At 56.8% G+C, this 461,373-nt stretch carries 391 protein-coding genes, 9 tRNA genes and 17 pseudogenes (2 of these 417 only partly in view); 243 read left to right on the forward strand and 174 right to left on the reverse strand.

Going from position 1 to position 461,373, the window contains the following annotated elements; translation table 11 throughout:
- Positions 1-1,545, forward strand: the 3' portion of a protein-coding gene (locus K3169_RS07930) for an efflux RND transporter permease subunit (protein WP_263270898.1). 1,524 nt of this gene lie to the left of the window's left edge; the window shows 1,545 of its 3,069 coding nt (coding positions 1,525-3,069); its start codon lies off the left edge, out of view; it ends in the stop codon at positions 1,543-1,545.
- 642 nt (positions 1,546-2,187) lie between these two features.
- Here K3169_RS07930 and K3169_RS07935 read toward each other — a convergent pair.
- From K3169_RS07935 to K3169_RS07945, 3 genes are all read right to left on the reverse strand, one after another.
- Complete coding sequence (locus tag K3169_RS07935; RefSeq protein ID WP_255885748.1) at positions 2,188-2,877, reverse strand: DUF4197 domain-containing protein; 690 nt, start codon at positions 2,875-2,877, stop codon at positions 2,188-2,190.
- A 115-nt stretch (positions 2,878-2,992) separates the two neighbouring features.
- Entirely contained in the window at positions 2,993-5,494 is a 2,502-nt protein-coding gene (gene plsB / locus K3169_RS07940; protein ID WP_255885749.1) for a glycerol-3-phosphate 1-O-acyltransferase PlsB, read from the reverse strand.
- 101 nt (positions 5,495-5,595) lie between these two features.
- Complete coding sequence (locus K3169_RS07945; RefSeq protein ID WP_147471388.1) at positions 5,596-5,883, reverse strand: hypothetical protein; 288 nt, start codon at positions 5,881-5,883, stop codon at positions 5,596-5,598.
- A gap of 3 nt (positions 5,884-5,886) precedes the next feature.
- Between K3169_RS07945 and K3169_RS07950 the strand changes: the two genes are divergently transcribed.
- From K3169_RS07950 to K3169_RS07965, 4 genes are all read left to right on the forward strand, one after another.
- Complete coding sequence (locus tag K3169_RS07950; protein ID WP_122397376.1) at positions 5,887-6,345, forward strand: hypothetical protein; 459 nt, start codon at positions 5,887-5,889, stop codon at positions 6,343-6,345.
- Between the two features lie 15 nt (positions 6,346-6,360).
- Positions 6,361-6,867 (forward strand): hypothetical protein, encoded by a 507-nt coding sequence (locus K3169_RS07955; RefSeq protein WP_049826975.1) that lies wholly within the window; start codon positions 6,361-6,363, stop codon positions 6,865-6,867.
- Positions 6,868-6,930: 63 nt separating this feature from the next.
- Complete coding sequence (locus tag K3169_RS07960) at positions 6,931-8,184, forward strand: transporter (protein WP_263270903.1); 1,254 nt, start codon at positions 6,931-6,933, stop codon at positions 8,182-8,184.
- An 89-nt stretch (positions 8,185-8,273) separates the two neighbouring features.
- Positions 8,274-8,822, forward strand: coding sequence for a C39 family peptidase (locus K3169_RS07965; protein WP_049826977.1), 549 nt, complete (start codon positions 8,274-8,276; stop codon positions 8,820-8,822).
- Between the two features lie 394 nt (positions 8,823-9,216).
- Here K3169_RS07965 and K3169_RS07970 read toward each other — a convergent pair whose 3' ends face one another.
- The 3 genes from K3169_RS07970 to dapE form a co-directional block, all read right to left on the reverse strand.
- Complete coding sequence (locus K3169_RS07970) at positions 9,217-9,594, reverse strand: hypothetical protein (RefSeq protein WP_099267685.1); 378 nt, start codon at positions 9,592-9,594, stop codon at positions 9,217-9,219.
- A 77-nt stretch (positions 9,595-9,671) separates the two neighbouring features.
- Positions 9,672-10,481, reverse strand: coding sequence for a putative RNA methyltransferase (locus K3169_RS07975; protein ID WP_122397374.1), 810 nt, complete (start codon positions 10,479-10,481; stop codon positions 9,672-9,674).
- Positions 10,481-11,632 (reverse strand): succinyl-diaminopimelate desuccinylase, encoded by a 1,152-nt coding sequence (dapE, locus tag K3169_RS07980; protein WP_263270906.1) that lies wholly within the window; start codon positions 11,630-11,632, stop codon positions 10,481-10,483. The genes K3169_RS07975 and dapE overlap by 1 nt, the downstream gene beginning before the upstream one ends.
- A 631-nt stretch (positions 11,633-12,263) precedes the next feature.
- Here dapE and tcdA point away from each other — a divergent pair.
- On the forward strand, positions 12,264-13,109 hold the full coding sequence (tcdA, locus tag K3169_RS07985; protein WP_263270907.1) for a tRNA cyclic N6-threonylcarbamoyladenosine(37) synthase TcdA: 846 nt from the start codon (positions 12,264-12,266) through the stop codon (positions 13,107-13,109).
- Here the strand turns inward: tcdA and K3169_RS07990 are convergent.
- The 8 genes from K3169_RS07990 to map form a co-directional block, all read right to left on the reverse strand.
- Positions 13,085-13,498 carry a SufE family protein gene (locus K3169_RS07990; RefSeq protein ID WP_263270909.1) on the reverse strand — a complete coding sequence of 138 codons (414 nt, stop codon included), beginning with the start codon at positions 13,496-13,498 and terminating at the stop codon, positions 13,085-13,087. The genes tcdA and K3169_RS07990 overlap by 25 nt on opposite strands.
- On the reverse strand, positions 13,495-14,700 hold the full coding sequence (locus K3169_RS07995; RefSeq protein ID WP_263270911.1) for an aminotransferase class V-fold PLP-dependent enzyme: 1,206 nt from the start codon (positions 14,698-14,700) through the stop codon (positions 13,495-13,497). The genes K3169_RS07990 and K3169_RS07995 overlap by 4 nt, the downstream gene beginning before the upstream one ends.
- Before the next feature lie 57 nt (positions 14,701-14,757).
- Positions 14,758-15,792, reverse strand: a complete 1,035-nt coding sequence (dapD, locus tag K3169_RS08000) for a 2,3,4,5-tetrahydropyridine-2,6-dicarboxylate N-succinyltransferase (protein ID WP_122397370.1) — start codon at positions 15,790-15,792, stop codon at positions 14,758-14,760.
- A 36-nt stretch (positions 15,793-15,828) separates the two neighbouring features.
- Entirely contained in the window at positions 15,829-16,170 is a 342-nt protein-coding gene (locus K3169_RS08005) for an ArsC family reductase (protein ID WP_027900581.1), read from the reverse strand.
- A gap of 257 nt (positions 16,171-16,427) precedes the next feature.
- On the reverse strand, positions 16,428-17,339 hold the full coding sequence (locus K3169_RS08010) for a hypothetical protein (protein ID WP_231677719.1): 912 nt from the start codon (positions 17,337-17,339) through the stop codon (positions 16,428-16,430).
- Between the two features lie 301 nt (positions 17,340-17,640).
- The gene (dapC, locus tag K3169_RS08015; protein WP_099267712.1) at positions 17,641-18,834 is read right to left on the reverse strand and encodes a succinyldiaminopimelate transaminase; all 1,194 of its coding nucleotides are present in this window, start codon (positions 18,832-18,834) and stop codon (positions 17,641-17,643) included.
- 76 nt (positions 18,835-18,910) lie between these two features.
- On the reverse strand, positions 18,911-21,607 hold the full coding sequence (locus K3169_RS08020) for a [protein-PII] uridylyltransferase (RefSeq protein WP_231677718.1): 2,697 nt from the start codon (positions 21,605-21,607) through the stop codon (positions 18,911-18,913).
- Between the two features lie 41 nt (positions 21,608-21,648).
- Complete coding sequence (gene map / locus K3169_RS08025) at positions 21,649-22,431, reverse strand: type I methionyl aminopeptidase (RefSeq protein ID WP_099267693.1); 783 nt, start codon at positions 22,429-22,431, stop codon at positions 21,649-21,651.
- 1,086 nt (positions 22,432-23,517) lie between these two features.
- On the opposite strand from map, the gene rpsB reads away from it, so the two are divergent.
- The 23 genes from rpsB to ispD all read left to right on the forward strand — a co-directional run bounded on the left by rpsB (position 23,518) and on the right by ispD (position 49,751).
- A complete protein-coding gene (gene rpsB, locus K3169_RS08030) occupies positions 23,518-24,258 on the forward strand; it encodes a 30S ribosomal protein S2 (RefSeq protein ID WP_027898812.1) in 741 nt (246 codons plus the stop codon).
- A gap of 190 nt (positions 24,259-24,448) precedes the next feature.
- On the forward strand, positions 24,449-25,318 hold the full coding sequence (tsf, locus tag K3169_RS08035; protein WP_027898811.1) for a translation elongation factor Ts: 870 nt from the start codon (positions 24,449-24,451) through the stop codon (positions 25,316-25,318).
- 207 nt (positions 25,319-25,525) lie between these two features.
- Entirely contained in the window at positions 25,526-26,269 is a 744-nt protein-coding gene (pyrH, locus tag K3169_RS08040) for a UMP kinase (RefSeq protein ID WP_027898810.1), read from the forward strand.
- Complete coding sequence (frr, locus tag K3169_RS08045) at positions 26,266-26,823, forward strand: ribosome recycling factor (protein ID WP_231675612.1); 558 nt, start codon at positions 26,266-26,268, stop codon at positions 26,821-26,823. The genes pyrH and frr overlap by 4 nt, the downstream gene beginning before the upstream one ends.
- A 16-nt stretch (positions 26,824-26,839) precedes the next feature.
- Positions 26,840-27,595, forward strand: a complete 756-nt coding sequence (gene uppS, locus K3169_RS08050; protein WP_027898808.1) for a polyprenyl diphosphate synthase — start codon at positions 26,840-26,842, stop codon at positions 27,593-27,595.
- The gene (locus K3169_RS08055) at positions 27,595-28,410 is read left to right on the forward strand and encodes a phosphatidate cytidylyltransferase (protein ID WP_263270920.1); all 816 of its coding nucleotides are present in this window, start codon (positions 27,595-27,597) and stop codon (positions 28,408-28,410) included. Before uppS ends, K3169_RS08055 begins: the two co-directional genes overlap by 1 nt.
- A complete protein-coding gene (ispC, locus tag K3169_RS08060) occupies positions 28,407-29,597 on the forward strand; it encodes a 1-deoxy-D-xylulose-5-phosphate reductoisomerase (RefSeq protein WP_027898806.1) in 1,191 nt (396 codons plus the stop codon). Before K3169_RS08055 ends, ispC begins: the two co-directional genes overlap by 4 nt.
- Positions 29,598-29,657: 60 nt before the next feature.
- Entirely contained in the window at positions 29,658-31,010 is a 1,353-nt protein-coding gene (rseP, locus tag K3169_RS08065; protein ID WP_263270923.1) for a sigma E protease regulator RseP, read from the forward strand.
- Between the two features lie 79 nt (positions 31,011-31,089).
- The gene (bamA, locus tag K3169_RS08070; RefSeq protein ID WP_231675608.1) at positions 31,090-33,462 is read left to right on the forward strand and encodes an outer membrane protein assembly factor BamA; all 2,373 of its coding nucleotides are present in this window, start codon (positions 31,090-31,092) and stop codon (positions 33,460-33,462) included.
- A gap of 45 nt (positions 33,463-33,507) precedes the next feature.
- On the forward strand, positions 33,508-34,011 hold the full coding sequence (locus tag K3169_RS08075; RefSeq protein WP_027898803.1) for an OmpH family outer membrane protein: 504 nt from the start codon (positions 33,508-33,510) through the stop codon (positions 34,009-34,011).
- Positions 34,012-34,014: 3 nt separating this feature from the next.
- Positions 34,015-35,070: a UDP-3-O-(3-hydroxymyristoyl)glucosamine N-acyltransferase gene (lpxD, locus tag K3169_RS08080; protein ID WP_099269921.1), complete on the forward strand. Its 1,056-nt coding sequence runs from the start codon at positions 34,015-34,017 to the stop codon at positions 35,068-35,070.
- 111 nt (positions 35,071-35,181) lie between these two features.
- Positions 35,182-35,622 carry a 3-hydroxyacyl-ACP dehydratase FabZ gene (gene fabZ, locus K3169_RS08085; protein ID WP_027898801.1) on the forward strand — a complete coding sequence of 147 codons (441 nt, stop codon included), beginning with the start codon at positions 35,182-35,184 and terminating at the stop codon, positions 35,620-35,622.
- Complete coding sequence (gene lpxA, locus K3169_RS08090; RefSeq protein WP_027898800.1) at positions 35,619-36,395, forward strand: acyl-ACP--UDP-N-acetylglucosamine O-acyltransferase; 777 nt, start codon at positions 35,619-35,621, stop codon at positions 36,393-36,395. Before fabZ ends, lpxA begins: the two co-directional genes overlap by 4 nt.
- Positions 36,396-36,397: 2 nt before the next feature.
- Positions 36,398-37,537 (forward strand): lipid-A-disaccharide synthase, encoded by a 1,140-nt coding sequence (gene lpxB / locus K3169_RS08095; protein WP_263270927.1) that lies wholly within the window; start codon positions 36,398-36,400, stop codon positions 37,535-37,537.
- 11 nt (positions 37,538-37,548) lie between these two features.
- The gene (gene rnhB, locus K3169_RS08100) at positions 37,549-38,199 is read left to right on the forward strand and encodes a ribonuclease HII (protein WP_099269925.1); all 651 of its coding nucleotides are present in this window, start codon (positions 37,549-37,551) and stop codon (positions 38,197-38,199) included.
- Between the two features lie 74 nt (positions 38,200-38,273).
- On the forward strand, positions 38,274-41,795 hold the full coding sequence (gene dnaE / locus K3169_RS08105) for a DNA polymerase III subunit alpha (protein WP_231675605.1): 3,522 nt from the start codon (positions 38,274-38,276) through the stop codon (positions 41,793-41,795).
- 113 nt (positions 41,796-41,908) lie between these two features.
- Positions 41,909-42,856 (forward strand): acetyl-CoA carboxylase carboxyltransferase subunit alpha, encoded by a 948-nt coding sequence (locus tag K3169_RS08110; RefSeq protein ID WP_263270930.1) that lies wholly within the window; start codon positions 41,909-41,911, stop codon positions 42,854-42,856.
- A gap of 137 nt (positions 42,857-42,993) precedes the next feature.
- A complete protein-coding gene (tilS, locus tag K3169_RS08115; RefSeq protein WP_263270932.1) occupies positions 42,994-44,334 on the forward strand; it encodes a tRNA lysidine(34) synthetase TilS in 1,341 nt (446 codons plus the stop codon).
- 265 nt (positions 44,335-44,599) lie between these two features.
- Positions 44,600-46,231 carry a CTP synthase gene (locus K3169_RS08120; RefSeq protein ID WP_095093583.1) on the forward strand — a complete coding sequence of 544 codons (1,632 nt, stop codon included), beginning with the start codon at positions 44,600-44,602 and terminating at the stop codon, positions 46,229-46,231.
- 17 nt (positions 46,232-46,248) lie between these two features.
- Entirely contained in the window at positions 46,249-47,094 is an 846-nt protein-coding gene (kdsA, locus tag K3169_RS08125; RefSeq protein WP_027898794.1) for a 3-deoxy-8-phosphooctulonate synthase, read from the forward strand.
- 164 nt (positions 47,095-47,258) lie between these two features.
- Complete coding sequence (gene eno / locus K3169_RS08130) at positions 47,259-48,545, forward strand: phosphopyruvate hydratase (RefSeq protein WP_027898793.1); 1,287 nt, start codon at positions 47,259-47,261, stop codon at positions 48,543-48,545.
- A 189-nt stretch (positions 48,546-48,734) separates the two neighbouring features.
- Positions 48,735-49,013, forward strand: coding sequence for a cell division protein FtsB (gene ftsB / locus K3169_RS08135; protein ID WP_027898792.1), 279 nt, complete (start codon positions 48,735-48,737; stop codon positions 49,011-49,013).
- A gap of 36 nt (positions 49,014-49,049) precedes the next feature.
- On the forward strand, positions 49,050-49,751 hold the full coding sequence (ispD, locus tag K3169_RS08140; RefSeq protein ID WP_263272245.1) for a 2-C-methyl-D-erythritol 4-phosphate cytidylyltransferase: 702 nt from the start codon (positions 49,050-49,052) through the stop codon (positions 49,749-49,751).
- A gap of 370 nt (positions 49,752-50,121) precedes the next feature.
- Here the strand turns inward: ispD and K3169_RS08145 are convergent, their stop codons facing one another.
- A complete protein-coding gene (locus tag K3169_RS08145; RefSeq protein ID WP_231675602.1) occupies positions 50,122-51,015 on the reverse strand; it encodes a LysR substrate-binding domain-containing protein in 894 nt (297 codons plus the stop codon).
- Between the two features lie 106 nt (positions 51,016-51,121).
- Between K3169_RS08145 and K3169_RS08150 the strand changes: the two genes are divergently transcribed.
- The 8 genes from K3169_RS08150 to rpoS all read left to right on the forward strand — a co-directional run bounded on the left by K3169_RS08150 (position 51,122) and on the right by rpoS (position 58,342).
- Positions 51,122-52,234: an S-(hydroxymethyl)glutathione dehydrogenase/class III alcohol dehydrogenase gene (locus K3169_RS08150; RefSeq protein WP_231675601.1), complete on the forward strand. Its 1,113-nt coding sequence runs from the start codon at positions 51,122-51,124 to the stop codon at positions 52,232-52,234.
- A 90-nt stretch (positions 52,235-52,324) separates the two neighbouring features.
- Positions 52,325-53,170 carry an S-formylglutathione hydrolase gene (gene fghA / locus K3169_RS08155; protein ID WP_027898788.1) on the forward strand — a complete coding sequence of 282 codons (846 nt, stop codon included), beginning with the start codon at positions 52,325-52,327 and terminating at the stop codon, positions 53,168-53,170.
- Between the two features lie 53 nt (positions 53,171-53,223).
- A complete protein-coding gene (ispF, locus tag K3169_RS08160) occupies positions 53,224-53,697 on the forward strand; it encodes a 2-C-methyl-D-erythritol 2,4-cyclodiphosphate synthase (RefSeq protein WP_231675600.1) in 474 nt (157 codons plus the stop codon).
- Positions 53,694-54,752 carry a tRNA pseudouridine(13) synthase TruD gene (gene truD, locus K3169_RS08165; RefSeq protein ID WP_231675599.1) on the forward strand — a complete coding sequence of 353 codons (1,059 nt, stop codon included), beginning with the start codon at positions 53,694-53,696 and terminating at the stop codon, positions 54,750-54,752. The genes ispF and truD overlap by 4 nt, the downstream gene beginning before the upstream one ends.
- Positions 54,740-55,489 (forward strand): 5'/3'-nucleotidase SurE, encoded by a 750-nt coding sequence (gene surE, locus K3169_RS08170; RefSeq protein WP_231665647.1) that lies wholly within the window; start codon positions 54,740-54,742, stop codon positions 55,487-55,489. The genes truD and surE overlap by 13 nt, the downstream gene beginning before the upstream one ends.
- Positions 55,490-55,530: 41 nt before the next feature.
- Positions 55,531-56,166 (forward strand): protein-L-isoaspartate(D-aspartate) O-methyltransferase, encoded by a 636-nt coding sequence (locus K3169_RS08175; RefSeq protein WP_176560666.1) that lies wholly within the window; start codon positions 55,531-55,533, stop codon positions 56,164-56,166.
- Positions 56,167-56,357: 191 nt separating this feature from the next.
- Positions 56,358-57,224, forward strand: coding sequence for a peptidoglycan DD-metalloendopeptidase family protein (locus tag K3169_RS08180; protein WP_263270936.1), 867 nt, complete (start codon positions 56,358-56,360; stop codon positions 57,222-57,224).
- Between the two features lie 101 nt (positions 57,225-57,325).
- A complete protein-coding gene (rpoS, locus tag K3169_RS08185) occupies positions 57,326-58,342 on the forward strand; it encodes an RNA polymerase sigma factor RpoS (RefSeq protein WP_027898782.1) in 1,017 nt (338 codons plus the stop codon).
- Positions 58,343-58,895: 553 nt separating this feature from the next.
- Here rpoS and fdxA read toward each other — a convergent pair.
- Positions 58,896-59,219, reverse strand: coding sequence for a ferredoxin FdxA (gene fdxA / locus K3169_RS08190; RefSeq protein ID WP_027901816.1), 324 nt, complete (start codon positions 59,217-59,219; stop codon positions 58,896-58,898).
- A gap of 247 nt (positions 59,220-59,466) precedes the next feature.
- The gene (gene mutS / locus K3169_RS08195) at positions 59,467-62,034 is read right to left on the reverse strand and encodes a DNA mismatch repair protein MutS (protein ID WP_231675614.1); all 2,568 of its coding nucleotides are present in this window, start codon (positions 62,032-62,034) and stop codon (positions 59,467-59,469) included.
- 520 nt (positions 62,035-62,554) lie between these two features.
- Between mutS and K3169_RS08200 the strand changes: the two genes are divergently transcribed.
- From K3169_RS08200 to recX, 3 genes are all read left to right on the forward strand, one after another.
- The gene (locus K3169_RS08200) at positions 62,555-63,055 is read left to right on the forward strand and encodes a CinA family protein (RefSeq protein WP_099269941.1); all 501 of its coding nucleotides are present in this window, start codon (positions 62,555-62,557) and stop codon (positions 63,053-63,055) included.
- A 93-nt stretch (positions 63,056-63,148) separates the two neighbouring features.
- On the forward strand, positions 63,149-64,213 hold the full coding sequence (gene recA, locus K3169_RS08205) for a recombinase RecA (RefSeq protein WP_027901813.1): 1,065 nt from the start codon (positions 63,149-63,151) through the stop codon (positions 64,211-64,213).
- A 6-nt stretch (positions 64,214-64,219) separates the two neighbouring features.
- Positions 64,220-64,687, forward strand: coding sequence for a recombination regulator RecX (gene recX, locus K3169_RS08210; RefSeq protein ID WP_231675597.1), 468 nt, complete (start codon positions 64,220-64,222; stop codon positions 64,685-64,687).
- A gap of 3 nt (positions 64,688-64,690) precedes the next feature.
- Here recX and K3169_RS08215 read toward each other — a convergent pair whose 3' ends face one another.
- On the reverse strand, positions 64,691-65,806 hold the full coding sequence (locus K3169_RS08215) for a TIGR00730 family Rossman fold protein (RefSeq protein ID WP_263270939.1): 1,116 nt from the start codon (positions 65,804-65,806) through the stop codon (positions 64,691-64,693).
- 409 nt (positions 65,807-66,215) lie between these two features.
- A complete protein-coding gene (locus tag K3169_RS08220; protein WP_027901810.1) occupies positions 66,216-66,626 on the reverse strand; it encodes a quorum-sensing-regulated virulence factor family protein in 411 nt (136 codons plus the stop codon).
- Positions 66,627-66,864: 238 nt separating this feature from the next.
- Between K3169_RS08220 and K3169_RS08225 the strand changes: the two genes are divergently transcribed.
- From K3169_RS08225 to K3169_RS08235, 3 genes are all read left to right on the forward strand, one after another.
- Complete coding sequence (locus K3169_RS08225) at positions 66,865-67,575, forward strand: tRNA-uridine aminocarboxypropyltransferase (protein ID WP_231665648.1); 711 nt, start codon at positions 66,865-66,867, stop codon at positions 67,573-67,575.
- 246 nt (positions 67,576-67,821) lie between these two features.
- Positions 67,822-68,472 carry a response regulator transcription factor ErdR gene (erdR, locus tag K3169_RS08230; protein ID WP_027901808.1) on the forward strand — a complete coding sequence of 217 codons (651 nt, stop codon included), beginning with the start codon at positions 67,822-67,824 and terminating at the stop codon, positions 68,470-68,472.
- An 81-nt stretch (positions 68,473-68,553) separates the two neighbouring features.
- Entirely contained in the window at positions 68,554-68,919 is a 366-nt protein-coding gene (locus tag K3169_RS08235; RefSeq protein ID WP_099270068.1) for a diacylglycerol kinase, read from the forward strand.
- Here the strand turns inward: K3169_RS08235 and K3169_RS08240 are convergent.
- Positions 68,916-69,851: a LysR family transcriptional regulator gene (locus tag K3169_RS08240; RefSeq protein ID WP_099270069.1), complete on the reverse strand. Its 936-nt coding sequence runs from the start codon at positions 69,849-69,851 to the stop codon at positions 68,916-68,918. The genes K3169_RS08235 and K3169_RS08240 overlap by 4 nt on opposite strands.
- A 121-nt stretch (positions 69,852-69,972) precedes the next feature.
- On the opposite strand from K3169_RS08240, the gene fpr reads away from it, so the two are divergent.
- Positions 69,973-70,752 carry a ferredoxin-NADP reductase gene (gene fpr / locus K3169_RS08245; protein WP_002554680.1) on the forward strand — a complete coding sequence of 260 codons (780 nt, stop codon included), beginning with the start codon at positions 69,973-69,975 and terminating at the stop codon, positions 70,750-70,752.
- 112 nt (positions 70,753-70,864) lie between these two features.
- On the opposite strand, the gene tsaA is transcribed toward fpr, so the two are convergent.
- From tsaA to rimO, 5 genes are all read right to left on the reverse strand, one after another.
- The gene (tsaA, locus tag K3169_RS08250) at positions 70,865-71,569 is read right to left on the reverse strand and encodes a tRNA (N6-threonylcarbamoyladenosine(37)-N6)-methyltransferase TrmO (RefSeq protein WP_231665650.1); all 705 of its coding nucleotides are present in this window, start codon (positions 71,567-71,569) and stop codon (positions 70,865-70,867) included.
- Positions 71,570-71,715: 146 nt separating this feature from the next.
- Positions 71,716-72,177 (reverse strand): DUF1456 family protein, encoded by a 462-nt coding sequence (locus K3169_RS08255; protein ID WP_231665651.1) that lies wholly within the window; start codon positions 72,175-72,177, stop codon positions 71,716-71,718.
- 66 nt (positions 72,178-72,243) lie between these two features.
- Complete coding sequence (locus K3169_RS08260) at positions 72,244-72,954, reverse strand: rRNA pseudouridine synthase (RefSeq protein WP_027901803.1); 711 nt, start codon at positions 72,952-72,954, stop codon at positions 72,244-72,246.
- A gap of 138 nt (positions 72,955-73,092) precedes the next feature.
- Entirely contained in the window at positions 73,093-73,545 is a 453-nt protein-coding gene (locus K3169_RS08265; RefSeq protein ID WP_231675595.1) for a GNAT family N-acetyltransferase, read from the reverse strand.
- Between the two features lie 372 nt (positions 73,546-73,917).
- Positions 73,918-75,261 carry a 30S ribosomal protein S12 methylthiotransferase RimO gene (rimO, locus tag K3169_RS08270; RefSeq protein WP_027898609.1) on the reverse strand — a complete coding sequence of 448 codons (1,344 nt, stop codon included), beginning with the start codon at positions 75,259-75,261 and terminating at the stop codon, positions 73,918-73,920.
- 290 nt (positions 75,262-75,551) lie between these two features.
- On the opposite strand from rimO, the gene K3169_RS08275 reads away from it, so the two are divergent.
- The gene (locus K3169_RS08275) at positions 75,552-77,450 is read left to right on the forward strand and encodes a potassium transporter Kup (protein ID WP_231675594.1); all 1,899 of its coding nucleotides are present in this window, start codon (positions 75,552-75,554) and stop codon (positions 77,448-77,450) included.
- Positions 77,451-77,603: 153 nt separating this feature from the next.
- On the opposite strand, the gene K3169_RS08280 is transcribed toward K3169_RS08275, so the two are convergent.
- The 4 genes from K3169_RS08280 to K3169_RS08295 form a co-directional block, all read right to left on the reverse strand.
- Entirely contained in the window at positions 77,604-78,938 is a 1,335-nt protein-coding gene (locus K3169_RS08280; protein ID WP_263270983.1) for a virulence factor family protein, read from the reverse strand.
- The gene (mprF, locus tag K3169_RS08285) at positions 78,938-81,580 is read right to left on the reverse strand and encodes a bifunctional lysylphosphatidylglycerol flippase/synthetase MprF (protein ID WP_099269065.1); all 2,643 of its coding nucleotides are present in this window, start codon (positions 81,578-81,580) and stop codon (positions 78,938-78,940) included. Before mprF ends, K3169_RS08280 begins: the two co-directional genes overlap by 1 nt.
- Positions 81,581-81,906: 326 nt before the next feature.
- Positions 81,907-81,983 (reverse strand) — tRNA-Met (locus K3169_RS08290).
- A 304-nt stretch (positions 81,984-82,287) separates the two neighbouring features.
- A tRNA-Met gene (locus K3169_RS08295) sits at positions 82,288-82,364 on the reverse strand.
- Positions 82,365-82,624: 260 nt separating this feature from the next.
- Between K3169_RS08295 and dinB the strand changes: the two genes are divergently transcribed.
- Complete coding sequence (dinB, locus tag K3169_RS08300; protein ID WP_122397205.1) at positions 82,625-83,686, forward strand: DNA polymerase IV; 1,062 nt, start codon at positions 82,625-82,627, stop codon at positions 83,684-83,686.
- A gap of 127 nt (positions 83,687-83,813) precedes the next feature.
- On the opposite strand, the gene K3169_RS08305 is transcribed toward dinB, so the two are convergent.
- The 3 genes from K3169_RS08305 to K3169_RS08315 form a co-directional block, all read right to left on the reverse strand.
- Positions 83,814-84,767 carry a hypothetical protein gene (locus tag K3169_RS08305; protein ID WP_231675593.1) on the reverse strand — a complete coding sequence of 318 codons (954 nt, stop codon included), beginning with the start codon at positions 84,765-84,767 and terminating at the stop codon, positions 83,814-83,816.
- Positions 84,768-84,840: 73 nt separating this feature from the next.
- Positions 84,841-86,556, reverse strand: coding sequence for a proline--tRNA ligase (locus tag K3169_RS08310; RefSeq protein ID WP_231675592.1), 1,716 nt, complete (start codon positions 86,554-86,556; stop codon positions 84,841-84,843).
- Positions 86,557-86,726: 170 nt separating this feature from the next.
- Positions 86,727-88,064: an OprD family porin gene (locus K3169_RS08315; RefSeq protein WP_231675591.1), complete on the reverse strand. Its 1,338-nt coding sequence runs from the start codon at positions 88,062-88,064 to the stop codon at positions 86,727-86,729.
- A gap of 1,008 nt (positions 88,065-89,072) precedes the next feature.
- Here K3169_RS08315 and K3169_RS08320 point away from each other — a divergent pair.
- Both K3169_RS08320 and K3169_RS08325 read left to right on the forward strand, forming a co-directional pair.
- A complete protein-coding gene (locus K3169_RS08320) occupies positions 89,073-89,504 on the forward strand; it encodes an HIT family protein (RefSeq protein ID WP_231675590.1) in 432 nt (143 codons plus the stop codon).
- Positions 89,501-89,707 (forward strand): SlyX family protein, encoded by a 207-nt coding sequence (locus K3169_RS08325; protein ID WP_027898115.1) that lies wholly within the window; start codon positions 89,501-89,503, stop codon positions 89,705-89,707. Before K3169_RS08320 ends, K3169_RS08325 begins: the two co-directional genes overlap by 4 nt.
- A 69-nt stretch (positions 89,708-89,776) precedes the next feature.
- Here the strand turns inward: K3169_RS08325 and K3169_RS29585 are convergent, their stop codons facing one another.
- Positions 89,777-90,379, reverse strand: a complete 603-nt coding sequence (locus tag K3169_RS29585) for a cold-shock protein (RefSeq protein ID WP_317633755.1) — start codon at positions 90,377-90,379, stop codon at positions 89,777-89,779.
- 378 nt (positions 90,380-90,757) lie between these two features.
- On the opposite strand from K3169_RS29585, the gene K3169_RS08335 reads away from it, so the two are divergent.
- The 17 genes from K3169_RS08335 (at position 90,758) to K3169_RS08415 (ending at position 104,528) form a co-directional block, all read left to right on the forward strand.
- Positions 90,758-91,231, forward strand: coding sequence for a Dps family protein (locus K3169_RS08335; RefSeq protein WP_027898221.1), 474 nt, complete (start codon positions 90,758-90,760; stop codon positions 91,229-91,231).
- Positions 91,232-91,567: 336 nt separating this feature from the next.
- On the forward strand, positions 91,568-91,909 hold the full coding sequence (locus K3169_RS08340) for a ribbon-helix-helix domain-containing protein (protein WP_049826719.1): 342 nt from the start codon (positions 91,568-91,570) through the stop codon (positions 91,907-91,909).
- Positions 91,910-92,224: 315 nt separating this feature from the next.
- Positions 92,225-94,000 carry an aspartate--tRNA ligase gene (aspS, locus tag K3169_RS08345; RefSeq protein WP_027898223.1) on the forward strand — a complete coding sequence of 592 codons (1,776 nt, stop codon included), beginning with the start codon at positions 92,225-92,227 and terminating at the stop codon, positions 93,998-94,000.
- A gap of 136 nt (positions 94,001-94,136) precedes the next feature.
- Positions 94,137-94,883: a YebC/PmpR family DNA-binding transcriptional regulator gene (locus K3169_RS08350; protein ID WP_231675589.1), complete on the forward strand. Its 747-nt coding sequence runs from the start codon at positions 94,137-94,139 to the stop codon at positions 94,881-94,883.
- Positions 94,884-95,006: 123 nt separating this feature from the next.
- Positions 95,007-95,531 (forward strand): crossover junction endodeoxyribonuclease RuvC, encoded by a 525-nt coding sequence (gene ruvC / locus K3169_RS08355; protein WP_027898225.1) that lies wholly within the window; start codon positions 95,007-95,009, stop codon positions 95,529-95,531.
- A 144-nt stretch (positions 95,532-95,675) separates the two neighbouring features.
- Complete coding sequence (ruvA, locus tag K3169_RS08360; RefSeq protein WP_027898226.1) at positions 95,676-96,284, forward strand: Holliday junction branch migration protein RuvA; 609 nt, start codon at positions 95,676-95,678, stop codon at positions 96,282-96,284.
- Positions 96,285-97,343 (forward strand): Holliday junction branch migration DNA helicase RuvB, encoded by a 1,059-nt coding sequence (gene ruvB / locus K3169_RS08365; protein WP_095093547.1) that lies wholly within the window; start codon positions 96,285-96,287, stop codon positions 97,341-97,343.
- A gap of 137 nt (positions 97,344-97,480) precedes the next feature.
- Positions 97,481-97,948 (forward strand): tol-pal system-associated acyl-CoA thioesterase, encoded by a 468-nt coding sequence (ybgC, locus tag K3169_RS08370; protein ID WP_027898228.1) that lies wholly within the window; start codon positions 97,481-97,483, stop codon positions 97,946-97,948.
- A complete protein-coding gene (gene tolQ / locus K3169_RS08375) occupies positions 97,938-98,633 on the forward strand; it encodes a protein TolQ (protein ID WP_231675588.1) in 696 nt (231 codons plus the stop codon). Before ybgC ends, tolQ begins: the two co-directional genes overlap by 11 nt.
- Before the next feature lie 14 nt (positions 98,634-98,647).
- Complete coding sequence (tolR, locus tag K3169_RS08380) at positions 98,648-99,112, forward strand: protein TolR (protein WP_027898230.1); 465 nt, start codon at positions 98,648-98,650, stop codon at positions 99,110-99,112.
- Positions 99,112-100,191 carry a cell envelope integrity protein TolA gene (tolA, locus tag K3169_RS08385; protein WP_087274352.1) on the forward strand — a complete coding sequence of 360 codons (1,080 nt, stop codon included), beginning with the start codon at positions 99,112-99,114 and terminating at the stop codon, positions 100,189-100,191. Before tolR ends, tolA begins: the two co-directional genes overlap by 1 nt.
- A 50-nt stretch (positions 100,192-100,241) precedes the next feature.
- The gene (tolB, locus tag K3169_RS08390; protein WP_231675613.1) at positions 100,242-101,492 is read left to right on the forward strand and encodes a Tol-Pal system beta propeller repeat protein TolB; all 1,251 of its coding nucleotides are present in this window, start codon (positions 100,242-100,244) and stop codon (positions 101,490-101,492) included.
- A 58-nt stretch (positions 101,493-101,550) separates the two neighbouring features.
- Complete coding sequence (gene pal / locus K3169_RS08395) at positions 101,551-102,051, forward strand: peptidoglycan-associated lipoprotein Pal (protein WP_027899119.1); 501 nt, start codon at positions 101,551-101,553, stop codon at positions 102,049-102,051.
- Between the two features lie 6 nt (positions 102,052-102,057).
- Positions 102,058-102,876, forward strand: coding sequence for a tol-pal system protein YbgF (gene ybgF, locus K3169_RS08400; RefSeq protein ID WP_122396454.1), 819 nt, complete (start codon positions 102,058-102,060; stop codon positions 102,874-102,876).
- A gap of 174 nt (positions 102,877-103,050) precedes the next feature.
- Entirely contained in the window at positions 103,051-103,698 is a 648-nt protein-coding gene (gene queE, locus K3169_RS08405) for a 7-carboxy-7-deazaguanine synthase QueE (RefSeq protein ID WP_231675587.1), read from the forward strand.
- 16 nt (positions 103,699-103,714) lie between these two features.
- Positions 103,715-104,389: a 7-cyano-7-deazaguanine synthase QueC gene (gene queC, locus K3169_RS08410; protein WP_263270993.1), complete on the forward strand. Its 675-nt coding sequence runs from the start codon at positions 103,715-103,717 to the stop codon at positions 104,387-104,389.
- Positions 104,390-104,452: 63 nt separating this feature from the next.
- Positions 104,453-104,528, forward strand: a tRNA-Lys gene (locus K3169_RS08415).
- 195 nt (positions 104,529-104,723) lie between these two features.
- On the opposite strand, the gene K3169_RS08420 is transcribed toward K3169_RS08415, so the two are convergent.
- Both K3169_RS08420 and K3169_RS08425 read right to left on the reverse strand, forming a co-directional pair.
- Positions 104,724-105,335: an Imm5 family immunity protein gene (locus tag K3169_RS08420; protein WP_099269074.1), complete on the reverse strand. Its 612-nt coding sequence runs from the start codon at positions 105,333-105,335 to the stop codon at positions 104,724-104,726.
- 68 nt (positions 105,336-105,403) lie between these two features.
- Entirely contained in the window at positions 105,404-105,826 is a 423-nt protein-coding gene (locus K3169_RS08425) for a hypothetical protein (protein ID WP_231675585.1), read from the reverse strand.
- A gap of 362 nt (positions 105,827-106,188) precedes the next feature.
- Here K3169_RS08425 and K3169_RS08430 point away from each other — a divergent pair, with 362 nt between their 5' ends.
- The 4 genes from K3169_RS08430 (at position 106,189) to K3169_RS08445 (ending at position 110,126) form a co-directional block, all read left to right on the forward strand.
- Positions 106,189-106,668, forward strand: coding sequence for a hypothetical protein (locus K3169_RS08430; protein ID WP_257153433.1), 480 nt, complete (start codon positions 106,189-106,191; stop codon positions 106,666-106,668).
- Between the two features lie 66 nt (positions 106,669-106,734).
- Positions 106,735-107,721: a T6SS immunity protein Tli4 family protein gene (locus K3169_RS08435; RefSeq protein WP_263270997.1), complete on the forward strand. Its 987-nt coding sequence runs from the start codon at positions 106,735-106,737 to the stop codon at positions 107,719-107,721.
- Between the two features lie 129 nt (positions 107,722-107,850).
- Positions 107,851-108,960, forward strand: coding sequence for an ADP-ribosylarginine hydrolase Tri1 (tri1, locus tag K3169_RS08440; RefSeq protein ID WP_231675582.1), 1,110 nt, complete (start codon positions 107,851-107,853; stop codon positions 108,958-108,960).
- A gap of 101 nt (positions 108,961-109,061) precedes the next feature.
- On the forward strand, positions 109,062-110,126 hold the full coding sequence (locus tag K3169_RS08445) for an ankyrin repeat domain-containing protein (protein WP_263271000.1): 1,065 nt from the start codon (positions 109,062-109,064) through the stop codon (positions 110,124-110,126).
- Positions 110,127-110,340: 214 nt separating this feature from the next.
- Here the strand turns inward: K3169_RS08445 and K3169_RS08450 are convergent, their stop codons facing one another.
- Both K3169_RS08450 and K3169_RS08455 read right to left on the reverse strand, forming a co-directional pair.
- Positions 110,341-110,931 (reverse strand): biliverdin-producing heme oxygenase, encoded by a 591-nt coding sequence (locus K3169_RS08450; RefSeq protein ID WP_263271002.1) that lies wholly within the window; start codon positions 110,929-110,931, stop codon positions 110,341-110,343.
- Between the two features lie 70 nt (positions 110,932-111,001).
- Entirely contained in the window at positions 111,002-111,901 is a 900-nt protein-coding gene (locus K3169_RS08455) for a LysR family transcriptional regulator (RefSeq protein ID WP_263271004.1), read from the reverse strand.
- Positions 111,902-112,033: 132 nt separating this feature from the next.
- Between K3169_RS08455 and K3169_RS08460 the strand changes: the two genes are divergently transcribed.
- The 8 genes from K3169_RS08460 (at position 112,034) to nadA (ending at position 119,594) form a co-directional block, all read left to right on the forward strand.
- The gene (locus tag K3169_RS08460) at positions 112,034-113,239 is read left to right on the forward strand and encodes an aminotransferase class I/II-fold pyridoxal phosphate-dependent enzyme (RefSeq protein WP_231675579.1); all 1,206 of its coding nucleotides are present in this window, start codon (positions 112,034-112,036) and stop codon (positions 113,237-113,239) included.
- 87 nt (positions 113,240-113,326) lie between these two features.
- Positions 113,327-114,133, forward strand: a complete 807-nt coding sequence (locus K3169_RS08465) for an ABC transporter substrate-binding protein (RefSeq protein WP_206361721.1) — start codon at positions 113,327-113,329, stop codon at positions 114,131-114,133.
- Between the two features lie 40 nt (positions 114,134-114,173).
- Positions 114,174-114,875 (forward strand): amino acid ABC transporter permease, encoded by a 702-nt coding sequence (locus K3169_RS08470; protein ID WP_206361720.1) that lies wholly within the window; start codon positions 114,174-114,176, stop codon positions 114,873-114,875.
- Positions 114,876-114,877: 2 nt separating this feature from the next.
- Positions 114,878-115,624: an amino acid ABC transporter permease gene (locus K3169_RS08475; protein ID WP_263271008.1), complete on the forward strand. Its 747-nt coding sequence runs from the start codon at positions 114,878-114,880 to the stop codon at positions 115,622-115,624.
- A complete protein-coding gene (locus tag K3169_RS08480; protein ID WP_099269081.1) occupies positions 115,621-116,349 on the forward strand; it encodes an amino acid ABC transporter ATP-binding protein in 729 nt (242 codons plus the stop codon). The genes K3169_RS08475 and K3169_RS08480 overlap by 4 nt, the downstream gene beginning before the upstream one ends.
- Complete coding sequence (locus K3169_RS08485) at positions 116,349-117,386, forward strand: amidohydrolase family protein (protein WP_263271011.1); 1,038 nt, start codon at positions 116,349-116,351, stop codon at positions 117,384-117,386. The genes K3169_RS08480 and K3169_RS08485 overlap by 1 nt, the downstream gene beginning before the upstream one ends.
- Positions 117,387-117,574: 188 nt before the next feature.
- Entirely contained in the window at positions 117,575-118,252 is a 678-nt protein-coding gene (locus K3169_RS08490) for an RraA family protein (protein WP_099269083.1), read from the forward strand.
- A 283-nt stretch (positions 118,253-118,535) separates the two neighbouring features.
- A complete protein-coding gene (gene nadA, locus K3169_RS08495) occupies positions 118,536-119,594 on the forward strand; it encodes a quinolinate synthase NadA (RefSeq protein ID WP_263271013.1) in 1,059 nt (352 codons plus the stop codon).
- Positions 119,595-119,868: 274 nt separating this feature from the next.
- Here nadA and K3169_RS08500 read toward each other — a convergent pair whose 3' ends face one another.
- Positions 119,869-121,299, reverse strand: coding sequence for a M48 family metalloprotease (locus K3169_RS08500; RefSeq protein WP_027899145.1), 1,431 nt, complete (start codon positions 121,297-121,299; stop codon positions 119,869-119,871).
- A gap of 148 nt (positions 121,300-121,447) precedes the next feature.
- Between K3169_RS08500 and K3169_RS08505 the strand changes: the two genes are divergently transcribed.
- Positions 121,448-121,699: a sulfurtransferase TusA family protein gene (locus K3169_RS08505; protein ID WP_122807912.1), complete on the forward strand. Its 252-nt coding sequence runs from the start codon at positions 121,448-121,450 to the stop codon at positions 121,697-121,699.
- Positions 121,700-121,735: 36 nt separating this feature from the next.
- A complete protein-coding gene (locus K3169_RS08510; protein WP_099269086.1) occupies positions 121,736-122,806 on the forward strand; it encodes an AI-2E family transporter in 1,071 nt (356 codons plus the stop codon).
- Positions 122,807-122,923: 117 nt separating this feature from the next.
- Here K3169_RS08510 and K3169_RS08515 read toward each other — a convergent pair whose 3' ends face one another.
- Together K3169_RS08515 and K3169_RS08520 are read right to left on the reverse strand one after the other, a co-directional pair.
- On the reverse strand, positions 122,924-123,397 hold the full coding sequence (locus K3169_RS08515; RefSeq protein ID WP_231675577.1) for a peroxiredoxin: 474 nt from the start codon (positions 123,395-123,397) through the stop codon (positions 122,924-122,926).
- A gap of 9 nt (positions 123,398-123,406) precedes the next feature.
- Positions 123,407-123,970, reverse strand: a complete 564-nt coding sequence (locus tag K3169_RS08520) for a glycine cleavage system protein R (RefSeq protein ID WP_027899149.1) — start codon at positions 123,968-123,970, stop codon at positions 123,407-123,409.
- Between the two features lie 326 nt (positions 123,971-124,296).
- On the opposite strand from K3169_RS08520, the gene dapA (K3169_RS08525) reads away from it, so the two are divergent.
- The 8 genes from dapA (K3169_RS08525) (at position 124,297) to K3169_RS08560 (ending at position 129,673) form a co-directional block, all read left to right on the forward strand.
- The gene (gene dapA, locus K3169_RS08525) at positions 124,297-125,175 is read left to right on the forward strand and encodes a 4-hydroxy-tetrahydrodipicolinate synthase (protein ID WP_027899150.1); all 879 of its coding nucleotides are present in this window, start codon (positions 124,297-124,299) and stop codon (positions 125,173-125,175) included.
- 18 nt (positions 125,176-125,193) lie between these two features.
- The gene (gene bamC / locus K3169_RS08530; RefSeq protein WP_231665666.1) at positions 125,194-126,309 is read left to right on the forward strand and encodes an outer membrane protein assembly factor BamC; all 1,116 of its coding nucleotides are present in this window, start codon (positions 125,194-125,196) and stop codon (positions 126,307-126,309) included.
- The gene (locus K3169_RS08535; protein WP_027899152.1) at positions 126,310-127,068 is read left to right on the forward strand and encodes an MBL fold metallo-hydrolase; all 759 of its coding nucleotides are present in this window, start codon (positions 126,310-126,312) and stop codon (positions 127,066-127,068) included.
- Between the two features lie 28 nt (positions 127,069-127,096).
- Entirely contained in the window at positions 127,097-127,810 is a 714-nt protein-coding gene (gene purC, locus K3169_RS08540) for a phosphoribosylaminoimidazolesuccinocarboxamide synthase (RefSeq protein ID WP_077571533.1), read from the forward strand.
- Positions 127,811-127,903: 93 nt separating this feature from the next.
- Positions 127,904-127,993: transfer RNA gene (locus K3169_RS08545), tRNA-Ser, on the forward strand.
- A gap of 131 nt (positions 127,994-128,124) precedes the next feature.
- Positions 128,125-128,520, forward strand: a complete 396-nt coding sequence (gene mntA / locus K3169_RS08550; RefSeq protein WP_231675575.1) for a type VII toxin-antitoxin system MntA family adenylyltransferase antitoxin — start codon at positions 128,125-128,127, stop codon at positions 128,518-128,520.
- Positions 128,510-128,932: a type VII toxin-antitoxin system HepT family RNase toxin gene (hepT, locus tag K3169_RS08555; protein ID WP_231675574.1), complete on the forward strand. Its 423-nt coding sequence runs from the start codon at positions 128,510-128,512 to the stop codon at positions 128,930-128,932. Before mntA ends, hepT begins: the two co-directional genes overlap by 11 nt.
- 513 nt (positions 128,933-129,445) lie before the next feature.
- Entirely contained in the window at positions 129,446-129,673 is a 228-nt protein-coding gene (locus tag K3169_RS08560; RefSeq protein ID WP_099269093.1) for a hypothetical protein, read from the forward strand.
- Positions 129,674-129,793: 120 nt separating this feature from the next.
- Here the strand turns inward: K3169_RS08560 and K3169_RS29725 are convergent.
- The 4 genes and pseudogenes from K3169_RS29725 to K3169_RS08580 all read right to left on the reverse strand — a co-directional run.
- Positions 129,794-129,885 (reverse strand): annotated as a pseudogene (locus K3169_RS29725) (HAD family hydrolase); the annotation flags it as partial.
- 53 nt (positions 129,886-129,938) lie between these two features.
- Positions 129,939-130,223 carry an addiction module antidote protein gene (locus K3169_RS08570; RefSeq protein ID WP_099269095.1) on the reverse strand — a complete coding sequence of 95 codons (285 nt, stop codon included), beginning with the start codon at positions 130,221-130,223 and terminating at the stop codon, positions 129,939-129,941.
- A 3-nt stretch (positions 130,224-130,226) separates the two neighbouring features.
- Positions 130,227-130,520 carry a type II toxin-antitoxin system RelE/ParE family toxin gene (locus tag K3169_RS08575; protein ID WP_027899161.1) on the reverse strand — a complete coding sequence of 98 codons (294 nt, stop codon included), beginning with the start codon at positions 130,518-130,520 and terminating at the stop codon, positions 130,227-130,229.
- 336 nt (positions 130,521-130,856) lie between these two features.
- Positions 130,857-131,507 (reverse strand): HAD-IA family hydrolase, encoded by a 651-nt coding sequence (locus K3169_RS08580; RefSeq protein WP_263271022.1) that lies wholly within the window; start codon positions 131,505-131,507, stop codon positions 130,857-130,859.
- Positions 131,508-131,876: 369 nt separating this feature from the next.
- Between K3169_RS08580 and K3169_RS08585 the strand changes: the two genes are divergently transcribed.
- The 5 genes and pseudogenes from K3169_RS08585 to K3169_RS08605 all read left to right on the forward strand — a co-directional run bounded on the left by K3169_RS08585 (position 131,877) and on the right by K3169_RS08605 (position 137,091).
- Positions 131,877-133,565, forward strand: a complete 1,689-nt coding sequence (locus tag K3169_RS08585; RefSeq protein ID WP_099269098.1) for an NAD-dependent malic enzyme — start codon at positions 131,877-131,879, stop codon at positions 133,563-133,565.
- 290 nt (positions 133,566-133,855) lie between these two features.
- Positions 133,856-134,473: pseudogene (locus K3169_RS08590) on the forward strand (methylated-DNA--[protein]-cysteine S-methyltransferase); the annotation flags it as partial.
- Between the two features lie 147 nt (positions 134,474-134,620).
- Entirely contained in the window at positions 134,621-135,754 is a 1,134-nt protein-coding gene (rnd, locus tag K3169_RS08595; RefSeq protein ID WP_099269100.1) for a ribonuclease D, read from the forward strand.
- Positions 135,751-136,044 (forward strand): YcgL domain-containing protein, encoded by a 294-nt coding sequence (locus K3169_RS08600; RefSeq protein WP_027901859.1) that lies wholly within the window; start codon positions 135,751-135,753, stop codon positions 136,042-136,044. Before rnd ends, K3169_RS08600 begins: the two co-directional genes overlap by 4 nt.
- A gap of 114 nt (positions 136,045-136,158) precedes the next feature.
- Entirely contained in the window at positions 136,159-137,091 is a 933-nt protein-coding gene (locus tag K3169_RS08605) for a D-2-hydroxyacid dehydrogenase (protein ID WP_231675572.1), read from the forward strand.
- 138 nt (positions 137,092-137,229) lie between these two features.
- Here the strand turns inward: K3169_RS08605 and K3169_RS08610 are convergent, their stop codons facing one another.
- Positions 137,230-137,823 (reverse strand): nitroreductase family protein, encoded by a 594-nt coding sequence (locus K3169_RS08610; protein WP_099269102.1) that lies wholly within the window; start codon positions 137,821-137,823, stop codon positions 137,230-137,232.
- A gap of 228 nt (positions 137,824-138,051) precedes the next feature.
- On the opposite strand from K3169_RS08610, the gene K3169_RS08615 reads away from it, so the two are divergent.
- Positions 138,052-138,501 carry a YcgN family cysteine cluster protein gene (locus tag K3169_RS08615; RefSeq protein ID WP_027901862.1) on the forward strand — a complete coding sequence of 150 codons (450 nt, stop codon included), beginning with the start codon at positions 138,052-138,054 and terminating at the stop codon, positions 138,499-138,501.
- 129 nt (positions 138,502-138,630) lie between these two features.
- On the opposite strand, the gene K3169_RS08620 is transcribed toward K3169_RS08615, so the two are convergent.
- The 4 genes from K3169_RS08620 to K3169_RS08635 form a co-directional block, all read right to left on the reverse strand.
- Positions 138,631-139,005, reverse strand: a complete 375-nt coding sequence (locus K3169_RS08620; RefSeq protein ID WP_027901863.1) for a DUF2892 domain-containing protein — start codon at positions 139,003-139,005, stop codon at positions 138,631-138,633.
- 87 nt (positions 139,006-139,092) lie between these two features.
- The gene (locus K3169_RS08625; protein ID WP_087265375.1) at positions 139,093-139,581 is read right to left on the reverse strand and encodes an RNA methyltransferase; all 489 of its coding nucleotides are present in this window, start codon (positions 139,579-139,581) and stop codon (positions 139,093-139,095) included.
- Between the two features lie 126 nt (positions 139,582-139,707).
- Positions 139,708-140,079 (reverse strand): YajD family HNH nuclease, encoded by a 372-nt coding sequence (locus K3169_RS08630; protein ID WP_122707684.1) that lies wholly within the window; start codon positions 140,077-140,079, stop codon positions 139,708-139,710.
- A gap of 71 nt (positions 140,080-140,150) precedes the next feature.
- Positions 140,151-140,837 carry a spermidine synthase gene (locus K3169_RS08635; protein WP_027901866.1) on the reverse strand — a complete coding sequence of 229 codons (687 nt, stop codon included), beginning with the start codon at positions 140,835-140,837 and terminating at the stop codon, positions 140,151-140,153.
- Between the two features lie 93 nt (positions 140,838-140,930).
- On the opposite strand from K3169_RS08635, the gene K3169_RS08640 reads away from it, so the two are divergent.
- Entirely contained in the window at positions 140,931-141,215 is a 285-nt protein-coding gene (locus tag K3169_RS08640; protein WP_099269104.1) for a hypothetical protein, read from the forward strand.
- 374 nt (positions 141,216-141,589) lie between these two features.
- Here K3169_RS08640 and K3169_RS08645 read toward each other — a convergent pair whose 3' ends face one another.
- Together K3169_RS08645 and K3169_RS08650 are read right to left on the reverse strand one after the other, a co-directional pair.
- The gene (locus K3169_RS08645) at positions 141,590-142,066 is read right to left on the reverse strand and encodes a cyclic nucleotide-binding domain-containing protein (protein WP_122708300.1); all 477 of its coding nucleotides are present in this window, start codon (positions 142,064-142,066) and stop codon (positions 141,590-141,592) included.
- Between the two features lie 107 nt (positions 142,067-142,173).
- A complete protein-coding gene (locus tag K3169_RS08650; protein WP_263271030.1) occupies positions 142,174-144,234 on the reverse strand; it encodes a S9 family peptidase in 2,061 nt (686 codons plus the stop codon).
- 142 nt (positions 144,235-144,376) lie between these two features.
- Between K3169_RS08650 and K3169_RS08655 the strand changes: the two genes are divergently transcribed.
- The 3 genes from K3169_RS08655 (at position 144,377) to K3169_RS08665 (ending at position 146,304) form a co-directional block, all read left to right on the forward strand.
- Positions 144,377-144,865 (forward strand): MFS transporter, encoded by a 489-nt coding sequence (locus tag K3169_RS08655; RefSeq protein ID WP_263271032.1) that lies wholly within the window; start codon positions 144,377-144,379, stop codon positions 144,863-144,865.
- A gap of 59 nt (positions 144,866-144,924) precedes the next feature.
- A complete protein-coding gene (locus K3169_RS08660) occupies positions 144,925-145,698 on the forward strand; it encodes a class II glutamine amidotransferase (protein WP_099269106.1) in 774 nt (257 codons plus the stop codon).
- Positions 145,699-145,779: 81 nt separating this feature from the next.
- Positions 145,780-146,304, forward strand: a complete 525-nt coding sequence (locus K3169_RS08665; protein ID WP_099269107.1) for a DUF2937 family protein — start codon at positions 145,780-145,782, stop codon at positions 146,302-146,304.
- Between the two features lie 177 nt (positions 146,305-146,481).
- Here K3169_RS08665 and K3169_RS08670 read toward each other — a convergent pair whose 3' ends face one another.
- From K3169_RS08670 to K3169_RS08680, 3 genes are all read right to left on the reverse strand, one after another.
- Positions 146,482-147,660: a vWA domain-containing protein gene (locus tag K3169_RS08670; protein ID WP_263271034.1), complete on the reverse strand. Its 1,179-nt coding sequence runs from the start codon at positions 147,658-147,660 to the stop codon at positions 146,482-146,484.
- A 13-nt stretch (positions 147,661-147,673) separates the two neighbouring features.
- On the reverse strand, positions 147,674-148,519 hold the full coding sequence (locus K3169_RS08675; RefSeq protein ID WP_027901874.1) for an AAA family ATPase: 846 nt from the start codon (positions 148,517-148,519) through the stop codon (positions 147,674-147,676).
- 278 nt (positions 148,520-148,797) lie between these two features.
- Positions 148,798-149,865: a DUF748 domain-containing protein gene (locus K3169_RS08680; protein WP_099269135.1), complete on the reverse strand. Its 1,068-nt coding sequence runs from the start codon at positions 149,863-149,865 to the stop codon at positions 148,798-148,800.
- A gap of 135 nt (positions 149,866-150,000) precedes the next feature.
- On the opposite strand from K3169_RS08680, the gene cysK reads away from it, so the two are divergent.
- Complete coding sequence (cysK, locus tag K3169_RS08685; RefSeq protein WP_263271037.1) at positions 150,001-150,975, forward strand: cysteine synthase A; 975 nt, start codon at positions 150,001-150,003, stop codon at positions 150,973-150,975.
- Positions 150,976-151,113: 138 nt separating this feature from the next.
- The gene (locus tag K3169_RS08690) at positions 151,114-152,052 is read left to right on the forward strand and encodes an aspartyl/asparaginyl beta-hydroxylase domain-containing protein (protein WP_122707676.1); all 939 of its coding nucleotides are present in this window, start codon (positions 151,114-151,116) and stop codon (positions 152,050-152,052) included.
- Between the two features lie 236 nt (positions 152,053-152,288).
- On the opposite strand, the gene K3169_RS08695 is transcribed toward K3169_RS08690, so the two are convergent.
- On the reverse strand, positions 152,289-153,182 hold the full coding sequence (locus K3169_RS08695; RefSeq protein WP_099269109.1) for a DMT family transporter: 894 nt from the start codon (positions 153,180-153,182) through the stop codon (positions 152,289-152,291).
- Between the two features lie 413 nt (positions 153,183-153,595).
- Between K3169_RS08695 and K3169_RS29730 the strand changes: the two are divergent.
- A pseudogene (locus tag K3169_RS29730) lies at positions 153,596-154,570 on the forward strand (cache domain-containing protein); the annotation flags it as partial.
- 180 nt (positions 154,571-154,750) lie between these two features.
- The gene (locus tag K3169_RS29735) at positions 154,751-155,476 is read left to right on the forward strand and encodes a methyl-accepting chemotaxis protein (protein ID WP_411567045.1); all 726 of its coding nucleotides are present in this window, start codon (positions 154,751-154,753) and stop codon (positions 155,474-155,476) included.
- 98 nt (positions 155,477-155,574) lie between these two features.
- On the opposite strand, the gene K3169_RS08705 is transcribed toward K3169_RS29735, so the two are convergent.
- Together K3169_RS08705 and K3169_RS08710 are read right to left on the reverse strand one after the other, a co-directional pair.
- Positions 155,575-156,756 (reverse strand): FAD-dependent monooxygenase, encoded by a 1,182-nt coding sequence (locus tag K3169_RS08705; protein WP_099269111.1) that lies wholly within the window; start codon positions 156,754-156,756, stop codon positions 155,575-155,577.
- Positions 156,757-156,826: 70 nt separating this feature from the next.
- Positions 156,827-157,363: a MarR family winged helix-turn-helix transcriptional regulator gene (locus K3169_RS08710; RefSeq protein WP_231675566.1), complete on the reverse strand. Its 537-nt coding sequence runs from the start codon at positions 157,361-157,363 to the stop codon at positions 156,827-156,829.
- 234 nt (positions 157,364-157,597) lie between these two features.
- On the opposite strand from K3169_RS08710, the gene K3169_RS08715 reads away from it, so the two are divergent.
- Positions 157,598-158,875, forward strand: coding sequence for an aromatic amino acid transport family protein (locus K3169_RS08715; protein ID WP_231675565.1), 1,278 nt, complete (start codon positions 157,598-157,600; stop codon positions 158,873-158,875).
- A gap of 175 nt (positions 158,876-159,050) precedes the next feature.
- On the opposite strand, the gene K3169_RS08720 is transcribed toward K3169_RS08715, so the two are convergent.
- The 10 genes from K3169_RS08720 to rdgC all read right to left on the reverse strand — a co-directional run bounded on the left by K3169_RS08720 (position 159,051) and on the right by rdgC (position 169,994).
- Positions 159,051-159,500: a DUF411 domain-containing protein gene (locus K3169_RS08720; RefSeq protein ID WP_263272248.1), complete on the reverse strand. Its 450-nt coding sequence runs from the start codon at positions 159,498-159,500 to the stop codon at positions 159,051-159,053.
- Positions 159,501-159,691: 191 nt separating this feature from the next.
- Positions 159,692-161,287 carry a gamma-glutamyltransferase family protein gene (locus K3169_RS08725; protein ID WP_231675056.1) on the reverse strand — a complete coding sequence of 532 codons (1,596 nt, stop codon included), beginning with the start codon at positions 161,285-161,287 and terminating at the stop codon, positions 159,692-159,694.
- A gap of 32 nt (positions 161,288-161,319) precedes the next feature.
- Positions 161,320-162,192: an ABC transporter permease gene (locus K3169_RS08730; RefSeq protein WP_027898079.1), complete on the reverse strand. Its 873-nt coding sequence runs from the start codon at positions 162,190-162,192 to the stop codon at positions 161,320-161,322.
- Positions 162,192-163,136: an ABC transporter permease gene (locus K3169_RS08735; RefSeq protein ID WP_027898078.1), complete on the reverse strand. Its 945-nt coding sequence runs from the start codon at positions 163,134-163,136 to the stop codon at positions 162,192-162,194. The genes K3169_RS08730 and K3169_RS08735 overlap by 1 nt, the downstream gene beginning before the upstream one ends.
- 28 nt (positions 163,137-163,164) lie before the next feature.
- Positions 163,165-164,667, reverse strand: a complete 1,503-nt coding sequence (locus K3169_RS08740) for an ABC transporter substrate-binding protein (RefSeq protein WP_122708430.1) — start codon at positions 164,665-164,667, stop codon at positions 163,165-163,167.
- Positions 164,664-165,797 carry an ABC transporter ATP-binding protein gene (locus K3169_RS08745; protein ID WP_027898076.1) on the reverse strand — a complete coding sequence of 378 codons (1,134 nt, stop codon included), beginning with the start codon at positions 165,795-165,797 and terminating at the stop codon, positions 164,664-164,666. Before K3169_RS08745 ends, K3169_RS08740 begins: the two co-directional genes overlap by 4 nt.
- Complete coding sequence (locus K3169_RS08750; RefSeq protein WP_231675058.1) at positions 165,794-166,801, reverse strand: ABC transporter ATP-binding protein; 1,008 nt, start codon at positions 166,799-166,801, stop codon at positions 165,794-165,796. The genes K3169_RS08745 and K3169_RS08750 overlap by 4 nt, the downstream gene beginning before the upstream one ends.
- Complete coding sequence (locus K3169_RS08755) at positions 166,798-167,535, reverse strand: FadR/GntR family transcriptional regulator (protein WP_027898074.1); 738 nt, start codon at positions 167,533-167,535, stop codon at positions 166,798-166,800. The genes K3169_RS08750 and K3169_RS08755 overlap by 4 nt, the downstream gene beginning before the upstream one ends.
- Positions 167,536-167,964: 429 nt before the next feature.
- A complete protein-coding gene (locus K3169_RS08760) occupies positions 167,965-168,927 on the reverse strand; it encodes a bile acid:sodium symporter family protein (protein ID WP_122397385.1) in 963 nt (320 codons plus the stop codon).
- Positions 168,928-169,073: 146 nt separating this feature from the next.
- Entirely contained in the window at positions 169,074-169,994 is a 921-nt protein-coding gene (gene rdgC / locus K3169_RS08765; RefSeq protein WP_263271045.1) for a recombination-associated protein RdgC, read from the reverse strand.
- Positions 169,995-170,155: 161 nt separating this feature from the next.
- Here rdgC and K3169_RS08770 point away from each other — a divergent pair.
- From K3169_RS08770 to K3169_RS08810, 9 genes and pseudogenes are all read left to right on the forward strand, one after another.
- Positions 170,156-170,231, forward strand: a tRNA-Val gene (locus tag K3169_RS08770).
- 20 nt (positions 170,232-170,251) lie between these two features.
- A tRNA-Asp gene (locus tag K3169_RS08775) sits at positions 170,252-170,328 on the forward strand.
- 485 nt (positions 170,329-170,813) lie between these two features.
- Positions 170,814-171,539 carry a hypothetical protein gene (locus tag K3169_RS08780; protein ID WP_263271047.1) on the forward strand — a complete coding sequence of 242 codons (726 nt, stop codon included), beginning with the start codon at positions 170,814-170,816 and terminating at the stop codon, positions 171,537-171,539.
- Positions 171,540-172,022: 483 nt separating this feature from the next.
- A complete protein-coding gene (locus K3169_RS08785) occupies positions 172,023-172,241 on the forward strand; it encodes an MbtH family protein (RefSeq protein WP_122708425.1) in 219 nt (72 codons plus the stop codon).
- A gap of 3 nt (positions 172,242-172,244) precedes the next feature.
- Complete coding sequence (locus K3169_RS08790; protein WP_099269122.1) at positions 172,245-172,979, forward strand: thioesterase II family protein; 735 nt, start codon at positions 172,245-172,247, stop codon at positions 172,977-172,979.
- 14 nt (positions 172,980-172,993) lie between these two features.
- The gene (locus K3169_RS08795) at positions 172,994-173,980 is read left to right on the forward strand and encodes a TauD/TfdA family dioxygenase (RefSeq protein ID WP_263271049.1); all 987 of its coding nucleotides are present in this window, start codon (positions 172,994-172,996) and stop codon (positions 173,978-173,980) included.
- Positions 173,981-174,111: 131 nt separating this feature from the next.
- A pseudogene (locus tag K3169_RS08800) lies at positions 174,112-186,897 on the forward strand (non-ribosomal peptide synthase/polyketide synthase); the annotation flags it as partial.
- A 50-nt stretch (positions 186,898-186,947) separates the two neighbouring features.
- Positions 186,948-199,325, forward strand: coding sequence for a non-ribosomal peptide synthase/polyketide synthase (locus K3169_RS08805; protein ID WP_263271051.1), 12,378 nt, complete (start codon positions 186,948-186,950; stop codon positions 199,323-199,325).
- A 26-nt stretch (positions 199,326-199,351) separates the two neighbouring features.
- Entirely contained in the window at positions 199,352-200,296 is a 945-nt protein-coding gene (locus K3169_RS08810) for an alpha/beta hydrolase (RefSeq protein WP_099269555.1), read from the forward strand.
- Between the two features lie 62 nt (positions 200,297-200,358).
- On the opposite strand, the gene fhuB is transcribed toward K3169_RS08810, so the two are convergent.
- The 4 genes from fhuB to K3169_RS08830 all read right to left on the reverse strand — a co-directional run bounded on the left by fhuB (position 200,359) and on the right by K3169_RS08830 (position 207,648).
- Positions 200,359-202,365 carry a Fe(3+)-hydroxamate ABC transporter permease FhuB gene (fhuB, locus tag K3169_RS08815; RefSeq protein WP_263271052.1) on the reverse strand — a complete coding sequence of 669 codons (2,007 nt, stop codon included), beginning with the start codon at positions 202,363-202,365 and terminating at the stop codon, positions 200,359-200,361.
- Entirely contained in the window at positions 202,358-203,269 is a 912-nt protein-coding gene (locus K3169_RS08820) for an ABC transporter substrate-binding protein (protein ID WP_263271054.1), read from the reverse strand. The genes fhuB and K3169_RS08820 overlap by 8 nt, the downstream gene beginning before the upstream one ends.
- 171 nt (positions 203,270-203,440) lie before the next feature.
- Positions 203,441-205,780 carry a TonB-dependent siderophore receptor gene (locus K3169_RS08825; RefSeq protein WP_122708435.1) on the reverse strand — a complete coding sequence of 780 codons (2,340 nt, stop codon included), beginning with the start codon at positions 205,778-205,780 and terminating at the stop codon, positions 203,441-203,443.
- 179 nt (positions 205,781-205,959) lie between these two features.
- On the reverse strand, positions 205,960-207,648 hold the full coding sequence (locus K3169_RS08830) for a cyclic peptide export ABC transporter (protein ID WP_164581711.1): 1,689 nt from the start codon (positions 207,646-207,648) through the stop codon (positions 205,960-205,962).
- A gap of 645 nt (positions 207,649-208,293) precedes the next feature.
- Between K3169_RS08830 and K3169_RS08835 the strand changes: the two genes are divergently transcribed.
- The 3 genes from K3169_RS08835 (at position 208,294) to fhuF (ending at position 210,808) form a co-directional block, all read left to right on the forward strand.
- Positions 208,294-209,628: a lysine N(6)-hydroxylase/L-ornithine N(5)-oxygenase family protein gene (locus K3169_RS08835; RefSeq protein WP_231675160.1), complete on the forward strand. Its 1,335-nt coding sequence runs from the start codon at positions 208,294-208,296 to the stop codon at positions 209,626-209,628.
- Positions 209,629-209,748: 120 nt separating this feature from the next.
- Positions 209,749-209,997 carry a hypothetical protein gene (locus K3169_RS08840; RefSeq protein WP_231675161.1) on the forward strand — a complete coding sequence of 83 codons (249 nt, stop codon included), beginning with the start codon at positions 209,749-209,751 and terminating at the stop codon, positions 209,995-209,997.
- A gap of 55 nt (positions 209,998-210,052) precedes the next feature.
- The gene (fhuF, locus tag K3169_RS08845) at positions 210,053-210,808 is read left to right on the forward strand and encodes a siderophore-iron reductase FhuF (RefSeq protein WP_263271056.1); all 756 of its coding nucleotides are present in this window, start codon (positions 210,053-210,055) and stop codon (positions 210,806-210,808) included.
- 75 nt (positions 210,809-210,883) lie between these two features.
- On the opposite strand, the gene K3169_RS08850 is transcribed toward fhuF, so the two are convergent.
- Positions 210,884-211,651: an ATP-binding cassette domain-containing protein gene (locus tag K3169_RS08850; protein ID WP_099269562.1), complete on the reverse strand. Its 768-nt coding sequence runs from the start codon at positions 211,649-211,651 to the stop codon at positions 210,884-210,886.
- Positions 211,652-212,100: 449 nt separating this feature from the next.
- On the opposite strand from K3169_RS08850, the gene K3169_RS08855 reads away from it, so the two are divergent.
- The 4 genes from K3169_RS08855 (at position 212,101) to K3169_RS08870 (ending at position 214,524) form a co-directional block, all read left to right on the forward strand.
- Positions 212,101-212,850: an FKBP-type peptidyl-prolyl cis-trans isomerase gene (locus K3169_RS08855; RefSeq protein WP_087265420.1), complete on the forward strand. Its 750-nt coding sequence runs from the start codon at positions 212,101-212,103 to the stop codon at positions 212,848-212,850.
- A 383-nt stretch (positions 212,851-213,233) separates the two neighbouring features.
- On the forward strand, positions 213,234-213,686 hold the full coding sequence (locus K3169_RS08860) for a YkvA family protein (RefSeq protein ID WP_027899635.1): 453 nt from the start codon (positions 213,234-213,236) through the stop codon (positions 213,684-213,686).
- A gap of 134 nt (positions 213,687-213,820) precedes the next feature.
- Positions 213,821-214,168 (forward strand): helix-turn-helix domain-containing protein, encoded by a 348-nt coding sequence (locus tag K3169_RS08865; RefSeq protein WP_099269563.1) that lies wholly within the window; start codon positions 213,821-213,823, stop codon positions 214,166-214,168.
- Positions 214,165-214,524: a hypothetical protein gene (locus K3169_RS08870; RefSeq protein WP_027899633.1), complete on the forward strand. Its 360-nt coding sequence runs from the start codon at positions 214,165-214,167 to the stop codon at positions 214,522-214,524. Before K3169_RS08865 ends, K3169_RS08870 begins: the two co-directional genes overlap by 4 nt.
- Before the next feature lie 218 nt (positions 214,525-214,742).
- On the opposite strand, the gene K3169_RS08875 is transcribed toward K3169_RS08870, so the two are convergent.
- Positions 214,743-216,518 carry a bifunctional diguanylate cyclase/phosphodiesterase gene (locus tag K3169_RS08875; protein ID WP_263271061.1) on the reverse strand — a complete coding sequence of 592 codons (1,776 nt, stop codon included), beginning with the start codon at positions 216,516-216,518 and terminating at the stop codon, positions 214,743-214,745.
- A gap of 237 nt (positions 216,519-216,755) precedes the next feature.
- Positions 216,756-218,837, reverse strand: coding sequence for a carboxy terminal-processing peptidase (locus tag K3169_RS08880; protein WP_231675164.1), 2,082 nt, complete (start codon positions 218,835-218,837; stop codon positions 216,756-216,758).
- Positions 218,838-218,979: 142 nt separating this feature from the next.
- Between K3169_RS08880 and K3169_RS08885 the strand changes: the two genes are divergently transcribed.
- The gene (locus K3169_RS08885; protein ID WP_263271063.1) at positions 218,980-219,942 is read left to right on the forward strand and encodes an NAD(P)H-quinone oxidoreductase; all 963 of its coding nucleotides are present in this window, start codon (positions 218,980-218,982) and stop codon (positions 219,940-219,942) included.
- A 160-nt stretch (positions 219,943-220,102) separates the two neighbouring features.
- Here the strand turns inward: K3169_RS08885 and K3169_RS08890 are convergent, their stop codons facing one another.
- The 6 genes from K3169_RS08890 to K3169_RS08915 form a co-directional block, all read right to left on the reverse strand.
- Positions 220,103-220,756: an HAD family hydrolase gene (locus tag K3169_RS08890; protein WP_027899629.1), complete on the reverse strand. Its 654-nt coding sequence runs from the start codon at positions 220,754-220,756 to the stop codon at positions 220,103-220,105.
- Positions 220,757-220,989: 233 nt separating this feature from the next.
- On the reverse strand, positions 220,990-221,979 hold the full coding sequence (locus K3169_RS08895; protein ID WP_099269565.1) for an ABC transporter ATP-binding protein: 990 nt from the start codon (positions 221,977-221,979) through the stop codon (positions 220,990-220,992).
- 1 nt (position 221,980) lies between these two features.
- Positions 221,981-222,778, reverse strand: coding sequence for an ABC transporter permease (locus tag K3169_RS08900; protein WP_263271067.1), 798 nt, complete (start codon positions 222,776-222,778; stop codon positions 221,981-221,983).
- Positions 222,765-223,607 carry an ABC transporter permease gene (locus K3169_RS08905; protein ID WP_027899626.1) on the reverse strand — a complete coding sequence of 281 codons (843 nt, stop codon included), beginning with the start codon at positions 223,605-223,607 and terminating at the stop codon, positions 222,765-222,767. Before K3169_RS08905 ends, K3169_RS08900 begins: the two co-directional genes overlap by 14 nt.
- Positions 223,604-224,410 carry an alkaline phosphatase family protein gene (locus K3169_RS08910; RefSeq protein WP_122708408.1) on the reverse strand — a complete coding sequence of 269 codons (807 nt, stop codon included), beginning with the start codon at positions 224,408-224,410 and terminating at the stop codon, positions 223,604-223,606. Before K3169_RS08910 ends, K3169_RS08905 begins: the two co-directional genes overlap by 4 nt.
- Before the next feature lie 88 nt (positions 224,411-224,498).
- Positions 224,499-225,566, reverse strand: a complete 1,068-nt coding sequence (locus K3169_RS08915) for an ABC transporter substrate-binding protein (protein WP_263271070.1) — start codon at positions 225,564-225,566, stop codon at positions 224,499-224,501.
- Between the two features lie 361 nt (positions 225,567-225,927).
- Between K3169_RS08915 and K3169_RS08920 the strand changes: the two genes are divergently transcribed.
- On the forward strand, positions 225,928-226,647 hold the full coding sequence (locus K3169_RS08920) for a UTRA domain-containing protein (RefSeq protein WP_263271072.1): 720 nt from the start codon (positions 225,928-225,930) through the stop codon (positions 226,645-226,647).
- Between the two features lie 270 nt (positions 226,648-226,917).
- Here K3169_RS08920 and K3169_RS08925 read toward each other — a convergent pair whose 3' ends face one another.
- The 6 genes from K3169_RS08925 to minC all read right to left on the reverse strand — a co-directional run bounded on the left by K3169_RS08925 (position 226,918) and on the right by minC (position 231,405).
- Positions 226,918-227,082 carry a hypothetical protein gene (locus K3169_RS08925; protein WP_164706249.1) on the reverse strand — a complete coding sequence of 55 codons (165 nt, stop codon included), beginning with the start codon at positions 227,080-227,082 and terminating at the stop codon, positions 226,918-226,920.
- A 117-nt stretch (positions 227,083-227,199) separates the two neighbouring features.
- Positions 227,200-228,489, reverse strand: coding sequence for a M18 family aminopeptidase (locus K3169_RS08930; RefSeq protein WP_231675168.1), 1,290 nt, complete (start codon positions 228,487-228,489; stop codon positions 227,200-227,202).
- A gap of 183 nt (positions 228,490-228,672) precedes the next feature.
- A complete protein-coding gene (locus K3169_RS08935; protein WP_027898646.1) occupies positions 228,673-229,308 on the reverse strand; it encodes an RluA family pseudouridine synthase in 636 nt (211 codons plus the stop codon).
- An 80-nt stretch (positions 229,309-229,388) separates the two neighbouring features.
- Positions 229,389-229,643, reverse strand: coding sequence for a cell division topological specificity factor MinE (minE, locus tag K3169_RS08940; protein ID WP_027898645.1), 255 nt, complete (start codon positions 229,641-229,643; stop codon positions 229,389-229,391).
- The gene (gene minD / locus K3169_RS08945) at positions 229,643-230,455 is read right to left on the reverse strand and encodes a septum site-determining protein MinD (protein ID WP_027898644.1); all 813 of its coding nucleotides are present in this window, start codon (positions 230,453-230,455) and stop codon (positions 229,643-229,645) included. Before minD ends, minE begins: the two co-directional genes overlap by 1 nt.
- A gap of 209 nt (positions 230,456-230,664) precedes the next feature.
- Positions 230,665-231,405, reverse strand: coding sequence for a septum site-determining protein MinC (minC, locus tag K3169_RS08950; RefSeq protein WP_099269849.1), 741 nt, complete (start codon positions 231,403-231,405; stop codon positions 230,665-230,667).
- A 119-nt stretch (positions 231,406-231,524) separates the two neighbouring features.
- Here minC and K3169_RS08955 point away from each other — a divergent pair, with 119 nt between their 5' ends.
- Both K3169_RS08955 and K3169_RS08960 read left to right on the forward strand, forming a co-directional pair.
- Positions 231,525-232,457 carry a lipid A biosynthesis lauroyl acyltransferase gene (locus K3169_RS08955; RefSeq protein ID WP_263271075.1) on the forward strand — a complete coding sequence of 311 codons (933 nt, stop codon included), beginning with the start codon at positions 231,525-231,527 and terminating at the stop codon, positions 232,455-232,457.
- A gap of 19 nt (positions 232,458-232,476) precedes the next feature.
- Positions 232,477-233,661, forward strand: a complete 1,185-nt coding sequence (locus tag K3169_RS08960; RefSeq protein ID WP_122396390.1) for a patatin-like phospholipase family protein — start codon at positions 232,477-232,479, stop codon at positions 233,659-233,661.
- Between the two features lie 890 nt (positions 233,662-234,551).
- On the opposite strand, the gene K3169_RS08965 is transcribed toward K3169_RS08960, so the two are convergent.
- The 3 genes from K3169_RS08965 to K3169_RS08975 form a co-directional block, all read right to left on the reverse strand.
- Positions 234,552-235,406, reverse strand: coding sequence for a pirin family protein (locus K3169_RS08965; protein ID WP_231675702.1), 855 nt, complete (start codon positions 235,404-235,406; stop codon positions 234,552-234,554).
- Positions 235,407-235,675: 269 nt separating this feature from the next.
- The gene (locus K3169_RS08970; protein ID WP_027898474.1) at positions 235,676-236,488 is read right to left on the reverse strand and encodes a VacJ family lipoprotein; all 813 of its coding nucleotides are present in this window, start codon (positions 236,486-236,488) and stop codon (positions 235,676-235,678) included.
- Positions 236,481-237,779: a serine/threonine protein kinase gene (locus tag K3169_RS08975; RefSeq protein ID WP_027898475.1), complete on the reverse strand. Its 1,299-nt coding sequence runs from the start codon at positions 237,777-237,779 to the stop codon at positions 236,481-236,483. The genes K3169_RS08970 and K3169_RS08975 overlap by 8 nt, the downstream gene beginning before the upstream one ends.
- A gap of 1,182 nt (positions 237,780-238,961) precedes the next feature.
- Here K3169_RS08975 and K3169_RS08980 point away from each other — a divergent pair.
- The 3 genes from K3169_RS08980 (at position 238,962) to K3169_RS08990 (ending at position 242,243) form a co-directional block, all read left to right on the forward strand.
- On the forward strand, positions 238,962-239,810 hold the full coding sequence (locus K3169_RS08980; RefSeq protein WP_231675703.1) for a glycine betaine ABC transporter substrate-binding protein: 849 nt from the start codon (positions 238,962-238,964) through the stop codon (positions 239,808-239,810).
- Positions 239,811-240,276: 466 nt separating this feature from the next.
- Positions 240,277-240,588, forward strand: coding sequence for a DUF485 domain-containing protein (locus K3169_RS08985; protein ID WP_002552552.1), 312 nt, complete (start codon positions 240,277-240,279; stop codon positions 240,586-240,588).
- Positions 240,585-242,243 carry a cation acetate symporter gene (locus K3169_RS08990; protein ID WP_027899412.1) on the forward strand — a complete coding sequence of 553 codons (1,659 nt, stop codon included), beginning with the start codon at positions 240,585-240,587 and terminating at the stop codon, positions 242,241-242,243. Before K3169_RS08985 ends, K3169_RS08990 begins: the two co-directional genes overlap by 4 nt.
- A gap of 396 nt (positions 242,244-242,639) precedes the next feature.
- On the opposite strand, the gene K3169_RS08995 is transcribed toward K3169_RS08990, so the two are convergent.
- Positions 242,640-242,798: a DUF3309 family protein gene (locus K3169_RS08995; RefSeq protein WP_080238018.1), complete on the reverse strand. Its 159-nt coding sequence runs from the start codon at positions 242,796-242,798 to the stop codon at positions 242,640-242,642.
- Between the two features lie 232 nt (positions 242,799-243,030).
- Between K3169_RS08995 and K3169_RS09000 the strand changes: the two genes are divergently transcribed.
- The 4 genes from K3169_RS09000 (at position 243,031) to csrA (ending at position 245,271) form a co-directional block, all read left to right on the forward strand.
- Positions 243,031-243,402 (forward strand): DUF2784 domain-containing protein, encoded by a 372-nt coding sequence (locus tag K3169_RS09000; protein ID WP_231675704.1) that lies wholly within the window; start codon positions 243,031-243,033, stop codon positions 243,400-243,402.
- Between the two features lie 117 nt (positions 243,403-243,519).
- Complete coding sequence (locus tag K3169_RS09005) at positions 243,520-244,335, forward strand: SDR family oxidoreductase (RefSeq protein ID WP_231675705.1); 816 nt, start codon at positions 243,520-243,522, stop codon at positions 244,333-244,335.
- A 238-nt stretch (positions 244,336-244,573) separates the two neighbouring features.
- Entirely contained in the window at positions 244,574-244,906 is a 333-nt protein-coding gene (locus K3169_RS09010) for a YnfA family protein (RefSeq protein WP_027899416.1), read from the forward strand.
- Positions 244,907-245,055: 149 nt separating this feature from the next.
- Positions 245,056-245,271, forward strand: a complete 216-nt coding sequence (csrA, locus tag K3169_RS09015; protein ID WP_027899417.1) for a carbon storage regulator CsrA — start codon at positions 245,056-245,058, stop codon at positions 245,269-245,271.
- Here the strand turns inward: csrA and K3169_RS09020 are convergent, their stop codons facing one another.
- The 8 genes from K3169_RS09020 to mnmC form a co-directional block, all read right to left on the reverse strand.
- Complete coding sequence (locus tag K3169_RS09020) at positions 245,272-245,499, reverse strand: YheU family protein (RefSeq protein WP_027899418.1); 228 nt, start codon at positions 245,497-245,499, stop codon at positions 245,272-245,274.
- 219 nt (positions 245,500-245,718) lie between these two features.
- Positions 245,719-246,921, reverse strand: a complete 1,203-nt coding sequence (locus K3169_RS09025) for an osmoprotectant NAGGN system M42 family peptidase (RefSeq protein ID WP_027899419.1) — start codon at positions 246,919-246,921, stop codon at positions 245,719-245,721.
- Positions 246,922-247,016: 95 nt separating this feature from the next.
- Positions 247,017-248,765 carry an N-acetylglutaminylglutamine synthetase gene (gene ngg, locus K3169_RS09030; RefSeq protein ID WP_099269588.1) on the reverse strand — a complete coding sequence of 583 codons (1,749 nt, stop codon included), beginning with the start codon at positions 248,763-248,765 and terminating at the stop codon, positions 247,017-247,019.
- A 4-nt stretch (positions 248,766-248,769) separates the two neighbouring features.
- Positions 248,770-250,542 carry an N-acetylglutaminylglutamine amidotransferase gene (locus K3169_RS09035; RefSeq protein WP_099269589.1) on the reverse strand — a complete coding sequence of 591 codons (1,773 nt, stop codon included), beginning with the start codon at positions 250,540-250,542 and terminating at the stop codon, positions 248,770-248,772.
- A gap of 270 nt (positions 250,543-250,812) precedes the next feature.
- Complete coding sequence (locus K3169_RS09040) at positions 250,813-251,886, reverse strand: lipocalin-like domain-containing protein (protein WP_263271105.1); 1,074 nt, start codon at positions 251,884-251,886, stop codon at positions 250,813-250,815.
- A complete protein-coding gene (locus K3169_RS09045; protein WP_263271106.1) occupies positions 251,876-254,356 on the reverse strand; it encodes an ABC transporter permease in 2,481 nt (826 codons plus the stop codon). The genes K3169_RS09040 and K3169_RS09045 overlap by 11 nt, the downstream gene beginning before the upstream one ends.
- Position 254,357: 1 nt before the next feature.
- A complete protein-coding gene (locus K3169_RS09050; protein WP_263271107.1) occupies positions 254,358-255,026 on the reverse strand; it encodes an ABC transporter ATP-binding protein in 669 nt (222 codons plus the stop codon).
- Between the two features lie 824 nt (positions 255,027-255,850).
- Positions 255,851-257,827 carry a bifunctional tRNA (5-methylaminomethyl-2-thiouridine)(34)-methyltransferase MnmD/FAD-dependent 5-carboxymethylaminomethyl-2-thiouridine(34) oxidoreductase MnmC gene (mnmC, locus tag K3169_RS09055; RefSeq protein WP_263271108.1) on the reverse strand — a complete coding sequence of 659 codons (1,977 nt, stop codon included), beginning with the start codon at positions 257,825-257,827 and terminating at the stop codon, positions 255,851-255,853.
- A 176-nt stretch (positions 257,828-258,003) separates the two neighbouring features.
- Here mnmC and K3169_RS09060 point away from each other — a divergent pair, with 176 nt between their 5' ends.
- Entirely contained in the window at positions 258,004-262,737 is a 4,734-nt protein-coding gene (locus K3169_RS09060) for an NEL domain-containing protein (protein ID WP_263271109.1), read from the forward strand.
- A 218-nt stretch (positions 262,738-262,955) separates the two neighbouring features.
- A complete protein-coding gene (gene pap, locus K3169_RS09065; RefSeq protein ID WP_099269593.1) occupies positions 262,956-264,452 on the forward strand; it encodes a polyphosphate:AMP phosphotransferase in 1,497 nt (498 codons plus the stop codon).
- Positions 264,453-264,562: 110 nt separating this feature from the next.
- Here the strand turns inward: pap and K3169_RS09070 are convergent, their stop codons facing one another.
- The 3 genes from K3169_RS09070 to K3169_RS09080 all read right to left on the reverse strand — a co-directional run bounded on the left by K3169_RS09070 (position 264,563) and on the right by K3169_RS09080 (position 265,953).
- Positions 264,563-264,760 (reverse strand): hypothetical protein, encoded by a 198-nt coding sequence (locus tag K3169_RS09070; protein WP_263271110.1) that lies wholly within the window; start codon positions 264,758-264,760, stop codon positions 264,563-264,565.
- A 193-nt stretch (positions 264,761-264,953) separates the two neighbouring features.
- Positions 264,954-265,355, reverse strand: a complete 402-nt coding sequence (locus tag K3169_RS09075) for a YbaN family protein (protein ID WP_263271111.1) — start codon at positions 265,353-265,355, stop codon at positions 264,954-264,956.
- A gap of 10 nt (positions 265,356-265,365) precedes the next feature.
- Positions 265,366-265,953 carry a YecA family protein gene (locus K3169_RS09080; protein WP_263271112.1) on the reverse strand — a complete coding sequence of 196 codons (588 nt, stop codon included), beginning with the start codon at positions 265,951-265,953 and terminating at the stop codon, positions 265,366-265,368.
- 187 nt (positions 265,954-266,140) lie between these two features.
- Here K3169_RS09080 and recQ point away from each other — a divergent pair, with 187 nt between their 5' ends.
- From recQ to K3169_RS09100, 4 genes are all read left to right on the forward strand, one after another.
- Positions 266,141-268,270, forward strand: a complete 2,130-nt coding sequence (gene recQ / locus K3169_RS09085; RefSeq protein ID WP_099269596.1) for a DNA helicase RecQ — start codon at positions 266,141-266,143, stop codon at positions 268,268-268,270.
- Between the two features lie 296 nt (positions 268,271-268,566).
- Positions 268,567-269,001, forward strand: a complete 435-nt coding sequence (locus tag K3169_RS09090) for a MarR family transcriptional regulator (protein WP_027900054.1) — start codon at positions 268,567-268,569, stop codon at positions 268,999-269,001.
- Between the two features lie 230 nt (positions 269,002-269,231).
- Positions 269,232-271,268, forward strand: a complete 2,037-nt coding sequence (locus K3169_RS09095) for a FimV/HubP family polar landmark protein (RefSeq protein WP_241154131.1) — start codon at positions 269,232-269,234, stop codon at positions 271,266-271,268.
- A gap of 188 nt (positions 271,269-271,456) precedes the next feature.
- Positions 271,457-271,753, forward strand: coding sequence for a SelT/SelW/SelH family protein (locus K3169_RS09100; RefSeq protein ID WP_027900052.1), 297 nt, complete (start codon positions 271,457-271,459; stop codon positions 271,751-271,753).
- On the opposite strand, the gene K3169_RS09105 is transcribed toward K3169_RS09100, so the two are convergent.
- The gene (locus K3169_RS09105) at positions 271,747-272,628 is read right to left on the reverse strand and encodes a DMT family transporter (protein WP_263271113.1); all 882 of its coding nucleotides are present in this window, start codon (positions 272,626-272,628) and stop codon (positions 271,747-271,749) included. The genes K3169_RS09100 and K3169_RS09105 overlap by 7 nt on opposite strands.
- 387 nt (positions 272,629-273,015) lie before the next feature.
- On the opposite strand from K3169_RS09105, the gene K3169_RS09110 reads away from it, so the two are divergent.
- Positions 273,016-273,843 carry a UDP-2,3-diacylglucosamine diphosphatase gene (locus K3169_RS09110; protein WP_027900050.1) on the forward strand — a complete coding sequence of 276 codons (828 nt, stop codon included), beginning with the start codon at positions 273,016-273,018 and terminating at the stop codon, positions 273,841-273,843.
- Here K3169_RS09110 and K3169_RS09115 read toward each other — a convergent pair.
- On the reverse strand, positions 273,840-274,151 hold the full coding sequence (locus K3169_RS09115; protein ID WP_027900049.1) for a DUF962 domain-containing protein: 312 nt from the start codon (positions 274,149-274,151) through the stop codon (positions 273,840-273,842). The genes K3169_RS09110 and K3169_RS09115 overlap by 4 nt on opposite strands.
- An 80-nt stretch (positions 274,152-274,231) precedes the next feature.
- Complete coding sequence (locus K3169_RS09120; RefSeq protein ID WP_027900048.1) at positions 274,232-275,686, reverse strand: TrkH family potassium uptake protein; 1,455 nt, start codon at positions 275,684-275,686, stop codon at positions 274,232-274,234.
- A gap of 162 nt (positions 275,687-275,848) precedes the next feature.
- On the opposite strand from K3169_RS09120, the gene K3169_RS09125 reads away from it, so the two are divergent.
- Complete coding sequence (locus tag K3169_RS09125; RefSeq protein ID WP_027900047.1) at positions 275,849-276,409, forward strand: nitroreductase family protein; 561 nt, start codon at positions 275,849-275,851, stop codon at positions 276,407-276,409.
- 167 nt (positions 276,410-276,576) lie between these two features.
- On the opposite strand, the gene K3169_RS09130 is transcribed toward K3169_RS09125, so the two are convergent.
- The 6 genes from K3169_RS09130 to K3169_RS09155 form a co-directional block, all read right to left on the reverse strand.
- A complete protein-coding gene (locus K3169_RS09130) occupies positions 276,577-277,914 on the reverse strand; it encodes a sensor histidine kinase (RefSeq protein ID WP_231675717.1) in 1,338 nt (445 codons plus the stop codon).
- A 65-nt stretch (positions 277,915-277,979) separates the two neighbouring features.
- Positions 277,980-278,417 carry an LTXXQ domain protein gene (locus K3169_RS09135; protein WP_027900045.1) on the reverse strand — a complete coding sequence of 146 codons (438 nt, stop codon included), beginning with the start codon at positions 278,415-278,417 and terminating at the stop codon, positions 277,980-277,982.
- A 220-nt stretch (positions 278,418-278,637) separates the two neighbouring features.
- Complete coding sequence (locus K3169_RS09140) at positions 278,638-279,315, reverse strand: response regulator transcription factor (RefSeq protein WP_099269602.1); 678 nt, start codon at positions 279,313-279,315, stop codon at positions 278,638-278,640.
- A gap of 7 nt (positions 279,316-279,322) precedes the next feature.
- Positions 279,323-279,730: a translation initiation factor 2 gene (locus tag K3169_RS09145; protein ID WP_263271114.1), complete on the reverse strand. Its 408-nt coding sequence runs from the start codon at positions 279,728-279,730 to the stop codon at positions 279,323-279,325.
- Positions 279,731-279,907: 177 nt separating this feature from the next.
- Positions 279,908-280,207 carry a YciI family protein gene (locus tag K3169_RS09150; protein WP_263271116.1) on the reverse strand — a complete coding sequence of 100 codons (300 nt, stop codon included), beginning with the start codon at positions 280,205-280,207 and terminating at the stop codon, positions 279,908-279,910.
- Position 280,208: 1 nt separating this feature from the next.
- Positions 280,209-280,811 (reverse strand): septation protein A, encoded by a 603-nt coding sequence (locus tag K3169_RS09155; RefSeq protein WP_027898169.1) that lies wholly within the window; start codon positions 280,809-280,811, stop codon positions 280,209-280,211.
- Between the two features lie 66 nt (positions 280,812-280,877).
- Between K3169_RS09155 and K3169_RS09160 the strand changes: the two genes are divergently transcribed.
- From K3169_RS09160 to K3169_RS09225, 14 genes are all read left to right on the forward strand, one after another.
- On the forward strand, positions 280,878-281,741 hold the full coding sequence (locus tag K3169_RS09160; protein ID WP_027898168.1) for a PHP domain-containing protein: 864 nt from the start codon (positions 280,878-280,880) through the stop codon (positions 281,739-281,741).
- A 13-nt stretch (positions 281,742-281,754) separates the two neighbouring features.
- Positions 281,755-282,384: an L-threonylcarbamoyladenylate synthase gene (locus tag K3169_RS09165; protein ID WP_027898167.1), complete on the forward strand. Its 630-nt coding sequence runs from the start codon at positions 281,755-281,757 to the stop codon at positions 282,382-282,384.
- Between the two features lie 119 nt (positions 282,385-282,503).
- Positions 282,504-283,202: a segregation and condensation protein A gene (locus K3169_RS09170; protein ID WP_263272249.1), complete on the forward strand. Its 699-nt coding sequence runs from the start codon at positions 282,504-282,506 to the stop codon at positions 283,200-283,202.
- Between the two features lie 10 nt (positions 283,203-283,212).
- A complete protein-coding gene (gene scpB, locus K3169_RS09175) occupies positions 283,213-283,980 on the forward strand; it encodes an SMC-Scp complex subunit ScpB (protein ID WP_231675718.1) in 768 nt (255 codons plus the stop codon).
- Between the two features lie 102 nt (positions 283,981-284,082).
- The gene (locus tag K3169_RS09180; protein WP_027898767.1) at positions 284,083-284,274 is read left to right on the forward strand and encodes a DUF1289 domain-containing protein; all 192 of its coding nucleotides are present in this window, start codon (positions 284,083-284,085) and stop codon (positions 284,272-284,274) included.
- Positions 284,275-284,471: 197 nt separating this feature from the next.
- Complete coding sequence (rluB, locus tag K3169_RS09185) at positions 284,472-285,728, forward strand: 23S rRNA pseudouridine(2605) synthase RluB (protein WP_099269606.1); 1,257 nt, start codon at positions 284,472-284,474, stop codon at positions 285,726-285,728.
- 155 nt (positions 285,729-285,883) lie between these two features.
- Complete coding sequence (locus tag K3169_RS09190) at positions 285,884-288,100, forward strand: DNA internalization-related competence protein ComEC/Rec2 (protein ID WP_263271120.1); 2,217 nt, start codon at positions 285,884-285,886, stop codon at positions 288,098-288,100.
- 81 nt (positions 288,101-288,181) lie between these two features.
- Positions 288,182-288,856: a MotA/TolQ/ExbB proton channel family protein gene (locus tag K3169_RS09195; protein WP_027898764.1), complete on the forward strand. Its 675-nt coding sequence runs from the start codon at positions 288,182-288,184 to the stop codon at positions 288,854-288,856.
- Positions 288,853-289,284, forward strand: coding sequence for an ExbD/TolR family protein (locus K3169_RS09200; RefSeq protein WP_027898763.1), 432 nt, complete (start codon positions 288,853-288,855; stop codon positions 289,282-289,284). Before K3169_RS09195 ends, K3169_RS09200 begins: the two co-directional genes overlap by 4 nt.
- Positions 289,284-290,279, forward strand: coding sequence for a tetraacyldisaccharide 4'-kinase (gene lpxK / locus K3169_RS09205; protein WP_231665717.1), 996 nt, complete (start codon positions 289,284-289,286; stop codon positions 290,277-290,279). The genes K3169_RS09200 and lpxK overlap by 1 nt, the downstream gene beginning before the upstream one ends.
- Positions 290,280-290,296: 17 nt before the next feature.
- Complete coding sequence (locus K3169_RS09210) at positions 290,297-290,482, forward strand: Trm112 family protein (RefSeq protein WP_027898761.1); 186 nt, start codon at positions 290,297-290,299, stop codon at positions 290,480-290,482.
- Positions 290,479-291,243: a 3-deoxy-manno-octulosonate cytidylyltransferase gene (kdsB, locus tag K3169_RS09215; RefSeq protein ID WP_099269609.1), complete on the forward strand. Its 765-nt coding sequence runs from the start codon at positions 290,479-290,481 to the stop codon at positions 291,241-291,243. The genes K3169_RS09210 and kdsB overlap by 4 nt, the downstream gene beginning before the upstream one ends.
- Positions 291,240-292,259, forward strand: coding sequence for a UDP-N-acetylmuramate dehydrogenase (gene murB / locus K3169_RS09220; protein ID WP_263271124.1), 1,020 nt, complete (start codon positions 291,240-291,242; stop codon positions 292,257-292,259). The genes kdsB and murB overlap by 4 nt, the downstream gene beginning before the upstream one ends.
- A gap of 184 nt (positions 292,260-292,443) precedes the next feature.
- On the forward strand, positions 292,444-293,037 hold the full coding sequence (locus tag K3169_RS09225) for an NTP transferase domain-containing protein (protein WP_263271126.1): 594 nt from the start codon (positions 292,444-292,446) through the stop codon (positions 293,035-293,037).
- A gap of 185 nt (positions 293,038-293,222) precedes the next feature.
- Here K3169_RS09225 and rne read toward each other — a convergent pair whose 3' ends face one another.
- On the reverse strand, positions 293,223-296,483 hold the full coding sequence (gene rne, locus K3169_RS09230) for a ribonuclease E (protein ID WP_263271127.1): 3,261 nt from the start codon (positions 296,481-296,483) through the stop codon (positions 293,223-293,225).
- Positions 296,484-297,206: 723 nt separating this feature from the next.
- On the opposite strand from rne, the gene rluC reads away from it, so the two are divergent.
- From rluC to K3169_RS09245, 3 genes are read left to right on the forward strand one after another with little or no spacing between them, the layout of a single operon-like run.
- The gene (rluC, locus tag K3169_RS09235) at positions 297,207-298,163 is read left to right on the forward strand and encodes a 23S rRNA pseudouridine(955/2504/2580) synthase RluC (protein ID WP_027901075.1); all 957 of its coding nucleotides are present in this window, start codon (positions 297,207-297,209) and stop codon (positions 298,161-298,163) included.
- Positions 298,153-298,854 carry an HAD-IA family hydrolase gene (locus K3169_RS09240; RefSeq protein ID WP_263271130.1) on the forward strand — a complete coding sequence of 234 codons (702 nt, stop codon included), beginning with the start codon at positions 298,153-298,155 and terminating at the stop codon, positions 298,852-298,854. Before rluC ends, K3169_RS09240 begins: the two co-directional genes overlap by 11 nt.
- A 4-nt stretch (positions 298,855-298,858) precedes the next feature.
- Positions 298,859-299,863 (forward strand): S49 family peptidase, encoded by a 1,005-nt coding sequence (locus tag K3169_RS09245; protein WP_263271131.1) that lies wholly within the window; start codon positions 298,859-298,861, stop codon positions 299,861-299,863.
- A gap of 426 nt (positions 299,864-300,289) precedes the next feature.
- Here K3169_RS09245 and K3169_RS09250 read toward each other — a convergent pair whose 3' ends face one another.
- Complete coding sequence (locus K3169_RS09250) at positions 300,290-300,868, reverse strand: Maf family protein (RefSeq protein ID WP_231675725.1); 579 nt, start codon at positions 300,866-300,868, stop codon at positions 300,290-300,292.
- 105 nt (positions 300,869-300,973) lie between these two features.
- Here K3169_RS09250 and K3169_RS09255 point away from each other — a divergent pair, with 105 nt between their 5' ends.
- The 30 genes from K3169_RS09255 (at position 300,974) to K3169_RS09400 (ending at position 327,423) form a co-directional block, all read left to right on the forward strand.
- On the forward strand, positions 300,974-301,501 hold the full coding sequence (locus K3169_RS09255; RefSeq protein WP_027901079.1) for a YceD family protein: 528 nt from the start codon (positions 300,974-300,976) through the stop codon (positions 301,499-301,501).
- Positions 301,502-301,514: 13 nt separating this feature from the next.
- Entirely contained in the window at positions 301,515-301,697 is a 183-nt protein-coding gene (gene rpmF, locus K3169_RS09260; protein WP_002552688.1) for a 50S ribosomal protein L32, read from the forward strand.
- Positions 301,698-301,701: 4 nt separating this feature from the next.
- A complete protein-coding gene (plsX, locus tag K3169_RS09265) occupies positions 301,702-302,709 on the forward strand; it encodes a phosphate acyltransferase PlsX (protein WP_027901080.1) in 1,008 nt (335 codons plus the stop codon).
- Between the two features lie 154 nt (positions 302,710-302,863).
- Positions 302,864-303,802, forward strand: a complete 939-nt coding sequence (gene fabD, locus K3169_RS09270; RefSeq protein ID WP_263271171.1) for an ACP S-malonyltransferase — start codon at positions 302,864-302,866, stop codon at positions 303,800-303,802.
- Positions 303,803-303,816: 14 nt separating this feature from the next.
- Positions 303,817-304,557, forward strand: coding sequence for a 3-oxoacyl-ACP reductase FabG (fabG, locus tag K3169_RS09275; RefSeq protein ID WP_027901082.1), 741 nt, complete (start codon positions 303,817-303,819; stop codon positions 304,555-304,557).
- A 186-nt stretch (positions 304,558-304,743) separates the two neighbouring features.
- The gene (gene acpP, locus K3169_RS09280; protein WP_087265500.1) at positions 304,744-304,980 is read left to right on the forward strand and encodes an acyl carrier protein; all 237 of its coding nucleotides are present in this window, start codon (positions 304,744-304,746) and stop codon (positions 304,978-304,980) included.
- 109 nt (positions 304,981-305,089) lie between these two features.
- Positions 305,090-306,334, forward strand: a complete 1,245-nt coding sequence (fabF, locus tag K3169_RS09285; protein ID WP_027901084.1) for a beta-ketoacyl-ACP synthase II — start codon at positions 305,090-305,092, stop codon at positions 306,332-306,334.
- The gene (gene pabC / locus K3169_RS09290) at positions 306,334-307,152 is read left to right on the forward strand and encodes an aminodeoxychorismate lyase (RefSeq protein WP_231672652.1); all 819 of its coding nucleotides are present in this window, start codon (positions 306,334-306,336) and stop codon (positions 307,150-307,152) included. Before fabF ends, pabC begins: the two co-directional genes overlap by 1 nt.
- Positions 307,152-308,309, forward strand: a complete 1,158-nt coding sequence (mltG, locus tag K3169_RS09295) for an endolytic transglycosylase MltG (RefSeq protein ID WP_099269621.1) — start codon at positions 307,152-307,154, stop codon at positions 308,307-308,309. The genes pabC and mltG overlap by 1 nt, the downstream gene beginning before the upstream one ends.
- 19 nt (positions 308,310-308,328) lie before the next feature.
- A complete protein-coding gene (tmk, locus tag K3169_RS09300; RefSeq protein WP_263271174.1) occupies positions 308,329-308,961 on the forward strand; it encodes a dTMP kinase in 633 nt (210 codons plus the stop codon).
- Positions 308,954-309,940 (forward strand): DNA polymerase III subunit delta', encoded by a 987-nt coding sequence (locus K3169_RS09305; protein WP_231665724.1) that lies wholly within the window; start codon positions 308,954-308,956, stop codon positions 309,938-309,940. Before tmk ends, K3169_RS09305 begins: the two co-directional genes overlap by 8 nt.
- Positions 309,941-310,004: 64 nt before the next feature.
- Complete coding sequence (locus tag K3169_RS09310; RefSeq protein WP_027901089.1) at positions 310,005-310,361, forward strand: PilZ domain-containing protein; 357 nt, start codon at positions 310,005-310,007, stop codon at positions 310,359-310,361.
- Positions 310,362-310,373: 12 nt separating this feature from the next.
- A complete protein-coding gene (locus K3169_RS09315; protein WP_027901090.1) occupies positions 310,374-311,159 on the forward strand; it encodes a TatD family hydrolase in 786 nt (261 codons plus the stop codon).
- Positions 311,160-311,745: 586 nt separating this feature from the next.
- The gene (locus K3169_RS09320) at positions 311,746-312,408 is read left to right on the forward strand and encodes a TetR/AcrR family transcriptional regulator (protein WP_027901091.1); all 663 of its coding nucleotides are present in this window, start codon (positions 311,746-311,748) and stop codon (positions 312,406-312,408) included.
- A gap of 140 nt (positions 312,409-312,548) precedes the next feature.
- The gene (locus K3169_RS09325; RefSeq protein ID WP_027901092.1) at positions 312,549-313,154 is read left to right on the forward strand and encodes a DUF4823 domain-containing protein; all 606 of its coding nucleotides are present in this window, start codon (positions 312,549-312,551) and stop codon (positions 313,152-313,154) included.
- A gap of 9 nt (positions 313,155-313,163) precedes the next feature.
- A complete protein-coding gene (locus K3169_RS09330) occupies positions 313,164-313,724 on the forward strand; it encodes a DUF1285 domain-containing protein (protein WP_231665727.1) in 561 nt (186 codons plus the stop codon).
- Between the two features lie 79 nt (positions 313,725-313,803).
- Positions 313,804-314,814, forward strand: a complete 1,011-nt coding sequence (locus K3169_RS09335; protein WP_263271178.1) for an aspartate-semialdehyde dehydrogenase — start codon at positions 313,804-313,806, stop codon at positions 314,812-314,814.
- Positions 314,815-314,929: 115 nt separating this feature from the next.
- Positions 314,930-317,785 (forward strand): FimV/HubP family polar landmark protein, encoded by a 2,856-nt coding sequence (locus K3169_RS09340; protein WP_263271180.1) that lies wholly within the window; start codon positions 314,930-314,932, stop codon positions 317,783-317,785.
- 156 nt (positions 317,786-317,941) lie between these two features.
- Complete coding sequence (gene truA, locus K3169_RS09345) at positions 317,942-318,766, forward strand: tRNA pseudouridine(38-40) synthase TruA (RefSeq protein WP_122398133.1); 825 nt, start codon at positions 317,942-317,944, stop codon at positions 318,764-318,766.
- 61 nt (positions 318,767-318,827) lie between these two features.
- On the forward strand, positions 318,828-319,448 hold the full coding sequence (locus K3169_RS09350) for a phosphoribosylanthranilate isomerase (RefSeq protein ID WP_027901097.1): 621 nt from the start codon (positions 318,828-318,830) through the stop codon (positions 319,446-319,448).
- Positions 319,449-319,726: 278 nt separating this feature from the next.
- Positions 319,727-320,647, forward strand: coding sequence for an acetyl-CoA carboxylase, carboxyltransferase subunit beta (gene accD / locus K3169_RS09355; RefSeq protein ID WP_231675733.1), 921 nt, complete (start codon positions 319,727-319,729; stop codon positions 320,645-320,647).
- Positions 320,644-321,951: a bifunctional tetrahydrofolate synthase/dihydrofolate synthase gene (gene folC / locus K3169_RS09360; RefSeq protein ID WP_263271181.1), complete on the forward strand. Its 1,308-nt coding sequence runs from the start codon at positions 320,644-320,646 to the stop codon at positions 321,949-321,951. Before accD ends, folC begins: the two co-directional genes overlap by 4 nt.
- Positions 321,935-322,612: an SPOR domain-containing protein gene (locus tag K3169_RS09365; RefSeq protein WP_231675735.1), complete on the forward strand. Its 678-nt coding sequence runs from the start codon at positions 321,935-321,937 to the stop codon at positions 322,610-322,612. Before folC ends, K3169_RS09365 begins: the two co-directional genes overlap by 17 nt.
- 97 nt (positions 322,613-322,709) lie before the next feature.
- The gene (locus tag K3169_RS09370; RefSeq protein WP_099269634.1) at positions 322,710-323,297 is read left to right on the forward strand and encodes a CvpA family protein; all 588 of its coding nucleotides are present in this window, start codon (positions 322,710-322,712) and stop codon (positions 323,295-323,297) included.
- Between the two features lie 12 nt (positions 323,298-323,309).
- On the forward strand, positions 323,310-324,818 hold the full coding sequence (purF, locus tag K3169_RS09375) for an amidophosphoribosyltransferase (RefSeq protein ID WP_027901102.1): 1,509 nt from the start codon (positions 323,310-323,312) through the stop codon (positions 324,816-324,818).
- A gap of 18 nt (positions 324,819-324,836) precedes the next feature.
- Positions 324,837-326,048, forward strand: a complete 1,212-nt coding sequence (locus K3169_RS09380) for an O-succinylhomoserine sulfhydrylase (RefSeq protein WP_231675736.1) — start codon at positions 324,837-324,839, stop codon at positions 326,046-326,048.
- Between the two features lie 11 nt (positions 326,049-326,059).
- On the forward strand, positions 326,060-326,821 hold the full coding sequence (locus K3169_RS09385; RefSeq protein WP_122398137.1) for an SDR family oxidoreductase: 762 nt from the start codon (positions 326,060-326,062) through the stop codon (positions 326,819-326,821).
- A gap of 176 nt (positions 326,822-326,997) precedes the next feature.
- A tRNA-Val gene (locus K3169_RS09390) sits at positions 326,998-327,073 on the forward strand.
- Positions 327,074-327,141: 68 nt separating this feature from the next.
- A tRNA-Asp gene (locus K3169_RS09395) sits at positions 327,142-327,218 on the forward strand.
- Positions 327,219-327,346: 128 nt separating this feature from the next.
- Positions 327,347-327,423, forward strand: a tRNA-Asp gene (locus K3169_RS09400).
- Positions 327,424-327,794: 371 nt separating this feature from the next.
- Here K3169_RS09400 and K3169_RS09405 read toward each other — a convergent pair.
- Together K3169_RS09405 and K3169_RS09410 are read right to left on the reverse strand one after the other, a co-directional pair.
- Positions 327,795-328,445, reverse strand: coding sequence for a DsbA family protein (locus K3169_RS09405; protein ID WP_317633756.1), 651 nt, complete (start codon positions 328,443-328,445; stop codon positions 327,795-327,797).
- The gene (locus tag K3169_RS09410; protein WP_122398454.1) at positions 328,439-329,317 is read right to left on the reverse strand and encodes an MBL fold metallo-hydrolase; all 879 of its coding nucleotides are present in this window, start codon (positions 329,315-329,317) and stop codon (positions 328,439-328,441) included. The genes K3169_RS09405 and K3169_RS09410 overlap by 7 nt, the downstream gene beginning before the upstream one ends.
- Before the next feature lie 105 nt (positions 329,318-329,422).
- On the opposite strand from K3169_RS09410, the gene K3169_RS09415 reads away from it, so the two are divergent.
- From K3169_RS09415 to K3169_RS09430, 4 genes are all read left to right on the forward strand, one after another.
- Entirely contained in the window at positions 329,423-330,325 is a 903-nt protein-coding gene (locus tag K3169_RS09415) for a LysR family transcriptional regulator (protein WP_122398455.1), read from the forward strand.
- A 123-nt stretch (positions 330,326-330,448) separates the two neighbouring features.
- On the forward strand, positions 330,449-331,420 hold the full coding sequence (locus K3169_RS09420; protein WP_231675739.1) for a T6SS immunity protein Tli4 family protein: 972 nt from the start codon (positions 330,449-330,451) through the stop codon (positions 331,418-331,420).
- A gap of 99 nt (positions 331,421-331,519) precedes the next feature.
- Positions 331,520-331,792, forward strand: a complete 273-nt coding sequence (locus K3169_RS09425; protein WP_099269638.1) for a colicin immunity domain-containing protein — start codon at positions 331,520-331,522, stop codon at positions 331,790-331,792.
- A gap of 111 nt (positions 331,793-331,903) precedes the next feature.
- Complete coding sequence (locus K3169_RS09430; protein WP_231675740.1) at positions 331,904-332,281, forward strand: hypothetical protein; 378 nt, start codon at positions 331,904-331,906, stop codon at positions 332,279-332,281.
- A 140-nt stretch (positions 332,282-332,421) separates the two neighbouring features.
- Here K3169_RS09430 and K3169_RS09435 read toward each other — a convergent pair whose 3' ends face one another.
- The 9 genes from K3169_RS09435 to dapA (K3169_RS09475) form a co-directional block, all read right to left on the reverse strand.
- Positions 332,422-334,044 carry a methyl-accepting chemotaxis protein gene (locus tag K3169_RS09435; RefSeq protein ID WP_231675741.1) on the reverse strand — a complete coding sequence of 541 codons (1,623 nt, stop codon included), beginning with the start codon at positions 334,042-334,044 and terminating at the stop codon, positions 332,422-332,424.
- Between the two features lie 429 nt (positions 334,045-334,473).
- A complete protein-coding gene (locus K3169_RS09440) occupies positions 334,474-335,241 on the reverse strand; it encodes a DeoR/GlpR family DNA-binding transcription regulator (RefSeq protein ID WP_027899515.1) in 768 nt (255 codons plus the stop codon).
- A gap of 79 nt (positions 335,242-335,320) precedes the next feature.
- On the reverse strand, positions 335,321-336,007 hold the full coding sequence (locus K3169_RS09445; RefSeq protein WP_122398460.1) for an SDR family NAD(P)-dependent oxidoreductase: 687 nt from the start codon (positions 336,005-336,007) through the stop codon (positions 335,321-335,323).
- A 194-nt stretch (positions 336,008-336,201) separates the two neighbouring features.
- Positions 336,202-337,326, reverse strand: coding sequence for a sialidase family protein (locus K3169_RS09450; RefSeq protein ID WP_263271187.1), 1,125 nt, complete (start codon positions 337,324-337,326; stop codon positions 336,202-336,204).
- Positions 337,313-338,743, reverse strand: a complete 1,431-nt coding sequence (locus K3169_RS09455) for a sodium:solute symporter family protein (protein WP_027899518.1) — start codon at positions 338,741-338,743, stop codon at positions 337,313-337,315. The genes K3169_RS09450 and K3169_RS09455 overlap by 14 nt, the downstream gene beginning before the upstream one ends.
- Before the next feature lie 75 nt (positions 338,744-338,818).
- Positions 338,819-339,841 (reverse strand): 4-hydroxythreonine-4-phosphate dehydrogenase PdxA, encoded by a 1,023-nt coding sequence (gene pdxA, locus K3169_RS09460; RefSeq protein WP_099269642.1) that lies wholly within the window; start codon positions 339,839-339,841, stop codon positions 338,819-338,821.
- Complete coding sequence (locus K3169_RS09465; RefSeq protein WP_263271191.1) at positions 339,834-341,096, reverse strand: four-carbon acid sugar kinase family protein; 1,263 nt, start codon at positions 341,094-341,096, stop codon at positions 339,834-339,836. Before K3169_RS09465 ends, pdxA begins: the two co-directional genes overlap by 8 nt.
- Positions 341,093-342,262, reverse strand: a complete 1,170-nt coding sequence (locus K3169_RS09470) for an iron-containing alcohol dehydrogenase (RefSeq protein WP_317633763.1) — start codon at positions 342,260-342,262, stop codon at positions 341,093-341,095. The genes K3169_RS09465 and K3169_RS09470 overlap by 4 nt, the downstream gene beginning before the upstream one ends.
- Before the next feature lie 16 nt (positions 342,263-342,278).
- On the reverse strand, positions 342,279-343,151 hold the full coding sequence (gene dapA, locus K3169_RS09475; RefSeq protein ID WP_263271194.1) for a 4-hydroxy-tetrahydrodipicolinate synthase: 873 nt from the start codon (positions 343,149-343,151) through the stop codon (positions 342,279-342,281).
- 261 nt (positions 343,152-343,412) lie between these two features.
- Here dapA (K3169_RS09475) and K3169_RS09480 point away from each other — a divergent pair, with 261 nt between their 5' ends.
- A complete protein-coding gene (locus K3169_RS09480; protein ID WP_263271196.1) occupies positions 343,413-344,213 on the forward strand; it encodes a DUF2242 domain-containing protein in 801 nt (266 codons plus the stop codon).
- A gap of 133 nt (positions 344,214-344,346) precedes the next feature.
- Here K3169_RS09480 and ilvA read toward each other — a convergent pair whose 3' ends face one another.
- From ilvA to K3169_RS09495, 3 genes are all read right to left on the reverse strand, one after another.
- Positions 344,347-345,870, reverse strand: a complete 1,524-nt coding sequence (ilvA, locus tag K3169_RS09485; RefSeq protein WP_263271198.1) for a threonine ammonia-lyase, biosynthetic — start codon at positions 345,868-345,870, stop codon at positions 344,347-344,349.
- A gap of 599 nt (positions 345,871-346,469) precedes the next feature.
- Entirely contained in the window at positions 346,470-347,510 is a 1,041-nt protein-coding gene (locus K3169_RS09490; protein WP_231676786.1) for an AraC family transcriptional regulator, read from the reverse strand.
- A 2-nt stretch (positions 347,511-347,512) separates the two neighbouring features.
- Complete coding sequence (locus K3169_RS09495; RefSeq protein ID WP_122397558.1) at positions 347,513-348,652, reverse strand: carbon-nitrogen hydrolase family protein; 1,140 nt, start codon at positions 348,650-348,652, stop codon at positions 347,513-347,515.
- Positions 348,653-348,902: 250 nt separating this feature from the next.
- Here K3169_RS09495 and K3169_RS09500 point away from each other — a divergent pair, with 250 nt between their 5' ends.
- Positions 348,903-349,775: an HDOD domain-containing protein gene (locus K3169_RS09500; RefSeq protein ID WP_027901767.1), complete on the forward strand. Its 873-nt coding sequence runs from the start codon at positions 348,903-348,905 to the stop codon at positions 349,773-349,775.
- A 139-nt stretch (positions 349,776-349,914) separates the two neighbouring features.
- On the opposite strand, the gene K3169_RS09505 is transcribed toward K3169_RS09500, so the two are convergent.
- The 4 genes from K3169_RS09505 to xylA form a co-directional block, all read right to left on the reverse strand.
- Positions 349,915-351,051, reverse strand: coding sequence for a sugar ABC transporter permease (locus tag K3169_RS09505; protein ID WP_231676787.1), 1,137 nt, complete (start codon positions 351,049-351,051; stop codon positions 349,915-349,917).
- The gene (gene xylG, locus K3169_RS09510; protein WP_263271200.1) at positions 351,052-352,611 is read right to left on the reverse strand and encodes a D-xylose ABC transporter ATP-binding protein; all 1,560 of its coding nucleotides are present in this window, start codon (positions 352,609-352,611) and stop codon (positions 351,052-351,054) included. It lies immediately after the preceding gene.
- A 175-nt stretch (positions 352,612-352,786) separates the two neighbouring features.
- Positions 352,787-353,788 carry a D-xylose ABC transporter substrate-binding protein gene (xylF, locus tag K3169_RS09515; protein ID WP_263271201.1) on the reverse strand — a complete coding sequence of 334 codons (1,002 nt, stop codon included), beginning with the start codon at positions 353,786-353,788 and terminating at the stop codon, positions 352,787-352,789.
- A 151-nt stretch (positions 353,789-353,939) separates the two neighbouring features.
- Positions 353,940-355,256, reverse strand: a complete 1,317-nt coding sequence (gene xylA, locus K3169_RS09520; protein ID WP_263271202.1) for a xylose isomerase — start codon at positions 355,254-355,256, stop codon at positions 353,940-353,942.
- A gap of 190 nt (positions 355,257-355,446) precedes the next feature.
- On the opposite strand from xylA, the gene K3169_RS09525 reads away from it, so the two are divergent.
- Entirely contained in the window at positions 355,447-356,625 is a 1,179-nt protein-coding gene (locus tag K3169_RS09525) for a XylR family transcriptional regulator (RefSeq protein ID WP_263271204.1), read from the forward strand.
- Between the two features lie 387 nt (positions 356,626-357,012).
- Here the strand turns inward: K3169_RS09525 and K3169_RS09530 are convergent, their stop codons facing one another.
- The 3 genes from K3169_RS09530 to K3169_RS09540 all read right to left on the reverse strand — a co-directional run bounded on the left by K3169_RS09530 (position 357,013) and on the right by K3169_RS09540 (position 359,867).
- Positions 357,013-357,927 (reverse strand): IS3 family transposase, encoded by a 915-nt coding sequence (locus K3169_RS09530; protein WP_231677976.1) that lies wholly within the window; start codon positions 357,925-357,927, stop codon positions 357,013-357,015.
- On the reverse strand, positions 357,843-358,139 hold the full coding sequence (locus tag K3169_RS09535; protein ID WP_095096866.1) for a transposase: 297 nt from the start codon (positions 358,137-358,139) through the stop codon (positions 357,843-357,845). Before K3169_RS09535 ends, K3169_RS09530 begins: the two co-directional genes overlap by 85 nt.
- A 786-nt stretch (positions 358,140-358,925) precedes the next feature.
- Entirely contained in the window at positions 358,926-359,867 is a 942-nt protein-coding gene (locus K3169_RS09540) for an ADP-ribose pyrophosphatase (protein WP_027901773.1), read from the reverse strand.
- A gap of 274 nt (positions 359,868-360,141) precedes the next feature.
- Here K3169_RS09540 and K3169_RS09545 point away from each other — a divergent pair, with 274 nt between their 5' ends.
- A complete protein-coding gene (locus tag K3169_RS09545; protein WP_027901774.1) occupies positions 360,142-360,792 on the forward strand; it encodes a TetR/AcrR family transcriptional regulator in 651 nt (216 codons plus the stop codon).
- A gap of 68 nt (positions 360,793-360,860) precedes the next feature.
- Here the strand turns inward: K3169_RS09545 and K3169_RS09550 are convergent, their stop codons facing one another.
- Positions 360,861-363,563, reverse strand: a complete 2,703-nt coding sequence (locus K3169_RS09550) for a beta-glucosidase (protein WP_027901775.1) — start codon at positions 363,561-363,563, stop codon at positions 360,861-360,863.
- Positions 363,564-363,623: 60 nt separating this feature from the next.
- Positions 363,624-363,872, reverse strand: coding sequence for a hypothetical protein (locus K3169_RS09555; RefSeq protein ID WP_027901776.1), 249 nt, complete (start codon positions 363,870-363,872; stop codon positions 363,624-363,626).
- Positions 363,873-364,380: 508 nt separating this feature from the next.
- Here K3169_RS09555 and K3169_RS09560 point away from each other — a divergent pair.
- A complete protein-coding gene (locus K3169_RS09560; protein WP_099269657.1) occupies positions 364,381-364,698 on the forward strand; it encodes a hypothetical protein in 318 nt (105 codons plus the stop codon).
- Between the two features lie 43 nt (positions 364,699-364,741).
- On the opposite strand, the gene K3169_RS09565 is transcribed toward K3169_RS09560, so the two are convergent.
- Positions 364,742-365,590 carry a glycoside hydrolase family protein gene (locus tag K3169_RS09565; RefSeq protein ID WP_263272250.1) on the reverse strand — a complete coding sequence of 283 codons (849 nt, stop codon included), beginning with the start codon at positions 365,588-365,590 and terminating at the stop codon, positions 364,742-364,744.
- Positions 365,591-365,798: 208 nt separating this feature from the next.
- On the opposite strand from K3169_RS09565, the pseudogene K3169_RS09570 reads away from it, so the two are divergent.
- A pseudogene (locus tag K3169_RS09570) lies at positions 365,799-366,588 on the forward strand (NADH:flavin oxidoreductase/NADH oxidase).
- 433 nt (positions 366,589-367,021) lie between these two features.
- On the opposite strand, the gene K3169_RS09575 reads toward K3169_RS09570, so the two are convergent.
- The 4 genes from K3169_RS09575 to K3169_RS09590 all read right to left on the reverse strand — a co-directional run bounded on the left by K3169_RS09575 (position 367,022) and on the right by K3169_RS09590 (position 369,672).
- Positions 367,022-367,153, reverse strand: coding sequence for a hypothetical protein (locus K3169_RS09575; protein ID WP_263271205.1), 132 nt, complete (start codon positions 367,151-367,153; stop codon positions 367,022-367,024).
- A 559-nt stretch (positions 367,154-367,712) separates the two neighbouring features.
- Positions 367,713-368,036: a hypothetical protein gene (locus K3169_RS09580; RefSeq protein ID WP_231676793.1), complete on the reverse strand. Its 324-nt coding sequence runs from the start codon at positions 368,034-368,036 to the stop codon at positions 367,713-367,715.
- 744 nt (positions 368,037-368,780) lie between these two features.
- Positions 368,781-369,002 carry a hypothetical protein gene (locus tag K3169_RS09585; protein WP_231676795.1) on the reverse strand — a complete coding sequence of 74 codons (222 nt, stop codon included), beginning with the start codon at positions 369,000-369,002 and terminating at the stop codon, positions 368,781-368,783.
- A 199-nt stretch (positions 369,003-369,201) separates the two neighbouring features.
- Complete coding sequence (locus tag K3169_RS09590) at positions 369,202-369,672, reverse strand: hypothetical protein (protein ID WP_231676796.1); 471 nt, start codon at positions 369,670-369,672, stop codon at positions 369,202-369,204.
- Positions 369,673-370,764: 1,092 nt separating this feature from the next.
- On the opposite strand from K3169_RS09590, the gene K3169_RS09595 reads away from it, so the two are divergent.
- From K3169_RS09595 to K3169_RS09605, 3 genes are all read left to right on the forward strand, one after another.
- Positions 370,765-371,706, forward strand: coding sequence for a PoNi-like cognate immunity protein (locus K3169_RS09595; protein WP_263271207.1), 942 nt, complete (start codon positions 370,765-370,767; stop codon positions 371,704-371,706).
- Positions 371,707-371,895: 189 nt separating this feature from the next.
- Complete coding sequence (locus K3169_RS09600; RefSeq protein ID WP_263271208.1) at positions 371,896-372,129, forward strand: hypothetical protein; 234 nt, start codon at positions 371,896-371,898, stop codon at positions 372,127-372,129.
- A gap of 26 nt (positions 372,130-372,155) precedes the next feature.
- Complete coding sequence (locus K3169_RS09605; protein WP_231676798.1) at positions 372,156-373,097, forward strand: PoNe immunity protein domain-containing protein; 942 nt, start codon at positions 372,156-372,158, stop codon at positions 373,095-373,097.
- Positions 373,098-373,117: 20 nt separating this feature from the next.
- Here K3169_RS09605 and K3169_RS29590 read toward each other — a convergent pair.
- A pseudogene (locus K3169_RS29590) lies at positions 373,118-373,207 on the reverse strand (DNA adenine methylase); the annotation flags it as partial.
- A 1,447-nt stretch (positions 373,208-374,654) separates the two neighbouring features.
- Here K3169_RS29590 and K3169_RS09610 point away from each other — a divergent pair.
- The 4 genes from K3169_RS09610 to K3169_RS09625 all read left to right on the forward strand — a co-directional run bounded on the left by K3169_RS09610 (position 374,655) and on the right by K3169_RS09625 (position 377,578).
- A complete protein-coding gene (locus K3169_RS09610; protein ID WP_217384986.1) occupies positions 374,655-375,092 on the forward strand; it encodes a hypothetical protein in 438 nt (145 codons plus the stop codon).
- A 323-nt stretch (positions 375,093-375,415) separates the two neighbouring features.
- Entirely contained in the window at positions 375,416-376,297 is an 882-nt protein-coding gene (locus K3169_RS09615) for a tetratricopeptide repeat protein (RefSeq protein ID WP_263271211.1), read from the forward strand.
- Between the two features lie 60 nt (positions 376,298-376,357).
- Positions 376,358-377,437: a sel1 repeat family protein gene (locus K3169_RS09620; RefSeq protein WP_263271213.1), complete on the forward strand. Its 1,080-nt coding sequence runs from the start codon at positions 376,358-376,360 to the stop codon at positions 377,435-377,437.
- 15 nt (positions 377,438-377,452) lie between these two features.
- Entirely contained in the window at positions 377,453-377,578 is a 126-nt protein-coding gene (locus K3169_RS09625; RefSeq protein ID WP_263271214.1) for a hypothetical protein, read from the forward strand.
- Between the two features lie 18 nt (positions 377,579-377,596).
- Here the strand turns inward: K3169_RS09625 and K3169_RS09630 are convergent, their stop codons facing one another.
- Positions 377,597-378,622, reverse strand: coding sequence for a hypothetical protein (locus tag K3169_RS09630; protein ID WP_231676844.1), 1,026 nt, complete (start codon positions 378,620-378,622; stop codon positions 377,597-377,599).
- 154 nt (positions 378,623-378,776) lie between these two features.
- Between K3169_RS09630 and K3169_RS09635 the strand changes: the two are divergent.
- Positions 378,777-379,047 (forward strand): annotated as a pseudogene (locus tag K3169_RS09635) (RHS repeat-associated core domain-containing protein); the annotation flags it as partial.
- A gap of 297 nt (positions 379,048-379,344) precedes the next feature.
- Positions 379,345-379,770 (forward strand): hypothetical protein, encoded by a 426-nt coding sequence (locus tag K3169_RS09640; RefSeq protein WP_263271216.1) that lies wholly within the window; start codon positions 379,345-379,347, stop codon positions 379,768-379,770.
- 171 nt (positions 379,771-379,941) lie between these two features.
- On the opposite strand, the gene K3169_RS09645 is transcribed toward K3169_RS09640, so the two are convergent.
- The 11 genes and pseudogenes from K3169_RS09645 to K3169_RS09695 all read right to left on the reverse strand — a co-directional run bounded on the left by K3169_RS09645 (position 379,942) and on the right by K3169_RS09695 (position 390,728).
- A complete protein-coding gene (locus K3169_RS09645; RefSeq protein ID WP_263271218.1) occupies positions 379,942-380,466 on the reverse strand; it encodes a hypothetical protein in 525 nt (174 codons plus the stop codon).
- 19 nt (positions 380,467-380,485) lie between these two features.
- The gene (locus K3169_RS09650) at positions 380,486-381,427 is read right to left on the reverse strand and encodes a PoNi-like cognate immunity protein (RefSeq protein WP_263271220.1); all 942 of its coding nucleotides are present in this window, start codon (positions 381,425-381,427) and stop codon (positions 380,486-380,488) included.
- 5 nt (positions 381,428-381,432) lie between these two features.
- The gene (locus K3169_RS09655; RefSeq protein WP_231676848.1) at positions 381,433-382,080 is read right to left on the reverse strand and encodes a hypothetical protein; all 648 of its coding nucleotides are present in this window, start codon (positions 382,078-382,080) and stop codon (positions 381,433-381,435) included.
- A gap of 108 nt (positions 382,081-382,188) precedes the next feature.
- Positions 382,189-382,929: a hypothetical protein gene (locus K3169_RS09660; RefSeq protein WP_263271221.1), complete on the reverse strand. Its 741-nt coding sequence runs from the start codon at positions 382,927-382,929 to the stop codon at positions 382,189-382,191.
- A gap of 19 nt (positions 382,930-382,948) precedes the next feature.
- A complete protein-coding gene (locus tag K3169_RS09665) occupies positions 382,949-383,890 on the reverse strand; it encodes a PoNi-like cognate immunity protein (protein WP_263271222.1) in 942 nt (313 codons plus the stop codon).
- A gap of 5 nt (positions 383,891-383,895) precedes the next feature.
- Positions 383,896-384,807 (reverse strand): annotated as a pseudogene (locus K3169_RS09670) (hypothetical protein); the annotation flags it as partial.
- A 193-nt stretch (positions 384,808-385,000) separates the two neighbouring features.
- Positions 385,001-385,942 carry a PoNi-like cognate immunity protein gene (locus tag K3169_RS09675; protein WP_263271224.1) on the reverse strand — a complete coding sequence of 314 codons (942 nt, stop codon included), beginning with the start codon at positions 385,940-385,942 and terminating at the stop codon, positions 385,001-385,003.
- Between the two features lie 7 nt (positions 385,943-385,949).
- Positions 385,950-387,362, reverse strand: a complete 1,413-nt coding sequence (locus K3169_RS09680) for a hypothetical protein (RefSeq protein ID WP_263271226.1) — start codon at positions 387,360-387,362, stop codon at positions 385,950-385,952.
- 19 nt (positions 387,363-387,381) lie between these two features.
- Positions 387,382-388,323, reverse strand: coding sequence for a PoNi-like cognate immunity protein (locus tag K3169_RS09685; protein WP_263271227.1), 942 nt, complete (start codon positions 388,321-388,323; stop codon positions 387,382-387,384).
- Positions 388,298-389,767 carry a hypothetical protein gene (locus tag K3169_RS09690; protein WP_263271230.1) on the reverse strand — a complete coding sequence of 490 codons (1,470 nt, stop codon included), beginning with the start codon at positions 389,765-389,767 and terminating at the stop codon, positions 388,298-388,300. Before K3169_RS09690 ends, K3169_RS09685 begins: the two co-directional genes overlap by 26 nt.
- A gap of 19 nt (positions 389,768-389,786) precedes the next feature.
- Entirely contained in the window at positions 389,787-390,728 is a 942-nt protein-coding gene (locus K3169_RS09695; RefSeq protein WP_263271232.1) for a PoNi-like cognate immunity protein, read from the reverse strand.
- 86 nt (positions 390,729-390,814) lie between these two features.
- Between K3169_RS09695 and K3169_RS09700 the strand changes: the two are divergent.
- Positions 390,815-391,818: pseudogene (locus K3169_RS09700) on the forward strand (IS5 family transposase).
- A 285-nt stretch (positions 391,819-392,103) separates the two neighbouring features.
- Positions 392,104-392,838, forward strand: a complete 735-nt coding sequence (locus K3169_RS09705) for a hypothetical protein (RefSeq protein WP_263271234.1) — start codon at positions 392,104-392,106, stop codon at positions 392,836-392,838.
- Between the two features lie 515 nt (positions 392,839-393,353).
- On the opposite strand, the gene K3169_RS09715 is transcribed toward K3169_RS09705, so the two are convergent.
- Positions 393,354-393,917, reverse strand: coding sequence for an NADAR family protein (locus tag K3169_RS09715; RefSeq protein WP_217384993.1), 564 nt, complete (start codon positions 393,915-393,917; stop codon positions 393,354-393,356).
- 546 nt (positions 393,918-394,463) lie between these two features.
- Between K3169_RS09715 and K3169_RS09720 the strand changes: the two genes are divergently transcribed.
- The 6 genes and pseudogenes from K3169_RS09720 to K3169_RS09745 form a co-directional block, all read left to right on the forward strand.
- A complete protein-coding gene (locus K3169_RS09720; RefSeq protein WP_217384994.1) occupies positions 394,464-394,925 on the forward strand; it encodes a hypothetical protein in 462 nt (153 codons plus the stop codon).
- A gap of 226 nt (positions 394,926-395,151) precedes the next feature.
- Positions 395,152-395,720, forward strand: a pseudogene (locus K3169_RS09725) (transposase); the annotation flags it as partial.
- A gap of 35 nt (positions 395,721-395,755) precedes the next feature.
- Positions 395,756-395,917, forward strand: a pseudogene (locus K3169_RS09730) (GNAT family N-acetyltransferase); the annotation flags it as partial.
- Positions 395,918-396,419: 502 nt separating this feature from the next.
- The gene (locus K3169_RS09735) at positions 396,420-396,566 is read left to right on the forward strand and encodes a hypothetical protein (protein WP_263271236.1); all 147 of its coding nucleotides are present in this window, start codon (positions 396,420-396,422) and stop codon (positions 396,564-396,566) included.
- Between the two features lie 125 nt (positions 396,567-396,691).
- Positions 396,692-396,889 (forward strand): annotated as a pseudogene (locus tag K3169_RS09740) (type VI secretion system baseplate subunit TssF); the annotation flags it as partial.
- An 87-nt stretch (positions 396,890-396,976) separates the two neighbouring features.
- Positions 396,977-397,167, forward strand: a pseudogene (locus K3169_RS09745) (hypothetical protein); the annotation flags it as partial.
- A gap of 160 nt (positions 397,168-397,327) precedes the next feature.
- On the opposite strand, the gene K3169_RS09750 reads toward K3169_RS09745, so the two are convergent.
- Both K3169_RS09750 and K3169_RS09755 read right to left on the reverse strand, forming a co-directional pair.
- The gene (locus K3169_RS09750; protein WP_217384996.1) at positions 397,328-399,400 is read right to left on the reverse strand and encodes a TerD family protein; all 2,073 of its coding nucleotides are present in this window, start codon (positions 399,398-399,400) and stop codon (positions 397,328-397,330) included.
- A gap of 398 nt (positions 399,401-399,798) precedes the next feature.
- Positions 399,799-400,027 (reverse strand): annotated as a pseudogene (locus tag K3169_RS09755) (transposase); the annotation flags it as partial.
- Positions 400,028-400,161: 134 nt separating this feature from the next.
- Between K3169_RS09755 and K3169_RS09760 the strand changes: the two are divergent.
- The 4 genes from K3169_RS09760 to K3169_RS09775 all read left to right on the forward strand — a co-directional run bounded on the left by K3169_RS09760 (position 400,162) and on the right by K3169_RS09775 (position 402,973).
- Entirely contained in the window at positions 400,162-400,746 is a 585-nt protein-coding gene (locus K3169_RS09760) for a hypothetical protein (RefSeq protein WP_263271238.1), read from the forward strand.
- Positions 400,747-401,014: 268 nt separating this feature from the next.
- Positions 401,015-401,563, forward strand: a complete 549-nt coding sequence (locus K3169_RS09765) for a hypothetical protein (protein ID WP_263271240.1) — start codon at positions 401,015-401,017, stop codon at positions 401,561-401,563.
- A gap of 77 nt (positions 401,564-401,640) precedes the next feature.
- On the forward strand, positions 401,641-401,952 hold the full coding sequence (locus K3169_RS09770) for a hypothetical protein (RefSeq protein ID WP_263271242.1): 312 nt from the start codon (positions 401,641-401,643) through the stop codon (positions 401,950-401,952).
- Between the two features lie 250 nt (positions 401,953-402,202).
- The gene (locus tag K3169_RS09775; RefSeq protein ID WP_263271244.1) at positions 402,203-402,973 is read left to right on the forward strand and encodes a hypothetical protein; all 771 of its coding nucleotides are present in this window, start codon (positions 402,203-402,205) and stop codon (positions 402,971-402,973) included.
- A 664-nt stretch (positions 402,974-403,637) separates the two neighbouring features.
- Here the strand turns inward: K3169_RS09775 and K3169_RS09780 are convergent.
- From K3169_RS09780 to K3169_RS09790, 3 genes are all read right to left on the reverse strand, one after another.
- Positions 403,638-404,105 carry a hypothetical protein gene (locus K3169_RS09780; RefSeq protein ID WP_263271246.1) on the reverse strand — a complete coding sequence of 156 codons (468 nt, stop codon included), beginning with the start codon at positions 404,103-404,105 and terminating at the stop codon, positions 403,638-403,640.
- 31 nt (positions 404,106-404,136) lie between these two features.
- Positions 404,137-405,513 (reverse strand): lysozyme inhibitor LprI family protein, encoded by a 1,377-nt coding sequence (locus K3169_RS09785; protein ID WP_411567030.1) that lies wholly within the window; start codon positions 405,511-405,513, stop codon positions 404,137-404,139.
- A gap of 780 nt (positions 405,514-406,293) precedes the next feature.
- Positions 406,294-407,811, reverse strand: a complete 1,518-nt coding sequence (locus K3169_RS09790) for a 2OG-Fe(II) oxygenase (protein WP_263271247.1) — start codon at positions 407,809-407,811, stop codon at positions 406,294-406,296.
- A gap of 105 nt (positions 407,812-407,916) precedes the next feature.
- Between K3169_RS09790 and K3169_RS09795 the strand changes: the two genes are divergently transcribed.
- The 3 genes and pseudogenes from K3169_RS09795 to K3169_RS09805 all read left to right on the forward strand — a co-directional run bounded on the left by K3169_RS09795 (position 407,917) and on the right by K3169_RS09805 (position 409,296).
- The gene (locus K3169_RS09795) at positions 407,917-408,114 is read left to right on the forward strand and encodes a TetR/AcrR family transcriptional regulator (protein ID WP_263271248.1); all 198 of its coding nucleotides are present in this window, start codon (positions 407,917-407,919) and stop codon (positions 408,112-408,114) included.
- Positions 408,115-408,313: 199 nt separating this feature from the next.
- Positions 408,314-408,526, forward strand: a complete 213-nt coding sequence (locus K3169_RS09800; protein ID WP_263271250.1) for a hypothetical protein — start codon at positions 408,314-408,316, stop codon at positions 408,524-408,526.
- Between the two features lie 468 nt (positions 408,527-408,994).
- A pseudogene (locus K3169_RS09805) lies at positions 408,995-409,296 on the forward strand (histone-like nucleoid-structuring protein, MvaT/MvaU family).
- A gap of 51 nt (positions 409,297-409,347) precedes the next feature.
- Here K3169_RS09805 and K3169_RS09810 read toward each other — a convergent pair.
- A complete protein-coding gene (locus K3169_RS09810; protein WP_263271252.1) occupies positions 409,348-409,635 on the reverse strand; it encodes a hypothetical protein in 288 nt (95 codons plus the stop codon).
- A 746-nt stretch (positions 409,636-410,381) separates the two neighbouring features.
- Here K3169_RS09810 and K3169_RS09815 point away from each other — a divergent pair.
- The 3 genes and pseudogenes from K3169_RS09815 to K3169_RS09825 form a co-directional block, all read left to right on the forward strand.
- Positions 410,382-410,874 (forward strand): annotated as a pseudogene (locus K3169_RS09815) (IS30 family transposase); the annotation flags it as partial.
- A 215-nt stretch (positions 410,875-411,089) separates the two neighbouring features.
- On the forward strand, positions 411,090-411,833 hold the full coding sequence (locus tag K3169_RS09820; RefSeq protein ID WP_231677456.1) for a tetratricopeptide repeat protein: 744 nt from the start codon (positions 411,090-411,092) through the stop codon (positions 411,831-411,833).
- A 181-nt stretch (positions 411,834-412,014) separates the two neighbouring features.
- Positions 412,015-412,188 (forward strand): annotated as a pseudogene (locus K3169_RS09825) (integrase); the annotation flags it as partial.
- 1,355 nt (positions 412,189-413,543) lie between these two features.
- Here K3169_RS09825 and K3169_RS09830 read toward each other — a convergent pair.
- The gene (locus tag K3169_RS09830) at positions 413,544-414,188 is read right to left on the reverse strand and encodes an HAD-IA family hydrolase (protein ID WP_122397810.1); all 645 of its coding nucleotides are present in this window, start codon (positions 414,186-414,188) and stop codon (positions 413,544-413,546) included.
- Positions 414,189-414,838: 650 nt separating this feature from the next.
- On the opposite strand from K3169_RS09830, the gene K3169_RS09835 reads away from it, so the two are divergent.
- The 4 genes from K3169_RS09835 (at position 414,839) to K3169_RS09850 (ending at position 420,934) form a co-directional block, all read left to right on the forward strand.
- Positions 414,839-416,875, forward strand: coding sequence for an NADPH-dependent 2,4-dienoyl-CoA reductase (locus K3169_RS09835; RefSeq protein ID WP_263271253.1), 2,037 nt, complete (start codon positions 414,839-414,841; stop codon positions 416,873-416,875).
- Between the two features lie 42 nt (positions 416,876-416,917).
- Positions 416,918-417,940 (forward strand): 1-aminocyclopropane-1-carboxylate deaminase/D-cysteine desulfhydrase, encoded by a 1,023-nt coding sequence (locus K3169_RS09840; RefSeq protein ID WP_231677459.1) that lies wholly within the window; start codon positions 416,918-416,920, stop codon positions 417,938-417,940.
- Positions 417,941-418,088: 148 nt separating this feature from the next.
- A complete protein-coding gene (locus K3169_RS09845) occupies positions 418,089-419,432 on the forward strand; it encodes an MFS transporter (protein ID WP_263271254.1) in 1,344 nt (447 codons plus the stop codon).
- Positions 419,433-419,704: 272 nt separating this feature from the next.
- The gene (locus tag K3169_RS09850) at positions 419,705-420,934 is read left to right on the forward strand and encodes an MFS transporter (RefSeq protein ID WP_231677460.1); all 1,230 of its coding nucleotides are present in this window, start codon (positions 419,705-419,707) and stop codon (positions 420,932-420,934) included.
- Between the two features lie 3 nt (positions 420,935-420,937).
- Here K3169_RS09850 and K3169_RS09855 read toward each other — a convergent pair whose 3' ends face one another.
- Positions 420,938-421,921 (reverse strand): DUF1853 family protein, encoded by a 984-nt coding sequence (locus tag K3169_RS09855; protein ID WP_231677461.1) that lies wholly within the window; start codon positions 421,919-421,921, stop codon positions 420,938-420,940.
- A gap of 230 nt (positions 421,922-422,151) precedes the next feature.
- Here K3169_RS09855 and K3169_RS09860 point away from each other — a divergent pair, with 230 nt between their 5' ends.
- The 9 genes from K3169_RS09860 to K3169_RS09900 all read left to right on the forward strand — a co-directional run bounded on the left by K3169_RS09860 (position 422,152) and on the right by K3169_RS09900 (position 433,902).
- A complete protein-coding gene (locus K3169_RS09860) occupies positions 422,152-423,042 on the forward strand; it encodes an NAD(+) kinase (protein ID WP_027902006.1) in 891 nt (296 codons plus the stop codon).
- Positions 423,042-424,010: a metallophosphoesterase gene (locus tag K3169_RS09865; RefSeq protein WP_122703598.1), complete on the forward strand. Its 969-nt coding sequence runs from the start codon at positions 423,042-423,044 to the stop codon at positions 424,008-424,010. The genes K3169_RS09860 and K3169_RS09865 overlap by 1 nt, the downstream gene beginning before the upstream one ends.
- A complete protein-coding gene (locus tag K3169_RS09870; RefSeq protein ID WP_231667191.1) occupies positions 424,010-424,882 on the forward strand; it encodes a rhomboid family intramembrane serine protease in 873 nt (290 codons plus the stop codon). Before K3169_RS09865 ends, K3169_RS09870 begins: the two co-directional genes overlap by 1 nt.
- A gap of 37 nt (positions 424,883-424,919) precedes the next feature.
- Positions 424,920-425,180 (forward strand): YeaC family protein, encoded by a 261-nt coding sequence (locus K3169_RS09875; RefSeq protein WP_027902009.1) that lies wholly within the window; start codon positions 424,920-424,922, stop codon positions 425,178-425,180.
- Entirely contained in the window at positions 425,177-426,007 is an 831-nt protein-coding gene (locus K3169_RS09880) for a DUF2797 domain-containing protein (protein WP_027902010.1), read from the forward strand. The genes K3169_RS09875 and K3169_RS09880 overlap by 4 nt, the downstream gene beginning before the upstream one ends.
- Positions 426,008-426,018: 11 nt before the next feature.
- Entirely contained in the window at positions 426,019-428,685 is a 2,667-nt protein-coding gene (pepN, locus tag K3169_RS09885; RefSeq protein WP_263271261.1) for an aminopeptidase N, read from the forward strand.
- A 360-nt stretch (positions 428,686-429,045) separates the two neighbouring features.
- Positions 429,046-430,005, forward strand: a complete 960-nt coding sequence (locus K3169_RS09890; RefSeq protein ID WP_263271263.1) for an omptin family outer membrane protease — start codon at positions 429,046-429,048, stop codon at positions 430,003-430,005.
- A 360-nt stretch (positions 430,006-430,365) separates the two neighbouring features.
- Positions 430,366-431,472, forward strand: a complete 1,107-nt coding sequence (locus tag K3169_RS09895; protein WP_263271265.1) for a WD40/YVTN/BNR-like repeat-containing protein — start codon at positions 430,366-430,368, stop codon at positions 431,470-431,472.
- 45 nt (positions 431,473-431,517) lie between these two features.
- Positions 431,518-433,902, forward strand: coding sequence for an RND family transporter (locus K3169_RS09900; protein ID WP_406643964.1), 2,385 nt, complete (start codon positions 431,518-431,520; stop codon positions 433,900-433,902).
- 134 nt (positions 433,903-434,036) lie between these two features.
- Here the strand turns inward: K3169_RS09900 and K3169_RS09905 are convergent, their stop codons facing one another.
- Positions 434,037-434,759, reverse strand: a complete 723-nt coding sequence (locus K3169_RS09905) for a FadR/GntR family transcriptional regulator (RefSeq protein WP_027900538.1) — start codon at positions 434,757-434,759, stop codon at positions 434,037-434,039.
- A gap of 287 nt (positions 434,760-435,046) precedes the next feature.
- The gene (locus K3169_RS09910; protein WP_099269669.1) at positions 435,047-436,792 is read right to left on the reverse strand and encodes an IlvD/Edd family dehydratase; all 1,746 of its coding nucleotides are present in this window, start codon (positions 436,790-436,792) and stop codon (positions 435,047-435,049) included.
- Between the two features lie 202 nt (positions 436,793-436,994).
- Between K3169_RS09910 and K3169_RS09915 the strand changes: the two genes are divergently transcribed.
- The 8 genes from K3169_RS09915 (at position 436,995) to K3169_RS09950 (ending at position 443,931) form a co-directional block, all read left to right on the forward strand.
- Complete coding sequence (locus K3169_RS09915) at positions 436,995-438,311, forward strand: MFS transporter (RefSeq protein WP_263271267.1); 1,317 nt, start codon at positions 436,995-436,997, stop codon at positions 438,309-438,311.
- Positions 438,312-438,433: 122 nt separating this feature from the next.
- Positions 438,434-439,426, forward strand: coding sequence for an AraD1 family protein (araD1, locus tag K3169_RS09920; protein ID WP_263271269.1), 993 nt, complete (start codon positions 438,434-438,436; stop codon positions 439,424-439,426).
- Between the two features lie 213 nt (positions 439,427-439,639).
- Positions 439,640-440,998, forward strand: a complete 1,359-nt coding sequence (locus tag K3169_RS09925; RefSeq protein WP_122703616.1) for an MFS transporter — start codon at positions 439,640-439,642, stop codon at positions 440,996-440,998.
- 69 nt (positions 440,999-441,067) lie between these two features.
- The gene (locus K3169_RS09930; protein ID WP_263271270.1) at positions 441,068-441,358 is read left to right on the forward strand and encodes a DUF5629 family protein; all 291 of its coding nucleotides are present in this window, start codon (positions 441,068-441,070) and stop codon (positions 441,356-441,358) included.
- A 95-nt stretch (positions 441,359-441,453) separates the two neighbouring features.
- Complete coding sequence (locus K3169_RS09935) at positions 441,454-442,623, forward strand: lactonase family protein (protein ID WP_263271271.1); 1,170 nt, start codon at positions 441,454-441,456, stop codon at positions 442,621-442,623.
- Positions 442,624-442,800: 177 nt separating this feature from the next.
- Positions 442,801-442,983, forward strand: coding sequence for a hypothetical protein (locus K3169_RS09940; protein ID WP_027900531.1), 183 nt, complete (start codon positions 442,801-442,803; stop codon positions 442,981-442,983).
- Between the two features lie 574 nt (positions 442,984-443,557).
- A complete protein-coding gene (locus K3169_RS09945) occupies positions 443,558-443,731 on the forward strand; it encodes a hypothetical protein (protein ID WP_263271272.1) in 174 nt (57 codons plus the stop codon).
- Positions 443,728-443,931 carry a hypothetical protein gene (locus K3169_RS09950; protein WP_049826970.1) on the forward strand — a complete coding sequence of 68 codons (204 nt, stop codon included), beginning with the start codon at positions 443,728-443,730 and terminating at the stop codon, positions 443,929-443,931. Before K3169_RS09945 ends, K3169_RS09950 begins: the two co-directional genes overlap by 4 nt.
- Before the next feature lie 138 nt (positions 443,932-444,069).
- Here the strand turns inward: K3169_RS09950 and K3169_RS09955 are convergent, their stop codons facing one another.
- The 10 genes from K3169_RS09955 to K3169_RS10000 all read right to left on the reverse strand — a co-directional run bounded on the left by K3169_RS09955 (position 444,070) and on the right by K3169_RS10000 (position 458,140).
- Positions 444,070-444,672, reverse strand: coding sequence for a glutathione S-transferase (locus K3169_RS09955; protein WP_263272252.1), 603 nt, complete (start codon positions 444,670-444,672; stop codon positions 444,070-444,072).
- Entirely contained in the window at positions 444,669-448,313 is a 3,645-nt protein-coding gene (locus tag K3169_RS09960) for an AAA family ATPase (protein WP_263271273.1), read from the reverse strand. The genes K3169_RS09955 and K3169_RS09960 overlap by 4 nt, the downstream gene beginning before the upstream one ends.
- The gene (locus K3169_RS09965) at positions 448,310-449,554 is read right to left on the reverse strand and encodes an exonuclease SbcCD subunit D C-terminal domain-containing protein (RefSeq protein WP_027900528.1); all 1,245 of its coding nucleotides are present in this window, start codon (positions 449,552-449,554) and stop codon (positions 448,310-448,312) included. Before K3169_RS09965 ends, K3169_RS09960 begins: the two co-directional genes overlap by 4 nt.
- Before the next feature lie 219 nt (positions 449,555-449,773).
- Positions 449,774-451,435 carry a BatD family protein gene (locus K3169_RS09970; RefSeq protein WP_231677828.1) on the reverse strand — a complete coding sequence of 554 codons (1,662 nt, stop codon included), beginning with the start codon at positions 451,433-451,435 and terminating at the stop codon, positions 449,774-449,776.
- A complete protein-coding gene (locus K3169_RS09975) occupies positions 451,432-453,171 on the reverse strand; it encodes a VWA domain-containing protein (RefSeq protein WP_263271276.1) in 1,740 nt (579 codons plus the stop codon). Before K3169_RS09975 ends, K3169_RS09970 begins: the two co-directional genes overlap by 4 nt.
- The gene (locus tag K3169_RS09980; protein ID WP_231677826.1) at positions 453,168-454,250 is read right to left on the reverse strand and encodes a vWA domain-containing protein; all 1,083 of its coding nucleotides are present in this window, start codon (positions 454,248-454,250) and stop codon (positions 453,168-453,170) included. Before K3169_RS09980 ends, K3169_RS09975 begins: the two co-directional genes overlap by 4 nt.
- Positions 454,243-454,737, reverse strand: a complete 495-nt coding sequence (locus tag K3169_RS09985) for a DUF4381 domain-containing protein (protein ID WP_231677825.1) — start codon at positions 454,735-454,737, stop codon at positions 454,243-454,245. Before K3169_RS09985 ends, K3169_RS09980 begins: the two co-directional genes overlap by 8 nt.
- Positions 454,734-455,678 (reverse strand): DUF58 domain-containing protein, encoded by a 945-nt coding sequence (locus K3169_RS09990; RefSeq protein ID WP_027900523.1) that lies wholly within the window; start codon positions 455,676-455,678, stop codon positions 454,734-454,736. Before K3169_RS09990 ends, K3169_RS09985 begins: the two co-directional genes overlap by 4 nt.
- A gap of 4 nt (positions 455,679-455,682) precedes the next feature.
- Entirely contained in the window at positions 455,683-456,642 is a 960-nt protein-coding gene (locus K3169_RS09995; RefSeq protein WP_027900522.1) for an AAA family ATPase, read from the reverse strand.
- 1,132 nt (positions 456,643-457,774) lie between these two features.
- A complete protein-coding gene (locus K3169_RS10000; protein WP_263271278.1) occupies positions 457,775-458,140 on the reverse strand; it encodes a hypothetical protein in 366 nt (121 codons plus the stop codon).
- A 346-nt stretch (positions 458,141-458,486) separates the two neighbouring features.
- On the opposite strand from K3169_RS10000, the gene K3169_RS10005 reads away from it, so the two are divergent.
- Positions 458,487-461,373, forward strand: partial view of an NAD-glutamate dehydrogenase gene (locus K3169_RS10005; RefSeq protein ID WP_263271280.1) — the 5' portion only. It continues 1,970 nt past the right edge of the window; 2,887 of the gene's 4,857 nt are visible here — the first part of the coding sequence; the start codon lies at positions 458,487-458,489; its stop codon lies off the right edge, out of view.

A 461,373-nucleotide genomic window follows, 5' to 3' on the forward strand; every position in this document is an offset into this window, starting at 1 on the left:
GTGGACCCTCACGGTACGCCGTTCTACCAGCGGGTGCGGGCGATGGTGGGCTGGTGCGTGCGCTGGCGCAAAACGGTGATCGTCGCCACGGTTGCTTTGTTCGTGCTGTCGGTGGTGATGTTCAAGTTTGTCCCGCAGCAGTTCTTCCCGGCGTCCGGTCGCCTGGAGCTGATGGTGGACTTGAAGCTGACTGAAGGCGCTTCGCTGAACAGCACGGCCGAGCAGGTCAAGCGTCTTGAGCAGATGCTCAAGGATCATCCGGGTATCGACAATTATGTGTCGTATGTCGGGACCGGTTCGCCACGTTTCTACCTGCCCCTTGATCAACAACTGCCTGCAACCAGCTTTGCGCAGTTCGTGGTCCTGGCCAAAAGTATTGAAGACCGCGAAGCCTTGCGGACCTGGCTGATTAGCAGTCTCAATGAACAATTCCCGACCTTGCGCTCACGGGTAACGCGGCTGGAAAACGGCCCACCGGTAGGTTACCCGGTGCAGTTCCGGGTCAGCGGCGAGCACATCGACGAAGTCCGCGAGTTAGCTCGCAAGGTCGCGGCCAAGGTGCGGGAGAATCCTCACGTTGCCAACGTCCATCTGGACTGGGAAGAACCGAGCAAGGTGGTGTTCCTCATTCTGGATCAGGACCGGGCGCGCGCCTTGGGCGTGACCACGGCCGAACTGTCGAGATTCCTCCAGCGTTCGTTGACCGGCTCCAGCGTCAGCCAATACCGCGAAGACGATGAACTGATCGAAATCCTTCTGCGGGGCACACCTGATGAGCGCCAGCAACTGGGGGCGCTGGCGAGTCTGGCGGTGCCGACTGAAAACGGCACCAGTGTGGCGCTGTCGCAGGTGGCGACGCTTGAATACGGTTTCGAAGAGGGCGTGATCTGGCACCGTAATCGACTGCCCAACGTGACGGTCCGTGCCGATATTTACGGCAAGGAACAGCCCGCAACGCTGGTGCAGCAAATCCTCCCCACGCTGTCTGACGTGCGCAATGAATTGCCGGATGGGTATTTGCTGGAAGTCGGCGGAACGGTGGAGGACGCCGCTCGCGGACAGGACTCTGTGAAGGCGGGTGTGCCGCTGTTTATCGTGGTAGTGCTGACCTTGCTGATGCTGCAACTGCGCAGCTTCTCCCGGATGTTGATGGTGTTCCTGACCGCACCGTTGGGATTGATCGGCGTGACGTTATTCCTGCTGGTGTTCAACCAGCCATTCGGGTTCGTCGCCATGCTGGGCACCATTGCTTTGTCGGGGATGATCATGCGCAACTCGGTGATTCTGGTGGACCAGATCGAGCAGGATATTGCGGGAGGGCTTGATCAGTGGTCGGCGATTATCGAAGCGACCGTGCGCCGCTTCCGGCCCATCGTCCTGACCGCGCTGGCGGCGGTGCTGGCGATGATTCCGCTGTCACGCAGCGTCTTCTTCGGCCCGATGGCCGTGGCGATCATGGGCGGGCTGATCGTCGCTACAGCGCTGACGCTGCTTTTTCTGCCAGCGCTGTATGCGGCGTGGTTCAGAGTGAAGAAGGTGGATTAAAACGGGGTGCATGTTCGTGGGAGCGAATTCATTCGCGAAGGGGCAGGTACAGGCGATACATCTCCACCGTCTGAAAAACCGCCTTCCCGAATGAATTCGGTCCCACAGGATTTGCATCGCACATCAGTTTGCTGGCAACCACAGAGTCTTCCACATCCTGTGTTTGCATGACGGCTCAAATCCCGGTGGGAGCGAATTCATTCGCGAAGGGGCAGTTACAGGCGATATATCTCCACCGTCTGAAAAACCGCCTTCCCGAATGAATTCAGTCCCACAGGATTTGCATCGCACATCAGTTTGTTGGCAACCACAGAGTCTTCCGCATCCTGTGTTTGCATGACGGCTCAAATCCCGGTGGGAGCGAATTCATTCGCGAAGGGGCAGGTACAGGCGATACATCTCCACCGTCTGAAAAACCGCCTTCCCGAATAAATTCGGTCCCACAGGATTTGCATCGCACATCAGTTTGCTGGCAACCACAGAGTCTTCCGCATCCTGTGTTTGCATGACGGCTCAAATCCCGGTGGGAGCGAATTCATTCGCGAAGGGGCAGGTACAGGCGATACATCTCCACCGTCTGAAAACCGCCTTCCCGAATGAATTCGGTCCCACAGGGATGGCATTTCAACCGGCGGTGGCTGCTTACAACGCCCCAAACACCTTCTTCGCCAGGCTCGTCGCTGCCGCAGCCGGGTTGGCGCGGATGCTTTCTTCCTGCTTGGCGATCATTTCGAAAAGGCCATTGAGCGCCTGCTCAGTCACGTAACTTTCGATATTCGAGCTCTTGGCATCAAGCACACCCAATGTCGCCGCCTGACCCGCGAAAGCGTTGTACTTCTGCGCCAGGCCGACCTTGTCGGTAGCCTGCTTGACGATAGGCAGGAATTTGGCGCGGATCTGCTCGCGGCTGCTGCTGTTCAAGTACTGAGTGGCTGAATCCTTGCCACCGCTGAGAATGCCTTTGGCGTCAGCCACGCTCATCTTTTTCACAGCATCTACCAGCAACGCCTGGGCCTGCGGAACGGCAGCTTCAGCGGCCTGGTTCATGCTGGTTTCCAGTTGGTCAACCTGGTCGCCCATGCCGAACTGCTTCATTTTTTTCGCGACTTTGCCCAGTTTGCCCGGCAGCTCGATGCGCACTTCTTCATTGTTGCTGAAACCACCGGGTTTACCCAGTTGCTTGACGGCGATCTGGGCACCCTGGGTCAACGCATCCTTCAAACCGCCGGTGGCGTCCGATTGCGACAGATCGTTCAGTGACAAGGCAAATACACTGCTCGACAGCATCAGGCCCGCGCACACGCTGGCAAACGTAAAGGGGAGACGGAACATGGGGGCATCCTTTTCTTTGACTTGATTCGGAGACCGCGCCGAGCTGAACCTCGACGCGGTAATGCACAGAGCCTATCAGGAACTCGGTCTGGCTGGCTGCACGCAATTCCAACGGTCAGCGACTTTCCTCAGCGGGCTCGGGTTCGCCAGGCTCCTCTGTCTGATGCAGCGCCACTTGACGAATCGATAGCCGGATTTCTGCAGGCAACACACGCTTCGCTGCCCCCTCCGCCAGTTCGCCCAGCAGCGGGTGATAGCTGAGCTTACCGGCCGGATCCTTGCGCAGCACGCCCAGGTCCAGCAGCGTCTGAATGAAATGACGGAACAGGCTCTTGTCGAAAAACTCCGGCGCGTTCAGGCCGTGGAGAATCGATAACCGCTGGGCCATCACCGTACACAGGTCTTCCAGTTCTTCGGCGCTGAGGGTCTTCTGCCCGCTGTTAAGCAGCAAGGCGATGGCCATGTAGAAGCGCTGCAGGGTCTGAGCAATGGCTCGTGACAACAGGGTCAGCAGCACAAACTCTCGAGAGCTTGGCGCTGGCCTCATGTAGACGTTGTTTTCAAAGCGCAGCAGGCCTTGTTCGACGAAGGCTTGCAGCCATTGATCCACCACTTCGTCCAGCTCGTTCACCGGCCAGCGAATGAACAACTCCGACTGCAGATACGGATACAGCGCACGGGTGTAGCGCAGGATCTGCTCGCGGCTCATGCGCGACGAGCTCTGGAAGAAACTCGCCAGCAGCGAGGGCAGGGCGAAGATGTGCAGGATGTTGTTGCGGTAATAGGTCATCAACACCGCGTTCTGCTCGTCCAGATACAGAATTTTGCCTAAGGCATCCTTCTGTTCCGACAGCAGGTTCATGCCTTTCACATGTTCAATCAGGGCTCGCCCATCGCCTTCCGGCAGGGTGGTGTGGGGCGAGTAAGGCACGTTGCGCAACAGCGTCAGGTACAGATCCAGTACCCGCTCCATGGCCTGATCGTCCAGCGCCAGTTTCTGTGTGGACAGCAGGGCCAGCGCTACAAGATTGACCGGATTGATCGCCGCGGCTTCGTTCAAGTGCTGAGCCACGCGTTCACCCAGGCGATTGGTGGTTTCGTTCAGCCAGTCCGGTTTGAACTGCGGGCCCAACTGTTGCTCCCGCCAGTCCGGTTGTTCATCGTCGAGAAACTCAGCCAGTTTGATCGGCTCACCGAAGTTCACCGAGACCTGACCGAAGCGCTGCTTCAAGGCACCGATGACCTTGAAGATATCGAAGATCGACTCTTTCTTCTTCGTCGCGCCGCGCAGTTCGCCCAGGTAAGTGCGACCTTCCAGTACGCGCTCGTAACCGATGTACACCGGCACAAACACAATCGGCATCCGCGAGTTACGCAGAAAGCTGCGCAGGGTAATTGCCAGCATGCCGGTCTTGGGTTGCAGCATGCGCCCGGTCCGCGAGCGTCCGCCCTCGACGAAGTACTCCACCGGGAAACCCTTGGTGAACAGCGTGTGCAGATACTCGTTGAAAACCGAGGTATACAGCGGATTGCCCTTGAACGTGCGGCGCATGAAAAATGCGCCGCCACGACGCAACAGACCGCCAATCACCGGCATGTTCAGGTTGATGCCCGCCGCGATATGCGGAGGGGTCAGGCCGTTGCGGAACAGCAGATAGGACAGCAGCAGATAATCGATGTGGCTGCGATGGCACGGTACGTAAATGACTTCGTGACCCTGAGCAACGTCTTTCACGCCTTCGATATGGCTGACTTTGATGCCGTCGTAAATCTTGTTCCAGAACCAGCTCAGGATCACTTCCAGAAAGCGGATTGCTGAATAGGTGTAGTCCGAAGCGATCTCGTTGGCATAACGCAGCGCCTGTTCCCGGGCTTTGGCTTCAGGGATCTTTTCCCTTTCGGCCTCTTCGAGAATGGCCTGTTTGACCAAGGGTTCGTCGAGCAGGCCGTTGACCAGATTGCGCCGGTGCGACACGTCGGGGCCGATAACGGCGGTCTTCAGATTGCGGAAGTGCGTACGCAGCAGACGCTGGGCCATACGCAGGGTGAGCTCATGACCTTTGTTTTCGTTGACCAGATCGCGCATGTGGATCGGCGCAGAGAATTGCACCCGCGTCTTGCGGCCCAGAATCAGGATGCTGACGAAACGCCGCAGACGACCGGTAACGGCCCAGCTGTCAGCAAACAAAAGCTTCCAGGCGCTGGATTCACGATCCGGTGACTGCCCCCAGAACACACTGACCGGGATGATTTGCGCGTCCTCGGTCGCGTTCTGACTGACTGCGCTGACCAGTCGCTCAAGCGTCGGCGGCGCGCCTCGTTTGTCCTGACGGCCCAGCCAGTCTGGCGAAGGCGTCAGGTAGAAGTACGCAGCCGGTTCAACCAGCTCGCCCACCGACACCGGCAGGATAGGACGCGGCAAGCCGGCCTTGCGGCATTCGGTGTCGATCACCGCCAGGTCGCTCATGGACGGCGACTGCAAGGCGTAAAACACCGGGCGACTGCGATCCAGGTTGAGCGTGAACGACGACTGATTAATGGTCTCGGAACGAACCCAGAGATAGAGCAGACGGCGCAAGGTGCCGAATACAAGGCGGCGGAACGGTGATCGGGTCATACGGCATCTGCGAAAAGGGGGCGGTGCCCGCGAGGACGCTAGTGTGCCGTATCTGGGGGGGTTGGGCAAAAGCGGAAGGGCCTGCGCATCAAAAAATAAACCTAAAATAAATTTTTATTGTGCGGCGCTTGGTTAGGAATAAAAAACCTTTTTAAAACATGGGGTTGTGTTGTTGGTAAGTCATTTTCAGGGATTGTTCCTACAGAAGTATAAGATGGGTCTTTATATATTAAGAGAGTGGCGGTTAGAAGTGTTGTAGGAAGCGGTTTTTGTGTGTGTTTGGTTGGTTGACATGTTGTTTTGTTGAGCATAATTTCTTTCTCGGTACAGTGCTTGCTGTCTGTCTGATAATCGCTGTTATAAATAACCAATAAAAGTTTGGAGGGCATTTTATGTCTGTTGGTTTGGCTTTGCAGGGCAATAGTGTGGTGCGTGGGGCTGTAATGGCTTCGCCGTCTTTGATGAGCATGGAAAAAGCTGAGGCTATTGACTCTTTTAATGTGATGTTGGTAGAGACGATGTCGCCACTGTTAAAAGAGTCATTGAGGGGTGCGGAGAATAACCCCACTATGAACGCAGCTAATAAAGACGTTGTAAGTGGCGCAGGTGTCGTTGCTTTGAAGCATGTAGGTGATCAGTCGTCGCATATTTATGATGTTGAGATGATGACTTCAGAAGAGGAAATGGCTAAATATTTTTCGTTGCTGGAATTGCATTTTGCAGAGCTAGACGGTCTTCCAGTCGCGCGAGAATGCTCAGATTTTGAAAAGCAATGGCTCTCCAAGAGTGCTGCTGAGCGCGAAGAGGAGATATTGAAGATGTCGAACGCAATTTGTTGTTTTAGAGGTTGATTTATGGAGTGTGGAATGAAGTCTATTAGATATGTTCCGTTGTTGCTGGGGTTAGCGGTCTTTCCGGGTCTTGGTTTCGCAGGTAATCCAATTTTGGATTCGCTGGAGGAGCAATATTTTGGCTTGGAACGATTAGGGGATGAAAAATTAGCGAAGCTTAAAGGGACTAGGCTGATAGCTGACTTATCCATGCCTAGTGTGACAACCGGTATGCGTTATCACTACGTGTCTTGGAAGAAATTTGGAAACAAGGGCGATTACAGGTCTTACAATTATCTTGGTGATCACCACGATAATCGCTATGGATTTACCTATAAATGGGCTGGCTTTGCCGAGCCAACCAATGTTGCAGGTGATAAATGGATGGCTGACACCTCGGGCAATGCCCAGTTGTGGAATAAAGCTCAGTTTGAAATGGTGGAGTACCACTATCAGGTGCTGGATAAAAACACTCGGCTTCCTCGAGAGCTAGGTTTCCGAGAGTCGAGATGGAACAGGCCGATGTCAACGTTTCGTTGGTGATCCACTACCGACCTCAGACTTAACAGTCTGAGGTTTTTATTCTGGTTGTCTGCAGGTGGTTTGATGTTTAAGCAGTGGTTTATATTTTTAATCGTGATGTTAGCTTCGATACATGGCGTTCAGGCGGATACGATTCGTTTAAAAAATGGTGATCTGTTATCTGGCGAAATGATTTCGTTTGGGCAGGGTATTGTCGTGTTCAAGTCCTCGTACGGTCCGCCCTTAAAATTCCAGTCAGAGGACATAACCTCACTGATGACTGAGGCTGAATACGAGGTGGTGTTTGTGAATGGAGACAGGGCAACCGGGCTATTAGAGGAGAACGAAGCCAGGCAGGGCATCCTGATGTCCGAAAATCTAGGGCGTGTTGATATAGAGTTTTCCAATGTGGTGGGCTTGGTTAAGAAGTTTGATGGCGGCAACGGCAGTCAGACACTTAACAAATCGATGAAACCACAACAGTACGGTCAACAGAAGATCGATGAGACTCCCTTGGACTTTTTGACAGGCTCAACCGTTCTCTTGGCACCAGGGCAGTATGAGTTGGACGTGGGTATGTCCTATAAGCAATTTCGGGATAAGCACTCTTTGTACAGCGTCGATCGTTTTCAGAAATCAACGCGTTCGGCCCGGATGTTTGAAGTAAGAAGTAGCCTTCGCGCCGGCTTGATGGCGGGCATTGAGGGGTACGTCAGTGTACCGGTCACCTATACCCATGTTGAGGACGTGTCTTCGAACGATTATGTCCGTGATGCCGAGGCGTGGGATGTATCAGATCTTGGATTCGGTCTTCAGTATCAATTGACTGCTGAAACAGCGAATTTACCCGCGTTTTCTTTAACCGTAGATGGTTCGGCCCCAACGGGTAAGAAAAGGTACAGGGATCAGTTTCACGACTGGAAGGATCCTTTGGATAACGGCAGCGGTCACTGGAGTGTCGCGCCCGGTCTGGCCTTCGCACGTAATGTGGATCCGGCTATTTTGTTTGGAGGTATTAGCTATCGGTATTACTTTTCAGAAACGATCGATGGTTACCGCGTGAAGCCTGGTGCTTTACTCGGTAGTTATTTTGGCATCGGTTTTGGCTTGAACGAAAAGCTGTCACTGGGGAGCAGGCTGTCCTATGCCCATCGGGAGAATATGATGGTGAATCGCGAAAAGATTTTGGGTTCGGATGTCGACCCAGTTGAGCTTTCCTTCAATGCTTCATACAGAGCTTTCGATCGTTGGGTTATCTCACCTCAGATCACGTTTGGGATTAACCAGGACGCTGGGCAACCCTTGCTTGCGCTGAACGTCAAACGGCAATTCAACTGATGCAAGGCGCAAAGTGGTGGGTGGTATTTTTTGTGGCTCAGCTTGCGTCCTGTGCGCTATGTGCCAGCGAAGGTCCTCGATTGCGATCCATGAGTTATCTACAGATGGATGGGCTTGCTCGGCAAACCCTCGATTATTCATGCGGAGCGGCGGCGTTGGCATTTCTTTTAAAAAACTATTTCGACGATAAATGGCAAGAGCGAGAGGTCCTGGCGGACATTGTTTTTCGATTGTCTGAGGATGAGCTCAAGGAAAAGCAAAAAGTTGGTTTTTCGATGCTTGACCTTAAGCAGTCTGCCGAGCGATTGGGATACGTGGCTGAGGGTGTAGTCCTTTCAATGGGCGCTGCGTTGGCATTGAAAGGACCCGTGATCATCCTGTTACGTCGCGAGAAGTCCAATCACTTTGTGGTGCTCAAGGGTATCAAGCAAGGTCGGGCTTTTTTAGCCGATCCGTCTCGTGGGCATGTGCGGGTTCCCGCTTACGAGTTGTTTCAAGAGTGGAAAGGTGAAGCGTTAGTGCTTGGTAGGGAAGGGTTCGGTCTTCCGGGCCTGCACGGGCTTTCCCTTCCTAACGGTGGGCACGTAGCTCCCGAGCGAGACGTGGTCAGAGATATGCAGCGAATTCCAATCAACTGAAGTTTGGCCCAGACCAAGGATCCGGTTGTGCAGATGCTAGAGCGGATCCTTGTTTTAAAGGCGCGGCCTCCGTGTCCGTGGCACCGAGCCGTCTCGCGGCAAACATAGTATCTGTAGGAGCCAACTTGTTGGCGAAGGGGCTATCCGGCGACATTCATCAGTTGGCTGTACCAATGCCTCACCAACAGGTGCGCTCCTATCAAACTACAACTATCTGATTTGGAATGCTTTTCTGAAGGAGCTCACGAGCAACGCGAGGCAGCGATTGCGCCCTGTCTGATACACCGCTATCGCGGCCTCGCGTTGCTCGTGCACTCCTACAGATCCTCTGTTTGCGCGATACAGCGTGGTGCCATGGACACCGGAGGTTTCCCACAGGGGAGATGTTCGAGCGTTACGCCGTCTTCCAGGTAATCTCTTCCTCGCCATCGGCGCTGATACGTATCCAGCGGTCGGCGGTTTCGTCGCTTTCTTCTTCGACCCAGGTGCCGGGTGCGCAGCGTACTTCTACGTTCAGGGTAGCGAACGCAGCGCGGGCGCAGGCGATGTCGTCTTCCCATGGCGTGTTGTCACTGTCCAGATGCAGGCTGTTCCATTTGCCTACTGCTTTTGGCAGCCAGGTCACCGGTACGTTTCCTGCCTTGCATTTCCAGGTCTGGCCTTTCTGTACCCAGTCGGTGCAAGGGCCGACCGCAACACTGAGCCACTCGGCGATGGCCTTGTGATCAACGTCAGTGTCCTTCAGGTAAATCTCGATATCGGGTTGGCGCATGGATGCCTCGTGAGAAAGTGAAAAAATCCATTCGCGGATTCAGTCGGATGCCCGGTACCGAGCATCTTCGTTGGTTGTTATTGCAATACGAAATAATCGTAGCGCATGGAAACGGTGACCTCGAAAGGTGCGGCCTGCTCAATCACATCTGCACGACGTTCCGCGCTGGCTCGCCAGCCGTGGGGCGTCATGGCCAGCAGATTGGCGCGGGCCTGACCGTCAACGAGGCTCAGCTTGAAACGCAGGGTTTCGCTATGAGCCAGCGACATGCCTTCCGGCACCAGAGCCAGATGTTTGTCATCGGCATAGTCCCGCACTGCGTCATAGAGTCGCTCGCGCAGTTCCATCAAATGCTCGCTGGTCGGGCCGACCCGCATCAAACCGCCGCCCGGCGTCAGCAGGCGCTTGGCTTCGTTCCAGTCCAGCGGGCTGAACACGCTAGCCAGAAACTGGCAGCTGGCGTCCGGCAGTGGCACGCGAGCCATGCTGGCAATCAACCAGGTCAATTTCGGATTGCGACGACAGGCGCGTTTGACCGCTTCTCGGGAGATGTCCAGTGCATAGCCATCGGCGTCCGGCAGGGCTTCGGCTATTTGCGCGGTGTAGTAACCCTCACCACAACCGATGTCCAGCCAGTGCGCGGGGGCACGTTCAGCGGCCAGTTCTGCCAGGCGCTTGGCTACCGGCGCGTAATGCCCGGCATTGAGGAAATCCCGGCGCGCCTCGACCATGGCCTGATTGTCACCAGGGTCGCGGCTGTTCTTGTGCTGCACCGGCAACAGGTTCAGATACCCCTGACGCGCGCGGTCGAAACGGTGGTTGGCCGGGCAGGCCACACCATTGTCCACCGCAGTCAGCGGGGCAGAGCAGATCGGGCAGGTCAGCATCAAGCGAGCAACTTGACCAGAGTCTGGTAGTAGATCTCGGTCAATACATCGAGATCACTGGCCAGAATGCGCTCGTTGACCTGGTGAATCGTCGCGTTGACCGGACCCAGCTCTACAACCTGCGTACCCAAGGTGGCGATGAAACGCCCGTCAGAGGTGCCGCCGCTGGTGGACGCTTTGGTCTCGCGGCCAGTGACGGCCTTGATGCTCGCCGAGACCGCATCGAGCAAATCACCTGGCTCGGTGAGGAACGGCAGACCGGACAGTGCCCAGTCCACATGCCAGTCCAGACCATGCTTGTCGAGGATGGTCGACACCCGCTGCTGCAGACCTTCGACGGTGGATTCGGTAGAGAAGCGGAAGTTGAACACCGCTACCAGATCCCCCGGTATCACGTTGGTTGCGCCAGTGCCGGAGTTCAGATTGGAGATCTGGAAGCTGGTCGGCGGGAAGAAATCATTGCCTTCGTCCCAATGCTCGGCGGCGAGTTCTGCCAGAGCCGGAGCCGCCAGATGAATCGGGTTGCGAGCCAGATGTGGATAGGCCACATGGCCCTGTTTACCGCGTACGGTCAGCGTCGCGCCAAGGGAGCCGCGACGGCCATTCTTGACCACATCGCCCACCAGCGTGGTGCTCGACGGTTCGCCAACGATGCACCAGTCCAGCCGCTCGTTGCGCTCACGCAACCGCTCAACCACGGCCTTGGTGCCATGATGCGCCGGACCCTCTTCGTCACTGGTAATCAGGAAAGTGACTTTGCCTTTGTGGTCAGGGTGATCAGCGACGAAACGCTCGGCGGCCACGACCATTGCGGCCAGACTGCCTTTCATGTCGGCTGCGCCACGTCCGCACAGCATGCCCTCTGCATCGATCAGCGCATCGAACGGATCGTTTTGCCAGGCTTGAACAGGGCCGGTCGGGACCACGTCGGTATGACCGGCAAAGCACAATACCGGCCCTTCGTTGTTGCCATGGCTGGCCCAGAAATTATCCACGTCCTCGATTCGCATCGGCTCCAGCTTGAAGCCTGCGTTCCCGAGGCGCGCCATCATCACGGCCTGACAATCGGCATCAATGGGCGTGACCGAAGGACGACTTATCAGGTCGCAGGCAAGTTGCAGCGTAGGCGAAAGGTCGGCTGGGGCCGTCATGTACAAAACTCCGGTTGATAGCGCGGATGGTCCGGTGACGCACGGATCATATAAGGGCGCGAAAAAGGCGCTTATCTTAAAGCAAAACGGGAAGGGGGAGCCGCCGTTTATGGATAAGGGCGCTTATTTTCTCCAGTGAAAGGGGTGGCATCGGGCCGGTATCGTGAGCGTGCTTCAAATCGCGTAAGCCCCTTTCGCCAACAAGTTGGTTCCTACCTTTAAAACCGAACAGTCTGGGCCTCCGCGTCGCCGTGGCAGGAGCGAACTTGTTCGCGAGGCGGCATGCGTGAATAACCGCGTCAGCCCCTCTCGCCAACAAGTTGCCTCCTACCTTTAAAGGCGACCAGTCTGGGCCTCCGCGTCGCCCTGGTAGGAGCGAACTTGTTCGCGAGGCGGCATGCGTGAATAACCGCGTCAGCCCCTCTCGCCAACAAGTTGGCTCCTACCTTTAAAACTGAACAGTCCGGGCCTCCGCGTCGCCCTGGTAGGAGCGAACTTGTTCGCGAGGCGGTATGCGTGAATAACCGCGTCAGCCCCACCTCAGTACATTTTCTGACCAATCACCCCACCTTCAGGATGCCCTAACCCAGCCAAAGCCCTATAATGCGCGCCGGTTTTTGGGGTATTGGTCATGAGTTCAGAAGATCCGCGTTTTGCAGGTATCGCCCGTTTGTACGGCATCGAAGGTCTGGAGCGGCTGCGTGCCGCCCATGTTGCTGTGGTCGGTATCGGCGGTGTCGGTTCCTGGGCGGCTGAAGCCATGGCGCGTTCTGGGGTGGGTGAGATTTCCCTGTTTGATCTGGATGACGTCTGCGTCAGCAACAGCAATCGTCAGTTGCATGCGCTGGACAGCACCGTGGGTCGCCCCAAAGTTGAAGTGATGGCTGAGCGTCTGAGGGCGATCAATCCGGATTGCGTTGTACACGCGGTGGCTGATTTCGTCACTCGCGACACCATGGCCGAGTACATCACACCGGATCTGGATTGCGTGCTGGACTGCATCGACTCGGTCAACGCCAAGGCAGCGCTGATTGCCTGGTGCAAGCGTCGCAAGATCCAGATCATCACCACCGGCGGTGCGGGTGGGCAGATTGATCCGACGCTGATTCAGGTCTGCGATTTGAACCGTACCTTCAACGATCCACTGGCTTCAAAAGTACGCTCGACCCTGCGCCGCGATTATGGCTTCTCGCGGACCATGAATCGTCATTACAGCGTGCCGTGCGTGTTCTCCACTGAACAACTGCGCTATCCGAAGCCGGATGGCAGCATTTGCCTGCAGAAGAGTTTTGTCGGGGATGGGGTCAAGCTGGATTGCGCCGGTGGTTTTGGCGCGGTGATGATGGTGACAGCGACCTTCGGCATGGTCGCGGCCACCAAGGCAGTAGACAAAATTGTTGCTGGTGTACGTCGTCCATCGGAGCGTGCCAAGCCGGTGTCGGTACCGCCGTCTCAGCCCGCCGCTTCCGTCAGCTGACGCATCCTTTGCAGCACGGCATTCAGGCCGTTGCTGCGTGAAGGGGAGAGTTGACGGCTCAGGCCGAGCTGGTTGAACCAGTCAGGCAAATCCACGTGCTGGAGCTCTGTTGCCGACAAGCCGTTGACCCGAGCCAGCAATAGCGCCACCAGACCACGAATCATCCGCGCATCGCTGGCCGCGCGAAACTGCCAGTGACTGTCCGTCATATAACCCAGCAGCCAGACCTTGCTCTCACAACCGTGGACCAGGTTTTCGTCTGACTTTTCTTCGTCGTTCAGTGCAGGCAATCGCTCGCCCCATTGCATAAGCAATCGCGCACGTTGCTCCCAGCCTTGAGGTTGAGCAAAGGTGTCCAGTGCGGTTTGTGCGTCGACGGGCAGGTTCATCGTAATAACTCCAGCGCCTGATCCAGCGCGTTGAAGAAGTGTTGCAAGTCGCTTGAGTCGTTGTAGAGCGCCAGGGAAACCCGAATTGCCCCCGACAGGCCAAGGCTTTTCAGCAGCGGCATAGCGCAGTGATGACCCGCACGCACGGCGATGCCCTGTTCTGTCAGCAGATGCGCGAGGTCGGCGTTGTGCACGCCTTCCACTGTAAAGCTGACCAACGCCAGTTGCGGCTCGCCCAGCACCCGCACACCATCCCGCTGACGCAAGCCTTCAAGCAGCATCGCGTGCAGCGCTGCTTCATGCTCCAGCACTGCGCGGTGATCAAGGCTCTGCAAATAATCCAGCGTTGCGCCAAGGCCGATCACACCGGCAATCGGTGGCGTCCCGGCTTCGAAACCCAGCGGTGCCGGGCGGAATTTCGCATGGTCGTAATCAGTGGTCAGGACCATCTCGCCGCCGAACTGCCAGTGTTGCAGGCGCGGCAGCACGTCATTGCGGCCATACAGAATGCCGACGCCTTCCGGGCCGTATAGCTTGTGGCTGGAAAACACGTAGAAGTCGCAGCCCAGCGCTTGCACGTCATGTCGACCATGGACGACACCTTGAGCGCCATCGACAACAGTCAGTGCGCCGTGGGCCTTGGCCTGTGCGAGTAATTCCGGCAGTGGCTGCCAGGCGCCCAGCACGTTGGACAGTTGGCTCACAGCAAGCAGGCGGGTGCGGTCACCGATCAGTTGCGCAGCGGCGCTCAGGTCGATCAGCCCTTGCTCATTGAGCGGCAGAATGACCAGCTTCAGATCGCGGCGTTGAGCCAGTTGCTGCCAGGGCAACAGGTTGGCGTGATGTTCCAGTGCGCTGATGGCGATTTCATCGCCCGCGACGAACTCATGCTCCAGGCCGTAGGCCAGCATGTTCAAGGCAGAAGTAGCACCATGGGTAAAAATAATCTGACCTGTCTCACTGGCATTGAGCCAATGGGCAACTTTGCTGCGGCTATCCTCGAACGCCTGAGTCGCATGCGCACCCGGCAGATGCTGGGCGCGATGCACATTGGCTGCGCCATTGGCGTAGTAATGATTAAGGGCGTCGAGCAGGGCTTGAGGTTTCTGGGTGGTCGCGGCGTTGTCCAGATAGGTCTGGCCTTGCCGTTGCAGGGCGTCGATGGCTGGAAAGTCAGCGCGCCAAGGGGAAAAGAGGGGCATTTGCTTTGACTCGGTGAGTCAGGCCCGATCATGAGATCGGACCTGATACAGCATCGATCAGTTGTGAGCGTGCAGCGCTTCGTTCAGCTCGATGGCCGACTTGTGGGTTTTGCATTCCACAGCGCCGGTTTCGGAGTTGCGACGGAACAGCAGGTCAGGTTGACCAGCCAGGTCACGGGCTTTAACGATTTTGACCAGCTTGTTCTGATCATCCAGCAGCGCAACCTTGGTGCCAGCGGTCACGTACAGACCCGACTCCACGGTGTTGCGGTCGCCCAATGGAATGCCGATACCTGCGTTGGCACCGATCAGGCAGCCTTCGCCTACTTTAATGACGATGTTGCCGCCACCGGACAAGGTACCCATGGTGGAGCAACCGCCGCCCAGGTCAGAGCCTTTGCCGACGAAGACGCCAGCCGAAACACGACCTTCGATCATGCCCGGGCCTTCGGTGCCTGCGTTGAAGTTGACGAAACCTTCATGCATCACGGTAGTGCCTTCGCCGATGTAAGCGCCCAGACGAATACGCGCGCTGTCAGCGATACGCACGCCGGTCGGCACAACGTAATCGGTCATTTTCGGGAACTTGTCGACGGAGAACACTTCCAGCAGCTCGCCCTTGAGGCGTGCTTCCAGCTGGCGCGGGGCCAGTTCGTTCAGGTCGATGGCACCCTGGCTGGTCCAGGCGACGTTTGGCAGCAACGGGAAAATCCCGGCCAGACTCAGGCCATGTGGCTTGACCAGACGATGGGACAGCAGATGCAGCTTGAGGTAAGCCTCAGGGGTGGACGTCAGCGCAGCATCTTCAGCGAGCAGGGTCGCGACCAATGGCTTGTGGCTCTCGGCCAGACGGGTCAGCAATGCAGCCTGACCGGCGTCAACGGACTTGAGAGCCTCAGCCAGCTTCGACGCCTGATCGGTGTTGAAGGTAATGGCCTGGTTGCCACCGGTATAACCGAGTACTGGCGTTACAGCTGCGATCAATTCAGCGGACGGGTTGATCAGCGGCTGGGCGTAGAAAACTTCCAGCCATGCGCCTTGACGGTTTTGAGTGCCGACACCGAAGGCCAGGCTGAACAGGGAAGTGGACATGCAAATACCTCTTACTAATTTAAAGGGCTATCTCAGTCAGGCGATAGCCGCTGCATACAGGTCTGGTTTAAAGCCAATCAGGGTTCTGTCGCCGAGATCGAGCACCGGGCGCTTGATCATCGACGGTTGAGCGAGCATCAGTTCAATCGCTTTATCCTGATCGAGGTCGGCTTTCTGCGCCTCGTCCAGCTTGCGAAAGGTGGTGCCTGCGCGGTTCAACACTGTCTGCCAGCCGTGCTCGTTGCACCACCGGGTCAGATGTTCGCGGTCAATACCTTGGGTTTTGTAGTCGTGAAAATCGTAGCTCACCGGCTTTTCATCGAGCCACGTGCGGGCCTTTTTCATCGTGTCGCACGCTTTGATCCCATACAGGTGCAACTTGTTGATTTCATCAGCCACGAGCTTGCCCCCTTTGAGACGGTTGAAAAACGGTCACGGATTATGCCATGGACACGCGGGCTGGGCGTGTCCTGCCGACGTGTTTATGTCCCCAGGCACGACTTTTTTGCCTGTGTCCTGCCGTTGGCTGAAGGTGACGCGATAGTTTAAGCCGCCAATATGGCACTTCGATGGGTGCCACGACGGAATGGCGCAGTCGGGTCTCAATGAGGCCAAACCGCGCGTGGCAAAGTAGATTAACCCTGGCTAGCCGTCTTCTCAGAGGTGGCTGCCGTGCTCGGTGCACTTGTGGCGTCAGGTACATTTAAAGCGACAACCGGCTGAGCTGTCCCGCCCGTCGAGCTGGTTTTTTTGCCGGTGAATGGGTCTTCCTCGTCTTCTTCGACTTTTTCCGAGTTCATTTCGGCAATGATGTCGAACAGGGTTTTCTGAACTTTGGGCTTCTCCGGGTTTTCCAGACTCGCGATGCTCTCCTCCAGCCCCTGGTGCATGCGCATCCAGGTTGCAGAGCTTTTTTCTTCGCTGCTGACCTGGTTCAAGAACTTCAGGCCCACCTTGAAGCGCGTGAGATCGTCACCTTTGTATGGATCGACAAAGTCGTTTTCCAGCGACGTCAAGCCACTGTACAGGCCCATCGCCAGGCCAAACTGACGGTTCATTGCATCCGATGCTTCCTCCTGCTCCGCTTTGGTAAACAGGCCGCCTTCATTCTTGCTCACCGCGTACAGAGACCTGCGGTCAAGATCGCCCAGCAACGAGTTGGTGTCAGCCGCTTCCTTGTCGTGACGGTTATAGGGGGTGCCGCTGGCTTTCATCTGTGCGTACTTGTCGTCCATGCGAGCACGGGCGTCAGTGGCGACATCAGCGAAAGACAGGCCCTTGGAGCTTGATTCAAGACCAGGGTTGGCAACTGCCATCAACAAAGCATTGGCACTCATGCCGGGACGAGTTGGATACAGTTTTGAGGCTGAGGAGGTTTTCTGACTGAGTTCGAGCGCTGCGCTGGAAAAGGTCGCCTTATCGACGCTCGGTGCTTCCTCTTGGAGGGCAGTCGTTGATGCGGTAGCGATCCTGGTTGGGCTAGTCGCTGCATTGACACCGTTATAGGCGGCAGTGCCACTGTTGGAGAGCGTCGATACAAGGCTCATATGTTCATCCATGACGTGAGTGTCAGCTTGTATCGGCTTTGATACAGATTTCTGAAGGGGGCCCTCTGGAGCCCTTAAACCATCGGGTCTGCCAGCAGGACAGGATATCTGTAGCCGTCCTGTCCCTGACACCGGCCTGTCTCGCAGCAAACATAGGACCTGTAGGAGCTGCCGAAGGCTGCGATCGCGGTGTTTCAGGAGAAATGCTTCGCAGCCTTCGGCAGCTCCTACTGAGGGGAGGGGGCACAGTGTTTGTGTTATCAGCACCCCACGGCACATTGCATGCCGTGGGGAATACGCATCACTTGTTGATAAAGTCGCGAATTCGTTCTGCCGCTTCAATGCATTCGGCCAGCGGCGCAACCAGTGCCAGGCGCACGCGTCCAGCACCCGGGTTGAAACCGTCCACTTCGCGGGACAGATAGGAGCCCGGCACCACGGTCACATGTTGATCAACGAACAGATCGCGGCAGAATTCTGCGTCGTCGCCGCCAACGCTTGGCCACAGGTAGAAGCCACCGTCGGGACGCTGCACATCCATCACTGGTGCAAGAATCTCCAGCACTGCATCAAATTTCTCGCGATATAGATCACGGTTGGCGCGCACGTGTTCTTCATCATTCCAGGCCGCAATGCTGGCCAACTGGGTTTGTACCGGCATCGCGCAGCCGTGGTAGGTGCGATAGAGCAGGAACGCTTTGAGGATATCTGCGTCGCCTGCCACGAAACCGGAACGCAGGCCCGGCAGGTTGGAACGCTTGGACAGGCTGTGGAAAACCACGCAACGTTTAAAATCCTGGCGACCCAGCTCCACGCAGGCGCTGAGCAGGCCGGCAGGCGGGGTTTGTTCGTCGAAGTACAGCTCGCTGTAGCACTCGTCGGCGGCGATCACGAAGTCGTGTTCGTCTGCCAGTGCGATCAGCTTCTTCAGGGTTTCTACCGGGATCAGCGCGCCGGTCGGGTTGCCCGGAGAGCACAGGAACAGAATCTGACAGCGCTTCCAGGTATCGGCCGACACTGCGTCAAAGTCAGGGTTGAAGCCGTTCTCAGCCAGGCACGGCAAGTAGTGCGGCTTTGCACCTGCCAGAAACGCTGCGCCTTCGTAGATTTGATAGAACGGGTTCGGGCTGATAACCAGCGCGTCGTCGCCACGGTTGACCACGGTCTGGGTGAAGGCAAACAGTGCTTCGCGGGTGCCATTGACTGGCAACACGTTACGCGCCGGGTCCAGCCAGCCACTCGGCACGCCAAAGCGCCGCTCGCACCAGCCGGTAATGGCTTCGCGCAACGCCGGTATGCCCAGTGTTGTTGGATAGACGGCCATCTGGTCCAGGTTGTCGGTCATGGCTTTGGCGACGAAGTCCGGCGAGCGATGCTTGGGTTCGCCGATGGACAGCGCAACCGGGCGCTTGTCGGGGTTTGGCGTCACGCTGCCGAGCAGGGCACGAAGCTTTTCGAAAGGGTAGGGCTGGAGCAGTTGCATCGCGTTATTCATGGGGCTGGCTTCCAGAAGCAGGGCGCTCAAGTGGCTGAGCGCCATAAGTCGATTCATTGAACAGCGTCAGGTTGACTCAGATGCTGATGCGCAATTCGCCGGGCTCGTGATTGACGTTCAGTTGCTCGACGATGGCGTCCTGCAGCTGACTGCATAGCTGCGGATCGGACAACGGCTGGTTGTTGGCATCGGTGATGAAGAACACGTCTTCCACTCGCTCGCCCAGCGTGGCGATCTTGGCGTTTTGCAGCGACAGGTCGAACTCCAGAAATATCTTGCCGATCCGCGCCAGCAGGCCGGGGCGATCCGGTGCTGACAGCTCCAGAATGGTCACCGGACGCTGGGCATCGTTGTGGATCGTTACCTGAGGCGCAAAGGCGAAATGCTTGAGCTGGCGCGGTACGCGACGTTTGATGATCGTCGGGTAGTCGTCAGGGTTACGCAATGCTTCGGTCAGGCCTTCGCGAATCTGCTTGATGCGTTCAGGGTTATTGCCGATCGAGCCGCCGTCGTTGTCCAGCACGATGTAGGTGTCGAGGGTGAACTTGCTACTTGAGGTGATGACTCGGGCGTCATGAATGTTCAGGTTCAACTGGTCCATCGCCGCCACGGTCACTGCGAAGAAGTCATGCTGGTCGGGGGCATAAATGAATATCTGGGTACCGCCTTCAAACTCGCGCTGGGTGGTTTCCTTGATCAGGACCAGTGAGCCGCCATCTGAAGGCTGCTGCAATATCGCATCGCTGTGCCAGGCCACATCGCCAGCGGTGTGGCGCAGGAAGTAATCGTCGCCCAGTTGTGACCAGAGCTGCTCGACATCGTCCGGATCGGTGCCGTTGCGAACCAGGATGTCCAGCGCCGCAGTTTGTGTGCGGCGTATCTGTTCTTCGCGGTCCACCGGGTTTTCCAGGCCGCGCTTGAGGGCGCGCTTGGTTTCGGTGTACAGCTGGCGCAACAGGCTTGCCCGCCATGAGTTCCACAGCGTCGGGTTCGTGGCATTAATGTCGGCAACGGTCAGCACGTAGAGATAGTCCAGGTGGATTTCATCCCCCACGAACTGGGCGAAATCGTGGATCACCTGCGGATCGGACAAGTCCTTGCGCTGGGCCGTCGTGGACATCACCAAGTGGTGGCTGACCAGCCAGACGATGAGGCGCGTATCCCATGTCGGCAACTGATGACGAATGCCAAAGGCCTCAGCATCAACGGCACCGAGTTCCGAGTGGTCGCCACCGCGGCCCTTGCCGATATCGTGATAAAGACCGGCGAGGTAGATCAACTCCGGCTTCGGCAACCTGCCCATGACCTTGCTGGCCAGCGGGAATTTCTCCGACACCTGCGTGTATTGAAGCTTGCGCAGGTGTTTGATCAGATTCAGCGTGTGCGCATCAACCGTATAGATGTGGAACAGGTCATGCTGCATCTGCCCGACGATATGGCCAAACTCCGGCAAATAAAGCCCGAGAATCCCGTAACGGTTCATTCGGCGCAGGTTGCGATGAATGCCCAGCTCACACTTGAATAGTTCGATGAACAGGCTGGTGTTGCGAATATCGTTACGGAAATCGTCGTTGATCAAGTGCCGGTGTTCGCGCAGCAGCCGAATGGTGTCGGCGCGCACACCTTTGATTTCCGGGTGCTGGGCCATCAGCACAAAAATCTCGATCATGGCAAACGGCGTACGTTTGAAGACGTTGGCGTGGGTCGCCTCGATATAACCGTCGTGTACCTGAAAGCGTGAGTTGAGCGGTTGAGTAATCGCGCCTTCGTCGTCGGTCAGGATGACCTCTTCGAAATGCTGGATGATCAGATCACTGAGTTGCGCGATGCTCATCACCACCCTGTAGTACTTCTGCATGAAGCGTTCGATGGCCAGCTTGGCGTCATTGTCCTGATAACCCAGCAGATTGGCGATGCTGCTCTGATGGTCGAACAGCAGGCGATCTTCAGAGCGGCCAGCCAGCATGTGCAGCGCGTAACGCACTTTCCAGAGGAAGTCCTGGGAGGAGGCGAGCAGGTTGTTTTCGCTCTCCAGCAAAAAGCCTTCGCCCGCCAGTGCGTGGAGATTCAACGTGCCGTACTGGCGGCGGGCGACCCATAGAATGGTCTGGATATCGCGCAGGCCACCGGGCGAGCCTTTAACGTTAGGCTCAAGGTTGTATTCGGTGTCGTTGTACTTGTGATGCCGGGTTTTCTGCTCGGCACGCTTGGCCAGGAAAAACTCTTTGCTGGGCCACATCTGTTTCGGGCTGGTGACTTCCAGCATGCGCTGGCGCAGGCGTTCAGGTCCGGCGATAGTGCGGCTTTCCATCAGGTTAGTGATCACCGTCAGGTCGGCACGACCCTCAGTTGCGCATTCATCCACCGAGCGCACGCTTTGGCCTACTTCAAGGCCGATGTCCCAAAGCAACGTAAGAAAGCGCTCAATGGGCTCGCGGAAAACTTCGTGGTCAGCACTGTCCAGCAAGATCAGCAGATCGATGTCCGAATAAGGATGCAATTCACCACGGCCATAACCGCCGACGGCCAGTAGAGCGATATCGGCTTCCTCGCTCCAGTCGAAATGGTCCCATGCCTGTTGCAGGATGTTGTCCACAAACCAGGCGCGATCTTCGATCAGGCGTCGAATATCACGGCCAGCCTTGAAGCGCGCATCGAGCACCTCCCGCGCGTTGCGGATGGCTTTCTTGAACGCGGCAATCGGACTCGCCTTCAACGCCAGTTCGGCCTGGAACTGACCACGGTCGAACAAATCGGGATCCACCTGCGGCATGGAACTGCTTTCCTTTTATCTAGATCAAGCGAGCGTTGTGATCAGGCTGATGTGCGGGCGATGGTGTCGTCGCTGCGCAGGGTAAAAATTTCATAGCCCTCAGCGGTCACCAGAATGGTGTGCTCCCACTGTGCTGACAGCTTGCGGTCCTTGGTGATCGCAGTCCAGCCGTCACCCAGCAGGCGGGTTTCGGCACGGCCCTGATTGATCATTGGCTCGATGGTGAAGGTCATGCCTTCTACCAGTGCCATGCCTTCGCCAGCCTTGCCGTAATGCACGACTTGCGGCTCTTCATGGAACACCTTGCCAATGCCGTGGCCGCAATATTCGCGAACTACGGAGAAGCCGCTCTTTTCAGCGTGTTTCTGGATGACTTCGCCGATATCACCCAATGTTGCGCCAGGGCGGACAACTTCGATGCCTTTATACAGGCATTCCTGAGTGATTTTCGACAGGCGCTCGGCCCACTCAGGGACTTTGCCTACGTGAAACATCTTGCTGGTATCGCCGTGGTAGCCGTCTTTGATAACGGTGACGTCGATGTTCAGAACGTCGCCATTTTTCAATGGCTTTTCATTCGGGATGCCATGGCACACAACGTGGTTGATCGAGGTGCAGATCGACTTGGGGAAGCCTTTGTAATTCAGCGGAGCCGGTATAGCTTTCTGCTCGTTGACGATGTAATCGTGGCAGATGCGGTCCAGCTCTTCAGTGGTGACGCCAGGCTTGACGTAAGCACCGATCATTTCCAGGACATCGGCAGCCAGACGACCGGCAATGCGCATTTTTTCGATGTCTTCGGGGGTTTTGATGGTGACGGTCATACGAACTCTCTCGGCGCACAGGGGGCGCGGCTAATACGGAAAACGGCGATTCTAGCAGACCGTCGCAGGTGGGGGATTGTTGCTTCCTTATATAGGGTGCTGGGGCTTTTAGTTTTGTGTGTATATCCGTTGGTGGGGTGAAGGCTGCTATAGGTTGCGCTTTTACAGCGCCTCACTTTTGAACAGCGCAAAAGTAAGCAAAACGCTCTTGCCCCACCACTTGGTGCCTCGCTGTCGCTCGGCATGCCCGTAATCCGACATTGCTGCGTGGGGCCGCCGCCACCGGCCATCCATGGCCTGAGGCGGCTAAACCGGCATCCCTGCCGGTTTGCCCCACGCAGCAATGTCGAATTCCGGCCGGCGTGGTTTAACGGGGCGCCTAAGATCAAAATCAAAAGTAGAATGAAAACGGCGATAGCGCCTCGGACCGGTAGGAGCGAACTTGTTCGCGAGACGCCAGCAAGGTCAACGCATTCGTTGTCTGACACACCGCTTCGCAGCCTTCGGCAGCTCCTACAGGAGATCGGGAAGCTCACACAACCAGGTCGGCTTTCAGGCCGCCGAGCTCTTGATTTTGATCTTGGGCGCCCCGTTAAACCACGCTGGCCGAACGCAGATTCTGAACCGTGGGCAACCCGGCAAGGATGCCGGGTTAGCCGCACCGGGCCATGGATGGCCCATTGCGGCGGCCCACGGTTCAGGATCTGCGGGCGGGTACACCGAGCGACAGCGAGGTGCCGAGTGGTGGGGCAAGAGCGTTTTGCTTACTTTTGCGCTTTCAAAAGTGAGGCGCTGTAAAAGCGCAACCAATAGAAGTCGTTAACGCGGAAACGGATATACACACAAAAATCACCTCCCTATTACCGCTGCCTCCGAGAAGGCAATAAAAGCATCGTGCAACCTGCACGTAATTGGGTTTCCGTTATCCGGACTTCTATGGTATAAAATGCGCCGCTTTCCGGGGTAAGCCCCGCAAGCACTAACCCACACACGTGTCGACACGATGACCTGGGTGCCTTCGGCTCGAAGCCGCTGGTTGGTCATTGGGATACGTGGAGGCCTAACCCGACTTATCAAGGAACTATCATGTCCCAAGTCAACATGCGCGATATGCTGAAGGCCGGTGTGCACTTCGGTCACCAGACCCGTTACTGGAACCCGAAAATGGGTAAATACATTTTCGGCGCGCGTAACAAGATTCACATTATCAACCTTGAAAAAACCCTGCCTATGTTCAACGAAGCTCTGTCTTTCGTTGAGAAGCTGGCTTCGGGCAAAAACAAGATTCTGTTCGTCGGCACCAAGCGTTCCGCTGGCAAGATCGTTGCTGAAGAAGCAGCACGTTGCGGTTCGCCGTACGTCGATCACCGCTGGTTGGGCGGCATGCTGACCAACTTCAAAACCATCCGTCAGTCCATCAAGCGTCTGCGTGACCTTGAAATCCAGGCTGAAGACGGTACTTTCGCCAAGCTGACCAAGAAAGAGGCGCTGATGCGCACTCGCGATCTGGAAAAGCTGGATCGTAGCCTGGGTGGTATCAAGGACATGGGCGGTCTGCCAGACGCACTGTTCGTTATCGACGTTGATCACGAGCGCATCGCGATCACCGAAGCCAACAAGCTGGGCATCCCGGTTATCGGCGTAGTCGATACCAACAGCAGCCCGGAAGGCGTTGACTACATCATCCCAGGCAACGATGACGCAATCCGCGCTATCCAGCTGTACATGGGTTCGATGGCTGATGCTGTAATCCGCGGTCGCAACAACGTTGCTGGCGGCACCGACGTTTTCGTCGAAGAAGCTCCAGCAGCTGCAGTTGAAGGCTGAGTAATTAACGCCTAGCGTTTACTCAGTACGCAAAAAGGGGGCTTGGCCCCCTTTTTGCCACCTCGAGAACCATGTGTTGGCGTTGTCATGACTTTCTTGTCATGTGCGGCATGCCACCATGGGTTTCAAGAATTTGAACGCCCGTTCAGGCGGGTGGAATGGTTAAAGACCTGTCCAAGAGGATTTTGAAATGGCAGAGATTACTGCAGCGTTGGTTAAAGAACTGCGCGAGCGCACCGGCGAAGGCATGATGGATTGCAAAAAGGCCTTGACCAAGGCTGGCGGCGACATCGAAAAAGCCATTGATGACATGCGTGCTTCGGGCGCTATCAAGGCTGCCAAGAAAGCAGGCAACGTCGCTGCTGAAGGTGCTATCGCTGTCAAGGTTGCTGAAGATGGCAAGCGCGCTACCATCATCGAAGTCAACTCCCAGACCGACTTCCTGGCCCTGCAAGACGACTTCAAGAACTTCGTCACCAGCAGTCTGGAAAAAGCGTTCGCTGACAAACTGACCGACGCAGCTCCGCTGATCGAGGCTCAGGAAGTCGAGCGTACTGCTCTGGTTGCCAAAGTTGGCGAGAACGTGAACATCCGTCGTCTGGCGAGCATCGAAGGTGACGTGGTCAACGCTTACCTGCACGGCAACAAGATTGGTGTTGTCGTTGTTCTGAAAGGCGGCGACGCTGAGCTGGCCAAAGATATTGCTATGCACGTAGCGGCCAGCAACCCTGAGTTCCTGCTGCCTTCGGAAGTTTCTGCCGAAGCGATCGAGCGCGAGAAGGGCGTCTTCCTGCAACTGAACGAAGACAAGATCAAAGGCAAGCCAGCCGAAATCGTTGAGAAAATGGTTGCCGGTCGTATCACCAAGTTCCTGGCTGAAGCCAGCCTTGTTGAGCAGGCTTTCGTCAAGAACCCGGAAGTCAAGGTTGGCGAGCTGGCCAAGAAAGCCGGTGCTGAAATCGTTTCCTTCACCTACTTCAAAGTGGGCGAAGGCATCGACAAGCCAGTCGACAACTTCGCTGAAGAAGTCGCTGCGCAAGTAGCTGCAAGCAAGAAGTAAGACGGTTCACTGACTGTCGTACCCAAGAGGCTGCCCGCTTACGCGCGCAGCCTCTTTGTCAAAAAGGAAAAGGTGTTTGTTTTCCTTGGGGAAGTGGCTTACAAGGCTGCATTCTTCTGACGCTGTCGCAGCGTCAAGCTAGAGTTAGCGCAGGCTTAAAGTGCCCGCACAGATTTTTTTCAGAAAACGCCGCAGGAGAGATTCGCAATGGCTCAGCAGGGCAGTGGTTATCAGGCTCGCTATAAACGCATTCTACTCAAGCTTAGCGGCGAGGCCCTGATGGGCTCCGAAGAGTTCGGAATCGATCCAAAAGTACTGGATCGCATGGCGCTTGAAGTCGGCCAACTGGTTGGCATAGGTGTCCAGGTCGGACTGGTTATCGGCGGTGGCAACCTGTTCCGTGGTGCCGCACTCAGTGCTGCTGGAATGGACCGTGTCACGGGCGATCACATGGGCATGCTGGCCACTGTGATGAATGCCCTGGCAATGCGTGATGCGCTGGAGCGCGCCAACATTTCTGCCATCGTGATGTCTGCCATTTCGATGGTTGGTGTGACCGATCATTACGATCGCCGCAAAGCCATGCGTCACCTGAGTTCAAAAGAAGTCGTGATTTTCGCGGCAGGTACTGGCAATCCGTTCTTCACCACCGATTCGGCTGCTTGCTTGCGGGCCATCGAAATCGACGCTGACGTTGTCCTCAAGGCAACGAAAGTGGATGGTGTGTACACCGCAGACCCATTCAAAGACCCGCATGCAGAGAAGTTCGATCATCTGACTTACGATGAAGTCCTGGATCGCAAGCTGGGCGTGATGGATCTGACGGCAATCTGTCTGTGCCGCGATCACAAGATGCCACTCCGTGTTTTTAATATGAACAAGCCCGGCGCCCTGCTGAACATCGTACATGGCGGCGCTGAAGGAACCCTGATCGAGGAAGGCGCACAATGATCAACGAAATCAAGAAAGACGCTCAAGAGCGCATGCAGAAATCCCTGGAATCCTTGAGCCATGCATTTGGCCAGATTCGTACCGGCAAGGCTCACCCGAGCATTCTGGGCAGTGTGATGGTGCCTTACTACGGCGCTGACACCCCTTTGAGTGGCGTTGCCAACGTGACTGTCAAAGACTCCCGCACCCTTCAGGTCGTTGCCTTTGAGCGCAACATGCTGGCGGCTGTCGACAAGGCAATCCAGAGCGCTGGTTTGAACCTTAATCCGACTAACCTCGGTGAGTTGCTGCTGATTTCCATGCCAGCGTTGACCGAAGAGACTCGTAAGGGCTTCACCAAGCAGGCCCGCAGTGCGGCTGAAGATGCTCGTGTCGCGGTGCGTAATATCCGCCGTGATGCATTGAGTGATCTGAAGAAACTGGTCAAGGACAAAGAAATCAGCGAAGACGAAGAGCGTCGTGCCGCTGCAGATATCCAGAAACTGACCGACAAGGCAGAGGCTGACATCGATTCGGCCACCAAGGCAAAAGAAGCAGACCTGATGGCCGTATAAGGTTCGGGGCGCTTTCATGGAAAAGACAAAATCGACCGCGCCGTCATCGGTGCCGCGTCATGTCGCGATCATCATGGATGGTAATAACCGCTGGGCGAAGAAGCGCCTGTTGCCCGGTGTTGCCGGGCATAAAGCGGGCGTGGATGCGGTTCGCGCGGTCATTGAGGTGTGTGCTGAGGCCAAGGTCGAGGTGCTCACACTTTTTGCGTTTTCCAGTGAAAACTGGCAGCGGCCAGCCGAAGAAGTCGGGGCGTTGATGGAGCTTTTTTTCACGGCCTTACGCCGTGAAACCAAGCGCCTGAACGAAAACGAGATCAGTTTGCGCATCATTGGTGATCGATCCCGTTTTCATCCCGAGCTTCAAGCGGCCATGCGAGAAGCTGAAAACCGCACTGCCGGAAACGATCGGTTTGTCCTGCAGATCGCCGCCAACTATGGTGGTCAGTGGGACATTGCCCAGGCTGCACAGCGACTCGCGCGCGAAGTGCAGGCAGGGCATCTGCGTCCGGATGACATTACGCCTGAATTGCTGCAAACCTGCCTGGCGACCGGTGATTTGCCGTTGCCGGATTTGTGTATTCGTACGGGTGGCGAACACCGCATCAGTAATTTCCTGCTTTGGCAGCTTGCGTATGCCGAGCTGTACTTCTCCGACCTGTTCTGGCCGGACTTCAAACACGATGCCATGCGCGCTGCGCTGGCCGATTTCGCTTCGCGTCAGCGTCGCTTCGGTAAAACGAGCGAGCAGATCGAAGCTGGAGCCCGGGTTTAATGCTCAAACAACGGATTATCACTGCACTTATTCTGCTGCCGATTGCGCTTTGCGGATTTTTCCTGCTTTCCGGGGCCAGCTTCGCTCTGTTCATCGGCGTGGTGGTAACCCTTGGTGCGTGGGAATGGGCGCGTCTCGCCGGTTTCCCTGCTCAGTCAGCGCGCATCGCTTATGCCGCAGCTGTGGCGGCGCTATCGTTTCTTCTCTATCTCATGCCGGGGCTTGCTCCCTGGATTCTGATAGCAGCAGTTATATGGTGGGTGCTGGCAACCTGGCTGGTACTGACCTACCCGGAATCCAGTCGGCACTGGTCCAGTGCGATCTGCAAGTTGGCTATCGGTCTGGTGATCCTGCTGCCTGCATGGCAGGGGCTGGTACTGATCAAGCAATGGCCGCTGGGTAACTGGTTGATTCTGTCGGTCATGGTGCTGGTCTGGGGGGCGGATATCGGTGCCTATTTCTCTGGCAAGGCTTTTGGCAAGCGCAAGCTGGCGCCGAAAGTCAGCCCAGGCAAGAGTTGGGAAGGTGTATACGGTGGTTTGCTCACTTGCCTGCTGATCACTGTCGTTGTCGGTGTTGTTCGCGACTGGTCCGCTTCACAGTTCGTGTTTGGCTTGCTGGGCGCCGCGATTGTCGTGTTCATTTCTGTGGTGGGTGATCTGACTGAAAGCATGTTCAAGCGCCAGTCCGGTATCAAGGACAGCAGCAATCTGCTGCCGGGCCATGGCGGAGTGCTTGATCGTATCGACAGTCTGACGGCTGCTATTCCGGTTTTTGCAGTGCTCCTGTGGGCTGCTGATTGGGGCGTGCTGTGAGTCGTCCTCAACAGGTTACCGTTTTAGGCGCTACCGGCTCGGTCGGTTTGAGTACGCTGGACGTCATTGCTCGTCATCCTGATCTCTATCAGGTATTTGCGTTGACTGGCTTTACCCGGCAGAGCGAGTTGTTGGCACTGTGCATCAAGCACACGCCGCGCTTTGCTGTGCTGCCGACCCAGGAGTCTGCGCGCAAATTGCAGGACGATCTGGCCGCAGCAGGTCTTGATACCCGAGTGCTGGTAGGGGAGAGGGGGCTTTGTGAAGTTGCCGCCCACCCGCAGGTTGATACCGTGCTGGCCGCGATTGTCGGAGCTGCTGGACTGCGGCCTACCTTGGCGGCTGTCGAGGCAGGCAAGAAAATTCTGCTGGCGAACAAGGAAGCGCTGGTCATGTCTGGCGCTCTGTTTATGCAGGCGGTTCGTCAAAGTGGCGCGGTTCTGCTGCCTATCGATAGCGAACACAACGCGATTTTCCAGTGTCTGCCGCTTGATTACGCGCGCGGGCTGGCGCCGGTTGGGGTGCGACGCATTTTGCTGACTGCGTCGGGCGGGCCGTTTCGCGAGACGCCGTTGAGCGAATTGAACGATGTATCTCCTGAGCAAGCCTGCGCTCATCCCAACTGGTCGATGGGGCGCAAGATTTCAGTGGACTCTGCCAGCATGATCAACAAAGGTCTCGAGCTTATTGAGGCTTGCTGGCTATTCGATGCACGGCCGGATCAGATTGAAGTGGTGATTCATCCGCAGAGCGTCATTCATTCGATGGTCGACTATGTGGATGGGTCGGTGCTTGCCCAATTGGGCAATCCGGACATGCGTACGCCGATTGCTCATGCGCTGGCCTGGCCGCAGCGTATTGATTCAGGTGTGGCACCTCTGGACCTGTTCAGCATCGCACGTCTGGACTTTCAGGCACCTGACGAACAGCGCTTCCCGTGTCTGCGTCTGGCGCGGCAAGCTGCCGAGGCTGGCAACAGCGCCCCGGCCACGCTGAACGCAGTAAACGAAGTAGCTGTAGCTGCATTTCTCGATCGGCGCATCCGTTATCCGGAAATCGCGGGTATGATCGACGATGTTTTGAATCTTGAACCCGTTGTGCCGCTTCCTGATCTGGAAGCTGTATTCAGTGCGGATTCAAAAGCGCGCGTTCTGGCCGAGCAATGGCTCAGTCGCAACGGGCGTTAATCGCAGACGCTAGACGGTACTGGCTCGGGGCTTGACCCAGACGGTACCCGGAGAAAGTTGATGAGCGCGCTCTATATGATTGTCGGCACCCTGGTTGCGCTGGGTGTGCTGGTTACCTTTCACGAATACGGCCACTTCTGGGTCGCACGGCGTTGTGGCGTCAAGGTTTTACGCTTTTCGGTCGGCTTCGGCACACCACTTGTTCGCTGGCATGATCGGCAGGGCACCGAATTCGTAATCGCAGCCATCCCGTTGGGTGGCTACGTAAAAATGCTCGATGAGCGTGAAGGTGACGTCCCTCCCGAGCTGGCTGATCAGTCGTTCAATCGCAAGTCGGTTTATCAGCGCATTGCCATCGTCAGCGCTGGCCCGATTGCGAACTTTCTTCTGGCAATTGTCTTTTTCTGGATCCTGGCCATGCTGGGCACCCAGCAGGTACGCCCGGTTATCGGTGCAGTCGAGGCTGGCAGTATTGCGCAACAGGCAGGGCTGAGTGCCGGTCAGGAAATTGTTTCTGTTGATGGCGAGGCGACTGCAGGCTGGTCAGCTGTGAATCTGCAGCTGGTGCGCCGGCTGGGTGAAAGCGGTACGGTCGCTCTCAAAGTGCGCGAGCCTGACGCGACGGTCGATACCGCTCACAGTCTGGCGCTGGATAACTGGCTGAAGGGGGCTGAAGAGCCTGACCCGATCAAGTCGCTGGGCATTCGTCCATGGCGTCCGGCACTGCCGCCGGTTCTGGCCGAGCTGGATCCGAAAGGTCCTGCTCAGGCAGCTGGGCTGAAAACCGGTGACAGGCTGGTTGCTCTGGATGGTCGTCCGGTAGAAGAGTGGCAGCAAGTGGTTGATTGGGTGCGCGAGCGCCCTGATGCGAAAATTTCCCTGCGTGTTGAGCGTGAAGGTGCACAACTTGATGTGCCGCTGACACTCGCGGCGCGTGGTGAAGGCGAGGCTTCGAGCGGTTATCTGGGGGCTGGCGTCAAAGGTATCGACTGGCCTCCGGAGATGCTGCGCGAAGTCAGTTATGGTCCACTGGCCGCTGTGGCCGTGGGCGCCAGCCGTACGTGGACGATGAGCGTATTGACGCTCGATTCACTCAGGAAAATGTTGTTCGGCGAGCTCTCGGTAAAAAACTTGAGTGGACCGATAACCATTGCTAAAGTGGCGGGCGCTTCGGCCCAGTCGGGCATAGGTGATTTCCTGAATTTCCTCGCTTATCTGAGCATAAGCCTGGGAGTCCTGAATTTACTGCCTATTCCAGTGCTGGACGGGGGGCATCTGTTGTTCTATCTGATTGAGTGGGCACGTGGTCGCCCCCTTTCAGAAAGGGTTCAAGGTTGGGGGATTCAGATTGGTATCAGTCTGGTGGTGGGCGTTATGTTGCTCGCACTGGTCAACGATCTGGGTCGACTGTAAAGCTTAGCTTTGCTGAGTTGCGAATCTGCCGCATTTTGCGGCAGTTTGTTTATTGCCAGTTGGAATAAGAAAGGACTTCATGAAACGTCTGCTGCTAACTGCGGTTCTTGCCGTACTGATGATTGCCGAAGTTCACGCCGAGTCCTTCACTATCTCCGATATCCGTGTCAACGGCCTGCAGCGGGTATCCGCGGGCAGTGTATTTGGTGCGTTGCCGCTGAACGTTGGCGAGCAAGCGGATGATGGTCGTCTGGTGGATGCCACTCGCGCACTGTTCAAAACCGGATTCTTCCAGGATATCCAGTTGGGTCGTGACGGCAACGTGCTGGTCATCACCGTCGTCGAGCGTCCATCTGTTGCGAGTATCGAAATCGAAGGCAACAAGGCCATCTCCACTGAAGACCTGATGAAGGGTCTGAAACAGTCGGGTCTGGCTGAAGGCGAAATCTTCCAGCGGGCAACTCTTGAAGGTGTGCGTAACGAACTGCAGCGCCAGTATGTTGCTCAGGGCCGCTATTCGGCTGAAGTTGCGACTGAGGTCGTTGCTCAGCCACGCAATCGGGTTGGTCTGAAGATCAACATCAATGAAGGCACGGTCGCGTCCATCCAGCACATCAACGTGGTGGGTAACAGTGTCTTCCCTGATGAAGACCTGATCGACCTGTTCGAACTCAAGACCACCAACTGGCTTTCTTTCTTCAAGAACGACGACAAGTACGCCCGGGAAAAGCTTTCCGGCGACCTCGAGCGTCTGCGTTCCTACTACCTGGATCGCGGCTATATCAACATGGATATCGCCTCGACTCAGGTTTCGATCACGCCTGACAAGAAAAACGTTTTCATCACGGTCAATGTCAACGAAGGCCAGAAATACAGCGTCAAGTCGGTCAAGTTGAGCGGAGACCTCAAGGTTCCCGAAGATCAGGTCAAGTCCTTGCTGCTGGTCAAGCCAGGTCAGGTGTTCTCGCGTAAGGTCATGACCACGACTTCCGAACTGATCACCCGCCGTCTGGGTAACGAAGGCTATACCTTCGCCAACGTCAACGGCGTGCCGACACCTAACGACGAAGATCATACTGTCGACATCACTTTCGTGGTTGATCCAGGCAAGCGTGCTTATGTAAACCGCATCAACTTCCGTGGTAACACCAAGTCTGCCGACGAAGTGCTGCGCCGTGAAATGCGTCAGATGGAAGGCGGCTGGGCTTCGACCTACCTGATCGACCAGTCCAAGACTCGTCTGGACCGTCTGGGCTTCTTTAAAGAAGTGAACGTCGAGACACCTGCCGTACCGGGTACTGACGATCAGGTTGACGTTAACTACGCGGTAGAAGAGCAGGCATCCGGTTCGATCACCGCCAGCGTTGGCTTCGCACAGAGCGCAGGTCTGATCCTCGGTGGTTCGATCAGTCAGAACAACTTCCTCGGTACCGGTAACAAGGTCAGCATCGGCCTGACGCGCAGCGAATACCAGAGCCGTTACAACTTCAGCTACGTCGATCCGTACTGGACCGCTGATGGTGTGAGCCTGGGTTACAACGCGTTCTACCGAACCACCGACTACGATGACCTCGATGTCGACGTTGCAAGCTATGCGGTAGATAGCCTGGGTGCTGGTATCAGCATGGGCTACCCGATCAACGAGACCTCTCGTCTGACTTACGGTCTGACGGTGCAGCAGGACGAAATCAAGACCGGTACCTACACCGTCGACGAAATCTTCGACTTCGTGGACAAGGAAGGCGACAAGTACCTGAACTTCAAGGGCTCGATCGGCTGGTCCGAATCCACCCTGAACAAAGGTGTGCTGGCGACTCGCGGTCACTCCCAAAGCCTGACACTGGAAACCACGTTGCCGGGTAGCGACCTGTCGTTCTACAAACTGGACTATCGCGCTCAGTACTTCCACCCGATTACCGACAACTACACCCTGCGCCTGCACACAGAATTGGGTTATGGCGACGGCTACGGTTCGACCTCAGGTCTGCCGTTCTATGAAAACTACTATGCCGGTGGCTTCAACTCGGTTCGTGGTTTCAAGGACAGCACCCTTGGCCCACGCAGTACCCCAAGCAGTGGTACTCGTCCAGGCACACGAGTTGACCCGGATCAGGATCCGCTTCCGTTCGGTGGCAACATCCTTGTACAAGGTGGCGTAGAGGTGATGTTCCCTCTGCCGTTCATCAAGGATCAACGTTCCCTGCGTACCTCTCTGTTCTGGGACGTCGGTAATGTGTTTGACTCGAACTGCGACTCCAATCGCACCCGCAATGGTCAGAAGGTTGAATGCAACGACGTTGATTTTTCCGGTATGGCCAGCTCCGTGGGTGTAGGCGTGACGTGGGTTACCGCGCTCGGTCCATTGAGCTTCGCTTTGGCGATGCCGATCAAGAAACCGGATGACGATTCTGAAACCCAGGTTTTCCAATTTTCCCTTGGTCAGACTTTCTAAGCGTCTGACTTTAGATAACGACAGCGAATTCTGTAGGAGTACATCGTGCGTAAGTTGACTCAATTGGTACTGTTGGCAACCGTTCTCGCAGCAGGCCCGGCTTTTGCCGACATGAAAATTGCCGTTCTGAATTATCAGATGGCTTTGCTGGAATCTGATGCGGCCAAGAAATATGCCGTTGATGCAGAGAAGAAGTTCGGTCCGCAACTGACCAAGCTGAAAACTCTGGAAAGCAGCGCGAAGGGCATTCAGGATCGTCTGGTGAGCGGTGGCGACAAAATGGCCCAGCCTGAGCGCGAGCGTCTTGAGCTTGAATTCAAGCAGAAAGCCCGTGACTTCCAGTTCCAGTCCAAGGAACTGAACGAAGCCAAGGCCGTTGCTGACCGTGAAATGCTCAAGCAACTGAAGCCAAAACTGGATCAGGCTGTTGAAGAAGTGATCAAGAAAGGTGCATTTGATCTGGTCTTCGAGCGCGGTGCAGTGATTGACGTCAAGCCACAGTATGACGTTACTCGCCAGGTCATCGAGCGCATGAACCAGCTGAAGTAACCTATGACCGCGACTATCAAACTCGGTCAATTGGCCGAGTTCCTCGGGGCCACGCTACGTGGCGCCGAGGATAAAGAAATTACCGGGCTGGCCACTTTGCAAGAGGCCGGTCCAGGTCAGGTCAGTTTCCTGGCAAATCCGCAGTACCGTAAATTCCTCGTTGATACTCAAGCCTCGGCGTTGCTTTTGAAGCCTGCCGATGCTGATTCATATGCTGGCGATGCTTTGCTGGTGCCGGATCCCTATCTGGCCTACGCACGTATTTCCCATCTGTTCGATCCGAAGCCGAAGGCAACTGCCGGGGTTCATCCGACGGCAGTCGTCGCTGATGATGCGCAGATTGATCCTGCTGCGAGCATCGGCGCGTTTGCTGTGGTTGAGAGCGGGGCGCGAATTGCAGCTGGTGTTACCGTAGGGGCTCAGTGTTTCATTGGAGCCCGTTGCGAAATCGGCGAAGGCGGTTGGCTTGCTCCACGGGTTACGCTTTATCACGATGTACGCATCGGCAAGCGGGTGGTCATTCAGTCAGGTGCTGTCCTGGGAGGCGAGGGTTTCGGTTTCGCCAACGAGAAGGGTATCTGGCAGAAGATTGCCCAGATTGGCGGTGTACTGATCGGTGATGATGTGGAAATTGGCGTAAATACCGCCATTGACCGCGGTGCATTGGCCGATACCCGAATTGGCAATGGTGTGAAGCTGGATAACCAGATTCAGATCGCTCACAACGTGCAGATCGGTGATCACACTGCCATGGCCGCTTGTGTGGGTATCTCCGGCAGTACCAAAATCGGCAAGCACTGCATGCTGGCCGGTGGCGTTGGGCTGGTAGGCCATATCGACATTTGTGACGGTGTTTTCATCACCGGCATGACGATGGTGACCCACTCCATTACCGAGCCGGGTTCTTATTCGTCTGGTACGGCGATGCAGCCTGCGGGCGAATGGCGCAAAAGCGCTGCACGTATTCGCAAGCTCGACGACATGGCACGTCGACTGCAAAAGCTGGAAAAGATTGTTGAGGGAGTGACCTCAGGCGTTAATGCTTCATCAGATGGCTGATACTTTTTTCATATCAAGCGTGCACTGCCGATAAATTGCTTCCTTGATTTGCAGAGGAGTGCAGCGCAATTGCCGCGCACTCCCAATCTTGACTACAGGCTTCCCCTCGAAATGATGGACATCAACGAAATTCGTGAATACCTGCCGCACCGCTACCCGTTCCTGTTGGTAGACCGCGTAGTGGAGCTCGATGTCGAGAGCAAAAGTATTCGCGCTTATAAAAACGTCAGCATCAATGAGCCGTTCTTCAACGGCCATTTTCCGGCGCATCCAATCATGCCGGGTGTATTGATCATTGAGGCAATGGCTCAGGCTGCCGGTATCCTTGGTTTCAAAATGCTGGGCGCCAAGCCTGCCGATGGCACGCTGTATTATTTCGTGGGATCGGACAAATTGCGTTTCCGCCAGCCAGTGCTGCCGGGCGACCAGTTGATTCTTGAAGCGAAGTTCCTCAGCTGCAAGCGTCAGATCTGGAAGTTTGAGTGCAGCGCCTCGGTGGATGGCAAGCCTGTTTGCTCCGCAGAAATCATCTGTGCGGAACGTAAACTATGAGTTTAATTGACCCTCGCGCAATCATCGATCCGACAGCCATTCTGGCTGACAATGTGGAGGTCGGCCCTTGGTCGATCATCGGAGCTGGTGTGGAAATTGGCGAGGGTACAGTGGTTGGGCCTCACGTGATTTTGCGTGGGCCGACCCGGATCGGTAAGCACAATCGCATTTACCAGTTTTCATCGGTAGGCGAGGACACGCCCGATCTCAAGTACAAAGGTGAAGAGACGCGTCTGGTCATTGGCGATCACAACGTGATTCGCGAGGGCGTGACGATTCATCGCGGCACCATCCAGGACCGTGCTGAAACCACGATCGGCGACCATAACCTGATCATGGCCTATGCACACATCGGTCACGACAGCGTTATCGGCAATAACTGCATTCTGGTCAACAACACTGCGTTGGCGGGTCATGTGCACGTTGCAGATTGGGCGATCCTTTCCGGTTTCACCCTTGTCCATCAGTACTGCCACATTGGCGCCCATAGTTTTTCCGGCATGGGTACCGCCATTGGCAAGGACGTTCCTGCGTTTGTTACCGTATTTGGTAACCCTGCCGAAGCCCGGAGCATGAACTTCGAGGGCATGCGTCGTCGCGGCTTCAGTGAAGAGGCTATTCACGCGTTGCGCCGCGCCTACAAAGTAGTTTATCGCCAGGGGCTGACGGTTGATCAGGCCATCGCCGAACTGGCTGAGCCTGCTGCCTTGTTTCCGGAGGTTGCGGTGTTCCTTGAGTCCATCCAGACCTCGACCCGCGGCATCACCCGCTAATCATGTCCAGCGTATTGCGTGTCGCTTTAGTCGCTGGCGAGGCGTCCGGGGACATTCTCGGATCCGGTCTTATGCGTGCCATCAAGGCGCGTCATCCTCAGGTTGAGTTCATCGGCGTCGGCGGCCCGCTGATGGAAGCCGAAGGTATGGCCTCCTATTTCCCGATGGAACGTCTTTCGGTCATGGGGCTGGTTGAGGTGTTGGGTCGATTGCGCGAATTGTTGGCTAAACGCAAGGCGCTGATCCAGACCCTTATCGATCAAAAGCCAGATGTTTTTATTGGCATCGATGCACCGGATTTCACCCTCAATATCGAGCTTCAACTGCGTCGTGCCGGCATCAAGACGGTGCACTACGTCAGCCCGTCGGTGTGGGCATGGCGTCAGAAGCGCGTCCTCAAGATTCGCGAAGGCTGCGATCTGATGCTGACGTTGCTGCCCTTCGAGGCGCGCTTCTATGAAGAAAAAGGCGTGCCGGTCAAGTTTGTCGGGCATCCGCTGGCTGACACTATCCCGCTGCAGGCGGATCAAGCTACTGCTCGTGTCGAGCTGGGGTTTGGTGATGGTCCGGTTGTTGCGTTGATGCCTGGAAGTCGTGGTGGTGAAGTCGGGCGTCTGGGCAGTTTGTTCTTCGACGCTGCCGAGCGTCTGCTGGCGGTGCGCCCCGAGGTGAGATTTGTCTTGCCGTGCGCAAGCCCCCAGCGTCGCCTGCAGATCGAGCAATTGTTGCAGGGCCGCGATTTGCCGGTGTTGTTGCTCGACGGTCGCTCTCATGTAGCGCTGGCCGCCTGCAATGCGGTATTGATTGCGTCGGGCACGGCGACTCTGGAAGCACTGCTGTACAAGCGCCCCATGGTGGTTGCCTATCGCATGGCGCCGCTTACTTTTTGGATACTCAAGCGTCTGGTGAAAAGCCCCTACGTCTCGCTACCCAATCTTCTCGCTCAGCGCCTGTTGGTGCCTGAGCTGTTGCAGGATGAAGCCACTCCTGATGCGTTGGTGCAGCAATTGCTGCCGCTTCTGGATGATGGTCTGGTGCAGACTGCGGGTTTTGACGAAATACACCGGACCTTGCGTCGCGATGCATCCAATCAGGCCGCCGAAGCGGTGTTGAACCTGATTGGTCATTCGCCTTCACTGTGAGTTCGCGTTCAATGCAAATGGGTCTGGATTTCAATCTGGTAGAAGAACTGGTTGCCGGCGTTGATGAGGTGGGTCGCGGTCCGCTTTGTGGTGCTGTGGTGACTGCCGCGGTTATTCTCGATCCGCGTCGCCCGATTCTGGGGCTTAACGATTCGAAGAAGCTGACAGAGGCCAGGCGCGAATTGCTGTTTGATGAAATTTGCGAGAAAGCACTGTCCTGGCACATTGCCCGGGCAGAAGTCGAAGAAATCGATGAGTTGAACATTCTGCATGCCACCATGCTGGCCATGAAGCGTGCTGTTGAAGGCCTGATGATTACGCCGAAACTGGCTTTGATTGACGGTAATCGTTGCCCGCAGTTGTCGGTGCCCAGTGCGCCGGTGGTTCAGGGCGACTCCAAGGTTCCGGCGATCGCCGCTGCGTCTATTCTGGCCAAGGTCAGCCGTGACCGTGAGATGGCTGCCATGGAACTCAAGTATCCCGGTTACGGGATCGGCGGGCACAAGGGTTATCCAACACCTGTGCATCTCGAAGCTCTTGCGCGTCTCGGACCGACGCCGATTCACAGGCGCTCTTTCGGGCCGGTGCGTGCTGCTTATGCTGCGCGGGATGCAATGATCCAGTCGACAATGTCTTCAGCGTCGATTTTCCCATTGAACTGACAGTGGGCTGATGTTTTGCCAAAGGCCCGGTACAATCCGGGCCTTCGTTTTTGTTCTAGCGCTATAGGATCTCCATGCCGGCTTCTTTCGTTCATCTACGCCTGCACACCGAATATTCGCTGGTCGATGGCCTGGTACGGGTCAAACCGCTGGTCAAAACCCTCGCAGCCATGAATATGCCTGCCGTTGCGGTGACTGATCAGAACAACCTGTGCTCGCTGGTCAAGTTCTACAAGGCGGCAATGGGCGCGGGGATCAAGCCTATCTGCGGTGCAGACCTGTGGCTGTCGAACAAGGACGAAGATGCCGCGTTGAGTCGCATCAGCCTGCTGGTCATGAATGCCAAGGGCTACCGCAATCTGACTGAACTGATTTCCCGTGGCTTCATTGATGGTCAGCGCAACGGCCAGATCATCATTGAGCGCGAGTGGGTTGCCGAAGCCAACGAAGGCCTGATCGCGCTGTCAGCGGCGAAAGAGGGCGAGATCGGTATGGCGTTGCTGGGTAATAACCCCTCAGATGCCGATCAGCTGTTGAGCGAATGGATGGCGGTATTTCCTGATCGTTTCTATGTCGAAGTGCAGCGCACCAATCGCCCCAATGACGAAGAGCATCTGCACGCCGCGGTAGCCCTGGCCGACCGCCACGGTGCGCCGCTGGTGGCGACCAACGATGTGCGATTCATCAAGCAGGAAGATTTCGAAGCGCATGAAACCCGTGTCTGCATCGGTGAAGGGCGTGCGCTGGATGACCCGCGTCGTTCGCACAATTACAGCGACCAGCAGTACCTGAAAAGCGCCGAGGAAATGGCCGAGCTGTTCAGCGATCTGCCTGAAGCGCTGGAAAACTCGGTGGAAATCGCCAAGCGCTGCAACATCGATGTGAAGCTGGGTACTCACTTCCTGCCTGACTACCCGATTCCTGATGGCATGACCATCGACGAGTATTTCCGCAAGGTTTCGTTTGAAGGGCTTGAAGAGCGCCTCGCGGTACTTTGGCCTAAAGAGACGACGCCGGACTATGAAGCCAAGCGTCAGGTGTATGTCGACCGGTTGAATTTCGAGCTGGATATCATTATCCAGATGGGCTTTCCCGGCTACTTCCTGATCGTTATGGACTTTATTCAGTGGGCCAAGAGCAACGGCGTACCGGTAGGTCCCGGCCGGGGATCGGGTGCCGGGTCGCTGGTGGCCTATGTGCAGAAGATTACCGACCTTGATCCTCTCGAATATGACCTGCTGTTCGAACGCTTCCTGAACCCGGAGCGGGTATCCATGCCTGACTTCGACGTCGACTTCTGCATGGATGGCCGGGACCGCGTGATTGATTACGTGGCCGAGAAGTATGGCCGTAATGCTGTAAGCCAGATCATCACCTTCGGTTCCATGGCCGCCAAGGCGGTGGTGCGGGACGTGGCGCGGGTCCAGGGCAAGTCTTACGGCCTGGCTGATCGCCTCTCGAAGATGATCCCGTTCGAAGTCGGCATGACCCTTGAGAAAGCCTACGAGCAAGAGGAAATCCTGCGGGACTTCCTCAAGGTCGATGAAGAAGCTGCCGAGATCTGGGAGATGGCGCGCAAGCTCGAAGGCATTGTGCGTAACGTCGGCAAGCACGCCGGTGGTGTGGTTATCGCACCGACCAAACTGACTGACTTCTCGGCCATTTACTGCGATGAAGAGGGCAGTGGTCTGGTGACGCAGTTCGACAAGGACGACGTCGAGGCGGCGGGGCTGGTGAAGTTCGACTTCCTCGGTCTGCGGACCCTGACCATCATCGACTGGGCGCTGAAAACGATTAACCGTGACCGTGCCAAGGTCAACGAAGAGCCGCTGGATATCGCCTTCATTCCGCTGGATGACGCGCCGACTTATCAGTTGCTGCAGAAGGCTGAAACGACAGCGGTGTTCCAGCTTGAGTCGCGCGGCATGAAGGAGCTGATCAAAAAGCTCAAGCCCGACTGCTTGGAAGATTTGATCGCACTGGTGGCCCTGTTCCGTCCGGGGCCTCTGCAATCGGGCATGGTGGACGACTTCATCAACCGTAAGCACGGTCGCGCTGAACTGTCGTATCCGCACGTCGATTATCAATACGAAGGGCTCAAACCTGTTCTGGCGCCGACTTACGGCATCATTCTTTATCAAGAACAGGTAATGCAGATCGCCCAGGTCATGGCCGGTTATACCCTCGGCGGTGCGGACATGCTGCGACGGGCCATGGGTAAGAAAAAACCCGAAGAAATGGCCAAGCAGCGCGGCGGCTTCATTGAGGGTTGCAAGACCAACAATATTGACCCGGATCTGGCCGGTAACATTTTCGACCTGGTGGAAAAATTCGCCGGTTATGGCTTCAACAAATCTCACTCGGCTGCCTATGGCCTGGTGTCGTATCAGACGGCCTGGCTGAAAGCCCATTACCCGGCGCCGTTCATGGCCGCGGTGCTGTCGGCGGATATGCACAACACCGACAAGGTCGTGACCTTGATCGAAGAAGTGCGGATCATGAAGCTTCGCCTGGATGCGCCGGATGTGAACGCGTCCGAATACAAGTTCACGGTGAGTGAAGACGGCCGCATCATTTACGGCCTTGGCGCGATCAAGGGGGTGGGTGAAGGCCCGGTTGAAGCGATTACCGAAGCCCGTGAAGACGGACCGTTCAAGGATCTGTTCGATTTCTGCGCCCGTGTCGACCTCAAGCGCGTCAATAAGCGGACCCTGGATGGTCTGATTCGCAGTGGTGCACTTGATCGTCTCGGTCCTTACTTTGAAACCGAACCCAAAGCGTACCAGGCCAATATCGACCGCAACCGCGCAGTGTTGCTGGCCTCCCTGGTAGAAGCGATTCAGGCCGCCGAGCAGACTGCACGCAGTCATGACAGCGGCCATTCGGACCTGTTCGGCGGACTGTTCGTCGAAGAAGATACCGATGTGTATGCCAATCATCGCAAGGCCAAGGAAGGTAGTCTCAAGGACCGTTTGCGCGGCGAGAAGGAAACCCTTGGGCTGTACCTGACCGGTCACCCGATTGACGAATATGAAGGCGAGATTCGCCGTTTTGCACGGCAACGAATCATCGACCTCAAGCCGGCGCGTGACACTCAGACCGTCGCAGGTCTGATCATCGCGTTGCGGGTCATGAAGAACAAGAAGGGCGACAAGATGGGGTTTATCACCCTTGACGACCGCTCTGGACGAATAGAAGCTTCGCTTTTTGCCGAAGCGTTTCATTCGGCGCAGGCATTGCTGCAGACCGACGCGATGGTGGTGGTCGAGGGTGAGGTCAGCAACGACGATTTCTCTGGTGGTCTTCGCTTGCGTGCCAAGCGCGTGATGAGCATCGAAGATGCGCGTACAAATCTGGCAGAAAGCTTGCGTCTGACTGTGCGTGCCGAAGCGCTGAAAGGCGACCGGCTGCGCTGGCTTGGCGATTTGTGCAAGCGCCATCGCGGTGCGTGCCCGATCACTCTGGATTACACCGGGCTGGATGCCAAGGCCTTGCTGCAGTTCGGCGAAGCGTGGCGAATTGATCCCGCAGACAGCTTGATTCAAGCTCTGCGTGACCAGTTCGGACGTGAGAACGTCTTCCTGCAGTATCGCTGAAAGCATCAGCCCAGAATTTTTTAAACTCGACCTGAATGCGCCTGTTCCCGTAAGGTAAGGCGCTAACGGATCAACCGGCCGGCCTCTTGGCCGTCGACCCAAGACGGATGCCTATGAACCCGAATTTTCTTGATTTCGAACAGCCGATCGCTGACCTGCAAGCCAAGATTGAAGAATTGCGCCTGGTAGGTAATGACAACTCGCTGAACATTGGCGATGAGATCTCGCGACTGCAAGACAAGAGCAACACGCTGACCGAAAGCATTTTCAGCAACCTGACCAGTTGGCAGATTGCACGCATGGCGCGTCACCCGCGTCGTCCGTACACTCTGGACTACATTCAGCACATCTTCACCGAGTTCGACGAGCTGCATGGCGACCGTCACTTCTCCGACGACGCTGCGATTGTTGGCGGTGTTGCCCGTCTGGAAGGTCAGCCGGTTATGGTCATTGGCCATCAGAAAGGCCGTGAAGTGCGTGAGAAGGTTCGTCGTAACTTCGGTATGCCGCGTCCTGAGGGCTATCGCAAGGCCTGTCGTCTGATGGAAATGGCCGAGCGTTTCAAGATGCCGATCCTGACCTTCATCGACACACCGGGCGCATACCCGGGTATCGATGCCGAAGAGCGTAACCAGAGCGAAGCAATTGCCTGGAACCTGCGGGTCATGGCGCGTCTGAAAACGCCGATCATCGCCACTGTTATTGGTGAGGGTGGTTCTGGCGGTGCATTGGCAATCGGTGTCTGCGATCAGTTGAACATGCTCCAGTACTCCACCTACGCAGTTATCTCTCCGGAAGGCTGTGCGTCGATTCTGTGGAAAACCGCGGAAAAGGCACCGGACGCTGCTGAAGCCATGGGCATTACGGCTGATCGCCTGAAAGGCCTGGGGATTGTCGATAAAGTCATCTCCGAGCCTCTGGGCGGTGCGCACCGCGACCCGGCCGCTGCTGCACTGGCAATCCGTCAGGAATTGAGCAGCCAGCTGGCGATGCTCAAGAAGTTCGATAACGATGCGCTGCTGGCTCGTCGTTATGATCGTTTGATGAGCTACGGTCTCTGATTCAGAGGCGACGCTTCAATCGCGTTCTTGTGGGAGCGAATTTATTCGCGAAGGCATTCAGTAAGACGGTGAAGATGTTTTGGCTGTACGGGCCTCTTCGCGAATGAATTCGCTCCCACAGGAAGCAATGAAGTCTAATGACCACATCCAAACCCTCCGGTCATGATCTCCCCGCCAGGCTTCTTCAAGTCCTGGCACCCTGGCGCAGCGCGCCGGCCTGGTATGTCGGTTTTTCCGGTGGCCTGGATTCAACTGTCTTGCTTCACCTCCTGGTTGAACTCGCAAAACGCGAAAACCTGCCGCCTCTCAATGCCATACATGTTCATCACGGCCTACAGGCTGTTGCTGATGCGTGGCCGCTGCATTGCCAGCAGGTTTGCGACGCGCTTGGCGTTCCTTTGCAAGTGATCAGCGTGCAGGTCAAGCCGGGCGCAAGCATCGAACAGGCCGCACGCGATGCGCGTTATGCGGTTTTCAGTGATCGCCTGGCTAAGGATGAAGTGCTGCTGACCGGTCAGCATCAGGACGATCAGGCTGAAACCCTGCTGTTTCGCTTGTTGCGCGGCGCGGGGGTTCGGGGGTTGGCGGGCATGTCGGTTAGCCGCACGTTGGGACATGGGCATCTGCTCAGGCCTTTGTTGAGCGTTTCCCGGGAAGAGCTGGAGGCCTACGCCTGTAAGCATCGTCTGCTCTGGGTTGAAGATCCCAGCAACGAAGACTCTCATTATTCGCGCAACTACCTGCGCAGTCAGGTACTGCCGGTAGTGAAGTCCCGCTGGCCGCAGGCGACCGCGAGTATGGCGCGCACGGCCGCTCATCTGGATGAAGCGCAGCAATTGCTTGAGGAACTGGCCCAGGCTGATCTGGAGTCGGCGCAATCACTCCATGCATTTGGCTGGCTCAAGGTGCCCTCTCTGGCACTGCCTGAGCTGGCTAACCTGTCTCCCGCCAGGCAACGAAACGCGCTGCGCCATTGGCTTGCACCGCTGACCCGACTGCCGGACAGCGATCATTGGGTTGGCTGGGAAAATCTCCGGGACGCGGGGCCGGGCGGGCGCCCGGTGTGGCGGCTGGCCGATGGAGAATTGCATCGTGATCAGGGGCGTATCTGGTGGCTTTCCGACAGTTGGCTGCAACCTCTGATGCAGCCCGCTCAGTCCTGGATGGATGCGCGACATGCGATGGAACTGCCTGGTAACGGTCAGGTTTTCATTGACGGTGAAACTCCTTCGGGACTGCTGGAGGTGCGCTATCGCCAGGGAGGAGAGGTGCTCAGCCTGCCGGGCCGCGGACGTCGCGATCTCAAGCGTCTGCTCAATGAGCGCGAAATACCGCTATTTGTCCGCGGCCGATTGCCGCTGCTGTTCCGGAACGGCGAAATTCTGGCGGTGGCAAACCTGCCTGCGCTCAATGTTTGCGGCCATGAAAGCTGGGTGTTGCATTGGGTGCCGCCGACGAATGACCAAAGTTTGAGCTGAAAGCCCAATTCCGGTAGACTACGCTCCCTTCTTGATACAGCTTCTGTGGATCCTTTTGGATCGACATGAGTTGCCGGTTACCAACCAGTCTTTGCTGGATGATTCTTGACATGTGGCGCGCAATTGACAGGCTTTTTCAGTCAGTCCGTTTCAATCCAGCAGTTCGGGAGTTCACCGTGAATTTTGTCGGTAATCGGGGGCTTCGGCCTTCCTTCGCTTTCCCCGGCGGCTCTGACCGCTTTAACGCAGACTTCTAGGGTTTTTCATGACGCGCTACATCTTCGTCACGGGCGGTGTTGTTTCTTCATTGGGGAAAGGCATCGCCTCGGCTTCATTGGCGGCCATCCTGGAGGCGCGGGGACTTAAGGTCACCATGCTGAAGCTTGACCCCTACATCAACGTCGATCCGGGTACCATGAGCCCGTTCCAGCACGGTGAAGTGTTCGTCACGCATGACGGCGCTGAAACTGACCTGGACCTTGGCCACTACGAGCGGTTCATCCGCACGACCATGACCCAGAACAACAACTTCACCACCGGTCGTGTGTACGAACACGTCCTGCGCAAAGAGCGCCGTGGTGATTATCTGGGTGCGACCATTCAGGTTATTCCGCACATCACCGACGAAATCAAACGCCGGATCATCAAGGGCGCAGGCGATGCCGATGTTGCTCTGGTCGAGATCGGCGGCACCGTGGGTGACATCGAGTCGCAACCGTTCCTGGAAGCGATCCGTCAGTTGCGTTTCGAAGTAGGTGCCAAGCGCGCCATGCTGATGCACCTGACACTGGTTCCTTATATCGCGACCGCTGGCGAAACCAAAACCAAGCCGACCCAACACTCGGTGAAGGAATTGCGCTCCATCGGCCTGCAGCCTGATGTTTTGGTATGCCGTTCCGATCACCCGATCGACATTTCGTCGCGTCGCAAGATCGCTCAGTTTACCAACGTGGAAGAGCGTGCCGTTATCGCGCTGGAAGACGCCGATACCATCTACAAGATTCCGGGCATCCTGCACTCTCAGGGTCTGGACGATTTCGTCGTCGAGCGCTTCGGCCTGCAATGCAACAGCGCAGACCTGTCCGAGTGGGACGCTGTGGTAGACGCCAAGCTTAACCCTGAGCATGAAGTCACCATCGCCATGGTCGGCAAATACATGGAACTGCTGGACGCTTACAAGTCGTTGATCGAGGCGATGAGTCACGCTGGCATCACCAACCGTACCAAGGTCAACCTGCGCTACATCGACTCTGAAGACATCGAGAACCAGGGCACTGCGCTGCTGGAAGGCGTTGATGCGATTCTGGTGCCAGGCGGCTTCGGTCTGCGTGGCGTGGAAGGCAAGATCACTGCCGTTCAGTTCGCTCGTGAAAACAAGGTTCCGTACTTGGGTATCTGCCTGGGCATGCAAGTGGCCGTGATCGAGTACGCTCGTAACGTGCTGGGCTGGAAAGACGCTAACTCCACTGAATTCGATCGCAATGGCGCGCACGCTGTTGTAGGTCTGATCACCGAGTGGGCTGACGCCACCGGCGCGGTTGAAACCCGTACTGAAAGCTCCGATCTGGGTGGCACTATGCGCCTGGGTGCTCAGGAATGTCAGCTTGAGCCAGGCTCGCTGGTACACGACTGCTACGCCAGCGACGTGATCGTTGAGCGTCATCGTCATCGCTATGAAGTGAACAACAACCTGCTGCCGCAGTTGCTGGAAGCCGGCCTGAAAGTGTCGGGTCGTTCCGGTGATGGTGCGCTGGTAGAAGTGGTCGAAGCCCCGGATCATCCATGGTTCGTGGCTTGCCAGTTCCACCCTGAGTTCACCTCCACACCTCGCGACGGTCACCCGCTGTTCAGCGGCTTCGTCAAGGCTGCACTGACTCAACACAAGAAAAATTCTTGATTCGGGAAACTCAGAACATGGCTCAGAAGACTATCCGCGTAGGCTCAATCGACATTGCCAATGACAAGCCAATGGTGCTTTTCGGTGGCATGAACGTTCTCGAGTCCCGTGACATGGCCATGCAGATTTGCGAAGAATATGTACGGGTTACCGAAAAGCTCGGTATCCCATATGTGTTCAAGGCCAGTTTCGACAAAGCTAATCGTTCGTCCATGCACTCCTACCGTGGCCCTGGCCTGGAAGAGGGCATGCGGATTTTTGAAGAAGTTAAAAAGACCTTCAATGTACCGTTGATCACTGACGTGCATGAGCCAGAGCAGGCCAAGGTTGTCGCTGAAGTTTGCGACATCATTCAACTGCCTGCTTTCCTGTCGCGTCAGACCGATCTGGTGGTTGCCATGGCCCGCACTGGCGCTGTGATCAACATCAAGAAAGCCCAGTTCCTCGCCCCTCAGGAAATGAAACACATCCTGAGCAAGTGTGAAGAGGCCGGTAACGATCAACTGATCCTCTGTGAGCGCGGCACCAGTTTTGGCTACAACAACCTGGTTGTGGACATGCTCGGTTTCGGCATCATGAAGCAGTTCAACTACCCGGTATTTTTCGACGTGACCCACGCCCTGCAGATGCCAGGCGGTCGTTCGGATTCTGCTGGCGGTCGTCGTGCGCAGGTATTGGAACTGGCGAAGGCCGGCATGAGTCAAAACCTCGCTGGATTGTTCCTTGAGGCTCATCCTGATCCGGACAATGCCAAATGCGACGGCCCTTGCGCCTTGCGTCTGGACAAGCTAGAGCCATTCCTGGCTCAGCTCAAGGCTCTGGATGAGTTGGTCAAAAGCTTCCCGGCAGTAGAAACCGCTTAAATCGGGCTTCTCCGGCAGGTTAGCCTCCGGTAAAGTGCCGCACGTTTACATCCCCCGGCCCCAGGTCGGGGTTTGTCGCTCTAAGGTCTGCCCTGTAATGAGCCCTTGAGCGACAGGCATTTCCCAGCTGCGTCGTTTTCGTCAATCTTGGAGTGTTTACAACAATGGCAAAAATCGTCGACATCAAAGGTCGTGAAGTTCTCGACTCCCGTGGCAATCCCACCGTGGAAGCAGATGTGCTCCTCGACAACGGCATCATCGGCAGCGCATGCGCTCCGTCCGGTGCTTCAACCGGCTCGCGCGAGGCGCTGGAGCTGCGTGATGGCGACAAGAGCCGTTACCTGGGCAAGGGCGTTCTCAAGGCTGTAGCCAACATCAACGGCCCGATCCGCGACCTGTTGCTGGGTAAGGATCCGGTTGACCAGCAAGCGCTGGACCGCGCCATGATTGCTCTGGACGGTACTGAAAACAAAGCCAGCCTGGGCGCCAACGCGATCCTCGCTGTATCCCTGGCCGCCGCGAAAGCCGCTGCTCAGGATCAGGATCTGCCGTTGTACGCGCACATTGCCAACCTGAACGGTACGCCGGGCGTTTACTCGATGCCGGTTCCGATGATGAACATCATCAACGGTGGCGAGCATGCCGATAACAACATCGACATTCAGGAATTCATGATTCAGCCTGTCGGCGCCAAGACCTTTTCCGAAGGCCTGCGCTGGGGCACCGAGATTTTCCATCACCTCAAAGCTGTGCTGAAGGCTCGTGGCCTGAACACCGCCGTAGGTGACGAAGGTGGTTTTGCACCTGACCTCAACTCCAACGCCGATGCACTGGACGCTATCGCCGAAGCTGTTGCCAACGCTGGCTACAAGCTGGGGACCGACGTGACCTTGGCGCTGGACTGTGCGGCGAGCGAGTTCTACAAGAACGGCAAATACGTTCTGAGCGAAGAAGGCGAGTACGACTCCGCCGGTTTCGCTGACTACCTGGCCGATCTGGTCAGTAAGCACCCGATCATATCCATTGAAGACGGTCTCGACGAGTCCGACTGGGATGGCTGGAAGATTCTCACCGACAAGATCGGCGACAAGGTGCAACTGGTAGGTGACGACCTGTTCGTGACCAACACCAAGATCCTCAAGGAAGGCATCGACAAGAAAATCGGTAACTCGATCCTGATCAAGTTCAACCAGATCGGTACCCTGACCGAAACGCTTGAAGCCATTCAGATGGCCAAGGCTGCTGGTTACACCGCTGTTATTTCGCACCGCTCTGGCGAAACCGAAGATTCCACGATTGCCGATCTGGCAGTGGGTACTTCCGCGGGTCAGATCAAGACCGGTTCGTTGAGCCGTTCTGATCGTATTTCCAAGTACAACCAGTTGCTGCGTATTGAAGAGCAACTGGGTGCCAAGGCGGTATACCGTGGTCGCGGCGAGTTTCGCGGCTGACACCGAGATGGTAAAAAGACAGCCGGTGCTGTGACAATCGCCTGCTTTCCCGGATGATTGATCAGCATTGATGCGGCTAAGACCGCTATAGAGCCTGGCCTTGCCAGGCTCTATGCCCTCAGTCCCTGTTGTATTGTTGGCTTCACGTTGTCGGCTCTGCTGTCTTTTTTACTGGGTACCTGATATTCAATGCGCAGTCCTAACTGGTTGTTTCTCGTCCTGATCCTGATGCTTGCAGGCCTGCAATATCGCCTGTGGGTAGGGAACGGGAGTCTGGCGCAAGTGGCCAGCCTTAATCAGCAGATCGCTGACCAACATGCCGAAAACGAAGCACTGCTTGAGCGCAATCGGGTCATGGACGCTGAAGTGCTTGAGCTCAAAAAAGGTATGGAAACCGTCGAAGAACGTGCTCGTCATGAACTGGGCATGGTCAAGGAAGGCGAAACGCTCTATCAGTTGGCACAATGAAGCTGGCTCTGTGAAGCTTACCTCGTGAATAAGTGCATCCTTCCTGCCTTCTGGGCAGTCATTCCTGCCGCGGGTGTTGGTGCCCGTATGGCCGCAGATCGTCCCAAGCAATACTTACAACTGGGCGGCCTGACAATTATTGAACACAGCCTTCTCTGTTTTCTCGATCACCCCCGTCTCAATGGCCTGGTGATCAGTCTGGCTGTGGACGACCCTTACTGGCCCAATCTGCCGTGTGCGCTGGATTCGCGGATTACGCGGGTTGATGGCGGCAAAGAGCGTGCGGATTCGGTGCTCAACGCGTTGCTGCATTTGCATGCCCAAGGTGCGGATGACCATGATTGGGTGTTGGTGCACGATGCCGCGCGGCCTAATCTGGCGCGTTCAGATCTGGATAACCTGCTGGGTGAGCTGGCCGATGACCCGGTGGGTGGGCTGCTGGCCGTTCCAGCCCGCGACACGCTCAAGCGTGCGGGGCCTGATGGCCGTGTCACCGAAACGGTAGACCGTAGCCTGATCTGGCAAGCGTATACCCCGCAGATGTTTCGCCTGGGCGCGCTGCACCGTGCGCTGGCTGACGGTCTGGTCTCCGACGTTGCCATTACCGATGAAGCGTCTGCCATCGAATGGGCAGGACAGTCGCCCCGATTGATCGAAGGACGCTCGGACAACATCAAGGTCACTCGTCCTGAGGATCTTGAGTGGTTGCGGCAGCGGCGTAGCGAGTTCAATCGCTGATTAGCTAATTTTCTGCATGTTACTGATGCGTTTGATTTTGCATCATCACGACGAATATCAACCTCAAAAACACCGCGGAAATAGCGTCGGAAGGCTGAGCGCAGGTGTCGTGGTGTGGGTCGCTCGGCATGGATGCCGAGCGAGCGCCGTTGGGCCATGGATGGCCCGTCGGCGCGTGCCCACACCACGGCACCGGAGTCGAAGGTACCCCTGCGAAGCCGGGGCCGTACGTCAGCGCAAAATGGTTTTCGCCCCTTTTGCCGTAACAAAAGGGGCTCGACCGTTAGGGCGAAACCAGTCTCAGCCGCGACGTGGGTATCGTTGAATCAATTTGATGTGGGTAGCCCCTGTATTCGCCGAGTCCAGGTGCCTAACGATACTCATCCCGCAACGCCAACCCTTCTTTCAGATAATCCACCAGCTTGCGCACCTTTGGCGACAGATGCCGCTGCTGGGGATATAACGCCCATACCGCAGTATTCGGCGGTTGATGAGTCTCCAGCAGAGAAACCAGCGCGCCACTGTTGAGATGGCTCAATACGTAATAATCCGGTAGCTGACATAACCCCACGCCGTGCAGCGCAGCATCAAGCACCGCCTGCCCACTGTTGCAGCGCCAGTTACCCTGAACACGCTGGGAAAACTCCCGTCCGTTTTGTTGAAGCAACCAGGTGTCGCTGCTGCCGATCAGGCAATTGTGTCGGCTTAGCTCCGACAGGCTGTGCGGTCGCCCGTATCGCTCCAGATAGGACGGCGATGCGCACAGGTACATCCGGCGTGGCGCGAGGCGCGTTGCAACCAGGCGGGAGTCCTGTAGTCGGCCTAACCTGATGGCGAGATCCAGTCCCTCATGAACCATGTCCAACGTGTCATTGTTCAACTGGATTTCCACCCGGATCTGAGGATAGAGGTCCATGAAGCGCGTTACCAGCGGCGTGATAAAGCGTTCGCCGTAAGCTACTGCACAGGTCATGCGCAACAAGCCTTTGGGTTCGCTGGTCAGGTCGCCGACTGCGCGCAGCGCTTCCTCGCGACCATCCTGCAAGCGCTGACAATGGTGCAGGAAAGTCTGACCCGCCTCGGTCAGCGCGACCCGCCGGGTGCTGCGATACAGCAGGCGTGTCTGCAAGCGTTCTTCGAGGCGGGCGATTTGCCGACTGATGTGCGAGGACGAAACGCCCATACGTTCAGCTGCTGCCGTGAACTGCCCGCATTCGGCCACTGCGACGAACTCATCCAGGCCTTCCCAGCGGTTGGTGTACATCGATTATCCCTGTTCAGCAATAATGTTTTGCTTTTGATCGGATTATTAACTAAACGGCAGTGCTTTACACTCCCTCCATCGTTTTAACCTCGTTGGAGAAAGATTGATGATCAAGTCACGTGCTGCTGTTGCCTTTGCCCCCAATGAACCGCTGCAAATCGTTGAAGTTGACGTCGAAGCGCCAAAGGCCGGTGAGGTGTTGATTCGTACCGTTGCCTCCGGTGTTTGCCATACCGACGCTTACACGTTGTCCGGTGCCGATTCTGAAGGTGTGTTCCCGTGCATTCTGGGTCACGAAGGCGGCGGTGTTGTTGAGGCCATCGGCGAAGGCGTTACGTCCCTGGAAGTCGGCGACCATGTGATCCCGCTGTATACCGCCGAGTGCCGGGAATGCAAGTTCTGCAAGTCCGGCAAAACCAACCTTTGCCAGAAAGTTCGCGCTACTCAGGGCAAAGGCCTGATGCCTGATGGCACGACCCGTTTCAGCTACAACGGCGAGCCGGTTTATCACTACATGGGTTGCTCGACGTTCTCCGAGTACACCGTGGTGCCGGAAATTTCTCTGGCCAAAATCCCGAAAGAAGCTCCGCTGGAAAAAGTCTGCCTGTTGGGCTGCGGCGTCACCACCGGTATTGGTGCTGTGCTCAACACCGCCAAAGTCGAAGAGGGTGCGACTGTCGCCATCTTTGGTCTGGGTGGTATCGGCCTGGCTGCGATCATCGGCGCGAAAATGGCCAAGGCTTCGCGGATCATCGCAATCGACATCAACCCGGCGAAATTCGACGTGGCCCGTGAACTGGGTGCGACCGATTTCATTAATCCGAAAGATCACGAGAAGCCGATTCAGGATGTGATCGTTGAATTGACCGACGGTGGTGTGGATTACAGCTTCGAATGTATCGGTAACGTGAACCTGATGCGTGCCGCGCTGGAATGCTGCCACAAAGGCTGGGGCGAATCGGTGATCATCGGCGTAGCGCCGTCGGGTCAGGAAATTGCCACTCGCCCATTCCAGCTGGTGACCGGTCGCGTCTGGCGCGGTTCGGCTTTCGGCGGCGTGCGTGGTCGTACCGAACTGCCAAGCTACGTCGAAAAGTCTCAGACAGGCGAAATCCCGCTGGATACCTTTATTACCCACACCATGGGACTTGAAGACATCAACAAAGCATTCGACCTGATGCACGAAGGCAAAAGCATCCGCACAGTCATTCACTTTTAAGCAGTTGCAAGCTTCAAGCGACAAGCTACAAGAGGGTTCCGCGCCTCTTGCAGCTTGAAGCTTGTAGCTTGTGCCTGGGAGTTTACGACCATGGCTCTAGAGAATATTTCCTGTCAGAAAAGCTTTGGCGGCTGGCACAAGCGTTACAAGCATCATTCCGAGGTGCTCGGCTGTGACATGGTGTTTGCTGTCTACCTGCCGCCACAGGCTGAGCAGGGTGGCAAGTTACCAGTGCTGTACTGGCTTTCCGGTCTGACCTGTACCGATGAAAACTTCATGCAGAAGGCGGCGGCTCAACGCGTCGCGGCCGAGTTGGGGTTGATCATCGTTGCGCCGGACACGAGCCCGCGTGGCCCTGGTGTTGCGGGGGATCCTGATGGCGCGTGGGATTTTGGCCTCGGTGCCGGGTTCTACCTCAATGCCACCCAGGAACCGTGGGCCAGGCATTACCGCATGCATGACTACGTAGTGAACGAATTGCCTGCGTTGGTCGAGGAGCATTTCCCGGCTTCGCAGGCGCGTGGGATCAGCGGCCACTCCATGGGCGGCCATGGTGCGCTGATCTGCGCGTTGCGTAATCCGGGGCGCTATAAATCGGTCTCGGCGTTTTCGCCGATCACTAATCCGATGGATTGCCCTTGGGGGCAGAAAGCCTTTTCCCGTTACCTGGGTGAAGAGCGCTCCCGCTGGCGCGAATGGGATGCCACTGTGCTGATTGCCGATGCGCGCGAGAAGCTGCCGATACTGGTGGATCAGGGTGATCGCGATGACTTTCTCGCCAACCAGCTCAAGCCCGAAGCGCTGGTTCAGGCGGCGAAAGCGGCGGGGCATCCTCTGACATTGCGGATGCAGCCCGGTTACGACCACAGCTATTTCTTCATCGCCAGCTTTATTGAAGACCACCTGCGGCATCATGGCGACGCGTTGAACAGCTAAGCGTCGACAAAGTAGGTAGAATCACGCCCTGACTTTTTTCAGGGCGTTTTTTTATGCGTATTGGCCATGGCTATGATGTGCACCGTTTCGCTGAAGGCGACTTCATCACCCTGGGTGGCGTGCGCATTGCTCATCGATTCGGCCTGCTCGCTCATTCCGATGGTGATGTTCTGCTGCACGCCTTGAGTGATGCATTGCTCGGCGCGGCCGCACTGGGTGATATCGGCAAGCATTTCCCGGACACCGATCCGCAGTTCAAAGGCGCTGACAGCCGCGCATTGCTGCGCCACGTCTTGAAGCTGGTGAAAAGAAAGGGCTGGAAAGTGGGCAATGTGGACGCGACGATTGTTGCTCAGGCACCGAAAATGGCCCCTCATATCGAATCCATGCGGGCATTGATCGCAGAGGATCTTCAAGTCGAGCTGGATCAAGTGAACGTCAAGGCAACCACCACTGAGAAGCTCGGTTTCACAGGTCGTGAAGAAGGCATCGCCGTTCACGCCGTCGCGCTGTTGCTGTCCGCATGACCGAATCAGAACTGCTGGGCCCGCAAGCCTATGGTCAGCCGCTGGGCAGCGCGGTGCTCAAGGCGACCGCCGAAGATTTTCAGGTCGATGAAGTGCTGGACATCCCGCTCTCCGGCGATGGCGAGCATTTATGGTTATGGGTCGAGAAACGCGGCCTCAACACTGAGGAAGCCGCCCGCCGTCTGGCGCGTGCTGCTGGCGTTCAGTTGAGGACTGTCAGCTATGCCGGGTTGAAGGATCGTCAGGCCCTGACTCGTCAATGGTTCAGCATCCAGTTGCCGGGCAAGGCTGACCCCGACTTGAGTTCGGCGGAAAACGAGACCCTGAAAATTCTTCAAAGCAGCCGTCACAAGCGCAAGCTTCAACGCGGTGCCCATGCTGCAAATGGATTCACGTTGCGTCTGACCCAACTGAATGTCGACAAAGACGCGCTGAACGCGCGACTTGAGTTGATCGCCAAGGCCGGGATCCCCAATTACTTCGGTGCCCAGCGATTTGGCTACCAGGGCGGGAATCTGGGGGAAGCACGCGATTACGCTGCGCGTCAGGCATTGCCGGAGCAGCGTGCAGTGCGTTCCCGACTGTTATCCACTGCTCGCAGTTACCTGTTCAATCAGGTCCTGGCGTCCCGTGTTGCTGATGGTTCATGGCAGGTTGCTCAGGTGGGCGATTTGCTGGCATTCACCGACAGCCGCAGTTTCTTCCCGGCGGGCGAAAATGAATGCAGCGATCCTCGGCTGGCGATTCTCGATCTGCATCCGACCGGTCCGCAATGGGGAGAAGGCCCATCGCCAGCCTCCGGAGCCACGGCCGCGCTGGAAAATGACGTGGCCAATCGCGAGTCGGCATTGCGCGACTGGCTCACAAGAGCAGGAATGGAGCACGAACGACGCATCCTGCGACTGCCCATTGGGCGGTTGACGTGGCATTATCCCGAGCCTGACATTCTGCAACTGGAATTCGTCCTTCCGCCCGGATGCTTCGCCACTGTACTGGTGCGCGAACTTGTTGATCTGGCGCCGGTTGGGCAGACGGACAGCTCATGCGTATTCTGATTTCTAACGATGACGGGGTCACCGCACCCGGTCTCGCTGCGTTGTATGCGGCGCTGGCCGATTACAGCGAGTGCGTGGTGATCGCCCCCGATCAAGACAAAAGCGGCGCCAGTAGCTCGTTGACGCTCGACCGGCCTTTGCATCCCCATGCCTTGGAGAACGGTTTCATCAGCGTCAACGGTACGCCGACCGATTGTGTGCACCTGGGCCTTAACGGGTTGCTGGACGTGCAACCGGATATGGTCGTGTCGGGTATCAACCTGGGCGCGAACCTGGGGGACGACGTGCTGTATTCCGGTACCGTGGCGGCAGCGCTTGAGGGTCGATTCCTGAACAAGCCTTCATTTGCGTTCTCTTTCCTGTCGCGTCAGCCGGATAACCTGGCGACCGCTGCGCATTACGCGCGAATGCTGGTCGAGGCTCATGAGCAGCTTGATTTGCCACCGCGCACAGTGTTGAACGTGAACATTCCCAATCTGCCCGTTGATCGTATTCGGGGTATTCAATTGACCCGTCTTGGTCATCGGGCGAGAGCTGCAGCGCCGATCAAGGTCGTTGACCCACGCGGTCGGGCCGGCTACTGGATTGCAGCTGCCGGTGACGCAGAGGATGGCGGTGCAGGCACGGATTTTCATGCAGTGATGCAGGGTTATGTTTCTGTTACTCCCTTGCAGCTTGATCGTACTTACCAGGACGGGTTCGCTAGCCTGAACAAATGGCTGGAGGGCCTTCTTTGATGTCGCGCGAGCAAGATGATCTGTTACGTCGTGGAATCGGGATGACCTCCCAGCGGACTCGCGAGCGTCTGATTCAACGTCTCTACGATGAAGGGCTGTCCAACGCGCAGGTGCTGGAAGTCATACGCAAGACCCCGCGGCATCTGTTTGTCGATGAAGCTCTGGCTCATCGCGCCTACGAAGATACGGCGCTGCCGATTGGTCATAACCAGACCATTTCTCAGCCTTACATGGTCGCGCGCATGAGCGAGCTGCTGTTGGCGGCAGGTCCTCTGGACAAGGTCATGGAGATCGGTACCGGTTCCGGCTACCAGACTGCCGTGCTGGCACAGTTGGTAGAGCGTGTGTTTTCGGTTGAGCGCATCAAGGTCCTGCAGGATCGCGCCAAGGAGCGTCTGGTTGAGCTGAACCTTCGCAACGTCGTGTTTCGCTGGGGCGACGGTTGGGAAGGCTGGCCGGCGCTGGCACCGTACAACGGGATTATCGTGACCGCCGTAGCAACCGACGTGCCGCAAGCTTTGCTCGACCAGCTTGCACCCGGAGGGCGATTGGTTATCCCGGTCGGATCGGGCGAGGTGCAGCAGTTGATGCTGATTGTGCGTGAGGAAAACGGGTTCTCCCGGCATGTGCTGGGAGCGGTACGTTTTGTACCTTTGCTCAATGGTCCGCTGGCTTGATGACAACTCACTGAATTCTGCGCACCACCGCCTGTCTACCTCATGGCATTGAGGGCCGGCAGCGCAGTTGAGCTCGAGAAACGGCGAGCCCTGATGTATCCATTGGCTTCAAAGCATTAAGCAGTAGCTGCCAGCCGTTATTACGGCACAATAGGCATCTTTAATTCAGTCACCAGTAAAGGGAGTGGCGGGTGAGTCGCACAGTCATTCGGCAGCGTAGTTATTCAACAAGTTTTCAGCGGCTGGTGATTGGCATTGCGCTCAGTGTCCTCTTGGTCGGTTGTTCCAGTGCGCCGTCCGGTGGCGTGCGTGTTGTCGATCGTAATAACAATGCTGCCCCTCAGCGTCCAACTGTGACCACCGGACAATATGTCGTCCGTCGTGGCGATACGCTTTTTTCCATTGCCTTCCGTTACGGCTGGGACTACAAGGCGCTGGCGGCGCGTAATCAGATTCCTGAACCCTACACGATTCGTCCGGGTCAGACGATTCGCTTCGACGGGCGTTCAAATTCAACATCGTCGGCCGTCGCGAGTTCATCTGGAACCGGGCGTCCACCTGTTGCGTCCACGACGACTTCAACGACAACAAGTCCTTCTGGCTCTGTGAAAACCACGGTTATTTCCAAGCCGGTGACGGTGGTTCCGCCTCCAGCGGGCAGCTCTACAGTGCCTGCCGGGCCGTCTCCCAAGGGCTGGACGTGGCCGTCGAACGGTGTTTTGATCGGGAAATTTTCTTCAAACGGTAGTTTGAATAAAGGCATTGATATCGCTGGAGATTTGGGACAGCCTGTTTTAGCTGCGTCTGATGGGTCAGTGGTTTACGCCGGGAGTGGGTTGCGGGGCTACGGCGAATTAGTCATCATCAAACACAGCGATACCTACGTAAGTGCTTACGGCCACAACCGTAGGCTGTTGGTTCGGGAGGGGCAACAGGTCAAAGCTGGGCAGACGATTGCCGAGATGGGGTCAACGGGAACTGACCGGGTGAAGCTGCATTTTGAGATTCGCCGCCAAGGTAAGCCTGTAGATCCGCTGCAATTCCTGCCACGTCGTTGATTGTTGCCAGCCTGTTCCTGGCGTAGAGGGACAGGCTCAAGCGTTGCCATGGAACTGGCGTCGCTGGAGCTTGAGGTCGAACTCACCAAAGGACTATAACAATGGCTCTTAGCAAAGAAGCGCCGGAGTTTGACATCGACGATGAGGTTCTCCTTATGGAAACCGGCATCGTTCTGGAGTCGGAGCTTGAAACGGACGAGAAGCAGACTCATGCTGCCTCTGCTCCCCGATCCAGAACCAAAAACTCCACATCACTCAAACAGCACAAATATATCGACTACACCCGGGCGCTTGATGCGACCCAGTTGTACCTCAATGAAATCGGGTTCTCCCCGTTGCTCACCCCGGAAGAAGAAGTCCATTTTGCGAGGCTCTCGCAAAAAGGTGATCCGGCCGGGCGCAAACGCATGATTGAGAGCAATCTCCGGCTGGTGGTAAAAATCGCCAGGCGCTATGTGAATCGTGGATTGTCATTGCTGGACCTGATCGAAGAGGGCAACCTCGGGCTCATCAGAGCAGTCGAAAAATTCGATCCGGAACGTGGATTCCGTTTCTCAACCTACGCGACATGGTGGATTCGTCAGACCATTGAGCGTGCGATCATGAATCAAACCCGCACCATTCGGTTACCGATTCATGTCGTCAAAGAACTCAACGTCTATTTGCGGGCTGCTCGCGAACTGACGCAAAAACTCGATCACGAACCCTCTCCCGAAGAAATCGCCAACCTGCTTGAAAAGCCGGTGGGTGAGGTCAAGCGCATGCTTGGTCTGAATGAGCGGGTTTCCTCTGTCGACGTTTCTCTCGGTCCGGATTCCGACAAGACATTGCTCGATACCCTGACCGATGATCGCCCTACCGATCCGTGTGAGTTGCTGCAAGACGATGATCTTTCACAGAGCATTGACCAATGGCTCTCAGAGCTGACCGACAAGCAGAGAGAGGTCGTGATACGGCGTTTCGGCTTGCGCGGACATGAGAGCAGCACGCTTGAAGATGTAGGGCTGGAAATCGGCCTTACCCGCGAGCGTGTCAGACAGATTCAGGTAGAGGGCCTCAAGCGTCTGCGTGAGATCCTCGAAAAAAATGGTCTGTCGAGCGAGTCATTGTTTCAATGATGTGAATGTTCATGAAGATAAACTGTGTGTTTATCTTTCATACAAAACAAACACCCCGTTCAGGGGTGTTTTTTATTGCACGGGAAACTAGCTGGCTGCCATTAGTGGCTTTTCAAATACTGCACGGTCGGTTCGTAACTTGACTCTTTCGTTGTAAGCCATTACTTACGCGTGCTGTAAGTCTTTGCGAAATACCGTGAACAACATCGGCTTTTTCGAGTGTAGTAGTTTATTAAGTTGTTGATAAATATGGTTTTATTTTTAGATCGGTTCAGGTCTGGAAGATCTTGAAAGATTTAACCTGCTTGCTCGCGCCGTAAAAATCACTACTATCAGAACTGTGCCCACGGATGGGCACAGGCCGTCAAGGAAGACAGTCAAGGACATCGCAGGACGCGATTCATCAGGATGATGAAAGGGATTAAAAGGATTAGGGAAAAAATGTGGGCGGGTCATACCGCCCCTTTTTTCGTCTGGAGAAAAGTGCTTTCAAGTCCGGACGACGCCTACAAAAAAAGCCCCGAAAGGGGCCTTCTTCAACAGCCGGGAATTCTTAGCGTTCCAGATCTGCGATCTTGCCGGTTTTGCCGTCCCACTCTTTTGCGTCTGGCAATGCGTCTTTTCTCTCGGTGATGTTCGGCCAGACGTCCGCGAGCTCGGCGTTGAGCTCGATGAAGTTTTCCATCCCGGCAGGGATCTCATCTTCCGAGAAAATGGCGTTAGCGGGGCATTCAGGCTCGCAAAGCGCACAGTCGATGCACTCATCCGGGTGAATCACCAGGAAGTTCGGGCCTTCGTAGAAGCAGTCCACCGGACAGACTTCCACACAGTCGGTGTATTTGCACTTGATGCAGTTGTCGGTGACGACGAAGGTCATTTCTAATTCTCTCCTCAGGCGGCGACAGCAGAGCCCTTCGGTTTAGGGTTGCCGGGTTCGGGATTCTCCCGTGCCGTGTGAAACACATGCATTAGGTAAACGCTGCTGAATGCAGATCGACTGCACGACAGGGCGTTCGACCTTGGGTTCGCTACGTCTCACGCGGCCCGGATCAACTGCTCAGCCAGGCTAAAAGCTGTCAGCGTCTCAAACCGCGCGGGATTCTAACAGCTTGTTACGGTTCTCGTTAGATGCGAGTTTGCAGTGCATATAACAACTCTAACGCCTGACGTGGCGTGACATCGTCGAGTTTTGCCCTGGAAAGCTCTTCGAGCACCGGATGCGGCAGGCTGGCGAACATGTCGCTCTGCATAGGCGCAGCCGGTTTACCTGCTTTGGGACGAGGTTGTTCGTGGGGCAGACTGGTGGTCTCCAGCCGGTGTAGATGCTCTTTCGCCCGGACAATGACGTTGGCTGGAACCCCCGCCAATTGGGCCACGGCCAGGCCATAGCTCTGACTGGCTGGCCCTGGCAGCACCCGGTGAAGGAACACGATTCGCTCGTTGTGCTCTGTTGCGTTGAGGTGCACGTTTGCGACCAGCGGTTCGCTTTCAGGCAGCACAGTCAGCTCGAAATAGTGCGTGGCGAACAGAGTGTAGGCGCGCAACTGGGCGAGACATTCTGCCGCAGCCCATGCCAATGACAGACCGTCGAAGGTGCTGGTGCCGCGTCCCACTTCATCCATCAGTACCAGGCTGCGGTCCGTGGCGTTGTGCAGGATGTTGGCCGTTTCACTCATTTCCACCATGAAGGTCGAGCGTCCGCCAGCAAGGTCATCGCTGGAACCGATCCGCGTGAAGATCCGGTCAACCAGCGATAATTCACAACTCGCCGCTGGTACGAAGCTGCCGATATGGGCCAGCAGCACGATCAGTGCGGTCTGGCGCATGTAGGTGGACTTACCGCCCATGTTCGGGCCGGTGATGACCAGCATTCGGGTTTTGTCATCAAGGTCGAGATCGTTGGCCACGAACGGTGAGGTCAGCACTTGCTCTACCACCGGGTGGCGACCTTGATCGATGCGCATGCAAGGCTCATCGACGAACTTCGGACAGTTCAGATCAAGATTAAGGGCGCGCTCGGCCAGGTTGCTCAGCACATCCAGCTCGGCAAGTGCCGATGCGGTGTCCTGCAGCGGCGCAAGATGACCAATCAGGTCTTCCAGCAACGTTTCGTACAACATTTTTTCTCGTGCCAGCGCACGGCTCTTGGCCGACAGCGCCTTGTCTTCGAATTCTTTCAGTTCAGGCGTGATAAAGCGCTCGGCGCCTTTCAGCGTCTGTCGACGGATATAGTCCGCAGGTGCCTGTTCGGCCTGTTTGCTTGGCAGCTCGATGAAGTAGCCGTGGATCCGGTTGTAGCCAACTTTCAGGTGGGCCAACCCGGTACGCGCTTTTTCACGGGCCTCGAGATCAATCAGGAATTGTCCGGCGTTTTCACTCAGAGACTGCAGTTCGTCCAGCTCGGCGTCATAACCGGTCTTCAAAACGCCGCCGTCGCGGATTACCGCTGGGGGGTTATCAATGACGGCGCGTTGCAGCAGGTCGGCCAGCTCGGGATAGACACCCGCGATCCTTGCCAGCTCCTGCAGATGCGGCGCTTCAAGCTCGGTCATCGCCACTTGCAGCTCAGGCAGCGCGCTCAGTGCGTCGCGCAGACGTGCCAGATCCCGTGGTCGGGCGTTACGCAGGCCAATACGCGCGAGGATTCGTTCAATGTCGCCGATTTCTTTGAGTTGCGGTTGCAGATTCTCGAAGCGATAGCGTTCCAGCAGGCATGTGATCGACGACTGGCGTGCCTTGAGGATCGACAGGTCGCGCAATGGACGATTCAGCCAGCGGGTCAGCAAGCGTGTGCCCATGGCGGTCTGGCAACGATCAACCACCGATTGCAACGTATTGTCGCGACCACCGGCCAGGTTGGTGTCCAGTTCCAGGTTGCGTCGGGTCGCACCATCAAGGATGACGGTATCGTCCAGACGCTCGTGACGCAGGCTGCGCAAATGCGGCAGGGCAGTGCGCTGGGTTTCCTTGGCGTAGCCCAGTAGACAGCCCGCGGCACCGATGGCGAGGGTCAGGTTTTCGCAGCCGAAGCCTTTCAGGTCCTGAGTGGAGAACTGTTGGCAAAGGCTTTTGAGTGCCGAGTCACGCTCGAAATCCCATGGTGCACGACGGCGCGCGCCACGACGTTTTTCCGCTGGCAGGCCTTGTGGCCAATCATCCGGAATCAGTAGCTCTACCGGGTTAATGCGCTCAAGTTCAGCGAGGAGGTTTTCCCAACCCTTGATTTCCAGCACGCTGAAATTGCCACTGGTGATGTCCATTACCGCCAGGCCGAACAGACGTTCATCGCCCAATACGGCTGCGATCAGATTGTCGCGACGCTCATCCAGCAGAGCTTCATCGCTCACAGTGCCGGGGGTGATGATGCGTACTACCTGACGATCTACCGGGCCTTTGCTGGTCGCCGGGTCGCCAACCTGCTCACAGATCACCACGGATTCACCGAGCTTCACCAGCTTGGCGAGATAACCCTCGGCAGCGTGATACGGAATCCCGCACATGGGGATGCTCTGACCGGCGGACTGGCCCCTGGCTGTCAGGGTGATGTCCAGCAATTTGGCGGCTTTCTTCGCGTCTTCGTAGAAGATTTCGTAGAAATCGCCCATGCGGTAGAACATCAACTGGTCAGGGTGCTGATTCTTCAGCCGCCAGTACTGTTGCATCATCGGAGTGTGTGAAGAGAGATCGGAAATTGCTTTATTCATCAGATAGTTAGGCAAGTTCGTTAGAAAGATGGGGCAAATTCGGAGGCGTGCCTGATATCCCCTTTGGGCTAACAGGTCGGTAAGTCCGTGCGTTTTGCGATGGGCGCAAGATTACCACGCGAGGCTTCGCGACGCAGGCCCGCTGCAAAATGGCTTATTCGTCACGGCGCGTTTCCAGGCGCCCACAGATTTGAAATCGCTGTATAGACTTTGCTGCGTCGCCACTCAATCCCGAGCAGGCGTCTATGTGAAAGGAATTTTTATGGCTAACAAGCGCGGAAGGGATTCCGGAAGCGGGCGTTTCATTCCCATTGAAGAGGCTCGTCGTCGCCCCAAGGAAACGACTGTCGAAACCATCAGGAAACCGCACTGCCCGAAACCGAAAGACAAATGATTGCTCATAGGAAGCGGTCCCTTGCGGCCGCTTCTGCTTGAACCTTGAAAGCGCTCGTGTACGGTGACGGTTTAGCTGGCTTTCTTTTACCTGCTTATCTAAAGGAAAAGCACCTTGGATGAAATCACCCGGCTTGCCGCGACACTGGGCGAGCATCTGCAATCAATCAACGCTCAGGTGACTACCGCCGAATCCTGCACGGGTGGTGGCATTGCCGAGGCGATTACCCGGATACCCGGCAGCTCAGCCTGGTTTGAAGCCGGTTATGTCACTTACTCCAATCATCAAAAAAATCTCCAGCTGCAAGTGCCAGCCGAGCTCTTTGCTCGTGTCGGGGCGGTCAGTGAGGAAGTGGTGCGCGCCATGGTGTCGGGTGCCCAGCGTCACAGCGGCGCACGGTTTGCCGTGGCAGTCAGTGGTGTAGCCGGCCCGGATGGCGGCTCGATCGAGAAACCGGTTGGCACGGTATGGCTGTGCTGGGGTGTGGGTGAAAAGCTGATTTCCCGTCGCGAACAGTTCGCCGGAGATCGTGACGAGGTGCGCCGACAAACGGTGAAGGCCGCGCTGGAAGGGCTGATCCAGCTTGTCGACGCAGAAATACCAACTCAGGGGTAGGCGCGCGCTCAACCCTGTGGAATAATACTGGCTACTTATACAGGTGTTGTGGCCGTCAGGCCCCTAATTGAATTTGATTACGTGAGGACTTCAATGGACGACAACAAGAAGAAAGCCTTGGCTGCGGCCTTGGGTCAGATCGAGCGTCAATTCGGTAAAGGTGCCGTAATGCGCATGGGTGACCATGACCGCCAAGCGATTCCTTCTATCTCCACCGGTTCGCTCGGGCTGGACATCGCGCTGGGTATTGGCGGTTTGCCGAAAGGCCGGATCGTTGAAATCTACGGTCCGGAATCTTCCGGTAAAACAACGCTGACCCTTTCGGTTATCGCCCAGGCCCAGAAAATGGGTGCTACTTGTGCGTTCGTCGATGCCGAGCATGCGCTCGATCCAGAATACGCAGGCAAGCTGGGCGTCAATGTTGACGACTTGCTGGTTTCGCAGCCGGACACCGGCGAGCAGGCACTGGAAATCACCGACATGCTGGTGCGCTCCAACGCCATCGACGTGATCGTGGTCGACTCCGTTGCCGCGCTGGTGCCGAAGGCCGAGATTGAAGGCGAAATGGGTGACATGCACGTGGGTCTGCAGGCTCGTCTGATGTCTCAGGCGCTGCGCAAGATCACCGGCAACATCAAGAATGCCAATTGCCTCGTTATCTTCATCAACCAGATTCGTATGAAGATCGGTGTGATGTTCGGCAGCCCGGAAACCACTACCGGTGGTAACGCTCTGAAGTTCTACGCTTCGGTCCGTCTGGACATCCGTCGTACCGGTGCTGTGAAAGAGGGCGACGAAGTCGTCGGCAGCGAAACCCGTGTCAAAGTCGTCAAGAACAAGGTGGCTCCGCCGTTCCGTCAGGCAGAGTTCCAGATTCTTTACGGCAAGGGTATCTACCTCAATGGCGAGATCATTGATCTGGCCGTGTTGCATGGCTTCGTAGAGAAATCCGGCGCCTGGTACAGCTATCAGGGCAGCAAGATCGGTCAGGGCAAGGCCAACTCGGCCAAGTTCCTGGCAGATAACCCGGAAGTCGGTGCCACACTCGAGAAGATGATTCGCGAGAAGCTGCTGACCCCAGGTGTTGATACCAAGTCCGAAGCCTCCCGTGCACCAGCGCCAGCTGATGACATGGCCGAAGCTGACGTTGATATCTGATAGATCATGTCAGCGGTACTTGATACACCCGTCGCCGTAAGGCGCACCGCAATGGACCTGCTCGCACGACGCGAGCACGGTCGTGTCGAGCTGACGCGCAAGCTGCGTCAGCGCGGCGCAACTCCTGAACTCATCGAACCCGCCCTCGACCGTCTTGTGGAAGAAGGGCTGCTGTCCGAAGCTCGCTATCTCGAAAGCTTTGTCTCATACCGTGCACGCTCGGGCTACGGTCCTGCACGTATTCGTGAGGAGCTGAACCAGAGAGGGCTGCAACGGGCGGAAGTCGAGCAGGCGATTCGGGAGTGTGGCTTCAATTGGCAGGAAAAGATGCACGAAACCTGGCAGCGCAAGTTTGCCGGTCAGTTGCCAGCAGATGCGCGGGAGCGCGCTAAACAGGGGCGCTTTCTGAGTTATCGCGGTTATCCAATGGATATGATCGGCCGCTTGTTGAGCGGCCGTGGCGAGGATGACTGATTCTCAGGTTTCCTTTGAAGATTCGGATTCCCGGATCTTCATCTCTGCTCTTGGCTGAGCCCGGTTCTCCGACAAATTGATGTAGTCCACCAATTCCCGCAAACGCCCTTGATTGCGTCCACTGAAAGTAAAAACCAGACGCGTCAGATGGCTGAAATCAGCCTCGTGCTCTTCACCCTGATAAGCATGTTGCTGGAAGTCTTCAGCCAGACGCAGATCGGCGAAGGCTTCCTGCATGGTCGCAAGCGCCTGCTCGGTGAGTGGATGATGCATGCGGATAATGAATTTGTTCTTCAGCCAGCGGCTTGAATGGAAGTTGCTGTAGAACTGATGAATCTCCTCAACTGCTTCTTCTGCGCTGTAGACCAGACGCATTAGCTTCATGTCGTTGGGCAGAATGTAGCGGTTGTCTTCAAGCTGATTCTTGATGAAGTCCAGTGCGCTCTGCCAGAAGCTACCGCCCGGCACATCCAGCAGCACGATAGGCACCAGCGGGCTTTTACCTGTCTGAATCAGCGTCAGTACTTCAAGCGCTTCATCGAGCGTGCCGAACCCACCTGGGCAAAGCACCAGCGCATCGGCCTCTTTGACGAAGAACAGCTTGCGGGTGAAGAAGAAATGGAAGGGCAGCAAATTGCCGGTCCCTTCCACTGTGGCATTGGCATGTTGCTCGAACGGCAACGTGATGTTGAAGCCCAGGCTGTGATCGAGCCCGGCGCCTTCATGGGCCGCAGCCATGATGCCGCCACCTGCACCGGTGATGACCATCAGATCTGCTTTGGCCAGCAGCGCGCCAAGCTCTTTGGCCATTGCGTACAGTGGATGCTCAACCGGCGTGCGCGCCGAGCCGAATACAGTCACCTTGCGACGTCCGCGGAATTGCTCAAGTACCCGGAAAGCATTGTCCAGTTCGCGCAACGCTTGCAGCGTGATTTTGGCGTTCCAGCGATTGCGGTCGTCCTGAGCCATGCGCAGCACAGTGAGCATCATGTCGCGGTAAAGCGGAAGGTTCGGGCTGTTGGGGGCTACCAGATTGATCTGCTCCTCGATCTTGCTGATGAGGTCGTTACCGTTACTTTGGAAGTGGCTGCTTAAAAGGTCGTTGGGTACATAGGGCATTAAGGGCTTCTCCGTGCGCGAAATCATCGCTCCAGCTCGCATCGCCGTCTGAAGCGTGACGCTTATTCCAATTCGATAATGTGCCTAGCCTGCATGGAACTGGCAACGTTTGTTTATGGCATCAAATTTCCGCGGATCGAACCGGGAGGGGGTTGGCGGATGGAATAGAGGACACACGGAGCACTGGCGGGCAGTGACGGAGATTTGTAGGAGCAGCTACTCGCTCCAACATTATTAAAACCAATTTTACGCAGGCACCATTGCAAACCCGATGCCAAAGCGGTTCTGAGGGAGCCGGGCTTGCCCGCGATGCAGGCACCTCGGTGTGTCAGTTGAACCGAGTCGCCCTTATCGCGGGCAAGCCCGGCTCCCACATGTCAGCGTCCTCAGGACGAGACTGAGTACGTCCTTACTTCTTGACCGAACAGTCGCTAGCCTTGAAGACCTGGCTGGTCACGGGGCGGTTGGTCTTGTACTCGGTGAATTGATACTTCAGCACAGCACCTTTGGTCATCAACTGGCGATAGCCGTTGTTATGACAAACACTGTTGCCCAACTGGTTGCGGACCGCATCGGGATTGGCGCGCATTTGCTGGGCCTGGCCTTCGCGAACACTCAAATGATTGATCAACTGGTTACCATCAACCGTGTAGCCCTGATCAAGAATGTCCTCGTTGATAGCCCGTGGCGTGCCGACGCTGCTTTCCTTCGCAACTTTTTCGAGCATTTTGCTCAATTCGAAATCCTGCTTCGACGCCGCCTGGGCGAAGAACGGGACGGCGAGCAGCAGCGTAAGAGTAGGGACGGTAAGGCGCAGCATTAAATTCTCCTGATTCAGTGACTGGCCCGTTGGACCGGTGACTTGGACGTATGTTCAGCAGGCAGCAGGGCTGGATGCGCATGAATGGTGGGGAAGTATAAGGATGACGCGCAGTGAAAGCGATTCATCCATCGACAGTGCGGGCCGGATGGGGCACCGCTCTGATAAACTGCGCGGACTATTCAGCCCGCCGAGTTACTCCAGTGTTCACGCTTTCCATTCATCGACGCATGCCTTCATGAGTCACGCCGTTTCTCGCCTGCGCGACCGCCGACTGGCGCAGAGTACCAAGCCGTTTATTGCTCGTGGGTCGCGCGCGCCCCGCTGCAATCAGTGTCGGGTCATCCCCGAATACTGTCTGTGCGGATGGAAGCCAAGTGTGGCTGCAAAATCGGCGATGTGCCTGTTGATGTATGACACCGAGCCGCTGAAGCCAACGAACACCGGCTGGCTGATTGCCGATGTGATCGACGATACCCATGCATTCGGCTGGTCACGCATCGACGTCGACGAGCAATTACTGGCGTTGCTGGATGATCCCCAATGGCAGCCCTATATCGTTTTCCCCGGAGAGTTTGTCGCCCCGGAGCGAGTGGTCAATCAGGTCGTGCAGGAGGAGGGCAAGCGCCCGCTGTTTATCCTGCTGGATGCAACCTGGACCGAAGCGCGGAAGATGTTTCGCAAAAGCCCTTACCTTGAACGTTTTCCGGTGCTCAGCCTTGAGCCGGAACAGATGTCCCGCTACCGCCTGCGACGCTCCAAACGTGACGATCATTTCTGCACCGCCGAAGTGGCTGCATTGTGTCTTGAGCTGGCGGGTGATACGCAGGCCAGTGGTGTGCTGGATGCCTATCTGGATGTATTTACTGCCCACTATCTGGGTGCGAAGTATCAAAAAGCCATCGATTCAGATGATGTGTCCCATACTCACCTGAAGGCTTTTCTCTGACCGGATGATGTCGCGCTGCGAGTTACCCGCAGATGAGCGCACAATAACGGCCGTTGGCTACCGGGTTAATGCTTGACCACCCCGGTTTCGCTGGGCATGCTGGCGCCGCACAAAGCGCCGGATGCTTGTTTTTTGCAGGACTGGCTGGGGCTGCGTGTTGTTGCAACAAACGTTTGCTGGCATCTGCCCATGCCGTGCTGGGTGCTGAATGGATCGGCGCTCACTTAATCAGTACAGGAACACCCCATGACTTACGAAATCCTGATTGCCGATGACCATCCGCTGTTTCGCAGCGCGTTGCATCAGGCGTTAAGCCTTGGCCTTGGCCCGGACGTGAGGCTGGTGGAAGCCGATAGCATTGCTCAGCTGGAAGCCTGCCTGGGTGAAAAATCCGACTGGGATCTGGTGTTGCTGGATTTGAACATGCCGGGCGCTTATGGCTTTTCCGGTCTGGTGCTGCTGCGCGGGCAATATCCGCAAATACCGGTGGTAATGGTTTCGGCGCAGGAAGAGGCTGCGATTGTCGTCAGGTCCCGGGAGTTTGGTGCCAGTGGTTTCATTCCCAAGTCGAGCCCATTGGAGACTATTCAGAAGGCGGTACGCACGGTTCTTGAAGGCGATGTCTGGTGGCCGCCTCAGGTCAATGAAACCGTCAGTGTTTCTGACGAAGCCAAAGCTGCGAGTGCTGGCCTGGCCAGTTTGACGCCTCAGCAGTTCAGGGTTCTGACAATGGTCTGTGAGGGATTGCTGAACAAGCAGATTGCCTATGAGCTGACTGTGTCTGAAGCTACGATCAAGGCCCATGTCACCGCGATATTCCGCAAGCTGGGAGTCCGTACCCGGACCCAGGCTGCGTTGCTTCTGCAACAGCTGGAATCCATTTCCCCGAACGGATAATCCAGAGCGCTACAGGCGTTCACATATTTTTGATCTGTCCTGAATTAGCTTCCATCATCTTTTTTGCACAGCAGCCTATCTATGTCTCCTTTCAAAGGCCAAACGGGCCTGAAACGTATCCTGAATGCCGCCGGTTATTCGTTCGATGGCCTGTCTGCCGCTTTCAAGGGTGAAGCTGCATTCCGGCAACTGGTGCTTCTCAATGTGGTCCTTGTGCCGCTGGCATTAATAGTCGACGTCAGCAAAGGCGAGCGGGCACTGTTGATCGCGGTCTGTCTGCTGGCGTTGATCGTTGAGCTGCTCAATTCGGCGGTCGAAGCAGCCATCGACCGCATCTCGCTGGACTTGCATCCGCTTTCGAAAAATGCCAAGGACATGGGCAGTGCGGCCCAGATGGTCTCGCTGACCATGATCGCCGCAGTCTGGTTGTTGATTCTGTTCGGTTAAGTCACCGGGTACATGCTCGGCAGCACGATTTCGTCACTGCGTTGCACCCCTTCGGTCAATGACCGACACAGGTCGAGAAACTCACGCATGGCAGAGGTTTGATACTTCTGCTTGTGCCAGATGAAGTAAAACTCTCTGGACAGGTCCAGCTCCGGTGTTTCCACCGCCACCAGACTGCCGCGCCGAATTGCATCCCTGAGCGCCAGTCGGGAAATGCAGCCAATACCCAGACCCGATTCCACGGCACGTTTGATGGCTTCGGTGTGTTCAAGCTCCAGACGCACATTCAGTGCATTACGATGATGACGCATCGCCTGATCAAACGTCAGGCGTGTGCCTGAACCTTGCTCGCGCAGAATCCACGCTTCTCCAGTCAACTCTTCCAGGCTGGCGTGCCCGCGTTTGGCCAGCGGATGCTGAGGCGCGCAGAACACCACCAGTTCGTCTTCGACCCAGCGCTGCACCTCAATGTCAGGATGAGTGCAATCACCCTCGATCAGACCGAGGTCAATTTCGTAGTGGGCAACTTGCTGCACGATGTGCGCGGTGTTCTGCACATGCAGTTTGACCTGGCTTTCCGGGTGACGCTGCATAAAGCTGCCGATCAACAGCGTCGCCAGATAGTTGCCAATGGTCAGGGTGGCGCCCACCGCCAGTGAGCCGAAGCCGGACTTGCCATTGAGCAGGTCTTCGATCTCTTTTGCCTGGTCCAGCAGGGCAACCGCCTTGGGGAGCAACTGCCGTCCGGTGGCATTCAGGCTAAGACGTTTGCCGGCACGATCAAACAGCTGGCAACTGGACTGGCGCTCCAGTTCGGTGATGGAGGTACTGGCCGCCGATTGCGATAGCGACAGAAGGATCGCCGCACGGGAAACGCTTTCCTGCTGGGCGACGGCTACAAAAACCTGAAGTTGACGTAAAGTAAATCGCATATCTATATAACCGATTACCCATATCTTAATAATTCATTTAACAGATATTGTGCTTCCCACTAGAATACTGCGCAATAGCGTTCCTCCCCGGCGCAAGCGAATTTCAGGAGTTTTCACGTCAATGAGCAACATGAACCACGAGCGTGTTCTAAGCGTCCACCACTGGAACGACACACTCTTCAGTTTCAAGTGCACCCGCGATCCAGGTCTGCGTTTCGAGAACGGTCAGTTCGTCATGATTGGTCTGCAGCAGCCAAACGGTCGCCCGCTCATGCGCGCCTATTCCATCGCCAGCCCGAACTGGGAAGAGCATCTCGAATTTTTCAGCATCAAAGTGCCTGACGGTCCCCTGACTTCGCAGCTGCAACACTTGAAGGAAGGCGACGAGATCATCATCAGCAAAAAGCCTACAGGCACGCTGGTACTCGACGACCTCAAGCCGGGCAAGCATCTTTACCTGCTCAGCACCGGTACCGGTCTGGCGCCGTTCATGAGCGTCATTCAGGACCCTGAAACCTACGAGCGCTTCGAGAAAGTCATTCTGTGTCATGGCGTGCGTTACGTGAACGAAGTCGCTTACCGCGAATTCATCACCGAACACCTGCCACAGAACGAGTTCTTCGGCGAAGCACTGCGCGACAAGCTGATCTACTACCCAACTGTTACGCGCGAGCCGTTCGAGAACGAAGGTCGTTTGACTGACCTGATGCGTAGCGGCAAGTTGTTCAGCGACATCGGGCTGCCACCGATCAACCCTCAGGACGACCGCGCCATGTTGTGCGGTAGCCCAAGCATGCTCGATGAAACCAGCGAAGTGCTCAACAGCTTCGGTCTGACGGTTTCTCCGCGTATGCGTGAGCCGGGCGATTATCTGATCGAGCGTGCATTCGTCGAGAAGTAAGCGCTGAAATTACGGGGTGGAATGTGTTCGCACATTCCGCTGATGTGACAAGAAAACCGCCTGGGGGTCACGGACCGGGCGGTTTTTTTGTGGGCGCAGATAAATGGCCTGATCAGGCGTTCGCCAGCACCACTTCGAGCACCTTGATGACACCAGGCTCGGGATAGTGCCAGCGTACGTCCAGATCCCAGAACTGCGCACCGTAGCGGCGTTCCGGAGTCGGTGTCTGATAGGCGGGGCGAGGATCCTGCGCCAGGCATTGCTCGATCAACTCGATCAGAGGCTCATCGAGACGCGAGCCGTGCTCGTGAGCCTGCTTCAAGGCTGACGCTTCCCAATCCACTGGAATGAGTTCAGGGGCGGCGTTCGCGATAGCGTTGGTGGCACTCGGCACGTTGTCGGCGTAAGGCACGTAGGGCTTGATGTCCAATACTGGCGTGCCGTCCAGCAGGTCGATGCCCGACAAATACAGACGTCCGGCTTCGACTTTGTCCAGTTTTACCACCGACTGGCCGATGCCATTTGGACGATGGGTAGCGCGGGTCGCGAATACGCCCATCGACTGATTACCGCCCAGTCTCGGGGGACGTACTTTCAGGCGAGGCTTTTCTTCCAGTGCCAGATGAAAGAGGAACAGCAACCAGACATGGCTGACCTGCTCCAGACCTTGCACCGCATCCCCCTGATCGAACGGCGCGACCAGTTCCAGCACGCCGCGGGCCGCTGGCGCCAGTTGTGGCTGGCGCGGAATGGCGAACTTCTCCTTGAAGCAGGAGCGGACGAAGCCGATGGGGGAGACGGTGTAGGAGTCAGGCATAAGATGTGTCTGAATTGAAGTTTGACCGTGGGAGCGAATTTATTCGCGAAAGGGCCGGTACATCCAATACATCTCGATGGTACTGAAGGCCTTATTCGCGAATGAATTCGCTCCCACAGGTTTTCTACGCGGCAGTAGAAAATGGATCAGCCGCGAACCCGCAGGGTCAGGCCCTTGAGGAAGTTGCGCAGCAACTGGTCGCCACACGTACGGTAGTTGCTGTGACCGAATTTGCGGAACAGAGCGCTCAGTTCAGGCTTGGATACCGGAAATTCCACTGACTTGAGAATGGCGTGCATGTCTTCTTCTTTAAGCTCGAAGGCAACGCGCAGTTTCTTCAGCACGGTGTTGTTGGTGACGGGCAGTTCGACTGGCTGAGGCGGACGGCTCTCGTCCTTGCCGCGCTTGAAGATCACCAGACCATCCAGGAAGTGCGCCATGATTTCATCGCTGCAATTCAGATAGCCTTCTTCCTCTTCCTTTTTGGTGAAAGCGATGACATCAGCCTTGGAAATTTCCATTCCGCCAAGCTTTGTGATGTCGACAATCTTGCCGTCGCTGATATCAAGCATGTAGCGCACGCTGCGCAATACGTCGTTGTTCATCATGATGCGTAAATCCTGATAAGGCTGGGGTCACGTTGCATGAGCGGGTCATGCAGCATTGAACTGAATTTAGAACTTCTCTTTGGAAGTCATGTAGCGCCATTGGCCTTCGGGAAGCTTGCCCATGGACACGCCGCCAATGCGGATACGGCGGACTGAAACGATCTTCAGGCCCACGGCCTCACACATCTGGGCGATTACGCCAGGCTGAGGGTTTTTCATCGCGAAACGCAGGCGGTTCTCGCTCTGCCAGCTGGCTTTGACCTTGGGCAGTTCTGTGCCCTTGTAAGTCATGCCGTGATTGAGACGGTTGAGGCCGTGGGCGACCATCTCGCCGGAGATTTCCACCACGTACTCTTGCTCGATCTTGCTGCGGTCATCGGTGAGTTTGCGCAGGATTTTCCAGTCCTGGCTGAACACCATCAGGCCGCTGGCATTGGCCTGCAGGGTCGAGATGGGTTCAAGACGCAGAAAGTGCCCTTTGAGCGGACGTTTACCAAAGCTGTGTTCTTCCGAGAGGGTGGCAGGGGTAATCAGTGCCAGCGCATCGGCTTCGCTGAGGGCGGCCGGTTTGTGGAAAATGATGGTCACCGGCTCGGGCGCATCGGCCTTGGCTTCGCGATCAAGGACGACGGTTTCGGTATCAACCTTGTACTGCGGTTCATCGATGACTTTACCGTCCACGGTGACCCAGCCGCCTTCGATATACAGCTCAGCCTCCCGGCGGGAGCAGCCGGTGAGTTCGATCAGGCGTTTGGAGAGGCGGATGGGTTCTGACATGAAAAAAAGCCGTTACGTGGGAGAAAGGCCGACATTGTACCCGTGCGCGCAAGGTTAATCGCGGCAACATTGCAAATGGTGTGTAATCGGGTCGCTGCCCTCGCCGTCGAGGCAGCTCCTGCAAGAGGGGGCCTGGTATCAAAGCCGCTGCTCCAGCCTCATCCGCAACATCGGATACGGCTGTCCAAGCCCGTCCACTTCCGTACGGTTGATCACTTCGAAGCCCTGCTTGAGGTAAAAGCCCAATGCCTGTGGGTTTTGTTCGTTGACGTCCAGCTCGCGGATCCTGAAGTGTTTGATGCTGTAATCCAGTAGCTGTTTGCCTAGCCCTTGGCCGCGATGGTCGGCCTCAATGAACAGCATCTCCAGCTTGCCGATGCTGACGCCAGCAAAGCCCGTGATGTTCAGGTGCGAATCCCGGGTGCAGAACAGCGTCACGGTATCCAGATAGCGGGTCAGTAACAGCTCTCTAAGCTGCACGATGTAAGCTTCTGGCAAAAAGTCATGGCTCGCGCGGACGGCGCTTTCCCAGACCTGGATCAGTTGCGGATAGTCATTTTTATCCGCGCTGGAAATCGCCGGATGTTGCATGGGGTTTGGCTCCATTGAAGATCGCTTTGTGTTCCTGACACGTCGCTGTCTCTCATCAAAAAACTACAAGTTTCTGATATGGAATGCTTTTCTGTAGGAGCTCACGAGCACCGCGAGGCAGCGATGGCGGTCTGTCTGATACACCGCTATCGCGGCCTCGCGGTGCTCGTGCGCTCAGGTTCAATATTTGGTTTGAGACAGCGCGGTGTCTGGGATACGGGGCGATCTTCTACAAAAAATGCATTTCACTTAAAGGATTACATCTGTTCGACAAGAAGCAGTGCACACGGACTAGCTTAGCCCCTTCGAAGGCAAAAAAAGCCCCGCCGTTTGAAGGGCAGGGCTGTTTTGTTGCATCAGCTCAACGGAGGGTCAGAGCGTCTCGGCCCAAAGGTCGTATTCGTCTGCGTCGGTAACGCGGCACATTACTTTGTCGCCTGGCTTGAGGGTGCTGTTTTCATCCAGAGCGATGAATACGTTGCCGTCAATTTCCGGTGCGTCGAAGAAGCAGCGGCCTACGGCGCCTTGTTCGTCAACTTCGTCAATCAGCACTTCGATTTCCCGGCCGATTTTCATTTGCAGGCGAGCTGCGCTGATGGCCTGTTGGTGCGCCATGAAGCGGTCCCAGCGATCCTGTTTGACGTCGTCCGGCACAATGGCCGCGTCCAGCAGGTTGGCCGGCGCGCCCTCAACCGGCGAGTACTGGAAGCAACCGACGCGATCCAGTTGCGCTTCGGTCAGCCAGTCCAGCAGGTATTGGAAGTCTTCTTCGGTTTCGCCGGGGAAGCCAACGATGAAGGTGGAGCGGATGATCAGGTCCGGGCACTGTTCGCGCCAGTTCTTGATGCGGGCCAGGGTCTTGTCTTCGAAAGCCGGGCGCTTCATCAGCTTAAGGACTTTCGGGCTGGCGTGCTGGAAGGGGATATCCAGATACGGCAGGATTTTCCCGGCTGCCATCAGTGGAATCAGCTCGTCAACGTGCGGATACGGATAAACGTAGTGCAGACGGACCCAGACGCCCATGGTGCTGAGGGCCTGGCACAGCTCGGTCATGCGTGTCTTGACCGGAGCGCCATTCCAGAAGCCGGTGCGGTACTTGATGTCGACACCGTAGGCACTGGTGTCCTGAGAGATCACCAGCAGTTCTTTCACGCCGGATTTGACCAGACGCTGTGCTTCGTCGAGCACATCGCCCACCGGGCGGCTGACCAGCTTGCCGCGCATCGACGGGATAATGCAGAAGCTGCAACTGTGATTGCAGCCTTCGGAAATTTTCAGGTATGCGTAATGGCGCGGGGTCAGCTTGACGCCTTGTGGCGGCACCAGATCGATCAGCGGGTTGTGATTGAGGTTGGGTGGCGCGGCATCATGCACTGCGTTGACCACTTGCTCATACTGCTGCGGGCCGGTTACGGACAGTACGCTTGGATGCACGTCACGGATCACGCTTTCATCAACACCCATGCAACCGGTGACGATGACCTTGCCGTTTTCTTTGATGGCGTCGCCAATCACTTCCAGCGATTCAGCCTTGGCCGCGTCGATGAAGCCGCAGGTGTTGACCACAACAACATCGGCGTCCTGATAAGTCGGCACGACTTCGTAGCCTTCCATGCGCAGTTGGGTGAGGATGCGCTCGGAGTCAACCAAAGCTTTTGGGCAACCCAGACTGACGAACCCGACCTTGGGAGCGGATGGCGTGGTGACGGTGGACATTGACTAACCTCGGCGGAGATGTGGGCTTCGGCATTTAGCCGAGGCAACAGCTGGGCGCTGGTATCCCGTACAGGATTCGTGCGCCTCTGATCAAAAAGTGCGCAATTCTAGCGATCAGCCCTGCGATTGACCAGTGTTATGCAGAGAATTACGACGAGTGCTGCGCTATGCTTCGCGTCGTTACGAAATATGTCTGGTTTTTGCGTAGCCACCAGCACGCAATCTGTATGGGTGAGTCTGAGCACTGTCGTGTGCTTTTGCGGTTCAAACCCAGGTTTCAGGAGTGGTAAATGAGTCAAGCAAACAGTCAGGCTGGAACCGGACATCCAGTGTCAAAACCCTTCGCGCTGTTGATCGCCGCGGTTGGTGTGGTTTACGGCGATATCGGCACCAGCCCGCTGTACACCTTGAAAGAGGTGTTTCAGGGCGGTTATGGCGTAGACGTCACCCATGACGCCGTACTCGGCATTCTGTCGCTGATCTTCTGGTCACTGATCTGGGTCGTTTCCTTCAAGTACATGGCGTTCATCCTGCGTGCTGATAACCAGGGCGAGGGCGGCATCATGGCGCTTACCGCCCTGGCGCGTCGGGCCACCATCAAGTATCCGAAACTGCAAATGACCATGGTCGTTTTCGGTCTGTTCGGTGCCGCGCTGTTTTACGGGGATAGCATGATTACCCCGGCGATCTCGGTGCTGTCGGCCATGGAAGGGCTGGAGCTGGCCTTTGATGGTATCGATCACTGGGTAGTGCCGATGGCGCTGGTGGTGCTGGTTGCGCTGTTTTTGATTCAGCGTCATGGCACTGCGCGTATCGGCGTTTTGTTCGGGCCGGTGATGGTCACCTGGTTTGTCGTGCTTGGGCTGTTGGGGATCAATGGCATTGCGCATCAGCCGGAAGTGCTGCATGCCATGAACCCGGTGTGGGCCGTGCGCTTCTTTATCGTTCATCCAGGCATCGGCGTCGCAATCCTCGGTGCAGTGGTGTTGGCGCTGACCGGTGCCGAAGCGCTGTACGCCGACATGGGCCATTTTGGTCGCAAGCCGATTGCTCGTGCCTGGTTTGCGCTGGTGCTTCCCGCGCTGGTGCTCAACTATTTCGGTCAGGGCGCGCTGGTTCTGGAAAATCCCGAAGCGGCACGTAACCCTTTCTATCTGTTGGCACCCGGTTGGGCTTTGCTGCCGCTGATCGGGCTGTCGACGCTGGCGACGGTAATCGCCTCACAAGCGGTGATTTCCGGCGCGTTCTCCATGACCTTGCAGGCGATCCAGCTTGGCTACATCCCGCGCATGCACATTCAGCATACGTCCAGTGACGCCCAGGGCCAGATTTATATTGGCGCGGTGAACTGGTCGTTGATGGTCGGTGTGATTCTGCTGGTATTGGGGTTCGAGTCTTCTGGCGCGCTGGCCTCGGCCTATGGCGTTGCGGTAACCGGGACCATGTTCTGCACCACCATTCTGGTGTCGTCGGTCATGCTGCTGCTCTGGAAGTGGCCTGCAGTTCTGGCGGTGCCGCTGTTGTTGGCGCTGCTTCTGGTGGACAGTCTGTTCTTCGCTGCCAACGTGCCTAAAGTCATTCAGGGTGGCGCGTTCCCGGTCATTGCCGGGGTGGTGTTGTTTATCCTGATGACCACCTGGAAGCGCGGTAAGCAACTGCTGGTGGAGCGTATCGATGAGGGCGGGCTGCCGCTGCCGATTTTCATCAGCAGTATCCGTGTTCAGCCGCCGCACCGGGTTCAGGGCACAGCGGTGTTCCTGACTGCTCGCAGTGATGCCGTTCCGCATGCGCTGTTGCACAACATGCTGCACAACCAGGTGCTGCACGAGCAGGTGGTGTTGCTGACGGTGGTCTATGAGGACACGCCTCGTGTGCCAGCGCATCAGCGTTTTGAAGTTGAGGCTTATGGCGAAGGCTTCTATCGAGTGATCCTGCATTTTGGCTTTATTGATGAGCCGGATGTGCCCGCTGCACTGGCCCTGTGTCACTTGGAAGAGCTGGATTTCAGCCCAATGCGCACGACTTATTTCCTGAGTCGCGAAACGGTGATCCCTTCGAAGATTGTAGGAATGGCCCGATGGCGTGAGGCGCTGTTTGCCTTCATGTTAAAGAACGCCAACGGAAATCTGCGCTTCTTCAAGTTGCCTTTCAACCGGGTTATCGAGCTGGGGACGCAGGTTGAAATGTAGGGCGCGGTAAGCAAAGGGCAAGATTGCGTTGCAGTTGTAGGAGCGCGCTTGCCCGCGATGACGTTGTAGCTATCAAGACAGGCATTAGCCAAAACAAAAAATCCCCGCAGCCTCACAGCTGACGGGGATTTTTTTGTGTTGCCTTAAAGCGACTTACTGCGCTGTGGTCTTGCCCTGACGCTTGTTGATGAAAGCAATCAAACGCTTGGCCAGAACCGGGTAGTTTTCGTCGAAGTGGTGACCCCCAGGCAGTTGGAGTTTCTCGCCAACAGCCGTGGTATCAGTACAGCCACTTTCCTTGATCTCTTCCACGCCATACACGCACAGCACTTTATCGCCCGGCAATTTCGCCATTTCCGGACCCGTTTGCAGATCCTTGCCTGCCGCACCTAGCCAGCCATCGACGCGAATCTCGAAACTGCCAGTGCGTGCGAAAGCCAGCAGAATCATGCCGTCGACTCGGTCCTGATCTTCTTGCGCCAGACGGTTATAAACCGCTGGCAGTACATCTGCGCCGAACGAGTAACCCGCCAGAATAAAACGCTTGGCACCCCATTTCTGACGGTAGTGCTGCATCAGCTCGGTCAGGTCAGCTGCGGTCTGCTCAGGGGACTTGTGTTCCCAGTAATAACGCAGCACGTCGATACCAACCACTGGATAGCCCATGCCGGCCATATCCCCGGCAACAACCTTGTCCAGATCACGCCAGCCACCGTCACCGGACAGGAACAGCGTTACGGTATCCGAGGGTTGAGCAGCAGGCACTTCCACCACAGGGATACCCAGACCGCCGCCTTTATCGTCTTCGCCGACCAGCTTGCGGCGCAGCTCGCTGTTGAGGACTTGTGGCAGCTTGATGTCGTAATCGCTGATGCTGGTATCGGCGTTGGCCTGATCGCGCACGAACGCTGCAGGCTCATCGTCCGGTGCATCGTTCCATGCCACCATCCAGTGACCGTGTGGCGCGGTTTTGGGCAGCGGCACGTCACAGATCACCGGTGGGGTCTCGTCGGGCTCAAGTGCCTTGACCGGCTGAGAAGGTACTTCCAGATAGAAGCCTACTGAAATGGCCTCCGCCTTGTCGTTGTTCTGCCCGGCGAGCCAGCGCCATGCGAGCGTTGCGCCTGGGCCGATACCGGCCACAACGGTCGGCGCTTCGTCGAGTTTGCCAAGCGCCTCGTTGAAGGTCTTCTGCTGCAATGTGCAGTCTGCTTTGGGCAGTACGACCTGAATGATTCGGGCAGAGGCATCCTGGCTCAGCGCCTGCAGTTGTTTGTCCGACAGCAAGTCGTCTGCGGTGACTGCCAGTGCGACACGAACCTTGGCTCGGGTGCCCGGTGTGACAGTGGTCAGGGCCGAGCCGTCGGTCAATGTTGAACGGTCCAGTGTTGCCGGTGGGGCGGGGCGGCTCCACAGCCATACCCCGAGAATCAGAACCACAACAAACAGCAGTGCTGCGAGCAAAATGCGCCGGTAGCGTTGAATCATCAGCGTTTCACCAATCCAGTCAGGCCGCCCGCAATCAGGGCAGCGGTGTCAGCCAGTGCCACCAGCGGATCGAGTCCGGCGGGCACGGCCATATAGCGAGGTTCCCAGTCAGGCTGGAATTTGTCTTTGAAGCGACGCAGACCCTGGAAGTTGTAGAGCTGCTCGCCGCGACGGAACACCATCGAACCCAGGCGCTGGGTCAGAGGCGCGCCACGGCGCGGTTGCAAGCCCGACAGCGGCACCATGCCCAGGCTGAAGCGTTCGTAGCCGTGTTCTTTGTAATACAGAATCAGCCCGACCATCATGAACTCCATGGTCAGCTTCGGTGCATCAGGGTGAGCGCGCATCAGGTCCAGGCTGGCAAGGTCACGACGCGAAGTCTCCAGCAGGTTGGCGAACGCCACCGGCTTGCCTTCGAAGTGGATGATAGCGATACGGAAATGCTTGAGGTACTCAGGGCTGAAACGACCCAGCGAGAAGCCTTTTTCACGGACATTCTTGCCGGTAAGCCAGGCGTCGGAGATGATTTTCAGCTCCTCCAGCGGTGCCTGACCTGCTTCATAGATCTCCAGTGACAAACCGTCACGTCCACCCCGATTCCAGGTGTAGCGCAGGTCTTTCATTTCCTTGCCCTTGGCTTCGATATCAAAGCGCAGCAAGTTGACGCGTGCCTCTTCACCCAGCTTGATCGCGGTCAGGCCGATGTCCATATAGAACGGCAGATTTTCTGCGCGCACTTGATAGAACACTGGCCGGGCGTGGTGCACATCACACAGGTCACGGAATTGCCAGATCAGCTCGGCGCGCTGTTGGGTTGGGCCGATCGGATCATAGAGGGCCACCAGGCTGCGGCCCCGATGGGCGTACATCAGAAATGCATTGCCTTGTGGGTGCAGCAGGACAGCCTTGTCACCGGTCAGCACCAGCCCGCCGTCAGGCTGTGACGACGCATTGACGATCTCGGCGGCCTTGGCCAGCTCCGAAGCGTCTGGCAGCTTGATGACCGGGCGCGCAGTGCGCAGTAACCAGGTCAGGGAAATAATGATCAACAAGACGGCGCTGCCCAATGCAGAGCGCAAGCCGCGGGGGGCATCCGCGTCCAGCGTGAACTGCCACCACAACTGATGGCTGTAGGGCACGTCCTGATAGGCGAACAGCAGCAGCCAGAATGAAGCGCCCAACACGCACAGGGTCGCTACCAGATACAGCGGCGAGAAGGGCAGCTCCAGCAGACGGCTCGGGCGGTAGAAAGAGCGACGGAAGATAGCCAGCAGCGCTGCGGTCAGGATCAGCAGTGTGGCTTCTTCATAATCGAAGCCTTTGAGCATCGACAGTGCTGCACCTGCCAGTAGCAGGATGACCGTCAGCATCCATGCGGCCGAGAGGCGACGGCGCAGCCCTTGAGCCAGCAGCAGGCACAGGACGCCAATCAGGCTGGCGCCAAAGTGCGAAAGGTTGATCAGCCGATGAGGGATAAGGAATCCCAGGTCTTCCAGGCGCGTATCGATTTCCGGGGTCGCGCCAGAGAACAGCAGTACGACGCCTGAGAGGAACACCAGCAGCGCCAGAATCGGTGCCGCCAGACCCGAAGCGACGCGCATCGCCTGTTTGGTTGGCAGCAACCGCTGACCTTCAGTAAACAGCAGCACCAGACACGCCAGTAACAGTGGCAGGACGACGTAAATCATCCGATACAGCAGCAACGCAGCAGCCAGCGGGGCGGCGCCAAGCTCGTTGGCAAAGGCGGCGAGCAGGATGGCCTCGAAAACTCCCACGCCACCGGGTACATGGCTAAGCACGCCAGCGGCGAGGGCCAGCAGATACACCAGTACAAATGCACCGAAGGGAGGGGATTGTGGCAGCAGGAGGTAGAGAACAGTCGCAGCGGCCGCAACGTCCAGTGCCGTAATCACCAGTTGCATCAGCGTCAGGCGTACGCCGGGAAGGCGCAGAGTGCGGCGTCCGGCACGCACCAGCAGGGTATGCGGGATGGTCTGCTCGGGCAGTCGGCGGCGATAAATTGCAATGGCCAGCACAGCGGTCAGCACGAGTACGCCAATAGCGATGCCTGCCAGCACGTTTACCGGGGTGTGCAGCGCCAGCGATGCTCCGGACAGATTGCTCAGGGTTGCCAGTGCTGCCAGCGGTGGCAGGGCGCATCCTAGAGAAAGGCTGGCAAACAGCGTCATACGGGCTACTTCGACCGCGCCAATACCTTTGCGGGAGTACAGTCGATAGCGCACCGAACCGCCCGACAGCATCGACAGGCCTACGGCGTTACCAATGGCGAAGGCTGTGAAGCCGCCCATGGCGAGGGTTTTGTTGGGTAGATCAACCCCGGCGTAACGACTGGCAGACCATTCATAGCCCAGCAGAATAATGAAGCCGATCACCGTGGCCAGCAGGGCACCTGCCAGAGACGCGGCAGGCACACTCAGCAATGAATCCTGCAATGCATAGAGATCAAGCTCGCTCAACATGTGTCGGCAAGCAATCAAGGCCACGGCAAATAGCAGCAACGTAACGCCCAGGCCTATGGGCTGGCGATATTTACTCAACAACTCCAGCCATTGGAGGCGGGCAGGTTGGATGGGTTGATTCGCCGTAACTGCTTCGTTCGGTTCTGACGGGTTGGCGCGCATCAATCACTCCTTGGATCGTGCGCGACAGAATGGAGGTATACAGCCAAGTTACCAATCCCTACGCAAAAAATATTTCGAGATGTTAGCGCGTCATCGTCTAACGAGCGAATGGAGCCTGTTTGTTCATGGAGCTGTTCAGCAACAGTTCAGCTATTAAACAGCTATCGGCAGAGGGCTGCAAAACTGTCGGGTTTTGTAATGTTACGTTACAACGAGAGGGTGTGTTGCGGGGAGGGGAAGGGAAAATTGCTTTCCAGCCAACGGGTTGCCCTGTTTTTAGGCGCGCACAAAAAAGGCCACTCTTTCGAGTAGCCTTTTTTGATGTTTGGTTGCGGGAGCCGGATTTGAACCGACGACCTTCGGGTTATGAGCCCGACGAGCTACCAGACTGCTCCATCCCGCGTCTGTGTGGCGGCATTCTACAGCCGAACGACGAGGTGTCAACCTTTAATGTGGAAAGTCGGCAAATAAGTTTGAATTGAGTGGTTGGAGATTTAAGTGCCGGACGGGTAAAGATTTTTGCTCGTCACGTTCCATGAGGTTACAGCCTTTCGGATTGACCTTTTTCTGTAGGCACTCACGGCACCGCGAGGCACTGATGGCGGTTTTTCAGACAAATGCTCGTAAGCTCATGCAGTTGTTTTCGGACCGTCCTCAAACGACACGCACAAAAAAGGCCACTCTTTCGAGTAGCCTTTTTTGATGTTTGGTTGCGGGAGCCGGATTTGAACCGACGACCTTCGGGTTATGAGCCCGACGAGCTACCAGACTGCTCCATCCCGCGTCTGTGTGGCGGCATTCTACAGAGGAACGCCGGGCTGTCAATGACTAATTTTCGGAAATTTCTTTTCCTTCAATCGCTTAGCACCGTTTATTGACCGTTCGGACAAGCTGTAGGCCCCGCTGTGCGGGCCTGTCATGCAATGTTGGGGAGTCGAATAGTGACGCAGATACATCAAATTTTCTCGGGCGAGCGCATCATGAGATGTCACATGTCGATACGAGTGAGATACTGACCTGCCACGCCTCCCGCATAATGCCTACATGACGCAGCGAAAAATCATCCATGTTGACTGTGATTGCTTCTATGCAGCCATCGAAATGCGTGATGACCCTCGACTGGCGGACAAGCCGCTTGCAGTGGGTGGTTCTGCGGACAGACGAGGAGTCATTGCGACCTGCAATTACGAAGCCCGCGCTTATGGTGTGCGCTCGGCCATGTCGTCGCGGCACGCGTTGAAGCTTTGCCCTGACCTCACCATCGTCAAGCCGAGAATGGATGCTTATAAAGAAGCATCCAAAGAAATCCAGACCATCTTCCGTGACTACACCGACCTCATTGAGCCTTTGTCGCTGGATGAGGCGTACCTCGATGTGTCCGACGCCAGTCATTTTTCCGGCAGTGCGACGCGTATTGCGCAGGACATTAGGCGCCGCGTCTCTAAACAGCTGCATATCACTGTGTCGGCCGGTGTTGCACCTAACAAGTTTCTGGCCAAGATTGCCAGCGACTGGAAGAAGCCCAACGGCTTGTTTGTGATTACCCCGGATCAGGTCGAAGATTTTGTTGCGCAATTACCCGTCAACAAGCTGCACGGTGTCGGCAAGGTGACTGCCGACAAGTTGGGAAAGCTGGGGATTGTCAGTTGTACTGATCTGCGCGACTGGAAAAAGCTGGCGCTGGTGCGAGAGTTTGGTTCGTTCGGCGAGCGTTTGTGGGGGCTGGCTCGCGGTATAGATGAGCGTCCCGTCCAGAATGACAGCAGGCGTCAGTCCGTGAGCGTGGAAAATACCTACGACACTGATCTTCCGGATCTGGTCAGTTGCCTGAAAAAGCTCCCTGAGCTGCTCGAAACCTTGAACGGGCGAATAGAGCGGATGGAGGGGCAATACCGGCCTGGCAAACCGTTCGTGAAGGTGAAGTTTCACGATTTCACCCAGACGACACTTGAGCAGGCAGGGATTGGTCGGGATCTGGACAGCTTCGAGCATCTGCTCACGCAGGCATTTGCCAGGGGCGGCAAGCCGGTCCGTTTGCTGGGGATTGGTGTGCGTCTGCATGACTTGCGAAAAGCACATGAGCAGTTGGAGCTGTTTGCGCGCTGACCGCGCCTTATCGCGAAGCAAACAGGTTACTTACTCTTAGGCGCTGCCGAAGGCTGCGAAGGCGGTATGTCAGGATAAATGCTTCGCAGCCTTCGGCAGCTCCTACAGAAAAACAGAGCGTTTCAGGTCACTTTTCCGCGCCGGGATCTGCTACCAGTCGGCCCGCATCCTTGGCCAGCGATTTCAGGAAATCGCGCTGCAACTGCGGATCGTCCCGTGTCATTTCGATCAGGCTTTGTTCGAGGTCGCTGGCTTCTTCTTCAAGTCCCAGATCAGAAAGGCGCTTGACCCGGTAAACCCACTGGCTAACTTCGTCATCTTCCAGATCGTCGTAAATCAGGCCATGAGCTTCGATCAATTTGCCGCGCAGGCTACGACTGACCACCAGGTCTGCATTGGCGTGGGTGTTGTCCTGATCATCTTCGACGCTCAAATACAGGCGGGTGACATGACTCAAATCCTGTTCAGCAAACGGGCTGTCCAGCAGGCTCAGGCGCAGTACGCCATTGCGATCGGTCATCAGTTCATGCGTCTGGGATCCAGCCTTGACCGTTACCGGGCGTTCACTCCACGGCAGTGTCGTGTTTTCGATTCTCTTGTCCTGCTGTACTTCGTTAATACCTGCCAGGTTTTGCTGAGCGCGCCCGTGGGAAGGTGCATTCATGAAAGGGTTGAGCCCGGCGACACCGTAGTTGATCCAGTCTTTGGTCACGCTGTCCGGTAGGCGGCCCAGAGCGAAGACATTGACCACGTTGGCACCGACGCCCGCGACAACGGCCACTGCACCGAGGGGAATCTCGTAGATTTCCCGCCAGGGCTGATAGGGCGTGTACCGGTCGTAAAGACGAGTTACTTCAAATTCGGTGACCTCAAAGGTCCGTTGCTCGTGGATGCGCACACGTCGTTGCGGCAACTCAAGGGTTTTGGGCTCGCCGAGGTCGATCTGGACGCTGTGCGAGAGCAATTTGCGCTCGATGCGTTCTTCGTGCTCGCTGCGTTGCGACAGTTGATTGGCGCAACCGCTGACCAGGGTGGCGCAAAACAGCACGCAGCCCAGGCTGAAAGGGGATCGCTTGAACATGAGATCTCTTGCGAATTAAGGCGCGTCGTTGCTGAAACGATAGCGCCCATCTTTCGATGGGCGCTATCAGGACTCAGCGGCTGACGCGGCCCTGGATGAAGGACAGTACCTCGGCAACCGGCAGGGCCTGGGCTTCGGACTCGGTCCGGCTCTTGTATTCCAGGTTGCCTTCGGCAAGGCCGCGATCACTGACGACGATACGATGCGGTATGCCAATCAGCTCCATGTCGGCAAACTTGTTGCCAGGGCTGGTTTTCTTGTCGCGATCATCAAGCAGTACTTCGAAACCTGCGGCGGTCAGTTCGGCGTACAGCTTGTCGGTCGCTTCGCGGACTGCGTCAGTTTCGTAGCGCAGTGGAACCAGAGCGATCTGGAAGGGCGCCAGAGTGTCATTCCAGATAATGCCGTTATCGTCGCTGTTCTGCTCGATTGCAGCAGCAACCACGCGGGAAACACCGATGCCGTAGCAGCCCATGGACAGGTTCACCGGTTTGCCGTTCTCGCCCAGCACCTGACACTTCATGGCTTCGCTGTACTTGGTGCCCAGCTGGAAGATGTGGCCGACCTCGATTCCGCGTTTGATTTCGAGGGTGCCTTTGCCATCCGGGCTAGGGTCGCCAGCCACGACGTTACGCAGATCGGCGACGGCTGGAACCGGCAGGTCGCGTTCCCAGTTGACGCCGAAGTAGTGCTTGTCGTCGATGTTTGCACCAATGGCGAAGTCGCTCATCAATTCCACCGAACGGTCGATGATGCAAGTCAGCGGCAGATTCAGCGGGCCCAGGGAGCCGGCACCGGCACCGATTGCAGCGCGCAGTTCGGCTTCGGAGGCCATGACCAGAGGGCTTGCAACCTGCTCAAGTTTGGCGGCTTTGATTTCGTTCAGTTCGTGGTCGCCACGAATGATCAGTGCAATCAGCTTGCCTTCTTCTGCGGCGTGTACCACCAGGGTCTTGATGGTCTTTTCAATCGGCAGGTTGAAGCCTTCTACCAGTTGCGCAATGGTCTTGGTATCCGGGGTGTCGATCAGACGCAATTCTTCAGTTGCAGCGCCACGGCTGGTTTCCCGAGGTACAGCTTCGGCTTTCTCAATGTTGGCGGCGTAATCGGAACCATTGCTGAACACGATATCGTCTTCGCCAGATTCAGCCAGGACGTGGAACTCGTGGGAGCCTGCGCCACCGATCGAGCCGTTATCGGCCTCAACCGGGCGGAATTTCAGGCCCAGACGCGAGAACACGTTGCAGTAAGCCAGGTGCATGCGATCGTAGGTGATCTGCAATGAAGCGTGATCAGCATGGAACGAGTAGGCGTCTTTCATGACGAACTCGCGGCCACGCATCAGACCGAAGCGCGGGCGAATTTCGTCGCGGAATTTGGTCTGGATCTGGTACAGATTGATCGGCAGCTGTTTATAGCTATTAAGCTCGTTGCGGGCCAGATCGGTGATGACTTCTTCGTGGGTCGGACCCAGGCAGAATTCACGGTTGTGCCGGTCTGTCAGGCGCATCAGTTCAGGGCCGTACTGTTCCCAGCGGCCGGACTCTTGCCATAACTCGGCGGGCTGAATACCCGGCATCAGTACTTCCAGTGCGCCAGCAGCGTCCATTTCTTCACGAACGATGGCTTCGACCTTGCGTAATACGCGCAAGCCCATGGGCAGCCAGGTGTAAAGGCCGGAAGCAAGTTTGCGAATCATGCCCGCACGCAGCATGAGCTGGTGGCTGATCACGACCGCATCGGAAGGGGTTTCTTTCTGTGTGGCGAGCAAAAATTGACTGGTGCGCATGGTTGGCCGTTGTCGGTTGCTGAGACTGGAAATGACTGGGCATTGTACGGACAGTGTCTAGTCTCGTACAGGCCGCGACCGCCTCAGGATTGCAGCGAAATCAGATTCATTCATATATGAAAAAGCCCGGCATGAGCCGGGCTTTCTTTAAACGAGAAGCTGAGTGGCGATTACAGGACCGAAATCGGGTAGTCGACAATCAGGCGGAACTCGTTAACGTCGCCTTCACCCTGGTCAGCATTGGCGCGGTGCCATGCTTGACGGATGCGGAACGACAGGTCTTTGACGGGGCCGGTCTGAACCACATACTTGGCTTCAAGGTTGGTCTCGTGGTGCTTGCCGTCTGCACCGTACAGTGGAGCGCCAGCGCTATTGCGGTACTGGGAGTTCGCTGCCAAGCCAGTACCGTCGATGTCGTAGCCCTTGATGTAGCGAGTCATGAAGCTCAAGCCAGGCACGCCGTACGGAGCCATGTTCAAGTCATAGCGAGCCTGCCAGGATTTCTCGCCAGGACCGTTGAAGTCGGAGTACTGGATGGAGTTATTCAGGAAGATCGAGTCGCCACCCTTGTTGTTGTCGCCGATACCGATGTAATCGAATGGTGTATCACCATTGATTTTCTGGAAGGCCAGAGTCACGGTGTGCGCGGCTGCAAACGAATAGGCAACCGAGCCGGAGAATGCAGTGTTACTGATGTCGCCAGCTTTGGCACTACCAGCATCAGTGGTGCGGTAGATGTTGGCATCGAACGCCAGGGACTGATCGTCAGTCAGAGGCAGCGCGTAGTTCACGTTGGCGTAGTACTGGTTCCAGATGTCTTCCAGCTTGGCCGCATAGAAAGCTACACCGAGGCTGTCGGTGATGGCGTATTTACCGCCTGCGAAATCGGCCGAGCTTGCTTCCACACCTGAATAGTTGGAATAGATGCCGCCATCGTGGCTGTTGTCGTTTTGGCTGGTGCCGGAGTAGAAGTGACCTGCTTCAACATCCAGACCTGCGATCTCGCTGCTCTGCAGGCTGATACCGCTGGCTGTCTGAGGCAAGAGGCGAGAGCCGCCGACTGCGAATACCGGGCTTGTAGGCTGCATGTCGCCGACTTTCAGTTCAGTCTTCGAAACGCGGAATTTGACAGCGCCACCGACTTTACCCTGCTCATCGCGGTTATTGCCTTGGCGATCGAGGCTCAGGTTGCCCGAGCCGGCATATTGGTCCTGACCATCCAGCTTCAGACCCCAGTAGCCGAATGCTTCGACGCCGACACCAATGGTGCCTTGCGTGTAGCCAGTGCTGAAGTTGCCCCAGAAACCTTGGGTCCAGTCACGCTGATCACTGCTGCCGCTCCGGTTGTCGCGGTTGAAATAGTAGTTGCGAGCCTTCACGTCCAGCGTGCTGCCTTCAATGAAACCCTTGGCATCAGCCTGATCGCTGACAAACGGTGCAGCCGTTGCCAATTGGGTGCTGGCAGCAGTAACGGCCAGTGCGATTGCGCTCCACTTCATCACTCTCATTGTGACTTGCTCCTTTGGTTTTTAAGAGAAGAGTACCGCCGTCCACCGGTTTTTTTATCTGGACGGCTCTTTCTTTTTTTGTGTCGGCGAAACTTATATCTCGCTGACAATGGTGGCTATAGTTACAGACCTAACCTTGCAAAATCTTTACAGCGCTGTCGCAAATAATTACGGTCCTTGTCGCAAACACAAAGCCTCCAACGGTACTGATCATCAACGATCGGGCCATTGAAATATGAAGCTTGTGCCTTACCTGCGTATTCCTTCCTTTAGTGGATGATTTTCTCCACCTTTCGTGGCTGCTCGTCCTCTGTTCTCCGCCAGAAGATCGCTCAACCTTGCCCAGTAACATAGCAACAACCGTGCACAAAGCTAAGCAGAATGAGAAAAAAACGTGAAAAAACTAGTATTTACTTTCGTTTTTTACGCTAACCACATGAAATTAAAGAGGAAAATATTTCCTTGTTTTTAAAGGGGAATTGAGATTTTCCGTCTGGATAGCGTGTTTGGCCGTCGACAGCGTTACCCCGGTGCGTTTGGCATGTGGGGATTCTCCATGACCGGGCTATCTGTAGAGACAAGGTGGGTTGTTTTGGTGCGATGACAGCCTGTGATGCATTAATGTGGGTCTCTATTCTCGTGCGTCACTCCCTGGCTGCTCCGTAGCGTTTCATATTCATGACGCAATCGGTTTTGCGGGGTCGTGGCTTATAGGCTCAGGTCGTTTGACCTGTAGCGATATGTAACAACGGTTGTAACGATGGTATCGGTGGCGGTGCGCGAAAAAGGGGCGCTGTCTGCGCTCTGGGGTATTTGCTGGTGCGTGATGCTATCGCGTCTGTCGGCTGAATAAGCAAGACGCAGAGCGTGGGCTGCTGGCAAAAAAATGCTCGTGAGTCAGGTAAGCGATGAAGTCGAGGTTTTTCCCGAGTATCCTGCCGGTTACTGTGCGGCGATATCTGAAATACAAGTCGGCGCAAATTTAACCTGTAGATCAGGAGTTACATCGTGTTCGCTCTGGATTCACGCTTGCAAGAAGATACTTTAGTGATCGGCGATTTCCCGTTGTGCCGACTGCTGCTGTCCAATGATTCAAATTATCCCTGGTTCATTCTGGTGCCTCGGCGTCCGGATATTAGCGAGGTGTTCCAGCTGGATGCGCGGGATCAGTTGCAGTTGTGGCAGGAAACTACGCTGCTGTCAGAGCAATTGAAGGACTTGTTCAACGCTGACAAGCTCAATGTGGCAGCGTTGGGTAACGTCGTCAGTCAACTGCATATGCATGTGATCGTGCGGCGGCGAAGCGACATCGCATGGCCGGCGCCTGTCTGGGGCAAGCATCCGGCTACGCCTTATACGGCGCAGGAGTTTTCACTGGTCAAGGATCAGCTGCGAGCGGTTCTGGTCAAGGACTTCATCTTCGCGGAGGAGTCGGTATGAGTCTGGAGGCACGAGTGACCGATCTGGAGAGCCGACTGGCTTTCCAGGACGATACTATTCAGGCGTTGAATGACGTACTGGTTGCTCAGCAACGAGCATTGGATCGTCTGCAGCAGCAATTTGCGGCAATGCTCAAGCGTCAGGAGGAAATGGGGAGTCAGTTCGAGATTTTCGGCGAGGATGCGCCTCCGCCTCATTACTGAGTTTTCGCACCGCACAAAAAAACGGCCTTCTATATATAGAAGGCCGTTTTTGTATTGCGGTAGAAAGAATCAGCGGCGTGGCAAAGCGGCAATCACATCCTCTGCCTGCAAGCCCTTGTCGCGATTCATCACCGAAAACTCTACACGTTGACCTTCAACCAGTACCCGGTGACCTTCGCCGCGAATAGCCCGGAAGTGCACGAAGATATCGTCGCCGGAGTCGCGGGAAATGAAGCCGAAGCCCTTGGACGTGTTGAACCACTTTACGGTGCCCGTATCGCGGTTGGTCATGTCGTGGCTTTGCGCAGCAGGTGACGGGGAGGACCGGTAAAAGCTGACGGCCAGATGCAAGGCAACTGCGACCAGTGCCGCGGTCAGCGCTGCGACGATTGCCGGTTGACCGGCGATGGTATCGAGAGGGACAAGCAAGGTCAGGATTTGAATAACTACAGCAAGAACCAGTAACGCACTGACCAGATTCTGCAGATGATGACGTGGGCCTCTGTTCCAGTAGGGGATCACGGGTGCCAGTACAAGATTGAGCAGGCCGAAGAATGCCAGATAAAGCGCATCGGGTTGCAGCAGCGAAGACAGAGCTTCACTGCGCAGGCTGGGGATAAAGGAAAGCAGCAGGGCTGCGGCTCCCGTTAGCAGGTGGACTATTTTCAACATGTTGATGACTCACATTAAGATGGATCGCAAGGAAATAGCTGAAGGCACCCGGTACGCTTCTTGAAAAGTGGAGGCGTGAGGCACGCGTGATCTTTCAGCCTATGCGCGGCAGCCTGATCAATCAGCTGCCGCGACACGCGGTGTATTTAACAGCAAAGCTCAGAGCTACTCAAATCAACAGCTTGCGTTACATCGCACAGTGGCAGCCCCGGACGTGACAAAGCGACGGGCGGTGTTCGGTGGTCCCCAATCGGGGCATGGTCGTTCCGACTGACGCAGGGTAGGTATTTGCAAAGCAGGGCTGCGTCCTGCCCTGTGTCTTGATACAGTGGCCTCTGTACCTGCTGGATTAAAACCATCAATTGAAAGGGGAAATACATGGCAATCGATATCGGTATCAGCGAAGAGAATCGCAAGTCAATCGTCGATGGTCTTTCTCATTTGCTCGCAGATACCTACGTGCTTTACTTGAAAACTCATAACTTTCACTGGAACGTCAGTGGTCCGATGTTTCGCACGCTGCATCTGATGTTTGAAGAGCAGTACAACGAACTGGCCCTGGCGGTTGATTCCATTGCCGAACGTATTCGTGCGCTGGGCTTCCCGGCTCCAGGTACTTATACAACGTATGCGCGTCTTTCTTCGATCAAAGAAGAAGAGGGTGTACCGGGTGCCGAAGATATGATCAGAAGTCTGGTTCAGGGACAAGAGGCTGTAGTGCGTACTGCTCGTAGTCTTTTTCCTCTTCTGGATAAGGTTAGTGACGAACCGACTGCCGATTTACTGACGCAAAGAATGCAGGTCCACGAAAAAACGGCGTGGATGCTTCGCTCGATGCTGGAAACCAAGTAACGGTCAAATGAGTGTCAGGCGAGTGGTGCGTCGCACTTCTCGCCTGTCTGATCTCCGGGGGCTGATAGCCTCATCGCCCCTTGCCTGCCTGAGCCTCTGCCGCCTACCCGGCATGGTTTTTAGAAAGTCTATAACTATTCATTACCTTCAGATGCGTTTAGTGTTTAGTTGTTACTAGTTACTCTTTATTCCTCAGTGCTTTGTGGTCATGTCCTACACGCTCTAAGTCTTAATGCGGCTGGTTATCTAAACGTAAATCGGGCCTGATAGTCGGACATTTATTTATATTTAAATGTTTCTCATGGGACCCGATTTTATAGTTTAGAGGAAGCCGCTATGGTTCAAGAGGTCGAATGCGACGTAAAAGACCTGAAACGTCACGCGAAAATTTGCAATGATCCGTTTGTCGAAGATTTCAATATGGCTCTGGCTCAACCCCATTCCAAGTCGGTGCGGCTTAATGGTCTGGCCACCTGTTTGCGTCTGGAGCATGTGTACTGGAATATCCTGTCCACGATTGCCAGATCAAATGATTGCTCTGTCAATGCGGTACTTTCTTATATCGACCGGGAGGTGCATTTGCGCTATGGCGGCGTAAAGAATTTCAGCGGCCTTATCAGGGTCGTGTGTGTTGCTCATCTTTTGAAGGGTGACAGCCTGGATCTGAGACAAGCTTAACGCAGTTGACGTACCCCTATTTTGCGGGCTCGCTTTCCGGGCGGGCCTGCTTTTGTAGCGCGTTCCTCCAGCGGCTGCGTTGCCCTGAGCCGCACGCCGCGGCAAGTTATCTCGATCTGTTCGGTTTGCGCGGCTGCACGCTCTTGATTAACGCTATATAATCCCCGGCCTTGCTAAAAACGGGCACGTCTGCGCCTGCAGTGCGCAGCGACGGGCTGACGGCTTGAACGCGTGCCTGGGCTCTTGCACTATTGAGCGCAAGCCAAGAGCGAAAGCTCCACCGAATTTCGAATTACGAGAAGTGAACAGACCATCATGATGCGCAGCCATTATTGCGGCCAATTGAACGAGAGCCTGGAAGGTCAGGAAATTACCCTTTGCGGATGGGTCCACCGCCGTCGTGACCACGGGGGTGTGATTTTCCTCGACATCCGTGATCGTGAAGGTATGGCTCAGGTGGTGTTTGACCCCGACCGCGCAGATACTTTCGCCGCTGCCGACCGTGTTCGCAGCGAATATGTCGTCAAGCTCACCGGCAAGGTGCGTGCTCGCCCGGCCGGTGCCGTCAATACCAACATGGCGTCCGGCGCCATCGAAGTGCTTGGCTACGAGCTGGAAGTGCTGAACGAGTCGGAAACCCCGCCGTTCCCGCTCAACGAATATTCCGATGTTGGCGAAGAAACCCGCCTGCGCTATCGCTTCATCGACCTGCGTCGCCCGGAAATGGCCGAGAAGCTGCGTCTGCGCTCGCGCATCACCACCAGCATCCGTCGCTACCTGGATGACAACGGCTTCCTTGATGTCGAGACGCCGATCCTGACTCGCGCTACTCCGGAAGGCGCTCGCGACTATCTGGTGCCTAGCCGCACACACCCGGGCAGCTTCTTTGCCTTGCCGCAATCCCCGCAGTTGTTCAAACAACTGCTGATGGTTGCCGGCTTTGACCGCTACTACCAGATCGCCAAGTGCTTCCGCGATGAAGACCTGCGTGCTGACCGCCAGCCGGAATTCACCCAGATCGACATCGAGACCAGCTTCCTCAATGAAGAAGACATCATCGGTCTGACCGAGAAGATGATTCGTCAGTTGTTCAAGGAAGTACTGGACCTGGAGTTCGGCGATTTCCCGCACATGACTTTTGAAGAAGCCATGCGCCGTTATGGCTCCGACAAGCCGGACCTGCGTAACCCGCTGGAACTGGTTGACGTTGCTGATCAGCTTAAAGAAGTTGATTTCAAGGTATTCAGCGGCCCGGCCAACGATCCGAAATGCCGTATTGCCGCGCTGCGCGTTCCTGGCGGGGCGAGCATTCCGCGTAAACAGATCGACGACTACACCAAGTTCGTCAGCATCTATGGTGCCAAGGGCCTGGCGTACATCAAGGTCAACGAGCGTGCTGCCGGTGTTGAAGGCCTGCAGTCGCCAATCGTGAAGAACATCCCTGAAGCCAACCTCAATGTGATCCTGGATCGTGTTGGCGCGGTAGATGGCGATATCGTGTTCTTCGGCGCAGACAAAGCCAAGATCGTCAGCGAAGCCCTCGGCGCGCTGCGGATCAAGGTCGGTAACGACTTCAAACTGCACACTTGCGAGTGGGCACCGATGTGGGTCGTGGACTTCCCGATGTTCGAAGAGAACGACGACGGCAGCTTCACTGCATTGCACCACCCGTTCACTGCGCCGAAGTGCACCCCGGAAGAACTGGAAGCCAATCCGGCAACCGCTCTGTCCCGTGCCTACGACATGGTGCTCAACGGCACCGAGCTGGGTGGCGGCTCGATCCGTATCCATCGCAAGGAAATGCAACAGGCGGTCTTCCGCTTGCTGGGCATTGCCGAAGACGAGCAGCAGGAAAAGTTCGGCTTCCTGCTCGACGCTTTGAAGTACGGTGCACCGCCGCACGGTGGTCTGGCGTTCGGTCTGGATCGTCTGGTCATGCTGATGACCGGTGCGCAATCCATCCGTGAAGTGATCGCGTTCCCTAAAACCCAGAGCGCGGCTGACGTCATGACCCAGGCACCTGGTGTGGTGGATGCCAAGGCACTGCGTGAGCTGCATATCCGTTTGCGTGAACAGCCAAAGGCTGAGTAACGCTCGCTGAGGCGCGTTCCGTCGCTCGACGTGAGCGCGCCCTTGCATGGCTACACCCCCAGTCAAGTAAACCCTTTTGCCTGTTTATAGTTGGGCGAAAGGTGAAGGTGTTCGAAAAAAGAATCTGGAGCGAGATATGGCAGGTCATTCTAAGTGGGCGAACATCAAGCACCGCAAAGAGCGCCAGGATGCCAAGAAAGGCAAGATTTTCACCAAGTGGATCCGTGAGCTGACCGTTGCTGCCCGTCAGGGTGGTGGCGATCCCGGTTCTAACCCTCGTCTGCGTCTGGCGCTGGACAAGGCGCTTGGTGCAAACATGACCCGTGACACCATTGATCGCGCAGTGGCACGCGGTACGGGTGCAGCAGATGGTGATGACGTCGAAGAGTTGGGCTACGAAGGCTACGGGCCGGGCGGCGTCGCGATCATGGTTGAAACCATGACTGACAACCGTAATCGCACTGCAGCGGCCGTACGGCACGCTTTCACCAAGTGCGGCGGCAACCTGGGTACAGACGGTTCTGTCGCGTACCTGTTTGATCGTAAAGGTCAAATCTCGTTTGCTGCCGGTGTTGATGAAGATTCCCTGACCGAAGCTGCAATGGAAGCTGACGCCGATGATATCGTCACCAATGATGACGGTAGCATCGATGTGTTTACCTCGTTTTCCGGTTTTTACGCGGTTCGCAATGCTATTGAAGCTGCTGGCTTCAACGCTACGGACGCTGAAATCGTCATGTTGCCGACGACCAGCGCGGTACTTGATCTGGAAACAGCAGAAAAGGTGCTCAAGCTGATCGACATGCTTGAAGATCTGGATGACGTACAGAACGTCTACTCCAATGCGGAAATTCCGGACGAAGTCATGGAACAGTTGGGCTGACAGATTTCTGCAGGACAAAGGGGCCGGAGGCCGGTGGCGATGTACTGACATCGCTATCGGCCTTCGGCTTCTGCCTTTATGCTGCGATCTTCGCTGGGTATCACTTCTCAAGCTGCAGGCGTTATGACTCTTATTCTTGGTATAGACCCCGGCTCTCGGATCACTGGTTATGGCGTGGTACGAGATACCGGGCGTGGCTGTGTTTACGTGGCGTCGGGCTGTATTCGCACCGGCAGTGGCGAGCTGCATGAGCGGTTGCAGATTGTGTTCCGCGGGGTGAGGGAAGTCATTCAGACGTACGGCCCCGTGACCATGGGCATTGAAAAGGTCTTCATGGCGCGCAATGCCGACTCGGCTCTCAAGTTGGGCCAGGCACGGGGTGCAGCGATTGTTGCCGGGGCCGAGGAGGGACTGGAGATTGCCGAATACTCGGCGACTCAGGTCAAACAGGCGGTTGCAGGAACCGGGGGCGCGAATAAAGAGCAGGTCATGATGATGGTCATGCATTTGCTCAAATTGACCCAGAAGCCGCAAATTGACGCATCCGATGCTCTTGCGATTGCCCTGTGTCACGCGCACACCCGCTCAAGCCTGATTCCTCACGGCCTGAACACTGCACGCAGCCGCGGTGGTCGTCTGCGTCTCTAATGCGTGCAATAGTGGTGCTGCGTCTCTGGTAGCATCCTCTGCTTGAATATTTCTGCTTGCAGGTCTTGTCTTGCCTGCAATGATTACGACCATTATTTCGCGCCGGTTACGCGGTCTGACCGGCAACACGAAAGGATTTGATACGTGATTGGACGCTTACGCGGCTTTTTGGCTGAGAAACAGCCGCCGCATCTGGTGCTTGATGTGAACGGTGTCGGTTACGAAATCGAGGTCCCCATGACCACGCTTTACCGCTTGCCGCATGTCGGTGAGCCGGTGACGCTGCATACTCACCTTGTCGTTCGTGAAGATGCGCATCTGTTGTACGGCTTCTATGAGAAGCGCGAACGCGAGCTGTTTCGTGAATTGATACGCCTTAATGGCGTTGGCCCGAAACTGGCACTCGCCTTGATGTCCGGTCTCGAGGTTGATGAGCTGGTGCGTTGCGTTCAGGCTCAGGACACTTCAGCGCTGACTCGCATTCCGGGCGTCGGGAAAAAGACCGCTGAACGTTTGCTCGTCGAACTTAAAGACCGCTTCAAGGCGTGGGAAACCCTGCCTGGGACCTTCACCCTGGTTTCCAATGGTCCGAATGCGCCGGAACCCGTGGCAACCGCCGAAAACGATGCGGTCAGTGCGCTTATTTCTCTGGGCTACAAACCTCAGGAGGCAAGCAAAGCTGTTTCCGCGATCAAGGAAAAAGATTTGAGCAGTGCTGATTTGATTCGACGTGCATTGAAGGGAATGGCTTAAGTGATTGATGCTGACCGCCTGATAACCGCCACTGGCGGGCGTGATCGTGATGAGCAGATTGATCGCGCGATTCGTCCGCTGAGCCTTGCCGACTATATTGGTCAGCCGACGGTGCGTGAGCAGATGGAGTTGTTTATCCAGGCTGCTCGCGGACGTAACGAAGCACTCGACCATACGCTGATCTTCGGTCCGCCCGGTCTGGGCAAGACCACACTGGCCAATATCATTGCTCAGGAAATGTCGGTTTCCATCAAGAGCACATCTGGCCCTGTACTGGAGCGGCCGGGGGATCTTGCGGCCATTTTGACCAATCTCGAACCCAACGATGTGTTATTCATCGACGAGATTCACCGGCTGTCGCCCATCGTCGAGGAGGTCTTGTACCCCGCGATGGAGGACTTTCAGCTCGACATCATGATTGGTGAAGGGCCAGCGGCTCGCTCGATCAAGCTCGATTTGCCGCCGTTCACGCTGGTAGGGGCGACGACTCGAGCGGGCATGCTGACCAATCCGTTGCGTGACCGTTTCGGTATCGTCCAGCGTCTGGAGTTTTACAGCATCGCGGATCTGGCAACTATCGTATCGCGTTCAGCCGGCATTCTCGGTCTGCCGATAGAGCCGGAGGGTGCGTTCGAAATTGCCCGTCGGGCTCGTGGCACGCCGCGGATTGCCAACCGCTTGCTGCGCCGCGTGCGGGATTTCGCCGAAGTGCGCGGCAAGGGTGAGATTACCAAGCCTATCGCCGACCTTGCTCTTAATTTGCTGGACGTCGACGAGCGCGGTTTTGATCATCAGGACCGGCGTTTGCTGCTGACCATGATTGAGAAGTTTGATGGCGGCCCGGTGGGTGTCGACAGTCTGGCTGCTGCCATCAGCGAAGAGCGCCACACTATTGAGGACGTGCTGGAACCCTATTTGATCCAGCAAGGCTATATCATGCGCACACCGCGTGGCCGGGTCGTGACCCGGCATGCGTATCTGCACTTCGGGCTGAATATTCCTTCCCGAATGGGGGAGATGCCGGGCGCCGAACAATTTGTTGCAGATGAAGACATTTAAAAACTCGCAAAACACTGATTTATTCAGGGTTTGCGCGGTCAGACTGGCTACTGCGTCAGGCTGGCATGAAATAACCGGTAAAACGTTGAAAACAGTTGCCGTGGCGGATTGGCAACCTGAGGAGTAAGCACTAGAGTATGCGCGCGCAAAACGGGGTTCAGTCGTTCGCACATCGCTGTCGCGTTTATTACGAGGACACCGATGCTGGCGGCATTGTCTATTACGTCAATTATCTGAAATTCATGGAACGGGCTCGTACCGAACGGCTGCGGGAATTGGGTTTTGCCCAATCCTCAATGGCGAAGGAAGGCTTGTTGTTCGTTGTGCATTCCAGCGAGGCCAGGTATCACAAGCCGGCGCGATTGGACGACGAATTGCTGGTCAGCGCTGAAGTAATCGAATTGAACCGTGTCAGTCTGCGCTTCAAACAGGAAGTCAGACGGGCTGCGGATGCAACGCTGCTCTGTGAGGGGCAGTTTTTGGTGGCGTGTGTAAACGCCGATAGTTTGAAACCCCGGGCCATTCCCGAAGCTCTGCGTACGGCCTTTGCCGGCCAGGGCGGCGCGGGCACACATACAGAGCAGGAGAGCAAGCGTGGAAGCTAACGTCGTCGACCATTCCTCCATGTGGAGTTTGGTCAGTAATGCCAGCATTGTCGTTCAGTTAGTTATGCTGATCCTGGTGGCTGCTTCAGTCACTTCATGGGTCATGATTTTTCAGCGCAGCAACATGCTGCGTGCTGGACGCCGGGCATTGGACAGCTTCGAGGAGCGTTTCTGGTCCGGTATCGATCTGTCCAAGCTGTACCGTCAGGCGGGCAGCAATCCAGACCCGGATTCTGGTGTGGAGCAGATCTTCCGTGCCGGCTTCAAAGAGTTCTCGCGTCTGCGTCAGCAGGCAGGTGTCGATCCTGAGGCCGTGATGGAAGGCGTGGCTCGTGCCATGCGTGTTGCCATCTCGCGTGAGGAGGAGAAACTCGAAGCGGGTCTCCCTTATCTGGCCACCGTTGGCTCCGTCAGCCCGTACATCGGCTTGTTCGGTACCGTCTGGGGGATCATGAACTCCTTCCGCGGCCTGGCCACGGCGCAACAGGCGACACTCGCCACCGTTGCCCCTGGTATTGCCGAAGCACTGATCGCAACAGCCATTGGCCTGTTCGCGGCGATCCCTGCAGTAATCGCTTACAACCGTTTCGCCGCTCGCAGCGAAACCCTGATTAGCCGTTACTACACCTTCGCCGAAGAATTCCAGGCCATCCTGCACCGTAAAGTGCACACCAGCGAAGAGTGAGCAGGTAATTCCCAATGGCTTTAATCGCTCGAGATCGCCGCAGAAAACGCAAGCCGGTCGCCGAAATGAACGTAGTACCTTACATCGACGTGATGTTGGTGCTGCTGGTCATCTTCATGGTCACCGCTCCCATGATCAATCAGGGCGTGAAAGTCGATTTGCCCAAAGTCTCCAGCGAGGCTTTGCCGCAAGACAACAACAATCAGGTCCTGACCATTTCGATCAAGGCTGACAAGACCTATTACTGGAACCTTGGCAGCGAAGTCGACACCGACAAGCAGATGGACAAGGCGATGACCTTGCCGCAACTGACGTCGGCCGTTACCAAAATCGTTGCCGCCGGGCGTGATGCCGGCAAGCAGACGCAGGTTTTCATTCGTGGCGACAAAACCGTTGATTACGGTTCGGTCATGGGCACCATGGGTGGGCTGCAGAAGGCAGGGGTCGGGAATGTCGGCTTGATTACTGAGGCCCCCTGATGCAGCCAATTCGAGAGCCGTCCGCCTCGGAGAATTATTTCTGGCCTAGTGTCTGGGCCGTGGCGTTGCACGTCCTGATTTTTGGCTTGCTGTTCGTCAGCTTTGCCATGACTCCGGAATTGCCGGAAGCCAAGCCTATCGTGCAGGCGACCCTGTACCAGCTCAAGTCCAAGAGTCAGGCGACGACCCAGACCAACCAGAAAATTGCCGGCGAGGCGAAAAAGACCGCTGCACGACAGACTGAAGTCGAGCAACTGGAACAGAAGAAAGTCGAGCAGGAAAAGCAGGAAGCTGTAAAAGCTGCGGAACAAAAGAAAGAAGAGGCTGCTCAAAAAGCGGAAGAACAGAAGGCTGAAGAAGCAGCGCAGAAAGCGGCGGAAGCGAAAAAAGCCGACGAAGCGAAGAAAGCTGATGAAGCCAAAAAGGCTGATGCCAAAAAAGCTGAAGAAAAGCAGCTGGCCGACATAGCCAAGAAAAAAGCTGAAGACGACGCCAAGAAAAAGGCCGAGGAAGACGCCAAGAAAGCTGCAGCCGAGGAAGCCAAGAAACAGGCCGCCGACGATGCGAAGAAAAAAGCGGCAGAGGACGCCAAGAAAAAGGCTGCCGAAGACGCTAAAAAGAAAGCAGCTGACGACGCGAAGAAAAAAGCCACTGCCGATGCTGCCAAGAAGGCGCAGGAAGCAGCTCGCAAATCTGCTGAAGATAAAAAGGCTCAGGCCTTGGCTGACTTGCTTTCCGATAAACCGGAAAGGCAACAGGCATTGGCGGACGAGCAGGGTGACGAGGTCGCGGGTAGTTTCGACGATCTGATTCGTGTTCGAGCGTCCGAGGGCTGGAGTCGACCACCGTCAGCACGTAACAACATGTCCGTAACACTGCAGATTGGTATGTTGCCGGATGGCACCATTGCCTCGGTATCGGTTGCCAAGTCCAGTGGAGACGGGCCGTTTGACAGTTCAGCAGTCGCAGCAGTCAAGAATATTGGCCGTTTGACAGAAATGCAGGGTATGAAGGCCGCGGACTTCGCTCCCTATCGTTCATTCAAGATGACATTTACACCTGGAGATCTAGCCTTGTGATCAAGCTTTTTCGAGGACTGCTAGTAGTCGTTCTCTGTTGTGCGGCCGGTATGGTTGGCGCAGAAGAGAAGAACATTCTGGTCACCAGCGGCAGTGACCGCGCCACGCCTATCGCAGTTGTGCCTTTTGGCTGGCAGGGCGGCAACGTACTGCCAGAGGATATGTCGGAAATCATCGGCAATGACCTGCGCAATTCGGGTTACTACGCGCCAATCCCGCGTCAGAACATGATCAGCCAGCCAAGCCAGGCCAGCGAAGTCATCTTCCGTGACTGGAAAGCATTGGGTGCGCAATACGTTATGGTCGGCAATATCGTGCCTGCAGGCGGTCGTCTGCAGGTGCAATATGCGCTGTTCAACGTCGCAACCGAGCAGCAGGTACTGACCGGTAACGTGTCCGGTACCACTGATCAGTTGCGCGACATGTCGCATTACATTGCGGACCAGTCGTTCGAGAAACTGACCGGCATCAAGGGTGCTTTCTCTACCCGCATGCTGTACGTGACTGCCGAACGCTTCTCTGAAAACAATACGCGCTTCACTTTGCAGCGCTCGGATTACGACGGTGCACGTGCAGTGACCCTGCTGCAATCCCGTGAGCCGATCCTGTCGCCGCGCTTTGCGCCGGATGGCAAGCGCATCGCTTACGTATCGTTCGAACAGAAGCGCCCGCGCATCTTCGTTCAGCACATCGATACCGGTCGCCGCGAGCAGATCACCAACTTCGAAGGCCTTAATGGTGCGCCTGCATGGTCGCCTGATGGCACGAAACTGGCATTCGTATTGTCGAAGGACGGTAACCCGGAAATTTACGTGATGAACCTGGCCTCGCGTCAGCTGAATCGCGTGACCAACGATTCGTCCATCGATACAGAACCGTTCTTCGGCAAAGACGGCTCGACGCTGTACTTCACGTCGGACCGTGGCGGCAAGCCGCAGATCTACAAGACAAATATTAATGGTGGTGGTGCTGAACGAGTGACTTTCGTCGGCAACTACAACGCCAACCCGAAATTGTCAGCTGATGAAAAGACGCTGGTAATGATTCACCGGCAGGACGGCTTCACTAATTTCAAGGTTGCAGTGCAGGATTTGGCCCGCGGAAGCGTAAAAATCCTCACAGATAGCAACCTTGATGAGTCGCCTACTGTTGCGCCCAACGGCACCATGGTAATCTACGCCACCCGCCAGCAGGGCCGGGGAGTCTTGATGCTCGTGTCCATTAATGGACGCGTAAGGCTCCCGCTTCCTACCGCTCAAGGCGAAGTCAGAGAACCTTCCTGGTCCCCTTACCTGAACTGACGCGGCGCTACACAAAAAAGATTTGCTTAACACACTGGGGTTCATTAGGAGTTTCACGATGGAAATGCTGAAGTTTGGTAAATTTGCTGCGCTGGCTCTGGCCATGGCTGTAGCTGTAGGTTGCTCTTCAAAAGGCGGCGACAACGCTGGCGAAGGCGCTGCTGTTGATCCTAACGCTGGTTACGGCGCAAACACTGGTGCCGTTGATGGCAGCCTGAGCGAAGAAGCTGCTCTGCGCGCAATCACCACTTTCTACTTCGAATACGACAGTTCGGACCTGAAGCCAGAAGCCATGCGCGCTCTGGACGTTCACGCCAAAGACCTGAAAGGCAATGGCGCTCGCGTCGTTCTGGAAGGCAACACCGACGAACGTGGTACTCGCGAGTACAACATGGCACTGGGCGAGCGTCGTGCGAAAGCCGTTCAACGCTACCTGGTTCTGCAAGGTGTTTCCCCAGCTCAGCTGGAACTGGTTTCCTACGGCGAAGAGCGTCCAGTTGCTACCGGCAACGACGAGCAGTCCTGGGCTCAAAACCGTCGCGTCGAACTGCGTAAGTAATTTGACATGCGAACGTGCCGACGTGCTGTAACAGTATTGGCCCTCACCCTTCCACTTGTTGCGTGGGGTGCGGTTCCTGTGGTCGATAACAATTCTGGCTCTGGCAGCAGCAGTTATCCGCCAGCTGGTTATGGCACGTCTGGCGCCTATGCCGGGGGAGGGGTTACGGCCCAGCCCTCGGCACAAGGTCAGCTGTTCATGCAGCTACAACAGATGCAGGACGAAATCGCGCGTTTGCGCGGTATGGTCGAGGTCCAGCAAAACGATATCCAGCGCATGAAACAAGAAGCGCTCGAGCGGTATCAGGATCTGGATTCACGCATAGGAGCAGGCGGCGCAGCCGCAGCGGCTTCCAATAATTCTCAACCGGCTGGCGGTGATATCAACGCCAGCGGGACACCTGCCGCACCGGCCGCGCAAGCGCCGTCGGCAGGTACTGAACCACCTGATCCTGCGAAGGAGAAGCTTTATTACGAAGCGGCCTTCGATTTGATCAAAGCCAAGGATTTCGACAAGGCCAGTCAGGCTTTCGGCGCTTTCCTTCGCAAATATCCGAACAGTTCGTACGCGGGCAATGCTCAGTACTGGCTGGGCGAAGTGAATCTGGCCAAAGGTGACCTTCAAGGCGCAGGTCAGGCGTTTGCCAAAGTCAGCCAGCTTTACCCGAAGCATGCCAAGGTGCCTGATTCGTTGTACAAGCTTGCTGATGTCGAGCGCCGCCTGGGTCATACCGACAAGGTCAAAGGCATTTTGCAGCAGGTTGTTGCTCAGTATCCGGGTACATCTGCCGCTCAGCTGGCACAGCGGGATCTTCAGCGCCTTTAAGGTTCTGACCCGTAATTCAAGAAAGCCGCGCTTGTCGCGGCTTTTTTCGTTAGAATTCGGCACCCGAATTTTCGGTACTTTTAAATACGCTTCTCTGGATTCTGCCATTGCAGGGTGCTTTGAAGTGCCTGACGGAGGCGGACGGCCTGTTTAGCTGTTACGCCCGTGGCCCATATGCAAGAAACGTTACGTATCACCGAAGTCTTTTACTCGTTGCAGGGTGAGACTCGCACCGCCGGCTTGCCCACTGTTTTTGTCCGTCTCACGGGCTGTCCGCTTCGATGCCAGTACTGCGACAGCGCCTATGCCTTCACTGGCGGCACCATTCAGACACTGGACGACATCCTCGGTCAGGTGGCTGATTATCGCCCGCGTTACGTCTGCGTGACTGGGGGTGAGCCGTTGGCTCAGCCCAATGCCGTCCCGTTGCTCAAGCGTCTCTGTGATGCTGGTTATGAAGTATCTCTGGAAACCAGTGGTGCGCTGGATATTTCGGCTGTTGACCCTCGTGTCAGCCGAGTCGTGGACCTGAAAACACCAGGCTCCATGGAAGTCACTCGCAACCGTTACGAGAACATCGAACTGTTGACGCCCAACGATCAGGTCAAGTTCGTGCTTTGCTCTCGTGAGGACTACGACTGGGCCGTCTCCAAGCTCATTCAGTACGGTCTGGAGCGTCGAGCGGGCGAAGTATTGTTCTCGCCCAGCCATCACCAACTGAATGCCCGCGACCTCGCAGACTGGATCGTCGCCGACAACCTGCCTGTACGCCTGCAAATGCAGCTGCATAAATTTCTCTGGAACGATGAGCCAGGGCGCTGAGATGAGTGAATCAAACATGACTGAAAAAACAGCGGTAATCCTCCTTTCTGGCGGCCTCGACTCGGCCACTGTCGTCGCGATGGCGCGTGAGCAGGGCTACGCCTGTTACACCATGAGTTTCGATTATGGTCAGCGTCATCGCGCTGAGCTCGATGCAGCGGCACGCGTCGCTCGCGATCTGGGCGTGATCGAGCACAAGGTCATCGGCCTGAATCTCAATGGCATTGGTGGCTCGGCGCTGACTGACGATTCCATCGCGGTTCCTGAAACCCCAGGCGAAGGCATTCCGGTGACTTATGTACCGGCACGCAACACTGTGTTTTTGTCTCTGGCGCTGGGCTGGGCAGAAGTGCTCGGTGCACGTGACATCTTTATCGGCGTCAACGCGGTGGATTACTCGGGTTACCCGGATTGCCGGCCTGAGTTTATCGAGTCGTTCGAGCGTATGGCCAATCTAGCTACCAAAGCGGGTGTGGAAGGGCAGGGCTTTACGATCCAGGCGCCCCTGCAGAATCTGAGCAAGGCCGACATCGTCAAGGCAGGCGTGCGTCTGGGGGTTGATTACGGTCTTACCGTTTCTTGCTATCAAGCCGACGATCAAGGCCGTGCATGCCGCAAATGCGACAGCTGTCGCTTGCGCGCAGAAGGCTTCGCAGCCGCCGGAATCAGTGACCCGACACGATATTTTTAAAATAATTGAAATTAGGTGTTGAATTACTCATATAAATCAGTAATATACGCGCCACGCAACAGAGGGTCGTTAGCTCAGTTGGTAGAGCAGTTGGCTTTTAACCAATTGGTCGTAGGTTCGAATCCCACACGACCCACCATTTTTTAGCAGTTTGAAAACCTGGAAGGCCCACGCAAGTGAGGATTTTCAGGTTTTTTTTTGCCCGTACGATCGGCCTGGCTGAAGGTCTAGCTTTTTCAAGGTGTTCAGTCGCTCATACAAGCAGCTGTCTACCGCGAAGCATGGCTTTGCTTCGGCGCAGCATCACCGAGCACAGCCACTGTACGTACAGAGCCTAGGGCAAGTCAGAGAGCACCTGCGCCACGGCAACAGTCAGATACCACTTCCAGAAAGCACGCCGCAATTCCGGGTCGCCATCGTCGGACAGGCTGCTCGCGAACCCCAACCCTCCCGCAAACGCCGATGCGACTAAATAATCAGGCTCAAACGCTTCAGGATCCAGGTCTTGATCGCGTTGGTCGTCGCCAGCGTCGAATTGGACGTCAGCGACTGCCGTTACGATTGTGTTGGCAGCAGCGTGCCCGACGAACATTGCAGGGTACTCATCGGCTTCATACTCTTCATTCTCGACCACCGACACATAAAAATCGTCACGTACGGCAATTGCATCAGCGTGATCAAAAGCGCCACTGGCAGCCTGAAGTGCCGCTGTCAGAACGTGTTCGATGCGTTGAGCATCGCCAAACTTCTCGGTCCAGAATCCCATGCCGTGTTGCACGCAGGCGGTATTGAGCTTTGTCAGTATCAGCTTTTGGTCGTTGGGGTTCCTGTTTTCAGTGATCATCGCCCAGAGCCGAGTTCGCAGAGAGCGTGCTAGCTCACCCTTGGGCGAATTTTCAACTTCAGTCATGAGCTTTGTGATGAACGCTTCGTGTTCTTTTTTCATTTGAGCCTGATGGTCGGATGGGCAGTATTTTCGTATTGAACGATGCGCAAAGTTCTCGGACGCATGACCTAACGAAATACGTTGATCTCAGCATGGTTGATGTTGAAGTTTTTCAGAGTAGTCATCGCCGTCTCAGAAACGACTAATCCATTGCTTTCGGCCACGCCAAAGTCGTCGACTCCAGCGACCCCATTTACTTGTAACCAGTAAAAATCAGGTAAGGTTTTGTCTGGGTAAAGCTCCAGAAAGTTTTCTGATTTTGAAATGATGACGGACTCAAATGACACGCCTGAAAATTCGTCCGCCGATAAAGCCTCCGCCAAGGTGCAGGTACAGATAAAACACGGGAACGTCTCCAGTAACTCGTCACCCAGCCAGCCTTCAAATTGATACTCGAGTTGACTGACCTTTGGCGGCCAGATCCCGGTATCCATAACCGTCCGGTCTCCCAGGCTACCGGCAACTTCGGGCTCTACGTGGTAATAATTCATAAGTGTTTCTGCTCAATAGTTGGCTTTTTTCAGCACATACTCATCTTGATGCCTCTCTCGGGCAAGCATACCCAAATCTGTTCCAGCTCATGGCTCGATTGTCAGCTGAGCAATTCAGTAAGCTGTCCTGTGCCCTGGTCACTGCTGCGGATGGGTTTGCATGGCTACGTCGCTTGAGCCAATCGGGCAGGTGAGCGCGCAGCATCAGTAGGTCGGTCCATTACGGCGTACACAGGATGCACAATCTGCATTTTGTCTTTACAGTTGTTGAGGCGTGCTGCCTGGCTGAGATGCGGCATTGGGGGCATAGGACAGTCCGGTATCCGGTTCAGGAAGTCTACAAATACTGATATGAAATTATAATGATGAACATTGATGTGGAACTTGAAAGGATAGGAAGAAGTCGGTTTTTTTCCAACATGGGCGTTTTGCTCTCTGGAGAGGAGCGTATTATCTGTATCGAGAGCGTGCGCAAGGTATTTGTTGAACCCTCGGAGCTCGAATTTCAAGGGTGCTACGAGGAAGTTGAGTGGCTCCCCACCTCTCCCTCTCAAGATGATCCGTTTTATAAGCTACCCAAGCCGCCCAAAGAGTTGACTGGACTTAGAATGGAAATCAATAAGTCTGTGATGGCGGCCACAAGAAAAGTGGAGAAAGAGTTGTTCTTGTGTGGGTCACATGATTTTAGTGCCGCTGCTAGAAATGGAATTTGTTTTGCTTTTCGCCAGTATGTGTCTGAGCGTTATTACGGTCATGGCGATCATTGGAAGCAAATCGTAGAGATTTATTATAAAGGACATTGGCCCGTTGGGTTTGCGAAAAATAAATGGGTTGTCATCTAGAGGCTGAGGCTTATTCGTAGGTCGTTTCAAAATAACTCCAGGAAAAAATACAGGCCAAGGGCAAACATGAAGAGTTTTCTGATATTTAAAAAAGCATTATGGTGCGTCATGATACTCTCTGCCTTTTATCCACAGCTCTCTTCAGCGCTACCTACAGATGGAAATAAAGCCATCAACGCCCCGTGGACCACTCATTACTTTGGCAGATTTCAACTGGATATCCCGGCAGGGTCTGAAATTGCCGCCGATTACAAGCTCTACAACGAGAAGGTCGAGCTCATTAGCAGGAATGGAAAGTCCGACCTGAACTCGATCGTCGACCAAAAAATTGAAGAGCTAAAAAAGGGAGTTGCACACGGTACATCAAGCAGGTATGAAAAAACGATACCCTTAAGTAATGGCAGCGTATTAATACTTTCGAGACTGGATAAGCTCTATACCTTTCATGCTTATCTTCTTACGTCCCAGAACGCCCTGTACAGCATGCTGGTGAAATCGATTTCTGCCAAAGGAATAGACGGCGCCATCAATAAAACCCGCCTGATAAGTGAATCCCTGTTTTCCAGACGTCCCCAAGACGCTCCACCCCAAGGGGCTTTTGCTTTAGAAGAAGGGTATACCACCCTGGGGGCAGCTCAATCTCTGGAAGGTGTTTACATGGGCGCACAAGTATCAACGCACCCGGGCACGTTTGTCAGTCTACTCACTCAACGGATAGTTGAGCATGATGACACATTAATAAAGCGCTTCGAGGAAGAAAGCGGCGGCGTTGTTTCAGGCGTTGCCGGGTTATTGAATAAAACAAAAATACTCAGGAAAAAAACGCGCAGGGTGGGTGACATTGAAGCAGAGGAGGTTGCTGTTGTAACGTCAATCGATGGAAAGCGTTTTTACACGTTTCAACTCGAATACGAGGGCCAGCTGAAATCGAATACTCGTCCGTTTATAGATTTGAGATTAGGTACACATGAGGTCGGGAGTGACTTCAAAACCGATGAGGAGGCGCTAGCGTTTTGGGACAAACTGGTAGGTAGCTTGAAAGCACTGCCTTGATTTCGCATCGCGTAGTGCCTGCGCCATACACAGCGTTCATTACTTCAGCTTGACTGCCCGAGGAACCAAGGGGAAAGATATCCTTTTTTTTCGGCTCATCCTTGGGTCGAAATGCTATAGGGAAATTCCGTGATTGATTTAAGAAGCCCTGACGAAGTTCTCGAAGAATACGCTGAGCGCTATGATTCCCTGCTCCCCCTGCCTTCTCCACAGCTGATTCAGCGCATGGATTACATGTTGACGTCTGACGCCCCAAGGTTGCCCGTGGTGAAGCCCGAATGGATTGCCTCGCGCAAGTGCACCTTGACCGAAGCAGAGGCGCTGGATCGTGCAAAAGGCTGCTTGCTTGGACTGGCAATAGGCGACGCCGTGGGCACAACACTCGAATTTTTGCCTCGTGATCGTAGCCATGTGCATGACATGGTGGGTGGCGGTCCCTTCAGGCTTAATCCGGGAGAGTGGACCGATGACACCAGCATGGCGCTCTGCCTGGCAGACACTTATCTTGCGAAAGGCAGTTTCGACCTTATTGATTACGCGGACCGACTAGGCCGCTGGTATCTAAGCGGCGAAAACAGTCATAACGGCAAGTGTTTTGATATCGGCAATGTCACTCGAACTGCGATCGAAGAGAGGCTGAAAAATGGCGGCTTATGGCATGGAAATGATGCGCCATCCACCGCGGGTAACGGCTCGATAATTCGCCTGGCCCCCACTGCGATATTTCATCGACATACGCTCTCGGCTACGTGGCGTGACAGTGCGGCCCAAAGTTACTGTACGCATAGGGCGCTGGAGGCCGTCGCGTGTTGTCATCTGCTCGGCGCGCAGCTGCATCTGGCCCTCAATGGTGCAGACAAAGAAGAAACCCTGTCTCCCATGATTCGGCCCTTGCGGCCAAGAGCCTTGATCATCAATGCGGGCGAATACAAAGAAAAAAACCGGGACCAGATACGTTCATCAGGGTATGTCATCGACACACTGGAAGCAGCACTGTGGGCAGTGTGGAATACCGACAACTTCAAAGACGCTATTCTGTTGGCTGCCAATCTGGCTGATGATGCCGACAGCGTAGCCGCCACTGCCGGACAAATTGCTGGCGCTCTGTATGGCGTGTCGGGTATGCCGGAGGAGTGGGTCAAGAACGTCGCATGGTCAGAGCATATTCAGGGGCTGGCTCAGCAATTGTTCGAGCGTGCGCCGCTGCATGATCCTTTGGAAGAGTCTATCCGCGATTGATATACCTCGTTGTTTGACCGACATCCAGTCCAGGTAACTGCTATCAAAAAACTCGTGGTTCGATGATGAAAAACCTCTTTATCAGGATGATGACTGCCTCTATGGGTAAGCGTAAAAGAAAGACACTCCCGAAGGATTTCGATCAGTTGCTGAGGGATGCTCCGCTTGCCGAGTTGATCGCAGTGTTCGACGTGTGCGAACTCGAAGCCACCGGGGGATACAGTAAGAGCACTGCGCTTGGTTTTTATAATTGCCCCGATGATCTGGTCCGGTGGCTGGTGGAGCAGGGCGCAAACGTTGATGCCCGTGACCTGTATCAGCGAACGGCCCTGCACCATCGTAGTTCGAGCCGAATAGGAGGTGTTGATCTGCTGCTGGACCTAGGGGCTGATATCGAGGCTCAGGACTCTAAAGGCCACACACCGCTGCAGGTGGCGGTAGAGAGTCACAAGGCCGACTCAATCGCTGCTCTGATTCGTCGAGGCGCCAATACGGAGGTTAGAACCCGGCGACAGGGATACAGCCTGTTGCACCTCGCACTGCTCACGACGTCCAATGGCGACATTCGGCCTACTGCCAAAATCGCTGAGATCCTGTTGGAAGCCGGTGCGCAAGTCGAGGACGCTATGCGTTCAGAAGTGCAGCGTATCGGTCGTGAATTCGAATTTCACCGGGCTGACTTCAACCCTGATTACCTGGCGGAAACTGATGCAGCTCTTGCCACTCTTTATCGCCTTTTCAATGTCACTCCAGTTGCCGCGCGTAATATCCATGACGGTCAGGCTGCGATAGTCGTGACAGCAGATGACTGGCCTGCCCAGCATCAGCAATTGTGGGAAATGCTGGTGCCATCCTCGGGAGCAGCAACGACGGTGCAAGGTGAAGCCATCCGCATCAGTGGTCGTATCTCGATTGAGATCAACGACAATGGCTCGGCGAACTGGGACGCCGATTTCAAAAAAATGCTGAACGCGCTTGTAGAGTATTTAGGCAGTGCCGTGCCGTTAAGTGAGCTGGAGCTGGCCGAAGCCCGCACGCTCGCTGCCGCACTTAAAAGCGGTAATGATACTGCCGGGCACACCGATCGCCTCTGTGAACTGGCCGTATGCTGGGTCATTGCCAACCCGCAGCCAGAGCTGTTGAGTACGACTTCCTATGGCCGATAGACATCGGTGTGACTCTGTTCGCTGTCCGGTTGGGGCGCTCTCCTTGCGGATTGCATCAGCATGTTCATACGAGGATTCTTCCTTCGTTCTCGGTGGTTTCCGAGAAGGTCGTCGGCGAACGCTTCCAAGTGTTCAACCTCTCTGACGCATCAAGAATCCCTGCTGATGTCATACCGAAAGTAGATCTGAACGAGCTTGACCGGCTTATCGACGTTTAGCTATGGAAGCATTCTCGCAGAGCGCTTCGATAGAAATCGAAAGCGTCAATTGCACCCTGGATAGCCTGAGCTTTCTGCGTCTCGTCCAGTTTCAGCCCGTCAAGTAATGTCACGAACTCGCGCCAGTGCAGGGCGCGACCATCGGGGTGGGCAGCAAGGTGGCGTGCGCCATGTTCGGCGCCGAAGCCCATCTGCTGGGTTTCCTTGAAGAGGAAGGCCGCTCCCAGATTTGAACCCTCAGCGCAATACAGCCAGCCCAGCGCCGCATGGATCGAGTGTGGTTTGACTACGGCGGGCGCTATGGGAGTTGGCAGGCCTATATCGTTCATGTCGGCACGAACGGCATCAAAACGCGGCAGCTCACGCAGGCCAGGCAGTAACTGGTTCAGCTCGGCATCGTGATACAGCTCATGAATTGCGCCATGAAAGCGGTGCTGAAGGCGCAGGAAACAACCGTAGCGCTGATTGTCCGCGAACGGTCGGGACTGCATGACCAGCGTGTCGACGCTGTCGTGGTCGCGGGCGCTCCCCGCTTTAAGGCGTTTACTGAGCGGAAGGTCTGGCGTTACTGGTGAATCTACGAGCATTGATGAAAGTCCTTTGGGAGCCGCGACACGTTACCAGATGCCGGGGTTTGCTGCCGCTCAGGCGCGCATGTCAGTGAATAATGAACTTGGTGAAGTCGCATGCGTTGCGCGTGATCCCCAGAATGTCGGCCATGAATCGGTCATCTTCAGTGCTGCGGTGCATGGCTTTGTAAGAAATCTGCGGCAGCGCTGGCGTGACATCCAGGCGCTGTAACTGTTTGCGATCCAGCACGTGCCCCAGGCAGTGTAGCGGCAGGCAAGCGGTTGCAAGTCCGGACACCGCCAGGCCGATCTGCGCCAGCAGGTTATTACAGGTAATGGACTTGACGATGTCGATACCTTTCATCTTGAACCACTGCCCGTAGGCCATCCCCATGCCAGACAGCGCGCCCTGAATGATCAGCGTGCGCGACGCCAGTTCTTCCAGCGTCATACTCTTCTGTTCACCCGCCAGCGCCGGTGTACACATCCAGGCGTTTTCCACCGAGTCGAGAATCTCAGCGGAGAAGCGATTGTCCTGAAAGATGTCCGGAACAATGATCAGATCGATGGAGTTGCTGGCCAGGCGCTCGTAAAGCACCGGGCTCAGGTCCACTTCCGGAATGATCTCCACCAGCGGATAAGCGCTGCGAATGCCATTGACCAGATCCGGCAACCAGGTCAGCGCGGTCAGCTCTGTAACTCCCAGACGCAGCTTGCGTTGCAGGTTCTCCGGGCTCTCCAGTCGCTGCAGCATCGCGTCCCGCTGATTCAACAGACTTGAAGCCAGAGCCACCAGTTCTTCACCCATGGGCGTGAGTTGCGCACTGCGTCGTGAACGGTCGAACAGCGGTTGCCCATAGCGCGTTTCCAGATCCTGAATGCGCTTGGAAATAGCTGACTGCGTGGTGTTCAGGTGATCGGCTGCCGAGTCGAAGCTGCCCAGCCGGGCGACCCAGAAAATCGCTTCAATCTGCTTGATGGTAATCATCTTCAAGTCCTGATTCTTTCCTCGAAAGATGCCTTTAAGCGATGAATAAAGCCAACTAAAAATCGCTTTTTGTTCGTTTTGGCAATCAGTAGTCTTCAGAGCAACCGAGCCTAAACCCACAGGTCACTCACAATGTCGTACCCGCTTTCGAACAAACTGAACCGTTTCGCATCGTCCGCCAGTGTTGCCGCGAAAGCGCGGGTCATGGAGCTGGAGGCTGCTGGCAAGAAGATTCTCGACTTCTGCGTAGGCGAGCCGGATTTCGTGACCCCGACCTCGATTATTGAAGCGGCGCGTACTGCGGCTCTGGCAGGGCAGACTCGCTACACCGCGACCACCGGCACCAAGCAACTGAAGACCGCCGTGCAGCGCAAGTTCAAGCGAGACAACGGTCTGGATTACTCACTGGCCGAGATCGTCGTGGGTTCGGGTGCCAAGCAACTCATCTACACCGCGTTCACTTGCACTGTGGATGATGGTGATGAAGTGATCATCCCCGCGCCTTACTGGGTCAGCTACCCGGACATCGTCAAGCTCAATGGTGGAGTGCCGGTGATCCTCGAATGCCCGGACTCTCAGGGTTTCAAGCTCAAGCCTGAACAGCTTGAAGCCGCGATCACGCCTAAGACCAAATGGCTGGTGCTCAACTCGCCGAACAATCCTAGCGGTGCGATTTACAGCGAAGCCGAAATGCAGGCCATCGCCGATGTGCTGGTGCGTCATCCTCACGTTTGGCTGATGACCGACGAAATTTACGAGTATTTCAATTACGCCGGTGCCACGTTGCCCGCACCGGCTGTGCAGGCCCCGGAACTCAAGGAACGCACCCTGGTGATCAACGGTGTTTCCAAGGCCTACGCCATGACTGGCTGGCGCATTGGTTACGCGGGTGGTCCGCTGCTGCTGATCAAAGCGATGGACAAGCTGATGTCGCAAAGCATCGGTGGCGCATCGGCGGTGAGTCAGGCTGCCGCAGTGGCAGCGCTGGAAGAGGGTGGTAGTTTCGTGGAGGAGGCGGCGCGTGTGTTTGGTGAGCGTCGCAATCTGATCATCGAATTGTTGAATGACGTGCCGGGCCTCAAGTGCCTGGACATTGAAGGGGCGTTTTATGCGTACCCTAACTGCGGCGGCCTGATTGGCAAGCGCACGCCGGACGGTGTGGTGCTGCAGTCGGATCTGGACGTACGCAACTATTTGCTCGAAAGCGCCAACGTGGCGGTTCTGGATGGCGCGGCTTATGGGCTTTCACCTTATTTGCGTCTGTCGTTCGCCACGTCCACCGAGATCATTACCGAAGGGTGCCGGCGGGTGAAGGAGGCATGCCAGGCATTGAGTTGAGGAAAGTCTTGAGCAAAAACTGTTTTCTAAAAAACTAAAAAAAGATCCGCTTTTATTTCTGCCCTCATTCTTGAAGAGATACCGATCATGATGAAAAAGGTTTTGCTTACTTTGATGGGGTTGATGGCAGCAACCACGGTAATGGCTGACGGCCTGCAGGACGTCAAGGACCGCGGAACACTGCGCTGCGCGACATTGACTGACAGCGTGCCCCTGGGCTACCAGGACCCGACCACCCGGGAAATCGTCGGGCTGGATGTTGACCTGTGCAAGGCGCTCGCCAAGCATTTGGGTGTCAAGGCGGAGCTGCAAGGTGTTGCCGTCAGTGCGCGGATTCCAACGCTGATTTCCGGTCGCGCCGACGTGGTGGCCGCTGCTCTGGGTTACACCAAGGAGCGTGCCGAGCAGATCGATTTTTCTTCGGCTTACTATCAGGTGCCGATCAAGGTGCTGGTCAAAGGCGACAGCGGTATCAAGACCTTCGCCGACCTGGCCGACAAGCGCGTCAGTGCTATCAAGAGTTCCACGCCTGAACTGTATGCACGCCAGCAGATCACCGACGCTAAAGTCGTAGGTTTTGAAGACGCACCTTCAGCGTTTCTTGCTCTGCAACAAGGCAAGGTGCAAGGCATGGCCATGACCGAGCCTGCGTCGATTCGCTTTCATACCCGCAGCCAGAACATGCGCTTTCTTGATCAGGCGCTGCACTTCGAGCCTAACTGCGTAGGTGTCAAAAAAGGCGAAACCGCACTGACCAACGCTATCAATCAGGCATTGGTGGACATGGAAGCCAGCGGTGAGCTGCAAGCACTGTGGGATCACTGGTACGGCGATCAGACTGAATACAAGCTGGTACGTGAGAAGAAACTCACCGCGCTATCTGATTTCCAGTGATTGAAAGCGGGCCGCTTCACGCGGCCCGATCGAGGTGCATGTGTCAATTTTCAATGGCTTCGGTTCCCTGCTTCAGGGGGACTACCTGCAAGCGTTTCTGGGCGGTGCGGGGGTAACGCTGCAGTTGTTCTTCATTTCGGCGGTGCTGGCATTCGTGCTGGCTTGCCTGTTGATGGGCATCCGGCTGATCCCCGGGCGGGTCGGCGATTTCGTGGTGGCAGTCTTCGTTGAATACCACCGCAACGTGCCTAGCCTCGTGCAGTTGTTCGTGTGGTACTTCGGCATCCCGCAACTGCTGCCGATGGCCGCTCAGGACTGGATCAACGGCCACGGCGGCGAAGTGATCTTCGCCATCATCGCTCTGACCCTGAACAGCGCCGCTTATGTTTCCGAAGACCTGCGCAGCGGCTTCCGTTCGTTGCCCAACGGCCAGACCGAAGCGGCCCGTGCACTGGGGATCAATTACGTGCAGACCCTGCGCAAGGTTCTGATTCCCCAGGCCATGCGCGCGTCGGCTCCGTCGTTGGTCAACCAGGCGCTTTCGCTGTTCAAGACCACCGCACTGGCCATGGCCATCGGTACCGCAGAAATGATGTACATCACGCGGCAAATCGAAGGCGAAACCTACATGACCTTCCAGACCTTTGCCGTGGCAAGTCTGTTCTACCTGATCGGCTCCTGGACGATCATGATTCTGGGTGCCGTCTGGCAGCGACGCATCGATCTGCGGATGGCGAGGTAACCATGCTCGAGATTCTTCACGATTACGGGATTCTGCTGCTGGTCGGCCAGTATCCACAGGGTCCGCTGGGCGGTCTGGCGCTGACCATCATCATCGCGTTGCTCGCGCTGATTATTTCGTTCCCGCTGGCAGTCATGATGGGCCTGGCGCGTACGTCATCCATTGCACCGATTCGCAACGTGGCCATGGGTTACACCTATGTCGTGCGGGCGATCCCGCTGCTGCTGCTGATCTTCTGGTGCTATTTCGCGGTGCCGCTGATTACCGGCATCAACATCTCCGGCTTCGTCACCATGCTGGTGGCACTGGTGGTGTACGAGGGGGCTTATCTGGGTGAAGTGGTAAGGGCCGGGATCAACGCGGTGCCCAAAGGCCAGGTTGAAGCCGCCCGTGCGATTGGCATGAGCTACGGCCAGTGCATGCGCAAGATCGTGTTGCCGCAGGCACTGTTCAATATGCTGCCGAGCATCCTCAACCAATTCATCATGATCACCAAAAACACCTCACTGGCCTATCTGATTGGTACGCAGGAAGTCACCTTCGCTGCCTATCAGATCAACAACCAGCTATTGACCCAGCCGTTCGAGGTCTATGCGCTGCTGGCCGGTTTCTACTTTGTGTTGTGCTTCTCGCTGAGTCGTCTCGCCAAGTGGCTGGAAGACACCATCAACCGCAAGCGCCTGGGTTCTGCCCGCGTCCAAGATGACAGCGTCGAAGAAAATCCAGTTCTGGTGGGGCAACCGAAATGATTGAATTCAAGAACGTGAACAAGTGGTACGGCGAATATCGCGCACTGAGCGATATCACCGAGCAAGTATCGGCCGGTGAGGTGGTTGTCGTGTGTGGGCCGTCGGGGTCGGGTAAATCCACCTTGATTCGTACCGTGAACCGCCTGGAAGAGATTCAGGACGGCAGTATTCTGATTTCCGGCGAGGACGTTCATGCCTCGAAAAAGAACCTCAATGCCTTGCGCAGCCGGGTGGGTTTCGTCTTCCAGAGCTTCAATCTGTTCCCGCACATGAGCGTGCTGGATAACGTGATGATCGGGCCGATCACCGTGCTTAACCGTAACAAGACCGACGCCGCGAAAACTGCTCGTGACCTGCTGGCCAAGGTCGGGTTGGCACACAAGGCCGATGCGATGCCGCTGCAGTTGTCCGGTGGTCAGCAGCAACGGGTAGCAATTGCCCGTGCCTTGGCCATGGAGCCGCCGGTGATGTTGTTCGATGAGCCGACCAGCGCGCTCGACCCGGAAATGGTCGGTGAGGTGCTGCAGGTCATGAAAGACCTCGCGTCCGAAGGCATGACCATGATTTGCGTGACCCATGAAATGGGCTTTGCCCGGGAAGTGGCTGACCGGATCTGGTTCATGGACGCAGGGCAGGTACTGGAACGCGCTGCGCCGGAAGATTTCTTTACGGCGCCGAAACACCCGCGTGCGGCCAAGTTCATCTCTGACATTCGAGCCCACTGATGAAACCGTCAGCATCGCCGCACCTGCCGGTTCGCAAGGACTGGCTGGCGCGGGTGGATGAGCCTGCGATCGATCCGCAGTTGGCGATTGTCGATGCACATCACCATCTGTGGGATCGCCCGGAAAACCATTACCTGCTGGATGACTATCTCGACGACATCGATAGCGGTCATCGGATCGTGGCGTCGGTGTATGTGCAATGCCGCTCGATGTTCAACATGGATCGGCCTGAGGCATTCCAGTGTGTGGGCGAGGTGGAGTTCGCCAACGGTATCGCGGCGCTCAGTGCCAGTGGGCTTTACGGCCCGGCGCGGATTTGCGGCGCGATTGTGGCCGGTGCGGATTTGCGTAGGGGGCAGGCTGTGGTGCCGGTACTGGAAGAGATGCTTGAGCGGGCCGGGCCAAGGTTGCAGGGCATTCGCAATGTAACGGCCTGGCACGCCGATCCGCAGGTGGTCTCCAATCCCAAACCGCCACCGTCGGGCATCCTCATGGACACCGATTTCCGCAAGGGCGTGAACTGCCTCAAAGATTACGAACTGACGCTGGACGTCTGGAGTTATCACACCCAGCTTGAAGAGGTGCTGGATCTGGCCAGTTCGTTCCCGAACCAGATGATCGTGCTGAATCACGTGGGCGGACCTGTTGGCGTCGGACCTTATGCTGGCCGCCGGGATGAGGTTTTCGCCGAGTGGTCGCGGCTGATCTGCCAGTTGGCTAATTGCCCGAATGTACGGATCAAGCTGGGTGGGTTGGGCATGAACGTCGGTGGCTTCGATCTGCACACTCGCGAGTTGCCTCCTGATTCGGACACGCTCGCCGCATTGTGGCGGCCGTACATCCTGCATTGTATTGATGCTTTCGGTGTCGAGCGTTGCATGTTTGAAAGCAACTTTCCGGTTGATAAGGGGATGTATTCCTATGGCGTCATGTGGAATGCCTTCAAGAAGATAACGGCCAACTTCACGGCTGAAGAGAAGCGCTTTCTGTTTAGTCGGACAGCCGTGTGTACCTATAACTTGATGATTGCTGATTAGTGCCTGCGGCACGTTAACAGCCTGGGCTGTTATTTAGATTTTTAGTCTGTCCGGTCTTCGGGGCGCGGTGTCGTTCGCCTTGAAGAAAGCTTCATGCCGTTTTCTGTTGTTTGATTTTGAATGTTTATTTAACTCATGACAGGGCAGGGCAGTTGGTTTTGCTCAGTCAATTATTGCGAGGCTGCATCATGTCCAGTGGTTTCAGAGTATTAAAGCGTGCCCGTCAGGTCAGTGCTGAACAGGTCGAAGGTTATCGTCAGGTGCCCGTGGCCAACGTCAGTGATTCAATGAACCGGATGACCGCCGGGGGCGTGACTTTGCGGCCCATGCACCGTTCGGGTGTGCTCGCCGGTCCTGCGTTGACGGTTAAATCCCGCCCCGGCGATAACCTGATGGTGCATTACGCCCTGGACATCGCTCAGCCGGGCGATGTGATTGTGGTGGATGCCGGGGGTGATCTGACCAATGCAATTATCGGCGAACTGATGGTCGCTTACGCCATCAAGAAGCGCTTGGGCGGTATTGTCATCAATGGCGCCATCCGTGATGCGGCGAGTATTGCTGCAGGCGACTTCCCGGTATTTGCCGCAGGTATTACTCACCGTGGTCCTTATAAAGATGGTCCCGGGGAGATCAATGTTCCGATTGCAATCAACGGTATGGTGATCGAACCGGGCGACATGATTGTCGGCGACGATGACGGCCTGTTAAGCATTCCTTTTGATGAAGTTGACAGTGTTCTAAACAAAGCCAGCGCCAAACATGCGGCTGAAACTCAGCAACTTCTGGATATTGCTGAAGGCAACAGCGATCGGAGTTGGGTTATCAATAGCCTGAAACAGAAAGGCTGCGTATTACCGGAATAAGCGTTACGAAACCGTGGCCAATCGACGGGAAATGACCCGGTATCACAGGCGGCTGAAACAGATGGTAAATCCGTAGGAGGCTGGCTAAAATCCGCGCGCCTTCTGCGGCTTGAGCCAATCGGACGTGACCGATTGGCCTCAGGACCGAACCACGACCCTGGGTCGACATAATTTATAAAGCTGGAAGGCCCGTGAAAATGAGGACGTCCAGCTTTTTTTGTGTCTGCTTTTCGGGGGTAAACTCGCCTTGTGCGCTATCAAAGCGCTTGCAGGTCCAGCGAACATGACGCAAATTTCCGAACGCCTGTTGGTCCAGGCCCATCTCGATGCCAAACAGCCCAAAGAGCTGAGCATTGAAGAGCAGGCTCACTACCGTGCTGCGATTGCGGCCGAGCTCAAGGCACAGGATGCTGTGCTGGTGGCGCATTACTACTGCGATCCGGTCATTCAGGCGTTGGCGGAAGAAACCGGCGGCTGCGTATCTGATTCGCTGGAAATGGCCCGTTTCAGCAATAACCATTCAGCGAAGACCGTGCTTGTCGCTGGCGTGCGGTTCATGGGCGAGACTGCCAAGATCCTCAACCCTGAAAAACGCGTGCTGATGCCGACGCTTGAGGCGACCTGTTCGCTGGATCTGGGCTGCCCGGTGGATGAGTTCACGGCGTTCTGTGATCAGCACCCGGAGCGTACGGTGGTGGTTTACGCCAATACCTCGGCAGCGGTCAAAGCCCGTGCGGACTGGGTAGTGACGTCCGGGTGCGCGCTTGAAGTCGTCGAAAGCCTGATGGACAACGGCGAGAAAATCATCTGGGCGCCGGACAAGCATCTGGGGCGTTACATCCAACGCGAGACCGGTGCTGACATGCTGCTCTGGGACGGCGCTTGTATCGTCCACGAAGAGTTCAAGTCCAAGCAGCTCGAAGACATGAAGGCGCTGTATCCGGAGGCGGCGATTCTGGTTCACCCTGAGTCGCCCGAGTCAGTGATCGATCTGGCTGACGCCGTGGGTTCCACCAGTCAGATGATCAAGGCCGCACAGACGCTGCCGAACAAGATGTTCATCGTGGCCACCGATCGGGGCATTTTTTACAAGATGCAGCAACTGTGCCCGGACAAGATCTTCATCGAAGCGCCGACTGCCGGTAACGGCGCTGCCTGCCGCAGTTGCGCGCACTGCCCGTGGATGGCGATGAACACTCTTGAGCGTACGTTGCAGTGCTTGCGGGAGGGGAGTAACGAGATATTTGTCGATCCGGCGGTGATTCCCCATGCAGTCAGGCCGTTGCAGCGGATGCTGGACTTCACCCAGGCCGCGAGGATGAAGCAGTCGGGGAATGCTTGATTGTCGCCTGCAAATGATTGACCTGTAGGAGCTCGCTTGCCCGCGATAGCGATTGACCAGATAAAAACAGGGAGCCTGACGCACCGCAATCGCGGGCAAGCGCGCTCCTACACAGACTGTGTGAAAACTACTACGCTCGGCAATACTGCGTTAAAAACAGGCGAAAAATGCTCATTTAGAACACCTAGACTCCGCTTTTTCGCCTGTTTTTGCCTTGTCTTGCCGTCGCTCGCTACGTTTTCACACAGTCTGTACAGGATCAAAACTTGCAGCGCTACATCATGTCCTTGACCATCCGCTCCTGATCCGCCAATTCCTTCTGCCGCGCATCAATGCGTGAAGCCAGCTGGAAGTTGTTGTTCGCCCGACGTTTGGCGAAGTCCAGTTGCTGGATGGCCTGCCTGAAATCACCCACCAGCGCGAAGTACTCGGCACGGGCCTGATGCAGGCCGATAGTGTTGCCATTCAAACCGCGGGTTTCAGCGACCAGATACCAGATGTCCGGATCATCAGGACGACTCTTCAGCAGCCCGTTCAGGGACTTTTCCGCTTCGGCGGTACGATTCTGTTTGAGCAGCACATCAACTCGCACCTGATTCAACGGATAGTTGTCGGGGTACTGAGTCAGCATCCGGTCAACCCGCTGTTGCGCGTCGTTGAGTCGGTTGTTGGTGATGTCCAGATCGATCTGCGTCAGGTTGTAAGTGATGTCGTTCGGCGACTTGTCGAGCAACGGCTTGAGGGTTTCCCGGGCTTCGTTGAGTTGCCCGCCCTTGATCAACGCGATAGCGAGGCCATAACGTGCAGGTTCGGATTTAGGGTTCTCGGTCAATTGTGCGCGGAAGCGCTTGGCCGCGATGCCGGGTGTTTCTTCGTAGATCAACGCTACACGAGCGCGCATCAACTGATAGCGCACGCTGTCTTCCTTGCCCCCCGGCTTGGCTTGCTCGGCGCGGTTACGGGTATCTGCGATCCGCGATTCTGTTACCGGGTGAGTCAGGAGGAATTCGGGTGGCTTGGCATCGAAGCGATACTGACGCATCAAACGTTCAAACATGGTCGGCATGTTGCGCGGGTCGTAGCCGGCTTTCTCCAGGTTGAGAATGCCGATCCGGTCAGCTTCCTGTTCATTCTGACGCGAGAAGCGCCGCTGTTCCTGGATAGCCGCAGCCTGTGAACCTGCGATGGCGGCAATGCCCGCATCTCCGGCCCCGGCAGCCGCCATCACGATACCCGCCAGCATCGCTGCCAACACAGGCACCTGCATGCGCTGTTGGGCTTCAACACCCCGGGCAAAGTGGCGTTGCGACAAGTGAGCCAGTTCGTGGGCCAGTACTGAGGCGTATTCGCCCTCAGTTTGAGCATTCAGGAACAACCCGCCGTTCACGCCGATAATCCCACCAGGAGCTGCGAAGGCGTTGAGTTGCGGGCTGTTGATCAGAATGAACTCAAGGCGTCGGTCCTGCACCTGACTGGTTTCCGCCAGGCTATAGACCGAGGTCTCGACGAAGTCCTTGAGTTGCGGGTCCGAAAGTTGCGCGACCTGGGCTCGCAGCAGTCCAAGCCAGGCACGGCCCAACTGGTGTTCCTGCTCCGGCGAAACAATCGCGGAACTGGCATCGCCAAGGGATGGCAAGTCATCGGCATGCGCAGGAACAGATAGCAGGCATGCGAGCGTCAACAGGGTGGGGCGCAGAAAATTCATCCATGGAGCTCTGAGTTGGAGAACCTCTACTGTAGCTGTCTCCATGGCCTGATGACCAGAGTGCGGTATTCTTCCGGGCTGTAAGACGTATCTGAAAAAACATTTTGCCTTCGCATGGCAATTTGATGTGCCTGCCTGGAGAGAAACGATGTCTGACGCTGTAACGCGCCCCGAAAGCTGTGATGCCGAAGTCGACGCCAGTGGCCTTAATTGCCCGCTGCCGCTGCTCAAGGCCAAGCTTGAGCTCAACCGCCTTTCCCGAGGTGACGTGCTCAAGGTCATCGCTACCGACGCTGGATCTCAGCGTGACTTCCGTTCCTTTGCCAGGCTTGCTGGTCATGAATTGCTTCATGAGGAAGCTGACGCGGGGATCTACACCTATTGGCTGCGCAAGGCGTAACCCACCGGGGCTCATCCGCTTTCACAAGGATTCTTGATGTTCAACGTGCTTCGCAACTGGGTACAACGCTACTTCTCCGATGAAGAGGCCGTGGTACTGGCGGTGTTGCTGTTTCTGGCATTCACCATTGTTCTGACGCTGGGCGGCATGCTGGCGCCGGTGCTCGCCGGGATGGTGCTGGCGTTCCTGATGCAAGGGCTGGTGAGCCTGCTTGAGCGTTTTCGCGTTCCGGAGTCCGGTGCTGTTGGTCTGGTCTTTATGCTGTTCATGGGCGCGCTCCTGCTGTTTTTACTGGTCTTGGTGCCGCTGCTCTGGCATCAATTGATCACCTTGTTCAACGAGCTGCCGGGCATGCTTGCAAAGTGGCAGTCGTTATTACTGCTGTTGCCCGAGCGCTACCCGCATCTGGTTTCCGATGAACAAGTGCTGCATGCCATTGAAGTCGCGCGGGGCGAGATCGGCAAATTCGGTCAGTGGGCGCTGACGTTCTCGTTGTCGAGCCTGCCTTTGCTGGCGAATATCATGATCTATCTGGTGCTGGTGCCGATCCTGGTGTTCTTCTTCCTCAAGGATCGGCGTCTCATCGGTCGTTGGGTCGTCAGCTATCTGCCGCGGGAGCGCGCTTTGATGACGCGAGTGGCCGAGGAGATGAATCGGCAGATCGCCAATTACATCCGTGGCAAAGTCATCGAGATATTTATCTGTGGCGGCGTGACCTACATCGGTTTTGTGGCGCTGGGCCTCAACTATGCGGCCTTGTTGGCGATGCTGGTGGGTATTTCCGTTGTGGTGCCCTACGTAGGCGCGGTCGTGGTAACCGTTCCGGTGGCGCTGATCGCCTTGTTTCAGTGGGGCTGGAGTGACCAGTTCATCTATCTGATGGTGGTCTATGGCGTGATTCAGGCGCTGGATGGCAACGTGCTGGTGCCGCTGCTGTTCTCGGAGGCGGTCAACCTGCACCCGGTCGCAATCATCTGCGCGGTCCTGTTGTTTGGCGGGTTGTGGGGCTTCTGGGGGATTTTCTTCGCGATTCCGCTGGCGACGCTGTTCAAGGCCGTGCTGGATGCGTGGCCAAGGCAGGAGCCGACCGTGGCACCGCTTTTGTAAGTGTCCAGCCTTATCGTCGGAATGCCGCCCAGGCCAAGCCTCGCGCCCACATGAGATTGCGTCCATATGTGGGAGCGAGGCTTGCCCGCGATGGGGGCGACGCCAATTCAGAGTCGATCAGGCTTTATTCAACGCCTGAGCCTTCTCCAGCACGGCTTCCACATGCCCCGGCACTTTCACACCGCGCCATTCGTGGCGCAGCACGCCATCCTTGTCGATCAAAAAGGTGCTGCGATCCACGCCAAGGTATTCCTTGCCGTACAGCTTCTTGAGCTTGATCACATCGAACAGTTGGCAAAGGGCTTCGTCCTTGTCCGAAATCAGCTCGAACGGGAACGATTGCTTGGCCTTGAAGTTCTCGTGGGACTTCAGGCTGTCTCGCGACACGCCAAATACCAGCGTGTTGGCCGCCTGAAACTGCTCGTGCTGATCGCGAAAGTTCTGACCCTGAGTGGTACAGCCCGGTGTGCTGTCCTTCGGATAGAAGTAAATCACGACCTGCTTGCCCTTCAGTTCGGCCAGGCTCACGGCCTGCCCGCTGGTGGCTTGCACCTGAAAATCACTAACCGGTTGATCTACTGCTACAGCCATGGGATTTCCTTACATAGGAGCTTGCGGACGCCACGGTTCAATCAGTGCATCGAGGTTCAGCGCGTCGGCGAAATCCAGGAACTGATCGCGCAGCCAACTGATCTGGATGCCCGCAGGCAAGGTCACGGTGAAGGTTGCGTTGAGCATGGTGCCACCGGTCTGCGGAGCCAGATAGGTATCGCAGATCAGGTTTTCCAGTTCCACATTGTGATCCATGAAGAACTGGCACAGCTCATTGATGATGTCCGGGCGATACGCCGAGCTGACGTAAGCCACGTAAGGCAGCGCCTCTGGACGGCTTTCCAGCGTGGCACTGCGCACCACACTGGTAGTGAAGTCATGTTTCTTGGACAGGCCGGGGAGGCCGGTTTCCAGGCGGGCCAGCGCATCCCAGCTACCGGAGACCTGCAGAATCAACGCGCTGTATTCGCCGTGACGGGTCAGGCGTGAGCTGACAACCGAGCAACGACTTTCGTGACTGGCACGGCACAGGACGTTGGTCAGCTCCATTGGGTTTGCGCCAAGGGCACTGATGACAAGGAATTGTTCGCGAACTGTGGGGGTGGACGACATGCAGCATTCCTAGATGATGAGCGGTCGGTACATTTATTGGCTTGCAGGACCGAATCGACGATCAACAGCGCCAGACACCCGCCGCAGCTTCTGGCGGAGTGCGTCTGCCTGATTACCGAAGGCAGGCTGCAACAGCGCTGGAGCAGGGGTTCTGACGATAAAATCGACCGATTGAAGGAGGCGCGCAGATGACCAGTACCGATCAAAGAACGAAGGGTAGCGAAAACCATCGCTCAGGGGAATGCTCACAGCGTGGTACTTCGCTTGTACTAGGCTGATAGCGCCAGTACCATTACCGCTCTCTTTTTCCGGCAGGAGCGGTTTGCATGATTGCGGGCAGTATGGTGGCACTGGTCACACCCATGGATGCACAGGGACGTCTGGACTGGGACAGCCTGAGCAAACTGGTGGACTTCCACCTGCAAGAAGGCACCAACGCCATTGTTGCCGTTGGCACCACAGGTGAATCGGCCACGCTCGATGTGAACGAACACATCGAAGTGATCCGTCGTGTGGTCGATCAGGTTGCAGGTCGTATTCCTGTCATCGCAGGTACCGGCGCAAACTCCACGCGTGAAGCGATCGAGTTGACCAACAACGCCAAGCGCGCTGGCGCCGATGCGTGCCTGCTGGTCACGCCGTATTACAACAAGCCGACCCAGGAAGGGCTGTATCAGCACTTCAAGACTATCGCCGAAGCGGTCGATATCCCGCAGATTCTTTACAACGTGCCAGGCCGAACAGCCTGCGACATGCTGCCTGAAACCGTCGTGCGCCTGTCCACGGTGCCGAATATCATCGGTATTAAAGAAGCTACGGGCGACCTGCAGCGTGCCAAGGCCATTCTGGCCGGTGTCAGCAGCGACTTCCTGGTGTATTCCGGTGATGACCCTACGGCGGTCGAACTGATTCTGCTGGGCGGCAAGGGCAATATTTCCGTAACGGCCAACGTTGCACCGCGCGCCATGAGCGAGCTGTGTGCCGCCGCCATGCGCGGGGATGCCGAGACTGCGCGGGCCATCAATGAAAAGCTGATGCCGCTCAACAAGACCCTGTTTATCGAATCCAACCCTATCCCCGTGAAATGGGCCCTGAACGAAATGGGTTTGATGCCGGACGGTATCCGTCTGCCGCTCACCTGGCTGAGTCAGGCCTGTCACGAACCGCTGCGTCAGGCCCTGCGCCAGTCCGGCGTTCTGGTTTAATTGAGGAAGCATTACGCAATGAAGCGATTGGCCGGACTTTCCGCACTTGCCTTGATTATCTCCAGCACCAGCGGTTGCGGTTGGCTCTGGGGTGAAGATGGTTACTTCCGTGACCGTGGCAGCGATTACCTCGAAGCACAGCAAACTGCACCGATGCAGATTCCGCCGGGTGTCTCCGAGACGAAGCGTCTTGACCCTCTGTTGCCGATCCCGCGCAACGTGGCGGACGACACCGCCAAAGGCGAATTCGTAGTTCCTCGCCCGCAACCGCTGTCGACCGTAGCGGACTCCAGCGACTTCAGTCTGCAGAAGAGCGGCAACAACAGCTGGGTGCTCGCTCAGCGTGCGCCTGCCGAAGTCTGGCCAGTCGCGCATCAGTATTTCGAGGATAACGGTTTCCGTATCGCCGAAGATCGCCCGCAAACTGGTGAGTTCAGCACTACCTGGCAGCGTCTGGACGAGCTGTCCGCTGCCGTTGCCAAGCGCCTGAGCGCGAGTGGCACGGCCTCTGATGCTGAAACTCGCGTGCGAGTGCGTATCGAGCCAGGCGTGCAGCGCAACACCAGTGAAATCTACGTGGTAAGCGCCGAGCGCCCAGCCGGTAGCTCCGCTGATGTCCCGTTCACTGATCGCGCTACCAACGTGGCACTCGATGCCGCACTGACCGATGACATGCTGGCCAGCCTGAGCCGCAGCTCTGCCCAGGGCGGTTCCGTATCGCTGCTGGCAGCGCGTGACTACGACACCCCAAGTCGTGTCGCCTTGAGCGAAGACGGTAGCGGCAACCCGGTTCTGAACGTCGGTTCGGATCTGGATCGCGCATGGTCCAGCGTAGGTCGAGCCCTGAATCAGGGTGAATGGCGCGTTGAAGACATCAACCGCAGCCTGGGTCTGTACTACATCAACCTGGCAGAGCGGGCTGATACGCCTGAGAACAAGCCTGGTTTCTTCGGCCGCCTGTTTGGCAGCAAGGAAACCAAGGAAGAGATCGATGCCCGTGCCGAGCGTTATCAAGTGCGCTTGAGCAAAGTGGGTGACAACGTTCAGGTTACCGTCGAGAAGAACATCAACACCGTCGCGCCGGCAGATGTTGCCCGTCGCGTACTGGGTGTCATTCAAGACAACCTGGGTTAAGTGCGTTTCGCAGTATTAGGCAGCGGCAGCCAAGGGAATGGCACGCTGGTAGCCAGCGGCAATACCCATGTGTTGGTGGATTGTGGTTTCTCCCTGCGGGAAACCGAACGAAGACTGGCGCGGCTAGGGCTTAGCGCGCATCAGTTGAGCGCGATTCTGGTGACCCACGAACATGCCGATCACGTGCATGGCGTGGGTTTGCTGTCTCGGCGCTACAATCTTCCGGTGTACATGAGTAGCGGCACGGCGAGAGGGTTGCGCAAGCCTGTTGAAGTCGCCGGGTATCTGGCAGGCGGCCAGGATTTGCAACTGGGGGCGTTGAACATCCATGTGGTGTCCGTCGCTCACGATGCCCTTGAACCGACGCAGTTCGTCTTCACCGACGGCACGCGTCGCTTCGGCCTGCTGACAGATCTGGGGTCGTACTGCCCGACGGTGCTGCAAAGCTACCACGGCCTGGACGCCCTGATGATCGAGTCCAACCACTGCAGGGACATGCTTGCTCGCGGTCACTACCCATACTTCCTGAAGCAGCGGGTCGGTGGCAGCGAAGGACATTTGAACAACCATCAGGCCGCAAGCCTGGTGAACGAGCTGGGCTGGCAGGACCTGCAACATCTGGTACTGGCCCACCTCAGCAGCAAGAACAACCTGCCGCATCTGGCCCGGCAATGTTTCGTCGACACCCTCGGGTGCGATCCGGACTGGTTACAATTGGCCGATCAAGATTCAGGGCTCGACTGGCGACATATCGCCTAGCCCAACTACTTAGCAAGCGGAGCCCATCATGGAAAAACGTGAAGAACTCTACCGCGGCAAAGCCAAATCGGTTTACAAGACCGACGACGCTGACCGCTTGATCCTGCTGTTCCGTAACGACACGTCGGCGTTCGACGGCAAGCGTATCGAACAACTGGACCGCAAAGGCATGGTGAACAACAAGTTCAACGCCTTCATCATGCAGAAGCTCGAAGCCGCAGGCATTCCGACCCAGTTCGACAAACTGCTGGCCGACAATGAAGTGTTGGTCAAAAAGCTCGACATGATCCCGGTCGAATGCGTCGTGCGTAACTACGCTGCGGGCAGCCTGGTCAAGCGCCTCGGCGTCGAAGAGGGCCTCAAGCTCAACCCGTACACCTTCGAGCTGTTCCTGAAGGACGACGCCAAAGGCGACCCGTTTATCAACGAATCCCACGTCGTGGCATTCGGTTGGGGCACCGCCGAGCAACTGGTTCGCATGAAAGAACTGTCGCTCAAGGTCAACGAAGTCCTGAGCAAACTGTTCGATGACGCCGGTCTGCTGTTGGTCGACTTCAAACTCGAATTCGGTGTTTTCAGCGACGGCTCCATCGTCCTGGGCGACGAGTTCAGCCCGGACGGCTGCCGCCTGTGGGACAAGGACACCAAGAAGAAGATGGACAAAGACCGCTTCCGCCAGGGCCTCGGTGACGTTATCGAAGCTTACGAAGAAGTCGCCAACCGTCTGGGCGTACCGCTCTAAGACGGAAAAAATAACGCAAGCGCTTGATAGCACGAAAAAAAATCAGCAAAAGGTATCGCCTTCTGCGATTGAACTGTTATGATGCGCGCCGTTGGAGAGATGCCGGAGTGGCCGAACGGGACGGATTCGAAATCCGTTGTACTGGCGACAGTACCTAGGGTTCAAATCCCTATCTCTCCGCCATACAAATGAAAGCCCCAGAAGTTATGCTTCTGGGGCTTTTTTGTTTTTGAACGGTTGTCAGGGGGATTGGGTGAGACCTTGATTAACGGTTCTGTTACGGTCTGTCCGAGTCACTCTCTGAGAAGCTGCAGATGAATATTCAGAATATATTGGAGCATGTGCGAAGCCGGTTGCCAGGTTTGCTAGCTGTTTATATTTTTGGAAGTCAGGCCAATGGTCATGCCAACGCGGAAAGCGATCTGGATATCGCCGTTTTGGTTGCTGGCAGTCTTGACCCTGTTGACCTCTGGCGTCTGGCAGGTGAGATCGCAGATATTGTGAATCTTCCTGTCGATTTGATCGACCTGCGTACGGCTTCGACAGTTATGCAATATCAGATTATTACCAAGGGCCGCCGAGTTTGGGCTAAAAATGAGGCCGCAGGAGTTTTTGAGGCTTTTGTGCTCAGCGAGAAAACTTCACTGGACTCCGCCAGGTCGGGATTACTCGACGATATCCGAAAGAAAGGGATTGTTCATGGTCGATGATGTGCTAATCAATAAAGCAGCTTCTATTGAGCGCTGTGTCCAACGGGTGCGGGAAGAGTACGAAAAAAATCCCGCAACTTTTGAGTTTGATTTCACTCGTCAAGATGCCGCGATACTCAACATTCAGCGTGCCTGTGAGGCTGCTCTGGATATGGGGCAACACCTTATCCGTCGTGAGGGGCTTGGGATTCCGCAGAGTGCTCGTGATGTCTTTGAACTGCTCCATCGCGGCGGATGGTTGGACGCATCATTACTAACCGTCATGAAAAACATGGTGGGATTTCGAAATATCGCAGTCCATGAATATCAAACTCTGCAGCTGCCTATCACTGTCGCAATCATCACTCAGCATTTGGGCGATTTCATTTTGTTCAGTTCGGCAGTCCTGCGCAGGGATGCTGGCGCTCAATAGCGACAGCAAATTCTCGTTGTAGGCATTGAACGCAGGAGGTAGCGCTTAATCATCTGACGCGACTTTTTATGGATTACGCAGATTTGTCATTTCGGCGAGCGTTGGCACTCGGCGTAGACGGTGGGGTATTGATGCGTGAATTGGGGTGATGGGTTAGACGGATAGAGGGCGCTGTTTGTGTGTGCCTGATGCTTCGCGGCGATTGAATCGCGGGCAAGCCTCGCTCCCACAAGTTCTGTGAGGTCCAAGTCACCACGTCGTCAATCGGCTTGCGGGCAAACAGAGGGTTCGCTCAAGTCAATCTGCTAACGCAGTCCCGTTGAAGTGTAGGAATCGTCCTGTTTTCCTCAGGTTGATAGTCGAGAGCCTGGAGATATGAATAACTACCGCAGTCGCCAATTGGAATTGGCTGAAGATGAACCTGAATCCACTCGGCATAACGAGGGAAATCAGTTTCAGGGGCGCAGGCTTATATAGGCGCTCATTTCAGGGGAAACCATGCAGGAACGCGTCATGACTGAAACCGAGCTCGAAAAAACCAAAGCCGAGATCGACAAAATATTAGCTGAAGCTCGCAAGCTCGTTTTGGAGGCTGACAAGCTTGGCGCTGAAAAAACCAAGCTCAATGCTGAAGCTCGCAAAATGACTCGCGAAATCTTCTGGTATCCCGTCGCAATTGCCATCGGCATGATTGGCGCAGTGTCCACGGTAACGCTGTTGCTGGCCAGGCTACTCAGCTAATCGCTTTTTGCTTGCATCCCTTCTGGTGGTGAGTACCTAATAAGCCCCAATCCCTCAGCGTCAACAACCACCGTCACCCCTTCATAGCTCGCCAGCGTCGCGTGCGTCGTCTCTATCTCATGCTGCGTCAACGCCATGACGTTCACCCAGTGATTCCAGACCCGCTCGGCGGCGACGATGGAATTGAGCAGCTTGCCGTCCAAGTCGAACAGGAGTGCCTAGAGCGTCGGTTGTTGAGCATGGCTACCTCGGACTGGGATTCTGGTTAAGGACGATGAGTGACCAGCTTGATTCCGAGTGCAGTTAATACTTTCAGTACTGTGTCAAAGCGCGGCTTTGCACCTGGAGCCAAAGCTTTGTACAGACTGGCTCTGCCAAGTCCTGAATCCTTGGCTATCTGAGCCATGCCACGTGCTTTTGCTACATGGCCCACGGCACGAATCAGTTCGTCCGTATCACCATCAGCAAGAACCTGGGAGAGGTATTCGTTGATCGCCTCGTCGCTGTCAAGGATCGCTGCCATATCAAACGGCACTAGGGTAGTGGACATTTATCAAACCTCCTTCGCCATTATTTTTGCCTGCCTTATATCACCCGGCTGAGTTGATTTATCCCCGCCGACCAGGAGCACGATGATCGTACGGTCCCGGGTGGTGAAATAGATTCTGTATCCTGCGCCGACATCTACGCGCATCTCGGACACTCCTTCGCCGACGGCTTTCACGTCTCCCAGATTACCTGCCGATACGCGCTCAATACGTCGCGCTATAGCGATCCTGGCCCGTATGTCGCGCAAGCCTGCGTGCCAATGGGTGAATATTTGTGTCTGCTGTATTGTGTACGTCACTGCCAAGTGTATCCGACTGGAGACAGGTTTTCGTCGTTTTTTAGGTTGGCGATATTCGCGCAGGCGAGTTCATTCGAGCTCGAATTCGGCTATTTATCGAGGAGAAGGGCTGGACGAAATATCACAACGGGGCGGAGAGCTTAGGCTGGCAACCTGTATCGCGTGCGGTAGATACCTACCGCGCTTGGTCTCATGGAGTCGATGCTGGAGAGGCTGGAGAGGTTGCTGATGAGTTTTTATGGTATTCCATGGCAGTCGCCGCTGGAATTTTTATCACGATCGCGACGATTACTATCTTAGTAGTCAGGCTCTTGAGCGCGGGCTGTCTTTCCTGCTTTAAACCCGCATCAATCCCAACCCTTCAGCGTCAACAACCACCGTCACCCCTTCATAGCTCGCCAGCGTCCCGTGCTGGGTCTCCATTTCATGCTCATGCGTCGCCGTAATCACAACCACACTCGCGCCTGCTGCTTCAGCCGCTGCAATGCCTGCGGGTGCATCTTCAAATACCAGACAGTCTTTCGGATCAACACCCAGTCGTTTGGCTGCAAGCAGAAAGCAGTCCGGGGCGGGTTTGCCTTGGCTGACGTCCTCAGCGGTGACGATGTTGACCGGTAATTTCAGTCCAGCAGCTTTCAGGCGCGCTTCGGCCAAGGCGCGTGGGGCGGAGGTGACGATAGCCCAACGCTCTGGCGGGAGAGAGGCGAGGAGGCGCGCGGCGTCGGGTACTTCGATGACGCCTTCTACATCGTCGATTTCAGCCTGGGAAATGGCTTCGGCTTCCCGCTCTGCGTCAACACCGGGCAGGTTCAGGTTGCGGATGGTGTCGATGCAGCGCACCCCGTGGATCGTGGGCAGGAAGGTTTTGACGTCCAGGCCGTGGCGCTCTGCCCAGTGAGACCAGACCCGCTCGGCGGCGACGATGGAGTTGAGCAACGTGCCGTCCATGTCGAACAGGAATGCCGAGAAGCGTCGGTTGTTGAGCATGGGTTACCTCATTGAAATGGGGAAGATACGCACGATTTTGTAGGAGCTGCCGAAGGCTGCGAAATAGGGTATGTCAGGAAAACGCCTTCGCAGCCTTCGGCAGCTCCTACAGGGGTCAACATATTCCGTGACAATTCCGAGTTTAACCAGCAGCGCCGGGGCATTCGAGTCTGATTTTTGCCATCCTTTCGCCATGTAGTAGCGGCAAATTGTCGCAACACGATTTTGCGCGAGTAAGATGTGCACCTTGATTTCACGACCCCCGATTTTTCGGGGCTGGCTCTGATGCGCTCTGCATGGAGATTCCAGGTTGCCAGCCTTGGTTGTACGGACTGAATACGAGTAGACAAGAAAAGGCGATAACTGAAAATGACCAAGACTTCGCGACCTTTATATATTTCCTATGCCGGCCCTTCGCTGCTGGAAATGCCCCTGCTGAATAAAGGCAGTGCTTTTACCCCGCAAGAGCGGGTCGAATTCAATCTGATCGGTCTGCTGCCGCAAAACGTAGAGACCATCGAAGAGCAAGTTACGCGGGTGTACAGCCAGTATCAGCAGTGCGCGAGCGATCTGGATAAGCATATTTATCTGCGTTCGATCCAGGACAACAACGAAACGTTGTTCTTCCGTCTGCTGGATTCCCACCTCGATGAAATGCTGCCGATCATCTATACGCCGACGGTAGGGCAGGCGTGTCAGGAATTCTCCAAAATCTATCGCACTCACCGCGGTCTGTTCATTTCCTATCCGGATCGCGACCGCATTGATGACATTCTTCGTAGCGCCACTAAAGACCGGATCAAGATCATCGTCGTGACGGACAGCGAGCGAATTCTCGGTCTGGGCGATCAGGGCATCGGCGGCATGGGTATTCCAATCGGCAAGCTGTCGCTGTACACCGCGTGCGGCGGGGTCAGCCCGGCTTACACGTTGCCTATCGTGCTGGACGTCGGCACCAACAACCAAGAGTTGCTCGACGACCCGATGTACATGGGCTGGCGCAACAAGCGGGTGACCGGCAAAGAGTACGAAGACTTCATCGCGTTGTTCATCGAAGCCGTTCAGCGTCGCTGGCCGGACGTGTTGCTGCAGTTCGAAGACTTCGCCCAGACCAACGCCATGCCGTTGCTGGACAAGTACCGCGACGAGCTTTGCTGCTTCAACGATGACATTCAGGGCACCGCGTCGGTGGCGGTGGGGACTTTGCTCGCCGCCTGTAAAGCCAAGAACGAAACCCTCGGTCAGCAGCGCGTGGTTTTCCTCGGTGCAGGTTCGGCGGGTTGTGGTATTGCCGAGCACATCATCGCCGCGATGGTGATTGAAGGCCTCACCGAAGCAGAAGCTCGTAAGCGGGTAATGATGGTGGATCGTTTTGGCCTGCTGACTGACAGCATGGACAACCTGCTGGAATTCCAGAAGAACCTGGCCCAGAAAGCGGGTGACGTTGCGGGCTGGTCGAACGGTGCGGGTTATCCTGAACTGCTGGACGTAGTGACTAACGGCAAGCCGACTGTGTTGATCGGTGTTTCCGGCCAGCGTGGCCTGTTCACCGAGCAAATCATCCGCGAGATGCACAAACACTGCGCCAAGCCGCTGGTCATGCCGCTGTCCAACCCGACGTCTAAAGTCGAAGTCACCCCGCAGGAAGTTCTGACCTGGACCAACGGCGATGCATTGGTGGCTACCGGTAGTCCCTTTGCGCCAGTGACTGTGGGCGATCGCACGTTCCACATTGCACAGTGCAACAACTCCTATATCTTCCCGGGCATCGGTCTGGGTGTGATCGCGGCAAAAGCCACGCGGATCTCCGACAAGATGCTCATGGCGGCGTCCAACGCGCTGGCTGAGTGTTCGCCGATGGTGACGGGCAAGGGCGACGCAGTATTGCCGCCGCTGAAGGAGATTCAGGAAGTCAGCAAGAAGATCGCTCTGGCAGTCGCCAAGCAGGCTCAGGCTGATGGTGTGGCGCTGGAAACCACTGAGGAGTTTCTGGTTGAGGCGATCCAGCGTAATTTCTGGCAGCCGAAATACCGGGCGTATCGTCGCAGCGCGGTTTGATCGCGGGCTGACGAGTTGAGCGAAAGCCGCGACAGGTAAACCTGTCGCGGCTTTTTTATGGGTTTAAAATGAAACAGAGTCAACGGTCTGAAATGCAATCTCTGTGGGAGCTGGGCTTGCCCGCGATAAGGTGGGTGTGATCTGAAGTGAATCGCGTCCAGCCTTATCGCGGGCAAGCCCAGCTCCCACAGGTTCGGTGTTTGCCGTTAGAAAGCGCTGAGTCATGGGCTCCGCGCGACTATCAGTACCTATATAAAACACAGGAGCATCCGTTGGAAGGAATCGACAAGGCAGGAACTGAACAGATCTTCGCCTTCAACGCCGCCCTGAAAACCCTGCTGCAAACCCGGCCAGCAAAGCCTTCCACCGGCGAGCCGCTGTATTTCAAAATCTTGCCAACGCCCCTCGGCCCAATGCTCGCCATGGCGGAAAAGCGCGGGTTGGTGATGCTCGAATTCCTGGATCGACCGATCCTGATGCGTGAGGTCGAAGAGCTGCGCAGCCGTTTCGGCTATTTGATCGGCGCGGGAGACACGCCGCATCTGCTGCAGATCGAAGACGAACTGAAACGCTACTTCGAAGGCTCGCTGACCCGCTTTGAAGTCCCGCTCCACACTCCGGGTAGTATTTTTCAGAATCAAGTATGGGAAGCGTTACGTCAGGTGCCTTATGGCACCACCTGCACCTATGGCGAAATAGCGCTGTTGCTGGGCAAGCCAGGCGGCAGCCGTGCGGTCGGGCTGGCCAATGGCAGCAACCGCATGTCCATCGTTCTGCCGTGCCATCGGGTGATCGGTGCAGACGGCTCGCTCACAGGTTATGGCGGCGGCAAGCATCGCAAGGAATTCCTGTTGCGTCTGGAGCGCGTAAAGCTCCAAATCGACGAACAGGGCCAGTTGGCGTTCTGAAGGTCGGAACGCTGGCCCGATGAACGGTCAAGAATTGCCCATATTAGCTGCAAATCCAGGATGAAGATGTTTAACACTTGCAGGACAGATGCGCGGTAATTGCCGAGTGCGATATATACTGCGCGCCATTCTTCAAGGGAGAGCCGTGTGGCCATCGATATTCACTGGATTCGCGACGACGACAGCCTCGCCCTGCATTGCGCACAGTGGCAGTCGCTGCCCTTTGTTGCACTCGACACCGAGTTCATGCGGGTCGACACTTTTTACCCTATCGCGGCGTTGCTGCAGATCGGTGACGGCACCAGCGCGTGGCTCATTGACCCGCTGCTGATCAATGACTGGCGGCCGCTGGCTGCACTGCTGGAAAACCCTGACGTCATCAAAGTGGTGCATGCCTGCAGCGAAGACCTTGAGGTTTTGTTGCGTCTGACTGGCAGCCTGCCCGCGCCGCTGTTCGATACTCAACTGGCGGCTGCTTACCTGAACCTGGGTTTCTCCATGGGCTACTCGCGTCTGGTTCAGGACGTCCTGAACATCGACCTGCCTAAAGGCGAGACCCGTTCGGACTGGCTGCAACGTCCGTTGTCCGAAACGCAGATCAGCTACGCAGCGGAAGACGCGGTGCATCTGGCCGAGCTTTACAGCCTTCTACGCCCGCGACTGTCTGACGAAAAATACGCGTGGTTGCTAGACGACGGTGCCGAGCTGGTTGCCAATTTGCGTCGCGATGTTGATCCGTATGAGGTTTACCGCGAGGCCAAGCTGGCCTGGAAACTGTCCCGCGCTCAGTTGGCAGTCCTGCGCGAACTTTGTGCCTGGCGTGAGCGTGAGGCCCGTGCCCGCAATGTGCCGCGTAACCGCATCTTGCGCGAGCACTCGCTGTGGCCGCTGGCAAGGACTCAGCCGGACAGTCTGGCGGCGCTGGCAAAGATTGATGACATGCACCCCAAGACCGTGCGTCAGGATGGCGAGTTTCTGCTTAACCTGATCAAGACAGCCAGCAGCGTGCCGCCGGATCAATGGCCGCCAGCGCTACCTGAGCCTTTGCCGATCGAAGCCGCGGCCGTGATCAAGACACTCCGTGCCGTTGGCCAGCGCTATGCCGAACAACTGGATATGGCGTCAGAGCTGATGTTGCGCAAAAAGACCCTGGAAGCCCTGCTTAAAAGCGGTTTCCCTAACGGCCCCTATCAATTGCCCGATTCGCTGCGTGGCTGGCGTCGCGAATTGATGGGCCAGGCGTTGCTCGATAGCCTGGCCAACGCAGGAGAACAGCAGTGAAGCGTATTTGCTCGATTTACCGCAGCACCAAAAGAAATGAAATGTACCTGTACGTGCTCAAGAGCGATGAGCTCAAGCGCGTACCGCCTGAATTGATGGTCGCATTCGGCAAGCCGTTTCACGCATTCGATCTGGTATTGAGCCCGGAGCGAGCGTTGTCTCGCGAAGACATCAACAAGGTATTGGAGAACCTCGACACCCAGGGTTATCACTTGCAGATGCCGCCAGCGGAGGACGAGTACATCGAACACTTGCCCGAAGAGCTGTTGCGCCGCAATGATCCGGTCTGAGCCCAAACCAGCACCCGTTAGCCGAAGTTATAAAGATTGATACTGGTCAGCGCGCCGAGTCAGGGCGCATTGCCGGTCAGTGGTCGCTTGTATTGTTTTTAAGGTTTTGAAGCCATGCGCGTTCTGATCGCCGAACACGATTACCCTGTCTATACCCAACTGCTGCGCAAGGCTGCGCCGGAACTGGAAATCCTCAGCACGGGCGACTCTGCGGAGTTGTCCAGGTTTGCCACTGATTGCCCGGTATGGCTCGGCCAGCCGGACCTGTTGGCCAATCTGCTGCGTCAGGGACATAAACCCGCATGGATGCAATCGACCTGGGCAGGCATTACGCCGCTGCTCGCCGAAGGTCTTCCCCGAGATTACCGTTTGACCAGAGCGGTTGGCATATTTGGTCAGGTCATGGCCGAGTTTGTGCTGACCTACATGCTGGGTCACGAACGTGAAGTGCTGGCGCGTCTGGTCAGCCAGGTCGAGCGCAAGTGGGACAACCGCAGCGGCCAGAGTCTCGCAGGCCGCAAGGCCTTGATCGTCGGCGCGGGTGATATTGGTGTGAGCGTGGCGCAATTCCTGGCGCCGTTTGGCGTGCAGGTCTATGGCATCGCATCGAGTGCGCGCACTCAGGCACCTTTCGTTGAGGTCGGCGCGATGGAAGATCTGGACCGGCTGGTGGGGGAGGTGGATTACGTGATCAACCTGCTGCCTAACACGCCGCAAACCCACGATCTTTACGACGCGAAACTGTTCGCCAAATTCAAGCCTACGGGCTTGTTCATGAACGTCGGGCGCGGTACTTCGGTGGTTGATGCTGATTTGGTGGAGGCCCTCAAGGAAGGGCATCTGGCGGGCGCAGTGATTGACGTTTGCCGTCAGGAACCGCTGCCGCAGCGCCACCCGTTCTGGACCGCCTGGGGTTTGCTGCTGACCGGTCACAGTTCGGCGCCGACTTCGCCCGTGGCGATGGTCGGGCTGTTTCTTGAAAATCTCAAAGCCTATGAGGCGGGTGAGCAGCTGCGCGGGGAAGTGGATTTTTCGCGGGGATATTGAAATTCAAGCTCGCGAAGAGACCTGTGGGACCGGATTCATCCGGGAAGGCGTCATTACAGGCGGCATAATTGTTTCGACTGTACTGAACTCTTCGCGAATGAATTCGGCCCCACAGGGATTCATCAGGTTACCATTGGCTTACAGGCTGAAATCACCTTCTGCTGCCAACTGCGCCACGGTCTGACGCGGGCTTGGCACTTCGCGGCCTTGCAGGTATTCCGGCAAGATCGATTTGTCGCCCAGCTTGCCGATTGCCACGGCTGCGTGCACCGCGTAGCCCTCGGGAATATTCAGTTCTTTGCGGGTCAGTTCCTGATCGAAACCGGCCATGCCGTGGGTGTGCCAGCCGCTCAAGCTTGCTTGCAGAGCCAGATAGCCCCAGGCGGAACCGGTATCGAAGGTGTGCCACAGCGCCGGGCTTTCTTCCGTGGCGCCGGGTGCGGTGAAGGTGGTCTTGGAGATCACGATCACCAGTGCCGCCGCATGTTGTGCCCAGTTACGGTTGAACTCGACCAAAAGGCTCAGGTAACGCTCCCAGTTCGGCGTGTCCCGGCGTGCATACAGAAAACGCCAAGGCTGCGAGTTATAAGCCGAAGGTGCCCAGCGAGCGGCTTCGAAAAAGCTCAGCAGGGTTTCTTGAGGGATGCTTTCGCCACTGAACGCGCGAGGCGACCAGCGTTCGGTGAATTGTGGGTCGATGGGATAATCGGCGACGCGAGGGTTTGTGCTCATGGGAATCCTGAAAGGCGAGGATGGAGGAACGCTCAAGCGGTGGGCCGTGGACGGCAGGCATCGCGGATGTCGACTAGCGCATGTTGTATAAAAGCAGCGCACTAAAGCTACTGCGCCGTCCGTCCGATGACAAGTCTTGAGTACCGACAGTCGATCACACTTGGCCCGTAGCCCCTGTCGCACTAGACTGGCGGCCTTTTTCCTACCTGATGCTGATAGCCCGAACCCATGGCCGCTAAAGTCGAACCTTTCTGGATCCGCAAGACCCTTGCCCAACTGGACAACACCGAGTGGGAGTCGCTGTGTGACGGCTGTGGCCTGTGCTGTCTGCAGAAGCTTGAGGACGAGGACGACAACAGCGTCTATTACACACGTATCGCCTGCAAGTTACTCGACCTGAAAACCTGCCAGTGCACGGATTACCCTAATCGCCGGGCTTCGGTACCGGATTGCATCCAGCTCACGCCGGGGCAGGCTGACGAATTCAAATGGTTGCCGCCGACCTGTGGTTATCGTCTGGTCAGCGAAGGCAAGGACCTGCCACTCTGGCATCACCTGGTGTGTGGTGATCGGGATGCGGTACACAAAGAACGCATCTCTCAGTCTGGTCGCATGGTCAGCGAGAACAGCGTGCCTGAGGATGATTGGGAGGATTATCTGATCTTTCGCGCCGGGTAATGCGTGATTCGGTTAGATATTCGTGGGAGCGAATTCATTCGCGAAGGCGGTATCTCAGCCGCTGAATATGGGCCAGACAAACCGGCCCCTTCGCGAATGAATTCGCTCCCACATTAACTCGAGGCCGGGTTACAGCCCGTTCTTCGGCTTGGTCAGCGCTTCCAGACCTTCAGTCAGCGCGTCTTCAGTCGCCACTTCGGCTTTGGTCTTCAACAAGCTCAACTCGTCACCGGCACGTTTGATGCGCGATTTGGCGATGTCCAGATCGTTGCGGCTTTTCTCGACCATGCTCTTGGCCGAGCAATGCCCGGTGATACCGCGGGCCAGCACCGCGCCGCCAATGGCCAGCTGAATCAGGCCGAAGAAACCGCCCCGACGCAGGCCTTTACCCATCATCAATACGCCGCCTGCCAGCGAGCCAACACGCTCCCAGCCTTGAACGTTCTGTTCTGGTTTGCCTTCGATGGCGTCGTCAATGCGTTCTACGATCGGGGTATCGCTCATGATGTTGCTCCATGATGGGATGATTTTCGGTTCAGTAAGAACTGACTATTGCCTTCCGAAACTGTTCAATCCATTTCACCGAGCTGTTTACGAATCAGCCTGTTCCCGACCGAATTGTGGACCTGAGCGCGTGTTGACGCCTTTGGCCATGCGGTCGTAAAGCACCACATTGACGGTGGCAGCCAGGTTCATACAGCCCTGAGTCGGGATGTAGACGACGTCTTCACACCAGTCGCGAATTTCTTTGTCCAGCGAGCCGTCTTCGGGCCCGAAGATATACAGCGCACGGTCCGGGTGAGTGTATTCCGGCAGGGCGCGGGCCCCGTCCACCAGTTCGACCGCGACTGGAATGCAGCCCAGGGGCAGAATGCTTTTCAGGTCTTCGATGCCGATCAGGGGGATGTCCTGATGGATCTTTTTGGTGTCGGTAACGAAGTCCCGAGCGCGCTCATAGCGTTTACCGGTGTAAAACACCGAAGCCACCCCGTAACAACCCGCTGCACGCATCACGGAGCCTACGTTTTCCGGAGACTTGGGATTGAACAGGCCAATGCAGGCATAGCGTTTGTTTGCCACGGGGAAGTGCTCGCAGGGAAAAGCGGGCGATTATACGGTGGCAAAGCCGCAAGCGGTAAGCTACAAGCTACAAGCGGATTGGGTTGCTCTTACTTGCAGCTTGAAGCTTGCAGCTCGAAACTGCTTCTATTCCTTCTTCATCAACCCCGCCAACGCCGCGAACGGGTTGTGCGTGGCCTTGGAGGCTTTCGGGCTGCTGGTGGAGCTTTCCGAGAAGTACTGCTGGTCGGTGTAGCGCGAGTGTTCGTTGTCGTGGCAGTACAGGCAGAGCAATTCCCAGTTGGAGCCATCCTGAGGATTGTTGTCGTGGTTGTGGTCGCGGTGGTGCACGGTCAGTTCGCTCAGGCGCTTGCCGGCAAACTCACGGGCGCAGCGGCCGCAGACGTGGGGATACATACGCAGCGCCTTGTCGCGATAACCCATCTCGCGGTCGCGCTGGGCGTCGGCGAGGATGCGATCCAGCTTGGCGGTGTGGGAGGGTGGATTGGCCGTGCTCATGAGGTCACCTGTATCGGATTCGGTCGATGAAACAATAATGAATGCGTCAAGTCTAGCGCGTCGCGTCGGGTTCAGCCTTTGAGTTTTTCGGCGATCCAGATGGTGTGCCGCGTGCCCTTGTTGCCGTGGGCGAAGACTTGCACCTCCTCAGCTTTGAAGCCGGCCTTGCGCAGCTTGTCGGAAAACTTCTGATCGGCGCTGGCTGACCACACAGCCAGAATGCCTTTGGGGCGTAGAGCCTGCGCACACGCGGCCAGGCCACCGGAAGAATAGAGCCAGCTGTTGGACTTCTGCGTCAAACCTTCGGGGCCGTTGTCCACGTCGAGCATGATGGCATCGAAGCCATGAGGCTCGCTTTTCAGTACCTGAGCGACGTCTTGAACGATCACTTTGGCGCGCGGATCCAGCAGCGGGTTGCCGGACTTCTCGCCCAGCGGCCCGCGATTCCACTCCACCACACCCGGGACCAACTCAGCGACCACCACTTCGCCATTTTTGCCCAGATGCTTGAGCGCCGAGGCCAGGGTAAAACCCATGCCGAGGCCGCCGATCAACACGCGAGGCTGTACCCGTGAAGCGACTTTCTTGCAGGGGATCTCAGCCAGAGCGTCTTCAGAACCGTGCATGCGAGTGTTCATCAACTGGCCGCCATCGCCGCCCTGAATCTTGATCACAAAGTCTTCACCGTATTCGAACAGGCACAAAGCACCGCCGTTATCGGGAATGGCAGTGGTGTCGAGCAGTACGAAACGTTTCATTGAGGACTCATCTGGAGGTAGATTTTTGACCATAGGTCGTCGGCCAGGAGTAGGCTGAACGGCACAACAATCGTTTGGCACAGGAGGCCATTGATGAAGCGCGCTATTCTACCGGCGATTATCCTGACTGCGCTCTGGGTAAATGTCGGGTATGCAGATAATCAGTCTGCGGCATCTATCCCCGCATCGGGCTCGCCGGGCACCGCTACACCGACGCCGTATCCCCAGGTCGTTCCGCCGGGACCTGCACTCATAAACGGTACCCAGGGCGACGGGGCATTGCTGCCCAAAGTCGAACTGCCACAGCCGCCCAAAGGGCAGCCGGTGCCTGGGCAGGATCCGAATATTCCTACGCCTATGCCGGCTCGGCCTAAATAGCCTATTGAACGTCTGTACCACGAGTGGTGAAAGGGCTGTGTATCCCTGCAGGCGCAATCCCGGTGGGGGATATTGGTCTGCATACACTATTCCCGTGCAGACTGTGTGAAAACGTAGCGAGCGACGGCAAGACAAGGCAAAAACAGGCGAAAAAGCGGAGTCTAGGTGTTCTTAATGAGCATTTTTCGCCTGTTTTTAACGCAGTGTTGCCGAGCGCAGTAGTTTTCACACAGTCTGCGTGGGAGCGAATTCATTCGCGAAGGGGCCGTTCCTGAAAAGAATTCTGGGCTGACACACCGCTTTCGCGAATGAATTCGCTCCCACATTTAAAGCCAGTTTCTGCTCAGACGTTGCGAATTACTTGGGACAAACAACTAAACCTGCTGCGCCAATAACTGGCCATCAACCATGCGCAGGCGTTTGGACAGCGACGTTGCCAGCGCACGGATGATCTTCGCAGCAACCCGCGGCGCTTCATCGAGCATTTTTTCCAGCGCGTCCCGGCCCAGATTCAGCAACTGACAATCGGTTGCGGCGATGCAACTGGCCGAGCGACGTTCGCCATCCAGCACAGCCATTTCGCCAAATGCCCGGCCACGACGCAACACGGCGATTTCCACCGTCTGCCCATCAGGATTGAGTTTCTGCACCGAGACCGTGCCCAAATGGATGATGCTCATGAACGAGCCCGGATCTCCTTCGCTGAAGATCGCTTCGTTCTTGGCAATCGATGCCATGTTGAAGTAGCCCGCAGCGGTCTGGAAATCAGCAGGCAGCAGTGGGTCAAACAGCCCACAGTCCATGAGCATGTCGCGGATTTCGTTATTCAGGTGTGACGGTTGTTCTGACATGGTCGGGTCTTGTTTTGGCCAATCGACGGTGTTGATGTATTTGCGCAAGGTCGGACGCTTCAAGCGTCCGACCCCACAGCTACTAAGACACGGATTTCAAACCGAGTTCATGGCTTGATCTGCAATACCTTGAAGATAAACCCGTATTCGAGTGCCACGTCACGCAAACCCTGATAGCGACCGCTCATGCCGCCGTGGCCTGCGCCCAGTTCGGTCTTGAGCAGCAGCAGGTTATCGTCGGTCTTGTTAGCCCGCAGTTTGGCCACCCACTTGGCCGCCTCCCAATACTGCACCCGGCTATCGTTGTAACCCGCGATCACCAGCATGGCCGGGTAGTGTTGGGTGCTGACGTTTTCATACGGCGCATAGGCTTTGATTCGCTCATAAACCTCTGGCTCCTGCGGGTTGCCCCACTCGTCGTACTCGGTGACGGTCAGCGGCAGGTCGGGATCCAGCATGGTGTTGAGCACATCAACGAAGGGCACTTCGGCAATTGCGGCCTTGAACAACTCGGGACGCTTGTTGACCACTGCCCCAATCAACAGGCCACCTGCGCTGCCACCACTGATCACCAGTTGTTCGGCGCTGGTGCGCTTCTCGGCGATCAAGTGTTCAGCGCAACTGATGAAGTCGTCGAAAGTGTTCTGCTTGTTTTCCTGCTTGCCGTCGCGATACCAGGCTTCACCCAGCTCACCGCCGCCCCGCACATGAGCGATGGCAAAGGCAACGCCACGGTCCAGCAAGCTTAGGCGGGCATGGGAAAACCACGGGTCAAGGCTTTCGCCGTAAGCACCGTAGCCATACAGGTACAGCGGTGTCGGCTGGTCGGCCAGTTCACGTTTGACCACCAGGCTGATCGGCACTTGTGTACCGTCGCTGGCGGTGGCCCACAAACGCTGGCTGACATAGGCGTCGGCATCGAACGGACCGAGCACCGGGGTTTCTTTGAGGACCGATTGCTCGCCGCTGGCCAGCGTCAGTTGACGTACCTGAGCCGGTCGATTCAGGGACTGGTAGCGCAGGCGGATTTTATCGCTGTCGAACTCCAGCGTGTCCTGCACGTAAAGGCTGTAGGCCGCGTCCGGTAACTGCACGCGATAGGCAGGCAGACCTTGCGGACGCACCTCGATGATCGGCAAGCCTCCTTCGCGCAGACTAAGGGTCAGGCCCTTGGCGTTGAGGCTCAGACCTTCAAGCATCACCGTGTCGCTGTGGGGGACCAGCACTTGCCAGTCATTGCGGGTCGGTACGCCAGTGGCTTTTTGCTCAGCCTGATACAGCGCAAAGTTGATGCCGCCCTGATTGCTGCGGATCAGCCAGCTCCACACGCCATCCACCTGGCCGTGATCGATGGAATATTCGTGGCCTTCAACGCGCGGTGCCATGCACACGAATGCATGTTGCGGTTGATCAGCATCCAGCACCCAGGCTTCGCTGGTGGTTTTGCTGTCGAGCCCGAGAATCAACTGCTTTTCCGAACTGCTGCGATAGCAATGCAGGAAGAAGCGGCCGTCTGGCTCGCTGAAAACCAGATCCGCCGACTCATCACCCAGTCGGTGGCGATACAGCTTGTGAGGGCGATGGGTATCGTCCAGTTCGCCAAAAAACAGCGTCTGGCTGTCGTTGGCCCAGGTCATGCTGCCGTCACAGTCCTCAAACGGCAGGCTGCTGACCTGACCATTGCTCAGCTCTTTGACGTAAAGCTGATAAACCTCTTCACCGCTGGTATCCAGGCTGTAGGCCAGGCGCTGGTGGTCCGGGCTGATGCTGAAGGCCCCGAGGGAGAAGAAACCGCCCCCCGCCAATACATTGGGGTCGAGCAATATTTCTTCACGGCTTTCATCGATGCTCAGCGAATCGTCTGCCGGACGCGGGCAGCGGTAATGCCGGGCGTATTCGTCACCTTCGGTGGTACGGGTGTAATACAGATACGGTCCCCAAGGGGAGGGCAGCGACAGGTCTGTTTCAAGAATGCGGCCTTTGATCTCCTGAAACAGTGTCTCGCGTAGCGCTTCCTGATCCGCAAGCTGTGTCTGCTGCCAGGCGTTTTCCGCCTTGAGGTAGTCGAGAACTTCCTTGGTGTCGCGGTTTTGCAGCCAGGCGTAAGGATCTGCGCCATCGGCTTTGCGGGCGAGGGGGGCAGTTGATGCTGAATTCGATAAGGTCATGCAGGGCTCTCTCGTGGAGGCGCCTGGCGCAAGCGGGGAAAATGAAAAGCCGCTGCACCGGACTAATACTCAAGCCGGACAAGCCGGGTTGGCGAAAAGCCGTTATCATAAGCGCCTCTTTACCTGCCTTACCACGGATGTCATGACCGAGAACGACTATACGATCGCCTGGGGGCTCTACGCTTTTGCTGCGTTGGGCTGTCTGCTGGTTTGGTTTCTGGCGACCCGCTGGATGTGGCGTTACCTGCGCGAGCCGTTGGTGGTGATCGTTGCGGTGTTGCTGTTTACACCGACGATGATCGACGCCACCAAGGAAATTTACGCGCCTGCCGTCGCCATCACCGCCCTGGACCTGTTGTTCAAGGTGGGCAGTAACGTCTGGAACGCGCTGTCTGACCTGGCCATGTACGGCCTGATTGCCCTCGTGGTTTACGTGCTGTTCGCGCTGATTCGCTGGCCGCTGGAAAAAAGCTGGAAAGCTCGCCATCCGGAAAATCCGGTCCAGCCTGAAAACCCGGCTGACGCCGAAGACGACGATGAACCTTTTTCCGGGACTGACCGCAATACGCGTAAACCGGCGGCTCCCGCAGTCAATACCAGCAGCCGTTCGCGAGTCGAACCGCGCCTTTGAATCCTCCTCCGGCGCTTGTGTCGCCATGCTGCTGAACGTTTGCAATCGAGAACCTGAGCATGTGTGAACTACTGGGCATGAGCGCCAATGTCCCGACTGACATCGTTTTCAGCTTTACCGGCCTGATACAGCGCGGCGGGCGTACCGGCCCGCATCGTGATGGTTGGGGGATCGGCTTTTACGAAGGCCGTGGCTTGCGCTTGTTTCAGGACCCTGCGGCCAGCAGCGAGTCGGAAATTGCCCAATTGGTGCAGCGTTATCCCATCAAAAGCGAAGTGGTGATTGGCCACATCCGTCAGGCCAATGTCGGTCGCGTATGCCTGTCCAATACCCATCCTTTTGTACGCGAGCTCTGGGGCCGTAACTGGTGTTTTGCTCATAACGGCCAGTTGGCGGAATTCGGTCCCCTGGCGACGTTCTATCGCCCGGTGGGTGACACCGACAGCGAGGCGGCCTTCTGCGATTTGCTTAACCGCGTGCGTGAAGCGTTCCCTGAGCCGGTAGAAGTCGAAGAACTTCTGCCGTCGCTGGTCGAGGCGTGCAGTCACTATCGCAGCAAGGGTGTGTTTAACTGCTTGCTCAGTGATGGCGACTGGCTGTTTTGCTTTTGCAGTACCAAACTGGCTCATATCACCCGTCGCGCTCCGTTTGGTCCGGCACGGCTGAAGGATGTCGATGTCATCGTCGATTTTCAGGCTGAAACGACACCCAATGACGTGGTGACCGTGATTGCGACAGAACCGTTGACCGAGAACGAAAACTGGAACCGCTACGAACCGGGTCAGTGGGCGCTCTGGCGGCGGGGTGAGTGTGTGGCGAGCGGCAATACCTGATTTTTTGAATCTGGCTTATGTGGGAGCTCCTACAGAAGGTATTTCAATTCGATATCTGTGGTTTGTCTGAGAGGGATCTAAATGCTGCGAAGTTATCTGCGATTGGTCTTGTTCACAGCGGGCCTGTTGTTCGGGGTTCAGATACCGGGTTTCATCAGCGATTACGGCAAGCGGGTCGAGGCGCATCTGCTTGAGGCTCAGCAGAGCGTGCGAGGCTATAACGCGACCGCGCAGCAGTTCTTCAAAGGCGATGTGCAGGCGTTGATTCAGCACTACCGCAACAGTGAGGACCCGGTGTTCCGTAGCGACGCCGATACCATCAACACGCTCTTGACCCGCACCCAGGTTCTGGAACGTGAATGGCTGGCCATGCAAGGTCCGTGGTATGCCCGGGCGATTCATGTCGCAGTGGCCGCCGATGCCGATATTCGCAGCGAGACCTGGAATGGTTACACCTGGCAGGTGTTGCTGGCACCCGACGTTATTGCGTGGGGTATCGTCAGCGCGCTGTTGCTGGCGTTCCTGATCGAAAGCTTCTTCCTGATGATCAACTGGGTCGTCAACGGCGGTCGTCGCAAGCATCGTCCGGAGCGGGACTGGCGCTGATCAGGAGTTGCGGTAAGCGTTACAGTGGGAGCGAATTCATTCGCGAAGGCGGCACTCCAGGCGATACGTGGGCTCTGGATGTACCGGCCTCTTCGCGAATGAATTCGCTCCCACGGGAATTTTGTTTGTAGGCTAACCTGGAACTCCCTGCGGTATCGGCTCTGCTGCGCAACAGTGCTACTTCGACAAAAACCTCATCCCTTCTTCCAGCCCTCGCAATGTCAGCGGATACATCTGATCTTCGATCAAATCACGTACGATATTGGTCGACGTCGTGTAGGCCCAGGCGTCTTTTGGGTAGGGGTTGATCCAGATGAGCTTCTTGAACTTGGCGGTAAAGCGCTGCATCCACAAGTAGCCCGGTTCTTCGTTCCAGTGTTCTACACTGCCGCCCGCCTGGGTGATTTCATAGGGCGCCATGGCGGCATCGCCGATGAAGATCACTTTGTAGTCCGCGCCGTATTTATGCAGCAAGTCCTGGGTCGAGAAGCGCTCCGAGCCTCGGCGCATGTTGTTCTTCCACACCGATTCATAGATGAAGTTGTGGAAGTAGAAATACTCAAGATGTTTGAACTCGGTTTTGCACGCCGAGAACAGCTCCTCGCAGACTTTGACGTGGGCATCCATCGAGCCGCCGATGTCGAATAGCAGCAACAGCTTGATGGTGTTGCGTCGTTCGGGGCGCATCTGGATGTTCAGCAGACCTGCGTCGCGAGCGGTGTGGTCAATGGTGCCGTCGATGTCCAGTTCTTCTGTCGCGCCCTGACGGGCGAATTTGCGCAGGCGGCGCAGGGCAATCTTGATGTTGCGCGTGCCCAGCTCCACTTGATCATCGAGATTCTTGTATTCCCGCTGATCCCACACCTTGACCGCTTTGCCTTTGCGCTCGCCAGCGTCGCCAACCCTGATGCCTTCCGGGTTATAGCCGCCGGAGCCGAATGGACTGGTGCCACCCGTGCCGATCCATTTGTTGCCACCGGCATGACGTTCCTTTTGCTCTTCCAGACGCTTCTTGAATTCTTCGATCAGCTTGTCGAGCCCACCCAGTGACTGGATTTGCGCCCGCTCTTCATCCGTCAGAGAGCGCTCGAACTCCTTGCGCAGCCAGTCTTCCGGGATCAGCGCCTTGAGATGATCGTCGAGCTTTTCCAGCCCGTTGAAATAGGCGCTGAACGCTCGGTCAAACTTGTCGAAATGCCGCTCGTCCTTGACCAGAATCGTCCGGGCCAAAAAATAGAACTCATCCATGTCGGCGAAGGTGACACGTTGTTTCAGCGCGTTGATCAGGTCCAGCAGCTCACGTACCGAGACCGGCACCTTGGCGGCGCGCATTTCGTTGAACAGATTGAGGAGCATGGTCTCTCCGGAGTCAGCGGTTGCCGCGACGGCTCATGAATGCCAAGCGCTCAAGTAGCTGCACGTCCTGCTCATTTTTGACCAGCGCGCCGGCCAGTGGCGGAATTGCCTTGGTCGGATCGCGTTCGCGAAGCACGGCCTCACCGATGTTGTCGGCCATCAGCAGTTTCAGCCAGTCCACCAGCTCCGAGGTCGAAGGCTTTTTCTTCAGGCCCGGCACTTTGCGCACGTCGAAGAACACGTCCAGCGCTTCGCTGACCAGGTCTTTCTTGATGTCCGGGTAATGCACGTCGACGATCTTTTGCAGCGTCGCGCGGTCCGGGAAAGCGATGTAGTGAAAGAAGCAGCGACGCAGGAAAGCGTCCGGCAGCTCTTTTTCGTTGTTGGAGGTAATGATAATGATCGGCCGGACTTTGGCCTTGATAGTTTCGTCGGTCTCGTAGACGTAGAACTCCATCTTGTCGAGTTCTTGCAGCAGGTCGTTGGGGAATTCGATGTCGGCCTTGTCGATTTCGTCGATCAGCAGAATGACCCGTTCTTCGGCTTCGAAGGCTTCCCAGAGCTTGCCTTTCTTGAGGTAGTTACGCACGTCGTGGACTTTGTCCACGCCCAGCTGCGAATCCCGCAGGCGGCTGACCGCATCGTACTCATACAGGCCTTGATGGGCCTTGGTGGTGGATTTGATGTGCCAGGTAATCAGCTTCGCGCCGAAGGATTCAGCCAGTTGCTCGGCGAGCATGGTTTTACCAGTGCCGGGCTCGCCCTTGACCAACAGCGGGCGCTCCAGAGTAATGGCCGCGTTGACCGCCAGCTTGAGGTCGTCGGTGGCGACGTATGCGCGGGTGCCTTCAAACTTCATCGGTAAATCCTCGATAAACAATGCGCGGACTATAGCGCGCAGGTCTGGCGGCTGTGAATGTGGGGCGGGTATTCATTGATTGAATGGCGAGGTTGGTGCGCGTCCTACGGGACTGCGTACACTCTGTGGGAGCGAATTCATTCGCGAAGGGGCCTGTACATCCGCAGCCTATGTATCATCTGAAATGCCGCCTTCCCGAATAAATTCGGTCCCACCGGTTCGCTGTGGCCAAGAGCATAAATTCGCTTCCACAGGAATTGCGTTCGCCCCGCGCAAAATTACCCTTTGCTGTTGTCATACCGCGCATTGAACGCCTGCACGAACGCATTCCTCAGGATCTGCAGGAATGCCTGAAACGCGCTGACATCCTGGTTGTGCACGCTCCCGCTCAGTTCAACCCGGGTAGCAAACTGGTTTTCGCTCTGGTTCTTGAGCACGGTTTCGCTGCCGCCCACCACGGCTTCCCAGATGGACCGAAAGAAGCCTTTATTCTGGTTTTCGACATCCTGCTTCCAGTTGAAGACTTCAACATCGCGTAGCAGCGGTTTGATGTAACCACTCAACTGGCCTTTATTCGCTTGAGCTTCGATCACCAGATCGCCTTGCCCGGCATTGAAGTCGAAGTTGCCGTAGGCGGACGCAAAGTCGTTCAGGCGCTTGAGCTGTATGCCGGTGGCACGCAGTCGCAAGTCAAAATCCTCGAAGTTGCTGAACGGATCGAAGGTCGCGGACCCTTCCATTTTTGCGTGCCCTTCGAGGAGCGCCTTGCCTTCGAAGCGGGCATCACGATTGCCCTTAACGTCCTCGACGTTCGTCAGGTTATAGAGGCTGGCGTTGAGCGAGTCGGCCTCGATCTTCACTTTCGGCGTTGTGCTGAAATTATTGAAGGTGATCTTGCCGTCATTGATGCGGACTTCGTTGAGGGTAATCGGTAGCAGCTTGTTTATTTGCTCCTGCCAGTCGGTGCCCTTACCCGTCTGTGACGCTTGCTTGTCGTTGCCGCCGTCGACAAAGTTGATCTCTGGCTGGGCGAATATCATCTCGGCAACCACCGCGTGGTCGTACCACAGATGATTCCAGCTCACCGCCAGATCGATGACGGGTACTTTGACGAATGGCACTGGCACCTTGCCGTCCACCTTGACGATATTCAACCCGTTGATTCTGTAAGCGCCGCGCCACAGCGCCAGATCCACATCCGTGACCTGGCCGCGGTAGTCGCCCATGTTGGCGAGCTTGTCATTGAGGTAGTTGCGGACCAGCAAGGGCAGGGTGATATGCACTGCGATCAACAGCACGATAATCCCGGCCAGAGTCCAGAGTGGCCAGCTATAGCGACGTTTCATGGCAAAGGTCTCAAGTTGCGATGAGTTGTTGACTCCGTGCGTTCGCATCCGTTCGCTGCGACTGGACGCATGCAGGTCATGAGGCATAGGCTTCCAACTCTCTGACATCTGATGAACGTGCACAAGGACACCGCCATGAGCCGTATCTACGCTGACAACGCCCACTCGATCGGCAACACCCCACTGGTGCAGATCAACCGTATCGCCCCCCGTGGAGTCACGATTCTGGCCAAGATCGAGGGCCGCAATCCGGGCTACTCGGTGAAATGCCGGATCGGTGCCAATATGATCTGGGACGCTGAAAGCAAGGGCAAACTCAAGCCCGGCATGACTATCGTCGAACCTACCTCCGGCAACACCGGCATCGGCCTTGCATTTGTCGCCGCAGCACGCGGCTACAAGCTGATGCTGACCATGCCCGCGTCCATGAGCATCGAACGCCGTAAAGTTCTCAAGGCATTGGGTGCCGAACTGGTTTTGACCGAGCCCGCCAAAGGCATGAAAGGCGCTATCGAGAAGGCCGAAGAACTGCTGGCCGGCGATCCTGAAAAATTCTTCATGCCAGCCCAGTTCGAAAACCCGTCCAACCCGGCAATCCATGAAAAAACCACTGGTCCGGAGATCTGGAACGACACGGATGGCGCGGTCGATGTGCTGGTCGCGGGTGTCGGCACCGGGGGGACGATCACCGGGGTTTCTCGCTACATCAAAAACACCGCAGGCAAACCGATTCTGTCTGTTGCCGTGGAACCTATGGTTTCGCCGATCATTACTCAGGCGCTGGCGGGTCAGGAAATCAAGCCAAGCCCGCATAAAATCCAGGGTATTGGCGCTGGCTTCATTCCCAAGAACCTTGACCTGTCCCTCGTCGACCGGGTGGAACTGGTCAGTGACGAAGAAGCCAAAGCCATGGCCCTGCGCTTGATGCAGGAAGAGGGCATTCTTTGCGGTATTTCCTGTGGTGCCGCCATGGCTGCAGCGGTACGCATGGCGGAAACCCCGGAAATGCAGGGCAAAACCATCGTCGTGGTCCTGCCAGACTCGGGCGAGCGTTATCTGTCGAGCATGCTCTTCAGTGACCTGTTTACTGATCAGGAGCTGCAGCAGTAAGACCTCGTTTGCACCGCGCTGCTTCTTGTCAGGTCGGCGAGGGTTTATGATGCCCGGCTGGCGAACCATCTACAGGATGGTTCGCCTTCACGCATGATTATCAAGGCAAGACGTACAGCGGTAAGCAAGGAGAGTTAGATGACGTTTTCATTGGCTGCCAAGGTATCGATCCTGATGCTTTTCGTGTGCAGCACGCTGTATGTGCATTTGCGTGGCAAGGCGCGATTGCCGTTGTTGCGTCAGTTCGTCAATCATTCGGCGTTGTTCGCTCCTTATAACGCCCTGATGTACCTGTTTTCCCGCGTGCCGTCCAAGCCGTATCTGGACCGCAGCGCGTTCCCCGAACTGGATGTGCTCAAGGATAACTGGCAGACCATTCGCGAAGAGGCCATGCATCTGTTCGACGAGGGTTATATCCGGGCTGCCGAGAAGAATAACGATGCCGGTTTCGGTTCGTTCTTCAAGAAGGGCTGGAAGCGTTTTTACCTGAAGTGGTATGACAAAGCCTTGCCGTCCGCTGAGGCTCTTTGTCCGAAGACTGTCGCACTGGTCAACTCCATCCCTAACGTCAAAGGCGCGATGTTCGCTCTGCTGCCCGGTGACAGCCACCTGAACCCGCACCGCGACCCGTTTGCCGGTTCGCTGCGCTATCACCTGGGGCTATCGACGCCTAACTCTGATGATTGCCGCATCTACGTGGATGGTCAGGTCTATGCCTGGCGTGATGGCGAAGACGTCATGTTCGACGAAACCTATGTGCATTGGGTCAAGAACGAGACTGACGTGACCCGCGTGATCCTGTTCTGCGACATTGAACGGCCGTTGCGTTCACGCATCATGACCCGCCTCAATCGCTGGGTCAGCGCATTTCTCGGCCGTGCAACAGCGCCGCAGAACACCGACGATGAACGCGTAGGCGGGATCAACCAGGCCTATGCCTGGAGCAAGCGCTTCAGTGATACCTTCAGCGGCAAGGTCAAGCAGTTCAAACGCAAGAACCCGAAAGCCTACCGGGTGTTGCGCCCGGTGCTGGCGGTGGTGGTGCTTACGTTGTTGGGATATTGGTTGTTTGGGTGAGGTTGAACACAGGTTTCATATAAAACCTGTGCAGACTGTGTGAAAACTACTGCAGGCTGGGCACCTTCGGTGCTACGCGCACAATACTGCGTTAAAAACAGGCGAAAAATGCTCATTTAGAACACAAACCTGTGGGAGCGAATTTATTCGCGAAAGCGGGGGTATCAGGCACCGATGTTCTTCAGGCCTGGCTCCTTCGCGAATAAATTCGCTCCCACGCAATACGCAAACTTCCTTCAGGTTGTCTTCACCGCCGCAGGCCGCAACACCAGCCACAGCGACACCGCAATCAGCGCGCCGCCGTAGACGTGCACCATCGACAGCGGCTCATCCAGAAATAACGCACCCCACAGTACGCCGAACGGCGGAATCATGAACGTGACCGTCATTGAACTGAGCGGGCCGATGCTGCTCATCAGGCGGAAATACAGGATGTAGGCCAGAGCGGTGCAAACGAGGCCCAGACCCAGCAGCGATACCCAGACACTGACGCCACCCCAACTGGCAGGCGGGTCGGTGAACACGCGATAGCCAAAAAAAGGCAGCAGCAACAAGGTTGCGCCAAGCATGCTGCCCAGTGCTGAAAGACGACTGTCCAGTCCGCCCTGACGGTCCAGCCAGCGGCGGGTCAGGAAGCCGGCGAACGCATAACACGTGGTCGCCAGCAGGCAGGCGAGGGCACCCATCAACAGCTCAAGGTTGAAAGCCACCGGTCCTGCACGCGTCAGGATGCCGACACCGACCAACCCCAGAAAGACGCCGCAGATCTTCACTGCCGAGAGCTTCTCACTGAAGAACAACCCGCCGACTAATACGCCCATCAGGGGTGTCGTGGCATTGAAAATCGACGAGTAACCGGCAGGCAGCGTTTGCGCTGCAATCGAGTAAAGCGTCGCTGGCAGCCCTGAGTTGATTACCCCCAGCAGCATGCAGGTCTTGAGCTTGCCACGAAAATCCAGGTGCACGCGCATCAACAGGAAAATGATCAGCAGGCCTGCTGCGGCAATGGACACACGAAAAAAGGCAGTCGGCACGCTGCCCAATACGGGCGCAACAATGCGCATGAACAGAAAGCTCGCGCCCCAGATGGCGGCGAGCACCAGCAGGTTGACGATATCGGCAGGTTTCATGAAAGGTCCTTCTTGTTAGAAGGGCGGGAGTTTTACCGGGAGATGGATGCTGTTGCAATGATTTGTAACGTTATTGGCAATTGTCTGATTTCGATGTCGCGCTACCGCACGTAACTGGTAATAAAACCTGATAACTCGTCATACAACTGTGTGAAATTGTTAAACATTTAATACTTCAAATTATCGATATCCGGTCATTAATTTATTCTCTCCTCTGCCGACACAACGTATTAGGTTGCCGCAACGCAGTCAACGCTGCCAGGTGACTTTAATCCAACGCCAATGTATTGGCTTCATGTCTTGGAGGGCCCGTATTTCAAGGGCCTCAGCAATCGCCATGAAAAATACAAATCTATTAAAACTATCGCATTCCACCGTTTTAATCGGTTTGTGATCGGAGAGGAAGTGTCGTGATGGCTTTGAAGTTTCGTCATAAAATTCTGCTGGCTGCCTCGATCATCGTGGTATTGGCGTTCGCGTTATTCACGCTGTACAACGATTATCTGCAGCGCAATACGATTACCAAAAACCTTGAAAACTCGGTGGCTCAAGCCGGTGAGCTGACAGCGACTGGCATTCAGAGCTGGTTGAGCGGACGCATTCTTATTCTGGAAAACCTGGGGCAAAACGTTGCCCGACAAGGGACCAAGAGTGATCTGGGCGGCCTGGTAGGCCAACCGTCGCTGACGTCGACGTTCCAGTTCACTTACATCGGTGATACCGAGGGCGTGTTCACTCAACGACCTGACGCCGAAATGCCTGCCGGGTACGACCCTCGCAAGCGTCCCTGGTACACCTCGACGGTAACCGCCGACAAGACCATCATCAGCGCGCCTTACCTGGCCTCGGTAGGTGGATTGGTGGTGACCATCGCCAGTCCGATCAAGATCAATGGCAAGCTTGCGGGTGTTGCAGGCGGCGACCTGAGCTTGGAGACCCTGGTCAAAATCGTTAACTCGGTAGAGTTCGGCGGTCTGGGGCATGCCTTCCTGGTCAGCGGCGACGGACAAGTCATCGTCAGCCCGGACAAAGACCAGGTGATGAAAAATCTCAAGGACATCTACCCAGGGCAAACCCTGACCCTGGACAAGAAGTTGCGTGAAGTCACCCTCAACGGCCAGCAACGCTTGCTGTCGTTTGCCCCGATCAGCGGGTTGCTGGGGGCGGACTGGTACATCGGACTGTCGATCGATAAAGATAAAGCCTACGCGCCACTGGGCGAATTCCGGACCTCAGCGCTTATTGCAATGGTGGTGGCCGTCATCGTGATCGCCTTGCTGTTGAGCCTTCTGATCAGTGCGCTGATGCGTCCGCTGACAGCGATGGGCCGTGCGATGCAGGACATCGCGCAGGGTGAGGGTGATCTGACCCGCCGCCTGAGCATTCAGGGCAAGGATGAATTTGCCGAGTTGGGTGGCTCATTCAACCAGTTCGTCGAGCGCGTGCACGCGTCAATCTCGGAAGTTTCTTCAGCGACGCTGCTGGTTCATGACCTGTCGCAACGGGTAGAGCAGTCGTCCAATTCCTCGATTCTTGGTTTTGACGAGCAGAGCGCCCGGACCAATAGCGTGGCCGCCGCGATCAATGAACTTGGCGCTGCTACTCAGGAGATCGCCCGCAACGCTTCCGATGCTTCCGCTCAGGCCAGTCAGGCCCGCGAACAGGCAGAAGACAGCCGCGCAGTGGTGGAAAAAACCATTCAGGCAATGACCGGTCTTTCATCCAAGATCAGCGATTCCTGCACGCAAGTCGAAACCCTGAACACCAGCACTGAAAACATCGGGCAGATTCTCGACGTGATCAAAAGCATCTCGCAGCAGACCAATTTGCTGGCGCTCAATGCCGCAATCGAGGCCGCGCGCGCAGGTGAAGCCGGTCGTGGCTTTGCGGTAGTAGCCGATGAAGTACGTAACCTGGCGCACCGCACTCAAGAGTCTGCCGATCAGGTGCACAAGATGATCGGCGAGTTGCAGCAGGGCTCTCATGACGCCGTGGAGAACATGAACCAGAGTCAGGCCAGCAGCCGCGACAGCGTTGACGTCGCCAATCAGGCGGGCATTCGACTGACCAGCGTCACCCAGCGCATCAGCGAAATCGACGGTATGAATCAGTCAGTGGCGGCTGCCACTGAAGAGCAGACCGCCGTGGTGGAAACACTCAACGTCGATATCAGCCAGATCAACATGCTGAACCAGCAGGGCGTCGCCAACCTCAACGAAACCCTGTCCGACTGCGCCGCGCTTTCGCAACAGGCAGGTCGTCTGAAACAGTTGGTGGCAAGCTTCAAGATCTGACCGATCCATCGGTGAATGTCAGCAAAGGCCAGCGAGCGTTGCAGTTCCTGGCCTTTTTTCAGCGCAAAGGAGAGTGCGCGATATTCAAAGACTCAGGTTTATTCGTAATCCGGAAGTTTTACCTTCTCCGAATCACGAAGGAACAGATTGGAAAATGCTTTGCGTATCATGGGTTGACCGGCAATACGCATTGCGCCCCTGAGTAACGTCAGTCCCCCGCGAGTGTGAGGCCAGAGCATACGTGGAACAATCTTCGGAACGCCTTGGCCTTCTTTCACGAATGGCCGCATCACTCGCTCGTACGCTGCAAGCGCGGACGGCAGATCCTCAGTCCTCGACAGCTCGCCCGCCAATACGTATCCACCGACAATCGCGAGGGTGGTGCCGATACCCGACAGGGGAGTAGCGCACCAGGCAGCGTCGCCAGTCAGGACAACCCGATCGTCATACCACCGGTTCATCCTCACCTGCCGAAGGACATCAAAATAGAAATCGTCTGTCCTGGACATACCGTCGAGAATGCGCGGGAAGTGCCATCCTGCATCCGAGAATTTCTCTTGCAGGAACTGCTTCTGACGCTCGGTATCCCACTGGTTTTCACCCTCGGGTTTCTTCTGCATCCCCATGTAAACATGGACAGTGTCCTGTCGACCTGGCTTCAGCGTTGCCCCGATACCGCCAACGGTATTGTATTGACGGGCAAACACTCCATCCTCGGACGTCCTGGGGATGGCGAAGTAGGCGATAGTAATATCCATCCACTTCGGCTTGTTCTCTCCCGGGAAAACCAGTTCGCGGGTGGGTGAGCCAACCCCTTCTGCAACGATGACGAGATCGTAGCGATCGCTTGGGCTGTTCTCGAAATGCACGGTGACACCATGGGCATCCTGCTCTAGCGCCTTGATTGTTTCGTTGAAGCGATAGTTTGAACGCTGACTTGCGGGTTCATAGATCATGCTGGCGATATCGCCGCGCATTATTTCCAGCTCGGCTGTTGGCCCGTCGCCTATGTCCTCGACTGCAAATCGCGCGATGGTGTTGTCATGTTCGTCGACCCAGTCCGTGCCCGCCTCACCGGTAGTGAGGTCGAGAGCCGCTTGCTCCAGCCCCATCTTTCGCAAGACTTGGCGACCAGCGCCACGCACGTCCACGTTTTGCCCGCCATCGCGAAATTGAGGGGCCTTTTCTATAACGGTCACATCAAAGCCATGGCGGGAAAGCCACCACGCTGTGGTGTTGCCTGCAACACTTGCCCCACTGATGAGGATTCTTCTGGACATGCGGATTCTCCTGTAATCCGCACTTTGTATCACGCGTGATATAAATAAACATCACGCGTGATACAAAATGTTACTCTTCCAGATTGCCGATGAAGCGCTGGAGCAACGTAACGAAAACCGTAGCCTCTTCTGGACTGAAGCCTTCCAGGCCACGTGCATTGGTGTCGAGCAAAACCTGTTTTCCCAATGCCGCCACCTCCTGACCTCGCGCTGTGATGCTCACGTTGGCAGCACGCTTGTTTGTGGCAACAACGGAACGCTGGATGAGGCCAGCAGCTTCCAGCTTGTCCAGAGTCGCAACCATTGCGGGCTGTTTGACGGCAGAGGCTTTTACAAGGTCGCGCTGAAGCATGGGGCCGCGCCAGGCAAGCCACAATAACGGGCCGAGCAGGGTTAGCGAAATACCGTGAGACCGTAACGCGGCATCGGTCGCGCGGTTGAACACGCGTTCCGCGTGATTGGCGAGATAGCCGGGAGCGACGGCGGCTTCCGGGTGGATGTCTTTATCATTCTTCATCGGAGCATTTTGTCGGATTTTGAAAGGTTCCACTACCTGCGGCCAGCGTCTAGTTTTAAACAGCAAGTCCCTTGCCCAATCTGCGTTCATGCAGCGAAACCAGAAATAGTGAAAAACTCCGAGAAAATCTACAAACCTGCATTCATCCGTTCTGAATATCACGTAAGACTGATCCCGATCACGCTCTTCTCGTCCGACAAACCTTTGATTTTCTGGCGTAATCCCTGACAATCGCGCCCCTCTTTTCTGAGGGGACGCGAAACTGCCCGGTTTATCTGACGCGTCCCTGCCATGTTGTATTAACCGGCACGGAGATTCGACCGGATGAATGATCAGGCCAATAGCGTCGAACAGCGTTTTGATGCAGCCGCTACACCGATTGCGGCATGGAGTCGTCATGACACCACCTGGATGCTCGGGTTGTTCGGCACCGCCATCGGCGCAGGTACGTTGTTCTTGCCCATCAACGCAGGTATTGGCGGCTTCTGGCCGTTGCTGGCCCTGGCGTTGCTGGCGTTTCCGATGACCTACTACGCGCATCGCGGTTTGACCCGCTTTGTGCTGTCCGGCCGTGAAGGCGCAGACATCACGGAAGTCGTTGAGCAGCACTTCGGCAAAAGCGCCGGGACGCTGATCACCGCGTTGTACTTCTTTGCGATCTTCCCGATTCTGCTGATCTACAGTGTGGCGCTGACCAATACCGTTGGCAGCTTTCTTGAGCACCAGCTTCACATCCAGCCGCCGCCCCGCGCCTTGCTGGCGTTTGTGCTGATCCTCGGGTTGCTGGCAGTTGTGCGCTGTGGAGAACGGTTCATCGTCAAGGCCATGAGCCTGATGGTCTACCCGTTCATCGTGGCGTTGCTTTTCCTGGCGGTGTTCCTGATTCCGCACTGGAACGGCGGCATTCTTAGCACGGCCACCACGGTGCCGGAGCCTTCGGCATTCCTGCATACCTTCTGGCTGGCAATTCCGGTGATGGTGTTCTCCTTCAACCATTCGCCGATCATCTCGGCGTTTGCCGTTGACCAGAAGCGCATGTACGGCGATCAGGCTGAAGGTCGCAGTTCGGAGATTCTGGCGCGGGCTCACGGTTTGATGGTGGTCATGGTGATGTTCTTCGTGTTCAGCTGCGTGCTGACCCTGTCGCCAGCACAACTGGCTGAAGCCAAGACCCAGAACATTTCGATCCTGTCGTATCTGGCTAACCATTTCAGCAACCCGACGATTGCCTTCGTGGCACCGCTGATTGCTTTCGTGGCGATTGCCAAATCATTCCTGGGCCACTACATCGGTGCCAGTGAAGGTTTGAAAGGCATCGTGGTGAGAACCGGCCTGCGTCCCGCGCCCAAAGCGCTTGATCGCCTCACCGCAGCCATGATGCTGGTGGTGTGCTGGGTTGTAGCGACACTTAACCCAAGCATCCTCGGCATGATCGAAACCCTTGGCGGGCCGATCATTACCGCGTTGCTGTTTCTGATGCCGATGTACGCCATCCACAAAGTCCCGGCCATGCGTCAATACGCAGGCAAGGCGTCCAACGTGTTTGTGGTGATTGTGGGTGTGGTGTCGATGCTGGCGCTGGTGTATTCGTTGATGCAGTAATCTTTGAACAGGTAATACACAGTCTCAATTGAAACGCGATCCCCTGTGGGAGCTGAGCTTGCTCGCGATAAGGCTGGACGCGATCTAAAGTGAACCGCGTCCAGCCTTATCGCGAGCAAGCTCAGCTCCCACAGGATGTCTGTTTGCCTCAATGAAGTGTCAGTCAGGGGACTACTCACTGCGCCGGGTAGTCCGCCACGACCCGCTCTTCACCCGAAGCCGTCAGACCAATAATCTGATGGGCGCTTCTTCGATTACCCGACTCCATACCCGGCGAACCCATCGGCATGCCGGGTGCAGCGACGCCGATCAGGTCTTTCTGGGCCACGAGTTCACGGATCTCTGAAACCGGCACATGACCTTCGACAAACTTGCCATTGATCACGCCGGTATGACATGAGCCTAGTTTCTCGGGCACGCCGAGTTTTTTCTTCACCGCGCTCATATTGTCTTCAGGATGATCATTCACGGTAAAACCGTTTTCCTTGAGGTACGCCATCCACTTGGTGCAGCAACCGCAATTCGGGTCGCGGTAGACGTCGATGGTTTGCGGCGCGGCATGCAGCAGCGCGCTGAAACCGAGGAGGGCGATCAGGCTGGCTTGTTTGATCTTCGAAAGCGTCATGAGAGATGTGCTCAAGGATGTTCAAAGTGCAGAGGCTACACGGGTTGTGAGGGCTGGAAAATACCTTGGTCCGCAGCACCCTTATCGCGGGCAAGCCTCGCTCCCACATGAAAATAACATTCTCCTGTGGGAGCGAGGCTTGCCCGCGATAAGGGCTACAAAGTTTTCAGCTGGATTGCGTTAGCTTAGGCTCAATAAGCCGCCACCAACCCATCCTTCCTCGGATCAGTCCCGCCCACATACCCATGCGCCGTACGCTGGATGATCTGGGCGCCGCCAAAGGCAAACACGCCACTTGGCTCTTCGACATCAATGTCATGACCTTTGGCGCGCAGGGCTTTGACCACTTCAGGGTCAAACGCACGCTCCACGGCAACCTTCAGACCGGACTCGATCCTCCAGCGCGGTGCGTCGGCAGCGGCCTGCGGGTTCTGTTTGTAACGCAGAATGCGCATCATCATCTGCAAATGACCCTGCGCCTGCATTGGACCGCCCATCAAGCCGAAGGACATCAACGGCGTACCGTCGGCGTTCATCACAAAGCCGGGGATGATGGTGTGGAACGGGCGCTTGCGCGGTGCCACGTAATTAACGTGCTGCGGATCAAGCGAGAAGCCTGCGCCACGGTTCTGCATGCTGATGCCGGTACCTGGCACTACAACACCGGAACCGAAGCCCATGTAGTTGGACTGGATGAACGAGATCATCATGCCGCTTTCATCGGCTGCTGACAGGTACACCGTGCCACCCGGTTTTGGCGAGCCGTGCCCCGGATTCGCAGCCTGATCAGTCACCAGTCCGGCGCGCTCCATCAGGTAGGCCTTGCCCAGCAAATCCTCGGAAGGTACACGCATGTGATCGCTGTCGGCGACGTGTTCGTCCAGGTCAGCCAAGGCCAGTTTCATGGCTTCAAGCACTGGGTGAACGGTTTCAAGGCTGTCCACCGGATGCTCGCCGACACCCAGCGCTTCAAGCATGGTTAAACCGGCAAGCGTTGCAATGCCCTGGCCATTCGGTGGCAGTTCATGAACGACGGCACCGGCATACGGCACTGACAGTGTTTCGATCCAGTCCACGGTGTGCGTTGCCAGATCGTCGAGGCTCATGACGCTGCCATTGGCGTTGGCATGGGCAATGATTGCCTCTGCCAGTTCACCACGATAGAACGCTTCGCCCTTGGTTTGGGCGATCAGTTCCAGGGTGCGGGCGTGGTCCTTGAGTTTGATTTTCTCGCCAGCCAGCGGCGCCTTGCCATCCGGCATGAAACACTCGGCAAAGCCCGGTTGATCCTTGAGCAACTGCGAGCCGCGCTTCCACAGCTCGGCGATGATCGGCGTGACCTGATAGCCATCGCGGGCATAGCCAATCGCTGGTTCAGCCAATGTGGCGAACGGCAACTTGCCGTAACGCTCCGACAACTCAACCCAGGCCGACACCGCACCCGGCACGCTGACCGCAGGCCAGCCACGTTGCGGCATCTGGCTCTGGCCAGCGAAATACTCGGGCGTCCAGGCCTGCGGTGCGCGACCGGAAGCGTTCAGACCTTGCAGCTTGTTGCCGTCCCAGACAATAGCGAAGGCATCGCTGCCAATCCCGCAACCAGTGGGCTCGACCACGGTGAGCACCATGGCCGCAGCGATAGCGGCGTCGACCGCGTTGCCGCCCTTGCGCAGCATGTCCAGCCCGGCCTGAGCGGCCAGTGGCTGGGAGCAGGCGACCATGTTGTTGCCCATCACCGGCGAACGTGCCGAAGCGTAAGGTTGGCTGTAATCCAGATCATCGAACATATGCGTTTCTCTTTGGCAGAATAACGAAAGGTTTAGCCTTTGGGGTCCAGCGCATCGCGCAGGCCGTCACCCAGCAGGTTGAAACACAGGACCGTGATGTAGATCGCCACGCCGGGCGCAATCGACATCCACGGAGCCTGCTCCATGAAATTCTTTGCAGTATTGAGCATCGAGCCCCAGGACGGCGAGGGTGGTTGCTGACCCAGGCCGAGGAACGACAGGCTGGCTTCGGCCAGAATCGCCGAAGCAATGGTCAGCGTGGCTTGCACCACCAGCGGCGACATCACGTTGGGCAGCACGTAACGCAGGATGATCCAGCGATCCGGCAGGCCAATAGCGCGTGCACCTTCCAGATAATCCTCGTGCTTGATCGACAGCACCTGACCGCGGGTCAGCCGGGCGAAGATCGGCATGGCGGAGAGGCCGATGGCGATCATCGCGTTGGTCAGGCTTGGGCCGAGAAACGCGCCCAGTGCGATGGCCAGTACCAGAAACGGGCAGGACAGCAGCGCCTCCATGACCTGGGAAATGATCATGTCCAGCTTGCCGCCGAAGTACCCGGCCAGCAGGCCCAGGGGCACGCCGATAAACATGGCGATGGCCACCGAAACACCACCGGCCAGCAGCGAACTGCGAGCGCCAAACAGCAACCGCGAAAACAGATCCCGGCCCAGTTCGTCGGTGCCCAGCCAGTACATCAGCGAGGGCGCTTTACGCACGGCGAGGAAGTTGGCTTTCAGCGGGTCATGGGGCGCAATCCATGGCGCCAGAAGGGCCGCCAGGACAAACAGCAGTAACACCGCCGCGCCAATCACCGCGCCTTTGTTGGCGAGGAATTTCTTCAGGAACGGCGAGCGGCTGCGGGGCAGGATCGCGCTGTGCGGGAGGCTGGCAATAGCGGTCATCAGGCAGTCCTCAGGCGCGGGTTGATCAGACGGTAAAGCACGTCGGCCAGCAAGTTCAGCATCAGGAAGCCAATCGCGACACACAACACCACGCCTTGCACCACGGCGTAATCACGATTGAACACGGCATCGACGATCATCTTGCCGAAGCCCGGAATACTGAACACCTGCTCGGTGAGTACTGCGCCGCCAAGCAGTTCACCGAACAGCAACGTGGTCAGCGTCACGATGGGCATCAGCGCGTTGCGCAGCGCGTGCTTGAGAATCACCGTGCGCGGGAACAACCCTTTGGCCCGGGCAGTACGGACGTAGTCGGTACGCAACACTTCGAGCATGGCGCTACGGGTGTGGCGCATGAGAATCCCCGACAACCCGGCACCCAATACGAAGGCTGGCAAAATCAACGTCTTCAGGTTTTGCCCGAAATCCTCGCCCATGGGCACGAAACCAGAGGCGGGCAGCCATTGCAGTTTCACCGCGAAGATCATGATCAGCAGGATGCCTAGCCAGAAGTGCGGAATGGAAATCCCCGACAGCGCCACGACGTTGGCCCCGTAATCCACGGCGGTGCCTTTGCGCACCGCCGAGATAATCCCGGTGGGGATGCCGATCAGCAACGCAATCAGCAAGGCCAGCACCGCCAGCTCAATGGTCACCGGCAACTTGGACGCCAGCAGCGTGGTCACCGGTTGCTCAGTGCGCAACGAGGTGCCGAAGTCGCCGGTCAGCACGTTGCCGACCCAGTTCAGGTACTGCAACGGGATCGGGTCATCGAGCCGGTACTTGTCGCGCAGGTATTCCATGACCGCCGGATCGCGTTCTTCCCCGGCCATGGCCAGCACCGGGTCACCCGGCAGCAGCTTCTGCAGGGTGAAGACGAACAGCGAAACCAGAATCAGCGTCGGAATCGAGCTGAGCAGGCGTCGCAGGATAAACATCAGCATGCCGGAACCTCGCAGGTGCGTCCGTCAGTCATGGTTTGAACGCGACGTTGGCCAGACGAATCAGGCCGTCCGGGTTTGGCACGAAGCCAGTCACGTTGTTACGCATGGCAATGATGCGTGGGTCGAAATACAGGTACGCAGTCGGTACTTCGTCAGCCAGCAAACGTAGCGCTTCGTTGTACAGCGCCTGACGTTGTGGAACGTCGTTGACTGTGCGCGCTTTGTTGAGCAGTTCGTCGAGCTTGGCGTTGCAGTATTTGCCGTCGTTCTGGCCGCCTTTGCAGGTCACGAACTGGTGGATGTCGCCATCCGGATCAGGACGGCCCGACCAGGCGCTCATGCCGATCTGGAAATTGCCGCTTTGCTGTTCGCTAAGCATCGTGGCGTATTCAGTGGCAATCAGATTGACCTTGAAGCCCGCTTCTTCAGCCATGGCCTGAATGATCTGCCCGACCTGCTGCGCGATAGGGTTGTTGGCCACTTTCAGGTCTACCGCCAACGGCAGCTTCACACCGGCCGCGGCCAGCAGCGCCTTGCTTTTCTCGACGTCCCGAGCCGGGATCGGCAGTGCCTGATCGTAGTACGGGCTGTTTTTCGGGAACGGTTGGGCGCTTGGCGCGTAGAGGCCTTCGAACACCACCTGGTTGATCGCATCGCGGTCGATGGACAACTCGAATGCTTTGCGGACGCGCTTGTCTTTGCCCATCGGCGTGTTGGCTTTTTCGCCGTTGCCGATGTTGAACATCAACTGCATGTAGCCCAGGCCAGGCGTGTTGTAGATCGCCAGCTTGCTGTCGCCCTTGACGGTTTTGACGTCGGTCGGCGCGACGCGCTCGATGATGTCTAGATCGCCGGAGCGCAGGTTGGCCAAGCGCACCGAGGTATCCGGAATCGGCAGGAACACCACTTTGTCGAAGTGATACGCCTGCTTGTTCCAGTAGTTGTCAAAACGCTCCAGCACGATGCGATCCTGCTGCACGCGCTGGACGAATTTGTAAGGACCTGAGCAGACAGGTTTGGACGCGAATTCGCCCTGAGCGGCTTTTGGTGCAAGCATCATCCCGGCCCGGTCCGAGAGCTGTGAAACCAGCGTGGCATCGGCTTGCTTGAGTTTGATGGCGACGGTTTTCGTGTCGATCACTTCAACGCTGTCCACCGACGCCAGCTCGCTTTTGCGCAGGGAGTCGGGCAGGGTGCGGGCGCGGTCCAGGTTGAACTTCACCGAGGCCGCATCGAAAGGTTCGCCATCGTGGTAGGTCACGCCTTCGCGCAAGGTCATGGTCAGGGTTTTGCCGTCCTCACTCCAGTTCCAGGCGGTGGCCAGCTGTGGCGCGTAGGTCAGGTCCGGGTTGACGTCCACCAGCTTGTCGCACAACGCGGTGTACACCAGACGGCCGGAATAGGTGCGTGAACGATGCGGATCCAGCACATCGGGATCGTCCTGAATGCCGATGCGCAAGGTCGATTCGGCAAAGGCGGCGTTGGCGGCCAGCAATAACAATGTTCCTGTCATGACGCGTGCGATTTTCATGGCTGGCTCTCCACTGCAAGGGATTGATGGTTCTTGAACAGATTCAGGCGCTGGGTGTAGGCAGCGCTGGGTGTCGGAAGGATCAAGGTGCCGCTGCCCGCGTTGGCGATTTCACGCCAGAAGTGGCAGGCCACCTGGCGCTCCGCCTCGACGGTTTCCATGACCGGCACGGCCTCTTTGCACAGCGCGCGGGCATGGGGGCAACGGGTATGAAAACGGCAACCGGAAGGCGGGCGGCTCGGGCTGGGCATATCGCCGCCGAGCAAAGGGCGCGGCTGACGCAAATCCGGGTGGCTCACCGGTACGGCGGCCATCAGCGCCTGGGTATAGGGATGCAAAGGGTTTTCGAACAGCGCGTTGACCGGCGCCAGCTCGACGATTTCACCCAGATACATCACCGCGACCCGGTCGCTCATGTGGCGGATTACGGCCAGCCCGTGGGCGACAATCACCAGGGTCAGGCCGAACTGATGCTTGAGGTCTTCCAGCAGGTTGACCACTTGCGCCTGCACCGAAACGTCCAGTGCCGACACCGGCTCGTCGCCGAGGATCAGCCGCGGCTCGGAAGCCAATGCGCGAGCAATACCGATACGCTGGCGCTGACCACCGGAGAATTCGTGAGGATGGCGACCGCCGTGTTCCGGGGCCAGACCAACCGTACGCAGCAGTTCGGCGACCTTGGCCTGACGGTCGCTGCGACTGGCTTCGCTGTGCAGCCAGATCGGTTCGCCGACGATGGATTCCACCGTCATGCGCGGGTTCAGCGATGCGAACGGGTCCTGGAAAATGATCTGCAAGTCGCGGCGTACCTGACGCAGCTTTTCCGCCGACAGGTTGGCCAGGTTTCGGCCTTCGTAAATCACGTCGCCCGCAGTTGGTTGCAGCAGGTTGAGCAGCAAGCGGCCAAGGGTTGATTTGCCCGATCCGGACTCTCCCACCAACGCCAGCGTTTCGCCTTTGCGAACCGACAGGTTTACCTGATTGACCGCTTGCACGGGTGGCTTCTTTGGCTGGAAAAGACCGCTTTCCACCGCGAAGTGCTTGCTCAGGCCGATGCCTTCCAGAATGGGTTTCTGCGTGCTGCTGTCGGGGTTGGTACGCTCGGCGATGTCTCGTTCGGAAAGGCTCACGCACTGACTCCCACATGCTGTTCCAAGGGGGCGCGGATGCACGCGGCGAAGTGTCCGGGAGACAGTTCAAGCAGCGGCGGTCGCTCTTCCCGGCATCGCTGGATGACAAAAGGGCAGCGCCCGGCGAAGCGGCAACCGCTCGGCATTTCTGCCGGTGTCGGTACGCGACCATTGATCGTTGCCAGGCGACCTTCACGAGGCCCAATCGATGGCATCGAACCCATCAGGCCAATGGTGTACGGATGCTGCGGATCGTCGAACAGAGTCTTCACCGGGCCGCTTTCCACCACGCGACCGGCGTACATCACCATCACGTCGTCGGCGACTTCGGCGACCACGCCCAAATCGTGGGTGATCAGAATCATCGCGGTGCCGGTTTCGTTCTGCAGGTTGGCGACCAGCGAGAGGATCTGCGCCTGAATAGTCACGTCCAGTGCGGTGGTCGGCTCGTCAGCAATGATCAGCGCTGGATCGTTGGCCAGCGCCATGGCGATCATTGCCCGCTGACGCATGCCGCCAGAGAGTTCGTGAGGGTAGGCATCCAGTCGCTGGCGGGCGTCCGGTACGCGGACTTTTTCGAGCATTTCCAGCGCCCGCTGCCGGGCTTCCTTGTCCGAAAAGCCTTGATGGCGAATCACGCTTTCGGCGATCTGCTCGCCGATAGTGAAGACCGGGTTCAGTGACGTCATCGGCTCCTGAAAAATCATCGCCATGCGATTGCCGCGCACGTCCAGCAAGCGCTCTTCGGACATGCCCAGCAAGGCTTCATCAATCAGCAACGAATCGCTCGCGGCAACTTTTGCGGTGGCGGGTAACAGGCCCATCAGTCCCATGGAGGTCACGCTCTTGCCACAGCCGGATTCGCCGACGATGGCCAGGGTCTTGCCGCGCTTGACGGAGAACGACACGCCGTCGACCACATTGGCGGGCGCACCGGCGAAGCGAACGGTCAGGTCGCTGACGCTGAGGACTGTGTTATCGGTGGTTGAGGCGGTGGCGCTCATAAGCTGGCCTCCAGGTCTTGATTGATGACGTTATCCAGCGCCTGTTGCAACGCCCGCAAATGGCCGCGCATGGCGGTAGCGGCCTTGATCGGGTCGCGGGTTTCGATGGCACTGACGATGTCGTCGTGATCGTGGCTGTAAGTGTCGAGGCGGTCGGCGTTACGCGCCCGTTGACGCAGATCGCGCCAGGCCGGGTCCAGACGAATCGCATCGAGCATTTCGAAAATATCCAGCATCAACCGATTGCCCGCCGCTTCAGCAATGGCGCGGTGCAGGGAGCTGTCCCAGAGCTCAATGCCTTCGGCATCGGGATGCTCGGCTTCCTGCTGGCGAGTGGTGCGCTCGGCAAGGCGGCGCAGGATCGCCATCTGCTCGCCATTGGCCCGCACTGCGGCGAGTGAGGCCAGCGCGGGCTCCAGATGCAGACGCGCTTCCATAACCTCGCTGAAATTGGTCCGCCCGGAAAGCCGGGCAAAACTCATGGCCGCGCTGGGTGGCGTCGGGCCGACAAAGGTCCCTTTGCCTTGCCGCCGCCAGATCTGGCCTTCGGCTTCCAGCACTGCCAGCGCGCGACGAATCGCGCGCCTGCTGACACCGAAATCGGTAGCCAGATCGCGCTCGGTAGGCAGCGCCCGTTGGGGGAACGCCGCATGCTGAGCAACGATCTGCCGTAAGGCATCCAGCGCCAGTTTCGAAGAGTTATCGATGGGCGTGTCAGGGTCGAACCTTTGCATCGTGGTACTCGCGCCAGACCAGAAAAAGATGCCCTGAGCTGCCTGTAGGCAGTGATTCGAGGCAAGAGGGCTGGTGCAAGAGCGATGCCAATGGAAATTGGTTCGATAGTTTTTCAGGCTCTATATGCCTGGAGATTGCTAGCGATCAGCGTTGTCGGGCCAATGTGCAAAGGTTCGGCGGGGTGGTTCAGGGGGATGAACGGTAATTGGTTCGCGGGTGGGTGAACCAATTTCAGGGGAGGTTCAGATTTTGTGCATCAATGCGGGCGTGGTGCGCCGGGGTGGTGCCTGATGACCCTGTGGGAGCTGGGCTTGCCCGCGATAAACGATAACGCGGTATGTCTTCAAGTCGCGTCTCATGCATCGCGGGCAAGCCCAGCTCCCACAGGGGTTACATTTCAATCCACAGACATGTGAATTTTTGCCTGATCAATTAATAGCCGACCCAGTCTTCACCGGCTCATCTTCATCCTTCATCTTGCGGAAGTACGTCGACAACAATGCCCCGGAGATGTTGTGCCACACGCTGAACAGCGCGCTCGGCACAGCCGCCAGCGGCGAGAAGTGCGCACTGGCCAGTGCGGCACCGAGACCTGAGTTCTGCATGCCGACTTCAAGTGCCAGGGATTTACGCTGAGGCAGCGGCAGTTTGAACACCTTGCCGGTGAAGTAACCCAGCAGGAAGCCGAAAGTGTTGTGCAGGATCACCACAGCCATGATCAGCAAGCCGGACTCAGCGATCTTCGCCTGGCTGGCGGCAACCACGGCGCAGACGATCATCACGATGCTCACTACGGAAATCAGCGGCAGCACGTCAATCGCGTAGGCGACCCGGGCACCCAGCAGGCGTTGAGCCAGAACGCCAAGCACGATGGGCAGCATGACCAGTTGCAGGATCGACCAGAACATATCCATGAAGGACACCGGCAACCAGGCCGAGGCGAGGAACCAGATCAGGGTGGGCGTCAGCAGCGGAGCGAGCAGGGTGGTGACCGCTGCAATGGCCACGGCCAGCGCCAGGTCACCCTTGGCCAGCCATGCCATAACGTTGGACGAGGTACCGCTCGGGCAGCAACCCACCAGAATCACGCCGACGGCGATTTCTGGCGGCAAGCTAAACACCTGACACAACAACCATGCCACGCCGGGCATGATCACGAAGTGCGCAACCACACCCAGGGCTACACGCCATGGATTGCGGGCCACTTCGGAAAAGTCTTCAAGCTTCAGGGTGAGACCCATGCCGAACATCACCAGACCCAGCAACGGGACGATGAGGGGCTTGAGCCCGATGAACGCTTGGGGGAACACGAAGGCCAATATGGCGAACAGAAGCACCCAGTACGCAAAGGTATTACCGACAAAACGACTCAAGGTTGCCAATGCACGCATGGCGGGTTCCTTTCTTATTAGGTTGGGGGAGGGGGCGTCATCTGGCTGGATACGTAAAGCTGTAGGAGCTGCCGAAGGCTGCGAAGCGGTTTAACAGGTAAATTGCTTCGCAGCCTTCGGCAGCTCCTACAGGTGACCAGTGGTGTTTAAATCCCCTGCGGAATCTCTTCACCGCCCAGTGCTTCAAACAGCTCTGGCAGGAATTCACCGAAGGTCAGCATCATCAGGGTGAAGCTGGCGTCCAGTTGACCCAAGGCCTCGTCGCCGCCGTCCTGTTCCGCTTGATCCTGCAACAGGTCTTCGAACTTCAGACGCTTGACGGTCATCTTGTCGTCAAGCACGAAGGACAGTTTGTCCTGCCATGCCAGGGACAGCTGGGTCACGACTTTGCCGGTGTTCAGGTGCAGCTGGATTTCATCGCTGGTCAGGTCCTGACGTTTGCAACGCACAATCCCGCCATCTTCGTGGGTGTCGCGCAGTTCGCATTCATCCAGCACGAAGAAGTTGTCGGCAGCCTTCTGCGTGGTGACCCAGTCGGTCATCACAGCGGTAGGTGCGGTTTTCACCGTCAGCGGACGTACCGGCAGGGTGCCGATTACTTCACGCAGGGTCGACAGCAAATCCTCAGCGCGTTTCGGGCTGGCCGAGTTGACCAGAATCAGGCCCTGTTTCGGCGCAATAGCGGCGAAGGTCGACGAACGACGAATAAAGGCACGCGGCAGGAACGCCTGGATGATTTCATCCTTGATCTGCTCGCGTTCCTTCTTATAGACCTTGCGCATTTGCTCGGCTTCGATCTCGTCGACCTTCTCCTTTAATGCATCACGCACAACGCTACCCGGCAGGATGCGTTCTTCTTTACGGGCAGAAATCAGCAGGAAGTCGCCGCTGACGTGCACCAGAGGTGCGTCTTCGCCTTTGCCGAAAGGGGCGACGAAACCGTAAGTGGTCAACTCTTGGCTGGCACAGGCACGGGCCGGTTTGGTGGCCAAAGCGGTTTCCAGTGCTTCGGCGTCAAAAGGCAGATCCTGGGTCAGGCGGTAGACAAGCAGGTTTTTGAACCACATGAGGTGAATCTCTCCTTCGGTAAAAAGTGGGGCATTATTCGCTGCTATTACCTCGCGGCCAACCCTGTGCTAAGCCTTTGGAAGGATTATAAAAATTATTTAAAAAAGTGCTTGCCAGAGGTTAGGTCGCTCCGTAGAATGCGCGCCACACCGAGAGTGAAGGGTGATTAGCTCAGCTGGGAGAGCAGCTGCCTTACAAGCAGCGGGTCGGCGGTTCGATCCCGTCATCACCCACCAACTCGCTCTAAGTGTTACGCGCAGCGGTAGTTCAGTCGGTTAGAATACCGGCCTGTCACGCCGGGGGTCGCGGGTTCGAGTCCCGTCCGCTGCGCCATATTCCGCTTCAAGGCCCTTGAACTCCTTGAAGCAACAGAAAGCCCGCCTAGTGCGGGCTTTTTGTTGTATGGGTTTTTTGCTTCTGCGATTTGGTCAGGCGTCAGCCCGGGAATCTGCAGGAGCTGCCGAAGGCTGCGATGGCGGTGTGTCAGGATGAATGCTTCGCAGCCTTCGGTAGCTCCTACAAAGTAAACAGCAGGTAGAGCCTTTTACGATTACTCGCGCGTCAATTTTCGTATGGGTTCGTCTATTGCTGGATTGTGTCCCCCATCCTTGGTGCAAACGCCGGATCCGTGTAGCCTGAACGCCGCAGATGAACAGAAAGTCGTCGACCATGTCATGCTCTCATAAGAATGGGGCGGCACGTTCTGACGACCCGATTGAACGTCCCAGCGCTTTTGTGTCGGCCCACCAGGTTATGTCGGCGAACGGTATTGGATAAAGGCAGGACGTAGGTCCTGAGCAGGACCAGGAGAATCTACTATGTTTGCCAGGCAGGATTTATTAGAGTCTTTTGATGTAGTTGATGAAGACAGTTCTGGGCATCTTTTTTTTCAATATGATTTTCCAAAGAAAACTTTTCGATACTGTTTGAAAAGCTGTGCTCATCATTATGCTGTCGTTGGGTCTGAAGATGTAGATGACCGCAAGTTTGCATCTGCTGTACTGGATCAATTGCCAGAGCTTCTGTCTCCCGTTAAGCCTACCCTCTATAGTCTGCAAGAAAACAGTTATGGCTTTACTCATGCGATAGCGGTTCCAAAGGATTATCACGGGCATTTGAAAGGGGATTTGCGGGATAAACGTGATGGGCTATTTCTCTGCGTTCCGATTTTCAAGTGTGAATTTTCCGGGAGTGAGAGTGAAGTTGAATTCAAGCAATTGGTACGTATGCTGCCGATTTTTGAATGGAATAGAGACGTTTTTCCTAAGTTGAATGTTTACTTTGATAATCCCTCCACAGGCACAGGGACGAGTGAGGAGGGTGCGCTGTTAAAGTTTTCGACATTGGTTTTAGAAGTTGAGAATCTCAATGGTGTTGTCAGTGGTTTTATTGAAATAACGAACTATAAGGGCGATGTGATAGAAGTTTTGTCGCCTGCTGTCGATGCGTATACGTTGATAAGAAATCGTTGTGATGATGAGGCTGAGACACCATTGAGTTTTTCCGTGCTTATGAAAAAGATTGCCGAGTTCTCCCAGCTTTAGTTGAGCTGTTGATGACACCGGACCGGAAGCAAAGTCGAACTTGATTGTGGGTGGTGACGCCTGTTTTCAGGTTCCACCTCCTCAAGGCCCTTGAACTCCTTGAAGCAACAGAAAGCCCGCCTGGTGCGGGCTTTGTTGTCTGGCTTTTAGTGATATGCCCGGCCGGTCCTACGAGATCCCGCCAAAGCCCTTGAGATGAACGCGCGGATGGCCGGGCCAGCATTGCCCGTCGATGCCTCGACACCGGAACTGGCTCGGGAGTGGGTCGCCCGCTTGCGCGGCACGCTGCGCTGACTGTCCGTCGCAACAACACCCGCAACACCCGCAGCACGGTGCAATGCCGGCTGCGGCACAGGCTGAAACAATCTCTCACTTAATCATAATTATTCTCATCCCCCCTTCGTCTTATTGGAAAGCAGGTAAGAAGGCTGACGTAAAAGGCCTTCTACCGATCTATTCGCTGGCGACAGGAGAGTAAGTCCGATGGCATTTGATCGCGAAGACGCGCTGTACAAGGTTCTGATCAATCAGCAAGAACAGTATTCGCTGTGGCCCGACTACAAGGCCGTGCCGGCCGGCTGGCGTGAGGCGGGCAAGCAGGGCAGCAAGGCTGACTGCCTGGCCTACGTCGAGCAGGTCTGGACCGACATGCGGCCCCTGAGCCTGCGGCAAAAGATGGACGGGCAGACGGAGGCGCGTTAAGCCATGCAGCGTCCTGCCCTGCGACTGTTCTGTCTGCCTTACTCCGGTGCCAGCGCCATGGTTTATCTGCGCTGGCGTCGCTCGCTGCCAGCATGGATAGAAGTCTGTCCGCTTGAGTTGCCCGGTCGTGGCCGACGTTTTAACGAGCCGCTGCAAACCGATATGCCAGCGCTGGTGGCGCAGCTTGCCGTCGAACTGGAAGGTCGCCTTGATCTGCCTTACGTCCTGTTCGGTCACAGCCTGGGAGCGTTGCTCGCTTTTGAGTTGGCTCACGCCTTGCGGCGCAAGGGTGCACCGCCTGCGCGCGCGCTGTTCGTCTCCGGCGCACCGGCTCCCGCCCACCGTGAATACCACACTGACTTGCAGGCAGAGCAGAGCGATGAGCAGTTGCTGGCCCGTTTGCGTCAGTTGGGCGGAACCGACGAGGCGGTGTTCGCGGACCCGGAAATGCTGCTCCTGACTCTGCCGGTACTGCGTGCCGACTTTCTCTTGTGTGGCCGTTACCGCTATGACCGTCGGGCATTGCTCAGTAGCCCGATTCATGTGTTTGGCGGCAAGCAGGACCGCATGTCGGTAGAGGCTTTGTCCGCGTGGCAGAACGAAACCGCTGAAGGCTTCTCCCTGGAGATGTTTGACGGCGACCACTTTTTTATCAATGCCCATGAAGCGCACCTGCTCGAGCTGATGGTCGAGCGCCTGCAGCCAGTCGGGCCAGTGCAACAGCCGGTCACGGCTTGAGCGGAGAATGCGCGATGGATTCCAGTCAACTGTTTACCTTTGAGACATTGCCCGGCGTTCGCGGCGACCTGCCGTTGTTGGTCCAGGCGCGCCACGAAGGCATTGATCTACAGGATGCGCTCGCCGAGTTGCGCGTGTTGAGCACCGAGCGCCTGGAAAAGTGCGGCGGCCTGTTGCTGCGTGGTTTTCACGTCGGCGGTGCGGAGCGCTTCAGAGAGTTCGCGGCAGGCTTTGGTCATCCGCTGCTCAACTACGAGTTCGGTTCAACGCCGCGCAGCAATGTGACCTCCGGTGTTTATACGTCCACCGAGTATCCGGCCCATCAGCACATTCCGCTGCACAACGAGCAGGCCTACACCCGCGAATGGCCGATGAGAATCTGGTTCTACTGCGTGCAGGCCGCGCTGGTCGGCGGTGAAACCCCGGTGGCGGACAGCCGCGAGGTCTATCGGCGTGTGCCGCAGGCTATTCGCGAGCGCTTCACCGAACGCGGCCTGATGTATGTGCGCAATTTCGGCAACGGTCTGGATGTGTCGTGGGAACAAGTGTTCAACACCGATAACCAGCAGGAAGTCGAAGCCTACTGCCGTCAGCACTGTATCGAGTGCGAGTGGAAAGACGACGGCGAACTGCGCACGCGCCAACTCTGCCAGGCGGTGGCGCGTCATCCGCGCACTGCGGAGTGGGTCTGGTTCAACCAGGCGCACCTGTTTCACATCTCCAACCTGCCACAGGAAGTACGGGAAAACCTGCTGGAGGTGGTCGACGAGGAGGACCTGCCGCGCAATGTGTACTACGGCGACGGCAGCCCTATCGAAGATTCGCTGCTGGATGAAGTGCGCGGTGTGCTGGAGGAAACCAAAGTGGTTTTCCCGTGGTACAGCGGCGACGTCCTGATGCTCGACAACATGCTGGCTGCCCACGCCCGCTCGCCGTTCAGCGGACCGCGCAAAGTAGTGGTGGCTATGGCTGAAGGTCATCAAGTCAGCACGCTTTCCTGACGCGTTGATTACCGCGTCAGCTTTTTAGCCCTGGCTCTTCAGCGCTTGAGGCAAGGCTGACGCGGCCTTTTTCTTTTTCAGAACTGCCCCGGCGGGCGGGCCACTGCCCGTCGTCCATAACAGGTGATGCCATGAATGACCCCTACGAAGCCGTCAACCTGGTTGAGGTGTTGCAGCAGCGTGCCTGCCAGACACCTGAAAAGATCGCACTGCGTTTCATAGCCGAAGACGGCGATCAACCGCTCAGTTACCGGGAGCTGGACGAGCGTGCACGAGCCCTGGCTGTACAGATGCGCCAGCATGCCGCTTCGGGAGCGCGGGCGGTGTTGTTGCTGCCGAGTGGTCCAGATTACGTCACCGCTTTTTTCGCTTGCCTCTATGCGAACGTTATTGCCGTTCCGGCCTATCCGCCAGAATCGGTACGCCCGCAGCATTTGATGCGCCTGCGCGCTATTCTCGACGATGCCGAGCCGAGCCTGGTACTGACCGATTCGACTCTGATCGAGGCTCTGCGCCCAGCCTGCGAGCGTAGCAACGGTGAGTCGCCACTGCTGCTGGCGGTCGATCAGGTGCCGAGCACGCTGGCCGAACAATGGCAACTACCGACGCTGCGTGACGACGACATCGCCTTTCTGCAATACACCTCTGGCTCCACGTCGACTCCCAAGGGGGTACAGGTCACTCAGGGCAACCTGTTGGCCAATGAGCGGCTGATTCGCCACGGGCTGTCGATTAGCGATGACGATGTGATGGTCAGCTGGCTGCCACTGTTCCATGACATGGGCCTGATTGGCGGTCTGCTGCAACCGATCTACAGCGGCTTTCCCTGCGTATTGATGTCGCCCCGTTACTTTCTCGAACGGCCGCAGCGCTGGCTCGAAGCGATCAGCAAGTACCGGGGGACCATCAGCGGCGGCCCTGACTTTGCCTATCGTCTGTGCTGCGAGCGACTCAAGGAATCCGCGTTTAAAAGCCTCGACCTGAGCTGCTGGCGACTTGCGTATTCCGGCTCCGAGCCGATCCGGCCCGACACGCTGGAACGCTTTGCCAGCCAGTTTGCCGTGGCCGGATTCGACGAAAACGCCTGGTTCGCCAGTTACGGCCTGGCGGAAGCCACGTTGTTCGTCAGCGGCAGTCGGCGTGGTCAAGGTATTGCCCAGATTGAGGTGGATACCCAGGCGCTGGCCGATAACCTCGGTCGCCCTGGCTCCGGCAGCCGTCTGGTCAGCTGTGGCTGGGGCCAGCCACAGCATCCGTTGATGCTGGTTGATCCGGTCAGCACTGAGCCGGTAGCGGAGGGCGGTGTCGGCGAAGTCTGGAGCTCTGGCCCGAGCGTGGCCAGCGGCTACTGGCGCAACCCACAAGCCACCGCCAAGAGCTTCATCGAGCGTGACGGCCGTGTCTGGCTGCGCACCGGCGACCTGGGTTTCATGCACGGCGGTGAGTTGTTCATCACCGGTCGCCTGAAAGACATGATCATTATTCGTGGCCAGAATCTGTACCCGCAGGATCTCGAACGCTGCGTTGAAGAAGAAGTAGACGTGGTGCGCAAGGGCCGCGTTTCGGCGTTCGCCATTGAGCATGATGGCAATGAAGGGATTGGTATCGCGGCAGAAATCGGCCGCAGCGTGCGCAAGCTGGTGCCTGCCGAGGCGTTGATCAAGGCCATCAGTGAGGCTGTGGCAGAGCGTTTTCAGGAAGTCCCTGTGTTGATCGCGCTGCTTGAGCCGGGTGCGTTGCCAAAAACGTCTAGCGGCAAACTGCAACGCTCAGCCTGTCGCCAGGGTTTGGCCGACGGCAGTGTCGCCAGCTATGCCGTACAGCGTGCCGGGCAGATGCTCGACTACTCGAAGCAGGACAATACGCCGCTCAGCGCTGCCGAGCAGGCCATGGCCGAGCTGTGGGCGCAGGTACTGGATGCGCCTGTGACGCAGCGTGAAGCTAACTTCTTTGCCTTGGGCGGTAACTCGATCAAGGCCGCGCAACTGATGGCTCGACTGCGTGAACGCGAAGGTCGCGCAGTGGAGTTGCGCCTGTTGTTCGAGGCGCCACAACTGGACGCTTTCGTCGCCGCGCTGGACAGCCAGCCACAGCACTCGGTCGTCCCCGTCGCGCTGCTCGACCGTCAGGGTCCATTGCTGCCATCTGCTGCCCAGCAGCGTTTGTGGTTCCTGTGGAAGCTCGAACCACACAGCGCCGTGTACAACATTGGCGGCCGCTTGCGGCTGCGTGGTCAGCTTAATCTGGCTGTATTGCAGGAGGCTTTTACGGCCTTGTTGCAACGGCATGAAGTGCTTCGCAGTCGTTTTGTCGAGTCCGAAAACGGCGAGGTAACGCTGCAGTTTGCCGCGCCCGGTGCGGTCCCGCTCAGCGAGGTCAACCTCGGTTCCCTGGCCGACGCCGAGCTTGAAATCGAAGCCCGTGCCGATGCCGAGCGTTTTATCGCTGAGCCCTTCGATCTGGCCAACGGTCCGTTGCTGCGTCTGCGTTTGCAGCAGCTGGACACTGACCGCCAGCAGCTGTTGCTGTGTGTGCATCACATCGTGGCCGATGGCTGGTCGCTGAACCTGCTGCTCGGGGAATTCACCGAGCTGTACAGTGCCCGTCTGCAAGGTCGTGAAGCCACTATCGCGCCCTTGTCACGCCAATACCTGGACGTCGCCGAGGCCCAGCGCCAGCAACTGCAAGCCGGTGAGGGCGAGCGTCAGTTGCAGTGGTGGAAAGAGCGCCTCGGCACCCGGCATGTGCCGCTGGAGCTGCCTTTTGCCTTGCCTTACCAGCCACAGCAAAGCCGCCGTGCCGCGTTCATTGACGATGAACTGGGCGCTGATTTGAGTGCCAGACTCGGCCAGTTGGCACTGCGCCATGGCGTTACCCCGGCAATGCTGCTGCTGGCCGCCTTCAATCTGTTGTTGCAGCGCTACAGCGCAACCCACGACTTGCGCGTGGGCCTGACCCAGGCGGGACGCGAAAGTCTGGACAGCGAAGCGTTGGTAGGTTTCTTCGTTAATCTGCTGGTTTTGCGTTGCGAACTGCCTGCGGGTCTTACCCTGGCAGACCTGCTGCATCAGGTGCGAGAGAACGTGCTGCAGGCGCAGGCGCATCAGTCTTTGCCGTTCGAACAATTGGTGGAGGCCTTGCACCCGGAGCGTGGTCACGGCCGTCATCCGCTATGCCAGGTGGCCTTCGATTATCAGTGGCAAACCCGTGCCGCGGACAACCTCAGCGGCTTGCAGGTCGAAGCGCTGGAGCAGATCGACCTGCAAACGCCGTTCGATCTGGTGTTGCGTGTGCGTGAAAGCCATGATGGCCTGCGTTTGAACTTCTGCTATGCCAGCGAGGGCTATGCCGCCGCAGGCATGCAGCGTCTGGCGAGTAACTTCCGGCGCCTGCTGCAAACCCTGCTGCAGCAGCCTGCTGATCAGCCGCTGCAAGCCTCGGCATGGCTGCCCGAAAGCGAATGGCATGACACCGCCGATTGGCCAGTGCAGGCTTTTACCCCGCTGAGCGAACGGATTGCCGAGCAGTGTCTGGCGCTGGGCGACCGCCCAGCCCTGATTGATCCGCAGCATCAGCTCAGTTTTACCCAGTTGGAAACGCGTTCCAACGCACTGGCGAATCACCTCATCGCCCAAGGCATTGGCGCCGAAGTACGCGTCGGTGTGGCCCTGCCGCGTGGAGTGGAAATCCCTCTGGCCCTGCTGGCGGTCATGAAAGCCGGGGGCGCCTATGTACCGCTGGATATCGACTACCCGCGTGAACGTCTGACGTGGTTGATACAGGACGCCGGTATTCACTGGGTACTGACCCACAGCAGCTTGCGCGACCGGTTGTCTCTGCCGGACGGGGTGCTGAGTCTGGAGCTTGATCGACTGGACCTGAGCCGCGAATCGACGCAGCGCCCGGTAGTCACCGTCGAGGCGCAAAACCTCGCGTACCTGATCTACACCTCGGGTTCGACTGGCCAGCCAAAAGGGGTAGCGGTCGCCCACGGTGAAATCGCCATGCATTGCCAGGCGATTGGTCAGCGTTATGCGATGAGCGCTGCCGACCGTGAGCTGATTTTCATGTCCTTTGCGTTCGACGGTGCTCACGAGCGCTGGCTGACGGCGCTGTCGCACGGGGCCAGTGTGTTGATTCGTGGTGACGAGCTGTGGACCGCCGAGCAAACCATCAATCAACTGCGTGAACATTCGGTGAGCGTGGCGGCTTTCCCTCCGGCTTATCTGTTGCAGTTGGCCGAGGAGGCCGCTCGCCAAGGTCCTGTGCCGAGCATGCGGATCTATTGCTTTGGCGGCGACGCCGTGCCCGAAGCCAGTTTCGAACTGGCCCGGCGACACCTCAAGGCCGAACATCTGATCAACGGCTACGGCCCCACCGAAACAGTGGTCACGCCTCTCTTGTGGAAGGCTGATGCCAGCACCCAGTGCGGCGCGGCGTATGCGCCAATTGGCGAAGTGGTCGGCGCGCGTCGCCTGTATGTGCTCGATGATCAGTTGCAGCCTCTGCCACGTGGCGTCGCGGGTGAGCTGTACATCGGCGGTGAAGGCTTGGCTCGGGGTTATCACCAGCGTCCGGCAATGACCGCCGAGCGTTTTATTGCTGATCCGTTCAGCGCTGCTGGCGGCCGTTTGTACCGGACCGGTGACCGGGTTCGCCTGCGTGAAGACAACGCTATGGACTATTTGGGGCGTGTCGACCAACAGGTGAAAATTCGTGGCTTCCGGATCGAGCCGGGGGAAATCGAAGCGCGCCTGCAAGCGCTGCCGGGCGTTCATGCGGCGGCGGTATGCGCCCGTGAGTCGGTGCAGGGCCTGCAACTGGTGGGCTACGTAGTTGCCGTGAGCGGTCAGCCATTGAGCACCGACAGCTTGAAAACAGCCCTGCGCGATCAGGTGCCGGACTACATGGTGCCTGCACACATTCTGTTGCTCGACAGCCTGCCGCTGAACATCAACGGCAAGCTGGACCGCAACGTGCTGCCGGAACCGCAAGGGCAGGGTGCCGAATTCGTTGCGCCACTGGACGGCATCGAATGCCAGGTCGCTGCGATCTGGAGTGAGGTGCTCGGCGTGGCGCGTGTCGGTCGTCAGGATGATTTCTTCGATCTGGGTGGGCACTCGCTTCTGGCGACTCAGGTAGTGTCGCGGATCAAGCGTGACCTGGGCCTGGAGTGCCCGTTGCGTACCCTGTTCGAATGCTCACGGTTGAACGAGTTCGCGGCGCGACTGGCTGCCCAGGATGTCTCGGTCAGCACCCACTCAGTGCTGCGAGCCCTGCCGCGCAATGGCGCGATGCCGCTGTCAGCCGCCCAGAGCCGCCTGTGGTTCTTCTGGCAGATGGAACCGCAAAGCGCGGCCTACAACGTGCCCGGCGCGCTGCGTTTGCGCGGTGCGCTGGATCTTGCCGCGCTGCGTCGCGCTTTCGATGCGCTGGTACAGCGTCACGAGACCCTGCGTACTCGTTTTGACGAAATCGACGGCCATCCATTTCAGGTCATCGAACCTGCGCAAGCTTTGCCGCTGGTCGAACACGACCTGTCTGGCGTCGTTGATGCTGAACTGCAAGCACGACAGTTGGCGGCAACCGAAGCGATGCAACCCTTCGATTTACGCCAGGGACCGTTGCTGCGTCTAAGCCTCATTCGTTTGGGGGACGATCACCACGTGTTGCTGTTGACCATGCACCACATGGTCTCCGATGGCTGGTCGATCCGGGTACTGGTCAATGAGTTCAGCGAGCTTTATGGCGCATTCACGGCGCAGCGCGAACCGGTTCTGGCTCCGTTGTCGGTGCAATACGCCGACTATGCCCAGTGGCAACGCGAGCTATTGGCCAGCGCCGAGGGCGCGCGGCAGCTTGCCTGGTGGAAGGAGCGTCTGGGCACTGACCAGATCGTGCTCGAACTGGCGACCGATCGTCCGCGTCCTGCCGTACAAAGCTACCGTGGCGCGAGCCTGGGCTTTGAACTGGACGGCGAGCTTGGTGCTCGCCTCAAGGCGTTGGCCAAGGCGCATGACGTGACGTTGTTCATGCTGCTGCTGGCCGCTTACGGTGTCTTGCTGAGGGGCTACAGCGGTCAGCGTGACCTGCGTATTGCGGTGCCGGTGGCCAGTCGGCAGCAGATGGAAACCGAAGGCCTCATCGGCTTCTTCGTCAACACTCAGGTCATGCCGTGCCACATAGACGACTCAGCCAGCTTTGCTGCGCTGCTCGCAGAAACCCGTCAACTGGCACTTGGCGCCCAGGCCAATCAGGACTTGCCGTTCGAACAACTGGTAGAAGCCTTGCAGCCCGAACGCAGCCTGGCGCATAACCCTTTGGTGCAGGTGAAATTCAACTTCGGCTTCGATGTGAGCGTCCTGCCGAATGCCGGCGACCTGCGGCTTGAGCTGTTCAGTGAAGAGCAATACGGCGCACGGTTCGACCTCGCGCTGGACATGGCCGAAGGGCAGGACAATATGCTGCGCGGCAGCTTTGTCTATGCCAGCGACTTGTTTGATGCAACAAGCGTGGCGGCAATCGCGCAGACCTTCCGCCAGTTGCTCGTCCGTCTCTGCGAAGCACCGACACGTCCGTTGTCCGAGCTGCCGCTGGCGGCATTGGGCGAGGCTGCCGAGTTGCGCGGCGAACTGCAGCAGTGGCCGTTCAGCGATGTGTTGGCCGGGTTCGCCGCTCAGGTCGTGACACGGCCAGAGGCGATTGCCGTGCAGGCCTGGGATGGTCAGTTGAGTTATGCCCAGCTTGATGCCGCGAGCAATCGGCTGGCGCACCGCTTGCAGGCTGCCGGCGTGCAACCGGGCGACCGCGTGGCGCTGTGTCAGGCGCGCAGCAGCCAGTGGGTGCTGATGTTGTTGAGCGTCATGAAGGCGGGGGCGGCGTACGTGCCCCTGGACCCGGCGCTGCCGTTGGCGCGGCTGCAACGTCTGGTGGTCGAGAGCGACGCACGCTGTGTGTTGCTCGGTGATCCTGCGCGGCTGACCAGCTTCGGCGATGCGGCACTGTTGGTCGATGCTGGCAGCGAGAACGGTTTCTCCGACGCCGCACTGTCACTGCCTGTCGATGTTACCAACGCAGCCTACGTGATTTTCACCTCCGGCTCGACCGGACAACCCAAGGGCGTGGTGGTCAGCCACGGCGCATTGGCCAACTACGTTCAAGGTATTCAGGCACGTCTGGATCTGCAGCCCGGGCAGGGCATGGCGATGGTCTCATCGGTGGCCGCCGACCTGGGCAACACCACGCTGTTCGGGGCACTGTGCTCCGGTGGCCGCCTGTGTCTGGCCAGCCAGGATGATGTAGCGGATGCCGAATGTTTTGCCGTCTTCATGCAACAGCATGCGGTGGATGTACTGAAAATTGTTCCCGGTCATCTCAGCGGTTTGCTCGCCGCACTGCCCGAAGCCCGTCTGCTGCCGCGTCAACTGCTGGTAGTGGGCGGCGAAGCGTGCGACCGCAGTCTGTTGCAACAGGTGCGGGAACTGGCACCGGCTTGCCGCATCGTCAACCACTATGGCCCGAGCGAAGCGACGGTCGGTGTCTTGACCCATGAACTGGCGCATGACGCCGAACTGCCGTTGGGCGCGCTGGCAATCGGTCGACCATTGCCCAACTGCCACGTGCGGATTGTCGACGAGTACCGCAAACCGTTGCCGGTTGGCGTGCCGGGTGAGTTGTTGATTGGAGGTGCCGGGCTGGCTGATGGCTACCTGAGCCAGCCTGAGTTGAGCGCCGAGTATTTCGTGCACATCGACGGTGAGCGTCTGTACCGCAGCGGTGACCGGGTGCGCCTCCGACACGATGGGCTGATCGAGTTCCTTGGGCGTCTCGATGAGCAGGTCAAGATTCGCGGTTACCGGGTTGAGCTGGGGGAAATTACCCAGGCCCTGAAAGCGCTGCCCGGCGTCAGTGCCGCGCTGGTACTGGCCGAGCGCGAAGCCGAGGGGCCATTGCGCCTGTTGGCATGGTGCGTCAGCAGTGCTGGCAACGCTGAAAGCCTGCGTCAGGCACTGGCGGAGCAAGTCCCTGAATACATGCTGCCCGCACAGTTGATGCTGCTGCCTGGCATTCCCTTGACCCCCAACGGCAAGGTTGATCGCCAGGCACTGCCGCGTGGCCCGGTGGTGGAGGCTGGCAGTGCGCAGGAAACGGCGATGAGCGAACTGGAAAGCCAGTTGGCCGACATCTGGCAAGCCGTGCTGAAGATTGAAGCGGTGCGTGCCGAAGACAATTTCTTCGAACTGGGCGGCGACTCGATTCTCAGCCTGCAAATCATCTCGCGCATCCGCAAGCTGGGTTACAAACTCAGCCCCAAACAGCTCTTCGAGCGTCAGAGTGTTCGCCAACTGGCGCAGTGGCTGGAAAGTCGCGGCCCGGCCAAACCGGTGGCAACAGCAGCCGCAGCTGCGGTGGCCGTCAGTGGCGAGTTGCCGTTGGCGCCGGTGCAGGCGCGGTTCTTCGAGCGTGTTCACAGTGATCAACGCAATCACTGGAACCAGGCAATCTTGCTGCAGCCCCAATCGCCGCTGGACCTGGACAACCTGACGCGTGCGCTTCACTGGTTGCTCGGTCAGCACGACAGCCTGCGCTTGCGCTTCGACAGTCACACCCAGCCTGTGCGGCAGGTCTATGCCGAGCCGGGTTTGCTGGACCTGACGCTGCTGTGGCGTCGCCGTGCCAGTGATGAGCAGACTCTGGAACGCCTGTGTGACCAGGCGCAACGCAGCCTTGACCTGAACGCAGGCCCGTTGCTGCGAGCAATGCATGTCAGCCTGGAAGATGGCAGCGAGCGCCTGTTACTGGTTATTCATCACCTGGCGGTAGACGGTGTGTCGTGGCGGGTGCTGCTGGAAGACCTCGAAAGCGCCTACCGTCAATTACTGGCAGGCAAGGCTCCGGCGCAACTGGTTAAAAGTGACAGCTATCAGGCCTGGACCCAGCGTCAGCATGCCTTCGCCAACAGCGCCGAGTTGCACGCCGAACTGGGTTACTGGCAGGCGCAGTTGCAAGACGCTCCGGCGTTGCCGCAGACGCGTAGCGATGCCCGGACCACTTGGCGTGAAGCTGCGCAGGCGAGTTTCAGCCTGGACAGCGAAGCTACCCGGCAACTGCTTGGCCCGGCTCAGCAGGCGTACCGCACCCAGATCAACGACCTGTTACTTACCGCACTGGCCCGTGCGCTGTGCAGTTGGAGCGGTGCCGAACAGGCTCTGATCGAACTGGAAGGTCATGGCCGAGATGCTTTTGATCAGCATGCGGCACTGGACCTGAGCCGCAGCGTGGGCTGGTTCACCAGTCTTTACCCTGTGCGCCTTAGCCCTCAAGGCGATGCCGCTGCATCGTTGAAAGCCATCAAAGAGCAGTTGCGTGGCGTGCCACGTGCCGGCATCGGTTACGGCTTGCTGCGCTACCTCAGCCCACTGGGTGCGCAGTTACAAGAGCTGCCGCCAGCACGAGTTACCTTCAATTATCTGGGGCAGTTCGACCAGCAGTTCACTGATTCGGCATTCCTCCCGGCCAAAGAGTCGGTCGGCCGCAGCCATGCCGATGACGCGCAATTGGGCAATTGGCTGGTGTTCAACGGCAAAGTGCTCGGCGGTTGTCTGCAGTTGGAGTTGCATTACAGCCGCGAGATGTTCGACGCCGCACTGATCGATCAATTGTTGAGCGTGCTGCAGGCAGAGCTTCAAGGTTTGTTGCAGCACTGTCTGCAAGCCGCTCCGGCGTTGACCCCGAGTGACGTACCACTGGCGGGCCTGGATCAGGCCATGCTGGACAGCTTGCCAGTCGACGCCAGCAACCTGGAAGACCTGTATCCGCTGGCTCCGATGCAGCAGGGCATGCTGTTCCACGCCCTTGATGTGCCGGGCTCGGCGCTCTACGTCAACCAACTGCGCGTGGACCTGGACAACCTCGACGAAGCCCGCTTCGTGGCGGCCTGGCAGCAGGTTCTGAGTCGCCATGCCACGCTGCGCAGTGGCTTCCTGACTGAAGGCCTTGAAGTGCCGTTGCAGTTCGTGTTGCGCCACGCCGAACTGCCGGTGGAGCATTTCGACTGGCGCGAGCGCAGCACCGACCGGGCAGCGCTCGACGCATTGGCTGACAGTCAGCGGCAACGCGGCTTTGACCTGACGCGTCCGCCCTTGCAGCGTCTGGCACTGGTACGTCTCGGTGAGCGGCGCTTCCACTTGCTGTGGACCTGTCATCACCTGTTGCTGGACGGCTGGAGCAGCGCCCGCTTGATCGGTGAAGTGCTGGCCGTTTATCAGGGCAGCAGCCTGCCGCCGGTAGCGGGCCGTTACCGGGATTACATCGCGTGGTTGCAGGTGCAGGATGCCAGCCTCGGTGAGCGCTTATGGCGTCAGCGTCTGGCGGGTTTTGACGAGCCAACGCTGTTGGCGACTGCCTGCGCGGGCAGCTATGTCGTGGAACCGACGCGCGAGGTGCGCAGCCAGTTCGATGCCGTCGCCAGTCAGCGTTTGCAGCAGTTTGCCCAGCAACAGCGCGTGACCCTCAATACCCTGTTGCAAGGGGCGTGGCTGTTGCTGCTGCAACGCTACAGCGGTCAGTCGCGGGTAGCCTTCGGGGCCACTGTGGCCGGGCGTCCGGGAAATCTACCGGGTGCCGAGGACATGCTCGGGCTGTTCATCAATACCCTGCCCATCGTCCAGCAACCGCAGGCCGCTCAGGCACTGGGTGACTGGCTGCGTGAATTGCAGGCCTACAACCTGGAGGTGCGCGAGTTCGAACACAGCCCGCTGTACGACATTCAGCGCTGGGCCGGGCGTGGTGGTCAGGCGTTGTTCGACAGCATTCTGGTGTTCGAGAACTTCCCAATGGATGCCGCACTCACGCATTCGACGGCAGGTGAAGACGGCCTGCGTATCCTCGGTCATCAGCCGGTTGACTCCACCAACTACGCGCTGACCCTGGTCGCCAGTGCCGGTGAGTGCCTGGATGTGCGTTACGGCTACCGGTCCGAGCGCCTCTGCGCCAGCCAGGTCGAGCGTCTGCGTGAGCATTTCGAGTGCCTGCTGCTGAGCTTTTGTGGCAGCGCCGAGCAAGCAGTGGCGCACTTGCCGATGCTGGCCGCGACTGAGCGCGAACAGTTGCTCCACGGCTGGAACGACACCGCTGCTGACTTCCCTGATCAGGTGCAACTGCAAAGCCTGATCGAACAGCAAGTCGCTGCAACGCCGGATGCTTTGGCCGTGCAGTTCGGCAATCAGCAACTGAGCTACCGCGAACTCAACGCACGCGCCAACCAACTGGCTCGTTGGCTGCGCGAGCAGGGTGTAGGCCCGGACGTGCTGGTCGGTGTGTGCGTCGAGCGTTCGCTGGAACTGGTGCTGGCCTTGTTGGCCATCGTCAAGGCGGGTGGTGCTTACGTGCCGATGGACCCGGACTACCCGCGTGAACGTCTGGAACACATGCTCGGCGACAGCGGTGTGCAACTGTTGCTGACCCAGCAGCACTTGCTTGAGCAACTGCCCGCCAGTGCCGCGCAGAGCTTCTGCCTGGACAGCCAGTGGCCTGAGTTGCAGGCGCTGGACGCCAGCGATCTGCCAACCCTGGGCAGCCCGCAAAACCTGGCGTATCTGATTTACACCTCCGGCTCCACCGGCAAACCCAAGGGTGCAGGCAACAGCCATGCGGCGCTGATCAACCGTCTGCACTGGATGCAGAAGGCTTATCAGCTGGATCACACCGACCGCATCCTGCAAAAGACTCCGTTCAGTTTCGACGTGTCGGTCTGGGAGTTCTTCTGGCCGTTGCTGACCGGCGCTGCGCTGGTGGTGGCAGAACCGGGTGCGCATCGCGACCCGCTGGAATTGCGTCGTGTGATCAACGAAGGTCAGGTCAGCGTGCTGCACTTTGTGCCGTCGATGCTGCAAGCCTTTGTCATTTCTGGCGAGCTGGAAAACTGCCCGTCACTGAAACAGGTGATGTGCAGCGGCGAAGCGCTGCCTTACGAGCTGCAACAGCAGTTCCGTCAACGGCACAGTGCACAGCTGCACAATCTGTATGGCCCGACCGAAGCGGCCATCGACGTCAGTTACTGGGCCTGCGATGAAGAAAATGATCGGCATCAGGTACCGATTGGCCGACCTATCGACAACCTGCAGTTGTACATCCTCGACGCATTCCTGGAACCCGTGCCGAAAGGCGTGGCAGGCGAGTTGTACATCGGCGGCGTGGGCCTGGCGCGGGGTTATCACCAGCGTCCTGGGCTGACCGCCGAGCGTTTCGTAGCCGACCCTTTCACAGCGGGCGAACGGCTGTATCGCACCGGCGACCTGGCTCGCTGGCGCGCAGACGGCGCCATCGAATACGTCGGGCGTATCGATCATCAAGTGAAGATCCGCGGATTGCGTATCGAACTGGGTGAAATCGAAGCCCGCCTGCAAGGGCTGGCATCGGTCGAAGAGGCCGCGGTGATTGCCCGCGACACGCCGCAAGGCAAGCAACTGGTGGGCTATGTGGTGGTTCACGGCACTGAAGGCAACGACAGCGAAAGCCTGCGCCGTGAACTGCTGGAGCACCTGCCGGAGTACATGGTGCCTGCGCAGATTCTAGTACTGCCCGCCATGCCGCTGTCGCCTAACGGCAAGCTGGACCGTAAGGCCTTGCCGGCACCGGAATTCGCTTCCAGCCCGCGTGGTTATGTCGCGCCGGGCACTGAGCTTGAGCAGCAACTGGTTGAGATCTGGCAGAGCGTGCTGGGGATCGAAAAGGTCGGCATCACTGACGACTTCTTCGAACTGGGCGGGCACTCGCTGCTCCTCACTCAGGTCGGCATGACCCTGCGCAAGCGTCTGAATGTGGAGTTGCCGCTGCACCGATTGTTCGAATTGAGCTCCATCCAGGCGTTGGCCGCTCACCTGCAGGCTCAGCCTGACGCTGCGCAAAATAAACAGGTTGATCTGGACCTGATGGACGAGTTGCTGGGCGAGTTGGAGAATTTTTGATGAGTAACACCGAACAACAGAAGTTGCAGCAGGTTGCCGAACGCCTGGCCGCTCTGCCGGAAGACCGCCAGCTGATTTTCCTGCGTCAACTGGGCGAAAAAGGTGTGCGCCTGGAGCGCCTGCCGATTGTGCGTCAGCCGTGTGAACAGGCGCCGCTGTCGGCTGCGCAAAGTCGCTTGTGGTTTCTGTGGCAGATGGAACCGCACAGCGCGGCCTACAACATCCCGGCGGCAGTCCGGCTGCGCGGTGAGCTGGACGAAGATGCGTTGCAACGCAGCTTTGCGGCGCTGATCGCCCGGCACGAAAGCCTGCGCACGCTGTTTCGCGAAATAGAGGGAGAGCACGGCTCGCAAGCGGTTCAGGTAATACTGCCGAGCCTTGATCCCGAGCTGCAACGCTTTGATCTAAGTGCGCTGCCCGTTGAACAGCGCGAGCCGCGAGCCCGTGAACAACTGGAACACGCGGCCCGCCAACCCTTTGATCTGAGCACTGGGCCGCTGCTGCGTCTGGCGCTTATTCGGCTCGATGCTCGCGAACACATCCTGCTGCTGACACTGCACCATATCGTCTCTGACGGTTGGTCAATGGGCGTGCTGACTGACGAGTTCGCCAGTCTGTACACCGCGCACGTCAGCGGTGCGGCAGCACAATTGGAAGCCTTGCCGGTGCAGTACGCCGACTATGCGCGCTGGCAGCGCTTGTGGATGGCGGCCGGTGAAGGTGACCGCCAGTTGGATTACTGGACCCGTCAACTGGGCGGCGAAGCGCTGGTGCTGACCCTGCCCAGTGACCGCCCACGCCCGGCGGTGCAGAGCTACCGTGGCGCGGCGCTGGACTTCCAGCTGCCGGCAGCCTTGAGCAGCGGCCTGCGCGAACTGGCTCGCAGCCAGGGCGCAACGCTGTTCATGCTGTTGCTGGCGGCGTATCAAGTACTGCTGTTTCGTTACAGTGGCCAGCGTGAACTGCGGGTCGGTGTGCCCGTGGCCAACCGTGGTCGGGGTGAGAGCGAGTGGCTGATCGGTTTCTTCGTCAACACTCAGGTGTTGGGCACGGAGATGAACGAGCACGAAACCTTCGTCGCGTTTCTGGACCGCACCCGTCAGGCGGTGCTCGGCGCCCAGGCCCATCAGGACTTGCCGTTTGAGCGTCTGGTGGAGGCTTTGCAGCCAGAGCGCAGCCTCAGCTACAACCCGTTGTTTCAGGTGGCCTACAACCATTTGCCGAGTCAGCGCGACGGCTTGCGCGAACTGCCTTCAGCCGATGGTCGTGGGTTGACCCTGGAAAGCCTCGAACTGGACGTCGGCATCGCCAAGTTCGACCTGATGCTGAGCACCGAAGAGAGCCGTGATGGCCTGGTGCGCGGTCAGTTTGGCTACGCCACCGATTTGTTCGATACCGCGAGCATTGCGCAGATGCGCGAGCATTTCCTGCACCTGCTGCAGGCGCTGCTCACAGATCCACGCCAGGTCGTGGGCCGTTTGCCGATGCTCTCGGGCAATGATCGCGAACAGTTGCTGCATGGCTGGAACGACACCGCCGCTGACTTCCCTGATCAGGTGCAACTGCAAAGCCTGATCGAACAGCAAGTCGCTGCAACGCCGGATGCTTTGGCCGTGCAGTTCGGCAATCAGCAACTGAGCTACCGCGAACTCAACGCACGCGCCAACCAACTGGCTCGCTGGCTGCGCGAGCAGGGTGTAGGCCCGGACGTGCTGGTCGGTGTGTGCGCCGAGCGTTCGCTGGAACTGGTGCTGGCCTTGCTGGCCATCGTCAAGGCCGGTGGTGCTTACGTACCGATGGATCCGGACTACCCGCGTGAACGTCTGGAACACATGCTCGGCGACAGCGGTGTGCAACTGTTGCTGACCCAGCAGCACTTGCTTGAGCAACTGCCCGCCAGTGCCGCGCAGACCTTCTGCCTGGACAGCCAGTGGCCTGAGTTGCAGGCGCTGGACGCCAGCGATCTGCCAACCCTGGGCAGCCCGCAAAACCTGGCGTATCTGATTTACACCTCCGGCTCCACCGGCAAACCCAAGGGTGCAGGCAACAGCCATGCGGCGCTGATCAACCGTCTGCACTGGATGCAGAAGGCTTATCAGCTGGATCACACCGACCGCATCCTGCAAAAGACTCCGTTCAGTTTCGACGTGTCGGTCTGGGAGTTCTTCTGGCCGTTGCTGACCGGCGCTGCGCTGGTGGTGGCAGAACCCGGAGCGCATCGCGACCCGCTGGAATTGCGTCGTGTGATCAACGAAGGTCAGGTCAGCGTGCTGCACTTTGTGCCGTCGATGCTGCAAGCCTTTGTCATTTCTGGCGAGCTGGAAAACTGCCCGTCACTGAAACAGGTGATGTGCAGTGGCGAAGCGCTGCCTTACGAGCTGCAACAGCAGTTCCGTCAACGGCACAGTGCACAGCTGCACAATCTGTATGGCCCGACCGAAGCGGCCATCGACGTGGGTTACTGGGCCTGCGATGAAGAAAATGATCGGCATCAGGTACCGATTGGCCGACCTATCGACAACCTGCAGTTGTACATCCTCGACGCATTCCTGGAACCCGTGCCGCAAGGCGTGGCAGGCGAGTTGTACATCGGCGGCGTGGGCCTGGCGCGGGGTTATCACCTGCGTCCGGGGCTGACCGCCGAGCGTTTCGTGGCCGACCCCTTCACGTCGGGCGAGCGCCTGTACCGTACCGGCGACCTGGCTCGCTGGCGCGCAGACGGCGCCATCGAATACGTCGGGCGCATCGACCATCAAGTGAAGATCCGCGGATTGCGTATCGAACTGGGTGAAATCGAAGCCCGCCTGCAAGGGCTGGAATCGGTCGAAGAGGCCGTGGTGATTGCCCGCGACACGCCGCAAGGCAAGCAACTGGTGGGCTATGTGGTGGTTCATGGCGCTGAAGGCAGCGACAGCGATAGCCTGCGCCGTGAACTGCTGGAGCACCTGCCGGAATACATGGTGCCTGCGCAGATTCTTGTGCTGGCCGCGATGCCGCTGTCGCCTAACGGCAAGCTGGACCGTAAGGCCTTGCCGGAGCCTGACTTCAGCCAGCAACAGAAGCAATACCAGGCGCCGCGTGATGAGCGCGAGACCCTGCTGGCAGGGATCTGGCAGTCGGTCCTGGGCATTGAGCGGGTCGGTATCGACGACAATTTCTTCGAGTTGGGCGGCGATTCCATTGTCTCGATTCAGGTGGTCAGCCGTGCCCGTCAGGCTGGTCTGCAACTGAGCCCGAAAGACCTGTTCCTGCACCAGACCCTCAAAGCCCTGGCCGCCGTTGCGCGTCAGGGTGACAGTGTGGCCGTGGTCAACGCACCTGCCAGCGGCCGCACGCCGTTACTGCCGATCCAGCACTGGTTCTTCGAACAGCAACTGCCACATCGCGCACACTGGAACCAGTCGGTATTGCTTGGTTGCCAGCAAACACTGGACAGCACCGTGCTGGAGCGCGCCCTCGGGCACGTCTGCCAACTGCATGATGGTTTGCGCCTGCGTTTCGGCACTGAGCCGAGCAGTGCCGAATATGCCGTCTACGAACACGATCCCGAGCTGCTGTGGATTCGTCAGGCCGCAGATGCCGACGAATTGCTGATGCACTGCGAGGCGGCCCAGCGCAGCCTGGATTTAAGCCAGGGCTCACTGTTGCGTGCGCTGCTGGTGGAATTGGCTGATGGCAGCCAGCGCTTGCTGTTGGTGATTCATCACTTGGTGGTAGATGGCGTTTCCTGGCGAGTACTGCTGGAAGACCTGCAGACGGCTTACCGGCAACTGGCGAGCGGAGTCAGCGTGCAACTGCCACCGCGCAGCAGCTCGTTCCAGCAATGGGCCGAGCGGCTGGCGGCCCATGCCCACAGCGCCGAAATGAGCGCCGAACTGAAATACTGGCAGACCAGCCTGCAAGGTCCGAGCGGTGATTTACCAGCGCGTGACCCACAGGCCAGCCTGAGCGGACGCCATGCGCGCACGCACCGTGTTGAGCTGGATGCCGCGACCACCGCCGCCTTGTTGCAGCAGGCCCCTGCGGTGTTCCGCACGCAGGTCAACGACCTGCTGCTCACCGCCCTGACCCGCAGTCTGTGCGCCTGGACGGGCGAAACCTCGGCGCTGGTGCAGCTCGAAGGACATGGCCGCGAAGCACTGTTCGACGACCTCGATCTAAGCCGTACGGTCGGCTGGTTCACCAGCCTGTTTGCCCTGCGCCTGCACGACGGAGGTGAGCCGATAGCAACGCTGAAGTCGGTCAAGGAACAACTGCGTGGCGTACCGCAGCGTGGCGTGGGTTATGGTCTGCTGCGTTACTTGGGTGGCGAAGGGCAAAGCCTGGCCGCACTGCCGCAGGCGCGGGTCACGTTTAACTATCTGGGGCAGTTTGACCACAGTTTTGGCAGCGATGCTTTGTTCCAGCCTGCCAGCGAAAAATCGGGCGCCAACCGTGATGCCGAGGGTGCGCTGAGCAACTGGCTGAGCGTCGATGGCCAGGTCTTTGGCGGCAAGTTGAGCCTGCGCTGGACGTACAGCGCAGCGATGTTCGATGACACAGCTATCGAGGCGCTGGCTCAGTCTTACCTCGAGCAATTGCAGGGTTTGATTGCACTGTGCCTGGAGGAAGGCGCGGGCGGTGTCACACCGTCTGACTTCCCGTTGGCAGGCGTGGAGCAAACGCAGCTTGATGCCTTGCCGCTGGCCGCTCGGCAAATCGAAGACCTTTACCCACTGGCACCAATGCAACAGGGCATGCTGTTCCATGCCTTGTATGAAAACGAGGGTGGGGTTTATGTCAACCAGTTACGCGTCGACATCGACGGTGTTGATGCCGAGCGCTTCCGTACGGCGTGGCAGGCTGCGCTGGACAGCCACGACAATTTGCGCGCGAGCTTCCTTTGGGAAGGTCTGGCGCAACCGCTGCAATTGATTCATCGGCAAATCAAACTGCCGCTGGAAGTGCTCGACTGGCGCCATCGCGACGATCAGACCAGCGCCCTTGATGCGCTGGCCCAGGCGCAACGCGCCGCAGGTTTTGCCCTTGATCAGCCGCCATTGCTACGGCTGCTGCTGGTGCGGTGTGACGAGCAGCGTTACCAGTTGATCTATACCCATCACCACATCCTCATGGACGGCTGGAGCAACGCGCAGCTGTTTGCCGAAGTGTTGCAACGCTACGCCGGGCAAGCCGTCGTAGCCAGTGGTCATTACCGCGATTACATTCAGTGGCTGCAGGGCCGTGATGCGGCCGCCAGCGAGGCTTTCTGGCAGACGCAACTGGCGGTGCTGGACGCGCCGACCCGCTTGGCAGAGTGTGTGTCGCAGAGCACTGCTCAGGACGGTTTTGGCCAGGTACAACGGTTGTTGTCCGTTGAGCAGGGCGTACGCCTGAGTGCGTTTGCCCGTAAGCACAAAGTCACCGTCAACACCGTGTTGCAGGCGGCCTGGGCGTTGCTGCTGCAGCGCTACAGTGGCCAGTCCACTGTGGTCTTTGGCGCGACCGTGGCCGGACGTCCGGCTGAGCTGGCCGGGATCGAGCAACAATTGGGCCTGTTCATCAACAGCCTGCCAGTGGTGGTCAGCTTGCACGCCGAACAGCCACTGGCAGATTTCCTGCAAGCTTTGCAGGTACAGAACCTGCAACTGCGTGAACACGAACACACCCCGCTGAGCAACATCCAGCGAGCCTTTGCACAGGGCGGCGAGGCGCTGTTCGACAGCCTGCTGGTGTTCGAAAACTACCCGGCTGCCGAGGCCTTGCGTCAGGCTCCGGGCGGTTTGAGTTTTTCCGGCATGCAGGCGCAGGAAAATACTAACTACCCGTTGACGCTGATGGTTGCTCAGGGCGAGCGACTGCGCTTGAACTTTGACTACCGTTGCAGCCATTTCCACGCGGACACCGTGCAGAGCATCGGCGACCAACTGTTGCACCTGCTTTGGCAGTTCTGTGCCGACGGTCGCCAGCCGCTGGGGGAAATCGGCTTGCTGGACAGCAGCGCACGTCAGCGCGTGCTGCGTGATTTCAACGCCAGCGCCATGGACTATCCGCGTCAGGCCTGCCTGCATCAGTTGATCGAGCAACAGGCTGCGCTCAATCCCCAGGCGCTGGCACTGGACGACGGCGGTGCCCGGCTCAGCCACGCGCAGTTGAATGCGCGGGCCAATCGTCTGGCCCGCTGGTTGCGTGCTCAGGGTGCAGGCCCGGATTGTGCGGTCGGCGTTGCACTGGAACGTACTGTGCAGTTGCCTGTGGCGTTGCTGGCGGTGCTCAAGGCTGGCGCTGCGTATGTGCCGCTGGACCCTGAGTTCCCTGCTGAGCGTCTGGCGCACATGCTGGCCGACAGCGAAGTGCGCTTGCTGTTGACCCAAGAGCATTTATTGAGCGAACTGCCGGACAGCCAGGCGCAGGTATTCTGCCTTGACCGCGACTGGTCGCAACTGGACAGTCTGGCCGAGCACGACCTGCGCCCGGACGAATTGCAACGGCCAGTGAACATCGACGACCTGGCGTATGTGATCTACACCTCCGGTTCCACGGGCAAGCCCAAAGGCGTGGCCGTGCGTCATGGCGGGGTGGTCAACTTCATGTCAAGCATGGCTCGGGAACCGGGCCTGACAGGCCGCGACCGGGTGCTGGCGCTGACTTCGCTGTCCTTCGATATTTTCGCCCTGGAACTGTACCTGCCGTTGCTGGTGGGTGGCAGCGTGCAACTGGTGGACCGTGATTGCGCCCGTGACCCGACGCGGCTGCTGGCCACCGTGCTGGAAAAAGGTGTGACAGTGATTCAGGCGACGCCGTCAACCTGGACGCTGCTCAGCGCCCATGAGGATTTCTCGCGCCTGCAGGGCTGTCGTTTCTTCTGCGGTGGTGAGGCGCTGTCAGTCGAGTTGGCGGCGGTGCTCAGTGCCCAGGCGGATGAGCTGTGGAACCTCTATGGTCCGACCGAAACCACCATCTGGTCAGCGGCCTGGCGTATCCCTCGTGGCGGTCGGGCGTTGCTCGGCAAGCCGATTGCCAACACCCAACTGTACGTTCTGGATGCGGCACTGCACCCGCTGCCAGCAGGTGTCGCCGGGGAGCTTTATATCGCCGGTGACGGCCTGGCACGTGGTTATCACGCACGGCCGGGGCTGACTGCCGAGCGCTTTGTAGCAGATCCGTTCAACGCGCAGGGCGGTTGCATGTACCGCACCGGTGATCTGGCGCGCTGGAGTCAGGACGGTGTGCTGGAGTATTTCGGGCGTATCGACCATCAGGTCAAGGTGCGTGGTTTCCGTATCGAACTGGGCGAAATCGAGTCGTGCCTGCTGGCGTGCGACGGGGTGCGTGAAGCGGTAGTGATTGCCCGCGAAACCCCACTGGGCAAGCAACTGCTGGGCTACGTCGTCGCTGACGGCGAGGCCGCTATCGGGCCCGAAGAGCTGCGCGCTGCGTTGCAGGCCCAATTGCCGGACTACATGGTGCCTGCACAGGTGATGGTGTTGACACGCATGCCACTGACGCCGAATGGCAAGCTCGACCGCAAGGCCTTGCCAGATCCGGATTTCAGCAGTTTGCAACAGCGTTATCAGGCGCCGCGCAGCGAGCTGGAACTGCGTTTGGCTGAGCTGTGGCAACAGGTACTGGGTCTACAACAGGTTGGCATCGACGACAACTTCTTCGAGCTGGGTGGCGACTCCATCGTGTCTATCCAGTTGGCTGGGCGCGCACGCCAGGCCGGGCTGCAATTCAGCCCGCGACAACTGTTTGAGCACCCCACCGTCGCCCAGCTGGCACAGGTGATCACTGCTGTGGGCGCGCCTGCAGCGAATAGTGTCAGCGACTCGACGCCTGCACACACTGGGCACTTCCCGCTGGCGCGTCTGGACGCCGGGCAGATCGAGAAGCTGGGACTGGACCTGACTCAGGTCGAGAACCTTTACCCGCTGTCACCGATGCAGCAGGGCATGTTGTTCCATGCGCTGGACAATCCGGGATCCGGTCTGTACGTCAATCAGATCAGCGTGCCGGTAGAAGGCCTCGACAGCACGCGCTTCGCCCAGGCCTGGCGCCGCGCCGTAGCTCGCCACGACACGCTGCGCAGTGGTTTCATCTGGCAGAGCGGCCTGCGTGAACCGTTGCAGGCGGTGTATGCCACTGCCCCGGCGCAGTTGCGCCTGCGTGACGATGTGCAGGATATCGTCGCCTTCGCAGAAGCGGATCGTCTGGAAGGTTTCGACCTGGCCCGGCCGCCACTGCAACGCCTGACGCTGATCGATCTGGGTGAGGGTCGCCAGCATCTGATCTGGACCACTCATCACTTGCTGATGGACGGCTGGAGCGGCGCGCAACTGATCAAAGAGGTGCTGCAACTGTATGCAGGCGCTGAATTGCCAGCCGTCAGTGCGCGCTATGCGGACTACATCGGCTGGCTGCAACACCAGGATGGTATGGCCGCCGAAGCGTTCTGGCGTGCTCGTCTGGCCCAGGTGCAGCAGCCGACACTACTCGCCGACAGCCTCTCGCGCCCGGCAGAAGGTGACGGTCACGGCCTGAGTTACAGCCACTACGATGCGACCGCTACCGAACGCTTGAAAACCTATGCGCGCAGCCAGCGCATCACCCTCAATACCTTGCTGCAAAGTGCCTGGCTGTTGCTGTTGCAGCGTTACACCGGGCAGCAACAGGTAGTGTTCGGTGCCACGGTGGCAGGGCGTCCGGCACAACTGCCGGGTATCGACAGCCTGCTCGGGCTGTTCATCAATACCTTGCCGATTGCCCAGTCACCCCAGGCTCAGGATGATTTGGGCGAATGGCTGCGTCAGTTGCAGGCTTACAACGCCGAAGTACGCGAGTTTGAACACACGCCGCTGTATGACATTCAGCGTTGGGCCGGGCACAGCGGTCAGGCCTTGTTCGACAGCATCATCGTGTTCGAGAACTACCCGGTAGACGAGGCTCTGCGCCGTGATACCGGTAACGGCCCGCGCTTTGGCGAGCTGAGCCTGAAAGACGTGACCAACGTGCCGATGGACCTGGCTATACGTGTGGGTGAAGGCCTGGAGATTGAGTACCAGTACCTGCGCAGCCATTTCGACGCGGTGGCGGTCGAGCGTATTCGCGGCAACATGGAGCAGATACTCGACGCCATGGTCGCTGGTCAGGCGCGCTTTATTGGCGATCTGCAATGCCTGTCCGAGGCTGACCGCAGTGCCTTGAGCAATTGCCGTGGCCCGCATCAGGCTCGCTTGCCAGCGCCGCCTGTGCATCTGGCGATTGCAGATCAGGCGCGCTTGCGTCCGTCGTCAACTGCCTTGCTGTGCGGCACCGAACAGCTTGATTACGCCGCGCTGGAGCTTGGCTCCAATCAATTGGCGCATCATTTGATCAGCCTGGGTATCGGGCCGGAAGTGCGGGTCGGCGTGGTGCTGCCTCGCGGGGTTGCGATTCCGCTGGCACTGCTGGCGGTGCTCAAATCGGGCGGGGCTTACGTGCCGCTCGACGCGGATTACCCGCGTGAGCGTCTGGCGTTCCAGATGGCCGATGCCGGAATTGCGTTGCTGATTACCGACAGCCGACTGCGTGAGCGCTTGCCGCTGCCCGACGGCGTGCTGTGTCTGGAGCTCGACGCGCTGGATCTGAGCACCGAACGCAGCGATGTGCCGTCGGTAAAACTGGAGCCTGAAAACCTCGCTTACATCATTTACACCTCAGGCTCCACGGGGCAGCCGAAGGGCGTCAGCGTGGCCCACGGACCGTTAGCGATGCATTGTGCCGCGATTGGCGAGCTATACGAAATGGACAGCTCGACGCGCGAGCTGCACTTCATGTCGTTTGCGTTCGACGGTGCTCACGAGCGCTGGCTGACCACGCTGGTACACGGGGGCAGTCTGGTGCTGCGTGGTGAAGAGTTGTGGACACCGGAGCAGGTCTACACGGTGTTGCACGAACAGCGCATTGATGTGGCTGCCTTCCCTCCGGCCTATCTGCAACAACTGGCCGAGCACGCCCTGCGTGACGGTAATCCGCCGCCGGTGCGGATCTACTGCTTCGGTGGTGATGCTGTGCCAAACGCCAGCTTTGAACTGGCCAAGAAGGCGCTGCGTCCACAGTGCATCACCAACGGTTACGGGCCAACCGAAACGGTGGTGACCCCGCTGCTCTGGAAAGCCGACGCAAACACGGCTTGCGATGCGGCGTATGCGCCGATTGGTAAAAGCGTAGGTGCACGTCAACTGCATATCCTCGATCCGGACCTGCGCCCGGTGCCATTAGGTGTGGCGGGTGAGCTGTACATCGGTGGCGAAGGTCTCGCTCGCGGTTACCATCAGCGTCCTGACTTGACTGCCGAGCGTTTCGTGGCTGACCCGTTCAGCACAGACGGCGGCCGCTTGTACCGCACAGGCGATCTGGTGCGTGGCCGCGTCGATGGCGTGATCGACTATGTCGGGCGTATCGATCATCAGGTAAAAATTCGCGGGTTCCGTATCGAACTCGGGGAAATCGAAGCGCGTCTGCAGGAGCACCCGCAGGTTCGTGAAGCGCTGGTCGTCGCCCGCGACGGCCATAGCGGCAAGCAACTGATCGGCTATGTGGTCAACCACCCAGGCGTTGCGCTGAGTGGCGACGACTTGCGCAGTTACCTGCGCGCACGGCTGCCGGACTACATGGTGCCGGTGCAGGTCATGCTGCTGGAACGCATGCCGTTGTCGCCTGCCGGCAAGCTCGATCGCAAAGCGCTTCCGGAGCCGCAATGGAACAGCGGCAGCTCGTATGTTGCACCACGTAATGCCACCGAGCAGGTTCTGGCCGCGATCTGGCAAGAAGTGCTGCAGGTTGAGCTAGTCGGCATTCACGATAACTTCTTCGATCTGGGTGGCGACTCGATTCTCAGTCTGCAAGTGATTTCCCGGGTGCGTCAGGCCGAAGACCTTGGGCTTGATATCCGTCTGCGTGATCTTCTGCAATACCAGACCATTGCCGGTCTGTTGGAGCGCGCCCAAGGGAGCACCGAAGCGGATGCTGCCGAGCCACAGGCGGTGGCCGAAAGTGTCGGTGATGAAGCGTTCGGGCTGATCCCGATTCAGCAATGGTTGTTCGAGCAGGACCTGCAAGCACCTGAGCACTTCAACCAGGCGATCCTCTTGCAGTGCCGCGAACCGCTGGACGTGGTGCATCTGGCTGCGGCGTTGCAAGCGGTGCTCAGCGAGCACGCCAGCCTGCGCCTGGCGTTTGTTCGCGGCAACGATGGCCAGTGGCGCCAGCGCTACTGCGAGCTGAGCGAACTGCAGGACGGACTGCGCGCCGACCCGGTGTTGTGGCTGCGTGATGCACTGGACAGCGAGGCCGCGCTTGCGATTGCCAACCAGGCCCAGCGCAGTCTGGACATTACCAACGGACGTTTGCTGAGGGCGGTTTACAGTGAGTTGGCCGACGGCAGTCAACGGCTGTTGCTGGTGGCTCACCACTTGGGTATCGACGGTGTCTCGTGGCGGATCCTGCTTGAAGACCTGCAACAGGCTTACACACAGCTGTGCAACGGCCAGGAGCCGCGCTTCAGTGCGCGTACCAGCAGCTATCGGGCCTGGGCGCAAAGTTTGCGCGAGTATGCCGCGCATCCGCGTCTGCTGGCCGAGCTGCCGTACTGGTTGCAGCAAACCGAGCCTGCAGGCCTGGGCGAGCCGCCGCAGGACAACCCGCGTGGCAGCCAGCGTGTAGCGCATATGCAACAGGTGCAGTTACGCCTTGACCGCGACTTGACGGGGCAATTGCTGAAAGTTGCACCCGAGGCGTACCGCACCCAGATCAACGATTTGCTGCTCACGGCGTTGGGCCGCGTGCTGTGTCGTTTCAGTGACAGCGAGTCGGTGTTGCTCGGTCTTGAGGGCCATGGCCGCGAGGACATTTTCGAAGGACTGGATCACAGTCGCACGCTTGGCTGGTTCACCAGTCTGTTCCCGTTGCGCCTGACGCCGGGGCAGGGCGGTTATGCCGAGTCGGTTGTTGCCACTCGCGAGCAACTGCGTGCGGTGCCTGATAAAGGTATCGGGCATGGCGTGCTGCGTTACCTGGGTGATGCCCAGACGCGCCGCTTGCTGGCCGGCAGGGTGCAACCGCGTGTGACCTTCAACTACCTGGGGCAATTCGACCAGAGCTTTGATGACAAGGCGCTGTTTGCGCCGCTGCAAGAGCGCCCCGGCGATGCGTATGCCGCCAGTGCACCGCTGAACAACTGGCTGGAGATCATCGGTCAGGTTTACGACGGTGAGCTGGCATTACGTTGTCTGTTCAGTAGTCGGGTATTCCGCACCACGACCGTCGAACAACTGATGGCGATGTACCGCCAGGAACTGCAAGGCCTGATCCAGCACTGTTGCGCACAGGTCGCTGAACGCGAGCAGATGCCTGTATGAGCCGGACACTAGTTAATGAGGTGAGTATGTTGCACCCGGATATTTCTGCCTTTCTCGATATGGTTGACGACGGCCGCCAGGCCGGACGTCCGGCGCTTCATGAGCTGAGCGTCGCGCAGGCGCGGGAAGAGTTCGAAGCCTCTTCGCAGGCGCTCAAGGCCAGTGCGCCGCTGATGCCGGTCGAGAGTTTGCTGTTGCCTGGGCGGCAAGGGCATGAATTGCCAGCGCGTCTGTACCAACCGGTATCCGACGCGTCGGCACTCAGGCCGGTATTGCTGTATCTGCATGGGGGCGGTTACACGGTGGGCAGTCTGGATTCTCACGACGGTCTGTGCCGTTCGCTGGCCCAGGCCTGTGGCTGTGCGGTGCTTGCACTGGGTTACCGGCTGGCGCCTCAAGCGCCATTCCCGGCAGCGCTGGATGACACCCGCGACGCCTGGGACTGGCTGCAAAAGAATGCCGCGTCTTACGGCCTCGACGTGCAGCGCATTGCTGTCGCAGGTGACAGTGCCGGGGCCACTCTAGCCAGTGTGCTGGCCGCCCAATTGGCCAGCGAGGGTGGGCCGCAGCCGCGAGCGCAATTGCTGTTCTACCCGGCAACTGACGCAACCCGGCGTAGCGAATCTCAAGAGCTGTTTGCGGAAGGTTATTTGCTGGAAACCGCCAGCCTGGACTGGTTCTATCACCACTACGCAGCGGATCTGGCACAGCGTCATGACTGGCGTTGTTCACCGCTCTATGCGGCTGATGCATTGCGCGGCAGTGCGCCTGCCTTGCTGTATGCCGCGGAATACGACCCGCTGCTGGACGAGGGCCTGGCCTATGCCGAGGCGTTACGTGAACAGGGCGTCTCGGTGCACGCGCAGTTGTGTCATGGCATGACCCATGACTTTCTGAGGATGGGCGGGCTGGTGTCCGATGTGGACAGCTACTTCCGGCAAGCGGCGCAGTTTCTCTCGCGTCACTGGTAAATATCGAGTGAAGCCTGAACAGGGCTCTGTTCAGGCTTCACCACGATTGGCAGCGCAACCGATCAGCGCCGCTGGCGGTGCATGAGCCAGAGGAAGTACGGGCAACCGATAAAGGCTGCCAGCAACCCTGCAGAAACCGGCCATGGGTAAGCGATATTACGTCCCAGCCAGTCGGCTACGAGCATGATCAGGCCGCCGATGATTGCACTCAGCAAGATCTGCGGCGCAGTACGGTGCACGCCGAGCTGGCGGGCGATGTGGGGCGCGATCAAGCCAACGAAGCTCAGCGGGCCGACGATCAGCGTGGCGGTCGCGGTCAGCACTGCTGCCACGCCGAGAATCGCCAGGTGGCTGAGACGCAATGGCAAGCCGAGGGCCGAGGCCGTGGCGCCACCCAGGGTCAGCAAGTCCAGCGGCCGCGAAAGCAACAGGCTGACCAGCAGCATGACGCCAGCGATCACCAGCGCCGTCAGCGCGGCCGGACCGTCGACGTGATAGGTCGAACCGGTCATCCAGCTCAACAGCAAGGTCATGCGCGGGTCTCCGCTGGCCATCAGCAGCGTGCTCAATGCCCCCATCAGCGTGGTCAGGCAGACCCCGGTCAGTAACAGGCGCTCCGGGCTCAAGGCGCTGCGCCAGTTGAACCAGAACAGTGCGCCGAGTGTGAGCAGGGTACCGGCGCAGGCTGCTGGCACCATCAAAGCCTGTGGCTGTGGCACCAACAGGAACAGCACCATCACCCCCAACGCTGCACCGGAGCTGGCACCCAGTACTTCCGGGCTGGCCATCGGGTTGCCGGTCAGGCGCTGGATCAGCAAACCAGCCACCGCCAACATGACTCCAGCGCTGAGCGAACCCATTACCCGTGGCAATCGCCATTGCAACGCGCTGTCGAATTGCTCCGGGCCGCTCCAGTGCCAGCCGTGCAAGCCGATACCCAGGCTGATTGCCGGTATGACCAGCAACAAGAGCAGTACTGCACCGCCGCTGATGTACCGGCCAGGGTTGTGAAGCCTGCGCCACGTGCTGCCCTGCTGCGCGACGATGCCGCCGTTGCGCTGACGCTTGAGCAGCCAAAGCAACAGCGGCACGCTAAACACGGCGGTGAGAATGCCGGCCGGCACTTCACCGACAAATCGTGAAAGCTCACGCGCGCACTGGTCCACCAGGCACAACAGCGCTGCGCCCATCAACGGTGCCCATATTAGCCTTTGGCGCAACGTGCGCGCGCCGCTGAGGCGGGCGATGGCTGGCGCTGCGAGGCCGACAAAACCGATGATGCCGACGGCACTGGTAACGAAGGCGCTGAGTGCCACGGCGACTACTAGCCCCAGGGTGCGCGTGGTCCGCAGCGAAACCCCAAGGCTGGCCGCGCTCTGGTCTTCAAGCCCCAGCACGGCCAGAGGCCTGGCGAGCAAACCGGCAATCAGTGCGGCGACGGCCAGACGAGGCGCCAGGTAAGTCACGCCTTCCCAGCCACTCTGGTTGAGTGAGCCGGCTTGCCAGAGCAGCAGGTCGACGAGGTAGTCATGGTTGAACAACACCAGCAGTGAATTGATGGCGTTGCAATACAGGCTGATCACCATGCCCGCGAGGATAAAGCGCAGCGAAGACATCGTGCGGCTCCAGGCGAAGGCGAACAGCGCCAGCGTGGCCAGCCCGGCACCGACCAGGGTCGCTCCCTCCAGGCCATGCAGCAGCAGGGCAGGTGCAGCGATAGTGGCAATCGACAGGGCCAGATTGGCTCCGGCCGCCACGCCGAGCGTGACCGGCTCGGCCAGCGGGTTGCGCAGAATCTGCTGAAACAGCGTCCCCGCCAGGCCTAACGCAGCCCCTACCATCAGGCTGACCAGCAGGCGTGGTGCGAAGCTGAAATGCAGCAGGACCTGACGGCCGTCGTCCAGGTCTGGGGTCCACAGTGCCTGCCACCACAGCGCGCTGGGTAGCAGGGCCTGTAAGCCATGCACCGCGATCAGCATTGCCAGCAAGGTCAGCACCAGAACCCAGGGCAGAGGTCCCTGGAACAGCGCAGGGCGAGGGGCCGCCAGGCCGATAGCCGGTTCAAGCATGCTCTTGTTCTCCGCGATGGCTCAGGTACGTGCCGATCAATTCGGCCAGGTTGAGTGCCGAGGCAGCCGCGCCGTACGGGAAGAATTTGCCCAGCGCCAGGGTGTTGCCGCGTCGTACTGCGGGCAGGTTTTCCCACAGCGCGTTGGTCTGGCGCAGGCTCTGCAGGCGCGCCGACGTCGTCGGAATTTCGATGTACAGCAGGTGCGCGTCCGGGGTTTCGGCGAGTCGTTCGACGCCAATCAGGGAAATGCCCATGGCGCTGCTTGGGCCTTGCCAGGCATTGACGAGACCAAGCCGGTCGAGCACGTCCTGAATCATGCTGTTCTTGCCGTAGACCGTCGCATGGCGACCGTCCTGATTGAGCACTGCCACACAGATCGGCGGCTGAGGGCATTGCGCCAGTTGTGCGCGCAGTTGAGCGAGACGGGTTTCACCTGCCGCGATCCAGCTTGCGGCCTGTTGCTGGCGGTCGATACGGGCTGCCAGCCGGGTCATGAAGCCCGTGGCGCTGGTCCATACGCTAAGGGCGCTGGGGTAGACATCGACCACTTCGGTGGGCGCAATGCCCTGCAGCGAGCGGGCGATGGCAGGCGGCATTTGATCGCTGAGGATCAATTGCGGGGACAGTTCTTTGATCAATTCAAGATTGGGTTCCCAGTAGGGGCCCACGTCGAGGACTTCGGGAGGCAGTGGCGCAGTGGGCATGCGTCGGCTGTAATAACTGCCGTCGGAGATCGCCAGTGGCGTGACTCCCAGCGTCAACAGCGTTTCGGCGGCAGCCCAGTTGATGGCGATGATACGTTGCAGCGGGGCGGCGAAAAGGCTCATGGTGGGCAGACCGCTGGTCAGCGCAAGGCCGCCCACGGCAAATCGCTTAAGCAGGTGACGGCGGGTCAGAGGCATGTTCGTCCTCCTCGGTGGTAACGGCTCATCGTGATCCTCCAAAAACGACACCGGGCCCCTTGATCCAAGGAGCCCGGCTGAGAGTTCAGCAACGCACTGACAGATACTGTCTGCCCGACGCAGCATTGTGCGGCGCGGATAGACGCATACCTGTGAAAGATCAGGCGTTGATCACCATTTGTATTTCACGCTGGTCAGCAAGGTGCGGCGCATGCCCGGGTAGCACTCGTACGAGTCATCGCAAGTGGCTGAGTATTTCTCGTCCAGCAGGTTTTGTGCATTGAGCGAGACAGTCACGCTCTTGTTGAGCGGGTAGCTCGCGCTCGCGTCGAACAGGGTGTAGTTGTCGATGTGGAAGGTGTTGGCGTTATCGCCGTAGAGCACGCCGGTATAACGTGCGCCGCCACCCAGGCTGAGGCCGTTGAGGATCGTGTCGTGGAAGGTGTAGTTCAGCCAGGCTGAAGCCATGTGCTTGGGCACGTTGGCCGGACGATTACCCTCGTCGCCACGGTTGCTCTTGGTGATCTCGGCCTTGGTGTAGGTGTAGGACGCAATCAGGTCCCAGTTCTGGTCAAGTTTGGCCTTGACCTCGGCTTCGATACCGCGCGACTGCTGTTCGCCATTGGCGACCGAGAAAGCGGTATTGCCCGGATCCTGGGTCAGTACGTTGGTCTTGGTCAGGTCGTAGGCTGCCAGGGTCATCAGGATCGCGTCGGTAGGCTGGTATTTGACACCCGCTTCCCACTGGTGCGCTTCGCTCGAATCAAAGGCGTTGTTACTGCTGTCCAGGCCAGTATTAGGCGCAAAAGACTCGGAATAGCTGACGTACGGCGCCAGGCCGAACTCGGTCAGGTAGGTCAGGCCCAGACGGCCAGTGAAGGCATTGTCTTTCTGGTTCGTCGGGTCAGCGACGTGGTTGTCAAGGTCATTGCGCACATAGTCGTAGCGACCGCCTGCTGTCAGGATCCAGTGATCGTCGAACTTGATCTGGTCCTGAATGTAGCCACCGATCTGCTCGATGGTCTGGTCATAGTCGATCGAGCCGATGCTGTTGGCCTTGGTTGGGCGGGTCACCGGCTGGCCGTAGACCGGGTTGTAGACGTTCAGGTCCGGGCCGCGCACGCGCCAGCGAGTGACGTCGGCGTCCTGCCAGGTGTAATCCACGCCGGTCAGCAGCTTGTGCGTGAACGGGCCGGTCTGGAAGTCAGCCTGCAACTGGTTGTCCAGCGCAAAAGTGTTCATGTGCTGATCAAAACGGTCTGCGCCACGAATGGTGTTTCCGGTGCTGGTATCAACACTGAACGGCAGCAGGTTCTGGAAGATCACGTCTACCTGACCATAGCGGGCGTTCTGGCGGAATTCCCAGGTGTCGTCGAAACGATGACGGAACTCATAACCGAAGCTGTACTGATCCTGATTCAGGTGGTTGAAGCTGTGATCACCCATCAGCGTATCGGTGGTGTGCCCGTTTGGCGTGCTGTAAGCAAACAGCGAGCCGCCGTTACGGTCACGCAGGAAGTCGCTGAGGAACGTCAGGCTGGTGTCTTCGTCCGGTGCCCAGGTGAAGGATGGCGCGATGTACAGGCGGTCGTCTTTGACTTCGTGGCCATCGTCGTAGTCCACCTGCGTGTTGGAGTCCCGTACCGAACCGACGACGCGATAGAGGAAGTGTTGCTGATCGTCCAGTGCGCCACCGAGGTCGAACTGGCCTTGTCGGCGGTCATAGTTGCCGACTGAAAGCTGTACTTCGTTGACATGGTTGACTTCGGGTTTCTTGCTGACGCGGTTGATGATGCCGCCAGCGTCACCTTGGCCGAACAGGGTCGAAGAGGGGCCTTTTACCACGTCGATACGGTCAAACGCATAAGGTTCGCTGCGGAAGAACGCATAGCTGTTGTTCTGCTGACGCAGGCCATTGAGGTAATCGCTGGTGGACTGACCGTTGAAACCGCGAATGTACAGCCAGTCGAAACCTTTCGGATCCAGACCATAAGCTTCGACTTTGACGCCCGGGACGTAACGCAACGCATCCGTGACGGTTTGCGCTCCCTGGTCTTCCATCTGCTTGCGGGTGACCACGGAGATGGACTGCGGGATCTCGATCAGCGGCGTATTGGTCTTGCTGGCGCTGTTGCTGGTTTTCGGAACGTAGCTCTCGTAACCCTCTGGCACCGCCGCGCGACCGGAAATGATCTGGTCGGGCATGGTCAGTGGGCCGCTGGTCGGTGCCGCGGCAAGCAAAGTGACCCGGCTGCCTTCTATCTGATACTGGATGCCCGTCCCACGGAGCAGCGAGTTCAGTGCTTGCGTTGGTTCAATTTCGCCGTGCAGCTCGGGGCTGCGCAGGTTCTGCAATTGATCCGGGTTGAACACGATCTGCAAGTCAGACTGTGTACCGAGACTGATCAGCGCCGAACCCAGAGGTTGTGCCGGAATATCGATGCGCACCGGCGCGGCAATTGCGTTGGTGGCGGTCAGCGCCAGACCCAGGGCGGCGCTGCTGATCAACATTGCCAGATGGCTGGTCGGGTGTTTGAGGGTTGGGGTCTTGCTTTTACCAATCAAATTTTGCGCTCCTGAATACTGGTTTTTAATAAAACTTTTTTAGTTTTTTTAGTTTTTTGTGTTGGCGATGACAGACAGCTTTTTTACAACTACGGCGCCACTGTAATCAGGGGCGCCGTGACGGATCAGGTGAGTGCGACGTCGGGGCTGGTTGACGAGGTGTCCTTGTTCTTGCGCTGGACCTCGACGATTTTTCCTGCGCTCATCCGCAGTAATCGGTCGGCGACATCGAAGTAGCGATCGTCGTGAGAAATCACGATCAAGGTCTTGCCCTGGGCGCGCAGCTCCGGCAGCAACTCGGTGTAGAAAATGCGCCGGAACTCAGGGTCCTGGTCTGCGGCCCATTCATCGAACACCAGCACCGGGCGCTTCTCGAGCCAGGCTTGAACCAAAGCCAGACGTTTGCGCTGCCCGGTGGACAGGTCGGTGGTGGAGTAGCTGTGGTCGTTCAGTGAGACCTTGTGGGCAATTTCCAGCCGTTCCAGATAGCGGTTGGCTTCGGCGGGGATTTCAGCGCTGTCCTTGAGCAGGTCTTCGAACAGGAAGTAGTCGGCAAAAATAGTCGTGAACAGCTGGCGATAGTCGTCGCGGTTGCTGTCGTCGACAGGTTTGCCATCAATCAATACCTGGCCGCTCTGTGGCACATAAAGGCCCAATAGCAATTTGATCATGCTGGTTTTACCGCAGCCGTTTTCGCCCGCAATAAACAGAATCTCACCGCGCTGGATGGTCAGGTTGAGCGGACCGACACCAAAACCAGTGCTGCCGTCTTCGGTAGGGTAGTGGTAGCTCAGGTCACGCAGTTCGATCTGCTCAATGTCCAGGGTCTTGCGCTCATCGTCGCGCAACAGCAGGTTGGGCTCCGGAGAAGAGAAGCGAATCGACAGCTCGGCAATGCGCCGGAAAGCCACTTGGGCACGACTGACGATGGGCAGGTTGCCGACCAGATGCTCGAGCGGACCTTTCATGTACAGCAACACCAGAATAAAGCCGCTGAGGGTGGCTCTATCGGTGCTCGGCCAGATTGACTCATAGGCCAGAGCCAAGCCTATGACGATGAAGAACAGGGTGGAGCCGAAGCCTTTGGCGACCACAAACAGGTTGATCGAACGAACCTGGATATCGCAGATGCGATCAATGGTGCCTTGCAGGCGCTCGTTGTAGTGCTGGAAGCGGCGCGGGCGGCTGATACGCAGCTCCTTGGCGCCTTCAGCCAGGGCACGGTAGTGCTTTTGCAGTTCGTCTTCTTCTTCGCGGGCCTGAAAGAACCCACGGATACCACGGCTGCGCACCAGAAACTGGATGGCGCTGCCAATGATGATGGCGACCGCCGTGGTGAGGAACATCGGCAGAGACAAGACCGCCAGGTAGCCCAGGCAGCTCAGGCAGACCGTCAGCGATACCGCCAGCGGTGCAAAGGCGAACACAAAGTCGCTGATGGTATCGATGTCGTGCGTCAGTACTGGGATCAGGCGATGACTGCGATAGCGCTCGATCTGCTCGATAGGGGCGGAGATGATCTTGCTGCCCAGCTCTTTACGTAACCGTGCAATGGAGTGCTGCCCGACATAGTTGGTGCCGATGTCAGAAATGATCGATCCCACCAGCGCCAGCACGCAGAGGCCGGCAAACCCTGCCAGCAAGCCTGATTGCATACCACCTTCGGCATTCAGGCTGTGGTTGATGGTGGCAAGTAGCGCAGTGATGCTGGCGCCGCCGATGATGCCGAGGACCGTCGCCATCAGCAACTGTGGCCAGAACGGCCGCAGTAGCTTGAAAAGCTCACCAAGGGTGCTTTGTGGGGGAGTCTGCATCATTTTTTCCTAGGCTCTGCGGCCACCGTCGGGCACGCTGGAATTCAAGGGCTGATCGGTGCTTTGGCCCTGAGAGGCAAAGCCAATCCGAATCATTTTTGTTAAGACGAGTGAGCGAAGGAAAATTTAAGAAAAATTGCATACTGGCAATTAGCCTTTTTTGGTGCGGGATTCTTCGTCTGAGCCAGCCCTGTCATGAGCAGTCTCGCTGCTGCAAGAAAACAGCATTAATTCAAAGGCTTATGCTGTGTTTGATAAGCGGGGCAGCGGCGTCTTTGACTCCGCGCTGTTGCGCAGCCGGCACTGCCCTGACCGGGACCGAATTCATCCGGGAAGTCGGCATTTCCAGTGATAAAGCGAATCACTTTCCGATACTGCCTGCGAAGGGCGGGTCGACTGCGCTTTGGCTGAGCGCTCCACTTCTGCGTCCCGATACGCAAATGAGAAACATTACTAAAGTTTTTCTGAGCGCTCTCGTCACTACCTTTGAATGCACTTTTGAAAGCGCTTCTTCTGGCCGATGCGCAGGTGTTGGAAAAGGCAGGCTGCGCCGTGAAGGCGGAGTAACGCCACCCTCAGGGTGAGGACGATTTATTCCGGCCCGCGTCGTGCTCCACAGCTACCGTGAAACAGGACACTGGCATCATGACTCAGTTGATCTCACCGACCTACGACGTACTTGGCATTGGCTTTGGTCCGTCCAATCTGGCGCTGGCGATTGCTTTGCAGGAACAGGCTCTGCAGCAGGGGCGCAATTATCAGGCGCTGTTCCTCGACAAGCAGCACGACTACCGCTGGCATGGCAACACCCTCGTCACCCAGAGCGAGTTACAGATTTCCTACCTCAAGGATCTGGTCACCTTGCGTAACCCGACCAGCCCTTTCAGTTTCGTGAATTACCTGCACAAACACGACCGACTGATCGACTTCATAAACCTGGGCACACTTTATCCGTGCCGTATGGAATACAACGACTATCTGTGCTGGGTAGCCCGACAATTTTCCGAGCAGTGCGCCTATGGCGAAGAAGTTTCCCGCGTTGAGCCCGTGCAAGGTCCTGATGGCATAGAACTGCTCAAAGTGCTGTCCACCGATGTGCGGGGTCAGGAGCGTTTCCGTCTGACGCGCTCCGTGGTCGTCAGTACCGGTGGGACGCCGCGCATCCCGTCGGCGTTCAGTCATTTGCGTAACGACGCGCGCGTGTTCCACCACTCGCGCTACCTGGAAAGTATCGCCAAACAGCCATGCCTGAAGAACCCGTCGATGCGCATTGCGGTGATTGGCGGCGGGCAGAGTGCGGCCGAGGCGTTCATTGACCTTAATGACAGCTACCCGTCGGCGCAGGTCGACATGATTCTGCGTGCAGCGGTGCTAAAACCAGCGGATGACAGCCCTTTCGTCAACGAAATCTTCGCGCCGAGCTATACCGATCTGGTGTTCAACGAGCCGCAGGCAGAGCGTGAAAAGTTGATTCAGGAATACCACAACACCAACTATTCAGTGGTGGACCTCAACCTGATCGAGTCGATCTATTCGATTTTTTACCGCCAGAAAGTTGCCAATCAGCAGCGTCATGCGTTTCTTAGCCGGCGCACTGTCGAGTTGGCCGGTGCCGACAGCAATGGCATCGAACTGACCCTGCGCGACAGCGCCACCGGCGCGACCGAGCAACGCCGTTATGACGTGGTGATTCTGGCTACCGGTTATCAGCGCAGCTCCCATCGCGAGCTGCTCGCGCCGCTCAAGGATTACCTTGGCGACTATGAAGTGGGTCGCGATTACCGTTTGCAAACCGATCCGCGTTTGCGTGCGGGCATCTACATGCAGGGCTTCAGCCAGGACAGCCACGGCCTTAGTGACACGCTGCTGTCGGTGTTGCCGATGCGTGCTGCGGAAATCGCTGCGTCGATTTTCGAACAGCCACAGGGTGGCAAAAGCATCAATCGCGATACGACGAGCCGGGCGGCACAAAGTGCCTGAGCGACTGTAATTGCGGTGTGATTTACATCCGGACTAAATCCTCAGCGCCCCTGAGCGTTATACGAACCGGTGGCGCTGTTTTTCAATGCGCATTACTTCGCGGCCCGAGGTGGTTCTGCCATGTCCTGCAACTCTACCAACGGAACGTTGTTACTGCCCGACGGGCGCCGGCTGTTCGCCGATGCAGGCGAGCGCTTCCTTATGTTGCTGGTCGACGATAAGCCGCTGCTTGAAGTGGCGCGTGGCGGCGATGTCTGGCGGGTGCCGCATGATCGCGAGCCGTCACAGCTTGATTTCGCACTGTGGGCATTGGCCGCGCTGATGGTGCAGAGCCGCGAAGTGTTCTTCGAGCAATGCCGGTTATGTTGACGTTATTTCCCCCGGCCGTGATCACTCCCGACTCCAGGCAGCGCGGGGCGCACGTATGATTGCTGCCCTTGCGCCGCTGTTCATGGGGCCGTTCGCAAGCTATCGCGACGTGCTGGTAACGCGTGATGACCCTCGGCCCTCGATTGCTTCCACGCGCCTGTTGCAGCCTGAGTATCTGGAGCCTGTGCTGCAGCGTTTTTCACCGGAACACGCGGGCCAGGACCGTCGCGCCCTGGCGTCACAATGGTCGAAGTATTATCTGGTCAAACTGATTCCACCGGTGGTGGCTGCTGCTCTGGTACTTGGCCGTCGCCTGCCGTTGGACTTTGCTGACGTCGAGGTGGTGCTTGATGCACAGGGCTTGCCTGAAGCCTTCAAACTTACGGGCGACGGCGAGGTGTTCAGTAGCCCGCCGAGCGATCCGTTCCAACGTTTCAGTGACCTGATCGACGCCCATTTGCAGCCTTTTGTGCAGGGCCTGGCCAGTGAGGTCAAGCTCTCACCCAAAGTGCTGTGGAGCAACGCCGGTAACTATTTCGAGTGGTTTATCGGTGAAATGGCGCGAGTGCCGCTGCCGCCGCATCTATTGGCGGATGGCAAGGCACTGTTGGAAACCGAATGGCGCCCTGACGGCTCACGCAATCCGCTGTTTTTACCGATTCGCTACGAACCCGTGTCCTGTGACCTGCGCGCCGACGGACGCTGGCGTCAACGGCGAGTCTGTTGCATTCGCTATCGTCTGGACACGCTGGCTCATTGTGATAACTGTCCTTTGATCGACGAGCCGCCGCCGGAAATGATCACCCTCTAGCCGCCCTTGGCGCTGCCGGGCGGTAAACTACCGCGCAGCGCTCAGTTGTTCACGTCAATCAGTCACCTCAATCGGTCAGATTGGGTAGCTGATCGGTGAGCCGTCGACAGGGTTGGGCAGCACGCCCATCGCAATGCCATAAATGTCTTGCAGGATTTCACTGCGCATCAGTTGGCCTGGACTGCCCTGGGCCAGCAAACGTCCACCGTGCAGTGCCAGCAGATGGTCGCAATAACGAGCTGCCATATTGACGTCATGCAAGACCACCAGCACCCCAAGGTTGAGTTCGCGGCTAAGGGTCTTGACCCTGCCGAGCACTTCCACCTGATGGGCGATGTCCAGTGCAGACGTTGGCTCGTCGAGCAGCAGGAAACGGCTGTTTTGCGACAGCAACATGGCCAGCCAGACCCGTTGGCGCTCGCCACCGGACAACTGGTCGACCATCCGTTCGGCAAAGGTGTCGGTGTCGGTCAATTCCAGCGCGCGATCAATGTGCATGTTGTCTTCGCGCGTCACGCGACCCAGCGCCCCATGCCAGGGGTAACGCCCAAAAGCGACCAGTTCGCGGACATTCAAGCTGTCGGTCTGCGGCAATTGTTGGGGCAGGTAAGCGACCTGACGGGCGAAATCGCGACTGTTCCAGCTGCTCAGCGGCTTGCCGTCCAGGCTGATCGTTCCTGAGGACGGTTGCAGCTGACGGGCCAACAGTTTGAGCAGGGTCGATTTGCCCGAGCCGTTGTGACCGATCAGGCCGATCATCTGGCCATGGGGCAGTTGCATGCTGAGGGGTTGGAGCAGAGTGCGCTCGGTGACGTTGAGGCTGACGTTTTCCAGATCGAACATTAAGTCACCCTGAGACCGATTGAATCGCGGGGGGAGGAGTATAGGTTTTAATGCTAATGAGAATCAATGTTGAAAATGGGAGTCGGGTATGCCGAGCGACAATGAGGCACCCAGTGGTGGGGCAAGGGCGTTTTGCTTACTTTTGGCTGGGCCGGCTTCCGGCTCCATCAAAAGTGAGGCGCTGAAGAAGCGCAACCAATATTAAGCCGTTACCCCAAAACGGATCTGTACACCAAAATGCACTATCCGAACGTGAGGCCTCTGCCAGCCAGATTGCCGCCCAGACCTGAACCCCAACTGAACATCCCACGCTCTTGCCAAGAAAACCTTTGGATACCTGAACTTATCTGCATTTTCTGCCTCTCATGCCGGTAGCCATTGATCGCGGCACCCTGATAAGCTCGCGGCTTTACTCGTTTGCCCTATTGGCGCATGAACAAGGAATCAGAATGAAACAGCATCGGTTGGCAGCGGCGATTGCCCTGGTCGGTCTGGTACTCGCAGGTTGTGATAAGCAAGCCAGCACTGTTGAGCTGAAAACCCCGGCACAAAAAGCGTCTTACGGCATTGGTCTGAACATGGGCAAGAGCCTGGCTCAGGAAGGCATGGATGACCTTGACTCCAAAGCAGTAGCCCTCGGTATCGAAGATGCCGTCGGCAAGAAAGACCAGAAACTGAAGGACGAAGAATTGGTTGAAGCCTTCGCAGCGCTGCAAAAGCGTGCCGAAGAGCGGATGGCCAAAATGAGTGAAGAGTCGGCAGCAGCCGGCAAGAAATTCCTCGAAGAAAACGGCAAGAAGGCAGGTGTAGTAACTACCGCTTCTGGCCTGCAGTACGAAATCGTCAAGAAAGCCGATGGCCCTCAGCCTAAGCCAACTGACGTAGTGACTGTTCACTACGAAGGCAAGCTGACTGATGGCAAGGTTTTCGACAGCTCTGTTGAGCGTGGCAGCCCGATTGATCTGCCGGTTAGCGGCGTGATCCCGGGTTGGGTCGAAGGTCTGCAACTGATGCACGTTGGCGAGAAGATCAAGCTCTACATCCCGAGCGATCTGGCCTACGGCGCACAGAGCCCAAGCCCGACAATCCCTGCCAACTCGGTTCTGGTTTTCGATCTGGAACTGCTGGGCATCAAGGACCCTGCTGCTGCAGGTGCACCTGACGCCGAAGAAGAGCCGGCGGCTCCCGCTTCCAAGTAAGCGACGCACCGGTTTGACCACAACGCCCCGTTTCGACGGGGCGTTGTCGTTTCTGGTCGAACGGATTCGGATGAGCGCAGTCCGAGTAAGATGAACGGGCTGTAGAAGCCGAGTGCTTTGTCTGACGATCCAACATTTTTGTGACAGTGGCTGTGGGTAACTTCTGGGCAGGCTTAAGTCAACGATTTTTATAGCTTTTTTTATGTGACTAAAAAACGCCCGATTTGACTCCGGACCCCGTAAAACAAGGGTTGTGGCCAGAAAAAACGCCTCTGTTCACAAGGTTATCCACAAGATGTGTGGATAACCTTTTTGAGTATCAGGCACCGACTTTTGTAGGGACGGTGTTTATCGGCGACAAACGTCGTTCAACGGGAGTGGACATGAAAGCACCGTGGAATTTGCTTCGATATCTACCTATGGCGCGACGATTGATCGCTGCCGGACGCTTGCCGGCCTTGCTATTCGCCGTTGCACGCAAGGGCTCTGCTGAAGGCAGTCGCCTTGGCAAGATAAAAGATGACCTGCGTCTGCTGCAGGCTCTGTGTCTGGCGTACTGGCGCGGCGAGTATCGATCTATCAGCCCCAAAGCGCTCCTGTCCATCGTGGCAGGGCTGATGTACTTCCTGAGCCCGCTTGATGCGATACCTGACTGGATCCCCGGGCTGGGCATGTTCGATGACATTGCCGTTCTGGCCTGGATCATGAAAAGTCTTGATGGCGAGTTGAATGCGTTCCGCGAGTGGCGTGCACGTCAATCACCGGAGAAGCTGATTGTGGTCGAGCGTCTGCCTGCCACTGCTGCTTTGCTTGAACAGGAAAAAGCCAAGGATTGACCGATCAGTCCTCTCAACCCGATCAGATGCTGGGGGGCACATTCGGGGTGGGCAAGTCGCCTATGACCGCTGTTAAACTGCGGCCATGGGAATAAACCTACTCGATGTGTGTAGTTGTCCTACATGGGGGTTGTATGGATTTGCAGGTTATTTCTCGCGATGGTGAGCCGGAGTACGCTGTTCTGCCGTGGGCTCAGTATCAAGCGTTGCTCAAGGCCGCCGGTATTTCCGGTCACTCGCAGGCTCAGCCAAATCCCGCCCCGGCCGTTTCTGTTGGCGAGGTTGCCGAACTGCCGGGTCTTGATCAGTTAGCGGTGTTACGTGCCGCCAAAGGGCTTGAAGTCGCGCAATTGGCGAGAACCGTCGGCATCAGCCCGTCGTATCTGGAAATGATCGAACGTGGCGAGCGTATACCTGACGCCGCGATTCTTCGCAGCCTGGCGTGGGAAATGGGTTTGACGGGCTGGCGAGGTGAGCAATGAGTGTGCGCATCAGCCGTCAGCATTGGGACGGGTTGCTGGCCGAGCTTGATCAAGCGCGCCGCCAGCGTCATCTGTTGACCTATCGTGCATTGCTGGAGCGTTTGCAGTTGCCAAGCCCGGCCATGCAGACCCTGACCGCTGCGCTGGAACACCTCGCGGCTATCGACGCCAAGGCCGAGCAGCCGTTGCGCAGTTCGCTGGTGATCAGCCAGGGCGCGAGCCGGTTGCCGCGTACCGGTTTCTTTGAGTGCGTTGAGCGTCTGGGGCGTTTTTCAGGGCCTTCGGATGGCGTTGCTGCCGCGTCGTGGCATGCTTCGGAAGTGGTTCGGGTGTTTGAGTTCAGTTATCCCGAGTAGCGATCTGGATTTGCCACGCTGGAATGAGATCCATCTGTGGGGAATTCTGTATTGGCCTGAAAATACAGTTCTTGTGGGAGCGAATTCATTCGCGAAGAGGCCGGAACATCCGCAGCCTGTGTATCGCCTGGAGTGTCGCCTTCCCGAATAAATTCGGTCCCACTGGAGAGCGTAGGTCCATGTAAGCACCGCCTCCGCAGGGCATTTTGCGCAGCCCATCAGCCCACTTGAGCCAAGCCCAATTCCCGCGTATCAATCACATGCACGCTTGCCCCGACAATGTCTTTGGCGTGATGCTTGGCCTCTGAAGCCAGCTCGGCCAGTTGGCTTGCATCGAGTTCGTTGCAGGATTCGCTGTGTAAATGAATCACGCCGATGGACAGCGACAGCAGAGGAAACTCCTGGCGCTGGCCCTGGCGATTGGAGGCAATGAAGCATCCCGCTTCCAGGTGCTCGGCGCGATAGAAGCGGCGGCACTGATTCTGAAAGTCTTCCAGCAGCAAATTCAGGCGCTTGCGCCAGTCCTCGGAGCCCAGGACCATCAGGAAGTCGTCGCCGCCGATGTGGCCCACGAAGTCCTGGCTAGGGTCGATGCGATCATTCAGGCACTGCGCCAGGCACAGCAATACCTCATCACCACGCCCGTAACCGTAGATATCGTTGAAAGGTTTGAAGCTGTCGATGTCCACGTAGCAAATCATCGACTCGCGCCCTTGCTGCAGTAGGCGAGTCAGGCATTGCTGGATCGGGACGTTGCCTGGCAGAAGTGTCAGCGGATTGGCATAACGGGCCTGCTGGATCTTCAGCTCGGTAATCAGCTTGAGCACATCGATCACCCGGCCAAGCCCCAGATAGCTGCCGTTCAGGGTGATGATGAAGTCCTCCTCGATGCGCTGTCGGGCGCGGCTGGTCAATAAACGACTGACTTTTTGCAGTGACTGGTTCAGTTCAACCGCGAGGAAGTCATCGCTCATCAAACGGCTGATCGGCTTGCGCGCGAACAGCTCGGTGCCGAAGGGTTTGAGCAACACTTCGGACAGCGAATGCCGGTGCACGATGCCACACGGTCGACCCTGGTCATCCAGTACGGCCATGGAGTTCAAGGCCGCCTGCTTGCGAAAGGCTTCGAGCACCGAAGCGGTCGGAGTGCTTTGCTCGACGGCCGGTTGCTCATTGAGCAAGGCGCTCAGGTCGCTGCCTTCGTCGTTCAACGTGGGCATCGCCACAGCGTCCAGTTTTGGCAGCAGCTTGCGGGTGTCGCGGGGAGGTTGTTCCTGCGGACGGCACAGCAGATAGCCCTGGACCAGATCTACACCCATTTCGCTCAATACCGCGAGTTCTTCCGGCAGCTCGATACCTTCTGCGATGACCGAAGCGCGTGAGGCCTTGGCCATTTGCAGCATGGAGCCGACGAATTCACGCTTGACCGCATCCTGATGAATGCCGTCGATGAAGTGACGGTCGATCTTCACGTACTCGGGGCGCAACTCTGACCATAGGCGCAGGCTGGAATACCCAGCCCCGAGATCGTCCATGGCGATGGAAAACCCCATGTCCCGGTAGTGATGCAGAGCGGTATACAGCAGCTCGAAATCTTCCGTGGGGGTTTGCTCGGTCAGCTCGATCACCACCTTGTTGGGCGCAATGCCGTAGCGTTGCAGCAACTCCAGCGTGCGGCCGGGTGGGTGTGAGGACTCCAGCAGGGATTCCGGGGAGATATTGAGAAACAGCTTGCCTTCAAGTCGCTGTTCGCTGAAACGACGGCAGGCACTTTCGCGACAGGCCATTTCCAGCTCGCTCAGGCGTCCGGCATGGCGGGCGACTGCGAACAGGTTGACAGGGGAGTGCAGGGCGCTGTTGGAAGGGCCGCGCGTCAGGGCTTCATAACCCAGAATTCGTCGTTCGGTCAGCGACACGATTGGCTGGAACAGGCTGTGCAGATCGCTATGAGCGAGAATCGAGCTCAGTGCGCTCAGCTGTTCTGTCATGGTCATGGCAATCTCGAGGCAAGAAAAAGGGGGCCAAGCGACGGTACGCTTGAGCCCCCTATTTCACGACAGCTTCATGACTGTTTGATGACGATTGCCATCAAATAGCCATTTCGAACCGTGACTTCCCGTGGGAGCGAATTCATTCGAGAAAGCGTCCTGCAAAGCAATGATGGTTTGCCTGCTCTGCCAATTCGCGAATGAATTCGCTCCCACACTGCATGCCCTATATCACCGGGCTGTCTACTTCTTGGCAACCGAAGCACTCAAGCCCAGATAGTCGATCAGGATACGACCGGTTTCGGACAGATACGCGTCGTCCTCCGGCTTGGCGTTCTCATCTTCTACTGGCAACGCATCTTCGTCTTCTTTCTTCAGCTCTTTCAGCGGCTCTTCACCTTTGGCTTTGCGACGGGCGTTTTCCAGTGCCAGTTGCTTGCCTTCGATGGAGGCGTGCTCGGCACGGCGGTCGGCTTCGTTGAGGCTGACCGTTTTCTCATTCATCAATTGCTTGGCCAGGGCCAGACGATTTTCGATGAACACAAACTCCGCATCTTTGGCCGAACGGGTCTCATGTCGCGACTGAAGCTGGGCCAGGAACGGCTTGAACGGGTCAACAGCCGGTTTGATCGCCGGTTTGATGCTGTCCCATGGCATTGCCTCAGGCAGCGCACTCTCGCCGATTTCCTTGGTGTCGATGATCGACGGATAGGTGATATCCGGCACGACGCCCTGATGCTGGGTGCTCTGCCCGGAAACCCGGTAGAACTTGGCCAGGGTCAGTTTCAGCTCACCGTGATTGAGCGGCTGAATGGTCTGCACGGTGCCTTTACCGAAGGTCTGGCCACCGATGATCAGCGCGCGGTGGTAGTCCTGCATGGCGCCGGCGAAAATCTCCGAAGCCGAGGCTGACAGGCGGTTGACCAACAGTGCCATCGGGCCTTTGTAGAAGGCGCCGGTGTCTTCGTCTTCAAGTACATCGACCTTGCCGTCGGCATTACGCACCAGAACGGTCGGGCCTTTGTCGATGAACAGGCTGGTCAGTTCGGTCGCTTCCTGCAGCGAGCCGCCACCGTTGTTACGCAGATCCAGCACCACACCGTCGACCTTTTCGGCCTGCAGTTCGGTCAGCAGTTTCTTCACGTCGCGGGTGGTGCTCTTGTACTGTGGGTCGCCAGCGCGATACGCCTTGAAGTCCAGATAGAAAGCCGGAATGTCGATCACGCCGAGCTTGTAGTCGCGGCCGTCCTGTTTCAGGTGAAGGATCGATTTCTTCGCAGCCTGTTCTTCCAGCTTCACCGCTTCGCGAGTGATAGCAACGATTTTGCTGGTCTGGTCATTCGGCGCATTGCTGGCCGGAATCACTTCCAGGCGCACAACAGAGCCCTTCGGACCACGAATCAGTTTGACGACTTCATCCAGACGCCAGCCGATTACGTCGACCATCTCTTTGTCGCCCTGAGCGACGGCGACGATCTTGTCGGCCGGTGCGACTTGCTTGGTTTTGGCGGCAGGGCCGGCCGGTACCAGACGGACGATCTTCACGTTGTCGTTGTCGCTCTGCAACACGGCGCCAATGCCTTCCAGCGACAGGCTCATGTTGATGTCAAAGTTTTCCGCGCTGTCCGGAGACAGGTAGTTGGTGTGCGGATCGTAAGACATGGCGAAGGTGTTGATGTATGCCTGGAAGATATCTTCAGCACGTGTCTGGCCCAGACGTGCCAGTTGATTCTTGTAACGCTTGGTCAGCGTTTCCTGAATCTTCGCCGGGTCTTTACCGGCAATCTTCAGACGCAGGACTTCATCTTTGACACGTTTGCGCCACAGATCATCCAGCTCGGCTTCGTTCTTCGGCCAGGCGGCGTCCTTGCGATCCACCAGCAAGCTTTCCTTGGCAGTGAAATCAAGCTTGTCGACGCCTTTGTTCAATTCAGCCAGGGCGAAATCGAGACGCGACTTGATGCGATCCAGATAGCGCTTGTAGATGGTGAAGCCAGGATTCAGATCGCCGCTTTTCAGGAAGTCGTCGAACTGGGTACGCCACTTGTCGAATTCTGCGATATCGCTGGCGAGAAAATAGCTGCGCGCCGGGTCCAGAAGCTTCAGGTAGCTTTCATAGATGATGACCGAACGTTTATCGTCCAGTGGCGGCTTGCTGTAATGGTGCCGTTTGAGCAGCTCAACCACGTTGAGACTGGCAATCACTTCGTCGCGATCAGGCTGGAGGTTATCCCAGCTGCTGGCGGCGAAGGAGCTGGCGGACATCGGCAAAATGCTGAGACCCACAACCAGCGCGAGGGCGGTACTTGGTAAGAAATGCTTCATGCTGATTCGACGCGGGGACAATTGATAACGCATATTAGGCCGTCTTTGGAAGTCGCCGGTTCCGTCGGATCCGGTCGCATAATGCAAGAAAGCCCGTGCTGTTTCAGCTTCGGGCTCAGTCCAGACTCACTATGGAGGCACTGTGAAGGCATTGCAAGGCGTTGAAGGTCGTGTGGAATGGGTCGATGAGCCAAGTCCGGCTCTGGATGTGGGGCAAGTTCGTATCAAAGTTGCCGCTGCAGGTTTGAATCGGGCCGATTTATTACAGCGTGCGGGGCTCTATCCGCCGCCTCCCGGGGCGAGTGAAATTCTCGGAATGGAGTGTTCTGGCGTGATCGCCGAAGTCGGTCCCGGCGCGTCCTGGCAAGTGGGCGACAGAGTCTGTGCGCTGCTGGCTGGCGGGGCGATGGCCGAAGAAGCGGTGGTTGATGGGCGGCATGTCCTGCCGGTTCCTGAAGGCTTGTCACTGGCCGAGGCCGCCGCCATTCCGGAAGTCTACGCCACCGCATGGCTTAACCTGTTTCAGCTCGCGGGTCTCAAACCCGGCGAGAAAGTGTTGTTACATGCAGGGGCAAGTGGAGTTGGTTCAGCTGGTATTCAGCTTTGCAAGGCGTTTGGCAACCCTGTCTGGGTCAGCGTGGGGTCGGCAGATCGTCTGGAGTACTGCATCGAGTTGGGCGCGCAGGGCGGCGTCGTGCGCAATGAAAGCCTGGACAGCCTCAAGGATTTCGCGCCGTTCAACGTGATCCTTGATCCGGTGGGCGCGAACTATGCCGAGCTTAACGTCAAACTGCTCGGTGTCGATGGTCGCTGGGTGCTGATCGGTTTGATGGGTGGCCGCGAGGCACAACTGGACATGGCACAGGTTCTGGGTAAACGCATCCAGTTACTGGGTTCGACGTTGCGCAGCCGTGACGACACATTCAAGGCTGATCTTTTGCATGATCTCGGGCAGCACGTCTGGCCACTGTTCACCGAAGGCCGCCTCAAGCCCCAACTGGCCCGCAGCTATCCGATCAACGACGCTGAAGCGGCTTATGCCGAGCTGGCAGGCAACAAGGTCAATGGCAAGCTGGTGCTGGTGATTGACGAGAGCCTGGTTTAAAGCCAGTGCACAGAACCGGTAGGAGCCAACTTGTTGGCGAGGCGGTGTGTCAGCAAACACTTTTGTGTCTGAACCGACGCTTCGCGAACAAGTTCGCTCCTACCGGATTCGATTGAATCCGTAGGGCCGGATTTATCCGCGAGGTCGTCAGTGAAAGGCGCTACTTCCAGCTATGCACCGGCCAACCGGCTTTCTGCGCATGCTCCAGCAAGGTCGGGTCCGGATTCACCACATGCGGGTGATCCACCTTGAGCAGCAGCGGCAGATCATTGCGTGAATCAGAGTAGAAGCTCGCACCTTCAAGGTTTTCACCTTCTGCGTCCAGCCATTCCATGAGGCGGGTAATCTTGCCTTCGCGGTAGGTCAGGGTGCCCACGGTCTTGCCGTTGTAAACGCCGTGCGCCACATCCAGTTCAATGGCCAGCACTTCATCAATGCCGATGCGTTCCGCGATCGGTTTCACCAGATGAACCCCGGACGCTGAGATCACCAGAATTCGGTCACCTGCAGCGCGGTGTTCGGCGATGCACTTGGTCGCGTCACTGAAAATAATCGGCTCGATGTAATCCTCGACCCACGGTCCGACCAGATGATCCACTTCTTCCGGGGTACGGCCCAGCATCGGCTCCAGGCTGAAGGCCATGTAGTCCTCCATCGCCAGTTTGCCTTCGCTATAGGCCTGCATCAATTCGTGGTCGCGTTTGATGAATGAGGCTGAGTCAACCCAGCCAAGCCTGGCCATCTGCTCGCTCCACAGGCTGGCGCAGTCACCGGCGATCAGGGTTTCATCCAGGTCAAAAATTGCTAAAGCCATTTAAAGCTGTCCTCAGTAAGTGCAGGTTATTCCGTAGAAGATCTCTTGGTATCCCTGACACCGCGCTGTTGCGCAGCAAACGGGGACCTGTAGGAGTGAGCTTGCTCGCGATTTGGTTCGTTAATTGGAGAACATATTGCCTGAACTGACGCTATCGCGAGCAAGCTCACTCCTACAGAGACCTCATTTCAAATCAGATTGTTATGTTTTGTTTGATATGAGCGGTGTAGCTGCTAAGCCACCTCGCAGAGTGCCGAGGCATCAATCCTCAACGTCACTCGCGTCCCGTCAGCGAGCAAATCCTCTGCCGAGCGATTGAGCACGTCCACCACCAACTCCACACCGCGGGCCTCGACCCGATAGCGGATCACGTTGCCCAACAGGCTGTGGCTGCGGATTTGCCCTTCAAGTTCGCCGGTCAGGCTCAGTTGAATGGACTCCGGACGAATCGCGATGCGGCTGTTGATCGGCCGTTGCATCAACCGGCTGGCGTCTTCGGCTTCGAGCAGGTTGTAGTTGCCAATGAAGCCTGCGGCGAAAACATCCACCGGGGCAGTGTAAAGGGTTTCGGCATCGCCGCTCTGCACGATACGACCCTGATTCATCAGGAAGATGCGATCGGACATGGTCAGCGCTTCTTCCTGATCGTGGGTCACGAAGATTGTGGTCAGGCCCAGCTCACGCTGAATGGCGCGAATCTGCTCGCGCAAGTGCTTGCGAATCCGTGCATCCAGCGCCGACAACGGTTCATCCAGCAGCAACAGACGCGGGCGAGTCACCAGCGAGCGGGCGAGGGCCACGCGTTGGCACTGGCCGCCGGACATCTGATGCGGATAGCGGCTGGCGAAATCGGTCAGTTCAACCAGCTTCAACACCTCGGCAACCCGCTTGTGGGTGTCGTCGGCATTGACCTTCTGCATACGCAGGCCGAAGGCGACGTTCTGCTCCACAGTCATGTTTGGGAACAGCGCGTAGCTCTGGAACACCATGCCGATGTTGCGCTTCTGTGGGGTGACTGGGACCAGATCGACACCGTCCAGCAGAATGCGCCCGCTGTTGACCGAGGTCAGCCCCGCAATGCAGCGCAGCAAAGTTGACTTGCCACAACCGGACGGGCCGAGCAGGGTGACGAACTCACCGCGCTCGATGGTGCAGTTGATGTCACTGAACACCGCTGTGCTGCCGTAATTTTTCTGCAGGTTTTCGACGCTGACAAAACTCATATCAGTCTTTGTCCTTATTCAAACGATTGGCGGCCAGGGTCAGCAGCAACACGAAGAGGAAGTAGGAAATCACCAGCGCACTGTTGAAGTGACCGCTGCTGTTACGCATGTTGTTCAGGTACACCTGTAAGGTTTCGTAGCGTGTGCCGACCAGCAGGTTGGCGAACACGAACTCGCCGAACAGGAAGGAAAACGACAGCAGCAGGGCGACCATCAAACCTTTGCGCAGGTTGGGCAGTACCACCAGAAACGCTGCTTGCCAGGTATTGGCACCGAGTAACTGCGCCGCGTCCATCAGGTCGGTCAGATTGATCGCTTGCAGGTTGTTACTGATCGCCCGGTACATGAACGGCAGGGCAACGGTGAAGTAGCAGCCGATCAGAATCCAGGGCGTACCGACCATCGCGAACGGCCCGGAACCATATAACTGCAGCAGGCCCACGGACGATGCAACCGGGGGCACCGCGAAGGGCAGCAGGATCAGGATGTTCATCAGCGCATCAAGCCGCGGGAAGTGGTAATGCACCACGAACAGCAGCGGCAGGATCAGCACCACCGAGAGAATCAGCGCGCCCACACAGACCAGCAGCGATTGACCAAACGCAGCGAGGAAGCGCGGGTCGCTCCACAGCGCGACGTACCATTTGAAGGTCAGGCCACTGGGCAGAATGCTTGCCGACCAACTGGTGGCCAGCGAGTACAGCAGCGTACCGGCCAGCGGCAGCAGCAGGATGAAGAACAATAGATAAACGACCGCCCGGTGATAAAACCGTGCCGGGCCTCTTTCAGCGCGAGACATGGTAGCTCCTCTTCAGCAACCACTGATGAACGACGGTGACCAGTGTCATCAGGCCGACCAGAATCATTGCCAAAGCGCTGGCCATGTTCGGATCAAGACTGATATCGCCTGCGACCATGGCTGCAATGCGGATCGGCAGCACGTTGAAGTTGCCGGTAGTCAAGGCGTACACCGTGGCGTAAGCGCCCAGCGCGTTGGCCAGCAAAATCACGAAGGTGCCGAGCAGGGCGGGAGTCAGTACCGGCAAACCGATGTAACGCCAGAATTGAAAGCTGCTGGCGCCGAGCAACGACGCCGAATCACGCCAGTCCTGACGCAACGCGTCGAAGGCCGGGTAAAGCAGCAACACGCCAAGGGGGATCTGGAAGTAGGTGTAGAGGATGATCAGCCCGGTTTTCGAATACAGGTTGAAGTCTTCGATGATCCCCGCCTGCTTGAGCATCAAGGTTACAGCGCCGTTGAAGCCCAGCAGAATGATGAACGCAAAGGCCAGAGGGACGCCGGAGAAGTTGCTGGTCATGTTGGCGAACGAATTGACGAAGTCCCGCAGGCGAGAGTCCACATTGCGCAGCGAGTAACTGCCCAGCACCGCAATGATGATGCCGAACAGGCTGGACCAGAAGCTGATCTCCAGGCTGAACTGCATGGCCTGACGGTAGAACCGCGAGTCGAAGGCCTTGATGAAGTTTTCGAGGCCCCAGCCTGCTTCGGAATGCAGGCTGTTGATCGCTACCCAGCCGAGCGGCGCGATCTGAAACACGAAGAAGAACAGTGCAAACGGCAGCAGGCAGAGAAGCCCGAGCCATTTACCGCGATTTTGGGTGCTCACTTGAGAATCTCCCGGCATAACGGTTTGTCGTGGGGCACACCGAGCAGTTCGCAGACAGTGCCGCACAACTCGGTTTGCCTTGGCGTCGCCTCAGGGTTCAGGTTGAACGCATCGCCCAGCACGAACAGTGGGACTTCGCGTTCTTCGGGCAGCAGGCCGTTGTGGGAGCGGTCGTTGTTCATGCCGTGATCGGCGGTGATCAATACCTGATAACCGGCGTCGAGCCAGCCTTGCAGGTAATCCGCGATGATGATGTCAACGCTGCGTGCGCTGTTGCGGTATTGCGGGCTGTCGAGGCCGTGTTTGTGCCCGGCGTCGTCGATGTTCATGGGGTGAATCAACAGCAGATTCGGCGTGTGCCTGACGCGCAGACTCTCTGCGTCGGCAAACAGGTGCGAATCGGGGTAATGGTCAGCGTAATAAAAGTGTCCGTGCTGAATCGGTAATTTCACGTCATCCGTGTGGCGATCACGGGCGGCATCGAACGGCGTGCGATTGTACAGTTCACTGACCCAGTGATAGGCCGCCGCGGCGGTACTGAGCCCGGCATCGGTGGCGTAGTGGAACATGCTGCGTTGGTTCGATAACCGGGAAACCTGGTTGTGGACGATGCCGCTTTCAATCGGTGGTACGCCCGTCAGGATGCATTCGTACAGCGGGCGCGAGAGTGCCGGCAATTCGCATTCCAGCTTGTAAAGCGAAGCTCGACCTGCGTTGGCGTAAGCCTGCAGATGGCCCATCGCGTGTCGGGCCACTTCGTAGTTAAGGCCGTCGAGCACGATGAGGATGACATTGTGTTTCATGAGCCAATCGCTCCGGCAGGGTGTGTCACAGGCTGATACTTGGGCGTAAAGATAAAAAAATGGCCTCATCCTTGAGGCCTTTGGTGCATCAGTTCATTTCGACGATGACTTGCTCGTTCCACATCTGTGGCAGTGCCTTGGACGTCTTCTCCCATGCTGCTGCGTTTTTGATCGGCGTCACGCCTTTGTACTGTTCGTTCGGCAGCAGTTTGGCCTGAACGTCTGCTGGCAGTTTGATGTGCTCAGCACGGATCGGGCGTGCGTTGCCCTTGGCCAGGTTGATCTGACCGGCATCACTGAAGATGTACTCTCGAGCCAGTTTGGCGGCGTTAGGGTTTTTCGCGTATTTGTTGATGATGGTGGTGTAGCCGGAAATCACCGAACCATCGGACGGGATCAGCACCACGTAGTCATCCGGGTTGGTCATCTTGGCCTTGTAGCTCAGGCCGTTGAAGTCCCAGACGATGCCCACTTCAACTTCGCCTTTTTCCATGCTCTGGATGTTCGGGTTGTTGAGGGCCAGACGCTTCTGCTTGGCCAGTTCAGTGAACAATTGCAGGCCTGGCGCGATATTGCTTTCGTCGCCTTTCATGGCAATCGCAGCGGCCAGAACGCCATTGGCGGCCTGGGCTGCGGTGCTCACGTCACCCACGGTAACCTTGTACTTGCCGTTCTTCAGGTCAGCCCACTTGGTGGGTACTTCAGAACCGTGCAGCAGTTTTTTGTTGACTACAAAAGCGATGGTGCCGGTGTAGGCCAGTGCCCAGTGACCGTCTTTGTCTTTGGCCCAGTCCGGGACCTGATCCCAGGTGCTTGGCTTGTACGGTTGGGTCACGCCTTTAGCCGCAGCGATAGGGCCGAAGGCCGCGCCGACGTCACCGATGTCAGCGCTGGCGTTGTCTTTTTCCGCGTCGAACTTGGCGATTTCCTGGGCCGAGCTCATGTCCGTGTCCATGTGCTTGAGGCCGTATTTGGTCTGCAAGTCAGTCCAGGTGTCTTTCCAGTTCGCCCAGTCGTCCGGCATGCCAACACTGTTGACTGCGCCTTCAACCTTCGCGGCTGCTTCAAGGGTTTTCAGGTCAGCGTCTGCCGCCATGACGGACGTGCTGAGAGCGATAGCGGAACCGAGGAGTGATGCCAGCAAAAGGTGTTTCATTCGAAGCTCCTTGTGCACTTCTGAAAGATCTTTTTAGAAGTGATCGTTGCGGGTTGGTTGGTCTAGGTCAGCAATACCTGAGCCAAGTTAAGCTTTTTCGATGACATTTTTATGTTGGCGACGCGCATTGGTCGCTTGGCGCGCGGTCAGTCAGCGTTGCGCGGGGTAAGCGTAGACCAAGATGCAAGCCTTGATCTGAAAGGCCTTCAGCGGTTTTTTACGTGAGGCTGGCATGGTTTGTGATGGGCGTTGTCATGGAGCAGTCATCTACACTCCGTAGGCTGTTTCCATGCACCATCGTGTGCAACGAGAATAAACAGCGCGCTGTTTTGGCGCTGGTCTAGTCCAGAAAGGAAGCCTGATGCGCGAAGAAGTGCCCCGTGCGGTCACAACGATCTGTAATGCCCTGCAAGAGCAGATCGAGCATGGTCTTTTGCCGCCTGGCAGCAAGTTGCCTGCCGAGCGTAAATTGAGTGAGGTGTTCGATACCACGCGCATCACCTTGCGTGAGGCATTGGTACAGCTCGAAGCGTTGGGGCTTATCTATAGAGAGGAACGGCGCGGGTGGTTTATTTCACCGCCACGCTTGGCATACGACTTGATGCGCCGTAGCCACTTTCACGCAATGGTCAGTGCTCAGGGGCGAGTCGCTGACACTCAGGTTATCTCTGCGCGTCTGCAACCGGCCTCGGCGAAGATCTGCGAAATGCTTCAATTGCCTGCGCTGTCCAGCGTGATCCAGATTTGCCGTGCGCGACGCATTGATCGGCGTCTGGTGTTGTACGTTGAGCATTACCTTAATCCCGAATACTTCCCCGGCATCCTCGATTACGACCTCAATCAGTCACTGACCGAGCTGTACGCCAGCCGCTATGAGTTGCGTTACGGTCAGGTTCGCTTCGAAATGGTTCCCACCGCCTTGCACGCCGAAGCCTCTGCGGCGCTCAAGGTTTCACTGGGCAGCCCTGGATTGCGTATCGCGAGAGTCAACTTCGATCAGAACGAGCGCTTGATTGACTGTGATCTGGAGTATTGGCGACATGACGCGATACACGTGAGTGCGGTGGTGCGGGATATTTGAGGGATTGCCAAATAGTAAATCTCATTCAACCGGACCTGTAGCAGCTCACTAGCGACGCATTCTTACCTGATCAAATCGATTTTTTGTTGGAGCGAGGCTTGCCCGCGAAACAGAAGGCGCGGTATCGCAGACACACCGCGTTGTTGCTCTTCGCGGGCAAGCCTCGCTCCAACAGGTCGCTGTTTGCCGCGAGTTAACGAGGGATCACGGACATCGGGACCGCCCCAGCAGGTCTTGGTTTCGGTGGGATATTCCTCAGAGTTCGTCCTCTCAACTCAGCTTCTCCAGAATCTTGAAAACGACAGTGCCCAGAATCCCGATCATCCCCAGCCAGATCATGAACACGCCGCTGTTGCGCTCTTGGTAGCTGTAACCAATGCATAACAGCAGCATACCCGCGAGAATCGGTAGCAGAGTCGAGAAAAAGGCGCCCATGACGTCCCACTTTCAGAGACTGATGGATTCAGTCCAGGCGGGTTTGGACGTTATCGCGTTGATATAAGGCAGGCCTTGGTAAGCAGGCACAGAACTCGTGCCTGCCCCGGTATTTAATTATGGCAACTCATGACTCGCATAAAACGCAGTCAACACCTTAACCAGATGCGCCAGGTCCTGACTGCCCGCCAATTCCCGGATCGAGTGCATGGCAAACGTCGGCAAGCCGATGTCCACGGTGCGCACGCCCAGGTGGCTGGCGGTGATCGGGCCGATGGTTGAACCGCAGGCCATGTCGCTGCGCACCACGAAGCTCTGCACCGGTACTTCTTCAGCCATGCACAGATGGCGGAAGAACCCTGCGGTTTCGCTGTTGGTGGCGTAGCGCTGGTTGCTGTTGACCTTGATCACCGGGCCTGCATTGAGTTTCGGGCCGTGGTTGGCGTCGTGTTTCTCGGCGTAGTTGGGGTGAATGCCGTGAGCGTTGTCGGCGGAGACCAGCAACGATTTCTGGATCGTACGCACGTAATCTGCTCCGTCCGGCAGCAGGCGCTGAATGATCTGCTCCAGCATCGGCCCGTCCGCACCACAGGTCGACGACGAGCCCACTTCTTCATGATCGGTGCAAACCAGCAGGCAGGTCTCATCAGTGTCTGTGCCGAGCAGCGCTTGCAGGCCGGCGTAGCAAGACAGCAGATTGTCCAGACGTGCACCCGCGATGAAGTCGGCGTTCAACCCCACCACTGCGGCGCTTTGCGTGTCGTAGAAACTCAGCTCGTAATCAAGCACCACATCAGCATTCAGACCATGTTCGCGTGCCAGTTGGTCGGTGAGCAGGGCGCGGAAATCGGCCCGCTCATCACCGGCTACCTGAGCCAGAATCGGCGGTAGCTCGGTTTGTGGGTTGATCGTCCAGCCTTCGTTTGCAGTACGGTTAAGGTGGATCGCCAGGTTGGGGATCACGGCAATCGGCTGCTTGAAGTCGATAAGCTGGCTTTCGACCTTGCCATCGCGGCGGAAAGTAACGCGGCCAGCCAGGGACAAGTCACGGTCGAACCATGGCGCTAGCAGGGCACCGCCGTAGACTTCGACGCCCAGTTGCCAGAAGCCCTGGCGCTGCAATTCAGGTTGTGGCTTGACCCGTAGGCATGGGCTGTCGGTATGAGCGCCGACCATGCGGATGCCGCCGGTCAAAGGCGACTGACGACCCATGCGGAACGCCACGATAGACGAGTCATTGCGGGTGACGTAATACCGGCCACCGGTTTCGGTGGCCCAGGTTTCGCGCTCGTCCAGGCGCTGGAAGCCAGCAGCTTCAAGGTGTTGGACGAGGGTAGCGGTTGCATGGAAAGGGGTAGGAGAGGCCTTGAGGAAATCAATCAGGCCTTTGTTCAGCTCATCGCGCATAAGTCACTCCAGACAGCAATGGCGGGAGTTTACCGTATTGGCGGGGCGATGTTGGCAAGTCATTGAAGGCAGTGTGACCTTATCGCGAGCAAGCTCGGCTCCCACAGGGAGAATTCGATCTCATGTGGGAGCCGAGCTTGCTCGCGATTCAGGCGCCGCAAATATGAAGCTCGCTTCAGGTAATCAAAACGGCGCAGGACACTCAAACCGCAACCGCTCGCCGCTCTGCGGATGGGTAAAGCTCAACATGCTCGCATGCAGGCACAGGCGCGGATAAGCCGCCAGGGCTTCCGGATGTGCATACAGACCATCGCCCAGCAACGGATGCCCGATCGACAACATATGAACCCGCAACTGATGCGAGCGCCCGGTAATCGGCGTCAGTTCGACACGGCTGTAATGACCGCAGCGCTCCAGTACCTTCCAGAACGTCTGCGCATGCTTGCCAGCTTCGTGATCCACCACATGCCGGGGCTTGGTAGGCGGGTCATAACGCAAGGGCAGGTCGATGCTGCCGCTGTCCAGCGTCGGTTCGCCCCAGCACAGCGCGGTGTAGGCTTTTTCGGTTTCCCGGTCATGAAACTGTCTGGACAGCTCGCGATGTGTATCCGGGTCGCGGGCCAGCAGAATGATCCCGGAGGTTTCCCAGTCCAGACGATGGACGATGCGGGCTTCCGGGTAGCCGTTTTCCTGCAGGCGGGTGATCAGGCAATCCTTGTTGTCCTCGGCGCGGCCGGGGACGGAAAGCAGCAGGGTAGGCTTATCAATCACCAGAACGGCAGCGTCCTGATGAATGATGCGGATGTTCGACAACGGCATTTAACGGCCTCTAAACGCAACGGCGGCATCAGCCCCACTCTTGAGAATGGTGCTGATGCCGCCGCAGGCAACTGCCGGATCTAGCGATCTGGCAGGGTGATATTGAGTTCCAGAATCGAACAGCTACCCTGGTTTTCCAGAGCAACCTGCACATCGTTGGACTCGATGTTGACGTACTTGCGGATCACTTCGACCAGCTCTTTTTGCAGGGCTGGCAGGTAATCCGGAGTCGTACGCTGGCCGCGTTCATGCGCCACGATGATCTGTAGACGCTCTTTCGCAACCGACGCGGTGCTGACTTTTTTGCTGGCACGAAAGAAGTCGAAAATGTTCATCAGTTACCCCCGAACAGGCGTTCGAAAAATCCTTTCTTCTGAATGTCCAGGAAACGGTGCTCGCGCTCTTTGCCCAACAGACGATCAACCGCATCGCTGTAGGCCTGACCAGCATCGCTCTGATCGTCGAGGATGACCGGTACGCCCTGGTTGGAAGCTTTAAGCACTGCCTGGGACTCCGGGATCACGCCCAGCAGAGTCACCGCGAGGATTTCCTTGACGTCGTCGACGCCCAGCATCTCGCCCTTGCTCACACGCTCCGGGTTATAGCGGGTCAGCAGCAGGTGTTCCTTGATCGGGTCTTCGCCGCGCTCTGCACGACGCGATTTGCTGGCCAGCAGGCCCAGCATACGGTCCGAGTCACGCACCGACGATACTTCCGGGTTGGTCACGACGATGGCTTCGTCAGCGAAGTACATCGCCAGGTGAGCACCGGTTTCAATACCAGCAGGGGAGTCGCAGACGATGTACTCGAAGGATTCCTTGAGTTCCATCAGGACTTTTTCCACGCCTTCTTTGGTCAGCGCGTCTTTGTCGCGGGTCTGGCTGGCCGCCAGCACGAACAGGCCTTCGATCTTTTTATCCTTGATCAGAGCCTGTTGCAGGTTGGCTTCGCCGTTCACCACGTTGACGAAGTCATATACCACACGACGCTCGCAGCCCATGATCAGGTCGAGGTTACGCAAGCCGACGTCGAAGTCGACGATGACAGTTTTGTGGCCGCGCAGTGCGAGACCGGTACCGATGGCGGCGCTGGTGGTGGTCTTGCCCACACCACCCTTGCCGGATGTAACCACGAGAATCTTGGCCAAGGTGTATCACCCCTAGAGGAAAAGGACAGTTAGTCCTGAATAGCGTCCCTTGAAGCGGCGACCGTCGAACAATGATGGAAATTGAAAGCTGCCAGGCATCCTACCTTGGGAGCGATTTGCCAGGAACGATGGATGCTCCCGGATTTCCTACTGCCTTTGCTACGTTTTCGCGACGAATCAGGGATGCTTTGAAAATGGCGCAGTATCCGTTAAAGCCGGATGATGTTCAACACGTCACCTGACAGGCTGACCTGTACCGACGTACCCCAGAGTGGATCCCTGCGTAAATCTTCGGAAACCTTGTATTGCCCGGCGATGGATATCAGCTCGGCACCCATTTGCTGACAGAAGATTCGCGCCTTGGTGTCGCCTTTTATCCCTGCCAGCGCACGGCCGCGCAATGGACCGTAAACATGGATGTTGCCGTCGGCGAGAAGTTCCGCACCGGGACTGACCGGGGCAATCACCACGAGATCGCCGCCTTGGGCATAAATCTGCTGGCCGCCGCGCACCGGCGTAGTGATCACACGGGTTGGTTTGACGGTCGGCTCTGGCGGGGTTTCGACTTTTTTCTTCGCCGCTTCACCTTCCAGCGGATCCAGTGGGCGCTCGCGGGCACCTGAAGGCGGCAATACGGGCAAATCGATTGCGATGGCTGCAGCGATGTCTTCGATACGGTTGGCGCGGATCGCCAGTGTGCGCAGGCCATGCTGACGGCACACCCGCATCAGGCCGGGCAGATCCACGGCGCCGCTGTCGGCGGGAAGTTTGTCGAGGGCCAGCACCAGCGGGGTATTACTGAAGAAATTCGGTGCCTGGGCCACTTTCGCCGCCAATTGGCGGTCGAGGGCCTCAAGGTTGTTACGGGCCAGCTCCAGCACAGTGATGGCGAGCATGCTGCCCTTGAGTTGGAAGACGGGTTCCAGTTCTTGCGATTCGTTTTGGCTCATGGTCGGCATACAACGGCTTGTCGCTAAAAGTGCCGAGACTTATAACGATAACGCCCGCTAGCCGCAAGCGGGGTCGAACCGTTGTAGAATGCGCGGCCATGGTTTTGATGGACGCTTTAATGGATCGCCCGCGTTTTCGAGCTTATTTTCTTCACCCCCGTTTCTGGCCGCTGTGGCTGGGACTCGGGCTATTGTGGCTGGTTGTTCAACTACCATTCCGCGCGCTATTGATCATCGGGCGGTTACTGGGCGCGGTGATGTATCGGGTTGCCGCTGATCGCAAATACATTGCTTCGCGCAATCTGGAGCTGTGTTTCCCGCATCTGACCAGCGATGAACGCAAGCGTTTGCTCAAGGAAAATTTCGCGTCTACGGGCATCGCCTTTTTCGAAATGGCCATGAGCTGGTGGTGGTCGAAGGAGCGTCTAGCCAAACTGGCGCACATCGAAGGCCTTGAACACCTGCAGGCCGCACAGCAGCAAGGGCAGGGCGTGATTCTCATGGCGCTGCATTTCACTACGCTTGAAGTGGGCGCTGCACTGCTGGGCCAGAAACATACGATTGATGGCATGTACCGCGAGCACAAAAACGCGCTGTTCGATTTCGTTCAGCGTCGCGGTCGTGAGCGTCACAATCTGGACTCCCTCGCGGTAGAGCGTGAAGACGTCCGCGGGATGCTCAAGCTGCTGCGCACAGGCCGGGCCATCTGGTACGCGCCGGATCAGGACTACGGTGCAAAGCAGAGTGTTTTCGTCCCGTTGTTCGGCATTCAGGCCGCTACCGTGACGGCCACCAGCAAATTCGCCAAGCTGGGGCGCGCTCAGGTCGTACCCTTTACTCAGCAGCGGCTAGCGGACGGCAGTGGTTATCGACTGGTTATTCATCCGCCTTTGCAGGACTTTCCTGGCGAAAGTGATGAAGTCGATTGCCTGCGCATCAATCAATGGGTAGAAAGTGCCATTACGGAGTGTCCGGAACAGTATCTCTGGGCGCACCGTCGATTCAAAAGCCGACCTCCGGGCGAGCCAAAAATCTATAAAAAGCGTACGTGATCAACTGAGGCGCAGCTAAATGCTCGAACCCGTCATCGCAATGGATGCAGTGAATGATGTAGAACCCGTTACCGGGTTGATTCTGTCTGGTGGTGGGGCGAGGGCGGCTTATCAGGTTGGGGTGTTGGCGGGGATTGCCGATTTGCTGCCTCCCGGCGCGCCCAATCCGTTCCCCGTTATCGTCGGTACCTCGGCAGGGGCGATCAATGCAGTAAAGCTGGCCAGCGGCGCATTGCACTTCCGTACGGCAGTGCATCAGTTGACCGAGTTCTGGCAAGGCTTTCGAAGCCATCAGGTGCTGCGTAGCGACTGGCCGGGCGTGATGAGTCAGGCAGGGCGATTCTTCGGTAACAGCCTTCTGGGAATTGGCTCGCGAGTGCCAGTAGCCCTGCTCAACAGCTCGCCGCTGCGAGACCTGCTCACTGAGCGGCTTGACCTGTCAGGCATTGATGCGGCAATTGCAGCCAAACACCTGCGGGCGGTAGCAGTGACTGCGTTTGGTTATGAGTCTGGCCATGCCATGACGTTCTATCAGGGCAAGGGCACCATCGATCCGTGGCTGCGCCATCGTCGACTCGGAGTGCCGACGCAACTGACCATCGATCATTTGCTTGCCAGCTCGGCGATCCCGCTGCTGTTCGCGCCGGTCAAAATCGATCAGGAATACTTTGGCGACGGCGCGGTGCGACAGTCCGCACCGATCAGCCCAGCCCTGCATCTGGGCGCCAATCGAGTTCTGGTAGTCGGTGTCAGCGGCAATCCGCGGGGTGCCGATGCCAACAGGCAGGTGCAGCGGGTCACGAATGGCAAGCAGCCGACCCTGGCGCAGATCAGCGGACACATGCTCAACAGTACATTCATCGACAATCTCGAAAGCGACATCGAAGTGCTGGAGCGCATGAATCTGGTCAGTGACATGCTGCCCTGCGAGCATCGTGTGCGCGAGAAAGGTCTCGCTCCGGTGGAGGTCCTGATCATTGCTCCGAGCCAGCCCATCGACCAGATCGCTGCCCGTCACCGCCATGAACTCCCTAGAGCGTTGCGCACGTTTTTGCGTGGGCCGGGCGCGACCAAAACCAGCGGTGCCAGTGTGCTCAGCTATCTGCTGTTTGAGGCGGGTTATTGCCGGGAATTGATTGAACTGGGGCGCTATGACGCCATGGCGCAGGGCGAACAGTTGAAGCGCTTTTTGCGGATTGAGTGAGCCGTGGGACCGGCTTTAGCCGGTAAGGCTGACTATCTGGCGACACAGATGCGGCGGCCGTACTGGCCTCTTTTAGACATGGTGCAGTATTTGGGATGGCATAAATCCTGTAGGAGCGAGGCTTGCCCGCGATAAGAGCACCGCAGATATCAGGTCTATCGCGTCCAGCCTTATCGCGGGCAAGCCTCGCTCCCACAGTTGATCCCATACCTCCCGAAGGAGTGGGGTTGCCCCCGATGGTTTCAGAGTTTGGCCGCCATGACGCTATCGTTCAGGGCGAACAGTTAAAGCGCTTTTTGCGGATTGAGTGAGTCGTGGGACCGGCTTTAGCCGGTAGGGCTGACTATCTGGCGACACAGATGCGGCGGCTGCGCTGGCCTCTTTTAGAAATGGTGCAGTGTTTGGGATGGCATAAATCCTGTGGGAGCGAGGCTTGCCCGCGATAAGAGCACCGCGGATATCAGGTCTATCGCGTACAGCCTTATCGCGGGCAAGCCTCGCTCCCACAGTTGATCCCATACCTCCCGAAGGAGTGGGGTTGCCCCCGATGGTTTCAGAGTTTGGCCGCCATGACGCTATCGTTCAGGGCGAACAGTTAAAGCGCTTTTTGCGGATTGAGTGAGTCGTGGGACCGGCTTTAGCCGGTAGGGCTGACTATCTGGCGACACAGATGCGGCGGCTGCGCTGGCCTCTTTTAGAAATGGTGCAGTGTTTGGGATGGCATAAATCCTGTGGGAGCGAGGCTTGCCCGCGATAAGAGCACCGCGGATATCAGGTCTATCGCGTACAGCCTTATCGCGGGCAAGCCTCGCTCCGACAATTGATCGCATACCCGTTGCACAAGTGGGTTTGCCACGGAGAGTGTCGTTTTTCGACAGCCCAAAACAGCATCAAGCCGTCAAGCGATCATCCCGAAAATCGCGCAATGCCTGCTCTATCTCTTCCCGGGTGTTCATCACAAACGGTCCGTATTGCACGATCGGCTCACGCAGCGGTTTGCCTGCGATCAACAACACTCGGGCACCGTTTGCGGTGTTCAGTTGCAATTCGCCTTCCTCGGACAAACGCACCATTCGGCTGGTACTGACTGTCTGCGGCTGGCCTGCAACTTCCAGGCTGCCTTCGTAGACGTACAGCAGCACCCGGTGCCCATCAGGAACACGCGGACTGATGCTGCTGCCCGCGGGCATGTGGAAGTCGAAATACTGCGGCTCGGTGTCTGGACGCTGCACAGCACCGGCCTGCTGGATCTCGCCGTCATCGAACTGCCCGGCGATCACCACCACCTCAACACCATTGCTGGTGGTCAGGCGCGGAATGTTCTCCGGCTGAATATCCTGATAACTCGCGTCGCTCAGCTTTGTCTTGCCCGGCAGGTTCAGCCACAGCTGGAAGCCACGCATGGCGCCTTCTTCCTGCTCCGGCATTTCGCTGTGGATAACGCCTCGTGCTGCGGTCATCCACTGCACACCGCCGCCCTGTAGCAAGCCGACGTTGCCCATGTGATCTTCATGGCGCATACGGCCTTCAAGCATGTAGGTGACTGTCTCGAAACCCCGATGCGGGTGCGGTGGGAAGCCTGCGATGTAGTCGTCAGGCTTGTCGGAACCGAACTCGTCCAGCATCAGAAACGGATCGAACTGCTCAACACCCTGTCCTCCGAAGACGCGGGTCAGCTTTACACCGGCACCGTCTGACGCGGGTTGACCGGCTTGAATGGACAATACTTTACGGAATTGGCTCATGGGGTTCTCCTCATCAATAGCGACCATGCTATGCCTGTTTGATCGATTGATGGGTGAGGATTTTGCGGGTGATTGATCGGGTTTGTAGATGGAAGTGATGACCGTGGGAGCGAATTTATTCGCGAAGACTATTTTTCAGCCGCTATAACAGTGGTGGATGTACCTGCCTATTCGCGAATAAATTCGCTCCCACAGGTTTACCTCCAATCGCTCATAAAAAAACGGCCAGCCCGATTACTCTGGCTGGCCGTTTCTTTATCGCCGTTGTATTACTCGGCGATCTGCAGCTTGCGGGCTTCGGTGTAGACGTAACGCACTTTCTCGTATTCGAACGGTGAGTTCATCTGGCCGTAGCGGAAGCTGGTGCTGTAGCGGCGATCAATGGCGCGAAGCAGGAGGAGCTCCGGGTGATCGCTGCTGACCTGAGCCACGTTGAGGAAGTTGATCTGCGATTCGGCCGTGAAGTCGAACAGCAGGCCGCCGGTGTCACGCAGGTTGGAGGGGCCAAGCAGCGGCAGCACCAGGTAGGGGCCGGCTGGTACGCCGTAGAAACCCAGGGTCTGACCGAAGTCCTCGCTCTGGCGTGGCAGCCCCATCATGGTGGCCGGGTCCCAGAGGCCGACAACTCCGATGGTGGTGTTAACCAGCAGGCGGCCGGTCGTTTCCAGCGAGCGCTGGCCTTTGAACTGGAACAGGCTGTTCAGCAGATTGGGGATTTCACCCAGGTTGGAGAAAAAGTTACTGACGCCGGTACGCACGAAACCTGGGGTAACGTAGCGGTAGCCATTGACCACCGGCAGGAATACCCATTCGTCAAAACGGTAGTTGAAGTGGTAGACGCGACGGTTCCACGACTCCAACGGGTCATAGACTTCCAGCGCCGTCAAAGTGGCGCGTTCGAATTCCCGTTGATCCAGGCCAGGGTTGAACTGCAATGACTTGAGTGGCTGGGTAAAGCCGTCGGCATCGTCCTGACGAAGCACAGTGGCCGGATGTTCAGCAATGTTGCTGTTGACGGCGTCGGCAGCCTGGACGGTTCCTGCGCAGAGCAGGGCAGCGAGGAGTAAAAGACGTTTAGCCACGGAAGAACTCCAGCATGGCGTCGCTGTTGACGCGGTAATTGATGTTGCCGCAATGGCCGCCGTAAGGGTAAACGGTCAGGCGATCGCCGAAGGTCTTGCGCAGGAAGCCCAGGTCGCCAGAGCCGAGGATCACGTCGTCAGCGTTGTGCATGACGGCGATCTTCGAGCTGCTGTGCAGGTAATCCTTCAGTGCATACAGGCTGACCTGATCCACCAGTTGCAGCAGGCTGCCACCGTCGGTGCGGGCGCGCCACATCGGGATGACTTGCTCAGTCAGGTAGCAATCGAAGTCGCATTGCAGCGCGCGACGCAGGAACGGCGACAGGCTGGTGCCTTCGGTGATCGGAAACTTCGGCGGCGTGATCAGACCGCGACGGTTGATCAGGTCGGACGTAAAGGCGATATCAGCCGACGAGAAGCGGAACGAGGTGCCGATCAGCATCGCCATCTGTTCATTGGTCAGGTGCTGCTTGGACTGCTGGAAGTCGTACAGCAGAGCGTCGTTGAGATCGATGTAACCTTTCTGACGGAAGTAACGGGTCAGTTTGGCCAGTACCAGCTCGTAGAAAGTGGTGCTGTTATCGATGCCCTTGACGTTGGTCTGCACCAGTTTGTCGAGGTTGGAGATCGAGGTGTAGAGGTTGACCGGCGGATTGAGCAGCAGGACTTTCTTGAAGTTGAAGCTGCGGCGGGTCTCATCCAGACGGCTGACGAACGCGGCATTCAGCGCGCCGAGGCTGTAGCCCGTCAGATAGAAGTCGGTGATTTTCAGCTCGGTTTGTTGTGCTCGCACCGCCTGCATTACGCGGTACAAGTCTTCGGCGTCTTCGGTAGAAATGCCCGGTGTCGCGAAACGTGAGGCAGCGCTCATGAAGTCGTAGCTGGTTGGCGACGACAGCTGTACGACGTGATAACCCGCGCCGTAGTAAAGCTTCTTCAGGAATTCGTTGATGGTGCTGTTATACGGTGCGCCAGTACCTGCGATCAGGAAGATCAGCGGCGCAGCATGATCCTGCTTCGCCAGGCGGTAACGTAGTTTTTTCACTGCCCAGAAATTGTCTGGCAGCGTGAACTCGCGCTCCGGACGCAGATTCAGGGTGTAGTCGTCCTGGTCGATGTCATCGTCGGCGGGCAACTCTGGACGCATGTCAGGAGGCGTGGTGGCAATGGTCGCTTCAAAAGGGTTCTTTAAAGGAAAGCCATACGTGGCGGGGTCGACATCGACCGCCATAGCGGACGCACTCAAACAGAGGCCGCCAACAATGGCAGCGAAGCGCAGGAAACGGAGCATGACTAGATCCCTTGGGAAAGAAGTGCTGATGAGATACGCGGGCTATGACCATCGGTGTAGTGCCAAAGTGCCCTACTCGCAAGCGAACCTTTGTAAATAGATCGAGACAATACACGTTCTCTGGCGTCAAGAGAGCAGTGGTGTGGTTTTTTATAGCGGGAAGGGATGGAATCAAACCCTGTAGGAGCTCACCGAGGTTACAAATAGGGTTATTCAAACAGGGACAGGCCGCGCGCGACAAACCCCAGACAGCATAAAGGGGAGCCGAGGCTCCCCTTTAAATGGTTTTACGTGCTCTTTTTTTATTGTTTTAGGGTGGCCTGTTGTTGTTTTTGGTGACCGATCCCTTTAATGCGTTCTTGTTCGATCCCCATCCGGGATCAAGAGCAAACGTATTTTTTTGAGCGCTGACTCACTCCGACCTTGCGATCCAACCAGTTCGGGAGCTACCTGAGGGTAGTTTTATTGTTCTCTGCCCGGTTGCGAGAGCCCTAAGGCGCCTCAGTGAAGCTGATCCACTCCAAAAAAATCTGTTAGCTGCGTCTCTGTGCCTTTGTTCTTGTTATGTCAGAGCCGATACGTCTTGTTCTTATTAGGTATGCCGCATTTTTATTCTTGTTATGCCAGAGATATAGCAGAAGCTGTGCCAACTTTTTTAAATCTTTTAAAATCAATGAGTTATGTTTTTGGTGGGTGGAGAGAGGTGCTAGGGAGGGGGCGATATGTTCCCGTGTTACACGCTGTTACAGCGGTTGCCGGACTGGCGGTAACACTCCTGTCATCAACGTGCGTTACCCGGTAGCGCTCGTTGTCACGTGGGGTGGGGTAAGCCGATGCGGTATACCGGCCCTGACCAATTGCTGGTTCTTCGAAAGCGGCAGTACAGGTGAATGCTATTCGACATGCAATTTCCGGACGGAGGCGACCGCTTTTTACGACAAGGTTGTCGCTGATGGCACGCCGATGTCGTTTCTCCGTGTCTTGATGTCGCTGACAGAGCATGTCGGATTGCCTTGGGGGTTGATGATCAACGGGCGATACGATGCTGGCCATCATTCGCCGAGTCATTGAGGCGTGAAAAAGTGCGCGGTGCTCCAAGGCTGGGCGCGGACTGCGGTCTTTATAAAAACGTTAACGATGCCTGACCCTCTTGTCGGGCGCGAGACTACCGGGGAAGTAACGATGAAGATGCGAAAAATCCTGGGCGTGAGTGCCGCTCTGGCGCTTGCTGTCAGTTCCACGCTGGCACATGCCAAAGAAGTGAGTATCGGTTACGTAGACGGTTGGTCCGACAGCGTTGCGACCACCAACGTCGCTGCTGTAGTGATCAAACAGAAGCTGGGTTATGACGTGAAGCTGCAAGCGGTCGCGGCCGGGATCATGTGGCAGGGCGTTGCGACTGGCAAGCTGGACATGATGCTGTCAGCCTGGCTGCCGGTCACTCATGGCGAGTATCTGGCGAAGAACAAAGACAACGTCGTGAACTATGGCGCCAACTTCAAGGACGCCAAGATCGGCCTGATCGTGCCTGAGTACGTGAAAGCCAACAGCATTGAAGATCTCAAGACCGATGCTTCCTTCAAGAAGAAGATTGTCGGTATTGATGCAGGCTCGGGCGTCATGATCAAAACCGATCAGGCAATCAAGGATTACGGGCTGGACGGCTACAAGCTCCAGGCCAGTTCCGGCGCCGGGATGATTGCCGAGCTGACGCGTGCTGAAAACAAGAAGGAATCCATCGCAGTGACCGGCTGGGTGCCGCACTGGATGTTTGCCAAGTGGAAGCTCAAATTCCTCGAAGACCCGAAGGGCGTCTACGGTGCTGCTGAAACCGTTGATAGCGTCGGCAGCAAAGAGCTGGCGACCAAGGCACCGGAAGTCGTCGAGTTTCTGAAGAAGTTCCAGTGGAAGTCCAAGGATGAAATCGGTGAGGTCATGCTGGCCATCCAGGATGGCGCCAAGCCTGAAGCAGCGGCTGAAGCCTGGGTTGCCAAGAACCCTGAGCGCGTGAAGGAGTGGACGGGTAAATAAACGGCCACGTCTGACGCAGCACCCCGAGCCGCCCGGTTAACGACCGGGCGGTTTTTTATTGGCAGGTTTTTGTGTCTGGTGAAGATGCTGGGGTGCATGATCTGGGCTGTATCCGGGCTATAAACAACACATTGTGTATGCCTTATAACTGCGTCTCATGTATCGCGGGCAAGCCTCGCTCCCACCTGGACCGCGCTAATCCTCAGGACCGACTTTAGCCGGGAAGGCGATACTTCAGGCGACCCATTTTCGGTGATTGTCCTGGCCTCTTTACGGCTAACAGCCGGCCCCACGATATTGCGCCAATATTCGAGATTGCATCACACCCGCTCGCTTCGACAGATTTAATGCACAACCCCCAATCTACGACTAATGTCGCTCTAATACTAAGGTCGTCTGGAGAGCTTGCCAGACCGGACTAAAGTGCAATACGTGACATCTCATCTGTGCTGCGAGGACAAAAACAATGAACGACAGCATTTACCTCTCGATTCAAAACAGCCCCCGTTTCAAGGAGCTGGTATCCAAAAGGGAGCGGTTCGCCTGGATTCTTTCAGCGATCATGCTCGGGCTTTATGCCGCTTTCATCCTTTTGATTGCTTACGGACCACATATTCTGGGCGCGAAACTTAGCCCGACATCGACCATTACCTGGGGAATGCCGATCGGGGTCGGCCTGATCTTGTCTGCTTTTGTGCTGACAGCCATCTATGTTCGCCGTGCCAACGGTGAATTCGATGACCTGAACAACGCCATCCTGAAGGAGGCACAGCAATGATCGGGCGTCTATCAGCAGCATTCGGCCTGGCCGCTTTTGCACCGTCCCTCTGGGCGGCAGATGCGTTGACCGGCGCTGTGCAGAAACAGCCACTGAACATCTCCGCGATCGTCATGTTCGTGGTGTTCGTCGCCTTCACCCTGTACATCACTTATTGGGCCTCGAAAAAGAACAAGACAGCATCGGACTACTATTCAGCGGGCGGCAAAATCACCGGCTTTCAGAACGGCCTGGCGATTGCGGGTGACTACATGTCGGCGGCGTCCTTTTTGGGGATTTCCGCGCTGGTGTACACCTCGGGTTATGACGGTCTGATCTACTCGATCGGCTTTCTCGTGGGCTGGCCGATCATTCTGTTCCTGATCGCCGAGCGCCTGCGTAACCTGGGTAAATACACCTTTGCTGACGTGGCGTCCTATCGCCTCAAGCAGAAAGAGATTCGCACCCTGTCTGCCTGCGGTTCGCTGGTGGTGGTTGCGTTCTACCTGATCGCGCAGATGGTCGGTGCCGGTAAGTTGATCCAGTTGCTGTTCGGCCTGGACTACACCGTTGCGGTCATTCTGGTCGGTATCCTGATGTGCCTGTATGTGCTGTTCGGCGGCATGCTGGCAACCACCTGGGTACAAATCATCAAAGCGGTAATGCTGCTCTCCGGTGCGTCGTTCATGGCGCTGATGGTGATGAAGCACGTCAACTTCGACTTCAACATGCTGTTCTCCGAGGCGGTCAAGGTTCACCCTAAAGGTGAAGCGATCATGAGCCCGGGCGGTCTGGTGAAAGATCCGATCTCGGCGTTCTCTCTGGGCCTGGCGCTGATGTTCGGTACCGCAGGTCTGCCGCACATCCTGATGCGCTTCTTCACCGTGAGTGATGCCAAGGAAGCCCGTAAGTCCGTGCTCTACGCCACTGGCTTCATCGGTTACTTCTACATCCTGACCTTCATCATCGGCTTCGGCGCGATCCTGCTGGTCAGCACCAACCCGGCGTTCAAAGATGCAGCAGGCGCTTTGTTGGGTGGTAACAACATGGCAGCGGTGCACCTTGCGGATGCGGTCGGTGGCAGTCTGTTCCTGGGCTTCATTTCGGCAGTAGCGTTTGCGACCATTCTGGCAGTGGTTGCCGGTCTGACCCTGGCGGGTGCTTCGGCGGTGTCTCACGACCTTTATGCCAGCGTGATCAAGGCTGGCAAGGCCAACGAGAAGGACGAAATCCGTGTCTCGAAGATGACTACTATTGCTCTGGCAGTCGTGGCAATCCTCTTGGGCATCGCGTTCGAAAGCCAGAACATCGCGTTCATGGTGGGCCTGGCGTTCTCCATCGCAGCCAGCTGTAACTTCCCGGTTCTGCTGCTTTCCATGTACTGGAAAAACCTGACCACCCGTGGCGCTATGATTGGTGGCTGGATGGGCTTGATCAGCGCCGTGGTGCTGATGGTTCTGGGTCCAACCATCTGGGTGCAGATCCTGCATCACGAGAAAGCCATCTTCCCTTACGAATACCCGGCGCTGTTCTCCATCGCCATCGCATTCGTGGGTATCTGGTTCTTCTCGATTACCGACAAGTCGAAAGCGGCAGAGGGCGAGCGCGCCTTGTTCTATCCGCAGTTCGTACGCTCGCAGACTGGCCTGGGTGCCAGCGGTGCGGTCTCGCACTAAACAGTAGTAAGTGCTCTACAAGAAGCAGCCTTCGGGCTGCTTTTTTATTGCCGCGAGAATTTTCACCTGAACACGAATTCTGTGCTCACAGGATAGCGGTGCAGCAAATACTGAACCTGTAGGAGCTGCCGAAGGCTGCGATGGCGGCATGTCAGGGTAAATGCTTCGCAGCCTTCGGCAGCTCCTACAGAAAACGCATTCCAGATCAGGTAGTTGAATTTTTTATAGAAGTCATCGGAGTTTACGGCGGTCGCGATGTTGGATTGTCAGACACTTTGCCATCAAGTGGTTAGATGAAAAGGGGATTTGATAGTTAAGCGCTGGAAGCTATTAGTTGTCAGGCCAATAAAAAGCCCCGCTATTTAGCGGGGCTGTTTTACTGCTGGCGTGGGAACGTTATATCCGTCCCAGCAACACCAGAATCAGCAGAATCACCAGAACGGTACCGATGATGCCCGATGGACCATAGCCCCAGCTGCGGGAGTGCGGGAATACTGGCAGACCGCCGATCAACAGCAGGATCAGGACGATGATAAGAATAGTGCCGATGCCCATGATGAATTCCTTCCTTAGTTCTTGGTAGATGGCTAGAACAGTTCAAGCTTCCGCCCAATGGCATAAAGTTTGTGCTGCTTGAATGATCCGACTGTAGGCGTCCAGAAAAAGTCCATCGGAAAGGTGAGAAAGTTTACATTTTGAAAAATGTTTATAGTTGCCTCAATTACGTTGAACTTTAAACCCCTACAACTGTTTTCATTTTCGTCTGCTGGCGCTGAGGATATTTTTCATGCTCTATCGTCTGGGAGCTGATGCTGTACTGGTCGTCCATCTGTTGTTCATCGTCTTCGTGCTGTTTGGCGGGGTGCTGGTTTTACGCTGGCGATGGGTGATGGTGTTGCATATACCCGCGATGCTCTGGGGAGCCGTGGTGGAGTTTTTTCACCTTTACTGCCCACTGACACCCCTGGAAAACGCGCTTCGGGTTCGCGCTGGTGGTGTGGGTTACGAGGCAGGCTTCATCGAACACTATCTGGTCGCGTTGATTTACCCCGCAGGCCTGACTCCGCAGATCCAGCTGTGGCTGGGTGCGATAGTGGTGGTGAGTAACCTTGCGGTGTATGGCTGGCTCGTCATTCGCTTATGGCGCAAGCCCGCGTAGGTCGTGGGTTTGCCCGTGTCATTCAGCGCCTTGATGGTGGGTCGAAGCGACGATTTCCGTGGTTACACTGAGTTCACGTTGAAAAAAACATGAGCCCCTAACCACAAGGCGTTTGCTATGCACAATCGCATCATGATCACCGGGGCAGGTTCCGGCCTGGGTCGCGAAATCGCTTTACGCTGGGCCCGGGAAAGCTGGCGTCTGGCACTGTCTGACGTCAACGATGCCGGTTTGCAGGAAACCCTCAGGCAGGTGCGCGAGGCCGGTGGCGATGGCTTCGTGCAGCGCTGCGATGTGCGTGACTACAGTCAACTGACCGCATTGGCCCAAACGTGCGAAGAGAAGTTTGGCGGTGTCGACATCATCGTCAACAACGCGGGTGTGGCGTCGGGTGGTTTTTTCAAAGAGCTGTCCCTTGAAGACTGGGACTGGCAGATCGCGATCAACCTTATGGGCGTCGTCAAAGGCTGTAAGGCTTTCCTGCCGATGCTGGAAGCGAGCAAGGGCAAGATCATCAATATCGCGTCCATGGCTGCCCTCATGCAGGGTCCCGCGATGAGCAATTACAACGTCGCCAAAGCCGGAGTGGTGGCCTTATCGGAAAGTCTGCTGGTGGAATTGCGTCAGCAGGAAGTCGGTGTCCACGTGGTGTGTCCGTCGTTTTTCCAGACCAATCTGCTGGATTCTTTCCGTGGACCGACGCCAGCCATGAAAGCTCAAGTTGGCAAGTTGCTGGAAAGCTCGCCGATCACGGCAGCGGAGATCGCTGACTATATCTACGAGCACGTCGCGCAAGGCGAATTCATGATCCTGCCCCACGAGCAGGGGCGTATGGCCTGGCAGCTGAAACAGAAGAGCCCACAGGCGCTGTACGACGAGATGGCGAGCATGTGCGAGAAAATGCGGGCGAAGGCGCGGCAGGCCAGGGAGTAAACTACCAGCTATGAATTTGATCTATGTGGGAGCCGGGCTTGCCCGCGATAAGGCTGGACGCAATTCAGGATAGATCGAGGTGCTTTTATCGCGGGCAAGGCCAGCTCCCACATGACCGCGTCCCGGTTCAACCGGCGTGGTGTTCATAAGTGCTCTCTTTGGACTGCATGCCTTTCGTTACAGCCCCGGTTTTCTGATACGGTTGCCGCCATCATTTCAACTGTTGATGAGATTCTCCGTGCTCAATTACCTGTGGTTTTTTCTGGCGGCTTTGTTTGAGATCGCGGGTTGCTATGCGTTCTGGATGTGGCTGCGGCAGGGCAAGAGCGCGCTTTGGGTGATCCCGGCATTGATCAGTCTGACTTTGTTTGCTGTGTTGCTGACCCGGGTCGAGGCGGCATATGCCGGTCGGGCCTATGCGGCTTATGGCGGGATCTACGTTGTCGCTTCCATCGCCTGGCTGGGGCTCATCGAGCGGGTCAGACCATTGTCATCGGACTGGCTGGGCGCGGCACTTTGTGTGATTGGCGCGAGCATCATTCTGTTCGGTCCGCGCTGGTCAGCGCAGTAACTTTCCTACGTAGTTCGCAGTTATGTAAGACATTTCCTTCGACCAATTCCGGCGGAGACGAAGGACGTTACTGAATTTTACCTGACCAATTGATGACCGTAGACGGGCCATGCACTCTGCCCTCTGGTAAACAATAAGAGAGCAGGGACATGCTGGTAATAATGCGCGACGCAGGAGAAGTGTTTTCTATCGGTGATGACATCACCATCCATATTCTGGCCATTCACGGCAATCAGATACGACTTGGGGTCGAAGCGCCCAGGCACGTCAAAGTGCACCGGGCAGAGGTTTACAAACGTATAGCTCAAAGGCTTTCACAGCAGGCTGCAAAAGCCACCCGGGCGGTTCCGGACGCTAAGTCCTGATCAGTCAAAAAACTCTTTGGGCACGTCATGCTTGAGCATGAGCTGGCACTGTTGGCTTTCCAGATCGAAAAAAATCACCGCCTGGCCTTTGCTCAATGCATGCCGGACGCGCAGTACGCGAGTTTCCAGCGGCGTTTCGTCACCATTGTCGGTGCCGTCACGGGTGACGAAATCCTCTATCAGGCGGGTGAGGGTATCGGCTTCGAGTTGGTCGTAAGGAATCAGCATGGGCGTTCTCGCATCAATTCCCGGCGATGATAGTGCCGATGTGTGGAAAAAGCAGGTGGAATAATCGCGGCTTATCCCCGCCAGTAAATTTGAAACGCGATGCCCTTGTGGGAGCGTGGCTTGCCCGCGATAAGTCTAGCGCGATAGGCAGGTGTACCGCGTTATCGTTTATCGCGAGCAAGCTCGGCTCCTACAGGACATATTTCAAGCCGAAGATTACTACTCCACCTCTTCCTTATGCTGCCCAAGCAGGCTGTCGACACTCGGCACGCGGGTATCGGTTTCCATCTGTGTGTCGTGTTCGATCTGATGGCTGAAGCGCTCCAGCGAAGATTGCGCGGGCTGTGCGTCGCTGGCGAAAACCGGCGGGCTGAGCATGTAAGCGCCCAGCAGACGGCTCAGTGCCGCGAGGCTGTCGATATGAGTGCGCTCGTAACCATGAGTGGCATCACAGCCGAAAGCGAGCAGGGCGGTACGAATGTCGTGGCCTGCGGTAACCGCCGAATGGGCATCGCTGAAGTAGTACCGGAACATGTCTCGACGTACCGGGAGTTCATTCTCACTGCCCAGACGCAGCAGATGGCGGGACAGGTGATAGTCGTAAGGGCCACCGGAATCCTGCATTGCGACACTCACGGCGTGTTCGCTGGAATGTTGACCGGGAGCAACCGGAGCGATATCGATGCCGACGAACTCACTGACATCCCAAGGCAGTACACCTGCAGCACCGGTGCCGGTTTCCTCGGTGATGGTGAACAGTGGGTGGCAATCGATCTGCGGCTCGGCGCCGCTGTCGACGATGGCCTTGAGTGCCGCCAGTAGCGCGGCGACCCCGGCTTTATCATCCAGATGTCGAGCGCTGATATGGCCGCTTTCAGTGAACTCGGGCAGCGGGTCAAAGGCGACGAAGTCACCGATGCCAACGCCCAGGGATTCACAATCGGCCTTGGTGGTGCTGTAGGCGTCGAGGCGCAGCTCGACGTGATCCCAACTGATGGGCATTTCATCAACTGCAGTGTTGAACGCATGACCGGACGCCATCAACGGCAGCACGCTGCCGCGAATCACGCCGTGATCAGTGAACACGCTGACGCGGCTGCCTTCGGCGAAGCGGCTCGACCAACAGCCAATCGGCGCCAGTGACAGGCGACCGTTTTCTTTCACCTCTCGCACGGCGGCGCCAATGGTGTCCAGATGCGCAGAGACTGCACGGTCAGGGCTGTTCTGTTTGCCCTTCAGCGTGGCGCGAATCGTGCCGCGACGGGTCAGTTCGAACGGTATGCCCAACTCTTCAAGACGCTCGGCGACATAGCGCACGATGGTGTCGGTGAAGCCTGTCGGGCTTGGGATCGCGAGCATTTCCAACAGGACTTTCTGCAGGTAGTTCAGATCCGGTTCGGGGATATTTTTTGCAGTGGTCATTTGAGCTCCTTCGGAGCAGCTGCAAGTTATTAGCCGCAAGCTACAAGCTGGACCGGGTCCGCTTTTGGCTTGCAGCTTGAGGCTTGAGGCTGCTCTCAGCTATGTGCAGGCAAACTGTGCGGAAACAGCAGATCAACAAACTTTTCTGCCGTGGGTTGCGGTTCATGGTTGGCCAGGCCAACCCGTTCATTGGCCTCGATAAATACATACTCGGGCTGATCAGCGGCAGGGACCATCAGGTCGAGGCCTACTACCGGAATGTCCAGCGCGCGGGCTGCGCGGATAGCCGCGTCGCTCAGCACCGGGTGCAGAATCGACGTGACATCTTCAAGGCAGCCACCTGTGTGCAGGTTGGCAGTGCGGCGAACGGCCAGGCGTTCGTCCATCGGCAATATGCTGTCAAATTCATAACCTGCGTCACGTACCGTGCGCTCTGTTTCTTCATCCACGGGAATCTTGCTTTCACCACTGGTTGCGGCGGCACGGCGACGGCTCTGGGCTTCAATCAATTGCCCGATGGTATGGCGACCATCGCCGACCACTTCTGCCGGGCGGCGAATAGCGGCAGCCACCACCTCGAATCCGATCACGACAATGCGCAGATCAAGGCCTTCGTGAAAGCTTTCCAGAATTACCCGCGTATCGAACTGTCTGGCGCGCTCGATGGCTCCGCGCATTTCTTCGGGGGTGCGCAAGTTGACCGCGACGCCCTGGCCTTGTTCGCCATCCAGTGGTTTGACGACGATCTGTTTATGTTCTTCAAGAAACGCCAGATCCGCGTCTTCGTCACCAGCCCGTTGCTGAGCTGGCAGCTTCAAACCTGCCGCTTTCAGGGCTTTGTGGGTCAGGCTTTTGTCCTGGCACAGGGTCATGCTGACAGCACTGGTCAGATCGCTCAGCGATTCCCGGCAGCGAATCCGGCGGCCGCCATAAGCCAGCGTGAACAACCCAGCTTCAGCATCATCAACCTGCACTTCAATACCGCGCCGATGAGCTTCTTCGACGATGATCCGTGCGTAAGGATTAAAGTCCGCCTGCGGACCCGGGCCGAGGAACAGCACTTCATTGATACCGTTTTTGCGCTTGATGGCGAAAGTCGGCAAGTTACGGAAGCCGAGCTTGGCATACAAAGCCTTGGCTTGATGATTGTCATGCAGCACCGACAGGTCCAGATAACTCAGGCCACGGCTCATGAAGTGCTCAACCAGATGTCGAACCAACACTTCGCCAACCCCGGGTCGGGTGCATTGCGGGTCTACCGCCAGGCACCAGAGGCTGCTGCCGTTTTCCGGATCGTGGAACGCCTTGTGGTGATTGAGGCCCATCACGCTGCCGATCACCGCGTTAGTCGTTTCATCTTCCGCGAGCCAGTACACCGGACCGCCCTGATGACGAGGGGTCAACAGTTCAGGATCAATGGGCAACATGCCTCGAGCAATGTACAGATTGTTGATCGCCTGCCAGTCAGTACTGTTCTGGGCGCGACGAATCCGGAAGCCACGAAATACGCGCTGCGCCGGGCGGTAATCGCTGAACCACAGGCGCAGTGTGTCCGACGGATCGAGAAACAGCTGCTGTGGTGATTGAGCCAGTACTTGCTGCGGCGCAGCGACGTACAACGCGATGTCGCGTTCTCCGGGTTTTTCATTGAGCAGTTCATTGGCAAGCGTCGCCGGATCGGGGTAGGTGTGACCGATCAGCAGTCGCCCCCAGCCGCAGTGCAGCGCAAGCGGCTTGGCTTCAGTGTCGCTGCCGTCTTCAGCGAATCGCGCCTGAAGACGTTCATAGGAGGGCGACTGACCGCGCAGCAGGCGCTGGCTGTACGTCGTCGAATGCTGTTTCATTTAATCAAAGTCCTTGTTCGCTGAGCCACAGGTTCAGCGCCGCCAACTGCCACAACTTCGAGCCGCGCAGAGGAGTCAGTTGACCTTCCGGGTTGGTCAACAGTTTGTCGATCATGGCAGGGTTGAACAGGCCGCGATCCTGGCTTGGGTCTACCAGCAAGTCACGTACCCAACCCAGCGTGGCCCCTTCCAGATGCTTGAGGCCCGGAACCGGGAAGTAGCCTTTTTTACGGTCGATCACTTCCGAAGGAATGACCAGACGCGCAGCTTCTTTCAGTACCTGCTTGCCACCATCGGGCAGCTTGAATTTGCCGGGAACACGCGCCGACAGTTCAACAAGGCGGTAGTCGAGGAACGGTGTACGCGCTTCCAGACCCCAGGCCATGGTCATGTTGTCAACGCGCTTGACCGGGTCATCAACCAGCATAATCGTGCTGTCCAGACGTAACGCCTTATCTACCGCCGCATCAGCACCTGGCTGAGCGAAATGCTCACGGACGAAATCGCCCGCTGCGTCATTGGCAGTCAGCCATTTAGGCTGGACGGTGGCGGCGTACTCGTCATAGCTGCGGTCGACAAAGGCATCTCGATAGGCAGCGACCGGGTCGGCGGCGCCATCGACTTGCGGATACCAGTGATAACCGGCGAACAATTCGTCTGCACCCTGGCCGCTTTGCACCACTTTGCAATGCTTGGCGACTTCCCGGGACAGCAGGTAAAACGCGATGCAGTCGTGGCTGACCATCGGTTCGCTCATGGCGCGGAACGCCGCAGGCAATTGCTCGATGATCTCGTGTTCCTGAATACGCAGTTGATGGTGATTGGTGCCGTAATGCTTGGCGATCAGGTCGGAGTACTGGAATTCGTCACCACGTTCACCGCCTGCATCTTCAAAACCGATGGAGAAGGTCGACAGGTTTTCGACGCCGACTTCCCGCAGCAATCCAACCAGCATGCTCGAATCCACACCGCCCGAAAGCAGTACGCCCACATCTACTGCGGCACGTTGACGAATCGCCACGGCTTCGCGGGTGCTGTCGAGCACACGATCACGCCAGTCTTCCAGAGTGAGGTTAGCCTCGTCAGCGTGCGGCCCGTAAGGCAGACGCCACCACACTTTCTGCTCGGTCTTGCCGTGGGCGTCAATGCGCATCCAGCTGGCCGGTGCGAGCTTTTCGACACCGGCAAGCAGCGTGCGCGGGGCAGGGACTACGGCGTGGAAGTTCAGGTAGTGATTGAGCGCTACCGGGTCGAGCATGCCGCTGATGTCACCGCCTTTCAGCAGTGCAGGCAGCGTTGATGCGAAGCGCAGGCGTTTGTCGGTACGCGAAAAATAAAGCGGCTTGACGCCGAGACGGTCACGAGCGATGAACAATTCCTGCTTGTCGCGATTCCAGATCGCGAAGGCAAACATGCCGTTCAGCTTGGGCAGCAGATCAACGCCCCAGGCGTGATAGCCCTTGAGCAACACTTCGGTGTCGCCGTCGGAATGGAACTGATAACCCAGGCCTTGCAGCTCGGTACGCAGTTCGGGGTAGTTGTACACCGCACCGTTGAAGGCCATGGACAGACCAAGGTGGCTGTCGATCATCGGCTGCGCCGAGCCGTCCGACAGGTCCATGATTTTCAGGCGGCGGTGACCAAGGGCAATCGGCCCCTGGCTATGAAACCCCCACGCATCCGGGCCGCGAGGCGCCAGCTCATGGGTAATGCGTTCAACAGCGGCTAGATCCGCTGGTTGATGGTCAAAACGTAGTTCACCTGCTAGTCCGCACATAAGTCCTTACCGGTTTTCCGTTGGGGAAGGTGGCTGAGAAAATGCAGCCACCCATGAACTGACCCATGGGAAACGGGGGAGTTTTAGATCAATCGGTTATAAGCAAGTGTTGGCTACCTGAATATCCGAAGGTGCCGAGCTCATGTGAGGCTCATACAAACTGGTAGGAGCGAACTTGTTCGCGAGGGGGCGATGTGCCTGAATCACCGCGTGAAGCCTCTCGCGAACAAGTTCGCTCCTACCGGTTCTGGCCCGCTTGAGAGCGAGGGTTCAATACCCCGTCATCTCCAGATACCCCACGCCCTTATGGCTGCCACTCAAGGTAATCGGGCCTTCCCAGTAGGGGATCTGCAGGTCCATCCAAGCCTTGGGGTTCAGTGCTTCGGTGGTGATTTCCAGACCCTTGCCGGGAATTTTTACCGACCAGCGGGTCGGCATGTCGTGGCCTGCAACACGTGTGTTGGCCAATGGCGAAAGGCTGATGTCCTTGGCCGTCAGCAACTGGGTGCTGCCGTCAGCGTCGATCCATGTGCCGGTCAGATAGGGCTCACCCTGTTTTTGCCGCATGCGATACAGCATCAACTCTTCGCCGCTGTCCAGATGCACTGAGAACCAGTCCCAGCCGGTCTGATTGGCAGTCAACGGCTGGCTGCTCCATTCACGGTCCAGCCAGGCCGGGCCGCTGACTCGATAGCGTTTGCCAGCAATGGTCAGTTCACCCTCGGCCTTGAAGTAGGGCTGGCTGTAATAGTAAGAGGCCTGGCCCTGTTCGGATTTCTGGCTGAAACCCTGTGTACCTTGCAGCACTAGCGGTTTGCTGGAGGTCAGGTGAAGTTTATAAGCGAACTGCGGACCTTTCGCCTGCAATTGCATGTCGGTCAATGGGTCTGTTTCAGTTGAATCGCTGTGCAGCTTCCAGTCGTCTATCCACGCGGAAAATGGCGCAAGGTTTACACCCGCTTGCTGAACGCCACCTCGGGCATAACGCTCCGCTGCGTAGTGTTGCGTGGCCGATGTCACGGCGGCATGGCCCATCCAGATCGTGCCGTCGTTCCACCCGGAACCCTGACTGCCAGCCCGTAGCGCATTGCGGAACAGCGTCCATTGCACGCCGAAACTCTGCCCTTGCTCGTCTTTCAGATTGGCAGTGATATACCACCACTCGATGCGGAATCCCGGATGCGGGCCGTGATCCTCCGGAAAAGTGAACTCACGGCCCGGTGTGACTGGAGTGAACTGTTCGGCCTGATTACCCATCCCGGCGAAACCCTGCTCGGGTTCTTCTGATTGTTCGCAGCCAGCAAGGGTCAGCAGAATCATCAGGAGCAGGCAGTTAATTTTCATTGGCAAACGTCCTCAGCAGGTCGGCAGGGCGAGTGCGGGATAACTTCAACAACGGCCATGCGGAGGCAAGCAGAGTGGCAAGCAGTGCCAACGCGGCCAATTGCAGGAGCTGCATCGGGAAGATATGCAGCGGCAAGCGCCAGCCGAAGGCCTGCACATTGATCACTGCATCCAGACACCACGCCAGCAGCAAGCCCAGCGGCAACGCCAGAATCAGCGTCAGCACCGCCAGCAACCAGGTCTGGCCAAGGTTGAGTAGCATCAAATTTCGTCGCGAGACGCCGAGCGCCCACAACGGTGCCAGTTGGCCCAGGCGGCTTTGACTCTGGGTCAGCAGGCTGATGAACAGCGCGATGCCCGCCACCGCCAGCGTCAGGCTGTTGAGGGCGGCCGTGGTGGCGAAGGTGCGCTCGAAAACCTGCGTAGACCAGCCTTTGAGCTGGCTCTGATCGATGATGTGATTATCGTCGAGTGCGAAGCGCTGTTGCAGTTCACTCACCAGCGCGGGCACTGCGGCCGGATTGATGCGCAGATTGAAGCGGTTGGCAGCCAGTTGCGGCCAGTGGCGCAGCAAGTGTTCGGCGTTGACCAGCAAGTGGCCCTTGGGATTGCCGTAGTCGGCGTAGATACCCACGATGCGCAGCTTCCATTGGCCTTCAGGGGCGGGGATGGTCAGGGTTTGCCCGACGCTCAGTTTGAGGCGACGGGCCAGTTGTTCGCTGATCATGACGCTATCACTCTGCACCAGTTGATCCCACGGATCACCACTGGCGGCCTCCAGTAGCGGCCAGTGTTCACGATAGGTTGAATGATCCACCACCCCGAACAGGTCCACAGGCCAGCCTTGCAGCTGGATCGACACTTGTCGGTTCGGCAGCACAGCGCTGACCTTGGGCTGTTGCACAAGCCAGGCCTGTATTTCAGGGGCTTGGGCAGCATTTTGCGGCGTGACGTACAACTCGGCGGTCAGCCGTTGTTCCAGCCAGTTGCCGAAGGTTTGCCGAAACCCGGACGTCATGCTCCCCGCGCCTATATTGGCCGCCAGTGCCAGTAATAGAGCCATCAATGCCAGGCTCAGCGCGGGTAATTGCTGGCGGCAATCAGCCAGAAACCATTGGCCCAGCACCGAACGGCTGCGTCCCAGCAACGCGTTGAGCAGACCATTGAGGAGCACCGGTAAACCCAGCGCCGCAGCCAGCAGCAGACCGCCCGTCAATACGAAACCTGCGGCGAGGCTGTCGCCGAGCAGCAGCGCGGCCAGTGCAGTAATTGCCGCGCCGCCCGCAACCCAGGCCTGTCGGCGCAACCAGCGACTGTGAGCCTGATGCCAGGCTTGTGGATTGGCCAGCGCCAGCAAGGGCAGGCGCGCCGCGCGAAGCAGACTGTTCGCCCCGGCCAGCAAGGCACCCAGTACACTCAAGCCAAGGCCGCCCAGCCACCAGATCGGGCTCAGGCTCAGTTGTCCCGCGACTTCAGCCCCATACAAACCGCGCAGACTGGCAGCCACATCGGGCAGCAGCAGGCTCGCCAACAGATAACCACTGGCAATCCCTAGCAGCCCGCCGAGCAAGGCCAAAACCCCCAACTCCATACCCAGCGCTGCAATCAGCATTCTGGCGCTGACCCCGCAGGCGCGCAGGTTACGTAACAGTCCACGGCGCTGCTCCAGCGCCAGGCCGATGGCCGCATGCACAATGAACAGACCGACGATGAAGGCCAGCACGCCCAGAGCATTCAAGTTCAGATGGAAACTTTCGGTGAGGCGCGTCAGATTGTTCTCTTCGCCGCTTTTCTTCAGTTGAAGCAGGCCGTTCAATTCAGCTGGCAAAGGCGGATTGCTCGCGGCGAAGCCTTTGGGCAGCAGTAGACGTGACACTTGATTGGGCATCTGCAGCAGTGGCTGAGCGAAGCCGATATCCGTGAGCAGCACGCCGGGCGCCATGTCGACTCGACTGTGCAACGGAGGCAGGAGCAGGCCGTTACTGGTCAGCGGTTGTTGCCCTTCATGGAGGCCCAGCGCTTGCAGTGTCTGGGTAGCGATCCAGGTCTGACCGGGTGGCGTGAGGAAATCGACGATCCCGCTAAGATCAAGCGTCTGTCCAGCCACCGCTGTCCCGCTGGGTAATGACACCGGTTCAATGCCCATCAGTTGCACACGGCGATCTTCAAGCCCTTGAAGAGAGATCCTGCCCTGTACCACGGGCGATACTGGCCAGCCCTCACGGCGCAGGCTGATAAACACGTCTTGCGAGAACGGCCCGTTGTTGGCGGTGGTCAGACTGTTTTGCGGTTCGCCGCCGATCAATTGGCTGGCCTGGGCATAGCTTTGCCGGGCCTGACTGTTGAGTGCCTGAACGCCGGTCAGTAGCGCCGTTGCCAGCCAAAGTCCTGTCAGTACACTGAAAAACTGCACCGGGTGACGACGCCAGTGGCTGAGCAGGGCGCGCAGTGTCCAGTAGAAAACCCGCACTTCAGCGATCGCTCTCGGTTGCCAGACGGCCGTGATGCAGGATCACTTTCTGAGCCAGTCGCTCGGCCACCCGCGGGCTGTGGGTGACCATCAACAGGCTGGTGGAGCTGTCGGTCAGCAGGTCCAGCAGCAATTGCAGGACTTCATCGCTGGTGGCTTCATCGAGGTTGCCGGTGGGCTCATCGGCCAGCAGCAGGCCGGGCCGCGATGCCAGCGCCCGGCCAATGGCAACCCGCTGTTGCTGGCCGCCGGACAGTTGTTCCGGATAACGCTTGAGCAGGTCCCCAAGACCCAGTCGTTCCACCAGTTGCGCCTGCCATTGCGGCTCATAACGCCCGGCCAGCCGCGCCTGAAATGCCAGATTGTCTTCAACCTTGAGGCTGCCGATCAGGTTGAATTGCTGGAACACCAGGCCGATTTCGGTACGGCGCCAGTTGGCGAGTTGTGATTCGCTCATAAGATCCAGCCGCTGCCCGGCAATCTCGATCTGCCCCTTGTCGGCCTGATCAAGGCCGGCCATCAGATGCAGCAACGTGCTTTTGCCGCTGCCGGATTCGCCCATCAAGGCGAGACTGCTGCCTTTCTGCAGAGATAAATCCACTCCACGCAAAACTGCCAGTGGACCTTGGGCGGTGGCGTAGCTCTTGAAGACGTTTTTTACTTCAAGCATGGGGGGCTCGATTGGCGGGTTTGTAGGGGGAGGATAGCAATATTGTGTACATATCCGGTTTTGTGGTCACGGCTGATATTGGTTGCGCCCTTACGGCGCCTCACTTTTGTGAATCCGGAAGCCGGCCCAGACAAAAGTAAGCAAAACGCTCTTACCCCACCACTCGGTCCCTCGCCTAGGCTCGGGATGCCCGCCCGCAGATCTGAAACCGTGGGCCGCCGCAACGGGCCATCCATGGCCCAATGCGGCTAACCCGGCGTCCTGCCGGGTTACCCACGGTTTCAGATCTGCGTCCGGCCAGCGTGATTTAACGGGGCGCCTAAGATCAAAAGCAGATCAAAAGCAAAGCGAATACGGCGGGATCGCCTCGGCCCGGTAGGAGCGAACTTGTTCGCGAGACGTCAGCACAGCCAACACAGACGTCGTCTGACACACCGCTTCGCAGCCTTCGGCAGCTCCTACAGAAAACCGGAAAGCTCACACAACCAGGTCGGCTGTCAGGCCGCCGCGCTTTTGATTTTGATCTGAGGCGCCCCGTTAAACCACGCCGGCCGGAATTCGATATTGCTGCGTGGGGTAAACCGGCAGGGATGCCGGTTTAGCCGCCTCAGGCCATGGATGGCCGGTGGCGGCGGCCCCACGCAGCAATGTCGGATTACGGGCATGCCGAGCGACAGCGAGGCACCCAGTGGTGGGGCAAGAGCGTTTTGGTTACTTTTGCGCTCCATCAAAAGTGACGCGCTGTAAAAGCGCAACCAATAGATGCCGTTACCTCATCAACGGATATGTACACATAACCCGAGCGCGACCAAGCCAAGCTGTAACTACTTCCCCCGAATCAACTCCCGCAACATAAACCGATTCGGATGACACGCCTCAGCCACACTGCGGGGCAGTGGCAGCGGCTCATTATCAAGCCAGGCAGCAAGCAACTCGGCGCACAGTGGCGCGGTAATCAGACCGCGTGAGCCATGACCGCTGTTGATGTACAAACCATCCAGCCAAGGGCAGGGCGTTTCGGGAATCTGCCGAGCGTCTTTGCCAAGGGCAGCATAGGCCTGGACGAACGCGTCCTTGTCCGCCAACGGCCCGATGATCGGCAGATAATCCGGGCTGGTACAGCGAAACGCCGCCCGACCCTGCAACTGTTGCGTCGGCAAATGAGCGACATCGAGACGCTCACTCAGGTCCGCCGAGATTTCCTGCAACAGCTGCAGGTTGCCCAGATGATCGGCGGTGCTGAGACTCAAATCCTCATTAGTGAAATCAAAACTGGCCCCCAGCGTATGTTCACCCAGCCTTGCCGGAGCAACGTAGCCTTCGGCGCACACCACCGTGTTCAGCGCTTTACTGGCCTCGGTCTGCGCCAGGCGCGTGATCTGTCCGCGAATACGCTTGAGCGGTAGTGCCGCACTCAAGGGGAATTGCTTGATATCGGCGGCACCCGCAAGGACCACGACCTCGGCCTGATCCAGCAACACGTCGCCATCCCAGGCTTGCCACTGGCCGGACTCACGACGCAGCTCGACAACGTTGTGATGCAGTTGCACGCGAACATTTGGATGACCGACATGCGCATGACACAACGCAGGTGGATGCACCCAGCCCCCTTCAGGAAAGAACAGGCCGCCGTGCTCTAGCTGCACACCGCTGCGGGCTTCGGCGGCCGGCTTGTCCAGAAGATGCAGCAGCTCTTCAGGAAATGCGGTCGCCAGTTGTGCCTGACGTTGGGCTTCCTTGTCGTTGAAGGCCAGTTGCAGAACGCCGCAAGCATCCCAGTCGACGCCCCTTTGCAGGCGTTCGAGAATACGGCGGGTATAACCAAAACCACTGAGTATCAGTTGCGATAACGCTGTGCCGTGGGCGGACAGTTTCAGATAAAGAACACCCTGCGGGTTACCCGACGCTTCCTGCGCGAGGTCGTTGTGACGCTCTATCAACGTCACTTGCCAGCCTCTTGCCGCAAGGCTTGCAGCGGTGGTGCAACCTGCCATTCCGCCGCCAATGACCATGGCCTTGCGTTCGCCATTGAGTGGCGCGGGGCGAGCGAACCAGGGTTTTATCGCTGGCGCTGGCGTGGCATCTTCCGGCCTGCCAAGGAAGGTGCCGCGCAACACTTCCCACTTGTGTCCAATGCCCGGCACGCGCTTCATTTTGAAGCCCGCAGCGTTCAGGGCGCGACGGACCCAGCCGGTACTGGTGAAGGTGCTGATGGTCGAATCCGGTGCGGCCAGTCTGGCCAACTGGGCGAACAGCTCGGGCGTCCACATCTCCGGATTTTTTGCCGGGGCGAAGCCATCCAGAAACCATGCATCAATCTGCCCATCCAGTTGCGGCAGCATGTCCAGTACATCGCCGATCAGCAGGGTTAGCGTGACCCGCCCGCCGTCGAACACCAGACGCTGAAAACCCTCATGCACCGCCACATATTGCTCCAGCAGCGGGCCTGAAAAAGGCGACAGTTCCGGCCAGAGGTTCAACGCGCGATGGAGGTCTGACTGGCTGAGGGGGAATTTCTCGACGCTGACAAAATGCAGTCTCGCAGAAGCTGGTGCGCACTCGGCGAACAACTGCCAGGCGCAGAGAAAATTCAGTCCGGTACCAAAACCCGTCTCGCCAATCACCAACCGATCGTCTTGCGGCAATGCGCTAAAACGATCGCGCAGGTCGTTTTGCACCAGAAATACGTGTCGGGTTTCTTCAAGGCCTGCTCCCGTCGCAAAGTAGACGTCGGAAAACTCCCGGGAATGGGGGTTGCCCTGTTCGTCCCAGTCGATCTGGGCATGGCGGGTGATGGTCACAGTCTGGCTCGGTTTGTGTGCGGGGGCGTGCATCTTAGCGTAGCAAGCACCGGACCTGTAGGCGCTGGGCTATATTGCGCTGAATGAAGCAAAAAACTCATGCCGGTATTAACTATCTACCGCCTGAGGCACGACCAAACCTGATCACGTGCAGACTCTTTTATAGGAGTCATGCAATGAGCAAACCTGTAATCCAGCCTCACCATCACCACATCAAAAACACCCTGCCATCCTGGTACGTTTATGCAACCGCGCAATCGCGTCAGCGATTGCATCGCGACATGCTGCGCAGCCATCACCTGCGCAGCCAGGTGCAGAAGGCTCTGGGCAGCATGCAAGACCTTATGGCGTTCGCCAGGCCGTTGTTATCGAGGGCGCTGACACAGGCATTCGGGCCTGGGCTGGATGTCGACCGTGACCATTTTCGCCATGTCCGCTTCGCCGATACCTGGGTGCCACTGCCCAGTGAGTTGGTGGAGCGCAGCTTTACCGTGCAGTCTTTACTGGAGGCTGCGCTGCAGAATTTTCACAAGGAGGAAGTTGATGAGGTCACCGCCGACTCGGTGATTTATCACGGCAAGCCTGATCTTGCGAACTTCGCGTCGGGCAGCAGTTACCCTCACGCCTTGAGAGTGTCGCCCGCGAAGTTCATGGCGTTATGTCGCACCCTCGATATTGGTGGCCAATATCAGAATCATCTCAAGACTGTATTGGAGCCGGCTTCAAACTCGCTGGAGACGGGGGCGTTAAGCACCACACAGATCAAGGATGTGCTGTGTCATCAGGCGCGCAATGCTTTTTACGTCCAGGCGCACCTTGCCTATATGCAAGGGAGCGAGGTGCTGTCCGGCGACGCTTACCGCTCGGTCCTGGTGGCCAGCGGGCATTGGGCGGATCAGGGACGGACGCAGGCCGTGGATATCCAGCATCTGACACTGCTCGGTTTTGCTGTGCGCGACGTTCTGGTTTTCCAGGCTCGCAGCCTCAGCGGCTGTGTGGTGTATGTGCCGGGCGACCCGACTGCACCCCTCAAGGAATACGAGTCACTGGATCAGTTCGCGATAGAGCTGCGTGCAAAGCTGAGAAAAGCTGGATACCAACGCTATTTCGCCGGTTTTATCGCGCAACGCCGCAGGGCCGAGTTTCTCACCACGCTTGGCGCGTGTCTGAAACCGATGCGCGACCGTCGTGTGCCCGGGGATACGGGGCTTATACCCAGAATGTGGAGGGTGCCAGAGGTCGATGAGCATGCCGACCTGAAGCTGATCGCCGAGCCCCTTCCTTATCCACTGCTGGAGTATTTGTATTTTCAGCGAATGTTGCGCATCAAGGACGATGCCAGGGCATTGGCTGTGCCCACCGGTGATGAGGATGAAGCCTCACGCCGCGCACGGCTGGCTCACTGCCTGGCAATTGGCATGAACGTGGCCAATCTGGCGGCTTTATTTGTGCCGGTTCTGGGCGAGGTCATGATGGTGGTGGCGGGTGCGCAATTGCTGGTCGACACCTTTGAGGGCGTTGAAGCATGGATGGTTGGCGATATGGACCAGGCGCTTGAACATCTGGCCAGTGTTGCGGAAAACCTGGCGATGCTCGCGGTCTTTGCCGCCGCAGGTAAAGCAGCGTCTTCAGGTGAACTGCCAGCGATCAAGGACTCCTCGTTTGTAGGCAAAATGATACCGGTCAGGCTGGAAAATGGTCAGGCGCGACTATGGTCAGCCGACCTCGAGCCCTTCGCTGTCGATGTCGTCCTTCCGCAAGGTATCAAGCCCAGTGCCGAGGGTGTCTTCGAGCATCAGGGGGTGAAATACATAGGGCTACAAGGGCGGTTCTACCGGGTAGAGCTGGACACTGCGCTGAATAAATGGCGAATCAGAGCGCCTCGCGGTAAGCGTTTTTCTCCAAAACTGGAGCACAACGGCGCAGGCGCCTGGCGGCATGAAGGTGAAAACCCGTTGCTGTGGGATTTGAAAACCTCGTTCCGGCGTCTGGGCTATTCGGTGGCGGATTTGTCCGCGCAAGCCACTGAAGATGTTTTGAGCGTAACGGGCACTGATCAGGCGTTGCTCACCACGTTGCATCTTGAGGGACAGCCACCGCCCGGAGCGTTGACGGACGTCATTGAACGTTTCGCGCTGAACGAGCGTGTGATGCAGATGAATGTCGAGCACCCGGAGTTGCTGTTCGAGCGCCTCAATCAGATGCGCGAAGCCAGCAATGACCCCATGGTGCAGCTCATCAAAAGGGATTTTCCGGGAATAACCAGCGCAGCCGCTGGCGAGTTGCTGCTTGAAGCCAGCGCCGAGCATTTGGCGGCCCTGCGTACGACGCAATCTATCCCTGTCGAGATGACGGGGAGGGCACGCGGTTACCTGCAGCAAACCCGGATCAACCAGGCCCTTGAAGGCTTCTTTCTGCAATCGCGCTCGGGCAGCCCTGACACGCTAAAACTGTCCTTGCAGGGTTTGCAACAACTGCCGGGATGGCCCGAAGACCTGCGGATTGAAATCAGGGACGGTGCGTTCGGCGGGCCTTTGCTGGACGGCATAGGCGAGCGTTCGACTACCCGGCGAAGGATTTTGATCAAGCAAGGCAATCGCTTCCTGCCTTGTGATGTCGCAGGTAAAGAACTCGCACCTCAAGCTGAATTCTTCGCGTCTGTCATCAAGGCTTTGCCCGCCGAAGTAACGCGTGCCATCGGCATCACTGATGCCGTTACGCTGCGTAGACGCATTGTCAGCGACGCCGCCGGACAACGCAGGCGGGTTGCGAAGACTCTTGGCCTTAAGGAAATTACCCCCGGTTTTCGTGGCCCGACACGTCTGGCGGATCGGCGTCTGGGTTATGAGTTGAGCGGGCGGGGCGCGGCGCTGCCCGATTTGCCAGTTGAGTCTGTTGAGTTGATAACGGCGATGAGCATCCTGTATCCGGAAGCGCCCGATCTGGCAACCCATGTGCAAAATCTGATGTTGCGGGGCTGGGACATCCCGCAATTGGTGGAAATGACCCGGGCCAGATTGCAGTCTTGGGAAATGTTGCGCAGTGCGCTGGAAGGTTGGGTAAACCCAAGTGGTCCCGGCCCTTCAATCAGCAACGAGCGATTGGCTGTTCGCCGGGTCGTCGCTGATGCTTTAGGTCGTACCTGGCGATTCAGTGACCTGATATCGCCTATGCACTCCAGGAACCTCTTGCTGGAGAACCTCGACTTTGCCGGGTTTTCCGATCTGCCCGACCTGCCTGCCCACTATGCACAGGTTCACCATCTGACGCTGAATAACATCACGGGTGCAGCCGAGGATATCAACCGCTTCCTGGGACGTTTTCCTGCGGTGAACCGGCTTGAAATACTCGGCCGTGGCTTGACTGAAATACCCGAAGGCGTGGCCGGAATGGGGGATCTGGTTCATCTGTCCCTCGAAGGCATGGGGCTGACGATCGATCAGCAATCCATGAACCTGTTCATGAGGATGCGAGCCCTGGACGACCTGGATCTGACCGGTAACGTAATTGGGGAAATCATAGACGTCGGTCGCCTGCATGTGTCGACACTCTGGCTCAACGAAACGGGATTGACCCAGTGGCCTTCATGGATCGACAGCCTTCCCCTGCATACGCTGGATATCAGTGACAACCAGATCGTGCACCTGCCTGACTACATCCTCGATAACAGCATGGGGCAGCCGTCGCAGATGACGATCCATGCTTATGGCAACCCTATCGATCATGAGGAACTGCGCAGGTTCTGGGTCAATGATCACGGCTTCGACATGACTTATCGCCTTGAATACGACTTCCCGGAGGAGATTCGTGATCTGGTGGTGGATACCACCTCCAGTGATGACGAAGCCTCGTCGGATGACGATGTCGATTGGCATACACACAATGCCGGTCATACGCCCCTGGCGCCGCCGGTACCAGTGGCGGATATCTGGCTGGTCGAAGGACGCACTGAACTTAATTCAAGACTCGACATTGCCTGGCAAACGGTGGAAGAGGCGGCGGATGCGCCCCACCTGCTGTTGTTGCTGCAGCGCCTTCAAGAGGCTCCGGATTTTCAGCGCTTTCACGAAGAACTGGCCAATGACGTGATGAGGGTGCTCGAGGCCGCAGGGGAGGACCCTGCGCTGCGCGCTGAGCTGGAAGTCATGGCCAATGATCGGCTGTTCGGCGCTGATCAGACCTGTGAGGACGGCGCGAGGCTTATTTTCAGCGATATTCAGGTTGCAGTTTATGCCCGGAGGGAGTTGCAAGGCGTGTCCGGGGCGCGGCATACCGAAGTGCTGTTTCGGGTTATGCGTGGCCTGTTTCGCCTTAACGAGCTGCAGGCCATTGCTGATCTGGAAATCGCCAGCAGGGAAAGTCGCGGCATTCATGTTGATCATGCCGAAGTCCGTATGGCGTATCGAATCGGTCTGGCTGGCGATTTGAACTTGCCAGGGCAGCCATTGAGCATGGCCTGGGCCCGACTGGCTTCGGTGGATCGTCAGGCGATTCTCGCGGCACGGCGCCTGGTGCTGGAGCGCGAAATGGGTGACGGGTTTGTGAACTACGCGCTTGCTGATCGTCGCTGGACCGAGCGCTTGCGCGCGGAGCATCAAACCGATCTGGTGCGGGTGACTGCGTCCATCAGAGAGCAAATGGATGCCCTTGAAGAACAACCACCTATTGATATCGCCGAGGATCTGCGTCGGCGCAGTGAGGTCAACGCACGACTGGTTGCTGCCCACGTGACGAACGATCTGGAAGCCTTGGCACGGGAAAATCTTGAGCTTGAACAACTGATAGCCAATCCGCCGATTGATAACGATGAATACGACCGACAGGGCCGAGCCCTGATTGCGAGTCTGGAGGCTGCCGAAAGAGCCTTGCTGGAACAGCTGACCCATAACATGCGCCAGCAATGGTTCTGATTCATTGATCCACCTCCGGCAACTTTGCCGGGGATGGATTAGTCTCAGGCTTGTCAGCTATTACAGATATCGTTGCTGTGTGAGCCGGGATTGCCCGCGATACAGGCGGTGCGGTCTATCTAGACAACCGCATCATCGTTCATCGCGAGCAAGCTCGGCTCCCACAGAGTATCGCCGTATCAGATGTTTACAGGGTCCAGGCCAGAGAGGAGTCATGCATGTTCGAATCCGCTGAAATCGGTCACGCCATCGCCAAGGAAACTTATGACGCTGAAGTGCCCGCCTTGCGTGAAGCGTTACTGGAGGCGCAATACGATCTCCATGAGCAGGGCAAACGTCAGATCATCGTCCTGATCAATGGCATTGAAGGCGCGGGCAAGGGCGAGACGGTCAAGCTGTTGAATGAATGGATGGACCCGCGTTTCATCGAAGTGCGCACCTTCGATCAGCAAACCGATGAAGAGCTGGCGCATCCCACCGCCTGGCGCTATTGGCGGCAATTGCCAGCCAAAGGCCGTATGGGCGTTTTCTTCGGCAACTGGTACAGCCAGATGCTCCAGGGGCGGGTTCATGGGTTGTTCAAGGATGCGGTGCTGGATCAGGCAATCAATGGCTCCGAACGTCTTGAAAAAATGCTCACCGACGAAGGCGCGTTGATTTTCAAATTCTGGTTTCATCTGTCGAAGAAACAGATGAAATCGCGCCTCAAGCAGCTCAAGGATGACCCGCTGCATAGCTGGCGCATCAGCCCGCTGGACTGGCAACAATCAAAAACCTACGACAAGTTTGTTCGATACGGCGAGCGCGTTTTACGGCGAACCAGCCGCGAGTACGCGCCGTGGCATGTCATTGAAGGCGTTGATCCGTATTACCGCAGCCTGACTGTGGGTAGATTGTTGCTTGAGGGAATGCAAGCGGCGTTGAACGCTCCCGAGCCCAACGCTCAACCGTTGAGCGTTGGACCGCTGGCGCATAACCACGACGACGTGACCCTGCTGGGTAGCCTCGACATGAGTTTGAGCCTGGAGAAGGACGATTACGAAGAGCAGTTGATTACCGAGCAGGCGCGTCTTTCGGGCAATATTCGTGACAAGCGCATGCGTAAGCATGCCTTGGTTGCTGTGTTCGAAGGTAATGACGCGGCGGGAAAGGGCGGTGCTATCCGGCGTGTCGCTGCTGCACTCGATCCACGTCAATACAACATCGTACCGATTGCGGCACCCAGTGAAGACGAGCGCGCCCAGCCCTATCTCTGGCGCTTCTGGCGGCAGATTCCGGCGCGGGGCAAATTTACCGTTTTCGACCGCTCCTGGTACGGTCGGGTGCTTGTGGAACGGGTTGAGGGTTTCTGCAGCGAGGCCGACTGGTTACGGGCCTATGGCGAGATCAATGACTTCGAAGAGCAATTGACCGATGCCGGGATTGTGGTGGTCAAGTTCTGGCTCGCCATCGACGACAAAACCCAGCTGGAGCGATTCAAGGCCCGGGAAAAGATCCCTTTCAAGCGGCACAAGATCACCGACGAAGACTGGCGCAACCGCGAAAAGTGGCCGCAGTACCGTGAGGCGGTGGGGGACATGGTGGACCGCACCAGCACTGAAATCGCGCCGTGGACACTGGTTGAAGCCAATGACAAACGCTGGGCGCGAGTGAAGGTCTTGCGCACACTGAATGAGGCGCTGGAAGCGGCGTTCGCCCGGGACAAGAAGAAGTAGGGCGCGCCGGGCTATCTGTTGGAGCCGAGCTTGCTCAGCTCCAACAAGTAGTGCGTCATCTAAAACCTGTCAGCCCTTGCAAGCTCCGAAACAGGCGTCCCTAGCCACGGTTACCCTTGAAGAGTCTGTGATTCATCACTCCGGTAACGGGCCACTTCAACTGCGGGCAGGTAACCGCTTTCGACGACATCCATGTGCTGCCTGTCGGGGAAGCTGTTTTGAATCAAATCGGCCAACGGCATGGTCTGCCCTTGAACACTGGCTACCGCCAACACGACAGCACCGTAGAGCGGGGTCAAATCGCGCATGAATACTTCTCCCTAAGTAAGTCTGTTCTTGTTTGCCAAAAAACTGACGATCTATGCGTTTAAAACCGTATCAGGTTTGTAACATCACAGCTAAGAACAACTTTAGGAGTCGCCAAGACGTTTTTCTCATAACGCTTATACCGAAAAAAACGCATGAGATCTGGCGGGTATTAGAGGGTTGGCTGGGCGTGAATCAAGCCTTGTGCAGTGTCTTCTGCCGCAAGATATAAATCGTGACTAATACCGCACAGGTCACCATAAATACCCTTGCCCAAATGTTGGGCACGAGATAACAGGAAAACCCGATGCTGATCCACATGGTGACAATCGCGTAGACCTTGCCCTTGAGCGGAATTCCGTTGCCTTCCAGATAGCCACGAATCCACGGGCCTAGTCGTTTGTGATTGACCAGCCAGTTATAAAAGCGTGGAGAGCTGCGAGCAAAGCAGGCGGCGGCAAGCAGTAGAAAAGGCGTGGTGGGCATGATCGGCAGGAAAATACCGATCACCCCCAACGTCACGCTTATCCAGCCAACGCCAAGAAAGGCATACCGCACGAACCGATTAGGGCTCGTGCGTGGTGAGGCTTGCGCCATAGGCGCAGACTCAGTGGTGGCGGGGCTTGAGAATTGCCGGTTTCTCGTCCGGTGCCTGGCACAGCAGGTACAGCGCTGTCAGCGCTTCCGGGATCTGCACGATCATGTCGTCCATCAGATTGGCATCTGCGGCGATATCGGAGAACTCAGGCTGCTCATCGAACAGACCCGAACCGACCATGATGGGCAACAGCATTTCGCTGACTTCTTCCTCGGCAGTTTCGAACCAGGCGCTTTCGCGCAGGAACACGCCTTCCATGAAACCGATGCACCAGCCGCGCAGATCTGAATCGTCCGGCTCGTCGCCCAGATCCAGATCGCATGGGAGTTCGAATTCTTCGTCTGAAGCCAGTTGGCGAGCGATGTGCGCCTGCAACTGGATCAGCGTACCTTCGATCTCTTGGCGCTGGGCGTCATCGGCGTAATGGGGTGGCTCGGAGAACAGCGCATCGATCCACTCACGCTCAGGCACGCTTTCAGCACAGATCGAAAGGGCGGTCAGGTAGCCATGAGCGGCCACGTAGTCCAGTGCCTCGTCATGCAGTTCATCTGCATCGAGGAAGACTTGGAGGCGGTTTAGTTGCTCAGCGAAGGACATTGACAGGCTACCTTGAAAATAAACGATGCTGAATTCTAGGCCTTGAGCGTCCCGGGCGCCAGCGCGGAGGCAGACGCATTACGCTATAGCTTAATTTCGACCGCTTATATCCATGCCACCCCTTGCCTGTGACACGTCGGGTATACTGCCGCGCTTTAGCAGTGCAGCAGGACATTCTGGGGTTTTTATGCTCGAACAGGCGCAACGCGTACTTAAAGACATCTTCGGTTATGACAGCTTCCGTGGTCGCCAGGGTGCCATTATTGAACGCGTGGCCAGCGGCGGTGATGCGCTGGTATTGATGCCCACTGGCGGTGGCAAGTCGCTGTGCTTTCAGGTGCCCGGCCTGTTGCGTGACGGCCTGGCGGTAGTGGTGTCACCGTTGATCGCCCTGATGGACGACCAGGTCGCGACCCTCGAAGAGCTGGGCGTCTCGGCGGCTGCGCTGAACTCGACCTTGAGCGCGGACCAGCAGCGCGAACTGGCCAACCGGATTCGTCTGGGCGAAATCAAGATGCTGTATCTGGCCCCGGAACGTCTGGTCCAGCCGCGCATGTTGGCTTTTCTGCAGAATCTGCAGATTGCCCTGTTCGCCATCGATGAAGCTCACTGTGTATCCCAGTGGGGCCATGACTTCCGCCCTGAATACCTGCAGTTGGGCCAACTGGCCGAACTGTTCCCCGATGTGCCGCGTATTGCCCTGACCGCTACGGCAGACAAGCGTACCCGTGAGGAAATCGTTACCCGGCTGCATTTGCAGAACGCCGAGCGTTTCCTGTCCAGTTTCGACCGGCCGAACATTTTTTATCGCATCGTGCCCAAGGAGTCGCCGCGCAAGCAGCTGTTGGCGTTTTTGTCCGAGCGGCGCAGCGATGCCGGTATCGTCTATTGCCTGTCGCGCAAAAAAGTCGACGAAGTCGCCGCGTTCCTGTGTGAAAACGGTTATCCGGCGCTGCCTTATCATGCCGGTTTGCCTTCAGAAACCCGAGCCGCCAACCAGAAGCGCTTCCTTAATGAGGAAGGCCTGATCATGGTTGCGACCATCGCGTTCGGCATGGGCATCGACAAACCCAACGTGCGGTTTGTTGCGCACATGGACTTGCCCAAGTCGCTTGAGGCGTATTACCAGGAAACCGGTCGGGCGGGGCGTGATGGTCTGCCTGCCGATGCGTGGATGGCCTACGGCCTGCAAGACGTGCTGATGCTCAAGCAGATGTTGCAGAACTCCGAGGGCGACGAACGGCACAAACGTCTGGAGCATCACAAGCTGGATGCCATGCTGGCGCTGTGCGAAGAGACTCGTTGCCGCCGTCAGACGCTGTTGGCCTATTTCGACGAAGACATGCCTCAGCCCTGCGGTCATTGCGACAACTGTGTTGATGGCGTTCAGACCTGGGATGCCACCGAGCCTGCGCGTCAGGCGTTATCGGCGATCTATCGCACCGGCCAGCGTTATGGCGTGGGTCATCTGGTCGATGTATTGCTGGGTAAATCCACTGAGAAGGTACAGAGCTTCGGCCATCAACACCTTTCGGTGTTTGGCGTCGGCAAGGCGCGCGCCGAGGGCGAGTGGCGTTCGTTGTTCCGCCAGCTGGTTGCCCGTGGGCTGGCTGATATCGATCTGGAAGGCTACGGCGGCCTGCGCTTGAGCGACACCTGTCGTCCTTTGTTGCGGGGCGAAGTGACGCTGGAGCTGCGTCGCGATCTGAAACCGCAGACCACCGCGAAAAGCAGCTCCGGCAGCCCGGCCAGTCAACTGGTGCGCGGCGAAGAGCGCGAACAGTGGGAAGCCTTGCGTGCCCTGCGTCGCAAGCTGGCCGAAGAGCATGGCGTGCCGCCTTACGTTATTTTCCCGGATTCGACGTTGCTGGAAATGCTGCGCAGCAAACCGGAAACCATGTCTGACATGGCCCAGGTCAGCGGCGTCGGTGCACGCAAACTGGAGCGTTACGGCGAGGCCTTCCTTGAAGTGCTGGGCGGTGCTGCCGAAGCGCCGAAAGTCGTGGCTGATGTGCGCCACGAACTCATCAGTCTGGCCCGCGCCGGTATGACCCCTGCACAGATTGCCGGACAGTTGCAGTGCACCGAGAAGAACGTCTACAGCATGTTGGCTGAAGCCATCGGCAAGCAGCAACTTTCGCTGGAGCAGGCACTGGACTTGCCGGAAGACCTGCTTGGCGAAATTCAGGATGCATTTCTCGACGGCGAGGGCGAGTTACCTCCCGTGGCCGCCATCGCCGAACAGTTCACCGGGCGCGTGCCTGAGGGTGTTCTGTATTGTGTGCGCGCTGCGCTGCAGGCTGAGTTCGAGGTTTGATGCAACCCGGCTTTATCGCTTGAACTGGAACACTATTCCGGTGGGAGCGAATTCATTCGCGAAGGGGCCGGTACATTCGCAGCGTATGTATCGCCTGAAACACCGACTTCCCGAATAAATTCGGTCTCACAAGTTTCGCGTCGTATATCAGATTGGCAGGCTGAGCTGGGTATCTCCCACATAGCACTACCCTGCAGGTCGCACATCTCCAATTCATCTACTTACAACCCCTCACTTGCCTCAATCCTGACGCCATGGTTAGCTGACTAATAATTAGTATCGACCACGAGTTTTCTATGCCAATGACAGATGAACATCGCTTCGGTATGCAACTGGCTCATATGTCCCGAGGCTGGCGTGCTGAGCTGGATCGACGCCTTGCCGATCTTGGGCTGTCTCAGGCGCGCTGGTTGGTGCTGCTGCATCTTGCCCGTTTTCAGGAGCCGCCAACGCAGCGCGAACTGGCGCAGAGTGTGGGTGTTGAAGGTCCGACACTCGCACGTTTGCTCGACAGCCTTGAAGCGCAGAGTCTGGTTCAGCGCCATGCGGTAGCTGAAGATCGCCGGGCAAAGAAAATCGTCCTGTGCGACACCGCCTGGCCTTTGATCCAGAAGATCGAAGCCATCGCCACGGCATTGCGGGTCGAGCTGTTTGCGGGTATCGATGAAGAGGAGCTGCGGGTTTGCATGCGCGTTCATACGCGTATCCTCGCGAACCTCGAAAGATCCTGAGGCGCACGAGCTTCTTCTCGCTCATACTTGCAGCCAAGACATTGAAGTCCACGCCATATATTGAATATGCAAAGAAGCCTGTTCAGGTTTCGATAAGGGTTCGTATGCGCAACAGCTCTCAGGCGGCTACACGATCAGGTTTTGCCAGGACCGCTTTACGTCGCGGCTTCATAGTCGCGGCTTTATCTTCGGCATCGATGTTGTACTCGACGTTGGCATCCGCATTGGGCATGGGCGATATCACCCTGCACTCGGCCCTCAATCAGCCGCTGAATGCTGAAATCGAATTGGTGGAAACCGCAGGCCTGAGTGCCGATGACATCGTCGCAAGACTGGCCTCGCCGGAAGAATTTGCCCGCGCGGGGGTCGACCGGGTGTTCTTCTTCAATGATTTTCGTTTCACGCCGGTCATCCGCGGTAATCGCGGCGTGATTCGCGTGGTATCAAGCAAACCGGTCACCGAGCCTTACTTGCAATTCCTGGTACAAGTCATACGGCCAGGCGGCGATATGCTGCATGAATACACGTTGCTGCTGGACCCGGCGACGTCTGAGCAGGGGCGTGCTGCGGTGGCGGGAAGGCCCCGGGCGTCCGCGACACCAGGCGCTGAGCAGTCACGAATGCCGGTTGCACCACCCGTGGCACTGGAAGGGAAGCGCTACTCGGTGGTGGGCGGAGATACGCTCAACTCCATCGCACGACGCATGCAGGGATCGGGCGGCAGTGCTTCGGCAGGACGACTTGCTGACGGTATCAAGGCGCTCAATCCTCAGGCCTTTCCTAACGGCGACAGCACGGCGCTGAAGGTCGGACAGAGTTTGTTGCTGCCTGATGCAGCAGTTTTGCCCAACAGTAATCCTGCGCCCGCATCAACAGCAGCAGCTCCGCAACCAACAGCCCAGGCCCAGCGTGGCGCTGAACAGCTCGCCGTTTCAGCCATCGAAAATCAGCTGCTGACCAAGACCGTGGATGACCTGCGCGTTCAATTGGAGGGCATGCAGGCGTCCATTGATGGCAAGGACAAGCAGATAGTCAGCTTGCAGACCGAGTTGGCGGAGAGTCGTGGCGCCACGGCACAGCCTGCTCCGGCAGTACCCGCACCGGTCGATACGCCTGCCGCAGCGCCGACTGCCAGTCCACAGCCGCAGGAGGGTTCCTTGTTGACCTCGCCGCTGTTGGTGGGTGCTCTGGCGATTCTGCTCTTGCTGCTCGTGCTTGCCTGGTCAGTGCAACGTAACCGGCGCAAGCAATCCATGCCCAAGCCAGCCGTCGTCGATCCAACCTTGAGTAACCCGGCCCGTGAGCCGGTTGTCCCGACTTACGACACGCCAGCCGCAGCCGCCAGAGTGCCAACGCCTGTTGTCACGGCTCCGGCGCCTTCACGCCCGGCCCCGGCCCGTGCGGCCGCAGGCAGTACCGATGCGCTGGATGGCGTCAGTATCTACATTGCTTATGGGCGGTTTGCCGAGGCCATGGGGATTTTGCGCGATGCCTTGGTCAAGCAGCCCGAGCGTACGGATATTCGTGTACGCATTCTCGAGTTGCTGGCAGAGCAGGGGGACTCAGCAGGTTTTGCTCAGGAAGAACTGCTTGCTCTGGAGAATGGTGTGGACGCTGAACAGGTTCAGCAAATTCGATCACGTTATCCACAGCTCAAGCCCGCCGAGGAAGCTTCCAGTGTCACTCCGGTGGTACGTGCCGCAGCGCCCGTAGCGGCAGCAGTTGTTGCGGCCGAAGTTGCTAAAGAAGTCGCGAACGAAGAGCCCGCTCAGCTTGATGAGAATGCCGCCGCAGCGGTCCATCCTGAACCTGCGTTCGATGATTTTCAGTTGAACCTGGATGACTTGTCGATGGATGCCGACTGGGATTTGGTGGATCCATTCGACAAGCCGGTGGCTGTGCGAGCTGAAGCACCGACAGAGGAGGTTACGGTTCACGAGCCCGAATTCTCGTCGAATCTCACCGAGCTGCCCGGCGTGGAGGAAATTCCGGATGATCGCTTCCTCAGTGATTTCCCTGAAGAAGAGGGGATCATCGAGTCAAACAGTGACGCTCTCGACGACTCATTCCTGGATGGCTTCATGGATGAGTCGGGCGAGTTCGACCTGCTTGATCTTGAAGAGGTCCCTCTGAGCAAGGTCAATCAGGCTCAAGTGCTGATCGATGAAGGCGATATCGAGGGCGCGCGCGAGCTGCTGCAGCAAGTGATTGATGAGTCTGATGACGAACACCAACAGACGGCTCGTGATCTCTTGGCCGGTTTGTAGGCGCCGTCCCAGTGTTAATGGCTCCAGGCTGTCGAGAAGCAGACAGTGATGCTGTTGGAGCGAGGCTTGCCCGCGAACCGGGCGACTCGGTAAGTCAGACACACCGCATTATCGTTCTTCGCGGGCAAGCCTCGCTCCAACAGAACCGCTGTTAATTCAATTTGTAGTTAGTCCCTGAGATTCTTTCCATGTCTACCGTAAAACCTGAAATCGTCATCACCTACTGCACGCAATGCCAGTGGCTATTGCGCGCAGCATGGCTGGCTCAGGAGTTGCTCAGTACCTTTTCCGATGACCTGGGCAAGGTCTCACTGCAACCCGGGACTGGCGGTGTATTCATCATCACCTGTGACGGCGTGCAGTTATGGGAGCGAAAGGCCGATGGTGGATTCCCCGAGGCAAAGGTACTCAAGCAGCGGGTTCGTGATCAGATTGATCCTCAGCGTGATCTGGGGCACAACGACAAGACCACGCAGGGTCAGTGAGTCGTGGCTGCCTGAGGTTTTGTTTTACTGCTCATCAAGCCTGAAACCACAATGGCGATGATGATCAGTGCACCGCCCAGCAGCATGCTCAGGGTGGGAATTTCGGTAAATAGCAGCCAGGCGAAGGTGATGCCGTAAACCGGTTCCATCGCGAAAACCACTGCTGCAGTCCGCGCCTTGATCACTCCCAGACTGGCCACGAAAAGGCTGTGAGCCAGGCCGGTGCAGAACACGCCCAGTAGACCTATCCACAGCCAGTCCAGCGCAGGAACACTGCCCAGTTCAGGCGCGGCCATCGGCAGCAGGCAAGCTGCAACGATCAGATTCTGATACAGCGCAGCCTGCACCGGCGGGACGTTTTTCGAGCTGACGCGATTGACCAGCGAAAGCAAGGAAAAAGTCAGTCCGGAAAAAACTGCCCATAACAGACCGCTGGTGGCCTCACTGGCCAGATTGAATTCGGGTGTGACCAGCACCAGTCCGATACTGACCAGCACTACCAGAATGATTTCATTGCTGCGGATGCGTTCACGGAACAGTAGCCCTTCGAGTATCACCGTGAAGGCCGGGAAGCTGGCGAAGCCCAAAGTGGCGACAGCGACGCCGGCGACTTTCACCGCGATGAAAAAACTCACCCAGTGCGCGGCCAACAACACGCCTGCAAGTAACAGGCGCGCCCAATCGGCGCGCTGCAAGGTTTTCCATGCAGTATTGCTGGCAAAGCGGGCGAAGAACGCCAGGGCTATAACGGCGAAGATTCCGCGACCGAAGACAATGACGGAAGGTGAAGCGCTGGCCAGTTTGCCGAAGACGCCAGTCAGGCCAAACATCAATGCGCCGATATGCAAGGCGCCCAAGGCGGAGCGGGGAGTCATGCTGATCCTTAGTCACTGCAATGCAGGTGGTCTGGAAAACGCACTGTCCAGCACCGAACGGGGTGTTGTCAGTAGTCGTTATGTCTGGTTGTTAACCAAATCCTGTGGGAGCGAATTCATTCGCGAAAGCGGTATTTCAGGCGATAAATTTTTGTCAGGAGTGCCTGCCTGTTCGCGAATGAATTCGCTCCCACTGGGCACCAGAGCATCCTGAAGATAGCCGTAATCCCGAACGGGTGTATGGTCGCCTCGCAGCAGTCTACCAGCGCCCGCCCTGAAGCATTCAGTCCAACTATTCCTGTGCATTGTCATGACATTGCCACAACCCGGTCACATTCGATTAACCAGCACCGGGCACTCTCATGCAAACCCAGCAGGAGATGGTTCATGACCAGTGCTCAGCTTGCCAAACCCAGCCGTAAGCAACGCGTTCGCACTTTGTGGATTTCCGATGTGCATTTGGGCACGCGGGATTGCCAGGCGGAACACCTGACTCACTTCCTCAAAGGCTATCAGGCTGACAAGGTCTATCTGGTCGGCGATATCATCGACGGCTGGAAGCTGCGGGGCGGCATGTATTGGCCACAGGCTCACACAAATGTGATCCGCCGCTTGCTGACCATGAGCAAACGCGGCACCGAGGTGATCTATGTCACCGGCAACCACGATGAGTTTTTGCGCCGCTATTCGAAACTGATTCTGGGCAATATCCATCTGGTGGATGAAGCCGAGCATGTCACTGCTGACGGGCGTCGTTTTCTGGTTATCCACGGCGACCAGTTTGACGTAATCACCCGCTATCACCGCTGGCTGGCGTTTCTGGGCGACTCGGCCTATGAATTCACCCTGACACTCAACCGCTGGCTGAACCACTGGCGGGCGAAGTATGGCTACGGTTACTGGTCTTTATCGGCTTATCTAAAGCACAAGGTGAAGACTGCCGTCAGTTTCATCAGTGACTTTGAAGAAGCCATCGCCCATGAGTGCGTCAAGCGCGGCCTGGATGGCGTGGTATGTGGGCATATCCACCATGCCGAGATGCGCAGGGTCGGTGGAGTGGAATACCTGAACTGCGGTGACTGGGTCGAATCCTGTACGGCGTTGATCGAGCATCTGGACGGCACTATTGAGCTGTTTCGGCTCGCGGATGCTCATCTCAAGCACAAGGAACCGCTTGCTGAGGAAGCGCTTGAGGCCAGCGAGCCGGTGGTCTAGAACGGTACCTTGCCCGTCAGCATGTCTCGGTACATCACAAAATCGCCCAGCAGACTGTAAAGCGGATGCTTGAACGTGGCAGGGCGGTTTTTCTCGAAGAAGAAATGGCCAACCCAGGCGAAGCCATATCCCGCCAGCGGCACGAGCCAGATCAGGCTCCAACTGCCGCTGCCAATCACAAAGGCCAGCAGGAAAATAACCAGACTGGTGCCCACGAAGTGCAGACGACGGCAGGCGCTGTCGCGGTGTTCCTGCAGATAGTAAGGGTAGAAATCGGCGAAGCGGGTAAACGACTTGGTGGTTTCCATGGCTGGAGTTCCTGATCGTTGGCGCTATTGGGTTTAATGTCAGCTGACTTTGCGTCAGTTGACATTAAACGCCATTACGATCAGTGACGCCAGAATGCCGGAATGCACAGCACCAGCACGGTAATAATCTCAAGACGTCCCAGCAGCATGCCTCCTGACAGAATCCACTTCGCCGCGTCTGGCAGGGTGGCGAAGTTACCTGCCGGGCCGATGGTCTCACCCAGGCCAGGACCTACGCCGGACACGGTACTTGCAGCGCCGGTCAGTGCCGTCATCCAGTCGAGCCCCAGCAGCGACAGCAACAGGGCGATGCCGCAGATCGTGATGGTGAAGAAGAACGAGAACGTCAGGATCGAACGGACGATTTCGTCGTCCAGGCGGTGGCCGTTATACGTCTGCTTGAGCACTGCACGCGGGTGGATCAACTGATTGAGGTTGGCCTTGAGCAGAATGTAGGCTACCTGAAAGCGGAATATTTTCACGCCGCCAGCGGTGGAGCCGGAGCAGCCACCGATAAAGCCCAGGTAGAAAAAAAACATCAGCGCGAAGTTGCCCCACAGGCTGTAATCGCCGAGGGCGAAACCGGTGGTGGTTACGACGGATGTCACGTTCAGGGCCACGTGACGGAGTGCGTCGTACCATGGCAGATCAGTGGTCGCCCAGTACCACGCGCCCAGTACAAGCCAGGTAACCAGCAACAAACCCAACAGCCCGCGAACCTGTTCATCACGAAACAGGGCGCCGCGGTTACCCCGCAGGGTTGCCACATACAAGGTGAACGGCAGGCTACCGAGGATCATCACCACAATGGCGACCCAATGCACGGCAGGTTCCGGCCATTTGGCCAGGGAAAGGTCAGAGGTTGAAAACCCGCCGGTCGAGATAGCCGACATGGCGTGGTTGATCGCATCGAACAGGCTCATGCCCGCGGCCCAGAAGGCCAGGCTGCCCAGCGCGGTAATACTGACGTAGGCCAGTACGATAAACTTGGCCACCATGTGCGAGCGGGGCATGACCTTTTCCGAGCGGTCGGAAGATTCGGTCTGGAACAGGCGCATGCCACCGATACGCAGCAGGGGCAGAATGGCTACCGCCATACCGATAAAGCCGATCCCGCCGAGCCAGTGAAGCATCGAGCGCCAGATGAGGATGCCCGGTGACATGGTGTCCAGGCCGCTGAGCACGGTAGAACCGGTCGCGGTAATGCCGGACATGCTTTCAAAGAACGAGTCTGTGTAACTGATGTGCTGGGTGAGCAGAAACGGCAGGGCGGCGAACACGCAGACGACGATCCAGCTGGATACCGTCAGCAAGTACATGTCTCGCGGACGCAGATGCACGTGTTCCGGTCGTCCCGGAGTGATCAACGCCAGACCGGCCATGAACGTCAGCAGACTGGCCCACAGGAAAGATCGCAGGTCTTCAAAGCGATCGTAGATCACCAGGGTCACCATGGGCACGACCATGGCGATGGCCAGGGTGATCAGGAATATGCCGATAATGAAACCGATGATGCGAAGGGTCGGCAACGCCATGCAGTCACTCTGACTAGTTCGGGGAAAGGCGCCATTCTACCTGCGGCCCACGGCAAGTAAACCGTGGCCTGTACGCCGCAGTGTGTAAGTAATTGCCTCGGCAGTTCGTTATCCGGGGGCACAGGCTCTAGAATGGCCCATCATTTTTCAAGGAGGTAGCCCATGGAGGCGCTCGACGTATTGCTCAATCGTGTCTCGGTCCCGCGATTGATCGACCCGGCCCCGGATGCAGCCCAGCGCGAAATACTGTTCAGTGCAGCCATGCGCGCGCCGGATCACGGCCAGCTGCGGCCATTCCGTTTTATCACCGTGGAAGGCGCAGCCCGTGAGCGTATGGGGGACTTGCTTGCCCAGGCGTTGCAGGCCAGCGGATCGGAAGTGACCCCGCAAGCATTGGACAAAGCACGTCTTGGCCCATTACGCGCGCCGCTGGTGGTGGTTGTCGTTGCCCGTCTGCAGGATCACTACAAGGTGCCGAAGGCTGAGCAACTGATTACTGCGGGCTGTGCGGCCCATAGCGTTTTGCTGGCGTCCTACGCGCTGGGCGTCGGGGCGGTGTGGCGTACCGGCGAGTTGTCGTATTCGCCACTCGTCGCCAAAGGTTTCGGCCTGGCGGATGACGAAGAAGTGATCGCCTTCCTGTATCTGGGCACGCCACAGAACCCGCCACGGGTTGCTGCGAAAGTGGATGTGGTAGATTTTGTGAGTGAGTGGCAGGGTTAGGGCTGAGTTGGTACTGGACTGAAAACGTTATCCCTGTGGGAGCGAATTCATTCGCGAAGAGGCCAGTACATTCGATGCAATTTCGTCGGCTGTAACATTGCCTTCGCGAATGAATTCGCTCCCACACAGTCTGCACAGATCCGGGTTTTCCACACGCCCCCGTTCTATTACTGCCCCGAACCCACCGGCTCCGCTGGCAAATCAATAGTCGCCAGAAACCCGCCCTCGGGATGATTACCCAGAATCAATTCCCCGCCATGACGTTGCGCGGCACGACGAGCAATTGCCAGTCCCAGGCCGTGCCCCGGTGCGGCCTGGCCGGGGGCGCGGTAAAACGGCTCGCCCAGTTGCGTCAGGTGCTCAGCCGCTACGCCAGGTCCATGATCGCGCACACTCAGCTGTAGCCGGTCGCCGACCCGTTTTGCCTGAATGTCTATCGGCTTGCCAGCCGGGTTGAAGCGCAAAGCGTTACGCAACAGATTGTCAGTGGCCCGCTCAATCATGTCAGGCCAGCCCTGCAGATGCAGATTGGGCTCAACGCTCACGGCGATTTGTTGATCGTTACCGTCCAGATTTGCATCGTTCTTGAGGCGCAGAAGCAACGCGTTGAGATCAATAGGCTCAGCGCTGCTCAGTTGCGCATCAAGGCGTGCCAGAGCGAGGATTTCGCTGATCAGCGCTTCCAGACGATCACATTCCCGGCTGAGGCGCGGCCAGAGCTTTTCCCGTTCGGCCGGTTCCGCCCGTTCTGCCAGCGCCAGTGCGATACGCAAACGGGCCAGTGGCGAGCGCAATTCATGGGACACATCGCGCAGCAACTGGCGCTGACTGCCGATCAGACTCTGCAGCCGCGCGCCCATGCGATTGAAGTCAGTGGCCAGCACGCCGAATTCATCCCGGCGATTCGCCAGTTGCGCGAGGCTGTTTTGTTGATAAGTGGTTTGCCCAAGATCATGCACCGCGCCGCGCAAACGGCTGAGGGGGCGAGTGATGGACAAGGTCACCAGCAGGCTGAACAAGGTCAGCACCACCAGGGCAATACCCAGCGCGCTGAGCGGCCACATCAGGCTGTCGCGGTGCCACGCATCCAGCTCCGGGTGAGGGATGCGATAGATGAACAGGTAGGTTTCGCCGGTTTTTTCGCTGGTGTATTCCGTCGTCAGGCGACGCCACGGAAGCGGTCCTGGATTATCGCCCTGACGGGCTTCAAGTGCCGCAGCACGAGGTGAGAGAGTACCCCGTACCACCGGATCGCCAACATCGTTGAGGACCTGAACATCTATGTGCTTTTTGCGTTTGAGGCTTTGCAGGTAGTCCTGTGCGGCGTCCGCACCCTGGTTTTCATACTGCTCGGTCCACTTTTGCGGCAGATGACTCAGCAGCGGGTGACGGCTGAGGATCCACGCGTCTTGATTAAGCATGTGGCCGAGCAGGATCGACAGCCCTGCAACCAGGGCAATGGCCAGCCAGAAGCTAGCCAGAATTCGCCAGAACAATGAACGCACGGGACAACCTCAAATAGGAAAACCCGGCACGCTTGGGGAGTGCCGGGTTCAGGTGGATCAGTAGCTTACTGGGCTTTTTGCGCTTTTTGCGCCTTCCACGCTTCGAATTCAGCGCGTTCGGCCATTTTTGCTGCGCGCTCTTTCTGCATTTCGTCGAATTCCTTCTGCTGGTCAGGCTTGAGCAGCGCACGGATATCGCTATCGGTTTTGGTGCGCTTGGCGTCCAGTTCGTCTTTCATGGCTTTCTGGTCAGCGGGCGACAGCTTGGCCAGATACTTTTCAGTGATGTCCTTGCGGTCGTGCATTCGCTCGCCCATCAGTTTGCCAATCTGTTGGCGCTGTTCGGGGGTCAGGTCCAGCTTGCCGAAGGGGCCGCGATCATGGTGCATGCCAGCACGTGGACCGTCAGGGCCTGGACCGAAACCAGGGCCATCGCCAGGTGCAGCCATTGCAACGGTAGGCAGGGCAGCAGCGAACATCAAAGCGATCAGAGTCTTGCGCATGGTGTATCTCCTTGTCTCGAATCCGGCTCGTTGCCGGTTGAGGCCAGTTTAGGGAGATCAAGGTCAAGAGCGGTCAGGCTACTGTAAAGCCTTGGTAAAGAGGGAGGGGAGCAGTTATCAGTTTCAAGCTACAAGCTTCAAGAGGTACAGCTCATGTGCTCCATGCTCTTCTTGCAGCTTGCAGCTTGCAGCTTGCAGCTTGCAGCTTGCAGCTTGGTCGTCAGACCGCGTAGTAATAACCCCGGCTACGCAACGCCACTATTCGCGGACGGCCGTCAGGATGCGGGCCGATTTTCTTGCGCAGGTTACTCACGTGCATGTCCAGGCTACGGTCATAAAGGGTCAGTTTGCGCCCCAGCGCCAGTTGCGCCAGTTCCTGCTTGTCCAGTGGTTCACCCGGTTGGCGCAGCAACGCTTCGAGCAAACGGCTTTCCGACATGGTCAGGACCAGTTCCTGATCGTTGATGATCGCCACGCCGCGCACCGGGCTGAAACTCAGGTCGCCGAGTTCAAGCTGGGTCGACACGGCCGTCGGATGGCTGCGACGCAGCACGGCGCGCAGGCGAGCGGTCAGTTCGCGAGGGTCGCAGGGTTTGGCCAGGTAATCATCGGCGCCCAGTTCCAGTCCCAGAATCCGGTCCAGCGGCTCACCACGGGCCGAGAGCATCAATACCGGCAGATCAGGGTGATCGTTGCGCAATTGCTTGAGTAATTCCAGGCCGCTGCCGTCCGGAAGCATGACGTCCAGAACCACCGCCGCTGGCGCGGATTCGGCGAGGGCGCGACGGGCACTTTGGCCGTCATGGCAGGCACGAACCAGAAAACCTTCCTGGCTCAACCAGCTACTCAGAAGCTCACACAGCTCCTGATCATCATCAATAAGTAACAGCTCGCTCATGTCTCACTCAATTTAGCCACTGTCGACGCTGCTTACGTCCACCGCGGGCAAAGATACCGCACAGGAGGGCTATCAGCGCAACACCCCCTCCGGTGACGAACCATTGTTGCTGTTCACTCAGGATACGTTGCGGTTCAGCCGATTGTGCTTCTTTGAGCTGCAACTTGAGCCTTTGGTTCTCTTGACGCAGACGAGTGAGCTGGGCGCTCTCGCGGGCGGCGTCGGCGTTCTGTACCTGTTTGAGAAGATCTTCGCGCTGGCGCTCACTTTCCTTGAGGCGCTGCTGGAGATCACTGATCTGAGCGGCAGTGGTCGGCAGCGGCAACGCATAGGAGTTACCTGAACCACCTGTTTCCTCGGCCTGGGCCGCAGTGGCGCCCATTACCAATACAGCAACCAGCAGACATGCCCGCATCTGAACTCCTGTTTCCGTGTCCGTGTTTTCGACGACCGCATTTCTGGGCGGCAGTGTTTTTATAGAACATTCAGCAGGTTGTCGGCAGGGCGTTGAGAATGATTAGCGTCAGAGGGGGAGAATCTGTAATCGCTGCCCTGGGAGGGCAGCGATTACGACACTGTGCGGGCGGGATGCTTAAGGCAGGACTTTCTTGAAAGGCTTCACGATGACATTGGCGTACACGCCAGCTGTGACGAAAGGATCCCCCTCGGCCCAGCTTTTTGCCGCGCTCAGGGATTCGAACTCGGCAACGATCAGGCTACCGGAGAAGCCTGCTGCGCCAGGGTCGTTGCTGTCCACCGCCGGGTTGGGTCCTGCCAGAATCAGACGGCCTTCATCTTTGAGCGCATTGAGGCGATCCAGATGGGCAGGACGTACGCTCAGGCGTTTTTCCAGGGAGTTTTCGACGTCTGTGGCAATGATTGCGTAGAGCATGTCAGTCCTCGGTTTTTGTCGTTGGCGGCGGGGAAGCAGGGTCTTGCATGTGTTTGGCAAGGTACAGGCCCTGAGCGATCAGGAACACCAGGGTCATGCCCAGGCTGCCGAATACTTTGAAGTCCACCCAGAATTCCTGATAAGTGAACGCCACATAAAGGTTGGCCGCACCGCAGAACAGGAAGAAGATGATCCAGGCGATGTTCAGTCTGGTCCAGATTGGCTTCGGCAGACTCAGCGCGTGACCCATGATGCGCTGGATCAACGGGCGGTCGCCGATGAAGTGGCTACCGGCAAATGCCAGCGCGAACAGCCAGTTCACCACCGGAGCTTTCCATTTGAGAAAAGTCTCGCTGTGGAAGGCCAGGGTCAGGCTACCGAACACCAGACAGGCAACCAGTGTCAGCCACTGGCTTTTTTCCAGCTTGCCCTGTTTGAAAAACAGAATGCCGTAGACCACCACCGAACTGATGATCAACATGGCGGTCGCACTGAAAATACCGCCCAGCGTGTAAGTGTTGCCGAGGATTTCGACAGCACGAGGCTCTATTTTGTAGACGATGAAAAACAGCAGCAGCGGGATGAAGTCGATGAATTGTTTCACAATGGCAGCCAGAAGCAGGATGTGACGGCATAATAACAAACATCAATGACAGCGAAAGCGCTACCTATGAATGTTGACTTGCACTGCCACAGCACCGCCTCCGATGGCGCACTTGCGCCTACGGCTCTGGTTGCCCGTGCTTACGAGAATGGCGTGCGCGTCCTTTCCCTGACGGATCACGACACCCTCGAAGGCCTGGAAGAAGCCCGTACTGCGGCGCTTTCACTGGGTATGCAACTGGTAAACGGGGTTGAGCTTTCCTGCACCTGGGGCGGTGCGACCATCCATATTCTGGGCTACGGCTTTGCGATGGATGCACCGGCTCTGGTGGCGGCTATTGCTCGTTTGCATGACGGCCGCTGGTTGCGGGCCGAAGAAATCAGTCGCAAATTGGCGATCAAAGGTATGCCCGGGGCGCTGGAAGGTGCTCGGGCCATCCAGCAGGAGCTCGGCGACAGCGGCAATGCACCGGCTCGTCCGCACTTCGCGGACTTCATGGTGCGCGCCGGTTTCGTCAAGGACCGCGCCGAGGCTTTTCGTAAATGGCTGGGGGCGGGCAAACTGGGCGATGTGAAACAACATTGGCCTACGCTGGAAGAAACCGTCGGCACCTTGCGGGAATCCGGGGCCTGGGTCAGTCTTGCGCACCCCGTGCATTATGATTTCACCCGTAGTAAGCGTCGTAAGCTGGTCGCCGCGTTTATTGAAGCGGGCGGTCATGCGATTGAAGTAGTCAATGGCCTGCAACCTGCCGAACAGGTTGGAACCCTGGCCATTCTGGCGCGTGAATTTGGCCTGCTGGTGTCTGCCGGCAGTGACTTCCATGCTCCTGGTGGCTGGTCCGAGATAGGCACCTATCGTCCTGTGCCCGAAGACCTGCCGCCCCTTTGGTCCCGGTTCAAACATGATCAGTCTACTGCTGCCTTCTGAACAGGAAGATACCGTGAGTCAATTTTTCCAGGTCCACCCGGAGAACCCGCAAGCGCGCCTGATCAAACAGGCCGTGGAAATTATCAAAGCGGGCGGTTTGGTGATCTATCCCACTGATTCGTCATACGCATTGGGCTGCCAGCTCGGCGATAAAAGCGCCATCGAGCGCATTCGCCGTCTTCGGCAACTGGACGACAAGCACAACTTCACGTTGATGTGCTGTGATCTGTCCCAGCTGGGGCTGTTCGCGAAAGTCGATACCGGTGCCTTTCGGGCGCTCAAGGCCCATACGCCGGGCCCGTACACGTTCATCCTCAACGCCACCCGCGAAGTGCCGAGGCTGATTCTGCACCCGAAGCGCCGGACCATCGGCCTGCGGGTACCGAAGCACCCCATCGCTCAGGCGTTGCTGGAAGAGCTGGGCGAGCCGCTGATGAGTGTCAGCCTCATCCTGCCGGGGGAAAGCGTGCCGATGAGCGATCCCTATGAAATGCGCCAGACCCTTGAGCGTCAGGTCGATCTGATCATCGATGGCGGCATGGGCGGTATTTCTGCCTCGACAGTGATCAATCTGACCGGTGACGAGCCTGAAGTGGTCCGTGTCGGTTGCGGCGACCCTTCACCTTTCGGTGTCGAGGTTTAATGACCAGCGTAGAAGCCGTCGACAGTCAGGCCGACGCTCAGCAGGAACTGCCGTTCGCCATGGTCTACGGCCAGGCGGTCATGCAGATGCCGATGGATCTGTACATTCCGCCGGATGCGCTGGAAGTCTTTCTGGAGGCGTTCGAAGGGCCGCTGGACTTGCTGCTGTACCTGATCCGCAAGCAGAACATCGACATCCTTGATATCCCGGTGGCCGAAATCACCAAGCAGTACATGGGCTACGTCGAGCTGATGAAGACGGTGCGCCTGGAACTGGCTGCCGAATACCTGGTGATGGCCGCCATGCTGGCCGAGATCAAGTCGCGCATGCTGCTGCCGCGTTCTGCCGAGGCAGAGCAGGAGGAAGACGACCCGCGTGCTGAGCTGATCCGTCGTCTGCAAGAGTACGAGCGCTTCAAGGTGGCCGCCGAAGGTATCGACCAGTTGAACCGTGTCGGTCGTGACGTCGTCGTGCCCAGGCTTGATGCACCGGAAGCGCGGGCCCGCAAGCTGTTGCCGGAAGTCAGCCTCGAAGAGTTATTGATGTCCATGGCTGAGGTTTTGCGCCGTGGCGATATGTTTGAAAGCCACCAGGTCAGCCGCGAAGCCCTGTCCACCCGTGAGCGCATGAGTGATGTGCTGGAACGACTCAAGGGCGGCGGCTTTGTGCCGTTTGCCGAGCTGTTTACTGCCGAAGAGGGGCGCCTGGGTGTCGTCGTGACCTTTATGGCCGTGCTGGAGCTGGTCAAGGAGTCACTGGTGGAGTTGGTACAGAACGAACCGTTTGCAGTCATCCATGTGCGGGCGCGAGCCGAATAAGAGCTGATCAATGAATCTCAACGAACCCCGCGAGCTGGCTCCGCTGCTCGAAGCTTTTCTGTTGGCCTCGGGTAAGCCGCAATCGCTGGAGCGTCTCTACGAGTTGTTCGAAGAGGGCGAGCGCCCTGAGCCGCCGGTGTTCAAGAAAGCCCTGCACTTGCTGGGTAAATCCTGCGAGGGCAGGGCTTTCGAGCTCAAGGAAGTGGCCTCCGGTTATCGCCTGCAGATTCGCGAAAAGTTTTCCCCTTGGGTCGGTCGTCTCTGGGAAGAGCGTCCGCAGCGCTATTCCCGAGCCATGCTGGAAACCATGGCGTTGATTGCCTACCGTCAACCGATCACTCGGGGTGAAATCGAGGATGTGCGCGGCGTGGCAGTCAACAGCCATATTGTGAAGACCCTGCTGGAGCGCGAGTGGATCAGGGTGGTCGGTTATCGCGAAGTCCCGGGCAAGCCTGCGATGTTTGCAACCACCAAGGCGTTTCTTGATCACTTCAACCTGAAAAATCTCGACGACCTGCCGCCGCTGGCTGATCTGCGTGAGCTGGAGCCGGACCCGGTTCTGGATTTCGAAGACGCTCCGGTGCCTGCGCATCTGCAAGCTCTTGCGGACGCCAGCGCCGATCCTGACGCCGAGCCCGAGCCGCCGAGGGACGAAACCAGCTTCCGCAGCTTATTGGTCGAACTCGACTCGATGGAGCAGGGTCTGAAGATCGACTTTGATGATTTGCTGCCGGATGAGGCGGATAAAAAGCCAGAGGACGATACCGATCCCCTGTAGGAGCTGCCGAAGGCTGCGAAGCAGTGAGTCAGACAAACCGCTTTCGCAGCCTTCGGCAGCTCCTGCAGGTCAAACAGCGTTCATTCATGCAGGGCACGACTCATGAGCGACACCAAGAACCCCTGCATCAGCCTTTGTAAATTCGACGCCGATATCTGCATCGGCTGTGGCCGCAGCAAGAAAGAAATCAAGGCCTGGAAGAAGATGGACAAGGACGAGCGCCGTGACGTGCTGAAAGAAGCTGCCGTTCGCATGAAGGCTTTTAAAGGTGCCGGTCGGCGGAAAAAGAAGTAAGGCGCAAATTTTCGTCTAGCGTCTAATGCGCAAAGCGTTATGTGAGCGTATCATTCGCGACCTTTTGGCGATTCTGCTCGTGATGAGTTTAGCGCCAGAAGTTTTTCAGTATTACGCCTCGTGGCTATCCACAGCCCAGGCAACAGGTTGCGCCGGTCCTCGGCGTCCCCTGAATCGACACACCGGGAGGTGCCCAGATGAGTGAACAAGACAAGCAGGACAGCCAGGAAATCGGACCCGCAGGCGAAAAGCTGCAGAAGGTTCTGGCACGTATTGGCGTAGGCTCGCGTCGCGACGTTGAAGCCTGGATCAGCCAGGGCCGTATCAAGGTCAATGGCAAGGACGCGACCCTCGGTCAACGCGTCGATCTGCACGATGCGATTACCGTTGACGGCCGCGTCATCAAACGCGAAGAGGCCGCCGAAACGGTGCGCCGCGTCATCATGTACAACAAACCGGACGGTGAAATCTGTACCCGTGACGACCCTGAAGGTCGCCCGACGGTGTTCGATCGCCTGCCGCGTCCAAAAGAAGGCCGCTGGGTCAACATCGGTCGTCTGGACATCAACACCACCGGTCTGCTGATGTTCACCACCGATGGTGAACTGGCCAACCGCCTGATGCACCCGTCCTTCGAAATGGACCGTGAATACGCTGTGCGTGTACGTGGCGAAGTGGACGATGACATGATCGCGCGGCTCAAGGCTGGCGTTGTTCTTGAAGACGGTCCGGCTCGTTTCACCGACATCCAGCAAGCGCCGGGCGGTGAAGGCTTCAACCACTGGTATCACTGCGTGGTGATGGAAGGCCGTAACCGTGAAGTACGTCGTCTCTGGGAATCCCAGGGCCTGGTGGTCAGCCGTCTGAAGCGTGTGCGCTACGGACCTGTGTTCCTCAATTCCGACCTGCCGATGGGTCGCTGGCGCGAAATGAGTCAGTACGAGGTGGACATCCTCAGCGCTGAAGTGGGCCTCACGCCCGTGGCTCAGCCGCAGATGAACGCCAAGACCAAGGACAAGATGGAGCGCTTGCAGCGTCAGTCGTCTCGTCCGTTGGGCAAAGGCGAGCGCGTGCGCACCCTGCGTCCGGCCAAGGACGGTGCTCCGACTGGCGAGCGTGCTCCACGTCAGCCGCAAGTGACCGGCAGTGACCGTGATCGCGCCCAGCGTCCAGCCGCACCGCGTACGGATTCCGGCCGTGGTCAGCGCAACGACCCTAACAAGTCGGCGCCACGCACGCCACGTCCAGCCAATGGTCGCAGTGATACTCGCAACGACAATAGCCGTGGCACGCCAGTGGCTGAGCGTCCAAGTGACATGAACAAGCGTCCGGCCAAGCCGTCGCCGAAACGCCCGGGCATCACCCTGGTCGATGACGCGCCGTCCGGCAAGCGCCGTGGCCCGGCATCGGGTTCGGGTCAGCGCCCGGGTTTCGGTCGTCGCAAGCCGCAGTAAACCTCAGCAGTCAGAAGAAACGCCCCTCGCAAGACGGGCGTTTTTTTCGCCCCCGACATATGCCGCCTAAGACCTTGTGACACTTGATCCCGACGTATTCACCTGGCTGAGCTAAGCCGTAAAGGGACCTTCGACGTTATCGGGATGAGCTTCTTATGCGCACAGGGATGTTCGCGCTGGCCTTGGGTTTGTTGGCTTTACGCTTCTTGCCGGCATTGCCCCCGGTCTGGGTGTTGCTGTGCATGCCAGTGCTGGCCTTGATGCTGTTGCCCTTTCGCACGTACCCGGTGGCTTTCTTTTTATTCGGATTCACCTGGGCATGCGTTTCGGCTCAATGGGCACTGGATGATCGTCTTTCACCACGGCTGGACGGCCAGACCGTGTGGTTACAAGGCAAGGTCGTCGGTTTGCCTGCCGTTGCCGAAGGCGTAGTGCGCTTTGAGCTGGAAGACCTGCAATCTCGACGCTTTAAATTGCCGGAGCGCGTGCGCGTGGCCTGGTATGGCGGCCCGGAAATTCGCAGTGGCGAGCGCTGGCGTCTGGCGGTCAAGCTCAAGCGCCCCGGCGGATTGGCCAATCCACATGCTTTTGATTACGAGGCCTGGCTGCTGGCCCAGCGTATCGGCGCTACAGGCACAGTCGCCGATGGACAGCAGCTGGCATTTGCCCGTTCAGGCTGGCGGGATGTGATACGCCAGCGTTTGCTGGCGGTTGATGCGCAGGGTCGTGAAGGCGGTCTGGCCGCGCTGGTTCTGGGTGATGGCTCGGGACTCAGCGCGGTCGACTGGCAGATCCTGCAAGACACCGGCACCGTGCATCTTCTGGTCATATCCGGGCAGCACGTGGGGTTGCTGGCCGCTGTGATGTACGCGCTGATCGCAGGCCTGGCACGTTGGGGATTATGGCCGCGCGCGCTGCCTTGGTTGCCATGGGCGTGCGGACTGGCGTTCATTGCCGCGCTGGGGTACGGCTTGCTCGCGGGCTTTGAAGTGCCGGTACGCCGGGCGTGCGTGATGGTCGGCATGGTCTTGCTTTGGCGGTTGCGTTTTCGGCATCTAGGGGCTGTCTTGCCGCTGCTGCTGTCGCTGAATGCCGTGCTGGTGTTCGAGCCGTTGGCCAGTTTGCAGCCGGGTTTCTGGCTGTCCTTTATCGCTGTTGCAATCCTGATTCTGATATTTGGCGGGCGGCTGGGTGCCTGGAGTTGGCTGCAAAGCTGGACCCGCGCCCAGTGGTTGATCGCCATTGGTTTGTTGCCGGTGTTGCTGGCGCTGAATCTGCCCATCAGTTTGAGTGGTCCGTTTGCCAATCTTGTCGCGGTGCCTTGGGTGAGTTTTCTGATCCTCCCGCCTGCGCTGCTCGGGACCTTGCTGCTGCCGGTTCCTTATCTGGGTGAAGGGCTGTTGTGGCTGGCGGGTGGTGCGCTGGAATGGTTGTTCAGATTTCTCGGGTGGGTCGCCGAGTGGTTGCCCGCCTGGGTGCCGACTGCCATGCCGCTATGGGCCTGGGTATTGAGTCTGCTGGGCGGTGTGTTGTTGCTGTTGCCCAGCGGCGTGCCGTTACGAGGGCTGGGTTGGCCGATGTTGCTGCTTTGCGTGTTCCCGCCCTTGAAAAACGTGCCTCATGGTCAAGTCGACGTCCTGCATCTAGACGTGGGGCAGGGGTTGGCGATTCTCTTGCGCACGCGACATCACGCGCTCCTGTACGACGCCGGGCCGCGCTTTGGCGAGTTTGATATAGGTCAACGGGTCGTGTTACCCGCCATCCGCAAGAGCGGCGTGCGCCAACTTGATGTGATGCTGATCAGCCATGCCGACGCCGACCATGCCGGTGGTGCGCAGGCGGTTCATCAAGGCTTGCCGGTCAAGCGGGTGCTGGGGGGCGAGCTGGAAAGGCTGCCGCCGTCGCTGAAAGCGCAACTCTGCGTCAATGACGAACGCTGGGAGTGGGACGGTGTGGTGTTTTCAACCTGGCGCTGGAGTGATGCCCGAGAGGGGAATCAGGCTTCGTGTGTGTTAATGGTCGATGCCCGGGGCGAACGTTTGTTGCTGACAGGGGATATTGATGCCGAAGCCGAACAGGCCCTGATCGACACTGGTCTTGATGTACGTGCCAACTGGTTGCAAGCGCCGCACCACGGCAGCCGCACCTCCTCCTCGAAAAGCTTTCTGCGTGCGGTCGCTCCTGATGGTGTGTTGATCTCCCGAGGGCGCAATAATGCCTTCGGGCACCCGCATCCGCTGGTCATGGCGCGCTATCAATGGTTCGGTATTCCCACCTGGGACAGCGCCGACCTGGGTGCCATCAGCCTGCAACTCGGTACGTTCGACAAACCCCGTTCACAGCGGGCCGAGAGGCGATTCTGGCGTGACTGACGCAAGGATATCGATCGCAGGCTTCGGTGAGTCGCCGACCCTATGTTAGAGTGGCGCCAATTTTTCGAGGGAGTCGTCACTGTGTGGGAACTGGTCAAATCTGGCGGCTGGATGATGCTGCCGATCATTCTGAGTTCCATTGCTGCGGTCGGCATTATCATCGAGCGCCTCTGGACCCTTCGTGCTAGCCGCATTACCCCGCCGCATCTGGTAGGGCAAGTCTGGCAATGGATTCAGGACAAGAAACTCGACAAGGAAAAACTCAAGCAACTGCGTGCAGATTCCCCTCTGGGTGAAATCCTTGCTGCAGGCCTGGCCAATTCACGGCATGGCCGCGAAATCATGAAAGAGTGCATTGAAGAGGCTGCCGCACGGGTCATTCATGATCTGGAGCGCTACCTCAGTGCGCTTGGCTCCATCGCTGCCATGGCCCCTTTGCTGGGCCTGCTGGGTACGGTGTTGGGCATGATCGACATTTTTGGTTCGTTCAACGCCACCGGCAATACAGCCAATGCCTCGGTACTGGCTGGCGGTATTTCCAAAGCGCTGATCTGTACGGCGTCGGGCCTGATCGTCGCGATTCCGGCGATCTTCTTCCACCGTTACCTGCAAAGCCGGGTCGACGAGCTGGTGGTCGGCATGGAACAGGAAGCCATCAAGCTGGTGGAAGTGGTGCAGGGCGATCGCGAAGTCGACCTGAACGATCCGAAAATTGACCTCAAGTCGCAGGCCCGGGGCGAGGGTCGTAAAAAGTGAAGTTTCGTCGTCGCAAGGCCAGAGAGAACATCGACATCAACCTCGTATCGTTGATCGATGTGGTGTTCATTCTGCTGCTGTTCTTCATCGTGACCACTACCTTCACTCGCGAAACCCAGTTGCGCGTCGACCTGCCGCAAGCGGTGACCGGCGCTCCGGAAACCGATGCCGATCTCAAGCATCTGGACATCACCATCAACGCTGATGGCGTCTTTTCGGTGAACAACCAGTTGCTGCCGAAGAACGACCTGCAGACCCTGATCGATGCGCTTCAGCGTGAATCCGCGGGTGATACCAGCCTGCCGCTGTCGATCAGTGCCGATGGTAAAACCCCGCATCAGTCGGTGATCACCGCCATGGACGCCGCAGGCAAGCTGGGTTTCAGCCACCTGCGCATGACCACGGTCGAAGCTGCGCCCGCTAACTGATGGCCTTTTCTGATCGTTTGCTCGACGCCTGGTACAAAGGCCATCCGGCGTTGACGCTGTTGCGTCCGCTGGAGAGCCTTTATCGGCGAGTCGTGCAGGGCAAGCGTGAGCGTTTTCTGGCGGGGCAGGGTGAGGTATACAAGGCGCCTGTGCCTGTCGTGGTCGTCGGTAATATCACTATTGGCGGCACCGGCAAGACCCCGTTGATCCTGTGGATGATCGAGCATTGTCACCGCCGCGGCTTGCGGGTCGGCGTGGTCAGCCGTGGTTACGGTGCCAAACCGCCGAGCCTGCCGTGGCGCGTGACCGCAGAGCAAAGCGCTGCAGAGGCGGGGGATGAACCCCTGCTGATCGTGCAACGCAGCGGCGTACCGTTGATGATTGATCCGGATCGCAGTCGTGCGGTGCAAGCACTGCTCGACAGTGAGCCGCTGGACCTGATTCTTTCCGATGACGGCTTGCAGCATTATCGGCTGGCGCGGGATCTTGAGCTGGTGCTGATCGATGCTGCCCGTGGGCTGGGTAACCGACGATGTCTGCCCGCTGGTCCGCTGCGCGAACCTGTGGAACGTCTCCAGAGCGTCGATGCCTTGCTCTACAACGGAGCCAGTGCTGATCGTGACGACGGCTATGCCTTTCAGCTGCAACCGTCGGCGCTGGTCAATCTGCGCAGCGGCGAGCGCCAAGAGCTGGATTTCTTCCCGGCCGGGCAGGCGATTCACGCCGTGGCCGGTATCGGTAATCCCCAGCGTTTCTTCAATACCCTTGAAGGGCTACACTGGCGACCGGTCACCCACGCGTTTGCCGACCATGCTGTTTTCAGTGCTCAGGCGCTGACCTTTTCCCCGGCGCTGCCTGTTGTCATGACCGAGAAGGATGCCGTGAAATGCCGGTCCTTCGCGGCGGACGACTGGTGGTACCTGGCTGTGGATGCCGTGCCATCGGATGCTTTTGTCAGCTGGTTCGATTCGCAGTTGTTACGTCTTTTGCCATGATTCGCTCAGGATTTCTTATGGACACCAAATTACTCGACATCCTCGCTTGCCCTGTCTGCAAGGGGCCGCTGAAACTCAGTGCCGATAAAACCGAGCTGATCAGCAAAGGCGCAGGCCTGGCTTTTCCGATTCGCGACGGCATTCCGGTGATGCTGGAAAGTGAAGCGCGCACGCTGTCCACCGACGAGCGTCTGGACAAATGACCGCAGTGTTCACCGTTGTCATCCCGGCGCGTTTCGGGTCCAGCCGTTTTCCGGGCAAACCGCTCAAAGAGATTGCTGGCAAGCCGATGATCCAGCATGTCTGGGAACAGGCACGTAAAAGCAGCGCGGCGCGGGTTGTGGTCGCCACTGACGATGCGCGTATCGTTGAGGCCTGCAAGGCTTTTGGTGCGGAAGTACTGTTGACCCGTGAGGATCACAACTCCGGCACTGATCGCCTGGCGGAAGTCGCCACGCAATTGGGCCTGGAAGCGGACGCCATCGTGGTCAACGTCCAGGGTGATGAACCGATGATCCCGCCTGCGGTGATTGATCAGGTCGCTGCCAATCTTGCGGCTCACCCTGAAGCGCGCATGTCCACCCTGGCAGAGCCTATTGATGACGTGGCGGCGCTGTTCAACCCGAACGTCGTAAAAGTGGTGTCCGATATCAATGGTCTGGCGCTGACCTTCAGTCGCGCGCCGTTGCCTTGGGCGCGGGATGCCTTGGCCAGAGATCGTGAGCAATTGCCTGCGGGCGTACCCTATCGTCGGCATATCGGTATCTACGCTTATCGTGCAGGCTTCCTGCATGATTTCGTCAGTTGGGGCCCTTGCTGGCTCGAAGACACGGAAAATCTCGAGCAGCTGCGTGCGCTCTGGCACGGCATACGAATTCACGTTGCCGACGCGCTGGAAGCCCCGCCAGCCGGTGTTGATACCCCGGAAGACCTTGAGCGCGTGCGCCGCCTGCTGGAGGTTTGACGTTGCAATTGCAGTCCGCTGTTTCACTCAAGCCGTTCAACACCTTTGGCGTTGATGTCACTGCGCAGCTGTTTGCCGAAGCCCATAACGACGACGATGTGCGCCAGGCTCTGGCCTACAGCGTGGAGCATGACCTGCCATTGATGGTCATCGGCGGTGGCAGCAACTTGCTGCTGACCGGTGACGTTCAGGCATTCGTGCTGCGCATGGCCAGCCGTGGTATCCGGATCGTCCGGGAGGATTGCAAGCGCGCGGTCATTGAGGCCGAAGCAGGCGAACCTTGGCATCCGTTCGTGAAGTCGTGCCTGGATTTGGGGCTCGCGGGGCTGGAAAATCTCAGTCTCATTCCCGGTACGGTCGGTGCTGCGCCCATGCAGAACATCGGTGCTTATGGGGTCGAGATCAAGGACGTGTTTCACAGCCTGACTGCGCTTGACCGACAGACTGGCGAGCTGCGCGAATTCTCTCTTGAGGAATGTGCGTTCGGTTATCGCGACAGCCTGTTCAAGCATGAAACCGGCCGCTGGCTGATTCTGCGTGTTCGCTTCACCCTCAATTTCAGTGCCGAGTTGCATCTGGACTACGGTCCTGTGCGCCAACGCCTGGAAGAGCAGGGCATTCAGCAACCGACGCCTCGCGACGTTAGCAACGCTATTTGCGCCATTCGCAGTGAAAAGCTGCCGGATCCAGCGGTGCTGGGTAACGCGGGCAGTTTCTTCAAGAATCCGCTGGTGCCTGCCGAGCTGGCCGAACAGATTCGGCTCAAGCACCCCGCGCTGGTGGGTTATCCACAGCCAAATGGCCAGGTCAAGCTCGCAGCAGGCTGGCTTATAGAGCAGGCTGGCTGGAAGGGCTACCGCGAAGGCGATGCTGGCGTGCATCGTTTGCAATCGCTGGTGCTGGTCAATTACGGTCAGGCCACGGGCTTGCAGTTGCATGCTTTGGCCGAGCGTATTCAGGCGGACATTGCCAAGCGCTTCGGTGTGGAGCTTGAAATGGAACCTAATCTTTATTGAGCTGAATTAAAAAAGATGGTTGTAGGAGCGCACGAGCAACGCGAGGCCGCGATGGCGGTGTGTCAGACAGGACGCCATCGCGGCCTCGCGGTGCTCGTGCGCTCCTACAGAATCTAGGTCTGCGCACGCAAAAAATACTGTAAGTGTTGTGTAGTCATCACCTATACCCTGGAAGGGAGTAACCATGACCAACACTGTGTGCGCCATCGTGCTCGCTGCCGGAGAGGGTCGTCGGTTTCAAGCCATTGCCGGAAAAGGTCAGAGCAAGCTGCTTGCTCGTTGCATCGGCCGTGACGGAGTCGAGCGTCCATTGCTGGAACAGGTCCTCGTCAACCTGCAAGGGGTTGTCGACAGGATTCTGTTGATTGCCCGACCTGATTGCTCACAGGTCATCGCACTTGCCCATCAATACAACTGCGAGCTGTCCATGCTGGCTTCAGCGGGTATGGGCGACAGCATCGCTGCAGCGGTGGCAGCCCAACCTGATCATCGTGCCTGGTTGATCGTTCTGGGTGACATGCCGTTCATCCTGCCTCAGACCCTGCATAACATCGTTGCCTCAATGGAGGACGGTCAGATTTCTGTGCCTGTGGTAAACGGCGAGCGGGGTCATCCGGTGGGTTTTGGTCGTCGATATGGTCCGGCGCTGATGGAGTTGAGTGGCGATCAGGGCGCACGACGGCTGTTCAAGGATGGCTGCGTTCAGCAGATAGAGGTCGATGACCCGGGTGTGCTGTGGGATGTAGACGTGCCAGAGCGGTTGGTGTTTGTTCGTTGATGGATCATCTACAGGTTGATCTCAACCCTGTAGGAGCGCGCTTGCCCGCGATGCGGTGTCTCAGCGAAAAATGTTACCTGACCTGACGCCATCGCAGCCTTCGGCAGCTCCTACTCCTACAGATCACGCTTCCACAAAAAAGCCCCACCTGCTTTCACAGGTGGGGCTTTTTACTCAGTCAAGGATCAAACGAGAGGTTTAGGCTCGTTGCTTTCTTCCTTGGCTTCGTGGTGCTGCGTGAATGTCTGATCCGCCGAGTGCGAGTTCTCGTCAGCGACTGGAGCAGGCTCTACTGCTTCAGTTGCGGGTTGAACTGCTTCGACTTCGTCAGCTACAGGAGCTGCAGCGGTGTTGGCTGCGGCTTCTTCAGCTTCCTTCTTCAGGCGCTCTTCTTCACGCTTGCGACGACGCACCTCACGTGGGTCGTTTGGCGCACGGCCGTTGCTGCTCACCGGCAGTGCAGGGGCCTCTGGGGCAACAGCCACAGCGGCTTCTGCGGTAGGTGCAGTTGCGACGACTTCCGGAGCAGCGTAAGCCGCAGGCTCTTCAGCCACGACTGGCGCAGGAGTTGGCAGCTCAGCCGATTCAGTGGCCGGAGCCTCTTCACGGGCTGGCGCGAGCTCTTCAACCTGCGGTGCAGGTGTGGTCGGCTCTGGCGTTGGTGTGAACGGTACAACACGTTCAGCGTGTGGCGCTTCGAACATTTCTGTCTGTGCTGCCAGTGCTGGTGCTTCTGCGATCACTTGTGGAGCTGCTTCAACGACCTGCTGCACTTCTACGTCCGGAGCGGTTTCAGCTTTCGGCGCATTGTCAGCCACCGGTGCTTCTACAGCAGGCGTTTCAACGGCTGGCGATTCGAACGCTGGAGTCTGGATCGAAGGGGTTTCGATCACAGCTTCCGGTACGAACGAGGAGTCAGCTGAGTCAACGGTCGCAGTCGCGCGCTCGGCCTGACGGTTAGCTTCGGCTTCGGCGGGGGCGCTGATGACGCTGCTGCCAACGGCTGCGGTCGCTGCGGTGATAGCCAGACCTGCTGCCACTTCAGTGTTGCCCGATTCGCTGCCTTCTTCCTCAGAGCCTTCCGAACCTTCGATCACATTGCCGTTTGCGTCACGCTGACGCTCACGACGGTTGCTGCGACGACGCTGACCACGGGAGCGGCGGCGAGGGCGATCGCCTTCTGCACCGTCCTGATGATCTTCGGTTGCCAGTTCTTCGTTGGTCAGCACTTCGTCTTCGCTGACCTCGGTAACGGCCTGCTCTGCACGAGGCTGGCGTTCTTCACGAGGAGCGCGTGGTTGACGCTCTTCACGTGGAGCGCGCTCAGGACGCTCTTCACGTGGCGCTGCATCGGCTGCCGGAGCGGCATCCAGCGGCTCGCGCAGTTCACGAACACGCTCTTCACGAGGCTTGCGGTCTTCACGAGGTGTACGTGCTGCACGAGGCGCACGCTCTTCACGTGGGGCACGGGCCGGACGCTCTTCGCGTGGTGCTGCGCTGGTTTCTTCAACAACGGCTTCGCGTGGAGCGCGCGGTGCGCGTTCTTCACGAGGCGCACGTTCCTCACGCGGTGCACGCTCTTCGCGTGGAGCGCGTTCGGCACGTTCTTCACGTGGCTTGCGTTCTTCATCGCGACGGTTGTTGCGGCCACGGCTCTGTTGACGACCGTTGCGGCGCTCTTCGTTGCGGGCAGGGCGCTCGGCAGCCGGTTTTTCAACCACAACCGGGGCAACTGGCTCTTCCTTGGTGGCGAACAGGCTCACCAGGGATTTGACCAGGCCTTTGAACAGGCTTGGCTCGTGAGCGACCGGAGCCGGTGCGGCGGGAACGGCTTCAACCGGAACCGGAGCGTTGGCACGCGGCGGAGCGGTTTTAACGGCGGCTTCCTGGCGAACCAGAGTGCGTGTTGCAGCAGCTGGCTGAACTTCTTCAACTTCAGCAGCAGCGGCAGCGATTTCGTAGCTGGACTGCAGGGTGTGTGCTTCCGGGCTGTCATCACGCAGGCGCTGAACTTCGAAGTGCGGCGTTTCGAGGTGATCGTTCGGCAGGATGATGATGCGGGCACGGGTGCGCAGTTCGATCTTGGTGATCGAGTTGCGTTTTTCGTTGAGCAGGAAAGCCGCAACCGGAATCGGCACTTGAGCGCGGACTTCGGCAGTGCGGTCTTTCAGGGCTTCTTCTTCGATCAGACGCAGGATGGCCAGCGACAGCGACTCAACGTCACGGATGATGCCGGTGCCGTTGCAACGCGGGCAGACGATACCGCTGCTTTCGCCCAGCGATGGACGCAGGCGCTGACGAGACATTTCCAGCAGGCCGAAGCGCGAGATACGACCAACCTGAACGCGGGCACGGTCGGCTTCCAGGCTTTCGCGGACTTTTTCTTCCACGGCGCGCTGGTTCTTGGCCGGTGTCATGTCGATGAAGTCGATGACGATCAGGCCGCCGATGTCACGCAGACGCAATTGACGGGCGATTTCTTCAGCCGCTTCAAGGTTGGTCTGCAGGGCGGTTTCTTCGATGTCGCTGCCTTTGGTGGCGCGCGCCGAGTTGATGTCGATGGACACCAGGGCTTCGGTCGGATCGATGACGATGGAGCCGCCGGAAGGCAATTCAACGACGCGCTGGAAGGCGGTCTCGATCTGGCTTTCGATCTGGAAACGGTTGAACAGCGGAACGCTGTCTTCGTACAACTTGATCTTGCTGGCGTACTGCGGCATCACCTGACGGATAAAGGTCAGTGCTTCTTCCTGGGCTTCGATGCTGTCGATCAGCACTTCGCCGATGTCCTGGCGCAGGTAATCGCGGATGGCGCGGATGATGACGTTGCTTTCCTGGTAGATCAGGAATGGAGCAGCGCGATCCAGCGAAGCCTCTTTGATAGCGGTCCAGAGTTGCAGCAGGTAGTCGAGGTCCCACTGCATTTCTTCGCTGCTGCGGCCCAGGCCGGCAGTGCGAACGATCAGACCCATGTCGGCTGGAGCGATAAGGCCGTTCAGCGCTTCGCGCAGTTCGTTGCGCTCTTCGCCTTCGATGCGACGGGAAATACCGCCTGCACGCGGGTTGTTCGGCATCAGGACCAGATAACGACCGGCCAGGCTGATGAAGGTGGTCAGGGCTGCGCCTTTGTTGCCGCGCTCTTCCTTCTCGACCTGAACGATGACTTCCTGGCCTTCGCTCAGGACGTCCTTGATGTTGACGCGGCCTTCAGGGGCTTTCTTGAAGTACTCGCGGGAGATTTCTTTCAGAGGCAGGAAGCCGTGGCGCTCAGAGCCGAAATCGACAAAGGCAGCCTCAAGGCTGGGTTCGATGCGAGTGATCCGGCCTTTATAGATATTGGCCTTTTTCTGCTCGCGGGCACCGGACTCGATGTCCAGGTCATATAAGCGCTGGCCGTCTACCAGTGCAACGCGCAACTCTTCGGGTTGAGTTGCGTTAATCAGCATTCTTTTCATGTAGTACCGTCGGTTTCCGGGCTGCCGGAAACGGCGTTCGGCACACACGACTTCTCACGGTCGGTGTCAGGGCACGTCAGGAGTGGTTGGACACTCCAGTGTCTAGCGAGATTACCGGCCAACGGGGCCGGAGTCGCGACGACGTTTCCTGCTTGCTGTGGTGACAAAAGACACCCTTTCAGCAAAAGCTTTGTCAGGAGGAGGAATCGACCATCGGTAGCGGACGAGATGAAGCGTCTAAAACAAGCCTTGTGCTACACAGTCCGATGGTTGTGCGTCTCCACCCTACACGTATCCCTGATAATTCGGGTGCTGCCGCGCGCAGAATCCGCAACGGGTTGGCATTTACCGCAGCCTTCCAGAGGGAAGGTTGCGCATCATGGCTTAAGGCGTTTGTTTCCGAAGCATTCGCCCGGACCGTCTGTAAACGACTGCACTTTGTGAACTGGCCGTGATTTATTAGCTCTGAAGGCGAGTGATAACTCTGCGATCTGGCGTGTATCAGGCCTCATGTCACCTGCGCTTGTAACGTTTGCAGCCCATCCGTTGTCACCGAAAGCCCCGTAGGACGGCCTCGCGTCCTCGTGAATTGCGTAGGGCAGGGTCGGTCATAAACCGTTTGTCCGCTGTCCAGGCCGCTTTTGGCGGCGTTCGCGACTATAGCAGCAATCATTAAGTGCTTCAAATCCATAAAAAATTGTTATGATTTGCGCCATGACGAATATCACCCCTCCAACCCCCGGCGTCCAGCTGGTAGAGGTTGCGCCGGAATATGCCGGTCAACGTATTGATAACTTTCTTGTCACTTTCCTCAAAGGCGTGCCCAAGACCTTGATCTATCGCATTTTGCGCAAAGGCGAAGTGCGGGTGAACAAGGGGCGGATCAAGCCCGAGTACAAGTTGCAGGCAGGCGACATCATCCGTGTCCCGCCAGTGCGCGTGCCTGAGCGTGACGAACCTGTGCCTGTGGCTCAGGGGCTTTTGCAGCGCCTTGAAGCGGCGATTGTCTACGAAGACAAGGCGCTGATCGTGCTCAACAAGCCTGCTGGTATTGCCGTGCATGGCGGCAGTGGCCTGAACTTCGGTGTCATCGAAGCTTTCCGCCAGATGCGCCCGGATGCCAAGGAACTCGAACTGGTACACCGTCTGGATCGCGACACTTCCGGGCTGTTGATGATTGCCAAGAAGCGCAGCATGTTGCGCCACCTGCATGAGGCCTTGCGCGGCGACGGTGTCGACAAGCGCTACATGGCACTGGTACGCGGTCGCTGGGATACCGCTCAAAAGCGTGTCAGCGCCCCATTGCTCAAAAGCAATCTGCGGTCCGGTGAGCGCATGGTCGAAGTCAACGACGAAGGCAAGGAGGCACTGACAATTTTCAAAGTGCTGCGCCGCTTCGGTGATTTCGCCACCATGGTCGAAGCCAAGCCGGTGACCGGTCGTACGCACCAGATCCGGGTGCACACGCTGCACGCCGGGCACGCCATTGCCGGTGATACCAAATACGGCGACGAAGACTTCAGTCGCGAGATTCGCGATCTGGGCGGCAAGCGCCTGTTCTTGCACGCTTATATGCTGACCGTGCCGCTGCAGGATGGTGGCGAGCTTAAATTGCAGGCCCCCGTTGATGAAATGTGGGCCAAGACAGTGGAGCGTTTGAGTGCGACCTGATTCTGAATCTTCGAAGTATGATTTATTGATTTTCGATTGGGATGGCACGCTGGCCGACTCTATCGGCCGCATCGTTGCCGCTATGCGCGCTGCGGCTGTCGAGACTGGCAGGCCGGAGCGTGACGAGCATTCCATCAAGGGCATTATCGGTCTGGGTTTGCCCGAAGCTATTCGCACGCTTTATCCGGATATCACAGCCAATGACCTGATCGATTTCCGTCAGCATTACGCCGACAGTTACATGGCCATGGACAACGACGTAGCTTCGCCTTTGTTCGAAGCTGTGCGCGAATCCATTGAAGGCTGGCGCGCCGAGGGTTACAAACTGGCCGTGGCCACCGGCAAGGCGCGTCGAGGTCTTGATCGCGTGCTGAAGGCTCATGACTGGCTCGACTATTTCGACATCACCCGAGCGGCGGATGAAACCGCCAGCAAGTCTGATCCGCTGATGCTGAATGAAATTCTTCAGCATTGCGGCGTTAAGCCGGAACGGGCGTTGATGGTGGGTGATTCCTCTTTCGATCTGCTGATGGCGCGTAATGCGGGTATGGATTCTGTGGCAGTGGGCTATGGCGCGCAGTCGCTGGATTCATTGCGTACTTATGAGCCGCAGTTGGCTATCGAGCATTTTTCCGAGCTGCGCACCTGGTTGGGTGATCGCAGCCATCAGTCTTCATTGTTGGGGTCGTAAATAAATGTCGGACGAATGGAAAGCACCGGTTTCCCGTGACGAGGACGAAGTCGCAGACAGCAAGGCTGATGCGAAGAGCTGGAAATTGCTGGAAAAAACCCTGTTGGCGGGGATTCAGGAACAGCGTCGTTCGCGCCGCTGGGGGATTTTCTTCAAATGCCTGACCTTCCTTTATCTGATCGGGACACTGTTTCTGTTTACGCCTTTGGGTGATTTCGAGAAAAGCGCTTCTGGCAGCGGTCATCACACCGCGCTGATCCAGATCGAAGGCATGATCGCTGACAAGGAGCCTGCCAGCGCCGACAACATCGTCGGCAGCCTGCGCGCAGCGTTCGAAGACCCGAAAACCAAGGGCGTGATTCTGCGCATCAACAGCCCTGGCGGCAGCCCTGTGCAATCGGGCTATGTCGCTGATGAAATCCGTCGCCTGCGCGCCGAGAAGCCGGAGATCAAGGTCTATGCCGTGATCACTGACTTGGGTGCCTCGGGTGCTTACTACATCGCCAGCGCGGCTGACCAGATCTACGCCGACAAGGCCAGTCTGGTGGGTTCTATCGGCGTAACCGCAGCAGGCTTCGGCTTTGTCGGCGCCATGGAAAAACTGGGTGTTGATCGCCGGACCTACACGTCAGGCGAGCACAAGTCGTTCCTGGACCCGTTCCAGCCGCAAAAAGCAGACGAAACCGCATTCTGGCAAAGCGTGCTGGACACCACCCACCGCCAGTTCATCGCCAGCGTAAAACAGGGCCGAGGCGACCGCCTCGAGGACAAAGATCATCCTGAACTGTTCTCCGGGCTGGTCTGGACGGGCGAGCAGGCCCTGCCGCTGGGCCTGATCGACGGCCTGGGCAGCTCCAGCTACGTCGCACGTGAAGTAATCGGCGAAAAAGAAATGGTCGACTTCACCGTTCAGGAATCCCCGTTCGATCGCTTCTCGAAAAAACTGGGCGCCAGTGTCGCTGACCAAATCGCAATGTGGGCCGGCTTCAAAGGGCCGACGCTTCGCTGATTGCGAATCGCAGCCAACAAACACCCGACCATTGGTCGGGTTTTTTTATTCGCGAAGGTCGAACACCGCTGAATACAAGTAGATCGGTAAGCTCGCGCATTCAGGTCGGCTGTCAGGCCGCTATGCTTTTGATTTTGATCTGAGGCGCCCCGTTAAACCACGCCGGCCGAACGCAGATTCTGAATCGTGGGTAACCCGGCAGGACGCCGGGTTAGCCGCATTGGGCCATGGATGGCCCGTTGCGGCGGCCCACGGTTCAGGATCTGTGTTCGGGTATGCCGAGCGACAGCGAGGCACCAAGTGGTGGGGCAAGAGCGTTTTGCTTACTTTTGCGCTCCTTTCAAAAGTGAGGCGCTGTAAAAGCGCAACCAATATCAGCCATGCCTGCGGTAACGGATATGTACACAACATTCACTACACAAATAATCAGAGCACCTGCACACCTTCCTTTATAAGCATATCCACCAACCGAATCAGCGGCAGACCAACCAGACTCGTGGCATCACTGCCCTCAGTACTCCGAAACAGACTGACACCCAACCCCTCAGCCTTGAAACTGCCCGCACAGTCATACGGCTGCTCCGCACGCAAATAACGCTCAATACTGACTTGATCCAGCGTACGCATATGCACCGTAAACGGCACATGATCAACCTTGCAGCCACCTGTCGAACTATTAAACAACGCAAGGCCAGTCAGAAACGTCACACTGGAACCACTGGCCGCACCCAACTGCTCCCTAGCGCGCTCAAAAGTGTGAGGCTTGCCAAGAATCCTGCCGTCCAGCACAGCCACCTGATCCGAACCAATAATCAAATGGCCAGGAAATGCGGCCGCAAGGGCCCGGGCCTTCTCCTCGGCAAGGCGACGAACCAACTCAATCGGCCCCTCATTGGGTAGGTGGCTTTCATCGATATCAGGCGAGGCACAGACGAACGGCAGCCGCAGTCTGGCGAGCAATTCCCGGCGATAAGGTGAGCTGGAAGCAAGAAGCAAAGGCAACATGCGGTTCTCCAAAAAGTGAAAACTGATTCTAATCAGTCTCGTGCAGGATTATTGACCTGAATTTCCTTTGACATGCCTTGGGGTCGTCCCTAGAATGCTGCGCCTATGTTGAATGACCCGATTCCACCTCACGTTGACCCGCGCAAATTGGCTGATCGTGGCACTACCCTTCAAGGTGAAGTGCTGCTGGCTGATTTGGAGAGACTCTGCGACCCGCTTTCCGACACTGTCGGTTCGGTGCAGGCCAAATTCATTTTTGAGCGTGACGAACGTCGCTCCGTGGTTATCCACAGTGCAATTGACGTCGAAGTCAAAATGGTTTGCCAGCGTTGTCTTGAGCTGGTCACCCTGCCGATTCACAGCGAGTGCAGTTACGCTGTGGTGAAGGAGGGTGCGAATACCCAGTCGTTACCGAAAGGTTATGACGTGCTGGAACTGGGCGAAGATCCATTGGATCTGCTGGCATTGATCGAGGAGGAGCTTTTGCTCGCCTTGCCCATTGTGCCTGCTCATCATCCGGAAGAATGCCAGCAGCCGGCGGGTCTCGATGAGCCCGAACCGAGCGTGGACGAGGTAACGCGGTCCAACCCGTTCAGTGTATTGGCGCAGTTAAAGCGTGACCCAAACGTTTAGGAGTTAATCAATTATGGCTGTTCAGCAGAACAAAAAATCCCGCTCTGCCCGTGACATGCGTCGTTCGCACGACGCTCTTGAGGCAAGCACTTTGTCGGTAGAAAAGACCACTGGTGAAATTCACCTTCGTCACCACGTTTCGCCGGAAGGTGTTTACCGTGGTCGTAAAGTGATCGACAAGGGCGCTGACGAGTAATTTCTTGTCCGCTCCGATCATCGCGATCGACGCAATGGGCGGGGACTTCGGTCCCCGCAACATTGTTCAGGCCAGCCTTGCTTGCCTGTCTGCTACGCCCTCGCTCCATCTGATCCTTGTGGGTCAAGCCCCCCTTATTGAAGAACTCATGGCCCGCCATTCTGGTGTGGATCGCTCACGTCTGCGCGTTGTGAACGCCAGCGAAGTGATCACCATGGATGAACGGCCGTCCCAGGCGTTGCGTGGCAAGCCTGACTCTTCGATGCGCGTGGCGCTGGATCTGGTGGCGAGCGGACAGGCTCAGGCGTGCGTCAGTGCCGGGAATACCGGTGCATTGATGGCGCTTTCGCGCTTTGTCCTGAAAACCCTGCCAGGTATTGATCGCCCGGCCATGGTTGCGGCGATTCCTACCCAGCGTGGCTATTGTCAGTTGCTGGATCTTGGGGCGAATGTCGATTGCAGTGCTGAAAACCTTTATCAGTTTGCCGTGATGGGCTCCGTGGCGGCAGAAGCGCTAGGTGTGGTGCGGCCAAAAGTCGCGCTGCTCAATGTCGGCACCGAAGACATCAAGGGTAATCAGCAGGTCAAGCTGGCTGCGAGTCTGCTGCAGGCTGCGCCTGGCTTGAACTACACCGGTTTTGTCGAAGGTGACGGGTTGTATCGCGGCGAGGCCGATGTGGTGGTCTGTGACGGTTTTGTCGGCAATATCGTGCTCAAGTCCAGCGAAGGGCTGGCGAGCATGATTGCTGCACGAATTGAAACCTTGTTCAGGCAGAATCTGCTGTCGAGGACGGTCGGCGCGCTGGCAATGCCTCTGCTCAAGCGTCTCCAGGCTGATCTTGCGCCTGCGCGGCATAACGGGGCGAGCTTTCTCGGTTTGCAGGGCATTGTGGTTAAAAGTCATGGTTCTGCCAGTGTGCAGGGGTTTCAGAGTGCGATTCAGCGTGCGCTGATCGAGATTCAGGAAAACCTGCCGCAGCGCTTGCACGGGCGCCTTGGCGAGCTGTTATAGGCTTTCCATAGCGACGTTTGCAGCGCGGGTCCGCTAGAATGTGACGCTGCTGACTGACCGGTCATCAAAACCGGCAAGTGACTGTAATTAGAATTTCTCGCGCTCGGCCAAGGCCGGGCGTTTATTTCGACGACCATAATCAGGGGCTTGTTTAATGTCTGCATCCCTCGCATTCGTCTTTCCGGGTCAAGGATCGCAATCGCTCGGCATGCTCGCCGATCAAGGCGCGCACCATCCGTTGATCCTCGATACTTTCGCGCAGGCCTCCGATGCCTTGGGTTATGACCTCTGGGCGCTGACTCAGGAAGGTCCGGTCGAGTCGCTCAATCAGACCGACAAGACCCAGCCGGCAATTCTCACTGCGTCGATTGCCCTGTGGCATGTATGGCTGGCTGAGGGCGGTGCTGTTCCTGCGTTTGTCGCCGGTCACAGCCTGGGTGAATACAGCGCGCTGGTCGCGGCACAAAGCCTGAGCCTGGCTGATGCGGTCATACTGGTCGAGCGTCGTGGTCAGTTGATGCAGGAAGCGGTTCCCGCCGGTCAGGGCGGCATGGCTGCCATTCTCGGTCTGGACGATGCCGATGTCATCGCTGCCTGCGCCGAAGCGGCCCAGGGCGAAGTGGTCAGCGCGGTCAATTTCAACTCGCCGGGTCAGGTCGTCATCGCCGGTTCCGCCGAGGCTGTGAAGCGCGCCATGGAGCTGTGCAAGGCCCGTGGTGCCAAGCGCGCGCTGCCATTGCCAGTCAGCGTTCCGTCGCACTGCGAGCTGATGCGTCCAGCGGCCGAGCGTTTTGCCGAGTCGATTGAAGCGATCGAGTGGCAGGCGCCACAGATTCCACTGGTGCAGAACGTCAGCGCCAGTGTCGTGACCGATCTCGCCACGCTGAAAACCGATTTGCTGCAACAGTTGTACAAGCCGGTCCGTTGGGTCGAGTCGATCCAGGCGCTGGCTGCAAATGGCGCTACCCAGCTGGTTGAGTGTGGTCCCGGCAAAGTGCTTGCCGGCCTGAACAAGCGTTGCGCCGAAGGCGTGACGACCTACAACCTGGATACCCCAGACGCCTACGCCGCCGCCCGCGCGGCACTGGCCTGATTAGGAGAGCTTGCATGAGCCTGCAAGGTAAAGTTGCACTGGTGACTGGTGCCAGTCGTGGTATTGGTCAAGCCATTGCCCTGGAATTGGGTCGTAATGGTGCTGTAGTGGTCGGGACAGCGACTTCCGAGTCGGGTGCCGAGCGCATCAGCGCGACGTTCAAGGAAAACGGCATCGAAGGTTTTGGCCTGATGCTGGACGTCTGCAGCGCCGAGTCCGTGGACTCCGTGCTGTCGCAGATTCAGGAGCGCGTTGGCGCACCGTTGATTCTGGTCAATAATGCCGGCATCACCCGTGACAACCTGATGATGCGCATGAAAGACGACGAGTGGAATGATGTCGTCAACACCAACCTGAACAGCCTTTTCCGGTTGTCCAAGGGCGTTTTGCGTGGCATGACCAAGGCGCGGTGGGGTCGAATTATCAGTATTGGTTCTGTTGTGGGTGCCATGGGCAACGCAGGCCAAGTAAACTATGCCGCCGCGAAAGCGGGTCTGGAAGGTTTCAGTCGCGCTCTGGCGCGTGAAGTGGGTTCGCGTGCGGTAACCGTGAACTCGGTAACTCCTGGTTTTATCGACACCGATATGACCCGCGAGCTGCCTCAGACGCAACGAGATTCCCTGACGGCGCAGATTCCTCTGGGTCGCCTGGGGCAGGCAGAAGAGATTGCGCATGTTGTCGCTTTTCTTGCCTCGGAAGGTGCAGGCTACGTTACCGGGGCTACAATCCCCGTTAACGGCGGCATGTATATGTGATCGCCCGTTTTAAAAAAATGTAATACGGGCTGTCTAAAATCCGTTATAAAGCTGAAATCTTTTAATGGGCAGAGGGGTGATGGGCGTATCGGGAATTGCGTTAAGCTTGAAATTCGCAAATCCTCTTCTATACACTTACCCATCGGCCAGCTGCCTGAATTTGTCTACTAGGAGTTAAAACACGGTATGAGCACCATCGAAGAGCGCGTCAAGAAAATCGTTGCTGAGCAACTTGGCGTCAAATCTGAGGAAGTGGTTAACACTGCTTCTTTCGTTGAAGACCTGGGTGCCGACTCCCTTGACACCGTTGAGCTGGTAATGGCTCTGGAAGAGGAATTCGAGACCGAAATCCCTGACGAAGAAGCCGAGAAGATCACCACTGTTCAAGCTGCTATCGATTACGTTACTGCCCACCAGGCGTAACATTTAGTAATCGTTGCTGGGTCATGGGAAAACCGCACTGCCTTACCGGCGTGCGGTTTTTTCTTTAAAACGATGTCCTGTGTAGTCAATGAAAGAAAAGGAGAGTCCTGTGTCGCGTAGACGCGTCGTGGTCACCGGTATGGGTATGCTGTCGCCATTGGGTACGGATGTGCCGAGCAGTTGGCAGGGCATTCTGGCTGGTCGCAGTGGCATTAACCTTATCGAACACACAGACCTTTCGGCTTACACGACCCGCTTTGGCGGTTCGATCAAGGGCTTCAACGTCGAAGAGTATCTGGCGCCCAAAGAGGCTCGCAGGCTCGATCTATTCATCCAGTACGGTCTCGCTGCCAGCTTTCAGGCTGTGCGTAATTCCGGCCTGGAAGTCACCGATGCAAACCGTGAACGCATTGGCGTTGCCATGGGTTCTGGAATCGGTGGTCTGACCAATATCGAAAACAACAGCCGTTCTCTGCACGAGCAGGGGCCAGGGCGTATTTCGCCGTTTTTCGTGCCGGGTTCCATCATCAACATGATTTCCGGTTTCCTGTCGATCCATCTGGGCGCACAGGGACCTAATTATGCCATTGCGACTGCCTGCACCACAGGCACGCATTGCATTGGCATGGCTGCACGCAACATTGCCTACGGCGAAGCCGATGTGATGATTGCGGGTGGCGCTGAAATGGCGGCCTGTGGGCTGGGCATGGGCGGCTTTGGTGCTTCCCGCGCGCTGTCGACCCGCAATGACGATCCAACCCGCGCCAGCCGTCCCTGGGACAAAGGCCGTGACGGTTTTGTCCTGTCCGACGGCTCCGGTGCGCTGGTGCTTGAAGAGCTTGAGCATGCCAAGGCGCGTGGTGCGACTATTTATGCCGAGCTGATCGGCTTTGGCATGAGCGGCGATGCATACCACATGACTTCGCCGCCAGACGACGGCGCCGGTGCTGCCCGTTGCATCCGCAATGCGCTGAACGACGCCAAGGTCAACCCTGAGCAGGTTCAGTACATCAATGCCCACGGCACCTCGACCATGGCGGGCGACCTTGCCGAAGCCAATGCAATCAAGAGTGTGTTTGGTGATCACGCCTATAAGCTGGCGGTCAGCTCCACCAAATCCATGACCGGTCACTTGCTGGGCGCGGCCGGTGCTGTTGAAGCCATCTTCAGTGTGCTGGCGATCAACGGTCAGGTGGCACCGCCGACCATCAACCTGGACGAGCCGGGTGAAGGTTGTGATCTGGACTTCGTGCCGCACGAGGCACGTAGCATGCCCATCGACGTGGTGGTCTCTAACTCCTTTGGTTTTGGTGGAACCAACGGCTCACTGGTGTTCCGCCGGTTCGCCGAGTGATGCCAGGCTGGGTCGATGGACGTCCAGCCGACACGCTTTCTGTCAAAAATAGAGGGCTGGCTTATGGCGATGGGCTGTTTGAGACCATCGCGGTAAGGGCAGGGCAGCCATCGCTGCTGGATCAGCACATGCAGCGCTTGCAACGAGGCTGTGATCGTCTGGGCATTGCTGCTGATCTGGTTTTGATTCGTGACGAGCTGCTGGCCTTTGCCCGGCAACTCGACGAAGGGGTCATGAAACTGATCCTTACCCGTGGCGACAGCCAGCGTGGCTATGCCCCTGATACCCATTCTCACCCTGTAAGAATTCTTCAAGGTAGCCCGCTGCCTGCCTATCCCTCTGCTCATGCGGAGCAGGGCATTTACTTGTTCCCCTGTGTCACACGTCTGGCCGAGCAGCCCTTGCTGGCAGGTTTGAAGCATTTGAATCGTCTCGAACAAGTGCTTGCCCGTTCGGAATGGCAGGGCTCCGAGTTTGCCGAAGGGCTGATGCGTGATCTTTCCGGTCGTGTTATTGAAGGGGTTTACAGCAATCTGTTTATGGTCCGCGATGACGTGTTGCTCACGGCTGACCTGAGTCGCAGCGGCGTCGCGGGTGTCATGCGCGGTGCGTTGCTGGAGCAGGCTCCGGAGCTTGGCATTCACGTCGAAGTTCGTGATCTGCATATGGCTGATCTGGAACATGCTGACGAAGTATTTGTCTGCAACAGTGTCTATGGCGTCTGGCCGGTGCGAGGCTTCGAACAGCTGAGCTGGTCGGTTGGACCGCTCACCCGTAAACTGCAGCGCAAAGCTCTTGCCCTTCTGGATATCGCTTAGTGATTCGAAAATTTTTGCTGTTGCTGGAAACGGGCCTGGTCCTGGCAGGTTTGGCGTTGGGTTATGCCTACTGGCAGCAGAACGAGGCCCTGCATCAACCCTTGAACGTCACCCAGGAACAGATGCTCGACGTTCCTGCCGGTTCGACGCCGGGTGGTTTGCTCAATCGTCTGCAAACCGACGGTGTGATCAAGGACGCATTCTGGCTAAGGCTGTACTGGCGCTTCAACCTCTCGGGTGAAGCCCTGCACAGCGGCGAATACCGCATGACGCCGGGCATGAACGCGCAGTCCTTGCTGGGTCTGTGGCAGCGCGGTGAAGTCGTCCAATACAGCCTGACGCTGGTCGAGGGCTGGAATTTCCGTCAGGTGCGTGCAGCACTCGGCAAGCAGCCCAAGCTTGAGCAAACACTGGTTAATCTCAGCGACGCTGAGCTGATGACTAAAATCGGTCATCCGGATGTTTTTCCCGAGGGCCGGTTCTTCCCTGACACTTACCGCTACGTCCGCGGCATGACTGACGCTGAAATTCTCAAACAGGCCTACAAGCGTCTCGACGACGTGTTGGAAGAGGAATGGGCCAAGCGTGCAGCAGATGTGCCGTATACCGATGCTTATCAAGCGCTGATCATGGCGTCCCTGGTTGAAAAGGAGACTGGTGTCCCGCAGGAGCGTGGCCAGATCGCCGGCGTTTTTGTCCGCCGGCTTGCCTTGGGCATGTTGCTGCAGACGGACCCGACAGTCATCTATGGTCTGGGCGAGCGCTACAACGGCAAGTTGACCCGCGCTCACCTGAAAGAGCCCACGCCTTACAACACCTACGTCATCTCCGGTTTGCCGCCTACGCCCATTTCTTTGGTCGGCCGTGAAGCGATTCATGCTGCTCTCAACCCGGTGCCGGGGCGCAGTCTGTATTTCGTCGCCCGGGGCGATGGCAGTCACGTATTTTCCGATGACCTGGACGCGCATAACGCCGCGGTCCGCGAGTTTCAGCTCAAGCGTCGTGCTGACTACCGATCGAGTCCGGCCCCGGCCGCAGTTCCAGTAGTCCCCGCGACTCCTGCGGAGCCCGTCCCGGCGGTCGAGCCCAATCCGGCGGCGACTGATGAAGCGAAAGCAGAACAAGACACCGCGCCGAGCGAGCAAAAATCACAATGAATTTTATTGAGTACACCCTGTGACCGGCCTGTTTATCACCCTCGAGGGCCCGGAAGGTGCCGGTAAAAGCACCAACCGTGAATACCTTGCAGCGCAACTGCGCGCTGATGGCATCGACGTATTGCTGACTCGTGAGCCGGGCGGTACGCCGCTGGCTGAACGCATTCGTGAGCTGTTGCTGGCACCCAGCGACGAAGCCATGCATGCCGATACCGAGTTGCTGCTGGTGTTTGCTGCCCGTGCGCAACACTTGGCTGAAGTCATTCGTCCAGCACTGGCGCGTGGCGCAGTGGTCCTGTGTGATCGCTTCACGGATGCAACTTACGCTTATCAAGGTGGTGGTCGTGGCTTGTCCCATGAGCGGATCGCTGCGTTAGAGAGTTTCGTACAGGGAGATTTGCGCCCGGACCTGACTCTGGTGTTCGATTTGCCGGTAGAAGTGGGTCTGGCGCGGGCCTCTGCGCGGGGGCGGCTGGATCGTTTCGAGCAGGAAGGCCGGACCTTTTTCGACGCGGTGCGCAGTACGTATCTGAATCGCGCCAAAGCCGAGCCAGGACGTTATCGTCTGGTGGATGCGGCGCAATCCCTGCCTGACGTGCAGCGCTCTCTCGACGCATTATTGCCTGAGCTGTTGAGTCTGCACCGTGGCTGAAGCTTATCCCTGGCAGGAGCAGCTCTGGCAGCAATTGGCGGGTCGTGCTCAACACGCCCACGCTTATTTGCTGCATGGGCCTATTGGCATTGGCAAGCGAGCACTGGCTGAACGGTTGATGGGCAGCCTGCTGTGCCAGCGACCGGAAGGCCTTGAAGCGTGCGGTCAGTGCAAGTCCTGTCTGTTGCTGGCAGCGGGAAGTCACCCGGACAATTACGTGCTGGAGCCGGAAGAGGCGGATAAGGCGATCAAGGTCGATCAGGTCCGCGATCTGGTGAGTTTTGTGGTGCAGACGGCACAAATGGGTGGCCGCAAAGTGGTATTGATCGAGCCCGTCGAGTCGATGAATATCAACGCCGCCAACGCTTTGTTGAAAAGCCTTGAAGAGCCGTCGGGCAACACCGTTTTGCTGCTGGTCAGTCATCAGCCCAGCCGATTGTTGCCAACGGTCAAAAGCCGTTGCGTGCAACAAGCCTGCCCGCTGCCCGGTGAGGAAATGAGTCTCACATGGCTGGCCAAGGCATTGCCGGAGAGCAGCGAGGAGGAGCGGCGCGAGTTGCTGACCCTCGCCGCTGGTTCTCCCCTTGCCGCTGTCAGTCTTCAGGCTCAGGGCGTGCGCGAGCAGCGTGCTCAGGTGGTGGATGGCGTAAAGAAGCTACTCAAGCAGCAACAATCGCCGACCCAACTGGCTGAAGGCTGGAAAGATATCCCGCTGTTGCTGTTGTTTGACTGGTTTTGCGATTGGTCGCACCTGGTTTTGCGATACCAACTGACCGGGGATGAACAAGGCCTGGGTTTGGAGGATATGCGCAAAGTAGTGCAGTATCTGGCGCAGAAGTCCGCGCAGGGCAAGGTGCTCGAGATTCAGGACTGGATTCTGGCCCAGCGTCAGAAAGTCATGTCCAAGGCCAACCTGAACAGGGTATTACTGCTTGAGGCCTTGCTGGTTCAATGGTCGGGGCTGATCAGCCAGCGCTAGCGTTTAGTCGTTGGACGGAAATGCATTTAAATTCAGTTGGTTATGTTTTTTGATAGGAGTTGGCATGAGCCTGCCGCCGAGTTCCGGTCCACGAAATGGCATTTTGTCTCTGACTATCAAGGACAAGTCCGTTCTGTACGCGGCCTACATGCCCTTTATCAGAAATGGCGGGCTGTTCATCCCCACCAGTAAAAGCTACAAGCTCGGGGATGAGGTGTTCATGCTGTTGAACCTGATGGATGAACCGGAAAAAATTCCGGTGGCGGGCAAAGTCGCCTGGATCACCCCCAAGGGCGCGCAAGGTAATCGCGCGGCTGGCGTCGGCGTGCAATTCAATGATGGTGACACGACCGCCCGTACCATGATCGAAACCTATCTGGCCGGTGCTTTGAAGTCCGACCGTCCCACTCACACGATGTAGTTGCCTATTTCCATGCTTGTAGATTCCCATTGCCACCTTGACCGCCTGGACCTTGCCGAGCATTCCGGATCCCTGGATGCTGCCCTTGAGGCTGCACGTGGCCGGGGTGTCGGACACTTTCTGTGCATCGGCGTCAGCGCCGAAAACGCCGGAGCAGTGAAGGCGCTTGCCGAGCAATACGATGATGTTGATTGCTCAGTGGGTATCCATCCACTTGACCTGACACCAGGCGAAACGCCAGCGCTGGACTGGCTGCTCAAAGAGCTGGATCACCCACGGGTGGTGGCGATTGGCGAAACGGGTCTGGACTACCATTACGAGCCCGAAGCGGCGGAGTTGCAGCAGGCGTCGTTTCGACTGCATCTGCAAGCCGCGAACATCACCGGCAAGCCGGTCATCGTTCACACTCGCGGTGCGCGGGCCGACACCTTGAGCCTGCTGCGCGAGGCTGCACTGCCCCAGGGCGGGGTGCTGCACTGTTTCACCGAAGACTGGGACATGGCCAAGGCGGCGCTGGATCTTGGTTTTTACATATCCCTGTCTGGCATCGTCACCTTCCGCAACGCCGATGCGCTGCGCGACGTGGCGCGTCAGGTGCCAGCGGACCGGTTGTTGGTAGAAACGGACTCGCCTTACCTCGCGCCAATCCCATACCGGGGCAAACCCAACCTGCCTCAGTACGTGCGTGAAGTGGCCGAATTTCTGGCTATGTTGCGCGGTGAGTCTTACGAGCAGTTTGCGGAAATGACGACTGCCAACTTTGCCCGACTGTTCCCCTTGGCGCATCTGAAGGCTTGACGAATCGCAGGCAAAAAAAACCCGGGTTCTGGGGGGTGAATCCGGGTTAAGACCATTAGGAGTAAAACAAAGGTGCGCTATCCATCTGCACCTTTATTGGCGCGTCACTTGGGGGAGATGTCGCGCCAACGTACTAAGTATTGGTCATGCTCGCCCGGCGTCCAGTCGCTTCTGTACGTTTTTTAAACAGATTTGGAATAGCGGGGCGGTTGTTGAGTCCGTTTTATCTATGATTTACGGCCACATCTCTGGAATGCTGCCTGGGACCGAGATCGCATTGTCTGTTGGAGCGAGGCTTGCCCGCGAATCAGTTGGTGCGGTGTATCAGATGGCCCGCGTCATCGTTCTTCGCGGGCAAGCCTCGCTCCAACAGGGGGAGCGTGGTTTTCATGTGGGAGCCGAGCTTGCTCGCGATGAGACCAACACCATTCTTTTCCCCGAAGTGAGTTCCCGGATTGTCCGACACTCTCCCGTCAAAACCCGCACTTCACGCATTTAACGCACCATGGTCGGATGATCCGTGCAATTTCGCGCGGGTTAGGCATAATGCAGAGCTTCGATTTTGAGCCGTGCAGACCTTCTTAATATGCAAAAAGAACCTCGTAAGGTCCGTGAGTTTCGCCGTCGTGAGCAGGAAATCCTCGACACGGCGCTTAAGTTATTTCTCGATGAAGGCGAAGACAGCGTTACTGTCGAGATGATTGCGGACGCCGTCGGTATTGGCAAAGGCACCATCTACAAGCACTTCAAATCCAAGGCGGAAATCTATTTGCGCCTGATGCTCGACTACGAGCGTGATCTGAACGAGTTACTGCATTCAGCGGATCTGGAAAAGGACAAGGAGTCGCTTTCCCGCGCCTACTTTGAATTCCGCATGCGTGATCCACAGCGTTATCGCCTGTTTGATCGTCTGGAAGAGAAGGTCGTCAAAGGCAATCAGGTGCCAGAACTGGTCGAGGAGCTGCACAAGATCCGCGCCTCGAACTTCGAACACCTGACGCTGCTGATCAAAGGGCGGATCAACGAAGGCAAGCTCGAAGACGTCCCGCCGTATTTCCACTACTGCGCTGCCTGGGCGTTGGTGCATGGCGCCGTTGCGCTCTACCACTCGCCGTTCTGGAGCAATGTGCTTGAAGATCAGGAAGGCTTTTTTCAATTTCTGATGGATATCGGCGTGCGCATGGGCAACAAGCGCAAGCGCGATACAGATGTCATGGCCGATCCCAAGGCAGATTCCCCTGATCAGTAACCGGGCTGCTCCAAGGCTCTGTTTCAGGCATGCTGCACATTAAAACCCGCATTATTCAGCTTCCACGCACGCTCTGGCTCGGAAGCTGCATCCGACGACCATTCGCCGGTTTTCCGTCACCGGCATTTGGGAGGGGAATAATGCGTAGCCTGGTTCTGTTACTGGCGCTGTTGGCGTTGAGTGGTTGCATGAGTGTCAGCGATCTGGCCCAGGGCACCAAGGATCAACTGAGTGATGCCGGGATTCTCGACCACGGCGAAACCCGTCGTATCGGCAATTGGCGCATACAGGCTGACTCGTTCATCTATATCGCTCAAGGCGCGTTCGTACCGCCTAATTCCAGTCCCCATCCCAAGCAGAACGTAGTGGCTGAAGAAGCCTTCAACGGCTTCGTTGAATATTTCCCGATGGTTCGTCGCGCACGTACCCCATTGGGGCTGGATGAGGCAATGACCGAAGCCCGTGGTTTCGGCGCGCATTACTTGCTCTACACTCGATTTGCCAAGGCTGACGACCGGATCGGCAATACGGATGAATGGTCCGATCAGGAAGCGCTGGATCGGCTCGGTATTGATAACGGCGTGATCCAGTTGATGTTGATCGAAACCAGCACCCGCTATCTGATCGACACCGCCCGTATTCGTATTCGTGGCGGATTGCTGACGTTCTACGACAATAAACCAGAAGACCTGCTCGGCCCGCCGCTTGAGGAATATGCTCGCAGCCTGTTGGGTCTGAGTCGCTAAGGAGAAAAAATGACCGGTCCGGGCAAGGCCAATGATCTGTTCGCGCAGATCCCCAAGAGCAAAGGATTACCACCCGTTCACCTGTGGAATCCGGATTTCTGCGGCGATATCGACATGCGTATCGCGCGGGATGGCACCTGGTTCTACCTGGGTACGCCAATTGGTCGCAAACCCATGGTTCGTTTGTTTTCCACGATCATGCGTCGCGATGGCGACGATTACTTCCTGATTACTCCCGTGGAGAAGGTCCGGATTCGCGTCGATGACGCACCGTTCGTGGCGGTCAGTCTGGTGGTGGAGGGCGAAGGCGAGCAGCAGATTTTGCGCTTCTCGACCAATGTCGAGGATGATACCGAAGCAGGCCCGGATCACCCGTTACGCGTGATAGTCGATCCCCAGACTGAAGAGCCGGCCCCCTACATTCATGTGCGGGCCAACCTTGAAGCACTGATTCATCGCAACGTGTTCTACCAGTTGGTGGAGCTGGCCGTTTCCCGCGACATTGATGGTCAGCGCTGGCTGGGCGTCTGGAGTCACGGAGAGTTCTTTCCCATAGGCCTTGAGCCTTGAATCAATAAGTTGCCGCTCAATTGCTTGCTTTGTACTCGGCGGTTAAAGTGCCGCTCCCCGTTTTACCTGAGGTTTTTGCATGAATCAGTCCTTTGATATTGCCGTTATCGGCGCCACCGGTACTGTCGGCGAAACCATCGTCCAGATTCTCGAAGAGCGTAACTTCCCGGTTGCGCAGTTGCATCTGCTGGCCAGTATCGAGTCGGCAGGTCATTCCGTGCCGTTCAGGGGCAAAAATGTGCGCGTGCGCGAAGTCGACGAGTTCGATTTCAGCAAGGCGCAGGTTGCGTTCTTTGCAGCGGGTCCGGCGATTACCCGCAGCTATGCTGCCCGTGCGACCGCCGCTGGGTGTTCGGTCATTGATCTGTCTGGTGGGTTGTCCCCGGAGGAAGCACCGAACGTCGTTCCCGAAATCAATGGCGCTTTGATCGAGTCGTACGGCAAACCGTTTCAGGTGGGTAGCCCAAGTTCTTCCGGTGCAGCGTTGGCGCTGACACTGGCACCTTTGCTAGCGGTGCTGGACATTCAGCGAATCAGCGTCACGGCTTGTCTGGCGGTATCGAGCCAAGGGCGTGAAGGCGTCGCTGAACTGGCGCGTCAGACGACAGAGTTACTCAATGTTCGTCCGCTGGAGCCGCGCTTTTTTGATCGGCAAATGGCCTTTAACCTGCTGGCCCAAGTGGGTACGCCAGATGCAGAAGGGCATGTACCGCTGGAAAAACGTCTGGTCGCGGAGTTGCGAGAGTTGCTGGCTCTGCCTTTACTGAAGGTTTCTGCGGCAACCGTGCAGGCGCCGTTGTTTTTTGGCGACAGCTTCACGGTTTCGTTAGTGACGGCGGCATCTGTGAATCTCGGAGCGGTCAACAAGGCACTGGAGTCTGCGGCTGGAATCGAGTTGGTCGAAGCTGGTGATTACCCGACTGCGGTCGGCGATGCTGTAGGGCAGGACGTTGTTTATGTAGGACGCGTCCGGAGTGGGATCGATGATCCTTGTGAGTTAAATCTGTGGGTCACGTCGGACAATGTACGCAAAGGTGCAGCTCTCAACGCTGTGCAGCTCGCTGAATTGTTGATAAAAGACTATGTGTAAAAGATACTTGGCGGCAATTTGAAGAATCATTCTAGCCAGGCGTGTCCTCCAAGCTCCTGAGATGAGTACTTTTTACCTCTCGGATGCCGAGGAATTTTTTAACAAGGGATGGGCTATGGTTCAGGTTCGCAAACTGGTTTTAGCAATTGCTGCGGCTTCCGCGCTGTCATCTGGAATGGCGCATGCGCTGGGGCTTGGGGAATTGTCGGTCAAGTCGACCCTGAACCAGCCGTTGGTAGCCGAAATCGAACTGACGGAAGCGCAGGGGCTTAACGCCTCGCAAGTGGTGCCAAGTCTGGCAACCACCGCCGATTTCGCTCAGGCCGGTGTCACCCGTCAGGCGTTTCTCAACGACCTTACGTTTACCCCGGTGATCAACGCCAGCGGCAAGAGTGTCTTGCGTATTACCTCCAGCAGGCCGGTACGCGAACCCTTTGTGAAATTCCTCGTTCAAGTGTTGTGGCCAAACGGTCGCTTGCTGCGCGAGTACAGCCTGCTGCTGGATCCGCCTAAATATTCCCCGGAAGCGGCAGCCGCTGCTGCAGCGGCCGCTTCAGCTCCAGCTGCTGCGACCCAGTTGCCTTCTACGGCGCCGGCTGCCGAGCAACCGGCTGCTCCGGCGCCAACGCCAGCCGCCGAGACGCCGGCCGCACCAGCGCCAGTCGCGGACAGCAGTGCCCGGCAGGCCTCGTACACCACCAGCAATAACGACACGTTGTGGGAAATTGCCGAGAAAAATCGCAATGGCGGCACCGTGCAACAGACGATGCTGGCGATTCAGGCGCTGAACCCGGACGCATTCATTGGCGGCAACATCAACCGACTCAAGAAAGGTCAGGTATTGCGCTTGCCGACGCCTTCGCAGTCAACGACCTTGCCTCAGCCTCAAGCGATCACCGAAGTGGCTGCGCAGAATCAGGCATGGCGCCAGGGGCGTAGAACGCCTTCCGGCACGCGTCAGGTTGATGCAACCCGTCGCGATCGTGCCGGTGAGGCACCTTCCCGGGTGGAAGCGGGCGATAACCTGAGTCTGGTATCTGCAGGTTCAAATGCTGCGGGCAAAGGCTCTGCAGGCGAAAAAGAATTAAGCAACAAGCTGGCCGTGGCTCAGGAAAATCTGGACACCGCACGTCGTGATAACGCGGAGCTCAAGAGCCGCATGAACGACCTGCAAAGCCAGCTGGACAAGATGCAACGTCTGATTCAGCTGAAAAGCGATCAATTGGCCAAGATGCAGGCTGCCGGAGGCGTAGTTCCGCCTGCGACTCCGGGTGCGACGCCTGATGCCGCAGCGGCCGCAAAACCTGCTGACTCGGCCATGCCCGCCACAGTGGTTGGCGCGCCGGGTACGCCTGAAGCTGCTGCCAAACCGCCAGGCGAGATTGCCCCGGAAGATGCGCTACCAGCTGGTGCCGCTCAGGTCACCGCGCCTGGTGCAGATCAGCCGTTGGCCGTTGAGCCGGTAGTCGCGCCGGAGTCCGACGCGGATAACGCCTTCAAACAGTTGCTCAATAATCCGATTGTGCTTGGCATCATCGGCGGCGCTGTAGTGCTGTTCCTGCTTCTGTTGATGCTGTTCCTGGCCCGTCGTCGCAATGCCAAGGCCGAGGCCGAGAAGCACAAGCGCATGGCGCGTGCTCTGGCTGAAGAGTCTGACTTTGTGTCCGACATGGATATGGACGTGCCGCAAGCCAGTTTCGAAGGGTTGGGCGTTGCTTCGCCTAACGTGGCAATGACGCCACCGCCTGCTGCTGGCGGTCCGAAAGAGCGTCCGGCTGATCCGCTGGTTCAGGCTGAAATCCATATCGCTTACGGCCGTATGAATCAGGCGGTCGAACTTCTGGAAGAGGCTGTTAAAGAAGATCCTGCTCGTGATGATATCCGTCTCAAGCTGATGGAAATCTACGCCGAGCAGGGCAACACCAAGGCCTTCGCCGCGCACGAGCGCAAAGTGGTGGCACGGGGAAAGCATGAAGCTGAGGTCGAGCAGCTAAAGAGTCGTTACCCGACCATGGTTACCGCAGCTGTTGTGGCTGCGGCGGCAACAGCGACGGCTGCAGCAGTGGCCGCCGAACTGGATGCGAAATACGTTGAGGAGCTGCTGCTCGACGAAGAAGAACCGCAGCCGCCTGTCGCTGAAGTACAGCCAGAGCCAGAGCTGGCTTCAGAGCCGGAGCTGGAACCTGAGCCAGTCGTCGCAGCGTCAGTCCCTGAAGCTGAAGTTCCGGCTGCTGAGGTTGATGACTTCGAGCAGGATTTCGATCTGAGCCTTGACGATCTGGAACAGGCTTCGCCGGAGCACGTGGTCGATCTGACCGCGCCGGCAGAGGTGAGCGATTTCGAGCTGGATGCACCAACACCTGAGCCTGAGCCGCAGGAGCCGAGCTTTGAGTCGCTCCTGAAGCAGCAGACTGAAGCGCCCGTGGTCAGCACGCCTGACGACCTGGACGATTTCGATCTGGATCTGGCGGAAGACGAACCCGGGCTGACCACGGAAGATGATTTCTTGCTCAGCCTCGACGAAGAGCCGTTGGACCTGGGTGAGCCTGCTCCTGTAGTGGCAGCCGAACCTGAGCCTGAGCTGGAGCACGATCTGGATTTGCCGGATGACTTCGACCTGTCGCTGTCTGACGAAATTGAGTCTGATCCTGCCGCACAGGCATTCGCTTCCGAGATTGAGGACGTCAACGCGGAACTGGAGCGTTTGTCGCAGAATCTTGAGCACCCGCCGATGGCAGAGCCTTTCGATACGCCTAGCTTCACCGCTGATGACATGGCGTCGATGGATGATGAGCCAGAGTTCGATTTCCTGTCCGGCACCGACGAAGCCGCCACCAAGCTCGATCTGGCACGCGCCTACATCGAAATGGGTGACAGCGACGGCGCTCGCGATATCCTCGATGAAGTGGTGTCCGAGGGTAATGACGGTCAGAAAACCGAAGCGCGGGACATGCTCTCTCGTCTGGTCTGATTCGTTACCGCTGTGTTGCAACGGCCGCTTATGCGGCCGTTTGCATTTATAGCGTCGGGCACATGGCGTCTTTTTTCGACGGCCCTATAATGGCCGCCATTTTGCAATCCGACAGGCTTTTACCTCTTGGCGAACATAGATAACCCGGCAGCCGAAATGGCTGCTGAAGGCTTTTCCCGAATTGCGCTCGGGGTCGAATACAAAGGCTCGCGTTATTCCGGTTGGCAGCGTCAGGCATCCGGTGTGCTGACGGTTCAGGAAACCCTCGAAAACGCATTGTCGAAAGTCGCCGATTCGCCAGTCTCGTTGATGTGCGCCGGACGAACCGATGCCGGTGTGCATGCCTGCGGGCAGGTCGTGCATTTCGATACGCAGGCCCAGCGCTCGATGAAGGCCTGGGTGATGGGCGCCAACATCAATTTGCCCCATGACATCAGTGTCAGTTGGGCCAGGGTCATGCCTGCAGATTTCCACGCTCGCTTCAAAGCCATCGCACGCCGTTATCGCTACGTGATCTACAACGACCAGATCCGTCCGGCGCACCTGAATCAGGAAATTACCTGGAACCATCGCCCGCTGGATGTCGAGCGCATGGCGCAGGCAGCGCAGTACCTGGTCGGGACTCATGATTTCAGTGCTTTCCGTGCAGGGCAGTGTCAGGCCAAGTCGCCCGTCAAACAGCTGCATCATCTGCGGGTGACGCAGCACGGCAAGATGATTGTCATCGATATACGTGCCAATGCGTTTCTGCACCACATGGTGCGCAATATCGCTGGTGTGCTGATGACCATTGGCGCAGGAGAGCGGCCGGTTGAGTGGGCGAGCGAGGTGCTGGAAAGCAAGGTGCGTCGAACGGGCGGGGTGACCGCGCACCCGTTCGGGCTTTATCTGGTACAGGTGGAGTATCGCGACGAGTTTCCACTGCCTGAGCGTTATATCGGGCCGCACTTTCTTACGGGCTTCTCGGAACTTGACGGCTGACGCCTGTAACAGCATTTGTTAACATCCGGGCCTTTCCCGAAAGGCTTGAGGTTTTCTTTACATGTCAGCCGTTCGCAGCAAGATCTGCGGGATTACCCGCATAGAAGATGCATTGGCTGCCGTCGAGGCGGGTGCCGATGCCATCGGCTTCGTGTTTTACGCCAAAAGCCCAAGGGCAGTGAGCGTTCAACAAGCGCGGGCAATCATTGCCGCCTTGCCGCCGTTTATCAGTACGGTGGGTTTGTTCGTCAATGCCAGTCGTTGTGAGCTCAACGAAACCCTGGATGCTGTGCCGCTGGATATGTTGCAGTTCCACGGAGATGAGACGCCTGAGCAGTGCGACGGCTATCATCGTCCGTTCATCAAGGCATTGCGGGTGCAGGCGGGTGACGATATCGCTGCCAGTTGCCGTTTGTACTCTAGGGCGAGCGGTATCCTGCTCGACACATTTGTCGCAGGCGTTCCAGGCGGTACGGGTGAAACCTTTGACTGGGCGCTGATCCCGAACAGTCTTGAAAAGCCGATTATCCTGGCAGGCGGTTTGACCTCTGCCAACGTGGCTCAGGCCATTACCCAGGTTCGGCCTTACGCGGTAGACGTCAGCGGCGGTGTTGAGAAGAGCAAGGGCATCAAGGATCATGACAAGATTCGTGCGTTCATGAGCGCAGTGCACGGCTGCTGATGGCGGTTCGATGTGACGGGTTTTCGTCAGCCACCGTCCATAATCCTGTCTGTGCGACAGGCAGGCAGTCCCGGATATGCGGGTGGATTTTTTACGGGTGAGGTTCGAATGGCCTCGCCACGGTTGTTGAATCGCGATTGAAGCTGTGCGGCTGGCACGCCACGATATTTGGCAGCCACCGACAAGCTGCTTCAATTCATTTACGAATTAGTTAAAAGGGCATGCGCAGGGTGCTGAGTCACCCGGCGTTCGAGCCACCGGTACTGGAGATATAGAGCATGAGCAACTGGTTGGTAGACAAACTGATCCCTTCGATCATGCGTTCCGAGGTCAAGAAGAGCTCGGTTCCTGAAGGCCTCTGGCATAAATGCCCATCCTGCGAAGCGGTGCTTTATCGTCCAGAGCTGGAAAAGACCCTGGACGTTTGCCCCAAGTGCAACCACCACATGCGCATCGGCGCGCGTGCTCGTCTGGATATCTTCCTCGATGAAGAAGGTCGTTCCGAAATCGGTGCCGATCTGGAGCCGGTTGACCGTCTCAAGTTCCGCGACAGCAAAAAGTACAAGGATCGCCTCGTCGGTGCCCAGAAACAGACCGGTGAAAAAGATGCACTGATTTCCATGAGCGGATCCCTGTTGGGCATGCCGGTTGTGGTCTCGGCGTTCGAGTTCTCCTTCATGGGCGGTTCGATGGGCGCGATCGTAGGCGAGCGCTTCGTTCAGGCTGCCAACTATGCGCTGGAAAATCGCTGCCCGATGATCTGCTTCGCCGCTTCCGGTGGCGCGCGTATGCAGGAAGCGTTGATCTCGCTGATGCAAATGGCCAAGACTTCGGCCGTGCTGGCGCGTCTTCGCGAAGAAGGCCTGCCGTTCATTTCCGTACTGACCGACCCGGTTTACGGCGGTGTTTCCGCGAGTCTGGCCATGCTGGGTGACGTGATCGTCGCTGAGCCAAAGGCTCTGATCGGCTTTGCCGGTCCTCGTGTCATTGAGCAGACCGTTCGTGAAAAACTGCCGGAAGGCTTCCAGCGTAGTGAGTTCCTGCTGGACCACGGCGCTATCGACATGATCATTCCTCGTCAGGAACTGCGTCAGCGTCTGGGTAACCTCCTGGCGCAAATGATGAACCTGCCGACACCCAAGTTCGTCGCGCCGGTTATCGAGCCAATCATCGTTCCTCCGGCGCCCGCCAACGTATGACGCCAGGATCCCTGGGTGATTGGCTCGCCTATCTGGAGCAGTTGCATCCCTCTGCCATTGATATGGGGCTGGACAGGTCGCGACAGGTAGCGCAGCAATTGGGTTTGACCCGGCCTGCGCCCAGGGTGATTACGGTAACCGGTACCAACGGCAAAGGTTCGACCTGCGCCTTTCTGGCTTCGTTGCTCCGTGCTCAGGGTCTTAAGGTCGGTGTTTACAGTTCTCCGCATTTGTTGCGCTACAACGAGCGTGTGCAAGTGCAGGGCGTTGAGGCCACTGATTTAGAACTCTGCGATGCGTTCGCCGCTGTCGAGGCTGCGCGTGGCGATGTCACGCTGACCTATTTCGAAATGGGGACTCTGGCGGCTTTCTGGCTTTTCGAGCAGGCGGCGCTTGATGTCGCCGTGCTTGAGGTGGGCCTGGGTGGTCGTCTCGATGCCGTCAACCTGATCGATTCCGATCTGGCGGTAGTGACCAGCATCGGTATCGATCACGCGGACTGGCTGGGCGATACCCGCGAGTCCGTAGCGTTCGAAAAGGCGGGGATTTTCCGCGAAGGTTGCCCAGTGCTGTGCGGTGATCCTGATCCTCCTGCGCCACTTCTCGACAAGGCCAAACAACTCAATTGCCCGCTGATGCTGCGCGGCCGTGAGTTCGATCTGACGATCAATGAGCGGAACTGGAGCTGGACGGGGCGAGACGGGCAGGGGCAGCGGGTTGAATTGCTTGATTTGCCATTGCTTGACCTTCCTATGGAAAACGCAGCCTTGGCGTTGCAGGCTTATCTATTGCTGGATATTGCCTGGCAGCCGGAGCTGATTCTTGCTGCATTGCTCGATACACGGATCATCGGTCGTCTGGATCGTCGCGCCTTCAACTGGCATGGCAAGCGGCTGAATCTGCTGATGGACGTGGGGCACAACCCCCACGCTGCGCAGTTTCTGGCGCAACGCATGGCTCAGCGTCCGGTGGCAGGAAAGCGCTTGGCGGTCTTTGGTCTGTTGGCTGACAAGGAGCTGGAAGGTGTCGTTGCCGAGCTGGCTTCCAGTATCGATGACTGGGCTGTTGCACCGCTTCCGACCTCGCGCAGCCGACCAGCAAATGATTTGCACGTGGCACTTGAGAACCTTGGTGCGCACGTGACGTCCTATCAGAGTGTTGCGCTGGCACTTGAAGCCCAATGCGCGCACGCTACAGCCGATGACGAGATTTTGCTGTTCGGGTCTTTTTACTGTGTTGCCGAGGCCCTGGAATGGTTGACCCGGCACGCCATAGAGGAAGCTGCAAATGGCTTTGCTGGATAACGTATTCAAACAGCGAATGGTCGGTGCCCTGGTGCTTATCGCCGTGGCGGTGATCTTCCTGCCTATGCTGTTCACACGTCAGGATGAGACGCGCCACGTTCAGGTCGATGCGCCCGCTGCTCCGCAAGCGCCTGCAGCGCCTCAAGTGCAGGTTCAGCCAGTGCCGGTGCCTGAGCCTCAGGTTCCCACTCAGGAGCCTATCCCTGGCGACGATGAAATAGCTGCGCAAAGCCAGGCACCGTCCATGCCGATCGCTCCGGCTCCGCCTGAAGTGAAGACTACGACCCCGCCTGCCGTCAAGCCGGCCGCCAAGCCAGCTCCGACGCCAGTTCCGACGCCAACACCGGCGCCAGCCCCGGCGGCGCCTGCAGCACAAGCGACTGCCAAACCAGCCACGCCGTCAGGTGTCGACGCTAACGGTCTGTCGGTAAGCTGGTCGGTACAATTGGCGAGCATGTCCAACCGTGCCAACGCCGACAACCTGCAGAAGACCCTGCGCACTCAGGGCTATAACGCCTACATCCGTACCGCAGGCGGCGTGAACCGGGTGTTTGTGGGTCCATTGATCGAGCGTGCAGAAGCTGATCGCTTGCGTGATCAGCTCGACAAGCAGCAGAAGCTCAAGGGCATTGTGGTGCGCTTTCAGCCTGAGCAGGGTTGATGCTTTTCAGATGATTGCACAGCTGCCGGAAATGCTGCTTACCGGCAGGCTGGCGCTCTGCTAAAATGCGCCGCCTTATCTGTTTGCAGGCTCAAACGTGCCCTTTACCCCGGTCGACTGGGCGATCTTCGCGATCGTCGCTATCTCCGCTCTGATCAGTCTCAAGCGCGGCTTCGTCAAGGAAGCCCTGTCTCTGGTGACCTGGATCATTGCAGGCGTCGTCGCCTGGATGTTTGGCGCGGGATTATCAGGTTATTTGGTCAACTACATCGAAACACCATCGTTTCGGGTTATTGCGGCCTGTACTATTCTATTCGTCGCCACCTTGCTGGTTGGCGCAATGATCAACTTTCTTATTGGGGAACTGATTCGTGTCACCGGGCTTTCCGGGACCGATCGCTTTCTCGGCATGGTCTTTGGCGCAGCGCGCGGAGGCTTGCTTGTAGTAGTGGCCGTCGGGCTGTTGAGCCTGGGGCCGGTACAACAGGATCAATGGTGGCAGCAATCGAGGTTGGTGCCGCAATTTCTCATGGTCGCTGACTGGTCGAAAAACCTGATTCTCGGGATGTCCAGCAAGTGGCTCGCCAGCGGAGTCAGCGTACCTGCTGAACTGCCGTTCAAGGAACACCTTCTGCCGCCTACAATGCCGCAGGAAGTGCTCGGTAAATCCAGTTCCACTAAGTAGGGGTTGTGTCGCATGTGTGGCATCGTCGGTATCGTCGGTAAGTCGAACGTCAATCAGGCGCTGTATGACGCGCTCACCGTCCTCCAGCACCGCGGCCAGGACGCTGCCGGTATCGTAACCAGCCACGACGGCCGGTTATTCCTGCGCAAGGACAACGGCCTGGTACGTGATGTGTTCCATCAGCGCCATATGCAGCGTCTGGTCGGGCACATGGGTATTGGTCATGTGCGCTATCCAACGGCAGGCAGCTCGACTTCAGCTGAAGCCCAGCCGTTTTACGTCAACTCGCCGTATGGCATTACGTTGGCGCACAACGGCAACCTGACCAACGTTGAGCAACTGGCCAAGGAGATTTACGAATCTGACCTGCGCCACGTCAACACCAATTCTGATTCGGAAGTGCTGCTGAACGTTTTCGCTCATGAACTGGCCGTGCGCGGCAAGTTGCAGCCAACCGAAGAAGACATCTTCGCTGCTGTCACTGACGTGCATAAACGCTGCCGTGGCGGTTACGCCGTGGTTGCGATGATCACCGGTTACGGTATCGTCGGTTTCCGCGATCCGGACGCCATCCGTCCGATCGTTTTCGGTCAGCGTCACACCGATGAAGGCGTCGAGTACATGATTGCCTCCGAGAGCGTCTCACTGGACGTGCTCGGCTTCACCCTGATTCGCGATCTGGCGCCGGGCGAAGCGGTTTACATCACTGAAGATGGCAAGCTGCACACTCGTCAGTGCGCAACCAATCCCAAGTACGCACCGTGCATTTTCGAGCACGTCTATCTGGCGCGTCCGGACTCGATCATCGACGGTATCTCGGTCTACAAGGCGCGTCTGCGCATGGGCGAGAAGCTGGCTGACAAGATCATGCGCGAGCGTCCGGATCACGACATCGACGTGGTTATCCCTATTCCGGACACCAGCCGCACGGCGGCACTGGAACTGGCCAACCATCTGGGCGTCAAGTTCCGCGAAGGTTTCGTCAAGAACCGCTACATCGGCCGTACGTTCATCATGCCCGGTCAGGCCGCGCGCAAGAAATCCGTACGCCAGAAGCTCAACGCCATCGAGCTGGAGTTCCGCGGCAAGAACGTCATGCTGGTGGATGACTCCATCGTGCGTGGCACCACTTGCAAGCAGATCATCCAGATGGCCCGTGAAGCCGGTGCCAAGAACGTTTACTTCTGCTCCGCGGCACCTGCCGTTCGTTACCCGAACGTCTACGGCATCGACATGCCAAGCGCTCATGAGCTGATCGCTCATAACCGCAGCACTCAGGACGTTGCCGATCTGATCGGTGCCGACTGGTTGATCTATCAGGACCTGAATGACCTGATCGAAGCGGTGAGTGGCAGCAAGAAGATCAAAATCGACAACTTCGACTGCTCGGTCTTCGACGGCAAGTACGTGACCGGTGATATCGACGAGCATTACCTGAACAAGATCGAGTCGGCGCGTAATGACGCCTCCAAGGTCAAGACCCAGGCGGTCAGCGCGATTATCGATCTGTACAACAACTAATCATCACGGAGAGGGCGCATGACTCAGGAATGGGATGCCGGTCGGCTGGACAGCGACCTTGAGGGCGTTGGTTTCGACACACTCGCTGTGCGTGCCGGTCAACACCGCACGCCGGAAGGCGAGCATAGCGATCCGCTGTTCTTCACCTCAAGTTATGTGTTCCGTTCAGCCGCCGATGCGGCTGCGCGTTTCGCAGGCGAAGTGCCGGGCAACGTTTACTCGCGCTACACCAACCCGACGGTGCGCTCTTTCGAAGAACGTATCGCAGCGCTGGAAGGCGCCGAGCAGGCCGTTGCCGCTTCAAGCGGCATGGCCGCGATCATGGCTGTGGTCATGAGCTTTTGCAGCGCTGGCGATCACGTGCTGGTTTCCCGGAGCGTATTCGGCTCGACCATCAGTCTGTTCGAGAAGTACTTCAAGCGTTTTGGCGTTGAAGTGGATTACGTGCCGCTCGCCGAACTGGCTGGCTGGGATGCCGCTATCAAGCCCAACACCAAAATGCTGTTTGTTGAATCACCGTCCAATCCTCTGGCCGAACTGGTCGATATCGCCGCTCTGGCAGAAATCGCTCACGCCAAAGGCACCCTGCTGGTAGTCGATAACTGCTTCTGCACACCAGCGCTCCAGCAGCCGCTGGCGATGGGTGCTGACATGGTCGTGCATTCCGCCACCAAGTTCATTGACGGCCAGGGCCGCTCCATGGGCGGTGTGGTTGCCGGTCGCAGCGAACACATGAAAGAAGTGGTCGGCTTCCTGCGTACTGCCGGGCCGACGCTAAGCCCGTTCAACGCATGGATCTTCCTCAAGGGCCTCGAAACCCTGAACCTGCGCATGCGCGCTCACTGTGCCAGTGCTCTTGAGCTGGCACAGTGGCTGGAGCAGCAGGACGGCATCGAGAAGGTGCATTACGCCGGTCTCGAAAGCCATCCGCAACATGCTCTGGCAAAGCGTCAGCAGAAGGCTTTCGGCGGGGTTTTGAGCTTCGAGGTCAAGGGTGGTAAAGAGGGCGCGTGGCGTTTCATCGATGCGACACGCCTGATTTCGATCACCGCCAACCTGGGTGACAGCAAAACCACCATCACGCACCCGAGCACTACGTCCCATGGACGTCTGGCGCCTCAGGAGCGTGAAGCTGCGGGCATCCGCGACAGCCTGATCCGGGTTGCTGTAGGCCTGGAAGATGTCGCTGACCTGAAGGCGGATCTGGCGCGTGGTCTTGCGGCACTGTGAATGATTGGGTGATGGAGGCCGCCAGCACCAGTAATGGGCGGGTGGCCCTGGTAACGGGTGCTGCACGAGGGATCGGTCTGGGCATTGCTGCCTGGCTGATTACCGAGGGCTGGCAGGTTGTTCTGGTTGATGTGGATCGCAAGCGAGGCGCTCTGGTCGCTCAGGCACTGGGCGATAACGCGATCTTCATTGCCATGGACGTTTCCAGCGAAGAGCAGGTTGCGGCAGGCGTGGCCGAGGTCATTGGCCAGTTCGGTCGTCTCGACGCGCTGGTATGCAATGCCGCGATTGCCGATCCGCATAACACAACGCTTGAGAGCCTGAGCCTGGCGCACTGGAATCGGGTGCTGGGGATCAACCTCAGTGGTCCGATGCTGCTGGCCAAGCACTGCGCCCCCTACTTGCGCGCTCACGCGGGCAGTATCATCAACCTGACCTCAACCCGCGCGCGACAGTCAGAAGCCGATACTGAAGCTTATGCAGCGAGTAAGGGCGGTCTGTTGGCGTTGACTCATTCGCTTGCCATCAGCCTTGGGCCCGAGATCCGCGTCAACGCGGTCAGCCCTGGCTGGATTGACGCCCGGGATCCTTCTGTACGGCGTGCTGAGCCGCTATCAGACGCCGATCACGCGCAACATCCGGCGGGCAGAGTAGGCACGGTGGATGATGTGGCAGCGATGATCTCCTGGCTGCTGTCGCGCAATGCCGGGTTCGTCACGGGGCAAGAGTTCGTGGTGGACGGTGGTATGAGCAAGAAGATGATTTATCTGTAGCAGCGGCGAGTTTCAAGCTGCAAGCTGCAAGAGAAAGCGAGCCTTCGGGTTCGCTTTTTTGTTTTTGGCTTGGAGCTTGAAACTTGCGGCTGGAAGCTGCTCTTAAAAAAAACTTCAAGCAGGGTATTGACTTAGGTTCGTTAGGTGCGTAAATTTCGCGGCCTCAACGAAGCAAAGGGTGATTAGCTCAGCTGGGAGAGCAGCTGCCTTACAAGCAGCGGGTCGGCGGTTCGATCCCGTCATCACCCACCACTTCGTGAGTTTCAATGTTGCAATATTGAAAGGTTACATAGCGATACCGGACGTAAGTCCACCGACAAGCAGCGGTAGTTCAGTCGGTTAGAATACCGGCCTGTCACGCCGGGGGTCGCGGGTTCGAGTCCCGTCCGCTGCGCCATATTTGACGGATCAGATCAGTCTGGTCTGCGATTGAAAAGCCTCAAGGCTTCTCGGTCAGGGTTACAACGAAGCAGGTTCTCGAAAGCATGCTTCAACGATTCAAACGGACGCAAGTCCGAGCGATACGCAGCGGTAGTTCAGTCGGTTAGAATACCGGCCTGTCACGCCGGGGGTCGCGGGTTCGAGTCCCGTCCGCTGCGCCATACATAGCTTCGAGGCCCTTGAACTCCTTGAAGCGAAAGAAAGCGACCTTAACCGGTCGCTTTTTTTTGCCTGATTTTTATGTTCAGGTGTGACGCCCTCGCGGCTGAAGTCCTCCGGGAAATGCCGTCCGTTGATTGAAATGCATTTCATGTGGGCGTAGGGGTATCCATGGCGTCACTATCTTTGGCCGCAACCATCGGACCTGTAGGAGCTCACCGAGGTTACGAGGCCAGCGATAGCGGTTTGTCTGACACTCTGCCATCGCTGGCCTCGTAACCTCGGTGAGCTCCTACAGGAATGGGTTCAGCCTGCAAAATGCATTGTGTTTGATAGGTCTTTGTTTACTGCGAGACAGTGCCGCTCCTACGGCCTATTTATCGGCACGCAAACCCTCGAGCAACGCCTCCCAGCTGCCAAACAGCGCATTTGAGCTGATCAGGCGTCTTTGCTTGCCAGCCCCGAGCACAAGCGCAGGAACGCCGCTCGTGCCCATCTGACCCATTAACGCCTGCGCTACCTTGACCCGCTCACGGGAATGACTCAGTAATCCATCATCCTGCGCAAGCAACAGGCTGGCAGCCTCGCTCAGTCCCATGCCCGTGAGAATGCGAGCAAGAACCTCAAGGTCGGTGATATCCAGCCCCTCAACATAGCGGCCGCGTTGTATGCCTGCCAATGCCTCCAGTTCGCGCGACGGCACCGTCATCGCCACCGCGCTGAGCGCCCGGGTTGCAGGCCCGGAGTCGAAACGACGGGTGTGATCCCCAAGTATCTGGCGTTGGTATGCCTCGCTGAAAGGCTGTCCGGTCAGCGTGCCGATTCGAAGGTCGTTGGACCAGGCATAATCTGCAAAGCCTAGGTCCATCACCCGCGAGTTTTTATCCGCGAACAAGCCGGTAGGGGAAAGCGTGATGCTGAACTCGTCCAGCGCATCAAGGCGCTGTATCACTGACGAGGCTCCATAGCACCAACCGCATAGTAGATCGAAGAGGTAAGTGACGCTGACGGCTTCACTCACCACTTCATTTCACCTTTGGCCACTTTCGCGCTCAGCACCAGTGACGAGTCATCCGCCAGTTTCGGGTAATGCGCTTTCATCGCTGCAATCAGTGCGGCAGAGTCTTTGGCCTTGGCCGTTTCGGCATCAAAGGTTTTGATATAGCCCGCTGTGAATGTCGGTGATTGAAGAGCCGTTTGATCGCCCGGCAGGAAGTGGCCCGGCACAATGGTGGCTGGTTTGAGTTTCTCTATTGTCGCCAGGGTCGCCAGCCAGTCCTGGTGGGATTTGGCGCTCTGGGTGTCAGCCATCCACACGTGAATGTTGCTGGACAGCACCACGCCGCCTACCACGGCCTTGATCGACGGGATCCAGACGAAGCTACGGTCGGGTTGCGGACCGTCCAGGCCAATGACCTGCAGTTTCTGATCTTCCAGCTTCAGTTCAGTACCCTGCATTACTTCAGGCACGATGACCTTGCCCGGTGCGGCCGCGCCCAGCTTGGGTCCCCAGTAGGCCAGCTTGGCATCCTTGGTTTCGTTGATGTGTGCGACGGTCTGGGCGCTGGCTACAACCTTGGCTTTTGGGTAGGCGGAGGTAATGGTTTGCAGGCCGAAGTAGTAGTCCGGGTCGCCATGGCTGATATAAATCGTGGTCAGATTTTTCCCGCTCTTGCGGATTTTCTCGACGATCTGCTCGGCTTGAGTTTTCGAAAACTGCGCATCCACCAGAACCGCGTCTTTCTCACCTGTCACCAGGACTGAAGAGACCGGGAAGATGGCTTCTTCGCCCGGGTTATAGACATCCAGCTTCAGGGGTTGCGCGGCCTGGCTGGCACCCGCAAAGCCGAGCAGGGCGAAAGTGGCTAACAAGCGGCGTGCGGACAGCGAAATCATGTCGAGCTCCATCGTGGCAATGATAAGAGTCCGCAGGTTAGTTGAGATTTATAGATCGAAAAACGCTAGATTAGACGCAAGTTTGTTTCTGAAAACGGTCGAATCATGGATAAGTTGGCGGCAATGCAGGCTTTCGTCACCGTCGTGGATTGCGGGAGCCAGACCGCTGCGGCGGACAAACTCGGGATATCAAGGCCTGTGATATCCAGATTCCTTGCCGAACTGGAGGACTGGACCGGCGCCCGATTGATGCACCGCACCACGCGACGTCTGAACCTCACCGCGGCAGGGGCTGAGGTGTTGCCTTTATGTCGGCGAATGCTCGATCTGGCCGATGACATGCGTGCAGTAGTCGCCGCGCCAGAGGATGAGCCGAAAGGACTGCTGCGCGTGACGGCCAGCACCTCGTTCGGTCAGGCGCAACTGATGCTCGCGGTGACCGAGTTTGTCGAGCGCTACTCGCAAGTCAGCGTCGACATGGTGCTGCTCGACCGCACCGTCAATCTGGTGGATGAGCGCATGGACCTGGCAATTCGCATCACCAATGAACTGGACCCCAATCTTATCGCTCGCCGGCTGACCACCTGTCGTTCGGTGGTGTGTGCCTCGCCGGATTACCTGAAGCGGCATTCGACGCCAAAGGCTATCGAAGACCTGACACTGCATAACTGCCTGACGCATACCTATCACAGCAGCAGTCTCTGGCATTTCACCCATAAAGGTCTGCCGAAAAGCGTCGCAGTGAAGGGTAATCTCACCAGCAATGATTCGATCACCACGATGCAGGCAGCCCTGTGTGGTGCCGGAGTGGCGCTGTTGCCGACCTACCTGGCGTCGCCGCTGATTCAACAAGGTCAACTGGTTGCGCTGCTGCCGTCGTACCAGCCCATGGAGTTGGGGATATATGCGGTGTATGCCTCACGCAAGCACATGTCATCAGCCTTGCGCGCCATGCTCGATTTTCTTGCGCAGCGCTTCGGTACTGAGCCTGTCTGGGATCGTATTTAAGCGTGCTGTTCGCGAACGGGCTTCTCTTTATTTTCGATGCGTTTCAGATCTCATTCGAGCCCGGTACACTGGCGGAAGAATACAAAATGCAACGCTGTCTGGCCGGGTAGGGATACTTACAACATGTTCCAATACAAAAAACATATAAGCTTGCTCAATACCGCAGGTGTTTTAATATTTGCGCTCTTAGCCAGTGTCGATAGCGAAGCCAATGATATGCCTACCACAAAAAAACCATTTTATTTCGGCAGGTATACATTTGAGGTGCCTACCGATGGCGCGAATATTTGGTCGGCCTATAAGGTCATTGACACGAAAATACAACTCGTTAGCCATGATGGAAGGCGCGACCTCATTGCGGAGGTTTCCGACAAGATTAAAAAAATAAATATACTCCATGAGTCGGGTGCTGCAGATTATGAGCGAACCGTCGAGCTGGACGGAGGGGGTGCCATTGTTGTGTCCAAATTAACCAATTACGCTATGGATATATTTTATTTGACCAAGGGTAATACGTTATATAAGCAATCTGTAGGGTCTATTTCTTCAGCGGGAATAAACAAAGCCATTGCACTTGCAAGAGAGATCAATACGCTCATTCATGATCGCAACCCGGCTGAGCGCCCGCCAACCGGGACATTCGCCATTGAGGCGGGGTATCTCAATTTACCCCTTGATGAGTTTGAAGAGCAAGTCTCGATCGGATTACCTGTATCATCCATGCCCGGTATTCATTTGACGTTTGATACTCAGCGTATCGGTGAGCCAGAACCGAGCCTTCTGACGCGTTACGAAGAAAGGACGTCGGGTGTCCTGACATCGTTATTGACGAGCGTTCTGTCCAAAACTTCCGTGCTAAGAAAGTCAAAGAAAATAGTAGCCGGATTAAAGTTCGAAGAGTTATTGCTCAAGGCGAAGGTCGAGGGTAGGACACTCTATTCCTTCCGGCTTGAATACCCGGGCACACCGGAGTCCAGCATGGAGCCTTACACGGTCATTGAAATGAGCACACTTGATCGTGGTTTAAGCTTCCAGAACGATAAAGAGGCATTGCGCTTCTGGGATGATCTGGTTGCGAGCTTGAAGCGGATATGAAGAGAACGTGGCCGACGCTGCTGGCGGACCGCCAGAGAAAAGCGGTGTGCGCCCGGTAACTCAGCCGCTTGATAATGTTATTGAAAACGGAGTGCTGAGATGAGTCTCACGCTTTTGGAGTTTGCAAAGTCGTATGTCGCGGGAAGGCTGACATCAGAAATTTTCTCTGAGGCGTATAGCGAGCTTTGGAAGATTGAGCGAGACAGGAACGTTCTTCAGCTGGATGAGCCTTCGTTGAGCGAGTGCTTGTCCAGTATCTTCTGTGTTACGGATATGTACGAACCGGACAAGTCAAGAGACGCGTATGAATTTGACGATGAGATGCTTAAGGCTGAAGTCGCGAATTTGATAAGAAAAGTAGTCGCTGATTAGCGGGGGGAAGGGGAGTCAGACCTGCGGTCTCAGGGCCAGTATTTCGATGTGAAGGCAGGGCTTCACGTGAATAACTTTGTATTACGATCCAGGGATCAGAGGTTAATCCAAATGAGCTCGAAAAAAATCAATCAGAATTCCATTGAAAACACATTAAAAATTGACGACTTGGCTCTACATACCGTCGAAGTATTAGAACAGGCCAGGGCATGTCCTGAATTAATCTCTGGTGTAGATCTCGATATCTACAATGTGGAGGGAAGTTCAAGCATGAGGCAGTTTGTAGAATATAGAATGGGCACGCTTGGAAGAAGTGGCAGGGCACTTCATGGGGTAGAAGAATGTACGCTGAAATTAGAAAGGCTCGAGCCGGATCATCCCGTTAGCTGGGTCGCTAAAAAGGTGGGCAATAATATCCTGATTTTAATAGTCGATCGCGAACTTGATAGTGTTATACATGCAATGTCGACCGCCTCCAACAGTGGATGATACTAAGTAATAGAGCGCTATCATGATGTGAGTGCGGTGCTTTGAGCCGCGCAAGAAAATCAAGTTATCCGGAGCGTTCGCGGTAGCAGCTAACAACGGGGGCTGCTACCGCGATATCTCCTGAATCAAACGATCCTGGTTTACAGCTGGAATTTACTCACTTCACGTTGCAGGCTGCTGGCGAGGGTCTGCAGGCCTCCGCTGGTCTTGAGCAGTTCCTGAACAGACATATTGTTCTGTTCGGCCATTTGCGCCGAGCGTTCAACGTTGCGTGCTACGTCCTGGCTGGCGGCGGTCTGTTCGCGCAATGCGAAGGAAATCTGATCGACCACCTGCAGCACTTTGTTCGAGCTGTCGCGGATCTCGACGATTGCTTGTCCGGCAGTCCCGGCCATTGCTACGCCATCGTTCACTTCCTGCACGCCACCGCGCATGCTTTCAACCGTCTCCCGCACACCCGCCTGAATCTTCTCGATCATGCCAGCGATTTCCTTGGTCGATTTGCCGGTATTTTGTGCCAGCAGGCGCACTTCATCGGCTACCACCGCGAAGCCGCGACCTTGTTCACCTGCACGAGCGGCTTCAATGGCTGCGTTGAGCGCGAGCAGGTTGGTCTGATCGGCAATGCCCTGAATAACGCTGATGATCGATGAAATATGTTCGGAGTGCTGGCCGAGGTCGGCTACTTGTGCCGAAGAGTGCTGCACGGTCCGGGCAATACCGTTCATGCTCGTAAGGGTACCTTCAATGACCTGAGCGCCATCTTTCGACTGCTGACCCGACCGACTGGCGATTTCATGCGCTTCGTTGGCGTTCTCGGACACGTGATGAATGCTGACCGTCAGCTCTTCGATGGTGGCTGCCATTACCGAAGCAGATGTGGATTGTTCCTGCATAGCGCCGGACAGCTGTTGAGATGCACCGGAGATTTGCTGGACTGCGACAACCAATTGGTTAGCGGCCTGGCTGATCTGCTGAATCATCTCGCGCAGGCGGTTCTGCATGCGGTCAAAGGCTTTTGGCAGTTCATCGTGACTGCTGGTATCGATCACAGTGTCCAGCTTGCCGTTGGCGATAGCCGTGGCAGCATCAATTGCCAATTGCAGGCGTTTGGTCGTGCTGCGGCCGAGTATTGAGGCCAGAATCAGTGCGAGTATCGCTGCGCCAATGCCACCGCAGACGAGGACCATGAGCGCAAAATGCTTGGCATCGACCATGTTCTGAGTTCTGGTCACCAACAGCTTGTTTTCCGCGGCGCTGATTTCGGCCAACGTAGCGCGCATGCTGTCCATTTTGGCTTTGTCAGCCCCGGTTGTGATGCGCTTGTCCAGTTCGTCATCGGGCTCATTGCGCGCCGTCAGGTCACGGCGCAGGGCAATGATCGGTTTGACATCTTCTTCAAGCCAGCGCTTCTGAGTATCCCCCAGAGAGGCCAGGCGTCGTTGTTGTTCCGGATTATCGGCGGTCAGGCGTTTAAGCGACTCAAGCTCTTCGCTGAATTTCTTTTCGCCAGCCTGCAAGGGCTCAAGAAAGGCATCCTTCGACGCGATAACGAAGCCGCGCATCCCTGTCTCGATATTGATCAACTGCTCAAGTGCCAGCTGCGCTTCGCTCAGGACCTGATAGGTGTGAACGTTGCTGTTAGTGGCGTCCTCAACTTCTTCAAAACCTCGGTATGCGCTTGTTACCAGAATGGCAATCAGGGCGATGATGGCGAAAAAACTGAAGTAGAGCTTTTGCGAAATGCTGAGTTTATCGAACATGCTGTCGATCCTTGGGTAAAGCCGCTCCATGGCTTTTTAGATGTTGTAATTACCGAGAGCGGATGCTCAACTCGATCACGCCGCAATGAGTGATGGCACAACGATATTCACTAATTGCCTTATCGCCTCTATCTAATGGAACTTTAAAAGGTTCCGTGCCGTTCGTCGGAAGCTCTGGGCCGTGCATTTTGGCTGGCTCGTCAAATATTTTGACGTCGAAAAAACGACGATTTAGAGCAGCGAGCATTGAAAGATTAATCGACGGGTTCAGGCGAAGGCGCGCGACTATTTAGTGCCGCTAATGTGCTCATTCCTGAAGCAGGAGAGTGTTTTAAGGCGCAGTAACTGAATGCAGGAAAAACGTAGATTCTCTGCAGGAAAGCGGTGTACTGCCACGGCGAGTATTTTGTCTATTAATCTGTTTCGTGATCAGAGTTGCACAACTTCAACCGTCACAGACCGCCGCGACTGAAAGGGTGCCAGTAACGAAGGATCATCCAGTTCGTGAGTAATCAGCGTCCAGGGCTGACGCAGCGGGGTCCAGTGTTGCTGGCGCGCGCGTCCGAGCTTGGTGGCGTCGGCCAGTACATAAATGTGGGCGGCGCGGGCGATCATGGTTTCCTTGAGGTAAGCCTGCTCGGCGCTGGCTTCGCACAAGCCCAGTTCGGCCACTACCCCATCAGCACTCAGGAATACCTTATCGGCGCTCAGGTGTTCAAGGGCAGCCTGCGCGGCCACGCCGTAGGTCGACATGCTCGCGCTACGCAAATCACCGCCGAGCACCGTGATGCGCCCCTCGGGGATCAGTGCCAGATCAGCGAGGGCCATCAGGTTGTTGGTGATGACATGCAGGCCGCGACGCTGATTGAGTAGCTGAGCCAGTGCGCTGGTAGTGGTGCCACCTTCAAGGAACAGCGTGTCGTGATCCTGAATATGCGCCAAGGCGGCGCGGGCGATAACGGTCTTTTCCTGGCTGTGTTGCTGGCGGCGTTCTTCCACCGAGGTTTCCGGCTCGCGCATGCCGACATGTGCTGCGCCGCCATAGGTGCGAATCACCAGACCTTCTTCAGCCAGCGCGGTGAGATCCCGGCGGACTGTCGCTTCCGACACGCCCAACCGGGCGCACAGTTCATCGACGTTCGACTTTCCTGAAAGGACCAGTTCCAGTATCGATTGACGGCGATTTGCGACTTTCATGAACAGCCTTGGTATTGAGCGAGGAAAGAGGGGTTATCACATTAAACAGCGGTGCAATGCAACCGCAGAACCGGCGAGTCTATAGCGAGGCGCCGCCGCAGATCACCAGACTTTGCCCGGTGATGGCGCCTGCGTCCGGTCCGACCAAGAACGCCGCCATGCCAGCGACTTCAGACGGCTGCACGAAGCGGCCAATCGGCGGTTTGTTGGGCGGCGTGCCGCTGCGGGCCGGGTCCAGCAACATGGGGGTTTCAGTCGCGCCGGGGGCGATCAGGTTGACGGTGATTCCGTTGGTTGCTAGTTCCATGGCCCAGGAGCGCACCATTCCTTGCAACGCGGCCTTGGTTGCCGCGTACTGGCTGCGTCCATGGGCACCTTGCATGGTGCGGCTTCCGATCATCACGATCCTTGCGCCGGGGCGCAGTCTGCCATGCAGGGTGTTGACCAGATGGCTGGCCGCCGCGACGTGAACCTGCCACATCGCCTGTCCATCGTCCGGGTTCAACTGCCCCAACGGTGCGGTACGCATGAAGCCTGCTGCGTGAACAATGGCATCCAGCGTGTCGATGGGCTGCAAGGCCTGTTCAAGGGCGTGCAAATTGCTCAGGTCACATTCAGTCCAGTGAAAGTGAGGGTGATCGATATCGGCAGGGCGACGACTCAGGCCATGCACTCGCCAGCCATCAGCCAGCAGGCGCTGAGAGATGGCCATACCGATGCCGGAACTGACGCCGGTCAGTACTGCGGTTTTAGTGGCTCTTGTCATAAAAAGTGCCGCTCCTATCAAAAAAAATCACGGTCTGATTTGGAGTGCTTTTTTATCTGTAGGAGCGCGCTTGCCCGCGATAGCGTCAGCACAGTCGATAGATTATCGACTGTCAGATCCAATCGCGGGCAAGCGCGCTCCTACAGGTCCTGTTTGCTGATAGACAGCGTGGCCTGGGCCGCTTCTACAGAAAATCAGCGCACTGCCGCCAACGGCAAATGCACATGCTTGATCTTTTGCCGAAAGTACGTAAACGCCACGTGCAGACTGCCATCCCGTGCCTGAATAATGCTCGGATAGGAAAACTCGCGGTTGAGCTTTTCCTGAGAGTTATTGGTCAGGCAGAAACCATCCCCCAACTCCAGGTCCAGGCGCACCGGCCAGCTTTGCCCGTCATCGTGGGACAGCGCCAGGCTCATGGGCGCGCGGGGGATGCCCCACACCGCGCTTTTGCCATCTGCGCTTTGACCCGGTGTCACGCGGTCGTCGCCTTCATCTTCAATTTCGTCGTACAGCGAAGCCCGGCGCTGGCTGTGGCCCTCGGCGCTGACCGGGTTGTAGACCAGCGCCAGTTCGCCGCTGTTGAGCCGCACAAACTGGATTGAGGAATTGTTGTTCGGCAGTTCCGTAGCGACGGGCACGCTCCAGCTTCGCCCGCGATCGGTTGAGCGGCTGCTGTAGATCGAATCGGCCCAGCGGCTACGAAACAGGCCGAGCAAGCTGCCGTCGGCCACTTGATGAACGTTCATGTGCACGGCGCCGGTGCTGTCCGGGACGTCATGGCGCGACCAGCTTTGCCCTTGATCACTGGAAATCATCACCGCGCTGACGTCGTGATTACCCACCCATTTTTCGCCGGGGTGGGTGATGCAATACCAGACCGGCAACAGCCAGTCGCCGTTATCCAGCACCACCGGCGGTTGGCGCACAAAGGTGCCCGGTTCGTCGAACAGGGTTTCCACCGGGCCCCAGGTCTTGCCTTGATCTTCAGACAGGCGACGGCGAATGATCGCCGTTTCCTGATTGCCGGAAATCTGTGCGGTCCAGATCAGCCACAAAGGACCTTGCGGGGCCTGGAACAGGATCGGGTTCTGCTCGGAGCGAGTGTCATCCTGAGACAGTTTCTCCGGTTCGCTCCAGACGCCGGTCTGCGGGTCGCGGCGCGAGAGCAGTATGAAAATGTCGGACATGCCTTCCTGTGTTCCGGCGAACCAGGTGCACAGCACCGTACCGTCGGCCAGTTCATGCAGGTTTGCGGCATGGTTCTGTGCGTATGGGGTCGGCAGGAAGGCGTCCTGACGTTGTTCACTGATTGGCATGGGAAATCCCTTGTTTGTCGTTGCCGGATTTATCCTGACTGCGGGCGATTGATTGCGGGAACAGACGCTCCACGGCAATCACGATGGCCGGGGTGATCAGGGCGATGTACATGTTATCGATGCCGTACGGGTTATCCAGCAGGTACCAGACGCTCGTGGTGATGGATGAGGCGATCAGACCCAGGGTCGCGCCACGGCCGGAGCCGAAGAACGGCAGGTAGATGGCGATCATGGCCACCACGGCGATGGACAGGCGCAGCGCACGGGTGAAGAACGACAGGTTGAGGATTTCAGGCACGAAGAACACAAAGAACAGCGGCACAAAGCCGATGATCAAAGCAATGAAGCGAGTCGCCTTGAGTTCGCGATCCACCGACGGTTTACGCATTGGCACGTAGAAGTCCCGGACCACCAGCGAGGCGATTGCCAGCGCTACTGTACTGACGCTGACGAAGATCGAGGCGACCAGTGAAATGGTCACTACACCCGCCAGAACCGGACTCATGGACTGGAGGAAAACAGGCAGGGCGTAGAGGCTGCCCATGTCCGGATGCAGGTATTTGGAAGCCACACCGATAAAGCCCAGCGCCAGCGCAATCGGAATGCACAGCAACGAGGCGTAGAAGGTGGAGCGTTGGGCGGCTTTCGAGTCAGGCGTCGAAGAAATCGCCTGAATGATGAACTGGGTAGAGAAGATCGCACCCACGGTGCCGATGATCCACGCCATGATTTTCGAGCCGCCGATGGCGCCATCCCAGGTGAAGTAGTGTTCAGGCATGTTCTGAATCACCGGGGTGAATCCGCCCGTCAAATTCAGGGCCACATACAGCACGATCATCACGCCGATGTACTTCACGCCGGTGTGCAGGATGCTCATGTAAGCCACACTTTTCAGGCCACCGAACACGTAGTACAGGGTGCTGATAACCGCAGTAATGAACGCTGCAGTAGGCAGGTTGATCTTCATCACGGTGGCAATCGCTGCTGCGCCGCTGACGTAGTTACCGACGTTCACCAACAGCAGGGCGTAGATCATGATGATCGAAACGGCCAGCTTGGTAGAGTTGCCGTACTTCTTGGCGATGAACCCGGAAATGGTGAACTCGCCGGAGTTGTAGAGCTTGCGGGCCATGAGCAGGCCGAACAGCGGGAAGCCGATGGCGGCTGCGATCACCGACCAGGAGGCGGCGAAGCCACTTTCGAACGCGGCCTGGGCCGTACCGACCGTGGATTTGGCACCGATGAATTCCGACATCATCAGAATGCCGACGACAAAGGCGGGCATGGTGCGTGCGGCGACCATGTATTGCTCACTGGTTTTGCTGCGCAGTCGCAGGCTCATCCAGGTGGTGATGACGATGTAAACGACGACCATGCCGATGATGATCGCAGTGTCCTGCGAGTTGAAGGTTTCCATCATTTCGCTCCATTGTTGTTTTTGTGGCGCGTTGTTTCAGAGGACTTCAGGGATTGGTGTGAAAGATTGCGTGGCTCAAACAGCCACTGACTGGCGTGTCTCCCGCTTGCGGGTCGCAAGCTCAACGGCCTGACGCAGGGCTTCGATCAGACTGCGTTCGTCAGCGATGCCTTTACCGGCGATGTCGAACGCCGTGCCATGGTCGACCGAAGTGCGGATCACGGGCAGGCCGACGGTGACGTTGACTCCGGCTTCCAGACCCATGACTTTCACCGGGCCGTGGCCCTGGTCGTGATACATGGCCACGACCGCATCGAAGTCACCGCGGCCGGCGCGGAAGAACAGCGTGTCAGCAGGCAGCGGGCCCTCCACACGCCAGCCGCGGGCGCGCAGTTCATCGATGGCGGGTTGAATCTTGGTTTCTTCTTCGCCGTAGCCGAACAGGCCGTTTTCACCGGCATGCGGGTTGATGCCGCAGACCGCGATCAGCGGATTTTCGATCCCTGCGCGGGTCAGGGTTTCCCGGCAGCGCTCGATGGTGCGCTTGACCAGCCCCGGCTCGATTTTGGCGATGGCATCAATGATGCCCATATGGGTGGTGACGTGAATGACGCGCAGGGTCGGGGTCATCAGCATCATCGAGACTTCTTCGATGCCCAGCAGGTGCGCGAGCATTTCCGTGTGGCCAGGGAAAATATGCCCACCCGCATGCAACGCTTCCTTATTCAGGGGGGCGGTGCAGATCGCGTCCAGCTCGCCGCTTTCAGTCAGTTGGACGGTGCGCTCGATGTAGCGAAACGCTGCGTTGCCCGCAACGGCGGAAAGCTTGCCGTAAGGCATGTCCGCCGGTATCAGGCCCAGATCGATACAGTCCACCGTGCCCAGTTCGAAGCGGGCGCTGGCGGGGGAGGCGATACTGTTGACCCGCAGGCTGCCACCGACAATCCGGTTGGCATCTTCAAGGCGTTTGGCATCCCCGATCACCAGCGGCCGACAGCTGTCGTACACCGATTGGTGGGCCAGGGTTTTCATGATGATTTCCGGACCCACACCGGCGGCATCGCCCATGGTGATCCCGATCACGGGACGTTCAGACATGATGGATTTCCTTTTTAATGTGGGGCGTGTCCGCAGTGGATGTGCTGCGGCCATGAAGCTGTTGCCAGGCGGTTAGCAGGGTGTCCGGCTGGCCGAAGGCACCAGCCTTGGTCACCACGTTCAAGCCTGTTTCGGTTCGGGAGAGCACGACGCCGGGGGCCAGTTCGCCTTGAACCTCAAGACGACCAATGCCTGCTGCAGTGAGAATGGCCCGGGCAGTTTCGCCACCCGTAGCGATCAGCGATCCCGTCACGGCGATTGCAGGCTCTAACCATGCGGCGAGGGCGCTGCTGAGTTGCGCTGCGACGGATGGATCACGCTCTTGCTGACTGAGGGTCAGCAAGCAGTCTTCACCCTTGGCCAGGCGCAGATAGAGGAGGGTGATCAATTGTTCGCGCTGTTCATGGCGAGCCGGATCGAGCAGCGTGGCGGCATCTATTTCCAGACAGAAACAGCCACTGTGCTCGGCCAGTGTGCTGGCCTGTTGTTGTGAATGCCGGGACATGCTGCCGACCACTGTCAGTACCGGCGCACGGCCTTGCACGTTAATGTCGCCAGACGCGGGCAGACCCAACGCCTCTGGCAAATGCTGGGCCAGACCTGCCGAACCGACCCAGAACAGCTGGCGATACAGCGGCGCGGTTGCGCGGGCCAGACGTTGCAGGTCTGCGTCGGTCAGGGCATCACAAATCAACGCCTGCACATTGCGTTGTAGCGCTTGATCCAGCGCGTTGCTCAGCGCCGTTTCGTCGCGCAGGGTATCGAGATCTATGGCGACACAGTGCAAGCCTTCTGCGCTAAGGCTTTCCAGCAGGTTGCCGGTGCCGAGCAGGTTTTCATTGCGCCATACATCGCTCAAGGCTACCGAGATGCCGTTGATCAACTGCACCGAATCTTGTGTGGTGCGGCCCATGGCGGGAAAGGCCGGGGCGACGATGGCCAGGCCCCGAAGTGCCTGCAACGCAGCGATTTCGCGAGCGACATTGCCGCGCAAGGTGGAGTCGATTTTCTTGTACAACGCTCTGTTGGCGTACTGACGCTGCTGCAATATCGCGCTGTTGGCTTTCGCTGCCGCGCCCGGATTGAGTCGTCGAGAGTCCACGTCCACAGCAACCACTGCTGCGGTTGATGAAGCCGTCTCTGTATCGAGCACAATCTCGGTCGACAGTCGTTTGGCGAAACCCGCCGCGCAATCGGCTGCTCCGGACAAGTCGTCAGCAATGATCAACAAACCCGACAGCTTCAAGGCGCTCATGGCAGCAAGCACCGATAAAGCGTTTCGATGTCGGTCAGGCTCAGGGCCTTGGGATTGTTAGCCATCAAGCGGGTGACTTTTGATGCGGCTATCGCCATGTCTGCCAGGTGCTCCTCGCCGACGCCAAACTCGCGCAGGTCTTGAGGAATGTTCAGGGTGGCGGTCCATTGGCGGATCTGCTGAATCAGCTTATGCGCGGCGATTTCATCGCTGTCCTGTTGCTCTGCAACACCGCAGACACAGGCGGCGCGTTTCAAACGATCTGCGCAACTGTCCAGATTGAAGGCCATTACATGCGGTAGCAGCATGGCGTTGGCCACGCCATGAGTGACATGAAACTTGCCGCCCAACGGATAGGCCATGGCATGCACGGCCGCTGTGCCTGCTGCGGTCAGGGCCAGGCCGCCATACATCGAACCGAGCAACATATCGCCGCGTGCCCGAACCGAATCCGGTTGCTGATAGGCCTCAACGATGCTGCCCGCGATCAGACGCATGGATTCCAGCGCGAAGGCATCGCTGATCGGGTTGGCCTTGGTGGAGATAAACGATTCCAGCGAATGCACGAAAGCGTCCATGCCGGTCGCGGCGGTGATGCTGCGTGGCAAGCTCAGCGTCAGCAGTGGATCAAGGATCACCAGCGTGGGCAGCAAGTGACGGCTGACCACACCGATTTTCAGTTCTTCGTCGGGCAGGGTGACGATGGCGTTGGGTGTCACCTCCGAGCCTGTGCCCGAAGTGGTTGGTACCAGAACCATGGGCTTGCCGGGATGGCTGACTTTGTCGACACCTAACAAATCACGCAGTGGCGTGTCGTTGGTGAGCATGACCGAAAACAGCTTGGCCGCGTCCAGTACGCTACCGCCGCCAATGGCGATCAGGGCGTCAGGTGAATGAGGCGCAACGTCTTCACGGAAGACCCGCTCGATGTTTTCCAGGGTCGGTTCGATCTCGACGTTGTCGATCATGTGAACGGCAATGCCGGCGGCATTCAGCTGTGCGCTGACTTTCTCCGTCACGCCCAGGTTATGCATGGCGTTTTGCGTGACCAGCACGACATTGCGCAGTGGGGTATCGAGCAGCGGCAGTTTTTCACTCAGTTGCTCAAGGCTGCCAGGGCCGTGAATGACGTGTTTGACAGTTTGGAAGTGGTAAGACGACATCAGCGCATCTCCTGGCGAGTCAGCGGTAAACCGCGAGCAGGGTTTCCAGTTTTTGCACGGCGGCAGCATCCAGCGGCTGCACGGGGGCGCGACAAGGCCCGACCGGGAGATTGAGCAGCTCGGTGGCTTTTTTCAGCACAACGGGCATGGTGCCGATGGCAAAGGCGTCGCGCAGTGGGCGCAAGGCCTCCTGAGCAACTCGCGCAGCATCGTGATTGCCAGCCTGAAAGTGGTTCCAGATCGACATGACCAGATCCGGCACTGCATTGGCGGTCGCGGCAATCGCGCCATCGCCACCGGCCAGCAGATTCCAGTAGATCAGTGAGTCAGTACCGGCAAAGACCGCAAAGTCGTCGCTGCGGTATTTCATCATCTGTACCAGAGCGTCGAAGTTACCGGCGCTGTCTTTGATGCCTTTGATCATCGGGTGTTGATGCAGGGCGGCGACGGCACCAATGCCAATGGACATGCCGGTTTTGGCCGGAATGTTGTACATCATCAGGGGCAGGGTGGACGCATCGGCGATGGTTTCGTAATGCTTGATCAGCTCGCTCTGGCTGATGGCATTGAAGTAGGGCGTGATGACGGAAAGGGCGTTTGCGCCGAGATCCGTCACTTTTTTGTTCATTTCAATCACTTCGCGGGTAGCGAAAGCGCCGGTGCCAATCACAACCGGCACTCGGCCTGCCGCTGCCTCGACGGTGACGCGGGCGATTTGCAGCTTTTCAGCTTCTGATAACGTGAAGAACTCGCCATTGGTGCCGAGCACAAAAAGCCCATGTACCCCAGCTTGAATGAGGTTTTCGACGAGAGCGCGGAGGGCGTGAAGGTCAACCTGCTGATCAGCGGTGAAAGGCGTGACCAAGGCTGGAATAATGCCGCGAAATTGCATGGTGGGATTCTCGTTTTATTCTTAGTGAGATCAACAATGATTAAAACGATCATAAAACGCAAGTTATTTTGATCGTTTCGTTCATTGTTGATTGAAGCGATCATTTCTTTGGCTTCATGCCACTATCTCGAAAGACCGTGACGTGGCGGTTTGTAACAAGATCCTTTCCATCTGCGCGTTGATCCTGCGCGTGCCTTGTTGCAGACTTACCGACGTTTTCCAGTCCGCCGTCTTGCGGACCGTTTCTACCCAGGATCCTTGATGCCTAACTTAGTTAACTTTCGTACCGCATGCTGCGCCATTGCCTTGTTGGCAGTCGTGGGCTGTTCCTCGAAAAAAACCGCAGTCTACGAGCACGAGAATTTTGACGACGCGGGGACGTTTTCGAGGACTTACCCGGTCAGTGATTCAGCCTCTTGCGAAGCGGCGCGTCGCGCCTTGCTGAGCCAGGGCTACATCATCACCAGCAATGACCCGAAGATGATCAGCGGTAACAAGAGCTTCCAGCAAACCGGCGAGACTCACATGCAGATCAGCTTCAATGTGGTTTGTGCTGCTGATGACGCCACGGACAAGAGCTCGACCGTATTTGCCAACGCCCTTCAGGATCGTTACGCGCTGAAGAAGACCAACAACTCTGCCAGCCTGGGTGTTGGCGTGCTGGGTTCGGTGTCGATGCCGATCGGCTCTACCGACGACTCGATGGTCAAGGTCGCGAGCGAGACGGTGGCTTCGGACAAGTTCTACGATCGCTTCTTTACGCTGGTGGACAACTTCATGCCGCCTGAGGTGAAGAAAGTCGCCAACATCAAAGAAACCCCGAAAGCTGCGCTGGGCGTGCCTGAGCAAACGGTGCCTGCGCCGAAACCGGCAGCATTGGTTGAGCCGGCACCTGCAGCCGCTCCCGCCCCGGTAGCAGAGCCGACACCTGCGCCTGCAGTTGAATCCAGTCAGCCAGTGCCTGCACCGGCAGCACCGGCAGAGTCGATTCAGGCTGAACCGGCTCCTGCGCCTGCGGAGGAGGCCCCGCAAGCCGAGCCGGAAGTCGCTCCAGCGCAATAACCAGCAGACATATCGCTTATGTGGGAGCCGGGCTTGCCCGCGATAAACGATAACGCGGTATTTCGACTACCTGCGTCTCATATATCGCGGGCAAGCCCGGCTCCCACATGGAATAGACCTGCGCGTATCAGTCCTACCCCAAAAACAGCTTATACGCCGGATTCTTGCTCTCATCCCAATACGGGTAGCCAATCTCGGCCAGTGCCGCCGGGACCAGATGCCGTTCATCCTCTGGCACCACCAGCCCCGCGACCACACGACCATCCGCCGCGCCATGGTTACGGTAATGGAACATCGAAATCGTCCACTGGCCGCCCAGCTTGTTCAGGAAGTTGAACAGCGCACCCGGACGCTCCGGGAATTCGAAGCGGAACACCACTTCGTCGCTGACCCGCTCGGCATGCCCCCCAACCATATGTCGAATGTGCAGTTTGGCCAGTTCGTTGTCGGTCAGGTCAATCACCGGGAAGCCCTGCTCGGTGAGGCTGGTGATCAGATCTTTCCGTGGGTCGGTATAGGGATGCGTCTGTACGCCGACGAAAATGTGCGCCTCGCGGTCGGTGTGATAACGGTAGTTGAATTCGGTGATCTGGCGCTTGCCGATGGCCTCGCAGAACGCCTTGAAGCTGCCCGGTTGCTCGGGAATGGTCACGGCGATGATGGCTTCGCGGCCTTCACCCAGTTCGGCGCGCTCGGCCACATGACGCAAACGGTCGAAGTTGACGTTGGCACCTGAGTCGATGGCGACGAAGGTCTGGCCGCTGACGGCTTCCTGCTCGACATACTTTTTGATCCCCGCCACCGCCAGGGCCCCTGACGGCTCGGTGATCGAGCGGGTGTCGTCGTAAATGTCCTTGATCGCCGCGCAGATTTCATCGGTGCTGACCGTGATCACTTCGTCGACGTAGTGCCTGCAGATGTCGAAGGTGTACTCACCAATTTGCGCCACAGCCACGCCGTCCGCAAACAGACCGACCTGCTGCAGCACAACGCGTTCGCCGTACGCCATGGCTTGCTGCAGGCAGTTGGAATCATCCGGCTCGACACCGATGACCTTGATCTCCGGCCGCAGGTATTTCACGTAAGCCGCGATACCGGCGATCAAACCGCCACCGCCCACCGGGACGAAAATCGCGTCCAGCGGCCCTTGATGCCGGCGCAGAATCTCCATGGCCACGGTGCCTTGCCCGGCAATCGTGTCGGGGTCGTCATAGGGATGGATGTAAACGAAGCCCATTTCTTCGACGAGTTTCAGCGAATGAGCCAGTGCTTCAGGGAAGGAATCGCCGTGCAGTACCACTTTGCCACCCCGGGAACGCACGCCTTCGACTTTGATTTCAGGCGTGGTCTTGGGCATCACGATAGTGGCTTCGACGCCCAGGGTTTTCGCCGCCAGTGCCAGACCTTGCGCGTGGTTGCCTGCCGACGCTGTCACTACGCCACGGGCCAGTTCTTCCGGGCTTAGCTGCGCCAGTTTGTTGTACGCGCCACGAATCTTGAACGAGAACACCGGCTGCAAGTCTTCGCGCTTGAGCAGCACCTGATTGCCAAGCCGCTCGGACAACTGACGAGCGCCCTGCAAGGGGGTTTCCACGGCCACGTCGTAGACACGTGAGTTGAGTATTTTGCGGGCGTAGTGATTAAGCAGGTCAGTCATCGCGTCGGCCCCTTGTGATGGAGGGCGATGCGCTGAGCCTGAGAAGCGAAGAGGGCGGTTTGAATGCTGATCATGTCTGACTCCCGGTTTGCTTTTTTAGCCCAGGAGACAAGAAAAACCCGCCTCTTGGGCGGGTTGGGTGCACGCGTCGGCTAACCCGCCATGACTGGAATGGCGGTAATAATAATCTGGCCGGCGAAATGCTTGGTTACGTTCATGCTTGAAGACTATTGCGGATGCTCTTTGCAAGTCAAGACAGGCAAAGCTAAATCCTTATCGGAGCGCTTCGTATCTTAATGATCAGGTCATTTTTCCTTCACCTTGGCACTTTATGGTGAGGGCAGTGGTCAGTGAATGACGTCATTTAAAGAACAGCCAAGAGGGCACGCGTTATGGACGACTATCAAGAAGAACTGCTGGAATACCAAGCGTTTGAACTAGATCCGCCAGAGCCAGCGGATGATGCGACTGAGTTGTGAGTGTTTGAGCAGACTTCTTTTCTGTAGGAGCTGCCGAAGGCTGCGAAAGCAAATTTCCTGACATACTGCTATCGCAGCCTTCGGCAGCTCCTACAGGTCAGTATTTGCCGGGCGGATTATTCAACCCTGCCCACGCTGGCTACGCCGAAATTCGCCAGGCGTCTGGCTGGTCCAGCGCTTGAAGGCTCGTTGAAACGCTTCAGCGGACGCGAAGCCGAGCAAGTAGGCAATCTCCCCGAATGCCAGCTCGGTGTCGCGTATATACGTCATCGCCAGATCACGCCGCGTATCGTTGAGGATAGTGCGAAAGCCCGTACCTTCCTCGGCCAGTTTGCGGCGCAAAGTCCAGGCGGGTAGTTTCAGTCTGGCAGCAATCTCCTCCAGATCCGGTTCGCTCCCACCATTGAGTAAAGGCCCGAGCAGACGGGTGATGCGCTCTCGCAAGCTGCGGGTGCGGGTCAGTTGCTCAAGTTCTTTTTCACACAGCTGCAGCAGATGGGTCCAGGTACTGGGGCAATGCTGCGGGTTGCGCAGGCTCAACGTGTGCTGGTTCAGACGCAGCTGATTGGTGGCGGCGGCGAAGGTAATGGGCTGTGCGCTCAGGTCGGCATATTCGGTGGCATAGTCGGGCGCATCAAACTCAATCTCGATCTTTTCCGCTCGCACTTCAGTTTCGCTAAGGCTGGACAGTTGCTGCAGCCAGCTGGCGATGATCGAGTCCACCACGAAGCGGTTATAGCCGTTGTACGGGCTGATCGAATAGAACCGCAACCAGGCACCTTCTGCGTCTTCGTGAAAGCTCGACTGGCCGCGATAATTGGAACCGTACAGCGCCTCAAAGCGGATCAGCGTGCGAGCGGCCTCGCGGACGTTGGGGGCTTGCGCCGCGGTCACACCTGCCAGACCGCACTGGCTGATATGGCTTGAACGGCCCATGCGCAAACCAAGGCTTGGCTGGCCGGTGAGTTGAATCGCGGCATGACCCAGGCGCATGTAACGCGGAATGGACAAGCGCGCCCCGGCTTCGGCCAGTCTTGCCTGATCCAGGCCGTACTGCTCCAGCAACGGTTGCGGATCCTGCCCGAAACTGCGCACCGCATTGGCCAGGCTGTGAACAAACCCCACCGACAGATCACCAAGACGAGTGGGTGATGGGGTCATGCTCATAACCAGATATTGATCAGGCGTGCGCCCAGGTGGGCCTTGTCATCCGGCGATGGCTCGACGATGTGCTGGCCGTCACGGCTGGCGAAGCTGTGTCCCGAGCTGCCTTGATCCCATAGCTGACCGCGCATGAACACACTGACTCCGGCTTTGGCGGTGCTGAGCGGTGCATGACTGGTCAGGGTCAGACGCTGCCACGCTTCACCCTCGGTGATATTGCCGGTGTTCAGCCCTGTTGCGCCGATCAGGTCCGGGGTGCGATAGCCGCGCCACGGGCTGGCCCAGTGGCCGGTGCCAATGACAAAGGCGGGCACTGCAATCAGCTCGACGCCCAGTTTATTCAGGCTGGCGTAATTGCCGGGGTACCAGCTGTCGCTGCCAATCAATATGCCCAGCTTTCCAGCGGGAGTGTCGAGTACATTCAGGTCAGTGGCCGGGTGCACGTAGCGGCGTTGATAAGCCATCGGGAACAACTGCCGTTGCGGCTGACCGAGGGGTTGGCCGTCGCTGCCGAACGTCACGCTGCTGTTATAGAGCGGGCCGCTGCCGAGCTTCAGTTTCCCGTTGTCGATGGCCGGCTCAGGCAGCACGATGGAGCCTGCGACCAGCGTGACGCCGAACTCTTTGGCCAGACCGCCGAACAGAGTTTGATACTGCTCGGCCATACCGGGGGCTTTCATGCGCAAGTGGGCGTCGTCGAGCCGACTGTCACCTTTGGCGCCAAGCAGTGCACCGAGGAATTTCAGCGGATTGCTCAGGGATATCCAGGTCAGCGCTTCGTCCATGCTGGCAGCCTGATAAACCTCGTTTTTCTCGCCACTGGCAACCAGCCAGGTGCCCACATGTTCGGGCAGCACGACGATGGTTCGGCTGTTGATCAAACCCTGCTCGCGAGCCTGTTGCAGATAGGCTGCCAGTTTGCGATGCAGGCGCTGGATACTTTGATAATCGGCGGGGAACAGTTCCGGCTGAATGCCGAGCAGATTGCCGCGCTCACTGGGTTGTCCTTCGTCGACCACGAGTTTGATTCGCAGGTCGGACAAGTAGTGTCCCACAGGACGCTGCTCAGTCCAGAAGCCGTAGCCGACAAGCGCAGCCGTGAGTACGAAGCCAAAAGCAATAGTGAAAAATGTACGCATAAGTAAGTTGGAGTGCTGACAATCCCGAGTAGTTGCTGTGTAAGGTTATGTGTGCCGAGACTACGGGAAAACAACGGCTTAACGAACTTTTTTCCATTCATGGCCGGGTTTTTTGTCGAGTGGTATCAGTTACACAACCATCGTCAGTAGCCGGTGGCTTTGTCAATCAGGCAATGCCCCATCGCAAATGTCTTTTCTATTCGCTAGAGTCGGGCCATATCACGTATTGAGTGAGTGTCCAGGGAAGCGTATGTCATCAGAGCCCGAGTTTACCGACGAGAAAGTCAAACAGGCCTTGCAGGGCATCATCGTGCCGCCGCAACCACAGATCCTGGTGGACCTGCAGATCGAGCAGTACATGCCGGACCCCGATCTGGCCGAGATCGCCCGCTTGATTTCCCAGGACCCCGGTATTGCAGGGGCGCTGCTCAAGATCGTCAACTCCAGCTACTTCGGTTTGAGCAACCGGATCTCGTCGATTCAGCGCGCTGTGAATCTGTTGGGCAGTCGTTCGGTGATCAACATCGTCAACGGCTTGTCCATTCGCGGCGGCATGAACGATGAGTCCATCGTGACCCTCAACCGCTTCTGGGACACCGCGCAAGACATCGCCATGACGTGTCTGGCGCTGGCCAAACGGCTTGGCTCGCAGGCCGTCGATGAAGCCTACGCCCTGGGCCTGTTCCATGATTGCGGCGTGCCATTGATGTACAAGAAATTCCCGGGCTACATGTCGGTGCTGGAGCAGGGGTACGCGGGCGCCAGTGACCAGCAGCGCATCGTCGACGTGGAAAACAAAGCCTTCAACACCAACCACGCCGTCGTGGGTTACTACACCGCAAAGGCCTGGCGGTTGCCGGAACACATGTCAACGACCATCGCCCGGCATCACAACGCCTACGCGGTGTTCAGTGATGATTCGGGACAGCACAGTCAGGTGAAGAATCTGCTGGCGATTCTGAAAATGGCCGAACACATCTGCGAGTCCTACCGGATACTGGGCAAGGAAAGCGCCGATCATGAGTGGAACTCCATCAGCCACCTGGTACTCGATTACGTCGGCTTGTCCGAGTATGACTTCCAGGAATTGAAGGCGAATATTCGTGAGTTGGGTGCGCATTGAGGCGTAATGCCTCGTGATAGGCCAAACGGTTGACCTGTAGGCCAACTTGTTGGCGAGACGTCAGGCCTGCATCGTCAGGAATTAAGCCTCGCCAACAAGTTGGCTCCTACCGGGAATGCATTTCAAGCCACATGCGCGATCAACGCCGCCCCATCCGGGTACTGACATCCACCCAAACCGCCAATACCAGAATGCTGCCTTTGACGATCATCTGCCAGTAGCTGTCCACGTCGAGCATGGACATGCCGTTGTCCAGACTTGTGATGACCAGTGCACCGAGCAGCGCGCCGTAAACGGTGCCGGAGCCGCCGCGCATCGAGGTGCCGCCGATGAAGCAGGCGGCGATGGCGTCGAGTTCGCCCATGCTTCCGGCAGAAGGCGAGCCCGCCGCCAGGCGTGCGGTGTTGACCATGCCGGCTAGCGCACACATCACGCCCATAATCCCGAAGATCCACAGTTTGACGGCCTGCACATTGATGCCGGACAGCCGCGTCGCCTCCATATTGCTGCCCACCGAATAAACCCGTCGGCCGAACACGGTCTGGCTGGTGACGTAACTGAACACACCCAAAAGGACCAGCAAGAGCAGCACCGGCACCGGGATGCCGTCGTAGCTGTTGAGGGTCTGGACGAATCCGGCCAGCACCGCGCCGATCAACACGACACGCAAGACGTCCCGCACCAATGAATGTGCCGCCAGACCGTGGACGGCGCGATTGCGACGTTGTTTCCAGGTCAGGTAAAGCGTCAGCGCGAACAGCACGATGCCCAGTCCCGTTCCGACCGAATGCGGCAGATATCCCTGACCGACGTACACCAGTTCCGGCGAGACCGGGGCGATAGTTGTGCCGCCGGTAATGCCCAGCAGAATGCCGCGGAACGCCAGCATGCCGCCCAGACCGACGATGAACGACGGGATGCGCAGGTACGCCGTCATGTAGCCATTGGCAAGGCCAATCATCAGCCCGCACAGCGCGACGAGGCTCAGGTTGGCCAACAGTGGGATGTGATAAACCACGTCAAGAATGGCCGCCAGTCCACCGAGCAGCCCGAGCAATGATCCGACCGACAGGTCGATTTCGCCACTGATGATCACCAGCACCATGCCGCAGGCAAGTATTCCCGTGATGGACATTTGCCGCAGCAAGTTGGAAAGATTGCGCGGGGTCAGGAATCCACCGTCGGTCTGCCAACTGAAGAACAGCCAGATGACCGCCACGGCGATGACCAGCGCAAGCATTTTGTAGCGTGTGAAGAGCTGTTTGACCTGATTCATCTACGCGGACTTCCGATCATTATTGTTGTTAGGGTCAGCGGTTTGACTGAGGGCTGCGGCGAGTAACTGCTCCTGAGTGAGGTTGTGGTTGATGAAGTCACCCCGTAGCTGGCCTTCGCCGATGACCAGCACCCGGTCGGAGACGCCGAGTACTTCGGCCAGCTCCGAAGACACCATGATGATCGACACGCCCGCGGCCGCCAGCGCTCCCATCAATTTGTAGATCTCGTATTTGGCGCCCACATCCACGCCTCGGGTGGGCTCATCGAGAATCAGCACTCGGGGCTGGGTCAGCAGCATTTTCGCCAGGACGGCTTTTTGCTGATTGCCGCCCGACAGGCTGGTGATCGGCAGGAACGGGCTCGCGGTCTTGAGGTGCATGCGCGAGATTTCCTTGTCGATGCTGTCCAGTTCGGCTTCGGCGTCAATGCGGGTCAGTCTGGAGTATGAGTCCAGCACTGCGAGGGTGATGTTTTGGCCGACCCCCAGATCGGGAATGATGCCCTGGCGCTTGCGATCTTCGGGGACCATGCACAGTCCGGCACGAATGGATTTCAGCGGCGTGCGGGTGTCGACGAGTTTTCCGTCCAGCCAGGCTTCGCCCTCGTGGCGGCCGGGGTAGGCACCGAATAATGCCGAGACCAGTTCCGTGCGGCCTGCGCCGACCAGCCCGGCGATGCCGAGTATCTCGCCACGCTTGAGGGCGAATGAAATATCGTCGACACGTTTGCGCTTTGGATTGTCGACGTCGTAGCAGGTGATATGGCGCGCCTCGAAAATCACTTCGCCAATGTCATGGGGTTCGGTGGGGTACAGGTTGCTCATTTCACGCCCGACCATCTGGGTGATGATCCGGGCAATGTCCATGTCTGCCATCGCGGTGGTGGCGATGTGTTTGCCGTCACGGATCACTGAAATGGTGTCGCATACAGCGGCGACTTCATCGAGTTTGTGAGAGATGTAGACGCATGCAACGCCTTTGGACTTGAGGTCGTGGATGATATCCAGCAGTACCTCGATCTCAGAACGGGTCAAGGCTGACGAGGGCTCATCAAGGATCAACAGCCGCGCCTGCTTGTTCAGCGCTTTGGCGATTTCCACCAGTTGCTGATAGCCGCCGCCGTATTGGGAAACCGGCAGCGAAACGTTCATGTCCGGAACTTTCAGCTCGCGCATCAGGGCTTCGGCGCGGTGGGTCATGGCGGGGTAATTCATGCGCCCGCCGAACAGGGTCATCTCATGGCCCATAAAGATGTTCTCGGTCACCGACAGATCGGGTACCAAGGTCAGTTCCTGGTGAATGATCACGATCCCGGCCGCTTCGGTTTCGCTGATCGACTGTGCTTTCAGCGGCTGACCGTCCCAGAGAATTTCGCCTTTCCAGGTGCCATGCGGATAGACCGCCGACAGCACTTTCATCAGCGTGGATTTACCCGCGCCATTTTCGCCACACAGGCCGACGCATTCTCCTGGCCTGACATTGATATCAATGCCGTTGAGGGCTTTTACCCCGTCGAACGTTTTGACGATGCCATTCATTTGCAGCAGGTATTCGGACATGGCGAATGCTCAAAATAAGCGGGTGCAGGCAGACACGGTTTCTGTAGGAGCTGCCGAAGGTTGCGATGGCGGTGTGTCAGGACGGATGCCTTCGCAGCCTTCGGCAGCTCCTACAGAAAATGCATTTCAATCCAAAGGAATGCATTTTTTGATCGGAGCGAGGTTTACGCTCAGATCACTTACCCTCAATCTGCGCCTTGGTGTAAAACCCGTCTTTTTCCAGCAGATCAATGTTGTCCTTGGTCAATGGGGTCGGCGTGAGCAGGATGGTGTCGACTTTCTTGCTGCCGTTGTCGTACTGCGAGCTGTAGGTGGGTTTTTCATTGCGCGCCAGTTGCACCGAGAGCTTGGCCGCTTCGGAGGCGATGAGTTTCAGCGGCTTGTAGACAGTCATGGTCTGCGTGCCATCGATCACACGCTTGACCGCTGCGAGGTCGGCATCCTGACCCGAAATAGGCACCTTGCCCGCCAGCTTCTGTGCGGCCAGTGCCTGGATGGCACCGCCTGCGGTGGCGTCGTTGGAGGCAACGATGCCGTCGATCTTGTTGTCGTTACGGGTCAGGGCGTTCTCGACGATGCTCAGCGCTTCAGTCGGGTTCCACTCTTTGACCCACTGCTGGCCGACGATTTTGATATCGCCCTTGTCGATCGCTGGCTGCAACACCTTCATCTGGCCTTCGCGCAGCACTTTCGCGTTGTTGTCGGTCGGCGCGCCGCCGAGCAAAAAGTAATTACCCTTGGGCGCTGCTTTCAACACGCCGCTGGCCTGCATCTCACCCACCTTTTCGTTATCGAAGGAGATGTACGCGTCAATGTCAGCATTGAGAATCAACCGGTCATAGGACACGACCTTGATCCCGGCTTTCTTCGCCTCGGCCACTGCGTTGGTCAGCACTGTGGCATTGAACGGCACGATTACGATGACATCGACGCCACGGGAAATGAGGTTCTCGATCTGCGAAATCTGCTTCTGCTCGTTGGCATCGGCCGATTGTACAAAGACCTTGGCATCCATTTTTTCCGCCGCCGCGACAAAGTAATCGCGGTCGCGGGACCAGCGTTCCAGGCGCAGGTCATCGATGGAAAAGCCGATTTTCGGATGAGCAGGGTCGGCCATGGCCGGAACAGACAGCAGCGCTAAAGCGCCAACCAGTAGCGTGCGTTTAAAATTCTTCATAGTGGTGCGTCCTTTTATTGTTGTTTTTAGAAGCGACTGCCTGACGATGAATATCGTGCTGGTAGAACTGTAGAGAGTCGCGAGGCACCGCGAGCACAGATTTGTCGCGCGAATGTAACCGGATTGCGGTGCCCGTAGACCTCGATTGCGATCAGCGATAAATGAACTGGTTAACAACGTTTTCGAGCATTTCCTGCCTGCCGCTGACGGCTTGCGGATTAAGCTCTTTGGCAAAGGCATGTTCGGCCAGTGACTGAAGGGTGAACTCGCCCGCCAGCACTCCCTGGCCCAATGGCTGCTGCCAGCCCGCGTAGCGTTGGTCCTTGAAGTGCTGAAGCCGGTCGTTCTCCAGCATGGTTGCTGCGCGTTCGAGGGACAGGGCGAGAACATCCATCGCCGCCACATGCCCGTGGAACAGATCGACTTCGTCCAGGCTCTGACGACGCACCTTGGAGTCGAAGTTGAAGCCGCCGTTTTGGAACCCGCCCGCTTTGAGGATTTCGTAAGTGGCGAGGGTCATTTCCTCGACGCTGTTGGGGAATTGGTCAGTGTCCCAGCCGTTTTGTGGGTCGCCGCGGTTGGCATCGATGCTGCCGAAAATCCCTAAAGAGGCAGCCGTCGCGATTTCGTGATGAAAGCTATGACCGGCCAGGGTCGCGTGGTTGGCCTCGATGTTGACCTTGATTTCGTTTTCCAGGCCGAACTGCTGCAAAAAGCCAAACACGGTGGCGCTGTCGTAATCGTATTGGTGTTTGGTCGGCTCCTGCGGTTTGGGCTCGATCAGCAGGTCGCCTTTGAAATTGATCTGGTGCTTGTGCTCAACCACCATGCGCATAAAGCGGCCCAGCTGCTCGCGCTCGCGTTTCAAGTCCGTATTGAGGAGCGTTTCGTAGCCCTCGCGTCCGCCCCATAACACGTAGTTGGCGCCACCGAGACGCTGGGTTGCGTTCATGGCGCTGAACACCTGCGCAGCGGCACAGGCGAAGACTTCCGGATCAGGATTGCTCGCAGCGCCAGCAGCAAAGCGCGGATTGCTGAAGCAATTGGCGGTGCCCCACAAAAGCTTGATGCCGCTTCGCTCTTGATGGCGCTCCAGATGGTCGACCATTTGCGCAAAATTATTGCGGTATTCCTTGAGCGAGCTGCCTTCCGGGGCGACATCGGTGTCGTGAAAGCAGTAGTAGTCGATGCCCAGTTTGGTGAAGAACTCGAATGCCGCCTCCGCCTTGCCCATCGCCACTTCCAGCGGGTCGCCGGGGCGCTGCCATGGGCGTTTGAAGGTGCCTGCGCCGAACACGTCGGAGCCGGGCCAGACGAACGTGTGCCAGTAACAGGCCGCCATGCGCAGGTGCTCGCGCATCGGCTTGCCCATGATGATTTTGTTCGCATCGTAGTGGCGAAAGGCGAGGGGCGAATCGCTGTCGGGGCCTTCGTAGCGAATTCGGTCGATATCGGGGAAATATGGCATTCGCAATGTCCTTTTTGTTTTTATCGGTTGTTCTAATCGATTGCTCTTGTCGGTGCTTCGATACTAGCAACGGTCCAGTTGCTCCCGATTATGAAAATCATCAACACGGAGTGCGATTTTGCGTATTGAGATTCTGCGGCGCCGCGCCTAGTCTGTTTCGATAACCTCGGGCCGGCCCAGGACAACAACAATGAAAACCGTACCGCCTGTTCACCGCGTTGCACTGTTGTTCAACGGCGGCAAAATCTACGACCGCGGCATCATCAGCGGTATCGGCAACTACTTGAGCAGTACTCGCGCCTCCTGGGATTTGTTTCTGGAGGAGGACTTTCTCTGCCGCCTGAAAGGTATCGAGCGCTGGCAGGGCGACGGGATCATTGCCGACTTCGATGACCCGATGATTGGCGAGGCGCTGGCCGGGATCAGGTTGCCGGTGGTAGCGGTCGGAGGTTCATATGAAAACGAGCGTGACTATCCGCAAGGTATTCCTTACGTCGCCACTGATAATCAGGCGCTGATGACGCTGGCGTATGAGCACCTGATCGAAGCCGGACTGACCCGTTTTGCCTGCTTCAGCCTGCCTGAAGCGCAAGCCAATCGTTGGGCTCAGGAGCGGGAAAAAGCTTTTCGCAAGCTGTTGCAGCGCGATGGCCTGCACGGCGAGATTTACCGCGGCATGGGCACCAGTGCGCCACTCTGGAACAGCGCCGTCGAGCAGCAGATCGCGTGGCTGCACAGCCTGCCTAAACCCATCGGCATCATTGCCGTCAGTGACGCCCGCGCACGGCAATTGTTGCAGGCCTGTCTGACGGCGGGGATTTCTGTTCCGGAGCAGGTGGCGCTGATCGGCATCGATAACGATCCGCTCACGCGTAGCCTGACCCGCGTGCCTTTGAGCTCCGTCAGCCAGGGCACCGAAACCATGGGGCGCACGGCCGCGCAATTGCTGCATCAAATGCTGCACGGCATGCCAGCCAAGGGCACGCACATTCTGATTCCGCCGGACTCGATCAACGTCCAGGTATCGAGCCTGCACCAGCCGTTAGGGGATCCTTATGTGATGCAAGCGCTGCTGTTCATTCGCCAATATGCCTGCCAGGGCATCAAGACCGCGCAAGTCGCGGCTTACGTGGGTGTGTCGCGTTCATCGCTGGAGTCGCACTTTCGCCAGGCGCGGGGCTGCAGCGTGCATGACGAAATCCTGCGCTTCAAACTTGAGGCAGCGGCCAATGGCCTGAAGAACACCGACTCGACCATTGCAGACACGGCACGCAATTGCGGTTTCAAATCTGCGCAGTATTTGCACACCGTATTCCGTCGAGAGTTTGGCTGTACGCCACTTGAGTATCGGCAGGAGGTGTTGGTTTAAGGGCATTTCAAATCAATCTTGTAGAAGCTCACCGAGGTTACGAGGCCAGCGATGGCGGTGTGTCTGACATATCCCAATCGCAGCCTTCGGCAGCTCCTACAGATGGAGTGCACGCTTCGGCCTCTGTAGGAGCTGTCGGAGGTCACGACGGCTGCGATAGCGGTGTGTCAGATACACCGCAATCGCAGCCTTCGGCAGCTCCTACAGATGGAGTGCACGCTTCGGCCTCTGTAGGAGCTGTCGGAGGTCACGACGGCTGCGATAGCGGTGTGTCAGATACACCGCAATCGCAGCCTTCGGCAGCTCCTACAGATGGAGTGCACGCTTCGGCCTCTGTAGGAGCTGTCGTGTAATGGTCCAGTTTTTTTGGACCGTTCCGTAGGAGTGTTAGGCCGCCAGTTTTTCGAAAACAGCTGGCGGCAGGTTATTCGAGGCAGAGTGGCAACGTCGATGGTTGTAGTGAGCAATAAAATCCATCACGTCTCGTTCTGCCTCGAAGTGATTCGAGTAACCGTTCTCAGGTGACCAATCGTGTTTCTGTGATCGGAAGTAGCGTTCCACTACCGCATTGTCCCAACAGTTTCCGCGCCGACTCATGCTCTGCACGATTTGCTTCTCGGCCAGATAGCTAACGAAGCGGTCAGCGGTGTATTGGCATCCCTGATCCGAGTGAAACACCAGCTCGGAAGAAGGTCGGCGCAGCCCCACCGCAAGTCGTAAAGCCTGCAATGAAAGCTCGGTATCGGCCGTCCTTGAAAACGCCCAGCCAACGATCCTGCGCGAGAAAAGATCCATCACAATTGCCAGGTACAGCCAACTACCACCGACACGGATATAGGTAATGTCTCCCGCCCAGAACGTGTTGGGATGTTCAGGGTTAAAGCGTCGTGCCAGCACATTGGGCGCAATGTTGGACGGTTTGGTAGCCCGTCGATAGTGCGCATGCTGTGCCCGACGCCTCACCAAACCCAGACTCTTCATCAAGCTGCGCATACGATGACGCCCCATTTGGACGCCTTGTGCCTTCAGCGCTTTAACAAATCCGCGACTGCCCAGCGCGCCTCGATGTTCTTTGTGCAAAAGCCGGATCTTCTTCTCTAACTGCGGCTCGATACTGCGTTTAGCTCGAGGCCGACGCATGGCGTAATAACTGCTGCGAGGTATGCTCAGTACGCAGCACAAGCGTCGAACCGACAGCTTCTTTGTAGCGCCCTCAATCATTTTCTTCGGCCAAACAGCACCTTTAGATGAGAGGGCAACTGCTTTTTTAAAACATCGTTCTCGGCCTCCAGCAGTGCCAATCTGGCCTGCAGCGAGTCGATGAGATCTTGATCCTGAGGCCGGGTAGTTTGCGCGGCTCCTACCTGCTCCTTGCGCCACCGTGAAACCCAGCGCCGCAACGCGGTAGGCCCTACGCCAGTCTGCTCACACGCTTTAGGCACTGAGTAATTCAACTCAACGACAAGGCGAATAGCCTCGGCTTTTTCTTCGGCTGTAACGACCCGAAATCCCATGATGCTTCCTTAGGTTGATACTCCTACATCATGGTCCATAAATATTGAGCCACAACATCGGAGGTCACGACGGCTGCGATAGCGGTGTGTCAGATACACCGCAATCGCAGCCTTCGGCAGCTCCTACAGATGGAGTGCACGCTTCGGCCTATGTAGGGGTTGTCGGAGGTCACGACGGCTGCGATGGCGTTGTGTCAGATATACCGCAATCGCAGCCTTCGGCAGCTCCTACAGATGGAGTGCACGCTTCGGCTCTGTAGGAGCTGTCGGAGGTCACGACGGCTGCGATGGCGCTGTGTCTGATACACCGCAATCGCAGCCTTCGGCAGCTCCTACAGATGGAGTGCACGCTTCGGCCTCTGTAGGAGCTGTCGGAGGTCACGACGGCTGCGATGGCGTTGTGTCAGATACACCGCAATCGCAGCCTTCGGCAGCTCCTACAGATGGAGTGCACGCTCCGGCCTCTGTAGGAGCTGTCGGAGGTCACGACGGCTGCGATAGCGGTGTGTCAGATACACCGCAATCGCAGCCTTCGGCAGCTCCTACAGATGGAGTGCACGCTTCGGCCTCTGTAGGAGCTGTCGGAGGTCACGACGGCTGCGATAGCGCTGTGTCAGATACACCGCAATCGCAGCCTTCGGCAGCTCCTACAGATGGAGTGCACGCTCCGGCCTCTGTAGGAGCTGTCGGAGGTCACGACGGCTGCGATGGCGGTGTGTCAGACACGCCGCCATCGCTGGCCTCGTAACCTCGGTGAGGGCCTAAAGGCCCAATGTTTTCAGCCCCTTATTGAATATGTGGAACCTCATCAAGGCCGCGATACACCGCCAAGCCCCGCTGCTGAGCCAGTTCAACCATCAGGTCCGCGCCCTCGGAAGGGCCGCCGATGCGCAATACGCCGTCACAGCGTTGCAGCAGCTTTTTCGCGTATTCATGGAAATGCTTCTGGAACACTTCGTCACCGATGCTTTTGGAACCCGCCAGTTGCACCAAAGGTAGCGCGACCCATTCTGCGACCATCGGGAAGTGCCCGGCACTCAGCAGTTCTGCGGCGGCTGCTTGCATGGCCTGTACATTGGCTTCCAGCAAGGCGGGGTCATCGCCGGTGCCCGAACGGTAAGGGCCTGCCACCAGAATCATCAGGCCGGAAGAGGGAGGCATGAGCTGTTTGATGTACTGCAGAAGGATAATGGTTTTGCCGTCCATGATCCGGCCGTCGTCGACCATCTCCAGCGCCAGATCGAAGGGCAGTTCCAGCACTTCGATGTCCTCGCCTTCTTCAACCAGTCCACCACCGTCATTGATGCGATCTTCCGGCTGGTATTCCCCGACAAAGAAATGCAGGCGCTCGGTGACTGAGCCCGGGCTCATGAACGCGTCATAGATTTTGCGCACCGATTTGACCCGGTAACCGGTTTCCTCTTCGGCTTCCAGGCGGATTCGCTCTTCGGGACTGGCGTTATCCAGCAGGCCCGCAGCCGCTTCGATCAAGTAACCATCGTGCCCGTTGACGAAAGCCGGGATGCGAAATTGCCGAGTGAGAATAACCGTCCGTTTTGCCAGGTTGTAAAGCCCGATCGTGGCACCATTGCCCCTGTCGTATACCTCGCGGGTGACTGCCTGCCAACTGCCGTCCCGGCGCGGCATTTCGAACTCGATATTTTTCAGCAGATACCAGTTATCCGACAGAAGATGTTCGCCTGTGATTCGAACCTTGCGTGTTTCCATGGAGGGCAGTCCTTTGTGGTCATGTATTACGAACGGTGGTGTATTTGTCAGCTTCAAGGGCACATGGTATGTTCCGCGACCGACTGGATCTACGTGCAGTTCTGGACGCTTTTCACCCGTACTGCATGGGCGTAGGGTTACATCCATTGGTGCATCGCTGATGAATTTTCCGAAAATTTCTCTATGGGTACTGTTTGGCCTATAAGTGAACGCTTCAGCGCGAAATCCATACGCTGACAGGTTTCATATTTGCGCAACGGACAGTGCTATTCAAATGCCAAAAAATACTCCCATTCCTGACCCGGTCGCGCCTCCCAAGCGTCGCCACATCCCCAAAGGGGATATGCGCAAGCTGGAAATCATTCAGGCCGCCATGGTGATTTTTGCCAGGGACGGGTTTGCGGGCGCTACGCTGACCAACGTTGCCAAGGTCGCGGGCATATCGCAAGTCGGGTTGCTACATCACTTTCCTAATAAGCTCGCGTTGTTGCACGCCGTCTTGCAGCATCGGGATCAGTACATCGCATCCCGGTTACAGGAAGCTGATGAGGTTGCGTCGCTGGACGGGTTTTTAGCGTTTCTGCAGTTCATCATGAAGTTCAGTACCGAAGACGCTGCTGTCAGTCAGGCGTTGATGATCATCAACACAGAAAGCCTGTCCGTGACTCACCCGGCCAACCGGTGGTTCAGCGAACGCTTTGAGATTGTGCATGGCCACATTAACGCTCAACTCAATCTGCTGATCGAAGCGGGCGAAATTCGCGCGGACACCGATGTGAAGCAGGTCAGTCTTGAGATTGCGTCGATGATGGACGGAATGCAGATTCAATGGCTACGCTCCCCCGATTACGTACCGATCGAGCGTGCTTTTGCGAGGTTTCTTGAGCGTTTGGCGTCAGACCTCAAGCAGGCCGGACTCGACTGAGTACGGCCGCTCGATGGTCAGTAACCGGTGGTTGTTGCAACCACCGATCAAGCCTTTTTGAAGGTGACTCAGTAAGCCTGTTCTGGCTTGACCTGAACTGCGTTGCGCAGCGGAATCGGGAGAGGGTTGGATTCACGCGTCGATAATTTCTCGCCATACAGCGCGACGACGGTGCGGTTCAGTGCCAGGTCTTCCGAATCCTTGCCCACCAGAACCTTGAACTTGCCCGGGTCTACGATCCAGCTGACAGCGTCAGGCGAATAGTAGGCGAACGAACGGGAGTCCAGCGGGATCGTTACGGTTTTGCTTTCGCCCGGCTTCAGGTAAACCTTGGAGAAGCCCTTCAGCTCTTTTTCCGGACGATCAACTTGTGGCTTTGAAGGCTGCACATACAGCTGAGCGACTTCGAAACCAGGCTTGTCGCCCGTGTTGGTCACGGTGAACGTGGCCTTGATGGTTGCGCCAGGTGCAAGAACGTTGCTCGACAGCTTCAGGTCGCTGTATTGGTATGTCGTGTACGACATCCCGAAACCGAACGGGTAGAGCGGCTTCGCATGGTTCTTGTCGTAACCGCGGTAGCCCAGATACAGGCCTTCGCTGTAGGTCATTTCAGTCGGCGGTTTAGGGCTGCTGAAGTAGTACGGTGCCGGATCGGAGTACGAGGCGAAGCTCGGGTTGTCCTGCACTTTCTTGTCCAGCGTGATAGGCAGCTTGCCAGATGGGTTGACCTTGCCGTACAGGATTTCCGCCAGTGCCTGACCGCCTTGCTGACCCGGGAACCAGGCGTGCAGGGAAGCAGCAACCTTGGTTGCCCACGGTTGCATATCCATACCGCCGCCGCCGTGCATCACGACGATGGTTTTAGGGTTGGCTCTCTGCACGAAGCTGATCAACTCAGACTGAAATTGCGGCAGTTCGAACGGGTGATCAAGGGACTCGCCTTCGTATTCGAAGTTGCTGCCCGCTGCCACCACGACTGCGTCATAGTCAGCCAGATTGGTCGGTGGACGCAGCGACGCCCAGCTCAATTGCACGCCATTCATGCCGCCCAGCACCGGGGTGTAATTGCCTTTGAGTCGACGATATTCCAGGCGCACGTTGTACTCGGTGCCGGCTTTCAGCGCGACAGTCTTGACGGTACGTGGCACCACAGGAATCAGGTCGAATGAAACCTGCTTGTCTTCATCCTCAACCACCAGCTCGTCGTTGATCCAGAGCTTGTAGGCACCATCGGCACGGACTTTGAAGACGTGCGGGCCGGTGATGGTAGGTTTGATCTTGCTGGTGAAGCGAGCCGAGAACGCGCCCGGTGCCGGGTTGTAACCGGTTACCGCGCTGGTGCCGCTGTCGGTTACGTTGGTGTTGGTGATCCAGCTCAGGTTGAGGCCTGGCTCGATGCGGGTTGCAACAGGATCGCCGGACAACGTGGTGTTAGCGTAGTACTCGGCTTTCACACCCGTGTTGCTGATGGCTTCTTTCCCTTTGCCTTTACCCGTACCCGGCTGATACCAGACCGACGATTTCGGATCGAGGCTCATCTGCGGCAGGTAATCGACATTGCTTGTGCTCGACGCCAGCTGCTTGAGGCCGCTGAGTTCGGTTACATAGCTGGCAGGCGCTGAGTAAGCGGTACCGAATGGCGCAGTCGGTGGCTGCATTGCCAGGTCGCCGATGACAGCGATCTTCGCCGTTTTCGGCAGTGGCAGCAGAGGTTTCTGCCCGTCTACGGGTTCGTTGCGCAGGAGCACAATCGACTCCCTCGCGACGTTCAGCGCAGCCAGTTGGCCGTACTCGCGGTGCTCCAGAGGCTGAGCCTTGTTGATGCCCTTGTCAAAGCCGTAGCTGACCAGTGCCCTGAGATTCCTGCGGACTTTGTCGTCGATCACGCTCTGATGCAGTTGGCCGTTCCAGACATAGGGCAGCAACTTGGCTTCAGTGAATTGCAGGCCGCTTGGCATGTCGATATCGGTGCCTGCCCAGGCGCCTTTGAACGCGTCCTGAACCGAGTTGAAGTCACTCATCACGTTGCCCTGGAAGCCCCACTGGCCTTTCAGGATGTCAGTGATCAGGTGATGATTCTCACAGGCATATTCGCCATTGATCTTGTTGTAACCGCACATGATCGAGGCAATGTTCGAGTTCTTGACCAGCGATTCGAAGCCGGGCAGATACAGTTCCTGCATGGCGCGCTCGTCAATTTTGACGTCCAGATAGTGCCGGTTCGCCTCTTGCTCGTTCATCAGGTAATGCTTGGCGGCAGACTGAACACCCTGAACCTGAATACCGTTAGTGACGGCCGGAGCCAACACTGCGCCGAGGAATGGATCTTCACCACTCATGTACTCGGCGGAGCGCCCGTTGAACGGGGTGCGATAGAGGTTGATGGCCGGAGACAGCATTTGCTGACCGCCAGCGATCCGGGTTTCGTAACCAATCGCCAGACCGAATTCCTTGGCCCGGTTGATGCTCCAGGTCGCGGCCAATGCCGAAGGTGACGGGTACTGCGCACCGAAGGTCTTGCCGCCGACCAGCACGCCCATGGCCGAGTCGTAGGCGACTGTGCCTTGCAGGTTGAACTTGTCCAGCTTGGGAATCATGCGTCCGTCATCGACGCGCGAGAAGTTGATTTTTTCCGACTGGGTCATGTTGTCGAGCATCGCGCCAACCCGCGCTTCGACCTCATTGCCCGTCATCGGGGTGACAGCCATTACGGTGCCTGCCTGAGCAATGCTCAACGCAAGCAGACTCAGGCCTAAGCCTTGTTTGATCATGGACATGGAGCTACTCCTGAATTCGTTCGATAGGGTGTGTGCTGCGTATCAAACGAAGACTCATTTCTCGTCATCGGTCGTTGGGGCGTCGTCGGTCACGACCGGGGCGTCCAGCACCGTCTGCGCGCCTGTCGACTGGCTTTTTGTAGCGCTTTCGGCGCCAGTGATCTGCTCGCGTTTGGCCTCGACTTCCACGCGCACATCACTCGATGTCGACGGCAGGGGATTTTTGTTTTCGGCGGCTGATACAGAAAGTGTGGTGAGGCCCATCAGAAAAATGGCAGCAAGAGGCAGCAAGCTTCTAGCCATCGGGAGAATCTCCAAATAGAAGTGGGTAACGAAGAAGTGTCAGCGCGTGGAGGTTTACTACAGGCTGCAGACAGTAAGTCAGCAGTGTGAGCTTAAAGTTCTGTGGCGGCAAAAAAATGAAGTTAAATATTTGATTTGTTTTTATCGTGTGTTTTTAATTTATTTAAAATTAATATTGATTTTATCTGATTTAAAAGTATTTATTGGTTATTTCTGCTGTACATTCTCAGTTATCAGCTATAAAAAATCTTTCTGAAAAACAGAGTGAGAGCTCTGTTTTCAGCGGTGTTAAAGTAGTCGGGCCATAAAAGTGCTCGCCGTCCTGTCGCCTTGTGAAGAATTCGGGCGTGCCACGCTGCTCATGCCTACAGGTAAGAAAAGCGTCCAGGGTGAATAAGTGCGGTGGTTCAGGCTAATGACACTCAGAGGTTTAACTGTGACATCCCAAGCGCGTCCCTTTCTGTTACCCGGCTTTGGATTCAGCTCAGAGCTTACAGACCCTCTCGAGGTGGATCTGGCCATTTTAAAAGCGGTCTGGTTATTAAGTGATGGAAAGCCACGCGGCGGTGCGCCGCGAAAGCTGACATGCGGTCAGATATACATGCAACTGGTGCGCGGCCAGCCAAACTTTCCGTCCATCGTGCGCTGTGTGTTGGCGATAGACGTGCTTGTGAAAGAAGGGCTGTTGGTGTCGGAGAGAGTGCTGGATGAAGACCCTGCTTTTCCCTACACCCAGCACATCATCAGTGGGCTGACCGAGATAGGTTCAGCGTCCCTGGCGGCCTCGTACGCGCTGGACACCTACGGGCATCCAGCTCGACTTTGACGCGCATGGGCAGGCTCCAGGTCCCGATGACCGCTGGTACCCGCTACTGATTGAATGGCAGCGAAAGATAATGCTTACCCAGTTCTGTCAGCCTTCCTTCATCGTTCAACAGGCTTGAAAAGTGCGGGTCATCATTCATGCGACCCGTGAACCAGGCATACCGAAACACATCCGCGCGGTTCTCGCAGACCGCCACCATCTCCGCCATCTGCTCCTTTTGCTTTTCAAGCGTGTCGATCTGCACCCCGTCAATCGGGGAGTGCCAGTTGGCGAACTCGGTGACCCAAAAGGGTTTGCCATATTTGGATAGCCTGTCGAGCATGCCTGACAGCCCATAGTCGTACCAATGAAACGCCAGATAGTCGATCTTCGGATCGCGATTCTGATTTTGCGCACGGTACGCAGCATAGAAGGCGTCAAGCCACACAACCGGGTCGCCATAACCCGACATCGTTCCCCAGTTCATCGCGGGGCCAACCAGCTTTACCCCGGTCTGCGCGGATATCTGTTCCAGCCTTGGCCAGAATCGCGCGGCCGCTTCGGGTGTCATGTTGGCCTGATCAACGAGATTGGGCTCATTGATCACCAGTAAGTAGCGGATATCCGGGTGGGCCTGCAGGTAGAGTTTGAGCTGACCGTCATCGACATTGGCGTTCCAGACCATGGGGATGAAGTCGACCCCGTAGGTGGAGGAGTAGTTATACGCGGCGAGCCGGTCGTGTGGCTTTGGACTCCAGTTGTACCACCAACTGATTCCCGGGGACAAAGCACTCAAGTCCGCAGGTGACGCTATGTCATAAGCGATGCCGCGTTTTGCGCTTTTAGTGGCTGACCAGGCTGGTGTGGAGACTGTGCTGAGGGCTAGGCTGAACGCTGTGAGCAGCGTGAACATTCGCAGGTAGTTACGAAACGGCATGGTTCGATCCTCCGTGAAAAGTAACCGAATATATCCTCTGGAGGCACCCGGAAGTAAACGGGGACGGCAGGGCTGCTGCGCTGAAGACCGTCATTTTGTGCAGTCTTTAGCTTCCTTCAGGCAAATAATGTCCCCCTCTCGAAAGCCATAATCTGCTGATTCATATCAACCAGCGGATGAACTCATGACCTCGCTATTTTCACCCTATCAATTAAAGGATGTGACGCTGCGTAACCGCATCGTGGCCTCACCAATGTGCCAGTATCAAGCCGTAGATGGCGCGTTGAATGGCTGGCATAAAACTCACTATGAAACCCTGGCGAAAGGCGGAGCCGGTCTGGTGGTGGTCGAGGCAACTTCAGTCAACCCGGAGGGCCGGATCACACCGGGTGATGCAGGGCTCTGGAGCGACAGTCAAGTGGCTGGCTTTGCCGAGGTCGTCGCACTGATCAAAAACGCCGGAGCAGTACCCGGCATTCAACTGGGGCACGCAGGACGCAAAGCCGGATGCACGCCTCCCTGGGAAGGCGGGCATCCACTCGATGTTTCAGACCCGCAAAGCTGGAAGCCTGTTTCATCGAGTGTGCTGCCTTACGTGCCTGAGTCTTCCTACATTCCTGACGAGCTGACCCACGAAGGCATTCGTCATATACAAGCTGACTTCACCAGCGCCGCTGCGCGGGCACTTGGTGCGGGGTTTGAATGGCTGGAACTGCATTTTGCTCACGGTTTTCTCGGTCAGGCTTTCCTGTCTCCAAAGGCAAATATTCGCACTGATGAGCTGGATGATCACGGACGCTCATGAAGCGGATGAGTTCGTACGCTCCGGAGCTCTGGACCTGGTCTGTTTTGCACGGACACTGCTGGCTAATCCTCACTGGCCATTTCCCGCAGCGCGAGTGTTAGGCCTCTCTGATCCGGCTTCGGTGCTGCCGATACCTTACGCCTACTGGCTGCAGAATTGGATGGGCTGATGCTGGGGCTTGCTCCTGTCAAAAAAGAACAACCTGATCTGGAGTGCTTTTTCGACAGGAGCCGTTCGGTGTACCTGACAACGCGCTGTTGGGGAACCAAAGCGTTGATGGACTACGTTGGTTGGCGGGATGTGCAATCGGCTATACGTTACATTGACGCAGCTGAGTCATTTGGTGACTGGCGTCGCTAATTGAATCTATCGTCCCGATTGGTTTTGTGAGGACCTCAAGAATCATTCGAAGCGTCCAGTTAAGAAGGGAAGTGATGCCGCTGATGAAGAATTGACCCAGTTGCCGAAGTTTTGCTGAGCCAAGCTTCTACTTCGCAAAGCATTAGCAGGTCGGACTTTGGCCTGAATACTTATAGGGCAACGCCAAATCGGCAGCAGGCGCAACTCTGCATCAGCGCTAAAACCAGGTGGCCAAGTTGGTACTATAACTGCATTACTTTGGCCGGACCTTCGCCATCAAGAATTTCCAGCCTACGGAAGGTGCCCGGCTTGTAGACGTAGGCTCGATAAAGATGCTCGGCGCTTTCTGCGATGAGGTGATCACCTTTCCACATGAACTCTGTCTTTTGCACATCAACGGTTTTTCTATTCGACGACCTAAGGCGTCGGATCTTATTTATAGCATAAAAATATTACTATTCGGAGGTTTAAAGGTTTTTAATGTTTTTTGGCCCGCCATCATTAATGAGATTTGTGATCCTTCGGTTGTAGCTTTCAATGTCTTGCTCGTGTTGCGTGTTGTTTATATTTTGTTCGAGGAAAGTTATTGTGCTGGAGATTATTAGCTTCTCTTCTATGGAAAGGTCGCGAATCAGGTCAAATCCGTTAGTGCGCAGGGTATCGTTTTTTTTTCTCATATAGTAGTAGCACCCTATGTTTTCTAACAGACCTTCTGCGTCTTTGTTGGTTTTGGTGATCGTAGTTAGATATTTTGAAAATGCAGTGCTTAACAGGATGTGGGGGTTTCTTTGCGTTTTTAGAAAAGCACAGAGTCCTTGCCAATTAATTACATGTAGATGAGTGCCCAGTCTGGTTCTCTTTTAAAGTAATCGCCATGCCCTCTAAAGTATGCAGGGAACTCACCTCGGTTTAAGGCTTTTTCAAAATTTGTAATCATTGAAGTTGTTTCCGGGCATCGGTTTGGTTGGCGAGTTTTTGCATGTCTTTCCAGCAGCGATAGTTCAGCGTCGATAAGGGGCTTTTGCTTAGTGCCGATTTTTTCTTCGGATAATTATTCTTTCTTTTAAATAACTGCTTGATTTCCGCTCCGAACTTTGTATTGAATATTCTGCTAGTTGGCTTAATTTTTAAGAGGTGTACTGTTTCTCGGTCCTTGCTTTTTAAGGTGGTCAGGTTAGTCTCACTTCTTAGCTCAAAAAAACGGGACCTTCGTATTTTGCTTGGAGGGGCGCAACTGAAGCTGGCGAGAAAACCCATGCAGGTTTTCATAGAACACGAAGGTCTGTCATTTGAAGCTTCGCTTTTGTTTCGCTATATAGCAACTCAAGGGAAAGAGTCAGGTCGCTCATTCCTTCTTCCTTGGTCCATAGTGGTACATTCAGAGCCAAGCCAGAGCCATCATTGTACTCATAACTATCTATCTTCTCTACGAAAAATGCAGGAGGTAATGCCAATGTATTGCAGTACTCAGCGAGTCTTGCCTCAATATCCGGTCTGTTAAGTCTGCCGTACCAATTTTTAGCGGATATTTTATCAAAATTACCATGGAACGAGTGCGTCCATTAGATCAATAATTTCTAGTTCGATGCTCTTGTCAATTGTCACTTTCGTCTATTTCCGAGTATACAAGTCAGAGTCACGGGCTTAACATTAATAGCACTTGAAGTGCTCGTTGGCATTTCTGGCCAAGGCCTTTGCATCATATTTCTTACCCCCCGCTACACGCAAGGCTTTGAAAGCAATCCTGCGTACGGCTTAATCACGTCCTCCGTCAGCTCGGCGTTGAGCTTGTGTTGCTTCGCGATTTGGGGGCGTTCTACGTAGAGGGGCAGTTAGCTGTACTGCTTTCACCGCAACGGTGCCTGCGTTTTGGGCCGATCGCGGAGGTGTGATCGTGGGAGAAAAATAATGGCGCCGTTTGCCCCTCCGGCCCTGGTCAGATGATACCCACAGAAAAGTTGGCGCTGTAAGTATCAGCACGGCCGCAAACGTGTAGGCTACTCACCCAAACATGTACAAAAGCTCATCGACCAGCTCAAGCTCTTGTTTCGTGTACTGCACCTTGTTGTACCGTCGAATGCCCTCAAGGACACCTCTGATCGGTATTTGCCGCGAAGGATTCCGCACGATTTCGATCAGACGGTCGTAATCAGAATCTACTCCCTTAAGATATTTTTCGATCAGCTCTATGAGTGATGCGCGTGCCTGTAGATCGGTTAGCATTTTTACATCTCCAGCAAAATAGTTACTATATCCAGTTTCGGGCACGTGAGCGTGTAGTTCTGTTGCTCTGCGGAGTTGATGTTTCAACTTTTCTGTTTTGCTTTTTCCTTCTCTGTCGTATTCGTGACGCTGGAGGAAGCAACCTGATGCTCTATAATAGTGTCGCGGTAGTCCTGTCCGTTTTATTTATTTAAAAGAGTTAAAGAAGTTCGAGCTCGGTCGAGCAGCCAAGTTGTTTAAGTCTCTGGATTTCTTGTTCGAATGTATAGTTTGCCAGATGGTTGTTTTTTTTGTCATACTCGCTTCTTAGAAGTCTAAATAGTCTGCCTATGTTTTCTTTTGTTTTACTGTCGAGACTGTCAATGAGGTCATAGCGGTTGGTAGATAAGAACTCAAATTTGTGTTTTGTTACGTAATGCGCTGTGATGTTCGAAAGTAATCCTGCCGCGTCTTCATAATTTTCGCTGAGGTACTTTGCATACTCTCCAAATATGCTTGTCAATACGCTTTTTGCTGACCGTCGCATTTTAAGTACGCCGCACATTTCCTGCCAGTTGCTGACATAAAGATGATCGCCCCAATCAGATCCCCTTGCGAAATAAATGCCGGTGCCCTTGAAAAAATCGGCGACTTCATGCTGATCCAGAGCAGTTTCGAAAGTGGTTTTCATCTAGGCTTTTCCCAGTCATCAAAATTTTTCAACAACGTCCCTATGTCGCTAATATTGTAAACGCTCTCTAATCTGATGAGAGCAGCTTATTTCGTCCCATTTTTGGTTGCCCCGCCAAGAGCCTTTTCGTTCGGATACGCACCATTTTCTTTCCATTAGGCATTACGTAGCGAAATCTTGTGTCAGCTCGATATTTTGCGAGGACATTTTCCATCTACGAGAACAGCCCTGCAATTTTTCGTTTTGGGAAACCAGGGAATTTTGAGCCTGTGATCCAGCTTTAGAATGCCCCGAAGGATCATCCCTTTTTCGCGAAAAGAGGGCCCAGATACTCAAAAAACTGGATATGTACGGAGATCCTGCCGTTGCAGAGAACGGTAAACCGGCAGGCGCTTTGCTTGTTTTTTCGCAGCTCAACCCAAACCGCCCGCACAGGGACTAAGGCAGGAGACCCTAACGGTTAACTGGGGCAAACATATAATCTGACCGGTGAGGGTGGCGGTGTCTCCAGCAAGTATCAGGTTCATGTTGAGATTTTTACCGCCGAAGCAGGGGTCAAAGACTTTCTCAAAAAATACGGCTGGCTTGAAGAAAGGGAGCAGTACCTTCATTTACCGGTCGGGACAGCGCTCAAGAAAAAAAGTCCTGCAATGGAAACCACTTCAGTCAAGAAACAGCACGCGGTTGACCTGAGAAATGGCAAGGCTTGTTAATGAATCGTTACCTATTCTTGGTCAGTTCCCATTCAGGTATTGGTTTAAATTTCAATAGTGATGCAACATGGTTTGAGTCGTTCAAATAAGCAGTGAATGGATAAGAAAAAATCTGAAAAAAAGCCGGTCTTGGGTATTCCTTGCTGCTTCAGATTGCTGGATCATGCAGATGTCACCTGTTCTGCACTCCTCTATATCACACAAGTCTTAGCCCAAGAGCATACCAGTGTGCGCATGACCAGCACTCACGAGTCCACTCACAGGAACCACAAGGGATTTCACTATGGAGAGTAAATCAAGAGTTTCCTGAATAAGCTCAAAAAATATTTGACAAAAAAATATGTTACGCTTGACTCGCTAAAATTTGAGGTTTAAATAAATGATAAAAAGACTAAAATTTTTTAGTGAAGGGCACTATCAGTATCTTTTAAGGGAACATGATGAGGCGGTAGAACTTCTGAAGACTATGACCTTCAAGTCGGAGTCTTCCGAAGAAGAAGCAGCGCTCCGTTCAGCCTTTATTCAAAATCTAGCGTTCCGAAAACTTACAGCAACCTATACAGCAGGAGAAGATATCGCCTCTCTTAATGGCCTGCTAGAAGATTTGGTTGAGAAGTATGAAGTGCGACAGCAAAAACTTTCAATATTAGAGCGCTCTCCTGAAATATCCCCTTTAGCAATAGATGATTGGTCTCACGAGTATGAGGAATGTGTTCAGGTTATTGGGTTCTGCATCCTATTGCATCGCCCTGATCTACTAAAACGGTTTGTAAAACTTGTAGATCGTGCAGGTTATGAAGGCGACGATACATTATATGAAGATCTACTTTTTAAAGTGTTGCCAGGAAGGCATAATGTTGATCAGTGGTACCACGATGTATACTCGCCATTGATCCAAGCCATCTATGCAAAAACTAAAGATGAAGCCGCTGATTTCCTTGAGGAGTATTGTCGTACGTGGTACGCCTCTTTCAAGCAAGCCCCTTGGCATGACACTCACCTTCAGGGAGATGAAGGTAACTATGTAGGCTATTGGGCCATCGAAGCAGGTGCGATCGCTTTTCTATACGACATAGACGACAGCAGGATAAGCCATGGGGTCTACCCTAAGGACCTCGTCGAATACGCAAGAAATTACCAAGGTACTAATGACACTCAGGTCAATCGTGTCCTTGCTGGCGATCCGTGCAGCAAAACAGGCTACTGGTTCACCCCAGCCCAAGCCAGTTCAAGACGTCACTTTCAGCAAGGCGAAGTCATGCCTGGTATTAGCGACTCGAAATGGGGCGACACGCTATGGTATTGGTCTGGGAAGGAATAGCATGATAATGCTGGCGCTACTGCCTGACGCAGGTGTGCCGTAGCGTGTCGAATGTTTAGGATCTCGAAGTGAAAGTCTTTGAACACCGGGTGGTTATCTGGAAGGTCATGGCCGTCATCGGTTGAATTCAAGGACCGGGTGACGGCCTGAAGAAAAGCATACGTATCGTCAACAAGGATCCCGAACGCTATGCCCCCAGTACTCTTTGACCTGCTTCGCTTCGCGCTGCAGGAATGCGGCATCAACCCCGGCCCTGAAGAACTGCCCAAGAAGGTATTCGATGTCGGAACGTTGCGCTGTGAGCGAAATGAGATCACCACGGGCGTCAAGGGGGCATCGACATTCCAAGGGCTGCTCAACTGGACAAAAACGTCCGTCGCCAACGTTCTCGCCGCGTCCTGCGACAACATGCCAACGAACTAGAGACATTGACAATTGGGGCTTAAGGCATGAAAAAAAGACAAGAATTCTACACTGAAAATCAATATATGACCTTCCTAAAAGAATATGAAGAAGTTCTTGAGTTTTGTAAAACCAATACTTTCGAGTCTGACTCTATAGAACAGGAGGCCTCGCTTCGAGCATGGCACATGCAAGAATTCTTACTGGATAAAATTTTCTCCTGCTATACAGCTGGAGAAAAGGTGGAATCACTCATTCCATTGCTTGAAGAGCTGATAGACAAATATGAGTGTCGCCAAGCTAAATTAGCAATTTATGAGCAATCACCAAAAATATCCCCACTAGCAATAGATGACTGGTTGGATCAGTATGAAGAATGTGTTCAAGTAATTAGCCTATGCGTACTATTCCATCGCACTGATTTACTGAAGCGCTTCGTAATTCTAATGGACGAAGCAGGATATGCGGGCGACGACACTTTGTATGAGGATTTACTAAGAAAAACATTGCCCAATCGACAAGATATTGATCGATGGTATCATGATGTATACTCGCCTTTAATCCAAGCCATATATTCAGACTCTAAAGAAAAATCATCTAAACTTCTGAACGAATACTGTAAGCAATGGTACCCCGCATTCAAGCAAGCACCGTGGCATGATACCCACTTGCAGGGCGAAGGCGGAAGTTATGTAGGTTATTGGGCTTTTGAGGCGGGGGCGATCGCTTTTTTATATGGGATAGATGATACCAAGATAGATCACATGGTCTATCCTAAAGATCTCGTCGAGTACGCGAGAAATTACCGAGGTACTAACGCCACTCAGGACCATCTTGTCGTTGCTGGGGATCCGTGCACCAACACCGGTTACTGGTTCACGCCAGCACAAGCTAATTCGAGGCGCCACTTCCAGCTAGGCGAAATCATGCCGAGCATCAATGATTCGACAGGGGGTGATACGCTTTGGTATTGGTCTGGGGAGGAATAGCACGATGATGCTAGTGTTACTCCCTGACGCTGGTTTGCGGTGGTGTATCGAATGTTTACGAGTTCGAAGTGAAAGTCTTTGAACTCCAGGCGGACATCTGGATGGTCATGGCCGTCATCGGCTAGATTCCAGGACCGGGTGAGGGCCTGAAGAAAAGCATGCGAATCGTCAACAAGGTTCCCGATCGTCATGCCCGGCCCTCTTTGACGTGCTGCGCTTCACGCTGCAAGAATGTGGTATCAAGCCCAGCCCTGAAGAACTCCTCAAGCAGGTATTCGATGCCGGAAAGCTGCGCGGTGAGCGGAATGAGATGATCACGGGCGTCAAGGGTTCATCGACATTCCAAGGGCTGCCCAACTGGACAAAAACGTCCGTCGCCAGCATTCTCGCCGCGTCCTGCTACAACATGCCGACGATGGTCGGAATTGTCGAAAAGCGCTTGGTGAAATGGAAGGGGAAGCAGCGAAGCAGCTTGGCTGGGTCGTCCCCGTCCAGTCACCGAAAAGATCGGAGAAGCCTGCCAGTAGAAGACATCCCCGTTGCATTACAGGGTAAGGATCATCCAAGTGCAGGTTACTCTAATCAACCTATTAGTTCTAAATTGGGTATTCAAACCTCCGAGTGTGTGTGTGTGTGTGTGTGTGTGTGTGTGTGTGTGTGTGTGTGTGTGTGTGTGTGTGTGTGTGTGTGTGTGTGTGTGTGTGTGTGTGTGTGTGTGTGTGTGTGTGTGTGTGTGTGTGTGTGTGTGTGTGTGTGTGTGTGTGTGTGTGTGTGTGTGTGTGTGTGTGTGTGTGTGTGTGTGTGTGTGTGTGTGTGTGTGTGTGTGTGTGTGTGTGTGTGTGTGTGTGTGTGTGTGTGTGTGTGTGTGTGTGTGTGTGTGTGTGTGTGTGTGTGTGTGTGTGTGTGTGTGTGTGTGTGTGTGTGTGTGTGTGTGTGTGTGTGTGTGTGTGTGTGTGTGTGTGTGTGTGTGTGTGTGTGTGTGTGTGTGTGTGTGTGTGTGTGTGTGTGTGTGTGTGTGTGTGTGTGTGTGTGTGTGTGTGTGTGTGTGTGTGTGTGTGTGTGTGTGTGTGTGTGTGTGTGTGTGTGTGTGTGTGTGTGTGTGTGTGTGTGTGTGTGTGTGTGTGTGTGTGTGTGTGTGTGTGTGTGTGTGTGTGTGTGTGTGTGTGTGTGTGTGTGTGTGTGCGTATGTGTGTGTGTGTGTGTGTGTGTGTGTGTGTGTGTGTGTGTGTGTGTGTGTGTGTGTGTGTGTGTGTGTGTGTGTGTGTGTGTGTGTGATGGATGTTGAATTGAAATTCCGAAACGCTGTCTTCGGGGGGGTCAAGCGCTTGAACTTCATAGGAGAGCTAGCGCATAATTTCGTTTCCTCTCAACTGCCTGATCAGGTATTCACGCTGCGATCGTTGGCTTGATTCGGTGTAATCTTGAGCAATAATTCCGAGACTGACAACCTTCCTGAACATCTTCAACTGCTCAGGTAAATTGATGGATCAGGCGTTGGCGAATGCGCCGCCTGAGAACCAATGGCTTTTTTGTTTTCCGAGTAAATAAGGATTTTTTATGAAGACTAATTCGGCTTTCCGATTTTTCGCGGTGATTTCTGTACTGAGTGTCTTCGCCATGAGCGCTAATGCGGCTGGCAGTGGGCAAGCTTTATGCCCCTCGCAGGATATTTTCAAGTTCGTGGACGTCTTTACAGAAGACGTAGCTATTCAAAAGCAGTTCACGAATTATCCTCTCACAAAACGGGTGACAGTAGATGCTGAACCAGAGCCTGAGCAGGAGACTCAGCGGGTTGCCAAGGAGAAAGTATTCTTTCCAGTCGTCCCTGAAAGAAACGTGCGTAAAGAGCGTGGCCTAACGCTTGAGGTCATTGAGAATGACGAACAAAAAGCCACGGTAAAGCTGGAAAAGCCTGATACGGATTATCAAGTTTTTTATATATTTAAATTGAGCAGTTGCTGGTTTTTAGACGAAGTCAAAGACTATTCACTTTGACGCTTGGTTGAAAAGGAATTTATATGTCTTTTGTTGAAGCCATGCTCCTAGCTTTGCCTCCGTTGAATGGTATAACGCCCCACATCACTGGGATTTATGCCGAGCAAGGCGCCACTGGTTCTCATAGGGGACTGACTTCTATTATGCAGGGGGTCAACTGGATGAGTTAAACGCTAGAAAAGTCTGATTATATGACAGGGCAGGTTTCTTTTAACTCTCAGGCCGAGAGGGCATCAAATACCGATGCCTGTTCCAGACTTTCCTTAAATGTAGGATTGATCTTTTAATAGTTGGCGTTATATGGTAAGGGCGGAGCTTGAGTAATGAAAGAAATTGTGATCGCTTTTTTGGTGTTATGGTCCTTCGCAGTACATGCGGAAACCAAGACCTTTAAACTTAAACCTGATTTTAATGGCGTTTCACAGGTCAAGTTTACCACTGAAAGTGCCAGCGGGTACGATGTGTTAAAGGGGACGCTTACAAACAGTGCTGGCCAAAATTATAGTGTTCCTGATGTTTGTGAACCTGAAGGCGGTGTGGCTGAGATAAGTGATGCTTACGTAGTTGATGGTAAGGCTCGCTACTTTCTGTTCACATGCTTTTGGTCGGTTTCTCACGCAGGCATTGGTTTGAAGGGGACACAGTATGAGACATATATATATACTGGGAGTTCTTTGGTTTCGCTCAATAAAGAATTGGCCTTAGGTCAGTTTTTTTCGGATTACGAAGGAAGCCTTGAGGACGGTGAGCATAGCTATGCGTGGTATGTTGCGCGCAATATTGTTGGCAAAAAACTGCTTGAACTGGAAGCAGGAAAAACAGCAGACTCGCTTAAACTGGCCCATGCGATCGTTATGGCTAGATTAAAGAACGATGATTACAAAGCCGTTAGGGCGTATTTAAATCATGAAAGAGTAAAACAGTTATCTAAGGATTCACCGATCGTTGATTCAAATGTTACTGTCTATAACGATTTGGGGTTTGCCTTGGGCGAATCCGGGGATTTTGAGCTCGCTTATATGATTTTAAGTGAGGTGGAAAGCGTTTCACCTCACAGGGTAGTATTGAAACTAAACATAGCAGATGTTTTGTGGGGGACTGATAAGGTCAAAGCAATTAGTTACTATAAAGACTATGCTGCGTTGATGAGAGAGGCTGGAAAAGAGAGACTAATACCTAAAAGGGTCTTGGAACGGGCGCCGTAACCGCTGCGTATTTAATGCGATATGGCTGCGGGGGTGGATCAGGACAAATTGGAGAGTTTGATGCATCCGGCGTTGATTAATACGTTGCCTGGTAAGTTTAAATCGAAGTTTTTTTGTATTTTCCAAATGATCAAGTTTGCAATGAAAGGCAACGAACGAATGAAAAGTTATGGTTTTAAATTTTTAATCCTGTTCATTCTAGGGACGAGCCCAGACGCTTTTGCTGTGGAATGCCCGACACATGACTTTGTCGAGTTTATCAAAGAGTTCTCTACGAACCCGGAAGTACAGAGGGCCTTCACCGCCTCCCCGGTGGTCCAGCAGACGGTTGATCAGAGAGGATCAGCTTATCGTATGGTGACGAGATCGTTGGAAACACTTGATGCCTTAAACCTTTTACCACCGGCATTCGAAAACGCTCAAAAGCCAAACCTGAACGTGACGGTTCAATTGCCGAATCAAGTTTATATACGTGACAACAAAGGCAAGTTTTTGAAGATACTCACCTTCAATCATAGAGATTGCTGGATGTTGTATCACATTGAAAACTGGTCACTCGAAAAAGTGCTCGATGCTCAAGACCCGAGCGGTAAGCTTTCGTTGGCAGCAAGAGCCTTTAAGCGTGGGGAACTGTTTAATCAGTTGGCCATGGAAACCCAGTCTGAGTCATCAGCTCAACTCTACCTATCGGCATTCGACAGCTATCTGGACGGTGCAGAGCAAGGTTCTGCAGAGGCCGCATTTGCTGCGGCGGCAATCAGCTTGTCTGGCCAGGCACCCCGTCTCGAAAACACGAAGATTCTTGGGCTGCTTATCGATGCTTCCAAGAGTGTTCCTGAGGCAGGTTTGGCATTGGCCGACTTCTACTGTAATGAGGGGGAGAGCGAGGAGACGCGAGCGTGTTTGAACCCCGAGAAATCGCTGGATGCTCTTCTAACTGCGGCACGTTCAGGTGCTCCTTCAGCGCTGATCCAGTTGGGAAGCACCTATGAAGTCGGCGCCATTGTCCCGAACGATCTACCTAGAGCGATGGCCTGTTATGAGGAAGCCGAAAAAGGAGGGCACGAAGCCGCGTACTCAAATGTGGAACGGCTTCGCAATCAGGGTATTAGCGTGGATAACGACACTCACTGTTTTTAAAGCAGGACGTTTCTGATGAGCATTGGATTACTCGACCCGCGCGCCAATTACCCTCACTCCGGTTATGAGTACGGTTATGGGAGCGTTGGTAACAGCGATGCCGATGTTGACGGTGGCAAAGAGAGTGTGGGATTTTTGTAATGCGGCAAAGCCCGCTGTTCAGGGCAGCTTCAAGCTGGGTAAAGCGGCTTTGCCTTGTTCGGTCAGCACTGGTTCCAATTGCTCCCAAGTGAAGGACAAGTCGTTGTCGCAGCCGTCTCCTGTGGGACGGGTTGAGAGTTGCAGGCCTTGAGTGTTGAAGCTCAGGTGAAAGGTTGAATAGCTGGTGATCGCCGGGCAGCCTTCATCGGTGTCGGTTTGCTTGGCCAGCCAGACACTGAATGTGGCCGGTAACTCCACATGGCCGGAGTAAGCGTCGTACCACTCCTGGCGTCCGCCGAGCCATGTCCACGGGTCAACGCTTTCGCCGGTTTGCAGGTTCCAGGAATGCAGGCCCCAACTGATGCCGCTGGCCCCGTAGCCCGCCGCCCAGCGGTAGAACTTGACGGTGATGAATTTCGATGACCAATACACCGGCCTAACGTCGATGTCGCTGGTATACGCTGAGCCATTTCTACCCAGGTATTCACGGCGCTCCTCGAAGTAGTAGTCCTGATCCTCGTCGTTGGCAGCCAGGGCGGCGAGTTGCTGGTTAATCTTCTGAATCGCCGGGCCGTCACCTTCTAACTTGATTGTGACCTGAGCGCCTTGGGTCTTGAGTAGATACGAGTGGTTTTCGAAGCTTTTCTTCTCGGCCTTGATCGGCAGAGGCGCGGCTTCCATAGGCGAGTTGTAAGCATCGCTGCCGCAGCCGTCCGCGCTGATGCGCTGCAAGCTGAGTGGCAGTGGCTTGCCGCCCTTGGTTTTACTCCAACCGCCTGAGAGCGTATCACCCTGAGGTTTTTGCAATGCCCAGAAACCGGTGTTGCCTTCTTCCACCCACGGCGCGTTTTTGCTGGCTTGGGTCAGTTGAATCGGCTTGAGGATACGTTGGTAGTAGTAACTGCCATGCTCGCCATCGGCGCGGTTGAAACAGGCGGTGACAGTGGATTTACCCAGCGTGCCCTGCCAGACGCCCGCAAGGTCAGCGGCGAAGGCAAGAAAGGGCGTGGCGGCGAGGGTAATAACAGCGAGGGCCTTGAGCACGGGTATCTGACTTCCGGTTGTCTGATAAAGGCCGCTAGTGTAATGGGAAGTGTGCTGGGATTCCAACGAGCGAGGCGTTGTGAGGCGGCTCGCCCGGCTAAACGAAAAGGGTGGCGACTGCGCGTGGGTTAGCAGATCAGGAATCAAGTCTTAGGGTAGCGTCGCCAAGCTGGAAATCACCGAGATCGACACCCCGCTGCGCTTTCAGGGCAGTACTTCGATGCGGAAACGAGGCTGCATTAAAACCGGCACCCTACTACAATCCCACCAGCGCACGGTATTTGACGCCTGACCCGATCTAGCTGGCAGGGGGGAATGGGTATCGGTATGTGCCTTACCCTACGGGGTGGTTGGATCCGTTAGGGTTGGCGGTTATTAAAGGTAATTGCCCTGGTAAAAACGAGACACTAGGTATTCAAAATACACCAGTCCAGCAAATGATAATATCCACTCTGAGTATTTTGAGTCGGCGAGAAACCAAGCGCTGAAGTGTCTAGACTTGAATGGGGCTTTAGCCGGAAAACCGACAATGGCAAAATGTGGTAGCACCGCAGGCACGCCAACAGGAATGCAAACTATAGATGGTAAAACCGGCTACCGCTTAGAGCATGACGAAAGGAGCGGTGCCCCTATAAATGTATGATCTGGAAAACAAAGGACCTACACTTTACATTTGAAGGCTCCATCAAAACTTTCTTAAAAATTACCCGGGTATTTATAAAATGAGTTATTTTGATGACGACCTACAGTATTTTTTTTCGCAGAACTCCATACAGCATTATAAGTTGGACAGAAAGCTACATGATTACTATACCAAGTCACTTAACCAGGCTATCCCATTCAACGGCTCAACGCCTGACTGGTCAAAATTTAAGAAACACCTGACCATGTCAGTAGGGGATATTAATATCGCAATCAATAATTTATCCTCCCTCATCAGTGACCTAAATAATAGCACAGCAATCGTTCTCGGGGATTCACTTCTTGACGAGGCTTATCTAGTGGATACCATTGAACTAGGACTTTATCTTGGCGCCTTGGCTGAAATCCCTCAGAATAGCTATGTATTCCCTGAAAATCTAGACTGGATAATTTGTATAACTATTTACGGAGATATCCACTTCGGCCAAGCTCTAAACCTCAACTAAGACCTGGGTGGAAGTCCAACTAATTTGTCCTCACGCAGGCCGACGATGCGCCGCACTTCTGTCGCTTTCGTATGGATGCACGCAGCGGCGATGCAACGTTAATCGGTATTAGCGATGCCTACGACAACCGCCTGACCATCCACCATGATCGTCATGGCCCACCGAGGGGCTTCATCGTATCTGGTGGATCCCACGTTTTTTAAGGCGCTCTGGATACAAATCCAAGCCGCCAAAATGAAATAGATGGTATTGCGAAAACGCTCTTGATTGCGGAAATCGCAAGCGCGCTGCTTGAGCATTTTGAATGCGTGCGTCCATGCTCTCGGCATGTCCGTTATGCAAGTTGAACACGATGGCATTGGTCAGGCAGTGAATGGTCGAGCAGCCTTTTACCCCTGTGATGATTTCGTCCAGTTCAGCCGTCAGGTTTACCGCGTTGAATACCTGTTTGAGCAGTTCTTGCGGGCTGGTTTTAATTCGGCATTCTTGCAATACGAAGCGCAGCAGGTCGATCAGTACCGTGGCGTAGCGTTGCGGGTTTTTGTTGACGATGCGCAGGCTTTTTTTCAGGGCGTCGCCCCGTCCTGGATTCCAGCCGATGACGGCGTTGACCGGATAGTGCATTACTGATGGAGCGCTGCGATCTTCGCCGCTTTCACTGTCCATCAAGGCTGTACCACCCACGTGATCATTCATACCTGGCGACCTGCATGACTCAATTCTCACCCGACCAATACCAAAGCGTGTCGCCCCATTTCGAGTCGCTAATACCAGGCATGACTTCGCCTTGCTGAAAGTGACGTCTTGAATTGGCTTGTGCGGGGGTGAACCAGTAGCCTGTTTTGCTGCAGGGGTCGCCAGCGACAACGCGGTTGACTTGAGTGTCATTAGTATCTTGGTAATTTCTTGCGTACTCGACCAGATCTTTGGGGTAGACCATATGATCTATCTTGCTATCATCTATCCCATATAAAAAAGCGATTGCACCGGCTTCGATGGCCCAGTAGCCTACATAATTACCTTCTTCTCCCTGAAGGTGAGTGTCGTGCCAAGGGGCTTGCTTGAAAGCCGGGTACCACTGATCACAATATTTTTTTAGAAACGTAGACGCGCTTTCTTTGCTATCCGCATAAATCACTCGAATCAAATCAGAATAAACCTCATGAAACCACTGATCTACATCCTTCCTATTCGGAAGCAGTTTTACAAGAAGATCTTCATATAGAGTGTCGCCCCCGGCATAGCCAGCAACATCTATGAGACGTACAAATCGCTTAAGCAGGTCTGTACGATGTAGCAGAATACAAAGTCCTATGACCTGAACACATTCCTCATATTGATCAGGCCAGTCATCGATGGCTAACGGGGATATATCAGAAATCCCCTCAGATATTTCAAGCCTTGACTGCCTGCTTTCATATTTATCTATTAGATCTTCAAGCATGGGAGTTAAACATGCTATTTCCTCACCTGCGGTGTAAGCTGCCAACATCCTATCCAAAGAAAGTTCTTGAAAATATGCTGAACGCAGCGCAGCCTCTTCTTCAGGCGAGTCAGATTCAAATGTGTTGGTCTCAAAAAATTTGACGACCTCATCGTGCTCCCTTAAAAAATTTCTATAGTGATTTTCACTAAAAAACTTTTGTCTTTTTTTCACGTCAGTTATACCTCAATTTCTAACGAGCTCAACGCACCGTATTTTTTCGTCAACGATCTCTTACGCTTATTCACGAAACCTTTCACTTCATGATCAGAGTAATGAAACGCGCTATGATTTTGGTGGGCAGTCTCATCCAAACCATTAAGCTGCGCACTGGCATGTTTTTTAGGGCTCATACTAGTATGATACAAGGGAGCATAAAACAGATGGCGACTGTAGGAGCCGTTAATCTGAGCCATCAGGCTTCGTCCAGATACAGCTTTATCTATATTGATCCTAATCCACTCTCTACTCATCTGAACCATCAAAAGCCTTCTTCTTTTAGTGGATACCTCTTCATGCCTAGTGAAATTTCCACTTCTTTTTCCGCTGCTTACAGTCTTGCCATCACCGCTTATCACAGGAGTATCGACCTGCTCTAGCGGCTCGATTAACTCACTTGGATCAGCCAAGCCTGAGACACCCAGTTTGGACGCAACCCCCGGCTTACGCGAATTGTTCAACTTTCGCATAAACTTGGGCGCATCTTCATCTCGGCTTGCCTTGGCTTCAACAATCGCAAATTTCTTACCCCCATTGTTGGCAGGATCAGCTCGCCAAACGGCATCAATCCCCGGCCCATTCGCTCCATCAGTCAGCTTGTAAAGCACATGTTTTGCCTTGAGGCTCCCACCCGCCGATACCTGTTCCGTTAGCGCCGTCGTTTAACTTGTAAAGAATGTGCTTTCCCTTCGGACTGCAACCTTTAGAAAGCTTCCCTAACTTGCTCCCTCAAGCCCACTCCCATCCGCGCCTTTGTCGTGTCCGTCCCAGTCTTTACCCCAGCCAAACTCCCCGGCGCAGATGTAATCGGCAATGTGCTCGCCGCTGACACCCAGGCCTTCATTCAAAATACTCGAAGAGGCTTGAAGGCCGACTTTTGAGGCTTCAACCTGATTTGAACGGGTGCTGCTCGCGTTCTCCTTACCTTGTGCTGCGACGGCTGCGTCTTTGTTGGCGGGTTTTTCGGCTATTTTCGGGTGGCTTGAACCCGAGGACGCCGCATCGCTGTTGCGCTGCATGCCCCTCCATTCGCCCCGTTGCTTCTCAACGATGCCGATTATCGCTGGCATGTTGTCGCGGGAGGCGGCGAGGGCGGTGACCACGGAGGTTTTGGCCCAATTGGGCAAGCTCTGAAAGGTCGAGGAGCCTTTTACCCCTGTGATGATTTCGTCCAGTTTAGCAGCCAGTTTCCCAGCCTGTAATACTTGTCTGCGCAGTTCTTGCGGGTTGGTTTTAATTCGGCATTCTTGCAATACGAAGCGCAGCAGGTCAAACGGTACCAAGGTGTAGCGTTGCGGGTCTTTGTTGCCGATGCGCAGGCTTTTTTTCAGGACATCGTCTGGTTCTGGATCCCAGCCGATGACGGCGTTGAACGGATAGCGCATTACTGATGGAGCGCTGCGATCTTCGCCGCCTTCACTGTCGATCAAGGCTGTACCACCCACGTGGTCATTCATACCTGGCGACCTGCAAGACTCAATTCTCACCCGACCAATACCATAGCGTGTCGCCAAATTTCGAGTCGCTAATACCAGGCATGATCTCGCCTTGCTGAAAGTGACGTCTTGAACTGGCTTGGGCTGGGGTGAACCAGTAGCCTGTTTTGCTGCAAGGTTCGCCTGCGGCAGTACGTTTGGTTTGAGAGCCAGCTTCACCTGTGTAGTTTCTGGCGTATTCGACCAAGTCTTTTGGGTAGACCATGTGATCTATTTTGCTATCGTCTATGCCGTATAAAAACGCAATTGCGCCGGCTTCTATTGCCCAATAACCAACGTAGTTTCCATCTTCGCCTTGTAGATGAGTATCATGCCAAGGGGCTTGCTTAAATGCGGGATACCATTCTTGACAGTAATTCTGTAGTAGGCTTGAAGCTTCCGTTTTATCGTCGGCATAGATCGCCCGAATTAAGGGCGAGTAAACATCGTGAAACCATTGATCTACATCCTGCCTGTTTGGCAGCAGTTTAACAAGTAAGTCTTCGTATAATGTATCGTCGCCAGCGTAGCCTGCATTGTCTAGTAACTTTACGAAACGCGTAAGGAGGTCTGTGCGATGTAATAAAATGCAGAAACCTATAACTTGTACGCATTCCTCATATTGGTAAGGCCAGTCATCTATTGCTAGCGGAGAAATGTCATGGATATTTTCGTACTCTTCTAATGTGGTTTGCCTGGTCTCGTACTTCCCTACTAGCTCCTCGAGAAGCGGGATCAAAAATGTTATCTCCTCTCCTGCCGTGTATGTAGCTAGGAGCCGATCCATTGCAAGTCTCTGAAAGTGTCTGGAGCGTAGCGCTGCTTCCTCTTCCGCAGTATCAGACTCAAATCTATTTGTCTTGAGAAAATCAATTACTTCGTCATGCTCTCTTAGAAAGTTTCTGTAATGGGTCTCACTGAAATATTTTTGTCTCTTTTGCATTGTAGTTACGCCTCTATTCTTAAAGAGTTCAATGCGCCATCTTTTTTGGCTAAAGACCTTTTACGTTTATTCACAAAGCCTTTCACCTCAATTTCAGATTAGTGAAAGGCTTCGTGGTTTGCGTGAGTGGACTCATTAGAACCCTCCAGCCGCGCGCTTGCATGCTCTTTAGGGCTTTGGCTTGCATGGAATAAAGGAGCGTAAAAGAGATGGGGGCTATGAGAACTCATCACTTTAGCCGCAAGGCTTCTTCCACAAACAGCGCTGTCAATGTTCTCTTCTATCCATTCACGAGTCATCTGAACTAATAAACGCTTTCTTCTTTTGTTAGAGCTTTCATCATGCTTGATTTGTTTACTTCCCTTTTTGCCGGTTTTCACGAAGGGCTTACCTTTACTATAGTTAGTTGTATCTTGTTCTATTGGTTCGATCAATTCACTAGGACCACTTACTCCAGACACTCCCAGCTTTGATGCTACACCAGGCTTTCGGGTATTGTTATGCTTGCGCATAAACTTCGGCGCATCTTCATTACGACTCGCCTTATCTTCGACAATAGCGAATTTCTTACCGTCATTGTTGGCCGGATCAGCTCTCCACACAGCATCAATGCCCGTCCCATTCGCACCATCTGTCAACTTGTAAAGCACGTGCTTCGCCTTCGGACTACCACCCGCTGACAGTTTCCCCAACTTACTCGCACTCGGCACCCCCTCAAGCCCACTCCCATCCGCGCCTTTGTCGTGTCCGTCCCGGTCTTTACCCCAGCCAAACTCCCCGGCGCAGATGTAATCGGCAATGTGCTCGCCGCTGACACCCAGGCCTTCGTTCAAAATACTCGAAGAGGCTTGAAGGCCGACTTTTGAGGCTTCAACCTGATTTGAACGGGTGCTGCTCGCGTTTTCCTTACCTTGTAAGGTGTAGCGTTGCGGGTCTTTGTTGCCGATGCGCAGGCTTTTTTTCAGGACGTCGTCTGGTTCTGGATCCCAGCCGATGACGGCGTTGAACGGATAGCGCATTACTGATGGAGCGCTGCGATCTTCGCCGCCTTCACTGTCGATCAAGGCTGTACCACCCACGTGGTCATTCATACCTGGCGACCTTCATGACTCAATTCTCACCCGACCAATACCATAGCGTGTCGCCCCATTTCGAGTCGCTAATACCAGGCATGACTTCGCCTTGCTGAAAGTGACGTCTTGAACTAACTTGGGCTGGGGTGAACCAGTAGCCTGTTTTGCTGCAGGGTTCGCCAGCGACAATGCGGTTGGTTTGGGATTCTGTTGCGCCGCCGTAACTTCTGGCGTATTCGACCAGATCCTTTGGGTAGACCATGTGATCTATTTTGCTGTCGTCGATGCCGTAAAGAAAAGCAATGGCTCCCGCCTCGAAAGCCCAGTAACCAGCGTAACTACCCTCATCACCATCCAAGTGTGAATCGTGCCAAGGGGCCTGCTTGAATGCTGGATACCATTGTTTACAAAATCTTTCAAGCAACTGCGACGCTTCCTTTCGCTCATCCGCATATATAGCCTGAATCAAGGGAGTGTAGACATCATGATACCATTCATCTACCTCTTCACGTCCGGGTAGAAGCTTGCGCAGTAAGTCCTCGTAGAGAGTATCTTCACCGTTGTACCCTGCGCCATCCAGAAGCTTGACAAACCTTTTTAAAAGATCTGTTCGATGAAGCAGGATGCATAGGCTGAAAACTTGAACGCATTCCTCGAATTGATATAACCAATCGTCAATTGCAAGGGGTGAAATATTTTCAACACCCTCAAGAATTGAGAGCTTGAGTTGATGATCCTCATACGCAGACACAACATCTTCGAGTAGTGGTACGAGCACGGAAATTTCCAATCCCGCTGAATAACATACAAATAGCTTCTTTAGCTCCAACTCTCGAAAATGGCTAGCCCTCAATGCCGCTTCTTCCTCGGTAGAGCTAGACTCGAACTTGTTATACTCAAAGAAAAATTTTGTCTCTTCGATATAATCAAAAAAGTTTTTATACATATTGTCGCTGAGAAATATTTGTCTCTTCTTCATAATAAGTTTACTCAATATTCAGCAAAGATAATTTCTCATATTTCACCGCAATAGATTGTTTCCGCTTTTGCACAAAGGATTTAACCTCTCGGTCATGATAATGAAACGCAGAATGATTGGCGTGACTCGTTTCATAACTATTGTTTAGGCGAGCAAATGCATGATCTTTAGGGTTTTGTTTAGGATGATACAGAGGAGCATGAAATAGATGGCGGCTGTATGAAATTAGGACCGTGTAGATCAATGTTTTGGGTACTGCACTTTCATTATTAGCTCTTATCCGCTCCAAGCTTATTTGAAGAATTTGTTTTGGTTTTTTTATAGAGTTATTTTTTTTAACAGTAGGCGCGGAAGAATTTTTGGATCCTGAAAATTTGTCGGTTTTCCTTGCAGAAGGGGCCTCAAGCTCCAACGTCTCCAGTAACTCACTAGGACCAGTAGCACCCGAAATACCTAATTTTGACGCTACGCCAGGCTTCCGGGTGTTATTGGCTTCACGCATAAACTTCGGGCCGTGCTCGTTGCGACTCGCTTTAGCTTCAACTACGGCGAAATTGTTCCCATAGTTTGTTGCAGGATCGGCTCGCCATGAAGCATCAATGCCTGTTCCATGAGCACCATCGGTCAATTTGTACAGAACATGACGAGCCTTAGGACTCCCACCCTTTGACAGTTTCCCCAACTTACTCGCACTCGGCACCCCCTCAAACCCACTCCCATCCGCGCCTTTGTCGTGTCCGTCCCAGTCTTTACCCCAGCCAAACTCCCCGGCGCAGATGTAATCGGCATTGTGCTCGCCGCTGACACCCAGGCCTTCGTTCAAAATACTCGAAGAGGCTTGAAGGCCGACTTTTGAGGCTTCAACCTGATTTGAATGGGTGCTGCTCGCGTTCTCCTTACCTTGTGCTGCGACGGCTGCGTCTTTGTTGGCGGGTTTTTCGGCTCTTTTCGGGTGGCTTGAACCCGAGGACGCTGCAGCGCTGTTGCGCTGCATCCTTTTCCATTCACCCCGTCGCGTCTCAACGATACCGACTATCGCTGGCATGTTGTCGCGGGAGGCGGCGAGGGCGGTGACCACGGATGTTTTGGTCCAATTGGGCAAGCTCTGAAAGGTCGAGGAGCCTTTTACCCCTTCCAGTTTAGCCGCCAGTTTCCCAGCCTGTAATACTTGTCTGCGGAGTTCTTGCGGGTTGGTTTTAATTCGGCATTCTTGCGCTACGAAGCGCAGCAGGTCAAACGGTACCAAGGTGTAGCGTTGCGGGTCTTTGTTGCCGATGCGCAGGCTTTTTTTCAGGACGTCGTCTGGTTCTGGATCCCAGCCGATGACGGCGTTGAACGGATAGCGCATTACTGATGGAGCGCTGCGATCTTCGCCGCCTTCACTGTCGATCAAGGCTGTACCACCCACGTGCTCATTCATACCTGGCGACCTGCATGACTCAATTCTCACCCGACCAATACCATAGCGTGTCGCCCAATTTCGAGTCGCTGGTACTCGGCATTATCTCACCTTGCTGGAAGTGACATCTTGAATTTGCTTGAGCTTGGGTGAACCAGTAGCCGGTCTTGCTGCAGGGTTCGCCTGCGGCAATACGTTTGGTTTGAGAGCCAGCTTCACCTGCGTAGTTTCTAGCGTATTCGACCAAGTCCTTTGGATAAACCATGTGGTCTATTTTACTATCTTCAATACCATATAGAAATGCGATGGCGCCAGCTTCAATCGCCCAATACCCCACATAGTTTCCATCTTCGCCTTGTAGATGAGTATCATGCCAAGGGGCTTGCTTAAATGCGGGATACCATTGCTTGCAATATGTTTTCAAATAGTCAGTGCTTTCAATTTTTGATTTCGCATATATTGCCTGTACCAATGGTGAATATACGTCGTGATACCATTGATCAATATCGTGCCTGTTAGGTAGCATTTTGCAAAGCAGATCTTCATACAGTGTGTCTTCCCCCTCATACCCCCCATTGTCTATAAATTTGACGAAACGCTTCAGCAGATCAGTGCGATGTAATAGAATGCAGAATCCTATGACTTGTACGCATTCTTCATACTCGTGTGGCTGGGTGTCTAACGCCAGCGGCGAAATGTCGGGAGACTTTTCTGAGTCTGCAAGAGCTGCTTGTCGTATTTCATATTTTTCAATTAAATCTTCAAGTAGGGGGGGGAGAGATGATAAGTCCTCTCCCGCTGTATATGTCGCTGTGAGCTTTCGAAGTGCTAGGCGTTGGGTGAATCTTAAGCGAAGCGTAGCTTCCCCTTCTGGGGTGTCTGACTTAAATGTCGTGGTTTTTAGAAGCTTTGTCGCTTCGTCATGGTCGTTAAGAAAGTTTTTATAATGGTTTTCGCTAAAGAGTTTTTGTCTTTTGATCATCTGGGTAGGCCTCAAGCTTGAGAGAGTCTAGTGCGCCATACTTTTGGCATAAAGATCTTTTATGCTTGTTCACGAGACCTTTAACTTCATTCTCCGCGTAATAAAAAGCCTTGTGATTCTCATGGGAGGATTCATCAGCGTTTTTCAAGCGTGCGCTTGCACGCTCTCTAGGGATCGGGCTGCCGTGGTATAACGGCTTGTAGGACAATTGGCGACTGTTTGATGCAGCTACTTTAACGTGTAAAGAATACGTCGAGACGGCTCTCTCCAAATTTTTCTCAAGCCATTCGTCACTCATTTGAACGAGTAAACCCCTTGGCGCTTTAGATGGGCGTGCTTCGCTTTTTGCCATATTGGTATTGTTTTTACCAGTGATTACCTTTTTTGCTTTACTAGCGAGTGATTTGGTTTCTGGAATTTCACAGGGCTCAATCAATTCGCTTGGTTCAGCGAGGCCCGACACTCCCAGTTTAGAACCAGCCCCCGGCTTCCGAGTATTGTTCAGTTCACGCATAAATTTTGGCGCATCTTCATCATGGCACGCCTTGGCATCGACTATGGCAAATTTTTCGCCTCCGTTGCTGGCAGGATTCGCGCGCCATACGGCATCGATATCTGTTCCGCTAGCGCCGTCGGTTAACTTGTAAATAATGTGCTTTCCCTTCGGACTGCAACGTTTAGAAAGCTTCCCCAACTTACTCGCACTCGACACCCCCTCAAACCCACTCCCATCCGCGCCTTTGTCGTGTCCGTCCCAGTCTTTACCCCAGCCAAACTCCCCGGCGCAGATGTTATCGGCGATGTGCTCGCCGCTGACGCCCAGGCCTTCGTTCAAAATACTCGAAGAGGCTTGAAGGCCGACTTTTGAGGCTTCAACCTGATTTGAATGGGGGCTGCTCGCGTTCTCCTTACCTTTTGAGGCAACGGCTGCGTCTTTGTTGGGGAGTTTTTCGGCTCTTTTCGGGTGGCTTGAACGCGAGGACGCTGCAGCGCTGTTGCGCTGCATCCCTTTCCATTCCCCCCGTCGCGTCTCAACGATACCGACTATCGCTGGCATGTTGTCGCGGGAGGCGGCGAGGGCGGTGACCACGGAGGTTTTGGCCCAATTGGGCAGGCTTTGAAAGGTCGATGAGCCTTTTACCCCTGTGATGATTTCGTCCAGTTTAGCCGCCAGTTTCCCAGCCTGTAATACTTGTCTGCGCAGTTCTTGCGGGTTGGTTTTAATTCGGCATTCTTGCAATACGAAGCGCAGCAGGTCAAACGGTACCAAGGTGTAGCATTGCGGGTCTTTGTTGCCGATGCGCAGGCTTTTTTTCAGGGTGTCGCCCCGTCCTGGATTCCTGCCGATGACGGCGTTGAACGGATAGCGCATTACTGATGGAGTGTTGCGATCTTCTCCGCTTTCACTTTCGATCAAGGCTGCACCACCCAGATGGTCATTCATACCAAGGGACCTGCATGACTCAATTCTCACCCGACCAATACCAAAGCGTGTCGCCCCATTTCGAGTCGCTAATACTAGGCATGATGTCGCCTTGCTGAAAGTGACGTCTTGAATTGGCTTGGGCTGGGGTGAACCAGTAGCCTGTTTTGCTGCAGGGTTCGCCAGCGACAATGCGGTTGATCTGCGATTCAGTTGCACCGCTGTAGTTTCTGGCGTATTCGACCAAGTCTTTTGGGTAGACCGTTTGGTCTATTTTGCTGTCGTCTATGCCGTATAAAAACGCAATTGCGCCGGCTTCTATTGCCCAATAACCAACGTAGTTTCCATCCTCCCCCTGAAGATGGGTATCGTGCCAGGGCGCCTGTTCGAAGGCCTGATACCATTCTTGACAGTAATTCTGTAGTAGGCTTGAAGCTTCTTTTCCATCGTCAGCATATATAGCATGAATGAGAGGTGTATACACGTTGTGATACCATTCATCAACATCATGCCGGTCAGGTAACACCTTTTTCAATAGATCCTCATAAAGTGTGTCGTCACCCGCATAGCCTGCTTCATCAATTAATTTAACAAAGCGCGGTAGCAGATCAGTACGGTGCAATAATATACACAAGCTAATAACCTGAACAGCTTCTTCGTATTGGTTTAGCCAGTCATCTAATGCCAAAGGTGAGATTTCTGGAGCTCCGTAATGTTCAGCCAGAGCTTGTTGGCGAATTTCATATTTTTCAATCAAACCCTCAAGAAGAGGGATAATTGATTCTATCCTTTCGCCAGCAGTGTAAGTTGCTAGTAACTTGTCAAGCGCGAGAGCTTGAAAATATCTTGCGCGTTGAGATGCTTCTTCTATGACAGAGTCTGACTTGAATTTATTTACTTTAAAGAAATCCACAAGCTCGTCATGTTCTCTAAGAAACTTCTCATAATGGTTTTGGCTAAAAAACTTTTGCCGCACATTCATGGATTTTATACCTCTATTTTTAGAAAAACGCTGAAGAAGACTAATATATTTGGCAGAATGTCTGATCTCAGCCGCCGAGATGCCTTATGGAGCGGATGACTTTCGCCGACGCCGAGTATGCTGGCAAGCGCAACCCAACTCGAAAGGAGCATTTCCTGATCGAGATGGATCAGGTCGTACCCTGGCAGGGATTGATCAATCAGATCGAGCCACTTTACCCCAAAGGCGAAGGGGGCCGTCTTGCGTATCCCTTGACGGCGGTGGTCCGCATTCATCTGACGCAAAACTGGTTCGGCGACAGAGATCCGGCGATGGAGAAAGAGTTGCACGAAACAACGAAACTGCGCCAATTCGCGGGACTGAGTCTGGATCGGATTCCCGATGAAACCACCATTCATAACCTCTGGAGCCTGTTGTAAAAACATGAGTTGGAAGGCCGTATTTTTGCAGGTCATCTACGGCTATTTGGATGATCGTGGCTTGACGCTGGTCGGAGCGGCGATCATTGATGCGCCGAGTTCGATCAAGATAAGGACGGCAAACGCGATCCCAAAATGCATCAGACGAAGAAAGGAAACCAGTATTTCCTCGTTATGAAAGCGCGTGTCGGCTTCGATACCGCGTCGGGTTTAGTCCATAGCCTGGTGGGTACCGCGGCGAATGTGGCTGACGTGGCCCAAGTCGATCAGTTATTGCATGGCGAGGAAACCTATGTCATTGGCGATACGGGCCACACCGGCATGGGCAAGCGTGCAGAGCATTAGGACCGCCAAATGATCTGGTCGATCGCAGCACACCCGAGCAGTTACAAAAAACATGGTGAGAAAAGTTTGATCGCAGGCGTGCGTCGCAAGATTGAGCACGCGAGAGCTCAGGTTCGAGTGAAGTTTGAACATCCGTTTCGTGTAATCAAGCGCCATTTGGGTATATGAAAGTGCAGTTTCGTGGACTGGCTAAGAACACCGCGCAACAGGCTACTCTATTCGCCCTATCGAACCTCTGGATGATGCGAAAACGGCTGTTGGTTGTGGGAGAGGTGCGCCTGTATTGCGGAAAAACACCTTGGAAGGGGGCTATTCGATGGAAATAATAGATGAGTTAAACGCGAGAAAAGTCTGATCATCTGATCGGGCGGGCGTCTTTTGAACCTCAGGCCGAGAGGTCATCAATAATCGATGCCTTCTTCAGATGTTCCCTAATAATGAAAAAGAGCTTATAAGTGTATTTTTGGGAGAAGCTTACGAAGGAGAAGAACATGCCAGAGTCAATGCAGTAGAAAGATTGCCTTTCTACTGCAAAGAAATACAATGGAGCTAATAATAGTTGGCTATGATAAAAATATTGCTAACGTATTTGACAAGCTAAGGGCTAATGGATGATAAGAGATTTTGGCTGTGTGTTATTTTTTTCTTTTATATCTGCTGGCGTATATGCGGCAGGGGATTGTGAAAGAGCGATACCTTCCGGTGCCTTGCTTTTTGATGAGACTGACTTGGGTGCCGAGTTTTCTTGCTTATATGAGTCACAAAACAAACGCGATAATGCAGTGTTAGATTTTTATACCAAAGGGAAAACTGACGCTGAACTTGTCTCCCGTAACGACAAGTTAATAAGTCTTGAGGATGCGAGGGGTGGCGTTAATATACCCAGTATTGCGAGGCTGGAAGACAACCAATTTCAAATTCTATGGGATTATCCAAATGGAAGGGACTTAGTTGAGCTGACATTGAAAAGCAAAAAGCTTTACTTTACGTCCGCAAGTAAAGAGATGCGGCTTCAAGTTTCCGCCGGTAACGATGTAGCAAGCTTTTTAGTGTTAGAGAACTCTAAGTTAAAATTGAATCAATTTGACTTCTCAAGATTGAGCAGTGCTGAAATCTTCGACAAAAATACCTTGACTTTTAATGGCGATAATGTTTCGGTAGTGATAGGTGCTGAAAAAGTTTTTCTGTATTCCGAAGCTACGGAGCTTTCTAGAACAAAAGGTTATCTCGTTAAAGGTGATCTGCTGAGGGTTTTGGATTATAAATCTGGTTTTTTGAGGGTGATTTATAAGCAGAAAGACGGAGCTTATTTGGATAGGTGGATCAGCTTGTCATCTGTGATCTAGCGTTCTGTCCGCGAAATAGCTTTTCTTTATTCTTGGCTATTGGTCATTCCTTCCCGGGATCAGATCAATGATCGTTGGGGGGAGGGAACGTAGAGGCTGGCCAGGGTGCCGACCAGCCCCGGCTGGGGTATGAGAGGGGAGATGATGAACTCGAGTTTTACGACTCGGCTTGATCAGCTTTGGGCGGTGCAGTGACAGGCAGCAAACGGCCCAGAGTGTGTAAAAACGCTTCGTCAAAATTGAAGTGTGCGCGTCTACGTTAAATCTGAAATTTATTGGCCCATCAGCAGATGTGGATTTCGCATAGAAGCGCGATTTCTAGTCCGATTTTGAGTACCTGTCGCGCCGAAAAACGTTTTTACACAGCCTCGGCCAGAAGCATACGCTCGAAGGTGTCGACGAAAATTCGGGTGACTCAGCTTTTGTTGATTGACGCGCGGTCTTAATAAGGCCGCATGCAAGAAGCCCTGGCGTTCGCCAAGGCTTCTGCGTTTTTCGCGAGTAAGGTCAGGTCACTACCTTGGGGCTGGGATACTAGTCCCGTCCCGCACCTGCATCAGCGCAAATCCCAACAGATTCAAACCTTTCCACAGATTTGGATTGTTCGCATCCGCGTTGTCCTTTGCGAGCCCTATACCCCAGATGTTATCAACCGGGCTGGCTTCGACAATAACGCGCGAACCGGTTTGTAGAAGATATTCGTTTAACTGCGGATTCTGAGAGAACTTGGCCTGGTTCGCTCGAACAACAATGTCGTATCGGTGTTGCAGCCAAACCTTATCATTAAATCCGCGCACGTTGCGGCCAAGTGCTTTGGCGGCATTAGGAGTAGGAGCGTGGAGCACCTGCGCACGATTTTCCTGATCGTCGAACAAGGCCGCTTTCTCGGCCATCATGAAGTGTTCGGCCGTCGGGTAATGTTGCCCCTCGACAATGAACCCGGCCTCGAACCATTGGCTGAAGCACGAAGCCGTGACGACAGTTTTGCTGCGCTGGTGCCCCCAGAAAAACGTAAACCTCAGATGCTCTCCAGAGTTGAAACGGGCGCACAGTCCTTTTAGATGTTCAGAGTCGTTCAAAAATATATCCTCGCTGACTGAAGATCGAAGTTACAGCTACTGTGCTTACCAAAGCAATCACGAAGTTTGGTAGGTCTTCGGCTGAAAAAATCGGTCTCGGGTTTTCGAATGTAGACTAAACAGCGATACATTAGACCTATTCTGGCCGATTCTTGCCCTCTGTGAGGGGCCGCTTTGAGTCGATTCTGTTGAAAAAGTCGACGTCAGTTTCCATGGACGAAAAGTACACGTCTGAGATCGAAATCTGGAATTGTTGCTGAGGTATTTGGACTTGGATTTTACGTAGCGGCGCGCAAAAAAAGACGTTTCCACCCATCAGTCTTCTGGCGGGTTGAGAAAAACGACTTTTTCAACACAATCGGCCGAAAGCTGCCGCACCGCGACTGAGGTTCTGTACGCAAACTGCCTGTTCACCACTCGGCGCCGCTTCATAAATCCCCCAATTCGCGCAACAACCCTTATGTAACTCAAAAACACGCCGATACCGTTCAGCAGCACGGAAGCACCGCAGCAGCACTTACTTCATATCAGGCAGGAACCCGATCAATGTTGGAACATATCTGGCGCAGTATCCATTCCCCGGATTACTTGCCCAACGTACTGGAGTGGATGAGCCATATTCTCCTCAGCCCGTTCATGGTGATCATGTGCCTTATGGTCGGCGCGCTGGCCGGCAAATGGTGGAGAACACTGCCCTACGGCAGCCTGACTTGTTATGTGGTCTTTCTGAGCCGGTCTTCTTTCTATCGGTGGGAAAGTATTTTCCCCCTGGCAGGCCTGCCTGCACTGGCGATTGATGGCGGGCTTTTGGCGCTGCTCGGCTTTTTTTTGAAAGGCATACTCAGAACCCGCTCTGAAGCAAAGCCCGAAGGCCATTGGCTGCGCAGGCTTTATCAAGGCCTTAAGGTCGTCCTGCTGACAATCATGGTGATCTTTTGGGGAGTCGTCGTTCTGTTTGTTGTGGTCTTCACTGTCTCGGTCGCGACCCAACCGTCATTGGCGCATTGAGCGGCCTTCTGCTGGCCAGGGTCTGTACGAAAAAACGCAGAATCGCGACCAGTCAGTTCTCGTACAGAGACTGAAATCCGGATCAGACAAATCGGTCCAATCGTTAGACATGGGCTGTTTCCAGCCGGCTGCGAGAGGCAGTCATCGGCCAATTCTGTTGAAAAAGTAGATCTCCTGCTTGGCCTGCGGCAAAATAAGGTCATCGGCCAGCGGGAGGATTCGCAGCATGATGGGACAATTGTCGAGCGGACAAGAGAGACTGTTTTACTCGTTCAACATTGAAGATCACATCCCAGCCAATCACCTCCTGCCCAGCATTGATCGATGCCTCGATCTCAGTGATCTGCGCCATTATCTCGCCGATTTTTATAGCCCAATCGGGCGCCCATCGATTGATCCCGAACTGATGATTCGCCTGTTGGTGGTGGGCTATTGCTACGGTATTCGCTCCGAACGTCGGTTGTGCGAAGAGGCTCATTTGAACCTGGCGTATCGCTGGTTCTGCCGCTTAAGCCTCGAAGACGAAGTCCCCAATCACTCTACGTTTTCCAAGAATCGGCATGGTTGCTTTCGTGACAGCTCGCTGTTTCGCTGGCAGTTAAACGAGGTGCTGCGTCCTGCATGGACGCAGGTCTGGTCAAGGGCGAAGGGTTTGCGGTCGACGCCAGCGTCATCAAGGCAGATGCCAGTCGGCAACGTGGCGTACCTGGCGATGATGAAATCAACTGGCGCGATCCGGCGCTGAGTACTCGCGCCGTGCGTGAGTACCTTGAAGCGCTGGATGAAGAAGCGTTACCCTTCTGGGGCATCACGCGATAAGGACTATGCACATGCATGTCGGAATGGCTCATGCGATTGAGGCCGCAGAAAGCGAGTATTTGTGTGCCCGCGTCGAGAGTTTGTCTCGGATAAGTGGAAACCCTTTTGGTGCTCGTGTGTTTTTTAACGAAGCTTTTCTATGCTTTCAGGTGAAGGCATCACCTAGTCCGATGCACTTAATCCTTGTAGTGCTCGACTCAGCGCCACCGAACTGTATCTTCGTAGATGAGTCCAAATTGTCCGTTGCAGGAAAAGCTTATTGGTATCTACCAGATGAGGGGGTGGCCGAAACGGATAATGCTCATAAAATCCGGATCGTGATCCCAAAAGCCAATCGTCTTGGGCTCGGCTTCGTCCGCTCTTGCTACGAACAGTTGGGGAATGATGCCTGTGTTAAGCAGTTTATTTATTGGTACGAATCGAAAAGGTATTCGCCGGGCGATCGTTTTGCTCGTGGTACTTTCTGTACTGCTGTTTTCTGTTGTCACTACGATGAAAAATTATCCCGCCAGTTCGACGGTACTCAGTCCTTCCGGTCGCTATATTTTGGAGAACGTTAGGGTTGGGAGGACCCTCACGCTTGGTGGAATGGCTTACTTGAGAGTGATTGATAGGCAAAACCCACAAGAGGTTTACCGTACACCTCTGTACGACACTCAATCACTGGATATGAGGGTGACCGAAGATAACGAAACTGTCGGCATTGCCTGGATCTATTTCTATCGAGATAAAAAAACGTTCGACATCGCCATGCCCAAGTGGGAATCGCATTGGCTGGATATGTTTATCAGCAACACCCCTTATGTACACATTGAAGACTGAGCCTCCGCATGAGCCGTTGCGCCGGCCCAGGCCAACCTGCAGGTGCCATGCAACGGTCAAGTCGGACATCGGGCGAAATCCACAGGACAGTTTTTTCATGAGATCCAATACCAGGCAGGTACTCCGTGTCCTTTAACCGTTACTACCAAAGCGAACTCACCGCACTGCGCCAGCTTTGTCGTCGCTTCGCCGACCGTAGTCCGGCGTTGGCGCCGTTTCTGGGGCAGGCCGGGCGGGATCCGGATGTGGAGCGGTTGCTCGAGGGCTTCGCGTTTCTGACTGGTCGGCTGCGTCAGAAGCTGGATGACGAGCTGCCGGAACTTGGATGGCATATTGGTTTAGTTTTGAAGGTTTGGTTTAAGGTGGGTGTAATGGTTGGAGAAATCTGGCGAAATTTGTTGGTGCGGGGAGGGTTAAGTGGTGCGCTGGTCGAGATCAATCTGGCAACGATTGCCAGCTACAAGGACGGCGGCGTCAGTGCCGTGGTCTACGCAGGCACGGATGGCAGCCTGACCGTAAAATGGTCCGTCCGCCAGATGAAGCCAGCAAAGCGAAGAACACTCAGAACCGCGGCGCAGATCCGTTCACATTCGGCTCGCCAATACGTGGCTGCGTCACGTACATGGGCGGTTGCCACATGCCTCGTCGGTAAAATACCAAGAAGCGTTGCTGCCGTGGAACTGCTCACCAGAGATGCCACGGTAAACCATGGCCTCATCTTGCGGTAGGTGGGGGGGCATGAAGCGGATACGGCGTAAGTGTTAGAGAAACTGTGATCGAATAACGTCCGTATCGAACGGTGTTATCCCGTGATCAGGCGCAAATACCGCCTCTGCCTGCAGTGGTGAAGCCACTCGTTCTCCTCGTGCTCGAACATGTAAATCGAAAAGAGTTTCCAAATCCGGCCTTGGTGTATGTATCAACGCTCGCAGCATCAAAGACACCCCACTGAGGTTGTTCTGGACGTTGTTCCACCGCGCAGATGAAGTGAGCCCCAGATCGGCCCAAATCATGCGTCTTTCCTGCAAGTCCATCACGAATGGCAGACAGATAACTGTGTCAGATGCGATATCGATACGGTCGAACACGGATCGCGGTTCGAATACTTCACCCGATGCCAAGTCGGCGCGGGCCATCCAGCCAGCGAAGCACTCTGGAAGATCGCAGTACGGCTGCTCGGTGTATGAGTTGATAGAAGTGACGACATAGCGGATACCTTTCTCGACGAGGACATCAAGATCGAGGTCGATGAACTCCGAAGCCCCTTCGGGCGCGTCGACGATATCGCCACTGTGATAGCCGCCGAAACCCTTCAGGTTGTAGTACGCGACCGTTTGTTTAAATACGAAGTTAGCGTCGAAAAATGCTGCGGACAAGTCGATATCCGTGCGTCCACGGCCATTCTTCCACCACAGGAACAGGCGAATAAAACGGGCGTCAGGCATGGGCAATCGGCTGCCGCGCACCAGCGTACGTAGCGACTTTGATGAGGCACGCTGTGCCAGTGGCACCCTGTATTCGCGTAATGCTGGATCGATGAAACAGCGGCCTAGTGGCGGTAGCGACGCAAAACGTTTTACGAGGGCGTCCTCGCAGATTCTGGCTGTACGTGCCAAAACGCCGAGAGCGATAGGTTCGCGTCGATCCTTGATGCCATAGACTTTGGCCAATGCACCTTTCGGCGTGAAGGCCCGAAGTGCCAAGGGGCGAGGTGCGTGTACCTGGGCCAGCAACTGCAGCAGGACCGGCGAGGACACTTGTGCCGCAACTGCCTCGAACGCGTCGAGAACTGACTCAGGTTCCGTCGCGCGCCGCAGGGTCACGTCTAGCCGTCGTGCAAACTCACCAGGACGGCTCTGGAGTAGGGGCATAAGCGTGGTGATGTGACGCTGGGCAAGCAATGTTTCAACACGTGATCCAAATGAGGCTGGCGCTTCTCTGCGGCGCGCTGCCGTGATGGCGGCTAGTGCTCGTGGGTACTTATCGGCGTAGTCGCCCGGGTGCAGTACTTCAGCCAGTCGTTTCCAGCGCTCGGCATGGCGCATCACGTCTTCTACAGCGTTAGGTATGGGGTCGAGCAGGCACAACAGCAGGCGGCGCATCGAGCGCTTCATCGCTTTGAAGCGTGTCGAAGCTGTCGTTAGCGACACGTCTCCTCCATGCAGCGCGACCGCGAGTCGTAGCACGTCAGTCGCCGTTTCGACGTTTCGCTCCAGGAATGAGTTTACCTGTGCATTTTCGCCTACATGAAGGACAAGTGCGCCGCCAACCAGTGCACGCGTCTCCCGGAACGGAACGGCCTCCGGCAGCAGACGAAATACATCGCTTTTGTACGTCCTGATAAACCAGGCGACATCGCCAGCGTCCTCTTCGGAGAGCGAGGTACGCGATGAAACCAGCGGCTTCAATAGCGACTCGAACTCATGGACGCTTCCTTTTTCGATAACGCGGGATATGAAGTTGCCTTCAAGCATCTCAGGTCGGGACTGTTCAGAGGGAGGGAAGCGCCAAAGAGTGAGGTAATGCATGACGGCGTTAAGGTACAACTCAGCCTCTGAGGCCGTCAGGACCTGCTCTGGAAAGTCAGGATAAAAAGGCCGGTGATGTACATGAGCGCCCGTTTTGCGCTGAAGAACTCTGATAATTTCATCCAGCCAGTGCTTGAGTTCTGTCGCTGACAACGTGCTGATTTGATCAATCAGAGACTCTGATAGTACGCATTTCAACGCCGCGACTTCCCGGACAGCCGAAGCGACCTGAGCGCGCGTGGCACCGCCAGCGCCCATCGGGACGTGAACTTTGGTAAGGCGACGCAGGAACAGCTCCTGATTCATACTTGATTTTCTCCCTTGGCCGCCGTCGTGGACGAGTTGCAGCAACGTTCTACAGCTGATGTAAAAACGCCTGCAAGAAGCAGGCGCTGTGTGGAGAGCGAAACCCCTAGGTCATAGGAGGTTAGAAGGAAGGTGTTCCATAGCCACGATGGCACTCTACATAATAAAGCTGTATTTGTCTGTCCGGTCGCTACGTATCTCAACAGCAACAAGCTGCTTCGCTAGAAGAAGGGTTTGAGAAACGACCATACGAGTCGCTGCATGATTGGTTAGGTGTGCCTGCTTATCACGCTAGGTAAACATCCATCGAAGGGCTCTTGGTTTGTCTATACACCGGAATCCGGGTGGCTATCGAAGCGCTCAACGTCAGGCGAGCAGAGTGGTGCATAGGCGTGATTTTGTTCTATGGACGGATCGCTCAGGGAGAACCAGTTTTGCAACAGATGAATGCGCAGCAGGGTTTCCGGAGGATAGGGTTTTCTGCCGCCGGCCTTGGGGTAGAACTGCTCGATCAGGCCCAGCAGACCCTTCCAGAGCACGACCTGATCCATCTCGGCGAGGAAGCGTCCGCGGCCTGTCCGCCTGCGTTTACCGGCGTATTTAAATCAGAAAGCTCATCTGGCTCATCGGCGGCTCGGATCAGGTGTTCAACCGCATCTCAGCACAATTGAAGACTTGCCCGGAGATTCCTTTCGCAGGCTCTATATTGCGATGTTCGTGTAGGTATAGTGGTGTTCTTTGGCTATTGATCAGGAACGACAATGATTAAGCGACACTCAGGGATTGTAGTCGCGCTGGCGGCACTATGGAGCGCAACCGCGCAGGTATGGGCGAGCGAGCCATCCTCGGTGTACATGCGTTGCACCATGAGTCCGGCCCAGTACGCCAAGGCAATGGCTGCGCCCCCGGGCTCGGCGTTGGCGTACAGCGACTGGCAAAATTGGTTCGACGGGCGAAAGATGTATGGCTCAGGCAAGGTCGATGTTCAGTCGCTCCGTGATTCTGGCGCGCAGAGCCTGGAGGAACTGGTGAAATCTTGGGTTGGCGCAGGTGGGCTTTCTCACTATGACAAGAAGACAGGGCGCTGGCAGTTTGCCCTGCTGCAATTCACCGAGAACTACGGTGAGATGATCCAACTGCTAGCGCCACTGCGCAGTGTTGCACCTTACTGCGAAGCCGAATCCGACAGTTTCCTGATTATCTATTCGTACGTCTGGGGCAATGGCGACAATGCTTATATAACCTTAAACAACCAGCGCAGCGAGTTTGCAGCCGAGCCAACGTCAGTCCAGCGCGAAGAGTCAGACGCGGCGCTCAAGACTCTTATGGATTCATATGCACACTAAAATATTCTCACGATCTGGTTGTAATAAACGGAAGCTGTTCGTGTTGTCCTTCCGCCGCCGCGCGTGGCAAAGATCCGGCTTATCAGCGCTGAGTTTTAGATTAGTTCTGGAGTTCGCCACAGTTCCAGGGCGGGACTTTCAATGAAGAACAAGGACTATTTATGATCGAAAAGGCAAGGGCACTCATCATTTTACCAAAACACCCCCGTATAGTTAGAACCGCGACCAGACTACTGGTAGGCGCGTTAAAGTCGTTATGATGCGCTTCATGAGATCGTTGGGTCATGTTCTTTGGGAAACAGTTAAATACCTGGCTGAAGTTTTAATTAAACTCGTGCTAGGTATCGCCGCAATTTTGACTTTTGTTATGGTTCTTATCTACGCAACGGCTGATTCGAGGAGCTCCGATATGGTGCCTCGACTAAATACGCTGATCGCCACGACCAATGGTTATAAGGTTACTTATTTCCAGGATCAGGACTGGTGTGAAGCTCTGCTTGCCGAAACGAGAAGCTATGCCAGTTCGCCTGCCTCTACTTGCGGTGATGGCGAAGAAGCCAAACCCTTCGACGAACACGGAAGCGAGATATTTACCAAGATCAGAGATGCAGTGAAGAAGGCCAGCATAACCCCCATTAGAATCAGTGTCCGGTCCGAGAGAGGCATTGTGTCGTTCGCGAAAGTCGATCTTTCATGCTTCTACTGCAATGCCTCTTACATCTATTCACCGCAGGCTGAATACCAGCCCGATAAGGCGCAAAATGCTAGTGTCACTGGTATGAGTGGGGGTTGGTACTATGTAGATGCAGGTATTTGATCGTTCTGCTCAGCAAAGATGGGTTTTGGCTTTAAAGTCTATTCAATTTTTTAGTCAGGGAATGAGGAGTGAAAAGTATGAAGCTTACAGCTGGAATGAGAAATTTTTTGTTTTGGATTTTTATTCTTCTATTTATTGTCGCCACCGACACATTGATTTATCTTTCTATGTTGCTGGATTTTAATGATGCCCCACAGCTTATATTTGTCTTCAGTTTGTATCTTCTTGCTTACCTTGCAGTCTTGACTCTAATGGTGGCGGCGTGGCAGTCTCTACATAAGCTTCTTGCGGTAAAGCCGTTGCCCGCTCAGAAAATAAAGCTCACTTATGAATTGACGTTTGAAGATCATGAAAGAGTCAAAGCGTTTTTGAGTGAAATCAGAAACTGAAAACACGGCAATGTACTGCGCAGCGAATGGCGAGCCCTCAAGAACGAACGCTCGTACCTCACGTAGGACGTCTAAGCATGTGAAAGAGCTTATTTGCAAATATGTTTTTTGGCGGGAGCTTACCGTTAAGGCGAGCATGAGTGTTAACGTAGTTTTGCTTTTTCATCCATTTGAGTTCTTAAAAAGCTATAAAGGCAAAAGCTGGCTTTTTAAGCACGCTCGAAATGATGCAAAAAAATCGGAGTAATAAATGAACTTCTTTAAAGTTTTCATCTTTACGTGTTCGATTTTTCTTACGTGTCAGGCAGTTTCTTGTGATTTTCCTGAAGGTGAGGCGTATCCATCCATTGTCGATGGGAACACGGCAATTGTATTCGATCTTTCTCCCATTGAGGATTATCATGGAGATACAAAGGCCGGAAAGCAGATTGGAATCGATATTAACCTTTTCAATTGCAAGAGTAAAAGTCGAAAGCTTATTGGTCAGCTTCCTTTCTTGGCAGACACCGGAAAAGTAAAAGCTGCTTTTTTCGCAGGAGTGGAAAAGGCCAGCGAAAAACGGTTTTTCGTCATTCATAGTGTTGATGTTCGATCAGATACCGGCGAACGAAACTCTGGGGGGTATTATACAGTTCAGGTTTATAAGGCTGTGGGCGATGAATTTCTCATCGATGAGAAGCTGTCGAGTTATTTTGGCTACGGCACGGATATTTATGATAAAGACTATAAGGGGTTGATTTACACTTTTCCCTATAAGGCGGAAAGTTCCATTGTCTCTAAGTTGAGTTCTGAAGAGTTTATTAGTTGGAGTTCGGGTGATCCTCAAAACTTAAGGATAAATAAGAAAACTTACATATATAGTTCTCCGGTTATCGGCGATGTTACCAAGATGTACCTCGTTGCTGGGGACGAAGTGAAACAGGAGGCTGTTGAGGCTGGATGGGTTTCCATGGTTTATACGAGCGCGAAGGGGAAAAAAATAAGCGGGTGGGTGCTGTGCGCAGATGCAGATGGATGTTGATTCAGCTTGGCCCGTATGGTCGTTGAGCCTCAATTTCTGGTATCCGCTCCACGAGCCCCACATTTCAAGCCAATAGCTGACGCCTGATGCTGTGCTCCCGTCTTTTTCCAGGAGCCAGGACCATGATGCGACCCGACGCCAAAGTCGAAAAAGTCTACCTCTACCCCAGGCCGTGGAGTTCAGAAAATCAATCGACGGCTTGCTGCCTTGGTCGAGCTGGACATAAAAGTGGCTGTTTTCGACCCGGTACTTTTCGTTTTCTTCGACAAGTCCCGGAATTGAGTGAAGAATTTGTATTGGGAGCGCAACGGCTTCTGCGTTTGGCTCAAACGTTTCGAGTCCGAGCGCTTAAAGGGCAGGTTCACACCAATTCTGGCGTCGTCGATATCCAATAGGGTGTTGTTAGCGGAAATTAACTTATCGCCAACCGCTTGCTTTGAGTAAAAAGCTAAACACCGCGTAACTCGTCAAACCGATAGGTTTTTAAATACAAGCATATGCCGTGCTAAATTCGTATTGCTCGAACAAGCGAGCGCCTTCTGGAACCGTAGACCTGCAGTCCGCGAAAGCGCGCGCAGATGAACACATAAGAAGTAATATCAAGAAATTTCGCAACAAATTCATCATGCGTTCCGGCAGTTCTAATCAACAGAAAAATATAACCTTATTCGCTGTATACATCACAGTAAAAAACCGAACCTCCTTGATCTGAAGGGTTGGCAATCAATACAGGAGAAACGCCGGTATTGGTAGCATTTAAATTTTTAAAGCGCGAGCTAAGTACAGCTTTTACAACATCGGGCCTATCCTTAAGATAAATAGCATGCACATTGAATGGGCCGCGATAAGGAATAGCAATCTGAGTCACGACAAGTCCATAAAATGTATCATCTACACAATAAAATGCTGCTTCATCGACACGACAAGGATTAAGTTTTCGCTCGACAAAGTACTTACCGCTAGGCTTTTTAGTCACAGTATCCAGGTAGACGTTTTCTACCTTGCAAACCTGCATGCCTAGAAATTGCTCTTCAAGCGTTATTCTAGCGCAGGAACTTATTACAAAAAGTGAAAAAATAATAGAAAGCAATTTAAAGGTTTTGGATAGGTTTGCAGATTTAAAATCACTCATAGCATATCCTCCTTGGAACGCTAAAAAAGCACTAATAGCATTTAGTGGTATTGGTCGGCTCATCTAATTGCGATGTCAATCGCGTCACGCTGGCAGGAGCGTTTGGATTGCCTTTATCAGATGCCAATTGATAGCAAGCCAGAGCGCGAGGTATATCTTTAGTCCCCATATCACCGCTCTCAAAGGTTGAGCCAAGATAGACGAGTGCGTCTGTGGACCCCATCGAAGCAGCACGTATTAGCCACTTCTCAGCCTCCAGCGGGCGCTGACATGGCCCACTCCCCGCAATGTCATTGCCATAACAATAAAAGGTAGAAAGGCCTGCCGCTCCATCAGCGAGAGTAGTGGCAGCAGCCTTGAAAAGCGCCTCCACTTTCTCCGATGGCAACTGCGGAGCCATTCCGGAGAGGCTCAAACTCGCAGCATTGAGACTAGCCTGTGGGTCACCTGAGGCAGCAGCGCAGAGATAATTTTCGAGCGCTGCATTAAAAAACTCAGCCGTGAGTGGGTACAGTTGAAGACCGCCCAAACCTGAGAACCCATAAGCGCGCTGTAGGCACTGGTTTTCAGCTCTGCTCATACCTGACCTAGCTGAAGTAGACAGCTCTCTTTCGCCGATCGACCAGTCTTCAACGCCGGTGAGTGCCCAGCATGCCTGCCGAGCAAAGTTGTAAATCTTGATGTTGCTGTAACCTGCGCGCTTATCTATCAAATTAACGTGACTATCGTCGACCGACTCGATTAGGAAATCTCCAGAGTCTTCCGTCCTGAACGCAGCCATTAAAGGAAAGCTCAAGTCAGATCCTGACTGAGCGGTGATGACGGGTTCAAATCTCCCTGAATCAGCAGTATGTTTTACCACTAAGATTTTTACCGCCTTCGCAGTAAAGCGTTTTTGTGATTCACCGCTAGCGGAAAATACTGGCAAAAACTGACGGAAGTCTCTGGATGGACAGGCATCTTCTGACTCAGCCTTTGTACTAGGAACACTCGAAATACCCGGTGCGGTGTTATCCAAAAATTTAGCGCGCTCAAGGCTCATTCTGGCAATACAATTATTTACGGTTGTCACATACGCGGAGGTCCCGGGCTCAATTTCAAACGCTTCGAGCGGGCAATTTGAATCACGCGACTTGATCCAGATACGCTGTGTTTTTTTGACCTTCAATGCATATGCTGCTCCGGCTTCAGGATCAGCTTGGTATTGAACTTCCAAGCGTGCCATTAATTGGTGATAGCTCGTATTTAGCTGTGAATCAGCAGCCTTCTTGGCGATTTCAGAACATCGGTCTACCTGCTGACTTGCGTTAATTTCACTGCACACCTCTTGGGCAGATGCAAACGAAGCCTGCAGAAAGGGTTGACCCATCATTAAGCAAATGAATGTCAATAGGAAATGCTTAGTCATTGTGTCCTCGAAAGCAATATTATTCGTCGTTCTTTCTATAACAGCTTTATCGTTGAGCCTAGAGCCTTACGATGCGTCGCCCACCTTCCTGATACCCTATAAACCTAATAAATGGGTAACTGAAACCGCATTCTGCCATGCATTCATCTAAAGTTTCACTATACATTCTTTTGAACATTGCGCAATTTTCACGCGCATAGCTGTTTCACAACACTCAAAAGTCCAAGGCCCCATCGGTAAGTTTAATGTATGCGATCCATAAATCACACCTACACGAAATGTTCGCAAAGCTTCGTGCTCCACTTAATACTTGCGCTGGTCGCGGTGAAGTGTTGCGACGTCAGACGGAACTTTTGTATGCGTGTCTAGCTAGCTGGCTGGATGGAACTCAGAAAACTGAGAGAAACAGTTCATCTGGATTTGTGAAGAAATGCCACCCTCTCATGACCTAGGGGCTCATGAGCGCTTTCTTAATGTGAAGCTGGTCCAGGCGGGCGCTGCTTGTTATCTGATCATGTGCCAAGCGGTGGACAGCGATGCGGGACCTCGCACTGTTCAGCCTTTTAATAGAAATGAAGTCTTCACGAGCGGAGACATCGCACTTTTTAAGGGGCGCTGGCTTGAACTAAAGGGAAGAGTTAATTTGCGCAAAGTCTGTGTCTGAACCCTCAATGAAACTTGTCGACGCCGCATTGGACAATTCCAAGAGGTCTGGATTTGGCCCAGAAGCGGATTCGGTCGATCCGCAGACACGTTGTGGGCCAAAGTGTCCGCCTGAGCTCAAGGTCTCAGCCCATGCATAATTATCCTGCCATCATATCCACAGCTGATCCACCGACCAGCCTTGGTGGAGAGGACATCGGTTGCAAAGTTTTCGTGCGACCCGATGACAGCACCCTGTCGGGATAGCAGGTTCCACCGTCTTACGAGCCCATCCTCGCCACATGTCAGCAGTACGTGCCGGGCCTCGAATCGAACGCGCCGAACCGGACCGTCGTGGGCGGCAAGGCACTCCAGGAGCACGGGCATCGGTCGTCCAGTCGCTAACAGGTGCACCGTGCCGTCAAGGTCACCAGCCGCTAAGATGACGCTGCCATCTGCGTCAATGCAGCTTGCTAACGTCCTCAGGGGGCGGCCCAGATCTATCACATGCGCGCAGTCCCGGCACTTGGGCTGCCACAGCCTGACCGTTCCATCCTCCGATGCGGTGGCGAAACCGCCATCGCCCAAAGGCGCAATCGCCCAGATCCAGCAGGCGTGGGCCTGGCGCCTGTCTGCGGCGCCCGTCGCCGGGTTCCAGACTGTCACGCTGCCGTCGGCGGCCCCAGTCACCAGGTGGCCACAGTCGAGCCGTGCACATGACAGAACTGCCGAATCCGATGTGCCAATCACCTTTGACTTCCTTGTCGCCAAGGACCACCGCCTGATCGTGCGGTCCCGAGAGTGCGACACAAGCTCTCCCGGCGCAGATTCCACCAGACCCAGGATGGATTGCGTGTGTCCGTCGAGCTGACCCAAACAATTGCCCTCGCGGTCCCATAGCCGGATGGTTGCATCGCGCCCAGCGCTTGCGAAGCCCGTGTCACCAAGGCTGGCAAGCGCCCAGACGTATCCGCTGTGGCCCGGCTGGAAGGGGCCATCGACCTGCGGGGGATGCCGCGGCTCGTACATCAGATCACTGCGCATGACGTACTTTCGGCCAGCGTCCACCAGTGCTCCAGCATGCCAGAGCGCGTGGTCGAACACGATCAGGCTGCCCTTGCGGGGACGCAGACAAAGCGTGGCATCCCGGTTCGACATGGCTGCAGACCTTCCCTCAAAGAACACCGTCTCCCCGCCGCTGAATGCGTCGTCGTTTAGATAGACCATGAAGGTCAGGCGTGACTGTCTGCTCTGGCTATGGTGCACGCCGTCCTGGTGGGCCCGGAACTGGGTGCCGGGGCAGTAGCGGCAAAAGCGCAGCCGCTCATTGACACCAACCATGCGCCAGCCGTCTTCCTCAATCACCGCGCCGAGCCCCGGTACCCGTGATGCGCAGTACTTCAGACGTTCGAAAAGCCGCTCGGCCAAGGCTGGATCGTCCGCCACGATCCGGTCATTGTCGCGGTAGGAGGGCGGATAGTCAGGCCCTGCGCTGGCGAACCCGCGCTTCTCCGTGGCTTCCACCAAGGCCTCGCACTCGCTTGCCGAGAGAAATCCGTGGACGAGGACGCACCGTACCCTCTCACCAAGCGGTAGCTCGGTCGTGACCGAGGGAGCAGTGGCTCCGGCCATCAGTGTTTCAGCGAAGGAATTCATCACGGCCTCCAAAAGTTGGCCCAATGACCAATATTGGGAAAGCTAGGGGGCTGCGAAGTCGATGTCAATTCTAAGCTGGTCGTGTGACCAACATTGGGAAGTGACATGGGGCGGCGCTCGAAAACTAATGAAAGACGCCGCCAGATCGTGGCGGCACTCCAGGCCGTGATGACAAGGGCTGGCTACGCAGAAACAACCATTGCGGCATCGCACGGCATGCGGGGCTCACCCGGTCTGGTGCATTACCACTTCAAGGACAGGCGGGAGATATTGGTGGCACTGGTCGATTCGCTGGTCAGCTAAGCCCATCAGCGGTACGAATCCCGGGCGGCAGAGGCCAAAACAGCCGGGGAAAAGCTTCAGCCTATATATCACAGCCCACTTTGCCTATGGCCCTGACGCGCAGCCTGATGCGGTCGCGGCGTGGATGATGATCCGCGAGCAGTCCGCGCATGACCCTGACGCGCGGAGGTCTATCAAGCGGCGGCGCGCTGGCGACGCAATGAAGCTCCTCAAAGGCCTGCTCCCTCAGCGACTCGCTGAACGCGGACGCCGCGCCCATCGGCTCGACTCCTTCGTGGCTGGCATCACATGCTTCATCCAGGGGGCGTTCACCCTGTCCACCACCGTGCGGCCGCTGCTACCGTCTGCCTTCGCCGCGCCGACACTGATCGCTTGGGTGGAGCGTTACATTGATGCTGAGGAGGAACGATGACGGGCCCTGAAGGGAACCTTCTATTCCCGGACAAGGCACACGGCGAACTCGATGTGTCCGATGGCGTGAGTTTCATTGCCTGGGCTCGCGTCTGGGCGGAGTTTGGTGTCAGATGCGCGTCGCGAGAGACGCACGAAGAATTCCTTCGACACCACTGCGAGCCGCACCGCACGTATAACAACCGCCAGCATTTGGAGGAGTGCCTCCAGGTGCCCAAATTCGTCAACGCTGCCTGTCAGGCCTCTGCTGAAGTCGAACTCTCTGGTTACATGGCGCGATCTACTAGCCCCCTTCGCAGCGACAATTAACTGCGCAGTGCGCATTGGTTGGACGAAGTGGCACGCGATTGCGGCCTGGGTGATGAAATGCGACGCAGGCTTTACGACCTGGTCATGGCAACGAGACACGACGGCGCCCCAGCTTCGACTGACGCTGCGGTACTGGTGGACGCGGATCTGGCGATAGGCGCTGGAAGCACTGAAGGGTGACGGAGCATTGAAAAAAGAAATTGAGCTTGAAACCAGGTTGCGTGAGCCCCTCAAAATACGGCTTCAGTCTCAAGCACATCATCAATCTGCTTGAACCGCAGAGCAGCTCGCGCCGCCAAGCACCTGTTCAAGAGACCGGCATTCGCAAGCCTCACCAATTGAAGACTTACAAAAACCAAACACCGTTGAAGTGGTTTAAACCAAAGGCGGCAATCACAAGACACTGAAAGAGTGGAAACCAAGCACTGCGCCGGCGAGATTGAAAGCTGGCTGGTCAAATAACACCCGATGAGAAAAGGCCTCTACCGAGTCCCTGTCGTTTATCCAACTCAGCTATTTTTTCCTGCAAACTTCAACGTCGTTTTGCGTTTTCAGATCGGTGTCGATGCCGAGCCGATACCTGCAATAATCAATGATCCAGTTACGCTCCTCCTCCGTGAGTCGTTCGATTTGACGAGTTTCTCCGTCATTGGCATGGATATTGTAAAACTTCATCTGAAACGTCGGATGCTTCTTGATGAAGAGGATGGTTTCGATGTCCCCATCTTCCAGCGCTTCGTAATACCCAGCGTAGAGGAAAGTCACCAGAACCAACACACTCAGGGTTATCAACTTCTTCATTCTTGCGGCACCTGAGGTGGGAGTAGTTGAGTCGTTGTTCTGAGGTTCCTGAGCAGTTCCATGCCTATGTCTCCGGGACATATCTTCCCTTCAGATGCTTGGCCTGGCTAACCCCAATGTCCGCCAAAATGCTTGGTCACAAACACTCTCTTCAACGCGTCCATCAGATGCATCAACGCGGTGATCTGGGCAGCGTATCACGTGGGTGGTGTTGTACCCGAGGCTATCGAGCGCCGCACGGCCCTTTGCGAGCTATCGCTGAAGGAATACCGGTTACACCTGAGCGGCCAATCGTTGCCGTTTCCTTGATAAAAAATGGCTACATTGCGTCAATTAGCAATTTCCAGACAGTGTTTCGATCTGCGTGGCTAACGCGCGATGTAGCAGGACATATCTTGGAGTTACTTGATGAACTGACACTGCACAATAGAGTTCTGAATAACTACGCGTCATCGACCACTGTGAGCTTATCACTCTTCTATTTTAGCGATCGACAGCAAGCTTCGTGCATGCTATCTGACAAAGCTATGTATTCATGATGTTGCGCACGGAAATAATGTTGCTGCCAAGGCAATGGTCATGCGGCGAAAGATATAAAGGCCCATCGAATCCGAGATCACTGCGCAAACGCGATTCTCCGTGGAGGTATGGGGACTACAGGCTCGACTCAGGAATGAGGACTACCTGTTCACGTCGGTTAAAAATTTCGGAGCACATTTCCACGCGCCAATACTTGACGGCCGCAAAGACTAAGCGCAACACCTAACCATTTCGGTATCCATGGGGGACCATCAGAGATTGAGGGATACGTTTATAGGGGGCAACTTCCTGCATCGTCTTTAGGCACCTCTGCGGCACGTATCAGTGGCTGCGTGATGTTAGTAAAATGAACGAAGCGAAGGGGGCCTCTGCGATGAAGGGCTTCAGTGCGGCGCTAAATCGCATGCCTCTGACGATGAGTACAAGCATGACTTACGACCAATGCCGGGAGATGGCGCGACACGTCGAAATTACTCAAAAAACGGTGCCCTGATCTATTTCTATGACCCGCACAGCCCCTGGCAGCGAGGCAGTAAAAAGAATATCAACGGGTTGATTCGTCAGTATTTACCGAAGGGGACTGACCTGTCAGTACACAGCCAGTAAGGGCCTGATGCCATAGCGCTGCAATTGAACATGCGTCCACGCAAGCGCTTGGACTTTAAATGTCCAATTGAAGTCATGAGCGAAGTGATGCAATAGGCCTTTGCGATGCAGATACTGTCCCAGCGTCAAGGCAATGACCTTGTTGCACGTAGCTCCAGCGTCCGCCCAGTGGCAAGCCCCTCCTCGGTGCTGGGATGGGTGTATTTCATTGGCATATCAACTCCTTACATCTGGTATTGCACTTGCTCCTTGATACCGCCTACGCTTCCCTCCGCTTGATGGGAAAATTTTCAAACAGGATTGGAAATATGGACGGTAAACTAACTCTTTCAATGCGTCGCTTCATACCGCTTCAAGCACTCGTCTTGTTGCTGACCACGCCGCTAGCGGCTCATGCCGACGTCACCGAAGAAGAGGCTACGGCGAACTGCCTTAAAATCAGTGAGTACTCCGCCGAAGGTGGAAAATTTTACAAGCTCAAGGAATACGCCAAGGCCCGCGAACAGTACGAGTATCAGGCTGGCTGGTCCGAGAGTTGTCAGCTAGACGACGATAAAGTCGCGATCGCCTACAACAACGTGGCGCTCACTTACATCCACGAAGGCAATTATCTGAAAGCCCGTGCATGGTTGAGCATTCTGCCCAACGATAAAAAATCGATGTTCAACCTTGGCAAAATCAGTGGTGAGATAAAGAACTCGCTGGCCAAGCTATCGGGTAAGCCGGAAGGCCGGTATTGGAGCTATGCCGGGGCGTCGTTATGGAACAGCATGACCATCAAGCCCCAAGGTCAAAAATACAATGTTGATTTTGAGGGTTATTACGCTGGCTTGATGGCGATGTATTACGGCCCGAATCTCGGTGTCTTTTCAGCCGTAGTTGAATTCAATAATGGCAAGGCTCACTACGCAATGAGTGGCGACGATGGCGACTGTGAATACGACTTCGATATTAAAAAGGATGTTCTCGAGGTAAAACGCACAGCGGGTGAGTCGTGTGGATTTGGTCATAATGTCGGGGCTGAAGGGGATTATCAGCGAGTCGAGTTCTGAAGAATCAAGGGAGGGCGTCTCAAGAGTTCTGCTAGGCAGTCATCGCCAAGTGATGCTAGATGTCATGGTTATGCGGCATGATGCCCCAACTTCAATTTAATAATTGTGTTGCACACAGATCCTGCAACCGCCCTCTCTTATAGTCAAAGCCTGAACTCCTTCCATTGATATTAACCCAGTGCGGTATGAGACCCATACAATGCGTCATACAAAAGGTTCGCTGATCGATCGCAGAACAAAAAATATCAGAGCCGTACAGGTCCTTCTGGGCCACACCAAGCTGGAAAGAACCTGTAGGTATCTTGGCATCGAAGTGGGCGACGCACTTGAGATGGCCGAGGAAACTGAGATGTGACTAGGCAACGGCTACGGGGCAATTACCCCGCCGCGTTCGGCCATAAGCTGCAATTTATGCTCACGAAATCAATGAGCCCCGATAGTGACCTGCCGTGACGATGCTGAGCGATGAATCAGGGAGCTGAGCTGTCTGGATGAGAATGTTATCGACCTAATCAAGACGGTCAAAGTTCTGGCCGATGTCATCCACAGTCTTCCCTGCGATAGAGGGTAGGGAGGAGAGGAGGGGGCACGACGGTGCTGATGTAAAGCTAGCTAACGGGGAAAATATCCTAATATATCCTGTTGACTATAAATTATAGTTAGTCGGATGTATTAGGTATAAACCGTCTGAGGCAGACCTGTGTAACGTATTTCAAACCGTTCCGCTTGCTCCCTGTGTTCAAGATTTTCCAATAATTATTTGTAATCCTTCCGAGGTGTTTTATACAGCACATGAGAAGGTTCGTTATTGAAAATTTTAATGGTGGCTTGAATCAGTCGTTTCATGACCCTGGCTCGGCCTGTTTCAGAGCCGGCGGGGAGAATTATGAGTGTCTTTTCAACTTCATATTTGAAATTTTTGTGCCGATAACGCTGGCCTGGAAACGCCTCAACTTTTAAAAAATGGTCAACTATAGATACAGTGTGACGCTTGCCATTTCACCTCCTTTCGCAAGTGGAAATCAACAATAAAGGGCGGTCTCAGCATGCTCGAATCTATCGAGCGAATGCGACCTTCCAGTTCTCTGGGATCGCTGTCCCGTTTCTTTGGGCATTTGTTGTCCAAACCCTTCCGACTGTAACTCATACAGTTAACGCCGGGTTGGCCTTGGATTGTCGGCCCACCAAGCAGCGCATCTAGCGGTGCGCGATAGCCTTGAGATGGTTTTGCAAAATCTACATCAGCTCGGAATTTCGGGAGTAGCTGGCGATGATATCCATGGCACGGGGCCGTTGCCAATATTGACTTAAGGGGGGGAAGAGGAAGAGTCCTGAGCCCGGTCATTATTCGAAAGCATCAAAACCCAAATTCTCACTTCGCGGTGCTGCGCCCCCGTGCGCTCCGAGCGCAGGCTTGTAAGAGCCGCCATCTGTTGCTTGGGAGCTTATTTAATTTCAGTTGAAATGAAAAAAATCTCAATCCTAGTGAAAAGCCATGTTTATTCGATAACAGGCTTTTGTCTGGCCTGAAGCAGCCCCTAAGCCAGCTGCACGTTTAAATCATCAACTTGTCACTTAGAGTCATTGGGCGCATCGTCAAATGGTCGGCCATGAGGTGCGTCATGGTGGACATGGTTTATCCAGGCTTTATGTATTGAGTGCTTCTTGCTGGACCTGGTCAGCACACAAGCCGCTTCCTTCCAGCGACTGCTAGATGCGAGTCAGCAGGTGTGCCAAGTCACGGTAATGCCTGGCCAGATAAAAGTCAGGTCGTCCGACGTAAACCGAGAAGTCGGTGTCTAGTCCATAACCCACTACCTTCGTGCCTGCTGCCAAACCGGCCTGTACGCCGGCATGGCTGTCCTCCACCAATAGGCAGTTCTCAGGCGGTAAATCCAGGAAATCACAACCTGCGAGAATTAGCCCAGGCTCTGGTTTCCAGGATCCAACGTCGTAGGCACTGATGAGACGGCCTTCGAACCAGGGATATAAACCAGCCGCCTTGAGCGTCGTCTCTATTTTAGAGGGGGGGCCATTGGAAGTAACGCAACCAGGAAGTTTCAACGCCTTGACGAAGTCCACAGCGCCCGGCATTGCATTCAGCCCAGCCTGGAACATGTGAAGACTTGCCTCGCGAAACGATTGAACAAATCTGTCTACATTGAGACCGGGCGCTTGCGTTTTGATGTCAGCCATGAACAACTCAAACTGCACGCCTCGATAGCGATCCAGCACTTCGGCCACAGAAAGCTGGATATTGTGCTCTGACAGCATTTGATGCAGCAGCGTCGCTGCGACGCGTTCGCTGTCGACGAGAGTCCCGTCGTTATCAAAAATGATGCCTTTTACGCTCATTGCTGTTCTTCCCTCAAATGCGATTTTTTGACGATAACAGTGCGTCTGGATGCTTTGTGTGATTGCTGCATTGTCGACGAAATCAGATTACCAAAGGGGAGTATTTGTCGGATGCCCACCGTTACTATACCGCTGCGGAGCGCGACTAAAACGTCGGTGTAGAGAATCCTGCGCACCAAGGCATACCCTCATACCCAGCGATAGTCGTTTCTGGCTGCCGTTCGACAGCAACCGCAAGATGATGACGGACCCACCCTGTGGGACCGAATTTATTCGGGAAGAGGCCAGCACATCCGCCACATTTTTATGGTCAGGAATGCCGCCTTCCCGGATGAAGTGGAGCGCCACCCCGGCCGTCCCACTAGCTGTCTGTTTTGCTGCGCGACAGCGTGGTATCAGGGATGCCGGGGGCGGATCCTACAGCAATGCATTCCACTTGAGAGGAATGTGTTTTGTCGATATCAGGCTTTGGCTTGCCGAGACAGTCCAAAAAGCCAGCTGCACGTTTAAATCATCAACTTGTCACTTAAGGTCATTGAGCGCGTCGCGAAGCTCGTCTTTACTGTTGCGCAATGAACAGGCCGCGAAGGCCTGAATAATTGACGGCTGCCTCAGGCGGTCGCATCCCGTGACAGTTCGATGGAGTTTCTATGGTCGCCGCTCATTACCCGCACCTGCTGGCCCCGCTGGACCTGGGCTTTACCACCTTGCGCAACCGCACCCTGATGGGCTCGATGCACACCGGCCTGGAAGAGAAGCCGGGCGGTTTTGAACGCATGGCGGCGTATTTTGCCGAGCGGGCGACGGGAGGTGTCGGGCTGATGGTCACGGGTGGTATTGCGCCCAATGAAGAAGGCGGCGTTTACACCGGCGCGGCCAAGCTGACCACGATTGAAGAGGCAGAGCAGCATCGCGTGGTGACTCAGGCGGTGCATGCTGCGGGTGGCAAGATTTGTCTGCAAATCCTTCATGCCGGACGTTATGCCTACAGCAAGAATCAGGTTGCCCCGAGCGCCATTCAGGCGCCGATCAATCCTTTCAAACCTCGCGAGCTGGACGAAGCGGGGATCGAAAAGCAGATCGTCGATTTCGTCACCTGCTCGACGCTGGCCCAAAGCGCCGGGTACGACGGCGTGGAGGTGATGGGTTCCGAAGGCTACTTCATCAACCAGTTCCTGGCGGCCCACACCAATCACCGAACGGATCGCTGGGGCGGCAGCTACGAAAATCGCATGCGTTTGCCGGTGGAGATCGTTCGCCGGGTTCGCGAAGCCGTGGGGGCCGAGTTCATTATTATCTTCCGCCTGTCGATGCTGGATCTCGTGGAAGGCGGCAGCACCTGGGAAGAGATCGTGCAATTGGCTCAAGCCATTGAGCAGGCCGGTGCGACGATTATTAACACCGGTATCGGCTGGCACGAAGCGCGGATTCCGACCATCGCAACCAAAGTGCCGCGCGCTGCGTTCAGCAAAGTCACGGCCAAGTTGCGCGGCTCGGTGGGCATTCCTTTGATCACCACCAACCGCATCAATACGCCGGAAATCGCCGAGCAGATTCTCAGCGAAGGCGATGCCGACATGGTCTCCATGGCGCGGCCTTTTCTGGCGGATCCGGAATTCGTCAACAAGGCAGCGGCGGGGCGCGCCGATGAAATCAACACCTGCATTGGCTGCAATCAAGCCTGTCTGGACCATACTTTTGGCGGCAAGTTGACCAGTTGTCTGGTCAACCCGCGTGCCTGCCATGAGACCGAACTGAATTACATCCCGACCCGCCAGAGCAAGAAAATCGCCGTGATTGGTGCCGGTCCTGCGGGCCTTGCGGCATCCACAGTGGCTGCTGAACGTGGGCATCACGTCACCCTGTTTGATTCAGCCGCTGAAATCGGCGGTCAGTTCAACATCGCCAAGCGTGTACCGGGCAAAGAGGAGTTCTACGAAACCCTGCGTTACTTCGCGCGCAAGTTGCAAACCACGGGCGTAGAAGTGCGGCTCAATACCCGTGTTGCCGTTGAGGATTTGCTGGGCGCCGGTTTTGACGAGGTAATCCTGGCCACCGGTATTGCGCCGCGCACGCCAGCGATTCCGGGTATCGATCATCCGAAGGTGCTGAGCTATCTGGATGTGATCCTGCAACGTAAACCGGTCGGGCAGAGCGTTGCGGTTATCGGCGCAGGCGGTATCGGTTTCGACGTTTCGGAGTTTCTAGTGCATCAGGGCATTTCCACCAGTATGGATCGCACTGCTTTCTGGAAAGAGTGGGGCATCGACACCGCCCTTGAAGCCCGCGGAGGCGTGGCGGGGATCAAGCCGGAGCTGCACACCCCGGCGCGGCAGGTGTTTCTGTTGCAGCGCAAGGCTTCGAAGGTCGGCGACGGTCTTGGCAAGACCACTGGCTGGATTCACCGTACCGGTTTGAAGAACAAACAGGTGCAGATGCTCAACAGCGTCGAATACCTGCGCATCGACGACGCCGGTCTGCACATTCGTATCGGTGAAGGCGAGGAGAAGGTTTTGCCGGTGGACAACATCGTGATCTGCGCCGGACAGGATCCGTTGCGCGAACTGTATGACGGGCTGGTTGAAGCCGGGCAATCCGTGCACCTGATCGGCGGCGCGGATGTCGCGGCCGAGCTGGATGCCAAGCGGGCGATTGATCAGGGTTCGAGGTTGGCGGCGGGGTTGTAGAGTTTTCCTGGGGTTTATGCTTAATCAGTTAAATCGCAGCCAATGCTAAACTCCCGCCCTTCATCCTGCGGTCCCTTCCTTGTGTCCATCGCCCCGATTCACTGGCAACCCAGCGCTCCTCTCCAGCGGCTAAACCTGCCTTGGCTCGCCAGTGCAGGTGTCGAGGTTGCGGTCCTGCGCCTGGATCTTATCGATCCGCTGATCAGTGGCAACAAGTGGTTCAAGCTCGCTCATCACCTTGCGGCAGCCAGCGAGGTGAATGCGAAAGGCGTTATCAGTCTGGGCGGCGCGCATTCCAACCATCTGCATGCGTTGGCAGCAGCGGGCAAGCGGTTTGGCTTTGCCACGGTCGGATTGTTGCGCGGTCACGCCGTTGAGACGCCCACCACGGTCGATCTACAGGCGTTCGGCATGCACCTGCACTGGCTTGGCTATGGCGGTTATCGCGCACGCCATGAGCCGGACTTCTGGCCTTCGTGGCTGACGCAACACCCTGATTTCTACCCGATCCCGGAAGGCGGCGGAGGTTTGCCCGGCGCGCTTGGCTGCGCCGGCTTGCTGGAGATGGCGCACGAACAACTGAGCGAACTGGGCTGGAGTGATTATCACGGCTGGTGGCTGGCTGCAGGAACGGGCACCACGCTAGCTGGACTAGTGTTGGCCGAGGACGGCGCGCATCCGGTGTACGGCGCCATGGCGGTGCCGGATGATCATGGGGTTGAACAGAATGTCGCGGCAATTCTGGCCCATCGCAAAACCGGTAGGAGCGAACTTGTTCGCGAAGCGTCTAGCCTGACACACCGCCTCGCGAACAAGTTCGCTCCTACCGATGACTACATCCTCATCAGCGCCTCCCGTGGCGGCTTCGCCAAAACCGATCCGCACCTGCTGGATTTCATCGTCAGTAGCGAATCCCAAAGCGGCATCCCCCTCGAACCGCTGTACACCGGAAAGGCGCTGTTGGCCCTCCACGATGAGGTGGTCGCCGGGCGTTTCCCGGTCGGCACGCGGCTGATCTTCATCCACACCGGCGGCCTGCAGGGACGACGGGCAATGGGCTTGTAATCGTTGATCCAAAGCCTCTGGCATGAATCATGCGCGATCGAATAGCAATGGGGTCGGTCCTGAATACGCGGATGACACTTTTGGAGTGAGCCGTCGCAGTGACTGTCCCGATAATCGATAGCTTCCTGATGAAATGTCGAGGTCCAGCATGACAAGCGCCGCTACAGAGCAAGTCAGCCCCAAAACGCTGAGAAAAGTGATTGTCGCCGCCGCCATCGGCAACTTCGTCGAATGGTTCGACTTCGCCGTTTATGGCTTTCTCGCCACGGCTATCGCCCAACAGTTCTTCCCCAGTGGCGACGCCAGTGCAGCGCTGCTGAAGACTTTCGCGGTATTCGCGGTGGCCTTCGCTTTTAGGCCTCTGGGCGGAATTTTCTTCGGCATGCTCGGCGACCGGATTGGTCGCAAACGCACGCTGGCAATGACCATTCTGCTGATGGCCGCAGCCACGACCTTGATTGGTCTATTGCCCACCTACGCGGCGATTGGCGTGATGGCGCCGATTCTGCTGACGCTCATTCGTTGCGCGCAGGGCTTTTCAGCGGGCGGTGAATACGCAGGCGCATGCGCTTATCTCATGGAGCATGCGCCCAGCGACAAGCGAGCCTGGTACGGCAGTTTTGTCCCGGTCTCGACCTTTTCTGCATTCGCCGCAGCGGCTGTAGTCGCTTATGCCCTTGAGGCTTCACTGTCACCGGAAGCCATGGGCAGTTGGGGCTGGCGCTTGCCGTTCCTGATTGCTGCGCCGCTGGGTCTGGTCGGTTTGTATCTGCGCTGGAAACTGGATGAAACTCCGGCATTTCAGGCGGTGGCGCAGGAGCATGACGTCGCCCATTCGCCCCTCAAGGAAACCCTGCGTAACCACGGAGCGGCGATTTGCTGCCTGGGTGCATTCGTGTCGCTGACGGCCTTGTCGTTCTATATGTTCACCACCTACTTCGCGACTTACCTGCAAGTAGCGGGTGGTCTGAGTCGTGCGACGGCGTTGCTGGTGTCGTTGATTGCATTGCTCTTTGCCGCAGCGATTTGCCCGTTGGCCGGGTTGTACTCCGACAAGGTCGGGCGCCGCGTGACGGTCATGACCGCGTGCGCGCTGTTGATCGTGGTGGTATTCCCGTCATTCTTGATGGCCAGTTCCGGCTCGTTCGTGGCGTCCATCGTCGGCGTGATGCTGCTGGCGGTCGGCGCGGTACTGTGTGGCGTGGTCACGGCCGCGCTGCTCTCGGAAACCTTTCCGACCCGTACGCGCTACACCGCTTCGGCGATCACTTACAACATGGCTTACACCATCTTCGGCGGCACCGCGCCGTTGATGGCGACCTGGCTGATCACCACTACGGGCAGCAATTTGTCCCCGGCGTTTTACCTGATTGCCGTGGCATTGCTGGCATTGGCGGGTGGCCTGGCGCTGCCGGAGACCTCGCGGATATCGCTGCATGATGTGCCGACGGGGCAGAGGGGCGAGCCGGGTGTGGCAGCGACTCAAGTCTAGATTTGCAATGCAATCCTGTGGGAGCCGGGCTTGCCCGCGATACATGAGACGCGAACAGAAGCCACACCGCGTTATCGTTTATCGTCGGAATGCCGCCCAGACCAAGCCCGGCTCCCACAAAAGCCTGCATATCAGTGACAACCCTCTGTCATCTGCGCAACAAAATGTAGCGGCCATGCCCCAAAAAATGGCACATTGGCGGGCCTTGTGCCGCTGACATATCTTGCAATAACCGGGTCGTGGCACATCCAATAGCTTCGCGGATGAACTCCATGGACGTAAGCAACGCCTCCACCAGCGCAATTCCTGCTGCAACTCCTCCGAACACCAGCACCAGCAGCCCGCTGGTCATGCGCATCATCGGTGCTGTGGCACTGGCGCATCTGGTCAACGACTTGATTCAGGCGGTGCTGCCGTCGATCTACCCGCTGCTCAAGGAAAGCTACGGCCTGACCTTTACGCAGATCGGCCTGATTACCCTGACGTTCCAGATCACTGCCTCGCTGTTGCAACCTTGGGTGGGTTATTACACCGACCGCCATCCCAATCCGCTGGTATTGCCAGTCGGTTCGCTGTGCACCTTGATCGGTATTCTGATGCTGGCCGTGGTGGGCAGTTTTCCAATGATTCTGCTGGCCTCGGCCCTGATCGGTATTGGCTCTTCTACCTTTCACCCGGAAGCTTCACGCATTGCGCGGCTGGCGTCGGGTGGACGGTTTGGACTGGCGCAGTCGACCTTTCAGGTGGGCGGCAACACCGGCTCAGCGTTTGGCCCGTTGCTGGCCGCAGCGATCATCATTCCGTTCGGTCAGGGGTATGTGGCCTGGTTCGGGCTGGTCGCGCTGTTTTCTGTGGGACTGCTATACGGCATCAGCCGCTGGTACCGCGCGCACTTGAATCTGTTCAAGCTCAAGCAAGGTCAGGCCGCGAGTCATGGTCTGTCCAAAGGACGCGTCACTGGCGCGCTGGTCGTCCTGGCGTTTCTGATCTTCTCCAAGTTCTTCTACATGTCGAGCATCACCAGTTACTTCACCTTCTACCTGATCGAGAAGTTCGACCTGTCGGTGGCTAATTCCCAGCTGTATCTGTTCCTTTTCCTTGGAGCGGTGGCTGCGGGCACGTTCTTCGGTGGGCCGATTGGCGACCGGATTGGCCGTAAAGCGGTGATCTGGTTTTCGATTCTCGGTGCTGCGCCGTTTACCCTCGCGCTGCCTTATGCCGATCTGTTCTGGACCAGCGTGCTGAGCGTGATCATCGGTTTCATTCTGGCGTCGGCGTTTTCCGCCATTGTGGTGTATGCCCAAGAGCTGGTGCCGGGTAACGTCGGCATGATCGCCGGGATCTTCTTCGGCCTGATGTTCGGCTTTGGCGGGATTGGTGCGGCCTTGCTGGGTTATCTGGCTGACAGCCACGGCATTCTGTTCGTCTATAACCTGTGTTCCTATCTGCCGCTTCTGGGGATCCTGGCGATTCTGCTGCCGCGCACTAAAAAAGCCGCTTGAGATTCAGGCGGGCGACGCGGGCAACGTGATGGTTTGAGTCATGTTGCTTGTGTCACCCAGCCGTGGCCAGATGTCCGAAACGAGGAAAACCCGTTCGGCTTCCTCCCATTCGCCGCTGCCGTTTTCCACCAGCCTTACCAAAAGTTGCGCCGGAGCCAGCGGGTCCAGTTGAGTCAGCCAGTCCTGCAGTTGTGAATCTTTCCAGGCTTCGGCGTAATGGGCCGGGGCCAGCCAGGCGTGACGAGGCAATAACTGCCAGCGACCTTCCGGCCGTTGCGCGGTAAATGCGTGCCAATCCTTCTGATGCAGCCAACTGCCGCGCAAGTGCTGGTGATGGACGCCTTGCGGAGAGTCTGTCTGGCCGGGCCACGGGTAAAGTAGATAGCCCCCAAGCCACAGTTGCGCGTCAAACGTATCGATGCCCAGCGCTGCGAGCAGTTCGCGGCTTTCCGGGCGGGCGGAAATCGGCAGTTGATGTTGGCTCAGGTGGGCAAGTTTGAGGTCAAGCCGGTCATGGCAACCAGGCCCCAGCCATTGCGCAGGGTCACTGCCGTCACCTTGCTGCGGTCCGAGATAGAGCTTTATCGCCAATTCCACGTGGTGCACGCCTTCGGCATCGCGCAGCAGCATGTCCAGCTCACCCAGGGTTTGGCCGCCCAGGCGAATCGGCAGGTTCGCGGCGATCATCTCGACACCAGGAGCCTGAGCTACTGCAAATTGCCATAAACGCTCGTAATACAGGCCCAGCCGACGGGTTGCGCCCAGTGCCAGCCAGTGGAGCAGGGCGCTGCTGTCCTGGTCCAGCCTGAGTAGAAAGTCTGCCAATAGTTGAGGTGTTTGCACCCAGTCGCTGGCAGTCAAAGGATGACGCTGCGGCCACGGCGTTTCGCTCAGCATCGGCGGCGCCAGAATCACCCAGGCCAGGTCCCGCACTTGCGGCGTGCGTAACTGGCGGGGCAGGTGGGTGAGGCTGTGGAATAGAGTCATGGTCGCAGGATAGCGTTAACTGGCAACCATCGGTCAAAGTAGGAGCTGCCGAAGGCTGCGATCGGCCGGGAACCGGACGTTTAATCAGACCTGTGGAAGGTCATTCCGACCTTTTCGCAGCCTTCGGCAGCTCCTACAGGTTGAACATCCGGGAACGATCAATTGCCGCTACCCCGGCCTTTCGCCCATAATCGCTGTCTTTAAGCCGCATCGAACCCCGCAGGAGCCCCATGGAGCAGTTTCGTAATATCGGCATCATCGGCCGCCTGGGCAGTGTTCAGGTGCTCGATACCGTGCGCCGACTCAAGAGATTCCTGCTGGAAAGGCACCTGCACGTCATTCTGGAAGACACCATTGCCGAAGTATTGCCAGGCCACAACCTGCAAACTTCATCGCGCAAGATGCTCGGCGAAGTCTGCGACCTGGTGATCGTGGTGGGTGGTGACGGCAGCCTGCTGGGCGCGGCCCGTGCGCTGGCCAAGCACAACACGCCGGTGCTGGGCATCAACCGTGGCAGCCTGGGCTTCCTCACCGATATTCGCCCCGACGAACTGGAAATCAAAGTCGCCGAAGTGCTCGACGGCCATTATCTGGTGGAAAATCGCTTCCTGCTACAGGCCGAAGTCCGCCGCCACGGCGAAGCCATCGGTCAGGGCGACGCGCTCAACGATGTGGTGCTGCACCCCGGCAAGTCGACGCGGATGATCGAGTTCGAGATCTACATCGATGGTCAGTTCGTCTGCAGCCAGAAGGCCGACGGCCTGATCGTCGCCACGCCTACCGGTTCGACCGCGTATGCGCTTTCCGCTGGCGGGCCAATCATGCATCCCAAGCTGGATGCGATCGTGATTGTGCCGATGTACCCGCACACCTTGTCAGGACGGCCCATCGTAGTGGATGGGAACAGTGAGCTGAAAATCGTGGTCTCAAAGGACATGACGATTTATCCGCAAGTCTCCTGCGACGGCCAGAACCATTTCACCTGCGCGCCGGGTGACACCGTCACGGTCAGCAAGAAGCCGCAGAAACTGCGCCTGATCCACCCACTTGATCACAACTATTACGAAGTCTGTCGCACCAAGCTGGGCTGGGGTAGCCGGCTTGGTGGTGGAGGCGACTGATGTTCGATCCCGCGCGTAGCTACGATTTGATCGGTGACGTGCATGGCTGTGCCCACACGCTGGAGAAACTGCTCAGCGTGCTGGGTTATCGCTTTCAGGCGGGTGTGTGGCGACATCCTGAGCGCATCGCGTTATTCCTCGGCGACATCATTGATCGCGGCCCGCTGATTCGCGAGTCGCTGCACATCGTGCGCGATATGGTGAAGGCGGGGCACGCGCTGTGCATCATGGGCAACCACGAGTTCAATGCGCTAGGCTGGCACACACCGGCCCCGCCGGAGAGCGGCAAGCAGTTCGTTCGTGAACACTCGCTTCGTCATAGCAAGCTTATGGGCGAGACCCTGGCCCAGTTCGAGCAATACCCGGACGAGTGGAAGGAATTTGTCGACTGGTTCTACGAGCTGCCGCTGTTCATGGATGCCGGACGTTTCCGCGTGGTACATGCCTGTTGGGACGCCAGCCTGATCACACCGTTGATCACGATGCATGGCGGTGGCTGCATCAATCAGGAGTTTGTCCAGGCCTCGGCGGTGCAAGGCAGCTTTGCCTGCGCAGTGTTTGACCGTTTGTTGCGCGGCACTGACATGCGCTTGCCCCATGGCATTACGCTGACCGGCGGCGATGGCCTGACCCGTGAGTTTTTCCGCACCAAGTTCTGGGAAGACGACCCGCAAACCTACGGCGACGTGGTGTTTCAGCCGGACGCGCTGCCCGAAGGTGTGGCCAAGACGCCACTCTCTACGACTGAAAAGAACGCCTTGCTGCGCTATGGCGCTGACGAGCCGATGCTGTTCGTCGGGCATTACTGGCGCAGCGGTATTCCCGCGCCGATCCGGCCTAACCTGGCCTGCCTCGATTACAGCGCCGTGCTCTACGGCAAACTGGTCGCTTATCGGCTGGACCAGGAAACCTGCATCGATCCGGACAAGTTTGTCTGGGTTGATGTTGAACGTCCCGAGGCTGTTTGATGAGTCCTGTTGCTGTACTGCGTCTGCCATTGACCACCGACCTGAGTGGTTTTATCAGCCTGTTGAATCGTCTGCGCGTGCCACATCGGGTCAGCGAAGAAGCGGGAGAGCAAGTCCTCTGGGTGCCGGACACGCCGCAACTTGCGGACGATATCCGGGCGCTTTATCAGCAATACCCCGACGGCGATGAGCACTATCAACTGCCGCCGGGTGAGCAGAGCACCCCTGCGCCGCGTCCCGGCTTTGTTCAGCAACTGCGCGACAGTCCGGTCACCACGCTGGTGCTGCTGGCATGTTTGATAGTCGGTGGCATCACGCTGTTGGGGGAAAACCTCGACGCAGTGCGCTGGCTGACCTTTCTCGATTTCCGCGTACAGGGTGAATACGCGACCTTCCTGCCGCTGGGCGACAGCATTGCAGCTGGCCAGTGGTGGCGGATCGTTACACCGATGCTGATTCACTTCGGCATCCTTCATTTGGCCATGAACGCCATGTGGTATTGGGAGTTGGGCCGCCGTATCGAGTGGCGCCAGGGCAGTTTGCATCTGCTGGGTCTGACCCTGCTGTTCAGCGCTGTTTCCAACACTGTTCAATACCAGTTCGGCGGCCCCAGCCTGTTTGGCGGGTTGTCCGGCGTGCTGTATGGGCTGTTGGGTCACTGCTGGATCTTTCAATTGCTCGCACCCAACCCCATCTATCGTTTACCGCGCGGTGTGCTGGTGATGATGCTGGTCTGGTTGGTGCTGTGTCTTTCAGGGCTGGTCGGCATGCTGGGCTTTGGCGAAATCGCCAACGGTGCCCATGTCGGCGGGCTGATCATCGGTTGCGTCACGGGTCTGATTGGCGGGTTGATTGCCCGGGTCAGGACCTGATGTTGAATGCTGTTTAATGAAGAGTCAGGAGTGCGCTATGTCCTCTTTTGCCGAAATGATTGAAAACATCACCCCGGATATCTACGAAAGCCTGAAGCTGGCGGTAGAAATCGGGAAGTGGTCCGATGGCCGCAAGCTGACTCAGGAACAGCGCGAGTTGTCCTTGCAGGCGTTGATTGCCTGGGAAGTGCAGAACCTGCCGGAAGACCAGCGCATCGGCTACATGGGCCCGCAGGAATGTGCGTCCAAGTCCACGACTGTGCCGAATATCCTGTTCAAGTCGGATGCCATCCATTGATTGAGATTGGTCGCGGAGCAGTCAACAAAATGTCGGCGCGGCTTAATGCCTCGCAGGTTGAATATGCGTTTCGTCTGGGCGATACCGAGATTCCGGTCAATCCGCTGATTGGCAAAACGGTGCGTCTGGAGTTCCTCGGTGCGATCCATTGCAGCCATTGCGGGCGCAAGACAAAGTCCAGTTATAGCCAGGGTTATTGCTACCCGTGCATGCTCAAGCTGGCGCAGTGCGACATCTGCATCATGAGCCCGGAAAAATGCCACCACGAGCACGGCACCTGTCGCGATCCAGCGTGGGGCGAGCAGTTCTGCATGACCGATCACGTGGTCTATCTGGCCAACTCGTCGGGCGTCAAAGTCGGCATTACCCGTGCCACCCAGTTGCCGACCCGCTGGCTGGATCAGGGGGCCAGTCAGGCCCTGCCTATCATGCGCGTTGCGACCCGCCAGCAGTCCGGTTTTGTCGAGGACTTGCTGCGCAGTCAGGTTGCCGACCGCACCAATTGGCGCGCGCTGCTCAAGGGCGATGCGCAGCCCGTGGATCTGGCCGCGATTCGCCAGCAGTTGTTTGAAAGCTGCGCTGAAGGGCTGGCCGGATTGCAAGAACGATTCGGCTTGCAGGCCATCCAAATGCTGCATGACGTCGAACCGATCGAGATTCGCTACCCCGTCGAGGCGTACCCGACCAAGATCGTCAGCTTCAATCTGGACAAGAACCCGATCGCCGAAGGCACTTTGTTGGGCATCAAGGGCCAGTACCTGATCTTCGATACCGGCGTGATCAATATTCGTAAATACACGGCTTATCAGCTCGCCGTGCATCAGTAAGAGGACTCATCATGCGCACCGAACAACCGCAAATGATCTACCTGAAGGATTATCAGGCTCCCGAGTACCTCATCGACGAAACGCACCTGACGTTCGAGCTGTTCGATGACCATTCGCTGGTTCACGCGCAACTGGTCATGCGCCGCAATCCCGAGCGCGGTGCGGGCCTGCCGCCGCTGGTGCTGGACGGTCAGTTGCTGGAACTGCTGTCGGTCAAGCTGGGCGACGTCGAGCTGAGCGCTGCTGATTACCAGTTGACCCCGGACCACCTGACGCTGCACCCCACGGCCGAGTCATTCACGGTCGATACCAGCGTGCGCATCCACCCGGAAACCAACACCGCACTGGAAGGCCTGTACAAATCCAGCGGCATGTTCTGCACCCAGTGCGAGGCCGAAGGCTTCCGCAAGATCACCTATTACCTCGACCGCCCGGACGTGATGAGCAAGTTCACCACGACCCTGAGCGCCGACAAGCACAATTTCCCGGTATTGCTCTCAAACGGCAACCCGATTGCCAGCGGCCCGGAAGATGACGGCCGGCACTGGGCGACCTGGGAAGACCCGTTCATGAAGCCGGCGTATCTGTTTGCGCTGGTGGCCGGTGATCTGTGGTGCGTCGAAGACAAGTTCACCACCGTGAGCGAGCGCGAAGTAACCCTGCGCATTTACGTCGAGCCGGAAAACATCGACAAATGCCAGCACGCCATGACCAGCCTGAAGAAGTCCATGCGCTGGGATGAAGAAGCGTACGGCCGTGAATACGACCTGGACATCTTCATGATTGTCGCCGTGAACGACTTCAACATGGGTGCCATGGAGAACAAGGGCCTCAACATCTTCAACTCCAGCGCTGTGCTGGCCCGCGCCGAAACTGCCACCGATGCCGCGCACCAGCGGGTCGAGGCCATTGTTGCCCACGAATACTTCCACAACTGGTCGGGCAACCGCGTGACCTGTCGTGACTGGTTTCAGCTGTCGTTGAAAGAAGGCTTCACGGTTTACCGTGATTCAGGGTTCTCCGCAGACATGAACTCGGCCACGGTCAAGCGTATTCAGGACGTGGCCTATCTGCGTACCCACCAGTTCGCCGAAGATGCCGGCCCGATGGCTCACGCCGTGCGCCCGGACAGCTTTATCGAGATTTCCAACTTCTACACCCTGACCGTGTACGAGAAAGGCTCGGAAGTCGTGGGCATGCTTCACACCTTGCTCGGTGCACAAGGTTTCCGCAAAGGCAGTGATCTGTACTTCGAGCGCCATGACGGCCAGGCCGTGACCTGCGATGACTTCATCAAGGCCATGGAAGATGCCAATGGCGTCGATCTGACCCAGTTCAAACGTTGGTACAGCCAGGCCGGTACGCCGCGTCTGGCGGTCAGCGAGTCTTATGACAGTGCAGCGAAAACCTACAGTCTGACTTTCCGCCAGAGCTGCCCGACCACACCGGGTCAGCCGGGCGAAAGCAAACAACCTTTCGTGATCCCGGTGGAGCTGGGCTTGCTGGACAAGCAGGGCGGCGAAATCCCGTTGCGTCTGCAAGGCGAAGACGCTGCCGCTGGCAACACGCGAGTGATTTCTGTCACCGAAGCCGAGCAGACCTTCACCTTTGTAGACATCGCTGAACAGCCGCTGCCCTCGTTGCTGCGCGGTTTCTCGGCACCGGTGAAACTCAGCTTCCCGTACAACCGCGACCAACTGATGTTCCTCATGCAGCATGACAGCGACGGCTTCAACCGCTGGGATGCAGGTCAGCAACTGTCGGTACAGGTGCTGCAGGAATTGATCGGCCAGCATCAGAAAGGCCAGCCGCTGGTTCTCGATCAGCGTTTGATTACCGCATTGGGCACCGTTCTGGCGGATACCTCGCTGGATCAGGCCATGATTGCCGAAATGCTTTCGTTGCCGGGTGAAGCCTATCTGACCGAAATCAGTGAAGTGGCCGACGTGGATGCTATCCACGCTGCCCGCGAGTTTGTGCGCAAGCAGCTTGCAGACAGCCTGTTCGACGGTTTGTGGGCGCGCTACACGGCCAACCGCAAGGTGTCGAAAGCCACTGAGTACGTCGCTGAAGCCGAGCATTTCGCCCGCCGCGCACTGCAAAACATCGCCTTGTCGTATCTCATGCTCAGCCAGAAACCGGAGGTGCTGGCTGCAACCATCGAGCAGTTCGACACCAGTGACAACATGACCGAGCGCTTGACAGCCCTTGCCGTGCTCGTCAACTCGCCGTTCACCGCCGAGAAAGACAAGGCGCTGGCAGTGTTTGCCGAGAACTTCAAAGACAACCCGCTGGTCATGGATCAGTGGTTCAGCGTTCAGGCAGGCAGCCCGCTGCCGGGTGGTCTGGAGCGGGTCAAGACGTTAATGCAACACCCTGCATTCAACATCAAAAACCCGAACAAAGTCCGTGCCCTGATCGGTGCGTTTGCTGGCCAGAACCTGATCAACTTCCACGCAGCGGATGGGTCCGGCTACCGTTTCCTGGCAGATCTGGTCATCCAGCTAAACGGCTTCAATCCGCAGATCGCTTCGCGTCAATTGGCGCCCCTGACCCGCTGGCGCAAATACGACAGCAAGCGTCAGGCCCTGATGAAGGACGAACTGGTGCGCATCCGTGATTCGGGTGAGCTGTCCAGCGACGTGTTCGAAGTGGTGAGCAAAAGCCTCGCCGAATAGCGAAGACTGTTGATCCAAGGGCCTCCCGCGCAAGCGGCAGGCCCTTTTTTATGGAGCTAATTCGGTCCCACCGGATCGCGGTGACCTGGGGCTGGGTGAAAAACCTGTGGGAGCGAATTCATTCGCGAAGGGGCCGTACATTCACAGCATCTGCGTCGTCAGGAATGCCGCCTTCCCGGATGAATCCGATCCCACTGGATCAGCGTACGTAGGGTATTTCCAGCGCTCTACGTGGACCTTTCACACACTCAGCCAAGGATTCGGCTGGCAGAGACGTCCTGCAAACTCGCCCATCCTTTCGACCCCGTGTTGCGTTGCCCTTGGGCTGTACGCGCGCGTCATCTCGCAAAGGTAGGGATTATGTTGATAAACGGACGGAAAGCGTTGGTTTTACTGGGGCTGGTTGCAGTCGGGCAAGAGGTATTGGCCGATGCTCAGATCACCAACGAGCAGAAACTGCGTCTTGGCAGCATCGAACTCAATCTGGGAGTCGGATTGCTGAACGGCAAATCTCAGGAGAAGGTCTACGATCTCGGCCAGAAACTCAGTGAGCTGAATTGGGACATCAAGCAGGTCCCCACCTTGCATCTGGGGTTCGCCTACAATCCTCTGAACTGGCTGACCCTCGATGTGCGTGGCTGGACGCGCATGAATGCGGGCAATAGCCATATGACGGATCACGACTGGCGTGATGGCGAGGCGGCAGGCTGGACCCATTTTTCGGATCACCCTGATACCCGGCTCAACAAAGCATGGCAAGCCGAGGTTTCGGCGACAGCCTGGACCCTCAAGCGTGAAGACCTGGCTTTCGGTGTTATGGCGGGCTATCAGCGCAGTCAGTTTGATTGGCAGGCTCGGGGTGGCAGTTACGTCTATTCCAGCGAGGGTAATTTCCGTGATCTAACCGGAGATATTCCTGCTGATGTAAAAGGCATTACTTACCGGCAGACCTATGCCACGCCATTTCTCGGTCTTGTGGGTCTCTACAACCATCAGAACTGGACCCTTGAAGGTCGCTTCAAATACAGCCAGTGGGTCAAGCCCAGGGATTTCGATACCCATCACTTGCGTAATCTGACGTTCGACGGTAATCACGGTAACAAAGGCCGCATGCAAAGTCTGGCACTGGCGCTGTCGTACAACTTCAATCCGCAGTTCTCGGTGAAGGCGGGCATTGATCATCAGGTCTACAAGGAAGCCCTTGGCAGTGCGTTTATCAAGGACCATACAGAGGGAGAAAGCGGGCGCACCCCGGCGAACTCCAGCTCGCAGGCCAACAGAACAACCGTGTCCAGCCTGGCTGTGGCTTATCAGTTCTAATCTTGGCAGACCGTAGCGTCGAACCCTGCCTACACTGGCTGAAGCCGGTCCCACGTCATCATTGATTCCTGTGGGAGCCGAGCTTGCTCGCGATAAGAACGCCGCAGATATCAGACGCTATCGCGTCCAGCCTTATCGCGAGCAAGCTCCGCTCCCACAGGTCACGCGACTGGTTTTCGGACTGCATCACCCCAACTGATAACCCACCAATCACGCAAGAGGCTTCGACCAAAGATACCCCTATGTCGATTGTCATGAGTTTCCAAAGCTGGATAGGATAGGTCTGCTTCCAGAAGCCCAAGGCTAGAGCGCTTGGTCTCGGCTAACCTAATAAAAATAAAATGGAAAAGGGGACGCTTCATGAGTGAGCCTGTAAATCGGCGCACGCAGTCCGGTGGGCATTCGGCCTTCGGACGGCCACCGGCATTCTGGACGGGCAAACCTAGGGTGAAAGTGTGCTCATTGCTGGCAGCGTTCACCTTGTCGAGTGTTGTCACGTTATCGATGGCGGCCACTGAAAGCGCGCCTGAAAAGGCTGACCCAGCTCAAACCACGCTGTACTCCATCGAATCCGCACGCGCCTCTCGCAGTCTGCTGTTGGACGTCGCTCATGCCGGTGCGCGTCTGGTCGTGGTGGGCGAGCGCGGACATATTCTGTATTCAGACGATCAGGGCAAGACCTGGACCCAGGCCAGGGTGCCGACCCGTCAGCTACTGACTTCGGTGTATTTCGTCGATGACAAACACGGTTGGGCCGTCGGCCACGATGCACAGATTCTTGCCAGCAACGATGGGGGCGCCAATTGGGTCAAGCAATTCGAAGACCTGTCCCGTGAAGCACCGTTGCTGGATGTCTGGTTCAAGGACGCGTCAACCGGTTTTGCAGTAGGCGCCTACGGCATGTTGCTGACTACGCTGGATGGCGGCCAACACTGGGAGGACGTCAGTGACCGCCTCGACAATGAAGACCAGTACCACCTCAATGGCATTACCCATGTTGCCGACAGCGGCTTGTTCGTGGTGGGCGAGGCGGGGGCGATGTTCCGTTCCCGTGACGAAGGTGAATCCTGGGAAAAGCTTGAAGGACCGTACCAGGGATCACTGTTCGGCGCGATGGGGACCGGTCAGCCCGGCACGCTGCTGGTTTACGGGTTGCGCGGCAATCTCTATCGCTCCACCGATTTTGGCGATACCTGGGAGCCCATCGAACTGAAAGCTGCACGCGGGCCACTGGAATTCGGGCTGGCCAACGCCACCTTGCTAAACGACGGTTCGCTGGTGCTGGTGGGGAACGGCGGCAGCGTGATGCGCAGCACCGACAATGGCCTGAGCTTTCAGGTGTTCAACCGTCCCGACCGGATTTCGCTGTCCGGGGTGACGGCCGATGCGCAGGGCAATCTGATTCTGGTTGGACAGGGAGGCGTACGCGTCACCTCGCCGACGGGCGCCGAGTCCAGCCAGCAATAAGAACAATCAGAACAATCAGGGCGGGGAAATTCCGGGATGAGTAATCTGCACGACACTCAGCAGCACAGCGACGATAAGGCAACGTTCCTTGAACGTTTGATCTTCAATAATCGGCCGGCAGTGATTGTCATCTGCCTGCTGGTCAGCATCCTGTTGTTCTGGCAGGCGACTCTGGTTAGGCCATCGACCAGTTTTGAAAAAATGATTCCGCTGGATCACCCCTTCGTCCAGAACATGATGAAGCACCGTAACGATCTGGCCAATCTGGGCAACACCGTGCGGATTTCGGTCGAAGCGCTGGATGGCGACATATTTTCCAGGCAATACATGGAGACCCTGCGGGAAATCAACGACGAGGTGTTCTACATTCCCGGTGTTGACCGTTCAGGCCTGAAGTCCCTGTGGAGCCCCAGCGTGCGCTGGACGGAAGTGACGGAGGAGGGCTTTGCCGGTGGTGAGGTCATTCCGCAGAGCTACGACGGTTCCGACGATAGCCTCGATCAGTTACGTAACAATGTGCTCAAGTCCGGGCAGGTCGGGCGTCTGGTGGCCAACGACTTCAAGTCGAGCATCGTTGATGTGCCGCTGATGGAGTCTTATCCGGACCCTGAGGATCAGGGCAAACTGCTCAAGCTGGACTACCAGCAGTTTTCCCACCAGCTCGAAGAAAAGATCCGCGACAAATACCAGGCTCAGAACCCCAACATCAAGATTCATATCGTCGGCTTTGCCAAAAAAGTCGGTGACTTGATCGATGGTCTGGTGATGGTTGTGCTGTTTTTTGGTGTCGCGTTTGTCATCACGCTGGTGTTGCTGATCTGGTTCACGCGCTGTATTCGCAGCACCGTTGCCGTATTGAGTACGACGCTGATTGCGGTGGTCTGGCAACTGGGTTTGATGCATGTGGTGGGGTTCGGTCTGGACCCGTATTCGATGCTGGTGCCGTTTCTGATCTTCGCCATCGGTATTTCCCACGGGGTGCAGAAAATCAACGGCATTGCGCTGCAATCCAGTGACGCCGAGAATGCCCTGACCGCAGCGCGGCGCACGTTCCGTCAATTGTTCCTGCCGGGCATGATCGCGATTCTGGCGGACGCGGTTGGTTTTATCACGTTGCTGATCATCGACATCGGAGTGATCCGCGAGCTGGCCATCGGCGCATCGATTGGTGTGGCGGTCATCGTGTTCACCAACCTGATTCTGTTGCCGGTCGCCATTTCCTACGCGGGTATCAGTAAGAGGGCAGTGAGCCGCAGCAAGCAAGATGCCGTCTCCGAACATCCGTTCTGGCGTTTGCTGTCAGGCTTTGCCAGCGCCAAAGTCGCTCCGGTGTCCATCGTGCTGGCGCTGCTGGCCTTCGGTGGTGGACTTTGGTACAGCCAGAATCTGAAGATCGGCGACCTCGATCAGGGGGCGCCGGAACTGCGTCCCGACTCGCGCTACAACCAGGACAACAGCTTCATCATCAACCACTACTCCACTAGCTCCGATGTGCTGGTGGTGATGGTCAAGACGCCTCGCGAAGGTTGCTCGGCTTACCCGACCATGTCCGCCATCAACGAACTGACCTGGAAGATGGAGAACACGCCGGGCGTGCAGTCGGCAATATCACTGGTCACAGTCTCCAAACAGGTCATCAAGGGCATGAACGAGGGCAACCTGAAATGGGAAGCCCTGTCGCGCAACAAAGACGTACTCAACAGCTCCATTGCCCGGGCCGATGGCCTGTACAACAACGATTGCTCACTGGCGCCGTTATTGGTTTTTCTTAACGACCACAAGGCCGAAACCCTGGATCGTGCCGTGCATGCTGTGCAGGAATTCGCCGCCGAAAACAATCGTGAAGGCCTGGAATTCCTGCTGGCAGCAGGCAACGCCGGGATCGAAGCAGCCACCAACGAGGTGATCAAGCGCTCCGAGTTGACCATCCTGATTCTGGTCTACATCTGTGTGGCGGCCATGTGCATGATCACCTTCCGCTCGTGGGCGGCGACGCTGTGCATCGTCTTGCCGCTGGTGCTGACCTCGGTGCTGGGTAACGCGCTCATGGCGTTCATGGGCATCGGCGTCAAGGTCGCGACCTTGCCGGTAGTGGCGCTGGGGGTGGGGATCGGTGTCGATTACGGCATCTACATCTATAGCCGTCTGGAAAGCTTCCTGCGGGCAGGCCTGCCGTTGCAGGAAGCGTATTACGAAACCCTGAAGTCCACCGGTAAAGCAGTGCTGTTCACCGGGTTGTGTCTGGCGATTGGCGTGTGCACCTGGATCTTCTCGGCGATCAAGTTCCAGGCCGACATGGGCCTGATGCTGACCTTCATGTTGCTGTGGAACATGTTCGGCGCACTGTGGCTGCTGCCAGCACTGGCGCGGTTCCTGATCAAACCGGAGAAAATGGCCGGCAAGGTGGGGAATTCTTTGTTTTCACATTAGTGGAGTAGGACCTGTGGGAGCCGGGCTTGCCCGCGATACATGAGACGCCGCCAGAAGACACACCGCGTTATCGTTTATCGTCGGAATGCCGCCCAGACCAAGCCCGGCTCCCACAATGTAAATGCGATTAACCGTTACAACCCCAATTCCCGCCCCAACACCACACTCAACGCATTGCGCGCATCATCAAGCTGCACCAGCGTTGCATGCCTTGCACCCAATGCGTCGCGATTTTCGATGGCGGTAAGGATTGCCTTGTGGCGCGGCAACGCCAACTCATGCAGGTTGGGACGCTGGTTGGAGTGCTTGAGCGCCTCACGCAATGCCAGTGAAAGCATGTTGCACAGGTGAGCGAGCAAGTCGTTGTGAGTCGCGTCGGCAATCCGGCTGTGAAAATCCAGGTCGGGCTGTAACAGTGCTTCAGGATTTGGCGCAGCCTCCATGCGTTGGTAAGCCTCACCAATCGAAGCGATCTCTTCATCGGTGGCGTGTTGTGCGGCGAGGGCGGCAACAGCGGGTTCGATGACCGCACGAACGCTGGTCAGCAAATTGAAGAATTCATTTTGTGGCGTGCACTGCATGATCCAGTGCAATACATCCGGGTCGAGCAGATGCCATTCACGACGGGCCTTCACCACCGTACCGACGCGTGGCCGGGAGTACACCAGCCCTTTGGCCACCAATACCCGGGTGGCTTCACGCAACACCGGTCGGCTGACGGCATACTCCTCACAGAGCAAGGCTTCGGCTGGCAGCTTTTCATCCGGCTTGAAACGCCCGGAGACAATCTGCATGCCCAGTTCCTGGACGATGCGGGCGTGCATGCTTTTACGGTCGGAAGGCTTTCGGTAATCCATGGGGACGCAAGTCGATCCTGAGCGATGAGTGCGGGGCATCATAGCATCGGCGTTGCGCGGTGGGAGACTGCTATGGGCCTGTGGGAGCAGAGCTTGCTCGCGATAAGGCTGAACGCGGATCACCTTGGATCGCATGTACCTTATCGCGAGCAAGCTCTGCTCCCACATTAGATTGCGTTCTTCTGTTGGAGCTGGGCTTGTCCGCGAATCAGTCGCTGCGGTGTATCAGGTTTACCGAGTAATCGCTCTTCGCGGGCAAGCCTCGCTCCAACGGGATTGTCTATCTATCAGTGAGAATGCCTTGGCACCTCAGCCCCGCGCATACCCACCAGGAAATCAAAGTCGCAACCCTGGTCGGCCTGCAGCACATGCTTCACATAAAGCTCGCGATACCCGCCCACCAACAGTTGCTGTTGTTGCGGGGGCTGCCAGTCGGCCAGGCGTGCGGCGAGTTCGGCGTCGGGAATATCCAGGTGTAAACGGCCGCTGGCGCAATCGAGTTCGATCCAGTCACCTTCCTGCACCACCGCCAACGGGCCACCGGCTGCGGCTTCGGGGGCCACGTGTAAAACCACTGTGCCGTAGGCCGTGCCGCTCATGCGCGCATCGGAAATCCGCACCATGTCAGTCACACCCTGGGCCAGCAGTTTTGCAGGCAGGCCCATGTTGCCGACTTCGGCCATGCCCGGATAACCCTTGGGCCCGCAGTTTTTCATGACCATGATCGAGTTGGCGTCGATGTCCAGATCCGGATCATTGATCCGTGCCTTGTACATGTCGAAGTTCTCGAACACTACGGCGCGGCCGCGGTGCTGCATCAATGAGGCGGTCGCGGCCGAAGGCTTGAGCACCGCACCCAGTGGTGCGAGGTTGCCGCGCAGCACGCAGATACCGCCGTCAGCGCGGATCGGGTTGTCCAGTGCACGGATCACTTCGTCTTCGCCGTAGATCGGCGCGTTCTGAGTATTCTCGCGGATGGATTTGCCATTAACGGTCAACGCGTCGGGATTGGGCAGCAGATTGGCCTCGTCCATACGCCGCAACACGGCGGGCAGGCCACCGGCGTAGTAGAACTCTTCCATCAGAAAGCGTCCGGAAGGCTGCAGGTCAACGATGGTCGGCATGCCGCGCCCCATGCGGGTCCAGTCGTCCAGCTCCAGGTCGACACCGATGCGTCCGGCGATGGCTTTCAAGTGGATCACCGCGTTGGTAGAGCCACCAATGGCCGCATTGACCCGAATCGCGTTTTCAAACGCCGCCTTGGTCAGAATCTTCGACAGGCGCAGGTCTTCTTTGACCATTTCTACGGCGCGCATCCCGGACATGTGCGCCAGCACATAACGTCGGGAATCTACGGCTGGAATCGCCGCGTTGTGGGGCAGGGAAGTGCCCAAGGCTTCTGCCATGCACGCCATGGTCGACGCGGTGCCCATGGTGTTGCAGGTGCCCGCCGAACGGGACATGTCGCCTTCCGCCGCGAGGAAATCGTCGAGAGTGATTTGTCCGCCTTTATAAGCCTCGTGCATTTGCCAGACCACGGTGCCGGAGCCGATGTCCTTGCCTTTATGTTTGCCGTTGAGCATCGGACCACCGGTGACAACGATGGCGGGCACGTCGCAACTGGCCGCGCCCATCAGCAGGGCGGGGGTGGTTTTGTCGCAACCGGTGAGCAGCACCACGCCATCAATGGGGTTGCCGCGAATCGCTTCTTCGACATCCATGCTGGTCAGGTTGCGGGTAAACATGGCGGTGGGGCGCAGATTGGATTCGCCGTTGGAGAACACCGGAAACTCTACCGGCCAGCCGCCTGCTTCAATCACGCCGCGTTTGACGTGCTCGGCGATTTGCCGGAAGTGGGCGTTGCAAGGGGTGAGTTCGGACCATGTGTTACAGATGCCAATAATGGGCTTGCCCTGAAACTGGTGATCGGCGATGCCCTGATTCTTCATCCAGCTGCGGTACATGAAGCCGTTCTTGTCGGCAGTACCAAACCATTGGGCAGAACGCAGGGGTTTTTTATCGGAATCAGACATGATCAGCTCTCTTATTGTAAGACTTAATGGCTTTTCTGCTGCTTAAGTTAAGCGCAAATTCGCGCCATTGGAAGAGTTGTTAGCTAAATAGTAATACTATATAGTCGATTTCAAGTGAGGGACGACCGTGGCGGCTGCATACAGATGCTTCAGGCCAGAGGCGATCTCCACTCCATAACAAGAACAATTGGAGATCGCACACATGAGCCAGGAACTCAGGCTTATTCGCCGCATCACCCTGAAATTGATTCCCTTCCTGATCCTGCTTTACCTGATCGCTTATGTGGACCGCTCTGCCGTGGGTTTTGCCAAGCTGCACATGGGCGCGGACATTGGTATCGGCGACGCGGCCTACGGGCTGGGCGCAGGGCTGTTTTTCATCGGCTACTTCCTGTTTGAAATCCCCAGCAACCTGATGCTCGAACGCTTCGGCGCTCGTCGCTGGTTCGCGCGGATCATGATCACCTGGGGCGCGATTACCATTGGTATGGCCTTCGTGCAGGGGCCGCACAGCTTTTATGTGATGCGTTTTCTGCTGGGTGCGGCCGAGGCGGGCTTCTTTCCGGGCGTGCTGTACTACATCACGCAGTGGTTCCCGGTTCGCCATCGCGGCAAGATCCTTGGCCTGTTTATCCTTTCCCAACCCATCGCGATGATGATTACTGGCCCGGTGTCCGGTGGTTTGCTGGGCATGGATGGCGTGCTGGGTCTGCACGGTTGGCAGTGGCTGTTTATCGTCATCGGCACCCCGGCCATCCTGCTGACCTGGCCGGTGCTGCGCTGGCTGCCAGATGGTCCACAGCAGGTTAAGTGGATGAACGAGACAGAAAAAAACTGGCTTGCCGGCGAACTGAAAAAGGACCTGGAAGAGTACGGTCAGACGCGTCACGGCAATCCGTTACACGCCCTGAAAGACAAACGCGTTCTGCTGTTGGCGCTGTTTTACCTGCCCGTGACCTTGAGCATTTATGGTCTGGGCCTGTGGCTGCCGACACTGATCAAACAGTTTGGCGGCACAGATCTGGTCACCGGCTTCGTGTCCTCTGTGCCTTACATCTTCGGCATCATCGGCCTGCTGATTGTCCCGCGCAGTTCCGACCGACTCAATGACCGTTACGGACACCTCGCGGTGCTTTATGTACTGGGCGCGATCGGCCTTTTCCTCAGCGCCTGGCTGACATTGCCGGTCGCGCAACTGGCGGCACTGTGTCTGGTCGCTTTCGCGCTGTTCTCCTGCACCGCAGTGTTCTGGACCTTGCCCGGCCGTTTCTTTGCAGGCGCCAGTGCGGCGGCCGGGATAGCCCTGATCAACTCGGTGGGCAATCTGGGCGGCTACATCGGTCCGTTCGTGATCGGCGCGCTGAAGGAATACACCGGCAATCTGGCTTCGGGCTTGTACTTCCTGTCCGGCGTGATGGTCTTCGGACTGGTTTTGACCGGCGTGGTTTACCACTTGCTGGAGCGCAAGCATGTGCTGCCCGCCAGCGATTTCGCCGCCAGCGCCCGCGGCCGCACTTGATTAATAACGGTAGGAGCGAACTTGTTCGCGAGGCGGCGTGTCTGGCACACCGCGTTCTGCATTTCGCCAACAAGTTGCCTCCTACCGAAAGGTGCGTTAGTAAATTTTGAAAGGAGATCCCAATGAACCTAGTGCAATTCGAACTCAGCAATGGCCAGCGTCGCGTCGGTCTGGTGGACGGCGATGTGATCCGTGAAGTGCAGGGCGCGCAGAGCGTGCGTGATCTGGCGTTATCCGCTATCGACGCCGGTATCGGTCTGGCGCAGCAGGTCGATAAACAGGGCCTTGGCGACAGCCATGATTACGCGCAACTGTTGCAGGATCTGCGCATTCTGCCGCCGCTGGACCATCCTGATCCTTCCCATGTGCTGGTCAGCGGCACCGGCCTGACTCACTTGGGCAGCGCTTCAGCACGGGACAAAATGCACCAGCAAGCGGGTGACGAAGCGTCGATGACCGACACCATGCGCATCTTCAAATGGGGCGTGGAGGGCGGCAAGCCTGAAGCCGGGCAGGCGGGTGTTCAGCCGGAATGGTTCTACAAAGGCGATGGCAGCATCGTCGTGCGCCCCGGCGCTGCCTTCGCGCTACCGCCGTTCGCCGAAGATGGCGGCGAAGAACCCGAACTCAGCGGCCTGTACGTGATTGGCAACGACGGCAAACCGTATCGCCTGGGTTTCGCCATCGGCAACGAATACTCCGATCACATCATGGAGCGCCGTAATTACCTGTACCTCGCTCACTCGAAATTGCGTGCCTGTTCCTTTGGCCCGGAACTGCGGGTTGGCGAGCTGCCGCAGAACCTGGCCGGGACCAGCCGCGTGCTGCGCGACGGTGAAGTGATCTGGGAGAAGGAGTTCCTCAGTGGCGAAGCCAACATGTGCCACAGCCTGGAAAACCTCGAGTATCACCACTTCAAATACAGCCAGTTCCTGCGTCGGGGTGATGTGCATGTGCACTTTTTCGGCACCGCTACACTTTCCTTTGCCGATGGCGTGCGCACCCAGCCGGGGGATCAGTTCCAGATCAGCCAGGCGGAGTTCGGCAAGCCACTGGTGAACGGGATCGAGAAGACCGAAGCCGCATTTTTGCCGGGCGGGATCGGGCAATTGTGATGATCATCCATAGGAATGCGATTTAACCCTGTGGGAGCTGAGCTTGGTCTGGGCGGCATTCCGACGATAAGGCTGGATGCGATTGACCTGATATCTGCGGTGCCCTTATCGTCGGAATGCCGCCCAGACCAAGCTCAGCTCCCACAAAAATCGCGTTTCAGTTCAAGTCAGTACCAACACCCGACACTCCAATAACAACAAGGAGGTGCGCACATGACCACCCACACTGCGCCAGTGGAAGCGTTCGATGCGGATGCTTTCGAGGACAAGATCTATCGCAAGGTGAACTGGCGGATCATCCCGCTGTTTATCCTCTGCTTTCTGTTTGCCTATCTGGACCGGGTCAATATCAGCTTTGCCAAGTTGCAGATGCAAAGCGATCTGGGTTTCAGCGAGACGGTCTATGGCCTCGGGGCCAGCCTGTTCTTCGTCGGATACTTTCTGTTCGAAGTCCCCAGCAACATGCTCCTGCACAAGATCGGCGCCCGGGTATGGATCGCACGAATCATGGTCACGTGGGGCATCACTTCGGCGTGCATGATGTTTGTGCAGACCGAGTTCTGGTTTTACACCCTGCGCTTTCTGATCGGGGTCATGGAAGCGGGCTTCGTACCAGGCGTGCTGTATTTCTTTACCCAGTGGTATCCGAGCAACCGTCGCGCGCGGGTCAATTCCTATTTCAAAAGCTCGATCTGCCTGTGCGGTATCGTCGGCGGGCCAATTGCCGGGCTGATTCTCAACCATTTCGACGGCGTGCTGGGCATGCCTGGCTGGCGCTGGCTGTTTCTGCTTGAAGGCCTGCCGTCGGTGTTGCTTGGCATCGTGGTGTTCTGGTTCGTCTGCGATCGCATCGAAGACGCCAAGTGGCTCAACGACGCCGAGAAAAAAGTCGTGCTGGCGCGTATGGCGCGTGAAGTCCAGCCCCAGACCCCGCAAACCTTCAAGGACATCTGGAAGCACCCGACCACTTACGTGATGTCGGTGATTTACCTGTGTCTGGTCATGGCCCTGACCGGCTTGCTGTTCTGGATGCCGCAGTTGATCAAGAGCGCCGGTGTTGCCGACACCATGACCATCGGTTGGCTGACCGTGATTCCTTATGTAGGCGCAGTGGTCGGCAATTTGCTGATCGGTGCGAGCTCCGACCGACGCGGTGAGCGCCGTTGGCACATGGCGGGCTGCGCGTTGTTCACGGCGGCGGGGTATCTGGTGTGTGCCGTCTTCCCCGGTCAACTGCTGCCCTTGATGATCGGCATGACCATGATCATGACCGGCATCATCGCCTGGATGCCGATTTTCTGGACCATCCCGCCACGTTTTCTCAGCGGTCTCGCGGCAGCGGCAGGTATTGCGCTGATCAACTCCATCGGTCAATTGGGCGGGATCATCGCGCCGTTCATGGTCGGACGAGTCAAGGACCTGACCGGTGCGGCGACGCCGGCTTTGTACGTGCTATGCGCAGTCTGCGTGTTGGCCATGGCGCTGATTATCTGGGGGATACCGAACCGTTATTACGTGCGCGAAACCACCCATGACAAACCTTCGGCGGGTGCAGTTGAAGCGACTGCCTGATTGTGACGGTGGTTCTGTCCAAGGTGGTTTTGGCCTATCATTCGCGCTTTTACACAGACGAAGACTGCCATGACCACCAATCCGACGACGATGAGCGCAGCCCTGAAAGACGCCACGATGCTGGAAATTGACGGGCTGCATGCCTGGGATTTCTTTCTGGGCGACTTTCTGACCCTCGAGTGCATGGATGGTCGCGAGCGCAAGACCTGGCGTTTCACGATGGAGCAGGTCAATGCTGCGACCTTCGATGATGCTCAGCAGTGCTGGCTGATCACTGACGGCACAAATGAGCACCGCATGAAATGCCTCGAAGCGTTCACGCCGAGCAAAGACGACGAAGAAGACGTACAAGAGGACTGACCTGCGGATAAAACCAATCAGCGGCAAGCCTGTCCTAAACGTTGTTCGCGCGTCGATGGCGCCCACTAACAACCTGAAAAAAGAAGGCTCTGCCCATGACTCGTACATTTCTGCCTTGGCTGGCACTGGCCGGCGCAATGAGCGCTTTTCCCATACAGGCGCAAAGCATGACTGAATACGATGTACTGATTGGTTCTTACACCCAGGCTTCCAGCGAAGGTATTTACCGGTACCGCTTCAACAGCCAGACCGGCCAGCTCGATGCCAAACCCCTGCAAGTGGTCAAGACTGACAACCCGTCCTGGCTGACCCTTTCCAAAGATCAGCGCCACCTGTTCGTGGTCAACGAGAACGGTCCCGGCGGAAAAGATGTCGTCGGCAAGGTCAGCAGTTTTGCCATTGATGCCAAGACCCATCAGATCACCCCGATCAATCAGGTGAAGAGCCAGGGTGACGAGCCGACGCATTCCAGCCTCAGCCCGGACCAGCGCTTCCTGTTCGTCTCCAACTATGCGGTGCAACCCGATCCGGGTGGAGCGTTGGCAGTGATCCCGGTGGACAAGAACGGCAAGCTGTCCGAAGTCGTTCAGGTCAGCAATGATCATGGCGCGAGTAAGGTCAATCCTGAGCGTCAGGCGTCTTCCCACGTCCACTCGGCGATCCCGACGCCGGATGACAAGTACGTGGTGACCAGCGATCTCGGTGCCGACAAGATGCTGGTGTTCAGCTACGACGGTAATCGCGCCAAGCCTTTGCAACCGGCCAAAACGCCAACGGTGCAATTGCCCGCTGGCAGCGGCCCGCGTCATCTGCTGTTCAGTGAAGATGGCAAGCACGCCTGGCTGACCCTGGAAATGGTCGCGCAGGTTGCAGTCTTTGATTATCACGACGGTGTGTTCAAGCAGACCCAACTGGTAGACCTGAAGAACAAGGATGCGCAGCAGAAAGTCGGCGCCGGTGGTTTGCACACCTCGCCGGACGGCAAATTTCTTTACGTTGCCAATCGTGGCGAAGCCAATCAAGTGCTGGTGTTTGCCATCGACGCCAAAGGGCAGCTCAAGGAAGTGCAGCGTCGTTCTGTTGAAGGTGTAGAGCCACGTGAGTTTCGCATCGATCCAAGCGGCCATTTCATGCTGATCGCCAACCAGAAGAGCAACCAGATCGTCACGGTGAAAGTCGATCCGAAAACCGGTTTGCTGGGTGACACGGTGCAAAAGCTCGACTTCGATTCGCCCTCGGACTTCCGATTCCTGACCGGCAAGTGATGCTGTGAGAACCCCAAGCCCTTTATTCATGCGGGCTTGGGGTTCTATCAATTCAAGTGATATGAGCTAGTGCTACAAAACATTTCGGCTGAGCCGCCCTCGGGGGTAAGTTTGAGTCACGGCCAAGACGGTCAAGACTTGAAACGTAGTTCAATAGAACATCCGAGGGTTAACGCCATGAACTTCAATATCTTCTCCATCATTGCCGCGTCTGCCATTTCCGCCACTGTTGCATTGCCTGCCCATGCCAGTGTTGATGTGTCCGACAAGAAGGCTCACGCCACCCAGACTTATACCCCTAAATACTTGCAGCAAAGTGCTAATTTCTACGCAGCACTGGATCACAAGACTCAACAATGAACAAGCGATTGAATCCATTCCCGGTTAACGAATGTATCGCTACCCGGGAATGGATTTCTGAACAGCACTGTTGTTGATTGTTGCTTTTGTTAATAGATCACTGCCGCTTTCGCGAGCATGTTCGCTTACCCAGGTTTTTGCGACCTTCTGATCATCGCGTATCAGAGCCATGCAAATTCTGCCAGTGAGCCTGCTCGCGAAAGCGCCGGATGAATCCCCTCTTGGCCCGCGTCTCTCATAGGATGCGGGCTTTTTTTATGCGAATTTTATGTTGTGTTTATGGGGGGGTGATTCTCTATACACCTGCTTTCCACAATTCCTGTGGGAGCGAATTTATTCGCGAAGGGGCCAGTGTATCCTCTGGATATGTATCTTCTGAAACACCGCCTTCCCGAATAAATTCGGTCCCACAGGGATCGTGTTTTCGGTCAGGATTTTTAATCGGTTTGATTAATCCTCCCAATAATCAACCCAACTGATATTGGCTATCTCCAGCCATCGTTTTTCAATACTCCGGTTTTCCACGATCCTGTCGGCCTGGCTACACAACACTGGAACTTACGGAGTTACACCCATGGCCACTGCCATTCTTCATTCCATTAAACAAGGCGCTTACATCGCCATGTCGCTTTATGTGGTTTTTATTGCAGTGGTTACTGTTACCAGCATGAATCCGCAACTGACAACACCCTCTACCCAAACGCTGGTTGATCGCGCAGCGCTGAACACTCAGGAGCGTGCATCGTGAGTGGCGGCAAAATGTGGGTGACTGCGGGGCTTGCAGTCATGATCAATGGCAGCACGTTGCTGGGGATTGGTCAGAACTCGGTCGGCGGGGTGGCGCGCAATATCGAATGCCGGTATGAAATCGCTCAGGCTATCGAGCTATCCCGGGCGCAGAAAGTGTTGGCGGGGAACCGGCCGGAGAAGGTTGGGGTGGTTGTGTGACGGACGGGACGATGTATTTCTCTGTGGGAGCGAGGCTTGCCCGCGATAAGGCTGAATACGATAGTCCTGATATCTGCAGTGCCCTTATCGCGGGCAAGCCTCGCTCCCACAGGGACGGTGTGCTCCTGAAATCCGTTTTTACTTCACCATCACTGCTTTAAACAAAGCTGACTGAATGAACCGATCCAGCCAGCCACGCAACTTCGGATACGGACTTGTCGCGAACCAATCCGGATCCACCGCGCTGAATTGCCGTATGAACGGCGCGACCGCGGTATCTGCCAGACTCAATCGATCCGTTATCAGAAAATCCCGGTCTTTCAAGCGCGCTTCCAGTTTCTGCAAGAACACCTCGCCCTGTTGACGGTAATGCGCCTGCGGATATTCCGGGTGGCGCACGAAGTATTTGTAGCGATCCAGATGCTGCTTGAACACCTGATCGTTCTCTTCGATCAACGCCTGAATGTCCCGGCGGCCGTCGCCATTGTCGATCAACAGCCAGCCATCCGGATCATTCTGCGCCAGCGCCCAGTGCATGATGTCCAGGCTCTGGTCTATTACCTGATCTTCAAGCACCAGAACCGGCACCGTACCTTTCGGCGAGCGCTCAAGCATCTCCGGCGGTTTGGCCTTGAGGCTGACTTCGTGGATCTGCACGGCGCAGCCTGCATAGCGCAGGGCCATACGGGCACGCATGGCGTAAGGGCAGCGACGGAACGAATAAAGCACGGCAGTCATCAGTTACTGACCTCGACCGTACTCAAGCCATTGCCCTGACGCTTCACCTGAATCTGCACCGGAATCCTTTCGTGCATTTCCTGCACGTGGGAGATCACCCCGACCTTACGGCCTTGAGCCTGCAAGCCATCCAGCGCGTCCATGGCCAACTGCAGGGATTCGGGGTCGAGGCTGCCGAAGCCTTCGTCGATAAACAACGATTCGATTTTCAACGTGCTCGATGCCATGGAGGCCAGCCCGAGTGCCAGCGCCAATGAAACCAGGAAGGTTTCGCCGCCGGACAGGGAATGCACTGAGCGCAGTTCGTCGCCCATTTCCGTGTCCATCACAAGCAACCCGAGCATGCTGCCGCCGCGCTTGAGGCGGTAACGACGCACCAGTTGCTTGAGCTGGGCGTTGGCATGATGCACCAGCAAATCAAGGTTGTAGGCCTGGGCAATCTTGCGGAATCGGTCGCCTTCGGCCGAGCCGATCAGCGCCGCCAGTCTTGCCCAGCGCTGGTATTCGCTATAAGCGTTGGCGATCTGCTCCTGCAATTCGCGGCTGGCGTTGTTGCGGCGCTCGTCTTCGCTAAGTTGCGCGCGCAGATCAGCGCATTGCTGTTCCTGTTCGGCGCACAGCTTTTGCGCCTCCAGCAAGGCAGCGGTCAACTGTTCGGCATCGGTCACGTCGCTGTGATGGGCCTGATGCTGTTGCAATTGCTTGTCCCGTTCCTGAAGCAGGACGCGACTTTGCTCCAGGGTCTTTTCGCTCTGCTGCAATTGTTGACGCAACTGGCTGACACCTTCGTCGCTGTAGCCGAGCAGCACCTCCAAGGCGGCGTCATCCAGCTCGGGATGAGCGCTGCGCCACTCGTTGATATGCTGATCCAGCTCGGCCAACTCTTGCTGCAATGCCTGCAAGCGCGACTGTTCGCTTTCGAGCCCTGTGGCCAGTTTGATCAACTCGCTACGTGCCTGTTGCAGCTCATCGCTGACGGCGGCTTGCGCCCGACGTGCCTGTTCCTGCGCGGTCTCAAGTTGCTGCTGCCATTGCTCGGCGCTGGTGTGGTCGCCCAGCATTTCAGCCAGGCGTTGTTGGCTGGCCAGTTGCTGGGCTTGCAGGTCGGCGAGGCGTTGTTGCTGTTTCGCACGCTCCTGTTCCAGATTGTGCTGGCTGTCCTGTTCGCGTTCGATCCGACGTGCGCGCTCAGCGTGTTCCTGTTGTTCTTCCTGTTGGCGGTCCAGTTGTTCCAGACGCTGGGCGATATCGTTGTCCAGTTGCATGAAGCTGTCGGTGGCCGCGTCACGCCAGCGTGACAGGCTTTCGGCGGGCAGCAGCGGTTCGAATTCTTGCAGTGCGGCTTCGAAGGCCTGATTGTCCAGCGCAATATTGCGCTGTTGATCGTCGAGCATTTTCATCGCGTGCTGGCTGGCATCACGGGCGCTTTGTACGTTTTGCTGCAACTGCTCGGCATCTTGCTGCACTTTGAGCAGCAGTCTTTGGCGCTGCTCGCTGGTGGCGATTTCTTCAGTCAAAGCACGCAGCCGCTCGCTCAGCCAGTCGCTGCGTAGCTGTTCGGGTTGTTCCAGCAAGCGCGCATAAAGCGGATGCGCTTCAAGTTCAGGCGTGAGCTTTTGCAGTTGCTCAGTGAGCTGTTCCAGTTGCGGCCGGGCCTGTTTCAGGCGTGCATTGAGTTCGGTGACTTCTGCACGCAACTCGGCGAGTTTTTCGCTGAGCTGGCTGACCTTCAACCGCGCACTGTTTTCTTCGCTGTCGTCATGGCCGGACAACGCCTGGAGCAGGGCGTCAGATTGATGATAAGGATGATCTTCGCTGCCACACACGGGGCAAGGCTGCTGATCAATCAACTGAGCGCGCAGCTCTTCAACGCTGGCGCTGCGGGCCAGACGCTGACGCTGCAGCAACTCGACAGTGACTTTCAACGCCTGCTCGGCAGCTTCGTGTTCGGTCTTGAGCTGCAGACCGCTGGCAATGCTTTTGTTGCGCTGCTCATTGGCCTGCTGTTGCTGCAACTCGACATCCTGCAGACGTTTTTCGATGTCCTGATGCCGTTGCCAGATGCGCTCCAGTGAATCGATGGTGCTGTGTTGCTGACGATTGTCGTGGAGCAATTGACCGAGACGCTGGATCTCGGCATTGACCGCTTCGGCTTTGACCTGTGCTTCGCTGTACAGCCCTTGCAGGGCGTTGCGTCGGTCAGTCAGCTCCTGCTCGGCACGGGTCGAGTTCTTTTCCAGCTCCGGCAGTTCTTCACGACCTTTATTCAGCCGCGCGCTGAGTTTGACGGCTTCCTGCAAGCGCGGCCGATAGGCCGTCCACGCTTTACTCAGGGGGGCGAGTACGGCGCTTTTTTCCAATTGCCCGGCAATGCTTTGCAGGCGTTCATCCAGCAAGCGCTGTTGATCGAGCAATTGATTCAGCGCCGCCTGGCTGTCGGCTTTTGTGCGCTCGGCCGCTTCGGCGTGGAGCGTTGCGTCCTGGAGTTCCTTGTTCAGTTGGGTGAGGTTGCCTTGCTGTTCGAACGCCTGACCGATGATCGGCGCGGCGGTTTTTTTCTGTTGTTCGGCCAGTTCAAGAGCGCTAGTGGCGGCGAGCAGCTTTTCTTCAAGCCCGGTTTGGCGCGCTTGCAGGTCATTCTGGCGTTGCACGTGCTCGGCGATTTGCGCACTGAGCGGGCTCAACTGGGCGTCGAGTCGATGGCGCTGGGCGAACAGGTGCCGCTGCGGGGCAAGGCGTTCCAGCTGGCCGAGCAACTGACGCTGACTGCTCTGGTTTTCCCAGTCCTGCTGGGCGCTGGCCAATTGTTCACTGGCGCTCAGGTGTTCGTCTCGCAGGCGTAGCAGTTCGGTGAGCCACTGCTGCTTGAGTTCCAGCTGACGCTGTTGCGCCTGCTGAGTTTTGAGCTGTTGTTGGGCTTCGCTGAAATGTTGCTCCAGTTCTGCGCGCTGCTCCGGTGGCATGGGCGCGATGCCCGTCGCCATTAGCTTGAGATCCTCGTAGAGCTTTTCTGCCTCTTTGCTCTTGCTGAAAGCCCGGCGGCCCAACTGGCTGTAGATCGCCGTATCAGTAAGCTTTTCCAGCAGTTCGCTGCGCTCTTTGTCATCCGCTTTAAGGAAGGCGCTGAATTCGCTCTGAGCGAGCATGACTGCCCGGGTGAACTGCTCGAAGTTCAGGCCCAGACGGGCCTCGAGCATGGTTTTGTATTCGGATTTGTTCTGCGTGCTGAGGATCTGTTCGCTGTCCAGATCGGTCAGGGTCTGACGGCTGGCCTGGAGTTTTTTCGTGGCGTTATCCCGTGCGCGGTTGGTTTCCCAGCGAGCGCGGTAGCGGCGTTTGTCTATGCCGACGAAATCCACCTCGGCATAACCGCTGCCGGTGCCACGCCGTAGCAAGGTGCGCGGATCGTTGGTGCTGATGTCGCCGTCGATTTCCGGAACCCGTGACTGGCCGATGTTGCTCAGGCGCGGGATGGCCCCGAACAGCGCCAGACACAGTGCGTCGAGCAAGGTGCTTTTGCCCGCACCAGTCGGCCCTGTAATGGCAAACAAACCGGCGCTGGCCAACGGCTCTGCGGTGAAGTCCAGTTCGAACGGACCCGCGAGGGAGGCGAGGTTTTTCAGGCGGATGGCGAGAATTTTCATGGTTGCTCGCTCTCCAGCTGGACTTCCTGCAGCAGCGTGGCGAAGTCACTCAGGGTTTGTTCGTCGACCTCGCTGCCGTAGTTATCCAGCCACGCGCGGCTGAACAGTTCCTGGGGGCTGAGCTGATCCAGCTCGATCAGGCCTTCGTCGCTGTCGCCACCGTCACTGCTGCCTTTACCGGCATATTCGGCGCCGATACGTACCAGGCGCACGGCTTTGCCTTGCAGGGCTTCTTCGATCTGGTTACGCAGGTCCGGCTGCGGTTCGTCCAGGCGGACCCGAACTTCCAGCCAGGGCTGGCGATCAACGTCGGCCAACAAGTCGATGTCCGGCAAATCCTTAAGCTGCAACAGCAGCTCGGCCAGCGGTGCCGGGCCGATTCGTTGCAGATTGACGGCGCGGGGAATCAGCAGGGTTTCGACGCTGCGCAGTTGCTCGCCGTCGCAGTCAATTTCGAGAATCTGGTGTTGATAGCCAATCTCCGAAAACGACAAAGGAATGGGCGAGCCGCAATAACGAATGCGCTCTTCGCCGTTGACCCGCTGCGGTTTGTGCAAATGGCCGAGGGCGACGTAAGTGATGCTCGGGCCGAACAGGCTGGCGGGCAGAGCTTCAGCGTTACCGATAATCAGGCTGCGCTCGGAGTCTTCCGACACCGAACCACCGGCCATGTGGGCGTGGCTGATGGCGATCAGCGCCTGACCCGGCTGGCGTTTCAGATTAGCCGCTTCGATCAGCAGTTCGTGTACGCGGCCAATGCCACGCAAGTAATCGTCGCCCAGTGTCGCGCCGGTGACTTCAGCAGGGCGCAGGAAAGGCAGGGCCAGGCACCATGCGCCGATTTCACCTTTTGCGTCGGGCAGTGGCAGCAACAGGCGTTCGACATCCAGCGTGCCGTCATCGAGCCACAGTACGCGGCCCAGGGCATGGGTGCGCAAACGGCGCATCAGGGGCGCGGGAAGTTCGATGCGCGAACCGGAATCGTGGTTGCCAGCAATCATCACGATGGTCAGCAACGGTTGCTGCTCGTGGGCGCTGACGATGAAGTCGTACAGCCGCTCCTGGGATTTGACCGGCGGGTTGACGGTGTCGAAGATGTCTCCCGCGATCAGCAGTACATCGGGCTGGCGCTCTTTCAGTCGGGCCAGCAGCCAGGTCAGAAAGCTGGCGTGTTCGAAGTCCCGCTCCTGGCCGTGAAGGTTCTGGCCGAGGTGCCAGTCGGAGGTGTGGAACAGTCGCATGGGTAATCTCAATCCTGAATTGGGGGCTTGGCCGGTTGAATGCGCTTTTGAACCTGTGCAATTTTTATGTGGGAGCGAGGCTTGCCCGCGATAAACGATAACGCGGAGTCTCTTCCACCTGCGTCTCATGTATCGCGTGCAAGCACCGCTCCCACATTGAACCGGGTTTGCCGCGAGTTAGCGCGGTACCACAGGGCATGCGCAGTCGACCAAGGTTTTCTATTTTGGATACAACGGCGGCAAGCTCTGCTCGCTGGTCGCGTCATGAATGTGTTCGGCGGCGGGCAGGGTGCGTACTGCTCGCCATAGTTGTTCGCCCAGCCACAGCTGGCCGGTTTCGCTGTACAGCGCGCCATTGAGGCCATCCAGTGCGTCGGACAGCGGCACGAAGCGGGCGGCCATGTCGGCCAGGGTTTCCGGTTGCTGCCGCGCCCAGGCATCCAGTGCCTGTCGGGTCGCTTGCGGGTCATTGGCGAGGCAGGCGCGCTTGAGGTCATCCAGCACCGTACGCGGACTGGGTCCGGTTTGCACGGCGCGGGCCACGGCAGGCTGACTGCGAGCACGCCACCAGAGCACAAAACCGATCAGCGTAGTGAACGCGAAAAACAGTGAGCTCATCTGCCACGGCCAGACGGGAGGGCCAATCACAGTAACGCCGTTCAAATCACTGCTGACCGGTGTGTCTACCGCCAGACTCGGGTTGATACTGATCTGCAAGGTGCGGGCGGGCAGGCTGGTGTGTTCAAGATGGTCTTCCAGGGTGTTCCACCAGACCACGTCCACGCTCGGTAAATCAATGGCGCCCGGGCGAGTTGGCACCAAGGCTTCGCGCTCTTCGCGGGTGCCGATCAGGCCGCGATCGCTGGTTACGTTGGCCAGTTTGGGCTGGTCCGGATAACGTCGCAGGGCGCTGACTTCAGTGGCAGGCAAGGGCGGCAGTTGCGCGCCGGACAAGCCTTCGACTTTGACGGTCATGGTACGGGTCAGGGAGTCGCCCACCTGGCTTTTGCCGGGTTCCGGGCTCCAGCTTTCGCTGAGGTTGACACTGCGCGCGGGCAACCAGGGCGCATTGGCCGGGTAATTGGCGGGCTTGGGTTTGACCGTCAAAGGCAACTTTGCAGAACTGACACGCATGACTTTGCCCGGCTGCGGGCCAAAGGGCGTGCCTGGTTCATTGCTCGACTGGCCGTCACTGTTGGGCTGAACCAGAGTCGCGCTGAACGTCTGCGGCGGGATCACCAGCGTGCCGCTTTGTTGCGGATAAATCGCGTAGCGCATCTCGATCACGCCGTGACGGATGCCGTTGATGAGCTTTTCATAGGTGCGCGAATCGCCGAGTTTTTCGACTCGCGCTTCAGGCACTTCCAGCGGGCTCAGGTTGCTGTCATCGAACAGCGACACCGAGTGATAAACGCGCAGCGTCAATACGGCCTGTGCCTGGACGTATACGTTGTCTTTATCCAGGGTCGCCTCGACGAACACCGGAGCCTGTTGGCTTGCGTGATCCGGGTTGTCGCTTTGCGTGACTTGCAGGGTGATCGGCTGGCTTTTCAAAGCGCCCAGTTGCAGGGAAGGCACCTCCACCGAGCCGGTCTGTTTCGGCAGCAGCGTGATGATCCAGCGCGTGGTTGCCTGATTGCCGCCATCCAGCGTGTTGAGTCGGTTGATCTGACGAGTGCCACCGACGTCAAAGCTACCCTCAAGGGCGCTCAGGTCAGGCTTGCCGAACTGAGTGACGTCGCTGGTTTCCAGGGTCAGCTCCACTGTTTCCCCGGAATTGAGTCGCGTGCGGTCGACACTCGCCACCAGTTCCGCAGCCTGACTCGGCAGCGCAACGAGGCTGAGCATCAAGCCGAACAATAGGGGGTAGGCGCGACTCATTGGGTTTTTTCCTGACGCTGTTGCTGTTCGTACCAGAATTTACGCCGTAGCAGCTCGCCGGGATCATCCGGGATCTGCCGCAGCCATTGCTCCAGCGCCTGACGTCTTTCGCCATTGATGTTGCCGTCGGCGGGCCGGATCGGTGGCCGGGTGGTTTCCTCGTCATCCATGGGTGAGCCCGATTGCGGATTGCCTTTGGTCTGCGCAGACGACTCACCGGGTGATGGTTCACCATCGGCACTGTTTGCTTCGGCAGACTCGGTAGCTTGCTGGTTCTCGGAGCGTTGACTGGCAGCGGCCTGATTCTGCGGGTTTTCGCCGTCATTATCGTCGTCGCGGGTTTGAGCCTGATCAGCGTCATCAGGTTCCGCGGCCTTCTTCTGTTCCAGTGCTTGTTCCACCAGCGCTTTGTTTTGCAGCGCAGGTTGCAAGTCTGGCTGACTTTCCAGCGCCTGTTCGTAGGCGTCCAGTGCTGCTTCCAGATCGCCATTGTGCGCGAGCGCATTGCCGCGATTGTAATGGTCGGCGGCGCTGCTGCCCTCGGCAAAACGCTGGGCGGCGCTTGCGTAATCTCCGGCCTGATAGAGCGCGATGCCTTTCCATTGTGGATTTTTGAAGTGTTGTGCGGCTTCAGCAGGGCGTTGCTCTTCAAGCAATCGCTGGCCCTGTTGGTCGGGACGCAACCACAGATCGGCAAAGTCGAAAGCGTAGCTGTTTTGTGGCAGTACCAGCAGCAGTGGCAGGCACAGCAACCAGCCTCGACGCCCGGCGCAGGCGGCCAACAGCAACAACGGCAGCAGGAACCAGTAACCCTGATCGCTCCAGCTGTCGAGCTGGATCAGTTGTCCGTCGCTTCGCACCTGTTTCGGGCTGTCCAGCAAACCCAGTTCGCGCAGGTCCTGGTCGTCCATGCGCAACTGTCGGTACTGGCCGCCGACCTGCCCGACGAAGTCCGTAAGGCTGGCGCTGTCCAGACGCGGCAACAGGATCGCGCCCTGGTCGTCTTTGAGCAGACCGCCTTTTTCCTGCTCGACCGGTGCGCCTTCCGCTGTACCGACGCCGAGAATCAGCAATGGTGGAGACTGGCCAGCCAGCGCCTGTCGGATGCCCTGGCGTTCCTGCTCGCTCAATGACGACCCGATCAACAGCAAGCGCCCGCGTCCCAGCTCGCCTTGCTTGAGCAAGGCCAGCGCTTTGTGTACGGCCAGATCTGCACGATGCCCGGCCTGCGGCATGATCGACGGTTTGACCGCATCCAGCAGGTTGCGAATCGTGATCTGGTCGTCGGAGAGCGGTACCAGTGTGTGGGCGCTGCCGGCGTAGACGATGATCGCCGTCTGCGAGTCGCTGCGCGCCTGCAGAAGGTCCAGCAGCTTGCGCCGGGCCTGTTCCAGCCGGGTCGGCGGGGCGTCGGTGGCGAGCATTTCCGGGGTCAGTTCCAGCAGTACGACCAGGGGATCAACCGGCTTCTGGCTCAGTTGTTCAACCCGCTGCCAGCCGGGGCCGAGCAGTGCGAGCAAGGCCAGCAGCCAGGCAATGCCGAGCACCACCCACGGTTTTTTGCTGTCGCGACCGCGGCCGCCGCTGAGCAGCACGGAATGAAAAGCCGCGGGCAGAATCATTTGCCAGCGCCCGGCACGTTTCTGTCTATGCCAGAGCTGCCAAAGCAGCCAGCCCAGCAACGGCAGAAGCATTAACCACCAAGGGCGGAACCAGTGCGGCCAGAGCGCGATCATCGGCGGCGCCCCAGACGTTTGACTTGCTGCCCGACCCGCTGACGCCAGTGCTGACCGTCGCGGATGAAGCGTTGACGAGTGAGCAGCCGATGAACGGGATTGTTTGGCCAGCGCTCATGCACCACCAGTAGCACGCTGCACAGCATCGCCAATGCCAGCGGCCACTGATATAGCGCATGGGCGGGGCGTGCCTGAGTCTGTTGCTGAGCTACGGGCTCCAGCGCGTCGAGGGTCTGGCGAATTTTTTCCAGCTGATCGCCATCCCGTGCGCGGAAGTATTGGCCTCCAGTCAACTGAGCGATTTCCTTGAGGGTCGGCTCATCCAGATCCAGGCTGGGGTTGAGCCCGAGCATACTCAGCGAACCTTCTTTATTCGGGTCCGAGCCAATCCCGATGGTGTAAATCTTCACCTGTTGTTCAGCCGCCAGACGCGCAGCGGTCACCGGATCAATCTGTCCGCCGTTGTTGGCGCCGTCAGTGACCAGCACCAGAACGCGACTTTGTGCCGGGCGCAGCCGCAGGCGCTTCAGGGCGAGGCCAATGGCATCGCCAATCGCAGTGTTTTTACCGGCGATGCCGATTCGCGCTTCATCCAGCCAGACGCGGACGGTGTGGCGGTCGAACGTCAGCGGAGCTTGCACGAATGCCTGGCTGCCAAACAGGATCAGCCCGACGCGATCACCTTTACGGCCTTGCAGGAAGTCGCCGAGCAGATGCTGAACCAGCACCAGACGGCTGACGTCGTCGTTCTTCCACTCCATGTCCGGGTAATCCATGGAGCCGGAAACATCCACCGCCACCAGCAGATCGCGTCCGCTCGACGGCAGGGGCAATGGTTCACCGAGCCATTGCGGACGGGCGGCGGCCACCAGCAGCAACAGCCAGATCAGAATGAACGGCAATTGCTGACGCCAGCCGGGCAGGGCGACCTTGGCCCTTCGTCCGACCAGTTCTTCGAGATCACCGAGGAAGCTGACCTTGAGCGCCGGTTCGCCACTGTCGGCGGTCGGCAGCAGCACACGCATCAGCCACGGCAAGGGCAGCAGGACGAAAATCCACGGCCAGGCGAACTCAAACATGTTTGCGAATCCAGGTTTCAACGGATTGCGTCAGGCCGTTGATGGCTTTGTCGTCGAGCTTGCATTCGGGTTTGTAAGCGCCTTCCACCAGCACCATCCAGCGGGTCAGGCCTGCCGCGGGGCAGCGGTTGTCGAGAAACGCCAGCCATTTGCGGCCGTTCAGGGTGTGGCTCTGGCTGTACGGGTAATGGTTACGGCACAGCCTTTTCAGCAGACCGTTGATTTGCTGCAGCCAGGCACCTGCGGGAGCTCCGTCATACGGTTTGGGCATGTTGGCCAGTTCGGTCAGCGCAGCAACGCGCACCGGATCCAGTGGCTGTTCGGCGCGGCTAACCCGGGTTTTTACCGGCAACATATGCCGCATCCGCCACAGTCCCCAACCGGCCAGCGGAATCAACAGCAGCAGTAACCACCAGCCCGGTGCCAGCGGCCAGAAGCCCACGGCTGGCGGGGCAATCAGCGGTTGCAGTTGATCCAGCGGGTTCATTTGCGTGTCACCGGACGCTGGGCGCTGAGGTATTCACGCAGTTGCTCGACCATTTCCTGCTGAGTGTTCAGCGGCATCAGCAAGACGCGCAGTTTCTTCGCAAGCATTTCCCAGCGATCTTTACGCGCCTCGCCCTGAGCGCGGTAGGCCTGACGCAGCTCGGGGTTCAGGGTGTCCATCTCCAACTGCGCGCCACGCTCGGCAAAGCGCAACAGGCCGGAAGCGGGCAGGGCGTGATCCAATGGATCGGACAACGGCAACAGCAGCAGATCGCAATGCCGGGACAGCAGACTCAGTTGCTGCTCGGCTGCATCGGACAACGCGCGCTCGTCACACAGCACGATCACCAGACTGCCCGGCCGCAGCACTTCCCGCGCGCGACGCAAAGCAATACCGAACGCATCGCGGTCTGCAGCGGTTTCGGTGTGCAACGACTGGTTGACCCGCACCAGCCGGTTCAGCAACTGCAACAGGCTCTGTTTACTGCGCCGTGGTTTGATTTCGTAGTGCTCGTTGTCGCCAAACACCAGACCGCCGACCCGGTCGTTGTGGATCAACGCCGCCCAGCCGATCAGCGCTGCCGCCTGAGCCGCCAGCACTGATTTGAACATCAGGCCCGAGCCGAAAAACAGCCTGCGGCTTTGCTCGACCAGAATGAAAATCGGTCGTTCGCGTTCTTCATGAAACAGCTTGGTGTGCGGCTCCTGGGTTCGGGCCGTCACTCGCCAGTCGATGCTGCGTACGTCATCGCCTGCCTGATAAACCCGCACCTGATCGAAATCCACACCCCGGCCGCGCAGCTTGGAGTGGTGCAGGCCAATCAACGGGCTGCGCTGGCTCGGGGTGGAGAACAGCTGGACTTCGCGGACGCGATGACGCATCTCGATCAGCTCTGTGAGGCTGACACGAATACCCGGCTGATCGATCAGGTTGGGTTGCATGGCTTCACGCAACAGCCACGACATCAAGAATGCGCTGGATCACACGGTCCTGATCGATCCCGGCGGCTTCTGCTTCGAACGACAGGATGATCCGGTGGCGCAATACGTCGAACAGGACTGCCTGGATGTCTTCCGGGCTGACGAAATCACGTCCGGCCAGCCAGGCATGTGCTCGCGCGCAACGATCCAGAGCGATGGAGCCACGAGGGCTGGCACCGTAGGAGATCCATTCGGCCATTTCCGCATCGAACTTGGCCGGGGTGCGGGTCGCCATGACCAGTTGCACCAGGTATTCCTCCACCGCATCGGCCATGTAAAGGCCGAGGATTTCCTTGCGCGCGGCGAAAATCGCCTGCTGGCTGACCCGACGTTCTGGCTTGGTCTCGCCATTCAGGGCTTCGCCGCGGGCCTGGGCCAGAATCTTGCGTTCTACCGAGGCGTCCGGGAAACCGATCTTCACGTGCATCAGGAAGCGGTCGAGCTGGGCTTCAGGCAGCGGATAGGTGCCTTCCTGCTCGATGGGGTTCTGGGTGGCCATGACCAGGAAAAGTGGCGACAGGTCGTAGGTGCTGCGACCGACGCTGACCTGACGCTCGGCCATGGCTTCGAGCAACGCCGACTGAACCTTGGCGGGCGCGCGATTGATTTCGTCTGCCAGTACCAGATTGTGGAAGATCGGCCCCTGTTGGAAGACGAAGCTGCCGGTTTCCGGACGATAGATCTCGGTGCCGGTGATGTCGGCAGGCAGTAGGTCGGGGGTGAACTGGATGCGGTGGAATTGTGCTTCGATGCCTTCTGCCAGTTCTTTGATCGCTTTGGTCTTGGCCAGGCCGGGAGCGCCTTCGACGAGCATGTGGCCGTCAGCGAGCAGGGCGATCAGGAGACGTTCGATCAGTTTTTCCTGACCGAGGATCTGCGTGGAAAGAAAGGTTCGCAGCGCTATCAGCGCTTCACGATGTTCCATCGGTGACTGTTCCTGGCAGGTAATCAGCGGCGTCAATCAACGCCGAAGCTGGGGGCGATACTTTAATCCATAGAGGGGGCTGGCGACTAACGGCTGTGGGGTTTTTTGTGTGGTTTTGAGGATAACGCTACAAAGCTTGAGGATTTTTCCTACGGAATTGGGGTTATGGGGAGCTTCTTGTTGTTGTGTACATATCCGTTATAGCGGTCATGGCTGATATTGGTTGCGCTTTTACAGCGCGTCACTTTTGGGGCCCAAAAGTAACCAAAAGGCTTTTACCCCACCACTTGGCACCTCGCTGTCGCTCGGTGTACCCGCCCGCAGATCCTGAACCGTGGGCCGCCGCAACGGGCCATCCATGGCCCAATGCGGCTAACCCGGCGTCCTGCCGGGTTGCCCACGGTTCAGAATCTGCGGGCGGCCAGCGTGGTTTAACGGGGCGCCTCAGATCAAAATCAAAAGCGCGGCGGCCTGACAGCCGACCTGATTGTGAGCTTACCGCGCAGTAGTAGCTCGACGGCATGCTATCGCGGAGCAAGCACGGAACCTGTGGGAGATTCTATGTTGGCCTGCAAGCTTGATCTTGTAGGACCGGCTTTAGCCGGGAGAGCGGTATTTTTGGCGAAGAATATTTGATGGATGTACCGACGTCCTCCCGGCTAAAGCCAGTCCTACGGGATTGCATAGGGCCTGTGGGAGCGTGGCTTGCCCGCGATAAGGACACCGCAAATATCAGGTCTATTGTGTCTAGCTTTATCGCGGGCAAGCCTCGCTCCCACATAAAATCGCATCCAACCAACGACTTATGTTTCTGAAAGGCGCTTGGAGCCTGCTTTTGATCTGCTTTTGATTTTGATCTTAAGCGCCCCGTTAAACCACGCCGGCCGGAATTCGATATTGCTGCGTGGGGCAAACCGGCAGGGATGCCGGTTTAGCCGCCTCAGGCCATGGATGGCCGGTGGCGGCGGCCCCACGCAGCAATGTCGGATTACGGGTATGCCGAGCGACAGCGAGGGACCCAGTGGTGGGGCAAGAGCGTTTTGGTTACTTTTGCGCTGTTCAAAAGTGACGCGCTGTAAAAGCGCAACCGATGTAAGCCGTCACCGCAAAAATGGATATGTACGCCCAATCATCAAGACCCAGCCAGCTCACTCACATAAACCCCAACACCCTCAAGAATAATCACCAGCGTCTCTTCAACCTCCTTCAACTCATCCGCCGCCATGCTATGGCTGATTTCATACAGATGATGCCCATCAAGCGCCTTGCCATCCGCCGGATCAAGCTCAACCAGCAGACGCTCGGCACTGAGCGTCACCTTGAGCTGCGAAACTGCAAGCACCTTGTCATCGCGTACCGTGATCTCGACTTCCTGCTCGTCCGGGAAGCGCGTCAGCGAAAACAGATCGCCGGTTTCACCGTGGCAGCACAGCAGCGCCATGTCGTCGTACTCGTCATCACAGGGATTGACGATAAAGCTGGCAGTCTTGATTTGCATGAACGTTCCTGGCTTAAAAGCGGACAAGGAGCAATTTTGCCAGCGATTGGCAAGCAATGCCCAAGAGTTTCCTGCAACCAGATGACCGAATATGTCGCAGCACGACAAGTAACTGCCTGTCGGCTGTCGTTAAGCTGGGGGGCGGATGAACGGTAGTGGGAGAAATCCTACCCTGCGTGTTGTTTTTTCCGGCAACGGTTGCAGAAAGCAAATGTGACGAGTCGTTCGCGGCAAGCGTTAGTTCTTTGGCTTATGCTGTGCCTCTGCCGTTTCATCCAGGCACAGCATGTGCAGGCAACACTTCCTTCAAGCTTCCTTCTAAAAAAGCACAAGCGGAGTACCTCAGATGGCGTTCTTCACCGCAGCCAGCAAGTCTGACTTTCAGCATCAACTGCAAGCAGCACTGGCGCAGCACATCAGTGAACAGGCACTGCCACAAGTGGCGCTGTTCGCTGAGCAATTCTTCGGCATTATTTCCCTCGACGAACTCACCCAGCGTCGGTTGTCCGACCTGGCGGGCTGCACCTTGTCAGCCTGGCGTCTGCTTGAACGTTTTGAACATGCCACCCCGCAGGTCCGCGTTTACAACCCCGATTACGAACGTCACGGCTGGCAATCCACGCACACCGCCGTTGAAGTATTGCACCACGATCTACCATTTCTGGTGGACTCGGTGCGCACCGAGCTGAACCGTCGCGGTTACAGCATCCACACCTTGCAAACCACCGTGCTCAGCGTGCGCCGCGGCAGCAAGGGCGAACTGCTGGAATTGCTCCCTAAAGGCACCAGCGGCGAAGACGTGCTGCAAGAATCCCTGATGTATCTGGAGATCGACCGCTGTGCCAACGCCAGCGAGTTGAACGTGCTGGCCCGTGAACTGGAGCAAGTGCTCGGCGAAGTACGGGTTGCCGTAGAAGATTTCGAACCGATGAAGGCCAAGCTGAATGAGCTGCTGGCGGGCATCGATTCTGTGCAGTACGCCGTCGACGAGGGCGAGAAGTCCGAAATCAAGGCGTTCTTGCAATGGCTGGTGGATAACCACTTCACCTTCCTCGGTTACGAGGAGTTTGTTGTCAGCAATGAGGCCGATGGCGGTCAGTTGGTGTACGACGAATCGTCTTTCCTCGGGCTGACCAAACGTCTGCGTGCCGGCCTGAGTCACGAAGATCTGCACATCGAAGACTACGCTGTGAGCTACTTGCACGAGCCGATGCTGCTGTCGTTCGCCAAGGCCGCGCACCCGAGCCGTGTGCACCGCCCGGCGTATCCTGACTATGTGTCGATCCGCCAGATCGACGCCTCGGGCAAAGTGCTCAAGGAATGCCGCTTCATGGGCCTCTACACCTCCTCGGTGTATGGCGAAAGCGTTCGCGAGATTCCGTACATTCGCCGCAAGGTGGCTGAAATCGAGCACCGCTCCGGCTTCCATCCCAAGGCTCACCTGGGGAAAGAGCTGGCGCAAGTCGTCGAAGTTCTGCCTCGCGATGATCTGTTTCAGACTCCGGTGGACGAGCTGTTCAATACCGTGATGTCCATCGTGCAGATTCAGGAGCGCAACAAGATTCGCGTGTTCCTGCGCAAAGACCCTTATGGTCGCTTCTGCTATTGCCTGGCTTATGTGCCACGCGACATCTATTCCACTGAAGTGCGGCAGAAGATCCAGCAAGTCCTGATGGAACGCCTCAAGGCCAGTGACTGCGAGTTCTGGACCTTCTTCTCCGAGTCGGTGCTGGCCCGCGTGCAGTTGATTCTGCGGGTGGACCCGAAGGTCAACCTGAATATCGACCCGGTTCAGCTTGAAAACGAAGTGATTCAGGCTTGCCGTTCGTGGAAAGACGATTACGCCAGCCTGGTGGTCGAAAGCTTCGGCGAAGCCCATGGCACCAATGTGCTGGCGGATTTCCCGAAAGGCTTCCCGGCAGGTTATCGCGAGCGTTTCGCAGCGCATTCGGCCGTGGTCGACATGCAGCACTTGCTGAACCTGAGCGAAGCCAAACCGTTGGTGATGAGCTTCTATCAGCCGTTGTCCGGCGACAAGGCGCAGCTGCATTGCAAGCTGTACCACGCCGACACACCGCTTGCGCTGTCTGACGTTTTGCCGATTCTGGAAAACCTGGGCCTGCGTGTGCTGGGTGAGTTCCCGTATCGTCTGCGCCACACCAATGGCCGCGAGTTCTGGATTCATGACTTCGCGTTCACGGCGGCTGAAGGTCTGGAAATCGACATCCAGCAACTCAACGACACCCTGCAGGATGCCTTTGTCCATATCGTGCGTGGCGATGCCGAGAACGATGCGTTCAACCGCCTTGTGCTGACTGCCGGTCTGCCGTGGCGCGACGTGGCGTTGCTGCGCGCGTACGCCCGTTACCTGAAACAGATTCGCCTGGGCTTCGACCTTGGCTACATCGCCAGCACCCTGAACAACCATACGGACATTGCCCGTGAGCTGACCCGGTTGTTCAAAACCCGCTTCTATCTGGCGCGCAAACTGACCACTGACGATCTGGACGACAAGCAATTGCGTCTGGAGCAGGCGATTCTTTCCGCCCTGGACGACGTTCAGGTGCTCAATGAAGACCGCATCCTGCGTCGTTATCTGGACCTGATCAAAGCCACCCAGCGCACCAACTTCTACCAGCCTGACGCCAACGGTCAGAACAAGAGCTACTTCAGCTTCAAGTTCAACCCGCGCCTGATTCCAGAACTGCCCAAGCCGGTGCCGAAGTTTGAAATCTTCGTGTACTCGCCGCGTGTCGAAGGCGTGCATCTGCGCTTCGGTAATGTGGCCCGTGGTGGCCTGCGCTGGTCGGACCGTGAAGAAGACTTCCGTACTGAAGTCCTGGGTCTGGTGAAAGCCCAGCACGTGAAGAACTCGGTGATCGTGCCTGTGGGGGCCAAAGGCGGATTCCTGCCGCGTCGCCTGCCACTGGGCGGCAGCCGCGACGATATCCAGGCCGAAGGTATCGCCTGCTATCGCATCTTCATCTCCGGTTTGCTGGACATCACTGACAACCTGAAAGAGGGCGGGCTGGTTCCGCCAGCCAACGTCGTACGTCATGACGACGATGACCCGTACCTGGTGGTCGCGGCGGACAAAGGCACTGCGACCTTCTCCGACATCGCCAACGGCATCGCCATCGACTACGGCTTCTGGCTGGGCGACGCGTTTGCTTCCGGTGGTTCGGCCGGTTATGACCACAAGAAAATGGGCATCACTGCCAAAGGTGCGTGGG

Source organism: Pseudomonas phytophila (genome assembly GCF_025643095.1).
Classification (GTDB): domain Bacteria; phylum Pseudomonadota; class Gammaproteobacteria; order Pseudomonadales; family Pseudomonadaceae; genus Aquipseudomonas; species Aquipseudomonas quasicaspiana.

Bases quoted from the DNA above. Each gene is read 5' to 3' on its own strand.
- K3169_RS09140 (WP_099269602.1), bottom strand. From the start codon at position 279,315: ATGAGCGAGCTGTTACTTATTGATGATGATCAGGAGCTGTGTGAGCTT.
- K3169_RS09975 (WP_263271276.1), bottom strand. From the start codon at position 453,171: ATGATCGCGCTCTGGCCGCACTGGTTCCGCCCTTGGTGGTTAATGCTT.
- K3169_RS08870 (WP_027899633.1), top strand. From the start codon at position 214,165: ATGAGTGTGCGCATCAGCCGTCAGCATTGGGACGGGTTGCTGGCCGAG.
- K3169_RS08850 (WP_099269562.1), bottom strand. From the start codon at position 211,651: ATGTTCGATCTGGAAAACGTCAGCCTCAACGTCACCGAGCGCACTCTG.
- K3169_RS09865 (WP_122703598.1), top strand. From the start codon at position 423,042: ATGTTCGATCCCGCGCGTAGCTACGATTTGATCGGTGACGTGCATGGC.
- rluC (WP_027901075.1), top strand. From the start codon at position 297,207: ATGACGAATATCACCCCTCCAACCCCCGGCGTCCAGCTGGTAGAGGTT.
- K3169_RS09580 (WP_231676793.1), bottom strand. From the start codon at position 368,036: ATGGGTTTTCTCGCCAGCTTCAGTTGCGCCCCTCCAAGCAAAATACGA.
- K3169_RS09080 (WP_263271112.1), bottom strand. From the start codon at position 265,953: ATGTCCTTCGCTGAGCAACTAAACCGCCTCCAAGTCTTCCTCGATGCA.
- K3169_RS09820 (WP_231677456.1), top strand. From the start codon at position 411,090: ATGGACGGTAAACTAACTCTTTCAATGCGTCGCTTCATACCGCTTCAA.
- K3169_RS08965 (WP_231675702.1), bottom strand. From the start codon at position 235,406: ATGAGCCAATTCCGTAAAGTATTGTCCATTCAAGCCGGTCAACCCGCG.
- K3169_RS08975 (WP_027898475.1), bottom strand. From the start codon at position 237,779: ATGCTCCGTTTCCTGCGCTTCGCTGCCATTGTTGGCGGCCTCTGTTTG.
- K3169_RS08840 (WP_231675161.1), top strand. From the start codon at position 209,749: ATGTCCTGCAACTCTACCAACGGAACGTTGTTACTGCCCGACGGGCGC.
- tilS (WP_263270932.1), top strand. From the start codon at position 42,994: ATGACCACATCCAAACCCTCCGGTCATGATCTCCCCGCCAGGCTTCTT.
- K3169_RS09575 (WP_263271205.1), bottom strand. From the start codon at position 367,153: ATGTGGAAAGGTGATCACCTCATCGCAGAAAGCGCCGAGCATCTTTAT.
- K3169_RS08465 (WP_206361721.1), top strand. From the start codon at position 113,327: ATGATGAAAAAGGTTTTGCTTACTTTGATGGGGTTGATGGCAGCAACC.
- K3169_RS09675 (WP_263271224.1), bottom strand. From the start codon at position 385,942: ATGAAGAAGAGACAAATATTTCTCAGCGACAATATGTATAAAAACTTT.
- K3169_RS08720 (WP_263272248.1), bottom strand. From the start codon at position 159,500: ATGACGCTTTCGAAGATCAAACAAGCCAGCCTGATCGCCCTCCTCGGT.
- K3169_RS09425 (WP_099269638.1), top strand. From the start codon at position 331,520: ATGAGTCTCACGCTTTTGGAGTTTGCAAAGTCGTATGTCGCGGGAAGG.
- K3169_RS09365 (WP_231675735.1), top strand. From the start codon at position 321,935: ATGGCTTTGCTGGATAACGTATTCAAACAGCGAATGGTCGGTGCCCTG.
- K3169_RS08335 (WP_027898221.1), top strand. From the start codon at position 90,758: ATGGCAATCGATATCGGTATCAGCGAAGAGAATCGCAAGTCAATCGTC.
- K3169_RS09615 (WP_263271211.1), top strand. From the start codon at position 375,416: ATGAAAGAAATTGTGATCGCTTTTTTGGTGTTATGGTCCTTCGCAGTA.
- K3169_RS08795 (WP_263271049.1), top strand. From the start codon at position 172,994: ATGGATTCCAGTCAACTGTTTACCTTTGAGACATTGCCCGGCGTTCGC.
- K3169_RS09585 (WP_231676795.1), bottom strand. From the start codon at position 369,002: ATGCTAACCGATCTACAGGCACGCGCATCACTCATAGAGCTGATCGAA.
- K3169_RS08930 (WP_231675168.1), bottom strand. From the start codon at position 228,489: ATGCGCGATGAGCTGAACAAAGGCCTGATTGATTTCCTCAAGGCCTCT.
- bamA (WP_231675608.1), top strand. From the start codon at position 31,090: ATGAAACGTCTGCTGCTAACTGCGGTTCTTGCCGTACTGATGATTGCC.
- kdsA (WP_027898794.1), top strand. From the start codon at position 46,249: ATGGCTCAGAAGACTATCCGCGTAGGCTCAATCGACATTGCCAATGAC.
- K3169_RS08715 (WP_231675565.1), top strand. From the start codon at position 157,598: ATGAATGATCAGGCCAATAGCGTCGAACAGCGTTTTGATGCAGCCGCT.
- K3169_RS09870 (WP_231667191.1), top strand. From the start codon at position 424,010: ATGAGTCCTGTTGCTGTACTGCGTCTGCCATTGACCACCGACCTGAGT.
- K3169_RS09430 (WP_231675740.1), top strand. From the start codon at position 331,904: ATGAGCTCGAAAAAAATCAATCAGAATTCCATTGAAAACACATTAAAA.
- K3169_RS09310 (WP_027901089.1), top strand. From the start codon at position 310,005: ATGAGCCTGCCGCCGAGTTCCGGTCCACGAAATGGCATTTTGTCTCTG.
- K3169_RS09925 (WP_122703616.1), top strand. From the start codon at position 439,640: ATGACCACCCACACTGCGCCAGTGGAAGCGTTCGATGCGGATGCTTTC.
- K3169_RS08260 (WP_027901803.1), bottom strand. From the start codon at position 72,954: ATGTCAGAACCCATCCGCCTCTCCAAACGCCTGATCGAACTCACCGGC.
- K3169_RS10000 (WP_263271278.1), bottom strand. From the start codon at position 458,140: ATGCAAATCAAGACTGCCAGCTTTATCGTCAATCCCTGTGATGACGAG.
- K3169_RS08825 (WP_122708435.1), bottom strand. From the start codon at position 205,780: ATGTTGATCAGCAGCGCCGCCCTGGGTCTGGCGCTGACCGCCACCAAC.
- K3169_RS08960 (WP_122396390.1), top strand. From the start codon at position 232,477: ATGCTCGAACCCGTCATCGCAATGGATGCAGTGAATGATGTAGAACCC.
- K3169_RS08145 (WP_231675602.1), bottom strand. From the start codon at position 51,015: ATGTACACCAACCGCTGGGAAGGCCTGGATGAGTTCGTCGCAGTGGCC.
- rnhB (WP_099269925.1), top strand. From the start codon at position 37,549: ATGCAAATGGGTCTGGATTTCAATCTGGTAGAAGAACTGGTTGCCGGC.
- K3169_RS09545 (WP_027901774.1), top strand. From the start codon at position 360,142: ATGCCAAAAAATACTCCCATTCCTGACCCGGTCGCGCCTCCCAAGCGT.
- K3169_RS09910 (WP_099269669.1), bottom strand. From the start codon at position 436,792: ATGTCTGATTCCGATAAAAAACCCCTGCGTTCTGCCCAATGGTTTGGT.
- K3169_RS08480 (WP_099269081.1), top strand. From the start codon at position 115,621: ATGATTGAATTCAAGAACGTGAACAAGTGGTACGGCGAATATCGCGCA.
- K3169_RS09455 (WP_027899518.1), bottom strand. From the start codon at position 338,743: ATGGAAACCTTCAACTCGCAGGACACTGCGATCATCATCGGCATGGTC.
- K3169_RS09930 (WP_263271270.1), top strand. From the start codon at position 441,068: ATGACCACCAATCCGACGACGATGAGCGCAGCCCTGAAAGACGCCACG.
- recQ (WP_099269596.1), top strand. From the start codon at position 266,141: ATGCTCGAACAGGCGCAACGCGTACTTAAAGACATCTTCGGTTATGAC.
- fghA (WP_027898788.1), top strand. From the start codon at position 52,325: ATGGCTCTAGAGAATATTTCCTGTCAGAAAAGCTTTGGCGGCTGGCAC.
- K3169_RS08455 (WP_263271004.1), bottom strand. From the start codon at position 111,901: ATGATTACCATCAAGCAGATTGAAGCGATTTTCTGGGTCGCCCGGCTG.
- K3169_RS08920 (WP_263271072.1), top strand. From the start codon at position 225,928: ATGCGCGAAGAAGTGCCCCGTGCGGTCACAACGATCTGTAATGCCCTG.
- K3169_RS08915 (WP_263271070.1), bottom strand. From the start codon at position 225,566: ATGAAACACCTTTTGCTGGCATCACTCCTCGGTTCCGCTATCGCTCTC.
- K3169_RS09420 (WP_231675739.1), top strand. From the start codon at position 330,449: ATGTTCCAATACAAAAAACATATAAGCTTGCTCAATACCGCAGGTGTT.
- K3169_RS08910 (WP_122708408.1), bottom strand. From the start codon at position 224,410: ATGAAACACAATGTCATCCTCATCGTGCTCGACGGCCTTAACTACGAA.
- K3169_RS08265 (WP_231675595.1), bottom strand. From the start codon at position 73,545: ATGCAACATCCGGCGATTTCCAGCGCGGATAAAAATGACTATCCGCAA.
- K3169_RS09110 (WP_027900050.1), top strand. From the start codon at position 273,016: ATGACCAGTGCTCAGCTTGCCAAACCCAGCCGTAAGCAACGCGTTCGC.
- K3169_RS08445 (WP_263271000.1), top strand. From the start codon at position 109,062: ATGGGTAAGCGTAAAAGAAAGACACTCCCGAAGGATTTCGATCAGTTG.
- K3169_RS08730 (WP_027898079.1), bottom strand. From the start codon at position 162,192: ATGACCGCTATTGCCAGCCTCCCGCACAGCGCGATCCTGCCCCGCAGC.
- K3169_RS08215 (WP_263270939.1), bottom strand. From the start codon at position 65,806: ATGCCCTATGTACCCAACGACCTTTTAAGCAGCCACTTCCAAAGTAAC.
- K3169_RS08435 (WP_263270997.1), top strand. From the start codon at position 106,735: ATGAAGAGTTTTCTGATATTTAAAAAAGCATTATGGTGCGTCATGATA.
- rluB (WP_099269606.1), top strand. From the start codon at position 284,472: ATGAGTGAACAAGACAAGCAGGACAGCCAGGAAATCGGACCCGCAGGC.
- K3169_RS08890 (WP_027899629.1), bottom strand. From the start codon at position 220,756: ATGGCTTTAGCAATTTTTGACCTGGATGAAACCCTGATCGCCGGTGAC.
- rdgC (WP_263271045.1), bottom strand. From the start codon at position 169,994: ATGTGGTTCAAAAACCTGCTTGTCTACCGCCTGACCCAGGATCTGCCT.
- K3169_RS09100 (WP_027900052.1), top strand. From the start codon at position 271,457: ATGTCTACCGTAAAACCTGAAATCGTCATCACCTACTGCACGCAATGC.
- K3169_RS08855 (WP_087265420.1), top strand. From the start codon at position 212,101: ATGAAACAGCATCGGTTGGCAGCGGCGATTGCCCTGGTCGGTCTGGTA.
- K3169_RS07975 (WP_122397374.1), bottom strand. From the start codon at position 10,481: ATGCTGACCTGCCCGATCTGCTCTGCCCCGCTGACTGCGGTGGACAAT.
- K3169_RS08500 (WP_027899145.1), bottom strand. From the start codon at position 121,299: ATGAATTTTCTGCGCCCCACCCTGTTGACGCTCGCATGCCTGCTATCT.
- mntA (WP_231675575.1), top strand. From the start codon at position 128,125: ATGAATATTCAGAATATATTGGAGCATGTGCGAAGCCGGTTGCCAGGT.
- K3169_RS09680 (WP_263271226.1), bottom strand. From the start codon at position 387,362: ATGAATGAGCACGTGGGTGGTACAGCCTTGATCGACAGTGAAGGCGGC.
- K3169_RS09525 (WP_263271204.1), top strand. From the start codon at position 355,447: ATGAAAACCGTACCGCCTGTTCACCGCGTTGCACTGTTGTTCAACGGC.
- K3169_RS07955 (WP_049826975.1), top strand. From the start codon at position 6,361: ATGAAGTCTATTAGATATGTTCCGTTGTTGCTGGGGTTAGCGGTCTTT.
- K3169_RS09685 (WP_263271227.1), bottom strand. From the start codon at position 388,323: ATGATCAAAAGACAAAAACTCTTTAGCGAAAACCATTATAAAAACTTT.
- K3169_RS09105 (WP_263271113.1), bottom strand. From the start codon at position 272,628: ATGACTCCCCGCTCCGCCTTGGGCGCCTTGCATATCGGCGCATTGATG.
- K3169_RS08695 (WP_099269109.1), bottom strand. From the start codon at position 153,182: ATGAAACCTGCCGATATCGTCAACCTGCTGGTGCTCGCCGCCATCTGG.
- K3169_RS09790 (WP_263271247.1), bottom strand. From the start codon at position 407,811: ATGAATTCCTTCGCTGAAACACTGATGGCCGGAGCCACTGCTCCCTCG.
- K3169_RS08275 (WP_231675594.1), top strand. From the start codon at position 75,552: ATGAGTCAAGCAAACAGTCAGGCTGGAACCGGACATCCAGTGTCAAAA.
- K3169_RS08830 (WP_164581711.1), bottom strand. From the start codon at position 207,648: ATGCAGACTCCCCCACAAAGCACCCTTGGTGAGCTTTTCAAGCTACTG.
- K3169_RS09380 (WP_231675736.1), top strand. From the start codon at position 324,837: ATGACTCAGGAATGGGATGCCGGTCGGCTGGACAGCGACCTTGAGGGC.
- queC (WP_263270993.1), top strand. From the start codon at position 103,715: ATGACTGAAAAAACAGCGGTAATCCTCCTTTCTGGCGGCCTCGACTCG.
- rseP (WP_263270923.1), top strand. From the start codon at position 29,658: ATGAGCGCGCTCTATATGATTGTCGGCACCCTGGTTGCGCTGGGTGTG.
- ngg (WP_099269588.1), bottom strand. From the start codon at position 248,765: ATGAAACAGCATTCGACGACGTACAGCCAGCGCCTGCTGCGCGGTCAG.
- K3169_RS08640 (WP_099269104.1), top strand. From the start codon at position 140,931: ATGAAGCGCGCTATTCTACCGGCGATTATCCTGACTGCGCTCTGGGTA.
- K3169_RS08810 (WP_099269555.1), top strand. From the start codon at position 199,352: ATGTTGCACCCGGATATTTCTGCCTTTCTCGATATGGTTGACGACGGC.
- K3169_RS09965 (WP_027900528.1), bottom strand. From the start codon at position 449,554: ATGCGACTGTTCCACACCTCCGACTGGCACCTCGGCCAGAACCTTCAC.
- K3169_RS09040 (WP_263271105.1), bottom strand. From the start codon at position 251,886: ATGAAAATTAACTGCCTGCTCCTGATGATTCTGCTGACCCTTGCTGGC.
- K3169_RS09625 (WP_263271214.1), top strand. From the start codon at position 377,453: ATGAGCATTGGATTACTCGACCCGCGCGCCAATTACCCTCACTCCGGT.
- K3169_RS09210 (WP_027898761.1), top strand. From the start codon at position 290,297: ATGGACACCAAATTACTCGACATCCTCGCTTGCCCTGTCTGCAAGGGG.
- ybgF (WP_122396454.1), top strand. From the start codon at position 102,058: ATGCGAACGTGCCGACGTGCTGTAACAGTATTGGCCCTCACCCTTCCA.
- K3169_RS08505 (WP_122807912.1), top strand. From the start codon at position 121,448: ATGTCTGACGCTGTAACGCGCCCCGAAAGCTGTGATGCCGAAGTCGAC.
- K3169_RS08110 (WP_263270930.1), top strand. From the start codon at position 41,909: ATGAACCCGAATTTTCTTGATTTCGAACAGCCGATCGCTGACCTGCAA.
- K3169_RS08670 (WP_263271034.1), bottom strand. From the start codon at position 147,660: ATGCTCCTCAATCTGTTCAACGAAATGCGCGCCGCCAAGGTGCCGGTC.
- K3169_RS09535 (WP_095096866.1), bottom strand. From the start codon at position 358,139: ATGGGATTTCGGGTCGTTACAGCCGAAGAAAAAGCCGAGGCTATTCGC.
- minC (WP_099269849.1), bottom strand. From the start codon at position 231,405: ATGAGCCAAAACGAATCGCAAGAACTGGAACCCGTCTTCCAACTCAAG.
- K3169_RS09115 (WP_027900049.1), bottom strand. From the start codon at position 274,151: ATGGAAACCACCAAGTCGTTTACCCGCTTCGCCGATTTCTACCCTTAC.
- K3169_RS08010 (WP_231677719.1), bottom strand. From the start codon at position 17,339: ATGAGCCTTGTATCGACGCTCTCCAACAGTGGCACTGCCGCCTATAAC.
- K3169_RS09550 (WP_027901775.1), bottom strand. From the start codon at position 363,563: ATGATCAAACAAGGCTTAGGCCTGAGTCTGCTTGCGTTGAGCATTGCT.
- K3169_RS09595 (WP_263271207.1), top strand. From the start codon at position 370,765: ATGATAAAAAGACTAAAATTTTTTAGTGAAGGGCACTATCAGTATCTT.
- hepT (WP_231675574.1), top strand. From the start codon at position 128,510: ATGGTCGATGATGTGCTAATCAATAAAGCAGCTTCTATTGAGCGCTGT.
- bamC (WP_231665666.1), top strand. From the start codon at position 125,194: ATGAAGCGATTGGCCGGACTTTCCGCACTTGCCTTGATTATCTCCAGC.
- K3169_RS07965 (WP_049826977.1), top strand. From the start codon at position 8,274: ATGAGTTATCTACAGATGGATGGGCTTGCTCGGCAAACCCTCGATTAT.
- K3169_RS08325 (WP_027898115.1), top strand. From the start codon at position 89,501: ATGAGTCTGGAGGCACGAGTGACCGATCTGGAGAGCCGACTGGCTTTC.
- K3169_RS08490 (WP_099269083.1), top strand. From the start codon at position 117,575: ATGTCCAGTGGTTTCAGAGTATTAAAGCGTGCCCGTCAGGTCAGTGCT.
- K3169_RS09665 (WP_263271222.1), bottom strand. From the start codon at position 383,890: ATGCAAAAGAGACAAAAATATTTCAGTGAGACCCATTACAGAAACTTT.
- truA (WP_122398133.1), top strand. From the start codon at position 317,942: ATGGCTGCTGAAGGCTTTTCCCGAATTGCGCTCGGGGTCGAATACAAA.
- pap (WP_099269593.1), top strand. From the start codon at position 262,956: ATGTTCGAATCCGCTGAAATCGGTCACGCCATCGCCAAGGAAACTTAT.
- pepN (WP_263271261.1), top strand. From the start codon at position 426,019: ATGCGCACCGAACAACCGCAAATGATCTACCTGAAGGATTATCAGGCT.
- uppS (WP_027898808.1), top strand. From the start codon at position 26,840: ATGGAAAAGACAAAATCGACCGCGCCGTCATCGGTGCCGCGTCATGTC.
- pal (WP_027899119.1), top strand. From the start codon at position 101,551: ATGGAAATGCTGAAGTTTGGTAAATTTGCTGCGCTGGCTCTGGCCATG.
- K3169_RS08985 (WP_002552552.1), top strand. From the start codon at position 240,277: ATGAACGACAGCATTTACCTCTCGATTCAAAACAGCCCCCGTTTCAAG.
- K3169_RS09500 (WP_027901767.1), top strand. From the start codon at position 348,903: ATGTCATCAGAGCCCGAGTTTACCGACGAGAAAGTCAAACAGGCCTTG.
- K3169_RS09020 (WP_027899418.1), bottom strand. From the start codon at position 245,499: ATGCTGATTCCTTACGACCAACTCGAAGCCGATACCCTCACCCGCCTG.
- truD (WP_231675599.1), top strand. From the start codon at position 53,694: ATGACCGAATCAGAACTGCTGGGCCCGCAAGCCTATGGTCAGCCGCTG.
- K3169_RS08860 (WP_027899635.1), top strand. From the start codon at position 213,234: ATGAAAGCACCGTGGAATTTGCTTCGATATCTACCTATGGCGCGACGA.
- K3169_RS08280 (WP_263270983.1), bottom strand. From the start codon at position 78,938: ATGATTCAACGCTACCGGCGCATTTTGCTCGCAGCACTGCTGTTTGTT.
- ftsB (WP_027898792.1), top strand. From the start codon at position 48,735: ATGCGCAGTCCTAACTGGTTGTTTCTCGTCCTGATCCTGATGCTTGCA.
- tsf (WP_027898811.1), top strand. From the start codon at position 24,449: ATGGCAGAGATTACTGCAGCGTTGGTTAAAGAACTGCGCGAGCGCACC.
- ispF (WP_231675600.1), top strand. From the start codon at position 53,224: ATGCGTATTGGCCATGGCTATGATGTGCACCGTTTCGCTGAAGGCGAC.
- K3169_RS08865 (WP_099269563.1), top strand. From the start codon at position 213,821: ATGGATTTGCAGGTTATTTCTCGCGATGGTGAGCCGGAGTACGCTGTT.
- dapE (WP_263270906.1), bottom strand. From the start codon at position 11,632: ATGACGGCCCCAGCCGACCTTTCGCCTACGCTGCAACTTGCCTGCGAC.
- K3169_RS09505 (WP_231676787.1), bottom strand. From the start codon at position 351,051: ATGAATCAGGTCAAACAGCTCTTCACACGCTACAAAATGCTTGCGCTG.
- tolR (WP_027898230.1), top strand. From the start codon at position 98,648: ATGGCTTTAATCGCTCGAGATCGCCGCAGAAAACGCAAGCCGGTCGCC.
- K3169_RS08520 (WP_027899149.1), bottom strand. From the start codon at position 123,970: ATGTCGTCCACCCCCACAGTTCGCGAACAATTCCTTGTCATCAGTGCC.
- K3169_RS08340 (WP_049826719.1), top strand. From the start codon at position 91,568: ATGGTTCAAGAGGTCGAATGCGACGTAAAAGACCTGAAACGTCACGCG.
- K3169_RS09075 (WP_263271111.1), bottom strand. From the start codon at position 265,355: ATGGCGCAAGCCTCACCACGCACGAGCCCTAATCGGTTCGTGCGGTAT.
- K3169_RS09970 (WP_231677828.1), bottom strand. From the start codon at position 451,435: ATGAGTCGCGCCTACCCCCTATTGTTCGGCTTGATGCTCAGCCTCGTT.
- K3169_RS08420 (WP_099269074.1), bottom strand. From the start codon at position 105,335: ATGAAAAAAGAACACGAAGCGTTCATCACAAAGCTCATGACTGAAGTT.
- fabD (WP_263271171.1), top strand. From the start codon at position 302,864: ATGTCTGCATCCCTCGCATTCGTCTTTCCGGGTCAAGGATCGCAATCG.
- K3169_RS08645 (WP_122708300.1), bottom strand. From the start codon at position 142,066: ATGTCAGAACAACCGTCACACCTGAATAACGAAATCCGCGACATGCTC.
- K3169_RS09720 (WP_217384994.1), top strand. From the start codon at position 394,464: ATGTTGGAACATATCTGGCGCAGTATCCATTCCCCGGATTACTTGCCC.
- K3169_RS09325 (WP_027901092.1), top strand. From the start codon at position 312,549: ATGCGTAGCCTGGTTCTGTTACTGGCGCTGTTGGCGTTGAGTGGTTGC.
- K3169_RS08605 (WP_231675572.1), top strand. From the start codon at position 136,159: ATGCGCGTTCTGATCGCCGAACACGATTACCCTGTCTATACCCAACTG.
- fabZ (WP_027898801.1), top strand. From the start codon at position 35,182: ATGATGGACATCAACGAAATTCGTGAATACCTGCCGCACCGCTACCCG.
- K3169_RS09250 (WP_231675725.1), bottom strand. From the start codon at position 300,868: ATGTTGCCTTTGCTTCTTGCTTCCAGCTCACCTTATCGCCGGGAATTG.
- dapC (WP_099267712.1), bottom strand. From the start codon at position 18,834: ATGAATAACGCGATGCAACTGCTCCAGCCCTACCCTTTCGAAAAGCTT.
- K3169_RS08790 (WP_099269122.1), top strand. From the start codon at position 172,245: ATGCAGCGTCCTGCCCTGCGACTGTTCTGTCTGCCTTACTCCGGTGCC.
- K3169_RS09095 (WP_241154131.1), top strand. From the start codon at position 269,232: ATGGGCGATATCACCCTGCACTCGGCCCTCAATCAGCCGCTGAATGCT.
- pyrH (WP_027898810.1), top strand. From the start codon at position 25,526: ATGGCTCAGCAGGGCAGTGGTTATCAGGCTCGCTATAAACGCATTCTA.
- K3169_RS09465 (WP_263271191.1), bottom strand. From the start codon at position 341,096: ATGAGCGCCTTGAAGCTGTCGGGTTTGTTGATCATTGCTGACGACTTG.
- K3169_RS08990 (WP_027899412.1), top strand. From the start codon at position 240,585: ATGATCGGGCGTCTATCAGCAGCATTCGGCCTGGCCGCTTTTGCACCG.
- tcdA (WP_263270907.1), top strand. From the start codon at position 12,264: ATGAGTTCAGAAGATCCGCGTTTTGCAGGTATCGCCCGTTTGTACGGC.
- frr (WP_231675612.1), top strand. From the start codon at position 26,266: ATGATCAACGAAATCAAGAAAGACGCTCAAGAGCGCATGCAGAAATCC.
- K3169_RS08725 (WP_231675056.1), bottom strand. From the start codon at position 161,287: ATGTTCGATGATCTGGATTACAGCCAACCTTACGCTTCGGCACGTTCG.
- K3169_RS09760 (WP_263271238.1), top strand. From the start codon at position 400,162: ATGATTAAGCGACACTCAGGGATTGTAGTCGCGCTGGCGGCACTATGG.
- K3169_RS09690 (WP_263271230.1), bottom strand. From the start codon at position 389,767: ATGAATGACCATCTGGGTGGTGCAGCCTTGATCGAAAGTGAAAGCGGA.
- lpxA (WP_027898800.1), top strand. From the start codon at position 35,619: ATGAGTTTAATTGACCCTCGCGCAATCATCGATCCGACAGCCATTCTG.
- K3169_RS09840 (WP_231677459.1), top strand. From the start codon at position 416,918: ATGCTAAACTCCCGCCCTTCATCCTGCGGTCCCTTCCTTGTGTCCATC.
- K3169_RS09785 (WP_411567030.1), bottom strand. From the start codon at position 405,513: ATGACTAAGCATTTCCTATTGACATTCATTTGCTTAATGATGGGTCAA.
- K3169_RS09150 (WP_263271116.1), bottom strand. From the start codon at position 280,207: ATGCTCTACGCAATCATTGCCACAGACGTCGAAAACTCCCTGGAAAAA.
- K3169_RS08710 (WP_231675566.1), bottom strand. From the start codon at position 157,363: ATGAACGCAGATTGGGCAAGGGACTTGCTGTTTAAAACTAGACGCTGG.
- K3169_RS08675 (WP_027901874.1), bottom strand. From the start codon at position 148,519: ATGAAGTTTGAAGGCACCCGCGCATACGTCGCCACCGACGACCTCAAG.
- rpmF (WP_002552688.1), top strand. From the start codon at position 301,515: ATGGCTGTTCAGCAGAACAAAAAATCCCGCTCTGCCCGTGACATGCGT.
- K3169_RS09385 (WP_122398137.1), top strand. From the start codon at position 326,060: ATGGAGGCCGCCAGCACCAGTAATGGGCGGGTGGCCCTGGTAACGGGT.
- dnaE (WP_231675605.1), top strand. From the start codon at position 38,274: ATGCCGGCTTCTTTCGTTCATCTACGCCTGCACACCGAATATTCGCTG.
- K3169_RS09780 (WP_263271246.1), bottom strand. From the start codon at position 404,105: ATGAGTGATTTTAAATCTGCAAACCTATCCAAAACCTTTAAATTGCTT.
- K3169_RS08630 (WP_122707684.1), bottom strand. From the start codon at position 140,079: ATGAGCACGGCCAATCCACCCTCCCACACCGCCAAGCTGGATCGCATC.
- K3169_RS09330 (WP_231665727.1), top strand. From the start codon at position 313,164: ATGACCGGTCCGGGCAAGGCCAATGATCTGTTCGCGCAGATCCCCAAG.
- K3169_RS08785 (WP_122708425.1), top strand. From the start codon at position 172,023: ATGGCATTTGATCGCGAAGACGCGCTGTACAAGGTTCTGATCAATCAG.
- K3169_RS08305 (WP_231675593.1), bottom strand. From the start codon at position 84,767: ATGTTCAAGCGATCCCCTTTCAGCCTGGGCTGCGTGCTGTTTTGCGCC.
- surE (WP_231665647.1), top strand. From the start codon at position 54,740: ATGCGTATTCTGATTTCTAACGATGACGGGGTCACCGCACCCGGTCTC.
- K3169_RS09895 (WP_263271265.1), top strand. From the start codon at position 430,366: ATGAGTGAGCCTGTAAATCGGCGCACGCAGTCCGGTGGGCATTCGGCC.
- K3169_RS07970 (WP_099267685.1), bottom strand. From the start codon at position 9,594: ATGCGCCAACCCGATATCGAGATTTACCTGAAGGACACTGACGTTGAT.
- ruvC (WP_027898225.1), top strand. From the start codon at position 95,007: ATGACTCTTATTCTTGGTATAGACCCCGGCTCTCGGATCACTGGTTAT.
- K3169_RS08665 (WP_099269107.1), top strand. From the start codon at position 145,780: ATGCTGCGAAGTTATCTGCGATTGGTCTTGTTCACAGCGGGCCTGTTG.
- K3169_RS09090 (WP_027900054.1), top strand. From the start codon at position 268,567: ATGCCAATGACAGATGAACATCGCTTCGGTATGCAACTGGCTCATATG.
- K3169_RS08805 (WP_263271051.1), top strand. From the start codon at position 186,948: ATGAGTAACACCGAACAACAGAAGTTGCAGCAGGTTGCCGAACGCCTG.
- K3169_RS09770 (WP_263271242.1), top strand. From the start codon at position 401,641: ATGAAGCTTACAGCTGGAATGAGAAATTTTTTGTTTTGGATTTTTATT.
- K3169_RS08760 (WP_122397385.1), bottom strand. From the start codon at position 168,927: ATGCGTGCATTGGCAACCTTGAGTCGTTTTGTCGGTAATACCTTTGCG.
- tolA (WP_087274352.1), top strand. From the start codon at position 99,112: ATGCAGCCAATTCGAGAGCCGTCCGCCTCGGAGAATTATTTCTGGCCT.
- K3169_RS09875 (WP_027902009.1), top strand. From the start codon at position 424,920: ATGTCCTCTTTTGCCGAAATGATTGAAAACATCACCCCGGATATCTAC.
- accD (WP_231675733.1), top strand. From the start codon at position 319,727: ATGAGCAACTGGTTGGTAGACAAACTGATCCCTTCGATCATGCGTTCC.
- K3169_RS08750 (WP_231675058.1), bottom strand. From the start codon at position 166,801: ATGAGCGCCACCGCCTCAACCACCGATAACACAGTCCTCAGCGTCAGC.
- K3169_RS09135 (WP_027900045.1), bottom strand. From the start codon at position 278,417: ATGCGCAAGACTCTGATCGCTTTGATGTTCGCTGCTGCCCTGCCTACC.
- K3169_RS08935 (WP_027898646.1), bottom strand. From the start codon at position 229,308: ATGCCGTTGTCGAACATCCGCATCATTCATCAGGACGCTGCCGTTCTG.
- plsB (WP_255885749.1), bottom strand. From the start codon at position 5,494: ATGACCCGATCACCGTTCCGCCGCCTTGTATTCGGCACCTTGCGCCGT.
- K3169_RS08925 (WP_164706249.1), bottom strand. From the start codon at position 227,082: ATGGGCGCCTTTTTCTCGACTCTGCTACCGATTCTCGCGGGTATGCTG.
- K3169_RS09835 (WP_263271253.1), top strand. From the start codon at position 414,839: ATGGTCGCCGCTCATTACCCGCACCTGCTGGCCCCGCTGGACCTGGGC.
- K3169_RS08225 (WP_231665648.1), top strand. From the start codon at position 66,865: ATGAGTCACGCCGTTTCTCGCCTGCGCGACCGCCGACTGGCGCAGAGT.
- aspS (WP_027898223.1), top strand. From the start codon at position 92,225: ATGATGCGCAGCCATTATTGCGGCCAATTGAACGAGAGCCTGGAAGGT.
- dapA (WP_263271194.1), bottom strand. From the start codon at position 343,151: ATGCAATTTCGCGGCATTATTCCAGCCTTGGTCACGCCTTTCACCGCT.
- K3169_RS07945 (WP_147471388.1), bottom strand. From the start codon at position 5,883: ATGCCCTCCAAACTTTTATTGGTTATTTATAACAGCGATTATCAGACA.
- K3169_RS08350 (WP_231675589.1), top strand. From the start codon at position 94,137: ATGGCAGGTCATTCTAAGTGGGCGAACATCAAGCACCGCAAAGAGCGC.
- K3169_RS09435 (WP_231675741.1), bottom strand. From the start codon at position 334,044: ATGTTCGATAAACTCAGCATTTCGCAAAAGCTCTACTTCAGTTTTTTC.
- K3169_RS09660 (WP_263271221.1), bottom strand. From the start codon at position 382,929: ATGAATGACCACGTGGGTGGTACAGCCTTGATCGACAGTGAAGGCGGC.
- K3169_RS09990 (WP_027900523.1), bottom strand. From the start codon at position 455,678: ATGCAACCCAACCTGATCGATCAGCCGGGTATTCGTGTCAGCCTCACA.
- K3169_RS08755 (WP_027898074.1), bottom strand. From the start codon at position 167,535: ATGCAAAGGTTCGACCCTGACACGCCCATCGATAACTCTTCGAAACTG.
- K3169_RS09905 (WP_027900538.1), bottom strand. From the start codon at position 434,759: ATGGATTACCGAAAGCCTTCCGACCGTAAAAGCATGCACGCCCGCATC.
- K3169_RS08055 (WP_263270920.1), top strand. From the start codon at position 27,595: ATGCTCAAACAACGGATTATCACTGCACTTATTCTGCTGCCGATTGCG.
- csrA (WP_027899417.1), top strand. From the start codon at position 245,056: ATGCTGGTAATAATGCGCGACGCAGGAGAAGTGTTTTCTATCGGTGAT.
- K3169_RS08820 (WP_263271054.1), bottom strand. From the start codon at position 203,269: ATGCCTCTGACCCGCCGTCACCTGCTTAAGCGATTTGCCGTGGGCGGC.
- K3169_RS09600 (WP_263271208.1), top strand. From the start codon at position 371,896: ATGCCCCCAGTACTCTTTGACCTGCTTCGCTTCGCGCTGCAGGAATGC.
- K3169_RS09810 (WP_263271252.1), bottom strand. From the start codon at position 409,635: ATGAAGAAGTTGATAACCCTGAGTGTGTTGGTTCTGGTGACTTTCCTC.
- K3169_RS09245 (WP_263271131.1), top strand. From the start codon at position 298,859: ATGTCGGACGAATGGAAAGCACCGGTTTCCCGTGACGAGGACGAAGTC.
- K3169_RS09995 (WP_027900522.1), bottom strand. From the start codon at position 456,642: ATGGAACATCGTGAAGCGCTGATAGCGCTGCGAACCTTTCTTTCCACG.
- K3169_RS09340 (WP_263271180.1), top strand. From the start codon at position 314,930: ATGGTTCAGGTTCGCAAACTGGTTTTAGCAATTGCTGCGGCTTCCGCG.
- K3169_RS08510 (WP_099269086.1), top strand. From the start codon at position 121,736: ATGTTCAACGTGCTTCGCAACTGGGTACAACGCTACTTCTCCGATGAA.
- K3169_RS09495 (WP_122397558.1), bottom strand. From the start codon at position 348,652: ATGCGTACATTTTTCACTATTGCTTTTGGCTTCGTACTCACGGCTGCG.
- acpP (WP_087265500.1), top strand. From the start codon at position 304,744: ATGAGCACCATCGAAGAGCGCGTCAAGAAAATCGTTGCTGAGCAACTT.
- K3169_RS09945 (WP_263271272.1), top strand. From the start codon at position 443,558: ATGGCCACTGCCATTCTTCATTCCATTAAACAAGGCGCTTACATCGCC.
- K3169_RS08310 (WP_231675592.1), bottom strand. From the start codon at position 86,556: ATGCGCACCAGTCAATTTTTGCTCGCCACACAGAAAGAAACCCCTTCC.
- K3169_RS09160 (WP_027898168.1), top strand. From the start codon at position 280,878: ATGAATGTTGACTTGCACTGCCACAGCACCGCCTCCGATGGCGCACTT.
- K3169_RS09225 (WP_263271126.1), top strand. From the start codon at position 292,444: ATGACCAACACTGTGTGCGCCATCGTGCTCGCTGCCGGAGAGGGTCGT.
- K3169_RS08880 (WP_231675164.1), bottom strand. From the start codon at position 218,837: ATGAAGCATTTCTTACCAAGTACCGCCCTCGCGCTGGTTGTGGGTCTC.
- tolB (WP_231675613.1), top strand. From the start codon at position 100,242: ATGGTTGGCGCAGAAGAGAAGAACATTCTGGTCACCAGCGGCAGTGAC.
- K3169_RS09980 (WP_231677826.1), bottom strand. From the start codon at position 454,250: ATGTTTGAGTTCGCCTGGCCGTGGATTTTCGTCCTGCTGCCCTTGCCG.
- K3169_RS08655 (WP_263271032.1), top strand. From the start codon at position 144,377: ATGACCGAGAACGACTATACGATCGCCTGGGGGCTCTACGCTTTTGCT.
- K3169_RS09315 (WP_027901090.1), top strand. From the start codon at position 310,374: ATGCTTGTAGATTCCCATTGCCACCTTGACCGCCTGGACCTTGCCGAG.
- dinB (WP_122397205.1), top strand. From the start codon at position 82,625: ATGACGCAGCGAAAAATCATCCATGTTGACTGTGATTGCTTCTATGCA.
- K3169_RS08705 (WP_099269111.1), bottom strand. From the start codon at position 156,756: ATGTCCAGAAGAATCCTCATCAGTGGGGCAAGTGTTGCAGGCAACACC.
- K3169_RS08430 (WP_257153433.1), top strand. From the start codon at position 106,189: ATGATGAACATTGATGTGGAACTTGAAAGGATAGGAAGAAGTCGGTTT.
- rpoS (WP_027898782.1), top strand. From the start codon at position 57,326: ATGGCTCTTAGCAAAGAAGCGCCGGAGTTTGACATCGACGATGAGGTT.
- K3169_RS09440 (WP_027899515.1), bottom strand. From the start codon at position 335,241: ATGAAAGTCGCAAATCGCCGTCAATCGATACTGGAACTGGTCCTTTCA.
- K3169_RS09890 (WP_263271263.1), top strand. From the start codon at position 429,046: ATGTTGATAAACGGACGGAAAGCGTTGGTTTTACTGGGGCTGGTTGCA.
- xylA (WP_263271202.1), bottom strand. From the start codon at position 355,256: ATGCCATATTTCCCCGATATCGACCGAATTCGCTACGAAGGCCCCGAC.
- K3169_RS09935 (WP_263271271.1), top strand. From the start codon at position 441,454: ATGACTCGTACATTTCTGCCTTGGCTGGCACTGGCCGGCGCAATGAGC.
- rimO (WP_027898609.1), bottom strand. From the start codon at position 75,261: ATGTCCACCGTCACCACGCCATCCGCTCCCAAGGTCGGGTTCGTCAGT.
- K3169_RS08120 (WP_095093583.1), top strand. From the start codon at position 44,600: ATGACGCGCTACATCTTCGTCACGGGCGGTGTTGTTTCTTCATTGGGG.
- K3169_RS09850 (WP_231677460.1), top strand. From the start codon at position 419,705: ATGGACGTAAGCAACGCCTCCACCAGCGCAATTCCTGCTGCAACTCCT.
- K3169_RS08740 (WP_122708430.1), bottom strand. From the start codon at position 164,667: ATGAAAATCGCACGCGTCATGACAGGAACATTGTTATTGCTGGCCGCC.
- K3169_RS08635 (WP_027901866.1), bottom strand. From the start codon at position 140,837: ATGAAACGTTTCGTACTGCTCGACACCACTGCCATTCCCGATAACGGC.
- K3169_RS09145 (WP_263271114.1), bottom strand. From the start codon at position 279,730: ATGCGGGCATGTCTGCTGGTTGCTGTATTGGTAATGGGCGCCACTGCG.
- K3169_RS08875 (WP_263271061.1), bottom strand. From the start codon at position 216,518: ATGACCATGACAGAACAGCTGAGCGCACTGAGCTCGATTCTCGCTCAT.
- recX (WP_231675597.1), top strand. From the start codon at position 64,220: ATGTCAGCGGTACTTGATACACCCGTCGCCGTAAGGCGCACCGCAATG.
- K3169_RS09610 (WP_217384986.1), top strand. From the start codon at position 374,655: ATGAAGACTAATTCGGCTTTCCGATTTTTCGCGGTGATTTCTGTACTG.
- K3169_RS08980 (WP_231675703.1), top strand. From the start codon at position 238,962: ATGAAGATGCGAAAAATCCTGGGCGTGAGTGCCGCTCTGGCGCTTGCT.
- K3169_RS09590 (WP_231676796.1), bottom strand. From the start codon at position 369,672: ATGAAAACCACTTTCGAAACTGCTCTGGATCAGCATGAAGTCGCCGAT.
- K3169_RS09555 (WP_027901776.1), bottom strand. From the start codon at position 363,872: ATGGCTAGAAGCTTGCTGCCTCTTGCTGCCATTTTTCTGATGGGCCTC.
- K3169_RS09335 (WP_263271178.1), top strand. From the start codon at position 313,804: ATGAATCAGTCCTTTGATATTGCCGTTATCGGCGCCACCGGTACTGTC.
- folC (WP_263271181.1), top strand. From the start codon at position 320,644: ATGACGCCAGGATCCCTGGGTGATTGGCTCGCCTATCTGGAGCAGTTG.
- lpxB (WP_263270927.1), top strand. From the start codon at position 36,398: ATGTCCAGCGTATTGCGTGTCGCTTTAGTCGCTGGCGAGGCGTCCGGG.
- kdsB (WP_099269609.1), top strand. From the start codon at position 290,479: ATGACCGCAGTGTTCACCGTTGTCATCCCGGCGCGTTTCGGGTCCAGC.
- queE (WP_231675587.1), top strand. From the start codon at position 103,051: ATGCAAGAAACGTTACGTATCACCGAAGTCTTTTACTCGTTGCAGGGT.
- K3169_RS09855 (WP_231677461.1), bottom strand. From the start codon at position 421,921: ATGACTCTATTCCACAGCCTCACCCACCTGCCCCGCCAGTTACGCACG.
- K3169_RS09795 (WP_263271248.1), top strand. From the start codon at position 407,917: ATGGGGCGGCGCTCGAAAACTAATGAAAGACGCCGCCAGATCGTGGCG.
- K3169_RS09830 (WP_122397810.1), bottom strand. From the start codon at position 414,188: ATGAGCGTAAAAGGCATCATTTTTGATAACGACGGGACTCTCGTCGAC.
- K3169_RS07935 (WP_255885748.1), bottom strand. From the start codon at position 2,877: ATGTTCCGTCTCCCCTTTACGTTTGCCAGCGTGTGCGCGGGCCTGATG.
- K3169_RS09415 (WP_122398455.1), top strand. From the start codon at position 329,423: ATGGATAAGTTGGCGGCAATGCAGGCTTTCGTCACCGTCGTGGATTGC.
- K3169_RS08680 (WP_099269135.1), bottom strand. From the start codon at position 149,865: ATGAAACGTCGCTATAGCTGGCCACTCTGGACTCTGGCCGGGATTATC.
- xylG (WP_263271200.1), bottom strand. From the start codon at position 352,611: ATGTCCGAATACCTGCTGCAAATGAATGGCATCGTCAAAACGTTCGAC.
- purF (WP_027901102.1), top strand. From the start codon at position 323,310: ATGTGTGGCATCGTCGGTATCGTCGGTAAGTCGAACGTCAATCAGGCG.
- K3169_RS09765 (WP_263271240.1), top strand. From the start codon at position 401,015: ATGAGATCGTTGGGTCATGTTCTTTGGGAAACAGTTAAATACCTGGCT.
- K3169_RS08780 (WP_263271047.1), top strand. From the start codon at position 170,814: ATGTTTGCCAGGCAGGATTTATTAGAGTCTTTTGATGTAGTTGATGAA.
- fdxA (WP_027901816.1), bottom strand. From the start codon at position 59,219: ATGACCTTCGTCGTCACCGACAACTGCATCAAGTGCAAATACACCGAC.
- pdxA (WP_099269642.1), bottom strand. From the start codon at position 339,841: ATGTCTGAACGTCCCGTGATCGGGATCACCATGGGCGATGCCGCCGGT.
- eno (WP_027898793.1), top strand. From the start codon at position 47,259: ATGGCAAAAATCGTCGACATCAAAGGTCGTGAAGTTCTCGACTCCCGT.
- K3169_RS08560 (WP_099269093.1), top strand. From the start codon at position 129,446: ATGACTGAAACCGAGCTCGAAAAAACCAAAGCCGAGATCGACAAAATA.
- K3169_RS09320 (WP_027901091.1), top strand. From the start codon at position 311,746: ATGCAAAAAGAACCTCGTAAGGTCCGTGAGTTTCGCCGTCGTGAGCAG.
- K3169_RS08895 (WP_099269565.1), bottom strand. From the start codon at position 221,979: ATGAGTTTTGTCAGCGTCGAAAACCTGCAGAAAAATTACGGCAGCACA.
- rne (WP_263271127.1), bottom strand. From the start codon at position 296,483: ATGCTGATTAACGCAACTCAACCCGAAGAGTTGCGCGTTGCACTGGTA.
- scpB (WP_231675718.1), top strand. From the start codon at position 283,213: ATGAATCTCAACGAACCCCGCGAGCTGGCTCCGCTGCTCGAAGCTTTT.
- K3169_RS09035 (WP_099269589.1), bottom strand. From the start codon at position 250,542: ATGTGCGGACTAGCAGGTGAACTACGTTTTGACCATCAACCAGCGGAT.
- K3169_RS08620 (WP_027901863.1), bottom strand. From the start codon at position 139,005: ATGAGCGATACCCCGATCGTAGAACGCATTGACGACGCCATCGAAGGC.
- araD1 (WP_263271269.1), top strand. From the start codon at position 438,434: ATGAACCTAGTGCAATTCGAACTCAGCAATGGCCAGCGTCGCGTCGGT.
- K3169_RS08615 (WP_027901862.1), top strand. From the start codon at position 138,052: ATGGCCGCTAAAGTCGAACCTTTCTGGATCCGCAAGACCCTTGCCCAA.
- K3169_RS09000 (WP_231675704.1), top strand. From the start codon at position 243,031: ATGCTCTATCGTCTGGGAGCTGATGCTGTACTGGTCGTCCATCTGTTG.
- K3169_RS09860 (WP_027902006.1), top strand. From the start codon at position 422,152: ATGGAGCAGTTTCGTAATATCGGCATCATCGGCCGCCTGGGCAGTGTT.
- K3169_RS08580 (WP_263271022.1), bottom strand. From the start codon at position 131,507: ATGCTCAACAACCGACGCTTCTCGGCATTCCTGTTCGACATGGACGGC.
- K3169_RS08660 (WP_099269106.1), top strand. From the start codon at position 144,925: ATGTGTGAACTACTGGGCATGAGCGCCAATGTCCCGACTGACATCGTT.
- K3169_RS09070 (WP_263271110.1), bottom strand. From the start codon at position 264,760: ATGCGCGATTTGACCCCGCTCTACGGTGCTGTCGTGTTGGCGGTAGCC.
- K3169_RS09005 (WP_231675705.1), top strand. From the start codon at position 243,520: ATGCACAATCGCATCATGATCACCGGGGCAGGTTCCGGCCTGGGTCGC.
- K3169_RS08955 (WP_263271075.1), top strand. From the start codon at position 231,525: ATGGATCGCCCGCGTTTTCGAGCTTATTTTCTTCACCCCCGTTTCTGG.
- K3169_RS08240 (WP_099270069.1), bottom strand. From the start codon at position 69,851: ATGCGATTTACTTTACGTCAACTTCAGGTTTTTGTAGCCGTCGCCCAG.
- K3169_RS08315 (WP_231675591.1), bottom strand. From the start codon at position 88,064: ATGAGAGTGATGAAGTGGAGCGCAATCGCACTGGCCGTTACTGCTGCC.
- K3169_RS09445 (WP_122398460.1), bottom strand. From the start codon at position 336,007: ATGACAAGAGCCACTAAAACCGCAGTACTGACCGGCGTCAGTTCCGGC.
- dapA (WP_027899150.1), top strand. From the start codon at position 124,297: ATGATTGCGGGCAGTATGGTGGCACTGGTCACACCCATGGATGCACAG.
- K3169_RS08460 (WP_231675579.1), top strand. From the start codon at position 112,034: ATGTCGTACCCGCTTTCGAACAAACTGAACCGTTTCGCATCGTCCGCC.
- K3169_RS09060 (WP_263271109.1), top strand. From the start codon at position 258,004: ATGAGCAAACCTGTAATCCAGCCTCACCATCACCACATCAAAAACACC.
- K3169_RS08020 (WP_231677718.1), bottom strand. From the start codon at position 21,607: ATGCCGCAGGTGGATCCCGATTTGTTCGACCGTGGTCAGTTCCAGGCC.
- K3169_RS09480 (WP_263271196.1), top strand. From the start codon at position 343,413: ATGCCTAACTTAGTTAACTTTCGTACCGCATGCTGCGCCATTGCCTTG.
- fpr (WP_002554680.1), top strand. From the start codon at position 69,973: ATGAGCAACATGAACCACGAGCGTGTTCTAAGCGTCCACCACTGGAAC.
- K3169_RS08610 (WP_099269102.1), bottom strand. From the start codon at position 137,823: ATGAGCACAAACCCTCGCGTCGCCGATTATCCCATCGACCCACAATTC.
- K3169_RS08835 (WP_231675160.1), top strand. From the start codon at position 208,294: ATGACTCAGTTGATCTCACCGACCTACGACGTACTTGGCATTGGCTTT.
- map (WP_099267693.1), bottom strand. From the start codon at position 22,431: ATGACCGTCACCATCAAAACCCCCGAAGACATCGAAAAAATGCGCATT.
- K3169_RS09450 (WP_263271187.1), bottom strand. From the start codon at position 337,326: ATGCCAATCAGTGAACAACGTCAGGACGCCTTCCTGCCGACCCCATAC.
- minE (WP_027898645.1), bottom strand. From the start codon at position 229,643: ATGAACATTTTCGACTTCTTTCGTGCCAGCAAAAAAGTCAGCACCGCG.
- K3169_RS08450 (WP_263271002.1), bottom strand. From the start codon at position 110,931: ATGCTCGTAGATTCACCAGTAACGCCAGACCTTCCGCTCAGTAAACGC.
- K3169_RS09565 (WP_263272250.1), bottom strand. From the start codon at position 365,590: ATGTTCACGCTGCTCACAGCGTTCAGCCTAGCCCTCAGCACAGTCTCC.
- purC (WP_077571533.1), top strand. From the start codon at position 127,097: ATGGAAAAACGTGAAGAACTCTACCGCGGCAAAGCCAAATCGGTTTAC.
- K3169_RS08995 (WP_080238018.1), bottom strand. From the start codon at position 242,798: ATGGGCATCGGCACTATTCTTATCATCGTCCTGATCCTGCTGTTGATC.
- rpsB (WP_027898812.1), top strand. From the start codon at position 23,518: ATGTCCCAAGTCAACATGCGCGATATGCTGAAGGCCGGTGTGCACTTC.
- K3169_RS08475 (WP_263271008.1), top strand. From the start codon at position 114,878: ATGCTCGAGATTCTTCACGATTACGGGATTCTGCTGCTGGTCGGCCAG.
- K3169_RS08585 (WP_099269098.1), top strand. From the start codon at position 131,877: ATGACCAAGACTTCGCGACCTTTATATATTTCCTATGCCGGCCCTTCG.
- K3169_RS07995 (WP_263270911.1), bottom strand. From the start codon at position 14,700: ATGCCCCTCTTTTCCCCTTGGCGCGCTGACTTTCCAGCCATCGACGCC.
- erdR (WP_027901808.1), top strand. From the start codon at position 67,822: ATGACTTACGAAATCCTGATTGCCGATGACCATCCGCTGTTTCGCAGC.
- K3169_RS09120 (WP_027900048.1), bottom strand. From the start codon at position 275,686: ATGGCGTTGCCGACCCTTCGCATCATCGGTTTCATTATCGGCATATTC.
- K3169_RS08255 (WP_231665651.1), bottom strand. From the start codon at position 72,177: ATGATGAACAACGACGTATTGCGCAGCGTGCGCTACATGCTTGATATC.
- K3169_RS09705 (WP_263271234.1), top strand. From the start codon at position 392,104: ATGATAAGAGATTTTGGCTGTGTGTTATTTTTTTCTTTTATATCTGCT.
- K3169_RS08900 (WP_263271067.1), bottom strand. From the start codon at position 222,778: ATGTCTCGCGCTGAAAGAGGCCCGGCACGGTTTTATCACCGGGCGGTC.
- K3169_RS07950 (WP_122397376.1), top strand. From the start codon at position 5,887: ATGTCTGTTGGTTTGGCTTTGCAGGGCAATAGTGTGGTGCGTGGGGCT.
- K3169_RS07990 (WP_263270909.1), bottom strand. From the start codon at position 13,498: ATGAACCTGCCCGTCGACGCACAAACCGCACTGGACACCTTTGCTCAA.
- K3169_RS09645 (WP_263271218.1), bottom strand. From the start codon at position 380,466: ATGAATGATCACGTGGGTGGTACAGCCTTGATGGACAGTGAAAGCGGC.
- K3169_RS08650 (WP_263271030.1), bottom strand. From the start codon at position 144,234: ATGACCTTATCGAATTCAGCATCAACTGCCCCCCTCGCCCGCAAAGCC.
- lpxK (WP_231665717.1), top strand. From the start codon at position 289,284: ATGGCCTTTTCTGATCGTTTGCTCGACGCCTGGTACAAAGGCCATCCG.
- ilvA (WP_263271198.1), bottom strand. From the start codon at position 345,870: ATGACTGACCTGCTTAATCACTACGCCCGCAAAATACTCAACTCACGT.
- K3169_RS09800 (WP_263271250.1), top strand. From the start codon at position 408,314: ATGAAGCTCCTCAAAGGCCTGCTCCCTCAGCGACTCGCTGAACGCGGA.
- K3169_RS09025 (WP_027899419.1), bottom strand. From the start codon at position 246,921: ATGACCACTGCAAAAAATATCCCCGAACCGGATCTGAACTACCTGCAG.
- K3169_RS08235 (WP_099270068.1), top strand. From the start codon at position 68,554: ATGTCTCCTTTCAAAGGCCAAACGGGCCTGAAACGTATCCTGAATGCC.
- K3169_RS09640 (WP_263271216.1), top strand. From the start codon at position 379,345: ATGAGTTATTTTGATGACGACCTACAGTATTTTTTTTCGCAGAACTCC.
- K3169_RS09960 (WP_263271273.1), bottom strand. From the start codon at position 448,313: ATGAAAATTCTCGCCATCCGCCTGAAAAACCTCGCCTCCCTCGCGGGT.
- tsaA (WP_231665650.1), bottom strand. From the start codon at position 71,569: ATGCCTGACTCCTACACCGTCTCCCCCATCGGCTTCGTCCGCTCCTGC.
- K3169_RS08175 (WP_176560666.1), top strand. From the start codon at position 55,531: ATGACCTCCCAGCGGACTCGCGAGCGTCTGATTCAACGTCTCTACGAT.
- K3169_RS09775 (WP_263271244.1), top strand. From the start codon at position 402,203: ATGAACTTCTTTAAAGTTTTCATCTTTACGTGTTCGATTTTTCTTACG.
- K3169_RS09620 (WP_263271213.1), top strand. From the start codon at position 376,358: ATGCATCCGGCGTTGATTAATACGTTGCCTGGTAAGTTTAAATCGAAG.
- K3169_RS09695 (WP_263271232.1), bottom strand. From the start codon at position 390,728: ATGAATGTGCGGCAAAAGTTTTTTAGCCAAAACCATTATGAGAAGTTT.
- K3169_RS09180 (WP_027898767.1), top strand. From the start codon at position 284,083: ATGAGCGACACCAAGAACCCCTGCATCAGCCTTTGTAAATTCGACGCC.
- K3169_RS09940 (WP_027900531.1), top strand. From the start codon at position 442,801: ATGAACTTCAATATCTTCTCCATCATTGCCGCGTCTGCCATTTCCGCC.
- K3169_RS29585 (WP_317633755.1), bottom strand. From the start codon at position 90,379: ATGTTGAAAATAGTCCACCTGCTAACGGGAGCCGCAGCCCTGCTGCTT.
- K3169_RS09605 (WP_231676798.1), top strand. From the start codon at position 372,156: ATGAAAAAAAGACAAGAATTCTACACTGAAAATCAATATATGACCTTC.
- K3169_RS08485 (WP_263271011.1), top strand. From the start codon at position 116,349: ATGAAACCGTCAGCATCGCCGCACCTGCCGGTTCGCAAGGACTGGCTG.
- K3169_RS09050 (WP_263271107.1), bottom strand. From the start codon at position 255,026: ATGCTTGAAGTAAAAAACGTCTTCAAGAGCTACGCCACCGCCCAAGGT.
- fhuF (WP_263271056.1), top strand. From the start codon at position 210,053: ATGATTGCTGCCCTTGCGCCGCTGTTCATGGGGCCGTTCGCAAGCTAT.
- lpxD (WP_099269921.1), top strand. From the start codon at position 34,015: ATGACCGCGACTATCAAACTCGGTCAATTGGCCGAGTTCCTCGGGGCC.
- K3169_RS09190 (WP_263271120.1), top strand. From the start codon at position 285,884: ATGCGCACAGGGATGTTCGCGCTGGCCTTGGGTTTGTTGGCTTTACGC.
- ybgC (WP_027898228.1), top strand. From the start codon at position 97,481: ATGCGCGCGCAAAACGGGGTTCAGTCGTTCGCACATCGCTGTCGCGTT.
- cysK (WP_263271037.1), top strand. From the start codon at position 150,001: ATGAGCCGTATCTACGCTGACAACGCCCACTCGATCGGCAACACCCCA.
- K3169_RS08735 (WP_027898078.1), bottom strand. From the start codon at position 163,136: ATGCTGATGTTTATCCTGCGACGCCTGCTCAGCTCGATTCCGACGCTG.
- K3169_RS09410 (WP_122398454.1), bottom strand. From the start codon at position 329,317: ATGATTTCGCTGTCCGCACGCCGCTTGTTAGCCACTTTCGCCCTGCTC.
- K3169_RS08150 (WP_231675601.1), top strand. From the start codon at position 51,122: ATGATCAAGTCACGTGCTGCTGTTGCCTTTGCCCCCAATGAACCGCTG.
- K3169_RS09915 (WP_263271267.1), top strand. From the start codon at position 436,995: ATGAGCCAGGAACTCAGGCTTATTCGCCGCATCACCCTGAAATTGATT.
- fhuB (WP_263271052.1), bottom strand. From the start codon at position 202,365: ATGCTTGAACCGGCTATCGGCCTGGCGGCCCCTCGCCCTGCGCTGTTC.
- K3169_RS07960 (WP_263270903.1), top strand. From the start codon at position 6,931: ATGTTTAAGCAGTGGTTTATATTTTTAATCGTGATGTTAGCTTCGATA.
- K3169_RS09845 (WP_263271254.1), top strand. From the start codon at position 418,089: ATGACAAGCGCCGCTACAGAGCAAGTCAGCCCCAAAACGCTGAGAAAA.
- K3169_RS08220 (WP_027901810.1), bottom strand. From the start codon at position 66,626: ATGCTGCGCCTTACCGTCCCTACTCTTACGCTGCTGCTCGCCGTCCCG.
- xylF (WP_263271201.1), bottom strand. From the start codon at position 353,788: ATGAAGAATTTTAAACGCACGCTACTGGTTGGCGCTTTAGCGCTGCTG.
- dapD (WP_122397370.1), bottom strand. From the start codon at position 15,792: ATGTCCACTTCCCTGTTCAGCCTGGCCTTCGGTGTCGGCACTCAAAAC.
- recA (WP_027901813.1), top strand. From the start codon at position 63,149: ATGGACGACAACAAGAAGAAAGCCTTGGCTGCGGCCTTGGGTCAGATC.
- K3169_RS09540 (WP_027901773.1), bottom strand. From the start codon at position 359,867: ATGGAAACACGCAAGGTTCGAATCACAGGCGAACATCTTCTGTCGGAT.
- K3169_RS08425 (WP_231675585.1), bottom strand. From the start codon at position 105,826: ATGAATTATTACCACGTAGAGCCCGAAGTTGCCGGTAGCCTGGGAGAC.
- K3169_RS09750 (WP_217384996.1), bottom strand. From the start codon at position 399,400: ATGAATCAGGAGCTGTTCCTGCGTCGCCTTACCAAAGTTCACGTCCCG.
- K3169_RS09490 (WP_231676786.1), bottom strand. From the start codon at position 347,510: ATGACCCCATCACCCACTCGTCTTGGTGATCTGTCGGTGGGGTTTGTT.
- nadA (WP_263271013.1), top strand. From the start codon at position 118,536: ATGACGCAAATTTCCGAACGCCTGTTGGTCCAGGCCCATCTCGATGCC.
- K3169_RS08515 (WP_231675577.1), bottom strand. From the start codon at position 123,397: ATGGCTGTAGCAGTAGATCAACCGGTTAGTGATTTTCAGGTGCAAGCC.
- K3169_RS09255 (WP_027901079.1), top strand. From the start codon at position 300,974: ATGTTGAATGACCCGATTCCACCTCACGTTGACCCGCGCAAATTGGCT.
- K3169_RS09350 (WP_027901097.1), top strand. From the start codon at position 318,828: ATGTCAGCCGTTCGCAGCAAGATCTGCGGGATTACCCGCATAGAAGAT.
- mprF (WP_099269065.1), bottom strand. From the start codon at position 81,580: ATGCGCGCCAACCCGTCAGAACCGAACGAAGCAGTTACGGCGAATCAA.
- pabC (WP_231672652.1), top strand. From the start codon at position 306,334: ATGCCAGGCTGGGTCGATGGACGTCCAGCCGACACGCTTTCTGTCAAA.
- K3169_RS09125 (WP_027900047.1), top strand. From the start codon at position 275,849: ATGGAGGCGCTCGACGTATTGCTCAATCGTGTCTCGGTCCCGCGATTG.
- fabG (WP_027901082.1), top strand. From the start codon at position 303,817: ATGAGCCTGCAAGGTAAAGTTGCACTGGTGACTGGTGCCAGTCGTGGT.
- K3169_RS08570 (WP_099269095.1), bottom strand. From the start codon at position 130,223: ATGTCCACTACCCTAGTGCCGTTTGATATGGCAGCGATCCTTGACAGC.
- K3169_RS09985 (WP_231677825.1), bottom strand. From the start codon at position 454,737: ATGAACCCGCTGGATCAACTGCAACCGCTGATTGCCCCGCCAGCCGTG.
- K3169_RS08690 (WP_122707676.1), top strand. From the start codon at position 151,114: ATGACGTTTTCATTGGCTGCCAAGGTATCGATCCTGATGCTTTTCGTG.